Below are 461373 nucleotides of genomic sequence, written 5' to 3' on the forward strand. Positions count from 1 at the left end.
ATGAGCGCACTGTCGGATGAAAGTGTGATGATGGCACTATATGAGAAAATCTTGAAGATTTATGCAAAGTACACCACCTGGGTTGAGGGAGCGGCAGCGCTGGCAACGATTCCTGTGATGCTTCTTTGGTTTCACAAGGATCGAGTGAGGGAGAAAATGATGGGGATTGTTCCGAATAAAAAAGCGCCGCTGTGGAAATATATTCCGCAGCTTCTGATGGCGTTGACATTTTGTGTGGCGGCGAATAATCTGATATTAATTGGAAATCTTTCTTCCGTTAGCGCGGGATATGAAGAGACGATGGATGCTCTTTATACAGCTCCGCTTGGTGTTCAGATTCTGTCTTTGGCTATCTTGATTCCGATTTGTGAAGAACTTGTTTTTCGAGGTCTCCTGTTCAAGCGGCTGCGTATGCAGGGGGGATTTATGCAGGCGGCTATGTATTCGGCAGTAGTGTTCGGATTTTTGCACATGAATCTGGTTCAGATGATTTACGGATTCCTGCTGGGACTGATGTTTGCTTATATTTATGAAAAATATGGTTCTGTGAAAGCGCCAATTCTTGCGCATGTTTCTATGAATCTATTGTCGGTGCTGGCGACGGAGTATCGACTGTACGAATGGCTTGCCGAGGATATGATGCGCCTTGGGGTTGTCACAGTAGTATGTGCAACTGTGGCTGCTGCAATGTTTACATTTGTGCAGAGAATTGAAGAAAAGCCAGAACCAGTTTTAACTGTTCCTGATCAGGAATAAAAGAAACGGGGAGTCTTTGGGGAGAACGAAAATGTTACAAAAATATTAAAAAATATTGCAATTTGCGGTGTAGTAGGCTATAATCGTTTCTAGGTATAGTTTTACTATATCGTTTTTGCGTTAGGAAAAAAGAGGAATAATTGATAAAGGATGGTTGAAAATATGAAGAAATTTGGAGGCAGACTGATTACTGCAGTGGTTGCAAGTTCATTGATCGTGACACCGGTTATTGCAGCTCCTTCTGTGGATGAGCTGGAGCAGAATAAAAAAGAAGCCCAGAGTGAAGTGAATTCTCTTCAGTCAGAATTGACGTCCGTAATGAATGAGCTAAGTCAGATTGAGAGTGATCTGATTAGCGTTGGGGAGGAAATTACGAAAAAAGAAGGGGAACTTGTCGTAGCGGAAGAAGAAGAGCAGCAGCAGTATGAAGATATGAAACTCCGTATCAAATATATGTATGAAGCCGGCGGAACCAGTGCTTTTGAAAGTCTGGTGGCATCAGAAGATTTTTCGGATTTTGTAAATAATGCCGAATATGTTCAGAATGTACACAGTTATGACAGACAGAAGTTGGCGGAGTACGTAGAGACGAAAGAGAAAATCGAAACCCTTAAGAGCGATCTGGAAAAGGATCAGAAAGAGATAGAAAGCAAACAGGCAGAGTATGAAGAAAAAGGAAATAACCTGGATGCAATGATTACATCTAAGTCCGCTAAAGTAGCAGATCTGGATGCGCAGATTCAGCAGGCGGCAGCAGAGGCTGAGGCAGAACGTCAGAGACGGGAGGCGGAAGCAGCAGCGGCGGCAGCACAGAATAATCCGCAGCGGCCGACAACTCCGAATCCTTCTAACCCGAATCCGGGAAATGGAGGTGGCGGTGGAAATACAGCGCCATCTGTTGATCCGGGATCTGTAGTAGGTCGTGCACAGAGTCAGCTTGGCAAACCATATCAGTGGGGGGCGTGCGGACCGAATAGTTTTGACTGCTCTGGTTTTGTAAGTTATTGCCTGACAGGAAGATTTGCGCGTTTGGGAACGACATTGACATTCATGGGATGGCCAAGAGTCAGCAATCCACAGCCGGGAGATGTGTGTACAACAACCACGCATTGCGGAATTTATATTGGAAATGGGCAGATGATTCATGCGCCTCAGACAGGTGATGTGGTAAAAGTTTCTCCGGTACGATCCAACATGATCTATGTTCGTTACTAATTGTCAGTGATGTCCGGTCATTCAAACTGGAGAATGAAAAAGAAAGAAGAAAGTACAGATAAAAAGCCTTGCATATGCAAGGCTTTTGTGCTATCATATTAAAGTCGCAAAAATCACGCATTTGTTTGTCCGAGATGGTGCCAAAGCTTAGAAATAAGCCGGTTTCGCGGACTTACAACATATGCGGAAGTAAAAAACCAAATGGAGGAAAGAAACATGAGCGTTATTTCAATGAAGCAACTTTTAGAAGCAGGTGTTCACTTTGGACATCAGACAAGAAGATGGAACCCTAAGATGGCTCCGTACATCTACACAGAGAGAAATGGTATCTACATCATCGACTTACAGAAATCTGTAGGAAAAGTAGATGAAGCTTATCAGGCAGTATCTGATATTGCAGCAGATGGCGGAACAATCCTGTTCGTAGGAACTAAGAAACAGGCTCAGGATGCTATCAAGACAGAAGCTGAACGTTGTGGAATGTATTTTGTAAATGAGAGATGGCTTGGAGGAATGCTTACAAACTTCAAGACAATCAAGAGCAGAATTGCACGTCTGAAAGATATCGAAAGAATGTCTGAAGATGGAACATTCGATGTACTTCCAAAGAAAGAAGTTATCCAGATCAAAAAAGAGTGGGAGAAGCTTGAGAAGAACCTTGGCGGAATCAAAGATATGAAGAATCTGCCAGATGCAATCTTTGTAGTAGATCCTAAGAAAGAGAAGATCTGTGTACAGGAAGCTCATACATTGGGAATTCCGCTTATCGGTATCGCTGATACAAACTGTGATCCAGAAGAACTGGACTACGTAATCCCAGGTAACGATGATGCAATCCGTGCAGTAAAATTAATCGTTTCCAAGATGGCAGATGCTGTTATCGAAGCAAACCAGGGAATGACTGGAGAAGAAGGATACGAAGAAGCTGCTGAGGAAGCTTACGCAGAGGAAACAGTAGAAGAGTAAGATTAGCATTTCAATTTCACGATGTATGGAGGAAAAGAAGATGGCAGTTACAGCTAGTATGGTAAAAGAGTTAAGAGAGATGACCGGAGCAGGAATGATGGACTGCAAGAAAGCTCTTAATGAGACAAATGGTGATATGGACGCAGCAATCGAGTTCTTAAGAAAGAACGGACAGGCTAAGGCTGAGAAGAAAGCTGGAAGAATTGCAGCAGAGGGTATCGTTATGGCTGGTGTGAAGGAAGATAAGACAGCAGCTATCGTAGAAGTAAACTCTGAGACAGACTTCGTAGCTAAGAATGCTGATTTCCAGGCATATGTTCAGGCAGTTGTAAATCAGGCGCTTGCAACAAATGCAGCAGATATGGATGCATTTATGGCAGAGGCATGGAATGAAGATGCTTCTAAGACTGTAAAAGATGTTCTGACAGAGAAGATCGCAGTGATCGGTGAGAACTTAAATATCAGAAGATTTGAGAAAATCGAAGCTGAGGGATGCGTTGTATCTTACATCCACGGTGGCGGACGTATCGGTGTTCTTGTTGAGGCTGATACAGATGTTGTTAACGATGAGATCAAGACATGCTTAAAGAATGTAGCTATGCAGGTAGCAGCAATGTCTCCGAAGTATGTATCTCGTGATGAAGTAGAGCAGGATTTCTTAGAGCATGAGAAAGAGATTCTTCTTGCACAGGCTAAGAAAGAGAATCCAAACAAGCCAGACAATATCATTGAGAAGATGATCATCGGACGTCTGAACAAAGAGATGAAAGAGATCTGTCTGTTAGACCAGACATACGTACAGGACAGCGACCTTACAGTTGCTAAATACGTAGAGAAAGTTGCAAAAGAGAACGGTGCTAACGTAACAGTTAAGAAATTCGTTCGTTTTGAGACTGGTGAAGGACTTGAGAAGAAGAACGAGGACTTCGCAGCAGAAGTTGCAGCTCAGATGGGTAAATAATCCCTGTTTTGAATAACTTTTAAGAGAATTTGATAGACCCTTGAAAACCTAGTGTTTTCAAGGGTTTTCTCATTTATAGTCCCATCCTTATAATTTCCTTATATTTCTCCTTTATCTTATATAACAGAGCAGGAAAGGAGAAATGACAATGAAAGAAAAAAACAGTGCCGGATATAATGAGAATCTGGTGGAAATGAATCACATAACAAAAGTATTTCACAAGCAAAGGGCGATAGATCAAGTGTCTCTTTGTATCCCAAAGAATTGTGTATACGGTCTTCTCGGACCCAATGGGGCGGGGAAATCGACGTTACTAAAATGTCTGACAGGAATGCTTAGACCTACAAAAGGGGAGATATTGTTTGACGGTTATCTGTGGACAAGGGAAGATTTAAATCATATCGGAGCGTTGGTTGAGACACCGCCTATTTACGAAAATTTAAGTGCGTGGGAGAATCTAAAAGTACGTACGCTTCTTTTGGGACTTCCGGACAGCAGGATTGAGGAAGTGTTGAAAGTGGTTCGCCTCACGAACACAGGGAAGAAAAAGGCAGGTGCATTTTCGCTTGGAATGAAACAGCGTCTTGGAATTGCTATTGCGCTTTTGAACCATCCGAAACTGCTTGTGTTGGATGAACCGGTCAATGGGCTTGATCCGGTTGGTATACAGGAGCTTCGAGAACTCATTTGTCAGTTTCCCGAAGAAGGGATTACAGTACTTGTGTCCAGCCATATATTAAGTGAGATTGAGCAAATAGCAGACAAAATCGCAATCATCGTAGATGGCAGGGTTCACTATGAGGGAAATATTTCTGATGGCGATAATCTGGAAGCCTTGTTTATGGATATCGTAAGAAAAGCAACAAGGGAGGAAATGTAAGGATGATCGGACAATATTTAAAGGCGGAAGCTTTGAAACATAAGCACACATCCATGTTAAAACTTTTGATTTTGATGCCGGTTGTCTGTGCTATGCTGGCGGCAGTTCTTACCCATGTGTTTTTCGCGGTGGATGGTTATAATTGGTGGTATATGGGGATGTATCCGGGATTGATAGCGCTGAGCTGCGGAATGCTTGTCGGGAAAGAGAAGAAGATGAAAAATCGGGCGATCTTAGCGTTACCCTGTGATATGGGAAGGATTTGGGATGCAAAAGTATTGTATGGAATCTTGGTCTCCGGAGCAGCGATGGTTCTTCTTATGATTCTTGTGATTGGAATCGCATTTTTATTGGAACATGTCCTAAATGTTACCTTTATTATTCGACCGTCTCTTTTTTCGCAATTGGAGGCAGGAGTGCTTCTTTGGCTGTCTTTTGGCTGGCAGATTCCGTGGTGCCTGCTATTGGCGCAGAGGTTTGGAAGAACCGTTATGTTGTTGCTTCATGTGATACTATGTAATGTGATGGCAATCTTTTTGTCATTATCACCAATTTATATGTTGTTCCCGGGGGCGATTGGAGCCAGAATGATGTGTCCGGTGCTAAGCATTCTTCCCAATGGACTTCCGGCACAGTCGGGTGAAATGACGTTTGCGCCGAGGCTTATGGATAGCTCCAGTATTCCCATCGGAATGGTGGCGTCTGTGATATGGTTTCTTTTGTTGTGGGGGGTTGGCAGAATCGATTATGAAAGAAGGATGAAAAGGGTATGAGACAGTTTGTAAGGTTATGTATTGGGGAGTGTTATAAGACGAAGCACACCATCATTCCAGCGCTTCATATAGGGATTCCACTGGTGGGCAGCGTGGCACTGCTGCTTTATCACCACTTTTCCAAGGTGGAGACGATGGTACAGTTATCAACCTTTTCGCAGTTGATCGGACTTGCCTTTCCTTTCATTGTCAGTCTTGTCTGCGCCTGTCAAATAGCGCTGGAAGAAGGTAATCACTTCCAGACCTTTTTAGGAGGAAGTGGAGGCTGGCTTCGTTCCTTTTGGGCAAAGTGTCTGGTGCTTCAAATCGCAGGGGGAGCATCGGTGGTGATCGGTATGGGTTCCTTTGCGTTGGGAGAAAGCTATCTTCTTGGGAATGCAGATCTTCCCAGTATATTATATATGGAGATAGCGGCAGGACTATGGCTTGGAAGTCTGATACAATATCCGATTCATCTATTTTTGAATCTGCGGTTTTCGCAGTCGGTGTCTATGGGAATTGGCGTGATCCAGTCTGTATTGGCAGCCCTTCTTATCACTGGGCTTGGAGAAGGAATCTGGCAGTTTCTTCCCTGCTCTTGGAGCATTCGGTTCTCAGCGGAGATTCTAAAAAGATTTCTCGGTTTGGGAACAGACTTCGGACGGGGAATCTTTGGATTGATAAGTATCAGTGTTTGTGCCATAATTTCTCTATGGTTTCAATATAGGGGAGAACTGGCAGCAGCTTCCGCACATGCAGAATAGGAGAGAGGATGTGAGATGGTGGAAAATATAAGGATTCATATATTGGTTGTGGATGATGACAGAGGAATCTTGGAATTAGTCCGAAGGAGTCTGGAACATGAAGGATATCAGGTGGACACCATCGAAGATCCTAACGTGGTGCTTAAAATAAATCTTGAGTGGTACCAGTTGATTATTTTAGATGTGATGATGCCTAAGATGGATGGGTTTTCGCTTTGCGCAGAGCTTAGAAATCGAGTGGACTGTCCGATTTTATTTTTGACTGCGAAAAGCGAAGAAGGTGATCTCATAAAGGGACTTGGAGCTGGCGGAGACGATTATATTACGAAACCTTTTGGAATCGGTGAACTTCGGGCGCGGGTTGCGGCACATCTCCGAAGAGAAAAAAGAGAGCGCAAACATTTATTGGAAGCAGGCGGCGTACAGTTTCAAATTCAGGCAAAGAGAATGTCATATCAAGGAAGAGAGATTCCCATGACGAAAAGCGAGTATGCAATTTGTGAATATCTGGCAGTAAACTTAGGGCAGGTCTTTTCAAAAGAGCGCATTTGTGAGGCGGTGTACGGGTATGATGGGGAGAGTGATGCTTCTGCTATCACAGAACATGTGAAAAATATCCGTGCAAAATGCAAACAATATGGACTGGAACCGATTGAGACAGTGTGGGGGATTGGATATCGATGGAAGGCAGAGTAAAAGAAAGAACACTGACAGGGATGTTTTTAAAATATATAGTGATCTTTTGTGTTAATACGGTGTTGATCGTCGTCGGCGCGTACATGGTCCTTGCCCTTCTGGCAGCGACAGGGCAGGTGCTTCCGGCAAATTATTCTGAGCAATGGCTCAATGACCATACAGAAGATATCCGTATGGCAGAAGATGTGGGAGAGATTCCATTTCCGGCAGGCTGTGAGTATGGTGTATATACAGAAGAAGGTAAATGGTTATACGGAACGCTGGATCAAAAGAGTCGTTCCCAAGTGTGGAAATGTTATCAGAAGAAAGATATGTCCTCTCAAGAAGGATACTACCGATTTATTCTGCGCTCAGAGCAGGAAGTCTGCATTGTGAAGTATCATTTGCGGATGCGATATACAATAGAACCGCTGAATCACATGTTACCGAATATGGAACTTTTGCTTCCGCTTGTCATGCTTTTGGCCTTTGTTCTTCAGTCGGTGCTTCTGGCAAGGAGATTTGCAAGAACGATGAGGGTGCGCTTGGAGCAGTTAAATGAAGTGACTCGGAAGATTTCAGAAAATGATCTGGAATTTGAAGTTGGCGTCTCAGATGTAAAGGAAATGAATAACGTACTCTGTTCGCTTGGGCATATGAAAGAAGCACTTCAAGTGTCTTTAAAGAGACAGTGGGATCTGGAAAGTGAACACAAAAGAAAAATGCAGGCGCTGGTACACGATATTAAGACGCCGCTTACCATTATCAAAGGAAATGCAGAGCTTGCAGAAGAGGATCTGGAAGCATTAAGAGAAGAAGCGTATCATTTGGAGCATGGACAGGTGCTGCAAAGTGTGGGAGAGAGTCAAAGACAGATTGTGGAGTACACAAAAGAGGTGGAAAAGTATCTGGATAAGATGCGTCTTCTTTTGAACGATCAGGAATCTGCGGAACAGGAAATCTGTATCAGCAGTGAGAAGCTTCAAGGACAATTAAAAATACTGGCAGAGCAGATGGCATCAGCAAAACATATGCCTTTGATGGTTTGGTGTTGCAAATCAGATACCGTGATACAGGTGAATTTGGAGCAGCTAAAGAGGGCATGGAGAAATGTGCTTTCGAATGCTTTGGAATATACGGACATAGAGCAGGGAATAGATATCAAAATGACAGAGAGCATGAAAGAGGGCATTCCATATCTCTGTGCGAAAGTGCGTGATTATGGACATGGATTTACAAAAGAAGATTTGGAATTTGCTACGGAAGAATTTTATCGCGGAGATAAAAGCAGACATGACAGGAATCATCAGGGACTGGGGCTTGCGATCGTAAAGCGTTTTATAGAGGCACAGGGAGGATTTCTGGAGCTTGGCAATTCTAAGGAGGGGCAAGGCGCAGAAGTGACTTTGTGGGTGAGAGGAGAGGCAAAATGAAAATCATTACGTTAATGGAAGATACGGTAGGAAAGGAAGGGGCTTTGGCAGAGCACGGACTATGTCTCTATATAGAAACAAAGCACCATAAATTGCTTGTAGATACCGGTCAATCAGAGCTCACGTGGGAAAATGCGAAGAGGCTGGGCGTGGATCTTTCGAAAATAGATACGATTGTTATCAGTCACGGACATTATGATCATACAGGTGGCTTGATAAGTTATGCCAAGAATTTTGGACATGCAGATATTTATATGCAGAAAAAAGGGGCAGGATATTACTATCACGGAGACAGATATATCGGAATTGACCGCCAGATTTTAAATCTTCCGAAGCTTCATTTAATAGAGGGGGACTGTGTGATTGATGAAGAGCTGGAGCTATTTTCGGATATTACGGGGAGAAAATACTGGCCAAAGAGCAATCTGGAGCTTTCAGAAAAGATAGAGGGCAGAGAATTACAGGATCATTTTCAACATGAGCAATGTCTTGTCGTAAAGAATGGAAATGAGAAAATCTTAGTTTCCGGCTGTGCCCACAATGGGATCTTAAATATTCTGGAACGGTTCGAAACGATTTATCATACACATCCGGATAAGGTGGTCAGTGGATTCCATATGATGAAGAAAACAGGGTATACCGAGGAAGAGAAAGAGATCATAAGAAATACAGCCAAGCAGCTTCAAACATATCCAACAGTTTTCTATACCGGACATTGTACGGGGCGGGAGGCATTTGAGATGATGAAAGAGGTTATGGGTGATCAGCTTTTTTGGATTCATTCGGGTGATCGGATTGTATAGGGAGGTGAAGAAAAACTTCATCTCCCTTTTGCCTGCTTGATGGAATAGGAAGCGGTAGAAATATTGGGTGAGATCTTTGATGATTGATGGACGAAATCCTTGTAACGTGATAGTATATGGAAGGAAAAAGAAAGGAGCGGCAGGCAGATGGGGATGAAAGACAGGATCCCGAAAGGATTCTATAAGCTATTTGGAAGTAAATATACAGAATATTATCAGCAGTGTCTTCTTGCTGTCTATGAGGAATCTGGAAGCTCGTACTCTCTTTTAGGGCTTACGGAAGAGGAGTGCCACATGCTGATCCAGGAGACGATGACAAAGCTTTCCATGGATTTTAGCCAGGAACAGATGGACGAGGAAGGAGAGATCCTGACAAGATCGACGATACCGTCCGTGTTTTTACGCCATTTTGAAGAGTGGGGATGGCTGAAAAGAGATTATGATGAAGTGCTCAACTGTTATGTCGTGTCTTTTCCGGATTACAGCCAGCTTTTTTTAGAGCTGTTTTGCCGGCTTTACCGTGAAGAGGAGAGCAAAGAGCGAGAAAGCATTTTGACCGTCTATAGTCATTTGTTTACTTATAGTTCTGATCCGGAGAAGAATAATGAGATTCTAAAGAGTGCGCTTACATCTTCGAGGAGACTTCTGCAAATGCTGTCCAATATGCAGGATGGAATTCGGGGATATTTTGATGAGCTGTCGAAGCAGAAGACGTTTCTGGGAGTTCAGGAGGTTCTGATTCAGGAGATCAATAACAGCGACAGCAGGAAGTACGCCATTCTGACTACGACAGACAGCTTTTATCGGTATAAAGAGGCGGTGAAAGAGCTGATTGATCAAAATATCGAAGAAAATGAACTTAGAAAGCTGAAGTTTGAGGAAGAAAGACGGATGTCAGAAGAAGGAACGCCCAAGTGGATCAAATGGAACAGGGAAGCTTTGAGCTGTGAAGAAGCGATGGAGATTCTAAGGCGGATTGAACGGGAGTTTGACGCCATCGAGAGGCGTTATAATAAATTGATTGAGCAGAAGATGACCTTTGCCAAGCGGGCGGCTGCAAGAATCCGCTATATTCTGATTGAGGGAGACGAGCAGGAAGATCCGGTGAAGGCACTGGTGAAGCTTTTGAATGAAAGTGGAAGGAAAGAGGAGATCCTTGATGAGTGTGCCAAGCGAATCAGTCTGACAGAGCGATTCCAGACGGTGACAGAAAAAGGACTGTATCGTCCGAAAGGGACGGAAAAGAAAGGATTTCATCCGGTCTCTGTGACGCCGGAAGGAAAAGGCGATGAGGCGTTAGAGGAATTCGTGTTAAAACCGCTTTATACCAATGCAGAAATCGACAGCTTTTGGAGGGAAAATGAAAAAGACGGGGCATTTCGGGCAACGACAGATACGGTACGTTCGGTGGAAGATTTGGAAAAGCTGTTTTTCGTGTGGCAGGAAATGACGCAGGTGGCGGAAGAGTCTTTAGACATCCATTTGGATCAAGAGATAGAAAGCGAGGGAGGATTCCGGTATTCGGGATTGTCCATTGAAAGGAAATAGTATGAGATATTTAGAAGAACTGTCTGTAACAGAGGCAGAAAAACTGAAGAAAACAATCTTAAGCCTGCTTCGGCAGACTTGTATTTTGCGGGAAAAATATGATCCTGTGACATTGGCGCCAAGCGGGAACGAGCAGTATGAGACCTGTATCAGGCATCGGGAATTTATCTGCCAGTACCTGGATGTGATTGGCTGTGAGCTTCTTCACGATCCCCAGGAGTGCATTTTTCGTGTAGTTGGAGAAGGATTGGAGACCGAGCGGATTTCCAGAACTACAACGATCATTATGCTGTTGATCAAGATGATTTACCATGACAAGATTATGGGGAATGGTTTGGCGGCGACGGTTACAAATCTGGAAGAAATCAGAGAGTACGGGAGAAATTCAAATCTACTGAATGAAAAGTTGACTACAAGTGAGTGGAGTGAAGCACTGTGGATGATGAAAAAGCATCAGATGATCGAATATCCGGGAGCAGTCAGAGAGCTGGAAGATCATACGCCGATTTATATCTACAGTACGATTCATCTGTATTTTAGTTCGGCGATGGTGAATGAATTGCTGGAAGACTACAAAGAGGAGGAAGAAAATGGCGCAGGCGAAGAAATTATTCCGCAGGATGCTGTTGAGTAACTGGGGAGGAATTGAACATAAAATATTGGAATTCCATGAATATGTCAATCTCTTCAGCGGCAAGAGCGGATCTGGAAAATCTACGGTGATGGATGCCATGCAGGTAATTTTGTATGGAAGTGTCAGGAACGATTTCCTAAACCGGGCGGCGGACGATACCAAAAATAAAAGAAGTGTACTAAGTTATCTTAGAGGGGAACAAAAAGACGGGACTGCCAATCGAGGAAACGTAGACTTTTGTTCCCAGATTGTGATGGAGATTGAAGATACCGGAGCGCAGGAGCATGTTTGTGTTGGCGTTGTGTTTGAAGTGGGGAAACAGGATCAGGATCTGAAGAATTACTGTTTTTTTAGCCATACCGGAAGAATTCCGGAGCATGAGTATCTGACGGAAGCGGGAGTGCCCTATTCCCGTGCGCAGATTAAGACCGTGGTGGAAGAACGGGGAAAGGAGCAGGTGCTGTTCCTGAAAGGAAATATCAATCGCATGTATCCCTCTCAGGAATCCTATCGCAACACTCTGTGTGAAGTGATTTTTGGCGGGGTAGAACCGGGAAGATTCAAAACAATGGAAAAAAGTGCCATTGCACTTCGAATGTCTGACGGTACCGGCCAGTTTATCAAAGATTATATGTTTCCCAAGAGTAAGGAGGATACGATTGCGGCTATCAGTGAACAGCTGGGAGCATACCGCGAGATCAAGGAACGAGTAGAAGATCTGGAGCAGAAGATGACCCTGTTAGATGCGATTCAGGAACATTCTCGCCGGAAAGTGAACATTCAGGCAGATCAGGTAAGGGTGGAGGCGCTGCTTCGCATACTGGAGGCGGAGACGGAAAAAGCCCATCTTGCCGCGACAAAGGAAGAATTGGAACGAATTGAGGAACAGCAGAAGAAGCAGGAAGAACAGAGTCTGCGTTTAAGAGAGAAAGAAGAGGCGCAGCGGAATACACTGGTGGAAGTACGTGCGGAAATAAGGTCCAGTGACTATGGAAAGAAACAGGAAGAATTAAAGCAGATCGAAGAAATGTGTAAATCCTATGCGCTGGATTTGGAGACCTGGAAAGATCTGGTGTGCCGGCTGCGCAAATGGGAGAATACAGAAGAGATCAGTGATTTTGTCAGCAATCCTACGCTTCAGTTGTTAGAAGAGGTCTGTGAAGGAGAAAGCTCAGAAGAACAGGTAGAGCGCTTAAAGCAAGGGCTTTCGGAAGCGTTTGAATCGATCCAGGAAGAGCATACCCAGCTTTTGGCAGATGTGGCCAAAATGAAGAAGGAAGAAAAAGAGAAGCGGGAGGTTGCAGAAGAATTAAGACAGGACAGAAAGCCTTACGATAAGCGGCTTAGAAGTGTGAGAAAGAAACTTCAGTCTGCCTTAAGTGACCGCTATCAAACACCAGTAACCGTTTCGGTTTTTGCCGATCTATTCGATATTACAGATGAGGACTGGAAGAACGCAGTGGAGGCGCGTCTGGGAAGAATTCGCTTCGGGCTGGTGACAGAGCCAAGATATGCGCTGGAAGCGGCGAAAATTCTTCGGAAGCTTCAAGGACACGAGTATGAGAATATTACCTTAATCAATACTGCGGCGATTAGTCGGGATGAGCCGACAGCGGAAAAAGGGACGTTGTACGAGTCAGTGAAGACAGAATATTCTTATGTAGATCTCTGTCTAAAGCGGTATCTGGGACACATTTACAAATGCAATTCGGTAGAAGAACTACATGAAGTGCGAGATGGAATTACGAAAGATTGTTATGCTTACAGTAACTATATGTTCCGACATTTGCGAAAAGAGGAGTATGCTTATCCTTATATTGGAACCAGAGTTTCCAAGCGACAGTTAAAAGAACTGGAAGAAGAGATTCTTGTGCTGGAAGAACAGCGCATTGCAAAAACGCAGGAGGCGCTTACTCTGAAGCAGGTATGGGAATTGGAGCGGCTTAACAATTACCAGACGAAACAGCTGATTCGTCTTGCAGGTTCCCAGGAACGGCTGGAAGAACTCTCTGGGAGAGCGGATACACTGAATCAGGAGATGAAAACGCTTCGGGACGGTACCCGGATTCAAGAACTGCAGCGTGCAGAACACCAACTCCTTCAGGAGGCGAAAGAGCTTGGTGAAGCCCTTGAACACATACAGGCGGAACAGATCCGCTCGGCGGACAGACATGGGAATTTAAAGAAGACGTTCCAGGAATTAGAGGGACATCTTAGGGAGTTGGAGATAGGATTTGTCCCAGATCCATCTTTTGTAGAAGAGGTGCAAATGGTGTTAGAGCGGCAGGAAGCTGTGAGCTTTAAGAGACAGAAGCAAAAAGAATTATTCCGGCTTAAGGAACAGGAAGAGGAAGAAACAGATCAGTTATTCCTTGCCAGAAATCAGTTTAACCGTGCCTATCCTATGTATGGATTCACATCGAATGAGAAAGAGAACCAGGTGTACGATCAGCTTCTGGCAGAATGTAGAAGAGATTTTCAGCCGGCCTATAAAGAGGAATTTGAAAATCAGTGCGCCATGGTATACCGTAGCCTTCGGGAAAACGTAATTGCATCCATTCATGGAGAAATCAAAGCGGCATTTCGGCATCGTAGAGAGATCAATCGAATGTTGGCAAAGATTAAGTTTTCAGACAGTATTTATCAGATTGATATTCTTCCGGCTGATGATGAAAATGCACAGTTCTATGAGATGCTGATGGCAGAAGAACTGGATATGAAGCTTTTAGGGGAGCAGCAGATCGAAGGCCAGATGACCTTCGGGCAGGATGCATTTTATCAGAAATATGAAAGAGAAATTCTGCGCTTGACTGAAAAATTTATGCCTCCTCGCCACGAAGATCCGAAAGGGAAAAGTGCACATCAAAAAACGATGGAGAAATACGCAGATTACCGAACCTATCTGAAATTCAGCATGTATGAAAAAGTAGTGGATGAAAACGGGAACGTGAAGAAGAACCCGGTGGATGAGATGGCAGGCCGAGATTCCGGAGGAGAAGGACAGAATCCGAAATACGTAGCTCTTCTTGCGGGGTTTGCGATGCTTTATATGCAGCAGAACAACCGGGAGTCCAAGATTCGTCTGGTACTTCTTGACGAGGCATTTTCTAAGATGGATAAGGAGCGAAGTGAAGTGTGTCTGCGCTATGCGCGGGAATTGGATTTGCAGCTGATTGTCTGTGTGCCGGATGAGCGTCTACAGTCGCTTATTCGTAATGTGGACAGTGTGTATGGATTTAGAAGATCGAAAAATCGGATCTCTATGATGCACATCGATAAGGGAAATTATCTGCAGATGGTGAAAGGAGATCATAGATCGGTTTAAAAAATACGAGAGAAGGTATGAAATAATAAAAAAGTTCTTGACAGAGCTTTATGATGAATCTATAATAAGCACATATTAAAAATGAAGTGTGGCAAAGGCGCCGCAGGAGTAATCCTGCTGGCGCCTTTTTTCGTGTTGTTTTATAGAAAATGTCTGCACGGAACAAAAGGAAAGGGAGGAATTGCTTATGATTGAAACAATCAGTAATATGATCTACAAAATCGATGGAATGGTATGGGGCTGGTGGCTCATCATTCTTCTGTTCGGAACCCATATTTATATGACCATCCGTACAGGTTTTATTCAGAGAAAGACGATATCAAAAGGAATTAAGCTGTCCGTACAGAAGGATCCGGACGCAGAAGGTGAAGTTTCAAACTTCGGAGCGCTGACCACTGCACTGGCGGCCACAATCGGAACCGGTAATATCGTAGGTGTGGGAACGGCAATTGCGCTTGGAGGACCGGGCGCGGTACTGTGGTGCTGGTTATCCGGTATTTTCGGAATCGCCACCAAATATTCCGAATCACTGATCGCTGTAAAATACCGGGTAAAAACAAAAGACGGACGTATGCAGGGAGGAGCTATGTATGCGCTGTCCAGAGGATTAAAATGGAAGAAACTCGGCAAAGTTCTTGGAATGATCTTCGCAGTATTTGCAGGATTCGCATCTTTTGGAATCGGATGTGCGACACAGGTAAATGCGATTGCCAATGTAGTGGAAGAGAATACGGGAGTACAGGGTTGGATCGTAGGTCTGGTCGTAGCAATACTCACAGCAATCGTTATTTTTGGAGGAATCAAATCTATCGCTACAGTATGTGAGAAGCTTGTTCCATTTATGGCTATCTTTTATGTGATCGGCTGTCTCATTATTCTGGGAATTAATTATGACTATATCCTTCCAGCCATCCAGACAATCTGCAAGCTTGCCTTTGCACCGGGTGCAGCAGCAGGCGGACTGGTAGGCACGGGTATTCGTTTGGCCATGCAGTATGGAATCGCAAGAGGACTTTTCTCTAACGAATCCGGTATGGGTTCCGCGCCAATTGCAGCAGCTGCTGCACAGACAAGAAATCCGGTTCGCCAGGCACTGGTATCTTCAACAGGTACTTTCTGGGATACCGTAGTTGTATGTCTGATGACAGGGCTGGTGCTTGTATCTACCATTATGAAAAACCCAAATATCAATGCTGATCAGATCAGCGATGGCGGAACCCTTACTACATTGGCGTTTGGACAGATTCCTGTATTTGGCCCTATCATCTTAACACTCGGAATCATCTGCTTTGCATATTCTACGATTCTCGGATGGGCTTATTACGGAGAACGTGCGGTAGAATATTTTGCAGGCCATAAAGGACTGATTCCATACCGCATTATTTATGTAGTTGTAGCAGGAATTGCACCGATTGTAGCATTGGATGTTGTGTGGGCGCTGGCAGATATTTTAAATGCACTGATGGCAATCCCGAACTTGATCGCAGTGCTGTTACTCTCTAATGTGATTGTGAAAGAGACAAAGAAATACATCAATGATCTGGATGCATGGAGCGATGAAGAAGTACCGGTTATTGAAGATTAACAGTTTGTTTTTTATAAGAGAAGAGGTAGAGAAAAATGAAAACTTTAGGATATTACAATGGGAAATACGGAGAACTGGAGGAAATGAGCATTCCCATGAACGATCGGGTATGCTGGTTTGGAGATGGTGTTTATGATGCAGGCCCGTCCAGAAATTATAAAATATTTGCGATAGATGAACACATAGATCGATTTTTCAACAGTGCAGGGCTTCTGGATATTGAGATGCCTGTAACGAAGGAGGAGCTAAAAGAGCTCCTTCAGGAAATGGTAAATAAAATGGATACCGGCAATCTCTTTGTCTATTATCAGGTGACAAGGGGAACCGGAGTAAGAGATCATGCTTATACAAAGGGACCGGGCAATCTGTGGATCATGTTAAAACCGGCAGAAATCTCAGATGGCATTGAACCAATCAAACTGATTACGGTTGAAGATACCAGATTCCTTCACTGTAACATTAAGACGTTGAATTTGATCCCTTCTTGTGTGGCAACGGAGAAAGCGAAGAAAGCAGGATGTCAGGAAGCAGTATTTTATCGCGCCGGTGGAAGGGTGACCGAATGTGCGCATAGTAATGTCCACATTATCAAAGACGGGAAACTGGTAACAGCGCCTACAGATAATTTGATCCTGCCGGGAATTGCAAGAGCTCATTTAATCCGCATGTGTAAGAAGCTTGGCGTTCCGGTAAGCGAAACACCTTATACATTAAAAGAGCTGTTCGAAGCAGAAGAAGTGTTAGTGACAAGTTCCAGTAACCTCTGCCTGCATGCCTGCGAGATTGACGGGAAACCGGTAGGTGGAAAGAATCCGGAACTGTTGGAAAAAATAAGATCGGCGTTACTTGGAGAATTTTATGAGGCAACGCCGGAAGAATAGGAAGTGAAAAGATGGGTGAGAAGGAAATGTACAGAATCATGCCGGCAGGAGACAGAGGGCTGGTTGTAGAATTCGGAAATGTGATTGACATTCAGACGAATGACCGGGTACAACAGCTGAAGAAATGCCTGAGAGAGGCACAGATACCAGGAGTTTTAGAGTTGCAGCCAACCTTCCGCTCTCTGATGATCTACTATGATCCCCGGAAGATTTCTTATGGTGATCTGGAAAAAAGAGTACGCACATTTGACAGTGCGGCAACATCCGAAGGTCATGCGCGGAAGAGAATTCTGAAGATCCCATGCTGCTATGGGGCGCGCTTTGGTCCGGATCTTGGAGAGATGGAGAAATATACAGGACTGGACAGGGATGAGATCATCGCCATACACAGTTCGGTAGACTATCGCATTTATATGATGGGTTTCCTTCCGGGCTTTGTGTATCTTGGAGGACTAGATCCACGCATTGAGATGCCAAGGCTTTCTTCTCCCCGAATCAAAATACCTGAGGGAGCTGTGGGGATCGGAGGCAATCAGACCGGTGTGTATCCGGTTGCATCTCCCGGTGGCTGGCGGCTGATCGGAGGAACCCCGGTGGAATTCTATGATGCCGGAAGAGAAAAACCAATACTTTGCCAGGCGGGTGAATATATCCGGTTCGTTTCAATTTCTTTGGATGATTATTATGATATCCGGAGAATGATTGTGAAGGGCGAATATACGATAGAAATTTTGGAAGAAGAAGGTGAACAGTAGATGGCAGTGAAAATTGTATTACCGGGCGCCGTGATGACCGTTCAGGACGGAGGCAGATATGGATATCAGGAAGCAGGAGTCCAGGTTTCCGGGGCCATGGACCAGATGTCGTTTAGGAATGCCAATTATCTGGTTGGGAATGAGGAGACAGAAGCAGTTTTAGAAGTCACTCTGTTCGGCGGGACGTTGGAATTTACAGAGGATACGATCACTGCGATTACTGGTGCAGATATGGAACCCGTAGTAGATGGAGACCCGGTGGAGATGAACTGTCCGCTTCTGATCCGGAAGGGACAGACCCTGACGCTGGGCATGACCCGGCAGGGATGCCGGACTTATCTTGCATTTGCCGGCGGTATTGATGTTCCACTCGTCATGGGAAGCAGATCTACCAATCTAAAATGTGCATTTGGCGGGTATGGAGGACGTGCACTGAAGGCGGGAGATGTTCTGGAACTCGGAAAACCGAAGCTGTCGTTTGACCGCGTGAAAAAACGGAGAACAAAGGGGATTGAGACGGAAAAAATCATCGAGGTGCGTGCAGTTCCCGGCCCACAACAAGAATATTTTACAGAAGCAGGAGAGAAGGCATTTTACAGCGGTACTTATACGATAACCGATCAGAGTGACCGGATGGGCTATCGTCTTAAGGGTCCCTTAGTGGAGAGCAAAAACGGAACAGACATTATATCCGATGCGATTCCGCTTGGGGCAGTGCAGATTCCACCCAGCGGTCAGCCGATTGTATTATTAGCAGACAGACAGACTACCGGCGGTTATGCGAAGATTGCGGTAGTGTGTTCTTTTGACATTCCCAAGCTGGTTCAGGGAAGACCGGGCGACAAAGTCCGTTTTTTAAAGACCGATGTAAAAACAGCGCAGAAACTATACAGAAAGCAGGAAAGATAATATGGATGACAGGAAACTTACACCAAAGGAAGTTCGAAAATTAATCAGAGAAGAAAAGATCACCGGTCAGACTTCCGGCTTGTGTCCGGGATATGCACAGGCAAATCTTCTGATCCTTCCCAAAGATCAGGCTTATGATTTCCTTTTATTTACACAGAGAAATCCAAGATCCTGCCCAATATTGGAAGTGACGGATATGGGAAGCCGACAGCTTCATTATCTTGCACAGGATGCAGATGTGGCGAGGGATTTCCCCAAATACCGCGTTTATCGCAAGGGAGAAATGGTCGGCGAGTATACGAGTATTGATAGGTTCTGGCAAGATAACTTTGTAAGCTTTCTGATTGGATGCAGCTTTTCATTTGAAGCCGGACTGTTAGAAGCAGATGTTCCTGTCAGACAGATCGAAGAACATAAAAATGTGCCAATGTATAAGACGAATATTCCGTGTACACCTGCGGGAATCTTTCACGGCAACATGGTAGTCAGCATGCGGCCGATGACCGGAGAACAGGCAGTGAAAGCGGCATGCATTACCGGCGAGATGCCCAAAGTACACGGCGCGCCTGTTCATATCGGTGATCCATCCCAGATTGGAATTCGGGATTTGCAAAAACCGGATTTTGGAGAAGCGGTGACAGTCAAGGAGGGAGAACTTCCGGTATTCTGGCCTTGCGGAGTCACTCCTCAGAATGTAGTCATGGAAGTAAAGCCGGAGCTTGCGATCACGCATGCACCGGGGCATATGTTTATCTCCGATATTAAGAATGCAGCATTAAAATATTAGAACCGTGGATAAAGTGTTAGAAAAGATAAGAGAACAGAGGGTGAGGAAGATGTATACCGTGGACTTAAATTGTGATCTGGGCGAGAGCTTTGGAAACTATAAATGTGGAATGGATGAAAAAATCATTCCCTATATTTCTTCCGCCAATGTGGCATGCGGCTTTCATGCGTCGGATCCGCTTGTAATGGAACATACCGTAGAGCTTGCGAAAAACTACGGGGTTCACATAGGGGCACATCCGGGATATCCGGATCTGACCGGATTTGGAAGACGAAATATGCAGGTGTCAGAAGAAGAACTAAAAGCGATGATACAATATCAGATCGGGGCGTTAAAAGCATTTTGCGATGCTTTTGGTGTGTCACTCTATCATGTGAAACCACATGGGGCCATGTATAATATGGCGGCAACTCATACAGGACTTGCAGAAGCAATCTGTCGTGGAATCCAAGAAGTCGATCAGAACCTGATTCTTCTTGCTCCGGCAGGCAGTGAAATGTTCCGGGCGGCGAAGAAATTTGGGCTGCGCGCCGCAGGAGAAGTCTTTGCTGACCGTGCCTATGAAGAGGATGGAACGCTTGTCTCCAGAAGAAAAAAGGAAGCCGTGATCACAGAGGAAGAAGTGGCAATCGAGCGTGTTGTCGGCATGGTTAAGAAAGGAACAGTTACAGCTGTTACCGGTAAAGAGATTGAGGTACAGGCGGACTCGATCTGCGTGCATGGAGACGGACCGAAAGCATTAGCATTTGTAAAGCGGATCAGAGAGACTCTTGCAGAAGAAGGTGTGAAGATCTGTCCGCTATCAGAAATCGTGCAGTAGTGCAGGGGATAGAAGAAAAAAGGAAAGAGAGGGTGGCGCGGATGTTGACGGCAATCAGACAAGAGACGATCGAAGACGTGGTACTTCGCTATTCCAAACGAGGAATGAATATTTTAAAAAATCATATGAGAGAGGATTATTGCCGGGAAGCAGCCGGACAGATTTTAGAACTTGAGAAAGGAACGATTCTCTTAACGACAGGATTCTATGTGGCAGGACATGCAGAGACGGATGGACCTCTCGGAACACTTGTGATGGCAGATGCACTTCAGAAGCTTGGCTATCATCCGGTGATCGTAACAGATGAATTCTGCAGAGGTTTTTTTGAAAACGAAGGCTTGGAAGTGTATTATGCGGGAGTGAATGACGAAGCGCAGGAGTATGACCGGATGCTGGAGACTTATCGTCCGGTGGGACTCATTTCTATTGAAAGATGTGGAAGAAATGTAGAAGACGACTATGCCAATATGCGGGGAATCAGTATTAAAGAATACACTGCAAGTACAGATTGGCTCTTCATCCGGGCAAGAAAAGCAGGGATTCCGACTTTTGGAGTCGGAGACGGTGGAAATGAGATTGGAATGGGCAATCTCAAGGAAGTCATCCATGAGGAATTAGCGCTTGTTCCGTGTAAAGTAAAAGTGGATACGCTTGTCATTGCAACCGTATCGAACTGGGGCGCCTACGCGATCGTAGCATACATGCAGAAAATGACAGGCGTGACGGGACTGTTGAATTTTGAAAAGATCTATGGATATCTGGCGAGAATTGTCCGCATGGGAAGTGTGGACGGTGTGACGAAGAAGCATACGCTCAGTGTGGATGGGTTTTCATTGGAGATAGAAAAAGAGATTCTGGATGGACTGAATCAATTGGCAAGTTAATGGATAAGAAGAAAGACTGGAAAGATCAAGGAGGATATGAAATATGTGTTCGATTATGGGATATTGTGAAGAAGGAGAGGCGTTGAAAACCTTTCGGGAATGCTTTTTAAGGACATCGTCCAGAGGACCGGATGAGTGTCGGATTCTGGACACCGGAAAAGGATATCTGGGATTTCAGCGCCTGGCAATCATGGGATTGACACCGTCCGGCATGCAGCCATTTTCGCTGAACGGAAGTTATGTCGTTTGTAACGGAGAGATCTATGGATTTGAAAAACAAAGAGAAGAGCTGAAAAAGAAGGGGTATACATTTGAAAGTGATTCAGACTGTGAGATCCTGCTTCCGTTATATGAGCAATACGGGACAGAGATGTTCGGTATGCTGGATGCGGAGTTTGCGTGTATTATCTATGACGGAAAGACCGGAAGCTATATTGCGGCGAGAGATCCCATCGGAATTCGTCCACTCTATTACGGATATGACGAAAAAGGAGCTCTTGTTCTTGCCAGTGAAGCTAAAAATCTGGTTGGACTCTGTGAGAAGATCCGGCCGTTTCCACCGGGACATTATTACAAAGACGGAGCATTCATCTGCTATCATGACATTAGCAGAACAGAGGAAGTCTGTGAGGATGATGTAGAGACAATCTGTCAGAAAATTCATGACAAATTGACAGAAGGGGTATGCAAAAGACTTGTCTCGGATGCAAAAGTAGGTTTTCTGTTATCAGGAGGACTGGATTCTTCCCTTGTCTGTGCCATAGCGGCGAAGGAGAGTAAGAAGCCGATTCGCACGTTTGCAATTGGAATGGATCAGGATGCCATTGATTTGAAATACGCAAGGCAGGTGGCAGAATATATTGGAAGTGAGCATACGGAAGTGATTATCACAAGAGAAGATGTGTTAAATGCACTGGAAGACGTAATCCACCTTCTCGGCACTTATGACATTACTACAATCCGTGCCAGTATCGGAATGTATTATGTATGTAAATATATTCATGAGCACACAGACATCCGTGTTCTGCTGACCGGAGAGATCTCGGATGAGTTGTTTGGTTATAAATATACAGATTTTGCACCGTCACCGGAAGAATTTCAAAAAGAATCCGAGAAACGTATACATGAGCTTCACATGTATGACGTGCTGCGGGCAGACCGGTGTATTTCCGTAAACTCACTGGAGGCAAGAGTTCCATTTGGAGATCTTGATTTTGTAAAGTATGTAATGTCTGTCGATCCGGCAAAGAAAATGAATACCTATGGAAAAGGAAAGTATTTGCTGCGCCGTGCCTTCGAGAAGGATGCGTGTCTGCCGGAAGAAATTCTCTGGCGTGAAAAAGCAGCATTTTCTGATGCGGTAGGACATTCTATGGTAGATGATCTGAAAGAATATGCGCAGACCTGTTATGAAGGGGATGAATGGAAGGAAAAATGCAGCGCCTATGAGCATGCGGCGCCATTTACGAAGGAGTCACTCCTCTACCGGGAAATCTTCGAAAAATATTATCCGGGACAGTCGGAGATGGTCGCCGGTTTCTGGATGCCGAACAAGGCGTGGGACGGATGCGATGTGGATGATCCGTCCGCACGTGTACTGGCAAACTATGGCGACAGTGGAAAATAGAAGAAGCTAAGAGTTTTGGTTTGGAATATCCATTGGATAATGGTTATCAAAACAGGCTTTACAAAGTGGGAGACCATTTACCGTATCGGGAAGGTCTTCCACTTTCATATATCCAAGAGAGTCAGCGCCTATGATGCGGCAAATATCGTCCACAGAGTGAGAAGATGCCAGAAGCTGCTGATTGGACGGAATGTCTGTTCCGAAATAGCAAGGATACAGGAAGGGAGGCGAGCTGATGCGGACATGAACTTTGAGAGCGCCGGCTTGTTTCAGATGTCGGATCAGACCTGCGATCGTGGTTCCTCTTACGATAGAGTCGTCCACCAGGACGATATTTTTTCCCTTGACGGCATGCTCCAGTACATGAAGTTTGAGCCGTACACTATTTTCCCGTTCTTTTTGAGTCGGCTTTATAAAGGTACGTCCCACATAGCTGTTTTTGTAGAAGGCTAACCCGAAGGGAATGCCGGAAGCTTCCGCATAGCCCTGCGCAGCGGCAAGACCGGAATCAGGCACACCGGTTACAAGATCAGCTTCTGTCGGATAGGCTTTGGCAAGTGCAGCCCCGCCTCTTAAGCGAGCCTCGTAGACGGATACCCCGTCGAGGGTACTGTCTAATCGTGCAAAGTAGATGTATTCAAAGATGCAGTGAGCGTGCTTCTTCTGGCAGAGCTCCAGATTGGAAGAGATCCCCTGACGCGTAATGGTGATGATCTCACCCGGGCGTATATCACGGATAAAGGTCGCTCCGATAGCGGTGAGGGCACAGCTCTCCGAGGAGAGGACATAAGCGCTGCCTCGCTTTCCAAGGCAAAGCGGTTTGAGACCGAGAGGGTCTCTAACGCCGATCAGTTTTCTCGGACTTGCAATGATTAGCCCATAGGCTCCTTTTATTTTTGAGGCAGCCCGCAGAATTGCCTCTTCGACAGAGTGGGTGTGAATCCTCTCCCTGGCAATCAGGTGCGCAATGACTTCCGAGTCTGTTGTAGTCTGGAAGATGGCACCGGTACGTGTAAGTCCAGCTCTTAATTCTTCGGTGTTGACGAGATTTCCATTGTGTGCAAGAGCAAGAGTACCCTTAACATAATTGAGAACGAGAGGCTGTGCGTTCTGCAGAGAAGTTTCTCCGGTTGTAGAATAGCGCACATGCCCAACGCCCAGATTGCCGGTAAGAGAATGAAGGATGTTGTCGTCAAAGACTTCGTGGACAAGTCCCATGCCCCGGTGAACATTAAGATTCCCCTCCGATCCGCAAGTGTCACACACAGCAATACCGCAGGACTCCTGCCCGCGGTGCTGTAAAGAAGAAAGGCCATAATAGATGGAGTTTGCCGCCTGTTCTTCAGATGATGTATAGATACCAAAGACGCCACAGGCTTCTTTGATACGTGAATGATCACAATTCATGACAAAGCTCCTTTCTTATAATGAAAATAGTAATTGGTCGTAAGATGGGTATGGAAGCAGATCTTCAGGAATCAGTGCTTCCGCTTCGCTTGCAGCGGTTCCCAAGTGCTCAAGAGAAGGAATCAGAAGATTCCGGCTCAGGAATGCAGAACGCTTCAAGTCTTCTTCTTTCTCTGTTTTGGTAAGCTGCTCCTTCAGATCCTGTACACCGTCTGCTAAGATTTCATAACAATTACTAAGCTTTCTTACAAGTGCTTCCTCCGCATCTGTTTTCAAATCAGGAAGAAGCGCTTTTTTTGAACTCGTACTGGAAGCAACAGCTCCGGTATAAGAATGGAGAGTAGGAAGAAAGTCACGCGATAGTATATCGACCATTGTGCGTGCTTCAATGGCGATGGTCTTTACATAATTTTCCAGTAAAATATCGTGTCTGGAGCGAATCTCATCTTCCGTATAAATGTGGTGTTTCGTGAAGAGTGTAATGCTTTTTGCTGTCAGAAGACGTTCTAGACAGTCTGGTGTAGATTCCAGATTGTCAAGACCACGTCGGGCGGCTTCTTTCACCCATTCATCGGAGTAGCCGTTCCCGTTAAAAATAACCTTTTTATGTTTCTGGATTGCGCGTTTCAAAAGTGCGTGAACAGCCTCATCCATATCAGCCGGCTCAGTGTCCTTTAATTCTTCATAGAATTGGTCCAGTGATTCCGCAACAGCGGTATTTAATATAATGTTCGGCGTTGCAACGGAGGCAGCAGAACCAAGCATACGGAACTCAAATTTATTTCCGGTAAATGCAAATGGAGATGTCCGGTTCCGGTCTGTATTGTCTTTGAGAAAATGCGGGAGTACCGGGGCGCCGGTGTCAAGCTGGATTTTCTCTTGTTTACCGAAATAAGTATCATTTTCAATGGATTCCAGCACGCGGGTCAGCTCATCGCCAAGGAAAACAGACACGATTGCCGGAGGAGCTTCATTTCCGCCGAGACGGTGGTCATTGCCTGCGCTGGCGGCAGAGATCCGCATCAGATCTGCATAATCATCCACTGCTTTGATGACAGCCATCAAAAAGATGAGAAACTGTGTGTTTTGAGCTGGAGTACGTCCCGGATTCAAGAGATTTACGCCGTCATCGGTTGTCAGAGACCAGTTGTTGTGCTTTCCGCTTCCGTTAATCCTGTCGAACGGTTTCTCGTGAAGGAGGCAGGTAAGACCGTGTTTTTCAGCAACCTTCTTCATCATCTCCATGGTGAGCTGGTTATGGTCAACCGCAATATTCGCTGTGTCGAAGACCGGGGCAAGCTCGTGCTGTGCAGGCGCTACTTCGTTGTGTTTGGTTTTTGCAGGAATGCCGAGCTTCCACAACTCGAGGTCGAGATCGTGCATGTAGGCAGAGACTCTTGGTTTTAAAGCGCCGAAATAGTGGTCTTCCATCTCCTGTCCTTTTGGAGCCGGGGCGCCAAAGAGAGTTCGCCCACAGAAAATCAGATCTTTGCGCTGACGGTACAGATCCTTATCTACAAGAAAATACTCCTGCTCCGGTCCGATGGTGGCAGAGACTCTTTTGACGGTATCATTGCCCAGCAGGTGAAGCATTCTTACTGCCTGTGTGTTCAGTGTATCCATAGAGCGAAGAAGCGGCGTCTTCTTATCTAGAGCTTCTCCGCTGTAAGAACAAAATGCAGTTGGAATATAGAGTGTCTGATCTTTGATAAATGCCGGAGAAGTAGGGTCCCACGCGGTGTATCCGCGAGCTTCAAAAGTAGCGCGAAGGCCGCCGGAAGGGAAGCTTGAGGCATCCGGTTCGCCTTTGACAAGTTCTCTTCCGGAGAAATCCATGATGACTTCACCTTCCCCGGATGGAGAGATAAAACTGTCGTGCTTCTCTGCGGTAAATCCGGTCATTGGCTGGAACCAGTGCGTATAGTGTGTGGCACCGTTTTCTACGGCCCACTCTTTCATGGCTACTGCGACAGAATTGGCGACATCAAGTTCCAGATGGGTGCCGTTTTCAATGGTTTTCCTTAATGCCCTGTACACATCTTTGGGAAGCTTGCTGCGCATGATCCGGTCACTGAAGATCATGCTTCCATACAGTTCGGGAATACGATTATTCATGTCATTCATCTCCTTAGATATTTTTTAAGTATTTTTGAAATACAAAAAAGGCGCTATGAACATCTTAAGTCCAAAGCGCCTTTGCTTATGTGAAGTAGTATACTCTAAAAATTATGTTTGTCAATGCTGATTTTTAAAATTCTGCGAAAATATTAAAAAATTAAGAGGGAAGCATTAAAAAATCTTAAGTGAAAACGAGTGGTGATTCATCAGGGATGTATATACAAAGAGGACGATATAAGGTATAATATAAAGAAAGGGAAAAACTGAAAATGCAGGAAAAAAGCACTAAACCTGCAAAATTGGCGACAAGGTTATACCCAGACAGAGCGCAGGCTCTGATCGGAGAAATATTATATAAAGTGGGAGAGGGAAAAAGAAATGAGTTACGAGAAACTGAATGAAAAAATTCTTGAGATGAAGGATGAGATGTTCGATACCATCCGAGAGAATGTTGCAATCTGCAGTGTGAAGGGTGAGCCGGAAGAAGACGCTCCCTACGGAAGAGAAGTAAAAAGAGCATTGGATCATCTTCTTTCTGTTGGAGAAAAGATGGGCTTCAAGACCGGAAATGTGGACAATCGCGTAGGCTGGATCGAGTATGGAGAAGGCGAAGAGATGGTTGGAGTGCTCGGACACGTAGATGTAGTTCCTCTTGGGGAAGGATGGAATTATGATCCGCTCGGATGTGAGATCCATGATGGTAAAATGTACGGCCGTGGCGTTCAGGATGATAAAGGACCTACAATCGGAGCTGTGTATGCACTGAAAGCAATCCGTGATCTTGGACTTCCGGTTGACCGCAGAATTCGAGTGTTATTCGGATGTGATGAGGAAAATGGATCTTCCTGTGTAGAACATTATATTAAAGTGGGAGAAGAACTGCCGACTATTGGATTTACACCGGATGCACAGTTCCCTGCAATCTTCTGTGAAAAAGGTCAGACATTCTGGGATGTAACTAAGAAAGTAGAGAATCCGTCCGGCATTAAAGTGCTTTCTATCGAAGGTGGAATGGCGAAAAACGTAGTGACACCAAAATGTACATTGGTTGCAGAAGGTGAATTGAAGGTAGAAGAAAAAGATTATATTACGGTTGAGAAAAAAGACGGTAAGATCATCGTGACATGTGAAGGTATCAGCGCGCATGGAAGTACACCGGAGCAGGGCGCAAATGCTGCAATCCGCTTATTTGATGCTCTGAAGGAAAATGATTTTGGCGGAGACCTTCAGACAATGATCAACTTCCTGATGGAAAAGATCGGTTATGAGACAAATGGAGAGAAGCTTGGAATTGCAAGTACAGATGAAGAGACCGGAAGCACAACAGTTAACCTTGGAATGATCAGCTGTGATGAGGAGAAGCTGTCCTTTACTTTAGACATTCGTTATCCAAACAGTACAACAGAAGAACATGTAGTAAAGAATGTAAAAGAGAATGTAGAGGCTTATGGACTTGTGCCGGAAGTAGAGACTCACAGCCTCTTATATGTACCGACAGAGTCTGAACTTGTACAGAAACTTATGAAAGTATATCAGGAACAGACCGGTGACGTAGAAGCAGAGCCAATCGCTATCGGAGGAGGAACCTATGCGAAATCCTTCGATAATATGGTGGCTTACGGACCGATCTTCCCGGGAGAAGAAGAAGTGATCCATGCGCCGAATGAATTTGCAAATATGGACAATCTTGTACGTTCTATTCAGATTTCAGCGGCTGCGATGTACGAACTTGCACAGAAATAGGAGGCTAATAGATGAGACTTACAATATTAGGAACTGGAAATGCGGCAGTAACAGAATGCTACAATACATGTTTTGTGATTTCAGATGAAAACAGACATTTTCTTGTAGACGCAGGAGGGGGGAATCGCATATTAAAAGTGTTAAAAGATACAGGGATTGAGATTTCCGACATCCATGATATTTTTGTTACGCACGAGCACGTAGATCACATTTTAGGTATTATCTGGCTGATCAGGATTATCGGACAGCGGATGAATCAGGGGAAATATGAAGGTGATCTTACGATTTACTGTCATGAGGAGTTGGCTGAGAAGATTCAGGCAATTGCGAATATGACGATCCAGCAAAAGGTATGTAAGTATATGGGAGAACGTATCCGTTTTGATATTGTATCGACAGGAGACGAGAGAATGATTTTAGGTTGTCCGGTTACGTTTTTTGACATTTTGTCTACAAAAGCGAAGCAATTTGGATTCTCCATGTGTATGAAAGATGGAACGAAGTTTACCTGTGTTGGCGATGAACCTTATAACGAAGCGAATTATGATTTTGTAAAGGACAGTGATTGGCTGCTTCACGAAGCGTTTTGCTTATTTAGTGAGGCGGATAAATTCAAACCGTATGAGAAGCATCACAGCACAGTAAAAGAAGCCTGTCAGCTTGCAGAACAATTGAAAGTTCCTAATTTGCTTCTCTATCATACAGAGGAGACGCATCTTAAGGAGCGTAAGCAGTTGTACACGCAGGAAGGAAAAGAATATTATAGTGGTAATCTCTATGTTCCGGATGATTTGGAAAGTTTTGAGATTTAAATAGAAAAAACACGAAGAGGAAATGGGCTCTTCGTGTTTTTTTGAGGGACGATCTAATAAGGTTTATTTATTATAGCAAACGAAATACTTGTTCTACAGATGCTGTCATATTACTGCGTGCAGTGGAGGGTTCCATCGCTTCTTCCAAAGTTACAATTCTTCTCAAAATCGGGAAAAAAGCATCGATTCCGGCTTGATTACAAGCTGTAGCTTCTTTTGTGACACTGCCGGAAAACGCCAATACTTTAGCACCGTGTGCTTTGGCGAGTTTTGCTACGCCGATAGGAGCTTTTCCCATGGCGGTTTGGCGGTCTAATTGCCCTTCTCCGGTTACTGCGATGTCAGCGCCTTCAAGAGCTTCTGAAAGGTTTACGGCATCTAAGATAAGATCAACGCCAGGAGAAAGGGAGGCGTGAAGAAAGCTTAAAAATGCAAAGCCAAGACCACCGGCTGCGCCGGCGCCGGGATAATTTCGGTAATTGCAATTTAAAGTGGCTTCCGTAACATCTGCGAAGTGTGCCATGCCAAGATCCAGAGGTTTCTTCTGGGATTCGGTTACACCTTTTTGTGGGCCGTAGATATAAGTAGCGCCATTTTCTCCACAAAGGGGGTTGGTTACATCACAGGCAATTCGAAAATGGCAGGAGTCAAGCAGAGGATGCAGGTTGTTCGTATCAATAGACGCAACTTTCATAAGCGCCTGTGCTCCTTCTCCGACATCGAGCCCATGCTCGTCGAGAAACGAATAGCCCAATGCTTTGAGCATTCCTATGCCAGCATCGTTTGTAGCACTTCCTCCAATACCGATAATAAAATTACGGCAGCCCTTTTCCAATGCATCAAGAATCATTTCTCCAACGCCGCGTGTGCTGGCGATAAGAGGATTTTTTTGATGAGCAGGAACAAGTGTGATTCCGGAAGCAGCAGCCATTTCAATGATTGCTGTTTTATTCTCTTCCAAATACCCATAGTAACAAGATACAGGAGTGCCCATAGGACCGGTGACGGTAAGGTCAATGCGTTGTCCGCCCAGCCCTTCAATAAGAGCGTCGGTAGTTCCTTCTCCTCCGTCTGCCAGCGGTTTTATAATGACTTCAGCGTCGGGGTGTGCGGCCAGGACACCCGATTTTACAGCCTGTCCTGCCTCCATGGAGGACAGGCTGCCTTTTAACGAATCAATTGCAACAACAACTTTCATATGAATACCTCTTAAGAAACGCTTTCTGCGATTTCTCTTGTGATTTTTAGGAACTTATCAATATCATCTGTTCCGTTGCAGTGTAATGGAGATACGCGGAGAGCGCCTTCTAGACCGAGCGCCTCAACAATTCTCTGAGAATATGGGCTGGATTTGAGACGTTCAAAGATCGTTACACCATGCTCCAAATATTTCTGAGAGCAATCAGCATAATCAATTCCCTTAATACCCATAGCAACGATTAAATCTTTCCATGTCAAGTCTTCCATATCTACATACACTTCTACATTTTTGATGTGTCTTAGTCCAGGCACTTCGTCGGTACCTTCCAGCATGCGGTAAAGAAGTGCACGCTCTTGTAAATGAATTCGATTCATTCCTTCTACATATAAAGTTCGTTTGTCTGTGCTGTCGATAAAATCAGAACCAATTTTACATACATAATCGATGACTGCCATCATTGCGGCAAAGTTGCCTGGTGTTGGTGTTCCGAGAGCCCATACGTTGGCATCCTTGTGTGTCAGTTTGTGGTGTCTCATTTTTGCAACACGGTCAGAGATATAAGCATATCCGCAGCCGCGTACGCCAAAGAATTTGTAAGGTGCGATATTCGCAGCGTCAACACCCCAGTCTTCAACATCGACAACAGCATGAGGAGCATGTTGTACAGTATCGGTAATTACGTAGATTTCCGGATTGATTTCTTTTACTCTACGCACAATTTCTTTAATATCCATAATATTTCCGGAAATATTGGAAGCTGCCATAATACTTACAAGACAGGTGTCTTTATCTACGCATTTTAAAACATCTTCCACATCAATACCGCCGGTTGTCTTATTGGCAGGTACAACTCGAAATTCACGTCCGGTTTTATCACAGTAATATTCTACAGCATCGTGAGCAGATGGATGCTCCAGTGAAGAAGTAACAGCGTTTGTTCCCCATCCACAATTTTCCATAATAGCACCCACAGCTTGATACATTGTCTGAGACGCGGACAACTCAGTGATCAATGCTCCGTGGCCCGGTTTTGCACCAAAGACAACTTCCAGAATTTCTTTTGTTCCGTCAGAAACATAGTGAGATAATTCGTATCCTCTTCCGCGGACGCGTTCCGGACAATCTGGAAATTGCTCTACCGAAGCCTTGGCTTCGACTGCTTTTTTCAGTCTTAAAGAACCGCCTGAATTTTCAAAGAAAAGACGGGAGCCATGTTCTGGATCAGCATCTGCATAACAGAATTGCTCTTTTAAATTTTTTTGATATTCGTCTGAAAATAATACACCATTTTTTTCGTTCATTTTTCTTTCCCCTTTCGCTTATAATCCTGGTGGTTACAGCTTTTTGTTAGTTTCATCATAGCACTGAACGGATGATTTGAGAAATGAATAATTTCGCTGAATAATATTAACAAAATTTATATTTAAAGAAAAAAGAATATTCGTGTAAACATTTTTTGATAAAATAGATATTAATATTTTTTATAATGAAAATAAAAAATAATATTATTTAAAAACATTGCAAAAGGGAAATGAGTATGTTATAAAATGGACAAAGATAATAATGTCCAATTCTTAAAAGAAAAAGACAAAAGTATTCCAAATTATAAAAACGTGAAAGGAAGAGAAGGAAAATGGAAGTGATTATGGAAGTGTTAGAAAAATTTCAGGCATTTATATGGGGACCGCCCACGTTACTGCTTCTCCTTGGAACCGGTATATATTTTACGGTTACACTGAAAGGGATTCAGTTATTTAAGTTTCCAAAAGCACTGAAAGCAATTTTTGAAAAGGAGGAAGGTGCAGGAGATGTGTCTGCATTTGCAACGCTTTGTACAACACTTGCGGCGGATATCGGAACAGGAAGTATTGTTGGTGTTGCAACCGCTCTTAGAATCGGAGGACCGGGAGCCATGTTCTGGATGTGGGTGTCGGCATTTTTCGGAATGACTACAAAATATGCAGAGTCAGTGCTTGCAGTAAAATATCGGACAAAAGATGAAAATGGACAGATGGCAGGAGGTCCGATGTACTACATTCAGAATGGAATGGGAAAGAAATATATCTGGTTAGCGAAGTTATTCGCGATATTTGGTGTTTTTACAGCGCTTTTAGGATGTGGAACTTTTCCACAGGTCAATGCAATTACGGAATCGGTAAATCTGGCATTTCACATTCCGATCGCGCTGGTGGGAGCTATCGTTACAGTGTTGACTGCCATTGTTATTTTAGGCGGTATCCAGTCAATATCAAAAGTAGCACAGTTCGTTGTGCCATTTATGGCAATTTTTTTCATAGGTGGATCTGTTTTGATCTTGGGAATGAATTATCAGGCACTTCCAGATGCATTCCGACAGATTTTTACTTGCGCATTTTCGGCTGAGTCCATGTTGGGCGGTGCAGCGGGAGCAACGGTTGTTTCTCTGATGACAGTAATCCGTACAGGAGTTGCGCGTGGTGTTTATACCAATGAGGCGGGACTTGGAAGCTCTCCGATCGTTGCAGCGGCAGCAAAGACAAATTCTTGCGTGAAGCAGGGGTTGATCTCTATGACGAGCGTATTCTTTACGACGCTTGTAACATGTACAATGACAGGACTTGTAATTATTTCAAGCGGATTAATGGATACAACAGATCTCAGCGGAAGTCCGCTTGTGACACAGGCTTATAATATGCATCTTTCACATAATATCGGAATGTATATTGTAGCAGTTGGGATTATCTTCTTCTCATTCACAACTATTTTGGGGTGGAGCTATTATGGAGAGAGATGTATTGTCTATTTGACAGGAAGCTTAAAGAGCGTCAAAGTATTTAAGGTGCTTTATATTATTGCAATTGCAGCAGCGCCATTTCTTACATTGGAACCGATCTGGCTTCTGGCAGATATTACCAACGCGCTGATGATTCTTCCGAATCTGGTTGCGCTGTTGAGTTTGAGAAAAGTGATTATCAATGAAACAAGAAAATATTTTGACAAACTGGAGAGAGAGACCATTAAACTGCCAAAGAATGCGGTAGTGGAATAATATAGAATCAAAAAACACATTGAAGACAAATCCGGGTCTTCAATGTGTTTTTTTGCGCATGGCTGTGTTCGGAAAATCAATATAACTCCATAGATGAAGTATAACGGTCTATGAGACGGAGTTTTTCTTCGTTTTTATTACCGACCTTTTTGCTGATGTAAGTACACAAAAGTTCTGCAATGAAAAGTGCAGGGATCTGAGAGTTGAAAAAAGTCAGAGAATCAACATTGTTGGTAAATAAGTGTGTAGCGTATTGTGCTAATGGAGCGGTCGGAGTGTCGGTCAAAACGATGACGGCAGCGCCTGCGCGGGAAGCCATTTCAGCAGCCAGCTGCGTCAATTTTGAATAGCGGGGATAGCTGATGGCGATCAGACAATCCCGTTTGCTGATATCAGACAAATAATCAAAGGTATTCAGAGAATCGGAAGGTTCCGGGAAGACCATCGGAAGCGTATCCTTCAAATTGACGGACAAAAAATTAGCGGCAACACTGCAGGCTCGGGACCCGACAATATATTTTGTGTGAGAGTGAATGATCGTATCGCTTGCTTTTTCAAATAATTCTGTTGAGTTTCGCATGACGGCAGAACGGATATTGTTAAATGTAATATCTTGAACCGTTTCGATAATACTGCTTTTCGACAGCTTTTCCAGACTCTGTGTCAGCTTCACAGTCGGAATAGCGGAAGATTGTGAATGGCTTGATATGTAAGTATTGTATTGCTCCCGGATCGTACGCTGAAATTCTGTATATCCGGAAAAACCAAGATCTTTTGTAAAGCGCATGACAGAAGAATGACTGACAGAAAGCGTATTTGCAAGTTCGGTGGATGTCATAAAACATAAGTCACGAAAATTATTGAGAACATAATCCGCAATCAGCCGTTCTTTTTTTGTTAATTTTGCATTCTTAATCATTTCTTGAAAAGCAGCAGTCATATCCAAAATCCTTTCTGAAAAACATTAATATTTATTATCTCAAATTATATCAAAGAACCGAAAAAATAACAAAGTATTTTAGAGATAGTAAAGAGTAAAGAATACTTTGTGAAATGAATAATTATGCGGTATAATATTAACAAAATTTATATTTGAATGGATTAGTGGAATAAAAAGGGTTATAAGGAGGAAAGAAAATGAATCAGGCAGAGATTGAGACTTTTTTGATGATCGTAAAAACGAAGAATATTACAAAAACCGCAGAAAATTTATTTTTGTCCCAGCCGACAGTCAGTCACAGATTGAAACTGCTGGAGGATGAGTTGAATGTAAAGCTTTTGAATCGAAAGAAAGGGTACAAGCAGATTGAACTCACCACCCAGGGAGAAGAATTCATACCGATTGCAGAACGCTGGCTTTCTCTTTGGCAGGAAATGCAGCTGTTGCAGCATGGACAGGAAAAATTATATTTAAGTATCGGGTGTACGGATACGTTGAACACAGCGATTTTTTTCAATCTGTACAGAAAAATTCTGCGGGAAGAAGACCCGGTTTTAAGTTTAAAGATTAAAACTCATTATTCGCAGGAAATCTATGAGCAGGTGGAAAATCATGAGATTGACCTTGGCTTTGTATATCATCACCTTCATTTCAAAAATATAACAGCGGAGCCGGTGCTGAGAGAAAAGATGTATATTGTGCAGAGCGGCGAGACATCTCTTCGCAAAGAGATTCTGCATACAGATGAATTGGATCCGGAAGAGGAAGTGTTCTTAAGCTGGGAAGCAAACTATCAAATCTGGCATGACCAGTGGGTAGGAAAGGGGAAACGTCCAAGGATAGAGGTGGATACCTTTGAGCTATTGCTTCATTTGATTTCAGATGATAAGCGGTGGTTTATTGCCCCAATCTCCGTGGTAGAGCGGATTCAGGCACTGCGCCCGGTTTACGTAAGTGAGATTGCGAACCACATTCAGCCGCCGGAACGTGTTACATATAAAATTCAGCATAAGTACCCAAAAGAAGCAACAATGAAAGCAGTCCGCATTTTTGAAGAAAAAATGGAATCGTATTTACAGGATAAAAATTGGGGATTTGTTAAGTAAGAGAGAAATATTAAAAAAGTTAATATATTATAGACAAATAATTTATTTTTTTTAGTAAAGTTGCTGTGCTATACTGAGGGCAGATAAAGAAACGAAGTAAAAATCAACAAATGGATATGGATTTGCCATGCAGATGAAAGGAGAACGAAGATGGAAGTAAAGTTTCTGATAGCAGGTGACTGCGCTGTATCCATTCAAATGGGAAATGTGATCAGTCTGGAGGTAAACAGACAGGTTCGTATGCTGCAGGAGGAACTGGAAAAACATCCAATCCATGGAGTTACAGAGATGGTTCCGACATATGCTTCTTTAATGATTCATTACAGACCGGATAAAATTAGTTTTGAACAGTTAAAAGAAGAAGTTATGAAGAGAACCTGCGGCATGGAACAGGTAGAAGATACAAAAAAGATCATCAAAGAGATCCCGATCTGCTACGAAGGGGAATTGGGAATGGATCTGGAAGAATGTGCAGCGCTTGAAAATCTCTCGACAGAAGATGTGATAAAAATGCATTCCGGCCATGAATATTATGCATATATGCTTGGATTTGCACCGGGGCATGCTTATATGGCAAGATTTGAGGAGCCATTTCATTTTAAGAGAAGACCAACACCAAGAGTACATATATCTGCACGTTCTATCGTAGTGCAGGAGAATCTCTCAAATTTGATTCCGTTTGACCAGCCATGCGGATGGAATATTATCGGAACGACACCGCTTACAATCTGCGATTATACAAAGAAAGATCCTTTTCTGGTACATGCGGGTGAGTGGGTAAAATTTATCCCTGTAAGCAGAAGAGAATATGACAAGATAAGAGAAGCTGATTTAAGAGGCAATTATCATGTGAAAACTTATGAAAAGGCGGTGGAATAATGGGAATTGTTGTTGAGAATCCGGGACTATTGACAACGGTCCAGGATGAGGGAAGATTCGGTTATCAGCAGTTTGGAGTATCTCCGGCAGGGCCTATGGATACGAGATCTTTTTATCTGGCAAATATTCTTGTCGGCAACAAACGGGGAGAAGGATTGCTGGAAATGACATTTTCCGGAGTGACACTGTTGTTTGAAGAAGATAATATTATTGCAGTGACAGGCGGAGACCTTGCCCCGATGGTAAATGGTGAAGCGATTCCCATGTATCAGGCGGTGTTAGTACATGCGGGAGACAGACTGGCATTTGGAATGGCATCGGGAAATGGATGCAGAGCATATCTTGCATTTGCAGGCGGGCTTGACATTCCTCTGATCATGGGAAGTAAATCGACGCTCATGCGAAATCACATGGGAGGATACGAAGGAAGAAAACTGGAGAAAGGTGATCGGATCGGATTTGTTCACCCAAAGACAGAGCTTCCGAATATGGAGAAACGTAAAATCCCGCAGGAAGTATTTCTGACAAAAGAAATTACACTCCGAGTAGTTACAGGTCCTCAGGACTATGAATTTTCAGAAGAAGAACTTCGAAAGTTCTTCTGGTACGGAGCGGAGATTACAAATGAATTTGACCGTATGGGATGCAGACTGAAACGAGAGGAGCCAATACATCATCTCGGTGATGGAAATATTATCAGTGACGGTATTGCGTTTGGATCAATACAAGTTCCTACCAATGGTCAGCCGATCATTATGTTGGCAGACCGGCAAAGTACTGGTGGATATACAAAGATTGGAACGGTAATTTCTGTCGATCTTCCGAAACTGGCGCAGAGTGTGCCGGGATATCGTGTCAGATTTATTCATGTAGGAATTGAACTTGCACAGAAATTATACATTAGGCAATTGCAGAAATTACACAAACTAGAGAAAGAACTGGGGCAGAGAAGCTAAGAACGGAGGCAAATATGGAATATGAAAAAATGATAGAATTGCTCCGTGAAGTAAACGACTCAAATTTGATCGAGTTTGAGCTGGAAGACAGAGACTTCCGGTTGAAACTGAAAAAAGAAAGTAAAAGTAACGAAAATGTTGTGAAAGCAATAGAAAACACTTCTTTGGAAAATCCGGCAGATGAGCCAAAAGAGTCGAAAAAGGAGATAGAAAGATCGAAGGAGCATGTGATTACTTCTCCGATGGTAGGAATCTTTCATGCATATGAAGGAGAGACGGAAACACCTTACGTGCAGGTGGGTAATCAGGTGGAAAAGGGACAGATCATAGGAGCTGTGGAGGCAATGAAGCTGATCAATCCTTTGGAAGCCGATATTTCCGGAAAAATTACAGAGATACTTGTGGATGACGGAATGCTCGTCGAGTATGATCAGCCAATGTTTGTGATGGAAGTGTAAAGGATATGGTGAGAGATGTTTAAAAGGATCTTGATCGCAAATCGCGGGGAGATCGCAGTCAGGATTATACGTGCATGTCGGGAAATGGGCATCCGGACTGTGGCGGTATACTCGCAGGCAGATAGAAACGCCGTGCATGTGGGACTGGCAGATGAAGCGGTCTGTATCGGGAAAGCGGAAGCGTCGGACAGTTATTTAAATATGGAACGCATAATCAGTGCGGCAATAGCTGTGGGGGCGGAAGCGATCCATCCGGGATTTGGATTTTTGTCAGAAAATGCGGAGTTTGTACAAATGTGCGAACAGCATCATATTACATTTATCGGGCCATCTTCAGAATTGATCAGCAGGATGGGAAATAAATCTGAGGCTAAAAAAGCAATGAGGCAGGCAGGCGTGCCGGTTGTCCCGGGGACAGAGGAACCGGTTTACAATCTGGAAGAAGCGAAAAGAGAAGCAGAGCGTATTGGATATCCGGTAATGATCAAAGCATCTTCAGGCGGAGGCGGAAAAGGCATGCGGATTGCAAGGAGCCGGGAGGAATTTGCAGTCAGCTTTCAGGCGGCGCAGCAGGAATCAATACGTGCCTTTGCTGACGATTCCATGTATTTGGAACGCTATGTACAGAATCCCAGACACGTAGAAGTTCAGATTATGGCAGATAAATATGGACAAGTCATTCAGTTGGGAGAAAGAGATTGTTCTATTCAGAGACGACATCAGAAAATGATTGAGGAATCGCCATCTCCGGCTTTGACAGACGAGATAAGAAAGAAGATACGCTCAACCGCGGTACAGGCGGCAAAAGCAGTGAACTACGAAAGTGCCGGTACCATAGAATTTCTGTTAGATGACAGTGGAGAATTCTTTTTCATGGAAATGAACACGAGGATACAGGTAGAGCATCCGGTGAGTGAGTTGATTTCCGGCGTTGATCTTATTCGGGAACAGATTCTGGTGGCAGCAGGAGAGGCGTTAAGCGTGGCGCAGGAGGACATCCTTTTCCGAGGACATGCAATTGAGTGCAGAATTAATGCGGAAGATCCGATACGTGGATTCCTTCCGTGTCCGGGAACGATCACACATCTGCATCTTCCGGGCGGAAACGGAGTGCGTATTGATACAGCAATTTATGAAGGATATCAAATTCCGCCGAATTACGATTCTATGCTAGTGAAAGTAATCACTTATGACAGAGATCGCAAAACCGCGATCCGTAAAATGATAAGAGCGCTGGATGAGATGGAAATCGAAGGAGTCGAAACGAATCTTGAATTTCAATATGATATCCTGCACCAGAAGGATTTTCAAGAAGGTAATTTTACAACGGATTTTATATCTATACACTATGAACTATAATAAAAAATTTTAAAATATGGAGGAGAATGAAAATGAAGATAGTTGTTTTGGACGGTTACACATTAAACCCGGGAGATATTTCATGGGAAGGTTTAGAAGCATTGGGAGAGTGCGTAGTATATGATCGTACTTCTCTGACGGATGTACAGGAGACCATCGACAGAATCGGAGATGCAGAAATCGTATACACTAACAAGACGCCGCTTCCAAGAGAAGTATTTGAAAAATGTACCAACATTAAATTTGTCGGTGTGCTTGCAACCGGATATAACGTAGTTGATATTGCAACTGCAAAGGAAAAAGGAATTCCGGTAGCAAACATTCCAACTTATGGAACAGCAGCGGTAGGTCAGTTTGCAATCGCGTTGTTATTAGAAATCTGTCATCACATTGGACATCACAGCAAAGTGGTTCATGAAGGCGCATGGGAAGCAAATCCAGATTGGTGTTTCTGGGATTATCCGTTGATCGAATTAGATGGAAAGACAATGGGAATTATCGGTTACGGAAGAATCGGTCAGTCTACCGGAAAGATTGCGCAGGCACTTGGTATGAAGGTTCTTGCATATGATTCATACAGAAATCCGGCATTGGAATGTGAAACTTGTCAGTACGCTGACCTGGATGAAGTATTGAGTCAGTCTGATGTTATTGCACTTCACTGCCCTCTGTTCCCGGACACAGAGAAGATCATCAACAAAAATACAATTGCCAAAATGAAAGATGGAGTTATTATTTTAAATAATTCAAGAGGTCCATTGATCGAGGAACAGGATCTGGCAGATGCATTGAATAGCGGAAAAGTAGCTGCGGCAGGCTTGGATGTTGTTTCAACAGAGCCAATCAAGCATGATAATCCGCTACTCACAGCCAAGAACTGTCTGATTACACCGCATATTTCATGGGCACCAAAGGAGTCTCGTCAGAGATTGATGGATATTGCGGTAGATAATTTAAAAGCTTATGTTGAGGGAAACCCACAGAACATAGTAAATAAATAGAAAGGAGGAAAAACATGTATTCAATCGATTTAAACAGTGATATTGGAGAAAGCTTCGGTGCGTATAAGCTGGGAGATGATGAAGCAATCCTTCAGCAGATTACGGCAGCTAATGTAGCATGTGGATGGCATGCAGGTGATCCAATGGTGATGGATAAAGTGGTACGAATGGCAAGTGAAAGAGGCGTTGTAGTCGGAGCACATCCCGGCTATCCGGATCTGATGGGCTTTGGAAGAAGAAAGATGGTCTTATCCTTTCAAGAAGTAAAGAATTATGTAAAATATCAGATTGGAGCGTTGTCTGCATTTACACAGAGTTATGGAATGAAACTGCATCATGTGGCGCCGCATGGAGCTATGGGGAATCAATGTCAGTATGACGAAGAGATTTCCAGAGCAATCTGCGAAGCGGTATATGAAGTAGACAAAGACTTGATCATCTATTACTGTGCAGGAGCTGTACTTGGCAAGATTGCAGAAGATATGGGACTTAGAACAGCGGCAGAAATTTTTGCGGATCGTGCGTATATGGATGATTTATCACTGGTTCCAAGAAAGATGGAAGGCTCTATGATCACAGATGAAGATGTAGCAATCAGCCGTTGTGTGCGGATGATTAAAGAAGGAAAGGTTACGTCAATTAATGGTAAAGACATTGACATTAAAGGCGATACGCTCTGTGTTCATGGCGATGGACCGAAGGCAATTGCATTTGCAAGAAGGATTCGGGAGACATTTGAAAAAGAAGGAATTGAGATTAAACCTATGTAAGTATAGGAAAGCGCCGGATGAATCATGAATTTGAATACAAAAAAGTAAGGAAACAGTCATTGATTTGTTTTGGCGCTATTTTTGTACCCTAAAATAGGAGAAAAACAAGGAGTGAAACAAGGAGTGAAGAGAAAATGGCAAAGCAAAAAGAACAAATGTCAGTAGTAAAAAAGATGATGATTGCTCTGATTGGTGGCTTAATCGTAGGTATTGCTTTTTTGCTGATCAGAGAAAATGTAGTTTCAGAAAGTACATGGAATGTAATTAATAAAATTTTGTTTCAGGATATTACAGTAGAAGAAGGTGTTGGCGCTGTCGGAATCTTCTATATTGTCGGTCAGATCTTTATGAGAGGCCTGCAGCTTGCAATCGTACCGCTGGTATTGGTGTCTTTAAGTCTTGCAATGTGCAGCATTTCTAATTCAACAAAACTTGGTCGTATTGCAGGAAAGACGCTGCTTGGATTTTTTGGATTTTATGTATTTGGAGCATTTTTCGGATGTGTGATTGCTTATATTATAAAATCACTAGGCTTCTTTAATGTTACACTTCCAAGTGAAGCGGTAAGTGAGGCGGCAACCATTGACGCATTCAATCCACTGGCAACAATTGTCAATGCGGTACCGAGCAACATAACGGAAGCATTCAGTACAAATAACAGTATTTTGGCAGTTGTCGTAGTTGCGATTATTATTGGTCTGTGCATGAACCAGCTTGGAGAAAAAGCAGATCCATTGAAGAAAGTATTGGAAAGCGCAAACGAAGTAATTCAGATGTATTTGACATTCCTGATCAACAAAGTAGGACCGGTTGCAATTTTCTGTTTGATTTCCAGAACTTTTGCGATCTATGGTGTGGAATATCTTGCTCCGGCTGCAGCATATGTCATCTTTGCAATGCTTACATTATTCTTGTTGGTTGTAACATTATATCCACTTGGAATTTGGATTACAACGAGAGAGAATCCGGTGAAATTCTTAAAGAAGATAGCGAAAGTGGGAGTGTTCGGATTTTCAACAAACTCATCTGCAGCTTGTCTTCCATTGAATACAAGAACCTGTATTGATGAACTGGGATGTAGTGAAGAAATTACAAGCTTTGTACTTCCTACAGGAATGACAATCAATATGAATGGAACAACGGTTATGCACATGTTTGCAGTGACATTCATTGCAACAGCTGCAGGAATTAATGTAACACCTGCCAACATGATTGTTATGGCATTCTTATCAATCTGTGCGGCAGCAGGAACTCCAGCAATTCCGATTGCCGGAACAACGATGATCTTTACCGTTTTATCTGGAATGGGATGGACCACAGAAGCATGCTTAATCGGTTATGCACTGGTTGTAGCAATCAACCGTCCGGTTGAGATGGCATTACTTCCTTTGAATGTTATCGGAGACGCAGCAGTAAACGTAATCGTAAACGCAAAAGAAAAAGAATTAGATAAAGAAAAATATAATGGATAATTAATTCGGGACGGGTTTTCAAAAAGCCCGTCCCGAATTGATTTACTTTGGAGGGGGTAACGTGGATAACTTTGCGAAAATGTTTCAGTTACAGATGATGTTATTTCTGTTAATGGCTGTGGGAGTTCTATTTAGAAAAAGAAATATTATTTCAGAGTCCGGCCGGAAGACATTGTCGAACTTGACGGTGAATTTAATCCTGCCGTGTAATATTATAGAGTCTTTCCTCGGTGAATGGAATGTATCTGAAAATCTTCTCCGCCATTGTTTGATTGCGTTGGGGATTTCTTTTGGGATACAGGTGGCGGCGCTATATTTGAGTATGTTATTTTTTGCGCCTGTCTCAAGAGATAAGAAAAATATTTTCAAATACGGTTTGATTGTTTCAAATTCCAGTTTTATTGGAATTCCGGTTGTAGGGGAATTATATGGGAATCTTGGTGTGCTTTATACATCATTTTTTCAAATTCCGATCCGTATTATGATGTGGACTGCCGGGCTTTCTTTATTTACGAATGTGGATAAAAAAGAATCTTTTCAAAAGCTGATAAAACATCCGTGTATTATTGCGATAGTTATAGGAGCTTTTTTGATGATAGCATCTGTTCCGCTGCCATCGTTTCTGGGAAATACAATTGCTGGCTTGAGCAAATGTACGACACCACTGTCCATGATCACTGTGGGAGCAATGTTCGCAAATTCAAAATGGAGCGATTTTCTGGATCCGTCTATTTTGTATTACTGTTTGATTCGCCTGATTGTATTTCCGGCAATTGTCTTTGGTGCAGTCCGTCTTCTTGGTATAGATCTGGTACTGGGAAATGTTGCTGTTTTGTTAAGTGCGATGCCGATGGCAGCAACAACAGCAATTCTTGCAGATAAATATAATTATAATGGAGAAACAGCTTCACGCTCGATTTTTGTATCGACTCTTTTGTCAATCGTGACATTACCGGTAATATGTCTTATGTTATAAATTGGAAGAATTCGTATTCTTCACAGAATATAATTTGCACGATTTTCTATTCTTGTGCTAAAATCCCATCTTTGACAGTTGAAAAATGAAAATGCGGCTACAAGCCCCGTAAATATGGGCGGTGTAGCCGTTTTCTTGTTTGCAACGATATGTGCTATTTTTCTATTTGTTCTGTTTTGTTTCTTTTATAATCGTCCTCATAGTAGATTTGCGTATGAATTCATAATCCGTACGGAACCCAAAGGAATTATGTAGTTTGTCTGTTATCTTTGTACGTTTGTAAGAAGGAATGTAGCCACTGTCTTTGGATAAAAGTGTAACATTCATAGTTCTTAATGTTTCTAAAATCTGACTGCAGGTAAACTCTTCTCCAAGTTTCTTTTCTAATAATCGATAAACTAATAGGCTAATGAAGCAGGTCAGGAAATGAGCTTTGATGCGATCTCCGCGTCTGACAAATACAGGTCTCGCCTCGAATTCTGACTTCATGATTCTGAAGTTTTCTTCGATTTCCCATCGTTGTTTGTTGATATTGATAAGCTCCCTGATATCTCCCTCAAGATTTGTAACCACTGCATAAAAACCATCATACATAGACTCTTCTAGGATTTTAGCTTCATCTAATTGATAAATACTTTTTTGAGCTATTTCACCATCTTCTGTGACAGCTGTTCTTTGAATGAAACGAGCTGGATCATTTGAACCTTTTCCTTTTCTGGTTTTATCTGAAGATTGTATCGGTAAATATTAAAAAAAGATTTGACAAACACTCGGGAAAGTACCATAATAGTAATGATTAAATGCTGACAAAGGGGTCAGGAACCGTAGGGTTTCTGACTCCTTTTTTTAGGTTTAGGAGGACTCATTCATGAAAGCATTTCTTATATTAGAGGATGGCACTGTATTTGAAGGAACGCAGATTGGTGCAAAAAAGGAAGCGGTAAGCGAGGTTGTGTTTAATACGTCTATGACGGGATATCTGGAGGTGCTGACAGATCCTTCCTATGCGGGGCAGATGGTGGTGCTGACGTATCCGCTGATCGGAAACTACGGGGTGACACCGGATCGGGAGTCTGCTCATATCTGGGCAGGTGGGCTGATTGTACGAGAAATGGAAGATATGCCAAGTAATTTCCGGTGTGAGGGGAAGCTTGATGATCTGCTTGCAGAAGAAGGAATTACAGGCATTACGGGAATAGATACAAGAGCGCTTACCAGACTTCTCAGAAAAAAAGGAACCATGAACGGGATGATCACTACAGATGTGGATTATTGCATGAGTGATGTGATCATGAAACTTCATACTTACAAGATGGGAAATGTTGTCAGAGAGACTTCCTGCAAAGAGAGCTATGTGTTAAAGGGAGATGGTCCAAGGATTGCACTCCTTGATCTGGGAGCGAAGGCGAATATTGCAGCTTCCCTGAATAGAAGAGGGTGTGAGGTGACGGTATATCCGGCAGATACCTCTGCGGAAACAATCTTGCGAGCCAATCCGGATGGCATCATGTTATCGAACGGTCCCGGCGATCCTTCCACCTGTATGGAGATTATTTCACAGATCCGCAAGTTATATGAGAGGGACATTCCGATTTTTGCTATTTGTCTTGGTCATCAGTTGATGGCGCTTGCCAATGGGGCGAAAACATATAAATTGACTTATGGACATCGAGGTGGAAACCATCCGGTGAAAGATCTGACAGATGGGAAAGTCTATATCTCTTCTCAAAATCACGGTTATGCTGTGGATGCCGGCAGCATGGAACCGGGAATAGCAGAAGAATTGTTTGTCAATGTCAATGATGGAACGAACGAGGGACTTCGCTATAAAAACAAAAAGATTATGACGGTACAGTTTCATCCGGAAGCAAACCCCGGGCCTCAGGATACAGCGTGGCTCTTTGATAAGTTTATAGAAATGGTGAAGGAGGATAGTTATGCCTAGAAATAAAACGATCAGAAAAGTGCTGGTAATCGGTTCCGGTCCGATCGTGATCGGTCAGGCGGCAGAGTTTGATTATGCCGGAACACAGGCATGTCGTTCCCTGAAAGAAGAAGGCGTACAAGTGGTACTTCTGAATTCGAATCCGGCGACGATTATGACAGATAAAGAGATTGCGGATCATGTGTATATTGAGCCTCTGACAGTAGAGACTGCCAAGCGGCTGATCATCAAGGAGCAGCCGGATAGTGTGCTTCCTACACTGGGCGGTCAGGCAGGACTTAATCTTGCCATGGAATTGGAGGAAAGTGGGTTTCTAAAAGAACATCATGTTCGTTTGATCGGTACGACTGCGGAGACGATTAAAAAGGCGGAGGATCGTCTGGAATTTAAGAAGACAATGGAGAAGATCGGCGAACCGTGTGCCCCGTCTCTCGTAGTCGAGTCCGTGGAAGATGGTCTGGCATTTGCAAAAGAGATCGGTTATCCGGTCGTTTTAAGGCCGGCATACACGCTGGGTGGAAGCGGCGGAGGAATCGCTCAGGATGAGAAGGAATGTGAGGAAATTCTCGGAAACGGACTTCGCCTATCCAGAACGCATCAGGTGCTGGTTGAGCGCTGTATTGCCGGCTGGAAGGAAATAGAGTATGAAGTGATACGGGACGGGAATGATACCTGTATCACGGTATGCAATATGGAGAATGTAGATCCGGTCGGGGTTCATACCGGAGACAGTATTGTGACAGCGCCTTCTCAGACGTTAAGTGATAAAGAATACCAGATGTTGCGTACATCTGCGATTAAGATTATCCGGGAGCTTCAGATCACTGGAGGGTGTAATGTACAGTTTGCCTTACACCCGGAATCTTATGAATATTGTGTGATCGAGGTTAATCCGAGAGTGAGCAGATCGTCAGCGCTTGCCTCGAAGGCAACGGGATATCCAATTGCAAGAGTAGCGGCAAAAATAGCGCTGGGATATCAATTGGACGAGATTTTTAATGAAGTGACAGGAAAAACCTACGCAAGCTTTGAACCGGTCTTAGATTATTGTGTTGTAAAGATCCCGAGACTTCCCTTCGATAAATTCCTTACAGCCAAGCATCGTTTGACAACTCAGATGAAAGCGACCGGAGAGGTGATGAGTATCTGTCAGAACTTTGAAGGCGCATTGATGAAGGCTCTGCGGTCACTGGAACAGCACGTGGACAGTCTTCTCTCTTATGATTATTCGAAGATCAGCAGGGAAGAGCTGATCGAGAAGATAAAAGAAGTGGATGACAGGAGAATTTACAAGATTGCAGAAGCGTTTCGACGGGGGATAGACATGGAAACCATCCACGAGATTACAAGGATTGATAACTGGTTTTTATCTAGGATCGGGAAACTTGTGGAGATGGAGACGAAGCTTGCCAGAGAGCCGTTGACCAGAGAAGTACTGTTGGAAGCTAAGAAAATGGAATTCCCGGACAGTGTCATTGCAAAACTGACAAAGCTTACCGAGGAAGAAGTAAGACAGATGCGATGTGCTTATGGAATCCGTCCGGCGTATCAGATTGTTGATACGTGTGCTGCGGAATTTGATGCGGAGACACCATATTATTATTCCGTATACGGAAGCGAAAATGAGGCGGAGATTTCGACAGGACGAAAAAAGGTATTGATTCTTGGCTCCGGACCAATCCGAATCGGACAGGGTATTGAATTTGATTTCTGCAGCGTCCATTCTGCGTGGGCATTTAAAAAGGAAGGATATGAGACAATCATTGTCAACAATAATCCGGAGACGGTAAGCACAGATTTTGATATTGCAGATAAACTGTATTTTGAACCTCTGACTGCCGAGGACGTGCGCGGAATTGTGGAATTGGAACATCCTGATGGCGCGGTGGTACAGTTTGGAGGTCAGACAGCGATCAAACTTGCGAAGGATTTGATGGAGATGGGAGTTCCGATTCTCGGAACTGCGCAGAAGGATGTAGATGCGGCAGAAGACAGGGAACTCTTTGATGAGATTCTGGAGGAGTGTGAAATCCCCAGACCAAAAGGGAAAACCGTATATACTTCGAAGGAAGCCAAGGAGGCAGCGCAGGAACTCGGCTATCCGGTGCTTGTGCGACCGTCCTATGTTCTGGGCGGACAAGGGATGCAGATCGCAGTGAATGATCAGGATATTGAAGAGTTTATGGGAATCATTAATCAGATCGCGCAGGAGCATCCGATTCTGGTGGACAAATATCTTCAAGGGAAAGAGGTAGAAGTGGATGCAGTCTGCGATGGGGAGGAGATTCTCATTCCCGGAATCATGGAGCACATTGAGCGGGCAGGTATTCATTCCGGAGACAGTGTGTCAGTCTATCCGGCAAAAAGCCTTACAACGGATATTCAGGCTGTGATCACCGATTATACAAGAAGACTTGCAAGGGCACTTCATGTGCGGGGACTTATCAATATTCAGTTTATTGTATGTGAAGGACGTGTCTATGTAATTGAAGTCAATCCGCGCTCCAGCAGGACGGTGCCGTATATAAGTAAAGTGACGGGAATCCCGATCATTGAACTTGCGGTAAAGGTGATGAATGGAGCAAAGTTATCAGAGCTTGGATACGGAACAGGGCTTGCACCTGCCGGGAAATATTATGCGGTAAAAATGCCGGTCTTTTCCTTTGAAAAAATCCGGGGAGCTGAAATAAGCCTTGGTCCGGAGATGAAATCGACAGGGGAGTGCCTCGGAATCGCAGGAGATTTTGTAGAGGCGCTCTATAAAGCATTTCTTGGGGCGGGGGTAAGGCTTCCGAAATATAAGAAAATGATTCTCTCTGTACGGGATCAGGACAAAGAAGAGGCGGTGGAGATTGGAAGACGATTCTCAAGGCTTGGCTACCAGATCTATGCTACCAAAGGAACATATCAGGCGCTTGAAGAGGCTGGTGTTATGTCGCAGAAAGTGGGGAAGATGGAGGAGGGATCTCCGAATATCCTTGATTTGATTCTTGACCATGAGATCGATCTGATCATTGACACACCGCAGGAAGGGGCTGAACATGCAAAGGATGGCTTTGTCATTCGAAGAAATGCGATTGAGACCGGGGTGAATGTGCTGACGGCCATTGATACTGCAAGAGCGTTAGCGGACAGTCTCCAGTACAGAGATAAAGACCGGCTCAGTCTGATAGATATCGCAAAAGATGTTTAGAGGAGGAAAAAGATGGCAGTAAAATATGTATTTGTGACCGGAGGGGTTGTCTCCGGTCTAGGAAAAGGAATTACGGCGGCATCACTTGGCAGACTTCTGAAGGCGAGAGGATATCAGGTGACCATGCAGAAGTTTGATCCGTATATTAATGTGGACCCGGGAACGATGAATCCGGTACAGCATGGAGAAGTGTTTGTTACGGATGATGGTACAGAGACCGATCTTGATCTGGGGCATTACGAGCGTTTTATTGATGAATGTCTGGACAAAAATTCCAATGTGACCACGGGGAAGATCTATTGGTCGGTCTTGCAGAAAGAACGTCGCGGAGACTATGGCGGAGGCACCGTGCAGGTGATTCCGCACATTACGAATGAAATTAAGAGTCGTTTTTTCCATGGTGGAGAAGAAAAGAACCGGATTGTGATCATTGAAATCGGAGGTACAGTGGGAGACATTGAAAGTCAGCCATTTCTGGAGGCAATTCGTCAGTTTCAGCATGAGGCAGGACATGAAAATGCAGTGCTTATCCACGTGACACTGATTCCGTATCTTGGCGCATCAGGAGAACTGAAAAGTAAACCTACGCAGCAGAGTGTCAAGGAGCTTCAGTCAATGGGACTATGGCCGGACGTCTTAGTGTGCAGAAGTGAACATCCGTTGCCGGAAGAATTAAAGAAGAAAATCGCACTGTTTTGTAATGTGCCTGAGAATCATGTGCTTCAGAATCTGGATGTGGAATATCTGTATGAAGCTCCCCTTGCAATGGAGAAAGAACATCTGGCACAGGTAGTCTGTGAATCGCTTCATCTGGAATGCCCGGAACCGGACCTTAAGGAATGGAAAGAGATGGTATATAACCTGAAGCATCCAAAAGGGAAAGTAGAGATTGCAATCGTAGGAAAATATATTCAGCTTCACGATGCTTATCTAAGTGTAGTGGAAGCGTTAAAGCATGGCGGAATTGCAGCAAGAGCAAGTGTTAAGATCCGATGGGTGGATGCAGAAGAAGTGGAAGAAAAAGGTGCGCGCCCGCTACTTGCCGGAGTGGATGGAATCTTAGTTCCGGGCGGATTTGGAACGAGGGGAACCGAAGGAAAGATTGCGGCTATTCAATATGCAAGAGAACAGAAGATTCCGTTCCTTGGAATATGTCTTGGCATGCAGGCAGCCATTATCGAGTATACAAGACATGTGATCGGTTATGAAGACGCAAATAGTGTGGAGCTTGATCCGGATACTGCACATCCGGTTATTGCACTTATGCCGGAGCAGAATCAGGTGACAGATCTGGGAGGGACTTTAAGACTGGGCGCTTATCCTTGTGTACTGGAAGAAGGAAGTCTTGCGCGGAGTCTTTATGGAACGGATGTGATCAGTGAACGTCATCGCCATCGGTATGAAGTAAATAATGAGTACAGAGAAGAATTGACGAGTCATGGAATGAGGCTCTGCGGATGCTCGCCGGATCAGCGGATCGTGGAAATGATGGAACTTCCCGGACATCCTTATTTCATAGCAACGCAGGGACATCCGGAATTAAAATCAAGACCCAACAAAGCGCATCCGTTGTTTTATGGGCTGATCAGGGCATCTCTTGACAGACAGCAGGAGCATTGCTAAAATTTAATTATTTATTACTGTAATTTGAAAAAGCAAAGGAGAAGTCTGTATGGAGAGATATAATAAAGCTGAGATTTTAAGAAGAGTAGAAGAAGAAGACGTGGAGTTCATCCGTCTACAATTCACCGATATGTTTGGAATGATTAAAAATATTGCAGTTCCGTCAAGCCGTCTTGTGAAAGTGATGGAAAATCGTTACAGCATTGATCTTGCTTCTTTAGACGAGATTGCGCGGGAAGGAGAAGAAGAACTGTATTTAAAGCCGGATCTTGATACGTTCACCATCCTTCCGTGGAGACCGCAGCATGGAAAAGTGGCAAGATTTTTGTGTGATGTATGCCGAGAAGACGGTTCTGAATATGAGGCGAGTCCAAGGCGTGTCCTGAAGCGTGCAGTGGAACATGCTGCCACAATGGGGTATACATTTCAGGTGAACCCGGAATGTGAATTTTTCTTATTTCATACGGATGAAAACGGAATGCCGACAACATTGACGCATGAAAAAGCGGGATATTTAGATACATCACCGATTGATCTTGGCGAAAATACAAGGCGTGATATTATTCTTACGTTAGAAGAGATGGGGTATGAGATCGATTCTTCCCACCATGAGATCGCTTCTGCGCAGCATGAGATTGATTTTACATTTGAAGATGCGCTTGCAGCAGCCGATAAGGTGACTACATTTAAGATGGTTGTGCGGACGATCGCAAAACGTTACGGACTTCACGCCACATTTATGCCCAAGCCGCTTCAAGAGATGAATGGTTCAGGAATGCATTTGAATATGCAGCTGTATAAGGATGGCCGAAATGTATTTGAGGGTGAGGATGGCAATCTGAGCCGGGAGGGTGAAGCTTTCCTAGCCGGAATCTGTGAGCATATTGACGGAATCACTGCTATCTTAAATCCATTGGTCAATTCTTACAAACGTCTTGTTCCGGGATTCGCGGCACCATCGAATGTTGACTGGTCTAAGAAACATAAAAATACGCTTCTTCGTGTAGCAAAAAGAAAGTTTCAATCTATGACAATGGAACTTCGAAGTCCGGATGCGGCATCGAATCCTTATCTTGTATTTGCGCTTTGCCTGGAAGCAGGTCTTGACGGAATACAAAGAGAGTTAAAAGCTCCGGAAGAATTTTCTAAAGATATCAGAGGAATCCGAACACTTCCGAGAAATCTCGGAGAAGCGCTGGATAAAATGAAAAAAGAACCGTTGGTAGCAGAGGTATTAGGTGATGTATATGTAGATGCCTATCGAAGAGCCAAGGAAAAAGAGTGGACAAAGTACCAAAGCCAGATTACAAAGTGGGAGATTGAAAACTATCTGTATTTGATCTAAACAAGTGATGCAGGAAGAAGAAGGAGGAACGTGGATGAGTGTCATTATCATTGTATTGCCGAAATTAGATAATGCCAAAAATATCAAAAGAATCTTACTCACCCACGGATTCCAAAGTGCGGTTGCCTGTTCTTCCGGGGCATCAGCGTTACAGATGGCAGGGCAGTATGAGTGCGGGATTGTGCTGAGTGGATATCATTTAAGTGACATGTATTATGTAGAACTGATGGAGAATCTACCGGAGAGCTATGAGCTAGTGCTGCTTGGTTCACCGGAGAAGGTTGCGGATGCCGGATCGGGGACGCTTGCGCTTACCACACCTTTGAAGGCATACGATTTGTTAAATACGGTGGAGATGGTGCTTGGGCAGATTGAGCATCGTTATCGGAAGAGGAAAGTAATAAAAAAACGAAGCGCAAAAGAGGAAAATTATATCCGCAATGCGAAATACTTGTTGATGGAGAGAAATCATCTTACGGAGCAGGAGGCTTACCGCTATTTACAGAAATCAAGCATGGACAATGGCACGAATATGGTGGAAACGGCGCAGAAGGTTTTGATGTTGATGTTTGACGAAATATAGAAATCCAAAATAGATTGTGAGGAATAAATATGCCAAAATTAAATGAAAATTATCGAAAATTAAAAGACAGCTATCTTTTTGCCGAGATTGCGCACCGCACGGCCGCGTATATGGAGAAGCACTCGGATCAGTCATTGATCCGTCTTGGAATCGGAGATGTTACAAGACCTCTTTGTCACTGTGCTGTACAGGCGCTCCATGAAGGCGCTGATGAGATGGGGAGAGCGGAAACTTTCAAAGGATATGGCCCGGAGCAGGGCTATGAAGAGACGAGAAGGGCAATCGCAGATTATTATAAGAAAAATGGTGTTGAACTAAATCTTGCAGATATTTTTATTTCAGATGGAGCCAAAAGTGATACGGGAAATATTACAGAATTGTTTGGCAAAGGAAATGTCATTCTCATTCCCGATCCGGTGTATCCGGTATATGTGGATTCAAATATCATGTGCGGAAATGAAGTGACGTATATTTCCGGAAATGCAGAAAATGATTTTCTTCCGCTTCCAAACGAGAATCAGCATGCCGATATCATTTATATCTGTTCCCCCAATAATCCGACAGGAGCATGTTACAACCGAGAACAGTTAAAGATCTGGGTGGACTATGCCAGAAGGCATGAGGCAGTTATTTTATTTGACGCGGCATACGAAGCATTTATTTCCGATCCGTCACTTCCGAGAAGTATCTATGAGATTGAGGGGGCAAAGCAGTGTGCCATTGAGTTTTGTTCATTATCTAAGACGGCGGGATTCACCGGAACAAGATGCGGATATACGATTGTGCCGGAGGAACTTGTATTTCCTGATTCGACAGGAGAAGAGATGTCTTTGAATGCCATGTGGAACCGCAGGCAGAGCACAAAATACAACGGAACGTCCTATATTGTGCAGAAGGCTGCGGCAGCAGTATTCAGTGAAGAAGGGCAAAAAGAATGTGAAGAGAATCTTTCCTACTATAAGAAGAATGCAAAAGTGATCGCAGATACCCTTCGTGATCTTCATATCCCGTTTTACGGCGGTATCCATTCCCCATATATATGGTTTGAATGCCCAAGAGGGATGGATTCATGGGAGTGCTTTGACTATCTGTTACAAGAGATTCAGGTAGTGGGAACACCGGGAGCAGGATTCGGCGAAAACGGTCGAAATTATTTTCGGCTTACTTCCTTCGGGACTTATGAAAAGACGGTGGAGGCAATGAACCGGTTCCGAAGTTTATTTGCATAGGTGCAAATATTTCGCAATTTTCTGTTATTTACTTTTGCCTGTTATTAACTTACAATAAAAACTGATGTCATCAAATGGTCAAAATAGGAGAAATTCCTAAAAGGACATCAATAGATGGTTAAAGAATAAGAGAAAAGAGGCGAGCGATGGAACGAGATATGACGAGGGGAAATCCCGGAAAGATTATTTTGAACTTTACCATTCCGATTTTTGTCGGAAATATGTTTCAGCAGATTTATAATATGGCGGATACCATTATTGTCGGAAAGTTTGTCGGAAATTCCGCATTGGCGGCGGTTGGATCCTGCGGTACTCTGATGTTTTTGATTCTTGGATTTTTAATGGGATTGACGGCAGGATTTACGGTGGTAACCGCGCAGCATTATGGTGCCGGAAATGAGAAGGCAATGCGCCAATCGGTGGCATCGGCAGCGGTTTTATCAGCAGTGATGTCGGTGATGATGACGGTCATAAGTATGGCGATGATGCGTCACATCCTTCATTGGATGAATACGCCTTCAGATATGTATGACCAGGCGTATGGATATATTATGGTAATATGCGGAGGAATTGCAGCGCAGGTACTTTATAATCTGCTTGCCAGTATTCTGCGGGCGTTAGGAGACAGTAAACGGCCGCTGTACTTTCTGATACTGGCAGCGCTTTTGAATATTGTGCTGGATCTTGTGTTTATTATTGCCTTCCAGATGGGAGCACCGGGAGCTGCTTACGCAACTGTGATTTCACAGGGAGTATCAGGGCTTTTGTGTCTGGTGTATATTGTAAGGAAGGTTCCAAAGCTTCATCTACATAAGGAAGACTGGAGGGTGAATTGGGATCTGGCCAGGTGGCAGATGAAGATTGGATTTCCTATGGCGTTTCAATACTCCATTACAGCAATTGGAACGATTGTAGTACAGACATCTCTTAATATTCTGGGATCGGTAGCGGTAGCCGGGTTCTCTGCGGCAAATAAGATTGAGCAGTTGTTCAATCAGGCTTACGTGGCGCTGGGAACAACGATGGCAACCTATTGTGCTCAGAATATGGGAGCGGGAGAATTGGATCGTATTCGCAAGGGATTCCGAAGTGGAAATGGAATCGGAATTATCTACGCAGTGGTGACGGGAGCAGTGGTATTCTTTGCAGGGAAATATATGACTGGATTGTTTGTGTCGGAAAATGTAGGTGTAATTACAAATTATGTGGATATCTATTTGAAGTGTGTCGGAATTTCCTTTATTCCATTGGTGTTTGTTAATGTATACCGAAATGGAATCCAGGGAATGGGATATGGATTTTTACCGATGACAGCAGGAATTGCAGAGCTGATTGGAAGAAGCAGTGCGGCGCTTCTTGCATCCAGGGTCGGAAGCTATGCCGGGATTTGTATGGCAAGTCCGGTGGCCTGGGTGCTGGCAGGAGGACTTTTGATCGTGATGTATCTGTGGATTATGAAGCAGCAGGAGAAACGAAGAAAGCCAAAAGAAGTACAGGGATCAGCCTAGTTTGTAGGTGAATTGAAAAAGTAAATTCCGCTTTGCAAGATTAAAATCCACTTTGAAAAGATAAATTCTACCCCAATACAGAAAAAATGAGATTTTATATATGAAATACCCAGAATCAGAGTTAAAATACAAGTAAAAGCTGTGGTTTTGGGTATTTTATTGCATGCCGAGCGGAAGTCGAATTTACGTGTATTTTTTTGGAAGGGGTAAATTCCACCTCAGGGGATGTTCTGCGATGATGGCTGCATTAAATTCCTGCCCAGCTTTTTATTAGATTTTGTTTACTTTAATAATTCAGGACTAAGGATGATTTCATCAGCAGGAATTTTCCGCAGATGAAATGTATCTAAAATTTTTTTGCCGTATTGAAACTCGAAAACTTCATAAGGACTTTTGTTGCCGAGTTTTTTCCTGGAGTAGGAGTTAATGTGACTCATCATAAGATCAATCTGCTCCTGCAAGTATTGTCCCAGATCGGTTCCTTTTGGAAGGATTCTCCGGATCATTTCGTGGTTGTTTTCACAGCTCCCTTTCTGGTAAGAGGCGCTGGCGTTGCAGTAGAACATAGTTGTTCTACGTTTTCCCTGTGCATCCAGTTCGATTGCGGAAGGATTTGAAAATTCACTGCCATTGTCTGCAAGGAGAACCGGGAAGAGTTCAATGAAAACATCGGTTCTTAATTCAAGATAGAGACGGTTGAAAATGTCAATGACAGATTGGGAATCATTACGTTGGCGGCGAAAGGCAAGCTGCAGCCCCTGCTCAACAAAATGTATGGTGAGAAGGACAGCACCGCCTTTAGTACCTTCTACAGAGTCAAGCTGTCGGACAGCAGCATCCGGATGCTCCGCCAAGAAATTTTCAAAACACCGGAAATCACGACCAATACGACGGGACTTGTCTACGTTGAGTGTTTTGGAAACATTTTTTCTGGGGCGCATGTGTACAGTACGAGGCATATCAATAGCTCTGGCGTGAAAGAGTCCGCTGTTTATATAGGTATATAGAGTTCTTTCAGATTTCATGAGTTTATCAGCATGATGAACAGAGATATGGTGCAGGGACTGCCCATTTTTGAGGAGAGGAGACACCACATCGTCGAGCTGTTTTAGTTCCGTTTCGGAAAGAGCAAAGCCGGAACGGGATTCACTTCTGACCTGTTCGTATTCTTTCTGTGCATAAGATGCCTTGTAAAGACGTTTTTTCAGAGAGCACCGAGAGCGCTGCTGACAGCCATTGCAGACATAAGGAGGCTTGGAAAGTTTCGGGCAAATATATTTTTCATAAGCGATGCAGGAAGAAGTACACTTGCCACATGTCCAGCAAAGCTTGTTATTCGAGTAGGAGCAACGCAGACAAAGTTTCTGGAGAAAACACTGATGGAGGAAGGCAGCACGGCAGTCGTTGAAAGATCTGCCTAAAGCCCCTGTTTTCTCAAAATAAATATGAGCTTTAACTTCTTTTGAAATTGTAGTGCAGTCTTTGCCGAGTTCTCTGGAAATGGACTTAAAACTATGGTGTTCGTTGAGTAAAGTTTCAATGAGGATTCTTGCTTCCAGGTTTAAATGTTTTTGTTTATTCATAATGGTCTCCTTACCGCTGGGAGGAAGCACCATGTTTGTGTGAAGAATTATAAAGGAAAAATAGGAAGAATTAAATTCCATCTTTGAAGTGTAGATTTTTGCAGGATTAAATTCCACAGAGGGGTGGAATTTAACTTTGCAAGTGAGTTCCTACAAAAGAAGTACAGGGATCAGCCTAGTTTTACTTTTTTTTCATTGCTAGTTGTGTTATAATAACCACACGTATGTGAAAGCATAAAGAGAAGAGAAAATAAGGAGCACGAAGAACTTATGAAAAGAGTATTGTTAAAACTCAGCGGTGAGGCTCTCGCAGGGGATAAAAAGACAGGATTTGATGAAGCTACCTGTATGGGTGTGGCTCAGCAGGTGAAGAAGTTGGTGGACGATGGAATTCAGGTTGCGATCGTAACCGGCGGCGGTAACTTTTGGAGAGGTCGTACCAGTGAGACGATTGACCGTGTAAAGGCAGATCAGATTGGAATGCTGGCAACCGTGATGAACTGTATCTATGTATCCGATATTTTCCGGTATGCGGGAATGAAGACGGAAGTATTTACACCGTTCGTATGTGGTGCATTTACGACACTGTTTTCTAAGGATGCAGCAGTGGAAGCACTGAACGAAGGTAAGGTAATTTTCTTTGCAGGAGGAACAGGACACCCATATTTCTCTACCGATACAGGGGCTGTTTTGAAAGCGATTGAAATTGAGGCGGATGCAATGCTTCTTGCAAAGGCGATTGACGGAATCTATGACAGTGATCCGAAGGTAAATCCGCAGGCAAAGAAGTATGATGAGATTTCTATTCAGGAAATTATCGATAAGAAACTGATGGCAGTTGATCTTACGGCTTCTATTATGTGTCTGGAACATAAGATGCCGATGCTGGTATTTGGACTCAATGAAGAAAACAGCATTGTTGAGACGATGATGGGAACATTTACAGGAACGAAAGTGACTGTGTAATAAAGGGAGGAGATTAGAATATGAACGAGAGAGTACAGGTTTATGAAGAAAAAATGAAGAAAACCATGGTTAACCTGGACGGAGAACTTGGAACCATCCGTGCAGGACGTGCGAATCCACACGTACTGGATAAGATTATGGTAGATTATTACGGTACGCCAACACCGATTCAGCAGGTTGCGAACGTGTCTGTACCGGAGCCTCGTATGATCCAGATTCAGCCATGGGAAAAGAGCATGGTAAAGGTGATTGAAAAAGCAATCATGGTATCTGAGCTTGGTATTAACCCAACCAACGACGGTTCTGCAATTCGCCTGATTTTCCCGGAACTGACAGAGGAAAGAAGAAAAGAACTGGTAAAGGATGTTAAGAAAAAAGGAGAAGCAGCCAAAGTTGCAATCCGTAATATCCGTCGTGATGGAAACGATGCATTTAAGAAATTAAAGGGATCAGAGGTTTCAGAGGACGAAATCAAAGATCTGGAAGAACAGCTGCAGAAGGTGACTGACAAATACATCAAAGAAGTAGACAAAGCTGTGGATACAAAGTCAAAAGAGGTTATGACTGTATAGGAAACTTATACGGCAGAAACGATGGGGACAGACCGAAAGACAAGAGATACCTTGGGTCTGTCCCCATTCATGGAAGGAGAATTACCATATGAATATACCGCAGCATGTTGCAATTATTCTGGATGGAAACGGAAGATGGGCGAAAGCCAAAGGAATGCCGCGTAATTACGGGCATGTGCAGGGAAGTAAGAATGTGGAAAAAATCTGTGAAGAAGCGTGGCGCATGGGAATTAAATACCTGACGGTATATGCGTTTTCAACAGAAAATTGGAGCCGTCCTAAGGAAGAGGTGGATGCTCTGATGAAGCTTCTTCGCAATTATATGAAGACTTGTCTGAAAACAGCAGCCAAGAACGATATGAAAGTGCGTGTGATTGGGGATATATCCAGACTGGATGAGGATATTCGGACCCGAATTCTGGAATTGCAGGAAGCAACGAAGAATAATGGAGGGCTGAATTTCCAGATTGCAATTAATTATGGAAGCCGGGATGAGATTATCAGAGCCATTCGGGCGCTGGCAAGAGACTGCAAAGAGGGAAAGATTGCACCGGAAGAAATAGAAGAAGAGGTATTTGAGGGATATCTGGATACGCATGGGATTCCGGATCCGGATCTTTTGATTCGTACCAGCGGAGAACTTCGGCTTTCCAATTATCTGTTGTGGCAGCTGGCATATACGGAGTTCTATTTTACCGATGTTCCGTGGCCGGATTTTTCAAAGGAAGAACTGCTAAAGGCGATCGAACAGTACAATAGAAGAGACCGCCGGTACGGAAAGGTGAAGGAGGAAGAAGATGTTTAAGACAAGGTTACTAAGTGGGATTGTATTGGTGATTGTGTTAATTGCCACAGTGGGATATGGCGGAAATGTACTCTTTGCTGTGCTTGGAATCATCAGTTTGATCGGCTTGTCAGAGCTGTATAAAGTGGTGGATGTACATAATAAACTGCTTGGAATGACAGGATATCTGGCGACGGTAGTTTATTATGGAATGCTGTTTGCCGGGAAAATGGAAGCGATGACCATGTTAACGATTTTATTTTTGATTCTGGTAATGGCGGTGTATGTATTCTCATTTCCAAAATTTCGATCAGAACAGGTTATGACAGTGTTTTTTGGCTTTTTCTATGTAGCAGTGATGCTTTCTTATGTTTACCAGACCAGAGAACTGGCGGATGGGATGATCGTAGTCTGGCTGATTTTCTTAAGTTCCTGGGGCTGTGATACTTGTGCTTATTGTGTGGGAATGCTGATCGGCAAGCATAAAATGGCGCCGCGTTTAAGCCCGAAGAAGTCAGTGGAAGGCGGAATCGGAGGAATTCTTGGAGCGGCTCTTTTAGGAGCGCTGTTTGCACTTGCCATGAATCAGTGGGCAGGCGCAGAGGCTTCTGTTCTTCACTATGCATTAATCTGCGCTGTAGGAGGCATGATTTCCCAGGTGGGTGATCTGGCTGCGTCTGCAATTAAGCGTAACCATGATATCAAGGACTATGGGAAATTGATTCCGGGGCACGGAGGAATTCTGGATCGTTTTGACAGCGTTATTTTTACGGCGCCGGTGATTTATTATCTGTCGGTATTTTTAGCCGGAAATCTTTAAGAATATTCCGAGACTGATAATGAGAAAGAGGAATTGGTCATATACTATTTGAAGAGAGGAAATCTATGAAAAAAATAGCCATATTAGGATCTACAGGGTCGATAGGTACACAGACTTTGGAGGTTGTAAGAGAAAATGGAGATATTGAAGTTCTTGGACTTGCGGCGGGAAATAATATTGAACTCCTAGAGCAGCAGATTAGAGAATTTCATCCGGTTTTAGCGGCAGTTTGGTCAGAAGAGAAGGCTGCAGAGCTGAGAATAAAAATTGCGGATACAGATACGAAGGTTGTGTCCGGCATGGACGGCTTGATCTTGGTATCCGTTCTTCCGGGCACGGAAATCTTAGTGACGGCGATCGTCGGTATGATTGGGATCCGTCCGACAATAGAAGCGATCAAGGCAGGGAAAGACATTGCGCTGGCCAATAAGGAGACACTGGTAACGGCAGGACATATTATTATGCCTCTGGCGAAAGAAAAGAAGGTGTCTATTCTGCCGGTAGACAGTGAACATAGCGCCATTTTTCAGTCTTTACAGGGAAATGAGCATGGAGCGATTCACAAGATCCTACTGACGGCTTCCGGCGGGCCATTTCGAGGGAAAAGAGAAGAAGATCTTCTGAATATTCGAGTGGAAGATGCATTGAAACATCCAAATTGGTCTATGGGACAGAAGATTACCATTGATTCCTCCACGATGGTCAACAAAGGCTTGGAAGTCATTGAGGCAAAATGGCTGTTTAATGTGGACGTGGATCAGGTGCAGGTAGTAGTGCAGCCACAGAGTATTATCCATTCTATGGTGGAATACGTGGACGGCGCGATTATGGCAGAACTTGGAACACCAGACATGAAACTGCCGATCCAGTATGCATTGTATTATCCAAAACGCCGGTATCTTCCGGGAGAACGTCTTGATTTTTGGAGTTTGGGACATTTGGATTTTGAAAAGCCGGATATGGATACGTTTTATGGTCTGGCGCTTGCCTATGAGGCAGGACGGGCAGGCGGAAGTCTTCCGACTGTTTTCAATGCAGCCAATGAATTGGCGGTCAGTCAGTTTTTAAAACGGGAGATTAAGTATCTGGAGATTATAGAGATTATAGATGATTGTATGCATGCACATAAGAATATTGCGAATCCGACACTGGAGCAGATTCTAGAGACTGAGGCAGCAACGTATGAAAGGATCAACAGCAGGAGGTAGCTTACAACTTGGGTATTATATTAGCAATTTTATTATTTAGTTTCATCGTTTTTTTCCACGAACTGGGACATTTTGCATTGGCAAAGAAGAACGGTATCGATGTGGAAGAGTTTGCAATCGGAATGGGACCCATCCTGTTTTCTAAGGAGTTTAGAGGGACGGTTTATTGTATTAAGCTGTTTCCGATCGGCGGCTCCTGTATGATGGGGGAAGATGAGGAAGCAACGGATTCTCCGAATAATTTTAATAATAAGTCGGTGTGGGCAAGGATGTCTGTGATTGTGGCTGGTCCGGTGTTTAACTTTATCCTGGCATTTTTATTTGCAGTGATTCTGATGTTGATGGTCGGATATGACAAGCCGACGATTGGAGCTGTAGAAGAAGGATTTCCGGCTGCCGAAGCAGGCATGGAAGTGGGAGATACCATTGTCCGGATGGGAGATAAGAAGATCAATGTTTTTAGAGAAGTGGTCTATTATAATCAGTTCCATCAGGGAGAGACAACAGAGATTACCTACCTGCATGACGGGGAAGAGAAAGTTGTAACCTTAGAACCGAAGATGGATGAAGAACTGGGATATAAAAAGTTCGGAATTGGAAGTTCGGGAAATACAAAGGCAAATCTTCTGACAGCTCTTCAGTATGGTGCTTATGAAGTGAAGTTCTGGATCTGTACGACGATGGAAAGTCTGAAGATGCTGGTGACAGGAGAGATAGGGATGGATCAGCTGTCTGGTCCGGTGGGAATTGTAGATGTGGTAGATGATACTTACCAGCAGAGCAAATCCTATGGCCTGTTTGCCGTGATTGCACAGATGCTGAACCTGGCAATACTGTTATCTGCCAATTTGGGTGTGATGAATTTGTTGCCGCTTCCGGCTTTGGACGGAGGAAGATTGGTATTCCTGGTGATTGAGGCAATTCGAGGAAAAAGGATTCCGCCGGAGAAGGAAGGGTATGTTCATCTCGTTGGAATTGTGCTTCTGATGTTTTTGATGGTATTTGTGCTGTACAATGATATTCGAAGAGTATTTTTTTAATAAGAGAATCAAAGAATAGAAAATCCCGGCAGTCCGCAACCGATAAGGTTTGGACTGCCGGGATTTTCTAGGTTAGTTCCGCGATTCGTGAGACGCCCACGTAGATTTCTGAAATTTTGTACCAGGTTCGGTAGTCGGTAATCCCGGTTGCAGGAAGACCAAATACGGATTGAAATTTTTTGACGGAAGCAGTGGTTGCAGGTCCATAGATCCCGTCGGCTGTGAGTTTGGGAATGGCGGGATAGGCGCCGGCGATTACATTTAACTGTTCCTGTAGCTGCCGGACTTTGTTACCGGTACTTCCGTTTTCCAGGTTATAGCCGGGCCAGGAAGAAGGAATTCCGGAAATGGATTCTGCGGTATTGATGTATAAGTCGTCACCGTAATAATAGCGCAGGATCTGAATGGGGGAGTAGCCTTGATCGCCCAGCGACTTGCTGCCCCATTGTGTCATCCAGTTGGGACACTGCACTTGGCGCCCGTCACAATATTGAGTCAGGATTGGCTGGCGCACATTGGGACGGGAAAGAAAGTCGGCAAAGAGTTCGTCTACAATGACGGAGATCGTATTATAGATGTTTCGCTCCGGAATCCATTTGTGATCGAATGCGGTAGAAGAAGTGATGGTAAAGTCATATCCCTTATTCCGGTACCATTCTGTATACACTCTGTTGAGCGTAAATGACATGATGGCGAGAACGTTTGCGCGTATGGTATCTTCAGGCCAGGTAGCATAGATTTCGCTGGAAGCCACGTTTTTGATATAGTCCTTATATTTTACATAATAGTTGCGGGCGGTGGTGTCTCGTGGACTTCCGTCATGGACAACGATGTATTCCGGTACCACCACCCGGCTTAGAACGATTTCGCCCGTTTCACTTACCGGTTTGATCTCTTCTTCCGGGATTTTTGGAGGATAGACGCCGTACAGCGTGTGGGCGGGGATAACAAAGACTTCTTCAGAGGACTGTCCGGAGTCAGAGGGGCGAAGTGATAGGTTCTGAACGGCGGTGACTGTAGGCAGAAGTTCAGCGCCTGCAATGCTGACTGGTTCATAGCCGGGAGCGTCGATCTGAAGGGTGTATTCCGAGTAAGGTTGGCTTTCAATGGCTGGATTAAGGCTGTATTCCAGTGGAGGAGTTTCTAACTCTATGGTTTCTGTCTGTCCGGAGGAATCGGTGCGCAGTTCCTCCAGCTGACTGTCCGGTACTCCAGTATAGGAGATTCGAACTACCGCATCCGAAATAGGCAGTGCCGTGACCTCGGAGGTGACTTGGATTTGGAGACGTCCCTTATCCGGCATATCGGTGGTGTTGTGTTCACTCATAAATGGTTTACCTCATAAGAGTTCTATTACAACTATGATATGCAGGCAGGCTTTTATCGTTTCGTAAATTTTAGAAACAGCGTTTGTATTTTTTTAGAGAGTTTATGTATAATATAGGAAAAGTATCGGCATCGCAGTGGATGGGAGGAGATGGAAAATGCTTTGGAACATGATCTTTCTTTTTGGTCTGTTTCTAGCGGCAGTGTCAGACTGGAACAGGAAGCGGATTCCGGATCAAATGATTCTCTTAATCGTCGTAGCTGGTATCGGGCGCCTGATTACAGGAACGGGGAGAGTTACAGAATCCATATTGGGAGCGATCCTTGGCGGCGGGATTCTGGCGTTGATTCTTTTGGCACGTCCGGGAACGTTTGGCGGCGGAGATGTAAAGCTTTTGATAGCAGGAGGCTTTTTCCTTGGGTGGCGAAGCGTTCTGGTGGCATTTTGCCTGGGAGTTTTGCTGGCAGGAGGAGAATGTGTGATTCGGATTCTTAAGAGAGGGAAGAAGGCTCTTTCTGAGAAATTGGCATTTGGTCCCTGGCTTTGCCTGGGGCTTGGAATGGTATTTTTTTGCGGAGATTGGATCTGGCAATGGTTTTGGAAAAGATAAGAAAAAGGAACCGAAGGTGGTTTTGTGTTTGCGCAAACTGTCTTCGGTTCCTTTTTTTGAAATTTGTAATACTTCTGTAACAAATGTAATAAAAATGAAATTTTTGAATATACTTTATTAAGAGAATATTCATGTGTTGCAAAATTTCAGGAGGTTGTTGTTGATGACAAAAAGGAATATACTGGCAGCTTTGCTGGTGGCTGGTGTACTGTCAGTTATGGGAGATTCAAAACATACAAGTTATGCAAAAGAGGAAATGAAGGTAGAACTTCATGCATTGGAGACGTTGCCTAAGAATTTGACAGGTCAAATTTCTAGGGTGTGTCAGAGCCAGTATCAGGCGAAACGTGAGGAAGTACTGGAGCAGATTCGATTTCGGGAAGAAGAGGCAAAGAAGGCAGCGGAGGAAGCTGCCAGACAGGAGAGGATCTCGCTTGAGAAACTAATGGCATCAATCATCTTCTGTGAAGCTGGAAATCAGTCCCATGAAGGGCAGGTTGCGGTAGGTGCCGTGATTATGAATCGGGTCAGGGACGGTGCGTTTCCGGATACCGTGGAGGAAGTAGTTTATCAAAGCGGACAATTCGGTCCGGTGGCGACTGGATGGCTGGATAAAGTAAGAAGTACGGACGGGTATACAGAGGCAGCCATGCAGGCGGCAAGGGATGTCCTCGCCGGAGCAAATCCCATCGGCAATTGTCTCTATTTTGATCAGGGAGGTTATGGAATGCAGATCGGAGCCCATTATTTTCACTAAGAGAAAAAAGTTAGACATTTTTTTGAAAAACGGCTATAATCAATAGCAAATAATGAAATCTGGCTAAAATGGTAGAGAGTAAAAAAGCAGGCTGGATAACTGGAGTGAGAAGGATGTATAAGATACTGATTGTAGAAGATGATATGGTGATTGCAAAAGGGCTTGCGTCTCATTTACAGCAGTGGGGGTATGACGCAGTATATGTGGAAGATTTTAAAAATGTTAAGGACAAGTTTTTGGAGTGTGATCCTCAGCTTGTCCTTTTGGATGTGATACTTCCTTATTTCAATGGGTTTCATTGGTGTCAAGAGATCCGAAAGGTATCCAAAGTACCGATTATCTTCTTGTCTTCAGCCAACGATAATATGAATATTGTAATGGCGATGAATATGGGCGGCGATGAATTTATCGAGAAGCCTTTTGATCTTAATGTGGTGACTGCCAAAGTTCAGGCGATTTTAAGAAGAGCTTATTCCTTTCATGGCACTGTCGGGATTATGGAGCATAAAGGGCTGCTGTTGAATCTGAATGATGCAGTCGTTGCTTATGAGGAAGAAAGGCAGGAACTTAGCAAGAATGAGTTCAAGATCCTGCAGATACTTTTGGAAAATGCAGGAAAGATTATTTCCAGGGATCAGATCATTGCGAGGCTTTGGGAGAGTGATGAATTTATTGATGATAATACCTTGACGGTAAATGTGGGAAGGCTTCGTAAGAAGCTGGAACAGATCGGAGCAGATGGCTTCATTAAGACGAAAAAAGGAATTGGTTATATGCTGGATTAGAAGGTGGGAGACGAAATGATGAGGACAGGGATCAGATATCTAAAAGAACGCATGAAAATCATAGTGTTGTATCTGGTGTTTTCCGGAATTTTTTTGGTGGTGTTTGCACTGTATGATATCCGGCTTGATGCGGTCGGATATGCATTCTTGCTGGCTCTGGTTTTGATGTTGGGCTTTGGTGGGAGTGATTTTTGCCGTTATTATAAGAGGGCGCGTCAGCTGGAAGAAGCAAAAGAGCGGATTTTGGTAAATCCAGCATGTCTTCCAGAGGCAGATGGGCGGATTGAAGAATTGTATCAGCAGATTGTGACAAGGTTAGAAGAAGAGATGACAGAATTGGAATCTTCTATCCGTATTTCCAGACAGGAGATGAAAGACTATTACGGGATGTGGGTACATCAGATTAAAACGCCGATTTCTGCGCTTCACGTACTGTTGCAGTCAGAGCCGGAGACGGCAGAAAGCGGATTAAAGATTCGTGCGATGCGGCAGGAATTGTTTAAGATCGAGCAGTATGTGGAAATGGTATTAACCTATCTTCGGATGGAGGAGATGGGAGCAGATTTGGTGTTTAAACAATATTCGCTGGATGAGATTGTAAAGCAGGCGGTTCGGAAATATTCTCAGATGTTTATCTTAAAGAAAATCCGGCTGGATTATGAGCTGCTGAACACAGAGGTGATTACGGATGAAAAATGGCTTTTGTTTGTGATCGAACAAATCTTATCCAATGCCTTAAAGTATACGAAGAAAGGAAGTATCCATATCTATATGGAAGGAGGAAATCTCGTAATTGAAGATACGGGAATCGGAATTTGGCCGGAGGATTTGCCACGGGTATTTGAGAAAGGATTTACCGGATACAATGGAAGAACAGATAAAAAATCGACTGGAATTGGCCTTTATCTTTGTAAATCGGTACTAACCAAGATGAATCATCAGATCCGACTGGAATCAGAGGTGGATCGAGGTACAAAGGTATATCTGGGCTTGGAGCGAAAAAAGATCCGCATGGAGTAATGTGACAAAACTGTTAGGTTTCAGAGGGAAAATGTAATCCAAATCAATGGCATGACATTTTCTCTTTTTCTATAATAAGATTTGTAAAGAAGAAACCTAACGAGACAACACAAGAACCTAAACAGAAAGGCGGTTAAAAACATGGCATTGTTAGAAGTAAAGAATGTAAAGAAAATATACACCACACGGTTCGGGGGAAATCAGGTTGAGGCACTTCGGAATGTGAATTTTTCAGTAGAACCGAGAGAATATGTGGCAATTATGGGTGAATCCGGTTCTGGAAAGACGACGCTTCTTAATATTTTGGCGGCGCTTGATAAACCGACAGGAGGAAAGGTGTATCTAAAAGGGAGAGACTTAAGTACAGTCAAAGAAAAGGAGATTGCGGCGTTCAGGCGTCAGAACTTGGGATTTGTGTTCCAGGACTTCAATCTTTTGGATACATTTTCTTTGAGGGATAATATTTTCCTTCCGCTGGTATTATCCGGCAGAAAGCATGAGGAAATGGAGCGGCGGCTTGCGCCCATTGCGCAGCGTCTGGGAATTGCAGACCTTTTGAACAAGTATCCTTATGAGGTGTCAGGCGGTCAGAAACAGCGCACGGCGGTGGCAAGGGCATTGATTACCAGACCTCAGCTGATTTTGGCGGACGAACCCACGGGAGCGCTGGATTCCAAAGCCGCGGACGGATTGTTGAATCTCTTCAATGCCATTAACCAGGATGGCCAGACGATTCTGATGGTAACGCATAGCGTAAAGGCGGCAAGCACAGCGAAACGGGTACTGTTTATTAAGGATGGAGAGGTATTCCACCAGCTGTACAGAGGAAATCTGACAAATGAGCAGATGTATCAGAAGATTTCGGATACGTTGACGGTGCTTCAGGCGGGAGGTGAGGAACTTGAATAGTTCTGTTTATTCTAAGCTTGCATGGACGAACCTGAAAAACAATCGGAAAACATATATTCCCTATATTTTGACGGCGATTCTGACGGTGATGATGTTTTATATTATGGATGCTTTATTCCACAGCAAAGATATTGGAAGCGAGAATTTGAAACTGATGCTCCAGTACTCAGTAGGAGTCATTATGATTTTTGCTGTGCTTCTTCTGTTTTATACGAATAGTTTTCTGGTGAAACGAAGGAAGAAGGAAATCGGTGTTTATAACATTTTGGGAATGGGAAAACGCCATATTGCCAGAATGATGATCGTGGAAACTTTGATTACTGCAGTGGTAAGTATAGGAATCGGGCTTTTGGCGGGAATTGTATTTGGAAAGCTGATGTATCTGCTGCTTCTTAAAATTCTTCATTATGACATAGGAATGCATTTTGCAGTGTCAGGAACGGCAGTAGGTCAGACGGCGCTGTTGTTTATGGGGATTTTTCTTTTGACTTTATTCTATAATATGATGCAGATTCGACTTTCCAATCCGATCGAATTACTGCACGGCGGAAATAAAGGGGAGAAGGAACCAAGGACAAAATGGCTGTTGACGGTGATCGGTGTTCTTGCACTTGCGGCGGGATATGGTATTGCACTGACGGTAGAAAAACCGATGGAAGCAATTTTTGACTTCTTTGTGGCGGTTGTCTGTGTCATTATTGGAACCTATGCGCTTTTTATTGCGGGGAGCATTGCAGTGTTGAAGCTCCTGAAGAAAAATAAGCGATATTATTATAAAACCACTCATTTTACTGCGGTATCTGGAATGATTTACCGGATGAAGCAAAATGCAGCGGGACTTGCGAATATCTGTATTTTAAGTACCATGGTGCTGGTAATGGTATCTACTACGATGTCTCTCTACGCCGGAATGGAAGATATTTTGAAATATCGATTCCCAATGGAATTCAGCGCTAAAGTGGCGTCTGATTCCAAGGAGACAGATCAGGCGGCAGAGAGAGCGATTAGAGAAGAGCTAGAAAAAGCAGGTGTAAAGGAGAAATCGTGGATCGGATGCCATGGAGCGTGGCTGGCGGGCATCAAGGTAAAAGATGGATTTATGCTGACGGAAATAGACGATTACTCTGTATCAGATGTCTGCGCTCTGTCGATGATTAAGCTGGAAGATTACAATAAGCTGGAGGGCAAACAAGAGACCCTTGCGCCAGATGAGGCTCTTATCTATGCTCCTTACGGTACTTATGGGAAGGATAGGGTAAAACTGGGAAATCAGAATTATAAGGTGAAAAAAGAGCTTTCTTCCATGAAACTGGAGAAAAAGAATAAGTCCAGTACCGTAGATGGATACTATCTTGTCCTCCCAGATGAAGGGCACGTACAGCAGGCGCTGGAAGAATATAATGCAGGAAGCGCAGCATCTGCAAGTTATGCTTATAAGATTTCCTTTGATATGACGGGAACGGATAAAGAGAAGAAAGAAGCGGCTGAAGCGGTAGAGACAAGGCTGGCGGAGGAATTTTCCTATAGTTACTGTGAGAGCAGGGTGTTAAGTGAAGAAAATTTTTATGAACTGTATGGAAGTCTTCTTTTTATGGGAATTTATTTAGGCGCCATGTTCCTGATGGCAACCGTATTGATTATTTATTACAAGCAGATCTCGGAAGGATATGACGATCGGGAGAGGTATCAGATTATGCAGAAGGTTGGTATGAGCCGGGCGGAAGTGAAGCGTTCGATCAGAAGCCAGGTGCTGATGGTATTTTTCCTCCCTCTTGTGACGGCAGTGATCCATAATGTTGTGGCATTTCGGATAGTGAAAATGCTGCTGCAGACACTGAATCTGGTCAACGTGCCACTGTATCTGGGATGCACGGCTTTGACGATTTGTATCTTTGCCTTATTCTATGCGGTAGTATATGCTGTGACGGCAAGAGAGTACTATAAGATTGTCAATGAATAAAAGGGAATTGACACATTCTTTTTCAGGCTGTATTGTTATTGATAGGTACGTTAGAACGTAACAGGCAAGGAGGAAATGCAGGATGACAAAAGCAGGAGAAAGAGAAGTGGTAACAGTAGAGCGTGTGAACGGCGGCGCCGGATTCATTATGAAGGAAGTGCTGATTGGAGCAGAGGAGTTGGGCGAACACTGCAAGATGTTCAGCAAAGTGACGCTGCCTCCGCATTGTGAACTGGGATACCACGAGCACCACGGTGAGACGGAGACCTATTATATACTAACCGGAACGGGAATGTATGATGACAATGGGAAGGCTGTTTCGGCAGAAGCAGGAGATGTGTTCTTCTGTAAGGATGGCGATGGACATGGTCTTAAGAATACGGGAGAAGAAGATTTGTCCTTTGTAGCATTGATTTTGAAGAAATAATTTAATTGGGGACGGAGGTTTTTTCAAAAAACCTCCGTCCCCAATTAAATTTCACCCTGTCCCTTTTTATTCCAGTACTTTCCACAGGCATTCAAGAAGGCGGTCATTATCTTCTGGTTTCATAATGCAGAAGCGGATAAATTCTCCGTTCAGCGACTGGAACGATGAGCAGTCTCGAATCATCAACCCTTCTTTAAGCGCAGCTTCAAATACGTCCAGAGAGCGGACATCTTCTTTTAGAATTTGAATTAAAATAAAGTTTGCATAAGGCGGATATACCTTTATGGAAGGAAACGAAGTCAATCGTTGATACAGGCGTGTACGTTCACTGTCGATGAGATTCCATGTCTGCTGAATATAATCCTCATCTTTTAGCATCTCTTCACCGACGAATGCGCCGACGCTGTTTAGACTCCAGGGATCCTGATGCGTCAGAAGCTGTTCGCGAAGAGTCTGGTTTCCGGTAATCCCATATCCAAAGCGAAGACCGGGCGCAGCAAAGAATTTAGAGACTCCGCGGATTACCATCAGGTTCTGATACTGTTTGGTGAATGGAATTGCTGTGATCTCTGAAATAGACGGGGCAAATTCAGCATAGGTTTCATCCACCATCACGAAGATGCTATTTTGGCTGCAGTGCGCAAGGATCCGTTCCATATCCGATTTTAGGATTGCAGAAGAGGTCGGATTATTAGGGTTACAGAGAATCAAAAGATCATAGGCATCCGTCAGATGCAAAAGCAGATCGTCTGTATCTAATGCAAAATTATGTTCTTCTTTTAAATGATATTCCGTAAGAGTTCCACCGGTCAGAGAGATCTCCCTCGCATATTCAGAATAGGTAGGACCAAGGACCAGTGCGCGCTTGGCGCAGATTTGGCTGATCAAGAGAGACAGAAGCTCCGTAGAGCCATTTCCTACGATAATATGTTCCGGGGAGGTGTGGCAGTAAGCGCCAATGGTTTCCCGAAGTGTTTGATATTCCCGATCCGGGTAGCGGCTAAGGATATCCAGATGCTGAATCAGTTTATCTTTTGCCTTTTCAGACACACCCAGGGGATTTACATTTGCGCTAAAGCAGACGATTTGCTCCTGCGGAATATGATAATATGCGGCAACTTTTTCTAAGTCACTTCCATGAAATTCCATTTTTTTCTCCATATGTATGCTCCTTGTCTGTTGATTTGTCATGATTTGTAAGATTTTATATATCCGGCATTGCCATTACAGTTCAATCAATGCTATAATCTATTATAGTATGTTTTTATATAAAAATGCAACGAAAGAAGCAGGTGTGAAGCTTGAAAAATAAAATCCAGAAATTTTCTAAAGGGGACTTTCAGTCACTTCGTCCGGACGTAATCTTTGATGAGACCAATCTGGTTCTGATTATTGGAGAAGGGGAAGTATACAGGGGAAGTTTTACCTTAAAGACGAACAGTGATCAGATGATACGGGGGCTGGTGTACCCGTCTTCTTCTCGTGTTCATTTTAAAGATCAGGGATTTGAAGGAAATCCCGCGAAAGTAGAATTTACGTATGACGGGCGGGGGCTTCGTCCAGGACATGTAGAGGAAGGAACGTTCACGGTTGTCTGTAACGGCGGTGAATATGAATTATCATTTACGGCGATTATTGAAAAGCCGTATGTAATGACGAGTTATGGTAAGGTGCAGAGTACCGATGATTTCCGCAAACTGGCGATCAAAGATTACTCGGAGGCTGGAAGGCTCTTCCGGTCCCGGGAATTTTATGAGATTTTAAAGTATGAAAATGAGCGTACCTTTTACTTATATGACAATATGCGCAAATGGTCTCTCGGAGAACAGGCGATGGAAGAGTTCTTAGTGGGAATTAAGCAGAAGGAGTGTATTTTCCTGACCTTACAGGGAGAGGGAATGTTGTTTGAAGACATTACCGAGCCCACCAAAGGAACGCTGGCTATTATGAAGAATACCTGGGGGTATATGCCGATCCGGATTGAGGCAGAAGGCGCATTTATTAAGGTGTCAAGACCGGAGATCAGCACGGATGATTTTGTGGGAAATGTTTATGAGATTGAATATGTTGTGCGACCGGAATATTTGCATGCCGGACGCAATTATGGTGTACTTCGCTTTGTGACGCCATACGAAATCCTTTCTTATGAAATTGAGGTTCTGCAGAACCAGGAGTATGATGAGAATCGCCGGGTGCCGGAACTTTTGATGGCACAGATTATCAAGGAATACGTCGGCTGTATGGCGGGAAGAATTGAATTGAATCGCTGGGTGGACAGTGCCACTGAGAAAATGGCTGCGCTTCGCAAACTGAATCCGCAAAGTGAGATGTATCAGCTTCGCCAGGCGCACATTTACCTGATTGGAAACCGGATTGAAGAGGCGAAATGGATTCTTGAGAATTATAACTACAATCGGTTTGCGATTGGAAAGGATCCCATTACAAACTGTTATTATCTGTTCTTGACGGCTATGATCCGCGGAAAAGGAAGTCATGTGGATCGAGTCCTGGATGAGATTGGGAAAACTTATATGCGCCATCAGGATTCCTGGGAACTTTTGAATATGATTCTGACGCTGGACACTCGCTATAAGAGTCCGTATAAGCGGCTGGAAGTATTGGAACAGCAGTATGAGTACGGTACGCACGAAGTTCTGTTTTATCTGCAGGCGTATCTGTGCTATAAGGAAAAACCGACACTTCTTAAGAAGCTGGGAGATTTTGAACTGCAGATTTTAAATTTTGCGGCAAAATACCGTCTGATGACGAAAGAACTGGCGCTTTATGTGTCCAATTTTGCCAGCCAGCAGAAGAACTACAGTGATGCTCTGTTTCGAATTCTGGAACGGATTTATAAAATGTACAGTGAGCCGATGATTTTAAATACGATCTGCACGCTTCTGATCAAAGGCAATAAGAATCAGAAACGCTACTATCCATGGTATCAGAAGGCGGTAGATGCGGAACTTAAGATTGCGCAGCTTTACGAATATTATATGATTACCTTGGATGAGGAAGGGGCGCATGGACCGCTTCCAAAGTCTATTTTCCTGTATTTTATGCATGGGAACACATTGAATTATAAGAAGGCGGCATTTCTGTACGCGAATCTGGTTACTTATGAGGAACAGGCGGGAGATCTGTATTTGAGTTACCGGGAGCAGATGGTAGCATTTACCTGGGAACAGCTGATGAAACGGCATATTACGGAGTCTCTTCGGATTCTTTACAAACGATTCTGCACGGAAGAAGATATGACACCGGAGCGAATGGAGGCAATGCGTGATGTCTGCTTTGCTTATAAGGTGACAACGAAAGTTCCGAATATGAATTGTGTGCTGGTCATTGAGAAAGATGGTGTCATTCGACAAAGAGTTCCTTATGATGAGGATGGAGGTGCGATCATCTTTCTGTATGACAAGGAGTCGCGAATTGTGTGGGAATCGCTGGAAGGACGCCATTACACCGACTCGATTGTTTATGAGACGAAGCGATTGTTCTATGAGCCGCGGTTTGTGGAAATGTGCAGAAAGTATGCGGTAAGTTCCGGAGTCTGGGAACAAGAAGACGAGCGTGAGAAGCCGACGTTTGACAATTTGAAAGTCAATGGAATCGATGCCTATGATGAGCGGGAAGTATTCCGTCTGTGCAGCCGTCGGATTCGCGAAGATAATTATGAGGAGGATGAATTCTTAAGTTATCTGTGTTTCAAATTGTTCCAAAAAGAACAGTATGATAAGGTAACACTGATGTATCTGGCCAGCTACTACTGCGGGGCAACGCGGGACATGAAGAAGCTGTGGAAGGTACTTCAGGAGTATGAGATTCCTTCTTATAAAATTGGAGAACGGATTATTACGCAGATGCTGTTTTCAGAGAATCTGTTTCAGGAAGAATCTGTTTTCGAAGATTATTATCTGTCGGATAGCGTATATTTCCGGTTGAAACAGGCATATTTGGGATACGTGTCCAGGGAATATGTCGTAGGCGATCGAATGCTAAAGCCGGTTGTGTTCGAGATCATTGCAAGAGAGTGTGCGCAGAAGGAAGACTTGCCGGATATCTGTAAAGCAGCGCTTCTTAAATATTATGCAGGAAAGCAGTATCCGGAAGAATTGGATGAAATTCTGCATTGCGTGCTGCGGGAAATGTGTGAAAAGCAGCTGGTATTTCCGTTTTATCTTGCATATCAGGAAGAGTGGTTACGGGAAGTGCAGCTTTATGATAAGACGATGATTTTCTATCATGCAAAACCAGGAAGCCGCGTGAAGCTGTATTATAAGATGCGGCAAGAGAATCGGGAAGAATTGGGATATCGGGAAGAAAGTATGATGCCAATGTATGAAAATCTGTATGTCAAACAGTTTGTGCTGTTTGCGGATGAGATAGTCAGCTACTACTTCCAGGAGAAGAGTGATACAGAGATGACAGTAACAGAGAAAGAGACTATTTCCGGGGATGGAGACACAGCAAAAGCCGGAAGATATGGCAAGTTAAACAGCATGACACAGATGCGCCCGGCGACACGCAGACAGGCAATGATGACGTATGAAGAGGAACAGCGTCTTGCAGATCAGCTGTTTCAGATGTATTAGGAGGCTAGATGAATGAAGCGAGGCAGTATACTAGGGTATGATCTAAGTGAAAAGAACTGCCAGATCAGCTATTATGATGAGACAAAAGAAGAACCAGTGACACTGGAGACGGCGGTGGAGAATTATCAGATTCCACTGATTCTTGGTTATTATAATGAGCATTGGGTATATGGAAAAGAGGCAAAGCGTCTGGCGGAAGTGCAGGAGGAAAATACGATTTCTGATCTGTACGTGCGTGCGGTCCGAAGAGAAAAGGTAGAGTTTGCCGGCAAGACGCGGGATGCGGTCTGGCTTCTGGCAAAATATATTGAACTGACGCTGGAAGGATTTCCGGAGATCGAATACATTACGTTTTCCGTTGCGGATACCAATATCGATATGTCTAAGATGTTAAAAGGAATTGGACGCCATATCGGAGTGCCGAAAGAAAGGGTATCTGTGCAGGATTACAAGGAAAGCTTCTGCCAGTATATGTTCTATCAGCCAAAAGAGCTTTGGCAGTATGAATCTGCTCTGTTTTACTGTGATGCACAGCAGATTCGGGCGTTTATGCTTCGCAAGCTGAATGTGGCGGGGAACAGAGGACCGGGAATGTTCGTAACGGTGGATGAGGTGGCCAATGCCCATATGAAAGAATTGGCGGCGATCTATCCGGTGCTGAATGTGGACAAGGCAAGAGATGCAGATGAGCAGTTCAAAGCCTTTATCCAAAATGTATTTGAGAAAAAAGTGGTATCCTCCGTCTATCTGACAGGCGAAGGGTTTGAAAATAATTGGTATCCGAATTCCCAGAAAGTATTGTGCAACGGAAGAAGAGCATTCCTTGGCAATAATCTCTATAGTAGAGGAGCCTGCTATACTTCCATGCGCCGGTGTCTGGAGTACGATGACGGTCCGGTTTATTTAGATGATACCAAGATGACGGAACAGATTTGCCTGCGAATGCGGGTAAATGGTAAAGAGGGCTGGTATCCGATTGTGGATTGGGGAATGCACTGGTACGAGGCAGACGGTCATTGGGAAGTGATTTTGGAAGATACTTCCGATATTGAAGTGCATATCGAGTCTTTGGCAGGAGACGAACTGCGGGTGGAGACCATTTCCTTAAAAGGACTTCCGTCACGAAGGGATTATTCGTTGCGGCTTCAGATCGAGACGATGTTTCTGGATGAATCGACCTGCGTGTTGACATTTAAGGATATCGGTTTTGGAGAGTTTTATCCGTCAACGGGATTTGTGGCGGAGAAGGTACTACATTTAGGAGGCATCAATGGGCAGTTTAATTCTATGTCATAGGAAAAGAGCAAAACAACCCTATGAGATTACACGGGTTCACAGAAAGATTTACACCATCGAGGAGTTGTGTTATTACATCTGCAACAATCTGTATCTGATTGATTATACGATGATCAACCATCAGATGTGCGATTGGATTGAACGAGAACTGGAGCTTTCCGATTTGGCAGGGCGTCTTAGGGAGGAGCTGAGACAGAATCGTTCTATGGAACAGTTTGTGCTGACTATTTTGCGGGAGTCCAATATCTATTCTACAGCGGATATCAATCGGATTGCCAATATTCTGGAGCATTTGAAGAATCAAAGACCGGTGGAGCGGACGAAGTATAAAGCTGACAGTCTACAGAAAAGCGGAGAGTATGAGTCGGCAATTCTAGTGTATCAGTCAATTATCAATGAAGATTGGGATGAGTCTGTGGAGCGGACTTTTTATGGCCATGTCTATGCCTGCTTAGGAGCGGCTTATGGCCATCAGTTCCTTTATAAAGAGGCGGCGAAGATGTATTACGAGGCATACAGGATCTGTGAAGAGCCGGACATGCTGAAGGCATATCTTTACTGCTGTTACCGGGGAATGCCGGAGGATAAATACATGAAAATGCTTTCAGGCAATCCAATTTTCTTAAGCATGGCATCGGTAATTCGCGAGGATATCAAGAAAGTTCAGCAGGAGATTGATATTGATATTCCGGAAGAGCAATTTGCACAGTGGAAAAAGGAATATCGTAGGATTGACAAGCGTTAGAGAATATGATATCATAACCACATAATTTAGCGTGGTAAAGTAATCAATTGCTAATATGGTAACACAAAGAAGTGATTGAGAGCTGTATAATCTGAACTGGGAGGAATTCATTATGAAAAAACGTTTGGCGATGGTGCTTGCACTTTCTATGGTATCGGTATCTCTGTTGGCTGGATGCGGCAAGCAGGAAAGCGGAGCAGATGAGAAGAAGGATGACAAGAAGACGGAAAGCAAAGCTTATGAAGAAAAGAAGGTGGGAGATACCTTTACGGTAGGCTTTGATCAGGATTTCCCTCCGATGGGATTTGTGGGAGATGACGGAGAGTACACAGGTTTTGACCTGGAACTGGCACAGGAAGTGTGTGAGAGATTGGAACTGGAATTTGTGCCAAAGCCGATTGCATGGGATTCCAAGGATGCGGAGCTTGAATCCGGCGGAATTGATTGTATCTGGAACGGTTTCACTATGAACGGACGGGAAGATAATTATACATGGTCAGATCCTTATTTGAACAACAAGCAGGTGTTTGTTGTGAGAGAGAATTCAGGAATTGATTCCGAGAAGGATCTGGAAGGCAAGGTTGTAGACGTTCAGACCGATTCTTCTGCACAGGCAGCGCTGGAAGATAACCAGGAGTTGACGGCAACGTTTGGAAATCTGCAGGTGATCCCGGATTACAATACCGGATTTATGGAACTGGAATCCGGAGCAGCCGATGCGGTGGCAATGGACATTGTCGTTGCATCTTATCAGATCGAGAAGCGTGATGCGGCATTCAAGATTCTGGATAAAGAGATTGCAGCAGAAGAATATGGAATTGGATTTGCAAAAGGAAATGAAGCTTTAAGGGATCAGGTTCAGAAGGCACTGGAAGAGATGGCAGCTGATGGAACAATGGCTAAGATCTCAGAGAAGTGGTTTGGCGAAGATATTACAATGATCGGAAAATAAAGGATCAGGATAACGGGGCTGTCAGAAACGACGTCCCGTTTTCTGCGAGAAGGAGTAAGTTATGGCAATATCAGTGATGTTGAGTAAACTGGGGGAAGGAATGGCAGTATCACTATTGATCTTTGTAGTGACACTTGTATTTTCTCTGCCTTTGGGAATGTTGGTGGCCTTTGGAAGAATGGCAAAAAATCCGCTGGTACGCGGGATTTTCAAGGTATATATATCGATTATGCGGGGAACTCCGCTGATGCTTCAGTTGATGATGATCTATTTTGGACCGTTTTACCTGTTCGGAATTCAGAATACGCCGACCTGGAAGAATACGGCGGTAGCGGTAGGTTTTGTATTGAATTATGCAGCGTATTTTGCAGAGATTTATCGTGGTGGAATTGAGTCGATTCCGAATGGGCAGTATGAAGCGGCGAAGATTTTAGGTTATAGTAAGGGGCAGACCTTTATGCGGATTATTCTTCCGCAGGTGGTGAAGGTGATTCTGCCGTCTGTGACCAATGAGACAATTACACTGGTCAAAGATACGTCCCTTGCGTTTACCATCGGCATTTTGGAGATGTTTACCGTGGCAAAAGCGTTGGCGTCAGCCCAGGCATCCATGATTCCGTTTATATTTGCAGGAGTGTTCTATTACATTTTCAACTTTGTGGTGGCATTTTTGATGGAACGCCTGGAAAAGAAACTGAACTACTACAAATAAGGAGGAAGAGTCATGAGTTTGCTGGAAATGAAGCATATCAAAAAAAGTTTTAACGGTGTAGAAGTGCTGAAAGACATCTCTCTTACAGTTGACAAAGGGGAAGTGCTTGGAATTATCGGCCCTTCCGGGTCTGGGAAATCGACTCTTCTTCGATGCGCGACGGGGCTGGAGACGCAGGATGAAGGGCTCATTACGTATGAGGGGACATTTGGACTGGTGTTTCAGAACTTTAATTTGTTCCCACATTATTCAGTATTAAAGAATATTACGGATGCACCGATAAAGGTGCAGAAGAGAAAGAAAGAAGAGGTGTACCGGGAAGCGAGAGAGCTTCTTGCGAAAATGGGATTGTCCAACAAGGAAAATGCCTATCCTTATCAGTTGTCGGGAGGACAGCAGCAGCGCGTATCCATTGCGCGGGCGCTGGCTATGAAGCCGGATATCCTGTTTTTTGATGAGCCTACTTCGGCGTTGGATCCGGAGCTTACCGGAGAGATCCTGAAGGTGATCAAGGATCTGGCGGCAGAGCATATGACGATGGTGATCGTGACCCATGAGATGAATTTTGCAAAAAATGTGTCAGATCATATTATTTTTATGGACAATGGTTATATTGCGGTAGAGGGGACACCGGAGGAAGTATTTGGCTCATCCAATGAAAGAATGCGGGAGTTCCTTGGAAAATTTGAGCAGGAGTAACATTGCTTTTCTCTTTTCTCTATATTATACTTATACGTGTTATAATTGTAATCAATATAAAGTGAGGAGTAGGACAGATATGAGTAATGACAGATATCAAAGCCCGCTTTCTGAGCGGTATGCAAGCCGGGAGATGCAGTACATTTTTTCACCGGACAAAAAGTTCCGTACCTGGAGAAGACTTTGGATAGCATTGGCAGAGACGGAGCGTGAGCTTGGACTTCCAATTACGGAAGAGCAGATTGAAGAACTGCGTGCCCATGCAGATGATATTAACTATGAGGTGGCAAGAGAAAGAGAGAAACTGGTTCGCCATGACGTTATGTCCCATGTCTATGCCTACGGTCAGCAGTGCCCGAAGGCAAAAGGAATTATTCATCTGGGTGCAACCTCCTGTTATGTAGGAGATAATACAGATATGATTCTGATGGCGGAGGCGCTGGATATTGTAAAGAAGAAGCTGGTGAATGTAATCGCAGAACTTGCGAAGTTTGCGGATACCTACAAGGATCAGCCGACCCTTGCATTTACTCATTTCCAGCCTGCGCAGCCAACTACCGTTGGAAAGCGCGCGTCTTTGTGGATGCAGGAATTTTTGATGGATCTGGAAGATTTAGAGTATGTAAAGGGAAGCTTAAAGCTTCTTGGATCGAAAGGAACGACAGGAACCCAGGCCAGCTTCCTGGAACTGTTCGATGGAGATCAGGAGACCATTGACAAGATTGACCCGATGATTGCTAAGAAGATGGGATTTGAGGCGTGCTATCCGGTATCTGGACAGACCTATTCCAGAAAAGTAGATACTCGTGTATTGAATGTATTGGCAGGAATTGCGGCGAGTGCGCATAAGTTTTCCAATGATATCCGTTTGCTTCAGCATTTAAAAGAAGTAGAAGAGCCGTTTGAAAAGACTCAGATTGGATCTTCTGCTATGGCATATAAGAGAAATCCGATGCGAAGTGAACGAATTGCATCATTATCCAGATATGTAATGATCGATGCACTGAATCCGGCTATTACATCCGCGACCCAGTGGTTTGAACGAACCTTGGATGACTCTGCAAATAAGCGCTTAAGCGTGCCGGAAGGATTCCTTGCAATTGACGGAATTCTGGATCTGTGTCTGAATGTGGTGGACGGACTGGTGGTATATCCAAAGGTAATTGAGAAGCGGCTGATGTCAGAGCTTCCGTTTATGGCGACAGAGAATATTATGATGGATGCGGTAAAAGCAGGGGGAGACAGACAGGAACTCCATGAGCGGATTCGTGAGCTTTCTATGGAGGCAGGACGCAATGTCAAGGAGAAAGGATTGGATAACAATCTTCTGGAGCTGATTGCTGCAGATCCGGCGTTTGGACTTAGTGAAGAAGAACTCAAGAAGACGATGGATCCGACCAAATATACAGGACGTGCAGCCGTGCAGGTGGAAGCATTCTTAAGAGATGTTGTGGCGCCTGTACTGGAAAGCAATAAGGATTGTCTGGGAATGACTGCGGAGATTAACGTATAAAAGCGAAGAAATGTACAGAATATACAAAAAAGCTGCTGTGAAACTGGTGAAATATGCCGGTTTCACGGTGGCTTTTTGTGCTTTGATAAAGAATTTGTAAAAAAAATAAAAAATATGTGAAAGAAATGACAAAATTTTATGAAATTTGATTGATTCAGAAGCATATACATGGTATTATAGATCCATTGAATTATATCGAAGATATTATTCAAAATATCTATAGGAAAAAGGAGGGCATGTTGTGGAAACATTAAACAACATCGTACTAACAATTCAACACTACCTTGCAGACTACATATTGATTATCGCTCTGCTTGGTGGCGGAATCTGGTTCACATTCAGGCTTGGTTTCATTCAGGTGCGCGGCTTTGGCGAAGGAATGCGAAGAACCTTCGGCGGACTGTTCCATAAGAAGGGGGAAGCCGGTGCGGACGGAATGTCTTCTTTCCAGGCGCTTGCTACAGCTATTGCAGCACAGGTAGGAACGGGTAATATTGCCGGTGCAGCAACAGCGATTGCAGTGGGAGGACCAGGAGCAATCTTTTGGATGTGGATTGCGGCCTTCTTAGGAATGGCAACCATCTATGCAGAGGCATTAATGGCACAGAAGTACAAACAGGTAGGAGCGGACGGAGAAGTGACAGGAGGACCTGTGTATTATATCCGTGCAGCATTCAAAGGTGGATTTGGAAAATTCCTTGCCGCTCTTTTTGCAGTGTTGATTATCTTTGCACTTGGCTTTATGGGAAATGCAGTTCAGTCTAACTCTATTGCAGCATCTTTCCACACTGCATTTGGAATTCCACAGCCGGTTATGGGCGTTGTTGTTGCAGTGATTGCGCTCTTCGTTTTTGTGGGTGGTATGAAACGTATCGCGAAAGTAACGGAGATCATCGTTCCAATTATGGCAGCCCTCTACATTGTGGGTGCATTGATCGTTATTTTCTATAACTGGAGAAATATCCCATATGCGTTCCACGCAATTGTTGTGGGTGCGTTTAATCCGGCGGCGATCTCCGGTGGTGCGGTTGGCGCAACCATAAAGCTGGCTCTTACAAAGGGTGTGGCAAGAGGACTGTTCTCCAATGAAGCCGGTATGGGTTCTACCCCTCATGCACATGCAGTGGCAAAGGTTAATCACCCGGTAGAACAGGGATTTGTGGCAATGACAGGTGTGTTCATTGATACTTTCGTAGTATTGAACCTGACAGCACTGGTTATTATTACAACAAAATCCATCCCGACAGGACTTACAGGAGCAGAACTTAGCCAGTATGCATTCTCTACCCTGTATGGAAAAGGAGGAGACATTTTCATTGCGATTTGTATGTTCTTCTTCGCATTCTCTACCATTGTAGGATGGTATTTCTTTGGTCAGGCAAATATCAAGTATCTGTTTGGACCAAAGGCTGTAAAGATCTATTCCGTACTGGTGTGTGTATGTGTAGTTCTTGGTTCCCTTGCACAGGTTGATCTTGTATGGAATATGGCAGACTGCTTCAATTCTATGATGGTGATTCCGAACTTTATCGGTTTGATCGTCTTAAGCAAAACGATTAAGAAAGTACATGATGATTATTTTCAGAATTATGCCAAGAAAAAATAGATTGTGAAGTTGCATAAAAATCAAAAAGTATATTTATGCAAAATCACTAAAATCATTTTAATTTGTTACGGCAGTTGAAAATAGAAAAATAATCGAGTATTATAGACATAGATGACGAGAATTATTTAGATTGTCTATAAATGAAATCAATAAGTGGAATGATATTTCTTAAGAGAGAGTCGGTGTGATCCGGCCGCCGAAGAGGCAAATCCGAGATGTGAGGTGTCGCGTGGACGGATGAAACTTTCAGGCAAAAGGACTGAGAAATGGACCACATTCTGAATCTTGTGCTGTATGATAACTTTAAGTAAGCTTATTCATTATCAGGGCAAAAGACAGGAAGGACGACTTACTCACAGAAGATGTGTTTAAATCGTCCTTTTTTTAATCTTATATGCAGGATGAAAAAAGAGAAATGACACCGGAAGGAGTAAGCAGGTCAGATGAATGGGTATATGATTATTACGAACAACCCTATGGTCAGGGACAAACTTGGGGAAACGCACAATGTGGTTTATCAGGAAATTTCATATGAAGATATTCTAAAGGACGTCAGAGACAGGATCCATGAGGGGCATACACTTTTGTCGCATCCCTTATCCGGAAGTGTAAAGCCGAATGAAACACCCTATAAATCCATCATGGTATCTGAAAAAAAGGGGGCGGTCGACGCACAAGGGCTTGCGATTATCGAGAATGCCATACAGGCGTGCGGAAAGTTTGTATTTCGGTCAGACAAATACAAACCGGAAGTATATGGCGATTTTCAGTTGATCGATCTTACCCTGATCGAAAGCGGTATTACATCTGCAGATACGCAGATGTGGAGTGAACATTAAGTAAGGTTTTAAAAGCTTGATGCTTAAAACAATAAAACAATAATATCAAAAGATATTGAAGGAGGGAATCACCAGTGAGATTAGAAATGGGACACATTTACATTAAGGATATCCAGTTCGCATCTGAGTCTAAGATCGAAGATGGTATTCTGTATGTATCCGAGGAGGCTGTAAAAGCTGTAGCTCTTGAAGACGAGAAGATTAAGAGCGTATCATTAGACATTGCAAAGCCAGGTGAATCAGTAAGAATTACACCGGTTAAGGATGTAATCGAACCACGTGTGAAAGTAGAAGGAAGAGGAGGAATCTTCCCGGGAGTTATCGCTAAGGTAGACACGGTAGGAGAAGGAAAAACTTACGCATTGAAAGGAATGGCTGTTGTTACAGCTGGTAAGATTGTAGGATTCCAGGAAGGAATTATCGATATGACGGGGCCTGGAGCAGACTACACTCCATTCTCAAAGACACTGAACCTGGTTATGGTATGCGAGCCGGTTGATGGAATTAAACAGCATGATTACGAGGCGGCAGTGAGATTTGCGGGATTCAGAGTAGCTACATACATTGGGGAACTGGCACGTGAACTTACTCCAGACGAGACAAAAGTATATGAGACATGCACAATCAAAGAAGGAATGGAAAAATATCCAGATCTTCCGAGAGTGGCTTATGTACAGATGCTGCAGAGTCAGGGACTTCTGCATGATACTTATGTATACGGTGTGGATGCAAAGAAGATCGTTCCTACTATTTTAAGCCCTACAGAGGTTATGGATGGCGCAATCGTATCCGGTAACTGTGTATCTGCTTGTGACAAGAACCCAACATACGTACACCTGAATAACCCAGTTGTACATGATCTGTTTGAACAGCATGGAAAAACTTTGAACTTTGTATGCCATATTATTACAAATGAAAACGTATATCTGGCTGATAAGATGCGTTCTTCTGACTGGACAGCAAAACTGTGTAAGATGTTGGATTTAGACGGTGTTATCGTATCTCAGGAAGGATTTGGTAACCCGGATACAGACTTGATTATGAACTGTAAGAAGATTGAAGCAGAAGGCGTAAAGACGGTTATCATTACCGATGAGTATGCAGGACGCGATGGTAAATCTCAGTCTCTGGCAGATGCGGATCCAGCTGCAGACGCAGTAGTTACCGGCGGAAATGCAAACCAGGTAATTATCCTGCCGAAACTTGATAAAGTTATTGGAACTTTGGACTATGTAACCAAGATTGCCGGAGCAAGCGAAGAGACGCTGCGCGAAGACGGATCTCTGGAAGTAGAGCTTCAGGTACTGACAGGTGCAACCAATGAGACAGGTTTCAACAAACTGAGCGCAAGATAGGAAGGGAGGATAATAAGATGGCTAAATTAAGAGTTGTTCATTACATCAATCAGTTTTTTGCACAGATTGGTGGAGAAGAAAAAGCAGATTATCCGGCTGAGATTCGTGTGGGCGAAGTCGTTGGACCGGGTATGGCACTGACACAGAATTTTGGAGAGGAAGCAGAGATTGTTGCAACAATCGTTTGTGGTGACTCTTACTTCAATGAGAACCTGGAAAAAGCAAAAGCTGACATTTTGGCAATGGTAAAAGAGCAGAATCCTGATGTATTCGTAGCAGGACCTGCATTTAATGCAGGACGTTACGGAGTTGCCTGCGGAACGATTGCAGCAGCAGTTCAGGAGGAACTTGGAATTCCAGCTGTAACAGGAATGTATGTAGAGAACCCTGGAGCAGATATGTTCAAGTCTCAGGTTTACATTGTATCAACAAAGAACAGCGCAGCAGGTATGAGAGACGCAGTGAAGAAGCTGGCTCCACTTGCTGTTAAAATCGGAAAAGGCGAGCCAATCGGCGCGTCTGCAGAAGAAGGATACATTCCGAACGGTGTTCGTGTGAATTTCTTTGAGAAGGAAAGAGGATCTCAGAGAGCGGTTAAGATGCTCCTTAAGAAACTGGCTGATAAGCCATACGAGACAGAGTATCCAATGCCTGACTTTGATAAGGTTGATCCGAATCCGGCAGTGAAAGATCTAGCTCATGCTAAGATTGCGCTGGTTACATCTGGCGGTATTGTTCCAAAGGGAAATCCGGATCATATCGAAAGTTCAAGTGCATCTCACTATGGAGAGTATGATATTACAGGCGTGATGGATTTGACAGAAGAGACCTATGAAACCGCACATGGCGGATACGATCCAGTATACGCAAACGAAGACTCTGACCGTGTTCTTCCGGTTGATGTGCTTCGTGATATGGAAAAAGAAGGAATTATCGGAGAACTTCATCACCTGTTCTACACAACAACAGGTAACGGTACAGCCGTTGCATCTTCAAAGGCATTTGCAGCTGAGTTTTCTCAGAAGCTGAAAGCTGACGGAGTAGATGCTGTTATCCTTACCTCTACCTGAGGTACCTGTACTCGTTGCGGTGCAACGATGGTTAAAGAGGTAGAAAGAGCAGGAATCCCTGTTGTACATATTTGTACAGTAACACCTATCTCCATGACAGTTGGAGCGAACAGAATTGTTCCGGCTATTGCAATTCCTCATCCACTTGGAAATCCAGCTCTGGATAAGGCTGAGGAGAAAGAACTGCGTCGTCATATTGTTGAAAAAGCTCTGAAAGCTCTTACAACAGAAGTTGACGGACAGACAATTTTTGATTAATACACAAGGCGAAGAATTTCCAGGCCTTGGTAGTGAAGACTACTTAAGTGTTAAAGGAGACATAACAAAATGAGTAAAATTTATGATGTTATTGTCCTGGGTGCTGGTCCTGCTGGTTTAGCAGCAGGACTATACGCAGGAAGAAGCCGTCTTTCCGTTCTGATCATCGAAAAAGGTCAGGATGGCGGACAGATTGCGATTACAGATGAAATTGAAAACTATCCAGGTCAGATTGTAGAAGGTGAATCAGGACCATCTCTGATCGCAAGAATGACTGCACAGGCTGAAAAGTTTGGAGCAGAGCGTGTGGCTGATACCATTACAGAAGTATCTCTTGAGGGAGAGGTAAAGGTCTTAAAGAGTGCAAAGGCTGAGTATCAGGGACGTAATGTGATCATTGCGACAGGTGCACATGCAAGACCAATCGGATGTAAAGGTGAAGCAGAATACATGGGCAAAGGTGTATCCTACTGTGCAACATGTGACGCAAACTTTTTTGAAGACTTTGAGGTATACGTTGTTGGAGGCGGAGACTCTGCTGTTGAAGAAGCAATGTACCTTACCAAGTTCGCAAGAAAAGTTACGATTATCCACAGACGTAATGAACTTCGTGCTGCAAAATCTATTCAGGAGAAAGCATTTAAGAATGAGAAGATCGAATTTATGTGGGATTCTGTAGTAGAGGAAGTAGGCGGAGACGATATTCTTCAGTGGATGAAGGTGAAAAATGTTAAGACGGGTGAAGTTACAACTGTTGAAGCAGATGAAGAAGACGGAATGTTTGGCGTATTCGGATTTATCGGAACGATCCCGAACAGCAAGCCATTTGAAGGTATCATCGACATGGATGAAAGAGGATATATTAAGACGGACGAAGATATGCATACCAATATCCCTGGCGTATACGCAGCAGGTGATGTCCGTGTTAAGAGCTTAAGACAGGTTGTTACTGCAGCTGCTGACGGTGCAATCGCAGCAGTTCAGGTAGAAAGAAGTATGTCTGATTACTTCTAAGAACAGCAAGGATATACAACAAAAAGGAGGAGATACCAATGTTAGATCTTGATAAGACAAATTTTGAAGAGGAAGTATTGAAAGCAGAAGGCTATGTATTTGTAGACTTCTATGGAGATGGATGTGTTCCATGTCAGGCTCTTATGCCAACCGTTCATGGATTCGCTGACAAATATGGCGATAAAATGAAATTTACTTCTCTCAATACAACAAAGGCACGCCGTCTTGCAATTGCACAGAAGGTGCTTGGCCTTCCGGTTATGGCTATTTACAAAGATGGAGAAAAAGTAGAAGAAGTCGTAAAAGATGACGCTACACCGGAGAATATTGAAGCGATGATTCAGAAATACATCTAAATTACAGAGTGTTTCTTGATCATATATAAACATGTTTTTTACCACATAAGAAAGGAGAAAGCATAATTATGGCTATTTTAGAAGGGAAAAAAGCAATAATTATCGGAGACCGTGATGGAATCCCGGGACCAGCAATTGCTGAGTGCGTAAAAACTGCTGGCGCTGAGATTGTATTTTCATCAACGGAGTGTTTCGTCTGAACGAGCGCAGGCGCAATGGATCTGGAAAACCAGAAGAGAGTAAAAGAATTCGCTGACGAGTATGGTGCAGAGAACTTAGTAGTAGTTCTTGGAGCAGCAGAAGGTGAAGCTGCAGGTCTTGCAGCAGAAACCGTTACGTTAGGTGATCCTACTTTCGCAGGTCCATTGACAGGGGTCCAGCTTGGACTCACGGTATATCATGTATGTGAACCTGAGATCAAAGAAGAGTTTGACGAAGCAGTTTATGATGAACAGGTTGGTATGATGGAAATGGTTCTTGACGTAGACGATATCGTATCAGAGATGGAAGCTATCAGAGAGCAGGTATAGAAATCATGCTATGAAGACGGGGCAGACCCATGTGTTCCCACATCGGGGACTGCCCCTCTTTTTCAGAACGATGAAAGGTGGAAAACTGCAATGAATAGTGTAATTAAAGGAGCAAGCTATGTGCTTGCGCATACACCACAGATGGTGGTATATAACGGAACAACTCAGACAACAGAAAGAATCGTAAATCCGGAATCTGAGTATTTGAAAGAGTTAGAGAGTCATCTTCGTTCTTACGAGGATTGTGTGAGCTATTGGCCGAATCAGGTATATATTGGTAATGCAACTCCGGATGATCTTGCAGAAGTGGAATTTCCATATTATGACAAGAAAAAAGACGGAGCAGAGAGATATGGAAAATACGGTGAGATCATGCCAGAAGAAGAGTTTATTCTTCTTGTTCAGGCATGCGATCAGTTTGAAGTGGTAATGCTTGATAAAGAGTTTGTAGCAGCGCATAAAGAGGCGTTTGCTGCAGATCCAATTATTACAGAGGATATTGTGGCAAGACTCCATGAGGGTATGGAACTTGCTGAGATTGAAAAAGTTGTTAATGAAGAACATGCAGAAGGTCTTTATGTTGCAGGAAAACTGGTTGGATGTGTTAAGAGAGCGCATGATATCGATGTGAATCTGTCTGCTCATGTTATGCATGAGAACTTAATGAGTAAGGCATCCAGCGTGCTTGCATTATTGTATGGCGTAAAGAATGCAGGAATCAGCAAAGATGACGTAGAGTACGTGATCGACTGTGCAGAGGAAGCATGTGGAGATATGAATCAGAGAGGTGGAGGAAACTTTGCCAAAGCGGCAGCGGAAATTGCAATGCTGAATAATGCAACAGGTTCAGATGCCCGCGGATTCTGTGCCGGACCATCTCACGCATTGATTGAAGCAGCAGCTCTTGTTAAATCCGGAGCTTACAAATGTGTGGCAGTTACAGCAGGCGGATGTACAGCAAAGCTTGGTATGAACGGAAAAGACCATGTAAAGAAAGGTCTTCCGATCTTAGAGGATTGTTTGGCAGGATTCTGTGTAATTGTTGCAGAAAATGACGGTGAAAATCCAGAGATCAATCTTGATATTCTCGGACGGCATACGGTAGGAACAGGAAGTGCTCCGCAGAACGTAATTGGAAGCCTTGTTGCAGATCCTCTTGAAAGAGCAGGACTTAAGATTACGGATATTGACAAGTACTCTCCAGAGATGCAGAATCCGGATATCACAAAGCCGGCAGGAGCAGGAGATGTTCCGATGGCAAACTATAAGATGATCGCAGCTCTTGCAGTAAAACGCGGAGAACTGGATCGGAAAGAACTGGCAAGCTTTACGAAAGAACATGGTTTGACCGGATGGGCTCCAACACAGGGACATATTCCATCAGGTGTTCCATATATTGGATTTGCAAGAGAGGATATCCTTGCAGGAAAGATGAAGAGAGCAATGATCGTTGGAAAAGGAAGTCTGTTCCTTGGACGTATGACCAACTTATTCGACGGTGTATCTTTTGTGATTCAGGCAAATACGAAAGCAGAAGCAGAAGCGGCTGCAGGTGTATCTGAAGAAGAGGTAAAAGGACTGATCGCAAAGGCTATGAAAGATTTTGCTGCTACCCTGATGGCAGAGTAAGGGGTGGTTACGATGGCAAAGAATATTGAAAAAATGATTGCAGACACTTTTATGGAGATGGCACAGGGTCTGGAGACTGGAAGCTTTGGAAAACGACCAAAGATTGCGCTTACCGGTATGGGAAGTGAGCACGGAGAAGAGAATTCTATGGCAGCTGCAGTAGCGGCTGCAAAGGATGGAATTGATGTGTTCTATATCGGAACTCTGGAAGCAGATGGTGTGACGACCATTAAAGTGGCAAATGATGAAGAAGGCCATGACAAGATGGAAGAGCTGCTGGCAAGCAAAGAAGTAGATGCAGCAGTGACGATGCATTTCCCATTTCCAATCGGCGTATCTACCGTTGGACGTTGTGTAACACCGGCGCAGGGAAAAGAAATGTACATCGCGAATACAACGGGAACTTCCAGTACAGACCGCGTGGAAGGCATGATTAAAAATGCAGTATACGGAATCATTGCTGCAAAGGCTTGTGGAAATGCCAATCCAACCGTTGGAATTCTGAATGTAGACGGTGCCCGTCAGACGGAAAAAGCACTGAAACAGTTGAAAGACCAGGGATATGAAATCACATTTGCGGAGTCAGGAAGAGCAGATGGCGGATGCGTTATGAGAGGAAACGATGTCCTTCAGGCATCTCCGGATATTATGGTAACAGACTCTTTAACCGGAAATATCCTGGTGAAAATGCTTTCTTCTGCAAATACAGGCGGAAGCTTTGAAGCAACTGGTTATGGCTACGGCCCGGGAATTGGGGAAGGGTACGAACAGCTGGTAATGATCGTATCAAGAGCCAGTGGTGCACCGGTGATTGCAAATGCAATTCGCTATGCAGCACAGCTGGTAAAAGGAAAAGTATTTGAGGTTGCAAAAGAGGAATTTGCAGCAGTTAAGAAAGCTGGCTTTGATGAGATTTTAGGATCTGTGAAGGCGGCATCTAAACCGGCAGCTGCAGAAGAAGAGGTAAAAGAGCCTCCGAAGGAGATCGTAACAGCACAGATTCCGGGAATTGAAGTTATGGATCTGGAAGATGCAGTTAAAGTGCTGTGGAAGATTGGAGTTTATGCAGAAAGTGGTATGGGATGTACGGGACCGATCATCCGTGTATCAGATGCAAACCTTGCAAAGGCTGAGGAAGAATTAAAGAAAGCCGGATACATTAATTAAAAAGTATGAGTGATCATCTTGGGGAAAGTGGCGCTTGCTGTGGCAAGATGCCACTTTTCTGTTGATCAGAATCAAAAATATGAGGTGAGATGGTAAGAGATGGAAGCGATACTCAGACTGAATGAAGTAGAATATGAGAAAAAGGGTTTGATTCACAGGATATGGATCAGTATCTGTGTTGTGGCAGGACTGGTATTTCTGTACACTTGCGCGGTGACGGGAATGATGGATCGAGAATATAAGCTGGAGGCATCTGCTTCGCTTCACATGCGAAGCAGCGCAGGTACAGATGAACGGATAGATGAGAATATAGAGCTATTAAACATGGCTGAACTTCCCGGGATAGCAGTGACAGAAGGTGCGGAACGGATAACGATATTAAGGGAGGTTGAACAAGCGAATGCGCCAGAAGTCACCAGGAATGTGGCGATAGAGAAGTCTTTTGCAAATCCCGGTAGTGTGGCAGAAGGAAATCAGATGGGCGGACATGGGGATGCTCTTCCTGCGCCCTCAGTCTGTACCGTTCGCCTTCATGGGAATGGAGGTGCGCCGGAATTATCCGTACATCAGGAACAGATATCGGATGTGGGTGCTTCATGGACGAAGCCAAGAAGACTTGGGAAAGAGTTCTCCGGTTGGTATCTGGATGCTGCCTGTACCATTCCTTATGAAGGGGTAGAAGAAGGAATCAGTGAACTAGATTTGTATGCCGGTTGGAAAGATTTTGCTGGCTTCATCTCCGATGCGAGGGGATACTTAATTGGATGTACGTCCGAATTGTTGGTGGCAGACGGAATCTTCTTACTTCCGGTAAGCCCGGATTGTGTCGGAATTGCTTCCGGTGCATTTGACGGCGTGAATGAATCTGTGTTGGAGCTTTATATTACGGCAAATATTACAGAGATTGAAGAAGGTGCACTGGATTCATTAAAACCGCTTTGGTATATTGAGGCAGATCCGGCCAATCCATCTTATTATAGTGAAGATGGCGTGCTGTACCATAGGAATGGAGCAGTAGTAAAAGATCCATTCACGGATTGAATTCTGAAGAAGCAGGTGCTATAATAGGTTGGATTAAATCGGAGGCAGGAAAAGAAGATGGAGATTCAACAGATTACCAAAGATAAGCGGGATTATATGTATCTGCTTCTTGTGGCAGATCCTCAGGAAGACATGGTGGACCGGTATCTGGATGAAGGCGATATGTTTATCCTGAAGGATCAGGGAGAAGTGAAAACCGTCTGCGTGGTAACCCTTCTTAAGAATCATAAATGTGAGTTGAAGAATATTGCGACGCTCACGGAAGATCAGGGAAAGGGCTATGGCAGATATATGATAAATTTTGTGTGTGAATATTACAGCGGCCAGTGCGATACCATGTATGTGGGAACGGGAAACAGCAGAAAGACAATTGGATTTTATGAGAAATGTGGATTTGTAAACTCTCATATCATTGCCAATTTTTTTGTAGACCATTACAAAGAACCCATCTACGAGGAAGGAGTTCGCCTGGTAGATATGATATATTTGAAAAAATCACTAGAGTCAAAGCTGGATGTAAAAAAAGTCGTAGATATGGCGATTGAAGCAGGACGAATCCTGTTGAAAAACGGGGCGGAGATCTTTCGTGTGGAGGAGACCATTACCCGGATCTGTAAACGGTTTCACGTCAATCATGTAGATATCTTTACACTGAGCCATGCGATTTTTGTCAGCGCAGAAAATGGGGAGGAAGAGGCGTATACAAGAGTAAAACACGTTCCGTTATCTGCACCGCATCTTGGAGTTGTGGCGGAAGTTAATGATCTTTCCAGAGAGATTTCAGCAGGTCATGTGACCATTAATGAGGCGGTAGAACGACTGAAAGAGATCGATGAGATACCGCCAAAGAAGGCATATGTACAGATTCTTGCCGGTGGTATCGGAAGCGGATTTTTTGGAGTGATGCTTGGTTCTACACCGTTAGAAAGTGCGGTGGCCTTTGTCATCGGCTGTTTGGTAAATGTCTGGGTATTGATCGGAAAGCGCAACCATATGTCGAAAATTATTGTCAATATCATCGGCGGAGTTTTGCTTACCGCATTTACGCTGCTTTTCCAGTATTTGATTTTCTGGAATGCGATGCGGATTGACGGCATTATTATCGGGGCGATTATGCCACTGGTGCCGGGACTTGCATTTGTCAATGCAATCCGTGATATTGCGGATAGTGATTTTCTGTCGGGAACGGTCCGTATGATAGACGCGCTCTTGGTGTTCGTATATATCGCGATCGGAGTGGGATGCGTATTAAGTCTTTATTATAGATTGGGAGGGATGATATGATAGAAGGAATCCTTGTCAATGGCGTGTGTGCATTTATGGGAACCGTTGGATTTGCCATGATGTTTAATGTTCCGAAGCGATATTATTTAAGTTGTGGAATGACCGGTGCGGTCGGATGGCTGGTATACAAAGGCGTACACTTGTATGCATCTTCTGCGGTAGCGTCCTTTCTGGCAGCGCTTATGGTAGTTCTGATTTCACGAATGCTGACCGTGCGGATGAAGTGTCCGATTACCATTTTTCTGGTATCCGGGATTATCCCGCTGGTACCGGGGGCCGGAGTGTATTATACGGCGTACTATTTGGTTATGAATCAGTTGTCTATGGCGGCGCAGAAAGGAATGGAATCCATTAAGATTGCATTTGGCATTGTGTTGGGTATCGCCTTTATTATTTCCATTCCGCGTGAAGCATTCCAGATGGGATATTGGCGTCAAAAGATCAGACTTAGGAAGATCCGGTTTAGGAGAAATCGTAAAAATCGGCTGCAAGGTTGAAGGAACAATGCCGCCTGTGTTACAATAAAAAACAGTAATAAAAGTTAGGAGATTAGAGGACATGAGTAAAGTAAGAACAAGATTTGCACCAAGTCCTACGGGAAGAATGCATGTAGGGAATTTAAGAACAGCGTTGTATGCGTATCTGATTGCAAAGCATGAGGATGGCGACTTTATGTTGAGAATCGAAGATACCGATCAGGAGCGTTTTGTAGAGGGAGCGCTGGAGATCATCTATCATACACTGGAAGAGACAGGGTTGGTGCATGATGAAGGTCCGGACAAGGACGGAGGTGTAGGACCTTATGTGCAGAGTGAGAGAAATGCATCTGGTCTTTATCTGGAGTATGCAAAGAAGCTGATTGAGCAGGGAGATGCTTATTACTGCTTCTGTGACAAAGAGAGACTGGAATCCTTAAGGAGCAGCGTATCTGAGGGCAGTGATACAGAGATTGTTGTGTATGATAAGCACTGTCTTGGATTGAGTAAGGAAGAAGTGGAAGCAAATCTGGCAGCAGGAAAGCCGTACGTGATTCGCTTTAATATGCCGACAGAAGGAACGACTACATTCCACGATGACATTTACGGAGAGATTACCGTTCCGAATAAGGAGATGGAAGATTTGATTCTGATCAAATCCGATGGTTATCCGACGTATAATTTTGCAAATGTAATCGATGATCATCTGATGGGAATCACCCATGTTGTGCGTGGAAATGAATACCTTTCATCTGCGCCGAAGTATAATAAGATTTATGAAGCGTTTGGATGGGACATTCCGGTATATGTACACTGCCCATTGATTACAGATGAAAATCATAAGAAGCTTAGCAAGAGATGTGGACATTCTTCTTATGAAGATTTAATTGATCAGGGATTTGTGACAGAGGCAGTTGTCAATTATGTGGCGCTGCTTGGATGGTGTCCGTCTGACAATCAGGAGATCTTCTCTTTGGAAGAGCTCATTAAGGCTTTTGATTATCGCCATATGAGTAAATCACCTGCCGTATTCGATGTGGTAAAATTAAAATGGATGAACGGTGAATACTTAAAAGCGATGGACTTTGATAAGTTCTACCAGATGGCAGAACCATATATGAAAGAGGTTGTGACAAAGGATTGTGACTTGAAGAAGATTGCGGCTTTAGTAAAGACGAGAATTGAAGTGCTTCCGGATTTGAAAGAGCAGATTGATTTCTTTGAAGAATTGCCGCAGTATGATACAGCAATGTACTGTCATAAGAAAATGAAGACGAATGAAGAAAATTCTCTGGAAGTATTGCAGGAGGTACTGCCGCTTCTTGAGCAGCAGGAAGATTTCAGCAATGATGCGCTGTTTGAGGTGCTGAAAGGTTATGTAGACGAGAAAGGTGTAAAGACTGGATTTGTGATGTGGCCAGTTAGAACGGCGGTATCAGGAAAACAGAACACACCGGGCGGTGCAACAGAGATTATGGAGATTTTGGGAAAAGAAGAATCTCTAAGAAGAATCCGTGCAGGAATCGAATTACTGCAGAAATAGCAGGAAAAAGATAAGTAGAAAACAAGTAAGGGGAGTCTCATGAGTTTAAATCACGCTCAGAAGAGGGCAGTCGCCCATCGGGAAGGACCTTGTATGGTCCTTGCCGGTCCCGGTTCCGGGAAGACACTTACCATTGCAAAAAGAATCGAATATCTGATTACAAAGTATAGGGTAAGACCAGAAGAAATTCTGGTCATTACCTTTACAAAGTATGCCGCAAAAGAGATGAAGGAACGGTTTTGTTCCCTGCATGGCTGCGGAAATACTGCCGTGACTTTTGGTACCTTCCATGGAATTTATTATGGAATCCTGAAATGGGCATATGGTTTAAATCAGAGCAATCTTTTAAGTGATGAAGAAAAATACATATTAATTCGAGAAGCGGCAACGAAGCTTTCTTGGGAAGAATTAAAAGGAGCCGGAGAAGAAAAAGAATATTTGCAGGAATTAGCGGCAGAAATCGGCAACATTAAGAATAACTGCAGGGATATCCGCACGTATGAATCCCAAAAGTATGGAACAGAGAGATTTCGGGAACTGTATCGGAATTATGAACGGATGAAGCAGGAGCTTCGCAAGATTGATTTTGAAGATATGCTGATCAAATGCAGGGCGCTTTTTCTTCACCGGCCGGATATTTTGAAGAAATGGCAGGAGAAGTTTCAGTATATTTTGGTGGATGAATTTCAGGATATTAATCAGGCTCAGTATGATGTGGTGCGGATGCTGGCAGCGCCGCAGAACAATCTGTTCGTGGTAGGGGATGATGATCAATCGGTTTATGGATTCCGCGGGGCGAAGCCGGGGATTATGATGCAGTTTCAAAAGGATTATCCACAGGCCGATCGGATTCTTTTAGATATCAATTACCGATCTTCCGGGCATATTGTAAACGGGGCGCTTCGAGTAATCGGGAACAATAAGATGCGCTTTGATAAAGCGATTTGCTCCAGTCGGGAAGCGGGAGATAGTGTTCATATTCAGGAAGTTCAGGATCCGGCAGAAGAAGCAGAGTATGTGGCAGATCAAATTAAGATTGCAGCACAGAAGGGAATTCCTTACAGCGAGATGGCAGTGTTGTACCGGACCGTTGCGGATGCAAGAGCTGTATCGGAAGCATTGTCCAAGCAGCAGATTCCCTTTACGATGAAGGAGCGTATTCAGAACCTTTATGATCACTTTATTGCGGCGGATCTTCTTAGTTATCTTCATCTGGCTCAGAAAGACTGGAAACGGGCATATTTTTTACAGGTGGCAAATAAGCCCAATCGTTATCTTAGCAGGGACAGCATGGAAGGGGAGCCGGTGACCTATGAGTCTATGAGGAATTTTTATTGTGATAAGGACTGGATGATGGATCGAATTGATCAGTGGGAATGGGATATGAAGATGATTCGTGACAAAACGCCGTATGCGGCAGTTCAGTATATCCGCAAAAATATAGGATATGAAGAATATCTGAAGGAATATGCGGCTTCCAGACAACTTTCTTTCGAGGAGCTTAAGTTGGTTTTAGAGGAAATCCACAGTCAGGCAAAAGCTTATCGAACAGCCCAGGAGTGGTTTGCGCATATCGAAGAATATAGGGAAACTTTGAGAAGACTTCAGATGAGGGAGAATCAAAGAAAACCGGACGGTGTGGCAATGATGACGATGCATGGCGCCAAAGGTCTGGAATTTGAACAGGTATTTCTGATCCATGCAAATGAAGGGTGCACGCCTTATAAGAAGGCAAAGACGGCAGAAGAGATTGAGGAAGAACGCAGACTCTTCTATGTAGCTATGACACGGGCAAAACAGAAGCTGATCATTAGTTATGCAAAAGAAAAAAACGGGAAAGACCTAAGCCCATCCCGTTTTGCAGAAGAATTACTCTTCGTCTAATTCTTCAAATTCCTGCGTATCCATCCACTCGTCAAAAGCATCTGCGGCGATTTCGTATTCGTCATCGTCCTCGATGTTTTGAAGTTCCGGCTCGCCGTCGGCATTCTCAATATAGCGGTACAGATATACATCGCCTTCTTCGGTCTCGCCTTCTTCATTTAATGGAAGCAGTGCAATGTACTGATTCTCTCCGGCTTCAAATAAAGTCAGAATGGCACATTCTACTACCTCATCATTATCAAGAGTCAGTTCAACTGTCATAAATTCATCCATGATTTGCTCTCCTTTGTTTTATAGATATCTTTATTCGATATCTTTACTCTACCAAAGGAATCTCTAAAAAGCAAGGAAAAATGAAAAGAGTAGCCAAAACGGTAAAAATGTTGTAAAATAAGGCTGTCCGTGTGGGAAAAACACAGATTAAGGAGGATGTCATTATGCAGAAGAAAAGAATGTTAAGCGTGTTGGCAGTGATGCTCGTGTGCATTTTCGCATTATCCGGATGCAAAAAGAATGTTGGAACACCGGAAGACAATGCGGTGAAAGAAGAAACGAAAGAAGGAACAGAAGGAGAAGAGGACTCTGGTGAAGGAGAAGGGTATCATTTCGGCTTTTCCGGAATCGATATGGAAAATCCTTATTTTATTACACTGGAGGCATCAATCCGGGAGGAATTGGAAAAAGAAGGCTATACGCTGACGATGAAAGATCCGGCATCAGATCCGAAGCTTCAGGCAAGTCAGTTAAGCGAGATGATAGAAGAAGGCGTAGATGCAGTATTTTTAAGTCCGGTAGACTGGGAAGAGATTACTCCGTCACTGGAGGAATTAAAAGAAGCAGGGGTAAAGATTATCAATGTGGACAGCCAGGTGAAAGAGATGGACTATGTGGATGCCTATGTGGGATCGGATAATCGGGAGGCAGGATATATCTGTGGACAGGATCTGATTGAAAAATGTCCATCAGGCGGAAAGGTAGCAATTTTAGAGAGTCCGGCACAAAATTCCGTTAACGACCGAATTACCGGATTTGAGGAGGCAATTACCAAGGCGGAAAATGGATTTGAAGTGGTAGCCAGAGAGGATACGGGCGGTCAGTTTGAGAAAGCGCTTGAGGTGGCAACAGCAATGATAGAAGAACACCCGGATGTGACAGCGATTATGTGTGGAAATGATCAGCTGGCGGTTGCAGTGATAACTGCGGTTAATTTGGCAGGGCTGGATGAAGTGCTGATTTATGGAGTGGACGGCTCACCGGATATTAAAAAAGAGTTGAAAAAGCTAGACAGCCAGATCGCGGCGACAGCAGCTCAGTCTCCGATTAATATCGGGAAGACGGCAGCGCAGATTGCAGTAAAAGTGCTGGATGGAGAAGAATATGAGAAGGAGACTTTTGAAGAAGTTTTTCTGATTAACAAAGATAATGTGGAAATGTACGGCGTGGATGGCTGGCAATAGACAGAAAGGGTGGACAGGATATGGAAGAGGCATGCAGGAAAAAGAAAATGGAGATAGAGACGGACTGTAGGGAATCGGGATGTGATTGTGTGGAGATTACTGCAGTGACAGGAGATCCCCTTCCGCTTGGCGTCAAGGCAGCAGATGGAAAAGTGAATTTCGCAGTTTCTGTTCCTGCCGGAAGTTCTGCCTGTCTGATTCTTTACCGGAAGGGGGAGACGAAACCCTGGAAGGTTTTCCCGATGAAGAGAGCATCCGGAAGAGTTTGGAGTGTGGCGCTTGAGGGCTTGGATACGTCCTGTTATGAATACAATTATCAAATCGGAGATCAGATTGTGGTCGATCCTTATGCGAAGGCTCTGGAAGGAAAGAGCGTATGGGGAAAGCCGTGTGATGTACAGCAGCATGAAGTGCGCGGAAGCTTGAGTCAAAAAGCGTTCGACTGGGAAGGGGATGCTCCCCTTGAGATTCCGTATCATCAGGTTGTTGCTTACAGTCTTCATGTAAGAGGTTTTACGAAGCATTTCTCTTCTGGCGTGAAAGGGAAAGGAACGTTTCAGGGGGTGATTGAAAAGCTCCCCTATCTTGTAGACCTGGGCGTAAATCAGATTCAATGTATGCCGGTATATGAATTTGAAGAGTGTAAACGTTATACCAATTATTGGGGGTATGGAGAAGCATTCTGTTTTGCGCCTAAAAGCGCCTATGCGGCATCAAAAGATCCGGTGACGGAATGCAAAGAGATGGTGAAGGCATGTCACAGAGCGGGGATAGAAGTTGTATTTGAAATGCCGTTTACCGACAAGATGCCAAAGCAGATGATGGAAGAATGTCTGCGGTATTATGTGATGGAATATCATGTGGATGGCTTTATCCTGAATCCTTTGGTTGCTCCTATGGAAGGGATTTTGGCAGATCCGATTCTGGGAACATCGAAGATTATGACTCACCAGACGGGATTTCAGACGGTAATGCGTCGGTTCCTGAAGGGGGATGAAGGAATGGTTGGCGATGTGATTTACTGGCTTCGACACAGCAGTGAAGGAGAAGGCATCTTTAATAATATAGCAGGCCATACGGGATTTACGATGTACGATATGGTTTCTTATGATGGGAAGCATAACGAGGCAAATGGCGAGCAGAACCAGGACGGCCCGGATTATAATTACAGCTGGAATTGTGGAGCGGAGGGACCGACAAAGAAAAAAACGGTACTGGAACTTAGAAAGAAGCAGCTCTATAATGCGTGGTTTCTGCTTTTAACGGCACAAGGGACACCCTGTATTTTAGCAGGAGACGAGTTCGCAAATACGCAGAAAGGGAATAACAATGTCTATTGTCAGGATAATAGCACTGCGTGGCTGGACTGGAGAAAATTGGAAAAAGAAGCGGAGCTTCATGCCTTTGTGAAGGCGCTGATCCGAATCCGGAAACAGTATCCGGTATTTGCCCCGGCTAAGGAGATGCAAGGGTTGGATAAAACCAGGTGCGGGGTACCGGATGTATCTTATCACGGTGAGAGCGCATGGAGAACTCCATCAGAAGTATACAGCCGGCAGCTTGGCGTGTATTACAGCGGTGATGACGGAGACGGAGAAAAGAAAGCGGCGTGTTTTGTGGCATATAATATGCATTGGCTGGAGCATGAATTTGCACTGCCTGCTCTTGGGAAGAATCAAAAATGGTATCGGATTGCGTCAACCAGAGAAGGCGTGCTGGAGAAACCGATAAAGCTGGAAAATCAGAAAATGGTGCCGGTAGAGGATCGAACAGTGATGCTTCTGGCAGGGATGTAGGAGAGAAGAATATGAAAGCGTTACAACATCTGCGGACAATTAATCATCATAAATGGCTGGTGATGAAGGGCTGCTTCAAAGTAGGGCTGTATCGGCAGGGGCTGATGCATGACCTGTCGAAATATTCTCCGACGGAATTTTTGGTGGGCTGTAGATATTATCAGGGGACCAGAAGTCCCAATAATGCGGAGCGGGAGAGTACCGGGTACTCGAAGGCGTGGCTTCACCACAAAGGAAGAAACAGACACCACTATGAGTATTGGATTGACTATAGCGTAAACCCGGGAGAAGGGATTGTAGGTCAGAAGATGCCGACTCGCTATGTGATCGAGATGTTCATAGACCGGATTGCAGCGTCCAAGACTTATCAGGGGGAGAATTATAAGGATACGCACCCTTTGGCATATTATGAACAGGGAGCGGCGAAGCTTGGCAGAATGATTCATCCAGACACGGCAAAGCAGCTTCATTTTCTGCTGACGATGTTGGCAGAAAAAGGGGAAGAAGAAACCTTCGCTTATATTCGTCATAAAATTCTTCAAAAAAATTAAAAAATAGTGTTGACATTTCCTTATTCATATAGTAATATAATCTTCGGACGGTCGATAGAGCGTCACTTGCGGAAGTGTCGGAACTGGCAGACGAGCAAGACTAAGGATCTTGTGATCAATGCGATCGTGTGGGTTCAAGTCCCATCTTCCGCAGTTCGTTAAATGGATGAGAAATCTTTGTGGTAAAGGTTTCTCATTTTTTGTATTTGCAAAATGATAGGAGAATGCATATGACGATCAGAGAACAGATGGAACAGTGGGAACTTCAGTATTTAAGTCCTTATGCCTCAAGAAGCAGTCAGTCAAGAGGAAGGCGGCAGCCGGAAGAGGAGTGCGATATTCGTCCGGTTTACCAGAGGGATCGAGATCGGATTCTCCACAGCAAGGCGTTTCGGCGACTTCGCCAGAAGACTCAGGTATTTTTGCTGGCGAAAGGGGATCATTACCGGACGAGGCTTACCCATACGTTAGAGGTATCTCAAAATGCAAGGACGATCGCGAAGGCGCTGCGCTTAAATGAAGATTTAGTGGAGGCGATTGCGCTTGGGCATGATCTTGGACATACCCCTTTTGGACATGCAGGCGAGAGAGCCTTGAATCAGGTGTGTTCGCTGGGGTTTCGACATAACGAGCAGAGCGTACGCGTGGTGGAGCGTCTGGAGAAGCAGGGCAGAGGGTTAAATCTGACCTGGGAGGTCAGAGACGGAATTCTAAATCATAAGACAGGGACAACTCCTGCAACGCTGGAAGGACAGATTGTAAGGCTTTCTGACAAAATTGCGTACATTTACCATGACATGGATGATGCAATTCGAGGTGGAATTCTCTCGGAAGAAGAAATCCCAAAAGAATATCGGGAAATTCTAGGTGAAACGCCTCGGATCCGTCTGAATTCCATGATCCATGATGTGATTACCAACAGTATGGATCAGCCGGTTATCCGAATGTCAGAGGAAGTGGAAGGAGCCATGAAAGGACTTCGCTCCTTCTTATTTACACATGTCTATATGAATCCGATAGCAAAAGGGGAAGAGTACAAAGCGGTGAATATGGTGGGGGAACTATATCATTATTATCGAGCCCATTTGGATTTATTGCCTCAATTCTATCAGGATATGCTGGAAGAAGGAGAAAAGGAAGAGCAGGTGGTCTGCGATTATATCGCAGGAATGACCGATAATTATGCGGTGCAGACCTTTGAAAAATATTTTGTTCCGGAATCTTGGAAAAATTAAAGGAAATCCGATTCTTTTGTCGAATATTATATATGAGGGCTTAAAAATGTATTATTCTGATGAAATCGTAGAAGAAGTAAGAGCAAAAAATGATATTGTGGATGTAATATCCGGTTATGTAAAACTGCAGAAAAAGGGAAGTTCCTATTTTGGCCTATGTCCGTTTCACAATGAGAAATCACCGTCTTTTTCCGTAAGCAGGCAGAAACAGATGTACTATTGTTTTGGCTGCGGCGCAGGCGGCAACGTATTTACCTTCCTTATGGAATATGAGAATTATTCCTTTGTGGAAGCGTTAAAATACCTGGCGGATCGGGCAGGCGTAAGTTTGCCGGAGCAGGAATATTCCAAGGAGGCAAAGGCGCGGGCGGATCTAAAAGGAGTGCTTTTAGAGATCAATAAGGCCGCTGCCCAGTATTTTTATGTACAGTTAAAGTCAGAGCATGGCGCTCAGGCATTAGATTACCTGAAAAGGCGTGAACTTGACGATGAGACAATCAAAGGGTTTGGATTGGGATACTCTAATAAATACAGCGATGATCTCTATCGGTATCTGAAATCAAAGGGCTATGCAGACGAGATGATTGCCAAAGCGGGACTGATTACGGTAGATGAGAAAAAGGGTGTTTATGACAAATTCTGGAACCGGGTGATGTTCCCGATTATGGATGCAAATAACCGTGTGATTGGCTTTGGCGGCCGTGTAATGGGAGATGCAAAACCCAAGTATTTGAATTCACCGGAGACGGTGATCTTTGATAAAAGCCGGAATTTGTACGGACTGAACAGAGCAAGAAGCTCCAGACGTCCTTATTTCCTGCTGTGTGAGGGGTACATGGATGTGATTTCCCTTCATCAGGCTGGATTTACCAATGCGGTGGCATCCCTTGGGACGGCTTTGACACCTGGACATGCTTCGCTGATCAAGCGGTATGTGCAGGAGGTATACCTGACTTATGACAGCGACGAGGCGGGAACTAAGGCGGCGCTTCGGGCAGTTCCGATTCTGAAAAATGTGGGAATCAGTGCAAGAGTGATCCGTATGGATCCTTATAAAGATCCGGATGAATTCATTAAGAATCTGGGAGCAGAAGCTTTTGAAGAGAGGATCCAAAAGGCGAGAAATGGTTTCATGTTCAGTTTGGAGATTCTGGAGCGTAGTTATGATATGCATTCCCCGGAAGGCAAGACGGGATTTATGCGGGAGGCAGCGAGACGCCTGACGGAGTTTGAGGAAGAGATCGAACGTAATAATTACATAGAAGCCGTAGCATCGTCCTACCACGTAGGGTATGAGGATCTTCGCAAACTGGTGACCAAGATGGCAATTCAGCAGGGGCTTGCCAAGCCAGTGGAGAGGCCGAAAACTACACAGAACAGAGAAAAGGGAAAGGAAGATGGGATTTTAAAATCTCAAAAAATCTTACTGACCTGGCTGATCGAGGACGAAGCGATTTTCCGACAGATTGAAAGGTACATTACTCCGGAAGATTTCTCGGAAGGGTTGTACCGCAAAGTGGCGGAGCTGGTATATGAGCAGTACCGGGAACATACTGTGAACCCGGCGCAGATTATGAATCATTTTACAGATGAGGAAGAACATAGAGAAGTTGCGGGATTGTTCCATACAAAAATCAAAGAGCTGACGACGGTAAAGGAACAGGAGAAAGCGTTGATGGAGACCGTAGTCCGGGTAAAAAGCCACAGTATTGAGGAAGCTACCAGGCATTTGGATGCGACAGATATCAGCGGACTGCAGCGGCTGATGGATGCGAAGCGTAAGCTGCAGGACCTGCAGAAACTGCATATTTCTATTAATTAAGGATAAAATATAAACAAGCAATGAGAGGATGGGCGCTACATGGAAGAAAACATGGCAAAATTTTTGGAGAAGCTAAGAGAACTGGTTGCACTGGGAAAGAAGAAAAAGAGCGTACTGGAACTGCAGGAAATCAATGATTTCTTTGCAGACATGGAACTGGATTCCGATCAGATGGAGAAGGTATTTGAGTATCTGGAATCCAACAATATCGATGTTCTTCGGATAAGTGATGACGATGATATTGACGATGTAGATATTATGATCTCCGAAGAAGATGATGTGGATATGGAGAAGATCGATCTGTCTGTTCCGGATGGAATCAGTATCGAGGATCCGGTGCGTATGTATCTGAAGGAGATCGGAAAAGTGCCGCTTCTGTCAGCGGAGGAAGAAGTAGAACTTGCAAAGCGCATGGCAGATGGAGACGAGGATGCTAAGAAACGCTTGGCAGAAGCCAACTTACGTCTGGTTGTCAGCATTGCAAAGCGTTATGTGGGACGAGGCATGCTGTTTTTAGACCTGATTCAGGAAGGAAACTTAGGTTTGATTAAGGCAGTGGAGAAATTCGACTACCAGAAGGGCTTTAAGTTTAGTACGTATGCGACCTGGTGGATCCGTCAGGCGATTACAAGAGCGATTGCGGATCAGGCGAGAACGATCCGTATTCCGGTTCATATGGTGGAAACCATCAACAAGCTGATCCGTGTGTCCAGACAGCTCTTGCAGGAACTGGGAAGAGAACCGGCTCCGGAAGAAATCGCAGAAGAGTTGGACATGCCGGTGGAAAGAGTAAGAGAAATCCTGAAGATTTCACAGGAACCAGTATCTTTGGAGACTCCAATCGGAGAGGAAGAAGACAGCCATCTGGGAGATTTTATTCAGGATGACAATGTACCGGTTCCGGCAGAAGCAGCAGCCCAGACTCTGCTGAAAGAACAGCTGGATGAGGTGTTGGATACACTGACAGAACGGGAGCAGAAGGTATTGAGACTCCGGTTTGGTATGAATGACGGACGGGCGCGCACATTGGAGGAAGTTGGAAAAGAATTCGATGTTACCCGTGAGCGTATCCGCCAGATTGAAGCGAAAGCACTGCGCAAGCTTCGTCACCCAAGCCGCAGCAGAAAATTAAGAGATTATCTGGATTAAGAAAGAGGCGCCTATGGAACTATCAAAGAGACTTTACGCGGTTGCGGGTCTTGTGACAGAGGGCGCCTCTGTTGCAGATATCGGAACCGATCATGGTTATATTCCCATCTATCTGATGGAAAAGAAGATTGCATCCAAGGTGATTGCATTGGACATCAATAAGGGACCGCTGGAGAGGGCGCGGATGCATATCTTAGGACATGGATGGAAAGGGAAGATTGAGACCCGTCTGTCGGATGGGCTTTCGGCAGTGAAGCCGAAGGAAGTAGACACTATGATTGCAGCCGGAATGGGCGGCGGTTTGGTGATCAAGATTCTAAAAGAAGGAAAACAGGTGGCAGATACCATTGAGCATTTTATTCTTCAGCCACAGTCGGAAATATTTAAAGTACGTCAGTTTCTAGCAGAACATCATTTTCGGATTGAAGCAGAAGATATGACGGAAGAGGATGGAAAATTCTACCCGGTTATGCGGGTGGTACATGGGGAATCAGAAAGCTACAGTGCATGTGAATATCAGTACGGAAAGTGTCTTTTGAACGATCGTCATCCGGTATTGTATCGGTATCTGAAGCGGGAGATGGCAATCAAAGAAAGCGTCTTTCGCCAGCTCTTTGGTCATCGGGACAGTGAAAGCGCAAAAGTGCGGATGGAAGAAGTGCGCAGGGAGATTCTGCTGGTGCAGGAAGCGCTGACCTATTTTGAGGAGGACGTATATGGAACTGAAACAGATTGTTAAGACCATTGAGAGGCAGTATCCCAAAGAAGAAGCAATGGAATGGGATAATGTAGGGCTTCTGGCAGGAAGAATGCAAAAAGAGGTGAAGCATATCTATGTGGCAGTGGATGCCACCGATGAGGTGATAGAGGACGCCCGGTGCGCAGAGGCGGATTTACTGGTAACACATCATCCGTTGATTTTTGGAGGAATGAAGCGTATCACTGACGAAGATTTTATCGGGCGGCGGCTTGTGAAGCTTTTAAGAGAGGACATTGCCTGCTATGCTATGCATACGAACTACGATGTACTTCGGATGGCACGACTTTGTGCAGATCTTTTCGGGCTGGAGGAACAGAGGGCGTTGGAAGTAACAAGAGAGATTCCGGAAGCAGGGATTGGCAGCATCGGGTTTTTGAAGGAAGCTATGCTTTTAAAAGATTGCTGTGAACGGGTAAAAGAAAGATTTGAACTGGAGTCTGTCAGAGTGTTTGGAGATCTTGAACGGTCGGTAAAGAAGATTGCTATTTGTCCGGGCTCTGGGAAAAGTGTGATTGATGTGGCAATTTCAAAAGGCGCAGATGTGCTTCTGACTGGCGATATCGGTCACCATGAAGGAATTGACGCCGTGGCGAGAGGTCTGGCGGTGATCGATGCCGGGCACTATGGTCTGGAAAGCGTTTTTATAAAGGATATGTCGGTGTGGCTGTCCGAACAGCTGCCGGAAGTAACCGTTACAGGGGCAAAGCGTCAATCTCCGTTTTCGGTGATCTGATTTATCCCCGAAGGGCATAAGAATAGAAGCAGAAAACAAATTGCAGAAAAGAGGCTTGAGAATATGGAAAAGGCGGAAAAAGCAGACAAAATGCAGTTGTACCAGGTGAAAATTGGAGAAGAGACCAGACCGTATCAGGAAGGGACTTCTTATGGTCAGATCGCAGAAGAATTCCAAAAAGATTATAAAGATGATATTGTACTGGTATTTGTGGATGGGAAGCTTCAGGAATTAACGAAAACAGTGGAAAAAGACTGTACGCTTAAGTTTGAGACGACAGCCTCTGAGGCAGGGCATGATACCTACCGAAGAAGCATGAGCCTGATGCTGGTAAAGTCTATTTATGATGTCATTCCTCATGAGCAGATTGAAAAAGTGCGGATTCACTACTCCATCGGCAATGGATATTACTGCACGGTGGAAGGAAGCGCCAAAGTGACGCAGGAGTTTTTGGACCGTGTTGAGGAACGGATGAAAAGTCTGGTAGAAATGGATATGCCGATTTGGAAACGCTCTGTTAATACCGATGAGGCAATTACATTATTCCATCAGCATGGGATGCTGGATAAAGAGCGTCTGTTCCGGTACCGACGGGTTTCCAAGGTAAATATCTATAGTATGAATGAATTTGAAGATTATTACTATGGATATATGGTGCCAAGCGCAGGCTATTTGAAGTATTTTAAGCTAAAGCTTTATGATGATGGTTTTCTGCTTTTGATGCCGTCTAAGAAAGAGACGCGGCGGGTGGAAACGTTTGTTCCTCAGACAAAGCTCTTCCAGGTGCTGAAAGAATCTACCCAGTGGGGAGATATGCAGGAAATTGAGACGGTAGGCGCATTGAATGATAAGATTACCAAGAGTGATGCCCATGAAGTGGTACTGGTTCAGGAGGCGCTGCAGGAGAAGAAGATTGCAGAGATTGCAGCACAGATTGCCGCCAGGCCGGAGCTGAAATTTATTTTGATTGCGGGACCTTCCTCTTCGGGGAAAACGACGTTTTCACATCGACTGTCCATTCAGCTGCGGGCAAATGGTCTGGTTCCTCATCCCATTGCGGTGGATAACTATTTTGTAGAACGGGAAGACAATCCAAAAGATGAGAATGGAGACTATGATTTTGAATGTCTGGAAGCGGTCGATGTAAAACTCTTTAATCAGCAGCTTAAGGAGCTGCTGGATGGCAGGGAAGTGGTGATTCCAACCTTCAACTTTGTTACCGGTCACAAGGAATATGGATCAAAGACGAAGAAACTGGGTCCTAATGATGTGCTGGTGATTGAAGGAATCCATTGCCTGAATCCAAAGCTGACCTTAAATCTTCCGGATGCCAATAAGTATAAGATCTATATCAGTGCGCTGACGCAGCTTAACATTGATGAGCATAATCGGATCCCGACCACGGATGGCCGACTTCTTCGACGGATTGTCCGGGATGCGAGGACGAGAGGATCTTCTGCACAGAGAACCATCAATATGTGGAATTCTGTGCGGCGTGGAGAGGAACGCAATATTTTCCCGTATCAGGAAGAAGCGGATGTAATGTTTAACTCGGCTTTGATTTATGAGCTGGCGGTACTAAAGCCTTATGTGGAACCGCTGCTTTTCGGAATTGACAGAAGTGCGCCGGAGTATTTGGAGGCGAAGAGACTGTTGAAGTTTTTAGATTATTTTGTTCCAATTGGAAGCGAGAATGTACCGTCTAATTCTCTGCTTCGAGAATTTATCGGCGGAGGATGTTTCCACGTGTAAATCCTGGCGATATATGAAGCAAATTCAAATAATGCAGATAAAAAGAAAGAACCATAGACCTTGCGGGGTGGCAAAGAACTTCCCGGCAGGGTCTGCGGTTCTTTTCTTTTTCTAAATCGGATTTGGCGAAAGCATTACTTATAAAATTTTTTCAGGTGCTCCATCTGGGATGTCATGTTCGTCATCAAGAGATCGGCGATGGTAATGGCTGCCATAGATTCTACAACGACAACGGCTCGCGGGACGATAACGGGGTCATGTCGCCCAGTGACGATAAGGGTTGTATTCTGGCCGTCGTTTGTGACGGTCTGTTGAGGCTGGGAGATGGAAGGGGTAGGTTTGACAGCTGCCCGAAGCACGAGAGGGCTTCCATCACTTAGTCCTCCTAAGACTCCGCCGGAGTGGTTGGTTCGTTTGCAGACCTCATTTCCTTCTATATAAAAGGCATCATTATTGGAACTGCCAAGAGAAGCAGAAGCGGCAAAACCGTCTCCGATTTCGATGCCTTTGACAGCCCCGATAGACAGAATCGCCTGAGCGAGGCGAGCGTCCAGCTTCTCAAAGACAGGTTCGCCGATTCCCACCGGAAGTCCGGTGATAACGCATTCGATTACGCCGCCGGCAGAATCCTGCTGTTCCATACAGGTTTTCAGATAATCCTCGGCTGCCTGTGCATATTCCAGATTCGGCATGTATAGACTATTTTTATGGATACAGAAATAGTCGTAAGTAGAGGCAGGTACTTGTACCGGACCGATAGAACGGGTGTAAGTGGTCAGGTGAATCCCAAGCTCTTCAAGAAGAAGGGATGCAACAGCGCCTGCGGCGACGCGTCCAATGGTTTCTCTTCCAGATGTCCGACCGCCGCCCCGGTAATCGCGAAAGCCATATTTGGTGTCAAAGGTGTAGTCTGCGTGTCCCGGACGATAGCAATTCTTGATACGGCTGTAATCATGGGATCGCTGATCGGTATTGGGAACTAGGAGGGACAGAGGGGTTCCGGTTGTTTTCCCATTGAAGACGCCGGAGAGGATCCGTACCTGATCCGCTTCCTTTCTAGCTGTGGAGAAACGGCTCTGTCCGGGTTTTCTCCGGTCCAGGAAAACCTGAATTTGCTCGGCGGACAGAGGAATTCCCGCCGGACATCCGTCGATTACGACGCCGATTGCGGGTCCATGAGATTCGCCCCAGGTAGTGACTGTAAATAAGGTTCCATAAGAAGATCCTGCCATGATGAAATGCTCCTTTACTGATAAATATTGTCAGGTCTTATTATAAACAATCAGGGGAAAAGCTGCAATTAAAAATCTTTTCCCCTAATTCTTCATGAAATCTTCATGAAAAAATTTGTCGTTTTTTCTGTACTTTTATAAAGGTGCATATTATAATGTTAGAGTGTATAATTGAAGATGGATTTATTATAGAGGTGTATAAGTAATGTGGAAGCGAAGCAAAAAAGCAAAGGAGACAGCCGGAGAAAGATTTGAGGACGAGCTGTTTTTGGATGATAGAGTCAAAGAGGACACATTCTTTGATGACGAGGACGATGAGGAATTCGGAAGACTTCTTGACGAAGATGTGGAGGAATTCGATGCTCTTTTTGATGAAGAAGAGCCGAAAAAAAGCAAAAAAAACAAGAAAGGCAAGAAGACAAAGAGCGCAAAAGGCAAAAGAAACGAAGGCTCAAAGAAGGGTAAAAAGACAGCAGCCATTGTACTGGGAAGTATTTTGGGAGTTTTTCTGTTAGTGTATGTTGGATTTGCACTGTTCTTTCATAACCATTTTATGTTCTTTACAAAAATCAACGGAACGGATGTTTCGCTGAAAAGCGTAAGCGCCGTGGAAGCTTATATGGAGAAGCAGGTAGATGATTATGTGCTGACTATGAAGGAATCTGACGGCGGTCAGGAGATGATTGCGGGAACCGACATTTCTTTGGAATATGTTCCGGGAGAAGAATTGAAAAAGCTGGTAAAGAAGCAGGACAACTTTTTATGGATCAAGTCCTTGTGGGAGCATCCGAAGATTCAGGCAAAGGTCGGCGTGAAGTATGATGAGAAAGCGCTGGAGAAGAAGATCGGTAATCTAAACTGTATGAAGGAAGAAAATCAGGTGACATCTGTGGATGCGTATCCGCAGTTCCAGACCGATCAGTTCCAGGTGGTTCCGGAAGTGGTTGGAACCCAGCTTGACAATGAAAAGTTTCATAAGAAGGTGGCAGAGGCAATCAACGGATTTCAGAAAGAGATCGATCTGTTAAAGGCAGATTGTTATATTTTGCCAAAATTTACCAAGGAATCTCCTGAAGTGGCGGCAGCATGTGAAACGATGAACGGGTATTTGGGAGCCAGTGTAACCTATGATTTCAATCCTTATACAGAACTGGTGGATGCATCCGTGATTTCCCAGTGGGTGAAGGTGGATGCAGAGATGAACGTCACCTTTGATGAGGCGGCGGTCAGAGCCTATGTTCAGACACTTGCAGAGAAATACAATACCAAAGGGAAGACGAGAACTTTTACGACGGCAACGGGAAATACAGTGAATGTTGAAGGTGGAAGCTATGGCTGGCAGATTGATCAGGAAGCGGAATACCATACACTGATTGGAAATATTCAGAATGCAGAAGTAATAACGCGTGAGCCTGCCTATGCAAGCCGCGGGGCAAGCCACGAAGGAAATGACGTGGGAGGAACCTATGCAGAAGTAGACCTTACAGCACAGCATATGTACTTTGTACAGAATGGACAAGTTGTAATGGATACTCCGATTGTGACGGGAAATCCAAACAAAAAAGGCTGTGCAACGCCGCAGGGCGTGTACTCTCTGGCTTATAAAGCCTTAGATCAGGTACTTAGAGGCGATAAGAAACCAGATGGCTCTTATGAATATGAGACTCCGGTAAAATACTGGATGCCATTCAATGGAGGAATCGGATTCCATGACGCTAATTGGCAGCCGACCTTTGGTGGATCCCGGTACTTAACTAATGGTTCCCATGGGTGTGTCAATATGCCTCCGGCCAAAGCGGGAGAACTGTATAATCTGATTTCAGCAGGCACTCCGATCGTCTGCCACTATTAATCGGAAAGAGGAAAATAAGAATGTATGAACTGATAAAAAAAGACGGCCTTGCCAAGCGGGGAAGGCTGCACACGGTACATGGGGTCATTGAGACCCCTGTATTTATGAATGTAGGAACAGCTGCTGCGATCAAAGGAGCTGTATCGACAGAGGATCTTCAGGGGATTAAGACACAGGTGGAGTTGTCTAATACCTATCATCTTCATGTTCGTCCGGGAGATGAAGTGATTAAGAAACTGGGCGGACTTCATAAATTTATGGTGTGGGATAAGCCAATCCTGACAGATTCCGGCGGTTTCCAGGTGTTTTCTCTTGCGGGACTTAGGAAGATTAAGGAAGAAGGCGTTTATTTCAACTCTCATATTGACGGCAAGAAAATCTTTATGGGGCCGGAAGAGAGTATGCAGATTCAGTCAAATCTGGGTTCTACGATTGCGATGGCATTTGATGAATGCCCATCCAGCGTGGCAGATCGGGAGTATATGGAAAATTCTGTTGCCCGTACAACTAGATGGCTGGAACGGTGTAAGAAAGAGATGAATCGGCTGAACTCGCTGGAAGATACCATTAACCAGCATCAGTTGTTGTTTGGAATCAACCAGGGAGGTGTCTATGAAGACATCCGAGTCCAGCATGCAAAGGATATCGCGAAGCTTGATTTGGACGGCTATGCAATCGGAGGTCTTGCAGTTGGAGAAACCCATGAAGAGATGTATCGAATTTTAGATGCAGTGGTGCCGCATCTTCCGGAAAATAAGCCGACTTATCTGATGGGTGTTGGAACCCCGGCGAATATTTTGGAGGCGGTTGATCGTGGCGTAGACTTTTTCGACTGTGTTTATCCAAGTCGAAATGGACGCCATGGCCATGTATATACCAATCTGGGAAAATTGAATCTTTTTAATGCCAAATATGAACTGGACATGAGTCCGATTGAGGAAGGATGTCAATGTCCGGCGTGCCGGCATTACTCCAGAGCGTACATACGCCACCTGTTAAAGGCGAAAGAGATGTTGGGAATGCGTTTGTGCGTACTTCATAATCTTTATTTTTACAACACGATGATGGAAGAGATTCGTGCGGCGATTGAAGCAGGAAATTATAAGGAATACAAAGAAGCAAAGCTTGCTGGAATGAATGCCGGGAAAAAGTAATCATAAAATAGAGATCATAAATATTTTATTAAATAGAAGGAAAGCACTTGATGAATAGTATAGAATTGTGTATGATAGCAATAGTGCTTATAGAGAATTAGGAGGAATTAAGATTATGTACACACTTGCAGCACAGGCAGGCGGTGCCAACTGGGCATTACTGATCGTAGTATACGTATTGATTTTCGGAGGTTTCTGGTTTATCTTTATCAGACCACAGAAAAAAGAGCAGAAGAGAGTTCAGACAATGATCGCCTCTATGGAAGTTGGCGACAGCATATTGACAACGAGCGGATTCTACGGGGTTGTTATCGATATTAACGATTCTGATGTAATTGTAGAATTCGGAAGCAATAGAAACTGTCGTATTCCAATGCAGAAAGCAGCAATTGCACAGGTAGAAAAGGCATCTGCTGAATAAAAATGAAGATGGAATGCATTTTATGCAGACAAAAAAGAGAATCCAGATTGAAGGGTTCTCTTTTTGAGATTTAAGAGGAGGGTAAGTATGTTAGAAGAGAGAATCGCAGAATTGGTGAAAAACAGGTATCAGAAACGTGTAGAAGAAGCGTCTGACAAAGAATTGTATGAGGTGCTGCTTTGCTACACCAAGGAAGAACTTTCCAGACTTCCACGGATCGAAGGAGAGAAAAAGCTGTATTATATTTCGGCAGAGTTTTTGATTGGAAAGCTCTTATCAAATAATTTGATTAATCTGGGGATTTATGAGGAAGCAGAAGCGTTTTTAAAATCCTGCGGGCGTTCTCTTTGCGCGATTGAGGAAGCAGAACCGGAACCGTCGCTTGGAAATGGAGGACTTGGAAGACTGGCGGCTTGTTTTCTAGATTCCATCGCAACATTGGGGCTTTGCGGAGATGGAATCGGACTCAATTATCACATGGGTCTTTTTAAGCAGGTGTTTGAAGACCATAAGCAGCAAGAGTATCCGAATCCGTGGATGGAAGAAGAAAGCTGGCTGTTAGATACAGGCGTTTCCTTCCAGGTGCCGTTTCGAGACTTCACTCTGACTTCTAGAATGTACGATTTGGATGTATCCGGCTATAACAATGGAAGAAACCGCCTGCACCTCTTTGATGTGGAGAGCGTGGACGAAAGTATCATCGAAGACGGAATTACTTTTGATAAGACGCAGGTGGCAAAGAATCTGACCTTATTCCTCTATCCTGACGACAGTGATAAGGCGGGAAATCTCCTTCGGATTTATCAACAGTATTTTATGGTAAGCAGCGCAGCACAGTTGATCTTAAAGGAATGTAAAGACCGGGGAGTAAGCCTTAGAAAGCTGCATGAGCATGTGGCAATCCAGATCAATGACACCCATCCATCCATGGTGATTCCGGAATTGATTCGACTTTTGGTTCAGGAACAGATTGATTTTAATGAGGCGGTAGAAATTGTGCAGAAGACCTGCGCTTATACGAACCATACGATTTTGGCAGAAGCATTAGAAAAATGGCCTCTTTCCTATCTGGAACAGGTGGCGCCGCAGATTGTACCAATTATCAAAGAGCTGGATCTTCGCATGAAAGGAAGATATCAGGATCCGAAGGTGGCAATTATTGATGATCAAAATCGGGTTCATATGGCACATATGGATATTCATTACGGTTACAGTGTCAATGGGGTGGCAGCTCTTCATACAGACATTCTGAAACATTCGGAATTAAAGCCATTCTATGATATTTATCCGGAGAAATTCAATAACAAGACCAACGGAATTACATTCCGCAGATGGCTTCTGCACTGTAATCGGGAATTGACGGCATGGATTGAGAAACGAATTGGAAGCGGTTTTAAAGAGAACGCAGAAGAACTGGAAGGATTGATGGCGTTCGCGGGGGATGAAGCGGCGCTTCAAAGTCTGTTGGAGGTGAAACAACAAAAGAAGCAGGAATTGGCAGATTACCTTGAAAAGACACAAGACCTGATCCTGGATCCGAAGTCCATTTACGACATCCAGATTAAACGTCTCCACGAGTACAAACGCCAGCAGATGAATGCACTGTACGTCATTTATAAATACCTAAAGATCAAAGGAGGCGAGAAACCAAAGACTCCGATCACCATGATTTTTGGCGCGAAGGCAGCTCCGGCATATTTGATCGCCAAAGATATTATCCATTTGATCCTGTGTCTGCAGGAATTGATCTCTAATGATCCGGAGGTGTCTCCATATCTGAAAGTCGTAATGGTGGAAAATTATAATGTGACGATGGCAGAGCATCTGATTCCGGCCTGCGATATATCTGAGCAGATTTCCCTGGCGTCCAAGGAGGCGTCCGGCACCGGAAACATGAAGTTTATGCTGAATGGAGCAGTTACCCTGGGAACAGAGGACGGAGCAAATGTAGAAATCCACGAACTGGTAGGCGATGATAACATCTATATTTTCGGCGCTTCCAGTGAACGAGTAATGGCGCATTATGAAAACCACGATTACCGCGCGGCAGATTACTATATTGAAGACGAAGAGATACGGACTCTTTTGAATTTTATCATCAGTCCGGAAATGATGAAGATCGGAGATTCTTATCATCTGCTTCGGATTCACGCAGAGCTGATTCAGAAAGACTGGTTTATGACACTTTTAGATGTAAAAGAATATATTCAGGTGAAAGAGAAGGCTTACGAAGACTATGAAGAGCGCTTGCGTTGGAGTAAAAAGATGCTGGTGAACATTGCGAAAGCAGGATATTTCTCTTCGGACAGAACGATAGCACAGTACAATCAGGATATCTGGAAACTTCGATAAAAAATTATCAAGATTGTACAAAATTGCATACATGGCATAAAATGATAACTATTATCATAATTAAGCTTGCAAATATCAATATCTAATGGTATACTGACCACGTAAACACAAGATAGAGTGAAAGTGAAAGGGGAAAGATCATGGCACAGTTTGAACAGTGGAATGGTTTTAAAGGAAAAGACTGGAAGAATTCTGTAGATGTCAGAAGCTTTATTCAGGACAACTACACCGTATATGAAGGCGATGAGGCGTTTTTGGCAGAGCCTACAGAGGCAACTCATAAATTATGGGGCAAGCTTCAGGAATTACAGAAAGAAGAAAGAGCTAAAGGCGGCGTCCTTGACATGGAGACAGAAGTTGTTTCCGGACTGACTGCATATGGCCCAGGATATATTAGCGAAGAGCTGAAAGACATGGAGAAAGTAGTCGGACTTCAGACCGATAAGCCATTAAAGAGAGCATTTATGCCATATGGTGGTATTAACATGGCAGAGCAGGCTTGTACTACTTACGGATATCAGCCAAGTGAAAAATTGCATGAAATTTTTACAAAATATCATAAGACACACAACCAGGGAGTGTTCGACATCTACACACCAGAGATGAAGAAAGCCCGCCACAATAAGATTATTACAGGACTTCCGGATACTTACGGAAGAGGACGTATTGTCGGCGATTACCGTCGTGTGGCTCTGTACGGAATTGACTTCCTGATTGAGAAGAAACAGTATGACTTTGAGCGTTATGCAAGACACGGCATGAAGGGAACAGACTTCCGTCTTCGTGAAGAGATTGCAGATCAGATCAGAGCATTAAAAGAGATGAAGGAAATGGCAGCTGTTTACGGATTCGATATTTCCGAGCCGGCTAAGGATGCCCGCGAAGCAGTACAGTGGCTGTACTTCGGATATCTGGCAGCGATCAAGACACAGAATGGTGCAGCTATGAGTGTGGGACGTATCTCTACATTCCTTGATGTTTATATCGAAAGAGATCTTGAGAACGGAACACTTACAGAGGCTGAGGCACAGGAATTAATCGACCATTTGGTAATGAAGTTCCGTATGGTGAAGTTCGCACGAGTTCCTTCTTACAATGAACTGTTCTCCGGAGACCCGGTATGGGCAACACTGGAAGTGGCAGGTCTTGGACAGGATGGACGTTCTATGGTAACAAAGAACGACTACCGTTTCTTGCATACATTGGAGAACATGGGACCATCACCGGAACCAAACCTTACAGTACTGTATTCTTCCAGACTGCCGGAGAACTTTAAGAAGTACGCAGCATACATTTCCGTACAGACCAGTTCTATTCAGTACGAAAATGATGATGTTATGCGTCCGGTATGGGGAGATGACTATTCTATCTGCTGCTGCGTATCTGCAACACAGACAGGAAAAGAGATCCAGTTCTTCGGAGCACGTGCAAACCTTGCAAAATGTCTGTTGTACGCAATCAACGGCGGTGTGGATGAGAAGAGCAAAGCGCAGGTAGGACCTGCTTACAGACCAATTACTTCTGAATATCTTGATTTTGATGAAGTAATGGAACGTTACGATGATATGATGGAATGGCTGTCTAAGCTTTATGTAGATACCCTGAACATGATTCATTATATGCATGACAAATATTACTATGAAGCTGCTGAGATGGCGCTTATTGATACCGATGTAAGACGTACCTTTGCAACAGGTATTGCAGGATTCTCTCATGTAATTGACTCCTTAAGCGCAATCAAGTATGCAAAAGTAAAACCAATCCGTGATGAAAACGGACTGGCAGTTGACTTCGAGATCGAGGGAGACTTCCCAAGATACGGAAACGACGATGATCGTGCAGACGACATTGCAATCTGGCTGTTAAAGACATTTATGCACAAGTTAAACAAGTGCCACACATACAGAAATTCCGAGCCAACTACTTCTATTCTTACGATTACATCCAACGTTGTATATGGTAAGGCAACAGGATCTCTGCCGGATGGAAGAAAAGCAGGCGAACCGCTGGCACCAGGTGCAAACCCATCTTACGGAGCAGAGAAGAATGGACTGTTAGCTTCCTTAAACTCTGTAGCGAAGCTTCCATACGAACTGGCTCTTGATGGAATCTCTAATACACAGACCATCAGCCCAGACACCATCGGACACGATGATGAAGAGCGTAAGAATAACCTGGTACAGGTAATGGATGGATACTTTGATCAGGGGGCTCACCACCTGAACGTAAACGTATTCGGAACAGATAAGCTGATCGATGCAATGGAGCATCCGGAAAAACCGGAATATGCAAACTTTACGATCCGTGTATCCGGATACGCAGTGAAGTTTATCGACTTAACACGTGAGCAGCAGCTTGACGTAATCGCAAGAACCTGCCACGACAGAATGTAATTATAGATTTTTCATACACCTGGAAAGGAGCTGCTATGGTACAGGGATACGTACATTCCCTGGAAAGTTTCGGCTCAGTAGATGGACCGGGCGTCCGGTATGTGATTTTCCTGGCAGGATGCGCAATGCGCTGTCAGTTCTGTCACAATCCGGACACCTGGAATATGCAGACAGGAACCCCGTATACAGCGGATGAGCTTCTTGAAAAAGCAATGCGGTACCGCTCTTACTGGGGAGAGAACGGTGGAATTACCGTCAGCGGCGGAGAGCCGCTTCTGCAGATTGATTTCCTGATTGAGTTGTTTCGCAAGGCAAAAGAACAGGGAATCCATACGACGCTGGATACCAGCGGGAATCCATTTACAAGGGAAGAACCTTTCTTTGGAAAATTTCAGGAATTAATGCAGTATACCGATCTGTTCCTTTTGGATATCAAGCAGATTGATGACGAGCAGCACAAGATTCTGACGGGCTGCACTAACCAGAACATTCTGGATTTGGCCGGATATCTGTCGGATGAGAAGAAGCCGGTATGGATTCGTCATGTGCTGGTTCCACAGAGAAGCGATAATGATGAATATCTGGACAGACTTCGGGCGTTTTTAGATACACTTCAGAACGTAGAGCGGGTAGAAGTACTTCCGTATCATACATTGGGCGTGTATAAGTGGAAAGAATTAGGACTTTCCTATCCGTTGGAAGGGATTGACCCACCGACGAAAGAACGGATTGAAAATGCGAAAGAAAAATTAAGGACACGGACGGTTTAGTTCCGTGTCCTTAATTTTTTATCAATTCTATGTGCAATTCGAAAAGAATTTTAGGAGATTCACAAATTAACTTATTAAAGTATTGAAATATTCGGGAAAATACGCTATGATTAATGCTATAGATTTTTGTCAGGAAGGAAGATGAGTATGAATCTTAAAATAGGAATTATCCGAGGGGATGGAATCGGTCCTGAAGTTGTGACAGAAGCGGTAAAAGTCCTGGATAAAGCTGCAGAAATATACGGTCATACCTGTGATTATACAGAACTTTTAATGGGTGGTGCATCCATTGATGTACATGGAGTGCCGCTGACGGATGAGACAATTGCACAGGCAAAGGAATGCGATGCGGTGCTGATGGGTTCCATCGGCGGAGACGCCAAGACATCCCCGTGGTATCAGTTGGAGCCGTCTAAGCGGCCGGAAGCAGGACTTCTTAAGATTCGCAAAGAGCTGAATCTGTTTGCAAATTTAAGACCGGCGATCCTTTACGATGAATTAAAGGGAGCCTGTCCGTTGAAAGAGGAGATTACAGAAGGCGGATTTGATCTGCTGATTATGCGGGAGCTGACCGGAGGACTCTACTTTGGTGAGCGAAAGACCGTGGAAGAAGACGGTGTGATGACAGCGTATGATTCGCTGACCTATAATGAAAATGAGATCAGACGGATTGCAAAGCGTGCGTTTGATGTGGCGATGAAGAGAAGAAAACAAGTGATCAGTGTTGATAAGGCAAATGTGCTGGATTCTTCGAGGCTTTGGCGAAAAGTGGTAGAAGAAGTGGCAAAAGACTATCCGGAAGTGACACTGACGCATATGTTAGTAGATAACTGTGCGATGCAGCTTGTAAAGGATCCAAAGCAATTCGATGTCGTACTTACGGAGAATATGTTCGGAGACATCTTATCCGATGAGGCGAGCATGGTAACAGGATCCATAGGAATGCTGGCAAGCGCCAGCTTAAATGAGACAAAGTTTGGTCTTTATGAACCTAGCGGAGGCTCGGCACCGGATATTGCAGGAAAGGGCATTGCAAACCCGATTGCAACCATTCTTTCTGCGGCTATGATGCTTCGATACAGCTTCGATCTGGATCAGGAGGCGGATGCAATTGAATGGGCAGTGGAGCAGGTGTTAAAAGAAGGTTACCGCACCATTGATATTATGTCAGAAGGAAAGACGCAGATCGGAACGAAAGAAATGGGAGATCGGATTGCAGATCTGATTCGATAGATACAAGGAGGAAGAAAGATGCGAAGTGATACAGTAACAAAGGGAAAACAGCAGGCACCACATCGATCTTTGATGAACGCACTGGGGATGACCAAGGAAGAGATGGAGCGTCCGTTGGTTGGAATCGTAAGTTCTTATAACGAGATTGTTCCAGGGCATATGAACTTGGATAAAATAGTAAATGCGGTAAAACAGGGAGTCGCGATGGCAGGAGGAACTCCGATCGTATTTCCGGCAATTGCCGTGTGCGATGGAATCGCTATGGGACATATCGGCATGAAGTATTCACTGGTTACCAGAGATTTGATCGCTGATTCTACAGAAGCGATGGCGCTGGCACATCAGTTTGATGCTTTGGTTATGGTTCCTAATTGTGACAAGAATGTGCCGGGTCTTTTGATGGCGGCGGCTAGAATCAACATTCCTACTATCTTCGTCAGCGGTGGACCGATGCTTGCAGGCCGTGTGGGAGGAGCGAAAAGAAGCTTATCCAGTATTTTTGAAGCTGTGGGTGCCAATGCAGCAGGAACCTTATCCGATGAAGGACTTTTGGAATTTGAAAATAAAGTCTGCCCGACCTGTGGCTCCTGTTCCGGCATGTATACAGCAAACAGTATGAACTGCCTGACAGAGGTTCTGGGAATGGGACTTCGTGGAAATGGAACGATTCCGGCCGTTTATTCAGAGCGTATCCGCCTTGCAAAACATGCGGGTATGAAGGTAATGGAGCTGTGGGAGAAGAATATCTGTCCGCGGGATATTATGACAGAAAAAGCAGTTTTAAATGCTTTGACCGTTGATATGGCATTGGGATGCTCTACAAACAGTATGCTGCATCTTCCGGCTATTGCGCACGAGATCGGAATGGATTTTGAGATTGATTTTGCAAATGGAATCAGCGAGCGTACACCGAATCTTTGCCATCTTGCACCGGCAGGACCGACACATATGGAAGATTTAAACGAGGCTGGCGGCGTCTATGCGGTAATGAATGAGTTAAATAAACTTGGACTTCTGCATACAGATTGTATGACGGTGACTGGAAAAACAGTGGGCGAAAACATCAAAGATGCAGTCAACCTGAATCCGGAAGTGATCAGACCTGTGGAAAATCCATACTCTAAGACAGGAGGACTTGCCGTATTAAAAGGAAATCTGGCACCGGATGGAAGCGTGGTAAAACGTTCCGCAGTCGTTCCGGAAATGCAGGTTCACGAAGGACCGGCACGAGTCTTTGATTGTGAAGAAGATGCAATTGAAGCAATCAAGGGTGGCAAAATTGTAGCAGGAGACGTGGTGGTTATCCGATACGAAGGGCCAAAAGGAGGTCCTGGAATGCGTGAAATGCTGAATCCGACCTCGGCGATTGCAGGAATGGGACTGGGATCCAGTGTGGCGTTGATTACAGACGGACGTTTCAGCGGAGCCTCCAGAGGAGCTTCTATCGGTCATGTATCGCCGGAAGCAGCGGTTGGCGGTCCGATTGCATTAGTAGAAGAAGGAGACATTATCCGGATTAATATCCCGGAATACCGTTTGGAACTGGATGTGTCCGAGGAAGAATTAGCGAGAAGAAAAGAACAGTGGAAGCCGAGAAGTCCAAAGGTAAAAACGGGATATCTTGCACGATATGCAGCTTTGGTAACCTCAGGAAACAGAGGGGCAATTCTTGAAGTACCAGGAACGGGGAAATAAATAGATACATACGATGAGAAAGGAGAGAGAGGGATGCAGTTGACAGGAGCAGAGATTGTAATTGAATGCCTGAAAGAACAGGGCGTTGATACGGTATTTGGTTATCCGGGCGGAGCGATATTGAATGTGTACGATGAGTTGTATAAGCACAGTGATGAGATTACACATATTCTGACATCCCATGAACAGGGAGCAGCCCATGCGGCTGATGGATATGCAAGGGCTACCGGAAAGGTTGGCGTATGTTTTGCTACCAGCGGACCGGGAGCTACGAACCTGGTAACAGGAATTGCCACTGCGTGTATGGATTCCATTCCGATTGTGGCGATTACCTGTAATGTGGGAGTATCACTGCTTGGAAGAGACAGTTTTCAGGAAATAGATATTGCTGGTATTACAATGCCGATCACCAAGCATAATTTTATCGTAAAGGATGTAAAAGATCTGGCAGATACCATCAGAAAGGCATTCGTAATTGCGAGAAAAGGAAGACCGGGACCGGTGCTGATCGATATTCCGAAAGACGTAACCGCCAATAAAACGGAGTATCAGAAAGTACAGATCCAGGAATGGGAACCATCTTTAGAGATCTGTGAGTCAGATATTGACGCAGCTTTGAAGATGATTGCAGAAGCGAAACGTCCATATATTTTCGTGGGCGGCGGCGCAGTGCTTTCAGGCGCCAGCAGTGAGCTTTATGAATTTGTAAAGAAGGTGGATGCGCCGGTTACAGATTCCCTTATGGGAAAAGGTGCATTCCCTGGAACCGATCCACTTTACACAGGAATGCTGGGAATGCATGGAACCAAGACTTCCAACTATGGAGTCAGTGAATGTGATCTTCTGGTGGTAGTTGGCGCAAGATTCAGCGACCGTGTTACAGGAAATGCGAAGAAATTTGCGAAGAATGCAAAGATTCTTCAGATTGATATCGATGCGGCGGAGATGAATAAAAATGTGCTGATTACAGAAGGCGTAGTCGGCGATATAAGAGTGGTACTTCGTGCATTGAATGAACGCCTGGAACAGCAGGATCACCATGAGTGGATTGAAAAGATCATGGAGTATAAAAATCGTTATCCACTGACTTATCACCCAGAGATTCTGACAGGACCTTATATTGTGGAAGAGATTTATCGTCAGACCAAGGGAGATGCCCTGATTGTGACGGAAGTAGGACAGCATCAGATGTGGGCGGCACAATATTATCAGTATACGAAGCCGAGAACATTCTTAACGTCCGGAGGCCTTGGAACTATGGGATACGGTCTTGGAGCTTCTTTGGGGGCAAAGGTTGGATGTCCGCAGAAGACGGTAATTAATATTGCAGGAGACGGATGCTTCCGTATGAATATGAACGAAATTGCAACAGCAGTTCGTCATCAGATTCCGATCATTCAGGTAGTGGTGAACAATCATGTGCTCGGAATGGTGCGCCAGTGGCAGAACCTCTTCTATGAGAAGCGGTATTCGGCAACGGTACTCAATGATGCAGTGGACTTTGTAAAACTTGCAGAAGCCATGGGAGCGGTAGGAATCCGTGTAACAACGAAAGAAGAGTTTGCAGAGCGGTTTGCAGAGGCATTAACCCTTGGAAAGCCTGTTGTACTGGACTGCCAGATTGACTGTGACGATAAAGTGTGGCCGATGGTGGCTCCGGGAGCAGCGATTAGTGAAGCCTTTGACGAAGGCGATATGCAAAAATAGCAGACTAGAATATAGAACATAAAAAAATGGAGGAATGACAATGAACAGAGTGTATAATTTTTCAGCGGGTCCGGCAGTATTGCCGGAAGAGGTATTAAGAGAAGCGGCAGCAGAGATGCTTGATTATGAAGGAACCGGAATGTCCGTTATGGAAATGAGTCACCGATCATCGGCATTCCAGAAGATTATAGATACAGCCGAGCAGGATCTTCGAGATCTGATGGCAATTCCGGACAATTACAAGGTGTTGTTTCTGCAGGGCGGAGCTTCTCAGCAGTTTGCGGCTATTCCAATGAATCTGATGAAAAATAAAGTGGCAGATTATATTGTGACCGGACAATGGGCGAAGAAGGCAAGCCAGGAGGCAATGAAATACGGTAAGGTGAATATTGTGGCATCTTCTGCAGATCAGACGTTTTCCTATATTCCGGATTGTTCGGATCTTCCGATTTCCGAGGATGCAGACTATGTCTATATCTGTGAAAATAATACAATTTATGGAACCAAATTCCATGAACTTCCGAATACCAAAGGCAAGACATTGGTAGCAGATGTTTCATCCTGTTTTTTGTCTGAGCCTGCGGATGTGACAAAGTACGGACTGATTTATGGCGGCGTACAGAAGAATATTGGTCCAGCTGGTGTTGTGATCGTGATTATCAGGGAAGATCTGATTACGGATGATGTACTTGACGGAACACCGACCATGCTGAAGTATAAAACCCACGCAGATGCGGGATCGCTTTATAATACGCCTCCTGCATACGGAATTTATATCTGCGGCAAGGTATTTCAGTGGCTGAAAAAGCAGGGCGGTCTTGCAGCAATGAAAGAACACAATGAGAAGAAGGCGAAGATCCTTTATGATTATCTGGATCAGAGCCGTCTCTTCAAGGGAACGGTAGAGAAGAAAGATCGTTCTTTGATGAATGTTCCATTTGTAACGGGAGATGCTGATTTGGATGCGAAATTTGTCAAGGAGGCAAAGGCAGCAGGACTTGAGAATCTGAAAGGTCACAGAAGTGTGGGTGGAATGCGCGCAAGCATCTACAATGCAATGCCAATAGAAGGGGTAGAAGCATTGGTAGCATTTATGAAGAAGTTTGAAGAGGAGAATGAATTACATGTATAGATATCACTGTTTAAATCCGATCTCAGACATCGGAATGAATGAATTGACGGAAGAATATGTAGCGGCTGGAAAGCCGGAGGAAGCGGATGCCATCTTGGTTCGGAGTGCATCCATGCATGAGATGGAATTTTCAAAAGAATTAAAAGCGATTGCAAGAGCAGGAGCGGGAGTCAATAATATTCCGTTAGAACGCTGCGCCGAAGAAGGAATCGTAGTGTTCAATACGCCAGGCGCCAATGCCAACGGTGTGAAAGAACTGGTAATCGCCGGACTTCTTTTGGCATCCCGTGATATTATCGGCGGAATTAACTGGGTACAGGAAAACGAAGAGGATGGAAATATTGCAAAGGATGCAGAGAAGGCAAAGAAAGCTTTTGCCGGTTGTGAGATTGAAGGAAAGAAGCTTGGGGTAATTGGACTTGGCGCCATCGGTGTGCTGGTAGCGAATGCAGCAGCCAACCTGGGAATGGATGTATATGGATACGATCCCTATGTCTCTGTAGATTCTGCATGGAGATTGTCCCGCAGTATTCATCATGCGAAGACGGTAGATGAACTTTATCAGGAATGTGATTACATTACCATCCATGTTCCGGCTCTTGAAAGCACTAAGGGAATGATCGATTGTGATGCTTTAGGGTTGATGAAGAAGGGTGTTGTGGTACTTAACTTTGCACGGGATGTACTGGTAGATGAAGAGGCAATGATTGATGCGATGGTATCCGGACAGGTGAAGCACTATGTGACGGATTTCCCGACACCGGTGATTGCAGGAGTAAAGGGCACCATTGTAATTCCTCATTTGGGAGCGTCCACGGCAGAGTCAGAGGATAATTGTGCGAAGATGGCGGCAAAGGAGCTTCGGAATTATCTGGAGAATGGAAATATTAAGAATTCCGTTAATTATCCAGACTCCGATATGGGACTTCGAGGAGATCATACCAGAATTTTGCTTCTTCATCACAATATTCCAAATATGCTGGGGCAGTTTACCAAAATTCTTGCGAAAGATAATATCAATATCGCAGATCTTTCCAATAAGAGCAAAGGCGGTTATGCATATACAATGATCGATATTGATACGCCAATGCCGGACAGCGTAGTGGATGAGTTGAAGGCTGTAGGAGACGTGCTGAGGGTGCGTGTGTTAAGATAAAAAAACGTTAAAAAATACACAAAAAACAGGGGTAAAAACTCCTGTTTTTTTGTTAAAAAAATATCTTTACAGAACAAGAAATAAGTGTTAATTTTATAACGGAATTAAGAGATCGTTATAAAGGAAGTGAAACAAAATGAAGAAGCTTATTTCTGGAATCATGAACTACTTTGCAGAAGAGACAGCTTTGACATATTACATGAATAGATAACTAGTTGACGGTCAGGGAAGTAAAGTAAAGTGAGAGAGAAAAGGAAAGCCGTTCCGGGATGGAACGGCTTTCCTTTTCTCTCTTTTATAAGCAGTCAATATTTTATAACAAGCCGGCTTTGTGCTTTTCCAGCAGACGATGAATCTTCTCTGTTGGATCCAGTACCCGCCCAATCGTAATATCATGGTTAAAGGAATCGATAATCAGTGCCAGGAACTTGCTCATATCCGCAGCGGTAAAATAGGATCTTTCATAGAATTCCGGTGGAAGATAAGTCAGGTTCGTAGTGATGACGCGATCGATATATCCCTTCTCGTAATATTCATCAAAGATTTCAAATCCTTCTGTGAACAGACCAAAGGAAGTGCAGACGAATACCCGGTTTGCACCGCGGTCTTTGATCTGTCTTGCAACATCCAGCATACTTTCACCGGAAGAAATCATATCGTCAACGATGATGATGTCTTTTCCTTTCACATCGTCTCCGAGGAATTCATGAGCCACAATCGGATTCTTTCCGTTTACAACGGTAGAGTAGTCGCGGCGCTTATAGAACATTCCCATGTTAACGCCAAGGACGTTAGAGAAGTATACGGCACGATGCATGGCTCCCTCGTCAGGACTTACGATCATCAGGTGATCTTTGTCAACTTTAAGATCCGGTTCCGTGCGAAGCAGCGCTTTCATAAACTGATAAGGCGGATTAAAGTTGTCAAATCCATGGAGCGGAATAGAGTTCTGTACTCTTGGGTCGTGGGCGTCAAAGGTCATAATATTGCTGACTCCCATATCCACCAGCTCCTGGAGCGCCAGTGCACAGTCCAAAGATTCTCTCTTGGTACGCTTGTGCTGACGGCTTTCATACAAGAATGGCATAATAACATTCACGCGATGTGCTTTTCCGTTTGCAGCGGAAATAATTCGTTTCAGATCCTGGTAGTGGTCATCAGGAGACATGCGGTTTAGATGCCCGTTTACAGTGTAGGTCAGGCTGTAGTTGCAGACGTCTACCATCACGAACAGATCTTTTCCACGGATGGATTCTCCAAGAAGACCTTTGGCTTCCCCGGAGCCAAAGCGTGGACACTGGCATTCAATGAGATAATTATCCTGTTTGTAACTTGCAAATAATGGAGAATCCAGAGATTCTTTCAGGGTATCCTGTCTGAATTTAACAATATACTTGTTAACTTTTTCTCCGAGCTCACGGCAGGAGTCGTGGGCTGCGATTTTCAGCGGCGCTGTTGGAAGCGCGGTTTCCATTAATTTTATGTTTGGCATAGTCCTCTCCTGTGTCTTTGTATTTTTTTTATATTGTACTATATCATTTATATCACTTTTCCTATCGGAAGGTCAACCAAAGATTAGACGAATCAGCAAAGATCAGGGATAATATTGGACGAATCGGCAAAGGTAGGTTATAATAATAAAATCGAATAAAATTTTAATTGGAGTAAAAAGAACATGAAACATGAGCATAGGATAAAAGAGGTTCTTCCGGGAAGTATTGCAGAAGAACTGGGAGTGGAGGCAGGAGACCTTCTGCTTGCCATTAACGATGAGGAAATTGAAGATGTCTTTGACTATCATTATTATGTCAATGATGAGGAGTTGACGGTGCTGATTCAGAAACCAGACGGTGAGGAATGGGAGCTGGAGATTGAAAAAGATTACGAAGAAGATCTGGGAATTGAATTTGAGCAGGGACTGATGGATGAATACCGATCCTGCAGGAATAAATGTATGTTCTGCTTTATTGATCAGATGCCGGAAGGAATGCGGGAAACACTGTATTTTAAGGATGACGATTCCAGACTGTCCTTTCTTCAGGGCAACTACATCACGTTAACCAATATGAGCGATCACGATATCGAACGGATCGTACGGTATCATCTAGAGCCGATCAATATCTCGTTTCACACCACGAATCCGGAACTTCGGTGCAAGATGCTCCATAATCGGTTTGCAGGAGATGCGCTGAAAAAAGTAGATACGCTCTACGAGGGCGGGATTCAGATGAATGGACAGATTGTACTTTGTAAAGGAGTAAATGACGGGGAAGAGCTGGAGCGAAGCATCCGGGAACTATCCCGGTATCTGCCATATCTGCAGAGTGTCTCTGTCGTTCCAGTGGGACTTACCAAATATAGGGATGGTCTGTATCCGCTGGAGCCGTTTACCAAAGAGGATGCTAAGGAAGTGCTGCGCGTCATTCACAGCTGGCAGGAGAAACTGTATCAGGAATATGGTCTTCATTTTATTCATGCGGGAGATGAATGGTACATTCTGGCGGAAGAAGAGATGCCGGAAGAGGAGCGCTATGACGGATATCTTCAGCTGGAAAATGGCGTTGGCATGCTGCGCCTTCTCCACAATGAATTTGAGGAAGCTTATGAGGATGCGGCTGGGGATGATATAGAAAGAAGTGTGTCGCTGGCTACCGGGTATCTTGCATATCCGTACTTGAAGAAAATGGCGGATCGTTTGAGTCAGAAATATACCAGAACCAAGATTTTGATCTATCCGATTCGGAATGATTTCTTCGGTGAACGGATTACGGTGGCGGGATTGATTACCGGTCAGGATCTGATCCGGCAGCTTACCGGACAGGAACTTGGGACACGCCTTCTGCTTCCATGCAGTATGTTTAGAAGTGAAGAAGAGGTATTTTTGGATGATATTACCCGTTCTGAGTTGGAAGAAGCTTTACAAGTACCGGTAGATATTGTAAAATCAAGCGGACAAGACCTGATTGATGCGATTATTGGCACAGAAACAGGAAGGTATTAATTTTAGAAGACAGACATTTAAGAAAGCAGATATAGGAGAACAGATATATGAGTAAACCAGTAGTAGCAATTGTAGGAAGGCCGAATGTCGGGAAATCCACACTCTTTAACGTACTGGCCGGAGAGATGATATCCATTGTCAAGGATACTCCCGGAGTTACCAGAGACCGGATTTATGCCGATGTCAGCTGGCTGGATAAGGAATTTACATTGATTGATACGGGAGGAATTGAGCCGGAGAGCAGCGATGTGATCCTCTCTCAGATGCGGGAGCAGGCACAGATTGCCATCGATACAGCAGATGTCATTGTATTTATTACAGACGTCCGTCAGGGATTGGTGGATGCCGATTCCAAAGTTGCGGATATGCTTAGAAGATCCCAGAAACCAATCGTTCTGGTAGTAAATAAAGTAGATAATTTTGAGAAATTTATGCCGGATGTCTATGAATTTTATAATCTGGGAATCGGGGATCCGGTTCCGGTTTCTGCGGCATCCAGACTGGGAATTGGCGATATGCTGGATGAAGTGACCAGACATTTCCCGGAACATGCAGGAGAAGAGGAAGAAGACGATCGCCCGAGAGTTGCGATTGTCGGAAAGCCAAACGTTGGGAAATCTTCGATTATCAATAAACTTTTGGGCGAGCAGCGCGTGATCGTCTCCGATGTGGCGGGAACCACGAGAGATGCGATCGATACCGATATTATACACAATGGAAAAGAATATGTATTTATTGATACCGCGGGGCTTCGGAGAAAAAATAAGATCAAAGAAGAGTTGGAGCGCTACAGCATCATTCGTACCGTTACGGCAGTAGAGCGTGCGGATGTGGTTCTGATGGTAATTGACGCATCAGAGGGTATCACCGAGCAGGATGCTAAGATTGCCGGAATTGCGCATGAGCGTGGCAAGGGAATTATTATCGTTGTCAATAAGTGGGATGCCATTGAGAAGAACGATAAGACCATGAAGGAATATGAGAACGAGATTCGCCGGGTGCTGGCATTTATGCCGTATGCTGAGATCATGTATGTCTCTGCTAAGACCGGACAGAGGCTACCAAAGCTTTATGATATGATTGATATGGTAATTGAGAACCAGACAATGCGTGTGGCGACAGGAGTGCTGAATGAGATTATGACGGAAGCGGTAGCTATGCAGCAGCCGCCGTCAGACAAGGGAAAGCGGCTGAAGCTTTACTATATTACCCAGGTTTCTGTGAAGCCGCCGACTTTTGTAATCTTTGTCAATGACAAGGAATTGATGCATTTTTCTTATACCAGATATTTGGAAAATAAGATCAGAGAAGCATTTGGTTTCCGGGGAACTTCGCTGAAGTTCTTTATCCGGGAAAGAAAGGAAAAGGATCGTTAATCATGGAACGTATCATATGTGTATTGATTGGATATGCATTTGGACTATTGCAGACGGGATATATTTACGGAAAGCTTCATCATATTGATATCCGCAAACTGGGAAGCGGGAATGCGGGTACGACTAATGCACTGCGAACCCTGGGGTGGAAGGCTGGACTTGTAACCTTCCTGGGAGATTGTTTTAAGTGCGTGGCAGCAGTAGTGGTGGCTACCTTGCTTTACCGGGAGTCCCATACGGAAATGCTGCCGCTTCTTGCCATGTATGCCGGGGCCGGAGCTGTGATTGGACACAACTATCCGTTCTACCTTGGATTTAAGGGAGGGAAAGGCATTGCGGCGACAGCAGGTTTGATTATCAGTACCGTCAATATTTGGATGGTGCTGATCTGCCTCCTTGTGTTCATTGGAGTGGTAGCCGTGACTAGATACGTGTCAGTGGGATCCCTTTTAGTGGTGACTATCTACCTTGCAGAAGTTGTGATTTACGGGCAGATGGGAGGATTTGCGGTGGCACCGGAGTATTTGTGGGAGATGTACGCGATAGCGGCATTTCTGATGGTGTCGGCCTTCATAAAGCACCGGCAGAATATCAAGCGGCTGTTAAATGGCACAGAGAACAAGCTAAGTGTTGGAAAAAGAAATCATAAATAATAGCGAATCGTGATGGTGATTGCGAGGCGCCAGAGAAAGGAACGTGAAAACTATGGCAAATGTAGGTGTGATGGGAGCGGGAAGCTGGGGAACAGCCCTTGCCCTTCTGCTTCACAAGAACGGACATCAGGTGACCGTTTGGTCGATTAATCAGGAAGAGGTTGATATGCTTTCTTCCAAACGGGAACACACCAGTAAGCTTCCGGGGGTTAAGCTTCCGGAGGAAATGATTTTCACCAGCAATATGGAAGAGGCGATTGTGGGCAAGGATTTCCTTGTGTTGGCAGTACCTTCTCCGTTTACCAGAAGCACGGCGCGCAATATGAAGCCGTATGTGAAGGAAGGACAGATCATTGTAGATGTGGCAAAGGGAATTGAGGAAGCTACCCTGATGACACTTTCTCAGCAGATTGAGGAGGAACTTCCTCAGGCAGATGTCGCAGTTTTGTCCGGTCCAAGTCATGCGGAGGAAGTCGGAAGAGGACTTCCGACCATCGTTGTGATTGGTGCGAGAAGAAAGAGGACGGCAGAATATCTTCAGAGCATGTTTATGAACGAGGTGTTCCGTGTTTATACAAGCCCGGATATGCTGGGGATGGAGCTTGGCGGTTCCTTAAAGAATGTCATTGCTTTGGCTGCCGGAATTGCAGACGGCATGGGATATGGAGACAATACGAAGGCGGCTCTGATTACCAGAGGAATTGCAGAGATCGCAAGATTGGGTGTGAAGATGGGAGGAGCCATCGAAAGCTTTACCGGTCTGACGGGAATCGGAGATCTGATTGTAACTTGTGCCAGCGTTCATAGCCGAAATCGTAAGGCAGGATACCTGATGGGTCAGGGAAAATCCATGCAGGAAGCTATGGATGAAGTTCAGATGGTGGTAGAAGGTGTTTATTCCACAAAGGCAGCTGTAAAGCTGGGCGAGAAGTATGGAGTATCCCTTCCGATCATCAATAAAGTAAACGAAGTGCTGTTTGAAGGAAAAGATCCAAAAGAGGCGGTCAACGAACTGATGCTTAGAGACAGTAAGGCAGAGCATACTGCACTTCCATGGAAAGAATAGAATAGTATGGAATATTATAACAATCCCCTATCTGAGAATGCATCAAGGGAGGCATGAAACCTCCTCGTTCTCAGATAGGGGACTGTTGTTTGTGTAAAAAGTACGTTTTATAAATCTGCATGTTCGGCAACATAAGTCTTAAACGCCTGAATGGCCGGAGCCTGGTAGACATTCTTTAGAGTTGCCATATAGAAATTTCGTTCCCAGCTTGGCTTGGCAATTTGGATTGGCTTGACGGGCATATAGTCAAGAATCGGCATTCGCGGCACGACTGCAACACCGAATCCGGCGCCAACCAGTCCGGCAACGGCCTCATCTTCTTCCACACTACAGACCACCTCGGGATGCCCACCGCATTTTTCAAAGAGTTTTTTGATAACGCGATGAAGTCCGCTTCGGGTGGAGAATCCAACTTGTGGATATTGCAGGGTTTCTTTCAAATCAATAGAATCTCTGCTCTCTAGAGGATGCCCTTCCGGTACGATAAGAACCAGTTCCTGTTTGGCAATCGGAATGAACTCGATTGTCGGTTCCTGTTCAACGTAGGAACAAAAGGCGACATCGTAACGGCGGTCTTTTAATCCCTGAATCATATCCATGGTAAGTCCGGTGGAGTTATGAAACCGGAAATCAATATGCTTGTCTGAATGCTCATCAAGAAATCCCCGCACTAGTTTTGGAACAATCAGGCTGCTGACAGCACGAAGCTGCGCAATGTCAATTCGACCTTCGCCAGTTCCTGTCATTTGAAGTTTGTTGATGCTGGAGTCTAAAATATCCAGTGATTTTGTGACATCTTCCAAAAAGGCTTGTCCGCATTTCGTCAGGACAACATTTCTTCCTTCTTTTTCGAAAAGTTTTACTCCCAATTCTTTCTCCAAAGAGGAAATCGCATGGCTTAAGCTTGGCTGCGTGATTGCAAGAAGTTCGGCAGCTTTCGTATAGTGTTCTAGTTTTGCCAGCGTGACAAAATACCTTAGATGATAGAGGTTCATAACCTTTCTCCTTTTCCTGTGTGTTTTTTTTCTATCTATTTTTGTGACCATATTTTAACATGAACTATAAATAAAATCTATGGATTGTGTCATAATTAACAATTTGTTTTTAATTTAACGATATATTATAATCGAAGCATAGAAAAAATCACAAGGTTGAACCTGGAAAATACAAAAAACATGTTCAATTTAAACAATGGAAGGAGAAAAGTATTATGTCAACAAAGAATCCAATCACAGTAAGTTCCTGGACACTTGGAGATCAGTGCAAATTCGAAGATCGTGTTATTGCGGCAAAAGAGGCTGGATATGAAGGAATCGGTCTTCGTGCAGAGACTTATGTAGACGCATTGAACGAAGGACTTCATGATGAAGATATTCTTACAATCCTTGACAAGCACGGAATGAAAGTAACAGAGGTAGAATACATCGTACAGTGGTGTGAAGAGCATCGTTCTTACGAGCAGAAGTACAAAGAGCAGATGTGCTTTCATATGTGTGAACTCTTCGGAGTTGGCCATATCAACTGTGGTTTGATGGAGAACTACTCTGTAGAGTATACAGCACAGAAGTTAAAAGAACTGTGCCAGAGAGCCGGAAAATACATTATTGGTGTTGAGCCAATGCCATACAGCGGTATCCCGGATCTGAAAAAGGGATGGGAGGTTGTAAAGGCTTCTGGATGTGAAAATGCAATGTTAATTCTTGATACATGGCATTGGGTAAGAGCGGATCAGCCGTTTGATATCTTAACAGAAGAAATTGCGAAGAAGGTTATCTCCATCCAGATCAACGATGCATACGACAGACCATATGCAAAAACTATTTTAAGAGATGAGTCTATGCATGATCGTCTGGCACCTGGAACAGGAGCAAAAGACACAGCAGGATTTGTAAAGATGATCAAAGATGCCGGTATCGATCCAAAGGTAATCGGTGTAGAAGTTATCTCTGATGAGATCCTTGGAAGAGGAATCAAAGAAGCAGCAGCTTATACATATGAGAATACAGAGAAAGTTCTCAAAGAAGCATGGCCTGAGATGGTAGACTAATCGGAAGTATAAGGAATAGAAGAATCTGATAGAGAGATAAGAGAGGAAGAGAATATGAAATTTAATGCAATGTTTTCACCAATCCAAATCGGACCTATGACTGTAAAGAACCGTTTTGTGGTTCCTCCGATGGGAAACAACTTTGCAAATACAGATGGAACATGGAGTGAACAGTCTGCGGCTTACTATGGAGAACGTGCAAAAGGACAGTTTGGTCTGATTACAATCGAAGCTTCTGTTGTACATCAGGGAGCTAAGGGAGGACCGAGAAAGCCTTGTCTTTATAATGATGACAGTATTGAAAGCTTGAAGAGAATTACAGATGCCTGTCACAAAGAAGGAGCGAAGGTGTCCGTTCAGCTTCAGAATGCAGGACCGGAAGGAAATGCTAAGAATGCGGGAGCACCGATTGAAGCGGCAACTGCAATTCAGAGTTCAGATGGAAGAGATATTCCGGTAGAAGTTCCAACTGAAAAAGTATATGAACTGGTAAAAGGATATGGAGAAGCAGCAGTACGTGCAATGAAGGGCGGCGTTGATGCGGTAGAAATCCATATGGCGCATGGATATTTAGTAAACTCTTTCCTGTCACCAAGAACAAATAAACGTGTGGATGAGTTCGGCGGAAGTTTTGAGAACCGTATGAGATTTTCCCGCCTGATCATCGAAGAAGTAAAAGCTAGAACAGAAGGAAAAATCGCGGTTCTTGCACGTATCAACAGTACTGAAGATATGTTTGGAGGACTGGATAATCACGATATGTGTGCGATTGCTGAATATCTGGAAGAGTGTGGAGTGGACGGATTACATGTATCCCGTGCCGTACATCTGAAAGACGAGTACATGTGGGCACCGACAGGTATCCATGGCGGATTCTCGGCAGAGCTTGTAGAGAATATTAAGAAATGTGTGTCCATTCCGGTTATTACCGTAGGACGTTACACAGAACCACAGTTTGCGGAGATTATGGTAAAGAAAGGAAGAGCTGATTTGGTTGCATTTGGACGTCAGTCTCTGGCAGATCCACATATGCCTTTGAAAGCAATGGAGGAAAGACTGGAAGATATGACACCTTGTATCGCATGTCTTCAGGGATGTGTGGCTAATATGTATGCTGGACAGCCGATCTGTTGTTTGACTAACCCGGTTCTTGGCCGTGAGTCAGAAGGTCTTCCACTGGCAGAAAAGAAGAAAAAAGTATACGTAATCGGTGGTGGTGTTGCGGGTATGTGCGCAGCATTTACGGCAAAGAGACGTGGACATGATGTTACCTTGTTTGAAGCAACCGATCGTCTTGGTGGAAATATGAGATTGGCTGCGTATCCACCAGGAAAAGGTGATATTACCAACATGATCAGAAGCTACATTGTAAAATGCGAAAAAGCCGGTGTAGATATCAAGATGAACACAAAGGTTACAGCTGAAATGCTGAAATCTGATACTCCAGATGCAGTCATCCTTGCAACAGGATCTGAAACCCTCATTCTTCCATTCATCAAAGGAATTCAGAATCCAGATATTGTGCATGGAGTAGATTGTCTGGATGGATCTCGTTCGGTAGGACATAAAGTGCTTGTTGTCGGCGGTGGTATGGTCGGAGCAGAGACTGCAGAATTCCTGGCTGAGCAGGGGCATGACGTATCTGTAATTGAGATGAGACACGAGATTGGACCAGATGTGATCCATGAACATAGAATCTTCCTGATGGAAGGATTGGAGAAATACGGTGTACAGAAGATTACAGACGCAGCAGTTTCTGAGATCTTCTCTGACGGTGTAAGCTACAAGAACGCAGCAGACAAATCCGACGAAACACTTTACGAAGCAAGAGGATTTGATACCGTTGTTCTGTCCATGGGATTCAGCTCACGCTATACACATAGAGAAGGACAGGAAGTTGTATACGATTTTGCAGATGAATTAAGAGCAATTGTACCGGAAGTACACGTAGTAGGAGATGCAGTTAGAGCACGTCGTGCGCTGGATGCAACCAAAGAAGCTTACGATGTAGCATTAAAATTGTAAGAAATATAAGAATAAAAGCTCTGTCTTGAACGAGGACAGAGCTTGGAATAAAATATAACATCAGGAGGAAACCAAGATGGAAAAAAGAATTTCAGGACATACTGGTTTGATGGGATTATTCGGAACACCAGTTGGACATTCCGGATCCCCAGCAATGTATAATTTCAGCTTCCAGCATGATGGACTGGACTATGCCTATCTGGCATTTGACGTAACAGAAGAGCAGATGCCAAAAACTTTTGAAGCAATTAAGTTATTCAATATGCGTGGGGGTAACTTTACCATGCCATGCAAGAACATTGCAGCAAAACTGGTTGATAAACTGTCTCCGGCAGCAGAGATCATCGGAGCATGTAACGTATTCGTTAACGATGACGGAGTGATTACAGGACATATTACAGACGGTATCGGATTTGTGAAAAATCTTGAGATCAATGGAGCGCCGGTAAAAGATAAAAAGACAGTTGTGTTAGGAGCTGGTGGAGCAGCAACTGCAATTCAGGTACAGCTTGCCCTTGACGGAGCAAAAGAAGTGAAGATCTTCAATATTGATGATAAGTTCTATGAGAGAGCTGAGAGCACCAAAGCAAAACTGACAGAGAAATGCCCGGACTGTGTAGTGACGGTAGATCATCTGGAAGATGCAGAAAAGCTTGCACAGGCTGTAAAGGAATGTGATATTCTGATCAATGCGACAACAATGGGAATGAAACCTTATGAAGATGTAACATTGGTTGACAAATCTTTATTCCATAAAGATTTGGTTGTAGCTGACACTGTTTATAATCCAGAAAAAACAAAGATGATTGTAGAAGCAGAAGAAGCAGGATGCAAAGCAATCGGTGGAGTAGGAATGCTTCAGCAGCAGGGAGCTGTAAACTACGAGCTTTTTGTTGGAAAAGAGATGCCTCTTGCTGAATATCAGGAATTCCAGAAACAGCAGGCAAAATAAATTACTACAAAGGTTAAAAGGAGAAGAGAGAATGAAGGCTAAGAAGTATCTATGGTCAATCATCTGTGTGTATATGTGTTATCTGACACACGGAATTCAGGCGCTTATTCTTGGACAGAATAACGTCAACTTTGCAATTCAGTGGGGATTTGATATGTCCAACCCTGAATCAGCAGCTTATGCAGCAGGACTTGCAGCAGTAAGTACTGCAATTGCGTGGACAGGATTTGGTAAATTCATCAGCGTATGGATCGGAGGAGAGATCTCTGACCGTGTGGGACGTAAGAAAATGATGGTTGGTGGAGCTGTACTTTACATCATCTGTTTCTTGGGATTCTTATTTACACAGAATGCATTAATCGCATCTGTATGTGGATTCTTAACAGGTGTTGCAACATCTGGATTCTGGGATGCAGCAGGATACCCGGCGGTACAGGAAGCATGTCCGGCAGCACCAGGATCTGCATTAATTGGAATTAAGTTCTTCGTATCTTTATCCGGTATGGTATATCCATTGATGGTAGTACAGAATGCAAGCAATGGGAACTGGAAGATGAACGTAATTATTCCACTTGTAATGTCCTTCGTATGTCTGGCACTTGCACTGATCGCACCATTTGTATACGATGATCAGAAGAAGGCAGCAAAAGGAGAGGCAAATAAAGATCACAATGCAATTCAGGATGAAATTAACGCAGCGAAAGCAGCGATGCTTCAGAAGCCAAACAAATTAGTTGTATTCTTGATCATGTTCTATGCATTCTTATGTATGGCAATCATGTATGGTGCACAGCAGTACACCAAAGCATTCGGATTATCTGTATGTGGACTTTCCGAGATGCAGGCGGCAGGTATGACATCTATCTACACAGTAGGTTCACTTTGCGCAGTACTGTTCTGGGCATTTATGATGGGAAAATTAAAATGGAACCCATTAAAAGTTATTTTGATTGACTCTATTTGTACAGCAGCAGCACTTGCAGCCGTATTATTCATCCATCAGGTAGCAGTAATCTACATTGCAATTACAATGCTTGGATTTTTTGCAGCAGGTGGAGCGCTTCAGACAGGACTTGCAGTAGTACAGTTATTCAATCCAGGACCAAAAGGAAGAAACACAGGTATCTACTATACCTTCATGGGAGCAGCAAGCTACCTGATTCCGGTTGTAGCAGCACAGCTTACAAAGGCATCTGGAGAGGCAAACGCAGTTTACACATTAATGATTATGTTATTAGTATTTGCAGGACTTGCAATTTTAAGTTCTCTGTATCTGGTAGCTCAGCACAAGAAGATCTTTGGAAAGAGCGCACTTAGCAAATAAAAATCTTTTCCTAATATAATAAGGAGAAAAGGCTTTGCCTTTAGTCTAAAAAGGCAGAGCTTTTTCTTGGCAATGGATTGTTAAAAAAAAGACGATCTATAGAAAGTACCAGAGGATTTTTAATAAAAAGCACAAAAACCATAAAAAATATCTATGGATAAAAGGAGAAGAAGGAATGAAAGCAAAAAAGTATTTATGGTCAATCATCTGTGTGTATATGTGTTATCTGACACACGGAATTCAGGCGCTTATTCTTGGACAGAATAACATTAACTTTGCAATTCAGTGGGGATTTGATATGTCCAACCCTGAATCAGCAGCTTATGCAGCAGGACTTGCAGCAGTAAGTACTGCAATTGCGTGGACAGGATTTGGTAAATTCGTCAGCGTATGGATCGGAGGAGAGATCTCTGACCGTGTAGGACGTAAGAAAATGATGGTTGGTGGAGCTGTACTTTACATCATCTGTTTCTTGGGATTCTTATTTACACAGAATGCATTAATCGCATCTGTATGTGGATTCTTAACAGGTGTTGCAACATCTGGATTCTGGGATGCAGCAGGATACCCGGCGGTACAGGAAGCATGCCCGGCAGCACCAGGATCTGCATTAATTGGAATTAAGTTCTTCGTATCTTTATCCGGTATGGTATATCCATTGATGGTAGTACAGAATGCAAGCAATGGGAACTGGAAGATGAACGTAATTATTCCACTTGTAATGTCCTTCGTATGTCTGGCACTTGCACTGATCGCACCATTTGTATACGATGATCAGAAGAAGGCAGCAAAAGGAGAGGCAAATAAAGATCACAATGCAATTCAGGATGAAATTAACGCAGCGAAAGCAGCGATGCTTCAGAAGCCAAACAAATTAGTTGTATTCTTGATCATGTTCTATGCATTCTTATGTATGGCAATCATGTATGGTGCACAGCAGTACACCAAAGCATTCGGATTATCTGTATGTGGACTTTCCGAGATGCAGGCGGCAGGTATGACATCTATCTACACAGTAGGTTCACTTTGCGCAGTACTGTTCTGGGCATTTATGATGGGAAAATTAAAATGGAACCCATTAAAAGTTATTTTGATTGACTCTATTTGTACAGCAGCAGCACTTGCAGCCGTATTATTCATCCATCAGGTAGCAGTAATCTACATTGCAATTACAATGCTTGGATTTTTTGCAGCAGGTGGAGCGCTTCAGACAGGACTTGCAGTAGTACAGTTATTCAATCCAGGACCAAAAGGAAGAAACACAGGTATCTACTATACCTTCATGGGAGCAGCAAGCTACCTGATTCCGGTTGTAGCAGCACAGCTTACAAAGGCATCTGGAGAGGCAAACGCAGTTTATACATTAATGATTATGTTATTAGTATTTGCAGGACTTGCAATTTTAAGTTCTCTGTATCTGGTAGCTCAGCATAAGAAGATTTTTGGAAAGAGCGCACTTAGCAAATAAGACGGTTTACAGATTGGTTGATACAAAGAGAGATTCTGGTTCAGTGGGCAGGATCTCTCTTTTAGCGCGGAGAGTTAGTAATTGATGGATTTTGTGTATGGATCTGTGAAGAAGTATTCATTAGACAGAGTCTCTTTTGCATGTTAAATTATAAACAAATAGTTGTTTGTTAAAAGACAAACAATGCGGAATGGAGGATCATCATGAAAGTACTAAAGTGGTTGGATGACTATCTGGAAGAAGCTTTATTGCTTGTACTGTTGTGTGCGATGACTTGTATTATGGGAGTTCAGATTACAGCAAGATATGTATTTTCTTCTTCGTTATCTTGGTCAGAGGAGATTACAAGATTTATGTTTATCATCTCTGGTTTTTTAAGTGCAAGCTTCTGTATCAAGAAGAGTGCATCTGTGAAGATTGATCAGTTAGTGGGTATGCTTCCTGGGAAGGGTGTTCACTATTTCCGCCTGATCAGCTATACCATACAACTTATATTTTTTGCATACTTAATTCCGTTTGCATGGAATTATATGATGGCACAGGTGGAGAGCGGACAGTTGAGTCCTGCGTGTGGAATTCCGATGTGGATTATCCAATCCTCTGCTGTGATCAGTTTTGCATTATGTGTATTTCGATTGATTCAAAAATGGGTTCAAAGAGTAGAAATGATTCTAGGAAAGGAGGAAGTGTAAGATGTCAGCCGGATTAGTACTGTTTTTGTTTTTTGTATGTTTATTGATTGCAATACCGATTTCGACTTCTCTTGGAATCGTGTCCGTATTACCAGGAGCATTTGATGCTTCCTTTACTGCAAGCGCAACTTATGTCGTGCGTTCGATGTTTGGAGGGCTTGATAGCTTCCCTTTGCTTGCCGTTCCAATGTTTATTCTTTCTGGTATTATTATGGCAAGAGGAGGAATTTCAAAGAGACTGTTTGATCTCTTCTCTTATTTTATAGGAAAGAAGACGGCTGGACTTCCATGTGCGGTTGTAGTTACTTGTCTGTTTTACGGAGCGATCTCAGGCTCAGGTATTGCGACAGTTGCAGCTGTTGGAAGTATGACAATCCCACTTTTGGTAAACTTAGGATATGATAAGAAATTCTGTACGGCGTTAGTTGCTGTTGCAGGAAGTTTAGGTGTTATCATTCCGCCTAGTATTCCATTCATTATGTTCGGTATGGCATCCGGAGTATCTGTAAGTGATATCTTCCTGGCAGGTATCGTACCGGGACTTTTAATTGGCGGAATGTTAATGGTGTATGCTGTTGTATATTGTAAGAAGAATGGTGAAGATAAAGAGAAGATTAATCATGAGATTGATCAGTTAAGAGAGCAGGGATTATGGAAAGTATTCAAGAGTAGTTTCTTTGCAGTACTTTCTCCAATCATTATTCTTGGTTGCATTTATTCAGGAATCGCATCTCCGACAGAAGCGGCAGTTATTTCTGTATTTTATTCTTTGATTGTCAGCTTATTTATTTATAAGTCCTTGAAGTTCAAAGATCTTTATCCGGTATTTGCAGAAGCAGTAAAGACCTATGCTCCGATTCTCTTTATTCTGGCAGCGTCTATTGCATTCTCACGTGTACTTACGTTGATGCAGATTCCACAGACGATTAGCGGCTGGATTCTAGAGAATTTCTCTAGTAAGGTAGTGATCTTAATTGTTGTAAATATCTTCTTATTACTGGTTGGAATGATCATGGATACGACACCTGCGATCTTGATTCTTACGCCGATTTTGATGCCAATTATGACAGGAATCGGTGTGAACCCAATCCACTTTGGTGTTATGATGGTTGTTAACCTGGCAATTGGATTTGTAACTCCTCCGATTGGAGTGAACCTGTTTGTGGCAAGCTCTTTGACAGATATTCCGGTCGTGGATATTGCAAAGCGTGCACTTCCACTGATTGGATATTTCTTAATTGCATTGTTACTGATTACGTTTATTCCACAGATCAGTCTGATCTTGTTATAAGGAGGAGAGAAAATGAAAAGAATATATCGCGCAATTATTGTTGTTGCTCTTCTTGGAATTACCGCAGGCGTCATCGCTTTTGGCGCTACCGGGTCCTCCCGAAAACAGTCGGAAGAAGAGGAGCAGCGGTATGCATGGCCTTTGGCTACCTGTAGTACGGAAGAGACGATTACTCACGTGTTTGCTTCTACATTTGCAGAGGAAGTTGGAAAATTAAGTGATGGAAAGATGAAGATTCAGGTATATCCGCAGAGTACACTAGGTGGAGACCGTGAGCTTCTGGAAAGTTGCAAAGACCAGGATATCCCATTCGTTGTGCAGTCGCCGGCCCCACAGGTAAGCTTTATGCCGGAACTCTGTGTATTTGATATTCCATGTGCATTTGATGATATTGATGATGCTAGAAAGGCAGTTGATGGAGAAGAATTCCAGAAGATTATTCAGGGGATTTATAAGAATGCCGGATATCAGCTGTTAGGAATGGCAGATCAGTGCTACCGTGTCATGACTTCAGCAAAGCCGTTTGATGGATTTGAAAGCTTTAAGGGACAGAAGATTCGTACGATGGAGAACCCATACCACCTTCAGTTTTGGAAGGCTCTGGGGGCGAATCCCACACCAATGACCTTCAGTGAAGTGTATATTGGTCTTCAGCAGGGAACCATCGATGCACAGGAGAATGCTTATGAATTATTGGTAAGCGCAAAGCTTTATGAACAGCAGGAGTATGTCATTGAGACAAATGCAGTACCTGACTATGTAACCTTGATTGTTAGTGATAAGTTCTTGGAAGGTCTTAGTAAAAAGCAGCAAACAATCATTCGCGAGGCAGCTGCAAACGCACAGGAAGCAGCCAGAGAGCAGGCAGATGAGCGCCGTGAGGAAAGAAAAAAGACTCTGGAAAAAGAAGGAATGACAATCATCGAACCAGATGATGAGACATGGAAAGAGATGCAGGATGCCTGCGCACCGGTATATGAAAATATCCGAAAACAGGCAGGAGATAAACTGGTAGATCTCTACATGGGAACAAAATAAAAAGAATATAAGAAGAAATGTTCTAGAAAAGATACCCTCTTGCATATGCTGTTATCAGCAGAACAAGGGGGTATTTGTATGAATCCATTTCAGCTATACAAAGATATACAAGCCAGAACGCACGGAGAGATTTATATTGGAGTGGTAGGACCGGTAAGAACAGGGAAATCTACGTTTATCAAACGGTTTATGGATGTGCTGGTGCTGCCCAATATGGAAGATTACAACGACAGAGAACGGACGAAGGATGAACTGCCGCAGTCCGCGTCAGGACGGACGATTATGACGACGGAACCTAAATTTATTCCCAAAGAGGCGGCCGTGATAAGACTGTCGGATGACGTACAGGTGAAGCTTCGGCTGATCGATTGTGTGGGGTATATGGTAGACGGAGCTTCCGGTCATGTGGAAGGAAGTGCAGAGCGCCAGGTGCGTACACCCTGGTTTGACCATGAGATTCCTTTTACCAAGGCGGCGGCTATTGGAACCCGCAAAGTGATTCACGATCACTCCACGATTGGAATTGTGATTACAACAGATGGAAGTATTACCGATCTTCCAAGGGAGAGTTACAGAGAAGCCGAAGAAAAAGTTATTCAGGAATTAAAAAGTATCGGGAAGCCGTTCGTAGTGCTGGTGAACTCGAAAAAACCGTACTCTGAAGAGGCGAAGGCGACAGCGGAAGAACTGCAAAAGAAGTATCAGATTCCGGCGATGCCGGTCAACTGTGAGCAGTTGAAGGAAGAGGATATCTGTCACATCATGGAGACGGTGCTCTATGCGTTCCCGGTTTGCGAGGTTCGTTTCTTTGTTCCCAAATGGGTGGAGATGCTTCCAAGAGATCATCGGATCAAACAGGATCTGCTAATACATATCAGAGGGATTTTGGATGGATTCGGTGAGATTCGGGATGCGGCATCAGGGATTGCGCCGGTAGAGAGTGACTATATTGAGGAAATGAAGGTGGATCACATTGCTATGGACAGCGGGTGTGTGGATGTACGTATCCAGGTGGCGGAAAAGTATTATTATGAAATGTTAAGCGAGATGACTGGCACCCCTATCGCAGGCCAGTATGAGCTGATTGCCGCCATGAAAGAGCTTTCTGAGTTGAAGACAGAGTATGAGGGAGTACGGGATGCATTTGCCTCCGTGCGGATGAAAGGTTACGGTGTCGTCAGTCCGGCGAAAGAAGAGATTGCGCTGGATGCGCCGGTTCTGATCAAGCAGGGCAATAAATACGGAGTGAAGATTCGTTCCGAGGCGCCGTCCATTCATCTGATTCGCGCCAATGTAGAGACGGAGATCGCCCCCATCGTCGGAAATGAGCAGCAGGCCCAGGATCTGGTTCGATATATCAAAGAGGCTGGAGAGGAAGAAGGCGGAATCTGGAAGACAAATATCTTCGGAAAGACAGTGGAAGAACTTGTGATGGACGGTATGCAGCAGAAAATTGCGATGATTGGTGATGAGAGTCAGGAGAAGCTGCAGGATACCATGCAGAAAATTGTAAATGACAGTAATGGTGGGATGGTGTGCATTATTATTTAATCCCGGCATAGTCAAATACACTTTTTTTTGCTATAATAATAAAACGTGAAAGTAAAATAAGAGATAGAAAGACGGGGACGAAAGAGAATGAATATGAAGATACTAAAACAGCTCACGCTGATTCTTGCAATCTGTCTGGCTGCGGAGGCTTTGGTAGCATTTCTACCTTTTGCATTTCCCAGCAGTGTGGCGGCAATTCTGATTCTTGCGATTCTGCTTGGCGCTAAGCTTTTAAAAGAGCAGCAGATTCAGGAGACTGCCGATTTTATGTTGAAGAACATGGCGCTGGTGTTCGTGCCGCTGGCCGTGGGAATGGTGGAAGACCTGGAGCTGTTGAAAGGGCAGGCGGCAGGATTCCTGATTGTGGTAGGAATCTCCTTGATTTTAACATTCCTGGGAACATACGGAACGGTAAGGCTGGTTCAGAAGTGTATGAGTAGGCTTATGAAGAAGGGAGGAAAGAAGCATGAGTAAGGTGTTTTATGACTTGTGTGCCAATCCCTTTTTCGGGCTGTTTCTGACGGTGGGAAGCTTCTATATCGGGGATTTGGTAGCGAAGAAGGTGAAATCTCCGCTGGCGAATTCGCTGTTGATTGCGATGATCATTTGTGTGGCAGTATTGAAGCTGTTTCACATTCCGTATGAGGATTATATGAAAGGGGCGCAGTATGTGACCTTCTTTCTGGTACCGGTAACGGCAATGCTTGGACTTTCCATTTATCGGCAGAGAAAGGTGCTGAAGGAAGAATTTTTCCCAATTGTGATCGGGTGTCTGGGCGGAAGTCTTCTGTCCATGGGAAGTACGGTGATCCTTTGCCGGATGCTGGCGCTGCACAGTGAGATGTTATATTCCCTTTTTCCGAAGTCAGTGACGACAGCTATAGCCATTGACGTGTCTACCCAGTTGGGAGGACTCAAATCAGTGACGATGATGGCGGTGGTGATCTGTGGTACGGCCGGGGCGATTCTGCACCCGATTATTATCCGTATGCTTAGGCTGAAGGATCCGGTGGCAATCGGTGTGGCGTTCGGTACGGCGAGTCATGCCGTTGGTACAGCCAAAGCATTGGAGATAGGAGAAGTGGAAGGCGCCGTCAGCGGTGTGGCAGTGGGAGTTGCAGGAATCTGTACGGTAATGATTGCATTATTTATATAAAAAGGGTAGTATAAAGATACATATTTATAAACGAAAGATCTTGGAGGTACAATATGAGAGTTGCGATTATCACAGCAAACACAGAAATATACAGAGAGACAGAGGCAGATGAGTCTGGCGCTGTTATCAGAGAGATGATGAAAGAGGCAGGATGGGACATCGTGTTTCAAAAGGCGTTGCCGTTAGATAGAAAAGTGCTGGGAACTGTGATGCAGAGAATGGCAGACGGTCATTTGACAGATCTGATCTTAACGACAGGGGGCGCCGGATGTAAGCCTCAGGACTGCACGCCGGAGGCAACGAAGGATATTATTGACCGGGAAGTTCCGGGAATTCCGGAGGCAATGCGGGCACACACGATGAATCTGACGATGCGTTCTATGTTAAATAGGGGGACGGCGGGGATCCGTGGAGATGTGCTGATTATCAATCTTCCTGGAAAGGCAAAGGCTGTGAAGGCCGATCTTCGTTATCTTCTTCCAGAGTTGAACCACGCAGTAGAAGTGGTTAAGGGAGATGTCTAAACATGCAGGAACCGATGTCGGGACTGACGCAGAAGGTACAGGTGACTTATCTGGCGCACAGCGGATTTGCAGTAGAGATCGGAGAGAAGGTATTGATTTTTGATTACTATGAAGGCGATCTTTCCTTTATCTCTACGAAGAAACAGGTATACTTTTTTGCAAGTCATGCGCATTATGATCATTTTAAGAGAAGAATTTTTCAGTGGGCGGACAAGTGTGAACATGTCCGCTACATTTTGTCAGACGATATTCAGGCAAAAGGACCGAAGGGGCAGACTCTTAAGGTCCAGGCAAGGCAGAAATCAAAGCTTGATGATCTGAAGATTCAAACGCTTCGCTCTACAGATCAGGGAGTGGCATTTCTGGTGGAGACGGAAGGGATACGCCTCTATCATGCGGGAGACTTGAACTGGTGGCACTGGGAAGAAGAGGGGGAAGTTTACAATGAGAGAATGCGCCGTAATTATCAGCATGAGATTCGAAAAGTGCTGGAAGGACGGCGGATTGATATTGCGTTTCTTCCTTTGGATCCTAGGCAGCAGGAGCAGTACAGTCTGGGGCTGGATTACTACATGAGACATACCCAGACCCGTTATGTATTTCCAATGCATATGTGGGAAAAATACGAAACCTGCGAAAGGTTTCTTAAGGATCCGGTATCAGAGGATTATCGAGAAAAAGTGCAGCGGGTGATAGGTCCGCAGCAGAAGTTTGAACTGAAAGGAGAGACTGCATGCAGGTAAAGATCTATACAGACGGAGCAGCCAGAGGCAATCCGGACGGACCGGGAGGTTATGGTACGGTTTTGGAATATGTAGATTCCAAAGGAACACTTCACACCAGAGAACTTTCGCAAGGGTACCGGAAGACCACCAACAACCGTATGGAACTGATGGCGGTAATCGCGGGACTGGAGGCGCTGAACCGCCCATGCGAGGTAGAACTTTATTCCGATTCCAAGTACGTAGTGGATGCATTTAACCAGCACTGGATTGATGGATGGCTTAAGAAAGGCTGGAAGCGCGGCAAGAACGAGCCAGTGAAAAATGTAGATCTGTGGAAACGGCTTTTGGCGGCAAAGGCGCAGCATCAGGTTCGGTTTATCTGGGTGAAAGGACATGATGGACATCCGCAGAATGAACGGTGCGATACACTGGCAACGACGGCAGCAGATGGGATGGATCTGATTGTGGATGAAGGAATTTAGGAATTGTATTTTTGACAGAACTATGATATAGTAACCAAAGCAAGTAAGACAGGTAATCGCAGCTGCGTATGCCGAAAGGCTGCAGGTGAGGAAAGTCCGGGCTTCACAGGGCAGGATGCCGGATAACGTCCGGTGGAGGCGACTCCAAGGCCAGTGCAACAGAGATATACCGCGTTTGCAATGAGCCATGCGCCATACCCATTTGGCGGCGTGTAAAGTTATTTACATACGATGCCAAATGGCGTGTGGCTCATTGCAAACGTAAGGGTGGAAAGGCAGTGTAAGAGACTACCGCCCTGTTGGTAACAACAGGGGCACATGTAAACCCCATCCGAAGCAAGACCGGAAAAAGACAATGTGGCGGCCCGTCACGTCTTAGGTAGGTTGCTGGAACCTGCCGGTAACGGCAGGTCTAGATAGATGATTACCCAACGACATAACCCGGCTTATCGTCTTGCTTGTTTTTTATTACCAAATGAATTTGATATGCAAAAAATCCCTGGCAGGATATATATCCCGCCAGGGATTTTTATAGTTGATGGTTCTATTTTAGCGATATTTTTCTTCGCAGTACTGACAGCGGTAGATCTCGTTCTCTGGATCAGTCAGTACGAATACATGATCTAATTCCTGTTCAATAGAGGTGATACATCTAGGGTTCTTGCAGCGGATCACATTGGTGATCTTCTTTGGAAGATGCAGACACTTCTTATCTACAATCTGAGAATCCTGAATGATATTGACTGTGATGTTGTGGTCAATAAATCCGAGAATATCAAGATCCATGAAGTCGATCGGACATTCAATCTTCATAATGTCTTTCTTTCCCATTTTGCTGCTCTTTGCATTCTTGATGATTGCCACACAGCAGTCCAGCTTGTCAAGATGCAGATATTTGTAGATATCCATACTTTTTCCGGCCTGGATGTGATCCAGCACGAATCCTTCTTCGATTCTTCCGACGTTCAATGTATTCTTTACCATTTGTCTTCCTCCCTCTATACTTCGATTTCCAGCAGTGTCAGAATCAGAGCCATACGGATGTAGACACCGTACTGCATCTGTTTGAAGTAAGCAGCTCTTGGATCGTCATCTACTTCCACGGAGATTTCATTCACTCGTGGGAGTGGATGAAGAACGTACATATCTTCCGGAGCGAGCGCCATTTTCTTGGCGTCCAGAATATAGAAGTCTTTCATACGTACATAGTCCTCTTCATTGAAGAAACGCTCCTTCTGTACACGTGTCATATAGAGGAGATCCAGATTCGGGAGCGCATCTTCCAGACGAACGACTTCCTCATAAGGAACGCCTTTTTGATCCAGCACATCCTCTCGGATATAGCTTGGAAGACGAAGCTCTTCCGGGGAAATGAGAACGAAGCGGATCCCTTCATATCTGACCAACGCATGGATCAGTGAGTGGACGGTACGCCCGAACTTTAAGTCTCCGCACAGACCGATGGTCATGTGATCCAAACGTCCCTTTAAAGAGCGAATGGTCAGAAGATCCGTCAAGGTCTGGGTAGGATGCTGATGTCCGCCATCTCCGGCATTAATTACAGGGATGGAAGAGTGACGGCACGCAACCATAGGAGCGCCCTCTTTTGGATGGCGCATCGCGCAGATATCGGCGTAACAGGAGATGGTGCGGATGGTGTCAGATACACTTTCTCCCTTGGAAGCAGAACTGGAGTCAGCAGAAGAAAATCCCATAATACTTCCGCCCAGATTCAGCATGGCCGCCTCGTGGCTTAATCTCGTTCTGGTACTTGGCTCGTAGAATAAAGTTGCAAGCTTCTTGCCGTCACAGGCATGGGCATACTTGTCCGGATGGGCCTCAATGTCTCCCGCAAGGTCCATCAGTCTGTCCAGCTCTTCTACAGAAAAATCCAGTGGACTCATCAAATGTCTCATAAAAAACCTCCTCTTTCGTTCACAATACGATTCGTTTACTTTACAGGAATTTTCGATCAGGTAAAAAATCCTCGTATCATCATATACCATATAGAAGAGATTTTCAATGTCTGGAAAGAATTTTTTCAAATATCAGACCGGCGAAAAATATCGAGGAGCGTAGATTTTATGCAGAAAATGTATTATAATACAATCTAGTATGCAAAAATGCAGTTGTAAGAAAAAGGAGATAGACAAAACAGATGAGTACACTAGAGGAATTGCGGGAACAGATGGACGAAGTTGATGATCAGATTGCGAAGTTATATCGGGAACGGATGCACCTATGCGACGAGATCGGCGCCTATAAAGTAAGAAGCGGTGTCAAGGTATTAGATCGCCAGCGGGAACGGGAAAAACTGCAGCATGTGACAGGACAGATGGAAGATGAATTCTGTAAAAAGGGAGTCAGAGAACTCTTTGAGCAGTTAATGAGTATGGGAAGAAAATTGCAGTATCAGCGCCTGGTGGAGGCTGGAGCGCTGGGAAGACTGCCCTTTATCGGAGTAGACAGCCTGGATGCAGAAGGCGCAAGAGTGGTATTTCCGGGAACGGAAGGCGCTTACAGTCAGGCGGCGACGGAACACTACTTTGGAAAAAACTGCAACAGCTTCTACGTGAAGACCTTCCGCGAAGCGATGGAGGCGATTGAAGAGGGATCGGCAGATTTTGCAGTGCTGCCCATTGAGAACTCCACGGCAGGAGCGGTGGATGAGATGTATGACCTTCTGGTTGAATTTGAAAACTATATTGTGGGGGAGACAGTGATACCGATTCAGAATACCCTGTCTGCGCTTCCGGGAACGAAGTTCGATGAGATTGAACGGGTATATTCCAAGGGAGTGGCGCTTATGCAGGCGTCCAAATTCTTAGAGGAGCATGGAGACTGGCAGCAGATCAGTGTGGCTAATACGGCGATTGCGGCCAAGAAGGTAAGAGATGAACAGGACAAAAGCCAAGCGGCAGTGTGCAGCGCTTATGCGGCAGAAGTACACGGTCTGGAAGTGCTGGCAGACAACATCAATGACGAAAGCGGCAATTGTACCCGGTTCATCGTGGTGACCAACCAGAAGATTTTCTTAAAAGATGCATCCAAGATCAGCCTGTGTGTGGAACATTCTCACGAAAGCGGATCTTTGTACCATATGCTGTCTCATTTTATTTATAATGATCTGAATATGACGAAGATCGAGTCCCGCCCCATTGAAGGAAGGAACTGGGAATATCGTTTCTTCATTGATATTGAGGGAAATCTTGCAGATGCGGCAGTGAAAAATGCGATACGCGGACTTCGGGAAGAAGCGAGAAGCTTACGCATTCTTGGAAATTATTAGGAGGTTCCGGCGATGAAGATGAATGAATGTATATTATATCGGTTAAGAGAAGAAGATCAGATTCTGAAAGACATGGATTTCCTGATCGAGAATTATGAGAATTCCTATTATAATAGAGAAGATATGAAAGGGCTTTTCTATACCTGTGTGGGAAAGCTTTTGGATCTTTCGGTCAGTCACGGTTTTACCGGGAATCTCTGGCAGGACTATCTTACTTATTATCTGGTCAGCCATGAGAATGGTTATAGTACGTCCTGTGAGATTGTGGGAGAAGTGGAAGGCAGTATCAATGAGGCTGCACTGCATGATTTTTGTATTTTAAAAAGCCTTTATGACTATGATTTCACAGAGATGGAGACGGCTCTTGGAGTGGAGGGGCTGTCTATGATTCGCGCATATACCGCGCCGGATGGCCATGGAAAGGTCTTCAACCGAAGAATCCGGGATCGGATCGATGAGCTTGCAGTCAGCCTTTCCAAAGCAGATACGGCAGAAGTGTTCAAAGATCGGATGACACAGTTCTATCGTGAATTTGGCGTTGGAAAGCTAGGGCTTCACAAAGCGTTTCGAGTGGCGCATACAGAAGGCGGTGTACAGATCTTACCGATTACCAAGATTGCCCACGTACACCTTGACGATCTGGTGGGATATGAGACGGCGAAGAAGAAGCTGATCGATAACACGGAGGCCTTTGTAGCAGGAAGAAAAGCCAATAACTGTCTGCTCTTTGGAGATGCGGGAACGGGAAAATCTTCGTCTATTAAGGCGATTCTGAATCAATATTATGACCGGGGACTTCGAATGATCGAGGTTTATAAGCATCAGTTCCAGGATTTAAACGAGGTGATTTCACAGATCAAAAACAGGAATTATAAATTCATTATTTATATGGATGATCTGTCATTCGAGGAATTTGAGATTGAATATAAATATTTAAAAGCAGTGATTGAAGGCGGATTGGAGAAAAAGCCGGACAATGTGCTGATCTATGCGACTTCCAACAGGCGCCATCTGATCCGGGAGACCTTCCGGGACAAAGAGGACCGGGATGAGGAACTGCACACCAATGATACGGTACAGGAGAAGCTTTCACTGGTGGCGCGGTTTGGAGTGACCATCTACTTTGGAAAACCGGAAAAGAAAGAATTCCAGGAGATTGTGCGTCGGCTTGCGAAGCGTGCAGGATTAGAGATGCCTGAGGAAGAACTTTTGCTGGAAGCAAATAAATGGGAATTGAGTCACGGAGGATTATCCGGGCGTACGGCGCAGCAGTTTATCGACTATCTGTCCGGAACCGGGGAGAAACTGGCATGAAGAAGGATCTGACAGGCGGCAGCGTACAGAAAACGATGCTTTTGTTCGCGGCGCCCATGATTCTAGGGAATCTTTTGCAGCAGTGCTATAACATCACAGATACCTTTATTGTAGGACGGTTCCTGGGAGCAGAGGCGTTAGCGGCAGTGGGATCAGCTTATACGTTGATGACGTTCTTGACCTCTATTCTGATTGGGCTTTGCATGGGAAGCGGATCTGTCTATTCCTTCTACTTCGGAAAAAGGGACGAAGAGAAAATGAAAGAATCCATGCTGACGGCATTCTTCTTGATTGGAGGCGTGACGGTTCTAATGAATCTCGTTGTGTTTGCAGGGATTGATTTTATTCTGAAAGTTCTGCGGGTGCCGGAAGACTTGTATCTTCTGATGCGAGAGTATGTGTGGGTAATCTTCCTGGGAATCTTTTTTGTATTCCTCTACAATTATTTTTCATTTTTGCTTCGTGCGGTAGGCAATTCCGTGACGCCGCTTTGGTTCCTTGGGATCTCGGCGGCGGTGAATATCGTACTGGATCTGGTATTTGTGGTAGGATTTGACTGGGGTGTCGGCGGAGCGGCAGCAGCGACCGTGATCTCTCAGGTTATTTCCGGTGGCGGTATCGGAATCTATACCTGGAGGAAGGAACCAAGCCTTCGGCCAAGTCTTTCGATGTTTCGAAAGATGCGGGAAAATGTGGCGGAGATTACCCGGTTTTCTCTGGCTGCCAGCATCCAGCAGTCGGTGATGAACTTTGGAATCCTGATGATTCAGGGTCTGGTTAACAGCTTTGGAACAGCGGTTATGGCAGCATTTGCGGCAGCAGTGAAGATTGATTCCTTCGCATATATGCCTGCACAGGAATTTGGAAATGCGTTCTCGATCTTCACTTCTCAGAATTACGGGGCTGGGAAGGAAGAGCGCGTTCGAGAGGGGACCCGGGCGTCGGTGAGGACGACCCTTTTGTTCTGTGCATTCATTTCCGTACTGGTATTTTTGCTGGCACCCTATCTGATGATGATTTTTGTGGATCCGGCGAAGGCGCAGATTATTGAGATCGGTGTCCAGTATCTGCGTATTGAGGGAGCATGCTACTGTGGAATCGGACTGCTCTTTCTGTTGTATGGATATTACCGCGGTGTGGGAAGACCGGAGATGTCGGTAGTGTTAACCGTCATTTCTCTGGGAACAAGGGTACTCCTTGCTTACATATTAGCGCCGAAATACGGCGTGACGATGATTTGGTGGGCGATTCCAATCGGATGGGTACTTGCCGATGTGACAGGATTCTGGTATATGAAAAGGTGTAAGACGAAGAAGGCGTAGAAAAGGTGTGAAAAACCAAATAATACTTGAAATAAATGCTCCGGGAGGGTATAATATTTACGAAAATTGTAAAGTTATGTTGAATCACAATGAGGAGTGAAAGTATGAAGTGGTATTGGAAATGCATGTTCGGGGGTGCGTGCATACTGGGAGTATGGAGTGATTCTGTTAAGTGCACTTTCGCGCAGGTGGCGGTCGAAGGTGCGGTCGATAGTAGTACTTTTTCCGCAGTTGATCCAGTGAATGCAGTAATTGCCACAGGAGTTATGCTGGTGATTGGTATTTTTGCATATATGAAACGACATAAGAAAGACAGATAAGGGGAACTGACAATGCGGGCGATATGGGTATTGTCAGTTTTTTCGCGTGCAGAGATAGAAGGAAAATTTTGGAATTGATGGAATGAGATAAAAGGGAGAAATACGATATGGAAGATTTACTAAAACAGAAAAAGAAAGGATTACAGTGGATACATAAAGCGATGCTGTTGGCATTTGCGGATATTATGATAGTAGCGGGATCCTATTATCTGGCACTTTTGTTGCGGTTTGATTTCGTGTACTCCAGTATTCCTGTTGAATACATCCAGGGATATCTGTGGTCGATGCCGTATTGGATCGTATCTACGGTAGTAGTCTTCTATGTCTGCCGATTGTATCACAGTATCTGGAGACTTGCCAGTGTGGCGGAGCTTCGGATGATACTGACCGCGTATGTGGTACTGATTCCGGTGCAGGTGATTGGCGGAATCTTCATGCATCTTAGAATGCCAAGAAGCTATTACTTCATGGGATACGTCTTAAGCTTCTGCCTGACAACGGGAATTCGGTTCTCCTATCGGATTATTCGATTCTATGCCAGCAGAATAGCGGTGGCAGATGAGAAGGATGACCGGATTATGATCATCGGCGCAGGTTCGGCAGGACAGATCTTAATTAAGGAGTTAATCAATTCACAGAAGCTTCATACCAGGGTTTGCTGTGTCATTGATGATAATCCAAATAAAAAAGGCCGTATGCTGGAGGGTGTCCCGATTGTGGGAAATCGCTATGACATTCCGGAAATGGTGCGTAAGTATGAGGTGAATCACATTATCTATGCGATTCCGGCTACCACCGGAAAGAACATGAAGGCGATCTTAAATATCTGTAAGGATACAGGGTGCCGGATGCAGACGGTTCCGGGAGTCTATCAGTTAGTAAATGGAGAGGTAAGTGTCAGCAAGCTTCGAAACGTAGAGATCTCTGACCTCTTGGGACGAGCTCAGGTGAAGGTGAACTTAGAAGAGATCTTAGGATATGTGCAGGGAAAGGTTGTTATGGTTACCGGCGGAGGCGGTTCTATCGGAAGTGAGATCTGCCGTCAGCTGGCAGCTCACGGGGTGAAGCAGCTGATTATCTTCGATATCTATGAGAATAATGCTTATGAGATTCAGCAGGAATTAAAACGCAAATACCCGGAACTTGATCTGGTGACGCTCATTGGTTCTGTCAGAAACACACACAGAATCAACAGCATTATGGAAGAATACCGTCCGGAGGTGGTCTACCATGCGGCGGCGCATAAGCATGTGCCACTTATGGAAGACAGTCCGAATGAGGCGATTAAGAATAATGTGCTTGGTACTTATAAGACCGCTTCGGCAGCAGGAAAGTATCATGTAAAGAAGTTCGTGCTGATCTCTACCGATAAAGCGGTGAATCCGACGAATATTATGGGAGCGTCTAAGAGAATGTGCGAAATGATCGTGCAGACATTGGATCATTATTATCCGACGGAGTTCGTAGCTGTACGATTCGGCAACGTACTTGGAAGTAACGGAAGTGTGATTCCGCTCTTTAAGAAGCAGATTGCAGAAGGCGGTCCGGTAACGGTTACCCACCCTGACATTATTCGGTATTTTATGACGATACCGGAGGCGGTATCTCTGGTACTGCAGGCGGGCGCGTATGCAAAAGGCGGAGAGATCTTTATCTTAGATATGGGAGATCCGGTGAAGATTGCAGATCTTGCGAAGAACCTGATCCGTCTGTCCGGCTTAAGAGTGGGAGAAGATATTGAGATTAAATATACAGGACTTCGTCCGGGAGAGAAGTTGTATGAGGAACTTCTGATGGACGAAGAAGGAATGCAGGATACGGATAATCAGCTGATCCATATCGGAAAACCGATTGAGATGGATGAGCAGAAGTTTATGCAGCAGTTGGCAAGGCTTAAGGAAGCGGCTAATGCGGATAGTGATAGGGTGCGGCAGATGGTGAAGGAGATTGTGCCGACGTATCAAATGAAGGAAGGAAAAGAATAAGATGGATATAAAACCATTTGAATCGAAAGTATGGTTGAGTTCACCGACCATGCACGGAGAAGAATTGGAGTATGTAAAAGAAGCGTATGAAACAAATTGGATGTCAACAGTTGGAGCGAATATCGATGAGTCTGAACGGATCGTTTGCGAAAAAGTAGGGTGTAACTATGCAGTAGCACTTACTTGTGGGACTGCAGCGTTACATATGGCTGTAAAATTAGCAGGCGTAAAACAAGGAGATAGAGTTTTTTGCTCCGATATGACTTTTGATGCAACGGTAAATCCGATAGTGTATGAAGGTGGTATTCCGGTATTTATTGATACAGAATACGATACGTGGAATATGGACCCAGTTGCACTGGAGAAAGCGTTTGAGTTGTATCCGGAAGTGAAAGTAGTAGTCGTGGTACATCTCTATGGGGTTCCGGCAAAAATGGATAAGATTCGAGAAATCTGTAAAAGACATAATGCGGTGATTATTGAAGATGCAGCAGAGTCTTTTGGAGCGACTTATAAAGGTGTACAGACAGGAACTTTAGGTTCTTATAATTGTATTAGTTTTAATGGAAACAAGATTATTACAGGATCAGCGGGTGGAATGCTTCTTACAGATGATAAAGAGGCTGCTGAAAAGGTGAGAAAATGGTCAACACAGTCCAGAGAAAACGCGCCGTGGTATCAGCACGAAGAGTTGGGATACAATTACAGAATGAGTAATGTGATTGCGGGAGTAGTTAGAGGGCAGTTACCATATCTTGAGGAGCATGTGGCACAGAAGAAAGCTATCTATATGAGATACAAAGAAGGGTTCAAGGATCTTCCGGTCAGCATGAACCCATATGATGAAGAGAACAGTGAGCCGAACTTCTGGTTGTCTTGCATGGTGATTCATCCAGAAGCAATGTGTAAACAGGTTCGTGGGGAACAGGAAGCACTCTATCTTAGCGAGCCAGGAAAAAGTTGTCCGACAGAAATATTAGAGACTTTAGCAAAATATAATGCAGAAGGACGTCCAGTATGGAAGCCGATGCACATGCAGCCGATTTACAGAATGAATCCGTTTGTAACAAGAGAAGGAGATGGAAGAGCGAAGACTAATGCATATATTGCAGGAGGAGCAGTTGGAAAAGATGGGAAACCGTTGGATGTGGGAATGGATCTTTTCCATAGAGGATTATGCCTGCCAAGTGACAATAAGATGACACCGGAGCAGCAGGATATGATTATTGAAATGGTTAGAGCTTGTTTTGAGTAATGGGAGAGAATATGAAAAAAAAACAGGGTGAAAATAGTGTACATATTAGAGTTGAGCGCAAATGTGGGTTTTATGAAAAATATGCGAAACGTTTAATAGATATTGTATGTTCTTTGGCGGCGATTCTTGTATTTGGTTGGCTATATATTATCGTAGCAATATTAGTTCGAATAAAGTTAGGTTCACCGATATTATTTAAACAGCCAAGACCAGGGAAAATTGATTCAAAAACAGGACAAGAAAAAATATTTTATATGTACAAATTTCGGTCTATGTCAGATGAAACAGATAGTGATGGGAATCTACTACCGGATGAAGCGCGTCTTGGGAAATTTGGAAAAACACTTAGAGCAACTTCGCTAGATGAATTGCCAGAAGCGTTCAATATCCTCAAGGGGGATATGAGCATCATAGGACCCAGGCCTCAACTTGTTAGAGATATGGTGTTTATGACAAATGAGCAGAGAATGCGCCATATAGTAAAACCTGGTCTTAGTGGACTTGCACAGGTAAATGGAAGAAATGATATTAGTTGGGAAGAAAAATTGAATTGGGATCTGAAGTATATAGAAAAAATAAGTTTCAGAGGTGATATAAAAATTATATTTAAAACGGTTTTCAAAGCACTTGTAAAACAAGAGGGGATTACAGATGGTGATATGGCAACAGCGTATGATTACGGAGATTGGTTGCTTAAAACAGGGAAAGTAACAAAAGAAGACTATGATGAGAAACAGAATGTAGCAAAACGATTACTGCGGTAATGGAAAATAAGGGATGAAAAGGCTATGTTATTACAAAATACTTGGTATCTATAATAATCATAAGATATTCTGAATAATTGGACTTCACGAAATGCCAGATTTATTTATGATGATAAGTGGTATAGAAATTTGGTATATGAAACAGCATTTTAGAATTGATTAGAGAAAAATATATTGACTGAAGTAGAGGTAAAATAAAAGCAAATTTTTTAATAGATAGTTAAAAAAAGAATGTTTAAAAGTTAAAAATCAAAGTAAAGGATAGGTAATGTGGAATAATGATAGAGTTTAGAGTGTTTCAATTAGAACAAAATATGGGACATGGAGTTGCGCGTAGAAAAGGCTTAGAAGAATGTAAAAACAGTCTTGTTGCATTGATGGACTCAGATGATATCAGTTTACCTAATCGATTTGAATGTCAGTTAGAAGCATTTTATAAACATCCGGAGTTAAGTATTGTTGGAGGACAAATATCAGAATTTATTGGAAGTCAAGATAATATTACTGGTATACGCATTGTTCCAGAAACAGATCATAATATCAAAAAATATATGAAAAAACGTTGTCCAATGAATCAGGTTAGCGTGATGTTTAAAAAAGAAGAAGTGCAAAAAGTTGGAGGGTATATAGATTGGTATTGTGAAGAAGACTATTACTTATGGACTCGTATGGCATTAGGAGGGTGCACATTTTTTAATGTACCTGAAGTGTTAGTGAATGTCAGAGTTGGAGATGAAATGAGTGCCAGGCGAGGAGGTATAAAATACTTCTTGAGTGAGGCGAAGATGCAAAAATATTTATATAAAAACAATATTACTGGTCCTTTTACATATTTGTATAATCTAGTTATTAGATTTTTAGGTGAGGTAGTTGTGCCAAGCAAATTACGAGTAAAGCTATTCAGACTATTTCGTAAAAAGGCGGATTCAATAGATCAATCACATCATATTAAAGAAAGAAAAACTATAATAAAAAGAAAGGACTATCTACCATTTTCGGTTTCAATATGTGTTTATGGTGGTGATAATGCAGCTTGGTTTGATGAAGCGATGGGCAGTATTGTTAATCAGACAATACAACCACAAGAAATTGTATTAGTGATAGATGGGCCTGTTCCAGATTCGATTCAAAATGTTATAACAAAATATGAAATGATGTGTAAATCGTTAGGAGGGAAAAGTGAAAATGGAAAGTAAAAAGTATAAAGTTGGATACACAACGGGGGTTTATGATATGTTCCATATAGGACACTTAAATATATTAAAACGTGCAAAAGAACAATGTGAATATTTAGTGGTTGGGGTATCAACGGATGAGGTTGTACAAAACTATAAACATAAAAAGCCGGTTATTCCTTTTGAAGAACGGATGGAAATTGTGAAAGCAATAAGATATGTAGATAAGGTAGTGGCGCAAACATCGATGGATAAAATGGAAGCATGGGAAAAAATACATTTTGATGCTTTGTTTCATGGTGATGATTGGAAAGATTCTAACATGTATATCGAACTTGAAAAAAAATTAAAAGAGCAAGGTGTACATATGGTGTTCTTACCACACACCGATGGTACATCATCAACATTATTAACGGAGAAACTATATAGTATAAAATGATTAAAATAATAGACGAAAAGCAGTGCTGTGGATGTGGGGCGTGTAAAGAAGTATGTCCTGTACAATGTATAACTATGAAGGAAGGGTCACTAGGACATTTATTTCCAGTAGTTAATGAAAATGAATGTATTAGTTGTAACAAATGCGAAAAAGTTTGTCCAATTATAAATCCAATAAAGAATACTGAAGTTAATCAAAGTGTTTATGCGTCTTATGCAAAGGATGATACAATAAGAAAAGGTGGTTCTTCTGGTGGTATGTTTGGTACATTCGCAAGTTTTTTATTAAAGAAGCAATATCTAGTCTACGGAGCCTCGTTTGATGAAAAATTTAATTTAAGTTGTACTGTGGCAAAAAGAGAATTAGAATTAAAGCCCTTGATGAAATCAAAATATTTGCAGAGTGATATGTCTGGAAAATATAAAGAAATAGAAGAAAACTTGAAAAATGGAAGAAAAATTCTTTTTGTATCAACGCCATGCCAGGTAGTCGCCTTGAAAAATTATCTTGGAAAAGAATATGAAAATTTGATTACAATTGATTTCTTTTGTCACGGTGTTCCTAGTCAAAAATTTTTTGATAAATGTTTAAGGTTTGACGAAAAATTACATAGGATTAAGATTTTCGATTATCAATTTAGAACAAAAATTAGAAATGGTTCTACGCCACATTATTTTACTATTAAGTATAAAAAAGGTAATAAAATAGCAGAAAAAAGCAAATTATACTTTGATTCATCTTTTTATGCAGCATTTCAAAAATATATTTGTTTGAGAGAATCTTGCTATGAATGTATTTTTTCTACAAGAGAAAGGGCGTCTGATATTACAATTGCAGATTTTCACGATATTAATAAGTATATTAAAGAGATTGATAGATTTGCTGGTTGTTCTACAGTGATAATTAATACACTAAAAGGGGAAAGATTGTGGAAAGGTTGTAACCATCAATTGGAAACGTGGGAGTTTAATCTACAAAATTTGATTGACGATGGGGTGGTTTTTGCGGGGGGGACTCAAAGACCAAAGAATCGAGATGAATTTATAGGTGACTATAACAATCTGAAGTTTGATGATTTTGCAAAAAAGTGGATGAATTCTAAAAAATATTGGAAACATAGAATTTATTACATGCTACCAAAGAGTGTAAGAAATAGTATTAAAAGATTTTTAGGGGTATAACTTATGAAATATATGAGAGAGTGTTTAGACACCCAATATGGATTTTTAGAATTACAGGATAAGATTTTAGAAATTGCCGTGGATGTAGATGGAATATGTAGGGAGAATAGTATTAACTATCGACTTATGGGAGGATCTGCATTAGGTGCTAAACGACATGGAGGATTCATTCCATGGGATGATGATTTAGACATTTTCATGACACCGGATGAATATGAAAAATTTCGAGAAGTTTTTAACGAAAAAGGGAATCATGAAAAGTATTATCTCCAGGAATGGGGAGCAATTGATGGAATGGTTACAATCTCAAAAATAAGAATGAATAACACAACATATATAGAAGAGGCTTTGAAAAACTGGGATATTCATCATGGAATTTATATTGATATTTTTATTTTACATACATGTCCTAATAGTAAAGTTCAGCAAATGTGGCAGTGCTTATGGGCAAAATATGTCATTATGAAAGGACTTGCTATTAGAGGGTACAACAGAAGAAAGGGGATTCTAGGACTTGTGTTAAAAGTTATGGCAAAAATGCCGGATAAGTTTTTAGTAAAGTATGGATTAGAACAAGTATATAAATATAGAAATAAAAAAACTGATTTTTATTGTAATTTTATGGGAAAAGCTGTCTTTAATAATGCGATATACAAAAAAGAATATTTTGAAACAACAGAATATGTTCCTTTTGAAAAGGTACAGTTGAAAGTACCAGTTAAACTACATGATTTCTTAACAGATCGGTTTGGCGATTATATGGTACCACCATCTCTAGATAGAATAAAATGGGAACAACATGCGGAAAGTTGGGATACAGATAAAGATTTTAGAGAAGTTTTATATCATTGTAAAACATTTAAAGATGAAATAAGGTTAATTTAAGTAATAAGCGAGAATAATCTGTTTTGATAAGATAAAAGTCTTTCAATGTAGTAAAGTCTATGTTAAGAAAGGTTACATTTAAAGTGTTTATGAATAAAACCGAAGATTTGATTAAGGAGAATTATAGAATGGTTGAAGTATTAATTGCGACAATGAATCAAGAAGATTATTCAATACTTGAAAGAATGAATATATCCTCTAATGCTTTAGTGGGAAATCAGTGTAATCGAAATGCGATAGAACATATTACTTTTCGGGGGCATGATGTTACATTTTATTCTTTTTCAGAGAGAGGGGTTGGTCTTAACAGAAATAATACGCTTATGAGATCCAAAGCGGATATTTGTATTTTTGCAGATGATGATATGGTGTTTTATGATAATTATGAGCAAATAATTAATAAAGTTTTTGAAGAGATTCCAGATGCGGATGTTTTATGTTTAAATATTGATGATGAACCCAGAATACGGTCTGTTAACAAAGCAGTATCTAGAGTGCGATGGTATAATTATGGTCGTTATGGGGCGGCAAGAATTGCTATACGAAGAAAACCAGTAATTGAAAATGGTATATTTTTCAATCTATCTTTTGGGGGTGGTGCGGAGTACTCACAAGGGGAGGATACTTTATTTTTGTTTGAATGTTTAAAAAAAGGGTTACATGTATATTCGGTACCAGTTACTGTCGCGAGACTGATTGAATGTAGGGAATCAACATGGTTTAAAGGTTATACAGATAAGTTTTTCTTTGATAAAGGAGTGTACTATGCGTGCTTACATTTTTCACTCTCATGGTTGTTAGGATTGCGTTTTTGCATAAAGTATCGTAAACGGTACAAAGATCAATTTTCATGGTTGCATGCATATCGAAAATTAATCGAGGGGATGAAAAGCGTATAAGGTATCATGCTTTTGGAAAATTTAGTAAGCACCCAATGAAGAATAGATGAAATTAAGAAAGTGATTTTAGATTATGAAAAAAAATATAGCACATTACATTATTTTTTATTGGCTATTTTTATTAATTTGGCAAAATGTTTTTACAAGTTCATTGAGGGGAAGCGCCGATACAATTATAAAGTTACTATTGTTAGTATATTTGAGTATCGGTTTTATTAATAATAGTGGGTTGAAGATTCGGAAATGTGGAATTATATTGGTATTTATATTTATTAGTACTATGATTTTTTCTTTAGTGCTAAATGATTTACTTTCTCCATATTTTGGCTTTGACATTATTTTGTATTATGCTTTCCCTTGTGTATATGTATTTTTCTGCTATTCCATGGGAAATACACTTAAGTTGGATTCGTATGAATTTAGAATAGTCAATAAAATAGTAATTTTAGTTGCTTTGATTGGGGTTTTATATACACTGATATTTGAAAAAGATCAGTTTATCTCAGCATTGAATGCGACAAATGGCTATGGTAATGAGTTACATGGATTTTTTTCTAGTATGTATGAGTTTGCATTATATTTATTTTATGCGATTACATGCTGTATCAGGGAAATTGATGATTGTTCTACAAATGGAAAACGCAAAAAATGGTATTATTACCCACTTATTGGAGTTTTCTTTTTTACAATGATATTAACATTCAGCAGAACGGCAATTATAAGTTGTGTTACTTATTTGTTTATCTATTCTTTAATGAATAAACAATCAAAAGTAAGAAAACTAGTTATTCTTGGAGCCATCGTAATTATTATCTTATATTTTACGGTTCCACGGATAGGAGAATATGTTTTTGAAACTATATGGAAAAGTGGTATTTCGAATTCGCGAGAAAGATTATATGCTTCTGCTGTGGATTATTATAGGAGTGGGACAATGGTTGAAAAGATTTTTGGTAAGGGGATTGGTGAAACAAGAAATTTCTTTAAAGAGGTAGATGGGTTTGCATCGATACATAATGGATATCTTCAAATTTTGATTTATTATGGTTGGATAGGAATAAGTTGGATTGTTGTGATGACGATAGCACAAATTAAAAAAATTATTAAATGTAGTTATTATGATAAAATGTTAGCGGTTGAATCATTTGCATTTTTGACAGTAGCTTTATTAACAATGATGCCAACAACAGTTATTATTTTTAATTCGTCAATAGATGCTTTCTTTTTAACTTCCTTTATGATTGTTTTACCTAGATACAGGATGAATAATGCCATTTATTTTTCAAGGTTTTCAAAGGAGTAATGTTATTATGCAAGATAAGAATTATTTATTGACTACTGTTCATACAAGATATTTAAAAGGGATAGCTATATTATTTGTATTAGTTAGCCACATAGGTAATTACTCTGGTAAAACATGGTTTACTCCACTTGGGGGAATCGGAGTTTCTATATTTTTGTTTTGTTCAGGGTTTGGCTTGATGAGTTCATACAAAAAAAAAGGCTTAAGTCGTTTTTGGATAAAAAAAATATATGCAGTTTATATACCATTTGTAATTATTGAGACAGTAGCAGCTTGTTTTTTGCGTGTTAATATACGAGATTATTTTTTAGATATTTTATTGTTAAAGACACTTAATCCATATGAATGGTATATGCAGTATATAGTGATATGTTATTTGATTTTTTTCTTTGTTTGTCGATTTTTTCATAATAAGACGGCGCGTTATAGTATATGGGGAACATTTTCGGTTGCATCTTTTGTAATTTGTGGGAATTTGCAGGGAGAACAATGCTTATCTTTTTTAGGTGGGATTTATGCTGCAGAACATATAAATACTTTGAAATCTTATAATAAGAAGAAAAAAATAGTAATAGGTTTTTCATTATTTGTTATTGCAATTTTGTTTCTTTTACTTAAGCAGACAGAATTTTTGCGTCAACAATCACACTATATAGTGACATTGTTAAATTTACTTATAAAAAGTAGCGCTATGTTAGGAACAGTTTTTGTTACGGATTCTTTTAGAAGAATTAAAATGTTCAGATTTTTAGGAGGTATTTCTTATTTTTTATATTTGATTCATGCACATTTAATGTGGATTATAGCACAAAATCTTACCGAGAATTATCTAATAAATATAGCTGTATTTACAGCAGTGAGTGTGATATTGTCATGGATGTTTGATCGACTTATGAAGAAAATAAAAGAAAAGGGGAAAAATGATGACACCCAAGGTATTAGTTTTAAGCAATGAGTGCTTTTCGAATGTTACATCAAATGGACGAACACTTGGTAATTTTTTTAAGGCTTGGCCAAAGGAAAAGTTAGCACAGTTTTTTTTGTCAGGACTTCCGGAAAGTGAGTTTTGTAATAATTATTTTCAAGTATCGGATAGAAATGCGTTAAATGCAGTTATGAAAAAAGGTGCATATGGAGGCCGTGTTTCTATAGAAGAATTAGAAAATAGAAAAACAAATGTAGATGGCGACAATATATCGAAATCTAAAATTAACAGAAATGCTATAACGATGTTGGCACGTGAGATAATTTGGGAATTGGGATGCTGGAAAAAATCAGGGTATTGGCGTTGGGTTTCAAATTACAAACCAGATATTGTGCTTTTACAAGCGGGAGATTGCGCTTTTATGTTTAAGTTAGCATTAGAGACGGCAAGGAGATGTCAAGCCCAATTAGTCATATATAATACAGAAGGTTACTATTTTAAAAAGTTCGATTATTTTAGAGGTATTGGAGTAGCACATTATGTGTATCCTATTTTTCACTATATTTTAAAAAGAGCAATAAGGAAGGCGTATAGATATTCTGATTTTGCTATTTTTAATTGTGAGGCATTAGAAAAGGATTTTTGTGATGAATTTTCCATAACATCAAATGTAATTTATACGGCAACTGATATTCAAGGGTTTGAAACAAAGCAATCTAATAAAAATTCATTTATTGTGTCTTATGCTGGAAATTTAGGTGTAGGTAGGTCAACTAGTTTAGTTGATATTGCGAATATAATTCATAAAATAAATCCTAACTATTATCTTGATGTTTATGGAACTATACCAAACGAGAGGGTTGAAAAAGAATTTAATGAATGCCCAGGATTAAGATTTCAAGGTAGAGTGAGCTATGAAGGTGTAAAAAATATAATGCAAGGTAGTGATTTGCTGATTCATACCGAAGGATTTGAACCATACTACTTGGAAGATTTAAAATATGCTTTTTCTACGAAGATTGCGGATTGTTTAGCGTCAAATAGGTGTTTTTTAATGTATGCACCTAAGGAATTTGCAGAGACAAAATATTTGTTACAAAATGAGGTGGCATTTGTTGCAACGTCAAAAGATGAACTTGAAAATATTTTACAAGAGGTAATATTAAAAGCAGAAATAAGAATGAAGTATTGTAAAAATGCAAAAAAAATCGCGGAGTTAAACCACAATCAAAAAAATTCAGTTGTAAAATTTCAACAGATTTTGTGCAAATTGATTTCATAATTGCGTTCCGATGGTAGAAAATTTTGAAGGTTCCTAGATTTGTACGTGATTATAAGGAACTATTTAAGGAGTACTTCAGCTGTAAATGTTTTGAAAAAGTAACTGTTGGTGTTTTGACATGAATATTTTTGAATTGTGATATTTCGTTATTTTGGATAAGAATGTTACATGAATTAATAGAGTGGACGAGAAAAATATTTTATGTTAAACGTGGCTTAAGAACAGGGGTATATCTTGTGTGACTGTTTGAAAAAATGTTATACTAGTATATATTTATTGTTATGAGGTGAGTTTAGAATATGAAAATACTTCAAATTAATTGCGTATATGGCAGTGGTAGTACAGGGAAAATAACGAAAGATATTCATATGAACTTATTAGAAAGACAGATGGATTCATATGTATGCTATGGACGTGGAAGGAAAAACGAAGATAATAATGTAATAAAGGTATCCTCTGATTTTGGTTCACGCATACGGAAAGTTTTTTCTTCAATAGATGGAATGCCATACTATTTTACAAAGTGGACTAATAAAAAACTTGAAAAAATAATACGTGAATTACAGCCGGACATTGTTCACCTTCAATGCATTAATGGTTACTTTGTAGATATATATCGTTTATTAAAATTTTTGAAAGTTAATAATTTTAAAACGATACTTACACTACATGCTGAATTTATGTATACGGGTGGTTGCGGATATGCTTTGGACTGTGAACAATGGAAATTAGGTTGCGTTAGATGTTCAAGATTAAAAGGTGGATTAGGTGTTCGGGGAAGAGATAAGGTTAAAAAAAATTATGAAATGATGAAAAAATCTTTTCGTGATTTTTCTCAGTTAGTTATTGTTGGTGTTTCAGATTGGATTTCTGAACGGGCTAAGAATTCAAACATTATGATGAATCATAATGTCATTACCATACATAATGGAATAGATACTACAAATATATTTTATCCTAGAAAAACAGAGAGAATTGTAAAAAAATATGGAATTCCATCAAACAAAAAGATAGTATTGTCAGTTGTCCCAAATTTAACAAGTGATTTGAAGGGGGGCAGTTTGATGATGAATTTAGCTACATATACAAATGAAGATGATTTGTATTTTATCATTGTTGGGGCTAAGGAAGTAGAAAAAAATATTCCGAATAATATGTTAATTGTTCCATATACAGAAAGTCAAGACGAGTTAGCGGAAATTTATTCATTAGCAGATGTATTTGTTTTGGGGAGTAAGATGGACAATTATCCGACAGTGTGTTTGGAGGCGAATAGTTGTGGTACACCAGTAATAGGATTTGATGTTGGAGGAGTAAAAGAAACTATTTTTCCCAATATGGGTGAAGTTATTCCTTACGGGAATGATAAACTTTTGAAACAAACAATTGTTAAGTGGATAGATAAAAAGTCGACTTTTTCTAATAAGATGTTGGAAGAAGTTCGGAAAAGAAATTCAAAAGAACGAATGACAGAAGAATACCTGTCATTATACTTGGAGGTTTTGTCAAAAAAATAGAGGAACAGCATGTTTTAAAGATAATTAACAAAATGGAAAGATAAGGCTTGTGAGGAGAGTATTAAATATGAGTTTAGAAATAATAAAGAGACATTTGATAAATAATAAGTCGATTCTTTGGAAGCTCATTAAATTTAGTAAAAACTATTCTATATGTGCTATAGGTCCAAAGGCTTTTTTTAAAGGCTGTCTTGTGAATAATAAGGGGGCGAATAATAAGATTATAATAGAGGATGGAGCTAAGGTTAATTTTTGTACATTTAATTTCGACGGTGACAACAATACAGTTTTTATTAAAAAGAATTCAGTGATAAATGGCTGTGTGTTTTTTTTGGACCAAGATAATAATAAAATCGAGATTGGAGAAGGTAGTACTTTTACTGGAAGATCAGAGTTTATTGCAACTGAGGGAACTTCAATTGAAATTGGAAGGGATTGTATGTTTGCATATGGAATAGTGTTAAGAACAGGGGATCATCATTCTGTACTTAATCATCAAGGAGATAGAGTTAATTTAGCAAAAAATATTAAGTTGAATGAACATGTTTGGGTAGGACAAAATGCGTATTTGCTGAAGGGAGTTGAAATAAAAGCAGGGTGTGTAATTGGTGCTTGTTCGGTAGTTACAAAAGGAATATTGGTAGAAAATTGTATTATGGCCGGTAATCCAGCTCGAGTAATAAAATCAGGGATATACTGGGATAGAAAGAAAATATAAATAGTTTTTTAGAAAGTGTAATCTGTAAAATGAAAATAGAAAGAACAAAGAATACCATAAGTGGTTTTGCATGGGGAGCAACTGGGAAAGTTGTTAATATGTTTCTTCCATTTATTCTTCGGACGGTTATGATTTATAAGTTGGGTGTAGAGTATTTGGGGTTAAGCAGCCTTTTTGCTTCAATTTTGCAAGTGTTGAGTATGAGTGAACTGGGGTTTTCTTATGCATGTGTTTATGCAATGTATAAACCAATTGCAGAAGATGATTATAAAACAGTTGGCTCTATACTCATATATTTGAAGAAAATTTATTTTGCTATCGGAACAATTTTATTAGTTATAGGAAGTGTATTTACTCCTTTTTTAAAGTATGTTATTAAAGGAAATATACCAAATGATGTTAATATTTATATTTTGTATGGAATATATTTGATAAATTCTGCACTATCTTATTTCTTTTTTGCATATAAGTCCTCATTATTAAGTGCACTTCAATGTAATAATATCATAAATAAAGTTGGATTACTTACAAATACGCTATTAAAAGTAGGACAATGTGCAGTGCTTTTAATTATACCTAATTATTATGTGTATGTGATTTTGATTCCAGTTACAACGTTGTTGAATAATTTGATAAAATCACATATTGTTAATCGGAAATTTGCAAGTTATTTGGTAAAAGGGGCCATTGATAATAGCATTAGAGATGATATAAAACAAAAAATTATTCCTTTAATCGGAATAAAGATTTCAACAGTACTAATCAATGCAGCAGACACATTAGTTATATCTATTTTTTTGGGATTGAAAGAAACTGCACTATATAATAATTATTTTTTTGTTATGTCATCTGTTCAAGCTATTGTCTATGAAATTCATAGTTCTATGCTTGCGGGGGTAGGAAATTCATTAGTAGTAGATGAGTTGGATAGTATAAGAAAAAGATTTGAAATGTTGAACTTTATCAATATGTGGTTAGTTAGTTTTTGCACTACATGTTTTATTTCTTTGTATCAACCATTCATGTATGTATGGGTAGGAAGTGAGATGATGTTGCCGTTTGGAATGTCAATTTTATTTTCAATGTATTTTTTTGTTACGACTATTCAGAGAATAATTATTGTATATAAAGATGCAGCTGGTGTATGGAAAGAAGATATGATAAGATGCTATGCGAGCTGTGCTATAAATATTATTTTAAATGTAATTTCTGTTAAATATATAGGCTTATATGGTGTTATTGGTTCGTCTGTTTTTGTAGGAATGTTTATTGATCCGTGGATGGCTAGGACGGTGCATAGAATAATTTTAAAAAAAACAGCGAAGCAATTTTATCTCAATTTTATAAAGGATATAATAGCCTGTTGCATGGTCTGTTTTATTATATATATGACATGTCTGAAAATACCATATAATTGGTTTGGGATAATATTAAGAGTAGTAATCTGTTGTATAGTAGGGAATATTGTTTTGATAGTTATTTATCATAATGATTATCGTTTTACTGATTCAAAACAGTGGATATTGGGGATTGCAAAAAGGTTTATAAAAGATAAAAGGTAGAGGTATATATTATGAAAGTATTAATTTTTATGAAGGAAAGTGACTTGAGACCAGCAGGAGGACCAGCTGGCTTTTGTTATAATATATTTCAAGAGGTAAAAAGAAATAATATTGAAGAAATTGTATTTTTACCTTCTGATGATAATAAAAAAGTAAAACAGATTAATTTTTATCGCAAAATCATTAGACATTTTCCTAAGTGGCTTAATTCATTGCAGATTGCTTATCGAAGAAAAAGAGATTATCAAAAAATGATAGATAATCCAGAAATTTATAATATTGATTTTTCTGATTATGATGCCATTCATTTTCACTCTACGATATCATTATTTAAATATAGAAGAAATCTTGAATGCTATAATGGGAAAATTATTTTGACAACGCATTCACCAGTACCACAGCATTTAGAAGTATATGAAGAACTACCAACTCGATTAGAAAAAAAAATATATAAAAAGTTTTATTCTACACTAGATCAGATTGACAAATATGCATTTGAAAAAGCAGATTATGTCATTTTTCCATGTGAAGAAGCTGAAGAGTCATATATAAAAAATTGGGCACAATATCAAAGCATTCATAATGATTTAGTACAAAATGGAAAGTTAGTGTATATCCCAACCGGAATTATTCCCAAAAAAATAATGTGTTCTCGTGAGGAAATTTATAAGAAATATTTATTTAAAGAGTGTGATTTGTTAATTTCTTATGTAGGACGTCATAATGAAGTTAAGGGATATGATTTGTTACAGAAAATGGCAGGTCAATTGTGGAAGACACATAGGAATTTTCAGTTTGTTATATGCGGAAAAGAAAGCCCTATGAAAGGGCTTTCCGATGAAAGATGGACAGAGATAGGTTGGACCAATGATTCGCAATCAGTTATTGCAGCGTCTGATGTATTTGTATTGCCAAATAGAGAAACATATTTTGACATAATTATGCTTGAGGTTCTATCTTGTGGTAAGTTAGTAATAGCATCACGAACAGGCGGAAATAAATATTTTGAGAAAATAGGGGTAAAGGGTGTTTTTTTGTATGATAAAATTGAGGAAGCAATAGAAATTATTGAGAGAATATCAAATATGACCGTTGAGGAAAGGAGAAAATTAGAGCAGAATAACAAGGAAGTCTTTAATACATATTTTACAGTTGATAAATATGTTAATACATATGTGAAGTTTTTATATTCAATAAAAGATAAATAAAGTTATTAAGAGGAGTTAAATACGAATGAAATATGATTATTTAGTGGTAGGAGCAGGGTTGTTTGGAGCAGTTTTTGCAAGACGTGCGGCAGATGTGGGGAAAAAGGTACTTGTTATTGAAAAACGGTCTCATATAGCAGGTAATATATATACAGAGAAGATTGAAGGGATAGATTTTCATAAATATGGAGCGCATATTTTCCATACAAATAATGAGTTGGTATGGGAGTTTTTAAACAAATATATAAAGTTTAACTGTTTTATAAATTCTCCTGTAGCTAATTATAATGGAGAAGTGTTTTCGCTACCCTTTAATATGTATACATTCAATAAAATGTGGGGAGTAGTAACTCCGCAAGAAGCAATGAGAAAAATAGAAGAACAAAAGGCAAGTGCTAATATATCTAATATAACCAATTTAGAAGAACAAGCGATTTCTCTTGTTGGAGTGGATATATATGAAAAATTAATCAAAGGTTATACACAGAAACAATGGGGAAGGCCATGCACAGAATTACCATCATTTATTATAAAGAGATTACCAGTTAGATTTACTTTTGATAATAATTATTTTAATGCAGTATATCAGGGGATTCCTATTGGAGGATATACGAAACTTGTTGAAAATCTTTTACAGGGAATTGAAGTTAAATTAAATGTCGATTACTTAGAAAATAAAGAATCCTTTGATTGCATTACAGACAAAATAGTATATACAGGATCAATAGATGCTTTTTTTAACTATAAATTAGGTGCTTTAGAATATCGTTCGGTGCGATTTGAAAATGAATTGCTTGATATTCCAAACTTTCAAGGAAATGCAGCTGTAAATTATACGGATATAAATACGCCATATACAAGAATTATTGAACACAAATGGTTTACTTTTGGTAAAGATGAGTGTGGTAATGAAATACCGAAAACAATTATTAGCAAAGAGTATAGTTCAGAATGGCATTTGGGAGATGAACCATATTATCCGATAAATGATGAAAAAAATAATATGCTGTATAAAGGTTATAAAAAGTTGGCTGATAAAGAAACAAATATTTACTTTGGTGGTAGATTAGGAGAATATAAGTATTTTGATATGGATCAAGTGGTTGCTTCGGCATTGCAATTTGCTGATTTAGAACTTAATTAAGTAGTATTTTGACTTTGATACTTTAATGATTACAAAACGATGAGGAAGTATCTAATAAGAAAAAGGAGATTAATAATGAGCATTTTTAAAGACAAAACACTTTTAATCACCGGAGGAACTGGTTCTTTCGGAAACGCAGTTTTAAACCGTTTTCTTGATACAGATATCAAGGAGATTCGTATTTTCTCACGTGATGAGAAGAAGCAGGATGATATGCGCCATGATTACCAGGCAAAGTGTCCGGAAGCAAGTAATAAGATTAAGTTCTACATAGGCGATGTTCGTGACATTCATTCTGTAAAGAATGCCATGCATGGAGTTGACTATATTTTCCACGCAGCAGCATTAAAGCAGGTTCCATCTTGTGAGTTTTTCCCAGTTGAAGCTGTGAAGACAAATGTTCTAGGGACAGAAAATGTATTAACAGCAGCTATCGAAGCTGGAGTAGAGAAGATTATCTGTTTATCTACTGATAAGGCGGCTTACCCGGTTAATGCTATGGGTACAAGTAAAGCAATGATGGAGAAAGTCATTGTAGCAAAATCAAGAACAGTTTCACCAGAGCGGACAAGCATCTGTTGTACCAGATATGGTAACGTACTTTGTTCTCGTGGATCTGTTATTCCGCTTTGGATTGAACAGATGAAGGCGGGCAATCCAATTACCGTTACAGAACCGTCCATGACGCGATTTGTAATGAGTCTGGAAGAGGCGGTAGAGCTTGTGGTATTTGCATTCCAGAATGCGGAGTCAGGAGATATCATGGTGCAGAAGGCTCCTGCATGTACCATCGAAGTTCTTGCTCAGGCAGTGAAGGAGTTATTCCATTCGGATCAAGAAATCAAAGTGATTGGTATTCGCCATGGTGAGAAGATGTATGAGACGCTTTTGACAAACGAAGAATGTGCCAATGCCATTGATATGGGTCATTTCTACCGCGTACCATGTGATAAGAGAGACTTGAACTACGATAAGTATTTCAAAGATGGAGATGTAGAACGGAATAAGCTGACAGAGTTTAATTCCAGCAATACAGAGCTTTGGAACGTAGAACAGGTGAAAGAAAAGTTGATGGAATTAAGCTATATTAGAGAAGAACTGGAAGCTTGGGAGAATAGATAAGCTTTTGAGAGTAGAAGGTCGGATCCTATGTTAGTAGGTATATATTTAAAGGGAGATTATAATGCCGCAACATTATGCATCTCCCTTTATGGACTGATTTTTCTGTTGTCCGCCAACACTCCGGTTCATAGATCCGGCTTAGCTTTCAGGTTTTTCTGTTGCCTGCCAACACTCCGATCAAAATTCGGCTTTCGTTTCGGATTTTAGGTGTCAGTCACACCAACAGGATGTCGCCTGTTCTCCTATTTGTAGTATATGTAAGAATGTTGTTTTCGTCAATGGAAATGCAAAAAAATTTGGAGGAATAGAATTTATGAATATATTAGTAACTGGTTCTGCCGGATTTGTGGGTAAAAATCTGGTAGAGTCATTAAAAAATCTTAAGCAGGGCAAGGATCGTACTCGCCCGGATTTGAAGATTGAAGAGATCTATGAATATGATCGTAGTACCGATCCGAAGTTTTTGGATGGTTTCTGTGAGAAAGCAGATTTTGTGTTTAATTTAGCGGGAGTAAACCGTCCGCAGAATAACGAAGAATTTATGACTGGAAATTTCGGTTTTGCCAGCACCTTGCTGGATACATTGAAGAAATATAAGAATAATTGTCCGGTGATGCTATCTTCATCCATACAGGCTACATTGCTTGGTCGATATGCGCAGTCTGATTATGGCAAATCAAAGCTTGCCGGGGAAGAGCTGTTCTTCGACTATGGACAGGAGACAGGGGCAAAAATTTTGGTTTATCGTTTCCCGAATCTATTTGGAAAATGGTGTAGGCCGAACTATAATTCAGCGGTAGCTACATTCTGCCACAATTATGCCAATGATCTGCCGATTCAGGTGAATGATCCGTCGGTGGAGTTGGAACTTCTTTACATTGATGATTTGATAGAAGAGATGCTGGATGCATTGGAAGGAAAGGAACACCACTGCGAATTCGATGGAGTTGATGCGGTGGGGCAGGCGGACGGCCGTTACTGCTATGCGCCGATGACGCATAAGGCGACCTTGGGTGAGATTGTAGCATTATTGGATGCTTTTAAGGTGCAGCCGGAGACCCTTGTAATGCCGGAAATTGCAGAGAACTCTTTTGCAAAAAAATTATATTCTACATACTTGTCTTATCTGCCGGAAGAGAAGACGAAGTTTGCCTTAAAGATGAACTGTGATGACAGAGGAAGTTTTACAGAACTATTGAAGACGGCTAACTGTGGACAGTTTTCTGTGAACATCAGTAAGCCAGGCATTACCAAGGGAGAACATTGGCATCACAGCAAATGGGAATTCTTTATCGTGGTAGCTGGCCACGGACTGATCCAGGAGCGAAAAATTGGCGTAGATGAGAATGGGCAGCCTTATCCGGTGCGTAATTTTGAGGTGTCAGGGGATAAGATTGAGGCAATTCATATGCTTCCTGGGTATACACATAACATCATTAATCTGTCAGAGACAGAGAATCTTGTGACGGTGATGTGGGCAAATGAATCGTTTGATCCGAATCACCCGGATACATTTTTTGAAAAGGTAGAAGCGTAATGAGACTGATTATTTTAGGTATGGGCGGCTATGGAAGAACGGTGGCAGATGTGGCGGATCAGACGGGAAGGTACGAGGAGATTGTATTCCTGGATGATCAGGCAGAACAAGCTTTTGACGTCTGTGATGCGTACCGGAAGTATGTGGAAGAGGACACGGAGATGTATCCGGCTTTTGGGAATAATGAACTGCGTGTGGCATGGATGGATAAGCTTAAGGAAGCAAAGGCTTCTATAGCTACAATTGTGCATCCGCTTGCGTATGTAAGCCCTAGAGCGGTACTGAATTCAGGCTGTGTCTTGCTGCCCTATGCCGTTGTGAATACGGAGTGTGAGATTGGGGAAGCATGTATCGTGAACTGCGGAGCAATCGTTGATCACGGCTGTGTCTTGGAACAAGGTGTTCACGTGGCGCCGGGAGCGGTTATAAAGGCAGAGAATAGAATTCCGGCTTACACGAAGGTTGATTCAGGAGTGGTAATACAGAATCGAAGTTATCCGTTATAGATACAAGGAGAAGAGAAGATGGAAGGAAGAAAGTTATTTAAAGACAATGGAAAATTAAAGTTATTGATTATTGTAGGAACAAGACCGGAGATTATCCGTTTGGCAGCAGTGATCAAGAAGTGCCGCAAATATTTTGATACGGTATTGGCTCACACCGGACAGAATTATGATTATAATTTGAACGGTGTATTCTTCAAGGATCTGGAACTTGATGATCCGGAAGTTTATCTGAATGCTGTTGGAAATGATCTTGGCGAGACGATGGGAAATATTATTGCGGAATCTTATAAGTTGATGGCGGAGATTAAACCGGACGCTGTATTGGTCTTAGGAGATACGAACAGCTGTCTTAGTGTGATTGGAGCAAAACGTCTTCATATTCCGATTTTCCATATGGAAGCGGGGAATCGCTGTAAGGATGAGTGTCTTCCGGAAGAGACGAATCGCCGGATTGTAGACATTATTTCGGATGTAAATCTGGCATATTCTGAGCATGCCCGCCGTTATCTGGCAGACTGCGGACTTCCAAAAGAACGTACTTATGTAACGGGTTCTCCGATGGCAGAAGTACTGCACGAGAATTTGGAGAAGATCAAGGCGTCAGATGTACATGAAAGACTTGGTCTTGAGAAGGGAAAGTATATTCTGCTCTCCGCTCATAGAGAGGAAAATATTGACACAGAGAAGAACTTTCTGTCTCTGTTTAATGCTATCAATCGAATCACAGAGAAGTATGATATGCCGATTCTTTATTCCTGTCATCCACGTTCCAGGAATCGTCTGGAAGCATCCGGTTTCCAGTTGGATCCGCGTGTGATTCAGCATGAACCTTTAGGGTTCCATGACTACAATTGCCTGCAGATGAATGCCTTTGCAGTGGTATCGGATTCTGGAACGCTGCCGGAGGAATCAAGTTTCTTTACCTCAGTAGGACATCCATTTCCGGCAGTGTGTATCCGTACTTCTACGGAGAGACCGGAAGCTTTGGATAAAGGCTGTTTTGTGCTTGCGGGAATTGATGGGGATTCCCTGGTGCAGGCAGTGGAGACGGCAGTTGCCATGAATGAAAACGGAGATTATGGTATTCCGGTACCGGATTATGTAGAAGAGAACGTGTCCACCAAAGTAGTGAAGATCATCCAAAGTTACACAGGAGTTGTAAATAAGATGGTTTGGAGAAAAACGAATTAAATGGATTTATATCAGATATTAACCACGCATAACCGTCCGTGGTCTATTCGAGAGATTGTAATATTTGTGCTCCTTTTGGCCGTTGTGGCAGGTTTCCTGCTGTTGTGGGTGAAGACACATAGAATTACCAAAGGACAGGCCGTGGCGGGGCTTGCGTTATACGGATTTCTTGAAATTGTATTTGCTTCAACGGTATTTACACGTACGCCGGGCAATCGAGCCTATGAATTACTTCCGTTCTGGTCATGGAGGGAGATTTTGTTCCATCAGGACTGGAGCCTTCTTCAGGAAAATGTGCTGAATATCATTCTTTTTGTGCCGATAGGCATACTGCTTTTTCCGTTACTCAGGAAGATTACATGGAAATCCGCGCTGATCATAGGACTTGCAATATCTGCGTTGATTGAGACAAGCCAGCTGATTCTTTGCCGCGGATTATTCGAATGGGACGATATGATTCACAATACACTTGGATGTGTACTGGGGTATCTGGTAGCAATCCTACTGCTTCAGAAAAGATGCGGAAGAAAGGTAAAATAAAACGAGTGTTATGCTTTTTTCATAGAATTCCTCTGTGGATATGGAGGAAGAATGAGTATAGTGAATCAGATTTTGAAGATGAGTTTGTGGGACAATTGCAGAAATCTATTCATAATGTGAAAGAAAGCCGCGAGATGGGAGAACGCTATATGATTTTCGAAGAAATGATGAGGGACGAACGAAAGGCAGGACGCGAAGAAGGACGTGAGGAAGGTGCCTTGCTGGCTAAGAGAGCTTTTATTTTTGAACTTTTAGAAGATGTGGGAACGATTTCAGAAGAACTGGAAGTACAGATTCATGAACTGAGTGATGAAGAACAACTGAAAGTACTTCATAAGCTGGCGGCTAAGGCGGAGTCCATCGAAGATTTTGAAGAAGAAGCAAAGAAAGTGTTAGCATAGTGTTCGGCAGCTGTCAGCTGTCGGTGGCAAATCAATAATCAGATACCGCGGTATTGCGGTGTCTGATTCTACAATATCTTTTCAAAAGGTATTTCAATACCGAATCGGTAATTTATCAATTGTGTTTTGAACAGGGGAATTCTATATCAAAATAAAGGGAGATTCTGTTTTGGAAGGAGAGTGTTTGGCAAAATTGTAGTAAAATTGAAGAGCGGGGGTATCCAGTGGCTGAGATTAGTCTAGCCCTTTCAGAAGAAATATGTTATCATAAAGTGGTAGAATTCCTCTGTAGAAATGGAGGAAGTATGTATAACCATAAGACGCTAAAAGACTTAACCATGAAAGACAACTTTATGTTTGGTGCAGTCATGAGCATTGAAGAAAACTGTATTGGTTTCTTGGAAATGGTGCTGGGTTTTAAAATTGAACGTGTTATAATCAGCCGAGAGAAAAGCTTGGTTTACCATCCGGAATATCGGGGTGTGCGGTTGGATATCTATGCAAAGGACGAACACCATACCCACTACAATGTCGAGATGCAGGTGAAGAAGCGGGAGAATCTTGGGAAACGAAGCCGCTACTACCATAGTCAGATTGATATGGAGTGCCTGACTCAGGGAGCTGCTTACGACGAACTTCCCAATACATTTGTGATCTTCGTGTGTGATTTTGATCCGTTTGACCGAGAACTTTACTGTTATACTTTTTGGAGCGAATGCCAGGAAAATCCATCCGTAGAACTACAGGATGGTTGCAGCACAATTTTCCTAAGCACAGCAGGAAAGAATTTTAAAGATGTTCCAACAGAACTGGTTAAGTTCTTGAGGTTTATAGCGTCTGATCTTGAAGGAAGCAAAGCAAATTTTGAAGATCCCTATGTGGAGCAGCTTCAAAACAGCGTGAACAAGATCAAGTCAGATCGCGAGATGGGGGAGCGCTATATGATTTTTGAGGAAATGCTAAGAGAGGAAAGACAGGAAGGACTTGAAGCCGGGCGCAAAGAAGGACAATTGAAAGCCAAACGAGAAGCTGTGATAGAGGTTCTGGGTGAACTGGGAATGATTCCAGAGCGTTTGGTTTTGCAAATGGAATCAGTAGAGGATTCTGAGATCCTGAGGGCATTATTAAAGCTGGCAGCGAAAGCGGATTCTATCGATGCATTTGAAGAAAGTGCGGCAGAGTTTTTTCCTGTGAAATAAAGAGAACAAAAGAAATTATAGCACAAGAATGCAAAAATATCTGAAAATAATCTGAGAGAGATGCTTATAGATAGAAGCATCTGGTTCTAGAAGTATGTTCAAAAGATCCTTAGAGGGATCTTCTTACTAATTCAGTAGTTTATCAATTTGTTACAGCTAACAGAGGAATTCTATTTTTGTAAATAGTTAGGAAAGGAAAATGAGGATATGAATATATTGGTAACAGGCTCCGACGGATTCATTGGAAAGAATCTGGTAGAAGCTTTGAAAAGAGTGCGTGAAAATGGGGATCCTACTAGACCGAATTTGAAAATTGATGAGATTTTTGAGTATGATCGAAAGAATGAAATTGGGGATCTGAACAATTATTGTGCGGATGCGGATTTTGTATTTAACCTTGTTGGAAATAATCGTCCGGTATCGACAGAGGAGTACATGATTGACAACTATGGATTTTCAAGAACGCTTTTGCTGATGCTGGAGAATTATCATAATGAATGCCCGGTTATGCTGGCGTCATCCTATTATGCTATACAGGCTGGAATTTATGCGGATAATACTTATGGAAAAGCAAAAAGGGCAGCGGAATCTCTTTATTTTGGCACGGCGAGAAAAAGAGGAACGAAGGCATTGGTTTACCGCTTCCCGGAAGTGTTCGGAAGGGGAGGTCGTCCGAATGGCGCATCTAGTGTGGCAACATTTTGCTTTAATTATGCCAATGGCCTTCCGGCGCAGACCGGCGTGCCACAGAAAAAACTGGATCTGGTGTATATCGATGATTTAATAGAAGAGCTGCTAGGCGCTCTGGTGGGAGAAGAACATTACTGTCGGTTTATCCGTTGTGAGCTGGAGCCAAATAAAAAAGGACGATACTGTTATGTGCCGACCGAGTATCAGACGACGCTTGGCGAAGTCGTGGAGATACTTTCGGAATTTCTGAAGTATGAAGGGACGCCTAAGCTTAAGCAGATGCTGGAGGATCCATTTATGAATAAATTGTATGCGACCTATCAATCCTATTTGCCGAAGGAAAGATAAAAGAAGGATAGAAAAATGTACAATTTGGCAATAGATTACCATTGACCAAACTTTGGATCTCTAGTAAAATACAAGATGGTTTTATGACGGAAAAATTGAGACTTCAGCTATATAAAATACAAAAAGAGGAAGCGAGACGAAAGGTAAATGAATAATTTATTGATTTTAGGCGCTGGCGGCATGGGGCATATGATTCAGGAAACGGCTCTGCAGATCGGGTATGAGAGTGTTGCATTTTTAGATGACGCCAAAAAAGGAAAAGATATCATTGGAAAATGCTGTGACTATGAGAATTTTCTGCAGTCTTATGATACCGCGGTAGCGGCCTTTGGGGACAACAATCTGAGGCTTTGCTGGACGGAACGTCTGATGGAAGCAGGATATCAGGTGCCGGCGATTGTTCATCCATCTGCAGTGGTCAGTCCGAGCGCGGTGATCGGAAGAGGAAGTTTTGTGATGCATCGGGCTGTAGTGAATACCAACACGGTGATTGAGCATGGTGTTCTGGTGAGCAGCGGGGCGGTCATTGATCATGATTCGTATATTGCAAGTGGTGTCAATATTGGTCTTGGGAGTATCGTAAAGGCAAATTGCACCATTGCTACCGGTGTGCGAGTAGAAGCCGGAGATGTGATTTTTTCTACCAGAAGAAAGATCGATGGAGTAGATAATCGGAATCTGGAAGATGCCATCTATGCATTTGGTTTTGGTCCGAAGTGCAGCTATGTGAAACCTTTTGGTGCAGGGCATATTAATGAGACGTACGCGGTCTATATGCCGGGAGAAGAAGGCGATGAGCTTGCCTATGTGCTGCAGCGGGTGAACAGCAATGTGTTTAAGGATCCTGCGGGAGTGATGGAGAATATTTTCGGAGTTACCGAGTATCTGCGTGGTGTGATCCGGGCAGAAGGCGGAGATCCGGATCGGGAGACACTCTCTTATATTAAGACGAAGGATGGATGTAATTATTTTGAGGATGCAGAAGGAGAACCGTGGAGATGTTATAATTTCATCGCGGATTCCATGTGTTATCAGTTAGTAGAAGATCCTGAGCAGTTCTATCAATCTGGAAACAGCTTTGGACATTTCCTCAAGCAGCTTGGAAATTATCCTGCCTCTCGATTGATTGAGACGATTCCGGATTTTCATAATACGGTCAAGAGATATCATGCATTTGAGGTGGCAAGAAAACGGGATCTGAAGAATCGGGCGGCATTCTGTAAGGAAGAGATTGCTTTTGTACAGAAGAGAGAGAAAGACTGTGCGGTTTTAGTCAGACAGCAGGAGGATGGTACGCTGCCGCTTCGCGTGACGCACAATGATACGAAGCTGAACAACATTTTGTTCGATTCTGAGACGAAGAAGGGGCTGTGTATTATTGATCTGGATACAATTATGCCGGGACTTGCGGCAAATGATTTTGGCGATTCGATTCGTTTTGGAGCGGCGACAGCTGAGGAGGATGAGAAAGATCTCAGCAAGATGCATTTCGATATCGGCCTGTATGAATTATTTGCCAGGGGCTATTTGGAAGAGACCAAGGATGTGCTGACAGAAGCGGAGATTCAAAGTCTTCCGTGGGGAGCAAGAGTGATTACTCTGGAATGTGGAATCCGTTTCTTAACGGACTATCTGCAGGGGGATACTTACTTTAAGACGGATTATCCGGAACATAATCTAGTGCGTGCGAGAACGCAGTTTAAGCTGGTAGAAGAGATGGAGCAGCAGTTTGAGAAGATGCAGGAAATCGTGATTCAGTATGGAGGTTGTAAGTAGACGGATGAATGAAAGAATAGAAGCGGCAAAAATGGAAAGAGAAGAGATGGAGATTGACCTTCTGGAGATCGCTCGTCTGTTATGGCATAAGGCGTGGGTGATCTTGCTGTGCCTGATTATAGGAGCGGGTGCGTTCGGCGCATATACAAAGTTCCTGGTGACACCGAAGTATACGGCGTCTTCTATGATCTATATCTTAGGTGAGACAACAAGTATTACGTCTGTAGCAGATATCCAATTGGGAACCCAGTTGACGGGAGACTTTACCACACTGGCCAAGAGTCGTCCGGTTCTAGAAGAGGTTATTGAGAAGGAGAATTTGGACATGTCTTACGGCGAACTTTCAGCAGCTGTAACGATTGAAAATCTTCCGGATACACATATTTTGAAGATTAGTGCGACGGATACGGACGCTGAGCAAGCGAAAAAGATCTCAAATGCGATGGCTGAGGCTACCGCAGAGACGATTGCAAATGTTATGGCAACCGAGCGGCCAAGTATTGCAGAAAAAGCGCTGAAGCCGTCTGCGCCTTCCAGTCCGAATTTTATGAAGAATCTGTTAATGGGAGGTTTGATTGGAGCTGCTTTTGCCATGGCGGTTATTATCATCAGGCATTTGCTGGATGATACGATTAAGACAGAAGAAGATGTAAGAAAATATCTGAAGCTGAATACGCTGGCATCTATTCCAATGGAGAAAAAGTTAAAGCATAAAGGGAAGGCGGCATAATGAAGAAGAACCCTAGAAGAATCCTGGGCGTGATTCTGCTTGTTTTGGCAGTGGCGTGTCTGGGAGGGTTGATCTATTATAAAGTATCGCAGTCGTCAAAAGAAGATGTCTATCAGAAGGTTCAAAAGACGGTGGTGGATAAAGAAAAGAAGCAAGAGGAAGGACCGGAATATGTAAGTCCAATTGACTTTGAAGAACTTCAGAAGCTGAATGCAGATATCTATGCCTGGATTGAAATTCCGGGAACTGCGATCAATTATCCGGTTGTTCAAAGTCCGGATGACGATGGGTATTATCTGAATCATACTATTGAGGGACAGGAAGGATATCCGGGGGCAATCTACACAGAACGCCAGAATGCAAAAGATTTCAGTGATTATAATACGGTGATTTATGGGCACAATATGAAGGACGGAAGTATGTTTATGGGACTTCATGCCTATGAGGATCCACAATATTTGAAAGAATATAATGAGGTGATTATTTATACGCCGAATCATCAGTATACATATCGGATTTTTGCAGCGGTGATTTATAATAACCGTCACATCCTGAATAGTTATGACTTTGGAAATGAGGAGCAAAGGCAACTATATCTGGATTCTATCTATGCGAGCCGAACGATGCAAAGCAGTATTGATGATTCTGCGGAAGTAGATACCCAGAGTAAGTTATTGACACTTAGTACCTGTATCGGCGGGCAGCCGAATCAGAGATTCCTGGTGGAGGCAGTGTTGACGAATGAAAAGTAGTAAGAAAAGAACGTGGATCACGATTCTGCTGATCCTGGCAGTCTGTATAGTGGGTGTAGGGATCTATCTGGCAGAAAGCAGGGGAAAAAGCGAAGAAGCCGTCTCTGATGCGGAGGAGATTGAGACAGATACCGTTGTTTACCAAGGGAAAAAGTATCGCTATAATTCCGATCTGGAGCTGATTCTTTTTATGGGAGTAGATAAGTCGGAATCCATATCTTTACAGAATCATGCGGGAGCGGGAGGGCAGACAGATACCCTCTTGTTAGCGGTATTGGATCGGGAGCAGGAGAAGGTGCAGATGGTGTCGGTCTCCAGAGATACCATGACGGATGTTAAGATCTATGATGAGTCAGGGGAATATCTAGCGACGGAACATGCACAGATCGCGCTGCAGTATGCATATGGAACCAGTGCGAAGCGAAGTATCCAGATGACGAAGGAAGCGGTTTCAAATCTTTTATATGAGGTTCCAATTCGTTCCTATGTGTCTTTGAATGTAGAGGGAATTGCACCGATCGTAGACGCAATGGGAGGGGTTACCCTTACGATTCCAGAAGATTACACCATGATCGATCCAGCGTTTACGCAAGGGAACGTGCTTACATTAAACGGCGCACAGGCAGAAGCGTATGTCCGCTATCGGGATCAGGCGGTGACCGGAAGCAACACGCAGAGAATGGAGCGGCAGAATGAATTCCTGCTGGCATTGTTCCAACAGCTGAATCATGCCGGGTTAAAGAGCCAGGACGGGTTTCAGTGGATTTTTGACAGCGTGGGAGATTATCTGGAGACAGATTTGACGGCGAAGGAGATGCAGCGCTTATCAGAATATGAATTTCAAACGGAGATCATAACGCTTCCGGGTGAAATGCAGGCAGGAACGGAACATGATGAATATGTAATTGATGATGAAAGATTGTACGATTTGGTGTTAAAATTATTTTACAAACCAATCGATTGATGTTATACTATACAAGAATGAATCATAGTAGGATATTCAAAAATGTTTTTGGACAAAGATATATGGAGGAATGAGCATGAAAAAACATGTAAAAAAACTGGTGGCAGCCATTTTGGCAATGACAATGGTATGCGCAATGGGAATGACGGCATTTGCTGCGAAGAGCCCGGCTTCTAGTGGAATTGTGAATAAGGTTGTATCAGCCGTTGATAAGAATGGAAATGCAGTAAATGTAGAGATTCAGGAGATGCCGCAGGAGTATCAGGAAGTGGCAGCTCAGATCAGAGATATCAATACAATAAAGGCGCTTTTGGGAGACCGTTTCGTAGAAGGAATGGAAGTGATTGATGTACGCAACGTAGTCGTTGTTGGAGATGAAAGCCAGGTTAATTGGCCGATCGACATTACATTTGAAGTTCCGAGCGTGCTGACGACAACTAAGGTTGCTGTGCTTCACTATTCTGACGAGAAGCAGGCATGGGAAGTGGTACCAAGTAAGGCAGGAAAGGGTACAATTACAGCAACATTTGACAGTCTTTCGCCGGTTGCATTTATCGTAGATAAGAATACATCTGCAAGTGCAGTTGGAAATGGTAGTACAACATCTCCAAAGACAGGAGAGGGTATGGTAGTTCCATTCCTTGGAACAGCGGCAATTGTATTGGCTTTAGGAGCTGTCATCTGTCTTCGTAAAAGAGAAGTAAAATAGATCATATCTGAAAATTCTCTTTCTGGGATGTTTCTCTCAGAAAGAGTTTTTTGGTCTATAGCCTTTTTTATAGAGGAGGAGTATGGCGAAGATGATTTTGACAGATATCCATTGTCATATGCTGCCGGGAGTAGATGACGGTGCAGCGGATGTAAAAGAGTCGATGGCGATGTTGAAAAAAGCATATCGTGATGGGGTGAGACGGATCATTGTAACACCGCATTATCGCCGGGGAATGTTTGAACCTGACCCTAGGAAGGTGCTTCACCGGTATGAAAAAGTTAAGGAGAAAGCGGCGCAGATCGGGGCGAATGGAATTGAACTGTATTTAGGATGTGAATGTCACAGATACAGTGGAATGGCGCAGGATCTAAGAAAAGGAATTCTTCCAACATTAGCAGAAAGCCGTTATGTATTAGTAGAATTTTCCGGTATTGATCCGTATTCACGAATACGGGCCGTAATCTATGAACTGACAAGTGCGGGATTTGTTCCGATTATTGCACATGTAGAAAGATGTCGGTGTATGGCAGAACATTTGGATAATGTGCAGGATGCGATAGATCTTGGAGCTAAAATCCAGGTGAATGCAGCTTCTATGTTAGGAAAGCATGGTAGGCAGTTGAAACGATACTGTAAGAAATTGATGAAACACAAGATGATTGACTATATCGCATCAGACGCCCATGATTTAAAGGTGCGTCCTCTGCTTTTAAGGGAATGTGCGGATTATGTAGAGAAAAAGTGGGGAAGAGACACGGCGAAAAGAATTTTTGTAGAGAATCCTTCTGAAATCATCGGTAAAAAATAGGAGATTATAAGAGATATGAAGAAGACAACGATCGAATTAGAATCTTTAAATTATGCGGCAAAAGAAGAATTGAAGACGCTTAGAACTAATATTTTGTTTTGCGGAAGTGATAAGCAGGTTATTATGGTAACGAGTGCTGTGATGGGGGAAGGAAAATCACAGATTTCCACACGGCTGGCAGTTTCTCTTGCAGAACTTAAGAAAAAAGTTCTATTAATTGATATGGATCTGCGTAAGTCTGTTATGGTTTCCAGATTGAAGGCACAGGGGATTGATAAGGGACTGACGCATTTTCTGTCTGGGCAGGGCACGATGGCGGACGTCGTTTATTCCACGAATGTTCCGAAGCTTCATATGATTTTTTCGGGTCCATATGCACCGAATCCTACGGAACTTCTCTCAGGAGAACGGTTTCAAAAGATGTTGAATTCTCTGAAAGCGTTGTATGATTATATTATTATTGATGCGCCGCCGCTTGGGATGGTTGTAGACGGTGCGATTATTGCAAAGAGCTGTGATGGCGCTGTGATGGTATTAGAGTCAGGTGCAGTAAAATATCGTTTGGCACAGAGAGTGAAAGCGAAGCTGGAGGATGCCGGATGCCCGATTCTTGGAGTAGTTCTTAATAAGATAGACCGAAGGAAGACCGGAGGTTACTATGGAAAGTATTATGGCAAGCATTACGGCAAGTATTATGGGGCTTCGGATGCAAATGCAGAGAAGCTTCACGAAGATGCAAAACGCCATAATTTGGAGGATGATATTCGTAGGGATCTGCAGAAATAAGATTTTAATGAAAATTAGAGAAAGTAAAAGCGTACGGGAATTAATCCTGTACGCTTTTTATATTGCTGATATCAGAATCGATCATCAGAGAGTAGTTGGTGTAATAAACGACGAATCCGGGTTTTGATCCGTTTGGCTTTTTCACATGTTTTTTTTCAATGTAATCAATTTCAATCTTATCACTGCCACGATTCTTGGAGTAGTAGGCGGCGAGTCTTCCGGCCTCTTCAAATGTGCTGTCGGGCAGTTCGTCTCCGTTTGTTTTTACTATGACATGAGATCCGGGGATCCCTTTCGCGTGAAACCACCAGTCATTTCCGTTGGCGAAAGAGAAAGTGAGTTCTTCATTCTGCAGGTTGTTTTTTCCGACATACATATGATAACCGTCGCTGGAAATATAATGAAGTGGTTTGCTGATGAGTTTTTCTTTCTTCTTCGTAAATTTTCTGCGGACATAACCGGTCTGAATCAATTCCTCTTTGATCTGGGCAAGATCGGCTTCTGTTAATGCAATATCCAATGCATTACTGATGGACTCTAGATAATGGATGTCATCTGAAGTTTCCTGAATGAGTTCCGAAAGAGCCTCGAAGGTTCGTTTCTGCTTGTTGTATTTATGAAAATACTTCTGAGCATTTTCAGCGGGCGTCATAGTCGGATCTAAAGGAATGGTAATTTCTTCATTCGTATAGTAATTAAGCGCTGTCAGTTCCTTGGATCCGGGAGCGAGGTTGTAACCGTAAGTGTGAATCAGTTCTCCGTAGACTTTATAGCGGTCTCGGCCTTTAGTGTCGTTTAATTGACGCGTCTGAAGATCGTATTTTTTCCGGTTTCGTTCCAGTGAAGTCTGCACTACGTGGCGAAGATCTGCGCTCTTTTGCCGGATTCGGGTCTGTGTGCTGCGTGTTTGGTAGTATTCAAACAGCAGTTGAGAAATGGAAGAAAATTCCCGTGCCGTATCAGAAGGATACTGGGGCAGAGGGAGTGCAGAGAATTCTTTCGGTGTATTTCCATTATAATAGATGACCGGTTGGAAGCGTCCGTCGTGGACTTGTTCCATATAGTAATCGAATTGACGGTACAGATGAAGCAGCTGATCATCGGAAAGGTCACCAGCTGTCCGTTCGGATTCGATACCTGCAAGTGCGCAGATTCCTTCGGCTGCGACCGGACTGATTCCGGTAAAGCTGGTGTAGAGAGCCTTGCCAAGAGAGGATGGTTTCTCTCTTAGAGCAGAAGCGAAGGTTTCTTCATCTGTTTTCAGAGGGTTGTGCTTGGTCATTGTATCTGGGATGAAGTAGGTTCGGCCCGGAAGTACCTCGCGTACGGAGCTCATTTGGGCAGATACGTGTTTGATGCTGTCTAGAATCATTCCTTCTCCATTACAGAAAATAATGTTGCTGTGTTTTCCCATGATTTCCACGATTAGTTGTTTCCTACACAGGTCGCCCAGCTCGTTTAAGTGTTCAATCGTAAACTGAATGATCCGTTCCAGACCGGGCTGGCTGATTCCAACGATTCGGCCATTACCGATATGTTTGCGAAGTAGCATGCAAAAACCCGGTGCGGTCATCGGGCTTGGTTTGTTTTCTTCTGTTAGATAAATCAAAGGGAGGGAAGCGCTGGCTGATATGCAAAGGCGTCTTGCTCCCTGAGGGGTCTTGATTGTAAGCAGCAGTTCATCGGCTTCCGGCTGTGCAATCTTAGCGATTCTGCCGCCTGTAAGCTGGTCGGAAAGCTCGTGAGTGAGCGCTGCAACTGTAATTCCGTCAAATGCCATATTGTTTCCTTTCCAAAGGGTATTCGCCCTATCATCTGCGTAAAAAAGTGTTCGCAGTGCACTAGCTCGCGAGCAAAGCTCTCTCGCTAGAGGGCATGCGCCCTATCATCTGCGTAAAAAGTGTTTGCAGTGCACTAGCTCGCGAGCAAAGCTCTCTCGCTAGAGGGCATGCGCCCTATCATCTGCGTAAAACAGACTCTAGTCTGCAAGCAGCCTATTTCTGTTTTTCACAGATGGCACTGCTTAATGTTTATACTATATCACAGTTGACGGAATATGCCAAATGACTTATAATTATTTATGGCAATTGAGGCTGTGATTCATAGATCCATTAATGATAAGAAGAGGTTTCTAGTATGATAAAGAGTATGACTGGCTTTGGACGCTGCGAGATATCTGCAGGAGAACGTAAATTCACCGTTGAGATGAAGAGTGTGAATCATCGTTATCTGGATGCGAATATTCGTATGCCGAAGAAGCTCAATTTTTTTGAAACGGCAATTCGTAATCTGTTGAAGCAGCGGGTGCAGAGAGGTAAGGTGGATATTTTTATCTCTTATGAAGATTTTTCGGAAGGCCAGGTGGCACTGAAATATAACTCTGCGCTTGCAGCGGAATATTTGTCTTATATGAAGCAGATGGAAGACGAATTCGGGCTGGAGAATGATATTCGGGTATCTGCACTTTCTCGCTATCCGGAAGTGCTTACGATGGAAGAGCAGGTGGTTGATGAAGACGAGCTCTGGAATGGGCTGAAGCAGGCTCTGGAAGGAGCAATTGTACAATTTGTGGAGACCAGAAGCCAGGAAGGGGAACGTTTAGAGCAGGATATTACCGAGAAGCTGGACGGACTTTTGGAACTGGTGGGACAGATTGAGGAGCGTTCACCGAGGATTATTGAGGAATATCGTGGTAAGCTGGAAGGTAAAGTGCGGGAACTTTTGGAGGATACGCAGATTGAGGAAAGCAGGATTGCGGCAGAAGTCGTACTTTTTGCAGATAAAATCTGTACAGATGAGGAAGTGGTGCGGCTGAAAAGTCATATCGTGCATATGAAGGAAACACTGAAATCCAATGAAAATGGAATTGGACGCAAGCTTGATTTCATTGCACAGGAAATGAACCGGGAAGCGAATACCATCCTTTCTAAGGCAAATGATTTGGAAGTGTCCAACATCGGTATCAGCTTAAAGACAGAGATCGAGAAGGTCAGAGAGCAGATTCAGAATATTGAGTAAAAGGAGTTAATCCATGGAGAACAAAGGAATTCTGATTGTAGTATCGGGTTTTTCCGGATCCGGAAAAGGTACGATTATGAAGAGACTGTTGGAGAAGTATGATAACTATGCGTTGTCTATTTCTGCCACAACTAGAAGTCCCAGACCGGGAGAGGAAGACGGGCGGGAATATTTTTTCCGAACGGTGGAAGAATTTGAAAAAATGATTGCGAAAGACGAACTGATAGAGTATGCTAAATACGTGGATAATTACTACGGAACACCGCGTGCATACGTAGAAGAGCAGCTTCAGTCAGGCAAAGATGTGATTTTGGAGATTGAAATTCAGGGGGCTTTGAAAGTCAAAGAAAAGTTTCCGGAGACGCTGCTTTTGTTTGTGACACCTCCTTCGGCAAAGGAATTAAAGAACCGGCTGGTAGGCCGGGGAACGGAGTCGATGGACGTGATTGAGTTCCGTATGAACCGTGCAAAAGAGGAAGCAGAAGGGATGGACTGCTATGACTACCTGATCGTCAATGATGAGTTGGAGGTCTGCGTAGAGGAGGTTCACCGTATCATCCAGGGAGAACACCGGAGAAGTTTCCGTAATGCGGCATTTATAGAATATATGAAAGAGGAATTGAAAGGAGAGTAATGTTATGTTACACCCATCTTACACAGATTTGATGAAAGTAGTGAATAAGGACGTTGAGGAAGGCGAGACAAAGGTTGTCAACAGCCGTTACTCTATCGTGATGGCTACGGCGAAGAGAGCGAGAGAGATTATTGATGGCTCAGTACCGCTGGTTCCGGTAAAAGACGGTGAAAAACCGCTGTCTGTAGCAATTGATGAGCTGAACCAGGGTAAGATCAAAGTCGTAGGAGAGGAAGACTAATCCTTCAGATATGTAGTTAAAGCGGGGCAGATGCCGGGAGGTATCTGCCTTTCTTCAAAGTAGTAAATAAGAAGAAAAAGAAAAGGAGACGATGTATGAACATTCTATTTATATCCCTGGGATGTGATAAGAACCTGGTAGACTCGGAAGTGATGCTGGGACTTTTGGATTCCAAAGGGTATCAGATCGTAGATGATGAGACGCTGGCAGACATCATTGTCGTGAATACCTGCTGCTTTATCCACGATGCCAAGGAAGAGAGCATTCAGACGATTCTTGACATGGCGCAGTATAAGACGGAAGGACGTTTAAAAGCGCTGGTAGTGACAGGATGCTTAGCACAGCGTTATCAGCAGGAGATTTTAGAAGAGATCCCAGAAGTAGATGCCGTGCTTGGAACTACGTCTTATGACAAAATTGTGGATGCTGTAGAAGAGTCGCTGGAAGGACAGGGACATGTTAAGATGCAGGATCTGGATGCGCTGCCATTGGTAGAAACTAAGAGACTGGTAACCACGGGAGGACATTTTGCCTACTTAAAGATTGCAGAAGGATGCGATAAACATTGTACATACTGCATTATTCCGAAGATCCGTGGCAATTATCGCAGCGTTCCGATGGAAAGGCTGATCAAAGAGGCGCAGGAACTGGCAGATCAGGGTGTGAAAGAGTTGATTCTGGTTGCCCAGGAGACTACGATGTATGGAATGGATCTTTACGGAAGAAAGTCTTTGTCGAAGCTTCTTAGAGAACTCTGTAAGATCAGCGGTATTCGGTGGATTCGGATTCTTTACTGTTATCCGGAAGAGATTGACGAGGAATTAATCCAGACGATCAAAGAAGAACCGAAGATCTGCCATTATTTGGATTTACCGATCCAGCATGCAAGCGATGGTGTGTTGAAACGAATGGGAAGAAGAACTTCAAAGGCACAACTGGTGGAGATTATTGGAAGACTGCGTCAGGAGATTCCGGATATTACACTTCGCACCACATTGATTACCGGATTTCCGGGAGAGACGAAGGAGCAGCACGAGGAACTGATGGAATTCGTAGATGAGATGGAATTTGAACGTCTGGGAGTGTTTACGTATTCTCAGGAAGAAGATACACCGGCTGCTGGATTTGAGGATCAGGTGGAAGAAGAGGTGAAAGAAGATCGTCAGGCAGAAATTATGGAGCTTCAGCAAGAGATTGTATTTGAACAGGCCGAATCCATGATTGGAAGAGAGGTGCTGGTGATGATCGAAGGAAAAGTAGCCGATGAAAATGCCTATGTAGGACGGACTTACAGAGATGCACCAAATGTAGATGGATTGATCTTTGTGAATACAGAAGAAGAACTGATGTCCGGGGATTTTGCAAGAGTTAGGGTAACCGGAGCAGCAGAATATGATTTGATAGGAGAGTTGATATCATGAATTTACCAAATAAGTTAACCGTACTTCGAGTGATTATGGTTCCGTTTTTTGTGTTTTTTATGTTGACAGATGTGGGAGGAGCGGCAAATAAGTGGATTGCCTTGGCGCTGTTTTGTATTGCAAGTCTGACGGATCTTTTGGATGGCAAGATTGCAAGAGCGAGAAATCTGGTAACCAATTTTGGAAAATTTATGGATCCGCTGGCGGATAAGCTGTTGGTATGTTCTGCTATGATCTGTATGATTCCATCTGGAAAGCTGGCAGCATGGTTTGTTATTGTGATTATTGCCAGAGAATTTATTATCAGTGGTTTCCGTCTGGTTGCGTCTGATAATGGAATTGTAATAGCGGCAAGCTACTGGGGAAAATTCAAGACCGTTTCTCAGATGGCTATGATTATCGTTTTGATTCTGGATCTTGGTGGCGTATTTGATGTGATTGGAACAGTGTTGATTTGGGTTTCCCTGATTCTGACGGTGGTATCTCTGATTGATTACGTGGCAAAGAATATCCAGGTACTGACACAGGGAGGAATGTAACGTGACGGTAGAACTCATTTCGGTAGGCACAGAGATTTTGCTTGGAAATATTGTGAACACCAACGCAGCTTATCTTGCGGAGCAGTGCGCGGCTTTGGGGCTGTCTTGTTATTATCAGACTGTCGTTGGAGATAACGAGGAACGGATGGAGGCGACAATCCGTCAGGCGGTGTCCCGATCAGATGTAGTGATTCTAACAGGAGGTCTGGGACCGACGAAGGATGATCTGACGAAGGAAGTTACAGCCAAAGTGTTCGGAAGAGAGTTATATGAAGATCCTCATTCCCGTGCCCGGATTGAAGAGTATTTTCGCCGGGGACATGCCGGGAAAGTGACGGATAATAACTGGAAGCAGGCGATGGTGCCGGAGGGAGCGAAAGTAATCGATAATGATAACGGGACGGCTCCCGGGCTGATTCTGGAAGGAGAAGCAATTGCAATTTTGATTCCGGGACCACCCAATGAGATGAAGCCGATGTTTGATAAAAAAATCGCTCCGTATCTCAATGCATTGCAGCCGGAAGGAATTTACTCCAGAATGGTAAAGATTTGCTCTGTCGGGGAGAGTCGGGCGGAGACGATGATTGCGGATCTTATGGATCAGCAGACGAACCCCACGATTGCACCGTATGCGAAGACGGGTGAAGTACACCTTCGGGTTACTGCAAAGGCAAAAAGTGAGGTGGATGCAGAGGCGTTAATGGAGCCGATGCTCCAGGAACTGAAAAGTAGGTTTGGCGATCGGATCTATACGATGGAGGAAGATGTAACGCTGGAAGAGGCGGTTGTTCGCCTGCTGGAAGAGAAGCATTTCAGCGTTACGACAGCAGAATCTTGTACCGGAGGGCTTCTTGCAGGAAGACTGATGAACGTACCGGGAGCTTCTAGTGTCTATAAAGAAGGCTTTATCACCTATTCAAACGAGGCGAAAGAGCGGCTTTTGAATGTGAATCGGGAGACCTTGGTTCAGTATGGAGCAGTCAGTCCACAGACGGCTATTGAGATGGCACAAGGAGTGGCAAAGGTAGCAGGTGCAGATGCGGCTATCAGTGTTACCGGTATTGCAGGACCGGGCGGCGGGACGAAGGAGAAGCCGGTAGGACTTGTTTATATTGGCTGTTATGTCAATGGCCGGGTACATGTAGAAGAATGTTTCTTCCATGGAAACCGGGAGAAAAACAGAGAATCGGCAGTGGCAAGGGCGCTGACCGTCCTTCGTAATGAATTGCTGCATGAATAGAAGAGAAATACAACAGGAGGACGACAGATGGAGACGAGATTGCTGGGGGCGGAAGAGGCAGGCGCCGTACTTCAATTAGTGAAAGATAAGATTGAAGATACTTTGTATCAGCAGATTGTTGAAGATTACAGGCAGCAAATACTGGTTATCTTCGGAATCTTTGATGAGCAGAGAGTCTGTGGCGTCTCGGCGCTAAAGAAGGACGGACAGGTGCTTTTGGTTTACGTGATGGAAAATTGCCGTCGCCGGGGTGTTGGAAGTATGCTTCTTTGGAGCATGTACCGATATTGCGCAGCTGTGTTTCGGGTTCCTGTTATAAGTGTATTGTCGCCATCCGAAATGACAGTCTTCTTCCGTAAGCTTGGTATGCAGACGGAAGGTATGCATATGTCGGAATCAGGCCAGGAAGGCAGGGAAGGAGACGCGAAGATCAGGCTGGTGATGCAGGTACAGCCGGAGACTCCAGCCTCTCCTTTAAATTCCAAGACGCCAGTGATTATTGCAGTAGTGGTTGGCGTGATTGCAGTCTGCCTGGTCATCTTTGGCGTGGCCGCAGCAACAAAGCGGATATTTTTGGAGTTACAGGAAAGTGCTTTGGAGCAGCTTCCTTATGGACTGGAAGAAGAGGGCGGATTCTACGGAGAAGGAGAAGATCCGGGCTTGGAAGGATTTCCGGATGCCGGAGGGGATTATGAAAGCGTTGAAGATAGCACAACAGGGATGGCAGCGGTTCCTTCTTATATCGATGAAGATCTCTCTTATGAGATTACAGATCAGTCCTATGACTATACAGATAATGAGAAGGAGACAACCGTTATTACCTTCCAGGTAGGATATCCGGAAGTGACTGGACTTTCCAGCAAGAAGGTGGAAAAGAAGGTGAATGATGCGATTCGTTCCTGCGCAATGGAGACGGTGGATAAGATTTATATAAATCCTTCGGAAGAAATCAAAGAGACGGTTCTGTCATCTCAGACTCCTATGCTTGCCAATTTGGTGGAGAGTAAAGTGACTTATGCTACGGATGGACTGATTTGCGTGATGTTTTCTGATGCAAGTTATCAGGGAGGGCCGGAATATTTTGATGAGACGATGCGGGCATGTACCATTAACCTGGAGAGTGGAGAAGTATACGAACTTTCCGATATTATGGAACTTTCCGATTCTTTTGTGGAAGCATGGATTACGGGAATGCAGAAAGAGACGGGAAAGAATGCATTTTTGACGGAATTAAGTCTAAAGGAACTGCAGAAGCTTCTGAGTGGAAAAGAAGAAAGCGGAATCTACGATGTGGAATTTTTCCTTGATCGGGATGGAATTGAAATTGGTTTGAATTTTAATTATCCGCCGGAAGATCCCCATGATCTTGGCTATTCCTGGGTGACAGCACCATTTTCTTATAAAGAGATTAAACAGTATATTTCCGATAAAGAGTTTTGGAATCTTCTGGGATAAAGGAGGATGTGTATGCAGATAAGAGATTTGACTGGCGAAGAGATAGAGCGTGTATATCAAGAGACTGCCGGCAGTATCTTGGAGGGTTTTCCCTTCGTAAATGATTTCTCCAAGATAAGGGAAAAGGTACAGCGTGGGGAAATCATCTTTGCTGGGGCGTACCAGGAGGGCGATGGCAGCCAGGAATTATTTGGATTGGGAGCGATAACCAGTTCCGGAGAGATCTTCGGGATTTACGTGCGAAAGATGCATCGTCATCATGGCGTAGGAACGGCTTTGTTGGATGCGCTGTGCAGAATGTGTCAGGGGCGTTTTTCCGTAATGCGTATGAACGTAGAAGCGCCGTCTCACCTAATCCCTCTTTTCCAGAGAAGTGGATTTGTCTGCTGTGGTTCGCTGCAAGAGAGAGAAGGAAGATCCTGGGCTTCTATGGAGCGAATTATGCCACTGGTGGCAGAAGAGCCTTCGGCAAAGAAGACGAGCAAAGGAACCATTGGTGTGATCATAGGAATATGCGTGGTGGTCTTGATCCTTTTGATAATCATCGTTCTTTTGGGCGGAAGACTTCTAGGTGAGCTTGGCAAGAATCAAAGGGAACAGGCGCATCAGAATCCTGGTTATCATAAGCAGGAGAAGTATGATTGGGAAGAAAAGCATACGCCGTCACTGGATGAGGCAGGGGATTCCAAGCAAACGGATCGGTCGTCTGAAGATGAACTTGCGGACATTGAAGTGTATGAAGCGCCGGTATCTTATGCTGTTCGTACCGAGAAATATGAGGAAAAGTCAGAAGAGACGAAATTGTCGGTTGACTTTGACATTGAGTATCCGCAGGTGGAAGGGCTTCCAAGTGGTAAGGATCAAGAAGTAAACCAGATTTTAAGAGATGCAGCGATGAGCAGTGCAGATCTTTTCTATCTGCAGCCCGCTGAAGAAGTGCAGGAATTCTTCAGCAGTCAGGAGAATCTTTATCTGGCAAGTGAGGTGGACTATAAAGTTACTTATATGGATGAAAATCTGTTGAGTGTGGTGTTCACGGATCATTATTTTTTAGGCTCTATGTATCTGGAGTATTCAGATTTGCGGGCAAGGATTGTCAATTTGGAAACGGCAGAGCAGTATGAGATAGAAGATCTGATCGTCTCCTCACCGGAATTGATACGTCGTTGGAGAATGGGAATTCTTGACCAGAATCCGGACAGTTATCCGGGCAAGGAGCTGGAGGACAATGTATATGAGCGAATGCTGACAGGAGAAATCGTGGATGGTCGGTATTTCGCAAATCTATTTTTAGATAAGAATGGCGTATGGATCGGATTTACCTATGCGTTCCAAAGTGACGATGGGCAGCGGATCGAAAGAGGATGGACAACAGTGCCGTTTGCGTGGAAAGAGTTTGCCCCTTACGAATCCGATCATAAAATGTGGGATATTCTGAAAAAATGATGCAAAGTGACAATTGACGAATCTTGTAATATATGAGAGAATAAATACAGTATGGTGTTAAAGTAATAACGACCCTTACGAGAGAAAATCATACATAGTTGAAAGGAGTTTTAAAATGATTTATTCACATGAAGTAGAAATGATGTGTCCGGTAGCTCAGGGTGCAAATCACGGACCAGCTCCGATTCCGGAAGAAGCAAAATGGGTGCAGGCAAAAGAGATTAAAGATATCTCCGGTCTTACTCACGGTGTAGGCTGGTGTGCCCCACAGCAGGGAACATGTAAGCTGACTCTGAACGTAAAAGACGGTATCATCCAGGAGGCTCTGGTTGAGACAATCGGATGTTCAGGAATGACACATTCTGCTGCTATGGCATCTGAGATCCTTCCAGGAAAGACTATTTTAGAGGCATTAAATACAGACCTTGTCTGTGATGCAATCAATACAGCAATGAGAGAGTTATTCTTACAGATCGTATACGGAAGAACACAGAGCGCATTCTCTGAGGACGGACTTCCGATCGGTGCTGGACTTGAGGACCTTGGAAAAGGACTTCGTTCTCAGGTTGGTACCATGTACGGAACATTAGCAAAAGGACCTCGTTACCTGGAGATGGCAGAAGGTTATGTAACAGGTATTGCTCTTGACGATCACGATGAGATTATCGGATACCAGTTCGTAAGTCTTGGAAAATTCACAGACTTTATCAAAGCAGGTGATACACCAAACGATGCTTGGGAGAAAGCAAAAGGACAGTACGGACGTGTTGCAGACGCAGCGAAAATCATTGACCCACGTAAGGAGTAAGGAGGACAAGCGAAAATGGCTTTATTTGAATCATATGAAAGAAGAATTGATAAAATCAATGAAGTATTAGGAAGCTATGGCATTGCTTCTATCGAAGAAGCTGAGAAGATCACAAAGGATGCCGGACTTGATGTATACAATCAGGTAAAAGGAATTCAGCCAATCTGCTTCGAGAATGCATGCTGGGCTTACATTGTAGGTGCAGCAATCGCAATTAAGAAAGGTTGCAAGAGCGCAGCAGACGCAGCAGCAGCAATCGGAGAAGGCCTTCAGGCATTCTGTATCCCAGGTTCTGTAGCTGATCAGCGTAAAGTAGGTCTTGGACATGGTAACTTAGGAAAAATGCTTCTGGAAGAAGATACAGATTGTTTCGCATTCCTTGCAGGACATGAGTCTTTCGCAGCAGCTGAGGGTGCAATCGGTATCGCAGAGAAAGCAAACAAGGTTCGTAAGAAACCTCTTCGTGTTATCTTAAACGGTCTTGGAAAAGATGCAGCTAAGATCATTTCCAGAATCAATGGATTTACTTATGTTCAGACTGAGTATGACTACTACACAGGCGAATTAAAAGAAGTTCAGAGAATTGCTTACTCTGATGGACTTCGTTCTAAAGTAAACTGCTACGGTGCAAACGATGTACGTGAAGGTGTTGCAATCATGCACAAAGAGGGAGTAGACGTATCTATTACAGGTAACTCTACAAACCCAACACGTTTCCAGCATCCAGTTGCAGGTACATACAAGAAAGAATGTATCGAGCAGGGCAAGAAATACTTCTCAGTAGCATCTGGTGGTGGTACAGGACGTACACTTCACCCAGACAACATGGCTGCAGGTCCAGCTTCTTACGGTATGACAGATACTCTTGGACGTATGCACTCTGATGCACAGTTCGCAGGTTCTTCATCTGTACCGGCTCACGTAGAGATGATGGGTCTGATCGGAGCAGGTAACAACCCAATGGTTGGTATGACTGTTGCAGTTGCAGTTTCCATTGAAGAAGCAGCGAAAGAGGGTAAATTCTAAGAAACCCCGTAAAATCAAGGTTTTTGGAGGAGGGTAAGAGTAGTAAAAAGTAGTGTAAAGTGGTTTATTCCTACACTATTCATACACCTCAACTCCTACACCATATTTTCTAAATCAGAGCGTAACCATTCGATATCCCTATCGGTATATACTGACTCAGTTATATCCGATCATCCTTTTGGGATCGTATGGTTTATGCTCTGATTTTAGATTTAATGATTCTCTTTTTTATTTGTTTAGATATTAAGTCTTTGGCTTGCATGTCGTAAACAGAAGTACAGTAAGTCCAAGCCGACTCAACCGTACACTGATATGCTACAGACGATCCTTTAAAGTATTTCTTAGTCCATTTCTTGTATAATTTTCGTGTTGTTATGCCACTATTTAAACTAGATACGCTATGGTAAATCAGAATAATGTAAAAACCTCTCACAAAAAAGATATTTCATAAAAATAGGTTGAATTATAGCTAGAAAATACATATACTATAAGTGAAAGAGAGGATGGTGTTATTTATGACAGTAGATACTAATACGATGATTTCAATTACAGAAGCTAATCAAAATTTTTCAAAGGTCACAAAGTTAGTAGACAAACATGGAACTGCAGTAATATTAAAAAATAATACACCGAGATATTTAGTGATTGACTTTAGCAAGGCTGATAAAGAGAAAGTTGCATCTATGGATGATTTACTTTCAGTGTCAGAGCAGTTGCTAAAGCAAAATATGGAAGCATATGAGGTGCTTGCTAAATGATTAGATTTTGTTTTTTATGGAATTAAGATAGGAATAAAAGAGAGGTCGATGTACCCAGTTGTTATCTGGCTGTTTTTCGCAGCGGTGCCGGCAATGATAAAAAGATTCATGTTAGCGATTAGCAGAATCGGAGGGCGCAATAGGTATGATGAGGAACTGTTTGGAAGAGGTCCTAGAGGAAGAATGGCAAATTATTTATGGGAATATATTGAAAAAAATGCAAATAGATAGAAACGAAGGCTATTGCGACTCCTAGTGTGTATCGCGATAGCCTTCTGTTCAATTTTTATTTACATTTCCTGCATCTTGGCGAGGTTCTTATTGGCGGTAGAAAGCATGAGTTTCAGTCGGTTTAACTGATTCACTTCGCTGGCGCCCGGATCAAAGTCGATAGCGACGATATTAGACTCTGGATGGAGCCTTCGCAGTTCTTTGATGACACCTTTTCCTACCACATGGTTTGGAAGACAGGCGAACGGCTGAGTACATACAATGTTTGGTGCGCCGTTTTGAATGAGTTCCAACATTTCTCCGGTCAGGAACCAGCCTTCACCGGTCTGATTGCCAAGAGATACGATCTCAGACGCCATTTTTCCTAAATCCTGGATACGCGTCGGCGGATCAAAGTTCTTACTTGCGGCAAACGCATTGGTTGCTGGTTTTCTAAGCCACTCCAGGAATTTGATTCCAAGATTCCCTATCCGGGCTTTGGATTTTTCAAATCCCAGCTTTTCTACTTTGAAGTTCTGGTTGTAGAAAGAGTAGAGAAGGAAATCCAAAAGATCAGGAACAACAGCTTCTGCTCCTTCTGATTCCAGCAGTTCCACAAGGTGGTTGTTAGCGGCCGGCAGGAATTTTACAAGGATTTCGCCTACAACGCCGACTCTTGGCTTTTTCACATCCAATAACTTAATGTTATTGTCAAAGTCTTCAATAATTTCTTTGCACAGACGGTTAAAACGGCGTCTGGACGGATAGCCGTGCGAAACAAAGTCCTGACAAATCTTTTTCCATTTCTCATGCATGGCATTTACAGAACCGGAAACTGCTTCATAAGGCCGGAGACGATATACGCATTTCATGAAAATATCTCCAAATACAACTGCATACATAGCGCGAACTACAAGTGGTGCGCTCAGTTTAAATCCAGGATGTTTCTCTAATCCGCTTAAGTTCAGTGAAATAACTGGAATGTGAGGGTATCCGGCTTTCTTAAGTGCCCGGCGAATGAATCCGATATAGTTGGAAGCACGGCATCCGCCTCCGGTCTGGGTGATGATAACGGCGAGTTTGTCAGTATCGTATCTTCCGGATAAAATGGCATCCATAATCTGTCCTACTACCATCAGAGACGGATAGCAGGCATCATTATTTACATATTTTAAGCCCACATCTACAGACTGCTTGTTGTCATTTGACAGAATCTCAAGGTTATATCCGCAGGAACGGATCGCGGGCTGCAAGATGTCAAAATGAATGGGTGACATCTGTGGGCAGAGAATGGTGTAATCCTTGCGCATCTCCTGTGTAAACAGTGCTTTTTCAATAGAAGACGGACGGATTTGGCGTTCTTCCTTTTTCTGTTCTCTTACGCGGATCGCCGCAAGAAGAGAGCGAATACGGATTCTTGCCGCTCCTAAGTTATTTACCTCATCAATTTTAAGAGAGGTGTAAATCTTATCAGAGTTATTCAGGATTTCTGCCACCTGATCAGTGGTTACGGCATCTAGTCCGCAGCCAAAAGAGTTCAGCTGGATCAAATCCAGGTTATCGGTAGTCTTTACGTAGTTTGCAGACGCATACAGTCTGGAGTGGTACATCCACTGATCCATCACATTCAGAGGACGTTCTACCTTATGCAGATGAGAGATGGAGTCCTCTGTCAGAACGGCAATCCCATAGGAGTTAATCAGTTCAGGAATTCCGTGATTGACTTCTGGATCAATATGGTAGGGACGTCCGGCAAGAACGATTCCCCGGTTCCCGGTTTCTTTTAAGAAAGCAATGGTTTCTTCTCCTTTTTTGCGGATATCCGCGCGGCAGGCCGAAAGCTCCATCCATGCGCTATGTACAGCTTCCCGAATTTCTTTTTCCGGAATGGCAAACTTTTCCGAAAGCTCTTCAACCATGCGGTAAGCGATGGTTTCTTCGCTCTTAAGAGAGAGGAAAGGATGGAGAAAATCGACATCTCCCTGAATAATTGCATCAATATTATTCTTAATATTTTCCGGATAAGATGTTACAATCGGACAGTTATAGTGGTTGTTGGCATCTGCAAATTCGTTCCGCTCATAAGGAACGCTTGGGTAGAAGATCCGCGAGATCCCTTGATTGATCAGCCACTGGATGTGTCCGTGAGCCAGTTTGGCCGGGTAACATTCGGATTCGCTCGGAATGGATTCAATGCCAAGCTCATAGATTTTCCGGGTGGAAGCCGGTGAAAGCACGACACGAAATCCCAGGTGGTGGAAGAATGTGAACCAGAACGGATAGTTCTCATACATATTCAGTACGCGCGGAATACCGATCGTACCGCGGGGGGCATCTTCTTCACAGAGCGGCTCATAGTTAAAGTAACGCTGGAACTTATAGGCAAAAAGGTTCGGAAGTTGATTTTTGGACTTCTCTTTTCCAAGACCTTTTTCACAGCGGTTTCCGGTGATGAATTTGCGCCCGCCGCTGAAATGATTGATAGTCAGGCGGCAATTGTTGGTACAGCCCCGACATTTGGTCATAGTGGTGGAGTATTCCAGCGACTCAATCTCCTCGATTGAAAGCATAGTGGTGGCTTTGCAGTCGCATTCGCTGTAGCGTTCTCTTGCAATTAAGGCGGCTCCGAAGGCACCCATAATTCCGGCGATATCCGGGCGGATAGCTTCGCAGTTTGCAATCTTTTCAAAGCTTCTAAGTACGGCGTTGTTGTAGAAGGTACCACCCTGTACAACGATATGGCTGCCAAGCTCAGAGGCGTCAGATACCTTGATTACTTTAAATAGTGCATTCTTGATTACGGAATAGGCCAGCCCGGCAGAGATATCTGCAACGGAAGCTCCTTCTTTTTGTGCCTGTTTCACCTTGGAGTTCATAAATACAGTACAGCGGGTTCCCAGATCAATGGGATCGTTGGCGAACAAAGCCTCGTGTGCAAAATCTTCCACAGAATAGTTCAGAGATTTTGCAAAGGTTTCAATAAAAGATCCGCAGCCAGAAGAACAGGCTTCATTTAACTGAACACTGTCGACGGTTTGATTTTTGATCTTAATACATTTCATATCCTGTCCGCCGATGTCTAGAATGCAGTCTACATCTGGTTCAAAGAAGGAGGCTGCATAATAGTGAGAGACGGTTTCTACTTCGCCTTCATCCAACAGAAGAGCTGCTTTAATGAGCGCCTCCCCATATCCGGTGGAACAGGAGTAGGCAATCTCTACGCCCTCTGGTAATTTGCTATAAATATCCCGGATGGCGCCAATGGATGTGCCCAGAGGATCCCCCTCGTTGTTGTGGTAGAAGGAGTACAGAAGAGTACCGTCTTCACCTACGAGAGCGGCTTTGGTGGTAGTGGAACCGGCATCGATTCCGAGGAATGCTTTTCCTCGGTAGGAAGCTAGATCCCGAATCGGTACCTGGTGTTTTTCGTGGCGATTTATAAATGCCTGATAGTCTGCTTCCGATGCAAATAGTGGTTCCATACGATCTACTTCAAAATCCATTTTAATCTTGTTTGCAAGACGAATCTGCATATCCTGAAGGGACAGATTCAGATCTTTTTTGGAATTCATGGCAGAACCAATGGCAGCAAACAGATGGGAGTGGGACGGCGCGATGGTATGTTCCTTATCTAAATTCAGCGTCCGCACAAATGCAGCTTTTAATTCGGATAAGAAATGAAGCGGTCCTCCTAAGAAGGCAACGTGTCCGCGAATTGGTTTTCCGCAGGCAAGCCCACTGATGGTCTGATTTACTACGGCCTGGAAAATCGAAGCGGCTAGGTCTTCTTTGGATGCACCTTCGTTGATCAGTGGCTGAATATCTGACTTTGCAAATACACCGCAGCGGGCAGCGATGGAGTAGAGAGCCTGGTAATTTTTCGCATACTCATTAAGACCGGATGCGTCCGTCTGCAGAAGAGAGGCCATCTGGTCGATGAAAGAACCGGTACCGCCGGCACAGACGCCGTTCATACGCTGTTCGATGTTGCCTCCTTCAAAGTAAATGATTTTGGCATCCTCGCCTCCAAGTTCGATCGCAATGTCTGTCTGCGGCGCATAATCCTGGAGTGCAGTGGATACAGCGATCACTTCTTGTACGAAGGGAACGCCCAGATGCTTGGCAAGAGTCAGCCCTCCGGAACCGGTAATGACCGGGGAGGCATGGATGGCGCCCAGCTTATAGACAGCTCTTCCCAGAAGATCGGAGAGCGTCTCCTGTATATTGGCATAGTGGCGTTCGTAGTCAGAAAATGCAACGTCGCCTGCTTCGTCAAGAATGGCGATTTTCACCGTTGTGGAACCGATATCGATTCCTAAAGTATATTGTTCTTCTTCACACATTGTTCAATAACTCCTTCATATATGCATAGAATGAATCAATGGATTGTTTCTTATTTATATATCTTTTAAAACCCGTAACATTATACGACAAAATACGACGCATGACAATTCACAAATGTGATAGATTTATAAAAAACGTGTTAAACTTACATGGTAGAATTGACAAACATCAGGCGAAAAGGTAGAATGTCTACTAGTATATGACTTAGGAAAGTAGGGAGCAAATAAATGAATAGCTGGCTTGGGAAAATGGAACGAAAGTTCGGAAGGTACGCCATTCCGAACATTATGAAGTATCTGATCGTATTGTATGCAGGAGGATATTTCTTGTACATGATCAATCCAATGTTTTATCTGAATTATCTGGTGCTTGACTGGGGAGCGGTTCTTCACGGACAGATTTGGAGGCTTTTGACCTTCTTGATGCAGCCGCCGTCTGCGAGCATTTTCATGGTGGCGCTTCTTCTGTATATCTATTATATGATTGGTATGCAGCTGGAAAATGCTTTGGGGACTTTTCGTTTTAACTTTTATTTGCTGACGGGAATTGTGCTCCATATTGTTGCGTCACTGATCGTATATCTGACAACGGGAATGGTGATTTCTCCAAGTGTAGAATACCTGAATCTGTCGTTTTTCTTTGTGTTTGCAATGCTGTTTCCGGATGCACAGTTTCTGCTGTTTTTTGCAATTCCGATTAAAGGAAAATGGATTGCACTGATTGATGGGTTCTATTTCCTGTGGGCAATCATCAGTCCGTTCTTGCCGGCCTACAAAGGAACCGGATACGGCGCTATGATGGCAGCACTTGCATCGATTCTGAATGTATTGATCTTTTATCTTTTATCTCGGAATATGCATGCATATTCTCCGAAGGAGGTAAAGAGACGAAGAGACTATCAGCGGAAGGTTCAGCAGGCGCAAAAGCCGGAACATGTCTATGAAAATGGGGCGAGACATAAATGTGCAGTGTGTGGCAGGACAGAGCTTGATGATCCGAATCTGGAGTTTCGGTATTGTTCTAAGTGCAATGGAAATTATGAGTATTGTCAGGATCATCTGTTTACACATACACATGTGAAATAAGATTTGGATGCTGCAATTGTTAGAGTGTTACAATCGTAAGAAATGAGAAAAAGGAAAAGAGGTAGGAAGACGAAAATGAAGAAGACGAAAATTATCTGTACAATGGGACCAAATACGAATAAGGAAGAGATGATGCGTGCGCTTGTTCAAAATGGCATGGATATCGCGAGATTTAACTTCTCCCATGGAGACTATGAAGAACAGAAGATGCGTATGGATTTATTGAAAAAGGTGCGGGAAGAGGAGAAGAAGCCAATTGCAATACTTCTGGATACCAAGGGACCGGAGATTCGTACGGGAGCGCTTAAAGATGGAAAGAAGGTTATGTTGGAGTCTGGAAGTCTCTTTACATTGACGACAGAGACAGTGATTGGAGACAAACAGAAGGTTTCCATTACCTATGAGGGACTGGTAGAGGACGTTCAGATTGGAAGCACGATTTTGATTGATGATGGTCTGATCGGACTGGAAGTAAAAGAAAAACGGGAGTCGGAAATTGTATGTACTGTAATTAATGGCGGAGAATTGGGAGAGAAGAAGGGTGTCAATGTTCCGAATGTTCCGGTAAGACTTCCGGCAATTACACAGAAAGACCGCGAGGATATCCGATTTGGTGCAGAGCAGCAGGTGGATTTTATTGCAGCTTCCTTTGTTAGAAATGCGGAGTGTATTCTGGAGATCAAATCTTTCCTGAAAGAGTGCGGAGCACCGTGTATTCCGGTTATTGCTAAGATTGAAAATGCAGAAGGAATCAAAAATATCGATGAGATTATTCGCTGCGCAGACGGAATTATGGTAGCGCGAGGCGACTTGGGTGTGGAGATTCCGGCGGAAGAGGTTCCATACCTGCAGAAGTTGATTATTCAGAAATGTAACGATAACTATAAGCCGGTTATTACGGCGACGCAGATGCTGGATTCTATGATCCGTAATCCTCGCCCGACCAGAGCGGAAGTTACAGACGTAGCCAATGCGGTTTATGATGGAACGGATGCGGTGATGCTTTCCGGTGAGACGGCCCAGGGTAAATATCCGGTAGAAGCGTTGCAGATGATGGTACATATTGTAGAGAATACAGAAGAGCACTTAGATTATGATCTGTTGCTTCGCAAGGCAGAAGAACATCGTATGAAGAACACATCCAGCGCTCTTGGACATGCAACAGTGGCAACAGCGAATAATCTGGATGCAAACTGCATTATTACACCGTCTGTTTCAGGCGCAACAGCACGGGTTGTATCGAAGTTTAAGCCGAAGATGGGAATTATCGGAGTGACGCCAAATGAAGCGACGCTTCGGAGAATGCAGATCTATTGGGGCGTAAGACCGCTGAAATCCATTGAGTTTAACACGACGGAAGATATCTGCAACGGCGCGATTGACCTGGTGGTTGCAAAGCAGATGGCTGAGTCCGGAGACATTGTTGTACTGACGGCTGGAATTCCTTCTCCAAATACCAGAAGTCATAGAGAAGGCGTCAGCAACATTATGAGAATTGCAGTAATTGAATAAAAGAGAGCGGAAATAGAAGAAACAAAGAGTCTGGACAGCGAAAGTCTAGACTCTTTTGCTGTGAATGGCAGGAGATTGAGATGCAAAACAATCAAGGCTTGACAGGAAGCTAAAATTCTCGTATAGTGTTCCCTGTGAGAACTACTATGAAAAGGAGGGAGAGCAATGGAACAAACATCTTTTGTAGAACGACTGATGGAGTTTGGGTTGACGCGACAGGAAGCCAGTATCTATCAGTATATGTTGAGAGAAGGAAAAGTAACAGGATATGAAGTGGCTAAAGCGACAGGAATTTCCCGTTCCAATGCCTACAATTCCCTTGCTAATATGACAGAAAAAGGGGCGGCCTATCTGGTGGAAGAGGGAAGTACCAGAAAATATGTCCCTGTTTCGTTGCGGGAGTTCTGCAGGAACTGTATCCGTAAGCTGGAGGAATCTCAGAAATGGCTGCGGGCTCATGTGCCTTCCGAAAGGACTTACGCGGAAGGGTATATTACCATAGAGGGTGCGGAGCACATTTTAAATAAAGTGCGCAATCTTTTGGCGCAGGTAGAAGAACGGGTGTATCTAAGCTGTACCAGAAATTATCTTCTTCTATTGGTGGGAGAACTGGAGACACTGATGAGCCAGGGGAAAAAGGTTGTAATCATTACAGATCAGCCGGTAACCTTTGATAACGCAAAGGTCTATGTGGCAGAAGCAAGAGGAATGCAGATCGGAGTGATTGCTGATTCCAAATATGTGCTGACGGGCGAATATGGAGAGGGAAGCAGAAACACCTGCCTGTATTCCGGTCAGGAGAATTTTGTAGAGCTGTATAAGACAGCGCTTGCGAATGAGATTAAACTTGTATCGATACGAGAGGAGAGACAGAAATCATGAAAAAAGAGACATTTGTAACGAAAGCACAATTAGAGGAGATTGTAAAAGAGTACCCGACACCGTTTCATCTCTATGATGAGAAAGGGATTCGTGAGAATATGAAAGCGCTGCGGGATGCATTTTCCTGGAATAAGGGGTACAAGGAATATTTTGCGGTAAAGGCAACGCCGAATCCGTTTTTGATCGATATTTTGCGTGAGTATGGCTGCGGCTGTGACTGCTCTTCTTATACAGAACTGATGTTATCTGAGGCGATGGGAATTACCGGAGAGAATATTATGTTCTCGTCTAATGATACACCGCCGGAAGAATTTATCTATGCAGATCAGCTGGGAGCAATTATCAATCTGGATGATTTTACCCATATTGATTTCCTGGAGCGTACGATTGGACATATCCCGGAGACCATCAGCTGTCGTTACAATCCGGGCGGACTTTTCAAGATCAGCAATGATATTATGGATAATCCGGGGGATTCCAAGTACGGAATGACGACAGAACAGTTATTCGAGGCGTTTAAGATTCTGAAAGAAAAGGGGGCAAAGGAATTTGGAATTCACGCGTTCTTAGCGAGCAATACAGTGACCAATGAGTATTATCCGATGCTGGCGAAGGTGTTGTTTGAACTGGCGGTGAAGCTTCAGAAGGAGACTGGTGTCCATATTAAGTTTATTAACTTATCTGGAGGAATCGGAATTCCGTATACACCGGATCAGGAACCGAATGATATTCGGGCTATTGGAGATGGTGTGCGCAGAGTCTATGAGGAAGTGCTGGTTCCGGCAGGAATGGGAGACGTGGCGCTTTATACAGAGCTTGGACGGTATATGATGGGACCTTACGGATGTCTGGTGACGAAAGCAATCCATCAGAAACACACTCACAAGGAATACATTGGCGTGGATGCCTGTGCAGTGAATCTGATGCGCCCGGCTATGTACGGAGCTTATCATCATGTAACGGTTATGGGAAAAGAAAAGGCTGCCTGCGACCACAAGTATGATGTGGTTGGATCTCTTTGTGAGAACAATGATAAGTTTGCAATTGACCGGATGCTTCCAAAGATTGATACGGGAGATTTGCTGGTGATTCACGATACGGGTGCACACGGATTTTCTATGGGTTACAATTACAATGGAAAGTTAAAATCGGCAGAACTTCTTTTGAAAGAAGACGGAAGTGTGCAGCTGATTCGAAGAGCCGAGACACCGGCAGATTATTTTGCAACATTTGATTGTTTTGATATTGGTAAAAAACTGTTGACAAAATAGGAAACAGCCGTTATAATTTAACATGTTGTCGGAAAGACAACATGCGGATGTGGCGGAATGGCAGACGCACAAGACTCAAAATCTTGCGGGGGCGACCTCGTGTGGGTTCAAGTCCCACCATCCGCAGTGTAGAGAGAAGATGATATTTTAGATATTGTCTTCTCTTTTTTTATTCTTCTTTTTTTATAATACGTAAATCAAAATAAAACTTGTCGATGGAAAAATATTGTAGGAATAACAGCTTTAAAAAAAGGTTTAGATGGTGTATAGTAAGATAGATGTAAATTTTTTTGCAGATGGAGAATCAGAAATGAGAAATAAGATTGTATTAATAGATGGACATAGTATCTTAAACCGGGCATTTTATGGGCTGCCGGATCTGACCAATGCAGATGGTCTTCACACGAACGCTGTTTACGGATTTTTGACGATCCTCTTTAAGATTCTGGAAGAGGAACAGCCGCAATATCTGACGGTGGCATTTGATGTCCATGCCCCGACATTTCGGCATGAAATGTATGCGGAATATAAGGGGACCAGAAAACCGATGGCAGAGGAACTGCGTCAGCAGGTTCCGGTAATCAAAGAAGTCCTGCAGGCGATGGGAATTAAGACTGTTGAGTGTGCGGGATTAGAAGCAGATGATTTGATCGGTACGCTGTCGAAGCGGTGTGAGGAGTCCGGGATGGATGTGTCAGTTATTTCCGGAGACCGGGACCTCCTTCAACTAGCGACAGAACATGTGAAGATTCGGATTCCCAAGACGAAGCAGGGACGAACGGAAGTGGAAGATTATTACGCGGATGATGTGAAAGCGAGATATCAGGTGACACCGACAGAATTTATTGATCTGAAGGCTCTGATGGGCGATACCGCAGATAATATTCCGGGAGTTCCGAGCATCGGAGAGAAGACAGCTACCAAGATTATTACGGAATACCATTCCATTGAAGCGGCATATGAGCATGTGGAAGAACTGAAACCGCCAAGAGCGTCCAAAGCGTTGTTAGAGCACTGGGATCTTGCCGTGATGAGTAAAGAGCTTGCGACCATTCATGTGAATGCAGAATTTCCATTTGAGATAGAGGAGGCGCTTCTGGGAAATATTTATACGGAAGAGGCCTATGCTTACTTTCAGAAACTGCAGTTTAAGAATCTGCTGGCAAGATTTGATGTGACGGCACCAGCCAACAAGGTAGAGGATTACTTCCGGGTGGTGACGGAGAAAGAAGAGGCAGAGCGAATTTTTGCCGAAGGGGAACATGCGTCCTGTATCGGCGCTTGTATTTTTCAGGATACCAAAGATGTCCTTCCTCTTTTTGCAAAGGATGCCGGAATTGGCGGAATTGGACTTTGCTTTGGAGACGAAGAGATTTATGCTATTTTCGCAGGTGGAGACATAGAGGCAAAATGGCTGTTGAAGCAGCTGGGGCTGCTGGCAGAGCGGACAGAACGCTTTGCAATGTTCGATCTTAAGCGTGTGTTGAAAGATTTAGAACTGATCTGTCAAGATCATTGCTTTGACCTGACGGTAGCTGCGTATCTTTTAAATCCGCTGAAAAATGATTACAGCTACGAGGACGTAGCGAGAGAACAGCTAAACTTAATGATTGAGGACAAGCTGGAAGAAGAAAGTAAGATTTGTTATGAAGCCTATACCGCGTACAAGGGATCAGAGGTTCTGTGGGAGAAGCTAAAAGAAAGCGGTATGGCAGAATTATTTACAGAGATTGAGATGCCGCTGGTCTTTACGTTGTATGACATGGAACAAAACGGAGTCCGAGTTGAGGCAGATGCGTTGAAAGCCTATGGCGAGAGGCTTGGAGTTCAGATTGTAGCCTTAGAGCAGGAGATCTACGAGGAGGCAGGAGAAGTATTTAATATAAATTCCCCGAAACAGCTGGGGGTGGTGCTTTTTGAGAATTTGAAGCTTCCGGGTGGAAAAAAGACCAAGACGGGATATTCCACAGCGGCGGATGTGCTGGAGAAACTGGCGCCTGACTATCCTGTGGTGGCAAAGGTACTGGAGTACCGTCAGTATGCTAAGTTGAAATCTACTTATGCAGACGGGTTGGCAGGATACATTCAGGAAGATGGACGGATTCACGGGAAGTTTAACCAGACCATTACAGCAACGGGACGGATCAGCAGTACGGAACCGAATCTTCAGAATATTCCGGTTCGAATGGAACTGGGGCGAATGATTCGGAAGGTATTTATTCCGGAAGATGGGTATGAATTCGTGGATGCAGATTATTCCCAGATTGAACTTCGTGTGCTGGCGCACTGTTCCGGTGACAGCCATCTGATTGCGGCATATAAAGAAGAAAGTGATATTCATAGAATAACAGCGTCACAGGTATTCCATGTACCGTTTGACGAGGTGACGGATCAGCAGCGGCGTAATGCCAAAGCGGTCAATTTTGGAATTGTATATGGAATCAGTTCTTTTGGTCTGAGTCAGGATCTTAGCATTACGAGAAAGGAAGCGGCTCAGTATATTGAAGACTACTTTAAAACCTATCCGGGGATTAAGGTGTTCTTAAATGATGCGGTGCGGCATGCAAAAGAGAAAGGCTATGTGACTACTTTGTTTGGCAGACGCAGACCCGTTCCGGAACTTGCATCCAGCAACTTTATGCAGAGATCTTTCGGAGAACGTGTGGCGATGAATGCGCCGATTCAGGGAACGGCGGCAGATATTATGAAGATTGCCATGCTTGGTGTGAACCGCAGGCTCAAAGAACAGAGGATGAAGTCAAGACTGGTGCTGCAGGTTCACGATGAGTTGCTGATTGAAGCTTATCAGCCAGAGATAGAGGAAGTAAAGAAGATTCTGAAGGAAGAGATGGAACAGGCGGCAGATCTTAAGGTGCCGTTGGAGATAGATATGCATACAGGAGCAAACTGGTACGAGGCAAAGTAGAGGTGAAGAGGATGAAAGTAATAGGAATTACAGGAGGCGTTGGAGCCGGGAAGACACAGATTTTAGAGTATCTGAATAATAAGTACGGAGCAACCATATGTCAGGCAGATGCAGTAGGAAAGAAACTTCAGAAAAAAGGAACCGAGTGTTATGATGCAATTGTAGAGCATTTTGGCACCGAGATTCTGGATGAAAAAGAAGAGCTTGACCGGGAGAAGCTGGCGGCTATTGTATTCCCAAATCCGGAGGAACTGGCGGTTTTGAACCGAATCGTACATCCGGCAGTCAAAGAGGAAATTCGTCATATGATCAAGAAAGAGGAGAGGAAGAATACGAATCTTATGATCGTAGAATCCGCCCTTCTGATCGAAGATCATTACGAAGAGATCTGCGATGAGATGTGGTATGTCTATGTGGAAGATGAAATTCGCAAGAAACGTTTGATATATGCCCGCGGCTATGATGCCAAGAAGGTGGATGATATTATAGCGGCGCAGCTTCCAAAGGATATGTTTATGAAGCATTGCGACCGGGTGATCGACAACAGTGATGCGTTTGAAGAGACGCAGATGCAGCTGGATCAGATTATCGGAGATTTGGATTAGAAAAGAAGAAAGGCAGAAAGAGAATATGAGATTGTGCAGCATTGCCAGCGGAAGCAGCGGAAACTGTATCTATGTGGGGGATGACACCACCCATCTGCTGGTAGACACAGGAATCAGTAAGAAACGAATTGAGGAAGGGCTTGATAGCCTTGGAATTAAAGGGTCTGAATTGAATGGGATTTTGATTACGCATGAACATGTGGATCACATCCAGGGGCTCGGAGTGTTCAGTCGCAAGTATGAAATCCCGATCTATGCGACACAGGGAACCATCGAAGGCATCAATTGCTGCAAGAGTCTGGGCAAGATGCCGGAAGGCTTGCTTCACGAAGTGGAAATTGATAAGAGTTTTACACTTGGAGATATCAAGGTACGGCCATTTGAGATTTCGCATGATGCAAGACAGCCGTCAGGATATCGGTTTGAAAATGGTCAGAAGTCAGTAGCAATTGCGACAGACCTAGGGAAGTACGATGAATATACAATTGAACAGCTTCAGAACCTTAATGCAGTGGTATTAGAAGCCAACCATGATGTTCATATGCTGGAGGTGGGACCCTACCCATATCCGTTGAAAAAGCGGGTGCTGGGAGATAAAGGACATCTGTCCAATGAACTGTCGGGACGGCTTTTAAGCGATATTCTGCATGACGATCTGCAGTATGTAATTTTGGGACATTTGAGCAAGGAGAATAACTACGAAGAGCTTGCTTATGAGACGGTAAAACTGGAAATCAGCATTGGTGATAACCCATACCGGGGAGATGAGATTCCAATGATGGTAGCGAAGAGAGATTCTGTGTCGGAAGTGATTACACTATAGGGTGCAGATAACAGGAGGAAATAGAATGAACAAGGTAGCGATTGTAACAGACAGCAACAGCGGAATTACACAGAAGATGGCAGAAGAGCTTGGAATTCGTGTATTGCCGATGCCTTTCTATATAGATGGAGAGCTTTACTATGAAGATATTACGTTGACTCAGGAAGAATTCTATCAGAAGCTGGAGGAAGATTCTGAGATTACGACATCTCAGCCCTCTCCCGGAGATGTAATGGAACTGTGGGAAGAACTGTTGGAGGAATATGAAGAGGTCGTGCATATTCCGATGTCCAGCGGACTGAGCAGTTCCTGTGAGACAGCGATCATGCTGTCCCGGGAATTCGATGGCAGGGTGCATGTAATTGATAATCAGAGAATTTCTGTGACTCAGAGACAGTCTGTGCTGGATGCGATTGAAATGGCAGACAAAGGAATGAGCGCTTCGGAAATCGAAGCGGTGCTTTTGAAAGAGAAGTTGGAAGCCAGTATCTATATTACGGTAGATACTTTGAAATATCTGAAGAAAGGTGGTCGGATAACTCCGGCGGCAGCTGCTCTTGGAACCGTTTTGAATTTGAAGCCGGTACTTCAAATTCAAGGTGCGAAGTTAGATTCTTTTGCTAAGGCAAGAGGATGGAAATCCGCAAAGAAAACGATGCTTGATGCGATGGAAAAGGATCTAAATGGACGGTTTGCCGGGAAACAGGTACATCTTCAGGCAGCGTATACTTGTACGGATGAAGAAGCAGATACCTGGAAAAAGGAATTGGAAGAACGATTCCCGGGATATGAAATTGTGATGGATCGTCTGTCTTTAAGTGTCAGCTGCCATATCGGTCCGGGCGCGATGGCAGTTGCCTGCAGTAAGGTGATTGAATAAATTACTTATAGAAAAAATCAATAAGAGTAAAGATATATATAAAATAGTAATTACACAAAAAAATTGCAGAATGTTATAATAATACCGATGTATGAAAAGACATCGGTATTATTGTTTACAAAGGAGAGATGTTATGAAAAGGAAGAGTATCAGCGTCATTTTGTGTGTCGCTATGGTTGCTGGTCTGGCAGCAGGATGCGGAAGTTCCAAGGATGAGAAGAAAGACGGAAAAGAAATCTTGTCTGTATGGATTCCGCCCTTGGATGATGAGACGGAGAAAAATTATGTGCCATTACTGGACAAATTTGAGAAGGAAAATAACTGTGAGCTAGATGTTCAGATCATTCCGTGGGATACTTATGAAGAGAAGTATATGACTGCAATCAATGCAGGAGAAGGTCCGGATGTGGGATATATGTACGTGGAGATGTTCCCGACCTACATTGATTCTGGAGCTGTAGTGGATATGGAAGAATATCTGACAGAAGAAGATTATGAAGAATATCTTTATCTGGACAGAGGGAAAATGATGGGAGGAACTTACGGATTCCCATTTAATACAGGAAATCCATTCATTATGTACTACAATGAGGATATTTTGGAGAGCATCGGAGAGACTGCTCCTGAGACTTGGGAAGACTTTGAGAGAATCTGTAAAAAGGCAACCAAGGACACAGATGGAGACGGTAAAATTGATCAGTATGGATATGCGGCTGGATTCAACAATGGAGATATGAGTCCTTTGTATTTGCTTAATTCCTATTACTACAGTCTTCTGTGGCAGAACGGAAGTGACATTTACAACGATGATCTGAAATCTGTTCGTTTCAATGATGAGGCTGGTGTAGAAGCAGTAGAATATTTGAAGAGTCTGACACCATACATGCCGGAAGATTATATGTCTCTTGCTGCTACCGATGCATTTTCAAATGTGTTTGGCGGAGGTCATGCAGCATTTGCATGTGCAAGAGCTATGCAGGCACAGTCAGAATCGTTCCAGGAGACGTATCCAGATCTTCACTGGAATTATGTGACATCTTTGAAGAATGAGCAGTACGGAACGTTCGGAGCCGCTGACTGTTTGACGCTGATGTCTGCTTGTGAGAACAAAGAGCTTGGAATGAAACTGATTAAATATATGACGGGAACGGAAGTAATGTCTGAGTATCATAAAGAGCATCATGGTGCTCCGATGACGAAAGATGAAGAATATCAGGGAGATGAGAAGCTTGAAAGAACTCTGACAGAGGACAGAGATAAATGGCGTCCGCTTCAAGCAGGTCCATGCGGTTCCGATATCCTTCTGAATCTTGTTTCTCAGATTCAGGCAGTGATGAGTGGTGATGCTTCTGCCCAGGAAGCGCTGGATGAGGCGGCAGAGTATTCCAATGATTTACTGGATGAATACTGGGCGGATAAAGAATAGTGAGAGGATGCCTGCTGTATGCAGGCATCTTTTTTGAGGATAGAGGTGCTTATGAATAAGAAAAAAAGAAATTGCCAGCTTTCAGCTTATGGATATATTACGCCGATTCTGCTGATTATGATCGTATTTCTTGGGGTATCTGTTCTGATGTCAGTGGTGCTTAGCTTTACTAAATACAATATTTTGACACCGCCACAGTTTAATGAACTGGATAACTATACCCGGATGCTGACAGATAAGAAGTTCGTAAAAGCCTTGATGAACACGTTGAAGGTAATGGTTTATATTGTCCCCCTTCAGACTGTGATTTCCCTTCTGGTGTCTGTGGTCATTGCTTCGAAGCGCAATACCTGGCTTGGAAAATTGGCGAATATTGTGATCTTTATTCCGGTGTTGTCTTCAAATGCGGTGGTGGGTACTGTCTGGAAAGCAATTTTAAATGGACATATTGAAGTGGTGGAAAAGTTTTTTGCTTTTTTTGGCATTAATTGTTCGATGCTTTTGGGAGATGCAGATTCTGCGCTTCTGACGGTTGCTATGGTGTCCATTTGGAAAAATGTAGGATATTACGCGGTGCTGTACATTTCAGCTTTGATTAATATTTCCGATCATTATTATGAAGCTGCGAAGGTGGACGGAGCTGGAAGAATTTCAAGATTTTTCTATGTCACCCTCCCGATGTTGAAACCAACGACTATTCTAGTGGTTTTCCTGGGAGTGACTACATCGCTGCAGTGTTTTGACATTATTTACAATCTGACCGGAGGCGGTCCGGCCATGGGAACAACGACGCTTGTATTCTATGTCTATGATTTGTGCTTTAAATCAGGAAGAGCCGGATATGCTATGGCGGTATCGAATATGTTGTTCCTGTTGATTTTAATTACCGTTGTCGCGCAAAGAAAAATGATGCGGAAAGATGCTTCAGAAATCTAGGAGGAGTCAGAGTGAAATTTATAGAAAAACAAATCGCAAATTTGGTTTTGCTGGTAGTGATAGCGGTCAGTGTGTTCCCGTTTATTTACATGTTGATTATGTCCTTGAAAAATACGTTGAGTACGTATGATTTTAACTTGAATGGATTAACACTGGAAAATTATGTGAAAATCTTTCGAACTGCAGAATTTGAACGTTATTTTTTCAATAGTGTTTTCGTGGCGCTGGCAGGGGTGCTTTTGGCAGTTGCCGTAAGCTGTCTTGCCGGATATGCATTTGCAAAATTAAAATTTCCCGGAAATGATAAGATCTTTTTTGCTTTAATTATGACACTGATTATTCCATCGGAAGTCATTATTGTGCCGCTGTATTTAACAATCAAAAATCTGGGATGGCTGAATACCTACCAGGCATTGATTCTACCGCTTCCTACAGCTCTTGGAACCTTTATTATGAGGCAGGCTATTTTAGGGGTTCCGGATGAGGTGATTGATGCGGCGAAGATAGAAGGGTGTTCCAATTTGAAAATCTTGTGGAAGGTTATTCTTCCGCTTGTGAAATCTTCCATTCTTACGTTGGCGATCTTTACGTTTGTGGGAGCGTGGAACAATTTCCTATGGCCATTGATTGTCAGTACGAAGAATGAAATGAAGACACTTCCATTGATTCTTAGTGCAACTAAGACGCAGTTTGAACCTAATATTGGACTTACCATGGCATGTGCAGCAGTCAATTTCCTGCCGCCGTTTATTTTCTATATTCTGCTGCAGAGGAAGTTTAAAGAAGGGGTCGTATTAAGCGGTATGAAAGGGTAGAGGAAAATGAAGATTTGCATAAATCCGGCAGAAAAAATGACGCCGGTGGAAAGAAAACAAGCAATAGAAGACGGAAAAGCATATGACCGGATCCGGTGTATTCCAGCTATGGGGGAACTAAAAAGCCAGGTAGGTGGGCAAACCATATGGGATATGTGGCATGATCCTAGGAAAATAGCAGAGATTGAGGTCAGTGCATTTAACCGATTCGGACACGACCAGATGATGATCGGTCCCAATTCTTATGGAATCGCAGATGCGCTTGGCGCGGACGTGATCTATGCAGAAGATAAGCTTCCCTATATTGGGAAGAATTGCCTGAAGGATTATCAGGAACTTTCCGGTTATGAACCACTAGATGCCAAGAAAGATGACAGAATTAAGACCTTTCTTAATGCGGCAGAAATTCTTGCTGATTGTGCGGCACCCTATGTGCCGATAACGGCCAGTGTGGGAGGTCCTATGACGATTGCATCTTATCTAAGAGGTGTGGAATATTTGCTTCGTGACTGTAAACGGGAACCGGAGCAGGTTCATCGCCTCCTTCGTTTGGTAACCGACAGCGAAAAAAGCTGTATGAAGGCTATGGGCAAATACGGATTTTCGATTGCCATGGCGGATCCGGTGGCGAATCCGGAGTTGATCGGTCCGAAATATTATAAAGAATTTGCCTATCCGTATATGAAAGAACTGACGGATTATGCATACGAGGTAACCGGGAAAAAAGCGAATCTTCATATGTGCGGAAGAACGTATTCTATTTGGAAATATTTTTCTCAGTTAAATGTTCAGTTTTTGAGTCTGGATAATGCGATTGATTTAAACCGGGCAAAAGAAGAATTATCACCTTATCTTGCAGTTGCAGGAAACGTGCCGCCGGTAGAGGTTGTAATGAATGGGACGAAGGAAGAGATTTTCCAGTCAGTGCAGGAGTGTGCGCGTATCGGGAAGCAGATGGAACAAGGATATGTGCTTTCGACGGGATGTGAGATTCCTTATGGAACGGCGCTAAGTCAGATTGATTGGTTTATGGAAGCTGCCAGACAATACGGGTAATCGGTTATACCCGTATAATCTGTTGGCAGTATTCACTGATAAATGGAGTTTTAAATTTTTCGGTCAGGACGCTTTCATATAGATCAGAAGCAAAGAGATCCTGACGAAGCATTGAAAGGCCGACAGAACTAAGCTGGTCGGTTTTGGTGAGTTTGGAAAGAAGCGGAATAGAAGTATGCCGCTGAATTTCGGTTAATATCTCGCGGGAGTCTTTACGAAAGCCGATAAGACGTGCGTACTGACAGCCGCCTTGTTTGGAGAATGTCCTTAGGTCATTCTTTGTGATTCCAAGAAGGATATGAAGGAGCGCGCGGCTGATTCGAGTATAGGTAAGTTCGCGGGTTTTTAATAGCTCACAGAATTGATCAAAGGAGATAAACTGATTACGTCTGTTATAAATTCGGTTAGCTAGATCTTCTGATACGTCCAGAAAGTGAGACAAGGATTCTCTGGACTCGCAAAGAAGTCGGTATTTTAGCAGTAAAGAAAAATCGTTTGCAAAGACCGGGTACCGGTTCTGAAAAGTTTCACAAAAAAGTTGAAACGAAGCATCGGGAACCTGGCCTTTTAATTGCAGCAGCGACTCAACGGACGCGGATTCCGTCAGAGAGGACGACAGACAGTTCCGAATCGCGGATGCAGAACTAAAGCGCTCTGTCAATTCTTGATCATGGTAGCCGGAGAGGATACGTTTAATGGTGTAAGGCTTTATAGAACTGTCGCTTTGATAGAGTGCCTTCAGGTACTCGATTCCCAAAATGTTGTTGGGGTGTTCCAGCAAAGTGTCCAGAAATCCATCTTGAAAATAGTGCTTCAGCGCTTGCTGACGGGCGACAGGGAATGCTTTCCCTTGCTGCAATTCTTGCTTCAGCATAAGGCGGTATTCTTCAGGCTCATCAGCTGTCACATGGGCAATTCGATCAAGGGCAGAAAGATCCCCGCATTCGCTTCCAAAGCAGACAGAGTCGATGCATCCCAAATGGTTGAGAAGATTGATGCTTCCGGCGGCAAAGGATTCTGCGCTTCCCGTTGCAAAGCAGACCGGAAGTTCTAAAATGACATCGGCACCGGATTCCAGGGCGGCTTTTGCCCGTAGATGCTTTGGCATGATCGCCGGAGCGCCCCGCTGTACAAAGTTTCCGCTCATGATTACAAGCACGGCATCAGCGCCGGTGATTCGTTTTGCTTCCTTTATATGATGTAGATGACCATTGTGAAATGGATTGTATTCTGTAATCAGCCCAACAATATTCATAAAAATCTCCTTGTATATCGCATTTAAATTGATTATACTATAGAAAGGTTATGTAAGCAATATTTGGGGAAGGAGGGTATTCATGGGGCAGGATAAAATGAGCCAGATGACATCGGAAGAGTGGGGTGATGCGGTAGCTCAAGGCGAATTTGATCATGATATCAGTGAAGGCATTGAAGAACGAGAAGAACTTACAGAGGAGCGTATTCTGGAAATGCTTGACAATCGCCAGTTCAAAGAATTAAAAGAAGAACTGGAAAATAACATGTACCCGGTAGACCTTGCCGAGATTTTAGAAGAATTTGAACAGAAACAGCTTGTGATGGTGTTCCGTTTGCTGGCAAAAGAGGAGGCTGCGGAGACATTTACCTATATGAATAGTGATATGAGGGAAATCCTCATCAATGCGCTTACCGATTCAGAGCTGGAAGAAGTGATGGAAGAGATGTATCTTGACGATACCGTGGACGTATTGGAAGAGATGCCTGCCAACGTTGTGGATCGTCTTCTTATGGCAACCGATGAAGAAAAGCGAGCTCAGATCAATCAATTGCTTCAATATCCGGAAGACAGCGCCGGAAGTGTCATGAACGTAGATTATATCGCACTTAGTCAGGAGATGACGGTGGAAGATGCGATTATGAAGATTCGACAAGTAGGTTTGAACAGAGAGACTATCTACACCTGCTATGTGACAGAGAAGAGGCGTTTGATCGGAGTTGTGGATATTAAAGATCTTCTTACGACAGGAGAATCGAGAACCATTGATGAGATCATGGACACGAATATGTTGTATGCACAGACGACGGATGATCAGGAGGAAGTTGCCCGAATGATTACAAAATACGGTCTTATTGCACTTCCGATTGTGGACCATGAGCATTGTATGGTCGGTATCGTTACGGTTGATGATGCGATGCTTGTCTTGCAGGAAGAGGAAACGGAAGATATCAGCATCATGGCTGGTGTTGCGCCAAATGAAGAATCTTATTTTGGGACAACCGTTTATGAGCATGTGAAGAGTCGTCTTCCATGGCTGTTATTCTTAATGCTTTCAGCCACGGTGACTCAGATGATTATGAATAGCTATGAAGCAGCACTTGCGGTTATGCCGCAATTGGCAGGTTTCATCCCAATGCTTACAGGAACGGGAGGCAACTGTGGTTCCCAGAGTTCCACTCTTGTGATCCGTGGACTTGCGATCGGTGAAATAGAATTTCGAGATCTCTTTAAAGTGATCTGGAAGGAAGTCCGAATTGCTGTCTGCATTAGTATTATCCTTGCGGTGGTGAATGGAACGCGTATTTTGATTATGGGACAGGGAGATGCAATGATGGCATTTACGATTGGTGTCACAATGGCATGTACCGTTATTATTGCCAAAGTTGTAGGATGTACCCTTCCGTTGGTTGCCAAGAAAGTAGGCCTGGATCCGGCGATCATGGCGACACCTTTAATTTCTACATTGGTGGATATCAGTACTATCAGTGTATATTTTGCTATTGTAAGTTTTGTATTTCGGTTATAGAGAGAAAAGAGGACGCATTCGTAAGTGCGTCCTCTTTTGATGGTTAATTCTCTTTTTTATAGATTGCGTTGTAGGATGGTTTCGGTAAAATGTACGGAAAAAGAGACACAAGAGTGGCTTGTATACTATATTCATTTGTATTATAATGATTAATAGTAGAAAAAGAAAGGAGTCTATTAATCATGGGATTCATAGATGAAATTAAAGCAAAAGCAAAAACTTGTAAAAAAACAATTGTTCTTCCGGAGACAGAGGATATCAGAACTTATGAGGCGGCAGAGGCTGTGTTAAAAGAAGGAACAGCAAATCTTGTGCTGATCGGAAGCGAAGAGGAGATCGCTAAGAATAAAGGTTCTTTTGATATCAGCGGAGCTACAATTGTTGATCCGGCAACCTATGAAAAGACAGAAGAGTATATTGCAAAGCTCGTAGAATTAAGACAGAAAAAAGGCATGACAGAGGAACAGGCAAGAGAGCTTCTTCTTACAAATTACCTGTATTATGGAGTTATGATGGTTAAAATGAAAGACGCTGACGGTATGGTAAGCGGAGCATGCCACTCCACAGCAGATACATTAAGACCATGTCTTCAGATTTTAAAGACAAAACCAGGAACAAAATTAGTTTCTGCGTTCTTTGTAATGGTAGTTCCAGATTGCGATATGGGTGCTGACGGAACATTTATTTTCGCAGATTCTGGACTTGAACAGAATCCAGATCCAGAGAAACTGGCTGCAATCGCACTTTCTTCTGCAGAATCTTTCAAGACTCTTACCGGAAAAGAGCCAGTGGTAGCTATGCTTTCTCACTCTACAAAGGGAAGTGCAAAGCACGCCGATGTAGACAAAGTAGTAGAAGCTACACGTATTGCGAAAGAAAACGCTCCGGAAGGACTTATGCTTGATGGAGAGTTCCAGTTGGATGCAGCGATCGTTCCGGAAATCGGACAGTCCAAAGCGCCGGGAAGCCCGGTGGCAGGTAAAGCGAATGTGTTAGTATTCCCGGACCTTGACGCTGGTAATATCGGATACAAGCTTGTTCAGAGACTTGCAAAAGCAGAAGCATACGGACCGCTTACACAGGGAATCGCAGCTCCGGTTAATGATTTGTCTCGTGGATGCAGCGCGAAAGATATAGAGGGTGTAGTAGCAATTACAGCAGTACAGTGTATGGCTGCTGAATAAAAATAAGAGAGGTAAATGAAATGAATGTATTAGTTATCAACTGCGGAAGTTCATCTCTGAAATTCCAGTTAATTAACTCGGAGTCAGAGGAAGTTCTCGCAAAAGGTCTCTGTGAACGTATCGGTATTGACGGACGCCTTACTTATCAGCCGGCTGGTGGGGACAAGGCTGTTTCTGAGAAGGCAATGCCAACACACACAGAAGCAATTCAGTTTGTAATTGACGCTTTAACAGACGCTGAGACAGGTGTTGTTAAGAGCCTGGATGAGATCGGAGCAGTGGGACACCGCGTGGTACATGGCGGAGAGAAATTTGCATCTTCTGTTGTGATTACAGAAGACGTATTAAAGGCGATTGAAGAGTGTAACGATCTTGCACCGCTTCACAATCCGGCAAACTTGATCGGTATCAATGCTTGTCAGAAATTAATGCCAAATACTCCGATGGTTGCAGTATTCGATACAGCATTCCATCAGACCATGCCTGAGAAAGCTTATCTCTATGGACTTCCATATGAGTATTATGAGAAATATGGCGTAAGACGTTACGGTTTCCATGGTACAAGCCACAGCTTTGTATCCAAACATGCAGCAGAATTCTTAGGATTAGATCTTGATAACTCTAAGATCATTGTTGCACATCTCGGAAACGGAGCATCTATCAGTGCTGTATTAAACGGAAAGTGTGTTGACACATCTATGGGACTTACTCCACTGGAAGGTCTTGTAATGGGAACACGTTCTGGTGATATGGATCCTGCAATCATGGAATACCTTGCAAAGAAAGAAGATCTGGATATGGCAGGTGTTATGAATGTATTAAATAAGAAATCCGGTGTGTTTGGATTATCCAAGGGGTTATCCAGCGATTTCCGTGACTTGACAGCTGCTATGAATGATGGAAATCCATATGCAAATGCGGCAATTGAAGTATTCTGTTATCGTGTGGCAAAATACATTGGTTCTTATTCCGCAGCAATGAACGGTGTAGACGCGATTGCATTTACAGCAGGAATCGGAGAAAATGTAGCAATTGTTCGTCAGAAAGTATGTGAATGTCTGGAATATTTGGGAGTATCTCTTGACCAGGAAGCAAATAAATTGTTCGGCGACGATCGTCTGATCTCTACTGCAGATTCAAAAGTGAAGGTTGCAGTAATTCCGACCAATGAAGAACTTGCTATCGCACGCGAGACGGTTGCACTGGTATAATTCTAAGCAGAAGAGGATTCAAAAAAGAACCAGATTGCAGAATTAGCAGAAAAAAAAGAAATTTGGTTGACAAAATCATTTTACATGATATAATAGTCTAGGTGTGAATAGGAGTAATGAATTATGATATTAAACCTATCCGACGTCTTGTCAGAACAACATAAACCGATCGATGCATCGGTGCCTGTGGAGATGGATTGCTTCCGCTCAGAACTTGGATGTTTTGAGATTGTGGATAAGAGTCCGGTGGTTCTTCATATCGAGTATATGAAAGAAAAAGAGCTGGAGATTACGGGAAATTGTGAAGTCACAGTGGTGATTCCGTGTGACAGATGTCTTACAGATGTAACAATAAAGATTCCGTTAGAGATTCACAAGCGGGTCAGCGTAGCTTCAGAGGAAGTGGAAGAGACAGACGAGTTAGACGAAACAAATTATATTGACGGATATAACTTTGACGTAGAGCAGTTAATCTACAATGAGTTATTGATAGGGTGGCCGACGAAAATTCTGTGTAGCGAAGACTGTGAAGGCATTTGCAACGTATGTGGTCAGAACCTGAATGAAGGCACCTGTAACTGTGAAGATACGGGGCTTGACCCTAGAATGTCAGTTATCCGCGATGTGTTTAAGAATTTTAAGGAGGTGTAACCTATGTCAATTTGTCCAAAGAATAAATCTTCTAAAGCAAGAAGAGACAAAAGAAGAGCGAATTGGAAGATGAGCGCTCCGAACCTGGTAAAATGCAGCAAGTGTGGCGAGTTAATGATGCCTCACAGAGTTTGCAAGGCTTGCGGAAGCTACAACAAAAAAGAAATTGTTTCTGTTGACTAATTATAATTGAGTTAAAAGAAATGTGAAAAATGGGGACTTTGAAAAAAGTTCCCATTTTTTCTTGCCTTAATTTACAAAATAGAGACACTTAGAAAAAGAAAATTTCTTTCGTTCACTAAGAAAATAATGAATTGTATTGATTTTCCAGAAAAGGTTTAGTAGAATTAATCCTAGCAATGCTAGGAGGAAGATACATGTCAGAGATTACGAACATAGCGCTTGATGCTATGGGAGGGGATTATGCCCCGGTAGAAATGGTAAAAGGTGCAGTGGACGCCATACAGAAGGAATCTGCAATGAAAGTATTTCTGGTGGGTCAGGAAGATAAGATAAACGAGGAACTGGAAAAATATCAGTACAACAAAGAGCAGATCGAAGTCGTTCCTGCATCGGAAGTGATCGAGACGGCAGAGCCGCCTGTGAGTGCAATTCGTAAGAAGAAGGATTCGTCGATCGTGGTCGGGATGAAGATGGTGAAGGAAGGAAAAGCTGATGCGTTTGTATCTGCTGGAAGTTCTGGAGCAATTCTTGTCGGAGGCCAGGTGATTGTCGGTAGAATCAAAGGGGTGGACAGAGCGCCGCTTGCGCCGTTGGTTCCAACGGAGAAAGGGGTATCCCTTTTGATTGACTGCGGAGCGAATGTAGATGCAAGACCAGCCCATCTGGTGCAGTTTGCCAAGATCGGTTCCATCTATATGGAACATGTGATGGGTGTGAAGAATCCGAAGATAGGAATCGTCAATATCGGTGCAGAAGAAGAAAAGGGAAATGCATTGGTGAAAGAGACGTTTCCACTTTTAAAAGAAGAAAAGAGCATTAATTTTACCGGTAGTGTGGAAGCAAGAGAGATTCCGCATGGTCAGGTAGATGTTGTGGTCTGCGAAGCGTTTGCAGGAAACATTATCCTGAAGCTGTATGAAGGTGTTGGAGCAGTCCTGATTAAGAAGGTCAAAGAAGGAATGATGACTAGCTTGAGAAGCAAAATAGGTGCATTGTTGATTAAACCGGCTTTGAAAGCAACCTTGAAATCCTTCGATGCAAGTGAGTATGGGGGCGCACCATTGCTGGGCTTAAATGGCTTGGTTGTAAAGACACATGGAAGTTCAAAGGCTAAGGAAGTAAGTAATACGCTGGCACAGTGTGTAACTTTCAAAAAGCAGAAGATCAATGAAAAGATCAAAGCAAGTATTCAAAAAGAGGAGACGAATTAACGATGGAATTTGAGAAATTAAAAGAAATTATTGCGGATGTATTAAACATGGATCCAGATGATATCCGTGAGGATATGACATTTGTAGATGATCTTGGAGCAGATTCTCTTGATATTTTCCAGATTATCATGGGGATTGAAGAACTTTACGATATCGAGATAGATAATGAAGAAGCAGAAAAGATCGTGACGGTAGGAGATGCTGTAGAACAGATTAAAAACGCAACCAATAACTAGGCGGCTATCAGATGGAGCTGTTGCGCTGCAACAGCTCCATCTTCTTATTCTTAATTGGCAGTTCTTAAGCTGAGGACAGGAAGGAAAATATATGAGTCAAAAATTAAAAGAATTGGAAAAGAAGATAGGATATACATTTCAGGATCTAGAAATCTTAAAGCAGGCAATGATGCACAGCTCTTATATTAATGAAAAGCATCTTCCAAAATACAAATGTAATGAGCGCTTAGAATTCTTAGGGGATGCAGTGTTGGAATTGGTATCCAGTGAATTCTTGTTTTATGAAGATAAAACAAGACCGGAAGGAGAACTGACGAAGGCAAGAGCGAGTATGGTGTGTGAGCCGGCGCTTGCGTTTTGTGCCAGAGAGATTGATTTAGGACAGTATCTGCTGCTTGGAAAAGGAGAAGATGCGACCGGCGGAAGAAAGAGGGAGTCTGTCACATCGGATGCGATGGAAGCTCTAATTGGAGCGATTTATATAGATGGTGGTTTTGCTAATGCAAAAGAGTTCATTAAAAGGTTTATTTTGAATGATTTAGAAAATAAAAAACTCTTTTTTGATAGCAAGACTATCCTGCAGGAGATTGTTCAGGCGCATTTTAAAGAAGAAATCTCTTATCGTATGATCGGAGAAGAAGGACCGGATCACGACAAGAGCTTTCATGCAGCGGTTTTGATCGGAGAGAAGGAATATGGAACCGGAACCGGACGAACGAAGAAAGCGGCAGAACAGGAGGCTGCTTATCAAAGCATTTTGAGGCTGCACAAAGAGAATATAAAGTAGGTGAAGCATGTATTTAAAGAGCATTGAGGTGCAGGGATTCAAATCCTTTGCACATAAGATCAAATTTGAATTTCATAATGGCATTACCGGTATCGTAGGTCCAAATGGAAGCGGCAAGAGCAATGTAGCTGATGCAGTACGCTGGGTACTGGGAGAACAGCGGGCTAAGCAGCTTCGAGGAGGCAATATGCAGGATGTCATTTTCTCGGGAACGGAGAACAGAAAGCCATTAAGCTATGCATCTGTAGCCATTACCCTTGACAATTCAGATCATAAGCTGCCCATTGATTATGAAGAGGTGACGGTAGCAAGAAAGCTGTACCGTTCAGGAGAGAGTGAGTATCTGATCAATGGAAGCGCCTGCCGTTTAAAAGATGTCAATGAGCTGTTCTATGATACAGGAATCGGAAAAGAAGGATATTCGATTATCGGACAGGGGCAGATTGATAAGATCTTAAGCGGAAAGCCGGAAGAACGAAGAGAATTGTTTGATGAAGCTGCCGGAATCGTTAAATTTAAACGAAGAAAGAATATTTCCCTAAAAAAACTGGAAGAAGAGCGGCAGAATCTTCTACGTGTCAATGATATTCTTGCAGAACTGGAAAAGCAGGTAGGACCACTGGAGCGTCAGGCGGAGACTGCAAAAGAATATTTGAAGAAGAAAGAATCCTTAAAGACATATGACATTAATATGTTTTTACTGGAAATGGATCGAATAAAGGCTCAGGTTCAGGAGATTGACGGTAAGATTGGAATTACAAAAGAAGAGCTTGACGAGGCATCGGTTCGGTATGACGGTATGAAGGCGGAATATGAAGCCGTAGAAGAGCAGGTGGATGAGATTGATGCATCCATTGAAAATGCAAAAAGTCAGTTAAGCGAGACGACCATGTTAAAGCAGCAGCTGGAGAATCAGATCGAGCTTCTGAAAGAACAGATTCACAGCGCCCGAATGAATGATGCGCATTATGATCAGCGTGCCAGAACGATTGATGAAGAGATAAAAAGCAGAGAAACTCAGTTGACAGAATTAGAGACGTCGCATGCACAGATTGAAAGCAAGATCAAGGAGCAGAAGAAGGAAGAAGATCAGGCGCGTCAGGAACTGATTGAGATGCAGAGCCGTTTGGCATCGCTTTCAGAAGCGGTGGAAGCCAATAAGAACGAAATTATGCAGATTCTGAACAATCGGGCGTCTACAAAAGCCAAAAGTCAGCGTTATGACACGATGCTGGAACAGATCGATGTCAGAAAGGCTCGTTTAAATCAGCAGATTATTGAAGCGGAAAGCGAGGTCAGTGAACAGAAGGAGCTGTATGACAAATATCAGAAGGAATTAAAAGAGGCTTCGGAAGAAATTCTTGCACTGACAGATGAAAATACGTCCTATGAGGCGAAGATTCAAGAATTGCAGAATATCCTTGCAAAGCAGACGGAGCAGTTTCAGATTGGTCAGAAAGCTTATCATAGAGAACAGTCCAGACTGGAATCGTTAAAGAATATTACGGAGCGGTATGATGGATATGGCAATAGTATTCGGCGCGTGATGGATCAGAAAGATCGGGAATCAGCCCTTCTTGGAGTTGTTGCAGATCTAATTAAAGTGGATAAGGAATATGAGATTGCGATAGAAACAGCTCTCGGAGGGAATATTCAGAATATTGTAACCGAAGATGAGGGAACTGCAAAGCGGATGATTCAGTATTTGAAGAAAAATCGATTTGGACGGGCAACCTTCCTTCCGCTTACGAATATTCGTGGAAATTCAGGAATTGGAAGACCGGAGGCTTTGAAGGAACCTGGCGTTATTGGCACGGCTAATACGCTGGTGCAGGTGGAAGAGCGTTATCGAAAACTGGCAGATCATCTGCTTGGAAGAACACTGGTGGTAGATCATATTGATCATGGAACGGCCATTGCCAGAAAATACAACCAGTCTCTTCGGATTGTGACATTAGAAGGAGAATTGATTAATCCAGGTGGATCCATGACAGGTGGAGCCTTTAAGAATTCCAGCAATCTTTTGAGTCGGCGGCGTGAAATAGAAGAGTTTGAAAAGACGGTCCAAAAGCTGAAACAGGAGATGGACGAGATGGAAGCGTCATCAAAGAAGCTGCGTGCAGAGCGTGCAGGTTACTATGAAAAGACGGATGAAATCAGCGGGAAACTTCAGAAGGCTTATGTGATCCAGAATACGGCAAAGTTGAATGCTGATCAGGCGCTTGCCAAGATTCAGAGCGCAAGAGAGATGTCCAAGCAGGTACAAAAAGAAGCAGAAGAACTGGATCGACAGATTACGGATATTATGGATAATCAGGAGTCGATCAGTGTCGAACTTGATACTTCAAAGAATCTGGAAAAAGAATTGACAGAGAAGATTGAGCAGGATCAAAAACTTCTGGATGCAGGAAAAGAAGAAGAAGCAGTAAAACTTAAGAAGGTGGAAGCGATTCACTTGGCATATGCAGGGCTGGAGCAGAAATTTGCATTTGTAATGGAAAACCAGTCCCGTATTCAGGAAGAAGTAGAGAAATTCCGGGAAGAGCTTGCAGAACTGGAAGTCAATAAAGGTGGAATGTCAGAAGAAATTCAGGCAAAGGAAGGCCAGATTTCAGATCTTCGGCAGACGATTGAGAATTCAAAAGATCTGTTCGCTGAGATTGAATCTGAGATTGAACGATTCAAAAAAGAGAGAGAAGAGCTCAACCAGAAGCATAAGACGTTCCTGGAGAAGAGGGAAGAGCTGTCGAAGCATATGTCGCTTTTGGATAAAGAAATCTTCCGTCTGGAAAGCCAGAAAGAGGGATACGAAGAAGCTTCCGAAAAGCAGATCAATTATATGTGGGAAGAGTATGAACTGACTCTGAACCGTGCCAGAGAACTGCGGGACGCTAACCTTACGGATCTCATAAAAATGAAGAAGAAGATTCAGGAATTAAAGGCAGAAATCCGGAGTCTTGGCAATGTAAATGTGAATGCGATTGAAGAATATAAGAGTGTTTCGGAGCGTTATGAGTTCCTGAAAGGGCAGCATGATGATCTGGTGGAAGCAGAAGCTACATTGGAGCAAATTGTAGAAGAACTGGACGCGGCTATGCGCAAGCAGTTTAAAGAGCAGTTTGCCAGAATTGCGTCTGAGTTCGATATGGTGTTCAAGGAATTGTTCGGCGGCGGAAAAGGAACGCTGGAATTGATGGAGGATGAAGATATTCTGGAGGCGGGTATTAAGATCATTGCGCAGCCGCCGGGTAAGAAACTTCAGAATATGATGCAGCTTTCCGGTGGAGAGAAAGCGCTGACAGCAATTGCACTGCTGTTTGCAATTCAGAATTTAAAACCATCGCCGTTCTGTCTTCTAGATGAGATTGAAGCGGCCTTGGATGATAATAACGTAGATCGTTTTGCGCAGTATCTACACAAGCTGACAGAGAATACCCAGTTCATCGTGATTACGCACAGAAGAGGAACGATGACGGCAGCAGACCGTCTCTATGGAATTACCATGCAGGAGAAGGGGGTTTCGACGCTGGTATCGGTCAGCCTTTTAGAAGAAGAACTGGATCAGTAGAGAAAGAAGAAAGATGAGGGATGAGCATATGGCAGAAGAGCAGAAAGAGAAAAAAGGATTTTTCAGCCGTCTGGTGTCCGGGCTTAGTAAGACGCGAGCGAATATCGTATCTGGCATGGACAGCATTTTCAATGGCTTTAGTCACATCAATGAAGATTTTTATGAGGAACTGGAAGAAGTTTTAATCATGGGAGATTTGGGTGTGCAGGCAACCTATGACATTTTAGACGATCTTCGGGCAAAAGTGAAAGAACGTCATATTAAGGAACCGGCTGACTGCCGACAGATTCTGATTGACAGCATCAAAGAGCAGATGAATGTAGGCGAGACCGCCTACGAATTCGAGGAGAAGCAGTCCGTCGTGATGGTAATTGGTGTGAACGGTGTCGGCAAGACGACGACCATCGGAAAGCTGGCTGGCAAACTTCGCTCAGATGGGAAAAAAGTTATCCTCGCGGCGGCCGATACGTTCCGTGCAGCGGCCGGAGAGCAGCTTAAGGAATGGGCAGACCGTGCACAAGCGGAACTCATAGGCGGACAGGAAGGGTCAGATCCTGCAGCTGTTGTATATGATGCGGTTGCGGCAGCAAAGGCGCGACATGCAGATGTGTTACTCTGTGATACGGCGGGACGTCTTCACAATAAGAAAAATTTAATGGAAGAATTACGTAAGATGAATCGGATTATTGACCGTGAGTACCCAGAAGCCTTCCGGGAGACGCTGGCAGTGTTAGATGCTACCACGGGTCAGAATGCGCTGCAGCAGGCCAAAGAATTCAACGAGGTGGCCGATATTACGGGAATTATTCTCACTAAAATGGATGGAACTGCCAAAGGCGGAATTGCAGTGGCTATTCAGGCGGAGCTTGGAATCCCGGTGAAATATATTGGAGTAGGAGAGACTATAGACGATTTGCAGAAATTTGATGCAGATGCGTTTGTACGGGCTTTGTTTGATCAACCAAAAGAGGAGGAATAAGAGATGTTGACATTGGAAAAATTTGAACAGGCAAGTGAATTGGTCAAGAAGGTTACCCTTCCAACCAAACTGGTATACAGTGAGTATCTGAGCAAACAGACAGAAGGGAAGATCTATCTGAAGCCGGAAAATATGCAGTATACAGGAGCGTATAAAGTACGTGGAGCATATTATAAGATCAGTACCATGAGCGAAGAAGAAAGATCCCGTGGACTGATCACTGCATCGGCAGGAAATCATGCACAGGGCGTTGCTTATGCGGCTCAGAAGTTCGGATGCAAGGCGACGATCGTTATGCCTACGGTGACCCCGTTGATCAAAGTAAATCGTACGAAAAGCTATGGAGCAGAAGTCGTGCTTCATGGAGACGTCTATGATGATGCATGTGCTTACGCACTGAAGCTGGCAGAAGAGCATGGCTATACGTTTGTTCATCCATTTGACGACCTGGATGTAGCAACCGGACAGGGCAGCATTGCAATGGAGATTGTACAGGAATTGCCTACGGTAGACTATATTCTTTGTCCGATCGGCGGAGGCGGACTGATTACGGGTGTGTCTACCCTTGCTAAAATGCTGAATCCGAAGATTAAGGTAATCGGTGTGGAGCCTGCGGCGGCAGCCAGCATGACGGCGGCTATTCAGGCAGGAGAACCAGTGACGTTAGAAAGCGCCAATACCATTGCCGATGGTACAGCGGTTAAGAGAGTAGGAGAAAATATTTTCCCATATGCGCAGGAGAATATTGATCGGATTATCACAGTGGAAGATGATGAATTAATTGGCGCATTCCTTGATATGGTTGAGAATCATAAGATGGTCGTAGAGAATTCAGGACTTCTTACGGTAGCGGCATTAAAGCAGCTTGACCTGAAAGGGAAAAAGGCAGTGTCTGTGTTAAGCGGTGGTAATATGGATGTGATTACCATGTCTTCGATCGTACAGCATGGATTGATTCAGAGAGATCGAATCTTCTCTGTATCCGTTCTTCTTCCAGATAAGGCAGGAGAGCTGGTACGTGTGGCATCTACCATTGCCAATGCCAACGGAAATGTTATTAAACTGGAGCACAATCAGTTCGTCAGCACCAACCGTAATGCGGCAGTAGAACTTCGGATTACGATGGAAGCGTTTGGAACGGAGCATAAGCACGAGATTATGAAAGCTTTAGAAGACGAGGGGCTGCGTCCAAGAGAGATTGGAGCAAAATTATATTAATACAGAAAAAGAAGCGAGGGCGTCGGTTGTACCGGCGCCCTCGTAGTTGTAGCTCCTTTGGTTCTGTTATAAGGGGCAGAAAAGGAAGGGACAATAGAAAGTCGGGAAAATCATTGACAATTCTATATCACTTTATCTTGACATAGCGCTGAAGAAGTGTATAATTGTATACAATGATACAACATGAAAGAAAGAGAGAGAACGAAGATGGAGAATCGAAAAGTATATCTGGATAAACATACGAATCTGCTGCAGTTAGAAGAGCACATGTATCCGCTGGTGGATGTGGATACTCCGAACGTATTCCGTAATCTCTTTCACTATGATGAGATTCCGAAGATTGCGTTTAATGACAGAATCGTACCACACAGTATGCCGGATGAAATCTGGATTACAGATACCACGTTCCGGGATGGACAGCAGTCACGGGCGCCTTACAGTACGGAGCAGATTGTGAAAATTTATGATTATTTTCATCAGCTTGGAGGACCAAAAGGAAAGATCCGTCAGAGTGAATTTTTCCTGTACAGCAAAAAAGACAGGGACGCTGTCTATAAATGTATGGAGAAAGGATATCAGTTCCCGGAGATTACCAGTTGGATCCGCGCCAATAAGAAAGATTTTGAATTGGTAAAAGAGATTGGAATGAAAGAAACGGGAATTTTAGTCAGCTGTTCGGATTATCATATTTTCTACAAGATGAAAATGACCAGGCGGGAATGTATGGATCACTATTTATCTGTAGTAAGAGAATGCCTGGAGACAGGAATAAGTCCGAGATGTCATTTGGAAGATATTACCCGTTCGGACATTTATGGATTTGTGATTCCATTCTGCTTGGAACTTATGAATCTGATGAAGGAATATCAGATTCCGGTGAAAATCCGTGTCTGTGACACGATGGGATATGGAGTTAATTATCCGGGAGCGGTGATCCCAAGATCGATTCCTGGAATTATCTATGGACTTCGTGTACATGCAGGGGTTCCAAGTGAACTGATTGAGTTCCATGGGCACAATGATTTCTATAAAGCAGTCAGCAATTCTACGACTGCATGGCTTTACGGAGCAAGCGGCGTGAACTGCTCTTTGTTTGGAATCGGGGAGCGCACCGGGAATACGCCTCTGGAGGCTATGGTATTTGAGTACGCACAGCTTCGAGGTACGTTAGATGGTATGGATACCAAAGTTATTACGGAACTGGCAGAGTATTATGAGAAAGAAATCGGATACTGTATACCATCCAGAACGCCCTTTGTTGGAAAGAACTTCAATGTAACAAGAGCAGGAATTCATGCAGACGGTCTATTGAAAAATGAAGAGATTTATAATATTTTTGATACGGAAAAGTTCCTTGGAAAGCCACCGCTTGTAGCAGTATCCAACACATCCGGTCTGGCGGGAATTGCTCATTGGATCAATACCTGGTTTTGTCTTTCAAAAGAAAAGCAGGTGGATAAAAGTTCCGAATTGGTTCGGATGGTGAAAGCCTGGGTGGACAAAGAATATGAAAGCGGTCGTGTGACGGTGCTTACGGATGAGGAATTGCTGCAGGTGATTGACGATGCGTGCAAGACGCTTGGCATAGAACTTGTCTAAGTAATCATAGGAGTATTTTATGATCTTTCAGGAGGCTGAAAGAGAAGGTTTGAAAGAAAAAGAGGAAAAGAGATGGAAGAATATCAGGATCAGTCCCTTCGGGGAAAGGTATTTCAAAGACTGAGAGAAGATATTTTATCTGGTGTTTATCAGGAAAATGATGAATTAAGAGAGGTGTCTATCGGAGAGGAATTAGGAGTCAGCAGAACGCCGGTCAGAGAAGCTCTGCGTCAGTTGGAGCTGGAAGGTCTGGTGACGATCGTTCCAAACAAGGGCGCTTATGTAAAAGGAATCACCAAAAAAGATGTCCATGATATCTATAAGATTCGCTCTCTTCTGGAAGGCTTATGTGCCAAGTGGGCGACAGTGCATATTACCGATCAGCAGATCGAGGAACTGGAAGAAATCGTTCTGTTATCCGAATTTCATTTGAAGAAACAAGGACAGAGAAAAGCAAAACAAGTATCAGATCTTGACGGAAAGTTTCATAAGGTCTTGTATGAGGCGTCTAATAGTCGTATACTGGAACATGTATTATCCGATTTTCATAAGTATGTCAAGATGGCGAGAACCATGTCGGTAGGAGAAAAAGAGCGGGCGGAGAAGTCCATTGATGAGCATCGGGCAATTCTGGAGGCGATTCGGAAAAAGGATGCTAATCTGGCGGAACGGCTTGCTAACCAGCATATTATGAATGTGATGGAGAATCTGCATCTGTAAAAGATGCATCAGATTGAAACGAAGAGAAAAGGAGAAGGAAAGCAGATGGCGAAGATTAAGATGACGACTCCGATTGTGGAGATGGATGGAGATGAAATGACCCGGATTCTTTGGAAGATGATTAAAGAGAATCTTCTGGAGCCATTTATTGAACTGAATACAGAATACTATGATTTGGGATTGGAGCACAGAAATGAGACCAATGACCAGGTGACGATCGACTCCGCAAATGCGACAAAGAAGTATAAAGTGGCGGTGAAATGTGCGACAATTACGCCAAATGCTGCCCGTATGGAAGAATACGATCTGAAAGAGATGTGGAAAAGTCCAAACGGTACCATTCGTGCGATTTTAGACGGAACGGTATTCCGTGCGCCGATCGTTGTGAAGGGAATTGAGCCTTGCGTGAAGAACTGGAAGAAGCCGATCACCATTGCAAGACATGCATATGGAGATGTTTACAAGGGATCCGAGATGAAGATTCCGGGAGCAGGAAAGGTAGAGCTTGTCTATACGGCAGAAGATGGGTCTGAGACGAGAGAACTGGTACATAACTTCGCAGGAGCCGGAATTGTGCAGGGAATGCACAACTTAAATGGTTCTATTGAGAGTTTCGCAAGAAGCTGCTTTAGTTATGCGCTGGATACCAAGCAGGATCTGTGGTTTGCAACCAAGGATACCATCTCTAAGAAATATGACCATACTTTTAAGGATATTTTCCAGGAGATTTATGACGCAGAATACAAAGAAAAATTTAAGACAGCTGGAATTGAATATTTCTATACATTGATTGATGATGCGGTAGCTCGTGTAATGAAGTCAGAAGGCGGATATATCTGGGCATGTAAGAACTATGACGGTGATGTTATGAGCGATATGGTTTCTTCTGCATTTGGCTCTTTGGCTATGATGACGTCCGTATTAGTGTCTCCAGAAGGGTATTATGAGTATGAGGCAGCTCATGGAACCGTGCAGCGTCATTATTATAAGCACCTGAAAGGGGAAGAGACCTCTACGAACTCTGTGGCAACCATCTTTGCCTGGACAGGAGCATTGAGAAAGCGCGGAGAAATGGATGGGAATACAGAATTAATGGCATTTGCAGACAAGCTTGAAAAGGCAACGATCGATACCATTGAAGAAGGCAAGATGACCAAGGATCTGGCATTGATTACGACAATTCCAAATCCAACTGTATTAAACAGTGAAGCATTTATCAAAGCGATTGCAGAAAAACTGTAATACCTGCAAAAATTGTAAAGGGTTATAAACATTAAACATAATTTGGGACGGAGTAAAATGAAACTTTACTCCGTCCCAAATTGAATTCTCTACTCTGCCAATTCTTCCCATCTTAAGTACAGTTCTTCTAATTCTTCAGCGATCGCGGCCTTTTCGTGAGCCAGTTCCTGGCATTTCACAGAATTAGTGAAAATTTCTTCCTCCATCATCAGCTGGTCGATTTCGCCGTCCCGTTCTTCTAACTGTGTAATTCGTTCTTCTGTTTTGCGAAGATCATTTTGGCGTTTTCGCTCCTTTGCCTGAGCTTCTTTTTGTTCTTGCCAGCTTAGTTTGCCTTCGGATACCGAAGTGGTGTTGGTGGAAGGAAGAGAAGAGGTGTTTGCTGGAGTGGAAGCGTAAGCTTTTGTCAGCTCTTCTTTCTTTTCCAAGTAGTAGTCATAGTTTCCAATATAGTTTACGAAAGTCTGATTGACCAGATCCAGAATCCGGGTTGCTGTCTGATTGATAAAGTAACGGTCATGGGATACATACAGGATCGTTCCTGTGTAGTCATTTAATGCTTTTTCCAGAATTTCCTTGGAAGTAATGTCCAAATGGTTAGTAGGCTCGTCGAGAATCAGGAAATTTGCTTCGGACAGCATTAGTTTTGCCAGAGATACGCGTCCGCGTTCTCCGCCGCTTAGATCCTTGATCCGTTTGAATACGTCATCGTCGGTAAAAAGAAAGGCGGCGAGCATATTTCGGATTCGAGTACCGGTAAGTGATGGATAGGCATCAGAAATTTCATCAAAAATCGTTTTTTCCATATTCAGCACATGGTGTTCCTGATCGTAATAGCCGATGTGGACATTCGTGCCAAGGATAAAGGTTCCGCCATCTGCCGGAAGTACCTCGTTTAAAATTTTAAGAAGCGTTGTCTTTCCGGTTCCGTTGTCTCCGATTATGGCAACGTGTTCTCCGCGTTTTATTTCAAAGCTGATGTCTTGGAACAGCGTTTGATTTGGAAAAGATTTGCTTAAATGTTCCACTTTAAGTACATCGTTTCCGCTGATACAGGAAGGCTCCAGTGTCAGTTGAATCTGTGTATTTACTTCCATTGGTTTTTCTACAGGAGTTATCTTTTCTAACATCTTTTCCCGGCTTTCGGCTCGGCGAATGGATTTTTCCCGGTTGAAAGAGCGAAGCTTTTCAATGACGGCTTCCTGATGCTTGATTTCCTGCTGCTGTTTTAGATATTCTTTGAGCCTTGCTTCTCGAACCTGCTGTTTTTTCTCAGCGTATGTTGCATAGTTTCCAAGATAGGTGGACAGTTGTCCCAGTTCGATTTCCAACACCTTGGTGACAACACGATTTAAGAAATAGCGGTCATGGGAGACGATAAGAACCGCTCCCTGATAGTTGAGAAGATACGTTTCCAGCCAAGCGATGGAAGTAAGATCCAGGTGGTTGGTAGGCTCGTCAAGAAGTAGAATGTCCGGTTTGGTCAGCAGAAGTTTTCCTAAGGATACCCGGGTTTTCTGACCACCGGAAAGCGTAGATACAGGTTTGGAAAAATCGTCTTCCGTAAAGCCAAGTCCTTTGAGGACTCCGGTGATTTCGCTTTCGTAGGCGTAACCGTTCTGTCGTTCGAATTCTGCCATCAGCCGGTTGTAAGTCTCCAGCCTTGCAGATAACGTTTCTCCTTCGAGAGAAGGCAGCTCCTGTTCGATGGAGCGGATCTGACATTCCATTTCGATCAGATCTGCCTTGGCAAGGCGGACTTCCTCGTAGATGGTCGCGCTGCCGGACATGTCCTGATGCTGGGCAAGATATCCAAGAGTTTTTCCCTTGGTAAGGATCACGTCTCCGTGATCAGGTGAAAGTTCACCTACAATCATTTTCAAAAGGGTGGATTTTCCGGCGCCGTTAGGGCCGACTAAAGCCACCTTTTCATGGTCTTCTATATGAAAAGAACCATCGGTGACAATCGTATTTTCACCGAAAGCTTTTGTAATTCCGTGACATGCTAGTACCATAATTTCCTCCTTTGTTTTTCCGTTTCTATTATATCGAAAATAGGAGAAAAAACAACTTAAAGTTTGACTTTGAAAGGAAAATTCTATATAATGTTTTCTAGAATGGAAGGTGAGATGATTGGAAGATAGAGGGATTTCTCAGGCAGTGATTCGCAGGCTGCCAAGATACTACAGATATTTGGGAGAACTGCTAGAAGGCGGAGTAGAACGAATTTCCTCAAATGATTTGAGTAAACGAATGAATGTAACTGCGTCTCAGATCCGTCAGGATCTGAACAACTTTGGAGGGTTTGGACAACAGGGATATGGATATAATGTAAAGTATCTGTACACAGAGATAGGCAAGATTCTGGGACTGGAAGAAGACCATAATATCATTATTATCGGAGCGGGTAATCTTGGACAGGCGCTGGCGAATTACGCAGCCTTTGAAAAGAGAGGCTTTATCTTAAAGGGAATCTTTGATGTGAACCCAAGACTTGCGGGAGTGACGATCCGCGGGGTTCCGATTCGGATGATGGATGAGCTTAGATCCTTCGTTGCGAACAATGAGGTAGACATTGCAGCTCTTACGATTCCGAAAGATAAAGCAGAGGAAGTAGCTGATATGCTGGTAGAGAACGGTGTCCGTGCAATCTGGAATTTTGCACATATTGACCTGAATCTGCCGGACAATGTGATTGTAGAGAATGTTCATCTCTCGGAGAGTCTTATGCAGTTGTCATATAATATCAGCCGATATAACGAAGAACATCAAAAATAAGCAAGAACAACACAGGGACGTGTAAGGACAGGCATGTGCAGACAGGCTTGTCTCTATGCGTCTTTTTTCATTGAAATAAAAAATATGACAGGGGGGTAGCAGGATGGAGTATTTGGTAAACAGTCGTCAGATGAAGATGGCGGATCAGTATACCATACAGGAGAAAGGGGTTTTGTCGCTTACATTGATGGAGCGAGCGGCCGAAAGTTGTGTGAGGGTTATGGATGAACTCGGCATGGATTTATCCAGACCTTGTGTGGTATGCGGGTCGGGCAATAATGGAGGCGATGGCTTTGCGATTGCAAGGCTTTTGGCAGAAAGAGGGAAGGAGGTTACGGTATTTCTAGTCGGCAATAGCTCCAGCTGTACGGAAGAGACGAAGCATCAGATGCGTCTTCTTAAAGAGACGGGAACGCAGATTCTGGAAGGATATGAGTCGGGGGATTACAGTCTCATCGTAGATGCCATTTTTGGCGTGGGATTAGGCCGGGAAATTATTGGCAGATACGTACAGGTGATTCAACAGATGAATGAAGCTGATGCACAGAAATTTTCAGTAGATCTGCCATCTGGAATTTCAGCAGATCATGGAGCTGTGATGGGAATCGCATTTCAGGCGGATGTGACGGTGACGTTTCAGACAACCAAGCTGGGACTTGCACTGTATCCGGGGAAACGTTATGCCGGGAAGGTATTTGTAGAAGATATTGGAATTGACCTGACAAAGGCAGAGAAAGATTCCAATCTTACCTATGCTTACGAGCGGGAAGATTATCGAAAGCTTCTTCCGATAAGAAGAGCAGATTCTAACAAGGGAACCTACGGCAAGGTTCTTGTGATTGCCGGAAGCAAAGGCATGGCAGGAGCGGCGTATTTGAATGCTTATGCAGCCTATATGGCAGGCGCAGGACTGGTACAGATCTATACAGCTGAGGAGAACCGTGTGGTTCTGCAGCAGCTGCTGCCGGAGGCAATCGTCACAACCTATGATCTCTATGATCAGGGAGAGCTTTTAAGGCTTTTGAAATGGGCCGATGTAGTCTGTGTTGGATCGGGGATCGGGACGACGGAGAAGGCACGAAAGATTCTGCGTGCTACATTGGAAAATGTGCGTGTTCCATGTCTGGTAGATGCAGATGGATTGAATCTGATCGCCGCTCACAAAAAATATCTGGATGCATTGTCTGTGGATGATCTGGTATTTACTCCGCATATGATGGAAATGTCAAGGCTTACAGACTTAACGATTGAGGAGATTCGCTCTTCCAGAATGGACGTGATAAAAAGCTTTGCCGATCAGCATCGTTTAACCTGTGTGTTAAAAGATGCCCGCACGGTTATTGCGTCGAAGGGAAGAAAAGCAAGTGTCAATCTGTCGGGGAATGCATCGATGGCGAAAGCCGGTTCCGGCGATGTGCTGTCCGGCATAATCGCAGGTCTTATGGCACAGGGAATGGAAGGCTATCAGGCCGCGGTTCTGGGGACATATCTGCACGGAAGAGCCGGAGATCTGGCGCGTGAGAGAAAAGGAACTTACAGTGTGATGGCAAGAGATTTGATCGAATTTCTTGCGGGAGCGTGGAACGAGTTGGAGGAATAAGGGTATGAAAAACTATACAAGAGTATGTGCAAGGATCAATTTGGATGCAGTGGAATATAATATAGAGATGATGAAAAAGAATTTAAGCGGCAGTGCGAAAATGATCGTTGTCATCAAAACAGATGGGTACGGCCATGGCGCGGTTCCCATTGCGAAAATGCTGGAAGAGAAGGAATATGTATGGGGCTTTGCTGTGGCAACCCTCGACGAGGCCGTGATCTTAAGAACAGCTGGCATTACGAGACCTGTTCTAGTATTGGGCTGCATTTTCCCGGATCAGCGAAGAGAGATGATTGCCCAGGAGATTCGCATGACGGTTTATACAGAAGAAATGGCAAAGGAAGTATCCGATCTTGCTTGTGAAATGGGGAAGAAGGCCTATATCCATGTGAAACTGGACACAGGAATGTCAAGAATCGGATTTCCGATAGAAGAGGCAAGTGCTCGTGCAATCGCAGAAATCAGCAAACTTCCGGGATTGATACCAGAAGGTATGTTTACACATTTTGCCAAGGCTGACGAGACAGAGAAGAGTTTTACAAATCAGCAGTTTGAAAAATATATGTGGATGAAGGAACGGCTGGAAAAATCCGGGGTTACTTTTGAAAACTATCACTGCTGCAATAGTGCTGGAATCATTGATCTGCCGGAAGCTGAGCTCGACTTGGTAAGAGCAGGGATTGCGACTTATGGGCTGTATCCGTCGGAAGAAGTGAAAAAGGAGCGGGTTCCTCTTCGTCCTGCGCTTACTCTGGTCAGTCATATTGCCCATGTGAAATGGATTGAAGAAGGTGTTCCGGTCAGCTACGGAGGAACCTTTGTATCGAAACGCCGAACGAAGGTAGCTACCATTCCGGTGGGGTATGGAGACGGTTATCCAAGAAGCCTGTCCAATAAAGGATATGCGTTGATTCGCGGGCAGAAAGCTCCAATTATTGGCAGGGTATGCATGGATCAGTTTATGGTAGACGTTACGGAAATTGAAGGAGCAGCGTTTGGAGACCTGGTTACTTTGGTGGGCTGTGATGGAGCAGAAACGCTTCCGGTAGAAGTGTTAAGCGAATTGTCTGGAAGATTTAACTATGAATTTGTCTGTGATCTTGGAAAACGGATTCCAAGAGAATACATACGCTGCGGTGAGGTTGTGGAACAGAAAGACTATTTTTCCTAATTCTTATGATTTTTTGCCGCGTCAGAATACATCCGGGAAAAGATGGAAATACTGATTTTATCTTGAAGAATCGGAGTGTGAATCAGACGTGCAGGTAAGAAGAGGAGATATTTATTATGCAGATTTAAGCCCAGTAGTGGGCTCGGAGCAGGGAGGGATCAGGCCGGTGCTGGTGATCCAGAATAATGTGGGGAACCGCCACAGTCCGACGGTCATATGCGCCGCCATCACTTCCCGTATGAATAAGGCAAAGCTTCCGACGCATGTAGAAATTGATGCGAGACGCTACCAGATTGTAAAAAATTCTGTTATACTAATGGAACAGATCCGCACGATTGACAAACAGAGACTCAAAGATCTCGTGTGTCATCTGGATAAAGAGATTATGAACAAAGTAGATGAAGCTTTAAAGGTCAGCTTTGAGCTTCATACATAGAAAAGGAGTTTGAGGCAGACGTTATGGAAGATGGAAGTTTATTCCAAAGAATGAAACATTTATTTCAGGTAGAAGATGAGATGGACGAAGGCATGCAGAAAGAAGCAGCGGGACTGATTCGGAATGTGTTCCGCTATATGGATAAAGATGCCAGAGATATTATGACGCATCGGAAAAATATTATCGGAATCGACGGGGATATGGCGCTGGAGGAAGCGCTGATTTTTATGCTGGATGAAAAGTTTTCCAGATTCCCAATTTACCATGAGGACATTGATGAGATTATAGGAATTATCCACCTCAGAGAAGCGATGACAGGCTATTTGAATCCTGAGCTTCGCAAGGTGCCGATCGGAAAATTAAGTGACTACATACGTCCGGTTACGTTTATTCCGGAGACCAAGAGTATCGATACACTGTTTAAGGAGATGCAGGCTGAGAAGAATCATATCGTCATTGTATTGGATGAATACGGACAGACCTCAGGGCTGGTTGCCATGGAAGATATTTTGGAAGAGATTGTCGGAAATATTTTAGATGAGCACGATGAAGAGGAAGAGATGATTCTGCGCCAGAAGGACGGAAGTCTGATCGTGAATGGGTTGACGGAGCTGGAAGATTTAGAAGATCTGTTATCGATTACGTTTGAGACGGAAGAGTACGAGACCCTTAATGGTTTTCTGATTGCGAAGCTTGATCGAATCCCGTCCGAAGATGAAGCTGGCGTGGTGGAAGAGCAGGGATATCGGTTTACGGTTCTGACGGCGGATAACAATATAATTCAGTCAGTTAAGATTGAAAAACAGCAGGAAGAGTGCTAGAATAAAAAACGTGTGACACGAAAAACACAAAATAAGAACAGATAAAGAATGAATAAAGCGAGGGAAAAACGATGTCAGGACATTCAAAATTTGCCAATATTAAGCATAAAAAGGAGAAAAATGATGCGGCAAAGGGTAAGATTTTTACGAAAATCGGAAAAGAGCTTGCCGTTGCTGTAAAAGAAGGCGGAAGTGCAGACCCGACGAATAACAGCCGGCTGCGCGATGTCATTGCAAAAGCGAAAGCGAACAATATGCCAAACGATACCATTGAAAGAAACATTAAGCGTGCAGACAGTGACGCAGATGTGGCAAACTACGCACACATTACATATGAAGGATATGGACCGAATGGAACAGCCATCATCGTAGAAGCGTTGACCGATAATAAAAACCGTACGGCATCCAACGTAAAAAATGCATTTACCAAAGGAAGCGGTAACGTGGGAACGCCGGGATGTGTATCCTTTATGTTTGATAAAAAGGGGCAGATCGTGATTGATAAAGAAGAGTATGACGGCGATGCAGACGAGCTGATGATGCAGGCTTTGGATGCAGGAGCAGAGGATTTCGCAGAGGAAGAAGACAGTTTCGAGATCTTTACGACGCCGGAAGACTTCAGCGCTGTGCGTCAGACACTGGAAGAGGCAGGAATCCCAATGGCAGCAGCAGAAGTAACCATGATTCCACAGACCTATGTGGAATTAACGGATGAGAAAGATATTGCCAATATTCAGAAGACATTGGATATGTTGGACGATGACGATGATGTACAGGATGTTTATCACAACTGGGCTGAGTAAGAATTAGAAATATTTCGAACAGCTTAAAGCGGAGGATGACAGATGACGATAGAAGAAAAGAGCCGAAAGCTGGAACAGCTTTTTGAGGAACTTTACAACCGGGTAAGGGAATTTAAGAAGAAGACTTACGATCAGCTTTTTTTACAGCTGTATCATACATATCAGGATCTTTTGCAAGAACTGTCAGCGGATATTGATAAAATGGAAGAGGCAGATCGAATGGCAGGAATTGAAGAAATTGCAGCAGTGATTCCGGCTTATGCCAAGCAAAAGATAGGAACCCTTCCAAAACGAAGCAGAGAGGTTGCAGAGGTGGATTTTAATATGACGATGGCCGTTTTCGTGATTCCACTTCTGACTTATGAGAAAGATCCTTACTGCGGGAAGATTGCAGACCGAATGGTAGAACTTTGGAATGAAGCGAAGGTGACTACTCTGGTACTGAAGAAGTCCTCCTATGACGCGATTACCGACGGGTTTAAGCAGAGACTTTGCTATATTACGACTGCTGTCTGTGGAAGCAGTGGTAAAGCAGATGACTGCTATGAACTGGAGACACTTCGGGCTTACCGAGATGAGTACCTGATGAAAAGTGAGTCTGGGCGAGAATTGGTAGAGGAATATTATGAAGTTGCACCGATGATCGTGATGGCTATCGACATGCATAAGGATGCATCTTCTATCTACAGGCAGATTTATCAGGATTATCTGATGCCATGTGTTCATCTGGCGGAAACAGGAGAAAACGAAGCATGCAAAAAGCGCTATACCGATATGGTATATCACTTACAGCATAGATATTTACATTCATAGGAGGACCCGATATGAGCAATTATAAGAATGAAACCAAGTGTATCCAGTCTGGTTACCAGCCGGAAAACGGAGAGGCGAGAATTGTGCCGATCTATCAGAGTACGACTTTTAAGTATAATTCCAGCGAACAGATGGGACGTCTGTTTGATCTGGAAGAATCTGGATACTTCTATACCCGTCTGCAGAATCCTACTAACGACGCTGTTGCGGCGAAGATCTGTGACCTGGAAGGCGGTGTGGCTGCCATGTTGACTTCCTCTGGACAGGCTGCAAATTTCTATGCGATTATGAATATCGTTCAGGCAGGAGATCATATTGTGTGTGCATCCGCTCTCTATGGCGGAACATACAATCTGTATGCCCATACAATCCGAAAAATGGGCGTGGAAGCTACATTTGTGGATCCGGATTGTACGAAAGAAGAACTGGAAGCTGCTTTTCAGGAGAACACGAAGGCAGTGTTTGGCGAGACGATTGCAAACCCGGCTTTGGTGGTGCTTGATTTTGAAAAATTTGCGGAAGCGGCACATGCACATGGAGTTCCATTTATTGTGGACAATACTTTTGCAACTCCAATCAACTGTCGGCCGTTTGAATGGGGCGCAGATATTGTAACGCATTCTACGACCAAGTATATGGATGGTCATGCATCCTGTGTCGGCGGCGCTATTGTTGACAGTGGTAATTTCGACTGGGATGCCCATGCAGATAAGTTTCCAGGACTGACGACACCTGATGAGACTTATCATGGAATTGTGTATACAGAGCGATTTGGGAAAGGCGCTTATATTACCAAAGCAACTGCACAGCTGATGCGGGACCTGGGATCTATTCAGGCGCCGCAGAATGCATTCCTTCTGAATTTGGGCTTGGAAACGCTTCATCTTCGGGTAGAAAGACATTGTGCGAATGCAGTAGCTGCTGCAAAATATCTGCAAAACCATGAAAAGGTAGCATGGGTGAATTGTCCGTCTCTTCCGGGAGATAAATACTATGACCTGGCACAGAAATATATGCCGGATGGAAGCTGCGGTGTCATCACCTTTGGATTAAAGGGAGGCCGCGATGCGGCTGTGAGAATGATGGACAGCTTGAAAATGATTGCGATTGTGACGCATGTGGCAGATGCCAGAAGCTGTGTGCTTCATCCGGCAAGCCATACCCATCGTCAGATGAACGATCAGGAATTGAAAGAGGCTGGTGTACAGCCGGATCTGATTCGCTTCAGTGTGGGAATCGAACATATTGATGATATTATTGCAGATCTGGCACAGGCTCTGGAAGAGGTATAAAATATCAGAAACACCTTCATACTAAGAAAAAAGTATGGAGGTGTTTTTTTATGGAAGAAATCGAGAAGAAGGAACAGCGTCAGAGCGAAATGAAAGAGACAGGAAGTGCAGATCTGGATGGGAATAAAAATCATCACAAGATTAAATTGTTAACGATCATCGGAGAAATCGAGGGACATGAGTCGGTGTCCGGTAGCGCCAAATCCACCAAATACGAGCATTTGCTGCCAATGCTGGCGGAAGTAGAAGACAGTGACGAGATTGAAGGGCTTCTGATTCTTCTTCATACACTGGGCGGGGATGTGGAAGCAGGATTGTCCATTGCAGAAATGATCGCATCCTTAAGCAAACCGACGGTATCTCTTGTGTTGGGAGGAAGCCATTCTATCGGAGGACCGTTGGCAGTTTCAGCAAAGTATTCTTTTATTGTGCCAAGCGGAACGATGATTATCCATCCGGTGCGTTCCAGCGGGATGTTCATCGGTGTGGAACAAAGTCTTAGAAATATGATTCGGACGCAAGACCGCATCACCCGTTTTCTTGCAAAGCATTCTAAAATTTCCAAGGAACGATTAGAAGAGTTGATGTTAAATCAGACGGAGCTTGTCAAAGACGTAGGAACATTACTGGAGGGGAGAGAAGCAGTTCAGGAGGGGCTCATCGACGAAGTCGGAGGAATGAGCGATGCGTTGAGAAAATTGCACGAAATGATAGAGGGCAGAGCAGGGATTTCCAACGAATTTTAGTAATGACAGACTTCCTTGAAAATGATATACTATAAATAGTATTGTCAATCATAAGGGGGAAGTGTTAATGGCTGCAAAGTCGAAAAAGCGTACAGGCAGACGGCAGACAAAGAAAAAAAAGACGGAGCAGAGTTTCTTATTCAATGAAATTGTCATTTGGGTAAGTTTGGCAATCAGCATTCTGATGTTGATCAGTAATTTTGGATTCGGCGGATTTATAGGGGAGAAAATTGCTGAATTCTTATTCTGGATCTTTGGTTGGGTGGCATTTATCAGTCCGTTTCTTCTCTTTGGAACGGTTGCATTTTTAGTGTCCAACCGCGGCAATGGAGCTGCGTATTTAAAGACTGTTCTCGGTGTAGTTCTTACCGTTCTTGTCTGCACGCTGCTGGAGTTGATTCATAGGGTAGGAGGCCTGATTGGAAAGTCGTTGACGACAATTCTGACACCGGCTATCGGTGTCGCAGGTACATACGTTGTGGTTCTTACTTTGATGATTATCTGTACGGTAATCATTACTGGAAAATCAGCGCTTAAAGGTGTGAAAAAACAAGGCGATAAAGCTTATGATAAAGCGAAGCAGGATGCTGCCCGAAGAAGAGAGCTTGCGAAGGAACGGCGGGAAGCACGGGAGAAAGAGAAAAAGCAAGAAGAAAAGAAGGAAAACAAAGCGTCCCGTTCAAATTCAAAAAAGCGGAGTGATCGTCATGTGGAAGGGGTTTCCTTTGACACCACTCTTTCTAATGAAAACAGCGCTGGAAAAATGCGAGAGTTAAAGGCAGATCCACTTGAGCTTGCAGACGAAGGAGTCATTGAGGAACAGATTTTCAAGGAGCCAAGTCCTCAATTTGAGATTCACAGAGCGGAAGAGCCGAGTGATTTTGGAGGATCAGAGGCTTTCGAGGAAGCTGCCACTGTAGATCAGAGCGCATTGACAAAAAGTCGTGCAAAAGAGAAAATGGAAGTCCGCAAGGAGATGGCAGATGTGGCGGCCACTATAGAAGCAGGGGAAGCGAAACCCAAGAAGGAATACCGTTTCCCGCCGCTTTCACTGTTAAAGAAGGGCAAGAGAGGAAGCGGGGAATCGGATGCTCATTTGAGGGAGACTGCCATGAAACTTCAGACTACATTGCAGAACTTTGGAGTCAATGTAACGGTGACCAATGTAAGCTGTGGCCCGTCGGTGACTCGCTATGAACTGCAGCCGGAGATGGGCGTTAAGGTCAGCAAGATTGTTGGACTTGCAGATGATATCAAGCTAAATTTGGCGGCGGCAGATATCCGAATTGAGGCGCCGATTCCGGGGAAAGCAGCTGTTGGAATCGAAGTTCCTAATAAAGAGAATTCCGCTGTCATGCTTAGAGATCTTTTGGAGTCTCAGGAATTCAAGAACAGTACTTCCCGTATTTCTTTTGCAGTTGGAAAGGATATTGGAGGAAAGACGGTAGTTTCGGATATTGGTAAGATGCCGCATGTGCTGATTGCAGGAGCAACCGGGTCTGGTAAGTCGGTCTGTATCAATACCTTGATTATGAGTATCTTATATAAAGCCTCACCGGAAGAGGTCAAGTTGATTATGATTGACCCGAAGGTGGTGGAACTTAGTGTTTATAACGGAATTCCACATCTGATGATCCCGGTAGTCACAGATCCGAAAAAAGCTGCGGGCGCATTAAACTGGGCAGTAGCTGAGATGACCAGAAGATATCAGGCCTTTGCGGAGCATAACGTAAGGGATATGAAGGGATATAACGAGAAAATCGCTTCTATGCCTTCAGTGGACGGCGAAGCCTTAAAGCCGATGCCGCAGATCGTCATTATCGTAGACGAGTTGGCGGATCTTATGATGGTGGCGCCGGGGGATGTTGAAGAGGCGATCTGTCGTCTGGCACAGCTGGCAAGAGCTGCGGGCATTCATCTGGTACTGGCAACGCAGCGTCCATCCGTCAATGTTATTACGGGACTGATTAAAGCTAATATGCCGTCCAGGATTGCATTTTCCGTATCATCGGGAGTGGATTCCCGTACGATTATCGATATGAACGGTGCGGAAAAACTGCTGGGAAAAGGCGATATGCTGTTCTATCCGGCGGGATATCAGAAGCCGGCCAGAGTTCAAGGGTCTTTTGTGACAGACCAGGAAGTTCAAAGTGTGGTAGAATATTTGAAAAAACAGAGTGGGGAAGCTGTTTACGATGAAGAAGTCGTACAACATGTGAATACCAGCCAGCTAGGAAGCGCCAGTGTGGCAGGAATGGCAGAAGGGGATGAACGCGACGTGCATTTTACAGAAGCAGGCCGCCTCATTATAGAGAAAGACAAGGCGTCCATAGGGATGCTTCAGCGTAGCTTTAAGATAGGATTCAACCGCGCAGCAAGGATTATGGATCAGCTGTGCGAGGCGGGCGTTGTCGGTCCGGAGGAAGGAACGAAACCACGGAAAGTGCTGATGACGGCCGAAGAATTCGAGCGGTACGCCGAAGAGTATGTCTAAAGAAACAAGGGAATAAATCACAGAGAGAAAGGATTGGAAACCGATGAAAACAGATATCCAGATTGCACAGGAAGCACAGATGGCCCATATCAGAGATGTGGCAAAAACAGCAGGAATTGAAGAAGAGGAACTGGAGTTTTACGGGAAGTATAAAGCGAAGCTTTCCGAAGAACTTTGGAACCGGGTAAAAGAAGAACCGGATGGAAAGCTGGTGCTGGTAACTGCCATTAACCCAACTCCGGCAGGAGAAGGAAAGACTACGATTACAGTGGGACTTGGACAGGCGATGACGAAGCTTGGAAAGAAAGCGATGATCGCACTTCGAGAGCCTTCTCTTGGTCCGTGTTTTGGAATCAAAGGAGGAGCAGCCGGCGGCGGCTATTCACAGGTTGTTCCTATGGAGGATTTAAACCTTCATTTTACGGGAGATTTTCATGCAATTACGTCTGCTAATAACCTTTTGGCAGCACTTCTTGACAACCACATCCAGCAGGGAAATGCGCTTCAGATCGATTCTCGTCAGGTGGTGTGGAAACGTTGTCTGGATATGAATGATCGGAATTTAAGAAATATTGTAGTTGGCTTGGGAAGCAAGATGGATGGAATGGTCAGAGAAGATCATTTCGTAATTACGGTTGCGTCTGAAATTATGGCGATTCTCTGTTTGGCAGAGGATCTGAATGACTTAAGAACACGCCTTGGAAAGATTATTGTAGCATACAATTTTGCAGGAGAACCTGTAACGGCAGATGATCTTAAGGCAACAGGCGCTATGACGGCTCTTTTAAAGGATGCGATTATGCCGAACTTGATTCAGACGCTGGAACATACGCCGGCGCTGGTACATGGTGGTCCATTCGCAAATATTGCACACGGCTGCAATAGTGTAAGAGCGACAAGAATGGCATTGAAGTTAAGTGATATTACCATTACAGAGGCTGGTTTTGGCGCAGACCTGGGAGCTGAAAAATTCTTCGATATCAAGTGCAGAAAAGCAGGTCTTCATCCGGATGCAGTCGTTCTTGTGGCAACCGTACGTGCGTTGAAGTACAACGGAGGCGTTGCAAAGGCAGATTTGGGCGAAGAAAATCTGGAGGCATTGAAAAAGGGGATTGTCAATTTAGAGAAACATATTGAAAATATCCAGAAATATGGAGTTCCGGTAGTTGTAACACTGAATTCCTTTGTGACAGATACCGAAGCAGAGAATGAATATATCCGAAGATTCTGTGAAGAAAAAGGATGTGAATTTGCACTGGCAAGAGTTTGGGAAAAAGGCGGAGAAGGCGGAGAAGAACTGGCTTTAAAAGTGCTGGATACACTGGAAAAGAAGGAAAGCAACTTCCATACGCTTTATGAAGATGATCTGTCTTTGGAAGAGAAGATTGAGACCATTTCAAAAGAGATCTATGGCGCGCGTGGCGTTATCTATGAACCGGCTGCAAAGAAACAGCTTGCTAAGATCGCGGAACTTGGATTTTCCAATCTTCCGGTCTGTATGGCAAAGAATCAATACTCTCTGTCTGATGATGCTAAGAAATTAGGACGTCCAACAGATTTTGACATTCACATTCGTGAAGTATATGTCAGTGCGGGAGCTGGGTTTGTGGTTGTATTGACAGGAGCAGTAATGACCATGCCTGGACTTCCAAAGGTTCCGGCAGCAAATGGAATTGACGTGGCAGAAGACGGAACTATTACCGGATTATTCTAATAGGTTCTTGATTTGGGGAGTAGAAAAGAAGATAAGGGAAGAAGGAAAACTATGGCAATATTAATTGATGGAAAAGCAATCGCAGCGCAGATAAAAGAAGAATTAAAAGAACAGGTGGCAGCAATGAAGGCAGATGGTAAAAACGTCTGCCTGGCTGTCGTTCAGGTAGGAGAAGATCCGGCGTCTTCTGTCTATGTAAGAAATAAGAAGAGGGCATGTAAGTATATAGGGATTGAGTCCAGATCTTATGAATTAAAAGAGGAGACCACGCAGGAAGAATTGATACGCCTGGTAGATACATTGAATCAGGATCCACAGGTGGACGGAATTCTGGTGCAGCTTCCGCTGCCGGGACAGATTGATGAAGATGCTGTGATCCGTGCTATCAGTCCTAAGAAGGACGTGGATGGATTTCATCCCATGAATGTAGGGAAAATGTTCGTTGGTGAAGAAGGTTTTGTTCCTTGTACACCGGCAGGAGTGATTGAGCTTTTGAAACGTTCAGGTATTTCGATTGAGGGGAAGGAATGTGTAGTTGTTGGAAGAAGTAATAATGTCGGGAAGCCGATGGGAATTTTGCTTCTTCAGGAAAATGGTACGGTTACCGTAACTCATTCTCGAACCCAGAACTTAAAAGATGTGACTTGCCGTGCAGATATTCTTGTGGTTGCGGCAGGAAAAGCCAAAATGATAACGGCAGATCATGTTAAGGACGGCGCAGTTGTCATTGATGTGGGTATGCATAGAAACGAAGATAACAAACTCTGCGGAGACGTGGATTTTGATCAGGTTGTAGATAAAGTGTCAGCCATTACACCTGTTCCGGGCGGAGTTGGCCCGATGACGGTTGCCATGCTGATGTGTAATTGTGTAGAAGCTGCAAAATAGGAGGAACATGTAGAATGAGATGTAAGTATTGCGGACATAGCATACCGGAAGGAATGCTATACTGTGAGAATTGCGGAAAAGAAGTCTGCATAGTCCCGGAATATAATCCGTTGGATGATCTGTTAAGTGAACAGATCAAAGGTGCTATCAATGGTGATGAACCGGATAATGAAGAGTTTTATCATTACCGTACCAGCGCTGCGACCGGAAGACGAAGAACAGATACCGTGTCACAGCGGGAGCGCGCTCGCGCAGGCATGGACAGAACCCAGCCCGAAAGAGAGCGAAAGCTTTCTGAGCGAGAGCGCAAGCGGAGGCAGGCAGAACGCCGTCGGGAGATAAAAAGGAAAAAAAGACGGAAACGGATGTTAATTTTGCTGATCATTCTGATCGGTATCGTCGGGGGATGTTTTGCCCTTTATCAGGTCTCTTACAGAGGGATCGTGCGGAAAGGATACCGAGAACTAAAAAAAGAGTCCTATCAGGAGGCAAAACGTGCATTTGAGAAAGCACTTTCTAAAGATTCCAAAAAGGCCGATGCTTATATTGGGCTTTCTAAGGTCTATTTGGAAGAGGAAATTCCCGAAGAGGGAGAAAATTTATTCCTTGACGCGCTGGAAAAGCAGCCTAAGAACGTAGAACTATATGAAGCCTGTGTACAATTTTATCTGGATAGTCATCAGTCGGAGGAAATCCCGCATCTTTTGGAAGATGCAGAAGAGGTGGTGACAGAAGCGCTGGCGGAATATATCATTTCAGAACCAGAATTCAGTCTGGATGATGAAGAGGTTTTTGAAGATGTAAGAGAACTGGAATTGACAGCGTCCAAGGGACAGAGCATTTATTATACGACGGATGGAAGCAAGCCTACAAAAAGCAGCACAAAATATACGGAACCGATCCAATTGGATGAGGGGGATACAGAAATTCAAGCCATCGCTGTAGATAAGAAAGGTATTCCAAGCCTTGTCGCATCAAAAACTTACACCGTGGAACTTCCAATTGAAGATGCTCCGGCAGTCTCACCATCTACCGGACAGTATGATACAGCAGTGCCAATTGAAATCAAAGTTCCGGAAGGATATGAAGCATATTATACGCTGGATGGGACAGAACCGACAACGGCGTCAAAGAAATATGACGGACCAATTACAATGCCGCAGGGAGAGACTCTGTTTAAGGCGATTCTTGTGAATGGGAAAGGACGGGAAAGCGGAGTAACAACCAGAAATTATATGTTGGAGACATCCGAGTAATCTGTCACTTGATATTTTGACTCATATCCAGTATGATGAAAGAAGCATTAGTATTTAGGAGGAGATAAGATGTACAAGATAGTAAAAGCCGAAAAACTGGCTGATATGATTTATCTTATGGACGTAGAAGCGCCTCGAGTAGCGAGACACTGTGAGCCCGGACAGTTTGTCATTGTAAAGCTGGATGAAAAAGGAGAGAGGATTCCGCTTACGATTTGTGATTATGACAGAGAAGCAGGTACCATTACCATTGTATTCCAGACGGTTGGTGCTTCTACCATGAAGATGGCAGAGTTAAAAGCAGGGGATTCTTTCCGTGACTTTACAGGACCGTTAGGATGCCCGTCTGAATTTGTCCATGAGGACATCGAAAGTCTGAAAAAGAAGAGGATTCTGTTTGTAGCGGGAGGTGTTGGTGCAGCTCCGGTTTACCCACAGGTAAAATGGCTGAAAGAACGCGGCGTAGACGTGGATGTAATCGTCGGATCTAAGACGAAAGATATGTTGATCTTAGAGGATGAGATGCGCGAAGTTGCCGGAAACTATTATCCATGTACCGATGATGGTTCCTACGGACATTCCGGTATGGTTACAACGAAGATTGAGAAGTTGGTAGAGGAAGGTCACCAATATGATTTGTGCGTTGCGATCGGACCGATGATTATGATGAAATTCACTTGTCTTTTGACAAAGAAATTGAATATTCCGACTATCGTCAGCATGAATCCGATTATGGTAGATGGAACGGGAATGTGCGGCGCTTGTCGTCTGCACGTAGGCGATGAGATTAAATTTGCCTGTGTAGATGGACCAGAGTTCGATGGACATCTAGTAAACTTTGATGAAGCAATGAAGAGACAGCAGATGTATAAGACAGCAGAAGGCCGTGCGATTCTGAAATTAAAAGAAGGAGATACCCATCACGGTGGATGCGGACATTGCGGAGGTGACGAGTAATGGCGGATATGTTGAAAAGAGTTCCTGTAAGAGAGCAGGAAGCGAAGGTACGTGCAACCAATTTTGAAGAAGTATGTTATGGATACAATATGGAAGAGGCACAGGAAGAAGCAAGTCGCTGTCTGAATTGTAAGAATGCCAAATGTATTGAAGGATGTCCGGTATCCATTAATATTCCGGGATTTATATCAAAAATCAAAGAAGGCGATATCGAAGGCGCTTATCAGGTGATTGGAGAATCTTCCGCACTTCCGGCTATCTGCGGACGTGTATGCCCACAGGAGTCTCAGTGTGAGTGCAAATGTATTCGCGGAATCAAAGGCGAGCCGGTATCCATTGGTAAATTGGAACGGTTTGTTGCAGATTATGCGTTGGAGAATGATATCAAACCAAAGAAAGCCGAGAAGAGTAATGGACACAAAGTAGCGGTTATTGGTTCTGGTCCGTCAGGTCTTACCTGTGCAGGCGATCTGGCAAAACTAGGCTATGAAGTAACCGTATTTGAGGCGCTTCATGAATTAGGAGGCGTGCTGGTATATGGAATTCCAGAGTTCCGTCTGCCAAAAGAAAAGGTTGTCAAAAAAGAGATCGAAAAAGTCAAAGAGCTGGGCGTTAAATTCGAGACGAATGTTGTAATTGGAAAGTCTACTACGATAGATCAGCTGATCGAAGAAGAGAAATTTGAGGCTGTTTTCATTGGTTCCGGTGCAGGACTTCCAATGTTCATGGGAATTCCGGGAGAGACAGCGAACGGTGTATTCTCTGCGAATGAGTATTTAACCAGAAGCAATCTGATGAAGGCTTTTGACGATTCCTATGATACGCCAATTGCAGCTGGACATAAGGTGGCTGTTGTTGGCGGTGGTAATGTAGCTATGGATGCTGCAAGAACGGCGCTTCGATTGGGAGCGGAAGTACATATTGTATATCGCCGAAGTGAAGCGGAGCTTCCAGCCAGAGTAGAAGAAGTACATCATGCAAAAGAAGAAGGTGTTATCTTTGATCTTCTGACCAATCCAAAGGAAATTCTCGTAGATGAGAATGGCTGGGTAAAAGGTATGAAGGTTGTTAAGATGGAATTGGGTGAACCTGATGCATCTGGAAGAAGACGTCCGGTAGAAATTCCGGGATCTGAATATGAAATTGAGCTGGATACGGTTATTATGTCTCTGGGAACTTCTCCAAATCCGTTGATTGCATCTACAACAGAAGGATTGAAGACCAATAAGAGAAAATGTATCGTAGCCGAAGAAGAAAATGGTCAGACCTCGAAAGCCTGTGTATTTGCCGGCGGAGATGCAGTGACTGGAGCTGCGACAGTAATCCTTGCTATGGGCGCTGGAAAAGCTGGAGCAAAAGGAATTCATGAATTATTAAAATAATTCTTATAATTAAAATAGTAAAGAAGGGGCGTGGTAAGATAAAAGTACTACGTCCCATTTTTGCTTTTACTTGCTTTTTAATTAGTTTTATTTGCATTCTTACGGTTTTCCGAATATATTAGAAATAGACTTTGAAGAAATGAGGTATGTGTATATGATGATTTTTTGGGGCCTTATGATTCCGTTCATCGGTACGGCGCTGGGAGCCGGGTGTGTGTTATTTGTAAAGAAGGAATTAAATCCAGGTCTTCAAAAGGCACTGCTTGGATTTGCAGCAGGAGTGATGGTGGCAGCTTCTGTATGGTCGCTTCTGATTCCGGCAATGGATATGTCGGAGAGGTTAGGAAAATGGGCATTTGCACCGGCAGCCATCGGTTTTATGATCGGAATTCTTTTTCTGCTTTTTCTGGATCATATCATTCCACATCTGCATATCGGATCTGACAAATCGGAAGGACCTAAAACTTCGCTTGGGAAATCAGCTATGCTGGTTTTGGCGGTCACGATTCATAACATCCCAGAGGGAATTTCAAGTGGGGCTGTGTTTGCCGGGATTTTAATGGGGAATGCAGAGGTAACCATGATGGGAGCATTTGCATTATCCATTGGGATTGCTATTCAGAATTTTCCGGAAGGATTCATTGTGTCTCTGCCGATTAAAAACGAAGGAGGCAGCCGGAAAAAGGCGTTCTATTATGGAGCTATGTCTGGAATTGTAGAGCCTATAGCCGGCGGAATTACCGTGCTTCTAGCGTCCTATGTCACTCCAGCCCTTCCGTATCTTCTTGCATTCGCGGCAGGAGCCATGATCTACGTAGTCGTGGAAGAACTGGTGCCGGAATCAGCAGAAGGAGAGCACAGTAATATTGGGACTCTTGGATTTGCAGCTGGATTTGTTTTAATGATGATTCTGGATGTAGCGCTAGGATAAGAAAAATCAGAACTAAGATAGGATGGGAATGGAAGAAAAATAGGAGGTACCAAATGGAACTACTACTACAAGAAACGAGAAAAAAGCTGGAAAATGAAATAGATTTGGGATACCAGGAGTTCAACCGTTCCCTGATACCGGGGGAAACTTCGAGAATATTGGGAGTAAGGATTCCGGTTCTTCGTAAGATTGCAAAAGAGCTGGTAAAGACATCTGGGAGATCTTATGCCGATGCCGTCGTTTTGCTGGAGCGCTCAAAGGAAGCCTATTATGAGGAACGAATGATTCATGGAATACTGATAGGGTATCTTAAGTGTGAGGAGGAAGAAAGACGGCAGCTTTTAGATTCGTTCGTGCCAGCCATTGATAACTGGTCTGTTTGTGACAGCAGCTGCACGACGTATAAATTTATGAAACAAGACATGGAATACTGGTTTTCTTATTTGGAACAGTATTTAAACAGCAGTCGGGAATATGAAATTCGTTTTGCTGTTGTGTGTATGTTGGATCATTTTGTGACCGACTATTATATTGGAAAGATTCTGCGGGATATAGATGCAGTTCACCATGAGGGGTATTATGTAAAAATGGCGGTCGCCTGGGCGATTTCCGTATGTTATGTTAAATTTCCTAAAGAGACTTTCCAGTATCTTAAAACGGATCATTTAGATGATTTTACCCACAATAAGGCAATTCAGAAAATCTGTGAATCTTATCGTGTATCAAAAGAAGAAAAAGAAAAATTGAAAGAATGGAAGAGAAAAGAGGAAAAGAAGAGATGAGAAAGATGCGTCTTCAAAAAAGAGAGATTACCGACGGTAAAGAACTGCGAGAGATTCTAGGTGAATGCGAAGTAGTCCGAATTGGTACTACGGATTCTGATGGGATGTTTGTCGTACCGGTAAATTTTGGATATGAATTTCAGGAAGACGAGATGCGTCTTACTCTGTATATTCACGGCTCAAAAGAGGGAAGAAAAGCGGAAGCATTTGCGTCCTGTCCGCAAGTCGCTGTTGAGATGGACTGTGGCCACCGCTTGATTCATGGCGCAGATGGCTGCAGTTATTCTTATGCTTATTCCAGTATTATGGGAAACGGAACGATTTGTCAGGTGACAGATGAAAAAGAAAAACTCCATGGGCTTTCCTGTCTGATGGATCATCTTGGGGGAGGAAAAGCTCCGATTCGTCCAGAATCGCTTGATAATGTAGCCGTATATCGAATTGACGTTCATACCTTCACGGGAAAACATAATATATGATAGATAAAAGAAGGATTGGTAATAGGGGATGAAAATTAGTGTAATTACAGTTGGGAAAATAAAGGAAAAGTATTTAAAAGATGCGATTGCCGAGTACAGTAAAAGATTATCCAAATACTGCAAATTGGAGATTGTGGAAGTCGCAGATGAAAAGACACCGGATAACGCCAGTGAAACGGTAGAAACTATGATCCGCGCAAAAGAAGGGGAGCGGATCTTAAAGCATGTAAAGGACGATGCGTATGTTGTCACCCTGGAAATTCAAGGAAAGCAAGTGACTTCCGAAGAACTTGCAAAGAAGATCGATAAGCTCGGGATTCAAGGAGTAAGCCATATTACGTTTATTATCGGCGGTTCTATCGGACTTGGCGAGGAGGTTCTCGAAAGATCTAATTATGCGCTTAGTTTTTCTAAAATGACATTTCCTCACCAGCTGATGCGGGTGATCTTGTTGGAACAAATTTATCGAAGTTATCGGATTATTCACGGAGAACCGTATCACAAATAAAGACGAAATAATGTATTGATAACATGGCGGTTAAAGATATATTTTCAATATTGTTATAGAAAAAGTAGCAGACGAGTGTCCTTTTTGTAGGACATAAGTACTGCTAAAGAAGATTGTGGCGTTGATTTTTCTATTAAGTATATAAGCGCTGCAGATTTTATTGAGTGTTTGGAAAAAACTTCGGAGGAACGAGAATATTTGAATCGTTATCAATTAAAGTAATAGAATCAAAGTTTTTTGGCTGTGCACTAAAATAGGTACATACCCTATATTACTCTGTTTGTGAAGAAAAGTAGATTTATGATTCATAAATAGGAGTGAAGGATATGGATAGAGAACAATGGCTGGAAGAAAAATATCAAAAACACAAGGGGGAATGGTTAAATCAAAAAGTGGCCGAAGAATATCGAAGCCGGGCAAAAAAGATAAGAAACGAAACAAGGGAAAATATCGGAGAAATAAGAAAACTGGAACAAGAACTGATGGAAAAATATGACATTTTAGAGATTGAAGCGACAAATATTATCTGGGGATATCATATTTCGGATTATGTATATAAATATGAAAATATTAGGAAATATGGAGAAAACCTCGAAAGAAAACGGGCTGAAGAAGAGGGGGAATAGCCCCCTCTTAAAATTATTTCAAAAAAGCCCGCAGCAATTTTTCGTTGAGCTTCCGGTAGGGTTGATACCTCATAGGAAGATCTAACCATGTCTTTTTATCTACGATACTCTTATAATGTGAGAAGGTATCGAAGCCGCATTTTCCGTGGTACTGTCCAATACCACTCTCTCCGAAGCCGCCAAATCCCATCTCACTGGTTGCCAAATGAATTACAACATCATTGATGCATCCACCGCCAAATCCGCATCTTGCAGTCACCTTTTTGGCAACTGTCTGGTCTGAAGTGAACAGATACAGTGCAAGAGGATGTGCAAGAGAATTGATCTTGTGAATGGCTTGATCCAGTGAATCATAGGTCAATATCGGGAGTACCGGTCCGAAGATTTCTTCCTGCATAACCGGATCCTGAAAGTCTATATGATCCATGATTGTTGGTTCAATCTGCAGTGTTTTACGCGTGCTTCGTCCTCCGCAGACAGTTTTGTCAGGATCAATCAGTGCCACAATACGGTCGAAATGTTTTTCGTTGATGATTTTACCATAGTTTGGATTCTTCAGTGGTGACTTTCCAAATTGCTTGCGAATTTGCGTCGTAAGCTCTGATACGAGTTCATCTTTAATCGCCTGATCACAGTAAATATAATCGGGAGCTACACAGGTCTGCCCGCAATTTAGATATTTCCCAAATACAATCCGTTTTGCTGCCAGTTTTAGATTGGCAGTTTTTTCTATGATGCACGGGCTTTTGCCTCCCAGTTCCAATGTGACAGGAGTGAGGTGATCAGCCGCATTTCGCATCACTTCTTTTCCCACATTCTGACTTCCGGTAAAGAAAATATAATCAAAATGTTCCTTTAAAAGGCAGGTATTCTCAGCGCGTCCTCCCGTCACAACCGCCACGTATCGAGGGTCAAAACATTCTTCTATCAGTTCCTTGATTACCTGACTGGTATGAGGGGAATAAGCGCTAGGTTTAATGACAGCAGTATTGCCTGCAGCAATTGCATCCACCAGCGGATCGATCGTCAGGAGAAAAGGATAGTTCCATGGACTCATAATCAGACAGACTCCATAAGGAGAGGGCTTTCGGAAGCTGCGGGAGTGGAATTGAGCAAGCGGTGTGTGTACACGCTGTTCTTTTGTAAAAGAAGGCGTGTGCTTCAACATATAACTAATCTCACTTAATACCAGTCCTGTTTCGCACATATAACTTTCAAAGGTGCTTTTTCCAAGGTCTTTTTTTAATGCAAGTTCAATTTCCTTTTCGCGCTTTAAAATGCAGGCTTTCAGACGGCGAAGCATTTCCATCCGGTAGCGGATAGGAAGTGTCTCTCCCGTGAAGAAGAAACGGCGCTGCGCATGAATGAGTTGCCTAATTTCCTGTTCTGTCATTACATGATTCCTCCATTACGATTTCATAAAATTGTTCCAGTTCTTTGGCGTCTAGAAGAAGAGGCACCGGATAAAGCGGATTGACCTCTTTGTCTGCATAGCGAGAGAGCTTTCGGATGTCTGCTTTCTGAATCTGCGGAAATGTCTTCGGTAGTTCAAAGACGTCTTCCAATCTTTGTAGTTCATTCAAGAAGATGCGGGAAGCGAAAGCGCGTGTTCGAGGCGGCTTAGAAGTCCAAGCTTACGCCCCCCCTCATCCGTAACGATGAAGGCGCATTTACAGTGGTTCTTTTCCATAATACCGGGGATTGCTTTGACACTTCCTTGTATTTTAGGCTTTCTGTAGGGAAGAAATGGAAGCGCAATTTTAAGTCCCAGCTGAAAGGTGCGGCAGTATAGTTTCCGAAGTGGATGCATGGTTAGTTCTCCTTCCTTTGATGGTATATTCAGTGTTGATCACTAGGGTTCTGATTCCAGTTCCTGGCACACGTGATCCAGGTTTTCGGAAATGATGGACAGAACGCGATAAAAGATTTTTCGTTCTTCCTCCGAAATTCCCTGACTGGATCGTTCCGTAATTTTCAGAATGACTTTGCTTATTCTGCGGGCATATGCCTCGCCTTCCAAAGTCAGCTTCACCTTGGCGCGGTACTTTTTACCGAGGCTGGATTCTTCGTAATAAATAAAATGATTCTTTTCCAGTTCCGACAGAATTCGAGAGATAGCTGCCTTATCTTCTACACATTTCCGGCTTAAATCTGCGGCTGTCAGTCCTTCCGGATTCTGGTGCAGATAGTAGATACACATAACATGTGCACCTTTTAGTCCAAAAGAATTCATTTTCAGACGTTTGATTTTTTGTATTTTTTTCTGAATTTGAGCGATACCTGTGGTCAGTATTTCAAAACGATTGATCATATAGAATCTCCAATTTCAAATAAGTTGATTTATCAACAAGCTCCGATGATAATATACTTGCATAAAGTTGATTTGTCAACATCAATATATGATCTGGGAGAAATTAAGGGGAATCAAATGTAGAAACTTGCGGTTGGTTTTGGTATCTTTTGGCATAAATATCATGTATACTGTATGAAAAGATTAATAGTTTAAAATTCGATCATCAGGGGAGGAGAAGAGATAGGGATGCGGGAACAGAAAATTTGTAGTTGGATTCACCATATTGCAACTTTTATTGGGGTTTTCATAGGAATGAAACGGCTGCTTGAAAAAAGAGGCGGAATCATCCGAAAAGGGATTCTGGGACTTTTCCTGGGATCTCAGTTGTTTGCGGTCTGCAAGATTTTGGCAGATATGATTTTGGGAAGAAATGGAATTGAAGAGGCTTGTGAAAAAATGGAAGCCGTTTGCAGCTCTCCGAATCAAAGAAGGAGCATGCTTGCAGGAATGACGGCGTTATCCGTGCTTTTTAAAATAGGAACTCCATACATAATTATGCGGCCTCATTCATAGACTGGTAGAAAACCCTGGAAGGGATGTTGTTTTTATGAAGTCAAAAAAGCAGACGACAAAAACAGCATTTGGAGATCATCCAATTCGGGAAAAGGTGGCGGAAATATCAGAACTTCCACGGGATGCAGTGCTTGGAATGCCACTGCTTACCGTACTTGGACAATCGGAATTTACGCTGGAAAACTATACGGGAATTATTGAATATACGGACGCGCTGCTTCGGATTCAGGTGAAGGGCGGACAGATCAAAGTAACGGGGAAACGATTTCAGGTTGTGTATTATGCAAATGATGAGATGAAGGTAAAGGGCTGTATACATTCGATCGAATATCTTTCATCAGAGGCCCGTTAAATAGAATTATTTCAAATCTTTCTGTCAGGGGGAAGGTGTATTGGCAGCAAATTTCTTCCGAACGGTTCAGGGATATCTTCGAATCCGAGTAACGGGATATGCCGTTGAACGGTTTTTAAATGCATGTGGGTATCGAGGCATTTTGCTATGGGGCATTACTCCGCTTGAAGATGCCTGTGAGATGAATATTCGAATTGCAGATTTCCGAAAGCTAAAGCCGGTAATGAAAAAGACCGGGACGAGGGTGGTGATTCTAAATCGGATAGGATTACCGTTCTTTTTTTATCGATATCGTCACAGAAAATCGTTTTTCTTTGGGGCTGCCGCCTGTGCCGTGCTGATTTTTCTTTTGTCGGGTCTTATTTGGGATATTGATATCCGCGGAAATCTTACCTACACAGATGAGACAATTCTAGAATTTCTTGCATCCAAAGATATTCAAAATGGAATGTTAAAGACGCAGATAGACTGTGAACGAATAGCCAAAGATATTCGGAAAGAATATGCGGATGTAATCTGGGTGTCGGCGTCTGTTCAGGGGGCAAAGTTAAAAATTCAGGTGAAGGAAAATACGGATGCTTCTGGCATGGAGACGGATTTGGAAGTAAAAAAAGAAGAGAAGGTTCCGATGGATCTTGTGGCCGACAGAGATTGTGTGATTACAGAAATTGTGCCAAGGACCGGAATGATACAAGTACGTCCCGGGGATACCGTGAAAGAAGGAGAAGTTCTGATATCCGGTCTGATTCCAGTTCAGGACGATGCAAAGGAAATCATCGGTTACCAGTATCAGAAGGCGGACGCAGACATAAGAGGGAAAGCGATCCTTCCTTACGAGGATGTTCTGGAAAATACATATTCCCGGAAAGAATATTTCTACGAAGAGCGTCCTCATCAAATGAGAAGGCGTCAGGCATACTATCTTAGGGTCGGGAGATTTCAGCTGGCTTTTGGGAATCTTCAGAAAAAGGAAGAAAATCAGGAACTCCATACAAGTGAATATCAGATCTGCCTGGGGAAGCGTCTAAAGCTTCCGATTTATCTGGGAACACGGACGGTAATTCCCTATACTGCCCATCCGGAAACCTATGAGAAGAAGGAAATCCAGGAGAGGTTAAGCGCTGATTTTAAGAGATATCTCAGAGAATTGGAGAAAAAAGGGGTAGAAATTATAGAGAATAATGTTAAAATATACACAGGTTCTAAAACCTCTGCTGCCAGAGGGGAATTAACCGTTCTGCTGCCGGTAGGAACTTTGAAGGCTTCACAGATTCCAGAGATTTCAGAGCTTCCAAAGTAAGAAGCATAAGGAACGGAAAAATAAGAGAAACAAAAATAACAAAAGCAGGAGAATTACAGATGGGCTTAACAGAAATGATAATAGAAATACCTGCCGAACACGAAAGCAATGTGTTTGGTCAGTTTGATATTTATGCGAAAAAGATTGAGCGTACGCTTCATGTTACACTGATTGCAAGAGGCGAACACGTCAAAATTATGGGAGAGGCACATATGGCAGAGCGCGCCAGAAAGGTACTGGAACAGCTGACGGAACTTTCCCGGCGCGGTAACACGATTCAGGAGCAAAATGTGGATTACACACTGTCACTGGTAATGGAAGACAAGGAAGAGCAGGTGTTGGAGATTGACAAGGATGTGATCTGCCATACGCTGCAGGGGAAACCGATCAAACCTAAGACACTGGGGCAGAAGAAGTACGTTGATGCTATTCGCAAGAATATGATAGTATTTGGTCTTGGACCTGCCGGAACCGGAAAAACCTATCTTGCCATGGCTATGGCCATTACGGCATTTAAGAATAACGAAGTAGGAAGAATTATTTTGACCAGACCGGCCATTGAAGCAGGAGAGAAGCTTGGATTTCTGCCGGGAGATCTGCAGAGCAAGATTGATCCTTATCTTCGCCCGTTATACGATGCGCTGTATCAGATTATGGGAGCAGAAAGCTTCTTGAAGAATTCTGAAAAAGGACTGATTGAAGTGGCGCCTCTTGCGTATATGAGGGGACGTACGTTAGACAATGCATTTATTATCCTGGATGAGGCACAGAATACAACGCCGGCTCAGATGAAGATGTTCCTGACAAGAATCGGATTTGGATCCAAGGTGGTGATTACAGGAGACGCCACCCAGAAAGACCTTCCGGCGGGGCAGACATCTGGTCTTGATGTTGCTGTTTCGGTTGTTAAGAATCTGGAAGACATCCGTATCTGTAATCTGACGAGCCGGGATGTGGTTCGTCATCCTCTGGTACAAAAGATTGTAAAAGCATATGAAGAATATGAATCAAGAAACAAAGGAAAGAACCGGGATAAAAGGAGAAAGTAGACATGACACTGTATTACGAAGAAGAAGGAGCATTAAAGCTTCCGCTTAACGGTGAAAAAGAAGCAAGAAGAGTGATTGAAGGAGCGTTGGAATATGCAGAATGTCCCTATGAAGCGGAAGTGAATCTTCTGTTGACTATGAATGAACAGATCCATGAGATGAATCTGGAATTTCGAGGGATCGATCGGCCTACGGATGTGCTGTCATTTCCGATGAATGAGTATGAGGTTCCCGGAGTATTTGACGGACTGGAAGCGCAGGAGGACGCATTTCATCCGGAGACCGGAGAGCTGATGCTGGGTGATATTGTAATTTCCAAGGAAAAGGTTCTTGCCCAGGCAGAGGAGTACGGGCACTCTGTAGAGCGAGAATATGCTTTTTTAATCGCGCATTCTGTGTTACACTTAATAGGATATGATCATATAGAAGAAGAGGAACGAATGGTCATGGAAACAAAACAGAGAGAGATTATGAAAAGACTGGATATATTACGTTAAGTATGGAGAAAATCAATCATGGCAGAACATAAGAAAAAGAAAGAGAAAAACTTCCTGGTTCAGGGTTCGATTTTGGCAATTGCAGGGGTAATTACCAAGCTGATCGGCGCGGTGTACCGTATTCCGCTGATGAATATTGTCGGAGATGAGGGAATGGGCTATTACAACGTGGCCTTTTCTATTTATACGGTAGCTTTGACATTGACTTCCTACAGCCTTCCGCTGGCGGTATCGAAGCTGGTATCGGCAAGAGTGGCGACCGGACAGTATAAAAATGCCTACAAAGTATTCAAAGGAGCCATGACATTTGCATTGATCGGCGGCGGTTTTGTGGCGCTTTTGATTTTTTTGGGCGCCGGATTTATCGCGTCAAATATTATGCACATGGATATGAGTGTGTATGCATTAAGGATTCTGGCACCTTGTATTTTGGTCGTAGCATTCTTAGGAGTGTTCCGTGGATTTTTCCAGGGAATCGGAAGTATGGTGCCGACGGCCTTTTCTCAGGTGATTGAGCAGATTGTCAATGCGGTAGCATCCATTGCCGGTGCATACTTTTTGCTGCAGATGGGAAAAGGAATTGCCAAAGCTAAAAGTAACGGCTCTTACGGACCGGCCTATGCAGCTGCGGGCGGAACCGTTGGAACCATTGCCGGCGCATTCTGTGCTATGGTGTTCGTAGCGCTGATTTTTATGGCATATAAAAAGATTCTGAAGCGGCAGATGCGAAGAGACCGCGGGCATAAAAAGGAAAGTTACAAGCGCATTTATAAGATCCTGTTCCTGACGATTGCCCCTGTTATTTTAAGTGCAACGGTCTACAATATCAGCGATTTTATTGATAATGCTATGTTCAGTAATATTATGGCCGCTCAGGGCTTTAAAAAGTCAGAGTATGCAAGACTTCTTGGAATGTTCGGCGGTCAGTACAACACGTTGATTAACGTACCGTTATCTGTATCAACTGCATTGGCAGCGTCTCTGATTCCAAGCCTGGTCGCAACGATTCAGACAGGAAACAGAAGACAGGTACACAACAAAATTAATATGGTAACTCGGTTCAATATGATTCTTGCGATTCCATGTGCGGCAGGTTTTATCGTTCTTGGGAAACCGATTCTGGATCTGCTATTCTTTACACAGGATAATACCAAGGCAGCATTGATGCTTCAGATGGGCGCTATCTCCGTCGTGTTCTTCTGTCTTTCTACAGTGACAAACTCTGTGCTGCAGGGACTGGACGATATGATGACGCCGGTAAAGAACGCGGCAATCTCTCTTGCAATCCATATCGCAGCGTTGTTTTTGATGCTGGTGGTCTTCAAGTGGAATATTTACGCAGTAGTTTTAAGTAAAATTGTCTTTTCGGGAGCGATTTGTATTCTCAATGCACATGCGCTTAGAGAACGGATCGGATATGTGCAGGAACAGAAGAAGACGTTCCTGATTCCAACATTGGCAGCTTTAATTATGTCGGTGGTTACGATTGTGATACATCTGTTGGTAGAACTGTTCATCGGAGAAATTGCGGCAACGATTATTGCATTGCTTGTAGCAGTTCTTTCTTACGGGGCGGCGCTGGTACTTTTGGGTGGCGTTACCGAAGAAGAGATTCTTGGACTTCCAAAAGGTGCGACGCTGGTCACTCTGCTTCGAAAAGTACATCTGATTCGAGGTGAATACCGCTAAATCAGTATAATTATTACGACAATAGCCAATACTGTACTAAAAAAGGAGTGGTCCTTATGAAAAACAAGTACAGTATTGGCTTTTTTGTTGCAGCCATGGCAGCAGTGGTGGCCCTTTCGGGAGCTTATCGGTTTAGTTATGAAAAAGCGAAAGCGAAGGCTGCAGAAGAACTGAAAATAGAAATAAAGGCAGAAAATGAGAAGAAAAAAGAATTGCAGACAGAAGAAACGACTGGGAAGCGGACGCAGCACGGCAGTATATCAGCGGATGGACAGGCTCTAAAAGAGGACTGCTATTATCTGATGGAGGTCAATGGATATGTGGTGGTCTATCTAAGTGACCGGAAGACGCCTTACGAATATACGGACATTCTGTATGATGAGCTTCCTGCCATACTGCGCCAGGAAATCAGGAACGGAAAATACCTGGAAGGCTCGGAAGAACTGTTCGGATTTCTGGAGAATTATTCGAGTTAATGTGTAGACTTCCAGGCAGACTTGGTGTAAGATAGAGAACGTAATTTGTGGAATTACCACAGAATGGAAAACAAAGGAAGGAACAAAAGAGATGAATGATCAGAAGATCGCAAGAATTAATGAATTATATCATAAATCAAAAGAAGAAGGACTGACTCCGGAAGAAGCAAAAGAGCAGCAGATTTTAAGAAGAGAGTATATTGATGCATTTAAACGCAACTTAAGAGGTCAGCTTAATAATATCGATATCAAAGAAAAAGATGGTTCGATTACGAATCTGGGTGAAAAATTTGGAAACAAAGCAGGTCATTAGAACGTGTATTTATGAAATCCGGGAACACTTGACACCATCGCAGTGGGAGATGATGACAAGCCGGATTGGAAGAAACGTTTTTTTTCATCCGGCGTATCGGCAGGCAGAAGATATTCTCTGCTATCTGGACATCCGCAGGGAGGTTGGAACAAGAGGAATCATTGAGAAGGCATGGAAAGACGGCAAACGAACATGGATTCCGAAGGTGATGGGAAAAGAGATGGAATTTTTTCGGCTTACCGCCTGGGAAGACTTAAGCCCCGGTGCTTTTGGAATCCCGGAGCCAAAAGATGGGGAAAGATTTCAGGAAAAGCAAGGGCTCGTCGTCTTACCGGGAACAGCCTACGATGCTTCTGGTTACCGGATTGGTTATGGCGGCGGATATTACGACCGCTATCTTGCCAAGCATCCGGAACTTACGAAGATGGGAATCGGATTTTCATTTCAGCTATTTCCGACGCTTCCCAAAGAGCCCTGCGATATTCCTGTGGATATTGTAATTACAGAAGAAGGAGTGAATCAAATGGAAATAAAGCTTCCTAAAGATCCCATGTTGCTGCTTAGCGTCGTAAATACGAAGATCAGGGATTACTATCATACACTGGACGCCCTCTGCGAGGACATGTGCGTAGAAAAAGAAGCTATTATCAGTCAATTGAAAGGAATCGATTATGAATATGATGAATCCAGACATCAGTTTGTCTAATGAGACGGTGCCGGTATCTGAACCGGAACGCCAGTATTATTACATAGAAAAAGCAAAGACATATGTAGAGGCGCTTCGTGAGCGTCTTGGAAGACCGGTGACATTCTGTGTTACCACCTTTGGCTGTCAGATGAATGCCAGAGACTCTGAAAAACTGCGGGGAATCTTAGAACAGATCGGCTATATAGAAGCAGAAGAAGAGGAAGCGGATTTCATTATTTATAACACCTGTACCGTCCGTGAAAACGCGAATACCAGAGTGTACGGACGACTGGGACAGTTAAAGCCCCGCAAACAGAAGAATCCGCATATGATGATCGGTCTTTGCGGCTGCATGATGCAGGAGCCGGAAGTCGTAGAAAAACTGAAGAAAAGCTATCGTTTCGTCGATATTATCTTTGGAACACATAATATCTTTAAATTCGCGGAATTGATTGTCAATCGTTTTGAATCAGACCGGATGGTCATTGATATTTGGAAGGATACGGATCAGATAATAGAAGACCTGCCGAATGACCGGAAGTATGCGTTCAAATCCGGAGTGAATATTATGTTTGGCTGCAACAATTTCTGCAGCTACTGTATCGTACCATACGTTAGAGGACGGGAACGAAGCCGGGATCCAAAAGCCATTGTCCGCGAGATTCAGAAAATGGTGGCAGACGGCGTTGTGGAAGTCATGCTGCTTGGACAAAATGTGAACTCTTATGGAAAGACCCTGGAACAGCCAATGACTTTCGCACAGCTGTTGAAAGAAATTGAGCAGATCGAGGGATTGGAGCGGATTCGGTTTATGACCAGTCACCCGAAGGACCTTTCCGATGAATTGATTCAGGTAATGGGTGAGTCTAAGAAGATCTGCAAACATTTACATCTGCCGGTGCAGTCGGGAAGCAGCAGAATCCTGAAGAAGATGAATCGCAGATATACCAAAGAACAGTATTTGGATCTGGTAGAACGGATTCGCGCGGCGGTGCCGGATATTTCTCTGACTACGGATATTATCGTAGGATTTCCTGGAGAGACAGAAGAAGATTTTCAGGAGACGTTAGATGTGGTAAGAAAGGTTCGTTATGACAGTGCGTTTACGTTCATCTATTCCAAGCGAACCGGAACACCTGCGGCAGCCATGGAAGATCAGGTGCCGGAAGATGTGGTAAAGGATCGTTTTGATCGCCTGTTAAAAGAAGTTCAGACCATTGCGGCTGAAGTCTGCTCTGTTCACGAAGGGACTACTCAGACGGTATTGGCTGAGTCCGTCAGCGACCATGACAGCACGATGATTACAGGCAGAATGAGTAACAATCTGCTGGTACATTTTAAGGGAGAAGAAACACTGATTGGAAAGCTTGTAAACGTGCATCTCACAGAATGCAAAGGCTTCTACTACCTTGGTGAATTGGTGGAATAGTATAAATATACCACCCATAATATTGATGGGAAACGCCCAAACTATCTAGTAAGAACTAATAGTGGGGGCGTTTTTTTATGGGACAATTCAGAAAGCGGTTAAGTGAATATCTGTTTATCTGGGCGTTGGGCGGCAGTCTTTATTATACTTTTGAGCTGGTGTTTCGAGGGTTCTCTCATTGGTCGATGTTTGTGCTTGGTGGAATCTGCATGGTCTTTTTTACTGTGCAGGGCCAGATGCTCCATTGGCAGGATCCGCTGTGGCGGCAGATTTTTAGAGGCACCATCTTCATTACGGCGATGGAGTTCATCACCGGAATCATCGTCAACAAATGGATGCATCTTCAGGTCTGGGATTATACGGATCAGCCTTTTCAGTTGTTTGGGCAGATTTGTCTGCCGTTTGCATTGATCTTTTCGGGATTATGTGCCCTGGGAATTCTGCTGTCAGGGTATCTTCTGTACTGGCTGTACGGCGAGGAAAAGCCAAACTTTACTCTTTAAAAAGGGGCAGATCGGTGCTATAATGAAATGTAAAATGTTAACAAAAGAGGAGAAATAACGTGGCAGAATTAACACCAATGATGCAGCAGTACATGCAGACCAAAAAGGAATATCCAGACTGCATCTTGTTCTATAGATTAGGAGATTTTTATGAAATGTTTTTTGATGATGCGCTGATTGCATCCAAAGAACTAGAGATTACATTAACAGGGAAAAACTGCGGATTGGAAGAGCGGGCGCCTATGTGCGGCGTTCCTTACCATTCTGTAGATGGGTATCTGAACCGTCTGGTCTCTAAGGGGTACAAAGTGGCCATTTGCGAACAGACGGAAGATCCGTCAACAGCCAAAGGATTGGTAAAAAGGGAAGTGGTGCGGATCGTAACGCCAGGGACTAATCTGGATACGCAGTCTTTGGATGAGACCCGGAATAATTATATTATGAGTGTGGTCTATATTGCAGACCGATTCGGAATGTCCATTGCGGATATTACAACCGGGGACTATTTTGTGACAGAAATCGGGGATAGCGAGAAGCTGTTCGATGAGATTTTCAAATTTATGCCATCTGAACTGATCTGTAATGAGGCCTTTTATATGAGCGGTATGGATTTGGATCTATTAAAAGAAAAGCTGGGAATTAGCATTTATGCGTTGGATTCCTGGTATTTTGACGATGCTATCTGTACCCAGACGCTGAAAGATCATTTTCATGTCAGTGCGATGGAAGGGTTGGGGCTTTCCGATTTCGACAGTGGGATCATTGCGGCCGGAGCTTTGTTAAAATACTTGTTAGAAACGCAGAAACGAGATCTGTCTCATATGACGAGACTTTCCGTTTATACGACTGGAAAGTATATGTTGCTTGACAGCTCTACCAGGCGGAATCTGGAGCTTTGTGAAACGTTAAGGGAAAAGCAAAAGAGAGGCTCTCTTCTGTGGGTATTGGATAAAACAAAGACAGCGATGGGCGCCAGAGCGCTTCGCAAATTTATTGAACAGCCCCTCATTGACCGGACAGAGATCAACAGACGTCTTGATGCGGTAGACGAATTCAAGAACGAAGCTATTTCAAGAGAAGAGCTGCGGGAATATCTGTCTCCGGTTTATGACCTGGAACGCCTGGTATGTAAGATTACTTATCAGTCGGCTAATCCGAGGGATCTGATTGCATTTGAGACATCTCTTGCTATGATGCCTCATGTTAAATGTATTTTGCAGGATATGAAATCACCGCTTTTAAAAGAACTATACGAAAACTTAGATCCATTAGAGGATCTTTGTACATTGGTGAAAAAGGCGATTAAAGAAGATCCTCCGATTGCCATGAAGGAGGGCGGTATCATAAGAGACGGCTACAACGAAGAAGTAGATCGCTTGAGAAGCGCCAAATCCGATGGAAAGGAATGGCTTGCAAAGTTAGAGTCAGACGAACGTGAAAAGACGGGAATTAAGAATTTAAGAGTCCGCTATAATAAAGTATTTGGCTATTATTTGGAAGTAACCAATTCTTATAAAGATCTAGTGCCGGATTATTATACCAGAAAGCAGACCCTTGCCAATGCAGAGCGTTACATTATTCCGGAGCTGAAGGAACTGGAAGATACGATCCTGGGGGCGGAAGACCGTCTGTATGCACTGGAATATCAGATTTTCAGTGATATTCGGGATCAGATTGCCAAAGAAGTTCTAAGAATTCAGACAGCAGCGCGGATTATCGCGAAGCTGGATGCGTTTGCATCGCTTGCACTGGTTGCGGAAAGAAATCACTATGTGCGTCCTGATATCAATGAAAAGGGAGTGATTGATATCAAAGACGGCAGACATCCGGTGGTAGAGAAAATGATTCCCAATGATATGTTTATCTGTAATGATACCTATCTCAATGATAAGAAAAACAGAATTTCTATTATTACAGGTCCGAATATGGCTGGAAAGTCTACTTATATGCGTCAGACGGCACTGATTGTTCTGATGGCACAGATTGGTTCCTTTGTGCCGGCGGCTTCGGCAAACATCGGAATTGTGGATCGGATCTTTACCCGTGTAGGAGCGTCAGATGACTTGGCCAGCGGCCAAAGTACCTTCATGGTGGAAATGACAGAAGTTGCGAACATTCTTCGCAATGCTACCAGCAAAAGTCTTCTGATCCTGGACGAAATTGGAAGAGGAACCAGTACCTTCGATGGGTTAAGTATTGCGTGGGCAGTGATTGAACATATCAGCAACAGTAAGCTTTTAGGAGCTAAGACACTGTTTGCGACCCATTACCATGAGCTGACGGAATTGGAAGGAAAGATTGACAATGTGAACAACTACTGTATCGCTGTAAAAGAAAAGGGCGATGATATTTTATTCCTTCGCAAGATTGTAAAAGGCGGTGCAGATAAGAGTTACGGAATTCAGGTTGCCCATCTTGCAGGGGTTCCGGAAAGTGTTACCAACCGTGCAAAAGAGATTGTAGAAGAGCTGGTTCATGCTGATATTACGACAAGGATTAAGGATATTTCCGTCCAAGGGCAAAGTCAAACAAAGGTGAAGACCAAGCATTACGATGAGGTGGATCTGGCACAGATGTCACTGTTTGATACGGTTCAAGATAATGATGTACTGGAGGAATTAAAGAACCTAGATGTCAGCAACCTAACGCCGATTGATGCACTCAATACGCTCTATCAGCTGCAGAACAAGTTAAAGAACAGGTGGTAACATGGGAAAGATACAAGTTTTAGATCCTGTGACAGTCGATCAGATTGCAGCAGGAGAGGTTATAGAACGGCCAGCTTCTGTGGTGAAGGAGTTGGTAGAAAACGCAATTGATGCCGGGGCGTCAGCCGTGGTTGTCGAGATAAAAGAAGGCGGGATCTCTTATATGCGAATTGCCGATAACGGATGTGGAATCAGCAGAGAAGATGTGCCGGCTGCATTCTTACGCCATTCTACCAGCAAGATCCGAACAGTCGATGATCTTGTACATATTGGGTCTTTGGGATTCCGTGGGGAGGCTCTTTCCAGTATCGCGGCTGTCTCGCAGGTAGAACTGGTTACCAAGACGGCGGATCAGACGTTTGGCACCAGATACCGAATTGCCGGCGGCAAAGAAGAGGGAATCGAAGATGCCGGAGCTAAAGATGGCACCACCTTTATTATTCGCCAGCTTTTCTATAATACGCCGGCCAGACGTAAGTTTTTAAAGACGCCGATGACAGAGGCAAGCCATGTAGGAGATCTGATGACCCGGATGGCATTATCTCATCCGGAAGTATCGTTTCAGTTTATCAACAATGGACAGACGAAACTTCACACAGCAGGAAACGGGAAGTTAAGAGACGTCATTTATCATGTTTATGGAAGAGAGATTGCATCAAATCTTCTGCGTGCAGAATATGAAACTTCAGGACTTAAGATTACAGGCTTCCTTGGGAAACCGTTGATCTCACGTGGAAACCGTAATTTTGAGAATTATTATATCAACGGCAGATATGTGAAAAGCAGTATCATCGCCAAGGCAATAGAAGACGGGTATAAAGATTTTACCATGCAGCATAAGTATCCGTTTGTAGTTCTTCATATGGAGATTAACACAGAAAACATTGATGTGAATGTACATCCGACTAAGATGGAACTTCGTTTCAACCGGCAGCAGGAAGTCTATAATGCAGTTTATGCTGCGGTAGATGAAGGACTTCACAGAGAGGAACTGATTCCACAGGTAGAGGTGAACGTTCCGAAAGCGCAGGAGCTGCCACCAGTTACGATTTCAAAGAAAGAGGAAGTTCCACCAGTTACAGTTTTAAAGAAGGAAGAGCTTCCGCCAGTTACGATTCCGAAGAAGTCGGAGCTTCCGCCAGTTACGATTCCGAAGAAATCGGAGCTTCCGCCGAAGGAAGAACGGGATTTGAATTACTTTATGGAAAAGATGAAAGAGCGTGTGACGGCTTATCATAATCAAAATTCCTCCGCAGAAGTAAAAGACAAAGAGAAAATCTTCAAGCCACAGATACAGGCTGATCGGATCCGGGAAGCGGTACAGTATGCAAAAAAGACAGAACTTCCAAAGTCGGAACCTCCAAAGCCAGAACCGTCAAAATCAGAACCTCCAAAACAGATGAATCTGTTTGAGGAGAGGCTTTTAAGTGAACAAGCGCGTGCAAGGCATAAGATTATCGGACAAGTATTTGATACTTACTGGCTGGTAGAGTTCCAGGATCAACTATATATCATTGATCAGCATGCGGCTCACGAGCGCGTGCTTTATGAACGGACCCTGAAGGGAATGAAGACCAGAGAATTTACATCGCAGATGATCAGTCCGCCGATTCTCTTAAATCTTGGGATGCAGGAGGCGCAGCTTCTGAATGAATACATGGATCAATTTACCCGAATTGGATTTGAAATCGAAGAGTTTGGACAGGATACCTATGCGGTGCGGGCGGTACCGGATAATTTATTTTCTCTTGCAAAGAAAGATCTTCTGATTGAAATGCTGGATAGTTTATCCGATGAACTGAACAGGACGATGACAGCGGAACTAATTGATGAAAAGGTAGCCTCTATGTCCTGTAAAGCTGCGGTAAAAGGAAATATGAAACTTTCCGCTGCCGAAGCGGATGCTTTAATCGGAGAACTCCTGACACTGGATAATCCCTATCACTGTCCACATGGAAGACCGACGATTATTTCCATGACAAAACGGGATTTGGAAAAGAAATTTAAGAGGATTGTATAAATGAAAAAGAAACCTTTAATTGTATTGACAGGACCGACAGCCGTTGGGAAAACAAAGGCCTCTATCGGTCTTGCGAAAGCCATCGGCGGAGAAATTATCTCGGCCGACTCTATGCAGGTTTACCGGCATATGGACATTGGATCTGCCAAGATCACCAAAGAGGAAATGCAAGGGGTTCCTCATCATCTGGTAGATGTGTTGGAGCCCTGGGAGGAATTTCATGTTGTTAAGTTTCAGCAAATGGCTAAAAAGGCGATGGAAGCCATCTATGCTAACGGACATGTCCCGATTTTGGTAGGAGGAACAGGATTCTATATTCAGGCACTTCTTTATGATATTGATTTTACAGAAGACAATAAGGAAAGTGGTTTTCGAAAAGAGCTGGAAGACTTTGCAAAAGAGTATGGAGCAGAGGCGCTTCATAGCAGATTAGAATCGGTAGACGAAAAAGCCGCGCAGGAGATTCATGCCAATAACGTGAAACGGGTGATACGAGCATTGGAATTCTATCATCAGACCGGACAGAAGATTTCCGAACACAACAAAGCGGAACGGCAGAAAGAATCGCCTTATGACTTCTGCTATTTTGTGCTGACAGACGATCGCAAAAAGCTTTACGAGAAAATTAACTGCCGGGTTGATCAGATGGTGGAAGAAGGGCTGATAGAAGAAGTACAAAAGTTAAGGGAAATGGGATGTACCCGGGAAATGGTTTCTATGCAGGGGCTTGGATACAAAGAAATTCTGGCTTATTTAGAGGGTGAACTGACATTGGAAGAAGCCGTTTACCGGATCAAACGAGACACCAGACATTTTGCAAAGCGACAGATCACCTGGTTTAAGAGGGAGAGACAGGTGATTTGGATCGAGAAACAGGCATATGACTATGACGAAGAAAAAATATTGGAACAGATGATACAGAAGATTAGACAAATGGAGGGAGTATAATGTTTCGCAGGTTATTTGGAGGATCCAAATTTCTAAAGAAAATGAATACCTTAATGGAAGTTTATTCCTGCAGCCATAACGCAGCGGCTACCTATAAAGAACTGGTGCAGCTGGCGCCGTTGATTAAGACAGAAGGAGAACGGGCGCTCTATGAATTGAACCGGGCATCCCTTCTCTATGATATGAAGGATTATCGGAAAGCGGCGGATATTGTTCTGGAGATCCCATCTCTAAATCCGCAGTTCGACGCCAAATGCGCGCAGTTAAAGACGAAGATTATGGATACTCTGATTTAAATTGACAGGAAGCAAAACAGCGGGCAGAGAAATCCAACAGAAACCATAATGGAAGGATGAAAAAAAGATGTTTGAAATGGAAACAATGTATCGGGAAATCGGAATCCGCAAATCGGTTCTTGATTTTGGAAAAAAGATAGAAGAGCGTCTCAGTGAACGTTTTCAGGAGATTGATAAAATTGCAGAATATAACCAGCTGAAGGTCATCCATGCGATGCAGGAAAAGCGGGTGAGCGCAGACTGCTTTCATTATGCAAGCGGTTATGGATACGATGACCACGGAAGAGATACCTTAGAAGAGGTTTATGCGGCAATTTTCCATACCGAGAGCGCATTGGTACGTCCACAGATCGCCTGTGGAACGCATGCCCTGGCTTTGGCGCTTAGCGCTAATTTAAGGCCTGGAGATGAACTGTTATCTCCGGCCGGAAAACCCTACGATACATTAGAGGAAGTGATTGGAATTCGGCCGTCCAAGGGATCTTTGGCAGAATACGGCGTAAGCTATTCTCAGGTGGATCTTTTGGAGGATGGAACATTTGATTATGATAATATCGCAAAAGCATTAAACGAAAGAACGAAACTGGTCACAATTCAGCGTTCAAAAGGCTATCAGACCAGACCGAGTTTTTCCGTGAAGCAGATCGGGGAACTGATTGCTTTTGTGAAAAAGATCAAGCCAGATGTCATCTGTATGGTAGATAACTGTTACGGAGAATTTGTAGAGACCATTGAACCAAGCGATGTGGGAGCTGATATGGTAGTCGGATCTCTGATTAAGAATCCAGGCGGTGGTCTTGCACCGATTGGCGGCTATATTGCCGGACGTGAAGACCTGGTAGAGGCCTGTGCATATCGGTTGACTTCTCCGGGACTCGGGAAAGAGGTAGGCGCATCCTTAGGCGTAATGCAATCTTTTTATCAGGGACTTTTCCTGGCACCTACAGTTGTTGCCGGAGCGTTAAAAGGCGCTATTTTTGCTGCAAATATATATGAGGAACTGGGATATCACGTTATTCCAAACAGCACAGAAAGCCGCCATGATATTATTCAGGCGGTAGAGTTTGGCGTGCCGGAAGGCGTCATTGCATTCTGCAAAGGAATTCAGGCGGCAGCTCCAGTAGATTCTTATGTCACTCCGGTTCCATGGGCGATGCCGGGTTACGACAGTGATGTCATTATGGCTGCCGGAGCATTCGTACAGGGATCTTCCATTGAGCTTAGTGCAGACGGACCGATTAAGCCGCCGTATGCGGTATATTTTCAGGGGGGATTGACCTGGCCTCATGCCAAGCTTGGAATTCTAATGTCGCTGGAATACCTGATTCGGGATGAGGTTGTCACCTTAAAATAATACAAACACAGGAGAAGGGAGAGCCAAAATATGAGACGAATTGGCATTATCGGGGGAGGCGCATCTGGGATCGTAGCTGCAATTGCAGCTGCCCGTACCAATGTGCAGGCAGAAATTACGATTCTGGAACATAAAGATTCCATTGGCAAAAAAATACTGGCAACCGGTAATGGAAGATGCAATCTGACAAACCGGACACTGGACGTATCCTGTTATCGAAGCGAAGATTCTGATTTTATATCGAATCTACTTCAAAAGTTTGATACCGAAGATGCCATTCGTTTTTTCTCTTCTTTGGGGTTGGTAATGAAATGGCGCGGAACGTATGGGTATCCCCGCTCGGATCAGGCGGCATCGGTTGTAGAACTTCTTGAGCTGGAATTAAAGAGACTTGGAATCAAAATTCGTACCGGAATCCATGTGGATGCCATAGAAAAGAAAAAGGCTGGCTATCTGGTGTCAGCAGGAAAGGAACGACTGGTGTTTGACCGTGTGATTCTTTCCTGCGGCGGAAGAGCTGCACAGAAGCTTGGTTCCGACGGCAGTGGTTACAGCCTTGCAAAGTCATTGGGGCATACGATGGTGCCGGTAGTTCCGGCGTTGGTACAGTTAAAAATCAAGGAGCATCCGTTTGCCAAGGCATCGGGGGTACGAACAGACGCATCGGTTTCCGTGTGTATTGGTGGAGAGCGCAAAGCGAAAGATACCGGCGAGCTTCAAATTACCGCTTATGGGGTCTCCGGAATTCCTATATTCCAGATCAGCCGTTACGCCGCGTACGGCTGCTATGAGAAGAAAAAGGTATCGGTGGAGGTCGATTTTCTCCCGGAACTTGGGGAAAAAGAAACAGAGCATTTGTTTTTACAGAGAAGGAAAGACTGTGCAGATCGAAAGGCCGGTGACTTCCTGACGGGAATCTTTCCAAAAAAATTGATTCCCTGTCTCTTAAGTCTTGCCAAAATTAAGATCCATACACCCGTAGAAAAGCTTAGCGATGCCAACTTACATACACTGGCAAAGGTCTGCAAGCATACGGATCTGTTCGTTTCTGAAACGAATGGTTTTGAAAATGCGCAGGTCTGTGCAGGAGGAATCAGAACGACCGAAGTTTGTCCTGATACGATGGAATCAAGGAACCTGAAAGGGCTTTATCTAACCGGAGAATTATTGGATGTAGACGGTATCTGCGGCGGATATAACTTGCAGTTTGCCTGGGCAACAGGATATTTGGCAGGATGTGCTGCAGCCGGAGACAGGAAGGATATAAAGAGGGACATAAAAGATGATTCGAATTAATCAGTTAAAATTAGATATTTCTCATACAGAAGCGGATCTGTCGGCGAAGATATGTAAAACTCTTCGCATCAGGGAAGATGCGCTTCTTTCTTATACCATAAAAAAGGAATCCCTGGATGCAAGGAAGAAGCCAAAGCTCTATCGGATTTATACGGTAGATGTATTGGTAAAGAATGAGCAGGGACTAAAAAAGAAGCTTCGGAATGCTTCTTCGGTACAATTTGATCGAAAAGAAATTGTTTATCGTCCAGCAGTCACAGGGACAAAAGAATTATCCCATCGTCCAGTTATTGTCGGAACTGGACCTGCCGGGTTGTTCTGTGGCTATCAGCTGGCAAGCATGGGATATCGTCCCATTCTCCTGGAACGTGGAAAGAAGGTAGAAGACCGGGTGAAGGATGTGGCTGATTTTTGGCAGACCGGTATCTTAAATCCTCAGTCAAATGTCCAGTTTGGAGAAGGAGGCGCCGGAACTTTTTCTGACGGGAAGTTAAACACTCTGGTTCATGACAAGTTCGGTCGTCATACACGTGTACTGGAACTGTTCGTAAAATATGGCGCGCCAAAAGAGATTCTCTATCAGAATAAGCCGCATATTGGAACGGATATTCTGATTGAAGTGGTGAGAGGCATTCGGAATGCCATTTTGGAAATGGGTGGAGAGATCCGCTTTTCCTCCCAAATGACAGATCTTATTATTCAAAGTGAAACGTCAAAAATAAGCGGGATTAAGGTGTTTAATCATACCACACAAGAACAAGAACTGATTCCGACAGATCTTCTAGTTTTGGCCATTGGTCACAGCGCCAGAGATACTTTTGCAACATTACAGCAGAAAGGGCTTCCTATGGAGGCGAAATCCTTTGCTGTAGGAGTAAGAGTAGAACATCCGCAGGAAATGATTAACCGTGATCAATATGGGGAAGACTATGAACAGCTTTATCATGGACAGCTTCCGGCAGCGGCTTATAAGCTCACCTGTAATCTGGAAAGCGAAAGAGGCGTATATACCTTCTGCATGTGTCCTGGCGGTTATGTGGTCAATGCATCTTCAGAGTCCAATCGCCTGGCGGTTAATGGCATGAGCTACCATGACCGAGCTGGAAAGAATGCAAATTCTGCAGTCATTGTAACGGTGACCCCAAATGACTTTGCGGAAAATGCAAAAAACAAAGAAAATGAAGAGGTTGCAGAAAAGAGCGAAGGAAATGTATTAGCGGGAATGGATTTCCAGCGGCGGCTCGAAGAGGCTGCTTACCAAGAAGGACAAGGAAAAATACCGGTACAGCTCTTTGAAGACTTCTGTCAGAACCGTCCGTCAAAAGGTCCGGGATCCTTTGAACCTCAAATGAAGGGTGCATATCACTGGGGAAATGTCAGAAATATTTTCCCGGATTTCCTTTCGGAGGCACTGGAAGAGGGAATCAAAGCCTTTGCCATGAAGCTTCCGGGGTATGCCGGAGGGGATACCGTTTTATCTGGTGTCGAAAGCAGAACCTCTTCTCCGATTCGCATCATAAGGGATGAGTCTTTGCAGAGTACAATCGGCGGAATCTATCCCTGCGGCGAGGGAGCGGGGTATGCGGGAGGGATCACTTCCGCGGCGATGGATGGCTTAAAAGTAGCTGAAGAAATCGCCAAAAACTACCGTTTTTTCGACATTTCCAAATGAGAAATAAGAAAAAATTAATGGGTTAAGTCTATACACCTTTTCGGAAATGTGATAGAATGTAGTGAGTTTTTAGATGGATAAAAACGAGGAGGAGTACATATGAAAGGAACAGGGAGCAAAAACTCCTGGGCTTTATTTTTGCTGATTTTGGCAGGAATTGTGCTGGGTGGTTTTATTGGCATGCTTGCAGAAGGGGTTCCGGCGCTTAACTGGCTGTCCTACGGTCAGACTTTCGGGCTGGATGAGCCGATTGTCCTCAATCTTGGACTTTTGGTGATTACCTTTGGGCTTTCCATTAAGATTACCATCGCAAGTATTATTGGCGTGATTCTTTCCATTATCATATATCGTTTCTTATAAATGATTCTGTTACCAGCCATCGTGCGATTCAAAAGAAAAAATGAATCAGTCAAATACTATGCGTGAAATTCCCCTGACGGAACGTCCTTATGAAAAATGTGAACGGAAAGGAGCCGCCTCGTTAAGCGATGTGGAACTGCTTGCTGTTTTACTGCGAACGGGCACCCGCGGGGAGAATGCACTGGAACTTGCGGGAAGAATTCTCTATCATGCCGGGGAAGCAGGCATTTTAGGTCTGCATCAGTTCAGCATGGAGCGATTAAAAAAAATCAAGGGAATCGGGAAGGTAAAAGCGATTCAGCTATCCTGCATTTCGGAACTTGCCAAGCGGCTGGCGAAGGCATCCTATCCGGATGCGATCTGTTTTCTGGATCCTTCCACCGTGGCGAACTATTATATGGAAGATATGAGGCATGAGAAGCAGGAGATTCTAAAGCTTCTTATGCTGAATTCAAAGTCCAAATTAATTGGAGAAACAGATATATCCAAAGGGACAGTCAACGCGTCTCTGATTACACCAAGAGAACTATTTATTGAGGCGTTGCAGAAGAACGCGGTATCAATCGTAATCTTACACAATCATCCCAGTGGAGATCCGACGCCCAGCCGAAACGATATGTTGACTACCAAGCGGATTATGGATGCAGGAAAACTGATCGGAATTGAACTATTAGATCACGTTATTATTGGAAATAATTGTTATGTAAGCTTCCGGGAATCGGGAATTTTATAGAAAGGGTTCTGTCAGATGGCAAGAAATATATACGGACTAGATCTTGGCTCTTATGAAATCAAGGTCTATGATAAAAGAAAAGATACAATCTGGAAAGAAAAGAATGCGATCGCACTCGTAAAAGAGCGTGAGATCTTTGCAGTCGGAGATGAAGCATATGAAATGTATGGAAAGGCGCCGTCCAATATTGAAGTGGCATTTCCCATGAAGGAAGGCGTTATTTCCCGATTTAATGATATGCAGTTTCTGTTGCAGAGTCTTTTGAAAAAAGACCGGCAGTTTTCCAGAGGGGCAGAATATGTGATTGCAGTGCCCACGGACGTTACGGAGGTAGAGAAAAAAGCCTTTTTTGATTTGGTGATCCACTCCAATGCCCGTGCGAAGGAAGTCAATATCGTAGAGCGTGCAATTGCAGATGCGATTGGTCTGAATCTGGATGTGGAGCATACCAATGGCCTTGTCATTGCCAATTTCGGAGGCGAGACAACCGAATTGTCCATTCTCGCCGGAGGCGGAATGGTAATGAATCGTCTTTTGAAGGTCGGCGGAATGGCATTCGATGAAGGTCTGGTAAATCTGATCCGTCATCGGCACGACTTCCTGATTGGCAGACGGACAGCGGAATATCTCCGCAAGAATTTTGGGGTATTCACCAGTGATGCAGAATCCATGCTTCCTGTTGCAGGACGGGATTTGATTACAGGTGTTCCAATGCAGAAGACCATCTCCATTACGCTTGCCAGGGCAGCGATGAAGGAGCCGCTTTTAGATTGTGTCCGTGCCATTCAGTCTCTGATTGACCGAACCCCGCCGGAAGTCAGACGGGCGATTCAGAAGAACGGAATCTTCCTGACCGGAGGCGTTGCCAGCATGCCGGGACTGGAAAGTTATATCGAAGAAATGGTTGGAATTCCAACGCGGACGGCTCTTGAGCCAGACATTTGTTCTGTGATCGGAATCAAGAAGATCATTCAGTCGAAAGAGCTGCGCAAACTTGCATATTCAATGTTAGATGAAAATTATAGGTGGATGAGATAATATGAAAGCAAAAAAGCAATCGTCACTTCCGGGAAAATACTGGCTTTTAATACTGGCTGTGATCTGCGTTATTTTAATGGGAATTGAACAGATAACCGACGGACGAGGTCCGCTGAAATGGATTGCCAACTATACGGTGATTCCTATGCAGAAGGGAATCAGCTATGTGGGACGATATATGAGCGATCTGTCCGATAATTTTGCCACCCTGGAAGATATGAAGAAGGAAAACAAGGAACTGCAGTCCAAAGTAGATGAACTTACCATTGACAATACAAGACTTCGGCAGGAGCAATACGAACTGGAGCGGCTGCGGGAATTGTACAAGCTGGATGAAAATTATTCGGATTACGATAAGATCGGGGCCCATGTAATTGCCAATAACGGAAGCAACTGGTTCTCCGACTTTACCATTGACAAAGGAAGTCATGACGGTGTGAAAGTAGATTCCAATGTGTTGGCCGGAAGTGGTCTGGTAGGAATCGTTACGGAGGTAGGACCCGATTACGCAAGAGTTCGCTCTATTATCGATGATTCCAGCAATGTCAGCGGAATGATTCTGTCTACGTCAGACACCTGTGTGGTGCGCGGAGATCTGGAGCTGGCAGCCGATGGGCGTCTACGTTTTGAGAAACTTGCCAATAATGACAATAAAATCGAGGTGGGAGAGCAGGTCGTAACTTCCCATGTCAGCAATCGGTTCCTGCAGGGACTTTTTATCGGATATATCAGTGAGATTGAAGTGGATTCCAACAATCTAACACGATCAGGATATATTACACCTGCGGTTGATTTCAGCAAACTTCAGGAGGTTCTGGTTATTACCACAACCAAACCAGAACTAACCAAGGCGAAAGAAGCAGAAGAAACAGGACAAGGAGAATAGTCTATGAAAAGAAAACTGATCACATTTGTGATGATCATCGTATGTTTTCTGCTGGAGAGTACCGTATTTGACAAACTGGCATTTGCATCCATAAAGCCAAATCTTTTGATTATTGTCGTATCTTCCTGCGGATTTATGCGGGGAAAGAAAGAAGGAATGTTTGTTGGATTTTTGTCCGGAATTTTAATTGATTTCTTCTGGGGGACCGCGCTGGGATTCAATATGCTTTTGTATGCTGTGATTGGATATCTAAACGGCTCTTTCCGGCGTCTGTTTTATGACGATGATATCAAATTGCCGATTGCTCTGATTGGAGCCAGTGAAGTGATATACGGACTGGTCACTTATATTTGCAATTATATGTTGAAAGGCGATTTCTCATTCGGCGATTATTTGGGACATATTATTCTGCCAGAACTAGTGTATACCATTTTGATTACATTGGTTCTGTATCAGATTATCCTTCATATTAACAAGAAACTGGAAGCAGAAGAGCAAAGGAGTGCAAGCAAATTTGTATAGTGTATGGGAACGAGTCAAATCAGGCGTAAGCAGATTTGTACAGTCACGAGGCTTCGTTGCAATTATTGTGTTTTGTGTGCTGTCGGCCATTCTGCTGCAGCGGGTATTCTATTTGCAGATTGTAAAAGGTCAGGAGTATTTAGACGACTATAAACTGCAGATTCAGAAAACGAAAGAAGTACAGGGAACCCGCGGAAATATCTACGATCGAAACGGAAAACTTCTGGCTTACAATGAGCTGGCCTATTCGGTGACAATCGAAGATAACGGTGATTATGATTCATTAAAACAGAAAAACAAGGAATTGAATAAAGTTGTATCTTCTGTGATTCAGATGGTGGAAGCAAATGGGGATACTGTGATCAATAACTTTGGTATTATTTTGGATAATAACAACAATTATATCTATGTTGCTGAGAATGATACCCAACGTCTCCGTTTTATTGCGGACGTTTTTGGAAAGCAGTCAATCGACCAGCTTTCTAAAAAACAAAAGCATATTTCAGCGGAAGGACTGGTTCGTTATCTATGCACAGATGAAGTCTATGGATACGGAATCAATCAGAAAAAACTGAGCAAAGAAGAAGTTCTTAAGCTGGTAAACGTTCGATATGCTATTTCGCTGAACAGTTATCAGAAGTATATTTCCACTACCATTGCAGAGGATGTCAGCGATGAGACAGTGGCAGATATCATGGAAAATCTGGATACTTTGCAGGGAGTCAATGTGGAAGAGAAATCTCTTCGGCGCTACAACGACAGTTACTGTTTCGCAAATATGATCGGCTATACCGGGCAGATTTCACAGGAAGAATATGACGCTCTTAGTAAAGAGGATCAGAAAAAATATGATAAAAATGATACCGTAGGAAAATCTGGTCTGGAAAAAGTGATGGACCATGATCTGCAAGGTGAAAAGGGCGAATTAAAACTGTACGTCAATAATGTCGGAAAAGTGATCGAAACTGTGAAGGGTAAAGATCCAGAAGCTGGAAATGATCTTCATCTTACGATTGATGCAGATCTTCAAAAAGCAGCTTATCATATTTTGGAACAAGAATTAGCTGGAATTCTTCTTGCGAAGATTCAGAACACTTTAAACTATGACCGCACGCAGGTGGAGGACGGAAGTGATGTAATCATCCCGATTGGAGATGTATATCACACTTTTATCGGCAATGATATTCTGGATATGAACCATTTCGCAGAAGAAGATGCAGGAGCAACCGAACAGGAAGTATCTGGAATTTTTACCGCAAGAAAAGAAGCGGTGAAAACAGAGCTGACTCAGATTTTCCAGGATCCGAATGCAGCTGCATATAGAGATCTTTCCAAGGAGATGCAGGCATATCTGACGTATCTTGTAACGGATATACTTACCACCGGCAGCAAAGTAATTCTTTCTGACAACATTGATACCAATGATGCTACGTATAAGTCCTGGAAAGAAGAGGAAAGCATTAATGTTTATACGTACTTAAGTTATGCCATTTCCAAAAACTGGATTGATACTTCTCTATTGAAATCCTATGTATCTTCTAATGGAGATTATTCCGATTCCAATGAACTTTATCAGGGAATCGTAAGCTTTTTGATGGATTACATTGATTCGGACAGTGGTTTTGATAAGCTGGTATACAAGTATCTGATTAAAGCCGGAGCCGTTACGGGAAGGCAGATCTGTATGATGCTTTATGAACAGAACATTTTGGAATATGATGAAGCTCAGTATGAGGGATTAAATAGAGGAACGATTGTCCCATATGATTTCATTCGCGGAAAAATCGAGACCTTAGAAATCACTCCCGGACAGCTTGCACTGGAGCCGTGCACCGGTTCTATGGTTGCCACAGATCCCAATACCGGAGAAGTGCTAGTCTGCGTATCTTATCCGGGATACGACAACAATCGGTTGGCTAACACGATGGATTCTATTTATTACAACAAATTGGTGACGGATAAAGCAAGACCTTTCTACAACAATGCAACCCAGGAAAAGACGGCTCCGGGATCTACGTATAAGCCATTGGTTGCCGCAGCTGCACTGACAGAAGGTGTTGTGAATACCGGTACTTATCTGCCGTGTCACGGCATTTATAAAAAAGTAGATCCGAATCCAAAGTGCTGGATTTATCCGCTGGCTCACGGAAGTCTGAATATTGAAGGAGCCATTGAGAATTCCTGTAACTGCTTCTTTTATGAAACAGGGTATCGGATGAGCTTGAAAGATGACGGATTAACGTCTATTACTTCTGACAATGAGGAAGGAAAGGAAACAAGGACGTATTATTCCAGTGAACAGGGACTGGATACATTGAAGAAATATGCGACTATGTTCGGGCTGGGAGAGACGTCCGGACTTGAGATTCCGGAATCCGAACCGCAGATCTCCGATGATTCTTCTGTGCCATCTGCGATTGGACAGGGTACCAACAACTACACCACCAGTCAGCTTGCAAGATACATTACAACCGTTGCAAATAAGGGGAATCTGTTCAAGCTAAGTCTGATTGATAAAGTAACAACCATTGACGGAGAAATGGTGAAAGATTACACACCGGAACAGGAAAATACACTGACGGATATCAGCAGTTCTACCTGGACTGCCGTCCATAATGGAATGAAAAAAGTAATTTCGTCAGCCCATCCGGATATGTTTGCAAAGCTTATGGCCAGCGATGTTTCTCTGGCGGGAAAGACGGGTACCGCGCAGCAGAGTACAACCCATCCGGACCACGGATTGTTCGTTGGCTTTGCACCGAGCGAAAGCCCGGAGATTGCATTTGCCATCCGTATTGCCAATGGATATAGCTCTAATTACGCTGCTGAGGTAGGACGTTATGTTATGGAATATTATTACGGAGTCACTCCAACAGAAGAGATCCTGACAGGACATGCGGCCAAGATTACTACCAGCGGAGGCGGAGATTAAAGAAAGGATGATCTTATGTGAAAGAAGCGCTGCTCATTAAGAGTAACCGATACGGCATTACTATCCATTTTGATCCAGAACGCCCATACGAGGAACTCCTGACAGAGACTGTAGAGCGTTTTGAGTCCTGCACCCGATTCTTTGACGGTGCACAGATGGCGGTGGAGTTCACCGGCCGTACTTTCACAGAAGAGGAAGCATGCCGTATGGCAGAAGCCATACAGACGGCAGCAAAAATACAGATACTATGTATCGTTGAGAAAAATACGTACACAGAAACTATACACAAGCGTATGCTGGATGAAAGTCTGGAAGCCATCCATGAGCGAGACGGCCAGTTCTATAAAGGTACATTAAAAGGAAGACAGATTCTGGAATCAGAGACCAGTATCGTAATTGTCGGAGATATTGAAGAGGGTGCAACCGTTATTTCCCGTGGAAATGTGACCGTAACAGGAAGCATCTATGGAAGTGTGATTGCCGGTGCTTACGGGAATAAAGATGCATTTATTGCCGCCGGCTATATGAACCCCAAGAAGCTCCGAATCAGGGACAGCGAAGTAAAACCAATTATAGGAGGAAGTTATTCATGGGCGAAGTTATCGTAATTACATCAGGAAAAGGTGGTGTCGGCAAGACCACGACCACCGCAAATATCGGAGCCGGTCTGACCAGATTTGACAAAAAGGTGGCTGTCATTGACACAGACCTTGGGCTTCGGAATCTGGACGTGGTCATGGGACTGGAAAATTTAATTGTCTACAATTTGGTAGACGTAATCGAAGGCAACTGCAGATTGAAGCAGGCGCTTATTAAAGACAAGCGTTATGAGAATCTTTACCTTCTTCCGTCTGCCCAGACTAAGGATAAGACAGCAATTTCTCCGGGACAGATGAAGAAGTTGACAGCGGAGATGAAAGAGGAATTTGATTACATACTTTTGGATTGTCCGGCAGGAATTGAACAAGGATTTCAAAATGCTGTTGCAGGAGCTGATCGAGCCATTGTGGTCACAACACCGGAGGTATCGGCAATCCGTGATGCAGACCGAATCATCGGTCTTCTGGAACAAAGCGGAATGAAACAACTGGATCTTGTAATTAACCGAATTCGTATGGACATGGTGAAGCGGGGGGATATGATGTCGGTGGACGACGTCACGGAGATTCTTTCTATTCCGTTAATTGGGGCCATTCCTGATGACGAACATGTGGTGATCGGAACCAATCAGGGTGAGCCGGTTATTGGACTTGATTCCAAGGCAGGACAGGCTTATCTGAATATCTGTAAACGGATTATGGGAGTGGAAGTACCATTTATGGACCTGGAAAGCAGCTCTGGTCTCTTGTCTAAGCTTACCCACCTCTTTAAAAAAGATTAAGGGAGGGAGTCCATGAGGAAAAGATCTTCGGTATTCATTGCAAAAAACCGCTTAAAGACGCTGGTTCTGTCGGACCGCGTCCACTGTATTCCATCTGCATACGATAAAATACAGCGAGAGCTGTACGAAGCACTTTCCAAATACATGGAACTTACAGAAGATGATTTTCATATGGAGATTAGCCGCACACAGGTTGTCATTACATTTGCAGGAGATTAACTATGAAATTACCAAAATTTACGAAACCGTACCGTTTGAAAGATTACAATTTCACACTGGTCATCTTGGTTTTTGCATTATCCATTCTTGGCATACTGGTCATAGGAAGTGCAAAGGAATCCTATCAGGGAAAGCAGATCATTGGTCTGATTCTGGGAATCATTATAATGGTTATCGTGTCTTTGATTGACTATGTCTGGATTCTGAACTTTTATGTATTTCTTTATGCATTTGCGATCTTGTCTTTGGGTGCCGTACTGGTGATCGGTGAGGAAGTAAACGGTGCAACCAGATGGATTGACCTTGGATTTACGACGTTCCAGCCATCGGAGCTGGCAAAAATTTTGTTGATCCTCTTTTTCGCAAAGTTCCTGATGGATCACGAAGAAGACGTTAGTGATAAGATGACGATTATCAAATATGCAATTCTGTCTGCCATACCGCTGGCGCTGATTGTTGTGGAACCAAACCTGTCAACGACAATTTGTACGGCACTGGTTATTTGCTTGATGATTTATATAGCAGGATTAAGCTATAAATTTATTGGAACGGTGCTGCTCATTTTAATTCCGATAACTGTCATTTTTCTTGGAATTGTTGTGCAACCAGATCAGAAGCTTTTAAAAGATTATCAGCAGAAACGAATTCTGGCATTTTTAGAACCGGAGAAATATGCAAGTGACGAAGCCTATCAGACGAAGAATTCCATCATGGCAATCGGTTCCGGACAGCTGACTGGAAAAGGACTGGATAATAATACCACGACATCTGTGAAAAACGGAAACTTTATTTTGGAGCCACAGACGGATTTCATTTTTGCAATCGTAGGCGAAGAATTAGGGTTTATCGGAAGCAGTATAGTCATTGCGTTATTGCTGCTGATTGTGATACAATGTATTTTAATAGGATTGCGATCGCAGGATCTCGCAGGGAGGATTATCGGCTGCGGGGTAGGCGGGCTGATCGGATTTCAAAGCTTTATTAATATTGGCGTTACAACCGGAATCATTCCGAATACGGGAGTTCCATTGCCATTTGTAAGTTATGGATTAACATCTTTGGTCAGCCTCTATATTGGAATTGGTTTTGTACTGAATGTAGGATTACAACCGAAAAAATATCAATAAGATATCAACAAGGAGTGAAAGAACAATGAACATAGGCCTGATTGCACACGACTCCAAAAAGTCTCTGATGCAGAATTTCTGTATTGCCTATCGTGGAATCTTGAGCAAACATGAATTGTATGCTACCGGAACCACTGGAAGAATGATTGAAGAAGTGACGAATTTGAATATTCATAAATATCTGGCAGGCCCGCTTGGGGGAAAACAGCAACTTGGAGCACAGATTGCACAAAATGATATTGATGCATTAATTTTCCTTCGTGAACCTTCCAATCCAAAACCACATGAGCCGGATGTAAACGATGTGATTCGATTATGTGACCTTTATAATATTCCTATGGCAACCAATCTGGCCACAGCGGAACTCATTATTTTAGCAATTGACAGAGGAGATTTAGACTGGCGTGAAATGTATCGGTAAATTAACAATCACTTGCCTGGCTCTTACAACAGCATCTGCCATCCTCTTTTCCGGCTGCGGCAAAAAAGAAGTAGTAGTGGCTGCTTATGAGGCAGAAAATTATAATAAAGAACTTTATATAGGAAAGCTGTTTGCAGAAGATTTATGTATAGCAAATGGGAACATCTCCATGGATGGGGCGCCGGATCCGGCTGGAACCCATGCAATTGGTCTTTTTGATTTGGAAGGAAAGAAGACGGATTTTGCATACAACGTACAGGAGCGACTCTATCCTGCCAGTACGACTAAGATTATGACAGCGCTTCTCGCTATCGAGAATGCAGATCTGGAGGATAAAGTAACCATATCTGCAAATGCAGATGCCAGAACCTTTGCTGCGGATGAATCTACCTGCGGAATCAAAGAAGGGGATGAGATGACTTTAGAGGATTTGTTAAATGGTCTTCTTCTTCATTCCGGCAACGATAACGCGGTAGCAATTGCGGAACATGTAAGCGGCAGTATAGAGGAATTTGCCAAGCTTATGAATGAACGAGCTGAAAGCCTGATGGCAACGGGGACTCATTTTACAAATCCAAGCGGACTGCATGATGAAAATCACTATACAACAGCATATGATTTGTATTTGATTTTTAATGAATGCATCAAACATCCGGAGTTTGTAGGTATCATTCAGAGTTCTTCCTATACGGCGAATATCAAAGGAGCTGATGGAACTCTGCGTCAGGAGACCTGGGAACCATCTCATTTCTATGCACAAGGGGAAGCAGTTCCACCAGAAAATGCATCCATTATCGGTGGCAAGACAGGAACTACCAAGCTTGCTGGCAACTGCCTGATTCTATTAGAAGAAGATCAGAATGGAAAACCGTTTATTTCGATTGTAATGGGAGCGGATACAAAAGATCTGCTGTATCAGGATATGACTGCATTGATAGAAGGGATTCCAAATTAAGAAAAGGGACTGCATTTTGCAGTCCCTTGTTTATGGGCGAGTGTCGATTCTTCCATACAAACTGATCAGGTAAAGACCGCATAATCCCACCAGCGTATAAATAATACGTGACAGCCAGGAGAGATTACCGAATAAAAATGCTACCAGGTCAAAGCGGAAGATGCCGACTAAAAGCCAGTTGATTGCACCGATAATAACTAAAGTCAGCGCAGTATTATCAAACCATTTCATGTGATGTCCTCCTTTTTTATGCTATCACTAGCATACCCAAAAAGAGGAAAAATATACAGAAAAAAGGAAAAATAAAATGGGAGAGAAACAACCTTATTACGCTTATTCCGATTATTTAAAAGAAAAATACCATGAAAAAGTCTATAAACTACCCGTCAATCTGCCGGTAAACTGTCCCAACCGGATTCATGGCAGCGGATGTGATTTTTGTGCAGAGCAAGGCACAGGATTTGAGGCAATGAAAAGTAGTGTTCCTGTTAAGGAACAACTAGAAAAGACGAGGGAATATATTGAAAAAAGATATCATGCCCACAAGTTTATCGCTTATTTCCAGAATTACACGAATACTTATTTACCACTTACAGATTTTCAAAATTATATGGAAGAAGCGGCGTCTGTCTCGGACATTGTAGAAATTGCAGTGTCCACCAGGCCAGACTGTATCCGGCGTTCTTATCTTGATGTTTTGAAAAAATTTCAGGAAACGACAGGAATTGAGATTACCATAGAACTGGGGCTGCAAACGGCTAATTATCATACGCTTCTTTGCATTCATCGGGGACATACGCTGGCAGAATTTTTAGACGCGGTACTTTTAATCCGAGAGTATGGATTTGAGATCTGTACACATGTGATCTTAAATCTTCCACAGGACGATCTTTACGATGTCATAGAAACCGCAAAAATTCTTTCTGCGCTTCATATCTCCACGGTAAAGGTGCATTCCCTTTATATTGCAAAAAACACAAGGTTGTGTGAGGACTACGAAAATGGTACAATATCGATATGTTCCAAAGAGGAATATTTCCAAAGAGTATCGGAATTTTTACAATATTTGGATCCTGGTATTGCTGTAGAGAGGCTGTTTAGCCGGATTCCTCAGGAAGATGGAATATTTTGTAACTGGGGGACAAGTTGGTGGAAGCTTCGGGACGAACTGCTTGCATATTTGGAAACGCAGGACAGTTATCAGGGAAAGCAGTACCATTATCTTTATGGAGCAGCTCTGCCTGCTTCATATGACTAGTTAGGAGGCAAAGAATTCGTGTCAGGAAATCAACCGACGAACATACAGGTTTATCGAAAAAAATGGAATTTTAATATTGGAATTATTTTGTTCGGAGCCATCTTTATTTACCTTGCAGCAACCATATTGATGTATCTGACTTCTAATCAAGTGGCAGCTTATGAAGTAAGAGAAGGTTCTATCTTGAAAGATAATGCTTATCGCGCAATGGTTTTGAGAGATGAGATGATCGTTACCGCAGATGCCGATGGATATGTCAACTACTTTGCACTGGAAGGCAGCAAGGTAGGAGTAAAGACAAGGGTCTATTCGCTGTCAGATGAAAAGCTGGATTTTAAAGATACTCAAGCAGATGACACTCCAGAATTATCGGCAGAAGAACAGGCATCTCTGCTTCAGAAAACACAGAGTTTTTCCGATCGCTTTGAGGAAGAACAGTATCAGGACGTCTATACTTTAAAAAACACCATTCAAACTATGCTGGAAAATAAATCCAATCAAAGTAAACAGGCACAGCTGGATGCTATGGCTGCTGAACAGCCCCAGGGACTTGCTATTTATTCGGCGGCCTCGGATGGAATTATTGTCTATGCTACCGATGGATTTGAAGGTATAACGAAAGCGGATGTCACCGAAAAATTGTTTGATAAAAAAGACTATCAGAAAAAAGAACTTTCTAATAATATGAAAGTCCATGCCGGTGATCCCGTCTATAAGCTGGTCAGAGATGATAAGTGGACGGCAGTTATCCTGTTAAGCAATGAGATGGCAAAGCAGATGAAGGATCGAACCAGTGTAAAGGTTCGATTTTCAAAAGACCATGAGACGGCAGTAGCATCTTTTGAAATGACTCAGAACAAAGACGGAACATTCGGTTTTTTGACCTTTGAAAATGCCATGGTTCGGTATGCGCAAGACCGTTTTCTTGACATAGAACTTATTTTGAAAGACGAATCCGGATTGAAGATACCAAAATCTTCCGTTACCAAAAAGGCATTTTATCTTGTTCCTGAAGATTATCTCACACAAGGCGGTAACAATAAAGAAATCGGAATTCTAATTGATACCGGAAAGGATCATGCTGACTTTCAGAATGTCGACGTCTATTACAGAGATCAGGAAACAGGAATGATTTATCTGGATGAAACTGCTTTTGATTCAGGAACAATACTTTGTAAGCCAGATTCCTCGGATCAATTTACGATGAAAGAGACAAAGACGCTAAAGGGTGTATACAATATCAATAAGGGGTATGCCGAATTTAAACAAGTGCAGATTCTCTGCGAAAGTGAGGAATACTATATTGTAAAGTCTGGCAATGATTATGGACTGACCAATTATGATCGCATTGCACTAAACGGAAAAGAAGTGCACGAAAACGATGTTGTATTTCAATAGAAGGAGTGAAATTTATGCTAGAGGAAAACCTCAAAGACGTAGAAGAGAAGATTCAACAGGCATGTGCGCGGGCTGGAAGAGACAGAAGCGAGGTAACACTGATTGCCGTAAGTAAAACAAAACCGGAAGAAGTTCTAAAAGAAGCCTATGATCTGGGAATCCGGGTTTTTGGAGAGAATAAAGTCCAGGAACTGACCGACAAATATGAAGCGCTTCCAAAGGATATTCATTGGCATATGATCGGGCATTTGCAGCGAAATAAAGTGAAATATATCATTGATAAGGCAGAACTGATTCATTCGGTAGACTCCATGAGACTGGCGGAAGCGATCGAAAAAGAAGCAGCAAAAAGAGAACTCATTGTCGATGTGCTTTTGGAGGTAAATGTAGCAAAAGAGGAGAGTAAGTTTGGTCTCATGCCGGAAGAGGTGGAAGAATTCGTTGAAAAAGCTGCCAAATTCCCACATATCCGGGTTAAAGGTCTTATGACAATTGCGCCTTTTGTAGATAATCCAGAGACAAATCGTCCGGTTTTTGCTCGTTTAAGAAAATTATCTGTTGACATTGACGCAAAAAAAGTTAATAATATTACTATGAGTATTCTGTCAATGGGTATGACAAATGACTATCAGGTTGCGATTGAAGAGGGCGCTACCATGGTGCGTGTGGGAACCGGAATTTTCGGAGCACGCAATTATACTCAAGTATAAACATAAGATAGGAGATATAGATAAGATGGGAGTATTAGATAAGTTCCTTGACATTATGAAACTCAGCGATGACGATGAGTATGATGATGACGACTTCTTTGATGATGAGTATGATGAGGAATATGAGGAGAAGCCGAAGAAGAGTTTCTTCCAGAAAAAAGAAAAGCATTATGAAGAGGATGAGGATGAAGAAGAGTATGCTGCTCCAGCACGATCTTCCCGTTCTTCTTATTCAAACAATAATAAAGTAACACCGATGCGCCAGCCTGCAAGACGCAGCAATGTCAGCATGGAAGTATGTGTCATCAAGCCTACTTCTGTAGATGATGCGCGTGAGATTACAGAGACTTTATTAAGCGGAAGAACCGTAATTCTGAACTTGGAAGGTTTGGACCTGGAAGTGGCACAGCGTATTATTGACTTTACATCTGGTGCGACTTTTGCAATCAACGGTAATCTGCAGAAGATTTCTAACTACATATTCCTGGTAACGCCGACAAATGTAGATATTTCCGGTGATCTTCAGGATCTTTTAAATACTTCTTTTGATGCATCTTCCATGCGTTCACGGTTTTAAAAGATGACGAAAGAAGAAATGATGCTTCAGAAAAGACTGGTGGAATTGTCACGGATCGCGTATCAGCGCGGAATCGTGACTTTTTCCGATTTTCTGAATTTAAACGAACTGAATATTTTACATACTACCCCAAAAGATCAATTTTTGTGTCGATACGAAACCTTTGGAGGGTATAACCTTGCAGAGCGTCAGATAGCAGCTTTTCTTCCTGATGCTCTTTATTATGAGTACGAATATCCATTTCAACAGATTGAGATCACGCCGATGAATCGGAAGTTCGCAGAGGAATTGACACATCGAGATTACTTAGGCGCTATTATGAACCTGGGAATTGAACGTTGTAAATTAGGAGATATTCTGACGACAAAAGAACGGGCGATTCTCTTTGTAAAAGATGAGCTTTCCGATTATATCCTAGAACATTTAGCCCGGATTCGTCATACGTCTGTTCATACTTCTTTCATTCCTTCATTTGAGCAGAACTATGAACCGGAATATGAAGAGATAAAAGGAAGCGTGGCTTCTATTCGGCTTGATACGATTCTGTCCCTGGCATACCCCCTTTCCAGAAGTAAACTGACTGCTTATATTGAAGCTGGTCGGGTATTTGTAAACGGGAAATTAATCACCAGTAATGGTTATCGCCTAAAAGAAGGAGATATGATCTCCGTCCGGAAAATGGGACGTATTTCTTATAGTGGAATTCTTTCAGAAACCAAAAAAGGGCGCTATATGGTAACCATCCGCAAATACATTTAAGAACTGAGAAGGACAGTATGTTACCTTTTATTAAGTTATTAAGCTTTAAAAACAGCAGGAGAAAAGAAATATGACGGAAAAATCAATGAAAGTTCAGCGATATTACCATTATCTGGCAGCTCTGATAGGCGCTGTTATACTGGTGATTTTCGATCAATTTACCAAACATCTGGCTATATTGCATCTAAAGGATCAAGAGCCTTATATTTTAATAGAAAACGTATTTCAACTAGAATATTTAGAAAACAGAGGAGCAGCTTTTGGGCTTTTCCAGAATCAGCGAATGTTCTTTTATATTAGTACGGCTGTCATTACAGTTGCTGTGATCTGGTTTTATCTTAAAGTTCCGATGGAGCGTAAATTTCTTCCGCTTCGTCTGTGTGCCATAGCAGTCATTGCCGGTGCATATGGAAACTGTATTGACCGGGTACGATTGAATTACGTTGTCGATTTCTTTTACTTTAAATTGATTGATTTTCCAATCTTTAATGTAGCGGATATCTATGTGACTGTATCTGCTGCGGTTCTCGCTGTTTTGATATTACTTTATTATAAGGAGGAAGACCTTGAACGAATATTTCATCGGTCCTGATAGAGAAGGAGAACGGCTGGACCGTTTTCTTGCTGAGCAGATGGCAGAAAAATCCAGATCCTATCTGCAAAGGCTGATTAAAGAACAAGAAATAACCGTCAACGGAAAGCCTGTAAAAGCTGGTTACAGGCTTTTTTCTGATGACCGGATAACGGTAAATCTTCCAGATGCAAAAGAGCCTGACATCGTACCGGAAGATATTCCGCTGGATATCCTGTATGAAGATGAGGATTTAATTATTATCAATAAGCCAAAGCAGATGGTTGTGCATCCTGCTCCTGGGCATTACAGTGGTACGCTTGTCAACGCATTAATGTATCACTGCGGTTCCGAATTGTCTGGCATCAATGGAACGATGCGGCCTGGAATCGTCCACCGGATTGACATGGACACAACAGGATCGTTGGTAGTATGCAAAAATGACAAATCCCATCAGTTTCTGTCCGAACAATTAAAAGAGCATTCTATTCGGCGAATCTACGTGGCAATTGTACACGGCAATTTAAAAGAGGATACAGGATGTGTCCGAGCTCCAATCGGCAGACATCCAACAGATCGAAAAAGAATGAGTATTCATGCCAAAAACGGAAGGGATGCTGCTACTCATTACAAGGTTTTGGAGCGCTTTGGCGACTATACTTATATCCAATGTGAGTTGGAGACAGGAAGAACCCATCAAATCCGTGTTCACATGTCAAGTATTGGTCATCCGCTTCTTGGAGATGAAGTGTACGGTCCGAAAAAATGTCCGTTTTCCGGGCTTCAGGGACAGACACTTCATGCCATGACACTTGGAATTATTCATCCGTCAACCGGCAAATATTTGGAGGTCAGCGCACCGCTTCCAGAATATTTTTCAAAGCTATTAGACAGATTAAGAAAAAAATAGAACAAAATTGCCTGTAAATTCTATACTTTTGTTTGTAGTTGTAATATAATACTTACTATAAATAAATCCACTACAAATTAGAATGAGGAGCGTGATATGTATGGCTAAAACAAATACTATCATTACGATTGGAAGGCAGTTCGGAAGCGCCGGCCGAGAAATCGGATATAAAGTTGCAAAGGATTTAGGAATTAAATTGTACGATAAGGAGATGCTGGACCGGGCAGCAAAGGAAAGCGGAATCTGCCAGGAACTGTTCGAGACGCATGACGAGAAACCAACCAACAGCTTCTTGTACTCTCTGGTAATGGATACCTATTCTCTGGGATATTCCTCTGGAAGCTATGCGGATATGCCGATCAACCATAAGGTATTTTTGGCACAGTTTGACGCTATCAAGAAAATCGCCGATGAAGGTCCTTGTATTTTGGTAGGACGCTGCGCTGATTATGCACTGGAAGAATACGACAATGTACTAAGCGTATTTATTCACGCAGATCTGGATGCCAGAATCCGCAGAATCGCTAGAATCTACGATTTGACGGATGCTAAGGCAAAAGAAATGATTATTAAGACCGACAAAAAACGTGCAAGTTACTATAATTACTATAGCAACAAAAAATGGAGTTCTGCTGAGAGCTATGATATCTGTCTGGACAGTTCCATTCTTGGTATTGAAGGAACTGCAGAAGCCATTGAAAAACTGGTAGAAATCAAAGAACGAGACGATAATAAAAAATTGTAGATTGTAAAAATATTTATGATGGAAGTATTATTGAATGTATAAAACCGTCGGCCTTCAAATGCTTTGAAGCAGTTGCTTATCACTCATTTGAGGGCTGACGGTTTTTTATATTATTTTATTCATCTTATTGATCGAAATAAATCTGTCTAGCGCACGTGTGGAACTCTTTCAGGCCAGCCTTTGATATTTCCGTTTAGAATAGCGGTAAACATCCGTTGCTTTGCTCCCGGATGCTCATAGTTCAACTTTTTAACAAGCTCTTTGGCATATTGACGCTTGGTATAACCGTCGATTGGACAGCGGCTGGTTACAACTGGAAGCTGATACTTATTCTTAAACCCAATCACGTCTGCCTCTTCTACAAACATCATAGGACGAATAACCGTCAGATCCATACGATCTAGATAAGTCTTTGGTGAAAAAGAGTAAAAACGCCCCTCAAACAAAAGAGAGAGAAGCATGGTTTCAATAATATCATCCTTGTGATGTGCATAGGCTACCTTATTGCATCCCATTTCCTTTACCGCCTGATTGAGGGATCCCTTCCTCATTTTGGCACAGAGAGAACAAGGATTTGATTCTTTTCGTTCTTCAAAAAGGATATATGCAATATCCGTCGGTACGATCCGATACGGGACTTCTAATTCTTCACACAATTTTATCACCGGTGTAAAATCACATTCACTGTATCCCAGATCTACGGTAATGGCGCTTAATTCAAATTTCTTCGGATAGAAGCGTTTTAATCCATGCAGTGCATAGAGAAGCGTCAGGCTGTCTTTTCCCCCAGATATACCCACTGCAATGTGATCCCCTTCTTCGATCATCTGATATTCATCAACGGCTTTCCTTGTTTGGCTTAATAATTGTTGTAATTTCATACTTTAATCCTATCTTTCTTAAACTTTAGGAATACCTTAACATAGAACCCATGTAATGTAAATAAAAAATCACCGTGAATATGACTAACACATTCTTTACAATAATTAACACAATCAAGATAGTTTTCGTTTTTATATCTGTACTGTAATGGATTACTTTGAGATATTTTTAGACAGAATGATCATGTGCAAAAGAGCAGCCGAGATCCTTGGTTGCAAATTCAAGCTAGTTGCTAATGGAAGTAAACTTTGTTAATGTTAACTTTCTCTTAACTTTACCGCGGACGCCGCTTTCCGGCGTCTGTTCTCATCTATCGCAGCATAATGTTTCTTAGTGGTATTAACATCCTTATGCCCAAGGACATCCGCAACAAGATAGATGTCTCCCGTTTCCTTATAAAGAGATGTACCATAGGTACTGCGAAGCTTATGAGGCGTAATTTTCTTATTAGGCGTTACCTGACGGGCATATTTCTTCACCATATTTTCTACCGCCTGAATCCCCATTCGTTTTCTCTGAGTAGAGAGAAATAATGCATTTTCATGGCCGGAGAGGGGAGTAACAACTTTTCTGTCACCATCCATATAATTGTGTAAGGCATCTGCCACTTCCGAGCCAAAGTATACAACCATCTGGTTTCCGCCTTTTCTTGTAACAGTAATTCCATTATTCTTGAAATCCACATCATTGATATCCAGACCAACACATTCTGACACACGGATTCCGGTACCTAAAAGCAGTGTTAAAATTGCCAGATCTCGATCCTTCGTTTTTAAGTAATAATTCAGCGCCTGTCCTGTTAATTGGCTCCCTGCAGACTCTACAAAATCCAACAGCAGAGCAACTTCATCCGCATCTAATCTAATGATTGCTTTTTCATGGAGTTTTGGCATATCCACAAGTAGTGTTGGATTTTGGGTAATAATTTGATGCTTGAAATAATAATTATAAAAACTTCGAAGCGCCGACATTTTCCTTGACAATCCCTTTTCGCCGTTCGTAATTAATTCTTCGTCACGCTTATATACCTTCAGATATTCCATATATTCTTCAATATCTACAGGCTCTAGGCGTTCTAAATCCGCTGGAGTAAATTGTTCTATTGTATAGTTTTTATAGATTGGATTATTTTCCATTAAAAAATGAAAAAACACTCGGATATCGTAGGCATAATTAATTCTGGTACGTGCAGATGAGCGTGGTTCAATTGCTCTGAAATAATCTTTTGCAAATGGCGGCAATGTTTTTAATACCTCACGTAAACGCAAAGTATTGTCAATCTGTGTTTGTTCGTGATAAGTTTTAGTATCAGACATTGTTATAAAATCCCCTTTAACCCCTGTAATTACCAATATTATATCATCTTCTCTGTTTTACGTCTATATCTTTTGGAAAAATCAGTATTTGTCGTATAGATCTAATTCTCCAACATACAGTTTGGTTTTCTCTCTTTTGTACACAAAGGCCAATAGCTGCATTATCTGCATATATAAGAAAAGAGACGGTCAACACCGTCTCAAAAAATCTATATTTCTAATCATTATAATTTCGGAAAAACTTAGCTAATCCATTTAATGTTTTCAAAAGCACAGGGAGCTCTTCTGACTCTAGACTTTGGATCACTGCATCTGTCATCTGCTCATGGAATTTAGCATGATGTCTATATGCACGTTCTCCCTTTTCTGTAAGGGTAATCATTACAACTCGCCGATCTTCAGTACTTCTTTGGCGAATGGCATAATTCTGACGAACAAGTCGATTCATAGAAGTCGTTAATGTTCCTGCAGTAACATTTAATTTTTTAGCAATTGATGACATTGTATCTCCAGCTCCTAAACCAATAGCTTCTATGATATGCATATCGTTATTGGTAATATCCTTAAATTCCTCCGAGATAATTGCTTTTTCTTCCAATTCCCATATTTCATTAAATAAATGAACCAATATATCGTTAATCGTTTCGTACGTATTCACTGTTCTCTCCTTCATTTACCTTCAAAACTCTTACAATATTATACCATTGATTCTGGAAAAAGAAAGATAGATCTTACATTACTCGGAATCTTTGATAACGTTTCTCTACCAATTCTTTTATGGTCAATTTAGATTTCTCCTCTAAAAATTGACAAAGTGCATAGTCAATCTGTTTGCAAACATTTGCCATAGTGTCTGGAGTATAATTTTCTGGCTCCTTAAATACTCGTTCTACGATATTGGATTCTTTTAGATCTATCGATGTTAACTTCATTACTTTCGCAGCTTCCTCAGCCCGTTTGCTGTCCTTCCACAAAATGGAAGCAAAACCCTCCGGAGATAAAATGGAATAGATCGAGTTTTCTAACATCCACACCTCGTCTGACGTAGCAAGAGCCAACGCTCCACCACTCCCTCCTTCTCCTATAATCAAAGAAACAATCGGGGTTTTCAATCCAGACATTTCATAAAGATTCCTAGCAATTGCTTCCCCCTGTCCGCGTTCTTCTGCCTCAATACCACAAAAAGCTCCTGGCGTATCGATAAGACAAACAATAGGCCGGTGGAATTTCTCAGCCTGTTTCATCACACGAAGCGCCTTACGATATCCATCCGGAGAAGTCATTCCAAAATTGCATGCTACGTTTTCCTTTGTCGTCGTCCCTTTTTCCTGTGAAATCACAGTGACTGGATTTCCATGAAAAAATGCCAGACCACACATTATTGCCGGATCATCTTTATAACAACGATCGCCGTGTATTTCATAAAATTCTGTAAACAAATTTTTAATATAATTTGAACTAACCGGGCGACCTTTTTTACGTGATTTCTGTACACGATCCCAGGCTGAAATAGATTTCTGATCTTCTATTTCATTCAAATTACTCTGATATTCCTCATCTTCTTTCTGTCTCAAAGAAAGATCAAATTTTACTCTGTCTCTATCAATATTATGAAGCTTTAGTAAGCGAATGAGCGTTTCTTTCATCTCGGGTCGCTCAACGATTGCATCAATAAATCCATGTTCCAGCAAAAATTCAGCAGTTTGAAATCCTTGAGGTAATTTTTGCCCAATCGTTTGCTCAATTACCCGTGGTCCAGCAAATCCAATCAACGCTCCCGGTTCTGCCAAAATAATATCACCTAACATTGCAAAACTTGCCGTCACACCCCCGGTGGTTGGATTGGTTAAAATTGGAATATAAAGAAGACCTGCATCGCTATGGCGTTTCAATGCAGCAGATGTTTTTGCCATTTGCATCAGAGATGTAATTCCCTCCTGCATACGTGCTCCACCAGAACAAACAAATATAATTACAGGTAAGCGTTCTGAGGTTGCGCGTTCTACCATCCTAGTAATTTTCTCACCAACAACTTCTCCCATGCTCGCCATAATGAATCGACTATCACAAACTCCTATTGCAACTGGATATCTGCCTATCAATGCTTTTCCTGTTATAACAGCCTCATCTAAATTGGTCTTTTCTTTCACAACAGCCAATTTTTCTTCATATCCTTTATAATCCAATGGATTCGGACTTTGAAGTCCGGTATCCCATTGTTCAAATGTCCCTTCATCCACAACCATCTCCAGCCGTCGAAATGCATGCATTCGAAAATAGTAGTTGCATTTAGGACAAATATAATAATTATCTTTTACTTCTTCCGTAATCACTGCGGATTTACAGGAATTACACTTCTTTAAAAGTCCTTTGGGTACTTCCGGCTCTTTCCCAAACATCCTAATTTCTTTTTTCATAGAATCTGTTCTTGCCCGAGAGATAGAACCCGCTTTTTTAAATGTATTTTTTAAATTCATTTTTCACTCATCTTTTCTATAAATTCAATATCCACATTTCCAGTACAATAATCAGGATGCTCTAGAATCTGATATAGATAATCTACATTTGTATCAATGCCATCAATGACCACTTCACCTAAAACACTTCGCATTTTTACAATCGCTTCTTCTCTTGTATCAGCGTATACAATAATTTTTGCCAACATGGAATCATAGTAGGCCGGAACGGTGTATCCTTCGTAAATTGCAGAATCTATACGCACCCCTTTTCCTCCGGGAAGAAACATTCCTGTGATTGTTCCGGGTGAGGGTAAAAAATTCTTCTCTGGATTCTCGGCATTGACACGACATTCAATGGCGTAACCCTGGATTTTTATATCCTTTTGTTTATAGGAAAGTGGTAACCCTGATGCTATCTTAATCTGCTCTTTGATTAAATCAACTCCTGTAACCCATTCTGTCACGGGATGTTCTACCTGTATACGAGTATTCATTTCCATGAAATAAAAACGCTCATCGTTTTCCAAAAGAAATTCAACTGTACCAGCATTGGTATACCCGCATGCTTTTGCGGCTCTTACTGCTGTTTCACCCATTACTTTGCGCAACTTAGGTGTGATAGCTGAACTAGGCGCTTCTTCTAGCATTTTCTGGTGATTTCTTTGAATAGAACAATCGCGTTCTCCAAAATGGATTATATTTCCCTTGGAATCTGCCAATATCTGAAATTCAATATGTCTGGGATGTCTTATAAAATGCTCGATATACATAGTATCATCACCAAATGCATTTTTTGCTTCTTTTTGAGCGGTCAAAAAACTGGATTCAAACTCTTCCGGAGTATTTGCAACACGCATTCCTTTTCCCCCACCGCCAAGGGCTGCTTTTATAATAACTGGATACCCTACTTCTCTTGCCGCTACAGCTGCACTTCGTACATCATAAATTGGATCTTTACTGCCTGGAATAACAGGTACCCCAGCTTCAATCATTGTATTTCTAGCCTGTGATTTATTTCCCATTTTCCGAATCACTTCAGCACTGGGTCCGATAAATGTGATATGACATTGTTCACAAAGGAAAGCAAATTTACTATTTTCTGATAAGAATCCAAATCCCGGATGAATCGCATCTGCACCTGATGTAATCGTAGCGCTAATAATTCGTTCCATACTTAAATAGCTTTCTGCAGAAGGTGCCGGTCCAATACAGATCGCCTCATCAGCTAATTGTGTATGAACCGCTTCTTTATCTGCCTCAGAATAAACTGCAACAGTCTGAATTCCCATTTCCCTGCATGCGCGAATAATACGAACTGCAATTTCACCTCTATTTGCAATCAAAACCTTTTTAATCATAATCAAATCCCTATCCAATCATAAATGTCAATTCAGCGCGAACAACAACTTTCCCCTCAACAGAAGCTGTAGCCTCTCCGATCCCAAATGGACCTTTCTGTTTGATCATCTTCGTCTCCAAACGTATTTTATCTCCTGGAACTACCTTACCTTTAAACTTACAATTTTGTATTCCAGCAAAATACGCCGTCTTTCCGCGATTCTCCTCCTTGGAAAGAATCGCAATCGCACCAGTTTGTGCCAATGCTTCGATTGTCAATACCCCCGGCATTACTGGCTCTTTCGGGAAATGTCCTTTAAAGAACTCTTCTCTGTACGTCACGCATTTATAAGCCACAGCATACTGTCCGGCTTCATAATCTTCCACATAATCAATCAACAAAAACGGATGGCGATGCGGTAAGATTTCTTTGATCTGATTTATATCTAAATGATTCATTTGTCTATTTCTCCTTTATCCAATCAAAAACAACGGCTGCCCGTATTCTACAGTCTGTCCATTTTTTACAAAGATTTCTTTTACAGTTCCGTCAAATTCACATTCGATATCATTCATCAGCTTCATAGCTTCAACAATTGCGATTGTCTGACCTTTTCTTACAACTTCTCCCACCTGTACAAATGGCATTGCGTCTTCAGCTGGTGCAGAATAGAAAGTTCCTACAAGCGGAGATACCACAACATTTCCTTCTAAATTATCCTCTCCAACATCCGCAGGTACATCTGATCTGTCTTCCTTTTTAGGACCACCCTTATTTTCTAAAATAGGTTCTGCTATCTGAGTTGTGCCTTCTTTTTTTATGATAAGTTTCATATTCTCTTCTTCATACTGAAACTCTGTAAGATTCGATGCAGATATAATTTTAATTAACTGCGTTAACTGTTCTGCTTCCATAATGTTTATCTCCTATTCCAGATATTCTTTGATACAAAGTGTAGCATTATGTCCACCAAATCCAAGCGAATTGGTAAGTACACAATGAACCGGTTTCTCAATCGGAGCTCCGATCGTATAATTTAGATCACATTCATTATCCGGGGTTTGAAGTCCCATCGTTTGATGGATAAATCCTTCTTCAATAGACTTAACACAGACAATAAACTCAACTCCGCCTGCGGCTCCCAATAAATGTCCTGTCATTGATTTCGTAGAATTTACCACCACATCCTTGGCAGCATCTTTCAATACTGATTTTATCGCTCTGGTTTCAACCAAATCATTATGATGTGTACTTGTTCCATGTGCATTGATATAGTCAATATCTTCTGGATGTACATTTGCATCTGTCAATGCAAGTTCCATTGCTTTTGCTGCCCCAGATCCGTCTTCAGCTGGTGCTGTAATATGATAAGCGTCACAAGTTGCACCATATCCGACCAGTTCCGCATAGATTTTAGCGCCTCTTTTTTTAGCGTGTTCCAATTCTTCTAACACGACTATGCCGGCACCTTCTCCAATAACAAAACCACTTCTATCTTTATCAAATGGAATGGATGCACGTTTGGGATCGGTCGCTGTTGTTAAAGCAGTCAAACTACTAAAACCAGCAACGGAAAGTGGACAAATTGCGCTCTCTGTCCCACCTGCTAACATAATATCTGCATCACCATATTGAATAGCACGAAGTGCATCGCCAATGGAATGTGTTCCCGTTGCACAGGCAGTAGTTACACTTGTACATTTTCCTTTTAATCCAAGCTGGATCGCAACATTACCTGCAGCCATATTTGAAATCATCATTGGGACCATCAATGGATTCATACGAGCAGAGCCCTTTGTCAGAATTTTCTCATACTCTCGTTCTGCTACTTGAAGACTCCCGATCCCAGATCCGATGATAACACCAATCCTGAAAGGATCTTCTCGCTGCATGTCAATTTCTGCCTGTTCAAATGCCTCTTTTGCCGCAGCAACAGCATATTGGGAAAATGGCTCCATGCGCTTTGCCGATTTAAAATCCATACATTCCTTTGCTACAAATCCTTTTACCTCTCCAGCCAATTTCACCTTATAATCAGTGGTATCAAATTTGGTTATTTCCTGAATTCCAACCGTTCCGGCTTTCACATTGTTCCAAAATTCCTCTACTGTATTTCCAATTGGTGTTACAGCACCCATCCCTGTGACTACAACTCTTCTTTTCATAGTTCCTCCTACATTACCATCCCGCCATCTACGTGCAGTACCTGACCCGTGATATATCCTGCCTCATCAGATACCAAAAATGCTACTGCATTTGCCACATCCTTAGGATCACCAAATGTCCCAAATGGGATCTGCGATGCAATCTGCTCTTTCATTTTTTCAGGAAGTACCTCTGTCATATCTGTTTGGATAAATCCAGGTGCCACCGCATTTACTGTAATATGCCTTGATGCCAGTTCTTTTGCAGTTGCCTTCGTAAGACCAATGACTCCCGCTTTTGAAGCAGCATAATTAGCCTGTCCAACATTTCCTGTAACTCCTACGACAGAAGAAAGCGTGACAATTCTTCCAGAACGCTGCTTCATCATCTGCCGAGATGCAAAGCGGATACAGTTAAATGCACCTTTCAAGTTTATACGGATTACATCGTCAAAGTCCTGCTCACTCATGCGCATAAGAAGACCGTCCTTGGTAATTCCTGCATTATTAACTAAAATATCTAATCTTCCATATTCTTTGATTACATGATCCAAAAATGTTTTGCACGCTTCAAAATCTGAGACATCGCATTGATATACTTCCGCTTTTCCACCGCAAGATTCAATCTCATTTTTTACTTCTTTTGCCTTTTCAACAGAACCATTGTAATTGATGATCACCGTTGCACCTAGTGAAGCTAACTTTACAGCAATTGCCCTTCCTATTCCTCTGGAAGCACCTGTCACCACCGCTACTTTATCGTTTAACATCCCTCTACTCCTCTGTTAAAATCTCCATTGTTGTTTCCAATTCTTCCCATGTACTTATATTGTAAGATTTTACACCTCGATTGATTTTCCGCAGAAATCCGGTCAACGTTTTCCCTGGACCAATTTCTACAAAGGTATCCACGCCATCTTCTATCATTCTTTCCACACTTTGCTGCCAACGAACGGATGACGTAATCTGTGAGACGAGAAGTGGTTGGATTTTCATAATATCTGTGATATATTCTGCTGTCACATTGTTCACATAAGGAATTTGCAATGGATGCATCTGAATTTTCTCAAGCACCTCATTCAACTTCGTTTCCGCATTTTTTAATAAAGGAGAATGAAAAGGTCCGCTTACATTAAGCAAAACAATTCGTTTGGCTCCTTGTTCCTTCAACACTTTCTCTGCCTGCTGGATTCTTTCTGCCGCCCCAGTAATCACAATTTGTCCTGGGCAGTTATAATTTGCAATTGAAACATTTTCAATTGCTGATATTCCTTGTTCTACCTGATCCCCTGTCATTCCAAGTACCGCCGCCATAGCTCCTTCGCCTGCTGGAACAGCCTCCTGCATAAAGATCCCACGCTGTCGAACCGCAGAAATAGCGTCTCTATCATTCATCCCCCCTGCGAACGCAATAGCACTGTACTCACCAAGACTTAATCCCGCTGTAACATCTGCTTTTAATCCAGCCGCTTCTGCTGTTCTTGCCATTGCAAGAGATGTTGTTACTAAAGCAGCCTGTGTATATTCTGTAAGGTTCAAACACTCATTTGGATAAAAGCACAGTTCTTTCATATCGATTCCAAGCCTATTTGAGGCCGTATCATAAATTTCTCTGGCAATGGCGCTGTTTTCATAAAAATCTTTTCCCATTCCTGCGATCTGACTGCCCTGACCAGGGAACACTACTGCAATCTTATTCATGATTTTGATCTCCTTTTAAGAGCGCTTCCGCTTGAGATACAATGCTCTCAATCGCCTCTTTACATGGTTTAATATCTGCAATGAGACCTGCAATCTGCCCTGCCATTACACTTCCCTCTTTTACATCACCATCAACTACAGCTTTGCGCAAACTTCCAAGTGTTAGATGTTCCAGTTCTTCGAAAGAAGCGCCTTCCTTTTCAAGACGGATATACTCTGTCGTCATTTTATTACGAAGCGCACGTACCGGATGCCCGGTTGCTCTGCCCGTGACTCTAGAATCAATATCTTTTGCTCTTATAATGCACTGTTTATAATTTTCATGGACTTCTGCTTCATTAGTTGCAACAAAGCGGGTTCCCATCTGAACACCCTCTGCACCTAGCATAAATGCAGCAGCCACCCCTCTTCCATCCGCAATTCCTCCAGCTGCTATTACCGGAATCTGTACAGAGTCTACAATCTGTGGAACAAGTACCATGGTCGTGTTTTCGCCTATATGTCCTCCAGCCTCTGTACCCTCTGCTACAATAGCATCTGCTCCGCAACGTTCCATACGCTTCGCCATTGCAACAGAAGCAACAACAGGAATTACCTTGATACCAGCTTCTTTCCACATGGTCATATATTTTTCAGGTGTTCCTGCGCCTGTCGTTACGACCGGAACATTCTCTTCAACTACAATCTTAGCTACGTCATCTGCATTTGGACTGATCATCATAATATTCACACCAAATGGACAATTGGTATGTTTTCGCACTTCTCGAATCTGTTCACGAACCCATTCTGCTGGCGCACTTGCCGCTGCAATCAACCCCAAACCGCCTGCTTTGGATACCGCAGACGCAAGATGTGATTCAGCAACCCATGCCATCCCACCCTGAATTACAGGGTATTTCAAACCTAGAATTTCTGTCAGTCTTGTTTTCATTTCCATTTTCCTTTTAATATATTCTCAATTATCTTATTAATCTGTTTTCTTATGCTTCCAAGTAAGCAACAACCGCTCCAATTGTTGTGATTTTTTCAAGATCTTCCGCTGGGATTTCTTTTCCAAACTCTTCTTCAAAGGTCATAATCATTTCAAAAAGATCCAAAGAATCTGCGTTCAAATCTTCCTTAAAATTTGTGTTCTCTGTTAAAGTATCTTTCTCTACGCCCAATGCCTCTGCTACAATTTCTTTTACCTGTTCTAACATAATTTTTGTTCTCCTTTTTCATCATTTTAATTATTTATGTAATCCTATTACGGAAATTACCATTCGATAAGGCTGGCACCCCAGGATAATCCGGCACCAAATCCGGCAAGCACAATCTTCATTCCTCTTTTCAATTGCCCCTGGCGATTCAGCTCATCTAACAAAATCGGAATACTTGCCGAAGAAGTATTCCCATACTTCTGTAAATTCATCGGGAATTTCTCAATCGTAACTCCAAGCCTTTTTGCAACTGATTCTACAATCCGTTTATTCGCTTGATGCAAAATAAAATAATCAATTTCTTTTAGGGAAATATTCTGCTCTTGCAAAAGCTCTTGAATGCATAGAGGTACTTGTTTCACCGCAAATCGAAATATCAGCTGGCCATTCATCTGAATAGTACCTCCTGGTAAGCAAGTCAGCGCCTGCCCTTTTCCTCCATCAGACCGAGTATACGGACAAAAGATTCCCTTTTCTTCTGCCTTTAAAATCACGGCTCCGGCACCATCTCCAAACAAAATGCATGTATTGCGATCTTTCCAGTCCACAATACTTGACAATGCCTCAGAACCGATGATCAATACTGTTTTATAAATTTCTGCAGTAATATACGCTTGCGCAGTATTGTATGCATACAGAAATCCTGTGCATGCTGCATTTAAATCAAAACATGTAGCATGTACTGCGCCAACTTCTTTTTGCACCTCACACGCTACACATGGAAGAATGGTGTTTGGCGATATGGTAGATACTAAAATCAAATCAATCTCTTCCGGCTGAATCCCTGCCATCTCAATTGCTCTTTTCGCAGATTCTGTTGCCATTGATACTGTTGACTCTCGTTCAGCAATATGCCTTGTTCCAATTCCTGTTCGCTCTCTGATCCATTCGTCATTGGTCTCAACAACCTTCGCAAGATCATGATTCGTAACAACTTTTGAAGGGATATAAGAACCTGTCCCATAAATTTTACCTATCATTTGTTTCATCCTTTATGCTTTGGTTTGCAAATATTTTGATATTCAAAGTATACAGTAATAAAAATATTTGTCAACAGCTTTTTGTATTTTTTACTCATATAGGTGTGATTTTTTTATAAAAAAGAAGTTATTAGCAAAGATAACTAGCTAAAATAATCAGAAAAATCAGAAGAAAATTCTTAGATTATGAAAAAGGACACCTCGTAGCGAGGTGCCCTTTTCTCTCAAAATAGATTATTTAAATTCTCTATCATAATAAACAACTGTCAAGTAGTGACCTTCCTGGATGTCATCTGATGTAAGGCCATTAACGTCTTTTAATTCCTCGATATAATCATAAACAGAAGCATAATCATTGCTCATATATTCTTTTGCAATATCCCAAAGTGTGTCACCACCTTGAATCTCAATACTTTTATAGTACTTGTATGACATAGGGGCTTCTTTCTGGTCGCCATGAGCATCTACTAGACCGCCTTTAAAACAAACACTAAAGCTAAGCAGCATAACGCACAATACAATACCTAACATCATCTTTTTTACAAATACCTGCCTTCTTCTCTTGCTTGCCGCATATAATCTTTTTGAACTCATAACTACTTCCTCCCCTTATTCTTTCCCAGAAATCTTCTTAAAGTTAAGTTTCAAGTTTTCTTTTCTTAAGTCAAAGTATAAAACATTTGTTCCGAACAGTTGTTCCTTTATGTTTTAAATTATATGATGCGAACGAATGTTTGTCAATAGTTTTAGATGAAATTTTCGAACATATTTTCTAAACATTTGTTTGCTTTTCCTTTTCACATATGGTAAAATGCAGTTATATGAAATAAGTGTATCGAATGAGGAGGAGCGATTATGGCACAAGGCAAGATCAGTTCAAAGCAAAAGGAAATACTGGAATATATTAAATCACAAATTTTAGAACGTGGTTTTCCTCCGGCTGTTCGTGATATCTGTGAAGCGGTACATTTAAAATCTACTTCTTCTGTCCACTCTCACCTTGAGACACTGGAGAAAAACGGTTATATCAGAAGAGACCCTACGAAGCCCAGGGCTATTGAGATTCTGGATGATTCTTTTAATTTTATGCGCCGTGAAATGGTAAATGTTCCGATCGTAGGTCGTGTTGCCGCAGGAGAACCAATTCTTGCAGAGCAGAATATTGAAGAGTACTTTCCGATTCCAACAGAATTCATGCCTAACAAGCAGACTTTTATGTTGAAAGTCAGAGGCGAAAGCATGATCAATGCCGGTATTTTAGATGGTGATCTCGTTTTGGTTGAGGAACAAAAGACAGCACGGAACGGAGAAATGATTGTCGCCTTAATCGAAGATGGAGCTACTGTGAAGACCTTCTACAAAGAAGAAGGCGTAATTCGTCTGCAGCCAGAGAACGACACTATGGATCCAATCATCGTTCCAGACTGCCAGATTTTAGGAAAAGTAATCGGCGTATTCCGATTTATGTAAGGCAATTAATTCGCTTATAAAACAAATGAGAAAGGCTCTGGTGTGAACTATGCACAACTTAGAGTCTTTCTCATTTATTTTTCTTAATTCTTCTATAATTCTATCTGTTTTCCATCGCTCCAGATTCTTTCCAAATTGTAAAAACTTCTGCTTTCTGTGTCAAATACATGAACAATTATATCACCATAATCGAGCAATACCCATGTTCCAGAATTTTGACCTTCGCGCTGTTTCTGGATATATCCGGCTTTATGCATCTTCTCTTCCACATTATCTACCAACGCAGTTACCTGGCTATTGCTGCTTCCACTGGCAATTACAAAATAATCTGCCAAAACTGAAATCTCTGAAATATCAATAACACGGATATCTTCTCCTTTTTTATCTTCCAGTGCACGGCAGGCTACACTTGCCATTTCTCTTGCCTGTTCCATCGATTACTCCTCCTTTTTTTGTTCTTCTTTATAATACAAATACGTCTGTTCCGTCATCGGATCTATGGGGATTCCTCTGGAATTCAAATATACCAGTGAATCTTCCAAAATTTTATAAAGGCATTTATCAATATCTTCAAACGCCATTTGGCGGACATCTTTCATATTCGGGAGTTCTTTTCGTCCAGGCTCAATATAGTCTGCAATGTAGACAATTTTTTCTAGCAAGGACATTCCTGGACGTCCGGTCGTATGACTTTTAATAGCGTCTAATACTTCTGTATCTGAAACGCCGTATTGTTTCCTGGCAAAAAAAGCGCCAAGTTTAGCGTGAAGAAGGCTTGGATTAGCTTTCTCTACTTCTGAAACCGCCAACCTCTCTTCTCTGCAAATCTGAATCTTTTCCGAATTGGGAATACACTTTGCACAGTCATGCAGAAGTCCTGCTAAAAGAGCCTGCTCAAGATTTGCCTGATACCGCATTGCAAGTGCTGCCGAAGTATACATTACACCCAGGGTATGTTCATATCGTTCTTCATCCAGATGTTTCTTTAATTCCTTTTGTATTTTTCTGATCTGCTGATTCATTTAATCTTCGCTACCCCTTCTGTGTTCTGATATAAGCAATGCTCCTCAATATAATCTGCGACATCTGACGGAACATAAGAACGGATAGACTCTTGCTCTTGAATTCTTTGTCGAAGCTCGTGAGAGGAAACATCCATCAACGGAGTTGCCAGAATTTCAATCCGAGCATGATACTTCTTTTTGAGATAAGCAATCTGCGTCTGCATCTCTTCTGCAGTATCAATCTCATCCCGATAAGCCGCTAAAAACGTACAAGTCGGAAAAATCCGCTCTGGTTTTACCCAGGTTTCAATCGCAAATAAAGAGTCTGCACCAACAATAAAGTAGAGTTCATCTTCTGGATATTGAGTCTGAAAATGCTCCAACGTCTGATAGGAGCAGGACACTTTGGATGGATCCGACTCATAAAGTTCTAGCACAAATTCCGGATGCGGAGCAATCGCAAGCTCCACCATCCGGATGCGTGTCTCGATATCAGATCCAATAGAAGCCTGCTCTTTGTGTGGTGGATTACCGTTCGGCATAAACCAGATCTGATCAAGACCAAATTTTTCATAAGCAGCCTTTCCCAACATCAGATGTCCATTGTGAATGGGATCGAAGGTACCGCCCATAATTCCTATTTTCATTGTAATCTCCGTTTCCCTTTATGGGAGCTGAATTTTTTTGTTCTTATCTTTACCTTCCCGGTATAATACAATCTTCTTGCCAATCACCTGTACGACCTGAGAATGAGTCCGCTCTGCAACCATCTCAGCAAGAGCCCGTGGATCATCCATACAATTTTTCAGTACACTGATTTTAATCAGCTCTCGTGCTGCCAGCGCTTCATCCACTGCATTGGTAAGTTCCGGCGTCATACTGTTTTTTCCAATCTGAAAGATTGGATCCATAGTCATTGCAAGACTTTTTAAATATGCACGTTGTTTTGTGGTCATTTTTCTTCCCTTTCCTACTTATTTGTAATAATCAAACTGCAAACCATACATTCTAACAGTATCGCCCTCTTCGATTCCTGCGGCTTCCAGTTCGTCTAAAATTCCAGTATCTTTCAAGAATTTCTGGAAGAAGGCAAAACCTTTTTCGGAATCCAGATTGGTATATCCCAACATTTTTTCGATTTTCGGACCTTCTACAACGTATACTTCGTCTTCTTTTTCAACGGTATACGGAAGATCCTCGTAGATCAATTCTTCTTCCGGGAAATACTCCTGTTCAAATACAACCGGTTTCTGATCCAGGTCTTTTAGCTGGTCTGAAACATAGTAGAGAAGTTCCTTCATTCCCTCTCCAGTAACACCCGAAATCGGGAATACTTTTACTCCCTGTGGCTCAAATTCTTCTTTTAAACGGACAAGGGGATCTTCTCCATCTGCATAAATCACATCAATTTTATTGGCTGCAATTACCTGTGGACGTTTGGCAATCTCTGGATTATAAGCATTTAACTCTGCATTAATTTTATAAATATCCTCAACTGGATCACGACCTTCTGTGCCTGCGGCGTCTACAACGTGAATCATCAGTTTGGTACGCTCAATATGGCGCAGAAACTCATGCCCCAGTCCTACACCTTCTGAAGCGCCTTCGATAAGCCCTGGGATATCTGCAATTACAAATCCCCTTCCGTCTGGAAGATCTACTACACCAAGATTTGGATTCAATGTTGTAAAATGATAGTTAGCAATCTTTGGCTGAGCATTTGTTACACGAGAAAGGAGTGTCGATTTTCCAACATTTGGAAATCCAATCAGTCCTACATCTGCAATTACTTTCAGTTCCAGATTGACCCACAGCTCCTGAGAAGGCTGTCCTGGCTGCGCATATTTAGGAATCTGCATCGTAGATGTTGCAAAATGCTGATTTCCAAGACCACCTTTTCCACCTTTTAAAATGACCTGTCTGCGGTTCTCGCCAGACATATCCGCAATCACCTTTCCAGACTCTGCTTCCTTAATGACCGTTCCTTCCGGAACTCTTAAAATAATATCTTCCGCATCTTTTCCGTGGCAGCGGCGTTTTCCGCCCTGTTCCCCGTCTTTAGCCGCATATTTCTGTCTGTGTCGATAGTCTTGAAGTGTATTTAACCCTTCATCTACTTCAAAGATAACATCTCCGCCGCGTCCGCCGTCTCCGCCGTCCGGTCCGCCGTTCGGCACATACAGTTCCCGACGGAAGCTGACATGACCATCTCCACCTTTTCCTGATCTGATAAATATCTTTGCTCTGTCTGCGAACATATTTTTCCTCTTTCTTCTTTGAAAAAAGAGTGCTGCCTCATAACTTATCAGTTACCGTGCAACACTCTCTTAACTCATCATTACTTAAGCTACTGGATAGATAGAAACCTGTTTCTTATCTCTTCCTTTTCTTTCAAATCTTACCACACCGTCAACAAGTGCGAATAATGTATCATCTCCGCCACGTCCTACGTTGACACCTGGGTGAATCTTTGTTCCGCGCTGTCTGTAAAGGATGTTACCAGCTTTTACAAACTGTCCGTCTGCTCTCTTGGCACCAAGTCTCTTAGACTCAGAATCTCTACCGTTCTTAGTAGAACCAACTCCCTTTTTATGAGCGAAAAACTGAAGGTTTAATTTCATCATGGTAGTTACACCTCCTCGAATGTTAAATCAATATATTCTGCATAGTTCTCATCATCCGCCATCTGTTTTAAACCAAGAACCAATGTCTTCATAAGAAGCTGCGCTTCCTTTGAAGGCCTGTCTTTGATCTCATATTCAATGATTCCTGAGATATCATCTGAAACCATAGACGTCTCATCTTTTGTATAGAGTTCAATGGCATTAATCGTATTGATTACCAGCATAGATGCTGCTGCACACACAATATCCTGCCCTTCTTCTCCATACCCGGCATGTCCGTTCGTACGAAATCCGATGTATTCTCTTTTCTCATTTCTATAAATGGTTACATGAATCATGGATGCTCTCCAAATTAAGCGTTGATTTTTTCAATCTTTACTGCAGTGTACTGCTGTCTGTGACCGTTTTTCTTGTGGTATCCAGTTTTTCTCTTGTACTTGTAAACGATAACTTTTCTTGCTTTACCGTTCTCAACTACAGAAGCTTCAACTGTTGCACCCTCAACTGTTGGATTACCAATCTTTAATCCGTTGTCACTTACTGCAAGCACCTGGTCAAATGTAAAAGTCTCGCCAGCTTCTACACCAAGCTTTTCTACTTTAATGATATCGCCTTCGGATACTTTGTACTGTTTACCACCTGTTGCTATAATTGCGTACATATGGCACCTCCTATTATCATTACTCGCCAATTACGGTGTCTGCAATGCAGACTTACAACCTCATTGTGCGGCATACTATTGCATGATAGCATACTCTTTTCTAAAAATCAATACTTCTGCTAACTTTTTTAAGTTTTTTATCTAATCCCAAAAGCCGACTTGCATTTTTAGAAAAAATCTGCTCTTTTTCTTCTTCCGTCAAAGCGGATTTTCGGATCTTTTCTACGAATTCTGTTTGTCCAGCCCAGGGAGAATCCGTTGCAAAAAGAATACGATCCATTCCATGATTGCGAGCCAGTCTTATAAAATCTTCTTCTTTCAGATAATCAAGAACCACCGCGGTATCCAGGTAAACAGGCTGACCGACAAGCTGTTCTTCTACTTCGCTGGTCATATGATTGCCGCCCAAATGGGCAAGCACCAGTTTCGCAGGCGCCACCTCATCGATTACCTCGCGCGCCATCTTTGGTGTACAGTGAATATCCTGCGGACATTTGGGATCCACCCCTGCATGAACTACAATAATAAGATCTAGTTCTGATGCAAAGTCGATCATCCGTTTATAACGAATATCATTGAAGTAAACATTTTGGTAATCCGGATGGAGTTTAATTCCTTTAAAACCGGCCTGCTTAATTGCAAGAAGCGCTTTTCTATAATCTTCACAGTCTGGATGAATTCCCGCAAAAGAAAGAATCGGCCCATCTTGAAATCCGGCAGCAAATCGGTTGATGGAATCCATCTGGCTGACTTTTGTTGCAACCGGAAGCGCCACGGAAAGGGTAATATCTGCCCTATGCATAGAAGCCAAAAGACTTTCCTTTGTCGCTTTGGTATATGGTTTTGTGTTACATATTTCCGCTAGATAATCTACTGTAGAAGCGGCAATCTTTTCCGGGAAAATATGGGTATGAAAATCGATAATCATTTACTTATCACATTCCTTCATCTTGTCATAACAGTATCCGATAATATCACGACGAGTAATGATGCCGATAAAGTGTTCTCTGTCGTCTACTACCGGTACAAAGTTCTGCTCCATTGCCCGTCCGATCAAATCCTCCATATTGGATTCAGCAGAGACGCATTGATAGTCCAGGCGTCTGTCAATCTTCATAATACCGATATCTTCTGCATCTTTTATATTCAAAATGTTCAGTTTCTTTAATGCCCACAAAAGATCACCTTCCGTAATAGAACCGACATATTTTCCTTCTTTGTTCAATATCGGAACCGATGAGTATTTGTGATACTCCATAATCTCTAAAGCCTGTCGAAGTGTATGATAGTCATAAATATAGGCAAGTTCACTTTTAGGCTTCAGAAAAAACAAGATATTCATCTTACGCCTCCCTAAATCATTGTATTTACAAATATATCATAGATTGCTTTGATTGCCGGCTGGAAATCATGGTTTCTCACACCGATAATAATATTCAGCTCGCTGGATCCCTGATCAATCATTTTTACATTTACATTTGCATGTGCAAGAGCGGAAAATAACCGTCCTGACGTCCCTCTGGTCGCGCGCATTCCACGTCCTACAACTGCAATTAATGCAAGGTCTGATTCCAGTTCCAGAAAGTCCGGTTCCACAGCCCGGTGAATTCCTGCAATCACCTTCTGTTCCTTTTCTTCAAATTCATCCTGGTGTACGAAAATCGTCATCGTATCGATTCCTGACGGCATGTGTTCAATGGAAATACCATTGTCTTCAAATACTTCCAGTACCTTTTTACAGAATCCAATCTGACCGTTCATCATTGCTTTTTCTACCGTAATAGATGCAAAATCCTTCTTTCCGGCAATTCCAGTGATAATAAATCTTGGTTTCCGGCAGGTATCTTCCACGATCAGAGTTCCCTTATCTTCCGGAGAATTGGTGTTCCGAATATTGATCGGAATTCCTTCTTTTCTCACCGGGAAAATAGCATCTTCATGGAGTACCGTCGCTCCCATATAGGAAAGCTCCCGAAGTTCCCGGTATGTAATAACATCGATAGCCTTTGGATTCGGAATAATCCGAGGATCCGCAATTAAAAATCCAGATACATCTGTCCAGTTCTCATACATATCCGCATGCACTGCCTTTGCCACAATAGAACCTGTGATATCAGAACCACCTCTGGAGAAGGTGCGAATCTTTCCGTCCGGTCCGCTTCCGTAAAATCCTGGGATTACTGCTCTTTCCAGATTTTCAAGTCGTTTTGCCACTGCTTCGTCAGTCTTCTTATCATCAAAGTTGCCTTCTTCATCAAAAAAGATGATTTCTGCAGCATCAATAAACTCAATTCCCAGATATGCCGCCATAATTTTCCCGTTCAAATATTCTCCACGGGAAGCCGCATAATCTCTTCCAATCTTTTTACTGAAATTTTCTTTGATCACTTTAAAATCTTCATCCAGGGAAAGTTCAAGGGAAAGCCCCTCGATAATCTCCTGATAACGTTCTTTAATCTTCTCAATCAAATCTTCAAAAGATCTCTGGTATTCCTCACAATCATCATCGTCATTCGCTAAAATAGCCTGACCATAACAGTGATATAACATATCTGTAACTTTCGTGTCTTTTGGCGTACGCTTTCCCGGTGCAGATGGAATGACATAGCGTCTCGTCTCATCTTTACGGATAATGTCTCCAACCTTCTTAAACTGCTCTGCACTTGCCAGAGAACTTCCACCAAATTTTACAACTTTAATCATCTTTTGTTGCCTCCAAACTGCTGTCTTTTCTATATTTTACTATCTTACCCTATTTTTCTAACATCTGCAATGGAATCCCAGATTTATATTTTAACGGCTTCGTCTGTTACGCCTTGAATGACATCTGCAAATTGTGCATTCGCCGCTTTCTGTAAATCCAGCGGACTTAACGTAATCTGCATTCCACGCTTTCCTCCACTGACATGCATACTCTTAAGTTCCTTAGCCTCTTCTTGAATCACCGTCACAAACTGTTTCTTCATGCCTATGGCGGTACAGCCGCCACGCACATACCCTGTCACCTTCGTAAGGTCTTTTAACGGAAGCATTTCCACGGACTTTTCACCGACGGCTTTCGCCGCCTTCTTAAAGTCAATTTCTTCTTCAATCGGGATAACGAACACATAATGCTCTCCGCTTTTCCCGGTTGTCACCAGCGTCTTGTATACATATTTATGTTCAAAACCAAGCTGATCCGCCACATGAATTCCGTCCATAAATTCTTCACACTCGTAAGTCTCGTATGTAAAAGGAATTTTCTGGCGTTCCAAGATACGCATAGCATTGGTTTTCAGTTCCTTTTTTCCCATCTGCTTCACCTGATTTCTTCTAATTAAATTCAGGAATTAGATTTCCCAAACTTTCCAAAGATACAAATTGCGTCATATCCGTGTCTTTTCCATCGTTTGGATTCTTGGCATACACTTCTAATCTATGGTAATGCACAGGCGTCTCTTCTTTTGTTGTTCCCAGGAATTTAAAAAATGCCTCCATAACAAGATCCGGCTTTAAATTTTCTTCACTTCCGGCAGCTAAGAACAAATGCAGCTGCTCCCCTTCCACTTCCATCCGGTAAATAAGCGGTTTAATATCAATTTCCCGCTCTTGTTTTTTGGACTTTTTCAGCACCATAATCTGATCCAGCTTCAGGAAATTATGAACCAACCTTTCTGCGTCTCCTTTTTCTGAAAGCGCATCTCGAACAGAAATCGTTTCATAGGCCGACTTGGCAGATTTAAGAAAGCTTACTTTATATTCTGCCGCCGCCACAATCGTCATACCACTCGCTTTTTTATCTTCTGGAATCTGAACGAAGCTCACAATATCGATTCCTTCTACCATGACTGCATTCAACTGTTTTACTGCCTTTTCAGAAGAAATACTTTCTTTTAACTCAATATCCAGATACTCGCCGTCACTGGTCACTCCAACCCCAAGGGGCTGTGCAAAAGACATAATCATATGAGGACTGTAACCGCTGGTAAATGCGATTGGAATATCCGCCCTTCTCATTGCTTTCTGAAAATAGCGCATGACATCTAAGTGCCCGATAAAACGCATGACCCCATACTTTCGGAATTTAATTCTTGCCTTCAATACAGACACCTCCTCCAAATACACCTACACCACAGCCGGAACATTTTTGCCGGCAGTTTGGTGTAACTTCTGCTTTCATTGCCCGATCCCACTCTCTTCTTAAAAATGCTTTTGTTACGCCGATATCAATAAAATCCCACGGGAACAGTTCTTCTTGTCCTCGTTCTCTTTCATTGTAGAATGCAATATCAAGCCCGGTTTCTTCAAAAGCCTTCAGCCATGTCTCATAAGAAAAGTTTTCACTCCATGCATCATAAATACAGCCCATGGAGTAGGCTTTTTCAATTGCTTTTCCTACTTTTCTGTCACCTCTTGCAAAGACTCCTTCTAATACGGTAACCTCTGCATCATGCCAGTTATAGCGCAGGCTCTTGCGATTTAGCTGGTCATTAAACGCATGCTTTACAGTAGCCGCACGTGCGATATATTCTTCATTCGTATACATTTTAGCCCATTGAAATGGCGTAAATGGTTTTGGAATAAAGAAGGATGTACTCGTCGTGATCTGGCATTTTCCGTTTCTTTGATCCTTTGGAATCTCATAATACCGTCTGGCAACCTTGTCGGCCAATTCCGGAATTGCCCGCATATCTTCCTCTGTTTCTGTCGGAAGTCCCAGCATAAAGTAAAGCTTCACCTTATTCCATCCGCCCTCAAAAGCCTGTCCTGCGCCGGATAAAATATCTTCCTCCGTCAGCCCTTTGTTAATAACGTTACGCATCCGCTGGGATCCAGCTTCCGGCGCAAACGTCAGACTGCTTTTTCGGATATCCTGTACCTTCTCCATCACATCCAGCGAAAATGCATCGATCCGAAGAGAAGGAAGAGAAATGTTAATTCCCTTTCCCTGAAATTCTTCAATCAAAAACAGTACCAGCTCTTTTAGCTGTGTATAATCACTGGAGCTAAGAGAACTCAAAGAGATCTCTTCGTGCCCTGTATTCTTCAACATTTGATAAGCATAGTATTTCAGCCTCTCTACATCCCGCTCTCTGGTAGGTCGATAAAGCATTCCAGCCTGACAGAAACGACACCCACGAATACAGCCCCGCATAATCTCCAGCACACAACGATCCTGAGTCACTTTGATAAACGGAACTACCGGAGCCTCCGGGTAACAGGTATCCGTTACATCTAATACCATCTGCTTTTTAATTTTCTTGGGTGCACATTCCTTAACAGGATGAAAGGAAGCAAGCGTTCCATCCTCGTGATAAGAAGCTTCATAGAAAGATGGAACATAAATTCCTTCAATCTGCGCAGCTTTTTCTAAGTAGTCCTGTCTGGAACCACCATTTTTCTTATTTTCTTTGTATGCGTCCAGGAGCTGGTCATAAACCGTCTCCCCTTCACCAATATAGAATAAATCAAAAAATTCTGCTAAAGGCTCAGGATTATAGGTACAAGGTCCTCCACCAATAACAATCGGATGCTCCTCGGTACGCTCCGATGCTTTCAACGGAATCTGACTCAAATCCAGTACCTGTAAAATATTGGTGTAACACATCTCATACTGAATTGTAATTCCAAGAAAGTCAAAATCCTTAATTGGATCCTGTGATTCTAAAGCAAATAATGGAATCTCTTCCTCTCGCATAATCTTATCCAGGTCAAGCCATGGAGAATAGACCCTTTCACACCACACGTCTTCCCTTCTGTTGAACATATCATAGAGAATCTGAATTCCAAGATGAGACATTCCGATCTCATACACGTCCGGAAAACACATAGCGAAGCGAATATCCACTTCTTCTTTAGCTTTCATTACGGAATTGACCTCCCCGCCGATATACCGAGCAGGTTTCTCAATATTTAGTAATATTTCATCATTTAATGCAAGTTTTCTCATATATTTCCTTTCTGCTTTTTGCATATATTTCACAAATATCTGCTATGTGATTAAACTTCATCCAATCTACACTATTATATACATTTTAGGGAAGAACTTCAAGCAAATATCTTTCGGCAAACTATGTATTTTCAGATAAAAAACACGAAAGCAAAAATCTACTCAGATTCTTACTCTCGTGTTTTAATACCTGTTGAAACAGCTTTATACTAATCCCTAGCGCCCCTTCTTTCCAGCAAACATTACGATTCCTGCACATCCGAACAGTATCCATACATAGAACCAGATATTGTTTTCATCTCCAGTCTTCGCGCCATTCTCTTTCTTGTTTTCCGGCTCCTCCTGCGGTGGAACCGGTTCTTGCGGCTTCGTTTCATTTTCAACCCATTCGTTTTTCGGTTCTACTGTCACATCATAACGAACATTTCCGTTCTCATCTACTTCTGGAATAAATACCAGAAAAGGAGCTGAATGAAACAATCCATTATCATGGGACACTTCCCCCCTTGGAACACACAAATACATGCCTTCCGTTAAGTTCCGAAAGAGCACCCGTCCATTGCTTCCGGTGGTTCTACTCTCTCCCACCAGGTTTTCTTTCACCGTAAAGTTATATAACTGCTCTGCCACCTTTCTCTGTCCAGAAGAACTCATATCCGTCAGGTCTACTCCTGATACTTCAAAAGCGCCCTGCAGTTTCCATTCGTTTTCTATTTTCTTTCCTGCTTCGTACAAAGAAAATTCAGCTCCGGATAATACCGCCTGATTCCCTTGCGGCGTAATTCCATGATAATATATCGTTAATGAACCTGTTCTTTCAGAAGCAAACGCATCTTGAGGAATTACCAAACAAGTCAATGCAAACATACATGCGGTCAAAAAAGCGCCAATCTTTCTTACTTTTTTCTTCATCTTCTCTTTCTCCTCATCTCTTCTCGGATCTCCTTCTTTCTCCATAGCTTATAAATCACAAACACTAAGAGTAAAATACCAATTGCCAGCAATAAAATCTTCACTTGGAACGGAAGCTTCGGTGCAACCTTTTTATCCGGCACCTGCCGAATGGCTTCTTCATAAGGAATTCTCGTACCTCTGACCAGGAGTCTGTGGGTATTGACTGCATATGGCGTACACGTCACCAAAGTAGCATAGTCCTCTCCCGGCATGATCGTAAGCGCCTTTGTATTTTCCGGCTCCACTGTAAGAATCTGATCCACCTGGTACGCAAGCGTCTCTCCAAGAACCTTAATGTAAAAGATATCTCCCTCTTTTAGCTTATCTAGATCCGTGAACAAAAGCTTAGACGGAAGTCCCCGATGCCCTGTCAGGACAGTATGTGTACTTTCTCCGCCTACCGGCAAAGACGTTCCTTCAAAATGACCTATCCCCGACTGCAGCACCTTCTCTTCTGTGCCGTGATAAATGGGCAGCTCCACTTCCAGCTTTGGAATTCTGATATACCCCATCATTCCTGCCGCATTTGTATTCAGCAGACTTTGGTATCTTTCATCTACTTCCTTTTTAATCGGTGAAAAGGGATCCAGCAATTCAATATTGCCCAGTAGTTCCTGATTATACTGTCTTGCCGCCTCCAGCATCGCTTGCTTCTCTCTTTCTCTTAACCGCACCGCATTTTCATCATAGGATGAAATCACTCTGGCGCTGTTTTTTTCATATAAATAATTACTGACTGTCGGATATAACAGTACGGAGAATGCAATAATAAGTCCAATTACACGGAAAATATCTCCAATATAAAATTTTTTCTTCTGTGTCTTTTTTTTACGCATGCTTATTCCATTCTCCCTGCTGTTATAAAGAATGGGAAGACTGCCCGAAGACAGTCCCCTCATCCATTCGTCAAAATAATTACTAATTAAGCACGTTTTCTTCTGCTGATTACAAAGCTTGCTGCAATGATAAGTACAAGTGCAATACCTACAACGGTAAACAGAATAGTACCCATACCACCTGTTCCCGGAAGGATGGTACCTGTGGTGTTTTCAACATCGATGATTTTATCATCTTCTGGAACGTTATCTTTAGATACAGTCCACTTCAATTCGTTCTCTCCATCCTGTGTAATGGTTATCTTGATTGGAGCTGTCAGCTTATTGTAACCTGCCGGAGCCTCTTTCTCCACTAACCAGTAAGTTCCAGCCTTAAGACCATTCAGATGTAAGTTATATCCGGCAGATACTTCCGTTTTCTTCGTAACCATATCCATGTTTGATTCTGTATTCTGATTTTCAGCTACTGTATAGCTTCCGTTAGAACCGGTTACCTTGATCGCATTATCGTTGGCTGCTTTTGCATCCCCTTCGTTTTTATATAAGCGGAACTTTGCACCTTCCAGCAGCGTACCTTTCGTATCGGTTTTCTCAATATCTAACGGATAAGTCGGTGTTGTAACTACCACTGGATTTCCTTTAGTCGTATCATTCGAATTGTTGCCATACTCTAATTCAGCTTTATTGTTTGTCTGTACTACCGCATTTTGATTTACTTTTGCATAATAGGTTACTGTAAATCCCGTTCCTTTGTGTACCTGATTGTCTCTGATCCACTGGGATAAATTCAACTCCATTGTGCGGTTACCCTCTCCGCTTAATGTAGCATTCTGTGTAGTAGCGTTCTGTGTATCAATCTGTACAGATACCGGATATGCAACAGGAGCATCTACTGCTGTACCGTCTGTATCTTTCACAAAATCAAGACCTTTTGTTAATGTATCGTGGATTTTGTATGTATAGTCGTCCGCATATCCTGTTGTATCAGGGATTGTACCTGTAATTGTATAAGTTACAACCTGTCCGATTTCAACCGTTGCTGTATTTGCTGTTTTCGCAATGCTCGGAGCCTCGCCTTTTAAATTAACTGTTTCTTCCAGCGCATCTACAGATACAAGAGATGACTGGATTTCTTTTGTTCCTGTTTGATATACAAGGTAGTAACCGTAGTCTAAACCTTCAAACTTATGACTCTCAACCTTGCCTAATTTTCCAGAAGTTACAGTTTCTGCTGTTCCTTCTGTCAATGCAGCTGCTGTAAAGTCATCTGCAAACTTCTGGATGTCAGTAGAATTTGCTGTATATGTAGTAAGTTTCTCGTATAATGCTTTGCTTGTTGACTCAGCTGGTAATCCTAATGCAGCTGCAATTGCAGTTTTATAAGTTTCATTCACTGTGTAAGCGTACTTATCCCCGCTTACAGTCAGATCAAAGAGTTTATAGACTTTGATTGTCTGTCCCTCTAATGTGTTGTTGGCATTGACTTTTACTGTCAAGTTTCCCGTTTGTGTTCCTGCCGCAAAGGCTGTTGTTGTCATTGCCAAAGTCATAATGACTGTCAGTAAGACTGCCAGCATGTGTTTCGTTTTTTTCATTTGTTCTCTCTCCTTTTTATTGATTATTTATAGCCACCCTGTCTTCTTTTGCTCTTTTTGTATCCCGTTGTTGTCACAAAGCAAAGAAGCAGAACACCTAACGTATAAAGCAAGGCTGTTCCCAAGCCTCCTGTCTCAGGAAGAAGACTATCGAACCAGTTTTTCTTATTGGTTACGGTAATGTTGTACTGATGATCTCCCTGATAGGTTACGGTTGTCTCGTAACCGTCAACCTTAGTTTCACTGATATGGTATGTATAGTGATATTTCTTCCCGTCCACACCTTCATGGTACGCAGTAAATTTCTCTCCGGAAAGAACCTTTTCCCATGTGTCTGAGGTCTGTGCATCCTCTTTTGTCAAAATCACTTCCTCTTTGAAGGTCTCGTCTTTGAAGGTCTCTCCATTCACCACATAACTTCTTGTGACATGGAAGATAACCTCATTCGGGCGGTCTTTCTCATCGTCCCCTTTCCAAACCTTCTTAATACGAAGCTCAATCAAATCCTTACAAGGATCCTGTACATCCGGTTCCGCTTCGCTTCCACCTGGTTCTGTCGGACTGCTTGCTGTGTTGTTCATCAGAACAGCCATTGCACCGTCTTCCTGATACACATTAACCGGTTCTTTCGCCGTACCATTTCCCATCAGTGCATCTTTTAAGTCTTTAAACTTAACGACCTTATTTTCGGTCATATGACGAATGGTATAGATGTTTTTCCATGAATCCCATTGATCATGCCTTTCCTCAAGGTGCGCTCCTGAACTTCCCAACAGATCATTATAAACCATATCCCCTTGTCGATATATCTGATAATAGTTTTCATCACCTTCAATTCCGACAATGTCGTTAAAATCCCAATTCGATTTTAAACTTGCCTTTCCGGTAAATGGTCCTGTCAGATCTTTTGCTCCTCGGACAACATCGGCCAAAAACATTTTATTATTTCTAAATAATCCTTCATTGTTCCAGCCAATAAATCCACCGGCAATGCCGTAGTCGCCTGTGCCGTTGGCATTGTTTCCGGCGCCGCCTCCATAGACGTCATAGCCCTCTTTCACACCCGTCACGGTACAGGAATCAATTCGTGTCCGATTCGCCTTAATCAGCGAAATATTGATTTCATTTTTCAGGCTTTCTTCATCGATCGTGCCGCCCTCAGAGCAGTTGATTTCTATCTTGCTGTCTCCGATATAGATGGTAGCAAGGCTCTTATCCTTTGCCAGACCGACTTTGATATCCAGTCCGAGAAGATTCAGAGCTACCAGTTCTCCGTCATACAGGGCGTTGATTTTTATAATACCCAGATCAATCTTAATGACATCACCTTTTTGTAAATCATCCAGCTGAAGAGCCTTTAATATCTGATTCACAGCCTGCACTAAATATTTGACCAAATCCGAATTCACTTTAATGTCTACAAGATATGCAAAATTCGTTTTTCCTGCATAGCCTCCGGCGATCTGGTTACTTGTTACCTGTTTTAATCCGGTAACCTCATTACCAGTCATTCTTCCCAAATCTGCATATCCGGTGAAGCCTCCGGCAATCTCTGATTTATCTTGCTTATCTATCGTATTATCGCTGTGTACTGTAAATCCTTCTGTCACGCCTGAAACACTGCACCGATCCACATGTGAGCCAAAAATATCCATCACGCCGGCGCCGGCGCTCAATAATTTCCCTAATGCGCCCAAATTATCCAGATCAACCGTACCGCTCTTTCCGAGATGTCCGATAAAACCTCCGGTATAATTCATTCCGTTGACCTTGCGAAGATTTGTCACCTTGGAATCTTTGACAGAGCCGTTAAGCAATGCGCCGCCAAACCCACCGGCTGAGCCTGAGTAAACAGGGTCATTGACATATTCTGTCTTTTTACAGTCTCTTGCCCGTACCTCAAGTCCCGCCTCAGCTGCACCTGACACATCCGATGCATAGACAAAAGTTCGAAAGGCATCCAGTACACTTGTGCCGCCAAGTTTTAAAAGCTCTGCCAATATGTTTGTATTACCACCATCACTGACCTGCGCTACTGCAGATACGTCTGCCAGTCCAAAAAAGCCACCAACGTATTCTCCGCCTGTCACACTTCTGATATTCGACACATGAACACCGCTGTCTGGCGTGTTCATTTCTCCGATAACCGCGCCATTGATCTCTCCGGCAAAGCCGCCGGCCGCCTTTGCATAAGCGGTATTTCCTGAACCATTCGCATAAGCGCCGTTAACGATAATGCCCCACTTATCCCAGGCGTCAACATCTGCGCTGCGCACCGTTGAAATAGTTGTATTGAGTAAGGACAATAAATCACCCGGCGTCTTGATCAGGCTTTGAAGAAGTCCGCCAAGCAATCCGCTGCTTCCTGCTGTATCCAAAGCCGCCGCACTTGCCGGGTCAATCTGACCGGCAAAGCCTCCGATTGCTTTCGTACCTTCTACTTTTCTTAAGTTGGTCACGAAGCATCGCTTATTGTTCGGATCCTGTACAGCATCTGTTGCACCGTATGTACTTGCCTCAGACCAGTTGCCCCAAATCTGTCCGCCAAGCATATGACCGACATAGCCTCCGGCGTAACCGACTTTTTCTATTTTCAAGGTAGAATCCTTCACCGGGATGCCTGTCGCTTTTACTGTCATCCCTGACTGGGAACCGGTAATATCCGAATTTCTTATGACCGGAACGAAAGTCTGCACAGCACTGATCGAGCCTGTAATATCCAATCCGATTAAGGAAACCTTTCCGACTTCTGCAACGCCGCCGGTTTTCATTTCTCCGGCAAAGCCTCCGGCACTTGTGTAAGCACTGACAAACTTCGCATCCCACGCATGGGCATTGGTAACAACACCTGCTTTCATGCGTCCTACATAGCCTCCGGCAACGCCCGCCTCCATATCCTGAGTTCCGACGTTCGTTCTTCCGGCTTTAACATTGTAGCCGTAAGCATATTGCTGAATCAATGACTGTAGCTCTTCTTCTGTAGTAACCGGTGTGCTCGGGAACTGATCTCCGTAAACACCGTTGCTGCCCACTGCTTCTGCCCACTTGTTCCATGTATCCATATCCACTTTTCTAAGCGGTCCGTAAACGGCTGTATTCGTTTCCGTTGGATAGACAGCCCCAAGAAGGCTTAACACATTGCTCGTCTTCAACAGACCAAACAGAAGTTCTAAGTTTCCGGTTCCTGCTAAATCTGAAGTTTCCATCAATCCGGTAAAACCTCCGGCAAACTCGCCGCCGTATACAGAACGGATACGGGCAGTAGCACATTCTTTGCCGCCTTCGGTGGCATTTCCTAAGATTCTTCCACCATGATTGTAGCCTACATAACCTCCGGCAAGCCCTCTCACACATTGGGTGTCAGTAAGTCCATCCGCACGAACCGCACCGCCGCAAGGCACACTGCTTGCCTGACTGTCTTCAATAATCGGAATGAAAGACTGTACCAAATTCGCAAGACTGTCTGTTACATTTAATAGTCCCTCTAAAATGCTGGCATCTTCTAATACGGATGCAACATTTCCCGGTTCCATAATACCCACATAGCCTCCGGCCGCCTCACGTCCAACGACATAGGCAAATAAATTCGCATCACTGTTTTTAATGATGGTGCCGGACATTTCTCCGATAAAGCCTCCGGCCTTTCCTAAACTATTATTCTTATCATCACTTCCGTCTGCCAGTACGGAATAACCGCCCACACAGCCATTGACGTCAGAATTTTCAATGGTAGACGCCACTACGTTCAGCGCCTCTAAAAGATTCGTCAACTGGATATTGCCAAGAAGCTTTAATCCGCCGCCAACTGCCGCTGCCGAATCGATATCTACGCATCCTGCATAGCCTCCGGCGTATTTTCCACCTTTGACTGCATATTGTGACTTCTCTCCAAAATAGTTTTCGCCAATTGTAGATTCCAGACTGTCTTCCGGCGGAGTCACCTTCGTATGCTTCAAGGAAGTGACATCAGAATCTTTAATCTGCACACCGCCGCCATAGCCAAGATATCCTCCGGCATAGCTGTCTGTATCTGTAGCTTCCACAGTAAAGCCCTGCTTTTCTGATTTCACGCCTGCAGATTGAATGATCGGAATATAAACTTGCAGTACATTGAGCAACTGACCAATATCAAGGTTTAAAATTCCACCAAGCAGATTCAATCCATCGGAGGAAGCTGTTGCCCCTGCGTCAACTTTCCCCGCAAATCCTCCGGCGTGAGATTCTCCCTTGACTTTCTCTAGTCCGAAGACAGCGTAAGCCTCTGTGCTTGTACTATTATCGACCTTACCGCTTTGCATTGCTCCGGCAAAGCCTCCGGCAAGTGTTCCCTCCACTTGTGGATTCTCTCCATTGGATCGGAATGTTACCGTTGTATCTGTATATTTGGGAAGCAGATACGGAACTAAGCTTAATAAAGAATCCACTTCCAAAATACCCGGAAGCTTCAGTTTTCCGTCTTCATCCTCCTGTGCAAGTCCTGCCAGCCCTCCGGTATGAGATCGTCCCACAAAACCTCCAGCATAGCTACTTTTCGTTTGATTATGTTTTGCAGCAACAGATTTTAAATTTCTGACATAGGAAGCTTCAACTACCGAGGCTACCGATTCTCCGATAAATCCTCCGGCTGTAAAAGCTTCGCCGTCTGTCAGCGCAGCCGTTCCATCGGAAAGGACTGTCAATCCAGTGTTCACGCCGACAATCTCACAATTCTTGATTGTAACCTGAACACCATTCGCCAACGATAACACGTTATTAAGCTTTACAAGTCCAAGTACGTCCAGTCCTCCGGCGGATACAAGGCTTGACGCCCCGGTTCTTCCGGCGAACCCTCCAGCATAGTTACCCGCCTGAATACTTTGAATGCCGTTTACCTTTACGCTGTCAGCCGTTCCTCCAAGCATCAGTCCACAAGCTCCAGCAGCATATTTTTCTGTTGCTGTCACCGTCCAATCGGTTCCCTCTGCAGAAATCTGCGACAGTTCAAATGGAATAAACTGCCCCACTCCAAGTGTTTTATTCACCACACCGATAGCATCCGCCGTCACAACGCTTCCGGCAATACCTCCGGCATATTTCTTTGCTTTTACCTGCTTTAGGCCTGTTATTGATGCTCCAAATGTAGTGCCTTGTGCATTGATTTTCACACCGTCACCCTGGCCAATAATGCCTCCGGCATAGGTTTCAGCACTTTCAATCACAAGTTTTTCTCCCTGTACGCTACAACCGTGTATTTCAGATGGTACTACACCTACCAGTGTCAAAAGTGTATTCCTTGCATCTGTATTTTCGGAAGACAGAACATTACCTAGCAATCCAGAAACAGACTCCAGTAAGTTTTCCTGTGTTTCTTTTCCTCCAAGCGTAGTACCAAATCCTATGGTTGCTCTTCCCGCAAAACCGCCTGCATACTTTTCTGAAACCACATTCTTAAGGTTAGACACGCTGGAATTGAGACTGACACTATTTGCCATAGCTCCGTTAAAGCCTCCAGCATATGAGTTGGCCTTAATTCCAATATTAGATCCCGTTACAGAGCAGCTTTCCTGTAGGGACTTTACATCCGGACAGAACAGATCCACTCCAAGATTTTGCAGCGCTCCTTTGATAATGGCGTCTCTTTCCAGTCCTGCAAATCCACCAGCGCCTGCTTTCGCCTGTACCGCTCCAAGATCTGAAACAACAGAATTCTTAATCTCTGTTCCTGTTTGAATTCCTACAAAACCACCGTTATAGTCTTCAGCAGCATTTCCGATTGTTCCGTTATTCAATGCCACGCTGCAATTGGTAATTATCGGCTTGTGATACCCAGTCGGAATCAAATTCCCCAATGGGACGTCATTTTGCAATAACACGGTAATCAAATCACCCAAGCCAACACCAGGTACAATATTTAAAAGAGTGGATAATATTTTTACAACATTTCCTAATATCCCCGATAAACCGTCGTAGGTTTCCATACCTTCCGTAAATCCGACGAATCCGCCGGAGATTCCTTTTGCGCTGCTAACTGATGCCTGATCCACCGTACAGTTTTCGATACGGACATGGCCTACGATTCTTCCAGCAAAACTTCCCGTAGCAAACAAATCCGGGCTATCCTTCTTCAATGTCAGAAGATCATGGATTACCTTATCTAGCCTTAAATCGCCAGGAAGTAGTATCTGGTCTAAGATGTCAAGAATTCCTCCTAATATCCCATCTAATAGTTTTAATACTCCATCTACCAGGGACTTTATGTCAGCGTCGACTTCCGTAGACTTATTTGTCACACTGACCTGTTCTAGATGAATGTTTTTCACGACTGCCATTCCCGCTGATCCCAACGTATTCTCATCCAATTTATTGGAGATTGTTCCGAAGAATCCGATACCGCTTGTGGTTTCCATATTCAGCTTACCTGTCTGCTCCACATGAATATTTTTAATCGTCGGCGACACATCTGCCTGCATATTCAAGCAACCTTCCATCTTTCCCGAAAAATGGATTGGCGTCCAGTTATCGTCTTTTCCGTTGGAATATTCGCCCTGCAACAAGTCAATATCGCGGAAAATAATATAGTTGGCATCCGGAGAATATTTTAGAGATTTTAATTCATCACTTACTTGTGATAAAGAAAGATAACTTTGAACGTTGGTTGCATTAAATTCCTTATCCACAATAACAATATCATCTGTCCGCTCACCGATAAGGCCTGATAAAATCGGTCCCAATAGTGGTATATCAAACAAAGGGCCTAACAGTGCATGTAAAATGTCACCAATCAGCTCTCCCAGTGGTCCAAGCAAGGCTCCAACTAATCCTTCTTTATCATATTCGATATTCATCAAACCTTCTGTTTTGTTTGTATTTTGTTCTGAAAAATAGATGAAGTCTTTTTGTTCAATTCCATTTTCTCCCAAAGACGAACCTTGTTTTAGATTAAAGTCAGCATCACCGGGATAATATGGGATATATGTTATTTTGTCATCCCACGGCCAAGGCAGGTCTACTATGGATTTCACATAGAGCATTGGAGTTACTTGCATATACTGATTGCCCTTTTCTTTTGGATCTGCATCTTGTCCGATTGCTCTAAGCTGCCATTCATTTCCAATAAGTATATATGGCTCTCCTTCAACTTTGGTATAAACCTGACCAAGATACTCGCGTCCTCCAAGCTGTCCCTCATCCGCCTGAACCGTTGCTTCTTGCTTAATCTTCTCCGCCTCTAGCTCCGGCATCTGTTCCGTAAAGGACGGGCTTAACACATAATTATGCTCCTTACTGTATGTAAGATATTCCTGTGCTTCATCCAGACTCTCGCCTGCCGGTGTTCCATCTTTATACAGAAGCTGACCCATACCTACTTTTTCAGGAATCATATCGCTTGACATCATCGGTTCTTCTGCAGAATTCTCGGAAGCGATCAGGCGAAGCTGATAATTATTATAGACATAGACGGTATCGCTTTCCTTCGCATATAAGACCGCATCCTCCGCAGGTGTTCCGGCAAAGCTTCCGGTAAAGCCTTCCGGCAGCGTCCATATGTTTTCTGACGGTAATGCAATTTCGTTCATCAGCATATAATCTGCACCGGAAGAATAAGTGATCGTCTGCCCTTCTGCAAGAACTTCTTCCCCAGTGCCAAACTGCTCTTCATGCATGTCATAAGCTCGAACTGCCAGCCCCGTACCAATGGACTGAAGCTGTCGGAGATTATAGATTTTAATCACACCGTTTTCATAAATCTCTGTAATATTTTTCGGCGCTCCCTGCGTCTGCTCCTGTGAAGCCGGATCCTGTGGAGCAATGGTTGACGAATCTGCTTCTGGAAATGCCTGTTCTGAGGGCGTTTGTTCCTCTTCGGATACGGTTGGATTCGTCTCAGCTGCATCTGAAGATGGCTGCGTCTCCGATGGATCTGCTCCTTCTGTAACAACCGCTTCCGTTTGTTCCGAATATCCTTCCGACGATCCAATTACAGTCTCGTGGGCAGATACTGCCATGGTCTGAAATAAAATAGAAAAAGCCAAAACCCAGGCAGTTCCTCTTTTCCAGATTTTACACGGAAATAATCGTTTCATGTTCTTATCCTTCACTACTTTACTTTCCCTTTCCCTCTCGTTCCAAAATTTCCTTTAATGAAATACTGAAAAGATGTTGTTCCAATTTTTCTTGAATCTCTGCATAATATCTACGCACCGCACAAAAGTCTGCTGCATTTCTGCTGCATTTCGGCTGCATAGCGCATCCTCCTCCAAACATCGGTTTATTTTCGTGGTATTCTCCATAATGCGTATCACATCTCCCAGCGTAATCTCTTTTAACGTCTTGTTGAATTCAAATACCCACCTGAGAGGTATTGTATTTCTTCACACAACAAATGCCCGCATACAAAGATGCAGGTATTAAAAAATACTAACTACGGCGAATTTCTCTTTTTTCTATTTAATTATTATACCCCTCACATTTTTTTGTCAACCTTTTTGACATATTTTCTCCTTTTTTACAGATTTTTGCAAGAATATCAAAATTTCTTTCTATTAAAAAATCACCATACAGATAAACTGCATGGTGATTTCCGCTATCCCATTTAGGAACTTATAGAGCCCGCTTTTATTTTATTCCATTACGCTTTCTGGAACACTTCTTTATCAAGCGCTTTATTCTGATGTGCCACAATTGTGGTACATACCGCATCTCCCGTAATATTTACTGCCGTACGGCTCATGTCTAAGATTCGGTCGATACCCATAATCAATCCAATTGCTTCCACCGGAAGTCCAACAGAATTAAATACCATGGTCAATGTTACCAGACCAACGCTTGGTACTCCTGCCGTACCGATGGAGGCCAGCGTTGCCGTACCAATTACCGTCAGATAATCTACCATTGTCAGATCAATTCCAAATGCCTGAGCAGCAAACACAACCGCTACACCCTGCATAATTGCAGTTCCATCCATATTGATGGTTGCTCCAAGAGGAATGGTGAAAGAAGAAATCTTCTTAGATACGCCCATCTTCTTAGCAAGGGTATCAATAGACAATGGAATCGTTGCATTGGAAGTCGCTGTAGAGAATGCAAATGCCATTACCGGGAAGAAGTTTTTTATAAATTTCAACGGATTTAATCCGGTGAAAATCTTCAAAAGTCCCAGATACACTACGAAGCACTGGATTGCAAGTGCAATCAGCACGCCAACCATATATTTTGCAAGTGGTACAAATGCACTGAATCCGATATTGGCAAAGGTTCTGGAAATCAGACAGAACACTCCAATTGGAGCCAGACTCATTACCATCATGGTCATTTCCATCATAATATCATTAAACTGGCTAAAGAAATTGCCAACCGTCTCTGTACGCTCTCCCAACTTTGCAAGAATCACTCCTACAATCAGGGCAAACACTATGATTTGAAGCATATTTCCGCTGGAAAGAGAATTCAACGGATTGTCAGGAATAATTCCAAGAAGCGTCTCTGACAGAGAAGTTGCTTCCATCGTTTCCACCTTAGCCGCATTGGACTGGATGGCGCTCATATCAAGTCCGGTTCCTGGATTGATCAGATTTCCAATACTAAGCGCCACTGTGATGGCAAGCGCTGTCGTAACCAGGTAGAACAAAAGCGTCCGGACACCAACCGTCCCCAGCTTCTTCGTATCTCCAATCGCCATGCTTCCGCATACCAGAGAACAGAATACCAACGGAACTACCAGCATCTTCATCAAACGGATAAATCCCTGCCCCACAACATAGAGCACGCCCTCTACAATAATATCATCTTTGATATGGCCAGACGGAACCAGATAACACAACACGACGCCGAAGATGGCTCCTACGATCAGTGAAATGAAAATCTTTGTGGTTAGTCCCAGTTTTTTCTTTTTTTCCTTCTTGTCCATATTAGCCTTCCTCTCTTTCGTTCATATATTCCTGAAGCGACTCTTTCCATTCCGGCATCTGATAGAGATCAATGATCCTCAGGATAAAGTTGTCCAGCACTGCGTATGCCGGTCTTGCATAAGAAAGGTCTGATTCTTTCGTCGGGACCGCCTTCATCTCCACTTCCTTGCCGGCCGCCTTTAAAATTTCCTGCGCAAATTCATATCTACTGCACATACCCTGGCAAGTTGCATGATACGTTCCATATTCATTTGTCTTGATCAGATGAAGGATCAGTCTTGCAAGGTCTTTGGCGCTGGTCGGACTTCCGAACTGGTCAGAAGCAAGTGCAAGCGGAGTCTGGTTCTTTGCCGCCTCTAAAACCTTGTTTACAAAGTTATTTCCCCTGCCGTAAACCCAGTTGCTGCGCACAACAAAATGCTTATGTGTAAATTCTTTTACATAGTTTTCACCCGCTCTTTTAGAACGTCCGTAAACAGTCTTAGGGTTGGTATCGTCAAATTCACTGTAAGGCGTCTTACTTAAGCCGTCAAACACATCGTCCGTAGAAAGTTGTACCATTTTCGATCCTACTTTTCTAGCCACAAGACTTAGATTTCTTGCACCCAGGGCATTTACGCGATAAGCAAGCTCCGGTTCCTTCTCACACAAGTTTAAGTCTACAATGCCTGCACAGTTAATAATAACGTCCGGACGGTTCATCTCCCCAAAATTCAGAACCTCTTCCGTATCCGTAATGTCCAGTTCTTCCTTGTCCGTATTGAATATTTCTGCCTCCAATGGATCGAGCACCTCATTAATCGCCGTACCAATCTGCCCATTTGCACCTGTTATCCAGATTTTTATCATCCTTTGTTCCCTCCTTAACACAGGAAAAGACTGTTGTAAAACAAGCCATTCCTCAACCTTTATTTCACAACAGCCTCTTCAGCTCTCTTATTAAAAAATTATATCAATTGCGAAAATTCATGTCAAGCGGAAGATCTATGTCCGCCCCGATCTCCGCCGCAATCTGATCACTGCTTACCGGGAGCCTCTCATTCCCTCGCTGATCCATCGCCACAAATGCAGTGAAGAGAAGGAAGCATATGAATGCACGAAAAGCAAACGTCCCCCGCATTTTCTCTTCTTTCGGATATAGTTCCTGATATACTGCATGGTATCTTGGATGTACCGCAGGAATGGTCTGCTGATCGGAGTATATTGCTCTCGCCTCTTCTAATAACTGTCTTCTTCTCTCCATGGAATCCTTCATTCGCCGTCACCTCTGTGTAACCTTATGCAGTAACAGCCTGACTCATTCCAATCATTTGAACCCCGGTTAACGATCCGCCAGCTCTTTTACGATATCCTCCCAGTCGATTCCTTTTTCCACCATCAGCACCATGGCATGATAAAGAAAATCTGCCAACTCATATTTCACTTCTTCTGGATTCGGATTCTTAGCAGCGATCACCACTTCTGTGGCTTCTTCGCCCACCTTCTTTAAGATCTTATCAATCCCCTTGTCAAACAGGTAATTGGTATAAGAACCCTCTTTGGGATGGATTCGCCGGTCTTCAATTGTGCGGTAAACCGACTCAAATACACGCAGCGGATTGTTCTCATCATACTCCCTTCCTGCCAAAGGCTGGAAAAAACAGGTTGGATTTCCCGTATGGCAGGCAGCCCCTACCTGATCTACTTTTGCAAGAAGTGTGTCATAATCACAGTCTATCGTCAGGGATTTTACATACTGAAAATGCCCGCTGGTCTCACCTTTTACCCAAAGTGATTTACGGCTTCGACTATAGTATGTCATCTTTCCGGTTTTGATCGTTGCGTCAAAGGATTCCTGGTTCATATAAGCCAGCATCAGCACTTCCTGGGTACGGTAATGCTGTACCACAACAGGAATCAGCCCCTGCTCATTCGTTTTAAACTGAGAGAACTCCATGATGCTCTCAAAAGATGTCATTTTAATATCTTCATCGGTGCATTTTTCTTTAAATTTAAGAAAATCCATATCGGTCTGACTGATATATCGGCCGGACAATCCTTTGACACCCTGGCATTTTAGAATCTTAAACAGTTCACCTTCCTCCATGGTATCCGTCACGATTACACAAGGAATATCCGTAACATTCATCACAGAATTCAAATCCAGTCGATGCATGAAAATAATCTCTGAACAATACTTCTGCAACAGATGCTGATGTTTAAAAAGCGCATCAAAATCGTTTAATGATACGGCCATCTTTTCTTTTCCAAACCGCTTAGCAGCCTCTTCCAGCTGTTTCGCAGCATCCTGCTTGGAAAAGTTAACAATGGCACGCTTGGATCCTGCGTAAAGAATCTTCTTAATATCTTCCTGCCGTTTGATATTTCCACCTGCAACCATCGGGATCCGAATCACACGGTGAATCCGTTTCATCAGATCAATCGCTTCATCATGTTCTTCATCGGTATTAGAAAGATCAAATACCAGAAGTTCATCCGCCCCGTGACTGCTGTAATATTTTGCAAGCCCAATGACATCTTCCGAGATAACGGTCGGATCATCGAACCATCTTACAGCTTTTCCCCCTGCAATAAAAACACAGGGAATCAATCTTTTATAACTCATATATTCTATGCCTCCTCTACAGGCTTCCTTTCGTTGTCCATATCTCCTGAATCCGCGGCTCATCCTGCGTTGCCGCGTCCAGCGCTTTTCCAAATGCTTTAAATAACGTCTCTGCCATATGATGGTTGTTCTCCCCATCTAAAATCTTCAAATGAATATTCATCATCGCCCCATAAGAAAGAGCATAGAAAAATTCTTTTACCATCTCTGTGTCCATATCTCCGAGTTTTTCGGAAGTAAATGGCGCGTGATACCTAAGATACGGTCTTCCGCTAAGATCCACTGCACAAAGAGCCAGCGTCTCATCCATCGGAAGAATCATATGTCCATAACGACGGATTCCAGCCTTATCCCCCAGTGCTTCCTGAATTGCTCTCCCCAGAACAATTCCGGTATCTTCGATGGTATGATGACAGTCCACATCAAGATCTCCGGCAACGGACACCGATAAATCAAACAGTCCGTGGCGGGCCATCCCATCCAGCATATGATCAAAAAAACCGATTCCTGTATGAATATTGGTCTTTCCGGTTCCGTCAAGATTTAAAGTAATGGAAATCGTTGTTTCCTTCGTCTTTCTTTCACAAGTTGCAATTCGATTCATCGCCAACTCCTTTCTCTTACTCTTCTTCAAACCGCACTTTCACAGAATTGGCATGTGCAGTCAACTGCTCTGCCGCCGCAAATGCCTCAATATCTTCATGGACTTTATAAAGCGCATCTTTAGAGTAAGAAATGATACTTGATTTCTTAATAAAATCATCTACCGACAGCGGAGAGAAGAACTTCGCCGTCCCATTGGTAGGCAACACATGATTCGGTCCTGCGAAATAATCTCCCAATGGTTCGCTGGAATATTCGCCAATAAATATCGCCCCTGCATTGCGAATCTTCGTCATGACTTCATAAGGATTCCTTGTCTGAATCTCCAAATGTTCTGAAGCAATCTCATTTGCTGTATCAATGGCCTCCTCCATGGTTTCAGCCACCAAAATGTACCCGTAACGATCAAGAGATTTCTGAATAATTTCTCCTCTTGACAGTTCCTGCACAAATGTCTCCACTTGATCAGACACCTCTTTTGCCAGTGTTTCACTGGTCGTGACCAAAATGGCAGAAGCCAGTTCATCATGCTCTGCCTGAGACAAAAGATCTGCCGCCACATATCTTGGATTTGCCGAATCATCTGCTATAACCAGAATTTCGCTTGGTCCGGCGATTGCATCAATACTGACGTGTCCATAAACTGCCTTCTTTGCAAGAGCCACATAGATATTTCCCGGCCCTACAATCTTATCTACCTTTGGAATACTCTCCGTTCCATACGCAAGCGCGCCGACTGCCTGTGCGCCTCCCACCTTATAAATCACGTCCGCTCCGGCTTCCCGTGCGGCAACCAGTGTATTCGGCGCCACCTTTCCATTCGGTCCCGGCGGTGTCACCATTACAATTTCTTCAACATCTGCTACCTTCGCCGGCACAATATTCATCAGTACAGAAGACGGATAGACTGCCTTTCCACCCGGCACATAGACACCGACTCTCTTAAGCGGTGTCACCTTCTGTCCCAGAATCGTCCCATCCGGCCGACTGTCAAACCAGCTGTACTGCCGCTGTTTTTCATGGTAGGCGCGGATGTTTTCAAGCGCTTTTCTTATAATCCGAACCAGATCCGGATCCACCAATCGATACGCCTCTTCGATTTCTTCTTCTGTTACACGAAGTGTTTCTGCATCAATCTTGGCATGATCAAACTTCTCCGTATAATCGAACAGAGCCTTGTCTTTTTCCTTGCGTACCGCATCCAAAATTTCCAAAACACCTTGTTCATATTCCCCATATTGATTCGGGCTTCTCTTTAACAGATCCTCCAGAAGATTCTGTCTGGTGGTCTGATCTAAATGCTGTATTCTCATCCGAATTCATCCTTTCCTTAATGGATTATCTGTATCAATGGATTTGTGTTAACGAATCACCTGTGCCCGAAGGCGCATCAAAAGTTCTTTAATCCGTTCGCTTTCCAGCCGCATACTGACAGGATTAACGATCATCCTCGCTGACAGCGGGCAAATCTCTTCCAAAACCTCTAGGCCATTTTCCTTTAATGTGGAGCCCGTCTCCACGATGTCTACAATCACCTCAGACAACCCAACAATGGGCGCCAGTTCAATGGAACCATTCAGCTTGATCAGTTCTACCGTCTGATGCTTCGTGTTATAGAAATAATCCTTGGCAATATTGGGATACTTCGTCGCAACACGGATCAATTCCCGATGTTTCAAAAGCTCTGCTGCATCTTTATGCCCGCAGACACACATCCTGCAATTTCCATATCCAAGATCCAGCACTTCATGGACCTTCCTTCCCGCTTCCAGTATTACATCTTTTCCGACCACTCCGATATCTGCGGCGCCATACTCTACATAAACCGGCACATCCGGCCCTTTTGCGAGAAAAAAGCGGAGTTTCAGCTCTTCGTTTGTAAAAATCAATCTGCGTGAATTAGGGTCTTTCATTTCTTCGCAGGTAATTCCGATTTTTTCAAACAGCTCCAGAGTCTGGTACGCCAACCGCCCTTTTCCCAGTGCAAATGTCAAATATCTCATGTTGTCTAACTCCTATTCGTGCTTAATTCTCTGCATTTTTGTCTTTACTTCCCAGAATCTTATGATCTCCTGTTACAAGATTGATCATGGTAATTTCTCCATTTTTCTTCATGTAAATCAGATTTCCGGCATAATATTCTCTTCCGTATTCGACGTACTCTTCCAAAAGCTTTTCTTTTGACTTCTTGATCATCTCGGTATTCTTAGCTTTTCGCCTTAGATCCTTCGCCAACGCGATCGCCTCTTTTTGTCTTCCTTCATCGTACAGAATAATCGTATTCTTTCTCGTGTATACAATGCGAATTTTCTGGCGGATCAGCGCATTCATCAATTCATCAACGACAATGACGAATCCGATCGACGGAGACTGCTTTCCGAATTTCTCCAGCAGATGATCATAACGTCCGCCTTTGACAATTGCATCTCCCGTTCCGAACGTATATCCCTGGAAAATGATCCCTGTATAATATCCATATGTTCCTGTCATGCTCAAATCAAAAGTAATAAACTTCTCCACGCCATAAAGCTTCAGCGTATCATAGATTTTTTCCAGACGTTTCAACGCCATGATTCCCTTGGAATTCGGGGCAATATCTCTTGCATGGGCAAGGACTTCAACGCCTCCTACCAGTTCTCCCAAAGAAGCAAATGCTTCTTTCGAGCTTCGTTTCACCTGAATACTGTCCAGAAATTCTTCAACTCCATAATAATTATGATTGCTGATCAGCTCACAGACCCGATCCTTAGCCTCTTCGTCCAAGCAGGCATCTTCAATAAGACTCTGGAAGAAATCCACATCTCCTAAGCTTAACTGAAACTCCTTAAGTCCAATCGTCAACATGGATTCAATCACGAGAGCCAGCATCTCCGCATCGGCTTCCACAGAATCATCGCCAATAAGCTCTGCACCCATCTGCGTCGTCTCCTTGGGACGCCCCTGATAGCTGGAATGATTGATAAAGGTATTGCCTGTATAGCACAGGCGAATCGGAAGCTCTTCCTCTTCAAAAAGTGTTGCCGATGCCCTGGCGATGGACGGTGTAATATCCGGTCGAAGCACCAGTGTATTTCCTTCCTTGTCAAAGAATTTATACAATTCTCTGGAAGGTGTTGTACCGATTTCCTCCCGGAACACATCAAAATATTCAAATGTAGGCGTCTGGATATCATGGTACCCATAAAGATGAAATACTTTTTTCAGCCGTGATTCCAACGCCAGCTTCTTTCCACATTCTACATTATATATATCCCGGACTCCCTCCGGTGTATGCAGTCTTTTTTTCATAGTTCCTCCCGGTAATAATTGATGTCTTCACTTTAGTATGCTACCATATTAAACTGCGTTTTATGGGAAAATTATACGCATTTTATTCCTTTTTGTCAATGTCTTTGTCCGGATTATCCCGCAATTCTAGATCTTGGTTGACGGCATCCAAATAGGGAATATAGTATCCCCGATAAAAATCCATAAAAAATTCTTCGTCTAGTTCTTCAAAACGAATACTCTTTCTGCCGCCGTTTTGAGCGCGATCCCAAAACTTCAAAAGTTCCTGAAACCGCATGTAGTAAAGCTTATTTTTCGCCGTATAATAAATGAGCAGAAAGGCAATTCCGTCCTGGCGCTCGAACTGCCTCATAAACTCCACCTGATGCTCATGGATATTCTGCAGTGGAAACGTCTCAGCCACACATTCCTTCGCGTCAAAACAAACGGGAATTCCCTGCACTGCGCCGATATAGTCAATGGTACTTCTTTTATCAAAGTATGCCAATGTAATCTGACGATGTTCTTTATCCATCTTCACAGGTGTAATCGGGGTCGGTATCTTCTGAATCAGTGCAAGACCACGCTCCAGATACCAGTCATTGGTCCGGTTAACCATTTCTTCTAATGTTGAACCTCTAAGGCCTCTTGAGTTCCATGTTCCCATGCTGTCTCCTTTATCAGTCTCCAAAACTTCTGTGGTACCGCTGCTCTGTGAACACTTTCTGACCACGCTTGAAATCGTTCTTCCATTGCCGGGAACTTCAGTTCATAGGCATGCAGAAGCTGGGATTCTACTTTGTACTGCTTTTTATATTTCTGATTCCACCCGGCATCCCCATACTTATAATCTCCCAAAAGGGGATGTCCGCAGGCTGCCAGATGGGCACGGATCTGATGCGTCTTTCCGGTAATCAGATGCACCTTCAAAAGAGTCATCTGATCCTGCCATGCAATCGGCATGTATTCAGTCTCAATTGCCTGCGCTTCCCCATCCCCTCTTTTGGATATTGTTACCTGGTTGGTTCTGGAATCTTTTTTTAAATAGCCTTTTAGATGTTCCGGCTGCGTAATTTTCCCTTTTACAATACACAAATAGTATTTCTCCAGTGTCCGATTCTGAAGCAGTTCCCCCATTCTCTGCAATCCGGCCAGGCTCTTTCCTGCTGCAATCAGACCACTGGTATTACGGTCTAACCGGTTACAGATAGACGGAGTAAATGTCTCAAGCTGAGCAGAAGTCAAGCTCCCGGTCTGCACCAGATATTGCACAACCTGATCTGCCACAGAGATATCGCCCTTCTTCGCCTTCTGAGACAGAAGACCTTCCGGCTTGTTAAGAAGCAGCAGATCCTGATCTTCATACACGACAGAAAAAGAAATATCTGCCGCCTTCTGTTCATCAAAACACTGCCCCTTCGTACTTTGCAGGCTTCCTGTAAACTTCCCAATCGTCTCATCCGCCAAAAAGAGTTTGACACTGTCGCCCTCTGCTAGTTTCTCGCTGCCCGTTGCCTTCTTCCCGTTTAATACGATGTTCTTCTTGCGAAGCATCTTGTACAGGAAGCTTCCAGGCGCTTCTTTTAAGTATTTTTTCAAAAGCTTATCCAGCCTTTGTCCTGCCTCATTTGGTCCAATCTGTATTTCTTTCATAATCTGCCTTCTACATTGATAAACTCTTTATAATATCTCGAATTGCCCGCTCTTTCTTTCGATGCTGCGGCCGTTCCACGGAAGCGATATTATTCATACCCTCTGCCCGTGCAAGAAACGCCTTATAATCATGGAAAATCTTTACTGTAATCTTCTCATAATGCTGGTTTTTAAGAGCCTGCTTGATATCTCTTGCCAGTCGGTTCTCATCCGTTTTCGCACTGCTGGTATATCCGCACACCACATGATCTGCAATTACAATTGCATCCACCGGCATCACCTTTTCGCTACTGGTAATAATCAGATCATAAATCCGAATCAACAATGGTGCTTTTTCTTCAATCTCTTTGCAAATTGCCGTATCTATGCTCTTATAAGGAGCCATTGTAATAAACTCCACCAGCATCTTGGCTGCCGGAAGACATCCAATAATGGCAAGTACCGTAAAAAGATTCAATCTGCTCTTGGTCTGAACATATCCTAAAATGAATACAGCCGCCACCATGGCGAACTCAACGACTGCATAAAGCAGATACCGCATCTTTCTTGCTTTAATATATCCCGGCTGTCCTTTTTCTATTTTCATCGTCTCTTGTACACTCCTCGTCTATCTTCTTTTTCATCTTTTCTAAACCTGATTGAGCTTCTTCATCGCCCATGCAAGAATACCGTCCGGTAGAATCTTTGCTCCAATCCGGCAAAGCTTCATGGTACTTCCATAGACGGATACCGGTTTTCTCCAAACAGCATCAAGAAGCGCCAGACGCACAACACTTGCTTCCTCTGCAAGAAGACCTTCTTTTCCTTTACCCGGAAGACTTCCTGCGCGATCAAAAAACTCTGTATCTACCGGTCCCGGACACACAGCCGTCACCGAAATTCCATGCTTCTTTAATTCCATGCGAAGAGCTCTGGAAAAACTATAGACATAAGATTTACTGGCTGCATAAACGGCAAATCCAGGCTGCGGCGCAAAGGCTGCAGCTGATGCAACCTGAACCACCCTCGCTCCCCGCTCCATATAAGGAAGACAAAGATGTGTCATCTTCGTAAGAGCTATGCAGTTAAGCTGAATCATTCCGCACAGATCCAAAGAATCCAGCTTTTCCGTAAGCCCCATCTTTCCATATCCGGCAGCATTTACCAAAAGCCGGATCTTTGCCTGTTTTTGATCCAGGGATTTTTCAATTCGCTCATAGATATAATCCCGTCCCAGATCTCCGTCAAAAATCCGCACCGGAACCGTAAGCTTTTTCTTTAATTCCTCTAACCTTTCCGTACGTCTGGCAACCACCCAGATCTCATCTAGATTTCGATAAAGCTTAGAGACTTGAACAGCAAACTCTCTTCCCATTCCGGAAGAGGCGCCTGTAATCACTGCGATCTTCATCCTGGCCCTCCTCTTTTCTTTTTCGCTGTCCTATTTCTTCGTCTTCTTTTTATGGACATTCCGAATCGTCCGTTTTTTCCGTTGTTCTTTTCCGACGAACGTTTTCCTATCAGAAGACCTGGTTTTGCCTCCTGCATTTTTACCCGAAAATGCCTGGGTGCGACCGTCCTTTTGTCTTGGACGAATTAGACAATGTTTGTCATACCCCACCAGATCCATACGCCCTGCTTTTTTTAACGCCTCCAGCACCAAATCATAATTTTTTGGATTCCGATACTGAATCAACGCACGCTGCATCGCCTTCTCATGGGGATTGCGCGGCACATAGACCGGTTTCATATCCCTGGGATCCACACCAGTATAATACATACACGTAGAAAGAGTAGACGGCGTCGGATAGAAATCCTGTACCTGTTCCGGCATATAGCCAAGATCCCGCAGATATTCTGCAAGCTCTACGGCTTCTTTCATCGTAGAACCCGGATGGGAGGACATCAGATAAGGAACCAGGTATTGTTCCTTATGAATCTCCTGATTGATTTTCTTATATTTCTTCGTAAATGCCTGATATACGCTGTTTTCCGGTTTGCCCATGCGTGTCAGAACTGCGTCGGAGACGTGTTCCGGCGCCACTTTCAGTTGTCCGCTGACATGATATTTACAAAGCTCCCTGAAAAAGGTATCATCCTGATCTGCCATCACATAATCGAACCGGATTCCTGACCGGATAAATACCTTCTTTACATTCGGCAGTTCCCGCAATTTTCGAAGCAGCACAATATAGTCCTTATGATCCACATTTAGATTCTTGCAAGGTCTTGGGAACAGACACTGCTTCGTCTTACAGGCGCCATGCTCTAACTGCTTTTCACAGGATGGATGTCTGAAGTTAGCCGTCGGCCCTCCTACGTCGTGAATATAACCCTTGAAGTCCTTGTCCCAGATAAACTGTCCTGCCTCTGCAAGAAGCGACTCATGGCTTCTGGTTTGAATAATTCTTCCCTGATGGAAGGTCAGCGCACAGAAGCTGCATCCGCCAAAGCACCCCCGGTTGCTGATCAGACTGAATTTCACTTCAGAAATCGCCGGAACGCCGCCCTTCTCTTCGTAAGACGGATGATAAGTTCTCATATATGGATAACTATAGACACGATCCATTTCCGACTGACTTAACGGCTTTGCCGGAGGATTCTGCACTACATAAAGATGTTCTCCATATGGCTCAACCAGCCTCTTCCCACTGAAAGGATCGGTGTTGCAGTACTGGGTATAAAAACTGCGAGCGTATATAAGCTTGTCCGCCTTCAGTTCGTCATATCCCGGAAGGGTCAGCGCATCGTAGACGCTGTCCATACTCTTGGTCTTGTAAACAGTCCCCGGAACAAACGTTAGATCCTTCACATCAATTCCACTGTCCAGTGCTTCTGCAATCTCCACAATGGAACGCTCTCCCATTCCATAGGATAAAAGATCGGCCCCTGAATCCAAAAGAATGGAACGCTTCAGCTTATCCGACCAGTAATCATAATGCGCCAGACGTCTAAGACTCGCTTCAATTCCTCCCAGAATAATCGGCGTATGCTTATATACCTGGCGAATCAGGTTACTATATACAACCACCGCATAATCCGGCCGCTTTCCCATCACTCCTCCCGGTGTGTAGGCGTCTGTTTTTCGACGTTTCTTTGACACAGAATAATGATTTACCATGGAGTCCATGTTTCCGCTGGACACCAGAAATCCAAGCCTTGGCTCTCCAAATTCCATAATACTCGTTTTGTCTTTCCAGTCCGGCTGCGCAATGATGCCCACTGTATAGCCATGTGCTTCCAATGTACGCATAATAATCGCATGACCAAAAGACGGATGATCCACGTATGCATCTCCGGACACATAGACAAAGTCCAGCTGCTTGATCCCCATCTCTTCCATATCCCGTCTACATATCGGCAAAAATCCTTTTTCCATTTATAATACCTCGTATGTTCTCTTTTCAATCTCGGTGTAATCCTGAATGTAGTAGTCTGCCAGCTCTCGTTTCTTTTGAACCTGAGGACTGGAAAATGCATCTTCCACAGCGCAGACTCTCATTCCCGCATTCTTTCCCGCCAAAATCCCCATCGGGACATCTTCAAAAACCAGACACCTGGATGGATCTACTCCCAGATCTTCCGCCACCAACAGGTAAACTGCCGGAGACGGCTTTCCCGCTTCCACCTCGCAGGCGCTGTGTACGGAATCGAACAGATGACGGATTCCCAATGACTCCAGCGTGTCAAGAACCAATTCTCTGGCATTGCTGGTTGCAATTCCAATGGTCTTTCCCTGGTCTCGCATTCTCTCAATAAACTCTCTTGCTCCGGTTTTTAATTCTACTTGCGTCATGTATTTGTCATAGACCATTTCCATCCACTCTTCCATAACTTCCTGCGGGGTAAATGGAAGATCTGGAAACACTTCAAGAAAATAGTGAGCTGCTTCTGTGTAGCTCATTCCTTCCATATTCTCATGGAAACGCTCTGGTTTCGTCAAATGATATTTCTCCAGATAGTCATCATCGATAGATGGCCAGATCCACATAGAATCCAAAAGCGTTCCATCCACGTCAAAAATAATACTATCTATCTCCTCAAGCATCTGATTTTCCGATTGATTACAATCCAACTTCTTTTCCAAGTTCTTTTTGCTCCTTTTCTGTTAACGCACGGTATGATCCCGGCGTAAGTAAGGGATCCAGCGTAAGGGTTCCCATAGATTCCCGTTTCAGATAAAGTACTTCCTTTCCAACTGCCTGGAACATTCGCTTTACCTGATGATATTTTCCTTCCCGGATGGTAAGACGAATCGTGGAAACCTCTTCTCCTACCTCCAGGATCTGCAGCTCCCCGGGTCTGGTCCATTCTTCCTTCTCTTTCGTTCCGATATTTACTCCCTGCAGAAATGCCGCCTTATCTTCTTCCGACACAATTCCTGATACTTTGGCATAGTAGACCTTATCTACATGTTTCTTCGGAGATAACAGCCGATGAGCCAACTCCCCGTCATTGGTGATTAAAAGAAGCCCTTCCGTATCTTTGTCAAGTCTTCCAACCGGGAATAAATCCTTTCTCTTTCGATCCGCAATCAAATCAATCACCGTCCGACAGGAAGCATCTTCCGTTGCAGAAACCACGCCGGAAGGTTTATTTAACATATAATATTCATGCGTAACATAAGATACCTGTATTCCATCACAGAACACCTGGTCAGAATCGGAAATCTTTCTCTCCGGAGCCCGCACGATTTCATCATTTACGCGTACCTGTCCCTGACGGATCCTTTTTTTCACTTCCTGTCTGGTTCCCACGCCCATATCTGCAAGATATTTATCCAGCCGCATCATCAGCAAAGCCTCCATCCCGGCAGGTATTTATTCTTTAATACGCCTCCGGCCAGCTTTCCAAATCCAAGAGGATATCCGTCTACACAGACCAGATACCAGCCTTTCTCCTTACTTCCTGCCAAATCTTCCACATCCAGTGTCTCCCCTTTCAGATAACGGGTCACTCGTTCATCCTCTGCTTTCAAATCAATACAAAAGTCATAGTCTTCCTTTTTTAGCGCCATCGCCAATGCCTGACTTGGTTCAAAGCGGTTCTTTTTGAGTTCCCCTAAGAGAAGTCCTGTCCTAAGGAATCGGATTCCTTTTACCGCAGGCAGATTCTCCGGCATATAGTAAATTCTCTCTCCATGAATATCAAGTCTGGAAGGGTCCAATTTCCAAGATACATGGGCAAAAAATGTTTCCAGTTCCTCCGGAAGTTTCCGTGTTTTTTTCTTTGGCTTTCCGGTTTCTTCTGCCACTTCTTTTTTCTCACCTTTTTGCAGCAAGGCCAAATAGTGTCCTTCCCCTTTCATCTTATGTGGGAAGATTCTAACAGTCTTTTCGATGTCTTTCATCCCAGACTTCGTAAGTCCCGGCCGCCCCGGGCAGAATCCTTCATAAGGCTTTATAGGAAGAATCCGAAATTCCGGACAATGTTCTAAAAGATGCTCGATAATCTGTTCATTTTCCCGGCTGTCAAAGGTACAGGTAGAATACAGCATCATACCGCCTTCCCGCAGCATATGTGCCGCCTGAAGCACGATGCTCTTCTGGATATTACTGAAAAATTCTGGGCCATGTTCTTCCCATGCCCGGACCATTTTCTTATCCTTTCGAAACATCCCCTCTCCAGAACAGGGTGCATCGATTAAAATCTTATCAAAGTATTCCGGAAAATAGTCCATCAGTTTCCCTGGCTCTTCGCTAAGCACCAGCACGTTTCCGATTCCGAACACCTCGATATTCTTCAGCAAACCTTTCGCTCTGGAATTACTGATATCGTTGGCGGCCAGCATTCCGTGTCCCGCAAGCTTCGCCCCCAGCTCCGTCGCCTTTCCACCCGGAGCCGCACACACGTCCAGCACTCGGTCTCCCAGCTCGATCGGCAGACGGTCTGCCGGCGTCATAGCGCTTGGCTCCTGCAGATAATAAAGCCCCGCAAAATAGTACGGATGTCTGGACGGAGACACTTTGTCACCATCATAATAAAAACCATTGGAAATCCATGGAATCGGATGGATTTCAAAAGGACAGATCTTCTGGAATTCCTCCACGGAAATCTTCTGTGTGTTGACACGAAGCCCATAATATCTCGGTTCTTCGTAACAAGCAATATATTCGTCAAACTCTTCTCCTAAGAGTTCTTTCATTTTCTCTTCAAATGCACCTGGCAGGTTCATCGCTCTTCCTCCATATGTGTATCGTCGTAATTTCTCTATCACATGATCAAACATGATCAAATAAGTATAACATATTCCCGTGTATAACTCTAGGAATATGCGTATTTTAATTTCTTATTTTCTAAAAAACGTAGTACATAATAAGGATTTACGCTATTTTCTTTGCCATTTTCATAAGAATAAATCCCAAGATGCAGATGCACCGCAAACTGGCCTGTCGTTCCTTCCGGCCCATATCCGGAATCCCCCATATAGCCAAGAAGCTGACCCGCCCGTATCGAATCCCCCTTTTTTAAATTGGCATAAGATTCCAAATGCGCATAGTAGTAATACGTGCCGCTATCCGATGTAATTCCCACCCGATATCCGCCTTTCTCAAGCCATCCGATATTCGTCACCGTTCCATTCGTGATACTAATAACCGGATAAATTCCACTCTCCTGTCTTGCCGCCATAAGATCCGTTCCCTCATGCGCATGTGTATCTTTATATTTCCGCTCTGCCATCCATCCGTTTTCATAAGAAACCGTAAGAGATGGATCCACCGAGGACTCCGGAACCGGATAATAGGTGATCTCTTTTTCCACCTGCTCTAAGAAATGTTTGCACGATGGCGAAAGAACTTCCCGCTGCGCCCGCATTTGCTCTGAAAAGAATTCCTGTCGAAACCAAGGATCCTCCGTCGTTTTTTTCTGCTGCGTAAACTTACGCGCCTGATCCTTCGCCTGCTGTGCTCCAAGAACAGAAAACAGTGCAAGGAGAAAGATCAGTACCATCATTTTCCCTGAGGACTGATAACGCATCTCTGTTCCTTCCTCTTATTTTTTCTTTATCAATATATGAAAACAGCCGGTTTCCTATGTCTCTACAGGAAACCGGCTGTACGCCTTATTCTTTATTTACAGTTTTTCAAAATCGTCTTTAAATATTCCCAAGTTCTCTGAGCGGACGCAATATCCATCCGCTCATTAAAGGAATGAATATCCGGAAGATCCGGTCCAATGGATACACAATCCAGATCCGGACGTTTTCCAAGGAAAATTCCACACTCCAGTCCAGCATGAACTACGGAAACTTCCGGTTCTCTTCCGTAAACTTCCCGGAAGCTTTCTACCATAATTTTTCTCAGTTCAGAATCCGGATCAAACTGCCATGCAGGATACTGACTGATGATTCTTCCCGTTCCGCCTGCAAGTTCTGCACAAAGATCCAGCTGTTCTTTCAGCTGCACTTTCCGGCTCTCCACAGAGCTTCGGATCAAATGACCCATCTTAATGCAATCTGCCTGTGTATCAACTACACCGATATTCAGAGAAGTCTCTACAATTCCTTTTAATTTACGGCTGTATTCCTGCAGACCATTTGGACATCCTGCAAGGAATCCGATTACACGTCCGGTAGAATCTTTATCACAGGCATCTTCTGACGCGCCTGCCTTCATGTCAACATCTACTTTTAATCCTTCTTCCTCTCCCATAAATTCATGGTCCCAGATTTCCTTCATTTCCTGGGCTTTTGCAGCAATTTTCTCTGCGTCTTCCTCAGAAGCCATAAGAGACGCTTCACATTCCATGGCGATAACGTTATGCTTCGCTCCTCCGAAAATATCAACCAGTGTAAACGGCACCTCTTTGCTTAAGCGATACAAGAAGCGTCCCATCATCTTGTGCGCATTTCCACGCTGCTGATGAATCTCAGAACCGGAATGACCTCCGTTTAATCCATGAATGCGAACGGTAACCTTCGTTCCGTCCTTCTTTTCTCTATGTACTGGAATCGCTGCCTCATACTCAATTCCACCAGCACATCCACAGGTTAACACGCCTTCTACCTCAGAATCAAGATTTACAACCTTTCTTCCTTTGAAGATACTCATATCAATTCCATTTGCACCGCCCATACCGGTTTCTTCGTCTACCGTAAAGAGCGCTTCAATTGGAGGATGCGGAATGTCATCGCTATCCAAAATCGCCATCGCCATGGCAACGGCAATTCCGTCATCTCCGCCAAGAGTTGTGTCCTTCGCCTTAATGAATCCGTCCTCTACATACAGTTTCAATCCGTCCTTCTTAAAATCATGGTCGGAGCCTGGTCGTTTCTCACCCACCATATCCATATGTCCCTGCAAAATCACTGGCTCGCAGTCTTCATATCCAGGTGTTCCCGGCTTCCGAATGATAACATTGAGACAGTCGTCCTGAATCACTTCCAGCCCACGTTCTTTCGCAAACGCTACGCAGTGATCACTGATACGCTGCATATCGAATGTCTCACGAGGTACAGCGGACAGCTCCTCAAAAAAATGAAATACTTTTTTAGGTTCTAGATTTTCTAACACTGCCATAATATTCCCTCTCTTTTCTGACATATTTAATTCTATACTCACATTATGGTACTATTTTCATAAAAATGCAACCTTAGTAATAAAATTAAATGAAAGAAATGGAAGGATTTTCTCCAAAATGAAATCTTATCTTTTCCCTTTTTCTGTCTTACTGCTCTTTCTGACCATGCTTTTATTCCCCGCCCCTGTCCTAAAAGGCGCAAGTGACGGTCTCTTATTGTGGTTTCATACGGTGCTGCCCACTCTTCTGCCATTCATACTGGTCTGCGACCTAATGCTTCACACCCGCGCTATCCACTGGATCGCACGAATCGGAAACAGGCTGTTCTCCCGGCTGTTCCGAACTTCGTCCTACGGATCTTTCGCCATCCTGTCCGGCTTTCTCTGCGGATATCCAATGGGTGCCAAAGTCACAACAGATCTGTTGCTTTCCGGTCTTATCTCCCGCTCTGAAGCCTGCTATCTTCTATCCTTTTGCAATAATACAAGCCCCATGTTTGTCATAAGCTTTCTGGTTCTGCAAAATTTAAAAAATCCATCCCTTATGATTCCCGCACTTGTCATTGTAATCCTGTCTCCCATCCTGTGCAGTTTCCTGTTCCGTCTGCGTTATCGGTCTGGTTCTTCTGCACAGACTTCAAGCTTTCAAACTCACGGCTCCAAAAGCATTGACTCACCATTCCATCAAGATGAGGATCTTCTCGACACCTGCATTATGCGGGGAATCGAAACCATTACAAAAGTCGGAGGCTACATTATGCTTTTTTCCGTCCTTACAACCTTAGCCGAAACATTTCACATTGCTTCTGTTCCTGTCCTGTCGGCGCTGGTACCCTCGCTTGAGATTACATGCGGAATTCAGCAAATCTGTTCCCTTCCTCTTTCCTCAGAACAGATTTTCATCAGAAGCCTCACTTTGACTTCTTTTGGTGGATTCTGCGCTGCATTCCAAACTCGATCTATAATCAAGAAGGGCGGGCTCCCTTTTCGCCCTTATATAACAGAAAAGCTGATTACTGCATCCGTAACCAGCTTTCTCGCCTTTTGTTATCTATTCTTCTAATTCATCCTCATCGTCCAGATCGTACTCGATGTCTTCGACTTCTTCCTCATCGGAAATGCCGTACTCTGCTTCCAGCCCCCGCTGAGACTGTTCTGGAATATCTAATTCAGAACGGTTGTTGCGTACCATATCATAACACTCCTGCAAGGAGTTTACCAGTCCGTCATATTTGGTGGTATAGCTGTCCAATGTATGACCAATGATGCTCTCTGCGTTTGACAGCAGATCATCTGTATACTGCATCGCTCCAATCCGGATATCGTTCGCATCATTTGTAGCATTGTCCAGGATCTGCTGTGCCTGTTCTGTGGCAGCAGTCACAATCTCGTTCGCCTGTGCATATGCCTGCTGCATAATCTCATGCTCACTGACAAGTTCACTGGTGTGAATCTGTGCTTCTTCGATCATGCTGTCTGCTTTTGCCTGTGCATCTGCTAAAATCGCGTCTTTATTCGCTATAATCTTCTGATATCTCTTAATTTCATCCGGAGTCTTCATTCTAAGTTCGCGCAACAGCTCGTCCATCTGATCTTTATTCACGATAATCTTTGATGTGGACAGCGGCTGGAACTTACAACTGTCGATATACTCCTCAATCTCTTCAATAATCTGTTCAATACGGCTGCTCATGATTTACACTCTCCTTTTTGCTTCATCTTCTCCTTGATCCGGTCGGCAACGTACTCGGGTACAAACTGGGAGATATCCCCTCCAAAAGCCGCTACTTCCTTCACTGTGGTAGAACTCAAATATGAATACTCAAGACTTGTCGTCAAAAATACGGTCTCTACGTCCGGCCTAAGTTTATGATTCGTCTGCGCCATCTGCAGTTCATATTCAAAATCTGTAATTGCCCGCAGTCCACGGATCACCATTCTGGCTCCCGTCTCATGGGCAAAATCCACTAATAACCCCTCAAATGGAATACATTTCACATTTGGCATATCTTTTAATACTTTCTCTAACATTCTAACACGTTCTTCTACGGAAAACAACGGGATTTTTGCATTATTATTCAGTACTCCGACAATCAGTTCATCTACCATAGATGCGGACCTGCGGATAATATCAATATGCCCAAACGTAACCGGATCAAAGCTTCCTGGGTAAATGGCTCTTAACATATCTCTTTCCTCCCTGACGGTTCCAAAAACACATGTTTATTTGTTTTATAAGCCTTTGTTTTTAAAACAGAAAAGCCAAGCTCCTCTGCATAAGAAAAGTCTGTATCCTTTGATGCTTCCACCACAATCACACCCTCTTCTGCAAGAAGCTCCGACTCCGCCAGATACTCCAGCACCTTTCTCTCCAGCCCCATATCATATGGCGGATCCATGAAAATATAATCAAACTGCTTCTCACCTTCCAGCTTATAGAGCGCTGTCATCACATCCGTCGTCATGGTCATCGCCTTGTGTTCCATGCGAACCGCTTTTAGATTTTCTTTGATACACCGCATCGCTTTGGAGTTCTTTTCTACAAATACAGCTTCCATAGCCCCACGGCTTAACGCCTCAATTCCAATCCCTCCGCTTCCGGAAAAAAGATCCAGGAAAATACAGTCATAGAGATAAGGAGACAGCATATTAAACAGCGTCTCTTTGATCCGGTCTGTGGTCGGTCTGGTATCCAACCCTTCCAGTGTCTTTAATTGAATCCTTTTTGCGCTTCCTCCGATTACTCTCATTGCCGTCTCTCCTTCTGTTCCAATGTTCCAAGCTTTCGATATCGATTCAGACATGCATAAATCTCCTGCCTGCGAGGAAATGCAAGATTTCCCGGCAGTACATTTCCTTCACAAACCACCGAAGCACCTTTTGTTTCTAACTGTTCCGCCACCTGTTCCACAGCCTGCTTAAGCGTCTTTCTTCCATCAAATACTTCTTCTTCCAGGTACCTTGTAATCTGTCCCAGCATCGTCAACTGTTCAGCATCTGCCAGCTGTTCTACATACCGAAGATCAATGGTCTCATGATTCAGCATCACACCATCACGTCCCATGGTCTTTAATTTTACTCGTCCTTTTTGTCGAAGTCCGGCGCTTGGCTTTACCTTTCGATCAAAATCGGGAAGCACCGGAGTATCTTCCGGAAGCTGAAGCCGTGGATATCCTTTTACTTCTTCCTTTGCCAATTCCGTAATCTCTCTTGGTACATAACAATCCATCTGGATAATGGTATCTGCCACCTCAAAATAAGCGCCCGAACTTCCCGCTACCAGTACCGTTGAAATTTTGTACTTCTCATAAAGCATGCGCACCCGTTCGATAAATGGCGTAATCGGCTCCATTTCGCGGTGGATCACCCGCTGCATCAGCTCATCTCTCACCATAAAGTTGGTCGCACTGGTATCTTCGTCCATCAAAAGCGTTTTGCTTCCCGCTTCGATACTCTCCATTACATTTGCTGCCTGAGATGTGCTTCCGCTGGCATCCTCTGTATAGAAAGATTTCGTATCTTTTCCGTTTGGCAGCTGTCCAATAAACATAGAAATATCTACATTGCGAATACTTCTTCCATCCTCCGCACGCACTTTCACCGCCGTTTCATCCGTAACCACATATTCACGTCCATCCCCGGCAATATGCGGATAAACACCGCTTTCCAACGCTTTTAACAGTGTAGATTTCCCGTGGTATCCACCGCCTACAATCAGTGTAATTCCTTTTTTGATTCCCATGCCGACAATCTTTCCCCGGTAAGGAAGATCCATCGTAACCTCCAGTTCTTTCGGAGAAACAAATGGCACGGAATCCTTCAGTGGTTTCCCGGATACACCGGATTCCCGCGGCAGGATACTTCCATTGGACACGAACGCCACCAGTCCATTTCCTTCCAGCTGCGCTCTGATACTGGCCTGATCCTCTGCCAGTTCCATCACCTTACGAACCTGCACAGCATCCTGGCTCTGGTAGTAAATTCCACCTTTGACGCACTCTGGCAGATAATTGTAAAGAATCTTGATTAGCTCTTTTGCATTAATCGTACGCCCATTAGCCGGAAATCCAACCTCAAACCGCACCGTAACATCTCCTGTATGTGCATCAATGGTACATGCCGTTCTTTTTAAAATCTCCTGCCCGCACCGAGTCACCTGAATCACACCGCTCTTTCCGGACCCTTTGGCCTGGAACGAAAATTTCCCTGCTCTCTTCGCAAAACTCCGAATCAGATAATCCTCCAAAGCCGTCTTCTTTCCAGGATTATTATAAAGCTCTTCCGGGTACCCTGCCGTACGCCCCGGAACCCGGATACTGAGTTTGGACGGCGCCGCAAAAGGATCTCCTTGAACATGATCAATAAAAAGCACATATCCCGGGAATCGATAACTTCCCCTGGTATCCTTATATGCCGGATAGCTTCTGCGGTCAATCCTGTTCAATAAATCTCGTAATTCTTCTGCTGTCTTCATACTTTTTACTCTCCTTATTTTCCGGGATGACTGCATCGCCCCGACTTTCATCTTCTAATATCCTATCGCATCGTCCCGGCTCATCCAAAAATGGATCCCTGTCGTAGAATCAAACCACCGATCTTCGTTAAAATCTTTCACTTCGACCCATTCCCCTTTCCTGTAGACAAAGTTCTCATCTACCAGGGACCAGGCTTCCTCATATTCTTCCGTCGAATCAAAATTTTTGATCGTCAGCACTTTCGCCTTATTACATCGGCAGGACGGCAGCGTTGCACTGGTCCTCTTTGCATCAGCCGGAATCAAAAGCTGTACCAGTCGGTCATTTACGCATTTCTTATACCCTAGAATCGGTCCTGTCTCCGGACAATGCATCCGAAACCACCTAGTCTGTTCATCAAAACGCACTCCGTTAAGGTCTGCGCGTTCCAGCACAGCGCCAAAGAGATTTGCCCCCTCAATATCGCTGTCTGCCAGATCGCATCCCCGAAAAGACGCCGTCCTCATATTGGCATTCTTAAAATTCACTCCATGAAGAGAACAGCCGTCAAACAGAGAATTCTCCACACTGCTCCCCTCAAAATTCACTCCGTCAAGAACCGTATTCTGAAAAGAACTCAGCACAAAATCCATTCCACTAAGATCCATCCCAGTAAGGTCCATATTCCAAAGCTCCTTCTCTTTAAACGAGAGGCGTTCTCCCGGCCTCCTTGCGTTTATCACCGCGACCAGCTCTTCTTTTTCTATCCGTTTCATATTTCTTCACCTTCATGCTTACTTTTTACAGATCTACAATCCTTGGACGATGGTGCGTATATGGCAGAAACTTCTTCAGAAGATCCTGTGTTTTAAACTTCAAATGTGTCGTATTAATTCCGGTATTACATACAAAATACTCTGCCTCAGCCACTTCTTTATCAATAATCAGCTGAACATAGTCGTCCTCATCATTCAAAAGGCCAACGACGCTTGCGGATCCCGGTTTGGTTCCTAAATGCTCCCACATATGCTCCGGTGACGCAAAAGACATATGAGACACTCCAAGCTTCTTACTGAAAGACGCTGTGTCAAATGCCTTCTCTTCCGGCATTACCAGTAGGAAAAATGTTGTTTTCTTCTGATTACACAAAAAGACATCCTTGCGGACAGGCGCTTGAAACACCTTACCGATATCGGAGCACTCTTCCATAGAAGATGCCGGGTCATTGTCTACCCGCTCAAATGGAATGCCAAGCTTTTTAAATACTTTATATACTTCCTGTTCAAGCGGAACTCTCTCGCTGATATTCTCCGGTGGTGTTGTTACGATTTCGCTGATATACATGATCGTTCCCTCCTGTAAATTCACATATTTTTTCTTTATCTTTTTATTATATAAAATCCCTTTGGTCTTTGCAAACCTTCTTTCTTTATAATTTGCTCAATATTTACACTTTCCCTAAAATTTGTTAATATAAAAAGATATAAATAAACGAAACGGAGGAATTTTACCCATGAAATATATTTTAGCTTCCGCCTCTCCTAGGCGGAAAGAACTCTTAAGTCGGGCAGGCTTTCCCTTTGAAGTCATCCCTTCTGAAGTAGAAGAAATTTTAACCGGAAACTCTCCCGAAGAAATCGTCACACATCTGGCAGCTCAGAAGGCAAAAGACGTCTTTGACCGCCTTCCATCTGAAGATCTTCTGGTCATCGGCGCCGACACCATTGTCGTATATCGGGATGAAATTCTCGGAAAGCCCGCCGGAAGCTCGGAAGCCTTTGATATGCTCTCGATGCTGTCTGATCGAACCCATCAGGTCTATACCGGCGTCGCTCTTTTCTGGCGCAGAGAAGGTGCGCTTTCCCACAAATCCTTTGCGGAATGCACAGACGTCACCTTCTATCCTGTCAGCAAAGAGGATCTAAACGATTATGTGGCATCCGGCGATCCTCTTGACAAAGCCGGTGCTTACGGTATTCAGGGGACATTTGCCAAGCATGTAAAGGAAATCCGTGGCGACTATAACAATGTCGTCGGACTGCCCCTTGGCAGACTCTATCAGGAACTAATTCAGGAAGGACTTGTCTCTTCTTTCCCGAGAAAGGAGTCTACTTATGCATTCCAGCAGGAAAAATGAAAAATTTGAAAAATCGGCACTTCGGATCTCCCTGACCGGCAACCTGATCTTCGTTATCCTGGAGCTTGCAGTAGCCATTTATACCAGTTCCCAGGCGGTTCTTTTAGACTCTGTATACGACGGCGTGGAACTTCTGATGATTTTCGTATCTATTATACTGGTTCCGCTTCTTTACAAGCCATCCAACGAAAATCATCCCTTCGGATATCTGCAGGTAGAGACGCTGTTTGTCGTCGTAAAAGGAATTATTATGACTGCAGTGACGGCAGGTTTGATTATCAACAATATTCAGATCATCATCCATGGCGGAAGGCACGTAAGCTTCTCCGTAATTGCCTGGTTTGAATTGGCTGCCGCCATCCTAAGCGTCATATTTATCGCAATTCTCTCCTACATGAACCGGCATCTTTCTTCGCCGGTTGTTACCATGGAGATTCAAGAATGGAAGATCGATACAGCGGCTTCCCTGGGAATGACCGTCGCCTTCTTTCTTCCGATGTTCCTTCATGCAGACTGGTTCCGTCCCATTGTTCCATATCTGGATCAGTGCATTGCCATTATTCTGTCCATCTGCATGCTGCCTACCCCGATTCACGCCGTTGTCACCGGCCTTCGGGATCTCTTCCTTCTTCCTCCCGAAGAAGAAACCGTACAGAACATCAAGGACATTATTACGCCGATTCTGGATGCCTACGGCTATGACAAACTGTATTTCGACATTGTCCGTACCGGCCGAAAGCTCTGGATCAGTGTTTATATTACCTTCGACCGTGATGAAATCTCTATTTCCCGGTTTAAGATCGTCCAGAACTTTATTATTCAGGCACTGTCAAAAGAATATCAGGATTTCTATTTTGAACTCCTTCCCGATATCGAATATAACGGAAATACCGAGGTTACTCCTTCATAGGAGCACCTCGGTATTTCTTTTCTTGATACATGGCATGTAAAAAATCAAACAAATAAATTACCAGGATCATGGTTCCGCCAACCTTTCCCACTAGAACAGGAAGTGCATCCACCAGACTGGACACCATGTTCTGAAGGAAGAAGAACAGCCCAAGCGTATAGAATCCCCAGGCAATGGAACTTTCCAAACAGATAATCCCTTTGTAATTCAACGGCTTTTCGCGATAATCCCACCAGATTTCTCCAAAGATCCGATTCATAATCACCGCCGTGATAAATTCAATCGCCGTTGCCAGAATCATTCCCAACAAAAACAACTGAAATGGCTGATCGCTGTAAGGCCGCAGCAAAAAAAAGACTGTCAGCGCGCCCACACCGTAAATCGGACAAAACGGTCCCTTCGCAAACCCACGATTGGTCAGCTTCCGATTGCAGATCGACATATAGACAGATTCTACAATCCATCCCATCAAACTATAAACCAAAAACCATAACACCACATGGTAGCCGCTCAGACCAAATATTCTTCTATTCCACCACATTGTCTGTTTCCCTTTCTTTTTGGCAAACAAAATGGAGTGTTGTTCAATGCAACACTCCATTTACTGCACATATTAGTTATACTTACGCTTTCTAGCAGCTTCAGACTTCTTTTTACGTCTTACACTTGGCTTCTCATAATGCTCTCTTTTACGAATTTCCTGCTGAATACCAGCTTTAGCACAGTTTCTTTTAAATCTGCGTAAAGCGCTATCTAACGTTTCGTTTTCTTTAACGATTACATTTGACATAGTCTCACACCTAACCTCCCCTCCAGTCTTGTATTGTGCATCATACGACTGTTCGGGTATTTTTATTGCACTACATAAGATTATATCATATTTTTTTCTTACGTCAACAACTTTTTCCAATTATTTTATGATTCGATCTGACTATCCAGTACTTCTGCCGCTTTTGCCAGTGCATCTTCTATTCCAGCAGGGTTCTTTCCTCCCGCCTGAGCCATGTTCGGGCGTCCGCCTCCGCCTCCGCCAACACAGGCTGCACAAGCTTTAATCAGATTTCCGGCATGAGCGCCTTTCGCCATTGCCGCGTCCGTTGCCATAGCCATCAGGCTAACCTTTTCTCCTGTCGCAGATGCAAGAAGAATCACGCCGTCGCCCAGCTTTTCTTTCAGCTGATCTCCAAGGTCACGAAGACCATTCATATCAACGTCAGCAAGTTTTACCGCCAGAAGCTTCACACCTTTGATCTCCTGTACCTGATCCATCACATCGCCCATAGCGTCCTTGGCAAGCTTGCTCTTTAAGCTTTCTACCTCGCTTCCAAGAGTCTTGTTTTCCGCCATCAGGTGGGAAATCTTATCCGCTAACTGATCCGGTTTTGCTTTCAAGAGCTTTGCCGCATGAAGAAGCTGATCTTCCACATGCTGATAGTAGTTCATAAGTCCCTTAGAAGTCAATGCTTCGATACGTCTGACACCGGCAGCTACACCCGTCTCAGAAATAATCTTAAAGGCCATAATGGAGCTAGTATTGGATACATGGGTTCCGCCGCAGAACTCTTTGGAAAATTCTCCCATACTTACTACACGTACCACATCGCCGTATTTCTCACCGAACAACGCTGCTGCGCCTGTCTTTTTCGCCTCTTCAATCGGCATATTTTCTGCCACAACCGGAAGAGCCGCACGGATCTGTTCATTTACCAGCGCTTCTACTTTCTGAATTTCTTCTTCTGTCAATGCTGAGAAATGTGTAAAGTCAAACCGGAGACGCTCCTCATTTACAGAAGATCCAGCCTGTTCCACATGGCTTCCCAGTACTGTACGAAGAGCTTTCTGCAACAAATGTGTCGCGCTGTGGTTATTTGCAGACAGTCTTCTCTTTTCTTCGTCTACCTTTAAGGTTACGGTATCGCCAACCTTTACCATACCGGTTACAACATGTCCTTTATGTCCGATCTTGCCGCCTGCAAGCTTCACTGTATCTTCTACCGCAAAGGCAAATCCTTCCGCTTCAATGACACCGGTATCTGCCTCCTGTCCACCGCTGGTTGCATAGAACGGAGTTTCCTCTGTAATCAGCGTTCCCTTCTGTCCATCTGTCAAGCTTTCTACAATCCGGGTCTCTGTGGTCAGAACGCTGACCTTAGACGTACAGGAAAGCTGCTCATATCCCACGAATCTGCTGGTAATTTCCGGCGCAATTTCATCATACACATTGGCTTCTCTTCCACTGTAGTTGTGTTCGCCAAAGGTTCCCTTTGCTTTTTCTTTCTGCTCTTTCGCAGCCTTTTCAAATCCCTCTTCATCCATAGAGAAGCCTTTTTCTTCCAGAATTTCCATCGTCAGATCAACCGGGAATCCGTAAGTGTCGTAGAGACGGAATGCTTCTTCTCCTGACATTACCGTCACACCCTTCTTCTCCATTTCCGCAATGGAATCTGCAAGAAGAGAAAGCCCCTGGTCAATTGTCTTATTAAACTGTTCTTCTTCTTTGACAATTACCTGGAAGATAAAATCTTTCTTCTCTTCCAGTTCCGGATATCCATCTTTGGATCCCTCGATCACAGTCTTCGCAAGCTCTACCAGGAACTGTCTGTCAATTCCCAAAAGACGTCCATGGCGGCTTGCCCGGCGCAGAAGGCGACGAAGCACATAGCCTCTTCCACTGTTGGATGGAAGGATTCCATCTGAAATCATAAAGGTCACAGAACGAATATGATCCGTAATAACACGTAATGATATGTCTGTTTCCGGACTTTCTCCATATGCTACACCCGCCAGACGGCACACATGGTCTCGCAGTGCCTTCATGGTGTCAATATCAAACATGGAATCTACATCCTGCACGATACATGCCAGACGCTCCAGTCCCATTCCCGTATCAATATTCTTCTGTTCCAGCTCTGTATAATGATTCTGTCCATCATTATCGAACTGTGTAAATACATTGTTCCAAATTTCCATATAGCGGTCACATTCACAGCCTACGGTACAATCCGGGCTTCCGCAGCCATATTTTTCTCCGCGGTCATAGTAAACCTCTGAACACGGCCCACATGGTCCTGCACCGTGCTCCCAGAAGTTATCGGCTTTGCCAAAACGGAAGATACGCTCCGGCGCAATTCCGATCTCTTTATTCCAAATCTCCCACGCCTCATCATCCTCTTCATAAACGGACGGATACAAACGATCCGGATCTAATCCTACCACTTCTGTTAAAAATTCCCAGGTCCAGTGAATTGCTTCTGTCTTAAAGTAATCTCCAAATGAGAAATTTCCAAGCATTTCAAAAAAAGTACCGTGTCTTGCCGTCTTTCCTACGTTTTCGATATCTCCCGTACGAATACACTTCTGACAGGTGGTAACTCTCTGTCTCGGCGGTTTCTCCTGCCCGGTGAAGTATGGCTTTAACGGGGCCATTCCAGAGTTAATCAAAAGAAGACTTTTATCATTACGAGGCACCAGCGAAAAGCTTTTCATTGCCAGATGTCCTTTACTTTCAAAAAATTCCAAAAACATCTTTCTTAATTCGTTTACTCCATATTTCTGCATAATATCCTCCTGCACTTTTCTCTCTTATCAGTTGGTATGTGATTCCATATATCACGCTAAGGTTTAATTATAAAGAGAAGCGAAGGGTTTGTCAACGTCCCCTCCGCTTCTTGTCTTTCCCTAATTTATACTTAATTCAGCTCAATCTCTTTTAATTCCTTCGGCGGCAGTTTTTTAGAAGAAGCTTTTACAAATTCCTGTACCTTCTTCTGTGCTTTCGCCACCTGAAGATTCGTTCCGGCTCCTGCAGCACATCCGCCCGGACAGCCCATTCCTTCAATCAGGCATCCATCCATACGTCCTGCTTTTGCCATTGCCAGCACCTTCTTACATTCTGCCAGACCTTCTGCATGCTCAATTTTAACATCCACATCCGGATAGTATTCATTCACGCATTCTTCAATCGCTTTTGCAACGCCTCCGGCTACTGCATAGCCACGTCCTGCAGCCGTCGCATTGTGGAAAGACGATTCCGCCTCGTATTCCGTCAAATCAATATCTCTGGCATCAAACATTGCCTGCAGCTCCTCAAAGGTGATAACGAAATCCACATCACTTCTCACGGTACGGCGCATTGCTTCCAGTTTCTTTGCAGCACATGGTCCGATAAATACCACTTTGGCATCCGGATTTTCCTTCTTAATAGTACGTGCTGTTGCTACCATAGGTGTCAATTCCTGTGAAACCTCTCCAATCAGATCCGGGAAATACTTCTTTGCCAGCATTGCCCAGGATGGACAGCAGGAAGTCAGAAGAAATGGCAGTTCTCCTGTTGCTACCTTCTCTACATAGTGGTGTGCTTCTGCAATCGCACCGATATCCGCTCCAAGCGCCACTTCATATACTTCTGAGAATCCCAGTTCCTGAAGTGCAGCCTTTAAGTTTCTCGGCGTAATATTGTCTCCGAACTGACCTGCAAATGCCGGTGCAATCTCAGCAATAATCGGTGTCTTTTCCGTCAACGCTCTGGCCAGCTGGAATACCTGAGACTTATCGGAAATCGCGCCAAACGGACAGCTTACCATACACATTCCGCAGGAAACACATTTATCTGTATTAATGTATGCACGTCCACATTTGTCTGATTCAATCGCATTCACACCACAGGCTTTCGCGCATGGACGCTCCAGTTTAGAAATCGCATCGTACGGACAGACAGATTTACATTTTCCGCAGCTGATACATTTTTCCGGATCAATATAGGAACGTCCGTTAACCATGGAAATTGCCCCCTTTGGACAGACCTCCATACATGGATGCGCCAGACACCCCTTACACATATCACTGACTTTATATCCTTTGGAAGCACACCTCTCACACGCTGATGGAATCACCTGCATAAGCGGTGGCTCATAATATTTATCAGAAATATTGCTGGCTTCCATACCCGCTGTCAAATGAACCGGTTTATTTTCCGGACGAAGGGACAGGCCCATTGCCAGTCTTAAACGCTCCCGGATGATTGCACGGGAACGATATACACTTTCTCTGTATCTGTTCGATTCATCGCTTACAATCTTATATGGAATTGCTTCCACATCATCATTTAAAGTCTCTTCATTTACTGTGAATCCCAGCATTGCGACTTCTTTGAATACTCTTCTTCTGATCTTTCTGACCGTTGTGTCCAACCCTCTCATCATAAGTGGCACTTCCTCCTGTTTTCTTTCCAAATCTCTACAAACTACGGGCGCCAGTGTGCACTGACGCCTCTTTACTACTATAATAAAATGTTAAAGAATTGTCAATATCCTGTTATCTCTAAAGCAGGAAAATCTTGTGTTCTTTACACACACGTCTCATTTCCTCCGGCCAGATACTTGCCTGCACTTCTCCCACATGAACACGATCCAGAAGAAGCATACAAAGTCTGGACTGGCCGATTCCTCCACCAATGGTATACGGCAGCTCTCCGTTTAAAAGCATCCGGTGATACGGTAGGGATTTTCGATCCTCGCATCCCGCCTTTTTCAGCTGCTCTTCCAGCGCTTTCTCGTCCACACGGATTCCCATACTGGAAATCTCAAGGGCACAGTCAAGCTGATCAAACCAAAACAGAATATCACCATTCAACTCCCAGTCATCGTAATCCGGCGCACGTCCGTCATGCGGCTTTCCGCCCTTTAATTCTCCACCGATCTTCATCAGGAACACGCAGCCGTATTCCTTCGTAATCAGGTTTTCCCTTTCCTTCGGCGTTTTTCCCGGATATCGGTCTTCCAGCTCCTGTGATGTAATAAAGGTTACCTGATCCGGCAAGATCTTCACTGCCTGCGGATACTTATACCACACTTCATGTTCCATATGCTTAATGACTTTAAAAATCGTACGAACGGTATCTTTTAAAGTCTCTTCATTTCTCTCTTCCTTTGTGATCACACGCTCCCAGTCCCATTGATCGACATAGCAGGAATGCAGATTATCAAGTTCCTCATCCCGACGAATTGCATTCATATTCGTGTAAAGTCCTTCTCCCGGCTGAAACCCGTATTCCTTCAGTGCCATTCGTTTCCATTTGGCCAGAGACTGTACAACTTCTACAGTCTCGTCCTTAATTCCCGCAATATCAAACTGAACCGGACGCTCCACGCCGTTTAAGTTATCATTCAATCCACTGCTTTTTTCTACAAACAGCGGTGCGGAAATTCTTTCCAGATTCATTTCTTTTCCAAATTCTTTCTGAAAGGTATCCCGGATATATTTGATTGCACTCTGCGTTTCCCGCACGCTGAGGCGCGGGTCATAACCTTCTGGTAATATCAGTCCCATATTCTTCTCCTTTTCCTGTATATCTGTGTATTCATCTGTTGCAGCCGGTTTCTTTCCCGACGAACGAAGCTCTTATTCTCCAAACAGTTGCTGTGCATAATAGACTGACTGCATAGCATCTTTTCCATAATAATCAGCTCCAATCATATCAGCGTATTCTTGGTTAAGTACAGCGCCGCCTACCATCACTTTACACTCCGGACAGGATTTTCGCAACTGTAAAATGGTTTCTTCCATACTGACAACTGTGGTTGTCATCAGAGCACTTAGCCCTACCAGCTGCACCTGTTCACGGACTGCCACTTCAACAATCACCTCCGGAGCTACATCTTTTCCAAGATCAATGACATCGAATCCATAATTTTCCAGCAGGACTTTCACAATATTCTTGCCAATGTCGTGAATGTCTCCCTTCACCGTCGCAAGAATAATCTTCTCCTTCTTTTCTTCTGTCTCTCCCAGTTCCGACAACGCCTCCTTAAGTACTGTAAATGCTATCTTTGCAGCATCCGCACTCATCAAAAGCTGCGGAAGGAACAAGGTCCCTTTTTCAAAGTCTTTGCCCACCGCGTCAAGCGCCGGGATCATCTGTGTATTGATAATTTCCAGAGGGCTTTGTCCTTTCAGACATTCTCTGGCTGCATTCCTGGCTTCTTCTTTCAACCCCTTCTCAACAGCTTCCCGAAGTGTAATTTCTGTCTGGCTCTTTACCGTCACATCCACCTGCCTGTTTCCATATTGTCTAATATATGCCTCACAATTCTGGTCATAGTTCATCAACGCACAGTAAGAATAGTAGGAACGCATCATATCTTCAGAAGAAGGATTGATGATTCCGGCGCTTAGACCATTGTACATAGCAAGCGTATAGAAGTTGGAATTGACTGCCGGACGATAAGGAAGCCCAAAGGAAATATTGGATACTCCAAGAACGGTACGGACCCCATACTGCTTTCGCACCTGTTTTAATGCATCCAGCGTAATCTTGGCCCCCTCCGGTTCTGAACTGATGGTCATAGCAAGGACGTCGATCACAATGTCTTTCTTATCAATCCCATACTTTTCTGCTTCCCGGATAATCTTTCCTGCTATTTCCACCCGTCCTTTGGCCGTAGCAGGAATACCATTCTCGTCAATCGTCAATCCTACCACGGTTCCTCCGTAGCGTTGAATCAACGGAAATACAGCATCCATAGATTCCTGTTTGCCGTTAACTGAATTAATCATTGGCTTTCCATTATAGATCCGCATAGCCGCTTCCATGGCCTTTGGATCTACCGTATCAATCTGAAGCGGAAGATTAATAATACTTTGAAGTTCCTGCACTACCTCACACATCATCGCCGATTCATCAATATCCGGAAGCCCTACATTGACGTCCAGAATATGTGCTCCATTATCCTGCTGAATGATACCTTCTCTTAAAATATAATCAAGATCGTGTTCTTTTAATGCCTGCTTGAACTTTTTCTTTCCTGTCGGGTTAATTCGCTCTCCGATAATGATCGGTTTCTCTCCTAAGACAACCGCTTTTCCATAAGAAGACACCACGGTTAGATCCTTTTTAACTGGCGGCCTTAACTGATTTCGCTGAATCTGTGCCGTCATTGCTTTAATATGCTCCGGTGTTGTTCCGCAGCACCCTCCAATCACACAGGCTCCTTCTTTTGCAATCTCTTCCATAAAACCAGCGAACTGTGCCGGATCCACATCATACCAGACCTCTCCGTCTTTCTGTTTTGGAAGCCCCGCATTCGGTTTTACAATCACAGGAATCGATGTATATGTCAGAATTTCTTTCAAAATCGGAAGCATCTGCTCTGGTCCCATGCCGCAATTGATTCCTAACGCATCGACCCGAAGCCCTTCCAAAAGCGCTACCACCGCCGGCACATCTCCTCCCGTTAAGAGTTTGCCTTTCTCATCGAAAATCATGGTTGCAAAAACTGGCAGACTTGTCTGCTCTTTTGCTGCAAGTACTGCCGCCTTCACTTCATACGTATCGCTCATAGTCTCAATATGAATGAAATCTACGCCCGCCTCTTCTCCATAACGCATCACCTCTGCAAACGCTTCATAAGCCTCTTCAAAATCAAGATCGCCCATAGGTTTTAAAAGCTTCCCTGTCGGCCCTACATCCAGACCAATATAGACCTCTCTTTTGTCTGTCACTCCTGACTCTGATGCTTTTCTTGCATGATGAACCGCCGCTTCCACTACATCCTTCAATGCATAATCTGTTCCTTGAAACTTCAATGCATTAGCGCCGAACGTATTCGTAAGTACAATATCACTGCCAGCTTCATAATACTGTCGGTGAATGTCTACGATATCATCTGGGTGAGTCAGGTTCCATGTCTCCGGCAGCTCTCCTGGTTTCAATCCTTTTGCTTGCAAAAGGGTTCCCATACCGCCGTCAAAATATAATAATTCTTTTCCAAGTCGTTCTCTTATCATCCGTATTCTCCTTTGCAGTATCTCTCTGTTTACAATACTTATCTTCGATACTGGCAATCAGCCTTTTCACAGGCCTCACACCCTTGTCTGTGGCATGCAGCGTCTGTTCTGCTTCTCCCTATCAGCGCTGTCACCGATTTGGTTGGCGTCAGCATCCCCGCATCTGTCAAAGTAAGACCAATGGACTTAGACGCATCCAGCATGCGAAGAATCTCTGACTGATGGCAGATTGAGAAATCTCCATATCCAGGGCTGAATCTCGGCCGAAGATACCATCCTTCTTCTTTCCATTCTTCTTTTCTTGCCTCCTGCCAGATATCCAATTCCTCTTCCAACATCGCCGCCGCACAGGCCTGCAGTACGACCACCTTTGCCATATCGGTAAGTGTATATCTGCGAAGCAAAAGATCTGTTCCCGTACCCAAAGTCCCCCCCAGAAGCACGATTTGCTCGCAGCCTTTTAAGTTTCGATTTAAGCTTTTGCTTGTCACTTTCATCGTTCCGATTTCTAAAGATTCGTTTTCCTTACGGTTTAAATCAAAAATGCGATAGATGATTCTGAAGTCCGCTGCCTGATCCAGTTCCTGAAAGGAACTTCTGATCAGCCGCAGCGTCTCATCATCTACCGCATGTCTACCATACCCCAAGTAACGAATCGCTTCCTTCGTTCTTGTATCCATGCATTCTGCCTTTCTATGGTTTTACAATCTCTGACAGATTCCGGATAATTGCTGCTGCAATCTCCGGCTTGTTCATAGAATAAATATGAATATGATTGATTCCATTCGCAATCAAATCAATAATCTGATCTGTCGCATATGCAATTCCCGCCTGCTGCATTGCTTTTGGATCATCTCCGAACCGGTCTACCACAGCCCGGAAACGCTCCGGCAGAACAGTTCCGGACAATGCACAAATCCGCTTCATCTGCTTTCCATTCGTTACCGGCATAATTCCAGGCAGCACCGGAACTGTAATTCCCTTCTCCCGGATTCGATACAGGAAATTATACAGGATATTATTATCGAAAAACATCTGTGTCGTAAGAAAGTCTACCCCACAGTCAACTTTATGTTTCAAATTTTGGATATCGTCTTTTTTATGCTCTGTCTCCGTATGTCCTTCCGGATAGCAGGCAGCGCCAATGCAGAAATCTCCCTGGCGTTTTATATCTTCAATCAGTTCACTGGCGTAGCGATAATGATTCGGAAGAGGGAACTCCCCGTCTGCCGGGACATCACCTCTAAGAGCCAGGATATTCTCTATCTTCTGCTCTTTTAACTCCTCAATCACCCGATGTACTTCTTCCTTTGTAGACGATACACAGGTAAGATGCGCCAGACTGGTGACCCCCAGATCATTGGAAAGATGAGAAGCAATCTTCACTGTGTTCTTGCTGGTTCCTCCTCCGGCTCCGTAAGTCACACTTACAAAGGAAGGCTTCAAAGCTGCAATCTCTTCCGTCGCTTTCATCACACTCTCGTATGCGGCATCCGTCTTTGGCGGAAATACCTCAAAAGAAATGTGCGGGTTACTGTCTTTTAATAAGTCTCTGATCTTCATGTCCTTCACCTCTTACTTCTTTAGTCCGATCTGCTGCTTTTTGCCATGTTTCCCGTCGCATCAGATACATGTTATCTATCTTACAAGGATCTGGCGAATTTGTCTACATTTCATCATAAAGTTTTTCATACTGTTTTGCGGAAGTTTTCCATGAGAAATCTGCATTCATGCCGCGCTCCACAATTTTATTCCACTCCCGCTTCTTGTCATAATAAATCCGTTCCGCATAACGAATCGTTCCCAGCATCTCATGGGCATTATAATTGGCAAAGCTGAATCCGGTTCCCTTTTTCTCAAATTCATTATATGGCTCGACCGTATCTTTTAAGCCGCCTGTCTCACGGACAATCGGAACTGTTCCGTAGCGCAGGCTCATTAACTGACTCAGCCCGCATGGTTCAAACAGAGACGGCATCAGGAATGCATCACAGGCTGCATACACCTTATGAGACATTGCCTCAGAATAATAAATATTGGCAGATACCTTGTCTGCATACTTCCAGTCAAAATGACGGAACATATTCTCATAACGTTCTTCACCGGTTCCAAGCGCCACAATCTGGACTGCATCCTGACACAGTTCATCCATAATATAAGCTACCAGATCAAATCCTTTCTGATCCGTCAGTCTGGAGACAATTCCGATCATCATCGTCTTAGGATCCTTAGCAAGTCCAAGCTCTTCCTGCAGCGCCGTTTTATTCTTAATCTTCTCTTTCCTGAAATTCTCTACAGAATAATTTTTCACAATATGCGGATCCGTCGCCGGATTGTATTCATCGTAATCAATACCGTTCACAATACCTGATAAGCAATTAGCACGGGCATTCATAAGTCCATCCAGACGTTCTCCATAGAACGGTGTACGAATCTCCTGTGCATAAGAATTGCTGACCGTCGTAATCCGATCCGCATACACGATTCCACCCTTCAGATAGTTCGCATCCTTGTAAGCCTCCAGTTTATCCGGTGCAAAATAATATTCCGGAAGTCCCGTAATATCTCTAACCCGCTTCGGATCCCAGGTACCCTGGAACTTTAAGTTATGTATGGTAATCACCGTCTTGATTCCCCGATAGTATTCATTCCCATAACGGAAATTATCCAAAAACACAGGAATCAGACCTGTCTGCCAATCATGACAGTGAATAATATCCGGTCTAAAATCAATCACTGGAAGTGAACTTAAGACCGCCTTGGAAAAGTAAGCGAACTTTTCAATATCTGTATAAGTGTCTCCATAAGGCGCAAATCCGTTAAAATAATATTCGTTATCTATAAAATAGAATGTAATTCCTTCGTATTCTAATTCCAATACACCCACATATTCGGTTCTCCAGTTAAGATCCATATAGAAGTGGGTTTTATAAACCAGTTTTTCTTTCCACTCTTCCTTCATACACATGTATTTAGGAAGCATCACACGTACGTCATATTTTTCTTTGTCAAAATTTTTCGGTAAGGATCCTGCTACATCCGCAAGTCCTCCAGTCTTTATAAATGGTACCGCCTCTGAAGTCGCAAAAAGTATTTTTTTCATAGCTTCTTTCCCTCCCATTCCCACTATATACCACTATTATAGCGTATTTTTTTTCAGAAGAAAAGGGTTATCTATTTTTATATTCCAGACGAATCGTGTCTGCAATCAATGCGATAAATTCAGAATTAGTCGGTTTTCCTTTTCCATTACTCACCGTGTATCCAAACAATTCATCCAGAGTATCCAGCTTCCCTCTGCTCCATGCCACTTCAATGGCATGACGAATCGCACGTTCCACACGGCTTGAAGTTGTCTGATGCATCTTTGCCACCGTCGGATACAACACCTTGGTAATGGCATTTAACACATCCATATCCTCAACCGCCATCATAATAGCATCCCTAAGGTAATGATACCCCTTAATATGAGCCGGAATTCCGATCTCATGGATCATATCCGTTACCCGTGTCTCCAAATTCATTTCCGGCACAGGAGCCGCCTGACAGGCAGAATGCCCTAAATAGCGCATTTCATGGCGAATCATCTGATTTGCGCTCTTAATTCTGTTCACCACCACATCATTGTGAAATGGCTTCATAATGTAATAACTAGCCCCTTTCTTGAATGCATCTTCCGTGATCCGCTCCTGTCCGACTGCTGTCACCACAATGAAATCCGGCTGTTTCTTTAACTCCTTATCATTATTCACCATATCAATGACACTTAGACCATCCATCTTCGGCATAATCAGATCCAAAAGCACCACATCTGGCTCCTTCTCCCTAATCAACCGGTACATATCCTCCCCATTATTTGTCTTCCCGACCAGATTTAGTTCCTTGTCACTGCTCACAATTTCGCCAAGCAGATCCAGAATCCTCTCATTGTCGTCAGCTATTGCCACATTAATCGCGTCCATTTTATTTATTTCCTCCTCTCTCTAATAAAAACCGTCGAGAATGATTATATAATCCCGCCCTGGCGAGTTCAAGAAATTGCTGTCGTAAAAACCTGACCGTTATCGACATAATTATTCTTATTTGACATAATCCAACATGTTTTCAATAAAAATTCCATACCCTTTTGTAGAGTCCTGTACAAATACATGGGTTACTGCTCCCACAATTTTTCCATTCTGAAGAATTGGGCTTCCGCTCATCCCCTGTACAATTCCGCCCGTTACTTCCAGTAATTTGGGGTCTGTCACTTCCAGCACCAGACCTTTATTGACTTCTTTCGTGCTTCTGTCGATTTTTGTGATACGAATCTCATATTCTTTAACCTTTCCTTCCACTGCACAGCGGATAGAAGCCGGACCTTCCTGAATCTCCTGCGTCTTTGCCGCCTCCATCGGCGTCTGGTCGGTAAATAACGCATCAATCCGATCAATTTTCCCGAAGATTCCACAATCTGTATTCTGTTCAATACTTCCCAGCATATTGTAGTTATTATAGACAATAATCCCCTCCATACCACCAGGAGTCCCGCTCTTTCCCTTCTGGATATCTTTGATGCTGGTCTCATAGACACGACCGCTTTGAATTGCTAATAAACCGCTGGTATCTACATCATGGATCCCATGTCCAAGTGCTCCGAATCTACTGTCCGCATTAAGAAATGTAATTGTTCCAAGTCCCTGCGCATTATCTCTTACCCAAACACCCAGTTTATATTCTTTACTGTCACATCGGACAGGCTTTAATTTTACATTCATCATTCGATCCTGACGGCGTACTTTCAGTACGACTTCTTCTTTATCAATCTCTTTCACCGCATCCACAAGTTCTGCCTTACTGCGAATCTTTTGTTCGTCAAGCGCTAAAATATAATCTCCAGACTTAAGAAGGTGTTCTGCCGGCTCGCACTTCATACCATTAACATCCGTCACAGCCTCTGTTCCCAGCACCATAGCTCCCTCCATCTCCAGATAAATACCGATCGGCATTCCTCCCGGAACTAACATTTGCCCTTCTGACATACCTGCGCTTACTTCCTTTTGCAGCTTCTTCTGCTGAAATTGAATCAGATAATAACTTCCGCCCACCGAAACAGTGAAAGCTGTAATCATAATTAATATTCTGCGATACCAGTACTTTCTCATCTTGGTTCACCTCACTAAAAAAGATAGATATCCATCTTTCGGATATCTATCTTATTATGTGAACAATTCCTGATATTTACACTGGTTTATTTTGTATGTTTTGCGAGTTCTTTCATTTCTTTTGCGTTTTCAATTACCGTCTCCGTAATCTTTGCTCCTCCAAGGATTCTCGCAAGTTCCATCACCGACTCTTCTTCCCCAAGCTGTCGAATCGTCGTTTTGGTATCGGAAAAACCAGCTGTTTTTTCAATCAAATAATGACAATCTGCCATCGCCGCAATCTGCGCCAGATGGGTAATGCAGATCACCTGATGTTTCCGTCCAATGACCGCCATCTTCTCAGACACCTTCTGTGCCGTTCTTCCGCTGATTCCCACATCAATTTCATCAAAAATCAGCGTTTCTACTTCATCTCGGTCTGCCATCACCGTCTTAATTGCCAGCATAATCCGAGAAAGCTCTCCACCGGAAGCCACATTCGCAAGCGGACGCAAAGGCTGACCTGGATTCATAGAAATTAAAAATTCCACATCATCCATTCCGTCTGCCGTATATCCGGCGGTCTCCTGAAAGGAAATCTGAAAACGGACATCCGCAAAATTCAGATCTTTTAATCCTTCTGTAATTGCCTGTTCCAGGATCTTAGCCTGTTCTTTCCGAATTAAGGATAACGCTTTTGAAGAAGTCAAAAGTTTCTCTTCGGCCTGCCTGCATCGCTCCTTCAAGCCCAGAACATACTGGTCATAATCCTCCAAAATTCGGATCCGCTCCTCCTGTTTTCTACAGTATGTAGCAATCTCTTCCAACGTACTTCCATATTTGGTTTTCAAATGATTGATCTCATTGAGCCGCTTCTCCGTCTCGTAAAATTCTTCCTCTGAATATTCCAGACTCTTACTGTAATCCGAAAGTTCCCGATTAAAATCATTCAGCAGGCTATCCACCTCTACCAGCTGTCCATAGAGTTCTTCTGCCCGTTCATCGTACTGTGCCGCATCCGCCATCATACGGATCGCCCGGCTTAATCCGTCGCTTGCACTTCCTTCCCCTTCACTGGTATAACGGTAAGCTTCCGCCGTCTGATCGGCAATTTTCTTCCCATTGGACATTCTGCGGTACAGCGTCTCCAGTTCTTCATCTTCTCCTGGTTTTAAGTCTGCATCCAGAATCTCTGCCACTTCAAATTGAAGAAAAGAAAGTTCCTTCGCTCTCTCTCCTTCTTCTGATACACTTTCCTTCAGTTCTTTTTCACAGGCCTTATACTGATGATAAGCGTCTGCTGTATCCTTTTTTACTTCCGCGATATAATCACCAGCGAAAGCATCCGTAATCCCCAGATGATTCTTTTTGTACAGAAGAGACTGATGCTCATGCTGCCCATGAATATCAATCAGAATCTCTGCCACTTCCTTAAGAAGACTGATCGGAACGGTCTCTCCGTTAATTCGGCTGACACTTCGTCCCCGCATCAGGCGCCTGGAAAGCGTAATCATACCATCCTCCGGATAGACTTCCAGCCTGTGAAGTTTCTGAATCTGCTCATCTTTCTCTATGGAAAATGTCAATTCCACAAAGCCATACTCTGCTCCCTCGCGGATCATATCCTTTTGATACTTTCCTCCAAGAGCAAGGTTCACAGATCCCAGGATAATTGATTTCCCGGCCCCTGTCTCTCCTGTCAGAATATTGAGCCCCTCCTGAAATTCCACCTCGATTTCATCGATCAAAGCCAGGTTCTTTACGTGTAAATTCTGTAACATTTATCCTCCTATAAGACAATCTTTCTGATCTTGTCCATCACCGCTACTGTATCCTCCACGCTTCGGATCGCACACATAATGGTATCGTCTCCCGCGATACTTCCCACTACCTCATTCCATTTCATACCGTCAATCGCCACACAAACCGCCATTGCCATGCCGGATACCGTCTTGATAACCAAAATATTCTGCGCCATATCCATGGATACAAATCCATCTCTGAGTACTCGAATATATTTCTCACTCATTCCATTTTCTGCCGCCTGATGTACGGCATAACGCTGCTTTCCGTTTTCAGAAGGGACTTTTGTAAGCTTCAGATCTCTGATATCTCTGGATACCGTTGCCTGTGTCACATGAAAGCCTTCCTGATTCAGATAATCCGCAAGCTCCTCCTGTGTCTCAACATGATATTTGTTAATTAATTCAATAATTTTTGCATGTCTGTTCACTTTCATGGTTTAATTTCCTTTCATCTTTCTGCGCAGCGTTTCTAAAAAGCTGACCTTACTTAACTTCATAATTTTCGTATAAGCTTCCGCTCGGCGAACCCGCACTCGGTCGCCTGTTTTTAGTACCACCGTATCCGCACCGTCAAACGTAACAAACACCTCTTCTTGAGAACCTTCTCTTCCCGCCCCGATTTCAATTTCAATCTCATCTTCAGAAGACAGCACAATACTGCTGGTATTAAGCGCATGGGAACAGATTGGCGTAATCACAAACATAGATGCGGTAGGTTCCACGATAGGACCGCCTGCGGATAAATTGTAAGCGGTCGATCCTGTCGGCGTAGAGATAATCACGCCGTCGGCTTCATAAGAATTCAGAAGTTCTCCATTAACATATAACCGGAAATGAATAATCCGAAGCTGTCCCTTTCTGGATACCACAATATCATTCAGCGCAATGTCTTTCTTGCCATCTTCAAAGATCCCTTCTACCATCATCCGTTCTTCAAACATGCAGTGTTCTTTTATGATCTGATCCAGCGCATCGTCCAGATGAGACAGTTCAATCTCCGTCAGATAGCCAAGTGTCCCCATATTAATTCCGATAATCGGCACGTCCCGGCTCCATAATAACCTTGCCACCTCGATCAGACTTCCATCGCCACCAATTACAATGGCGCAGTCCAGTTCTTCCGGCACCGTATCTTTCCTGATATTTTTCTGTGCATCTTTTTGGCACAGCGTACAGATTTTCCCTGCCTTTTCCAGCGTCTCTTTTACCTTGCTGGTAACCGCATGATCCACATCTTTTCCGTCATTCGTTACAATTAGAAATCTTTCCATCTCGCCTGATCCTTTTTAACTTTTTGCCAGTGTCGCAAATGCCTCGTCTACCGTCTTCTTAATATCCACTGTCTCTGCTACTCTATCATATTCTCCGCACTTTTCCAAATGCACAAGATATTCAATATTGCCTTCCGGACCTTTGATCGGAGAGAACTCCAGATTCAACACGGCAAATCCAATAGACATTGCATACTGAATCACCATATCAATCACTTCCAAATGCGTGCTCTTTTCCCGAACAACACCCTTTTTGCCGACTTTCTCCCGTCCGGCTTCAAACTGTGGTTTAATCAGCGCTACAATCTGACCGTGTTCGGTCAGGTATTCGTGAATCGGAAGCAGAACCTTTGTAAGTGAAATGAAAGAAACATCAATAGAAGAAAAATCAATCGGTTCGCCTAAATCTTCCGGCGTCACATATCGAATATTCGTCTTTTCCATACATACGACACGTTCATCCTGCCGAAGCTTCCAATCCAGCTGCCCCCGTCCCACATCGATAGCAAACACCTTTTTCGCTCCATTTTGCAGCATACAGTCTGTAAAGCCTCCGGTTGAAGATCCTACATCCGTACAAACCTTACCGTCTACGCTGACGTCAAAATTATGGATTGCTTTTTCCAGCTTCAATCCTCCACGGCTGACGTAAGGCAGCGTATGTCCACGCACTTCAATCTGAACCTCTTCCGGGAATGTTGTTCCGGCCTTATCTTCTCTTTGCCCATCCACGAACACATTTCCTGACATAATAATTGCTTTTGCCTTTTCTCTGGAAGCAGCCAGATTCCGCTTTACCAGTAATACATCCAATCGTTCTTTCATACCGTTCTTTCTCGTTCTCCTTGCTTCATTTCTCTTCTATCTTCTGGAATACTTCTAAAATCCGTTCTGTCATCGTCTCATTATCAAGTCCGGTCTCTCTTCTTAACATACCGATACTTCCATGCTCCACATAATCATCCGGAAGAGCCAGCGTTAACACCCGCACCGGAAGACCTTTTCTGGAGACATATTCCACCACATGTTCGCCAAAGCCACCGGTCTGAACATTTTCCTCAATCGTCACCAAAAGACGATGATTTGCAGAAAGAGCCTCAATCATATCCGTATCAAGCGGCTTTACAAATCGTGCATTCACAAGCGTACATGACTGTCCTTTCTGTTTCAAAGCCTCGCGTACACGAACCGCTTCTTCATACATATGACCTACGCTTAAAAGGGCAATTCCCCTTTCTTCTTCGATCATTTCGCTCTTTCCATATACCACCGGCGCCCGATATTCCTCTCCACCATCATATGCCGTTCCGCGTGGATAGCGAAGCGCAATCGGACCCTCATACCTAAGGGCGAACCGCAGCATATCCGCCAGTTCCCACTTATGCTTCGGCGCTATCACTACCATATTGGGGATACTGCTCAAATAGGAAAGGTCAAAGATACCTTGATGCGTCTCCCCATCACTTCCTACCAAACCTGCCCGGTCTACAGCAAAAACCACCGGAAGGTTCTGAAGCGCCACGTCATGAATCAGCTGGTCATACGCCCGCTGTAAAAAGGACGAATAGACCGCAAATACCGGCTTCATTCCTCCTGCCGCAAGACCTGCAGCAAAAGTAACCGCATGCTCTTCTGCAATTCCCACGTCAAAAAACCGCTTCGGATACTTCTGACGAAACAGACCAAGTCCGGTCCCATCGGCCATAGCTGCCGTAATCGCCACAAGGGAAGGGATTCGTTTTGCTTCATCACAGAGCACCTTGCCAAAGACGTCTGTATACGTATCCTTCTCTTTATCTGCCAGTACTTTTCCCGTCTGTACATTAAAGGGACCTACCCCATGGAATTTAGAAGGCTGCTTTTCTGCCGGCTCATATCCTTTTCCCTTCTCGGTAATCACATGAAGGAGCACCGGCCCGTCAATCTTCCTGGCCTCCTGAAATGCCTCATAAAGAGTCCTAAGCTGATGTCCGGGAATCGGTCCCAAATAGGTAATTCCCATATCTTCAAAGAACATTCCCGGCACCACCAGCTGCTTAATGCTGCTCTTCGTCCGCCGGAGCTGTTCAATCATAGAATCTCCTACTACCGGCACTTTATGAAGCGCCGTCGTAATTCCTTTTTTCAATTCTGTATAAATGTCTGCTGTCCTAAGTCTTGCCAGATAAGCAGACATTCCTCCTACATTTTCGGAAATGGACATATGATTATCATTTAATACAATAATAAAATTCGTATGAAGGGATGCTGCGTTGTTGAGCGCCTCATAAGCCATGCCTCCGGTCAGAGAACCATCTCCGATCACGGAAATCACACGGTAGTCCTCGCCCTTAAGATCTCTTGCATGAACGTATCCCAGACCTGCTGAGATAGACGTAGAACTATGTCCGGTATCAAACGCATCACAGTCACTTTCTTTTCTCTTAGGAAACCCGCTCATACCGCCATATTTGCGAAGATCATCAAATCCATCCTTTCGCCCCGTTAAAAGCTTATGGGTATAAGCCTGATGTCCGACATCCCAGATAATCTTGTCCGAAGGAAGATCAAAAGCAAGATGCATCGCCATAGTCAGTTCCACCACACCCAGGTTTGAAGCCAGATGCCCGCCTGTCTTACTGATCTTTTCAATCAGAAATGTGCGAATTTCTTTTGCCAGTTCTTCCAGTTCCTCTGCACTTAGTTTTTTTATATCATTCTCTTTTTGTATCCGTTCTAACATTATCAGATAACCTCTCGATTCTCTTCTATCTGTCTCTGTGAATCAACTGAATCAACAACTGTTCCAGGTATTCGTTCTCTCCTGTCAGCTGATGAAGAAGGTCGATTGCCTGATCCGACAGTTCCTTTACTTTGCCCGCCGCTTCATCTACTCCCATCAGTGTCACATACGTTGTCTTCTCATTCTTTTCATCGCTGTGAATCGGCTTGCCAAGCACTTCTTTTGTACTGGTGACATCCAGAATATCATCCTGAATCTGAAATGCGATCCCTACGTATTTCGCAATCTGCTCCGTGATCCTTACTTCTTCTTCCGTTGCTCCGCCTATGATCGCACCGATCATCATGGCCGCCTCAATAAGTGCTGCCGTCTTAAGCTCATAAATCGTATCCAGAATCTCTTTTGAAACTGCATGACCGGTCTCCTTCACATCAATCACCTGTCCACCGATCATTCCGTAGATTCCTGCTTTCTTTCCCAACACGCGAAGAGCCCTTCCGATCATCAGGCTTTCCTCAGGATCCGTCACAAATGCCTGGAACGCTGTCTCGAACGCATAGTTTAACAGTGCGTCTCCTGCCAGAATTCCCATATCTTCACCGTAGACGACATGGGTCGTCTTCCTGCCTCTGCGGTATTCGTCATTATCCATCGCCGGAAGATCATCATGCACCAGGGAATAGGTGTGAATCATCTCAAGCGCCGCCATAAACGGTCGGATTGCCCTTGATGTACCTCCAAACAGACGATAGGTCTCCCACATCAGCATCGGTCTTAAACGCTTCCCTCCTGCCAGAAGACTGTAGCCCATAGCCTCCATAATGACGCTTTGGTCCCCCTTCTGTCTGGGAAGATACTCCTGAAGAACCGCCTCGATCTCTTCTACTTTCTTTTTCATCTGCATCTGAAAATCATCGTTCAAACTCATGGGTTTCTCCTTCTTCATCCAGTACCAATATCTGTTTTTCTACACTCTCAATCTTCTTGCTGCATCGGCGCAGCATCTCCATTCCGTCATGGTAGAGTGCGAAAGAATCTTCCAAAGAGAGATCTTCTCTCTCCATCGTTCCTACAGTCTCCTCCAAACGCTGAAACATCGCCTCCAGGGAAAGCTCTTCTCCCTGCTGTTTCATCACTTTATCCATGTTCTTCCTCCCTGATTTCTCTGACGGATGCCCGAATGACTCCGTCCGTCACATAGATCGACAGTTCTTCCTTTGGTCTGATCTGCGTGATACTTTTGACAGCCTTTCCATCTTCTCCTGCTACGTAAGAATATCCCTGACTCAACTTTTCCAACGGAGATAGTCCTTTCATACGTTCCGCATAAAGCGCCATCTTATGTCTTGCCATCTGCATTCTTCGTTCCATCAAAAGCCGCAGACGATCTTCTAAATCCACCAGGCGCTGCTGGCGTTCCTGCAGACGATACCTTGGATGCAAAAAGCCAAGCTTTGTCTGGAATTCCTGAAGCTTAAGCTTTTTGATCCGAATCTGCTGTTCCAGCATCCGACTCATTTTTCTCTCATACTCTCTGAGAAGTTCCTTCGTCTGCCGATAATCGCTGACCGCCAATTCTGCAGCGGCAGAAGGTGTCGGAGCACGAAGATCCGCCACATAATCTGCAATTGTCGTATCCGTCTCATGCCCGACCGCTGAAATCACCGGAATCCGGCAATTAAAAATCGCTCTTGCCACTTCTTCTTCATTAAACGCCCACAGATCCTCTATGGAGCCGCCTCCTCTTCCGACGATCATCACATCCACGCCATACGCTTCCAGTACCCGAATTCCCCGGACAATGCTTTCCTTGGCTCCGGTTCCCTGTACCTGAGCCGGATAGAGGATCAGCTGTACATACGGATTTCTTCTTGCCGCAATATTCATAATGTCCCGAATCGCAGCTCCGGTAGGTGCAGTAACAATACCTACAGTCTTGGCATATGCAGGAATCGGCTTCTTATATTCCCCGGCAAACATGCCCATCTCTTCCAGTTCGCGCTTTAGCATCTGGAATCTTTCGTACAGCACGCCGTCTCCATCCAAACGGATCTCCTTTGCATAAAGCTGGTAGGATCCGCTCCTTTCATACACACTGACCGAGCCCAGCACCACTACCTGCTGACCTTCGCTCATATGAAAAGAGAGCCCGCCTCGCTGCCCGGCAAACATAACGCAGGCAATCGTTCCGGACTCATCCTTTAATGAAAAATATATATGTCCTGATGTATGATACTTACAGTTCGACACCTCACCTTTGACATAGATGCGATTCAGCATAAAATCCTGTGTGAACATATTCTTAATGTAAGCGTTCACTTGCTTTACGGTATATACATTCCCGGCCATTTCGTCTCGCTCCCAACTATTCTGCAAGTTTCGCCAGCACACCATTTACGAATGCCGGTCCTTCCTCTCCGCTGTACTTCTTCGCAAGTTCCACCGCTTCATTAATCGCAACGCCTACCGGTACATCCTCATCCCACTTCATCTCGTACACGGCAAGACGAAGAATCGTAAGATCCACCTTATTCATACGGCTGGTCTTCCATCCTGTCGTATGTTCATTCAGAAGTTTGTCTATTTCTTCCGTCTTATCTGCTATCTTCTGCGCCTTCGCCTGAATATATGCAAAGGCAGTATCATCTGCCTGTTCCAGCTGGGAAAAGTAAAGTTCCATCTGCTCCGGCAGCTCAGCCTCTGTATTAAATTCAATTCCAAACAGTACGCGGAAGATATGTTCTCTTAATTCTGACCTTTTCACTTATACTTCCTCCGGTATCTCAACGCCTGCAACGCGGATATTCACATCTGCAACTTCCAGTCCTGTCATGTTCTCAATGGATGCTTTTACCTTCTCCTGTACCTTAGCTGTAATCGTCTTAATGCTGTAGCCATACTTCAGATTCAGCGCCAGTGATACGGTTACAATGCCTTCCAGGACATCTACTTTCACCCCTTTTGACAGAGACCGCATTCCCAGCTTACTAATCAATTCTCTGGTTGCATTGCCTGCCATAGAAGCAACACCATCCACTTCCATCGCTGCAAGTCCTGCAATAATGGAAACCACTTCATCCGCAATCTTGATCTCTCCCATATGGGCATCATCTTTTATTGTATACGTATTTCTCTCTTCTCTACTCATATCTAAACCTCCTGTATGGTTCTGCGCTTCTAATTATTATAACAAATTCCCAAAGATTTGGAAAGTCCTTATCTTCCAAATTCAGCCAGTTCCAGCCCTTCATTCCTTTCCTGAGTCATGCGAATGCTCCATTCATTCACAAACAGAAGAAGCGGACGCCCTTTCAGATCCTTCACTTTCTTCATATCAGAAGTACCAGAAAGCTTGTCAAGATCGATTTCCGGATTCTCAATCCAGCGAATATATTCATATGGAAGACTATCCATGCGGATCTCTACGTTGTATTCGTTCTCCAGACGATATTTCAGCACATCGAACTGAAGCACACCAACTACGCCAACGATAATTTCTTCCATACCCGTATTATATTCCTGGAAAATCTGAATCGCACCTTCCTGTGCAATCTGGTTGATGCCCTTGATAAACTGCTTTCTCTTCATAGTATCCACCTGGCGCACACGTGCAAAATGCTCCGGTGCGAAAGTCGGAATTCCTTCGTAGACAAATTTATCCGGCGAAGTGGTCAACGTATCTCCAATGGAGAAAATTCCCGGATCAAAGACGCCGATGATGTCACCGCCATAAGCCTTCTCAATCATCTTTCTCTCACTTGCCATCATCTGCTGCGGCTGGGAAAGGCGTACCTTCTTACCGCCCTGAATATGGAACACATCCATCCCTGCCTCAAATTCTCCGGAACAGATTCTCATAAATGCAATTCGATCCCGGTGTGCTTTATTCATATTTGCCTGAATCTTGAATACAAATGCGGAGAAGTCTCCTTCCTCCATAGGGCTGATTTCTCCCTGATCCGATTTTCTTGGAAGCGGAGAAGATGTCATCTTCAGGAAATGCTGAAGAAACGTCTCCACACCAAAATTGGTAAGCGCTGATCCGAAAAATACCGGGGATAATTCACCTTTACTTACCAGTTCCTGATCAAACTCTGCACCTGCCCCATCCTGCAGTTCAATTTCTTCTTCTAACTGCAGCTTCTGGGAATCACTAATAAGCCATGAAATCTCAGGATCATTGATATCCACCTTTTTTACTTCGCCCTGGGTCGTTCCCTTCTTCGTATCCGAGAACAGCTCCACCTTCTTCGTTTCCCGGTCATAGACTCCTCTAAAGTCCTTTCCTGATCCAATCGGCCAGTTGATCGGACATGTCGCAATCCCCAATTCATTTTCAATATCATCCAACAGTTCAAAGGTATCCATCGCTTCCCGGTCCATCTTATTTATAAATGTAAAGATCGGGATATGCCGCATCGTACATACCTTAAAAAGCTTTCTGGTCTGCGCCTCCACACCCTTGGATGCATCGATCACCATTACAGCAGAATCCGCCGCCATCAACGTACGGTAGGTATCTTCCGAGAAGTCCTGATGCCCCGGAGTATCCAGAATATTAATACAGTAACCGTCATAGTTAAACTGCAGCACGGAAGATGTAACAGAGATTCCTCTCTCCTTCTCAATCTCCATCCAGTCGGATACCGCATGCTTTGCTGTTGCCTTTCCCTTGACGCTTCCCGCCTGATTAATCGCCCCTCCATACAGAAGGAACTTCTCTGTCAGCGTCGTCTTACCGGCATCCGGATGGGAAATAATGGCAAAAGTCCGTCTCTTTTTTATCTGATCTTTCACTTCATTCTTTATCTGTGACATCTGTTATACACTCCTAATATCTAATTATACCCGTTTTCAAAACCATTAGTCAGTATACCATACCCTGCAGCATTCCTCAATGCAAATCTTCTTTTGCAACCTGCTTCTTTCTCCCAAACATGAAAAACAGAATCCCTTCGCTAAGAAGCAGCATTCCCGCACCCAGGAAAATCAGCCACCGATATGGATATTCAGCTGTAAAATACGATAACTTTCCTTCCATGTACCTGCAGATCAAAGCAAGCACCACATTTCCAACTGACAAAACCAGACCGATTACGATCAAAACATAAAAGCCGCCTTCCAGCATCAGCATTTTCCACATCTGCCTTTTTGTCATCCCCAGACTTCGCATCGTCTTTAGCTCTTTTCTTCTTTCCAGGATTCCTGTCATACAAACATTACAATAATTCGTAAATCCTGCTGCCAAAAGAAGAAGGCTGATACAGCCTAACACGAGTCTGTTTCCCTCAATATACGAAGAAGCCTTTGCCAGAAGCTCTGATTTACAGATACAGAATACACCTGCTTCCTTTGTTTCTGTTCCATCCATTCCCAGAATCACCTTCTGCTCCTTCCTTTGATTCTCTTCTTCTAAAAGCTCTTGAACCTGCGCCTCTAATTCTTCTTCCTGACCTTCCTTTGCGTTCAATTCCATATAAAGCGTTTTCTTCTTCGTCGGAAGTTTCTCTGCTCCTTTTTCGCTCATCAGATAATAAATACTTCCTTCCGATCCATGCCAGGTCTGCTTAAGGGGTGGAACCCCCTCAGCCCGATTGTCCAAATACCCCGCCAAATTCAAAGGTTCTGATGCCATTCCTCTTCGCCTGCTTTCTTCCGCCTCTCCTTCCTGTTCCCGTTCTTCCTGCGTCTTCGCCAGCCATTTCTCCCGTTCTTCCTTTGACCACATGGCAGTAAAATACAAGGGTTCTCCTACACTTTCCTTCGCCAGTTCTTCTTGTTCTTTAGACAGTCTGTGATCATGGAGAATGATGGCGCCTTTTCCCTCTTCCAATGCTCTTAGATCAATCGGAAGATCCTGTTTTTCTACATAGGATTTCAAACTCTTTAATTCCTCTTGTGTTAAAATCTGTATCACATCCGCAGCGACACTTTCTACCATAGCAGAATCAAAATCATACCCGGTTCCTTCTTTTTCTTTCTGATTTTTCGAGTAATGATCATCCATAGGCGACACACCTTTTCTGGAAGTTGTTGACAGTAGATACGCTCCTTCCATTACATAGGACTTCTCTTTATCGACTTCCGGAAGGTTCAAAAGTTCTTCTTTTAGCTTTGACGAAATGGGTGAAAATTCATCATAATCATTGGAATATAATAATTCAAAATGATCCCCTTTGGTTTCCATTGGATCTTCCCCGGCATCTCTTGAGCGATATTCGATTCCGTAACCCAGTTTTTGTCCTCCTTCGCTGAATTCTCCGGCAATCAGGACATCCGGGCGATTCTCTATTACATGAATATAGTCGGCTCCATTGATAATCACAATGGCACAAAGGAAGGTCTGCATCCCCAGGAAAAGAGAAAGCACCGTCATCCAAAAACGACTTTGGTATCTAGTAATATTCCTCCATGCCATATAAACAAGTTCTCCTGCCACACCGCGCTTTTTCCATTTTCTTTTTCTCTTTTCTCCCAACCTTACCTTTTTAGAATGTGTATACACAAGGCTGTCCACACAAGACATTCTCACCACTTTATGAATGACTATTCCCGATGCTATAAGCGTTACTGCCGCTACCAACAGAACTGCGAAAAGCAAAAGGAAGGGAGAAAAGAGGTCTATTCTGTCCACTTCCCCATAATGCGCCAGATAGGATTTTTCCAAAAATCTTGGAATACAAACCTTTAATAAGAATATAGAAAGCGCCGTACCTGCCAGGACTCCTGGAATCAGAGCCTTGAAAATCTGTTGGAAGTAGACACTTCTAATCTGTCTTTTTGTCATTCCTAATGTATGCAAAAGTCCCATCTGCCGAATATCCCCTGCCATAGAAATTTGCATAACATTATAAATCAAGAAGAAAAGCCCTGTCACAATAACCAAGGCTCCGAGAACCGCCAGTTCGTATCCTCCGATCAATTCATTAACAGCGCTGTACGCATATGGGTTCTGTGCCTTAATTTCCAGCATCACTCCAGGCTCTGTCTGATTGACGGGAAGATCTTGATATAGCCGTTCCTCTGTCTTTCGCCACCCCATATACTTAGATGTCTTCAGCCAGAGTTCTGCTTTTTCCTCCAAATCGTATCCCCACTCCCGATACTTTACTTCTGATATGTAGCCTACAGATCTGTTTCCCACATCTTTGGCCGCGCTCGTATACCATCCACTTAAGTGAAAGGTATCCTGCTCTGATCGAAATAAGGATACATCCACGGTAAGGGAGATCTCCATCCCCTGCTTCGGCTGTGTAATCCCCATGCGTTCCAACGCTTCTACCGGCATCATAATCTCCTGTTTCCCTCTTGGATATTTCCCGAAAACTTCCAGACAAGCCGGAGCAATCATCTCCTCCCATGCCGTCTGATCCAGCACGCGAATTCCGCAGACCGGTGTCTCGTTCCAGTCCGCACCTCCAATACCAGCGCTTCTTCCTGCCGCCTTTACATACGAAAGAGACTCAGCTACATGATACTGAGTCTGATCCGCATCTTGAATACATACGGTAGCTTCGGTTCCTGCATCCCGCATTGCTTTTTCATATTCTGCCTTTATCTTCCCATCTGCAATTCCAAAGATCAGAGTAAAGGCAACCACAAAAATAACTGCTGCCAGGAACAATAAATAGTTCCTTCCTTTATTCTCCTTTGCATACGCCTTTGCAAGCATTCGGATCTCAGAAAGGCTGCGGCTTTGTTTCTCTCTTCTCATACCACGCTCTCCTTCGCCTTTCCATCTGTAATCCGAATAACACGATCTGCCATTTTCGCAAGCTCTTCCTGATGCGTAACCAACAGCACCGTCTGATGAAAACGCTTTGCGCAGGTCTGTAACAACCGGATTACCTCCCTGCTGTTCCCGGAATCCAGGCTGCCAGTCGGCTCATCACACAGAAGAATCGCCGGTTTGCTAATCAGCGCTCTTGCAATTGCCGCTCTTTGCTGCTGGCCACCGGACAACGTCTGCGGAAGCCGTTCCAGCAATTCCTGAATCTGAAGCTGTTCTGTCACCTCTTTCAACAACTCTTCATCTAAATCCGCTCCATCCAGCCGAAGCGGCAGAACCAAATTCTCATAAATATTAATGACAGGAATCAGATTATACTGCTGAAATACAAACCCAATATTTCTTCGCCGGAAAATGGTCCGCTCCTCTTCCTCCATATCTCTTAAGCTCTCTCCTCTGATCCAGACGCCGCCTTCTGTCGGCACATCCAATCCACCAAGCAGATTCAAAAGCGTACTTTTACCACTTCCTGATGTCCCTATAATGGCCAGAAATTCTCCTTCCTCTACAGAAAGATCAATTCCATCAAGCGCATGTACCTCATAAGTATCCGTATGATAATACTTCTTTAATCCTGCTGCCCTTAAAATTTCCATACATTTGTACCCTCTATCCATCTTCTGTAGTTACACTTATAAAAAATTTAACAAAAATTCGCTATTCTGTCAAATTTACCGTCCTTCTGCATGCACCGGTGTAATCACGATGTTCTGCGCTGCAATTCCAGTCTTTCTCGTAATAATGTCCTCAATCTGCGCACGGTTAGCATCACTTAACTCCGCCGCATTCACAACTACATCTGCACCGTCCTGTGTCAGGCTCACCACTGCCTCGCTAAATCCCTTGGATGCCAGCATCGTCTCTGCCGCCACCTCTTTTTCTGCCAAATCTGTCATCGCAACCATTTGATTTACGGCGTCTTGCTTCTGTTCTTCACTCAAGTTCTCACTGTCAATGATTTGCTGAAGCGTCTCCTTATTCTTCGCCCGTACCTGTTCCCTGGTCACCTTCGCTTCTGCAACTACTGCATTTGCAGTTCCGCTGGTTAAAACCGCTTCCCCCGGCGTTCCTTCTACGCTTCCATCTTCTCCTGTCTTATCCTGACTTTCAATATCCGTTGAGGCATTTGCTTCCAGATCTTCTTCCGAGATATCTAATAACTCCTGATTGGCAAGTTCCGCCCCTGTCTCCTGTGCTTTCTTCTCCTTTGGGAAGATCTTTCCCGAATAATTCAGGTAACCTGCCGCTGCAATCATTACCGCCAACGCTGCAATCATCATCTGATTCTTTTTCAATATCCGTTTCACTGTTTGCCCTCCTGCTTTTACATCGTTTCATTCTTCTTCATGATTCTAATCTTATGCGTGTCTATGCCAAATAATGCCTGGATTGCTTCTGTTATATTCCTTTTGACCAAAGCATTTTCTCCTCCTTCTGCCAGAACTACCACTCCTTCTACCCGCGGCGTAAGCTCTTTGCTTACATAAGGTTCCTGACTTTTTTCTCCCATTCCTTCATACACGGTAGTCTCCTGATGACTGGTATTTTCTGAAGTTCTTCTGCCTCCCTGACTGTCTTCTTCCGTTATCGCATCCCTTTCTCCCTGCGTATCTTTCTCAACAATCTTCTGTGCCGAAGACTGAAGTGTTACCATAACCCGAACATTCCCCGCTCCATCTAACTGGGAAAGGGTCTCTTCTAGCCGCCGTTCCAGATAACGGGCATAGTCCTGTTCTTCCGCCTGGGTTCCCACCGCTTCTTCCCCGTCAATCTCACTATGCCTAGAATCTTTCTCCTTTTCTTTCGTCCCCGAAGGAAGTGCAATCACCAGAAGCAGCACTCCCACAAGAAAAAAAATCAAAAGCTGATCTTTCCGCATATGGCGCAATTTCTCTAAGTCTATCTTACTCCAATGCCTCTGTCCCTTCCTCTCCAATCCTAATTTCCTCCACTTCTATGATATCTTCTGAATCTTCCGAAATTTCCTGGATTGAAATATGCTGCTGTTCTCCTGCTTTTCCCTGCCCCGGCTTCCAGCTTTCCCAATCTTTCATTCCCTGTTCATAGTGTTCCATCAGCTGTAGCGGATCCTTCTCCTGAAATAATTGAAGAATGGGAGACAGCAAGAGTACAACCATGACAAGTCCCGTAAAAAAACGAATATATTTCCCCCATACCTCTCCCGGAATCATATGAAAAAGCGCCGTTACCAGAATTACATAATAAGCCAGATCCTTCAGCCATTCATAAATACCTTCAAACACCTTTCTCCCCCTATCTCCAGATATCTTCTTCTATCCCATACTGGTCACTGCCGTTACGATTGCGATGGTCAGCAAAAACAGAAGTGCCGTTGTCGATATCACCTTCAGCATCAGACGGCACCCCTCACTGACAGACTCGATACATCCGGCAATCCTTGGATCACATACCGGCTGGATTACCGCTGCCGCCAGCTGATATAAGAATGCAAGCAAAGCGGTCTGAATAATCGGAACCAGGCAAATCAGAATACAAAATACAGCTCCTGCCATTCCCATTCCATTTTTGATCAGTACAGCCGTTCCAAGAGCCACCTCTGCCATTCCGCCAAGTGCATCTCCCACTCCCGGAATCGCTTCGGCTCCTCTGGTAATTACACTTTGCTTGACCGAATCGATGGCCGGGCTTATCATCCCTTGAATCACATTGATTCCCACCACACATGCAAGAAGTGTCTTAAGCGCCCAGGAAACCACCGTCTCAATCAGCTTTGAAAACCGGCTTAAATACGCCTCATTTGATAAATGATTCAGAATGTTCATCATCATATAGACATGAATCAACGGCAGCAGAACCTTTGCGATCAACACTTCTACCAGAAAAATCAAGAACAGTACGATCTGATAAAAGGCCGCAGATGTCACGCTTCCCTTCGCAATGGTAACCGCCAGAAAATAAAGCGGACAAAACACTCCCATGAACCCGGTCAGATCTTCCAGACTTTCCGCTGCCCATTCCACCACAACACCAAAGGAATTCAAAGACAGGGCAACCAAAAGCAAATACAATACATAAAAGCCAATTTCTGCAATCTGCGTGCTTTTTAAAGCACCTGCCAGCTGATGAAACACTGCTGCCACCAGGGCAATGACCAGAATGTGGATGAGATTATCCCGGCAGGAACGATAAGCATACCCCACCTGATCTTTGATCAGACGGTTCACAAGGCTGCCGCTTAGCTCCTGTTCTCCCGACAGCACAAGATCCAGTACATCCTGAAACCGAAGCTTTTCTTCCGGAAACAGTTCCGAAAGTGATTGATCCATCTTGCTAAAATCAAATTGAGTTAACATCTCTTCCATCTCCGGACTTCTTTCCTCCTCATAAGCTTCCACTTTCAAGGACGCTCCTGCAAAAAAGAGCAGCAGAAGAAGAACGGTGCAGTATTTTCGCCCGCTCATGCCAGGAACTCCTCAATCGTCGTAAGAAGCGCCGCCAACACCGGGATTCCAAGCGCCAAAATTGCCAGTTTCCCAAACAACTCAATCTGAGATGCGATACTTTGATGTCCCGCCTCCTTACAGAGGCCTGATGCGAATTCAGATACATAGGTGATTCCAAGCATCTTCATCAGAGTCCCCATATAAATCGTATCTGCCCGCATATAAGAACGAATCAGTCCAAGTGCATCAAGGAGGACATCCAGCCTGTCAAGCACTGCAAATAACAACAGAATACCAATTGCCAGACTGATATAGATTCCGTACTCTGGCTTTTCATTCTTAAATTGAACTGCCAGAAGGGTTCCTGCCACTCCCAGAACCGCAACCTGTACCATCTCCATTCTCCCGCCCCCTTTTATTTCACTTTCGCGCATATTCCACTACAGAGAAAACAGATTCCGAATGGATTCAAAGAGATCATAGATCAGCGGCACAATCCAGAATAACACCAAAAGAAGCCCCGCAAGACTGGTCAAAAATGCCTGCTCTTCCCGCCCGCTGTGTTTTAAGACCTGACTTAATACTGAAACCAGTATCCCCACTGCTGCAATCTTAAATATCAGATTTACACTCATGTTTCCCTCCTGTTTTCCCCTGTCTCTTTTCTCCCATATCTTTCTTCTACATCAGCAGAATCATAACAAAGACTCCGCCCATAATCCCCAGACATCGATACAGCCGAACCTTCGTCTTCATCGTCTCTCTGAGTTCTTCTGCCGTCAGACGAAGGTCTTCTAAATAAAGATCCAGGGTCTGTACCTGTAGTTCTACATCTGCCGTTCCCAGCTGATGTCCCAAATCCTTTAATTTCTGAAGGGTCGTCCTCTCCAGGCCTTTTCCAAGAAGGCAGGTATGTACTGAAGTCTCCCAAAGTTTCTTAAAGCTTCCGTCTCTTCGCTCTTCCATCTGACTTGCCAGAAAAGAAAGCCATTCTTTATACGGCTCTTTGGCCGTACCTGCAATATGAAGAAACGCTTCCTCCAGATAGGATCTGGAATACCGGATCTCACTCTTTAGCTGACAACAGATTCTCTGCAGCTCCTGAAGGTTCTGATACTTCTCTTTGATGTGATCTGCCGCTGTAATGCCAGCCATAGACGCTGCCCCTACCACCAGCACAGCTCCCAATACCTTTGCCACCATGCTTATGCATACTCCTTTTCCCGATACAAAAGCGTTCCACGTCCATCAAAAATGCCTTCAACCTGTCCTACACGGCGACTGTTGCCCAACAGGATATACCGATCAAACCGCCCTTCCTTCACCATCTGTGCGAACAAGGGTCGTCTTCTTAATTCTTCCATGGATCCGGCATGGGCAGTGGCCAGCATCCGGCAGCCGCAGTGCATCGCATACTCAACTGCATGTACATCCTCTGCAAGCCCGATTTCATCTACTGCTAACACCTGCGGCCCCATGGAACGGATCATCATAATCATTCCCTCCGCCTTAGAGCAGCCATCCAGCACATCCGTCCTCATCCCCAGATCATTCTGCTGCAATCCCCGGTAACATCCGCCGATCTCTGAGCGCTCATCTACCACACCCGTTGTCATTCCCTTCACCCAGCGGTTTCCATCGGAAATCTGGCGGATCATATCTCTTAAAAGGGTTGTCTTTCCACATCCGGGCGGTGACACAATCAGCGTATGATACAGTTCCCGGTTCCCCGTAATATAGGGGAATACCTGATCTGCGCACCCGATCACTTCATGCGACAGCCTTACATGAATCGAAGAAATATATTTCAAATTCTTTACCCTTCCATTTTCCATAATCGCCTGTCCTGCCATTCCGATTCTATGTCCTCCTTCTACCGTAATAAATCCCTGTTTCATCTCCTGCTCGTACGCATACAGCGAGTAATGGCTGATATAATCCACCATTTCACGCACATCCTCTTCTGTCACCTGATAGGGGTTGCCATGATCGTTTCTTACCGTCCGCTCTTCGCCGCGATAGATAAAAAGCAGCGGACGACCTGTACGGAACCGGATTTCCTGCAGATATTCATATTCCAAATGTTCCTTTTCCAGCATCCTTAGGATTCGTCCCGGCAAAACCCTTGCAATCTGATTCTTATGCATCTTTGTCCACCTCTTTAACTCAATATATGCGACGACTATTGATTTATGCACACAAAAAACTCCCCATAATTTCAAAAAGCACAGATCCTTGTAAAATCTGTGCAAAATCTCATTGTATTTTATTTTCCCACTCGTTCCAGCATCTCCAGAAACCTCGGATCATCTTTTAAAAACGCCGTCTCCTGGTCGGAATAGATTCCATTTAAAATCATATCCCTCAGCATCGGACCCATTTCCTTCCCTTCTTCTTTCTTCGAAGATCTATCAACATCCGTATAGTGAAAAACAACTGAGCCACTCAGACTCCACTCTTTCTTAAGCGACAAAAGCATAAGCTCCAGCGTCTCTAAAAATTTATCCCAATCTTCCAGTGAGCTGTATAGCTGAATATCTCCCACATACCATCCATACTCCCACATTTCAAACTGCATGGCCGTCTTCTTATAGATTTCTCCAATCTTTTTGGCATCTTCGATACGCCCCTCTTTCATGGCAAGCTCCATCAGCGTCAAAAGCGTTCCATAGACATCCCCTATTATTTTAGTCATTTGCTGTTCCGCAAGCCGCCCTGCATCTTCGTATTTTTTCTGTGCAATCCATGTACTGATCTGCACTTGTGTTTTATCAACAAAGCTCGCATCCGGGAGCGTATCGATCAGCTCCTGCGCCTTCTCATACTCTTTTCTTTCCCGATATGCAGAAATCAGCATCACCTTTGCCTGGTTTGCAATCCCTTCTTCCGGACTGGCAAGTGCCCTTTGATACAAGTTCTCGATCTCTTTGCGTTCACGAGCGTACTTTGATTTTACATCTTCCTCCATAAGAAGCACACCTTCTAAGATCACTCCAACATTTAAGAGCAGGGAATAGGAATTGGGGAACTCTGTTACCTTCTCCATTCCATAAGCATAAGCTTCCTCAAAACTCATTTGCTCCGATCGTCTTCTAATCTCTCCTACTATCTCTTCTACTTCTTCACGGGTTAAATCTTCCCGAAAAGAAAGCAGGGTATTCAAATCCGTTCCCAACAATCTTGCCAATACAGGAAGCAGCGTAATCTCCGGGTAAGAGACGCCCTTCTCCCACTTATTTACCGCCGGAGCCGTCACTCCCAGACGCTCCGCAAGCTGCTCCTGAGTAAGGCCTTTCTCCAATCGTTTCTGTCTGATAATCTCTTGAATTTTCATCGCAATCTGCTCTCCTAATCAAATTTCAAAATGCATTTTGTAAGTTTACTATAGCATTTACCAGAAAGATACACAATTGACGGGTTATTAATTTCTATTCAAGAAAATTAACCGTAAGTTATGGATCAAAAAAGAACATTTATATATCAAGAGGCGCAGGATTTCTCCTGCGCCTCTTAAATATGCTCATATGATTCTGAATTTTATTCTGCCACATCTTTCATGCTGAATGAGATTCTGCCCATCTTATCTTTTCCAAGACAAACAACCTTGACAACATCTCCCAGCGTCAGAACGTCTTCTACATGGTTGATTCTCTCCTTGGAAATCTTAGAAATATGAACCATTCCTTCTTTGCCAGGAGCAAATTCTAAGAACGCGCCAAACTCTTTGATGCTGACAACCCTTCCTTCCAGTACCTGTCCAGCTTCAAAATCTGTCACAATAATCGTGATCAGCTTGCGTGCTTCTTCCATTGCAGAAGCTTCTGTTCCACAGATGGATACGTTTCCATCGTCTGTGATATCAATCTTCACACCCGTCTGCTCGATGATCGCATTGATCGTCTTACCACGCTGTCCTACTACGTCTCCGATCTTCTGAGGATCGATCTGCATCTGAATAATCTTTGGTGCAAATTCGCCCACTTCCGGTCTTGGCTCGCCAATTGTCTTGTTCATTACCTCGTCCAGGATATAGGTTCTTGCTTTCTTGGTTGCTGCAATTGCCTCTTCGATAATTGGTCTTGTCAAACCATGAATCTTAATATCCATCTGGATCGCTGTAATACCCTTGTGGGTACCAGCAACCTTAAAGTCCATATCTCCGAAGAAGTCTTCCAGTCCCTGAATATCTGTAAGTACCAGATAATCATCATCCGTATCACCTGTCACCAGACCAGCGGAAATACCTGCAACTGCTGCTTTAATCGGCACACCGGCAGCCATCAGTGACATAGAAGATGCACAGATACTTGCCTGTGATGTAGAACCATTGGACTCGAAAGTCTCAGATACCGTACGAATCGCATATGGGAACTCGCTCTCGCTTGGGAGCACTGGTACCAGCGCACGTTCTGCAAGCGCTCCGTGACCAATCTCACGACGTCCCGGTCCTCTGGAAGGCCTTGTCTCTCCCACAGAGTAAGACGGGAAGTTGTAGTGGTGCATATATCTCTTGGATGTCTCGGACTCGTCCAGTCCATCCAGTCTCTGCGCTTCTGCAAGCGGAGCCAGTGTTGTGATTGTACAAATCTGTGTCTGTCCACGGGTAAACATTGCAGATCCGTGAACTCTTGGAATCAGATCCGTCTCCGCTGCCAGCGGTCTGATCTGGTCAATCGCTCTTCCATCCGGACGCTTGTGATCTTTTAAGATCATCTTGCGAACCGTCTTCTTCTGATACTGATATACGGCTTCACCAAGAACTGCAAGCCACTCTTCTTTTTCTGCAAAAGCTTCTTCCAGTTTCTCCGTAATCTGGCGGATATTTTCTTCTCTTACCTGCTTCTCATCCGTAAATACTGCTTCTTCCATTGCTGCCGGCGGAACGATCTCTTTGATCGCCTCGAATAATTCTTCCGGCACTGCACAGCTTTCGTAAGCATGTTTTTCTTTTCCGCATTCTGCAACGATCGTATCGATAAATGCAATCACCTGCTGGTTCAGTTCGTGAGCCGCAAAAATCGCATCAATCATCTGCCGCTCCGGAACTTCGTTAGCTCCTGCTTCGATCATAATTACTTTTTCTTTGGTTGACGCAACCGTCAGAGCCATATCAGAAGCTTCCTTCTGCGCAGCCGTCGGGTTGAATACAAATTCTCCGTCAACCAGACCAACCTGTGTAGTAGAAATCGGTCCATCAAACGGAATATCTGAAATACTGGTTGCAATTGCAGCTCCCAGCATCGCTGTCAGCTCTGGGGAACAATCCTGATCTACGGATAATACCAGGTTCTCCAGGGTTACATCATTACGATAATCCTTCGGGAACAGCGGACGCATCGGGCGGTCGATTACACGACAGGTCAGAATTGCATTCTCGGACGCTTTTCCCTCTCTCTTGTTAAATCCTCCAGGAATCTTACCTACAGAATATAATCTCTCATTGTATTCTACACTTAATGGGAAGAAATCAATGCCCTCTCTTGGCTTCTCGGAAGCCGTCGCTGTACATAATACAGTTGTATCACCATAGTGCATCAGAACAGCGCCGTTCGCCTGCTTTGCCACTCTGTCTACATCAATACGCAGTGTTCTTCCGGCCAGTTCCATCTCAAATTTCTTGTACATATTTGCTCTCCTTTTTTTCATATTACCAGTGAATCAGTCCATACCGAAACTACTGAAAAACACACTTGCCTTTCTTAAATCTTATACAAATATTCTTTTCAGTGGTCTCGGAATAAAACGACTGCCCACAATCTTTTATATTATAGCATACAACCAACAGATGTTCCACTACTAAATTCCAGTTTTTAATCAATCTAATTGTCAAAAATTTCTCAATTATCTTGCCTAAAAAAAGTTCCCAAACTGCAAAACAGTCGGGAACCTTATTGTTGTGTTGTGTGTCTGTAGATTTTACCTGTGTTGATTACTTACGTAATCCAAGTCTTTCGATCAGTGTACGATATCTCTCGATATCTGTCTCCTTCAGGTATGCAAGAAGTCCTCTTCTCTGTCCTACCATTTTCAGAAGTCCTCTTCTGGAGTGGTGATCCTTTGGATTTGCCTTGAAGTGATCTGTCAGATCATTGATTCTTGCTGTCAGAATTGCAATCTGAACCTCCGGTGAACCTGTGTCTCCGGCTGTTCTGCCGTAATCTTTTACGATCTGTTCTTTCATTTCTTTCGTGATCATTTTGTTTTCCTCCTATATTCTTTGTTAAACGCCAAATATTAAGTAACGGTTGGAGAATCCTGTTACCGAACATCGGCTATTCATACCGGACTAGTATAGCATAATGTTTACGGATTGTAAAGGAATATTTCTATACTTCTTCATCCTCTTCCATTCCTTCATCCGGCTCCAAAATGGCGAACGCAATATTCGTCGCATGATCCGCCACACGCTCCAGCCCTGATACGGTATCAGAAAAAATCATTCCCGCTTCCGGCGTACATTTATTCTTTGTAAGCCGCTTTACGTGAACGCGCTGAAGATGCTTTTCCATATCATCGATCTCATCTTCCAGCTTCAGAATCTCCTGCATGTGTTCGTGACTGCGGTTGCTGAACATTTCTAAGGAATACTCCAGAATTTTCACTACTTTGTCCATCATTTTCTGAAGCTGCCCTTTTGCCTTGTCACTCAAAGGAATCTGTCCTTCCATACGCTCTTTGGCAGAATCCGCCAAATTTTCTGCATGATCTCCGATTCGTTCAATATCATTAACTACATGGAACAATCCTCCGAGAAGTCTTCCATCCGCGAGAGGAAGCTCCAACTCATTCACCCGCACCAGATAATCCGTAATCTTGTGGTTCATAAAGTTAATGTATTTTTCCGTTCCATAGACCTCATGTATCTTTTCCTCATTCAGGTCACAGAGAGCATCCATGGCGTTTTTCAGATTTTCAATGGCAACCTTTCCCATATGCACAATCTCATGGATACTGTCAAATACTGCTGTTGTCGGTGCAATAATCGCCCCGTCTCCAATGTATTTCAATTCAAACGCATCTTCTGTAGTGCGGTCACTTCCCGGAACCACTTTATACGTAGCCTTTACAATCCAGCCCATGAATGGGAACAGAATCAGAACTTCAAATACTTTCATCATGGTATGAATATTGGCAACTGCCCGCGCCGGATTATCTCCTGACATATGCATCACGGTATCCGTAATCGGATTCAATGCAACTAACAGGATTGCAAACGTAATTGCCGATCCAATGACATTGAACAGAAAATGAATCATGGCTGCACGTTTGGCGTCCTTTTTTCCGCCTAAGCTGGCAAGAAGAGCGGATACACAGGAACCAATGTTACAACCCAGTACCAAAAACGGACAGATGGTAAATGCAAGAAGTCCCTGGGATGCCATCAAAATAATAATTCCAACCGTTGCGGAAGAACTCTGCAGAACAGCCGTAATCAAAAATCCCACAAAAATAGCTGCAAATGGGTTTTTCATTGCCTTTAAGAGTTCCACAATATGCGGCGATTCCTTGATCGTCGTCATCGCGTCTCCCATAATGCTAAGTCCCATGAACAAAATTCCAAATCCCAGCACCACTTCTCCGATCTTCTTCACATTCAGCTTCTTACAGAACATAACCATCACCACACCACTGATGACAAACAGCGGTGCAATATCCGATAGATTAAACGCAATCAGCTGACCGGTTACTGTGGTACCAATATTCGCGCCCAGGATAACCCCTGATGCCTGCAGCAGGTTCATCAGCCCTGAATTTACAAAGCTGACTACCATTACCGTCGTAGCGCTAGAAGACTGAACTACTGCTGTAAATAAAATTCCCACCAACATTCCAACAAAGCGGTTTTTCGTAAAAAACTCCAAAATCCCCCTCATCTTTGCGCCAGCGGCTTTTTCCAGCCCTTCACTCATCAGCTTCATGCCGTACAAGAATAGTCCCAGCCCGCCAAGCAGCAAAAAAAACGTAGTGACACTCATCTTCTTTTCTCCTTTACTTCTCCATTCCGAAGAAATGTTTTCCGTATAAAATGTCTTCCTCTATGCATGCTTTCATCTCTTCTATGCTGTCAAACTTCTGCTCAGGTCTCCGATAGTGCAAAAGTCTGACCGTAACCTCTTTTCCATATGCATCTTCACTGTATCCAAACAGAAATGTCTCGATCAGCAAATGATTTTCCTCAGTGACTGTCGGTTTTACTCCCACATTGGAAATCCCTCCATACGTTCTGCCGTCTACGCTCACCTCACTTAGATAAACACCGTAGGGAGGAGCCATCTTATCTTCTGGCCAAACCACATTAAAGGTTGGAAATCCAAGCCGTCTTCCCAGCTTCTTCCCGTGCTCCACCACTCCCGTCAGTTCATACGGATAGCCCAAAAGATCAGACACCACTTCCATCTTTCCTTCTTTTAACATTTCTTTTGCGTAGGTACTACTGATCTCCCGATTGTGGTAACGTTCTTTCTCAATCACAATCAATTCATATCCGAAGGTCTCTGCATAAGACGCAAGCATCTTAATATCACCCTTTTTCCCGAATCCAAATCGGAAATCTGTTCCTACCACCACATAAGACGCATGGAACAAATCGCAAATAATATCCCGGATAAATTCTTCCGCGCCAAGTCCGCTGAATTTCTCGGTAAAGGGGCACTCCACCAGATAGTCTACAAGCCCATCCAGGTGTTTATAGCGCTCCTGTCCCGTCATCAGCATCTGCGGATGAATTCCTTTTCTTAAATACAGTGGACGCATATCAAAAGAACACACCACACTGTTGATTTTATTTGCATTTCCCAATTCCCGTACTTTCTCCACCAGCATTTGATGCCCTCGGTGAAGACCGTCAAATTTTCCGAAGGTCACTGCTGATCTTCTGTCGTCCTTGTAGTGGGACAGCCAATTGATGTATTGCATATCTTCCCCTTCTATGAATTAAAAAACATCTTCTTAATCTGATATTCTCTTCGCTTTTCTTCCCATTTGTAAAGCGCAATAAATTGCCCCTCTTCATCGTATAGACGGATCTTCTCCTGATCGGCAAGAGGCTCGTCTTTCACCGTCACCGCCTGATACGGAAGGACATTTCCATTTTTGGCAAGCGCCATCCAGCGGTTCTTTACCACTGCCGCCTTGTAAGACGTGAACATCTGATCCACCGGTATGACCGCTTCCAAAATTTGATCTTCCTTCTTCAGTCGTTCAATCTCTTCCAGCCGAAGGCTGTCTTTTATCAGAAATCTTTCCACTCTGGTGCGAACCAGCGATTCCATACACCCTCCGCACCCAAGCTTTTCGCCAATATCATGGCACAAAGTCCGGATATAAGTTCCCTTAGAACATTCCACTTCCATACGGACTCTCGGAAGAGCTACTTCTAAAATCTGAATTCCTTTGATCTCTACCGGGCGCGCTTTACGCTCCACCGTCTTTCCTTCTCTGGCAAGCTCATACAGCTTTTTCCCATTGACCTTCAAGGCAGAATACATGGGTGGTATCTGCAGATACGGACCCACGAAACTTTCCACCGCCTTGCACACTTCATTATTTGTCAGATGCTGTGTACTTCCGGTGTTCAGCACTTCTCCGCTGACATCCTGGGTGTCAGTTGTCTGCCCAAGAAGAAGCACCGTTTCATAGACCTTATCCTTGTCTGTCAGAAGCTCACAAAGCCTGGTCCCCTTTCCCAGGCAGACCGGCAGAACACCTTCTGCATCTGGATCCAAAGTTCCGGTGTGTCCAATCTTCTTCTGTCCTAATATTCCACGAAGCTTTGCAACCACATCATGGGAAGTATATCCCTTTTCTTTATACACATTGATGATTCCGTGTATCATTGACTATTGTTCTCCTGTCTCTTTCGTATCATCCCTGCACAGATCCAATTGAATTTCCAGCTGCTTCGCCAGATTGTTCAGCACATCATGCGGGGTTCCTTTCATGGTAACTCCAGCCGCTTTCTTATGACCGCCGCCTCCAAAATACTGCGCCACTTTTCTGACGTCCGTCTCGTTCTTAGACCGAAGGCTTACTTTATACACATGAGATTCCAGCTCATACAGAAAAACTGCCACCTCTATCCCTTTGGTCACTCGAAGCTGACTGACAATTCCATCAAGATCCTTAGGTGTCACACCATAGAATTCCATTTCCTCTTGGGTAACATAAGACGCAATGCAGCGTCCATCCATAAAAAGAATACTCTCTAAAAGCGCCCGACCCAAAATCTGGTTCTGCGCATAGCTTTTCTCATAAAACGTATCCTGAATAATCCGCGGCCCGTCTACCCCCTTCTCCAAAAGGGATGCTACCATCCGAAGGGTCTTAGGGGATGTACAGCTGTACTGGAACACACCCGTATCATGGACAATTCCCATATACAACGCTTCTGCTGTCAGAAGAGACACGTTCTCTTCCTCCAGAAGCTGATACACCAACTCTGACGTAGAACTTGCATCTGCCACCACATAATTCACATCTGCAAAGGCGGTATTGCTGATATGATGATCAATACATACCGTCTGCTTTGCCTGTTCAAACAAAGGTGCAGAAAAGCCCAGTCGATCCAGACTTCCACAATCCAGGCAGAAGAAAAGGTCGTACACAGTCTCTTCTGTTATCTCATGCCGGATCCTCTGTGTTGCCGAAAGGAAACCGAAACTCTCCGGAATCTCTTCCAGATATACGTCCACTTCTTTCTCCGGATACTGTTCTAACAGATACTGGAACAATCCCATAGTGGAACCTACACAGTCCCCGTCCGGTCTTACGTGTCCGCCAATTGCAATCTTCTTCCCTTCGGCAACCAGGCCTTTTAGCATTTCCTTATTCAGAGTCATTGCCCGTTACCTCTTCAATCTTCTTTGACATCTGAACACCATATTCAATCGACTGATCCAGTACAAAGGTCAGTTCCGGCGTATTGCGCATATTTAAGTTATGCGCCAATTCCCGGCGGATATATCCTTCCGCACTTTTCAATCCTTTCACGGTCTCAGACTGTGCATGTTCGTCCCCAAGCACACTGATATAGACCTTACATGTCTTCAGATCCGGCGCAACTTCCGCTGCTACCACTGAGGTCCAGGGAGCCACGCGGGGATCCTTGATCCCACCGCGAATGATATTGCTTAACTCCCGCTGTACCTCCATATTTACTCTAGTATTCTTAATACTTCGTTTTCTCATCGCTTCTATCCCTCCAGCCTGCAGGAGGTTTCAGATCCCTTATCTTGGGATCTCAACCATCTTGAATGCTTCTACCAGGTCGCCTTCTTTGACATCGTTAAAGTTGGCAAATACAAATCCACACTCATATCCTGCTCTTACTTCTTTTACATCATCTTTAAATCGTTTCAGAGACGCAAGAGGTCCTTCAAAGATCACGATGCCATCACGGGTAATCCGCACGGAACAATCTCTCTCAAAAGTACCATCCTGTACATAAGAACCGGCAATCGTTCCTACTCCGGATGCCTTGAAGGTCTGACGCACTTCTGCGTGTCCCAGCACTTTTTCTTCAAATACCGGATCTAACATTCCCTTCATGGCTGCCTCAACATCCTCAATTGCGCTGTAAATTACGCGGTACAGACGAATATCTACACCTTCCCGGTCTGCCGTCTCTTTTGCTGTTGCATCCGGACGGACATTGAATCCAATAATGATCGCATTGGATGCAGATGCCAGACTGACGTCAGATTCATTGATGGCGCCGACACCTCCGTGGATAATCTTCACTACCACCTCTTCGTTGGACAGTTTCAGAAGACTTTGTTTCATCGCTTCTACAGATCCCTGTACGTCTGCTTTTACTACAATACCAAGTTCTTTTAAGTTTCCTTCCTGAATCTGAGTAAACAGATCATCCAGAGACAACTTGGATTTCGTCTCTTCTAACAGCTTCACTTTACCCTGAGAAATAAATGTCTCTGCAAAGTTTCTTGCTTCTTTATCATTCGCGCATCCGACGAATACTTCACCAGCATTTGGAACATCATTTAATCCCAGAATCTCTACCGGCATGGATGGACCTGCTTCTTTCACACGTCTTCCCTTATCATCCATCATGGCACGTACTTTTCCGTGAGCGGAACCTGCCGCAATAGCGTCTCCTACGCGGAGCGTTCCCTTCTGTACCAGCACCGTTGCCACAGAACCACGTCCTTTATCAAGCTGCGCTTCCAAAACCAATCCTCTTGCACGTCTGTTTGGATTTGCCTTTAACTCCAGTACTTCTGCTGTCAGAAGGATCATTTCCATCAAATCTTCGATTCCTTCTCCTGTCTTTGCTGACACTGGTACGAAGATCGTACTTCCACCCCAGTCTTCTGAAATCAGTTCGTACTCGGTAAGCTCCTGCTTTACACGTTCAACATTGGCACTTGGCTTATCAATCTTATTCACTGCGACAATAATTTCAACCCCTGCCGCCTTCGCATGGTTGATCGCCTCTACCGTCTGCGGCATCACACCATCGTCTGCCGCTACCACAAGGATCGCAATATCAGTAGACTGCGCACCTCTAAGTCTCATAGCTGTAAACGCTTCATGTCCCGGTGTATCAAGGAAGGTAATCTTCTCACCATTGGCCTCTACTACAGATGCTCCGATATGCTGCGTAATTCCTCCTGCCTCGCCAACAATTACATTGGTATGACGGATTGCATCAAGAAGAGAGGTCTTTCCATGGTCAACGTGTCCCATAACACATACAACCGGAGGACGCTTCTTCATTTTCTTCTCATCCTCTTCTTCCTCTTTGAGCAGCTCTTCAATGACGTCTACAACCTCTTCCTTCTCACAGAGAACATCAAATTCCAGTGCAATCTCTTCTGCAGTCTCATAATCAATTTCCTGATTTACCGTTACAATTTTACCCTGCATAAAGAGTTTCTTTACAATCACAGACGGAACAATCTTCATCTTGTCTGCCAGTTCTTTGATCGTCAGAACTTCCGGAACAATAATGGACTTAATTTCCTCTTCCTGCTTCTGCTCTTTTGGCTGTGGCTTCTGCATCTGCGGCTTCTGATCATTTTTCTTCTTGCCGCCTTTGATCATTGTTCCTTCTTCTTCCTCGCGTCGGTAATCTTTCTTCTTATACTCGTCTTTTCCCTTACCTTTGCTTCTCTGTGGCTTCTGACCTTCCAAAGCAGGTGCTGGAATCTTATTGTCTCTTCTGTCGCTGCCGCGTCTGTTATCCGGTCTGTCACCATTTCTTCTGTTATCGCGGTTATCACGACCATCTCTTCTGTCGCTGCCTCTGCGGCCTTCGTTTCTTCCTTCTCCTCTTGCTCCCTGCGGTCTGTCAGAGCGTCTGTCACCGCCGCGTCCCTGGCGTCTGTCATCACCTTTATTCTCCTGTGGACGCTCGGAACGTCTCTCTCCACTGCGGTTCTGACGTCTGTCGTCCTCACGCGCCGGTCTTCTGTCTTCCCGCTCCGGGCGTTTCTCCGCTGCTGGTCTCTGAGCTTCTGCGCGCTTTGGTGCGGCTGCTTTTTCAATCGGCTTTTCAACTGGTTTTTCTGCCGGCTTTTCTACTACCGGTTTCTCTGCCGGTTTTTCTGTAATTGGACGTTTCACCACTTCTTTCTCCTCTTTTGCCAGCGCTGCCGCTTTAGACGGGCGTCCGTTATTAACCTGCATTGGGCGGCCCTGCTGCGCACTTCGTCTGTTCCCGCCTGTTCTTCTTCCCGGCTTATTTCCATTCTGTGTATTCTGCGGACGGAACACGTGCACAATATTTTTCTTCTTCGGTGCCTCTTTTGCTTCTTTCTCATCGTCACCTTTGGAAGCGCCTCCCATTGCTGCTCGTACTTTCTTGGCATCTGCTTCTTCCAGTGTACTCATATGATTTTTCACCTCTATATTGTTGCTGCCAAGGAACTCCAGGACGTCTTTACTTGGCACATCCAGTTCCTTTGCCAGCTCATATACTTTTATTTTTGACATATTACTACCTCCTCTATGCAATTGTATGACCTTCTGCGTCTAGTTGTCTGCAGATTCCATCTGCGAATCCCTGATCCAATATCGCCAGTGATGCCCGAAACTGTTTCCCCATCGCATGACCCAGGGTATCCTTATCCTCCAAAAACCGGATTGGAACCTGGTAGAACTCACACATATTTCTAAATTTTTTCTTTGTATTATCCGATGCATCTCCTGCCACAATGACCAGTGCTGCCCGCCCGGATTTCACCTCTTTTTCCGTGCAGAACTCTCCGCTGACTGTCTTGCCTGCTTTTGTGGCCAGGCTCACCAGGGAAAGGATTCTATTCTGTTTCAAGTGCTTCCATCTCCTTTTCCAATGCGTCGTAGACTTCCTTCGGAATCGCCTGTTTAAAAGAACGCTCCAGTCCTCTGCTTTTTACCGCCTTCTGAAAACACTCACGAGACGGACACAGATAGGCCCCTCTTCCGTTTTTCTTTCCGGTAGCATCCAAAAGGAATTCTCCTTCCGCTGTCCGAATCACCCGGATCAACTCTTTTTTATTCTTCATCTCCTGGCATCCGACACATTTGCGCTGCGGCATTTTCCTAGTATTACTCAAATAATCACCTATTCCTCTACTTCTTCAAACTCTTCAAATTCTATGATTTCTTCATCCGCGGACTCATCGTAAGGCTCTTCGTACTCTTCCTCAAATACGCCTTCCGTCATATCCATATAGTTCTCCGGCAGTTCTCCAGACTCTATCGCCTGTGTCTCGCTCTTGATATCAATCTTATACCCAGTCAGTCTTGCCGCCAGTCTTGCATTCTGTCCTTCTTTTCCAATTGCAAGAGACAGCTGGTAATCTGGTACAATTACACTTGCCGTCTTGTCATCCGGATCTGCCATAACAGAGATGACTTTCGCCGGGCTGAGTGCATTCTCAATCAGAATTGCCGGATTATCGCTCCAGTTGATAATATCGATCTTCTCCCCGCGAAGTTCGTTTACGATAGCATTGACTCTGGCGCCGTTCATACCGACACATGCTCCTACCGGATCTACATCCGGATCGTTGGACCATACAGCAATCTTCGTTCTGCTTCCAGCCTCTCTTGCGATACTCTTAATTTCAACAATTCCATCTTTTACTTCCGTCACTTCAGACTCAAATAGACGCTTTACCAGCTCCGGATGCGTACGGGATACCAGGATCTTTGGTCCCTTCGTGGTATTCTTCACCTCTACTACATACAGCTTAATACGCTCGGTCGGTGTAAAGACTTCTCCCTTCACCTGCTCATTCTCTGTCAACATCGCATCTGCCTTTCCAAGATTAATGCTGACATTCTTTCCAACATAACGCTGTACGATACCTGTCACAATATCCTTTTCTTTTTCAAAATACTGATCGTATACAACCTTTCTTTCTTCCTCGCGAATCTTCTGTAAAATCAGATTCTTCGCATTCTGAGTTGCGATACGTCCAAAAGATTTGGATTCAATCGGAATCTGCACAATATCGCCAAGTTCATAAGAGCTGTCAATCTCTCTTGCATCTTCCAGACTGATTTCTTCCAATTTATCTTCCACTTCCTCTACAACTGTTTTCTCTGCGAACAGACGATAATCGCAGGATTCTCTATCCATAATCAGCTTGATATTATCCGCTTTCCCAAAATGGCTCTTGCAGGCATTTAAAAGAGAATTCTCAATGGCATCCATCAGTGTCTCTTTACTAATATCCTTCTCCTTCTCCAGTATATTAAGCGCCTCTAATAATTCTGTGTTCATTTTCTTATATCCTCCTAATCTTAAAAATCAAACGCCAGGCGAATCAGCGCGATATCACTTCTGTCAAACGTCTTCTCAGTCTCATCTTCCATCGCAATGGTAACGGTATCTGCATCGTATCCGGTAAGCACTCCGGTAAATTCTTTCTGTTTGTCAATCATGCGGTAAGTCCGAATTTCTACTTCTTCTCCCATACTTCTCTTGAAATCCTTTTCCTTCTTGAGCGGTCTTCCAAGTCCCGGAGAGCTGACTTCCAGAATATATGCATCCTCAATATAATCTTTTTCATCCAAAAGATCACTCAGTCTTCTGCTGACCTTTTCACAGTCGTTAATGTCAATGCCGCCCGGTTTGTCAATGTAGGCACGAAGATACCAAGTACTTCCTTCTTTTACATACTCTACATCTACCAGCTCAAATCCATATTCTTCCGTAATCGGAAGTAGGATCTCTTCGGTTTTCTGTTCGTAATTTTCTTTCTTTGACAATCTAAAATTCCTCCTTACCATCTGCAGAATTCAAATACCGGCAGTCCTTCTTTGTATACACTGCAACAAAGAAGAGTGAACTTTCGTCCACTCTTCTGCCGATTCCTTTATGTTACTGTTATCAAGTATAACACTCCATCTCACAAAATGCAAGGGGTGTTTATTCATTCCTTCGGATCTCCTCCACAAGACTATTCTTTCTCTGCGGAGCATAAGCAAGATATGGCACTGCCACACCAAGAATCAAAAGCAGTGGACACGCTGCCAACATCGGCCAAATCACAAAGTGGTACCGCATAAACCACAACCCGTCAGACAGCGCTCTTATTGCAGTGGCCGAAAACAAGGTGCCAAAGATCAGAACTACCCCGATGGTAATCACCGCATAATAGATTCCCTCTAAAATCAACATTTGAAGGAGCTGCTTCTTCGTCATGCCAATTGATTCCATCATAGCAAACTCTTTGCGTCTGGTCACAATATTGGTCAATACAGAGTTGATAAAGTTTAACACCCCGATCACGCCGATTACCACACTTAAAGTTCCGCCTACCAATACGAACAGATTCTTAAGCCCAGAAAATTCATCCAGCCATTTCTGTTTGGATTCGTAACCCATTAGCGGCTCTTTCGTAATCGTGTAGTCTTCTACAAACTGGCCATAGGCCGTTTCCTTTTCATCCTCTACATTCAGAAGATAACTCATCAGGAAATCTTCGGACTCCATTTCTTTAAATACATCTGCCACTGTGTAGTAACAAAATTCAATTCCATATCGGTTCGTCAAGCCATAGTAATTCTCTTTGATCACCGTCAGAATCTCAAACTCCCTACGGCTTCCGTCCGGAAGCGCCAGCGTCACCTTATCTCCGGAATGATGCATCATTTCTTTTGGCTCTACCTTGCCGTTGTCATCTGTAGAGGTACTATAAATCAAATACTTTCCGGTCTTTAGCTTCTCTTTGATCACCGAAAGATCCTCTTCACCTTCATATACATCGATCTGCTCAAGTGGAAAATCTTCCAGTCCATAAAGAACGGTGCTGGTAGAATAAGCCCCGTTTTCATCTTTTCGTAGATAGTCTTTCTCCGCTCCATACGTCCGATAATATCCTTTGCTGTCATGCGGGATATAGTCAGGAGCTTCCCAGGAGTCTGCCATAAGTCCGAATCTTGTAGAAGAATAAATCCGTCCCCCTTCTTCAAATCCATCCTGCGCCTCACAGGCCTCGATGAAGGACTCTGACAGATTTTCTGTCTTTACCTCTTCACTGTCTCCGCCATAATACTGATCGATACCAAAGTATCTGGCATTGGCAATCTGTAAATCCGTCGTCACAAATTTCTTTAAAAACACATCGGCTTCTCTTCATCTCTTTTCCTGTCTTCGCGTCTTGTCAGTTATCCTCTTGTCTTCGTACCGGTTCCGTCCCGTTTTGCCACTTTCAGACGATTTAATGTTACCTCTTTTTCTTTGTACTTCACCTTAACTTCCGTTCCCTCTTCAAAGAGATAAGCGTGCTCCACCTCATCGTTTTTCCGAAGCTTGATACCGCGGACTCCGACAGCGCCCTTTTTCTTCTCGGAGACTTCTTCTGCCGGAAACCGCAGGAAAAATCCATCTTTTGACTGCAGTACAATTTGCTGATTATCCGTAATGACCTGTACACTTACCAGACGATCTTCCGCCTGCAGCTTGGTCGCGGCAATGGTTCGCTTAGACACCTGGAACTCACTGCCTTCTACCTTCTTTATCATACCTTGGCTGGTAACGAACAGAAGCTTTGCAAAGCGCATCTGCTCAGAGTCACAGATATATACAATCTCTTCTTTGGTACTGTCATAATTACTTACATTATCGATTGGAAGGCTCTTGTCCCGGAATTTCCCATACGGAAGATCCAGCACCTTGACCTGGTGCATCTTGCCGGTATCGGTAAACAGACAGATCTTCCCGGTATTCATACATGGCAGAATATATTTATTCTCTGCGTCTGCCGCTTCCTTATTCCGCTCATAGGTTGCCGGATCCACCGTCTTGGCATATCCAAATCGATCCATCAGGAATACCACTTCCTGTTCCTCAATCTTATTTTCTTCATAGACCGCTTCCTCGGCATTTTCTATAGCAGTGCGGCGTTTTCTTAAGTATTCCTTCTTAATCGCATCCAAATCTTCGATAATCACGTCTGCCATCGACTCATAATGATCTAGAATATCCTCGTATCTGGCAATTTTCTGAAGCGTTTCTTCATGTTCCTTCTGAAGTGCTTCAATCTCTAAACCAATCAGCTTGTACAGGCGCATTTCCAAAATCGCCGTTGCCTGCCGCTCGGTAAAGCGAAGCATTGCCGCCATTTTTTTGGAAATTCCGGATTTGAATCGAATGTTTTCCGTCTCACCTCTGGTCAGACATGCCTTGGCATCCTTCACCGACTGGCTGCCTCGCAGAATCTCGATAATCAGATCAATCACATCACATGCTTTGATCAGACCTTCTTGGATTTCTTTCTTATCCTGTTCTTTGCCAAGCAGCGTCTGATACTTCCTGGTCGCCATCTCAAACTGAAAATCTACATGGTGCTCGATGATTTTCTTAAGTCCCATGGTCTCCGGTCTTCCGTTTGCCACCGCCAGCATATTGACGCCGAAGGTATCTTCCAAACGTGTCTTCTTATAGAGCATGTTTGTCAGATTCTCAACATCCGCTCCCTTTTTCAGATCGATCACAATCCGGATTCCTTCTTTGGAGGACTGGTTGGAAATATCCACAATATCCGTCGTCTTCTTAGACTCTACCAATGCACAGACATCATTTAAGAACTTCCCGATTCCGGCTCCAATCATCGTGTAAGGAATCTCTGTAATCACCAGGCGCTTCTTTCCGCCTTTCATCTCTTCTACTTCTACTTTACCACGAAGCTTAATCTTCCCGGTTCCCGTCTCGTAGATTGCCGCCAGATCGTCCTTGTTGACTACAATTCCTCCCGTTGGGAAATCCGGCCCTTTGATGAATTTCATTAGTCCTTTGGTACTAATGTCGCTATTCTTCATATACGCTTTGACTGCGTCCACCACTTCCCCCAGATTATGAGGCGGAATGCTGGTCGCCATACCAACCGCAATTCCTTCTGCCCCGTTAACCAAAAGATTGGGAATCCGAACCGGAAGTACCACTGGCTCTTTCTCTGTTTCATCAAAGTTTGGTCCGAAATCCACAATATTCTTGTCCAAATCCGCAAGATAGACTTCCTGTGTCAACTTAGCAAGTCGGGCTTCTGTGTAACGCATCGCCGCAGCTCCATCACCTTCGATAGATCCAAAGTTACCGTGTCCATCAACCAGTGTCATGCCCTTCTTAAACTCCTGTGCCATAACCACCAGCGCCTCATAGATAGAACTGTCTCCATGTGGATGGTATTTACCCATGGTATCCCCTACGATACGGGCACATTTCCGATAAGGCTTGTCATAACGTATTCCCAGTTCATACATATCATAGAGCGTACGTCTTTGTACCGGCTTCAAGCCATCCCGCACATCTGGCAGCGCTCTTGCAACAATGACGCTCATTGCATAATCAATGTATGATTTTCTCATAACATCCGAATATTCCGTTCTAATGATTTGTGAATCCTGCATCTTTTCCTCCAACTGTTTCCATCGATCTCTTCCATTCACACGCTTTTACTATATATCCAGTTCCGCTTCGGTCGCATTCTCGTAGATAAATGCCCGGCGCGGCGGAACTTCTGTTCCCATCAACATCTCTGTTACATCTGATGCCATCCTTGCATCTTCAATCTCTACCCGCTTTAAGATTCTGGTCTCTGGATTGATGGTTGTCTCCCACAGCTGCTCGGCGTCCATCTCTCCTAAACCTTTATATCGCTGCAGAGTAAACGGTCCCTCATGGCTCTTACGGTACCGCTCCAGCGCCCGGTCATCGTAGAGGTACTCTTCTTCCCCCTTCTTTGGCATCACTTTATAAAGTGGAGGCATGGCAATATAGACATGTCCCTCATCAATCAATTCCTTCATAAAGCGATAGAACAAGGTTAACAGAAGTGTCGAAATGTGCGCGCCGTCCACGTCCGCATCGGCCATGATGATAATCTTGTCGTATCGAAGCTTCGTAATGTCAAAATCATTGCCATATCCTTCTGAAAATCCACATCCAAATGCATTGATCATGGTCTTGATCTCTGCATTTGCCAGCACCTTATCGATACTCGCCTTCTCCACATTCAGAATCTTTCCGCGAATCGGCAGAATTGCCTGGTACATCCGGTCTCTTGCCGTCTTGGCAGAGCCGCCGGCAGAATCTCCCTCTACAATAAAAATCTCGCACTTTGAAGCATCCCGGCTTTCACAGTTCGCAAGCTTTCCATTGCTGTCGAAGGAATATTTCTGCTTCGTCAGAAGATTGGTTTTGGCACGCTCCTCCGTTTTCCGGATCTTCGCCGCCTTCTCCGCACATCCGATCACCTTCTTTAAATTCTCTAAATTTCTGTCAAAATAGCGTACGATCTCATCACCGGTTACCTTGCTGCACGCCTTGGCTGCATCCGGATTATCAAGCTTCGTCTTCGTCTGTCCTTCAAACCTCGGATCGGGATGCTTGATCGAGATAATCGCCGTCATTCCATTTCGGATATCGGCTCCGGTAAAATTGGCATCCTTCTCTTTCAAGATTCCAAGCTCTCTTGCATACTGGTTCATCACCGTCGTAAAGGTAGTCTTAAATCCCGTCAGATGGGTTCCGCCTTCTGCATTATAGATGTTGTTGCAGAATCCCATAACATTTTCGTGGAACTCATTTACATACTGAAATGCCGCTTCCACCTCGATACCTTCTGCCTCTCCTTTAAAATAAACTGGTTCGTGCACCGTCTCCTTCTTAGAATTCAGATCTTTGATAAATCCCAGTATTCCGTCTGGCTCGTGATACACGACATGCTCTTTTTCCGCCCCTCTTTTATCCTCGAAGATAATCGTAAGAGAAGGATTTAAGTATGCCGTCTCATGCATCCGGCTCTTGACCTCTTCCGCCCGAAACCGGGTCTTCTCAAAGATCGTGTCGTCCGGCAGAAAATTCACCTTCGTTCCGGTCTTTCTCGTCTTCGCAATCTTCGGCAGCAGTCCGTCTTCTAATTCTACCACTGGTTTTCCTCGCTCAAACCGATCGTGGTGAACGTATCCGTCACGGCTGATCTCCACATCCATATAAACAGAAAGGGCATTGACAACGGAAGAACCCACACCGTGCAGTCCTCCACTGGTCTTGTACGCTGAATCGTCAAATTTCCCACCTGCATGAAGGGTGGTATAAACGACCCGGGCCGCCGGAAGTCCGGTTGCATGAAGATCCACCGGCACACCACGCCCATTATCTTCCACTGTCGCAGAACCATCCGCCTCCAATGTCACTTTAATTTCCGTACAAAAGCCTGCAAGATGCTCATCCACTGAGTTATCTACCATCTCATAGATCAGATGGTTCAATCCCTTGGTTGATACACTTCCGATATACATTCCCGGACGCTTCCGAACCGCCTCCAGTCCTTCCAATATGGAAATGCTTTCCGCATCATAGGTATTCTTCTTCGCCATGGCTTCCTATATCCTTTCTATCCTTTTTGTGCAAACGCCCATATATGAGCGCATACGACTCCATACTGCCAATATCTTAGCACAAAGTCCTGTATGGGGCAAATAGAATTTATTTTGTCAGAGCATGGGCAATTTACTTTATCAGCACATGAGCAAGGGTATCTGCCAGAACTTCCATCGCATTTCGCATTTCTTCTACTGTATTGGTCTGAGCTCCTGCTTCAATTAGAAGTGTCCGCGGCTTAAAGTGCATATTATAGCGATATCCGCGCAGGAAAATACGTCTGGTAAATCCGGGGTATTTTTCATTGGCTGCCAGTTGAAGCTGAAGTGAAAATGCCAGATTATCTTCTATGTACGGGTTTGGCAAGTAACTGATATTTCCATTTGCTTTTGTACGGCTTAGTCCATTAAAGAACATAATCTGTGCCGTCGGCTTTCCACCAACTTCTGTCACCAGATGGGTTCCTTCCACCACGCCGTCCCTGTGCAGATCGATCACCACCTCTATGCTGGGGTGCTCTGCCAGAATTTTCTGAATCTCTGGTTCAGCCAGCTGATAAGCCTGGCTTCGATCCAGCTTCCCATCTACCAAATCATAAACCCCTTCATGGTGAAGCGTTGGAATCTTGTACGTCTCACTCAAAAGCTGAGTTAAATAAGCACCCATTCCTACAATAGAAGTCGCCGGATCTCCAGGCGCCGAGTCGGCAAATGCCTCCTGCGAATGGGTATGATAGATCAATACCTTCGGCTCCTCCTGATCGGGAATCTCAATATGAAGATCTTTTTCCAACAGGGCCTTGGCATTTAAAAGCTGTGGATCTGCCATGGTGTTTCCATCTACCGCATAAAAATTTCCCAACAGATATTCGTAATTCATTAACTTTTCCATACTGGCATCAACGGGCGTGCCCGATGTCTGAACAGCCGTGTCTAAAGGCTTCTCTTCTCCGATCAGTTTTCCCTCTTCATCCACGGCATTTTCATCACTTTCCTGTCTCGCAAGAATCATGGCGTAGGTCTCCCTGTCTTCCACTTCCGTATCCAGAAACTCTTTGTCCTCTACATAGGTTCCAATGGGAAGTAGTTCCATAGCCCGATCAGCCACCCATTCCCAGGGCGTCTTCTCTTCCCCTGCTTCTACGCAGGCAAGCCCTGGAAGCCACCATTTCTTGGCATGTTCCACCGCTGCGTCGGAAAAGACCACCCCTATTTTCATCCATAGTTCTTCGGGAACCTTCTTTCCCAGGCGGATTCCCGCCAAAAGAAAAAGGATCCCTGCCGAAACTACCATCAGCACCCGGCTGATTCTTATTTTTACTTTCACATTTTTCACTCCGCTCATTCCCGGTCTCCCCTGCTTGAGAACCGGACTTTCGTCTTCCTACAGTGTCTTAACACTATATGAGTCCGGCAGATGGATTATGTGCCTGTCCTCCTGAAAACAGAAGATTGAGCGCTTCTGAAATAGTGAAACTGATTCTTCTTATGGTATCATCAATGTCTTTTGGCGTTACAAACAGCCCATTTAAGTGTGGTGAAATCAATTCTTTCACCAGTTCATACTTCTCCGCCGCATTATACCCGGAAAGCACCACGCCTACTCCTTTTAAGGTCTCAGAGCTTTCCAGCGCCCGAATAAAATTTTCCATCGTATCGTTTACGATGGTGGCTGCATCCACAACGGTTGGAACTCCGATTGAAATAACCGGTACTCCAACGGTCTCTTTCGTAATCGCATTTCTATGATTTCCAACCCCGGAACCAGGATGAATCCCCGTATCACTGATCTGAATTGTCCGGTTCAGCCGTCTGGTGCTTCTTGCCGCCAGTGCGTCTACCACAATCAACAGGTCTGGTTTCGTTTGCTTGATCACCCCTCGAATCACTTCCACCGTCTCCATCCCTGTCTGTCCCATCACCCCCGGAATCACCGCACTGACCATGCATACCTGATCTTTCCCCATAGCATAACGTCCATACTCCTTCACGATATGCCTGGTAATGTTCAGATGATCTGCCACATAAGGCCCCAGTGCATCCGGCGTTACGTATCGATTTCCAAGCCCTGCCACTAACACGGAATACTCCGGCTTATCCATCGGAACAAAAGGCTTTAAAAACTTTGCCAGTTCTGCCGAAATCTCCTCATGGTAGCCCTCGTCCGGCACAGCCAAATCCGGCGCCTCCATCGTAATATAAGTTCCTACCGGCTTTCCCATAATTTTCGCCCCATTTTCCGTCTCAATCTTCACCGTCGTAACTCGGATCTCTCTTTCTTCATCATATGTTTCATCCAAAATCACACCCGGAACTTCCACATTATCTGCCGCAAACCGTTCCTTCTGCTCCAGTGCAAGATCCGTCCGGATCCTATACTTCTCGATCATGGTTCCATCCTCCTGCCTACTGCTTCTTTTCATAATTACTATATTTCCTGTTTTTTGGGAAAATATGTAGGTTTTTTTGGAAAATATCTATTGACAGAAAGCATTCCTTGGCATAAAATAAGTTCGTATGTTTCGTTAGAACGTCCGTGTCCGGCTCTAACGAACTGGAATCGATCGAAATCGAAATATAGGATATTGGAGGTGGACAAGTTGGCTAATATCAAATCTGCAAAGAAAAGAATCTTAGTAAACGAAACAAAAGCTGCAAGAAACAAAGCAATTAAGTCTAAAGTAAAAACTTGCGTAAAGAAAGTTGAAACAGCTATCGCTAACAAGGATGCCGAAGCGGCTGCGGCAGCATTAAAGGTAGCAATCGTTGAGATCAATAAAGCAGGAAGCAAGGGTGTTTATCACAAGAACACTTGCTCCAGAAAGATTTCTCGTTTAACAAAAGCTGTAAACAGAATTGCTTAATTATAAATTTGGGACGGGGTTTTTTTAAAAAAACTCCGTCCCAAATTGCATTTTACCCTGTCCCAATTGTACTTCTACTCCAATCTGGAATATCCAAAGCTATTCACAATAGCTTCTATCTTTTCTCCATTCTGACACATCGGACATTTCCCCGGTTCATACGCTCGATAATCAGGAACGTCTTTGCTTGTGAAAATCGTTTTAATCTCCATCCCCGCCACTTTTGAGACGGCGCTGAAAACTGCGCAGACACCGCAAATAGTTCCACCATAATACAGCACCGATTCAATCGCTTTGCTGATCGTTCTTCCAGTAGTCACGGATCCTGCCAGCAGCAATACCTGTTGATCTCTAATCATTCGCTGCTTATTATCTCGGAATAAAATCTGCCCCTGTGTATAATATTCTGGTGTAATCACAGAGATATTATTCCCCGCACTCAGAGACATTCCGGAAGAATCTGCCAGCTGCTCTGCCAAAAAGGTTCCGATCACTTCCGTCTCATCCAGGCACACAATGGTGTTGACATGGGTGTTTGTCTTGTACTCTTCCGCTAAAACCTTCGCCGTTTCTCTGGCGTTATTGTGTCTGCATTTCACCGTCGACATATCGATATACGTGTTCAAATGTGAATTGCTTGTCACAAAATGACCTCTTAACACCTTGATTCTTGCCTTCGGATTCCTTGCAGAGCGCAAATCTTCCATTTTTTCAATCATATTACTCATTTTCTCCCTCCTTTTCAGTGCTTATTTTCTGTTTTCTGATTTCATTCTATCATAATTCACAGAAAAATCTATTCATTTCACATAAAAAGAATGAGGTCTTCCAAAATATTATAATTCAAATGTTATAATTCAAAAAAAGACACGGGATCTCGCAGCGTTCCTGCTGCTTTCCCGTGCCTTTTCTTCTCTATACAAATCTATACAAGCCAAAAACCCGCTGCTTTTAGTTGTTGATCAGTTTATCTGCATCACTCCAGCTATACAGTTTTCTTACTTCTTCACCTGTCTTCTCTGCCGGATGTTCTGCTGCAAGCTTTCTCATTGCTCTGAAGTGTGCCTGACCGCCTGCTTCAGACATGTCTAATAAGAATTCTTTCGCGAAGGAACCATCCTGAATGTCAGAAAGGATCTTCTTCATAGCTTTCTTTGTCTCATCTGTAATAATCTTTGGTCCTGTTATGTAATCGCCATACTCTGCTGTGTTGGAGATGGAGTATCTCATTCCTGCGAATCCTGACTCGTAAATCAAGTCAACGATCAGTTTCATCTCATGTACACATTCAAAATATGCATTTCTTGGATCGTATCCAGCTTCCGTAAGGGTCTCGAAACCTGCCTGCATCAGAGCGCAAACACCACCGCAAAGAACTGCCTGCTCACCGAAGAGGTCTGTCTCTGTCTCTGTTCTGAATGTTGTCTCCAGAACTCCTGCTCTTGCTCCACCGATACCAGCTGCATATGCCAGCGCTTTATCAAGAGCTTTTCCTGTAGCATCCTGCTCTACTGCAACAAGACATGGAACTCCTTTTCCTGCAACATACTCACTTCTTACGGTATGTCCTGGTCCCTTTGGCGCGATCATGGTAACGTCTACATTTGCAGGCGGTATAATCTGTCCGAAATGAATGTTGAAACCATGAGCAAACATAAGCATATTTCCTTCTTCAAGGTTTGGCTCAATATCGTTTTTGTAAAGTGCAGCCTGTTTCTCATCATTGATAAGAATCATAATGATATCCGCTTTCTTAGCTGCCTCTGCTGCTGTATATACTTTAAGTCCCTGTGCTTCTGCTTTTGCCCAGGATTTACTTCCTTCGTAAAGACCGATGATAACGTCACATCCAGAATCCTTTAAGTTAAGTGCATGCGCATGTCCCTGACTTCCATAACCGATAATCGCGATTGTCTTACCCTCTAACATAGATAAATTACAATCTTCCTGATAAAAAATTCTTGCTGCCATTTTACATTCCTCCTAAGATAATAAATTCTCATTTTATTTATTAAACAAGGCTGGCCGAAAACCGGTCTCATTTAAAATCGTTTGCTATTCTCCACTAATCTTTCCGCTCTCATCAATGAAGGTAACGTCTTTAATTCCTCTTGCCAGACCTGTGATTCCGGTTCTTGCAAGCTCTAAAATCTCATGTCCGTCCAAAAGATTCAAGAACGCTTCCAACTTTGACTGGTTTCCAGTAAGCTCTACCATCAAAGATTCCTTCTCCACATCTACAATCTTCGCCCGGAAAATATCTGCGATAGAGATAATCTCTGCCCGCTGCGCCGCATTGGCACGAACCTTCACCATAATCAGTTCCCGGTAAACGGAGTCTGCCGGATCAAGTACCTTGATCTCTATGATGTCTTCCAACTTACGAACCTGCTTTTCAATCTGTGAAAGAATCAATTCATCACCACTCGCAACGATCGTAATCCGCGTAAATCTAGAGTCTGCCGTCACTCCCGCCGTAATGCTGTCAATACTGTATCCCCGTCTGCTGAACAATCCTGATATCCGGCTCAACACACCTGGATTATTGTCTACAATCAATGAATATACTCTCTGCATACTGCACCTCTTTTCTTATTTTTTCAAAAACAGAGTGCGTTCTGTTTTTAAATAATATCAATTAATCACACTTTTGTCAAGTAAATCGTGAAACTTTTTTGTAAACTTTTTTTGCAAAATTCTCTTTCTACTGTACCATGCGCAGAATGTCTTCTGGATGTTCTGCAATCCCATCTGCCCCGGCCATTTCTAATTCCTCAAGGCTTCCAAATCCGTACAGCACACCCAAACAGTCAATCCCAACCTGGTGCGCGCCTTCCACATCATGCCTGCGATCTCCAACCATCAATACCTTTGTCTTGTCTTTCATTTTACAAACGTCAAGGGCATACTCAATAACCTCAGCCTTACTTCCGCGCCCGCCGTCCAGCTCCATTCCTGCAATGTAATCAAAATACGGAGTCAACTCAAAATAATCCATAATTCTTCTGGCATAAACTTCCGGTTTAGAAGTCGCCACGATCAATCGTTTTCCTGCCTTCTTCAGGCCCTTTAGCGTCTCTTCAAGACCTTCATAAACCCGATTCTCATAGAGCCCTTTATCCGCGTAATATTCCCGGTAACAGAAAATTGCCTCCAATGCCTTTTCTTCTGAAAACTGATAATACTTCTGGAAAGAATCACTAAGAGGCGGTCCAATAAACTGACAAAGTTTCTCACGATCCGTCTCTACAATTCCGAATTTTTCAAGTGCATACATGACCGAATTGGTAATTCCTTCGGAAGAATCCGTAATCGTTCCATCTAAATCAAATAATAATGTATGATATTCTGTTCTCATTCTTTCTCACCCTTCTATCTTTCTCCTCTTTTTGAGGTTTTCTTAAAAGCCCTGATTTTTCAACCGGTGAACCAATTCCACGTAAAATTCCCTAACATCAAATCCAGGAATATTCTCCCGGTTCAAATCAATCATGTCCCCATGGGAGATTCCACGCTTCCCATCCACCATCAAATATTGATAAGAAGCACCCCAGGGGAAGGAGGCTTCCGACACGAGTCCATCATTATCTCCATCAAAATATTTCACCAATTGATAAGAAAAATTAAGTGGAAATCTTCCGCCCGATGCCACATTCAATTTAGAACCAACGCTCTGATAAAAAACCTCCGGCTGATCCGGTACTTCTGCATTGAATTTCCGGCATGCCGACGCCGTCAAATCCTGCACGGCCGCAAGGAAATCCGGGTTATCATCGCCCATTTTCCGAAGCGCCGCCTGATACCCATCCGCCACCTTCTGCTGTGCGGATTTCGGAATCTTATCTAAAAGATAATCAGCAAATTCACATCCTCGATGGGGCGTATTAATCGTAGTCAGAGACGCCACAAAGGGAGCCATTCCCAATTTACTGATGGCATAGCGGCTGTCAAGTCCTCCTTTGGAATGTGCAATAATATTGACCTTCCCAGCCCCGGTCTCTTCTAAAATTCCCAAAATTCTCCGTCTTAACTCTTCCCCACTATCTTTGACTGCTGCCGCCGACTGATGATTTCCATAATAGATTCTGGCGCCATTCTTCTTTAATTCCCCAGGTATTCTCCCCCAGTAATTGAAATACCGAAAATCACGAAAAAACACACCGTGCACCATCAGGATCGGATATCTGGTATCGCAGATCTTGTCTTTGACCCGCTCTTGATTCGATCGCATTTTCTGATTCTCAAATACCGCTTCTTCTGACGCCAGATGAATCAAATGATTCAACACCACCAGATTCACAATCGGAAGCCACCCACATAGCAGCCCAATAATCCGCCATTTAATTCCAATCTGAGCCGAACTTAAATACACTCGAATCATTCCATTCCAAAATACCACTGCCTCTGCCAGAAACACCGTCAAAAGATTCCAAAGCCACAGCCAGTGATGATTCCGTAAAACGGTAAAGGCAGATCCGCTCACCAGAATCAATGATCCTGCCAATGAAATTTGAAAAATTCTCAGAAGTTCACAGCCATCCCGACAGATACGAAGTCTGCGCTTTTCGATTTTCTCCCCTGCTGGCGACGGCTTGATATTGAAAAAAAGGAAGCCTGCCAGGAGGCTTAAAACTCCCCAAACAGAAGCTCTTTCACCAAGTACCAGCGGAATATTTCCCGTCAATACAACAATCACTGAAATCAGCAGCCACATCACCCATGTTCCAAAAGAATGTTTCATATATCTCCCCCTTCCTGACGGCATTCAACCGGAAAATCAGGTTGAATTTCCTGTAATGCAATCATTATACCACATTCGCTTCCATTTGACATTCCTTCAAATTCCTTCTATAATATTTGTATTACAAACGTAATATTTAAAGGAGACCGACTATGAATAAACTTCCACAAATTTCCGAAGCTGAATTTGAGGTCATGAAGGTGATCTGGAAATATGCACCTATTAGTACAAATGAAATCACAGAAAAGCTATTGCAGACGACAAACTGGAGCCCTAAGACAATTCAGACTTTAATCAAACGCCTTGTAACCAAAGGCGCTCTCACGTACGAAAAACAAAGCCGCATGTTTATTTATACTCCTGTAGTAAAAGAAAGCGAATATATTGGACAGGAAAGTTCTTCCTTTCTGAACCGTTATTATGATGGAGATATTACAGCCATGGTATCTGCTTATATAGAAAGTGATAAACTATCGGAATCAGAACTGGACACACTCCGCATGCTTCTTTCGCAGAAACAGGAAAAAGGAGGAAAATAATATGGCTGTATAATCTATGGTTACCCGACTTCATGATTCTTTCTTCTATAGTACACCTGCAAACATTCTTTACGAATCAACCTAACTCTAGATAACAATATCTGTGTGGTCTATTTGTGTCCACATCTTTGTAATCCACATGGTACTTGCGTACTATTTGAAAATCTACTGGCTTTTTAAATAATGGTCCATCAAACACAAACGAATGGTATTCTCCATTTTCCCCACATATATCAGCACCTTGAGGATAGGTTTCAATAAATTCTCTATCAATTACTTTCCCAAGGAAACTTTCCGGTAATACCGAATGATCAATACATGTTATGATAGCTTTAAAACCAGTTTCAACAAATCGTTTCAAAATTTCCTGAGACGAAATATTCCAAAGCGGGAACTCCGCTTTTATTCCTGATTTTGCACAATTTGATATACGCCTGCTTCGAATTTCTTCTAAATATATGTCGCCAAAAAGTGCCGTTGTAATTCCCTGAGATTTAAATTTTTCAATATACCGTTCCATTGCCATTCCATATTCTTCATCCGACCAGCTTTCATTGAAACGAAATACTGTTAATGGTATTCCGATTTGAGTTGCCTGTTTCATAAGTAGTTCCATTCCGATTTCGTGCATCGCTATTTTGTCTTTTCCTGATGCAATTACTGAAAACAATGAATCCACCTTAAACTGCTTTCCTTGCATCACATAATATAGTGCAAGAGCGGAATCTTTTCCGCTGCTCCAATTAAAATATGCCTTTTCCATACTGTATAAATCTCCAAATTATATTCTCTCTTCTTTTCACCGTCTCTCTTCTACACTGCGCTTAAATCCTATATAAGTAACCGCAAAATAGATTGCATAGACTCCAAAGAACAACAAAAACGCAATGCCGAAATACTGAAGTACCGATGTCTTCACTCCCGTATAGAAGATAAATTTTCGGCTGATATAGACTATAATCACCCCGCTGATTCCTGCGGCAAACAGTGCCGGGCAGAGATAATATACCCCCAGCTGCTTGAAAATAAGGCGGGAAATCTCCTTCATTCCAAGGCCAAGCTTTCCAAGCACCTCATAACGGAATCGATATTTGGACGCATCAGAAAGCTGCTGCACGGTCAGCACAGTAAGTGCTACACAGACAAATACCAGCCCGATGTAAAATGCCGGGAAGATCACGGTAGATAAAATGTAACGAATCTCAGGGATTGCATTATCCCTCACAACATAGTATGCCGCATAGGTAACCACCGTATCGGAACCAAAGCACCAGTTTCTCCATTCACTCTCACCCGAAGCTTCCCCTTTATAGTCAACAGACTCTGCATCATCTTCTATGTTTTCCAGTCTACGCTGAAGATCAGCCGGAGCTTTCCCTTTGATGTCCACTGCCAGCTCAGCATAAAACGGCGTCATCTTCTGAATCACCCGATCCGGCACTACAATCACATAATCCCCACCATTATGTCCATCCTGGGAAAACGGCTCGGTCTGATATCCAGCTAACCGAAGCGGCGTTCCATCATTTGCATTTTCTGCAATCTTCATCCCTTTCGTGAATTCTCCTACTTCCTGATAAATACGTTCCTTTACATGTACAAGATATGCATCATCCTCTAAGTGAACCGGGTCATAGCCAAGCATTTTCCGCAAATGATTGTAATCACTCAAGCCCATAAACGTATCAAAACTACAATAAGACTGTTCCTGTTCTTTCTTAAGCTTCTCTCTATCTGCCGTCCCGTCTGCCTTTAAATATTTGTCACCAAAATACTGCAAATGCGTATAAAGCCAATGATTCACCTGGGCAGTTTTGTCCGTATAAATCGAATAGACATAACTTTCCTTCACGGTTGTATGATTTTCTATTACTTCCAGCTCCTCTGCGAAATCATCTGCCGCATCACTGCTGTAAGCATGCACATCAAAGGGAAATTTATCCTGTAAAATTTGATCCTGATAATCACTGAACATCATTGCCGCCGAACAGCCAAGAAATGCAATGGTAAAAAGGGATGTCAGCGTTCCCATTGTAAAGCGCATTGATTTAAGCTTGGAAGAAAACTGACGCATTAAAAAAAGATTCTGCCCCCGGTATATCGCCTTTCCTTTCTTTCTAACATAGCAGATCAGCCATGCAGAAAGACCTGTATAGAAAAGATAAATCACCAATACCAGACCTACCAGAAATACTAGGATACTTCCTACATTTAAGAGCCACCCCTGAAGAAGAAGCACCCCAAATACCACTAGAAAAAGAAGTGATAGGGGAAGAAGCCACCGCTTTGCTCCTTCATGCTTTTCCACGATTTCTTCATTCTTTCGCTGCGCTTCCATCAGATCATGGATATTCATTTTCCGAAATTTCCGTCTGCAGCGAAAAAGCGCCAACAGATAGCAACCTCCATAGCATGACATCGTCATCAAAATACAATATCGATTCATCTCCAGATGAAGATGATAATTGACCTGTATCATTCCATACAAAACAGACATCAGAATCTGCTGAATCAGAATCCCAAGTCCCATACCGGGAAGGAATGCTCCTATTCCAAGAAGAAGATTCTCCCGCATATAAAGTCCGGCGATCTCCTTCTTTTTCATACCTATCAAAAGATAGATCCCAAATTCCCGGCTTCTCTTTTCCATGATAAACCGAACCATATAATGAATCAGCCACGCAACAATCAACACAACGAAAAATGTAGCAAGCCCCACCATCGCCGCCATTGCCCCTGCAACTTCAAACATATTCTGTACATCTTTGGAAAACAGAATACTGTTAAATGCGAACATAAGCGCCGTCACAAAAGTCATCGTCAAAAAATAGACCAGATAATCTTTTGCCAACCCCATTACATTGCGAACTGCAAGCTTTCTATTCATCTTCCAGTTCACCTCCTGTTAAAGAAAGCACGTCTAAGATTTCATTGAGGAAATCTCTTCGGCTCTTCGCTCCCTTCACTAGCTCATGGAAGATCTTCCCATCTTTTAGAAACAGGATCCTTCCGCAGTAGCTGGCAGAAAAAGCGTCATGGGTTACCATGAAAATCGTAGTCCGAAGGTTCTCATTCAACTGGCAAAATGTCTTAAGAAGTGTCTGCGCAGAACGGGAATCCAGCGCTCCTGTAGGCTCATCTGCCAGCAGAAGACATGGATCATTGACCAGCGCTCTTGCACAGGCACAGCGCTGCTTCTGCCCTCCGGATACCTGATATGGAAACTGATCCCGGATTCCGTCAATTCCAAGCAATCTCATAATCTGATCACATTTCTTCTGAATCTGACGCCGGCTACCCTTATGAAGTGTCATCGCAAGGATAATATTTTCCTCCAGCGTCAGCGTATCCAAAAGATTATATTCCTGAAATACGAAACCTAGATTATCCTTCCGAAACCTGGATAATTCATCTTCTGTAAGTTCCGTAATATCCGTATCCCCATAATAAATGTGTCCCGCCGTCACCTGATCAATGGTAGATAAAAGATTCAGAAGTGTACTCTTTCCAGAGCCGGACGCTCCCATCACTCCTACAAACTCTCCTTGTTCCACCTGGAAACTAACCCGGTCTACCGCCTTTGTCACCTGATTTCCATTTCCATAATATTTTTCTACATCGCATACGCGGATGTTCTGCTTCATCTGCCTTCACTCCTTCTTGTCTTTCTTTTCAGCCTTTTCTTTTCCCAGGATCTTTGCTGTTATCTTTATCTTATCAGGCTTCTGAAGATCGTTGTATCGAATTTCCTTTCGCAAGTCTTACAATTCTGTAAGATAACTGCTGACCGGGAACGTCAGGATAACCTTTGTCCCCTCTCCTTCTTTGGATTCTGCCAAAATACCAATTCCAAGCTTTCTGCAAAGTTTTTTGCACAGATAAAGTCCCATCCCCGTGGAACGCTCTGTATTTCGCCCATTACTTCCGGTAAAACCTTTCTCAAAAATACGGTCTTTTTCTTCCGTTTTCATTCCAATTCCATTATCCTGCACCATAAGCTTCGTACCATTTTCATCCCTCTGTGTGAAAATATAGATATAAGGAGACTCTCCTTTCCGGTACTTGGAACTATTTAAAATCAACTGATTCAAAATAAATCCAATCCATTTCTCGTCTGTATACGCAGAGTCTTTGCAGTCTATCTCCACCCGCATTTTGCTTTGAATCAGATACTGTTTATTCTTCTGTACCGCTTCTGCTGCAACTTTTCCAAGATCCGTCTTCTTGATCATGTAATCTTTGTAAACCTCATCCGACCGTGCGTAGTAGAGAGCCATATCCACGTAATTTTCAATCTTACGATTCTCCAGTCGAATCCTTCTTGTCAACTCATTTTTCTCATTCTCACACATCAATTCGATTCCGGTAATCGGCGCCTTGATCTCATGCACCCAGCCTTCAATATATTCCCGATATTCCGTCTTTTCTTCCTCAATCGCGTGGATTCTTTCAATCACTGCTTTATTCGACTTACGAATCAGTTCCCGGTAAATCCCATCCTCCATCCGACAGGAATCCGGCATCAGCTCTCCTAAAAGATATCTCTGATCCACCTGCTCCATCGTATCTATCATCTTTTCAAAATATCTTTTTCTAGAGACATATCGAACCAAAAGCCACACTGTTAATACTAGAGTCCACACTACCGCAATCAGCACAATCCCGCTGTTTGAATATCCTGTCACATGAAGGAAAGCACACAAAAGCGCCACACATACAATGTGAAGAAGGATCAGCAGCATCTGATCCTTCATGTATGTTCCGATCTGAAATTGAAATCCTTGTCTTTGTTTCATATATAATACCCCATCCCTCTCTTGGTTCCGATCAGGTCGTGAACCCCGATCTCTTTTAACTTTCCCCGGATACGGGTGATATTGACACTTAGCGTATTGTCATCGATAAACACCTGCTGATCCCACAGATATTCAATCAGATCTATCCGAGAGACGATCTGCCCCGGATGCAAGAACAGATAGTGCAGAATTTTCAGTTCATTTTTGGTAAGTTCCACACACTCTGCCTTCTGCCCGGTTTCTGATTCTCCCCTTTTTCTTGCAATCTCTCCGCGGGCAAGATCCAGGATCACATCACTATAGCTAATCGTAGGCGATTCCTGTTCTTTTTGTCCTTTCGCAGACCGCTTCAGCACTGCAGCAATCCGTGCCAGCAGAATCGGCGGCTGAAATGGCTTGGTAATATAATCATCTGCCCCTTTTAACATTCCCGTCAGCTCATCCATGGAATCTGTACGGCTGGTAAGAAAAATCACTGGAACCTCTGATTGCTGCCGGATTCTGGAACAGATATCATAGCCCGATATTCCCGGAAGATTCAAATCCAAAAGCACCAGATCCGGGCTTTTTTCCGCCACTTCTTTTGCCGCATTTGAAAATGTCTCCACTTCCTGTACTTGATACAGTGCATTTCTAAGAAGCTGGCAGATCTCCTGGCGAATTGCCGGCTCATCCTCTACCACCATAATCGTAAACGCCACCCTGGCACCTCCTATTCCACTGTCGGACACGGACAAAAACGATCTATCGTACGGTTAAAGAACCGATAAAAAATCCGTCCATATAAGCTGCCGAAGATATTGTGTGCAATCCGAAGAAAAATCGCTACCGGAAGACCAAATAATCCCGCTGCAACTGCAATTGCCCCGAAGGTATTAAATACCGACTGCCACCGATAGCTTGCCGACAAGCCTACGCCGATTCCTCCAATGATTCCCGCATATGCAAGAAAGGACGGAGAAAGCCAAAGATACAAAAGAAGAAACAGAATTCCTCCGATAATATTCCCCGGAATTCTTGCGTCCGAACGCTTTTTGGAGTCATTCTCAAAGGGAAGCATCACCGACATCGCTGCAATTCCAGCCCACATAGATCTAGGAAGATGAAGTATCTCTGCAGCCGCCATTACAGACGCAATTCCCAGTGTCAGCGCAATCTGCCATCTGGTTCTGGAAGACTTCAGATCAATCTCACGGAAAAGATCCCGAATCGTTCTTTTATACACCCTGTTTTTGTGTCCTCTGTAAAACACGATCATCGTCAGTGCTGCTCCAACGGCTAATGCTCCTATCCGTACCGTGAATGCAGTTCCCGACACATCATACCCATAAAGCAAAAGATATCCTAACACTACCGTAGAATGATTCGACATCAACAGATTATGACAGCTTAAGAATACCAGCACGAAAATAGCCGCCGTATTGATCAGCATTCCTACTATAGGTCCCGTCAGATTGGCAAGTTTGGGCCCTATCAACAGAATTCCAAATACCAACGCAAGTACCAGCTGGGAGTCTTTCCTATCTATTCCAAAATCTGCATTTTTAAACACCATCAAAAACAGAAGAATCACAACGCCGACAATGCTGTTCTCCTGACCAAAAATCTGACCATAGGCCATCACAAAACACATACAAAACATCATGGTAATTGCAATTTTACACATATAGATCGCTGTATGATGAAGTTTTTCCCTTCTTCCTGATACACTCCGAATGAGCGCCTTAGATCCTTCCTGGTTTAATTGCAATTCCTGATAAAATGTCATAAAATCTTCCTTTCTTAGTTCTCATTTTTCGTTTTCTTCAAACAGACGGGGACGTAGTGTTTTTCGTCTCCTACTACGTCCCCTGCTTTTCATTTTATTTGATCAACAAGCTTGTTCCTGTCATCTCTTTTGGCTGTTCCATTCCCATCAGTTCAATCAAGGTTGGTGCAATATCTGCAAGGCATCCGCCTTCTCTTAAGCTGTATGCCGGATCTGCGTTAACCAGAATAAACGGTACCGGATTAGTGGTATGTGCAGTGAATGGCTCACCCGTCTCTCCATCAATCAGCTGCTCTGCATTTCCGTGGTCCGCACAGATAAACATCTGTCCATCCACTTCTTTGATTGCTTCTACCGTTCTTCCGACACATTCATCTACCGCTTCAATTGCTTTGATGGCTGCATCTTCCACTCCGGTGTGTCCAACCATATCCGGATTTGCAAAATTGATAATAATAACATCATATTTATCGGATTTGATCGCATCTACCAGCTTATCGCATACCTCATAGGCACTCATTTCCGGCTTCAAATCATAAGTCGCAACCTTTGGAGATTTTACAAGAATACGATCCTCGCCCTCATTTGGCTCTTCTACTCCTCCATTGAAGAAGAAAGTCACATGTGCGTACTTTTCTGTCTCTGCAATACGAGCCTGTTTCTTACCGTTCTTTGCAAGGAATTCTCCAAATGTATTCGTAATCTCTTCTTTCACAAATGCAACCTGCTTATTTGCAATCGTTACATCATATTCTGTAAAGCATACGAAAGTTGTATGGAGTCTGTCTCCACGCTCAAATCCGTCAAAATTATCATCACAGAAGGTTCTCGTAATCTCTCTTGCACGGTCCGGACGGAAGTTAAAGAAAATCACAGAATCATTCTCTTTAATTGTCGCAACAGCTGCGCCATCCTTTTCTACTACCGTCGGAAGTACGAATTCATCCGTCACATCCTGATCATAAGAAGCCTGAATTCCAGCTGGTGCGCTTGCTGCTTTCTCACCCTCGCCAAATACAAGTGCACGGTAAGCCTTCTCCACACGATCCCAGCGGTTATCACGATCCATTGCATAGTAACGTCCCATCACAGAAGCAACTTCTCCGATTCCGATCTCTTTCATCTTCGCTTCCAATGCCTCTACATACTCTTTTCCAGATGCCGGAGGGGTGTCACGTCCGTCTAAGAAACAGTGTACATAAACCTTCTGAAGTCCCTGTTTCTTTGCCAGTTCCAGAAGTCCATAGATATGGCTGTTGTGGCTGTGTACGCCTCCATCGGACACCAGTCCGAATAAGTGCAGTGCACTGTCATTCTTCTTCGCATTTTCACAAGCTGCAAGAAGCGCTGCATTTTCAAAGAAGTCTCCGTCCTGAATCGATTTGGTGATTTTGGTCAGATCCTGATATACAATCCGTCCTGCTCCCATATTCAGATGTCCAACCTCAGAGTTTCCCATCTGTCCGTCTGGAAGACCAACTGCCATTCCACTTGCATTTCCTTTTACAAATGGATACTCTGCCATCAGCTGATCCATAACCGGAGTCTTACCTTCTGCCACAGCGTTTCCTGTGGTGTTTTCATTCAATCCATATCCATCTAAAATCATCAATACTGTTGGTTTCTTACTCATATTGCTATTCTCCTTCTCTTTTATACACGGTGTCAAAATACTTCTGCTTCCTCCTGCCCACACTGACTGTCAAGCCAGGCATCCGCAAGATGAATCCACTGTGCACATTCTTTCTGTATTCCACTTCCATCCATCCGTTCTACCAGCGGACTGGCAAGGCTTAATCCATGCTCTCCCTCTGGGAAAATATGAAGCTCCACCGGAACCTTTACCCGTCGAAGCGCCATTGCCATCAAAAGGGAATTTTCTACCGGCACCGTCCCATCCTTTGCCGTGTGCCAAATAAAACAAGGCGGCATCGCATGTGTCACTTGACGTTCCAAAGACATGGCATCCTCACAGATCGAACGCTTTTCTCCTAAAAGGTTCTCAAAGCTTCCAAGGTGCTGATATCTTGGATCTGCAGTGATTACCGGATAACTCAGCAAAAGCCCGCGAACCTTTAACTGATCGGAATCCGTCTTAAGCTTAGAAGCCATAAACTCCTGATTCCAAAAGATTCCATAGCTTGCTGCCAGATGACCTCCTGCGGAAGAGCCCTGAACGAAGATTCTCTCCTCATCAACATTCCATTCCCTCGCATGTTCTCGGATCTGTTTCACTGCTGCTCCCACTTCCAGCACCTGTACCGGGAACCGGCAGGGCGCCACGGAATACCGAAGGACGCAGGCATGATAGCCCCGGCTCAAAAAATGCATTGCCAGCGGTTCTCCTTCCCGGAAGCTGGTCTTCTCATATCCGCCGCCCGGACAGATCAGCACCATAGGCCGCTTCTGAATCTTTAGATTCTTGTCGCGAGGCGTATCCAAAAGATACATCTGCATCTTGGTATCCTTTGCAGATCCTTCTACACTGACCGCAATCTCTTCATATCTCATATCCAATCACCTTTATGCGCTGCAACCCAAAAATCGTAGGGAGCATATGCTGCCCCCTACGACTGAGCATAATTCTTACTTATAGTTTACGATCTTACCGAAGTCAGCCTTTAAGGAAGCTCCTCCTACCAGTCCGCCGTCGATATCAGCCTGTGCAAATAATTCTGCTGCATTTCCTGCATTTACAGATCCGCCGTACTGAATACGGATTGCCTCTGCTGTCGCCTCATCGTAGATCTCAGCGATGCATGCACGAATGCCGGCACATACTTCTTCTGCCTGCTCTGTAGTTGCTGTCTTACCTGTTCCGATTGCCCAGATTGGCTCGTAAGCGATAACAGCTTCTTTTGCCTGATCTGCAGTTACGTTCAGGAAGCCGATTTTTACCTGCTGACGGATGAAGTCCATAGTAACACCCTGCTCTCTCTGCTCTAATGTCTCACCACAGCACATGATTGGTGTAATTCCATGCTCAAAAGCTTTGAGCATCTTCTTATTTACTGTCTCATCTGTCTCTGCGAAATATTCTCTTCTCTCAGAGTGTCCCAGTACTACGTATTTTACGCCAGCGTCTGTCAGCATTGCCGGAGAAATCTCTCCTGTATATGCTCCGCTCTCTTCAAAATACATATTCTCTGCTCCAACCTGAATGTTGGTGCCTTTGCAAGCTTCAACAACCGGAATAATGTCGATTGCCGGTACGCAGAATACAACATCTACGTCTTCACTTGCTACCAATGGTTTTAATTCTTCAACCAGTGCAACTGCCTCACTTGGAGTTTTGTTCATCTTCCAGTTGCCTGCTACAATTTTTCTTCTTGCCATTTTCCTATATCTCCTCAATATTGGTATGTTCCCTTTCCCGGGTTCACAAATACCTTATTTATTATTTGCTGCCGCAACACCTGGCAGTTCTTTTCCCTCTAAGAATTCCAGAGAAGCGCCGCCACCTGTAGAAATGTGCGTCATCTTATCTCCATATCCCAGCTGGTTTACTGCTGCTGCAGAGTCTCCACCACCAATGATGGTTGTTGCATCTGTCTGTGCAAGTGCTTTTGCAACTGCTTCTGTTCCATGAGCGAATTTTGGCATCTCGAAGCATCCCATTGGTCCGTTCCATACAACAGTCTTTGCATCTGCTACAGCATCACAGAAGATCTTCTCTGTGTCTGGTCCGATATCCATACCTTCCCAGCCTTCCGGAATCTCTCCACTCTTAACAACCTGTGTATTTGCATCATTAGAGAAGTCATCTCCGATAATATTATCAACTGGCAGTAATAATTTCACGCCCTTTTCTTCAGCCTTTTTCAGCATATCAAGAGCATACTGAAGATAATCATCTTCGCAAAGAGAAGTTCCGATCTTTCCGCCAAGTGCTTTACAGAATGTGTAAGACATTCCACCACCGATAATCAGTGTATCTACTTTATCGATCAAGTTCTCGATAACAGAAATCTTGCTGGAAACCTTTGCTCCTCCAAGAATAGCAACGAATGGTCTCTCCGGATTGTTTACTGCATTTCCAAGGAAATCAATCTCTTTCTGCATTAAGTAACCAACAACTGCAGTATCTACAAACTCAGTTACTCCTACGTTAGAACAGTGTGCACGATGTGCTGTACCGAACGCATCGTTTACAAATACGTCACACAGGGAAGCAAGTTCTTTGCTGAATGCCTCACCATTCTTAGTCTCTTCTGCTCTGTAACGGGTATTTTCAAGAAGGATCACTTCTCCATCTTTCATTGCCTCTACTGCAGCTTTTGCATTTGCTCCTACAACTTCTGGATCAGCAGCAAATTTTACTTCCTGTCCAAGAAGTTCGGATAAACGTACTGCTACTGGTGCCAGAGATAATTCCGGCTTTGGCTCTCCCTTCGGTTTTCCAAGGTGGGAACACAGAATCACCTTTCCGCCATCAGCCATCAGCTTTTTGATCGTTGGCAGTGCAGCAACAAGACGGTTCTCATCTGTGATCTTTCCGTCGATAAGAGGAACGTTAAAGTCACATCTTACCAGGACTTTTTTCCCTTTTACATTAATGTCATCTACTGATTTTTTGTTAAGCATATCCTTGCCTCCTCAGATTTTTCTAATAAAACAAAAGGGTCCGGTCCATAAAGACCGGACCCTTGTTGAGTCTTAATAATACTAATAATGTAGTTCTTTCAAATTAAGCTAACTCAGAGAAGTATTTGATTGTTCTTACCATCTGGCTTGTGTAAGAGTTCTCGTTGTCATACCAAGAAACAACCTGAACCTCTGTAGTTCCGTTGTCTAATGGCAGAACCATTGTCTGAGTTGCATCGAACAGAGAACCATACTTCATACCAACGATGTCGCTGGATACGATCTCATCTGTGTTGTATCCGAAAGATTCTGTAGCTGCTGCCTTCATAGCTGCATTTACTTCATCAACGGTAACGTTTCCTTCAACAACTGCTGTTAAGATTGTTGTAGATCCTGTTGGGGTTGGAACACGCTGAGCTGCTCCGATTAATTTTCCGTTCAGTTCCGGGATAACAAGACCGATAGCCTTAGCTGCTCCTGTACTGTTTGGAACGATGTTTACTGCTGCTGCACGAGATCTTCTTAAATCTCCCTTTCTCTGTGGTCCGTCAAGAGTCATCTGATCTCCTGTGTAAGCGTGAATTGTACACATAATACCGGATTTGATCTTAGCAAGATCATTCAGAGCCTTAGCCATAGGCGCTAAACAGTTTGTTGTACAAGAAGCTGCAGAAATTACAGTATCTTCTGGCTTCAGTTCTGTATGGTTAACATTGTATACGATTGTAGGAAGGTCGTTTCCTGCTGGTGCAGAGATAACAACTTTTCTAGCTCCTGCTTTTACGTGAGCAGATGCTTTCTCTTTGGATGTATAGAATCCTGTACACTCAAGTACTACGTCAACACCGATTTCTCCCCATGGAAGTTCCTCAGCATTAGCCTTTGCATAAATTTTGATTTCTTTTCCGTCTACAATGATAGAATCCTCTGTAGCTTCTACCTTGTCAGCCAGAGCATATCTTCCCTGAGAAGAATCATATTTTAACAGGTGAGCAAGCATCTTTGGAGATGTCAGGTCGTTGATTGCAACTACCTCATATCCTTCTGCTCCGAACATCTGTCTGAATGCAAGACGTCCAATACGTCCAAATCCATTAATCGCTACTTTTACTGCCATGATTAATTCCTCCTAAAGTTTTATATTGACTGCTTTTCACAGTCTTTATTATTATGAATCCTTAATCTTGTTAAAGAATCATCAACCGTTTTTTATTGTACTAAATTTGATACAAAAATTCAAGTGCTTTTACACTTTTTCATCAAAGTGCCCGAAATACCGGCTTACGATCCTGAAATTCTGTATAGTAACGAAAACCACAGTCTCTCAAAATCTCTATTCCCCGGTCAAAATCATAGGCAATATGTTCTGGTTTGTGACCATCTGCCCCCACGGTAAGAATCTCTCCACCTAATTCCCGGTAGCGTCTCAGTACATCCTGATGAGGATGTGCGTAGGGAAGGCCATACTTCAATCCCGCGGTATTTAATTCCAGACCTTTTCCTTTGGAAATCAGCGTTTTTAAAATTTCATCTATCAGATCCTGATACCGCCGATACGAATATTCCTGCTCTCTTCCACTTCCATAGCGTGTCATATAATCTAAATGACCAAGCACATCAAAGGATTCATGCAGGCGGACATCTTCCAGCGTCTCCTCTAATGTCGCCCGGTACACTTCTTCGTCCGTTCGTCCCTCGAACACACTGCCCGCAGCAATGTCCCGCCTCCAGATGCTGTGCACGGATCCGATTACAAAATCAAACGGATATTTCTCCACAAATTTCTGGTAAAATGGTGCAAGATAGGGCTGCATTCCTATTTCTACACCGATATTTACCCGGATCTTTCCCTGGTACTTTTCCTGAAGCGGCCGAAGAACCTGAAAATATGCTTCCGGATCAAAAATATCTTCGGCTCCCCATTCCATATTATCCTTATCGAAATGATCGGTAATGCAGATCATCTCTAGTCCCTTTTGAATGGCACCCTGAATCATCTCTTCTGGCAGCGCCTCCGAATCGTGGGAAAAATTTGTATGCATATGCACGTCTGCTCTCATTCTACTCATCTCCTATAATTGTTCCGCCGCCAAGCACATACTCTCCTTCATAGAGAACAACTGCCTGGCCTGGAGTAATGGCGCGCTGAGGCTCTTCAAAGGTGCATAGGATTTCATCCTCTCCAGTCTTTTCCACGGTACACCACGCCCCTTTATGATTGTAGCGAATCTTTGCCCAAACCCGTCTCTTCTCCGGCAGATCTTCCACTGACATAAAATTCACCTGATTTGCTCTCACATAATGAGACATGGACTCCTCATTGCTTCCTACTACAACTTCATTCGTCTCCGGACGAATCTCCAATACAAAAACCGGATGTCCCAGAGACAGTCCCAAGCCTTTTCGCTGACCGACCGTATAATGTATGATTCCCCTATGTTGTCCTACCACTGTTCCATCACTCAACACGAAATTTCCCGGTTCGATTTTCTTCACGCTGTTTGCTTCTATGTAGGAGGCGTAATCTCCATCCGGCACAAAACAAATATCCTGACTGTCCGGCTTATCTGCAATCCTAAGCCCAATTTTTTCTGCCATTTTACGAATCTCTTCTTTGGTATAATCGCCTACCGGCATCTTGGTTCTGGAAAGTTGTTCCTGTGTCAGATTGTACAACGCATACGTCTGATCTTTTGCCGCTGTCTGAGAAGTACGCACCGCGTATCTTCCATTTTCCAGCTGATCGTTTCTAGCATAATGACCGGTCGCAATATAGTCTGCCCCGATATCCAGACTTCTCTTTAGCAAAGCCTCCCACTTCACATAGCGGTTACAGGCAATGCAAGGATTCGGCGTACGCCCCTGCTGATATTCTCCGATAAAATAATCGATCACCCGTTCCTTAAAGTCCTGCCTGAAATTCATAACATAGTAAGGAATTTCAAGGGATGCCGCCACTCTTCTGGCATCTTCAACTGCGCTTAACCCGCAGCAGCCTCCATTCTCTTCCTGATCGTCTTTTTCTTCCTCCTGCCAGATCTGCATGGTTACTCCAATTACATCATATCCCTGTTCTTTCAGAAGCCATGCTGCCACAGAAGAATCCACACCGCCTGACATTCCGACTACAACCTTCTTTTTCTCCATTTTACGCCTCCGGCCTAGTATTCTTCTTCCTCTTCTTCATCTTCGTGAATATCTGATTTTGGTTTTTCCAGACCTTCAATCTTAATATCGTGCTTTTCTGCATAATCCCAAAGGGCTGCATGAATTGCCTCTTCTGCCAGCAAAGAGCAGTGAACTTTCACCGGCGGAAGTCCATCGAGGGCTTCCATAACCGCTTTATTTGTCACTTCCATCGCTTCCTGAATGTTCTTACCCTTAACCAGCTCCGTTGCCATACTACTGGTTGCAACTGCAGCTCCGCACCCGAAAGTTTTAAACTTTACATCCTGGATAATCTGATTCTCATCAATATCCAGATAAATTCTCATAATATCTCCGCACTTTGCGTTTCCTACCGTACCTACACCGCTTGCGTTTTCAATTTCTCCCATATTTCTAGGATTCTGAAAATGATCCATTACTTTTTCTGTATACATACACTTTTCTCCTTATTGATTCTCTGTTTCTATCGTTTTACTATTTGCTTTTTCCACACTTTGAATTATTCCAAATTAATTCCCCTGCTTTTTTATGAAATCTTCATAAAGCGGAGACATACTTCTTAGACGGGTCACAATCTCTTTCAGGCTCTCTACCACATAATCAATCTCTTCTTTTGTAATCTCTTCATTCAGAGTCAGGCGCAAAGAACCATGTGCAATCTCATGCGGAAGCCCGATTGCCAGAAGGACATGGGATGGGTCTAACGATCCTGATGTACAGGCAGATCCGCTTGATCCACAAATCCCTTTCATGTCCAGCATAATCAGAAGAGACTCTCCTTCAATAAATCGGAAACTAAAGTTCGCATTATTCGGAAGCCGATCGGTACGATGTCCATTCAGCTTACAGTAAGGAATCTCCGCCAGCACGCGCTCAATCAGATAATCCCGAAGCTGCGTCTCCTTCTTTGCTCTGTCTTCCATCGTATCTGCCGCCCGTTTTACTGCTGTTCCAAGGCCGATGATTCCCGGCACATTTTCCGTTCCCGCACGTCTTTTTCTTTCCTGTGATCCGCCATGCACAAAGGAACGAATCTTCACACCTTTGCGAATATACAAAAATCCGATTCCTTTTGGACCATTCAATTTGTGTCCGCTTGCACTTAACATATCAATATGACATTCATCCACATTGATCGGTACCTGTCCAAATGCCTGAACCGCATCGGTATGGAATAGAATCCCATGCTCATGTGCAATCTCGCCGATTTCTTTAATCGGCTCAATGGTTCCTATTTCATTATTAGCATACATAACAGAAATCAAAATGGTAGTTGGACGAATCGCTGCTTTTAAGTCCTCTAGCTTCACCTTTCCCTCTTCATCTACATCCAAATAAGTAACTTCAAACCCTCTTTTTTCCAGATATTCTCCTGTATGAAGAATCGCATGATGTTCAATTTTGGTTGTAATAATGTGGTTTCCTTTATCCTGATAAGCTTCTGCTGTTGCTTTCAGCGCCCAGTTGTCAGATTCCGAGCCGCCCGCCGTAAAATAAATCTCATTGGCATTTGCGCCCAGTACTTCTGCAATCCGCTCACGCTGACAGGTAATGTCCTCTTTATTAGATGCTGCAAAACTATATACACTGGATGGATTTCCAAATTTTTCTGTAAAGTATGGAAGCATTGCCTCCACCACTTCCGGCGCCGTCTTTGTGGTTGCCGCATTATCTAAATAAATCAGTCTGTCCATATTCTTTCCTCCTGTTTTTTCTCAAATCTTTTGATCTTTTCTTCTCTATTTCCATACATCGCCATTTTAACTGTTGCAGCGGTGCTCTCCCTCTTCTCCTGACGGATTTACTTCTAGACTCTTCTGAACCAGTTCATCCAGCATAATCTCATTTACCGTCTGGTTAATGCTGTCATTAATCTTCTGCCACACATATTTGGTAACGCAGCTTCCCGCTGACCCACACCCTTCTTCCGAATAGAAAGCTGCACATTTTACCGGTTCCAGGCTTCCTTCCAGCGCCCGCAGTACATCTCCAACAGAGATCTCCGCTCTTGGCTTTGCCAGCACGTAGCCCCCGGATGCACCCCGGATACTTTTGACTAAGCCCGCCTTCTTAAGAAGGGCTACCAACTGTTCCAGATATCTTTCTGATATATCCTGACGCAACGCAATACTTCCAATGGAAACCGGTTCTTTATCTGCATATCTGGCAAGATCAATCATTGCCCGAAGTCCGTATCTTCCCTTTGTCGAAAGCTTCAAATTCTCACCTTCTTTTTAATCCCTAGTATTTTACTTGGATATCTTTCTTCTGTAGAATACCATCGCATTTTGGTTCTGTCAAGCGCTTCCCCGGAATATCTTATAACAATATCACTATTTCTGCGTTTTTAAGGAGTCTTTCATGTCAAGAAAGCATTTGCTCTTAAAAGGAACCTTTATTTTAACTGCAACCGGATTTATCACACGGTTTATGGGCTTTTTCTATCGCATCTTTTTAAGCCACACATTCGGGGAGGAAGGAGTCGGTCTGTACCAGCTGATTTTCCCGGTCTATGCCCTGGGGTATTCTCTAACCTGTGCCGGCATCGAACTGGCATTATCCCGCCTCGTTGCCAGAGAACTGACGAAAGGGAATGAAAAAAACGCCAGACAGCTTTTGATTACCAGCCTATTTCTGACGGTATCTTTTTCCCTTATCATCACCTTTTTCCTGCAGCAGTCTTCATCCTTTCTTGCTAAAAACGTTCTTTGTGACCTTCGCTGCACCCGATTTCTACTTATTTTGTCCTATGTCTTTCCTTTTGCCGCCGTTCACAGCTGTATCTGCGGTTACTACTTTGGAAGAAAACAGACAAAAATTCCCGCTCTGTCTCAACTTCTAGAACAGGGCATCCGAATTCTGTCCGTATTTCTTCTGTATCAGTATTTGACAAAACATAGTATCTCCTTCGATATCTCGATTGCAGTAACCGGACTAATTACCGGAGAGGCATTTTCATCCTTATTCTGCCTATATGCCGTCAGAAACCACCACCTATTTGGTCCATTTGCACCGCCTGCACCTTCCACATTTTTCAATCATACCAAGGAACTGCTTTGTCTGTCTGCACCTTTAACTGCCAGCCGCATCCTATTGAATATCCTGCAGAGCATCGAGGCAGTCTCCATTCCGGTTCGTCTGCAAATTTATGGCATGACGGTAAAGGAATCCCTAAGCATTTACGGTGTATTAACCGGAATGGCACTCCCTTGCATCTTGTTTCCCTCTGCCATCACCAACTCCGTCTCCACTATGCTGCTCCCAACGGTTGCAGAGATCCAAGCATCCAAACACCGGATGGGGCTGAAAAATCTGGTAAAGAAAGTGACTTACTCCTGCATTTTTCTTGGCAGTATCTGCTGCGTTTTCTTTATTACTTTTGGCAGATGGTTCGGAAAAACTTTATTTCACAGTCCGCTGGCCGGAAATTTTATCTTTCTGCTGTCATTCATGTGCCCCTTTCTTTATCCCAACAATACACTCCTTAGTGTAATCAATGGAATCGGAAAAACTACGCTTTCTTTTTTCATCAATACCTTAAGCCTGGGAATCCGAATCTTTAGTGTATGGATCCTGATCCCACATTTTGGCATACTGGGATATCTGTATGGGCTGTTGGCAAGCCAGATTTGCATCTTTCTACTCTGCATTTTCTTTTTGTCAAATTTTTTAAAAAGTCAAAATTGATGTTGAAAAAGTCTTATCCCAAAAAGAGCCGGAGTGTCCAAATTATTCTCCCAACACTCCGGCTCTTTCTTTACAATGTTTTTAAAAATCCCTGCATCAGAATCGGATTCACATAAGCTTCCAGCACTAATCCAATAGCTAGAAATAATATGGTACTAACCGTTTTTTGTGCGTTCCAGCGCATAACCGGGTAGGTATAAAAGTACCAGATGAGAATCAGATATCCCGCAATATAGAAAATCATATGCGGCGTCATCCCAATCAAACACAAGATCAACCCTTGAATTCCCATCTGCAGTACCGATGCTGTCATGATCATTCCACAGGAAAAACCTGTCCATAGTAAGAACGCAGAAACAACTACTCTTCGGAACCTGGTATACCCAAGCATAGCCAGCAAAACAACCGGCAGAATCCGAATTCTCCCCAAATACCAAAGATAATCCGACATATCAATCTCTACCATTCCATATTGTTGCAGGAAAAAATCATTGAAAATCCCAATATTTCCAATATAGTCTCGCGTCATAAGATTCGCATAAACAATGCCCACTGCAAATCCAAGCATGCCAAACGCTGCCAGCATCCTTTGATTCCTTTGTATCTTCACATCCATCCCTCCTGTCTCTTTTCGTTCGCTAAAACTCCATTTCAAAATGTCATGCAAAAGATACTTCATTATATGCCATTCCTGGTTTTTATTATGCTTTTATAACGCTTCCTCTTTTATTTTCTCTTCAAACTCTATTACTTCCGCAGATATTTAGACTCATATGCCAAAAGCGCTGCAACCGTTTTAGAATCCTGGATAGTTCCATCAAAAATCTTTTCTTTCAATTCTTCCAATGTGTAGGCTTTCACATCCACATACTCATCTTCATCCAAATTTTGTCTGGACGGAATCAAATCCTTGGCAACATAGACTTCAATCCGCTCATCACAAAAAGCAACGGTTGTGCGAAGTGTAAGGATCCACTCCAGATTTTCACTGCGGTAGCCCGTCTCCTCCTCCAGCTCCCGTGATGCACATACCAGACCGGATTCATTCGGATCATCCAGCTTTCCGGCCGGAATTTCCAATGTATCTCTTTCCAATGCATTCCGGTACTGCGTTACCATCAGAATTCTTCCATCTTCCATAATCGGCACTACTGCCGCTGCACCATCGTGATGGATAAAATCCCATTCTGCAGTATTCCCATTCTCAAATTGCATATGATCTTTGTAAATCTTTAAGATCGTTCCTTCATACATTAATTCTCTTTTCACTCTTTTGATCTCTTCACTCATACTTCTCTCTCCTTTTTTCTCCCACACTTTCGTATCCAGGTAAATAAATATACTGACTTCTAAAACAGTCAAATTTATAGTCAAAAATTGAAAAACAGGACCGGCTTTGGAACCGGTCCTGTTATACATTTATCTTCTACTTGGCATAATCTGTAACCCTTGATTCGCGGATTACATTAACTTTAATCTGTCCAGGATATTCTAGCTCATACTCAATCTGCTTCGCAATATCTCTAGCCATCAATACCATGTCTGCATCAGATACTTGTTCTGGAACTACCATAACTCGAATCTCTCTACCTGCTTGAATTGCAAAAGATTTATCAACTCCCTTAAACTGGTTGGTGATATCTTCTAATTGTTTTAACCTGTTTGTGTATGTTTCTAATGTCTCTCTTCTCGCTCCCGGTCTTGCCGCGGAAATAGTATCAGCCGCCTGCACAATACATGCAATCAGAGTTTCTGGTTCTACATCTCCATGATGTGACTCTACCGCATTGATAACTGTTGCAGATTCTTTGTACTTTCTGCAAAGATCTACACCAATCTGAATGTGTGAGCCTTCCACATCATGATCGATTGATTTACCAATATCATGCAGAAGTCCTGCGCGCTTTGCCACTCTGACGTCCAGTCCAATTTCTCCAGCCAGTAATCCAGACAACTGGGCCACTTCCATAGAATGCTTTAATGCATTCTGTCCATAACTGGTTCTGAACTTCATACGTCCAAGAAGTTTGATCAATTCCGGATGAATACCGTGTACACCGACTTCCAGTGCCACAGTCTCTCCTTCTTCCCGGATCATTGTCTCTACTTCTTTCTGCGCCTTCTCAACCATCTCCTCAATACGAGCCGGATGGATTCGACCATCCACGATCAATTTTTCCAGCGCAATTCGTGCAACTTCACGTCTTATCGGATCAAAACCTGACAGCACAACTGCTTCCGGTGTATCATCAATAATCAATTCCACACCCGTCAGTGTCTCAAGAGTTCTGATATTTCTTCCCTCTCGTCCGATAATTCTTCCTTTCATTTCATCACTTGGGAGCTGTACAACAGAAATTGTAGTCTCCGCAACATGATCTGCAGCACATCTCTGGATTGCAGTAACGACATATTCTTTTGCCTTTTTATCTGCCTCTTCCTTTGCCTGCGCTTCCATCTCTTTGATCATCTTCGCAGTATCATGTTTCACATCATCTTCAACAGTTTTTAACAAATATTCTTTTGCTTGTTCGGAGGTAAGTCCTGAGATTCTTTCTAGTTCCTGTACACGCTGCTTACTCAGCTCTTCCACTTTCGCTTCCCGCTGTCTAAGCTGTTCTTCTTTTGCCGTAAATCCTGCTTCCCGCTTCTCGATAGCATCTGCTTTCTTATCCAAAGCCTCTTCCTTGGAAAGGACACGCTTCTCATAGCGCTGTAATTCCGCTCTGCGTTCCTTGGTTTCTTTCTCAAGCTCATTCTTGTTCTTGATCGATTCTTCCTTAATTTCCAAGAGAGACTCCTTCTTCTTTGCCTCTGCCGTCTTCACTGCATCATCAATAATTTCTCTTGCCTTTGTCTCTGCATTTCCAATCTTAGAATCTGCATTCTTCTTCAGATTTGAAACAGTGACAAAATGGCTGATGACTGCCGCTACAACGATCAACACAATTGCTACAGCAATTATAATTCCATTCGGCACAGGAGCACCTCCTTATTTAATTTTCATTGTACAAATACAACACTTAAATTTTATACTGTTTTCACAATTCTGTCAAGCATTCACCTCAGAAACTTGTATCAGTTGACCTACTCAGACGATACAACTACCATTCGTCCAACCGCATTGCGCTTCGGACCTCCTCATAAGAGAATCCTTTCCGCACCAGATATGCCATGACCTTATGCTTCTCTTCATAATCTGCTTTTTCCGCATCATAACCTTTTTTCCGAAGGAGAGTGCGAATCGCCTCTTTGGAATCCTCGTATTGATATTCTTCTTCCATCGCTTTTTCAATCCATTCTCGTGAAATTCCTTTCTGGCACAATGAAGCATAAATCTCTTTTCGGCTTTTTCTCTCTTTGCGGCTATTAATAAAACTCCTTGCATACTCCAGATCGTTGATATATCCAAAAGATTTCACATAAGCAACCGCTTCGCTTACAATCTCTTCCGAATAGCCATCTCTTAAGAGCTTTGTCCGAAGCTGCGCTTCTGTTCGCCCCATATCAGTCAAAAGATGCATGGCACGAAGCTTCACTCTCTTTAATACAATCTCGCACCGAATGATCTGATATGTCTCCTCCCCCAGTTCCATCTCCGGTTTCAGCTGATAACGCGAAATCTCTCCTTTATAGAGTGGAAATACCGGCTCCCCATCAAGATACACCTGACATTTTGTCTTATTTATCGGTTCGATCCCGGTAATAACCATTCTTACTCTTCTCCGATCTCTCCGTCTTCCTGTGCCTCTGTGCCAATATGATAGTGAGCACGGATTTTCTCTTCCAGTTCCTCCATCACTTCCGGATGTTCTGAAAGATACTTTTTGGCATTCTCTCTTCCCTGTCCGATCTTCTCGCCATTATATGCAAACCAGGATCCACTTTTACTTACCAGATTAAGTCCTACTGCCAGATCCAGAATATCTCCTTCTTTAGAAATTCCTTTTCCAAACATAATATCAAATTCCGCTTCCTTAAACGGAGGCGCGATCTTATTCTTTACCACCTTCACACGGGTTCTGTTACCCACCATCTCACCGCTCTGCTTTAATGTCTCAATTCTCCTTACGTCCATACGAACAGATGCATAGAACTTAAGGGCACGTCCTCCCGTGGTCGTCTCCGGATTTCCAAACATCACGCCTACCTTCTCTCTAAGCTGATTGATGAAAATCACCACACAATTAGACTTGCTGATCACAGGTGTCAATTTCCTGAGCGCCTGAGACATCAATCTTGCCTGCAATCCCACATGGCTGTCTCCCATATCTCCTTCAATCTCCTGCTTTGGAACCAGTGCTGCTACAGAGTCTACAACAATAATATCAAGTGCCCCTGAACGTACCATCGTTTCTGTAATCTCAAGCGCCTGGTCTCCGCTGTCCGGCTGAGAGATATAAAGTTCATCAATATCGACTCCTATATTCTTCGCATAAGTTGGATCAAGCGCATGCTCCGCATCAATAAACCCTGCGATTCCGCCTCTCTTCTGAACTTCTGCTATCATATGCAACGCAACCGTCGTCTTACCACTGGATTCAGGTCCATAAACCTCAACAATACGTCCTCTTGGCACACCTCCAAGCCCAAGCGCCAGATCAAGACTTAAAGATCCGGTCGGAATCGTCTCCACCGCTACCTGAGCTCCCGGATCTCCAAGCTTCATAACCGTTCCTTTCCCAAAATCCTTCTCCAGCTTTGCAATCGCCGCATCCAATGCTTTTTTCTTATCTTCATTTGCCATAATAAATTCTCCTTTTATCCAACGAACAAGTGTTCGTTTTGTAGTTAATATAGTAGTATACTTATTCCAAATTGTCAATATGTATTTCCCAAAATAAGGAACAAACTTTACGATCTGTAAACTTACGATAGAAACAGAAATATAAGAGCTCTCTTAGATATTTATTACGTTAGCACAGAACCTATTTTACGTCAATGCTATTTTCCGAGAAAAAAATCACCCGCCCCTCAAGGCAACAACCTCTTGGGAGTTGGGTGATCTCATTTTTATGCCGCAGTTCTTCTGCAACACAGACATATTTTCCGATCTAGCCAAGTAATTTGTCGATGCTCACCAATTTTACGCTCAGCACAAAAATTTTTACGGCCTCTTTTAATTCTTCCAATGTCGGATAAGACGGTGCAATACGAATATTGCTGTCTTTTGGATCCTTTCCATATGGGAAGGTCGCACCTGCCCCTGTCATAACAAGACCAGCTTCCTTCGCCTTCTCTACAATCGCTTTCGCACAGCCTTCCATTGCATCAAAAGAGATAAAGTACCCGCCGCGCGGTGCAATCCAGGAACCGATCTCCAGTCCTTCCAATTCTTCTTCCAACGTCTCCAGCACAGCATCAAACTTTGGACGCATAATATCGGCATGTTTTTTCATGTGTTCTACCATACCATGTATATCTTTGAAAAATCTTGCATGGCGCAGCTGATTTACTTTATCATGGCCAATTGTCTGCACCTGCATCTGCTTCCGGATCTCTGCCAAGTTCGCATCGGACGCCGCGATTGCCGCGATTCCAGAACCCGGAAAACTGATTTTCGATGTAGATGAGAATTTGTAAACCATATCCGGATTACCGGCTTTCTTACATTCCATCAGAATCTCAATCAGATAATCCTGCTTATCTTCATAGAGATGATGGATTCCATATGCATTGTCCCAATAGATACGAAAATCTTCTGCTGCCGGCTTCAGACATGCAAAACGATGCACTGTCTCATCAGAGTAAGTGATTCCCTGCGGATTAGAATATTTCGGAACACACCAGATTCCTTTGATCGCATCGTCCTCCGCAACCAATTTCTCTACAAGATCCATATCCGGACCTTCTGAAGTCATCGGAACATTGATCATCTCAATTCCAAAATGCTCTGTGATTGCAAAATGTCTGTCGTATCCCGGTACCGGGCAAAGAAATTTCACCTTGTCAAGCTTTGCCCACGGCGTGCTTCCCATAATTCCGTGTGTCATCGCTCTTGATATTGTGTCATACATTACATTCAGGCTGGAATTTCCAAAAATAATAATATTATCCTTTGGCACTTCCATCATATCTGCAAGAAGCTGTTTTGCTTCACGAATTCCATCTAAAACGCCATAATTCCTGCAATCCACACCTTCTTCACAAATCAGGTCTGAATCGCTTCTTAATACATCCATCATTCCCATGGAAAGGTTCAGCTGCTCTGCCGACGGCTTCCCTCTGGACATATCCAGTTTTAATTTTTTTGATTTTACTTTTTTAAATTCCTGCTCCAGCTCCTGCTTTAATGCAGACAGCTCTTCTCTGCTCATGTCTTTATATGCTGCCATGCCGATTTCCCTCCACTTTTTATTCACGATTGCTATTTTATATGATTTTTGACATTTCGTCAATTAAATCTTGCATTTTTCTCAAAAAACTTGTATCAAAATCCTCGTAAACCTTTCTTTTTGAAGTATACACTTTCAAAAGATTCATTTGTTCATACTTTGACAATCCTGTTTCAAAAGCACAGCCATTCCATCACACATTTCAAACACCAGAAAAAACTGCGCTTTTTAACACTTTCACAGGCTTCTATCTGATAGGATGCAATTTTTTCACCATTCAGGAAATACTCCATCTCCCCCACCGCCTGCCCCTGTGTTACAGGCGCCTTCACGTTTTCTTCAATCCTTTTCTTAACAGTGACTTGCTCCCCTTCCTTTAGAAGCATCTGAAAACCGGAATCCTCCCGCACTGCCACTTTCACCTTCTTAGTCCGTTTCCAGGGGCTTTCCTCATTTACGGCATTTTCTGCCAAAAGGTTCATTTTCCCCGGATCTTTCCATATGTAATAAGGCGCATAGGCTAAAAGTCCATACTCCATCAATTTTCTTGTATCACTCCATTTATAACTCTTATGATTTGGCCACCCACATGCGAGAAGCGTTACAATAAGGGTTCTATTTTTTTCTCGAAGCGCCCCTACATAGCAATATCCTGCATCATTTGTAAAACCAGTTTTCCCAGACAGTGCCCCATCCATCATATTCAAAAATGCATTATGATTTCTACAGAAAAATTTTCGTTTTCCCTCCACATCCCCAAAAGTGTACTCTCTAGTCTGCGTAATCTCAAGAAATCGTTCTTTTTCCGGCGACTGGGTAATACAGTAACGCATGATAGCTGCTAAGTCAGCCGCCGTTGTCCCATGTATTCCATCCTTATCCGAAGCATCCAACCCGTTCGGAGTAATAAAATGGGTATTCTCACAGCCAATTTCCCTTGCTTTTTGATTCATTCGGTCTGCAAATTTTTCTACCGTTCCTTCCACAGCTTCCGCGATGGCAACCGCACTGTCGTTATGTGATTCTAACATCAGCGAGTAAAGAAGATCTCTAAGATAAAACTTCTCCCCTTCTTTCATCCCCAACCGTACTTTCGGCTGACTGGCCGCATTGCGGGAAACGCATATCACACGCTCGCCTGCCTCTGACTCCAGTGCAAGAATACAGGTCAGAATCTTAGTTGTACTCGCATTTGGACGAATCACCTCTGCCTCTTTTCCAAATAAAATACGCCCATTGTCCGCGTCCATCAGGACTGCAGACTGGGCGTATAACTGTTTCGGCTCGTCCTCACTCTCTGCTGTTTTCGCCCAGACATTTCCCATACCCAGACCCAACAACATTTGCACCAAAACAAGAGCTCCTGCTATGTATCGCTTTTTCTTCATAACCCCGGCACCACACCATCTGATATCACATCAATATATGAAAGTCCCAGCCTTATTATTCCAAAAGATGATCAGATATCCAGTTTCAGCTGCACCTCTTCCTCTGCTTCCTCTTTGAAACTTTCTACTTGTTCCGGATTCGGACTTGGCAGCTCCTCTACCGACTGAATACTGAATCTTCTTAAAAATTCTTCCGTCGTTCCAAACAAAATCGGCTTTCCCGGTGCATCCAAGCGTCCTCTTTCACAGACCAGATTATACTCCACCAGCTTATTAACCGCATGATCCGACTTCACTCCTCGGATTTTTTCTATCTCCAGTTTAGTCACCGGCTGCTTGTAGGCAATGATCGACAGCGTTTCCAACTGTACATCCGTAAGTGCATAACGCTTTGGCTGTTTTGCCACGCGGATCAGATATTCATACATTTCCTTCTTCGTGCACATTTGAAACGCATTTTCCAGCTCAATAATTCGAAGTCCACGGTCTTCTGCATCGTACTTGTCCATCATTCGATGCAGGATTTTGCGCGTTGTATTCTCATCATGCTCAATGGCTGCTGCAATCTTGCCAAGCTCTACAGAATCTCCCATGGTAAACAAAATTGCCTCTATAATTCCTTCTAATCTATTGATTTCCACTCTATCCATACTACCTTTCCCATTCAATCTTTCTCCCGCTATTCTTCAATCCGGGACAGGATCAAAATATCATCAAATGCATGCTCCTGACGGATCAGAATAACCCCTTCCTTCATCAGCTGCAGCACTGCAAGAAACGTCACCACAATCTGTGTTCTGGAAGTTTGCTGTTCTAAAAGCGACCGAAAACTGAATCGACTATGGGTTCTGGCATATTCACTGACAAAATCAAGTCGATCCGGAAGGGTGACTTCTTCTTTTTCGATCTTTCCAAACTTACTTCTGACTGGATCAATCTTATCCACCTGCTTTTTCATCACTTCTTTGAAAATACGGTTCAGCTTAGCCAAAGTCAGATCTCCAAGCAATTCATCTAAGTCTACCGGTTCTACATATTCCAGCACTTCATTCGGAATTGACGGGTCTTTATACAACACCTGTTCTCCGTCCATCTGACGATCCCGCAGCTCGTAAGACATGTATTTGTACATCTTATATTCCAGCAGCTGCTCTACCAGTTCCTGCCTAGGATCCTCTTCCTCGCCCTCTTCATTCACTTCTTTCGGAAGCAGCATCTTGCATTTAATATCCAAAAGTGTAGCCGCCATCACCAGAAATTCGCTCATTATATTCAGGTCCTCTTTCTCCATCGCCTGAATATACTCCATATATTGATTTGTGATCTCCACAATCGGAATATCGTATATATCAATTTTATTTTTATCAATCAGGTGCAGCAACAAATCCAGCGGTCCTTCAAACACCTGCAGTTTTACCGGAATTCCCATAGATATCCCTCACACATTCATCCTTTTATCACAATTTATATATTATACAGGATTTTTTTTATTTCCACAAGTTTGAAATTCCAGTACAACCAGTTCTGCCGGGTTCCACAAACGAATGGGAATAGAGTGCGCGCCAAGTCCTCGACTCACCACAATATCCGTATCTTTCTTCCGGTAATGTCCTCCGGAATACTTCGGAAACAAGGTGAAATTCGGCGCAATGACACCGCCAACCCACGGAAGCCTTACAATTCCCCCGTGAAGATGACCAGACAGAACCAAATCAGCTCCCCATTCCAGATACTGATCCATATAATCCGGATTATGAGCAAGCAGAATCTGATAACTCTCATCTGCCTGCCCGATCCTTCGCTTCAATTCACTTACAGGAATCTGTTTCTTCCCAAATCTACTATATCCATAGAGGGGAATTTCAAGTCCTGTCAATTTCACATTTGTTTCATCCCACAAAAGCTCTGCACAGTCATTTTCCAACATTATAATCCCTGCGTTTGTCAGAAGCTTTCGATACTCCTGATAGGATTGGCGATACTTCTTTGGCCATTCTTTCAATTTCTGCTCATGGTTTCCGTTCGCACAGTAAACATCACAGATTCCAGGCAGTTTCCCCAAAAATTCCGCCGTTTTTTCAAAGGAGCATCCATCCTTTCGGACCAACATATCTCCCCCGATGAAAATCACATCCGGCTTTGCGTCTACAATAGCCTGGTAAAGTCTCGCATTATTCTCCCCGTAACAATAATTATGAAGATCCGTCAGGAATACTGCCCTTCTGGCACGCTTCATTCCCATAAGTTTTGGTGACTCAATACAATAATGTACTACACGAAAGGTATGCATCTCCCGAATAATTTCTATCATCAGGAATACTCCCAGGACGACTGCCGCCCCTAGAATCCCTGCCGTTTTCATTTCTATCTTCAATGATCCTTCTCCTTTTTATATCTTGGATCATTATATAATTATTTTCCCGGATTTGCAAATACCTTTCCCGCTCGCTTTTACTCTTTGCTCTACAACAAAAAGCTTCTGGCAGCTTCTTTTGCAGCCGTCTTATATGTAATCTCTCCGACCGCCTCTGTCGCCACAATTTCAACATTTCCGACTTTCTCCCCATTCAGATAATAAACAGACATACCAAGAACCTGCCCTTTTCTTATCGGCGCCTGAATCTTCTTATTCCAAACAACTTTTCGTTTCATTCCCGTCAAATCAAGTCCCTTTGTATCTACATAAGCAAACGGTTCTTTCTGCTTTGCTTTCGCCGTCTTTTTCACTCCCCTTATAACCTTTGCCTCTCCCACCGGCCGTACCTTTTCCTCTTGATATCGCCTGCATATTCCGAATCCATAATTAAGAAGAGTCGTTGCATCCCGAAACCTCTGCTTTGGATCCGGGGCTGCCATGATCACCGCAATCAGTTCTACACCGTCCTTTTCTGCGGTAGCCGAAATACAAAATTTTGCCTGACCCGTAGATCCGGTCTTCAAGCCTGTGGTGTACTCGTACTGGCGTACCAGCTTGTTGGTATTTGCAAGCCCAAATTCTGTCTCGCCTTTCTCTGTAACGTGGGTAATATTCTCCATCCAGATCATGGAATATTCGTGAATCTTTGGATATTTGGTGATCAGTTCCCGCGACATCAATGCGATGTCCTTCGCCGTCGTCTTATGCCCGTCTGCATCTAGACCATTACAATTCAAAAAACTGGTATTCTTCATTCCCAGTTCCTTAGCCCGCTGATTCATCTGGCTGACAAATGCCTCCTCGCTTCCGCAGAGATGCTCAGCCATTGCCACACATGCGTCGTTCGCACTGGCTACTGCAATACATTTAATCATGGTATCCACCGTCTGCGTTTCTCCCGGCTCCAAAAACACCTGAGAACCGCCCATCGATGCCGCATACCCTGACACCGTCACCGAATCCTCTAAACGAATCTTACCTTCCTCCAAAGCATCGAAAATCAAGAGAAGCGTCATCACTTTCGTCACACTGGCCGGCGCAAGCTTTTGATCTGCACTCTTTTCATAGATAACCTGACCGTTGGATGCTTCCATAAGGATTGCAGACGGCGCGGCCACTTCCACTGACTTACTCATTTCTTCTGGTTCTGCTTCCTGTTCCTGCTGATTTTCCTGCGAGCCAGGCAGCTCTTCTGCACAGACACATTTTTCTCCCGGAAATATCCATATGCTTTGGATTCCCACTAAAATTCCCACAATAACTGCAATGATTTTTTTCATACTTTCTTCCTCTAGCAATCGATTACTACTATATATAATAGAAAAAAGTCAAAATTATACAAAAGGGACAGGGTAAAATATAATTCGGGACGGAGTAAAGTTTCATTTTACTCCGTCCCGAATTAAAATAGAAGTTATTTTCCAGCCATCTGTTTTTCCTGCTGTTCAATCATCTTCTTCACCATATATCCACCTACAGAACCATTCTGTCTGGATGTCAGGTCTCCGTTGTACCCATCTGTTAACGGTACGCCCAATTCATTTGCAACCTCATATTTGAATTTGTCTAATGCACCCTTTGCTTCAGGTACGGCTGCTTTGTTAGATGAACGATTTGCCATTACTCTTCTCCTCCTTTTGGTAACTTTGTAACTTTGTTGTTTGTTACAATGCTAGTATATGGAGGATTTAGATAATTACACTGGAATTTCTATCATAATCTGGAAGATTTTTCAACCAGTCAGGATCGGCTTTAATAATCTCCGATGCCGCTTCATTTGCCATTTTAAGAATTTTTGCATCCTGGTAGACATCTCCCAAACGGAAATTCATAAGACCGCTCTGACGGATTCCAAAAAGGTCTCCCGGCCCCCGAAGTCTCAAATCTTCGCTTGCGATCCGAAATCCGTCATTAGAGTGATTCAGAATATCCAACCGTTCCTTTGTCTCCTTGGATTTGGATGCTGTCATAAAAATGCAATATGACTGATACTTTCCTCTTCCCACACGCCCTCGAAGCTGATGCAGCTGTGCCAAACCGAATCTTTCCGCATTTTCAATCATTATAACCGTCGCATTCGGCACATCGATTCCAACTTCAATTACGGTAGTCGATACCAAAATCTGAATCTCATTTCTTCCAAATCGTTCCATAATATCGTCTTTTTCCGCCTGACGCATCTTTCCATGCAGGTAGGCTATCACAATATCTCCCCCCAGCTCCTGCTTAAGAGCTTCGGTGTAATCCAGCACATTTTCTGCTTCCATATGTTCACTGGATTCCACCATAGGACAGATAATATAACACTGCCTTCCTTCTCCAATCTGCTGCTTCATAAATCGGTATGCGCTCTCTCGATATCCGGTTCCTACTACACAATTCTTAATCGGAAGACGATTCGATGGCAGTTCATCAATCACCGAGATATCCAAATCCCCATACAGAATAATAGCCAATGTCCGCGGAATCGGTGTTGCACTCATTACAAGAACGTGAGGACATCCCCCTTTATTCGCAAATATTTCCCGCTGCTTCACACCAAACCGATGTTGTTCATCTGTCACTACCAGCCCTAAGCAATCATAACTAACCGCCCCTTGTATCAACGCATGTGTTCCGATAATAATCTTTGCATACCCGCACGCTATCCGGTCATAAGAACGCCGCTTTTCCTTCGTGGTCATAGACCCTGTCAACAGTTCCACCTTCACTGCTATGCCGTAGGTCTCAAACAATTTTGTAATCGACTCATAATGCTGTCTTGCCAGCACCTCCGTTGGCGCCATCATAGCTCCTTGATAACCGTTTAGCGCCGTATAAAGAAGCGCTAACACCGCCACAATCGTTTTTCCCGATCCCACATCTCCCTGCACCAACCGGGACATAGCCGCATCTGAGGAAAGGTCTTCCTGAATTTCTGCCCAGACTTTTTGCTGTGCTTTCGTCAAAGTATAAGGAAGTGCTTCAATCAGGTCATCCACTTCTTTTTTCGGCTCCATTCGATATTCGTTTGGAAGGCGTTCGTTTTGATCCTTCATCCTGCGAATAGACAAAATAAATTCCAGGAATTCCTCAAATACCAGCCGCTCTCTGGCATGATAGTAAACCTCTTTATCCTCCGGAAAATGAATCCCGCGAATAGCATAATTGTATTCCGCCAATCCATATCGCTGTCGAAGCGCTTCCGGCAGATGTTCCTTCGTCAAATCCAGCCCGTCAAGCGCCTGTCGGATCGCTTTTGCCACTGCATTGTTACTAAGCCCTGTTGTCAGTCCATAGACGGGCTGAAGGGTATCTTGCTTTTCCTGATATTTTTCACTGGGATAAAAGATTTCCGGATGTTCCATAACCAGATCCTTCTTCTTTCGGACAACTCGTCCTCGTAATGTAATCTTCCCACCATCTGAAAGTGTATTTTTAAGAAATGGCATCCGAAACCAAACACACCGAAGCACTCCCGTTAAATCCTTAAGACACAACGTGGTTACTTGCAGATTCCGGTTCCCGCTCACCTGTACCCGACCATAGATCATGCCGGTCACTGTCTGCACCCGTCCTTCCTCCAATTCTCCAATCGGAACCGCTGCCTCATAGACATCATAGCCGCGCGGATAATAACGAATCAGATCACCTACCGTCTCAATTCCTAATTTCCCAAAAAGTTTCTCCGTTTTTTCTCCAATGCCTTTTAATTCTTTGATTCTGGTACGTTCTATCATCTTTTCCTTCCTACTAATTAACATTGCTGTAACTTGATGCGGAAAAAGAGCCAGATCCGTTTTGAGCAGCTCTCACACCGGTATCTGACCCTTTTTCTATCGTTCATTCTTTTATTCTACTGCAAGTACGTAGTAATAGATCGGCTGTCCACCGAAATGCGCATCCACATCTACATCCGGATACCGCTCTTCAATCTGCGCTGTAAACTTATCCGCATCTTCCTCAGATACTTCTTCTCCATAGTACAGACTGATCAGCTCAGAATCTTCATCAACCAGAAGAGCCAGCATCTCCTTCGTCGTATCCTCCACAGATTTTCCTACTGCAAGAATTCCCTGATCTCCGATTCCCATAATATCGCCTTCGTGAATCTCTTTGTCATCGATCTTTGTGTCTCTAACGGCGTAAGTAACCTGACCGGATTTTACGTTTTTAATCTCTTCTAGCATCGTTTCTTCATTGGTCTTTGCATCTGCATCCGGCATAAAATTAATGATCGCTGTGATTCCCTGCGGAACTGTCTTCGTTGGGATTACAATAATCTCTTTATCTTTGACCAGCGCCTTTGCCTGATTGGCTGCAAGCACGATATTCTTGTTATTCGGAAGAATGAAAATGGAGTCCGCATTGACACGGTCAATCGCATTTAACATATCTTCTGTACTCGGGTTCATCGTCTGTCCGCCTTCAATAATATAGTCGGCTCCAAGTTCCCGGAAAATTTCATTTAATCCTTCTCCGATAGAAACCGCAATGAATCCCATCGGCTTTCTTGGCTCATCTGCTTTTCTTGCCTCTTCCGCTTCCTTTTCCTGCTGCGCCAGTTTCTCTGCATCACGGATTAATTTTTCCTGATGCTCTTCGCGCATATTATCGATCTTCATACGGGAAAGCTGCCCGTATGTCAGTGCTCTCTGGATAGCCAGTCCCGGATCATTCGTATGAACATGGATCTTCACCACATCATCATCAGCCACACATACAATGGAATCACCAATGGAACTTAAGTACTCTTTGAAGGTATGCTCATCTTCTTCTGTAAACTCTTTTTCTGTAAGAATAATAAACTCTGTACAATATCCAAATTTGATATCCGCTGTATCTTCTGTACTGATCTTTGCAACTCCCGCGCCTGTTCCGGGCGTAATTGCAGTGTAATCAATCTCTTTTCCCAGGAATGCGTCATAGGCACCTTTGATTACTTCCAGAAGCCCCTGTCCACCGGAATCTACTACCCCAGCTTCTTTTAATACCGGAAGCATATCCGGCGTCTTTGCCAATACTTCTTCGGCATGTTCAATAACCGCTGGAATAAAGACTTCCAGATCGTCCGTCTCTTCTGCCATCTGAGCCGCTTTCTCAGCGATTCCGCTTGCAACTGTTAAAATCGTTCCTTCCTTCGGCTTCATGACCGCCTTATAGGCTGTGTCTCTCGCTCTTGAACAGGCTGCTGCCAATGCAAGTACATCAATCTCTTTTTCTTCACGAATTGCCTTCGTAAATCCTCGCAGCAACTGGGAAAGAATAACCCCTGAGTTTCCTCTTGCTCCTCTTAATGATCCGGAAGAAATTGCTTTTGCAAGTTCTTTCATATCAGATCCTGAAAGCGCAGTCACTTCCTTCGCCGCTGACATAATGGTCAGAGACATATTTGTCCCCGTATCGCCGTCCGGCACTGGAAACACATTCAGCTCATTAATATATTCCTTCTTCGCTTCAATATTCTGTGCACCTGCAAGAAACATCTTTGCAAGCATATCCACACTGATTGTTTTTGTAGCCACTTTCCTATGTCCTCCTTAATTAATCGATGACCCTGACGCCTTCAATGTAGATATTAATTTTATCTACCGGCATTCCGGAAAATTCTTCCACGCGGTATTTTACATTACTGTTCAAATTCTCTGTTACCGCAGAGATACTTACTCCATATGCAACAATAATATGGAAGTCTATAGTCAGATGATTATCATCAGAGATATCAACCTGGATTCCTTTTGTCAGACTTTCCTTCTTCAACAGATGAACTAGTCCGTCTTTTACATTCACTGCAGCCATACCAACGATGCCAAAACATTCAACTGCTACTGTACCGGCATATTTTGCGATTACTTCTGGATCAATTGTAATAATGCCGAGATCTGTGCTCATACATCCTTTCATAATTAAAAACCTCCGTTTTTTATTTTATATATAGCCATAGTAAACCATAATAATATAATATTATACTCCCTTTCCGCATATAATACAATACAAAAACTTTTACAATTATTCATGTTTTTTGTATAAAAAAGCACATTTTTCTTCCCTTTATGACAATAAAGTGATATAATACGTAATGTTGCATATATTGCAATAGAATTTTTCATAGAAAGGATTGAGAACATGGAAAACAACAAGAACGAGTTCAAGCCGTATATTCCAGCCGACCGTGTCGTACCGGAATTTACAGCGACCTCTCTCTTGATTGGTATCCTGCTTGCTATCGTGTTTGGAGCAGCTAATGCTTATTTGGGGCTTCGCGTAGGTATGACAATTTCAGCTTCTATCCCTGCCGCAGTTATCTCCATGGGTATTATTCGTGTTATTATGCGTAGGGATTCCATTCTTGAGAACAACCTGGTTCAGACCATCGGTTCTGCCGGTGAGTCTGTAGCCGCAGGAGCAATCTTCACACTTCCAGCATTATTCTTATGGGCTGAAGAAGGAAAGATCGATTCTCCTAGCATCATTACCATCTTCCTGGTAGCATTTGTCGGAGGTATCTTAGGTGTATGCTTCATGGTACCACTTCGTCAGGCGCTGATCGTAGAGGAACATGGTACTCTTCCATTCCCGGAAGGAACTGCTTGTGCAGAAGTACTTCTGGCTGGAGAAGAAGGAGGAAGCAAAGCAAGTACTGTATTTGCAGGACTTGGAATTGCAGCTGCTTACAAATTTATCGCTGACGGTGTAAAACTGTTCCCAAGCGAAATCGGTTATGACTTCAAAGGTTACCCAGGATCTCACGCTGGTATTCAGGTTCTTCCTGCACTGGCCGGTGTTGGATACATCTGTGGACCTAAGATCTCTAGCTACATGCTTGCCGGAAGTACATTAAGCTGGTTTGTGCTGATGCCTATGATCGCACTGTTCGGTGCTAATGCAACGATCTTCCCAGGAACTACTCCAATTGCAGAACTTGCACCTGGAGACCTGTGGGGAACTTACATTAAGTACATAGGTGCCGGAGCCGTTGCTGCCGGAGGTATCATGAGCTTGATCAAGAGTCTTCCTCTGATCGCAAGAACCTTCAAACAGGCAATGTCCAGCATGAAGAAAAACCATACTGCTTCCAAAGCACTTCGTACAGAAGATGATCTTCCAATGCCATTACTGCTTGTAATCGTACTGGTAATCGCAATTGCAATCTGGTTGATCCCAGCATTCCCGGTTAACCCACTGGGTGCTCTGATCGTTGTTATCTTCGGATTCTTCTTTGCGACTGTATCTTCTCGTATGGTAGGTCTGATTGGTTCTTCCAACAACCCTGTATCCGGTATGGCGATTGCTACACTGATTATCGCAACTCTTCTTCTGAAGGTTACCGGAACAGACGGAACAACTGGTATGATCGGTGCTATCGCTATCGGTGGTATCATCTGTGTTATCGCTGCTATCGCAGGCGACTGTTCACAGGACTTAAAGACCGGATTTATTCTTGGTGCTACACCTAAGAAACAGCAGATCGGTGAAATGATCGGTGTATTTGCTTCTGCAATCGCTATCGGTTATGTACTGAACCTGTTGAACCAGGCATGGGGTTATGGCTCTGCTGAAATCCCTGCACCACAGGCAACAATGATGAAAATGCTTGTTGAAGGTATCATGAACGCTGAGCTTCCATGGTCACTGATCTTAATCGGTGTATTTGTAGCTATCGTAATTGAGATCCTGAAGATTCCGGTACTTCCATTTGCTGTAGGTATGTACCTTCCATTCAGTCTGAATGCTGGTATCATGGCAGGTGGTGTCGTAAGATTCATCGTAGAACGCCGTAAAGGTGAAGAAAAAGAGAAGAACGCTTCTATCGACCGCGGTATCCTGTACACATCAGGTCTTATCGCTGGAGAAGGTCTCATGGGTGTTGTTCTTGCAGCCCTGGCTGTTGCAAAACTGGATACAAAGATTGTTTCCCCATTTGCACTTCCACAGATTGGAAGCCTGATTCTGTTCATCCTGCTTCTTGTTTCCCTGTACATGGTATGTATTAAGAAATCTAAAAAAAGCAAATAAGATGAATAAAAGTCTTGTAAAATAAGCATAACGGATACAGCCTGTGATTCGCAGGCTGTATCTTATTATCAGATAGTTGTAATCAATGCAAACGAGGAGTTTTACCCATGTCAAAGAAAAACAAGAACAAAAATTATCTAGACTTCATTCCTGTCCGAAATCCAAAGATCGAATTTGAAACCAGCGAGAAAGGGCAGGTAACTCTTTTCATTGAATGGAAAGGATTCTATCACAAGATCGCTCAGCGTATTTTCCGTCGCCCGCGAGTAAGCGACATCAAGCTGGATACTTATGGAAGCTTTGTATGGCTGTCCATTGATGACTGCAAAGATGTTCATCAACTCTCCAAAGATATGGATGCAAAATTTCCGGGAATGGAAAAATCTTTGTCCCGGCTGATTAAATTTCTTGAAATCCTACATGATCACAAATTGATCCACTGGAAAGGAGAAGAAAAATAATGCTAAAATATCTTCCCTATGTTTTATTATTCGCAGTCGCAACTGCCATCATTTACGGATGGGGGCTTTGGCGTTCTATGCGGCAGGGTCAGGATCTTTCTAATATGCTATGTTCCAAAGGAATTTCCAAGGTTCGAAAAGCTCTGAAAAAAAACGGCCCAATGACTCGCATGGAACTGGAACCTATTGTAAAAGATCTGACTGCAAAGCAGCCTTTTACCACAGAAAAAATGGGTGTTACAGATCCCAAAACTTTTTTGGAGTCCATCCTTCCATATATGATGAAACAAAAAATGATTCAGGAAATCAAAGAAAATAATAAAGTGAAGTATCAGATATGCAAGTAGAAAAGAATAATATCAAAAACGGACTGTCTCAGGCATAAAATGCTCCAGGACAGTCCGTTTTTTATTGTTTTTATCGCTGCATTACAAATGCCTATAAATTCGCCATTCTCTTTAATACATCCGTCAAAAGTTCATAGAATCGCTCTACAGAATCCAGTGGCAAACGCTCATCCGGAGTATGACAACCCTGAATGGTCGGTCCAACTGCAATCGCATCAATTCCAGGAAGGGCATCAGAAAACAGTCCGCATTCCAATCCTGCATGGATCGCTTCGATCTTTAACTCATCTTTGAAAAGATCACGATAACTGTCTTTGAAGACTTCCCTTACTGCAGATTCTTCTTTATAACTCCACCCTGGATACTCTGCACTAAATTCGCAATCAAATCCATACTCTTCCATGGACAGTCTGATTCGAAGTTTCAGATCCTCCATCAGAGATACTACAGAAGATCTTGGCGAGAAGTTAATATACATCACATTCTCTTCAAGATTTACAATTCCAAGGTTTGTAGAGGTAACAACAAAGCCTTCCATGGTCATATTACGCTTCTGAACACCGTTTGGCGCCATATATACCGCTTTTACAACCGTCATGCTATCCTCTCTTGTCAACGCAGAAACTACCGCCTCCTGTGAAGTCACATTGCAGGCAATTTCCTTCTCATACGCTGCTAATTCATCACGGAAAGCTTCTGCCAGCTCTTCTGCCAAAGCCTTCGCATTTTCTGCTTCTTTGGAATCTGCATAAACCAAAGACGCCTTACACTCTCTCGGGATTGCATTATCTTTCGTTCCGCCCACGAAGGAAACCACTCTTCCATCCGTTCCTTCCAGCAAACGGTACAAAAGTCTTGCCATCAAAATATTACCGTTCTGACGTCCTTTATTAATATCGCTTCCAGAGTGTCCTCCCATCAATCCAGATACAGACAACTGAAGCTGCGTTCCATTGATCTCTTCTCTTTCCACTTTTCTGGACGCAATGATACGAAGTCCTCCCGCACAGCTTACCGTCGCAATTCCTTCCTCTTCTGAATCCAGATTGATCATAGTAGATGCACTGATCTGGGATTTATCAAGTCCAGCTGCTCCAAAAAGTCCTGTTTCCTCCTGACTGGTAAATACGCACTCAAGCGGCGGATGCGCAAGTGTCTCATCATCCATTACCATCAACATCAACGCCACCGCAATTCCATTGTCCGCGCCCAGGGTTGTCCCATCTGCTTTCAAAGCTCCATCTTCAACCAAAAGATTTAATCCATCTTTCGTAAAATCATGCTCAACGCCTTCCAATTTTTCACATACCATATCGATGTGCCCTTGAAGCATCACCGGCTTCTGCTCTTCTGCGCCTTTGCTTCCCGGCTTCTTAATAATTACATTAAAAAGTTCGTCCTGGTAATACCAAAGTCCTCTTTCCTTTGCGTAGGCTACCAAATAATCGCTGATTGCCTTTTCATTTCCAGATCCTCTTGGGATCGCACTGATCTCCTCAAAAAAGTGAAATAATTTTTCCGGCTTGCATCCTGTAATCTTATATTCCATCTCTGCCGTCTCCTTTCTGATTCCCTTTTTATAATTTTAAAACATGAAATGTACTTTTTGACATTTCTATAATTAAACAAAAACTCAGATTCCTGACGAAATCTGAGTTTTAATTCTTACTGATATCAGTTTCAATTAAGCACGCTCTACTCTGCCTGACTTCAGACAAGAAGTACATACATACATCTTCTTTGTAGCTCCGCCTTCTGTTTTAACACGAACTGATTTTACATTTGATTTCCACATTTTTGGTGTTTTTCTATGAGAGTGGCTTACATTGTTTCCAAAGTGAGCTCCCTTTTCACAAATAGCACATTTTGCCATGATTGCACCTCCTAACCTACCTATATAGTCTCTTCTCCAGACTCACAACAATAGTATTTTATCAGATATGGGCTGTAATTGCAAGTGTTATTTTACTATTTTGCTTGTTTTGTCCATTTTTATATTGCTGTCTCTTCTTTTCCTCCTAACAGCAGAACAAATTGTAACCTGCAAGGATACACAGAATAATACACAGCACTTCCACAAATGTATTCGGCAGGATCAACGCCAGAACCATTCCAACCGCCACCCAGAAAAGCGCAAATCCAACGACCCGCTTCATACACTCACCTCTGCTTGCATTTTCTATCAATCTATGCACAGATGCCGATATTTATTCTTTAACAGAAAAAGATTGAAATTAATCGCCTTTATTTCTCTGCTTCATCCAGGATATCCATCACATCCTCTTCTGTCACTTTTCCCTCTTTTCTCTCCTGAAAACGATCCATGACATCCGGAATCAAATCCAGAATCTTGGTCATGGTATCCTGATTTCGAATGTTGACCAGTTTGGTATGTCCGTTCTGAATCACTAGCACTGCACTTGGAGTCATCTTTCCGCCAATACCGCCTGCTCCCTTTTCCCTATTTTCACCATTGAATGATCCGGCTCCCACCGCAAAGGATACATCCACCAACGGAAGGATAATGGTATCTCCAATATGAATCGCATCTCCTACCACCGTTTTACTGGACACTACTCCATTCATCCCATGAAACAGCGCTTCCACCGTTCCTTTAAAATTACTTTCAGCCATACTTTTTCTCCTCCTGCCTGCTACCATTTAAAATTTTTGATCTGCCGATACGCCAAGCGCACTTCCTTTGCCAAAACCAACTTCAGCAAAAGGCCCACAAACAGCGAAACTCGGATTCTTCCTTTGATATAGCAACTTCCTTCCAGAATCTGGTTTTCAAAATCCGGTTCGATCTCCACTGCCTCTCCATAAAACGGATACAGTATTCCAAGAACCGCCAACACCTTCCCTGTATTGTAAGGATCCGAAAATCCATAGTGAATCTTTGCACTTAATTTCTTAGGCCGGATCTTTTTTAACAGTGTAACAATTCCTTTCTTCACCTTCGCAAAGGCTTTTCTCTGAGTCGGATCCGTCAGAAATTCCGTGACTTTTTCTTTTCTATCCAATAATATTTTTATTTTATCACAGATCTTCTGAAATGTACATTTGATCTTATTGATCAGACTTTCTTTTTCTTTCTTTTCTGCATTGCTTTTTGAAGTGCTTTTACGTTCTTCGCCGCTTTTCTCCACTTTCTTCCGGTCAATCTTTGCACTTTCTTCCACTGTCTGCGTTTCTGCTTCTCGAACTTTTTCCACAGCTTTTTCTTCCATCTGCAAAGCTTCTTCCAGAGCTTCTTTTTGCGTTTCACAAGCTTTTTCAACTGTTTTCCATCCAGTGTCTTCATCCTGCTTTGCCTCCATTTGTTCCCGTTTTTCATTCTCCAATTCCAGTTCCGCTTTCAGTTCTGCTTCTGGTTCTGGTTCTGCTTCCGACTCTGAAGCTCCCATCATTGTCTTCCATGCAACCCGAAGCTTCCATTTGATGCGTCCATCCTTCACCGCCAGTCGGAAACTGACCAGATGCAAAAGCCAGCTTGCCCGCATCTGCGCCTGAAGATTCTTCATCGTCTTTTCACAGACCGCTTTTCCTTCATAGCGGACAGGGACGAAGAGGATAATTCCGATCAGCAATACCAGTATCCCCAGTATTCCTACAATTATCATTCCAATTATTTTTAAAATCAGTAATAGAATATGCAGCATTCCTACTCTTCCTGTTCTTTCTCTAATATAAAGGACCGTACATCTGCCCCGCCTGTCTTTCGATACACTTCTTCTACAATGGCTTCTACCAATTCCACTGCCGCGTCATAACCTCTGGCAATTCCCACCACCAGATAGTCTTCCGTGGGATAAGCCGGCTGCAAAAACTGCACGGTATTATAAATCTCCAGTTGATTCTTTTCCCCTTCCGGCAGTGTAACTACAAACAAATCCCACTGCAGACGGTTCTCATTCAGTCTCCTGATAATTGTTTCTTTCTTCTTTTCCAGTCCTTCTGGCCAGAAAAGTCTTCGACAGTACCTCATAGTATAACCCCTTTTCAGGAATATTTTCTAGTAATAATAAGTATCAAACACCTGCTTTGCCACATTAACAGCCTTGGCCGTTCCATCAGAAGACTCAATAATCACACTGATGACAAGTTCCGGATTTTCCACATTAGACATTCCTACAAACCAGGAATGGTCTTTCTCTTTATCAGAACTATACTCCGCAGTTCCTGTCTTTCCTGCCGCCGTATAAGACTGACCGGAAAGAACGGATCCCGTTCCATAATCCACCACACTTTGCATATAAGATTTCAACGCCGAAGCCTCCTGAGCCGTCATAAGCTCTCCGTATTTGGATGGTTTATTCTTACTCATCTCTGCGCCTTTATAGTTCGTCACTGAATCCACGAGATACGGCTTCATCAACGTTCCGCCATTGGCAACAGCTGCCGTAATCAGGGCCATATGGTAAGGACTTACCTGCGTCTGCCCCTGTCCCATTGCCGTCATCATTCTTGCCGCACTTCCATCCTGCGCTGACAGAGTAAAACTACTCTTCGCCGCCGGAAGTACGCAAGGGAGCTTCTTTCCAAACAACAGCTCTTTCGATGTCGCCTGAAATGCAGACGGATCCAAGCTCAAACCAATATTGGAAAAAGATGTATTACAGGAATAGGCAAAGCTTCCCTGCAAATCCAAAGGACCATGTACATTTCCGCCGTAACAGTGAATAGCTGTGCCTTCCTGTTCAATGACACCCGTGCAATTGTAGCTGTAAGAATTATAATCACTGTGTTCTCTCATATATTCCAGCGCCGTCACAATTTTAAAGGTAGAACCCGGTGCATAGAGCCCTTGCGTAGCCCGATTTAAAAGCACACTGTTCTCATCTGTACTAAGGGCTTCCCAGTTCTGCTTTACCGTATTTGGATCATAATCTGGCTTCGATACCATAGCAAGAATTTTTCCTGTGCTTGGCTCCAAAACTACAACCGCACCCTTATGGGCTCCCAGGGCATCATATGCCGCCTCCTGAAGCGTCGCATCCAACGTCGTCACCACGGTATCTCCCTGATTCTTCTGATCCTGAAATTCATTCTTTAGCTTCTCCAGGAAGAATGCATTAGACGTCAGAAGTTCATAGTTTTCTTCCGCTTCTAATCCGGCTTTTCCCTGCACACTGTAACCAACTACATGCGCGAAGATATTCCCATATGGATATTCTCTCGTCTCTGTTCCATCAGGAGCCACATTTGTCTGCGCCAGTACATTGCCGTTCTTATCTACAATCTTTCCTCTCACAACCCGGTCTGCGTAAGAGTCCTGCCTGGCGTTATAAGGGCTTCTGATAATATCCCGGCTCTTTACCACCTGGAAATATGCAATATATCCCATCATTCCAAGGAAAAGCGCCACAAAAATATAAGTAACCCTAGCGAACTCTTTGTTCCGGGCGCGCTTTGCCTTTTCCCGCTTCTTGTCTCTTTTGACCGCTTCTCTTCGCTCTTTCCGGGACATTTCCCGTTTTTCCTGGTCTCTGCGGATACGCTTGTCTGCTTCTCTTTGCTCGTAACCGCTCCTTCTTCTTTCTTTCAATATCCTCTTCCTCGTCTTCTCTTAATATATATAACCCTTGAATAATTGCAAACATAATCAGCGTGCTCAGAAGGGAGCTTCCTCCGTAGCTTACCAGCGGAAGCGTCACCCCCGTGGAAGGAATAAACTTCGTCACTCCGCCAATTGTCAGAAACACCTGGAAAATATAGCAGGTTCCAAGTCCAAGTGCCACCATCTTATAGAACATGTTATGAAGCTGCATTGCAATATTTAAGAACATAATATAACAGCTAACGCAGATAAGAATCATACATAATGCAAAGATCAATCCCATTTCTTCTGAGATAGCAGAAAAAATGAAATCTTCATCCGCTACCGGTATGGTATCCGGCTCTCCCTGGAACAATCCCATTCCAAACCATCCGCCAGTACCAATCGCAAACAGGGATTGCGCCACCTGATATCCTCCATTGTCATACGTCGCAAAGGGATCTCTCCACACATTCACACGGGTACGCACGTGTCCAAACAGATAGTACGCTGCAACGGAAGCCACACTTCCTGCCCCCAGCCCGGCCAACAGATAAAGCGGCTGATGGGTGGCCACATACAACATTGTAAGATACACCACAAAAATAATCAGCGCCGCCCCCAAATCCTTGGACGCAACCAGAATCAAAACATGAAACGCTGCAACGGCTGTAGTAATCACAATATTCTTAAATTCCATGGAATACTTAAAACTCGCCGCCACAAAAAATACAAAAACAATCTTCACCAGCTCTGACGGTTGAATACTGATTCCTCCAATGGTAAATCCCAGCTTGGCACCGTAGGATACTTGCCCTAATACAGCAACAACCCCTAGCGACACAATTCCTGCAATGCCATAGAATTTACGCCACTCAGGAAGTTTTTTAAATTTTCTGATAATGACCGGAACCACCAGACTTAGGGCAACTGTTCCTGCCGCAATCACATACTGCTTCACCGCTTTTTCATAATTCAGCCTGGTCAGCATAATCAATCCGATCGAAAGCAGCGTACACATATTGTTGACAACCAGCCTTGAGACCTTCGGATAAATCAATGTATACAGAAGAATGATCGCTCCCAACAACACCACCTGCATCAGATAGAATGCAAACATTTTAATATCTTCCGTCTCCAGATACATCACCACAAACGCGATCATATGAATCGTAAACATCAATACATTCTGCTTCCTCAGCATCCGTTTCTTTTTATCCGGATCATAATATCCGAAAATGTTAAAACACAGATATGTATACATTGTGATGAAAATAATCATCAGATATTTTGATAATTCTACAATAATATTAACCAATTTTCCACCTACTTTACTCCCCGTTTAAAATGTCCCCTGGTAAACTCAGATACGAAAGGCTGCGTTTTTTCACCAGAAAGAAGGGCATGGATGCAGGAAGCTGTTATTTTCTGAAGTTCCTTTCCTGTCTCCACCGTCATATCCAGACGAAGCTCTGCAGGCGCTAACGCCCGAATCTCTTCCTGTTTATCTGCCAGGTAGAGAGGATTCAAATTATAAATCACATTATAACAGTATTTGCAGCACTTTTGAACCCGAAATTCTTTCTGATATCTGTCAAATATCGACAATACCCCTTCCTGTCTCCTGCAGGTTCCCGTCGTTTTCTCTATACAGTTTGCTGTAATCATTACCGGCTGGTAACCATAAACAGGCAGTGCTGCCTCCGTAATTCCAAGCCGCAGCAGCTCTCTGTCATTAAGTTCCGCAGGCGCTGTAATCCTGCTGATTCCATTTTCTTTAAAAAATGCTTTCCCATATTGATTCCACACATACAAATTCTGATCAGAACGTATCTCTCCTTCATATCCCTTTTCCCACAGCCAGGACAGGCTTTCCCAGTTTCGAATCAACATTCCGTCATAGTGTGTAAGTGCTTCGCTATATTCCTGCTCTAAGAAAGAAATCCCCTCCTTGCGCAGGATATAAGGAAGTGCAAGAAAGAATCTCTTCTCGCTCCCGGCATGACTTTGAAGCAGACGATACGCTTTCATTCCAAGTCCCACTGTACTGTCCACATAGATAGCTGAAATCTCCGGAATTAAAAGAGCCTGCTCCAGCTGTTCCTGCGTGTGAACCAACATCGTAATTTCCGGATCCTTCCCTTTCGATTCCGGGATTGTCTCCTTCTTGGGCTGTACTTTCACTTCCCTCCGATAGGTTTTTAATAAACCTTCACTGAGGAGAGAAAGCCCCTCCCGACGCAATTCATTCAGCGCCTGCATTGGAAGAAATACCTCCCCTTCCAACACAATCTCCAGCTGATCA

General features: G+C 43.5%; 427 protein-coding genes, 2 tRNA genes, 1 other RNA gene, 3 pseudogenes and 1 riboswitch (2 of these 434 running past the window's edge). Of the genes and pseudogenes, 258 read left to right on the plus strand and 175 right to left on the minus strand.

All coding sequences use genetic code 11. The features are described from left to right. From C0979_RS00260 to asnB, 21 genes are all read left to right on the plus strand, one after another. A protein-coding gene (locus C0979_RS00260) for a CPBP family intramembrane glutamic endopeptidase (protein ID WP_101694079.1) crosses the window boundary here: on the plus strand, positions 1–756 show its 3' portion. The gene continues 174 nt to the left of window position 1, outside the view; only the last 756 of its 930 coding nucleotides appear in the window; the start codon falls outside the window, past its left edge; it ends in the stop codon at positions 754–756. Positions 757–918: 162 nt separating this feature from the next. After that, positions 919–1971 carry a C40 family peptidase gene (locus C0979_RS00265; RefSeq protein WP_101694738.1) on the plus strand — a complete coding sequence of 351 codons (1053 nt, stop codon included), beginning with the start codon at positions 919–921 and terminating at the stop codon, positions 1969–1971. A gap of 216 nt (positions 1972–2187) precedes the next feature. Next, positions 2188–2937 (plus strand): 30S ribosomal protein S2, encoded by a 750-nt coding sequence (gene rpsB, locus C0979_RS00270; protein WP_101694080.1) that lies wholly within the window; start codon positions 2188–2190, stop codon positions 2935–2937. Between the two features lie 40 nt (positions 2938–2977). After that, the gene (gene tsf / locus C0979_RS00275) at positions 2978–3898 is read left to right on the plus strand and encodes a translation elongation factor Ts (RefSeq protein WP_101694081.1); all 921 of its coding nucleotides are present in this window, start codon (positions 2978–2980) and stop codon (positions 3896–3898) included. A 148-nt stretch (positions 3899–4046) separates the two neighbouring features. Continuing rightward, on the plus strand, positions 4047–4778 hold the full coding sequence (locus C0979_RS00280) for a lantibiotic protection ABC transporter ATP-binding protein (RefSeq protein WP_101694082.1): 732 nt from the start codon (positions 4047–4049) through the stop codon (positions 4776–4778). 2 nt (positions 4779–4780) lie between these two features. Further along, positions 4781–5551, plus strand: coding sequence for a lantibiotic immunity ABC transporter MutE/EpiE family permease subunit (locus C0979_RS00285; protein ID WP_101694083.1), 771 nt, complete (start codon positions 4781–4783; stop codon positions 5549–5551). After that, on the plus strand, positions 5548–6294 hold the full coding sequence (locus C0979_RS00290) for a lantibiotic immunity ABC transporter MutG family permease subunit (RefSeq protein WP_101694084.1): 747 nt from the start codon (positions 5548–5550) through the stop codon (positions 6292–6294). Before C0979_RS00285 ends, C0979_RS00290 begins: the two co-directional genes overlap by 4 nt. 15 nt (positions 6295–6309) lie before the next feature. Then, positions 6310–6990, plus strand: coding sequence for a response regulator transcription factor (locus C0979_RS00295; RefSeq protein ID WP_101694085.1), 681 nt, complete (start codon positions 6310–6312; stop codon positions 6988–6990). Continuing rightward, positions 6975–8402 (plus strand): sensor histidine kinase, encoded by a 1428-nt coding sequence (locus tag C0979_RS00300; protein WP_101694086.1) that lies wholly within the window; start codon positions 6975–6977, stop codon positions 8400–8402. Before C0979_RS00295 ends, C0979_RS00300 begins: the two co-directional genes overlap by 16 nt. Continuing rightward, a complete protein-coding gene (locus C0979_RS00305; protein WP_101694087.1) occupies positions 8399–9205 on the plus strand; it encodes an MBL fold metallo-hydrolase in 807 nt (268 codons plus the stop codon). The genes C0979_RS00300 and C0979_RS00305 overlap by 4 nt, the downstream gene beginning before the upstream one ends. 147 nt (positions 9206–9352) lie before the next feature. Then, a complete protein-coding gene (locus C0979_RS00310) occupies positions 9353–10753 on the plus strand; it encodes a Wadjet anti-phage system protein JetA family protein (protein WP_101694088.1) in 1401 nt (466 codons plus the stop codon). A gap of 1 nt (position 10754) precedes the next feature. Further along, positions 10755–11387, plus strand: coding sequence for a DUF4194 domain-containing protein (locus tag C0979_RS00315; protein WP_101694089.1), 633 nt, complete (start codon positions 10755–10757; stop codon positions 11385–11387). After that, positions 11344–14712: an SbcC/MukB-like Walker B domain-containing protein gene (locus tag C0979_RS00320; protein WP_101694090.1), complete on the plus strand. Its 3369-nt coding sequence runs from the start codon at positions 11344–11346 to the stop codon at positions 14710–14712. Before C0979_RS00315 ends, C0979_RS00320 begins: the two co-directional genes overlap by 44 nt. 187 nt (positions 14713–14899) lie before the next feature. Then, positions 14900–16297, plus strand: a complete 1398-nt coding sequence (locus C0979_RS00325) for an alanine/glycine:cation symporter family protein (RefSeq protein WP_101694091.1) — start codon at positions 14900–14902, stop codon at positions 16295–16297. Positions 16298–16332: 35 nt separating this feature from the next. After that, positions 16333–17178: a D-amino acid aminotransferase gene (locus C0979_RS00330; RefSeq protein WP_101694092.1), complete on the plus strand. Its 846-nt coding sequence runs from the start codon at positions 16333–16335 to the stop codon at positions 17176–17178. A gap of 11 nt (positions 17179–17189) precedes the next feature. Then, entirely contained in the window at positions 17190–17933 is a 744-nt protein-coding gene (gene pxpB, locus C0979_RS00335; protein WP_173814359.1) for a 5-oxoprolinase subunit PxpB, read from the plus strand. Next, positions 17934–18842, plus strand: a complete 909-nt coding sequence (locus C0979_RS00340; RefSeq protein ID WP_101694093.1) for a 5-oxoprolinase subunit C family protein — start codon at positions 17934–17936, stop codon at positions 18840–18842. Position 18843: 1 nt separating this feature from the next. After that, on the plus strand, positions 18844–19629 hold the full coding sequence (locus C0979_RS00345) for a putative hydro-lyase (RefSeq protein ID WP_101694094.1): 786 nt from the start codon (positions 18844–18846) through the stop codon (positions 19627–19629). A 49-nt stretch (positions 19630–19678) separates the two neighbouring features. After that, a complete protein-coding gene (locus C0979_RS00350) occupies positions 19679–20449 on the plus strand; it encodes a LamB/YcsF family protein (protein ID WP_101694095.1) in 771 nt (256 codons plus the stop codon). A 41-nt stretch (positions 20450–20490) separates the two neighbouring features. Beyond that, positions 20491–21333: a DUF4392 domain-containing protein gene (locus tag C0979_RS00355; RefSeq protein ID WP_101694740.1), complete on the plus strand. Its 843-nt coding sequence runs from the start codon at positions 20491–20493 to the stop codon at positions 21331–21333. 43 nt (positions 21334–21376) lie between these two features. After that, a complete protein-coding gene (gene asnB / locus C0979_RS00360; RefSeq protein WP_101694096.1) occupies positions 21377–22960 on the plus strand; it encodes an asparagine synthase B in 1584 nt (527 codons plus the stop codon). 6 nt (positions 22961–22966) lie between these two features. On the opposite strand, the gene purF is transcribed toward asnB, so the two are convergent. Together purF and C0979_RS00370 are read right to left on the minus strand one after the other, a co-directional pair. Further along, complete coding sequence (gene purF / locus C0979_RS00365) at positions 22967–24367, minus strand: amidophosphoribosyltransferase (protein ID WP_101694097.1); 1401 nt, start codon at positions 24365–24367, stop codon at positions 22967–22969. A 15-nt stretch (positions 24368–24382) separates the two neighbouring features. Then, positions 24383–26482: a glutamine synthetase III family protein gene (locus C0979_RS00370; protein ID WP_101694098.1), complete on the minus strand. Its 2100-nt coding sequence runs from the start codon at positions 26480–26482 to the stop codon at positions 24383–24385. A gap of 381 nt (positions 26483–26863) precedes the next feature. Here C0979_RS00370 and pepV point away from each other — a divergent pair, with 381 nt between their 5' ends. Then, positions 26864–28228, plus strand: a complete 1365-nt coding sequence (gene pepV / locus C0979_RS00375) for a dipeptidase PepV (RefSeq protein ID WP_101694099.1) — start codon at positions 26864–26866, stop codon at positions 28226–28228. An 11-nt stretch (positions 28229–28239) separates the two neighbouring features. Then, positions 28240–29040, plus strand: coding sequence for an MBL fold metallo-hydrolase (locus C0979_RS00380; RefSeq protein WP_101694100.1), 801 nt, complete (start codon positions 28240–28242; stop codon positions 29038–29040). 70 nt (positions 29041–29110) lie between these two features. On the opposite strand, the gene C0979_RS00385 is transcribed toward C0979_RS00380, so the two are convergent. Both C0979_RS00385 and C0979_RS00390 read right to left on the minus strand, forming a co-directional pair. After that, positions 29111–30238 (minus strand): glycerate kinase family protein, encoded by a 1128-nt coding sequence (locus tag C0979_RS00385; protein WP_101694101.1) that lies wholly within the window; start codon positions 30236–30238, stop codon positions 29111–29113. An 11-nt stretch (positions 30239–30249) separates the two neighbouring features. Beyond that, positions 30250–31542 (minus strand): aminotransferase class V-fold PLP-dependent enzyme, encoded by a 1293-nt coding sequence (locus C0979_RS00390; protein ID WP_101694102.1) that lies wholly within the window; start codon positions 31540–31542, stop codon positions 30250–30252. Positions 31543–31874: 332 nt separating this feature from the next. Between C0979_RS00390 and C0979_RS00395 the strand changes: the two genes are divergently transcribed. Continuing rightward, positions 31875–33269: an alanine/glycine:cation symporter family protein gene (locus tag C0979_RS00395; protein ID WP_101694103.1), complete on the plus strand. Its 1395-nt coding sequence runs from the start codon at positions 31875–31877 to the stop codon at positions 33267–33269. A 76-nt stretch (positions 33270–33345) separates the two neighbouring features. Here C0979_RS00395 and C0979_RS00400 read toward each other — a convergent pair whose 3' ends face one another. Then, positions 33346–34209 carry a MurR/RpiR family transcriptional regulator gene (locus C0979_RS00400; protein WP_101694104.1) on the minus strand — a complete coding sequence of 288 codons (864 nt, stop codon included), beginning with the start codon at positions 34207–34209 and terminating at the stop codon, positions 33346–33348. Positions 34210–34406: 197 nt separating this feature from the next. Between C0979_RS00400 and C0979_RS00405 the strand changes: the two genes are divergently transcribed. The 9 genes from C0979_RS00405 (at position 34407) to C0979_RS00445 (ending at position 43186) form a co-directional block, all read left to right on the plus strand. Beyond that, positions 34407–35315 carry a LysR family transcriptional regulator gene (locus C0979_RS00405; protein ID WP_101694105.1) on the plus strand — a complete coding sequence of 303 codons (909 nt, stop codon included), beginning with the start codon at positions 34407–34409 and terminating at the stop codon, positions 35313–35315. 150 nt (positions 35316–35465) lie between these two features. Then, a complete protein-coding gene (locus C0979_RS00410; RefSeq protein ID WP_101694106.1) occupies positions 35466–36194 on the plus strand; it encodes a 5-oxoprolinase subunit B family protein in 729 nt (242 codons plus the stop codon). Then, positions 36194–37150: a 5-oxoprolinase subunit C family protein gene (locus tag C0979_RS00415; protein ID WP_101694107.1), complete on the plus strand. Its 957-nt coding sequence runs from the start codon at positions 36194–36196 to the stop codon at positions 37148–37150. The genes C0979_RS00410 and C0979_RS00415 overlap by 1 nt, the downstream gene beginning before the upstream one ends. A gap of 14 nt (positions 37151–37164) precedes the next feature. Then, the gene (accB, locus tag C0979_RS00420) at positions 37165–37608 is read left to right on the plus strand and encodes an acetyl-CoA carboxylase biotin carboxyl carrier protein (protein ID WP_101694108.1); all 444 of its coding nucleotides are present in this window, start codon (positions 37165–37167) and stop codon (positions 37606–37608) included. A 15-nt stretch (positions 37609–37623) separates the two neighbouring features. Beyond that, a complete protein-coding gene (gene accC / locus C0979_RS00425) occupies positions 37624–38967 on the plus strand; it encodes an acetyl-CoA carboxylase biotin carboxylase subunit (protein WP_101694109.1) in 1344 nt (447 codons plus the stop codon). 32 nt (positions 38968–38999) lie between these two features. Beyond that, positions 39000–39968, plus strand: a complete 969-nt coding sequence (locus C0979_RS00430) for a D-2-hydroxyacid dehydrogenase (RefSeq protein ID WP_101694110.1) — start codon at positions 39000–39002, stop codon at positions 39966–39968. 14 nt (positions 39969–39982) lie between these two features. Then, positions 39983–40738 carry a LamB/YcsF family protein gene (locus tag C0979_RS00435; RefSeq protein ID WP_022317958.1) on the plus strand — a complete coding sequence of 252 codons (756 nt, stop codon included), beginning with the start codon at positions 39983–39985 and terminating at the stop codon, positions 40736–40738. 134 nt (positions 40739–40872) lie between these two features. Beyond that, a complete protein-coding gene (locus C0979_RS00440; RefSeq protein WP_101694111.1) occupies positions 40873–42210 on the plus strand; it encodes a dicarboxylate/amino acid:cation symporter in 1338 nt (445 codons plus the stop codon). Between the two features lie 61 nt (positions 42211–42271). Further along, complete coding sequence (locus C0979_RS00445) at positions 42272–43186, plus strand: AEC family transporter (RefSeq protein WP_101694112.1); 915 nt, start codon at positions 42272–42274, stop codon at positions 43184–43186. Between the two features lie 162 nt (positions 43187–43348). Here the strand turns inward: C0979_RS00445 and C0979_RS00450 are convergent. After that, a pseudogene (locus C0979_RS00450) lies at positions 43349–43924 on the minus strand (IS1634 family transposase); the annotation flags it as partial. 130 nt (positions 43925–44054) lie between these two features. Between C0979_RS00450 and C0979_RS00455 the strand changes: the two are divergent. The 7 genes from C0979_RS00455 to C0979_RS00485 all read left to right on the plus strand — a co-directional run bounded on the left by C0979_RS00455 (position 44055) and on the right by C0979_RS00485 (position 54612). Continuing rightward, on the plus strand, positions 44055–45131 hold the full coding sequence (locus C0979_RS00455) for a carbamoyl phosphate synthase small subunit (RefSeq protein ID WP_101694113.1): 1077 nt from the start codon (positions 44055–44057) through the stop codon (positions 45129–45131). Beyond that, positions 45124–48324 carry a carbamoyl-phosphate synthase large subunit gene (carB, locus tag C0979_RS00460; RefSeq protein WP_101694114.1) on the plus strand — a complete coding sequence of 1067 codons (3201 nt, stop codon included), beginning with the start codon at positions 45124–45126 and terminating at the stop codon, positions 48322–48324. Before C0979_RS00455 ends, carB begins: the two co-directional genes overlap by 8 nt. 12 nt (positions 48325–48336) lie before the next feature. Continuing rightward, on the plus strand, positions 48337–49947 hold the full coding sequence (locus tag C0979_RS00465; protein ID WP_101694115.1) for a CTP synthase: 1611 nt from the start codon (positions 48337–48339) through the stop codon (positions 49945–49947). Between the two features lie 49 nt (positions 49948–49996). Continuing rightward, entirely contained in the window at positions 49997–51292 is a 1296-nt protein-coding gene (locus C0979_RS00470) for a glutamine synthetase family protein (RefSeq protein WP_101694116.1), read from the plus strand. Positions 51293–51326: 34 nt separating this feature from the next. Continuing rightward, positions 51327–51875 (plus strand): ANTAR domain-containing response regulator, encoded by a 549-nt coding sequence (locus C0979_RS00475; RefSeq protein ID WP_101694741.1) that lies wholly within the window; start codon positions 51327–51329, stop codon positions 51873–51875. A gap of 29 nt (positions 51876–51904) precedes the next feature. Next, positions 51905–53104 carry an LL-diaminopimelate aminotransferase gene (locus tag C0979_RS00480; RefSeq protein WP_101694117.1) on the plus strand — a complete coding sequence of 400 codons (1200 nt, stop codon included), beginning with the start codon at positions 51905–51907 and terminating at the stop codon, positions 53102–53104. A gap of 146 nt (positions 53105–53250) precedes the next feature. Beyond that, positions 53251–54612: an MATE family efflux transporter gene (locus C0979_RS00485; protein WP_101694118.1), complete on the plus strand. Its 1362-nt coding sequence runs from the start codon at positions 53251–53253 to the stop codon at positions 54610–54612. A 281-nt stretch (positions 54613–54893) separates the two neighbouring features. Here C0979_RS00485 and C0979_RS00490 read toward each other — a convergent pair whose 3' ends face one another. Then, on the minus strand, positions 54894–56195 hold the full coding sequence (locus C0979_RS00490) for an IS30 family transposase (RefSeq protein WP_101694119.1): 1302 nt from the start codon (positions 56193–56195) through the stop codon (positions 54894–54896). 270 nt (positions 56196–56465) lie between these two features. On the opposite strand from C0979_RS00490, the gene pyrH reads away from it, so the two are divergent. The 6 genes from pyrH (at position 56466) to rseP (ending at position 61585) form a co-directional block, all read left to right on the plus strand. Further along, positions 56466–57161, plus strand: a complete 696-nt coding sequence (gene pyrH / locus C0979_RS00495; protein WP_101694120.1) for a UMP kinase — start codon at positions 56466–56468, stop codon at positions 57159–57161. A gap of 20 nt (positions 57162–57181) precedes the next feature. Then, positions 57182–57733, plus strand: coding sequence for a ribosome recycling factor (gene frr, locus C0979_RS00500; protein ID WP_101694121.1), 552 nt, complete (start codon positions 57182–57184; stop codon positions 57731–57733). Between the two features lie 88 nt (positions 57734–57821). Then, positions 57822–58538 carry an undecaprenyl pyrophosphate synthase gene (locus C0979_RS00505; protein ID WP_101694122.1) on the plus strand — a complete coding sequence of 239 codons (717 nt, stop codon included), beginning with the start codon at positions 57822–57824 and terminating at the stop codon, positions 58536–58538. Next, positions 58531–59337, plus strand: a complete 807-nt coding sequence (locus C0979_RS00510) for a phosphatidate cytidylyltransferase (RefSeq protein WP_101694123.1) — start codon at positions 58531–58533, stop codon at positions 59335–59337. Before C0979_RS00505 ends, C0979_RS00510 begins: the two co-directional genes overlap by 8 nt. Before the next feature lie 65 nt (positions 59338–59402). Next, positions 59403–60545, plus strand: a complete 1143-nt coding sequence (locus C0979_RS00515; RefSeq protein ID WP_101694124.1) for a 1-deoxy-D-xylulose-5-phosphate reductoisomerase — start codon at positions 59403–59405, stop codon at positions 60543–60545. An 8-nt stretch (positions 60546–60553) separates the two neighbouring features. Continuing rightward, entirely contained in the window at positions 60554–61585 is a 1032-nt protein-coding gene (gene rseP / locus C0979_RS00520; protein WP_101694125.1) for an RIP metalloprotease RseP, read from the plus strand. Between the two features lie 67 nt (positions 61586–61652). Here the strand turns inward: rseP and C0979_RS00525 are convergent, their stop codons facing one another. Beyond that, on the minus strand, positions 61653–62912 hold the full coding sequence (locus tag C0979_RS00525) for a peptidoglycan-binding domain-containing protein (protein ID WP_101694126.1): 1260 nt from the start codon (positions 62910–62912) through the stop codon (positions 61653–61655). Positions 62913–63069: 157 nt separating this feature from the next. Here C0979_RS00525 and C0979_RS00530 point away from each other — a divergent pair, with 157 nt between their 5' ends. From C0979_RS00530 to C0979_RS00560, 7 genes are all read left to right on the plus strand, one after another. Then, positions 63070–63522 (plus strand): prepilin peptidase, encoded by a 453-nt coding sequence (locus C0979_RS00530; RefSeq protein ID WP_101694127.1) that lies wholly within the window; start codon positions 63070–63072, stop codon positions 63520–63522. Positions 63523–63685: 163 nt separating this feature from the next. Continuing rightward, positions 63686–64279 carry a cell wall hydrolase gene (locus C0979_RS00535; protein ID WP_101694128.1) on the plus strand — a complete coding sequence of 198 codons (594 nt, stop codon included), beginning with the start codon at positions 63686–63688 and terminating at the stop codon, positions 64277–64279. A 113-nt stretch (positions 64280–64392) separates the two neighbouring features. Further along, positions 64393–65064, plus strand: a complete 672-nt coding sequence (locus C0979_RS00540; protein ID WP_101694129.1) for a response regulator transcription factor — start codon at positions 64393–64395, stop codon at positions 65062–65064. Positions 65065–65079: 15 nt separating this feature from the next. Continuing rightward, a complete protein-coding gene (locus C0979_RS00545; protein WP_306346026.1) occupies positions 65080–66084 on the plus strand; it encodes a sensor histidine kinase in 1005 nt (334 codons plus the stop codon). A gap of 141 nt (positions 66085–66225) precedes the next feature. After that, positions 66226–66993, plus strand: a complete 768-nt coding sequence (locus tag C0979_RS00550; RefSeq protein WP_101694131.1) for an ABC transporter ATP-binding protein — start codon at positions 66226–66228, stop codon at positions 66991–66993. Then, complete coding sequence (locus tag C0979_RS00555; protein ID WP_306346027.1) at positions 66977–68953, plus strand: ABC transporter permease; 1977 nt, start codon at positions 66977–66979, stop codon at positions 68951–68953. Before C0979_RS00550 ends, C0979_RS00555 begins: the two co-directional genes overlap by 17 nt. Before the next feature lie 82 nt (positions 68954–69035). Beyond that, entirely contained in the window at positions 69036–69380 is a 345-nt protein-coding gene (locus C0979_RS00560) for a cupin domain-containing protein (RefSeq protein ID WP_101694133.1), read from the plus strand. A 66-nt stretch (positions 69381–69446) separates the two neighbouring features. On the opposite strand, the gene C0979_RS00565 is transcribed toward C0979_RS00560, so the two are convergent. Further along, a complete protein-coding gene (locus tag C0979_RS00565; RefSeq protein WP_101694134.1) occupies positions 69447–70541 on the minus strand; it encodes a pyridoxal phosphate-dependent aminotransferase in 1095 nt (364 codons plus the stop codon). 140 nt (positions 70542–70681) lie between these two features. Between C0979_RS00565 and C0979_RS00570 the strand changes: the two genes are divergently transcribed. The 21 genes from C0979_RS00570 (at position 70682) to C0979_RS00670 (ending at position 95944) form a co-directional block, all read left to right on the plus strand. After that, entirely contained in the window at positions 70682–73975 is a 3294-nt protein-coding gene (locus C0979_RS00570) for a DUF5717 family protein (RefSeq protein ID WP_101694135.1), read from the plus strand. A 12-nt stretch (positions 73976–73987) separates the two neighbouring features. Continuing rightward, the gene (locus C0979_RS00575) at positions 73988–75271 is read left to right on the plus strand and encodes a DUF5716 family protein (protein WP_101694136.1); all 1284 of its coding nucleotides are present in this window, start codon (positions 73988–73990) and stop codon (positions 75269–75271) included. After that, positions 75246–76016 carry a hypothetical protein gene (locus tag C0979_RS00580; protein WP_101694137.1) on the plus strand — a complete coding sequence of 257 codons (771 nt, stop codon included), beginning with the start codon at positions 75246–75248 and terminating at the stop codon, positions 76014–76016. The genes C0979_RS00575 and C0979_RS00580 overlap by 26 nt, the downstream gene beginning before the upstream one ends. 112 nt (positions 76017–76128) lie before the next feature. After that, positions 76129–76968 carry an amino acid ABC transporter substrate-binding protein gene (locus tag C0979_RS00585; protein ID WP_101694138.1) on the plus strand — a complete coding sequence of 280 codons (840 nt, stop codon included), beginning with the start codon at positions 76129–76131 and terminating at the stop codon, positions 76966–76968. Positions 76969–77029: 61 nt separating this feature from the next. Beyond that, positions 77030–77680: an amino acid ABC transporter permease gene (locus tag C0979_RS00590; protein WP_101694139.1), complete on the plus strand. Its 651-nt coding sequence runs from the start codon at positions 77030–77032 to the stop codon at positions 77678–77680. Positions 77681–77692: 12 nt separating this feature from the next. Continuing rightward, on the plus strand, positions 77693–78379 hold the full coding sequence (locus C0979_RS00595) for an amino acid ABC transporter ATP-binding protein (RefSeq protein ID WP_101694140.1): 687 nt from the start codon (positions 77693–77695) through the stop codon (positions 78377–78379). Between the two features lie 79 nt (positions 78380–78458). Then, entirely contained in the window at positions 78459–79892 is a 1434-nt protein-coding gene (gene purB / locus C0979_RS00600) for an adenylosuccinate lyase (RefSeq protein ID WP_101694141.1), read from the plus strand. A gap of 241 nt (positions 79893–80133) precedes the next feature. Then, positions 80134–81498 carry an alanine/glycine:cation symporter family protein gene (locus C0979_RS00605; protein ID WP_101694142.1) on the plus strand — a complete coding sequence of 455 codons (1365 nt, stop codon included), beginning with the start codon at positions 80134–80136 and terminating at the stop codon, positions 81496–81498. Between the two features lie 159 nt (positions 81499–81657). Then, positions 81658–81770: riboswitch (glycine riboswitch) on the plus strand. A gap of 171 nt (positions 81771–81941) precedes the next feature. Then, entirely contained in the window at positions 81942–82337 is a 396-nt protein-coding gene (locus C0979_RS00610; protein WP_101694143.1) for a GrdX family protein, read from the plus strand. Between the two features lie 74 nt (positions 82338–82411). Beyond that, positions 82412–83692 (plus strand): glycine/sarcosine/betaine reductase component B subunit, encoded by a 1281-nt coding sequence (locus C0979_RS00615; protein ID WP_200816233.1) that lies wholly within the window; start codon positions 82412–82414, stop codon positions 83690–83692. A gap of 17 nt (positions 83693–83709) precedes the next feature. Beyond that, the gene (gene grdB / locus C0979_RS00620; protein ID WP_101694144.1) at positions 83710–85020 is read left to right on the plus strand and encodes a glycine reductase complex selenoprotein B; all 1311 of its coding nucleotides are present in this window, start codon (positions 83710–83712) and stop codon (positions 85018–85020) included. Positions 85021–85089: 69 nt separating this feature from the next. Further along, positions 85090–86034, plus strand: a complete 945-nt coding sequence (trxB, locus tag C0979_RS00625; protein WP_101694145.1) for a thioredoxin-disulfide reductase — start codon at positions 85090–85092, stop codon at positions 86032–86034. A gap of 38 nt (positions 86035–86072) precedes the next feature. Then, complete coding sequence (trxA, locus tag C0979_RS00630; RefSeq protein ID WP_101694146.1) at positions 86073–86390, plus strand: thioredoxin TrxA; 318 nt, start codon at positions 86073–86075, stop codon at positions 86388–86390. A gap of 68 nt (positions 86391–86458) precedes the next feature. Continuing rightward, complete coding sequence (gene grdA / locus C0979_RS00635) at positions 86459–86920, plus strand: glycine/sarcosine/betaine reductase complex selenoprotein A (protein ID WP_101694147.1); 462 nt, start codon at positions 86459–86461, stop codon at positions 86918–86920. 90 nt (positions 86921–87010) lie between these two features. Further along, positions 87011–88549 carry a glycine/sarcosine/betaine reductase complex component C subunit beta gene (grdC, locus tag C0979_RS00640; protein WP_101694148.1) on the plus strand — a complete coding sequence of 513 codons (1539 nt, stop codon included), beginning with the start codon at positions 87011–87013 and terminating at the stop codon, positions 88547–88549. Positions 88550–88561: 12 nt separating this feature from the next. After that, positions 88562–89716, plus strand: coding sequence for a glycine/sarcosine/betaine reductase complex component C subunit alpha (grdD, locus tag C0979_RS00645; RefSeq protein ID WP_101694149.1), 1155 nt, complete (start codon positions 88562–88564; stop codon positions 89714–89716). 99 nt (positions 89717–89815) lie between these two features. Beyond that, positions 89816–90757, plus strand: a complete 942-nt coding sequence (locus C0979_RS00650; protein WP_101694150.1) for an InlB B-repeat-containing protein — start codon at positions 89816–89818, stop codon at positions 90755–90757. A gap of 57 nt (positions 90758–90814) precedes the next feature. Further along, positions 90815–92041 (plus strand): GNAT family N-acetyltransferase, encoded by a 1227-nt coding sequence (locus C0979_RS00655; RefSeq protein WP_101694151.1) that lies wholly within the window; start codon positions 90815–90817, stop codon positions 92039–92041. Next, positions 92038–92538: a threonine/serine exporter family protein gene (locus C0979_RS00660; protein WP_101694152.1), complete on the plus strand. Its 501-nt coding sequence runs from the start codon at positions 92038–92040 to the stop codon at positions 92536–92538. Before C0979_RS00655 ends, C0979_RS00660 begins: the two co-directional genes overlap by 4 nt. Positions 92539–92599: 61 nt before the next feature. Further along, the gene (gene gltX, locus C0979_RS00665) at positions 92600–94060 is read left to right on the plus strand and encodes a glutamate--tRNA ligase (protein WP_101694153.1); all 1461 of its coding nucleotides are present in this window, start codon (positions 92600–92602) and stop codon (positions 94058–94060) included. A 39-nt stretch (positions 94061–94099) separates the two neighbouring features. Next, the gene (locus C0979_RS00670; protein WP_101694154.1) at positions 94100–95944 is read left to right on the plus strand and encodes an ATP-dependent helicase; all 1845 of its coding nucleotides are present in this window, start codon (positions 94100–94102) and stop codon (positions 95942–95944) included. Here the strand turns inward: C0979_RS00670 and C0979_RS00675 are convergent. Then, a complete protein-coding gene (locus tag C0979_RS00675) occupies positions 95930–96217 on the minus strand; it encodes a DUF1292 domain-containing protein (protein WP_101694155.1) in 288 nt (95 codons plus the stop codon). The genes C0979_RS00670 and C0979_RS00675 overlap by 15 nt on opposite strands. Positions 96218–96381: 164 nt before the next feature. On the opposite strand from C0979_RS00675, the gene C0979_RS00680 reads away from it, so the two are divergent. The 10 genes from C0979_RS00680 (at position 96382) to C0979_RS00725 (ending at position 107199) form a co-directional block, all read left to right on the plus strand. Next, positions 96382–97401 carry a sugar ABC transporter substrate-binding protein gene (locus C0979_RS00680; RefSeq protein WP_101694156.1) on the plus strand — a complete coding sequence of 340 codons (1020 nt, stop codon included), beginning with the start codon at positions 96382–96384 and terminating at the stop codon, positions 97399–97401. A gap of 47 nt (positions 97402–97448) precedes the next feature. Next, entirely contained in the window at positions 97449–99197 is a 1749-nt protein-coding gene (locus C0979_RS00685) for an alpha-amylase family glycosyl hydrolase (RefSeq protein WP_242962614.1), read from the plus strand. An 11-nt stretch (positions 99198–99208) separates the two neighbouring features. Next, complete coding sequence (locus tag C0979_RS00690; RefSeq protein WP_101694157.1) at positions 99209–99748, plus strand: DUF5662 family protein; 540 nt, start codon at positions 99209–99211, stop codon at positions 99746–99748. A 68-nt stretch (positions 99749–99816) separates the two neighbouring features. Beyond that, positions 99817–99901 (plus strand) — tRNA-Leu (locus C0979_RS00695). A gap of 77 nt (positions 99902–99978) precedes the next feature. Beyond that, positions 99979–100983: a deoxyguanosinetriphosphate triphosphohydrolase gene (locus C0979_RS00700; protein WP_101694158.1), complete on the plus strand. Its 1005-nt coding sequence runs from the start codon at positions 99979–99981 to the stop codon at positions 100981–100983. A 46-nt stretch (positions 100984–101029) separates the two neighbouring features. Then, positions 101030–102805 carry a DNA primase gene (dnaG, locus tag C0979_RS00705; RefSeq protein ID WP_101694744.1) on the plus strand — a complete coding sequence of 592 codons (1776 nt, stop codon included), beginning with the start codon at positions 101030–101032 and terminating at the stop codon, positions 102803–102805. 39 nt (positions 102806–102844) lie between these two features. After that, positions 102845–103954: an RNA polymerase sigma factor RpoD gene (gene rpoD, locus C0979_RS00710; RefSeq protein WP_101694159.1), complete on the plus strand. Its 1110-nt coding sequence runs from the start codon at positions 102845–102847 to the stop codon at positions 103952–103954. Positions 103955–103967: 13 nt separating this feature from the next. Further along, positions 103968–104693 (plus strand): tRNA (adenine(22)-N(1))-methyltransferase, encoded by a 726-nt coding sequence (locus C0979_RS00715; RefSeq protein WP_101694160.1) that lies wholly within the window; start codon positions 103968–103970, stop codon positions 104691–104693. After that, complete coding sequence (locus tag C0979_RS00720; protein ID WP_101694161.1) at positions 104671–105447, plus strand: Nif3-like dinuclear metal center hexameric protein; 777 nt, start codon at positions 104671–104673, stop codon at positions 105445–105447. The genes C0979_RS00715 and C0979_RS00720 overlap by 23 nt, the downstream gene beginning before the upstream one ends. A gap of 63 nt (positions 105448–105510) precedes the next feature. Continuing rightward, positions 105511–107199, plus strand: a complete 1689-nt coding sequence (locus tag C0979_RS00725; RefSeq protein WP_101694162.1) for a nucleoside kinase — start codon at positions 105511–105513, stop codon at positions 107197–107199. A 134-nt stretch (positions 107200–107333) separates the two neighbouring features. On the opposite strand, the gene aroC is transcribed toward C0979_RS00725, so the two are convergent. Next, the gene (gene aroC / locus C0979_RS00730; protein ID WP_101694163.1) at positions 107334–108431 is read right to left on the minus strand and encodes a chorismate synthase; all 1098 of its coding nucleotides are present in this window, start codon (positions 108429–108431) and stop codon (positions 107334–107336) included. A 205-nt stretch (positions 108432–108636) separates the two neighbouring features. Here aroC and C0979_RS00735 point away from each other — a divergent pair, with 205 nt between their 5' ends. The 11 genes from C0979_RS00735 (at position 108637) to C0979_RS00785 (ending at position 124296) form a co-directional block, all read left to right on the plus strand. After that, positions 108637–110283 carry a L,D-transpeptidase family protein gene (locus C0979_RS00735; RefSeq protein WP_101694164.1) on the plus strand — a complete coding sequence of 549 codons (1647 nt, stop codon included), beginning with the start codon at positions 108637–108639 and terminating at the stop codon, positions 110281–110283. Positions 110284–110303: 20 nt separating this feature from the next. Next, the gene (gene tgt / locus C0979_RS00740; protein ID WP_101694165.1) at positions 110304–111437 is read left to right on the plus strand and encodes a tRNA guanosine(34) transglycosylase Tgt; all 1134 of its coding nucleotides are present in this window, start codon (positions 110304–110306) and stop codon (positions 111435–111437) included. A 115-nt stretch (positions 111438–111552) separates the two neighbouring features. Beyond that, positions 111553–111858, plus strand: coding sequence for a preprotein translocase subunit YajC (gene yajC, locus C0979_RS00745; RefSeq protein ID WP_101694166.1), 306 nt, complete (start codon positions 111553–111555; stop codon positions 111856–111858). Between the two features lie 87 nt (positions 111859–111945). Beyond that, complete coding sequence (locus C0979_RS00750) at positions 111946–114210, plus strand: glycogen/starch/alpha-glucan phosphorylase (protein ID WP_101694167.1); 2265 nt, start codon at positions 111946–111948, stop codon at positions 114208–114210. Positions 114211–114350: 140 nt separating this feature from the next. Continuing rightward, a complete protein-coding gene (gene pflB, locus C0979_RS00755) occupies positions 114351–116603 on the plus strand; it encodes a formate C-acetyltransferase (RefSeq protein ID WP_101694168.1) in 2253 nt (750 codons plus the stop codon). Positions 116604–116638: 35 nt separating this feature from the next. Further along, a complete protein-coding gene (gene pflA / locus C0979_RS00760; RefSeq protein WP_101694169.1) occupies positions 116639–117373 on the plus strand; it encodes a pyruvate formate-lyase-activating protein in 735 nt (244 codons plus the stop codon). Positions 117374–117520: 147 nt separating this feature from the next. Then, entirely contained in the window at positions 117521–118606 is a 1086-nt protein-coding gene (gene leuB, locus C0979_RS00765; RefSeq protein ID WP_200816234.1) for a 3-isopropylmalate dehydrogenase, read from the plus strand. 18 nt (positions 118607–118624) lie between these two features. After that, positions 118625–120301 carry a dihydroxy-acid dehydratase gene (gene ilvD, locus C0979_RS00770; protein ID WP_101694171.1) on the plus strand — a complete coding sequence of 559 codons (1677 nt, stop codon included), beginning with the start codon at positions 118625–118627 and terminating at the stop codon, positions 120299–120301. Positions 120302–120334: 33 nt separating this feature from the next. After that, a complete protein-coding gene (ilvB, locus tag C0979_RS00775; protein WP_101694172.1) occupies positions 120335–122008 on the plus strand; it encodes a biosynthetic-type acetolactate synthase large subunit in 1674 nt (557 codons plus the stop codon). A 40-nt stretch (positions 122009–122048) separates the two neighbouring features. Continuing rightward, positions 122049–123140, plus strand: coding sequence for a 3-phosphoserine/phosphohydroxythreonine transaminase (gene serC / locus C0979_RS00780; protein WP_101694173.1), 1092 nt, complete (start codon positions 122049–122051; stop codon positions 123138–123140). Beyond that, complete coding sequence (locus C0979_RS00785; RefSeq protein ID WP_101694174.1) at positions 123133–124296, plus strand: phosphoglycerate dehydrogenase; 1164 nt, start codon at positions 123133–123135, stop codon at positions 124294–124296. Before serC ends, C0979_RS00785 begins: the two co-directional genes overlap by 8 nt. 313 nt (positions 124297–124609) lie before the next feature. On the opposite strand, the gene C0979_RS00790 is transcribed toward C0979_RS00785, so the two are convergent. After that, positions 124610–125788, minus strand: coding sequence for a ribose-phosphate pyrophosphokinase (locus C0979_RS00790; protein WP_101694175.1), 1179 nt, complete (start codon positions 125786–125788; stop codon positions 124610–124612). Positions 125789–125971: 183 nt separating this feature from the next. Between C0979_RS00790 and C0979_RS00795 the strand changes: the two genes are divergently transcribed. Genes C0979_RS00795 through C0979_RS00810 form a run of 4 tightly spaced genes read left to right on the plus strand, consistent with a single transcriptional unit; the run spans position 125972 to position 130392 of the window. Then, complete coding sequence (locus tag C0979_RS00795; RefSeq protein WP_101694176.1) at positions 125972–127297, plus strand: DUF512 domain-containing protein; 1326 nt, start codon at positions 125972–125974, stop codon at positions 127295–127297. Positions 127298–127344: 47 nt separating this feature from the next. Then, entirely contained in the window at positions 127345–128673 is a 1329-nt protein-coding gene (gene der / locus C0979_RS00800; protein WP_101694177.1) for a ribosome biogenesis GTPase Der, read from the plus strand. Between the two features lie 2 nt (positions 128674–128675). Continuing rightward, a complete protein-coding gene (gene plsY, locus C0979_RS00805; protein WP_101694178.1) occupies positions 128676–129326 on the plus strand; it encodes a glycerol-3-phosphate 1-O-acyltransferase PlsY in 651 nt (216 codons plus the stop codon). Positions 129327–129378: 52 nt separating this feature from the next. Then, positions 129379–130392 (plus strand): NAD(P)H-dependent glycerol-3-phosphate dehydrogenase, encoded by a 1014-nt coding sequence (locus C0979_RS00810; protein WP_101694179.1) that lies wholly within the window; start codon positions 129379–129381, stop codon positions 130390–130392. Positions 130393–130499: 107 nt separating this feature from the next. On the opposite strand, the gene C0979_RS00815 is transcribed toward C0979_RS00810, so the two are convergent. Continuing rightward, a complete protein-coding gene (locus tag C0979_RS00815; protein WP_101694180.1) occupies positions 130500–131387 on the minus strand; it encodes a LysR family transcriptional regulator in 888 nt (295 codons plus the stop codon). A gap of 215 nt (positions 131388–131602) precedes the next feature. On the opposite strand from C0979_RS00815, the gene C0979_RS00820 reads away from it, so the two are divergent. The 15 genes from C0979_RS00820 (at position 131603) to rnpB (ending at position 146132) form a co-directional block, all read left to right on the plus strand. Beyond that, a complete protein-coding gene (locus C0979_RS00820; RefSeq protein WP_101694181.1) occupies positions 131603–132439 on the plus strand; it encodes a sugar phosphate isomerase/epimerase family protein in 837 nt (278 codons plus the stop codon). 54 nt (positions 132440–132493) lie between these two features. Beyond that, the gene (locus C0979_RS00825) at positions 132494–134464 is read left to right on the plus strand and encodes an FAD-dependent oxidoreductase (RefSeq protein WP_101694182.1); all 1971 of its coding nucleotides are present in this window, start codon (positions 132494–132496) and stop codon (positions 134462–134464) included. A 76-nt stretch (positions 134465–134540) separates the two neighbouring features. Next, on the plus strand, positions 134541–135416 hold the full coding sequence (aroE, locus tag C0979_RS00830) for a shikimate dehydrogenase (RefSeq protein WP_101694183.1): 876 nt from the start codon (positions 134541–134543) through the stop codon (positions 135414–135416). Between the two features lie 31 nt (positions 135417–135447). Continuing rightward, the gene (locus tag C0979_RS00835) at positions 135448–136740 is read left to right on the plus strand and encodes an MFS transporter (RefSeq protein WP_101694184.1); all 1293 of its coding nucleotides are present in this window, start codon (positions 135448–135450) and stop codon (positions 136738–136740) included. Positions 136741–136915: 175 nt separating this feature from the next. Beyond that, positions 136916–138208: an MFS transporter gene (locus C0979_RS00840; protein ID WP_101694185.1), complete on the plus strand. Its 1293-nt coding sequence runs from the start codon at positions 136916–136918 to the stop codon at positions 138206–138208. Positions 138209–138411: 203 nt separating this feature from the next. Next, positions 138412–138900: a TRAP transporter small permease gene (locus tag C0979_RS00845; RefSeq protein WP_101694186.1), complete on the plus strand. Its 489-nt coding sequence runs from the start codon at positions 138412–138414 to the stop codon at positions 138898–138900. Between the two features lies 1 nt (position 138901). After that, a complete protein-coding gene (locus tag C0979_RS00850; protein ID WP_101694187.1) occupies positions 138902–140191 on the plus strand; it encodes a TRAP transporter large permease in 1290 nt (429 codons plus the stop codon). 12 nt (positions 140192–140203) lie between these two features. Next, on the plus strand, positions 140204–141229 hold the full coding sequence (locus tag C0979_RS00855; RefSeq protein ID WP_101694188.1) for a TRAP transporter substrate-binding protein: 1026 nt from the start codon (positions 140204–140206) through the stop codon (positions 141227–141229). Positions 141230–141307: 78 nt separating this feature from the next. Next, a complete protein-coding gene (spoIVA, locus tag C0979_RS00860) occupies positions 141308–142780 on the plus strand; it encodes a stage IV sporulation protein A (RefSeq protein ID WP_101694189.1) in 1473 nt (490 codons plus the stop codon). A 93-nt stretch (positions 142781–142873) separates the two neighbouring features. Next, entirely contained in the window at positions 142874–143254 is a 381-nt protein-coding gene (locus C0979_RS00865; RefSeq protein ID WP_242962615.1) for a CidA/LrgA family protein, read from the plus strand. Continuing rightward, a complete protein-coding gene (locus C0979_RS00870; protein ID WP_101694191.1) occupies positions 143247–143936 on the plus strand; it encodes an LrgB family protein in 690 nt (229 codons plus the stop codon). The genes C0979_RS00865 and C0979_RS00870 overlap by 8 nt, the downstream gene beginning before the upstream one ends. Before the next feature lie 53 nt (positions 143937–143989). Further along, positions 143990–144460, plus strand: a complete 471-nt coding sequence (locus tag C0979_RS00875) for a MogA/MoaB family molybdenum cofactor biosynthesis protein (protein WP_101694192.1) — start codon at positions 143990–143992, stop codon at positions 144458–144460. A 2-nt stretch (positions 144461–144462) separates the two neighbouring features. After that, positions 144463–145203 (plus strand): MBL fold metallo-hydrolase, encoded by a 741-nt coding sequence (locus tag C0979_RS00880; RefSeq protein ID WP_242962616.1) that lies wholly within the window; start codon positions 144463–144465, stop codon positions 145201–145203. Then, a complete protein-coding gene (gene rnhA, locus C0979_RS00885) occupies positions 145194–145667 on the plus strand; it encodes a ribonuclease HI (RefSeq protein WP_101694193.1) in 474 nt (157 codons plus the stop codon). The genes C0979_RS00880 and rnhA overlap by 10 nt, the downstream gene beginning before the upstream one ends. A 40-nt stretch (positions 145668–145707) precedes the next feature. Further along, an RNA gene (gene rnpB / locus C0979_RS00890) (RNase P RNA component class A) lies at positions 145708–146132 on the plus strand. Positions 146133–146216: 84 nt separating this feature from the next. Here the strand turns inward: rnpB and C0979_RS00895 are convergent. Next, positions 146217–146651, minus strand: coding sequence for an aspartate carbamoyltransferase regulatory subunit (locus C0979_RS00895; protein ID WP_101694194.1), 435 nt, complete (start codon positions 146649–146651; stop codon positions 146217–146219). Positions 146652–146665: 14 nt separating this feature from the next. Further along, entirely contained in the window at positions 146666–147583 is a 918-nt protein-coding gene (gene pyrB / locus C0979_RS00900) for an aspartate carbamoyltransferase (RefSeq protein WP_101694195.1), read from the minus strand. A gap of 242 nt (positions 147584–147825) precedes the next feature. On the opposite strand from pyrB, the gene pheA reads away from it, so the two are divergent. The 35 genes from pheA to C0979_RS01075 all read left to right on the plus strand — a co-directional run bounded on the left by pheA (position 147826) and on the right by C0979_RS01075 (position 184216). Beyond that, positions 147826–148956 (plus strand): prephenate dehydratase, encoded by a 1131-nt coding sequence (gene pheA / locus C0979_RS00905; protein WP_101694196.1) that lies wholly within the window; start codon positions 147826–147828, stop codon positions 148954–148956. Between the two features lie 12 nt (positions 148957–148968). Beyond that, on the plus strand, positions 148969–150270 hold the full coding sequence (locus C0979_RS00910; RefSeq protein WP_101694197.1) for an ATP-binding protein: 1302 nt from the start codon (positions 148969–148971) through the stop codon (positions 150268–150270). Further along, a complete protein-coding gene (locus tag C0979_RS00915; RefSeq protein ID WP_101694198.1) occupies positions 150267–151592 on the plus strand; it encodes an MATE family efflux transporter in 1326 nt (441 codons plus the stop codon). Before C0979_RS00910 ends, C0979_RS00915 begins: the two co-directional genes overlap by 4 nt. Before the next feature lie 104 nt (positions 151593–151696). After that, positions 151697–151912 (plus strand): hypothetical protein, encoded by a 216-nt coding sequence (locus C0979_RS00920; RefSeq protein ID WP_101694199.1) that lies wholly within the window; start codon positions 151697–151699, stop codon positions 151910–151912. A gap of 107 nt (positions 151913–152019) precedes the next feature. Then, entirely contained in the window at positions 152020–153897 is a 1878-nt protein-coding gene (locus C0979_RS00925) for a polysaccharide biosynthesis protein (protein ID WP_101694200.1), read from the plus strand. Between the two features lies 1 nt (position 153898). After that, the gene (locus tag C0979_RS00930) at positions 153899–155152 is read left to right on the plus strand and encodes a DegT/DnrJ/EryC1/StrS family aminotransferase (RefSeq protein ID WP_101694201.1); all 1254 of its coding nucleotides are present in this window, start codon (positions 153899–153901) and stop codon (positions 155150–155152) included. Between the two features lie 11 nt (positions 155153–155163). After that, entirely contained in the window at positions 155164–155916 is a 753-nt protein-coding gene (locus C0979_RS00935; RefSeq protein WP_101694202.1) for a sugar transferase, read from the plus strand. Between the two features lie 278 nt (positions 155917–156194). Beyond that, positions 156195–157112: a glycosyltransferase gene (locus C0979_RS00940; RefSeq protein WP_101694203.1), complete on the plus strand. Its 918-nt coding sequence runs from the start codon at positions 156195–156197 to the stop codon at positions 157110–157112. Next, positions 157102–157530, plus strand: a complete 429-nt coding sequence (locus C0979_RS00945) for an FAD synthase family protein (RefSeq protein ID WP_101694204.1) — start codon at positions 157102–157104, stop codon at positions 157528–157530. The genes C0979_RS00940 and C0979_RS00945 overlap by 11 nt, the downstream gene beginning before the upstream one ends. After that, positions 157527–158711, plus strand: a complete 1185-nt coding sequence (locus tag C0979_RS00950) for a Coenzyme F420 hydrogenase/dehydrogenase, beta subunit C-terminal domain (RefSeq protein WP_101694205.1) — start codon at positions 157527–157529, stop codon at positions 158709–158711. Before C0979_RS00945 ends, C0979_RS00950 begins: the two co-directional genes overlap by 4 nt. A 3-nt stretch (positions 158712–158714) precedes the next feature. Continuing rightward, positions 158715–159596 carry a LicD family protein gene (locus tag C0979_RS00955; RefSeq protein WP_101694206.1) on the plus strand — a complete coding sequence of 294 codons (882 nt, stop codon included), beginning with the start codon at positions 158715–158717 and terminating at the stop codon, positions 159594–159596. 128 nt (positions 159597–159724) lie between these two features. Next, positions 159725–160495, plus strand: a complete 771-nt coding sequence (locus C0979_RS00960; protein ID WP_101694207.1) for a glycosyltransferase family A protein — start codon at positions 159725–159727, stop codon at positions 160493–160495. 73 nt (positions 160496–160568) lie between these two features. After that, a complete protein-coding gene (locus C0979_RS00965) occupies positions 160569–161798 on the plus strand; it encodes an O-antigen ligase family protein (protein ID WP_101694208.1) in 1230 nt (409 codons plus the stop codon). Between the two features lie 7 nt (positions 161799–161805). Then, positions 161806–162753 carry an acyltransferase family protein gene (locus C0979_RS00970; protein ID WP_159459841.1) on the plus strand — a complete coding sequence of 316 codons (948 nt, stop codon included), beginning with the start codon at positions 161806–161808 and terminating at the stop codon, positions 162751–162753. Next, entirely contained in the window at positions 162722–164005 is a 1284-nt protein-coding gene (locus C0979_RS00975) for a glycosyltransferase family protein (protein ID WP_101694210.1), read from the plus strand. Before C0979_RS00970 ends, C0979_RS00975 begins: the two co-directional genes overlap by 32 nt. 299 nt (positions 164006–164304) lie before the next feature. Beyond that, entirely contained in the window at positions 164305–165522 is a 1218-nt protein-coding gene (locus tag C0979_RS00980; RefSeq protein WP_101694211.1) for a glycosyltransferase, read from the plus strand. 67 nt (positions 165523–165589) lie between these two features. Further along, the gene (locus C0979_RS00985) at positions 165590–166240 is read left to right on the plus strand and encodes an acyltransferase (protein WP_101694212.1); all 651 of its coding nucleotides are present in this window, start codon (positions 165590–165592) and stop codon (positions 166238–166240) included. A gap of 29 nt (positions 166241–166269) precedes the next feature. Next, positions 166270–167802 (plus strand): lipopolysaccharide biosynthesis protein, encoded by a 1533-nt coding sequence (locus C0979_RS00990; RefSeq protein WP_101694213.1) that lies wholly within the window; start codon positions 166270–166272, stop codon positions 167800–167802. An 11-nt stretch (positions 167803–167813) separates the two neighbouring features. Next, a complete protein-coding gene (locus C0979_RS00995) occupies positions 167814–169010 on the plus strand; it encodes a glycosyltransferase family 4 protein (protein ID WP_101694214.1) in 1197 nt (398 codons plus the stop codon). Between the two features lie 25 nt (positions 169011–169035). Continuing rightward, positions 169036–170154: a UDP-galactopyranose mutase gene (glf, locus tag C0979_RS01000; RefSeq protein ID WP_101694215.1), complete on the plus strand. Its 1119-nt coding sequence runs from the start codon at positions 169036–169038 to the stop codon at positions 170152–170154. Between the two features lie 75 nt (positions 170155–170229). Beyond that, positions 170230–171276, plus strand: a complete 1047-nt coding sequence (locus C0979_RS01005; protein ID WP_101694216.1) for a nucleoside-diphosphate sugar epimerase/dehydratase — start codon at positions 170230–170232, stop codon at positions 171274–171276. 313 nt (positions 171277–171589) lie between these two features. Further along, the gene (locus C0979_RS01010) at positions 171590–172813 is read left to right on the plus strand and encodes a polysaccharide biosynthesis C-terminal domain-containing protein (protein ID WP_101694217.1); all 1224 of its coding nucleotides are present in this window, start codon (positions 171590–171592) and stop codon (positions 172811–172813) included. Beyond that, positions 172813–173319, plus strand: coding sequence for a PglD-related sugar-binding protein (locus C0979_RS01015; RefSeq protein ID WP_101694218.1), 507 nt, complete (start codon positions 172813–172815; stop codon positions 173317–173319). The genes C0979_RS01010 and C0979_RS01015 overlap by 1 nt, the downstream gene beginning before the upstream one ends. Before the next feature lie 18 nt (positions 173320–173337). Beyond that, positions 173338–174510 carry a non-hydrolyzing UDP-N-acetylglucosamine 2-epimerase gene (wecB, locus tag C0979_RS01020; RefSeq protein ID WP_101694219.1) on the plus strand — a complete coding sequence of 391 codons (1173 nt, stop codon included), beginning with the start codon at positions 173338–173340 and terminating at the stop codon, positions 174508–174510. Continuing rightward, the gene (locus C0979_RS01025; protein ID WP_101694220.1) at positions 174511–175050 is read left to right on the plus strand and encodes a VanZ family protein; all 540 of its coding nucleotides are present in this window, start codon (positions 174511–174513) and stop codon (positions 175048–175050) included. An 86-nt stretch (positions 175051–175136) separates the two neighbouring features. After that, positions 175137–175451: an RpnC/YadD family protein gene (locus C0979_RS01030; protein ID WP_242962617.1), complete on the plus strand. Its 315-nt coding sequence runs from the start codon at positions 175137–175139 to the stop codon at positions 175449–175451. A gap of 305 nt (positions 175452–175756) precedes the next feature. Continuing rightward, positions 175757–176650: an Rpn family recombination-promoting nuclease/putative transposase gene (locus C0979_RS01035; RefSeq protein ID WP_101694221.1), complete on the plus strand. Its 894-nt coding sequence runs from the start codon at positions 175757–175759 to the stop codon at positions 176648–176650. Between the two features lie 207 nt (positions 176651–176857). Continuing rightward, positions 176858–177688, plus strand: a complete 831-nt coding sequence (locus C0979_RS01040; RefSeq protein WP_101694222.1) for an NAD-dependent epimerase/dehydratase family protein — start codon at positions 176858–176860, stop codon at positions 177686–177688. A 147-nt stretch (positions 177689–177835) separates the two neighbouring features. After that, positions 177836–179464: a PglD-related sugar-binding protein gene (locus C0979_RS01045; RefSeq protein ID WP_101694223.1), complete on the plus strand. Its 1629-nt coding sequence runs from the start codon at positions 177836–177838 to the stop codon at positions 179462–179464. Positions 179465–179468: 4 nt separating this feature from the next. Beyond that, the gene (locus C0979_RS01050; RefSeq protein ID WP_101694747.1) at positions 179469–180194 is read left to right on the plus strand and encodes a YveK family protein; all 726 of its coding nucleotides are present in this window, start codon (positions 179469–179471) and stop codon (positions 180192–180194) included. Beyond that, positions 180194–180946, plus strand: a complete 753-nt coding sequence (gene srtB, locus C0979_RS01055) for a class B sortase (RefSeq protein WP_101694224.1) — start codon at positions 180194–180196, stop codon at positions 180944–180946. Before C0979_RS01050 ends, srtB begins: the two co-directional genes overlap by 1 nt. After that, positions 180936–181910, plus strand: coding sequence for an LCP family protein (locus C0979_RS01060; RefSeq protein WP_101694225.1), 975 nt, complete (start codon positions 180936–180938; stop codon positions 181908–181910). The genes srtB and C0979_RS01060 overlap by 11 nt, the downstream gene beginning before the upstream one ends. 76 nt (positions 181911–181986) lie before the next feature. After that, entirely contained in the window at positions 181987–182619 is a 633-nt protein-coding gene (locus C0979_RS01065) for a hypothetical protein (RefSeq protein WP_101694226.1), read from the plus strand. Between the two features lie 82 nt (positions 182620–182701). Further along, positions 182702–183430 carry a CpsB/CapC family capsule biosynthesis tyrosine phosphatase gene (locus C0979_RS01070; protein ID WP_242962618.1) on the plus strand — a complete coding sequence of 243 codons (729 nt, stop codon included), beginning with the start codon at positions 182702–182704 and terminating at the stop codon, positions 183428–183430. Between the two features lie 15 nt (positions 183431–183445). Continuing rightward, on the plus strand, positions 183446–184216 hold the full coding sequence (locus C0979_RS01075; RefSeq protein WP_101694227.1) for a CpsD/CapB family tyrosine-protein kinase: 771 nt from the start codon (positions 183446–183448) through the stop codon (positions 184214–184216). Between the two features lie 40 nt (positions 184217–184256). Here C0979_RS01075 and C0979_RS01080 read toward each other — a convergent pair whose 3' ends face one another. Continuing rightward, positions 184257–185996 (minus strand): Rqc2 family fibronectin-binding protein, encoded by a 1740-nt coding sequence (locus C0979_RS01080; protein WP_101694228.1) that lies wholly within the window; start codon positions 185994–185996, stop codon positions 184257–184259. Positions 185997–186352: 356 nt separating this feature from the next. Between C0979_RS01080 and C0979_RS01085 the strand changes: the two genes are divergently transcribed. From C0979_RS01085 to C0979_RS01140, 12 genes are all read left to right on the plus strand, one after another. After that, the gene (locus C0979_RS01085) at positions 186353–187234 is read left to right on the plus strand and encodes a YicC/YloC family endoribonuclease (protein ID WP_101694229.1); all 882 of its coding nucleotides are present in this window, start codon (positions 186353–186355) and stop codon (positions 187232–187234) included. A 13-nt stretch (positions 187235–187247) separates the two neighbouring features. Next, positions 187248–187868 (plus strand): guanylate kinase, encoded by a 621-nt coding sequence (gmk, locus tag C0979_RS01090; RefSeq protein ID WP_101694230.1) that lies wholly within the window; start codon positions 187248–187250, stop codon positions 187866–187868. Positions 187869–187872: 4 nt separating this feature from the next. Beyond that, positions 187873–188109 (plus strand): DNA-directed RNA polymerase subunit omega, encoded by a 237-nt coding sequence (gene rpoZ, locus C0979_RS01095; protein WP_101694231.1) that lies wholly within the window; start codon positions 187873–187875, stop codon positions 188107–188109. Between the two features lie 95 nt (positions 188110–188204). Beyond that, complete coding sequence (rimO, locus tag C0979_RS01100) at positions 188205–189530, plus strand: 30S ribosomal protein S12 methylthiotransferase RimO (RefSeq protein WP_101694232.1); 1326 nt, start codon at positions 188205–188207, stop codon at positions 189528–189530. Further along, positions 189527–190069, plus strand: a complete 543-nt coding sequence (gene pgsA / locus C0979_RS01105) for a CDP-diacylglycerol--glycerol-3-phosphate 3-phosphatidyltransferase (protein WP_101694233.1) — start codon at positions 189527–189529, stop codon at positions 190067–190069. The genes rimO and pgsA overlap by 4 nt, the downstream gene beginning before the upstream one ends. A gap of 1 nt (position 190070) precedes the next feature. Continuing rightward, complete coding sequence (locus tag C0979_RS01110) at positions 190071–191309, plus strand: competence/damage-inducible protein A (protein WP_101694234.1); 1239 nt, start codon at positions 190071–190073, stop codon at positions 191307–191309. A 27-nt stretch (positions 191310–191336) separates the two neighbouring features. Next, entirely contained in the window at positions 191337–192764 is a 1428-nt protein-coding gene (locus C0979_RS01115; protein WP_101694235.1) for a GNAT family N-acetyltransferase, read from the plus strand. Between the two features lie 12 nt (positions 192765–192776). Beyond that, positions 192777–194210, plus strand: coding sequence for a GNAT family N-acetyltransferase (locus C0979_RS01120; protein WP_159459842.1), 1434 nt, complete (start codon positions 192777–192779; stop codon positions 194208–194210). Between the two features lie 115 nt (positions 194211–194325). Then, entirely contained in the window at positions 194326–195018 is a 693-nt protein-coding gene (locus C0979_RS01125) for an iron-sulfur cluster assembly scaffold protein (protein WP_101694237.1), read from the plus strand. A 15-nt stretch (positions 195019–195033) separates the two neighbouring features. Further along, positions 195034–196044, plus strand: coding sequence for a GGGtGRT protein (locus C0979_RS01130; protein ID WP_101694238.1), 1011 nt, complete (start codon positions 195034–195036; stop codon positions 196042–196044). Positions 196045–196559: 515 nt separating this feature from the next. Then, complete coding sequence (locus tag C0979_RS01135) at positions 196560–196802, plus strand: type II toxin-antitoxin system Phd/YefM family antitoxin (RefSeq protein ID WP_101694239.1); 243 nt, start codon at positions 196560–196562, stop codon at positions 196800–196802. 48 nt (positions 196803–196850) lie between these two features. Further along, positions 196851–197033 carry a hypothetical protein gene (locus C0979_RS01140; protein WP_101694240.1) on the plus strand — a complete coding sequence of 61 codons (183 nt, stop codon included), beginning with the start codon at positions 196851–196853 and terminating at the stop codon, positions 197031–197033. Positions 197034–197092: 59 nt separating this feature from the next. Here the strand turns inward: C0979_RS01140 and C0979_RS01145 are convergent, their stop codons facing one another. After that, the gene (locus C0979_RS01145) at positions 197093–201355 is read right to left on the minus strand and encodes a 2-hydroxyacyl-CoA dehydratase (protein ID WP_101694241.1); all 4263 of its coding nucleotides are present in this window, start codon (positions 201353–201355) and stop codon (positions 197093–197095) included. Positions 201356–201583: 228 nt separating this feature from the next. Here C0979_RS01145 and C0979_RS01150 point away from each other — a divergent pair, with 228 nt between their 5' ends. The 13 genes from C0979_RS01150 to C0979_RS01210 all read left to right on the plus strand — a co-directional run bounded on the left by C0979_RS01150 (position 201584) and on the right by C0979_RS01210 (position 215573). Further along, positions 201584–202441: a rhomboid family intramembrane serine protease gene (locus tag C0979_RS01150; protein WP_101694242.1), complete on the plus strand. Its 858-nt coding sequence runs from the start codon at positions 201584–201586 to the stop codon at positions 202439–202441. Positions 202442–202516: 75 nt separating this feature from the next. After that, on the plus strand, positions 202517–203953 hold the full coding sequence (gene pyk, locus C0979_RS01155; RefSeq protein ID WP_101694243.1) for a pyruvate kinase: 1437 nt from the start codon (positions 202517–202519) through the stop codon (positions 203951–203953). Positions 203954–204118: 165 nt separating this feature from the next. After that, positions 204119–204835 carry a TrmB family transcriptional regulator gene (locus C0979_RS01160; protein ID WP_101694244.1) on the plus strand — a complete coding sequence of 239 codons (717 nt, stop codon included), beginning with the start codon at positions 204119–204121 and terminating at the stop codon, positions 204833–204835. Then, on the plus strand, positions 204832–206106 hold the full coding sequence (locus C0979_RS01165) for a diaminopimelate decarboxylase family protein (RefSeq protein ID WP_101694245.1): 1275 nt from the start codon (positions 204832–204834) through the stop codon (positions 206104–206106). Before C0979_RS01160 ends, C0979_RS01165 begins: the two co-directional genes overlap by 4 nt. 43 nt (positions 206107–206149) lie before the next feature. After that, positions 206150–206232 (plus strand) — tRNA-Leu (locus C0979_RS01170). Between the two features lie 184 nt (positions 206233–206416). Beyond that, positions 206417–209032, plus strand: a complete 2616-nt coding sequence (gene polA / locus C0979_RS01175) for a DNA polymerase I (RefSeq protein WP_101694749.1) — start codon at positions 206417–206419, stop codon at positions 209030–209032. 11 nt (positions 209033–209043) lie between these two features. Continuing rightward, a complete protein-coding gene (coaE, locus tag C0979_RS01180) occupies positions 209044–209637 on the plus strand; it encodes a dephospho-CoA kinase (protein ID WP_101694246.1) in 594 nt (197 codons plus the stop codon). A 25-nt stretch (positions 209638–209662) separates the two neighbouring features. After that, positions 209663–210460, plus strand: coding sequence for an MBL fold metallo-hydrolase (locus C0979_RS01185; RefSeq protein ID WP_101694247.1), 798 nt, complete (start codon positions 209663–209665; stop codon positions 210458–210460). Positions 210461–210485: 25 nt separating this feature from the next. Further along, positions 210486–211340: a DegV family protein gene (locus tag C0979_RS01190; RefSeq protein ID WP_101694248.1), complete on the plus strand. Its 855-nt coding sequence runs from the start codon at positions 210486–210488 to the stop codon at positions 211338–211340. Between the two features lie 133 nt (positions 211341–211473). Beyond that, entirely contained in the window at positions 211474–212766 is a 1293-nt protein-coding gene (locus C0979_RS01195; protein ID WP_101694249.1) for an ABC transporter substrate-binding protein, read from the plus strand. A 51-nt stretch (positions 212767–212817) separates the two neighbouring features. Next, a complete protein-coding gene (locus C0979_RS01200) occupies positions 212818–213702 on the plus strand; it encodes a carbohydrate ABC transporter permease (RefSeq protein ID WP_101694750.1) in 885 nt (294 codons plus the stop codon). An 11-nt stretch (positions 213703–213713) separates the two neighbouring features. Next, the gene (locus tag C0979_RS01205; protein ID WP_173814278.1) at positions 213714–214517 is read left to right on the plus strand and encodes a carbohydrate ABC transporter permease; all 804 of its coding nucleotides are present in this window, start codon (positions 213714–213716) and stop codon (positions 214515–214517) included. A 6-nt stretch (positions 214518–214523) separates the two neighbouring features. Beyond that, positions 214524–215573 (plus strand): uroporphyrinogen decarboxylase family protein, encoded by a 1050-nt coding sequence (locus C0979_RS01210; protein ID WP_101694250.1) that lies wholly within the window; start codon positions 214524–214526, stop codon positions 215571–215573. Positions 215574–215577: 4 nt separating this feature from the next. Here C0979_RS01210 and C0979_RS01215 read toward each other — a convergent pair whose 3' ends face one another. Next, positions 215578–216828, minus strand: coding sequence for a nucleotidyltransferase (locus C0979_RS01215; protein ID WP_101694251.1), 1251 nt, complete (start codon positions 216826–216828; stop codon positions 215578–215580). A gap of 172 nt (positions 216829–217000) precedes the next feature. Between C0979_RS01215 and mgtE the strand changes: the two genes are divergently transcribed. The 14 genes from mgtE to C0979_RS01285 all read left to right on the plus strand — a co-directional run bounded on the left by mgtE (position 217001) and on the right by C0979_RS01285 (position 233145). Then, on the plus strand, positions 217001–218356 hold the full coding sequence (mgtE, locus tag C0979_RS01220; protein WP_101694752.1) for a magnesium transporter: 1356 nt from the start codon (positions 217001–217003) through the stop codon (positions 218354–218356). Between the two features lie 182 nt (positions 218357–218538). Beyond that, positions 218539–219540: a phosphate acetyltransferase gene (pta, locus tag C0979_RS01225; protein ID WP_101694252.1), complete on the plus strand. Its 1002-nt coding sequence runs from the start codon at positions 218539–218541 to the stop codon at positions 219538–219540. Positions 219541–219560: 20 nt separating this feature from the next. Continuing rightward, complete coding sequence (locus tag C0979_RS01230) at positions 219561–220751, plus strand: acetate kinase (protein WP_101694253.1); 1191 nt, start codon at positions 219561–219563, stop codon at positions 220749–220751. A gap of 123 nt (positions 220752–220874) precedes the next feature. Beyond that, positions 220875–221402, plus strand: a complete 528-nt coding sequence (locus C0979_RS01235) for a YceD family protein (RefSeq protein ID WP_101694254.1) — start codon at positions 220875–220877, stop codon at positions 221400–221402. Between the two features lie 3 nt (positions 221403–221405). Continuing rightward, entirely contained in the window at positions 221406–221585 is a 180-nt protein-coding gene (rpmF, locus tag C0979_RS01240) for a 50S ribosomal protein L32 (protein ID WP_004612498.1), read from the plus strand. Between the two features lie 194 nt (positions 221586–221779). After that, complete coding sequence (gene plsX / locus C0979_RS01245; RefSeq protein WP_101694255.1) at positions 221780–222796, plus strand: phosphate acyltransferase PlsX; 1017 nt, start codon at positions 221780–221782, stop codon at positions 222794–222796. 2 nt (positions 222797–222798) lie between these two features. Next, complete coding sequence (gene acpP / locus C0979_RS01250; RefSeq protein ID WP_101694256.1) at positions 222799–223032, plus strand: acyl carrier protein; 234 nt, start codon at positions 222799–222801, stop codon at positions 223030–223032. A 91-nt stretch (positions 223033–223123) separates the two neighbouring features. Further along, entirely contained in the window at positions 223124–223819 is a 696-nt protein-coding gene (gene rnc / locus C0979_RS01255; RefSeq protein WP_101694257.1) for a ribonuclease III, read from the plus strand. 7 nt (positions 223820–223826) lie between these two features. Then, positions 223827–227387, plus strand: coding sequence for a chromosome segregation protein SMC (gene smc, locus C0979_RS01260; RefSeq protein ID WP_101694258.1), 3561 nt, complete (start codon positions 223827–223829; stop codon positions 227385–227387). 28 nt (positions 227388–227415) lie between these two features. Further along, on the plus strand, positions 227416–228366 hold the full coding sequence (gene ftsY / locus C0979_RS01265) for a signal recognition particle-docking protein FtsY (protein WP_207653805.1): 951 nt from the start codon (positions 227416–227418) through the stop codon (positions 228364–228366). A gap of 3 nt (positions 228367–228369) precedes the next feature. Then, a complete protein-coding gene (gene ilvA / locus C0979_RS01270; RefSeq protein ID WP_101694260.1) occupies positions 228370–229584 on the plus strand; it encodes a threonine ammonia-lyase in 1215 nt (404 codons plus the stop codon). A gap of 207 nt (positions 229585–229791) precedes the next feature. After that, positions 229792–231183 carry a hydroxymethylglutaryl-CoA lyase-like TIM-barrel protein gene (locus C0979_RS01275; RefSeq protein WP_101694753.1) on the plus strand — a complete coding sequence of 464 codons (1392 nt, stop codon included), beginning with the start codon at positions 229792–229794 and terminating at the stop codon, positions 231181–231183. Between the two features lie 72 nt (positions 231184–231255). Beyond that, positions 231256–231903, plus strand: coding sequence for a GntR family transcriptional regulator (locus tag C0979_RS01280; RefSeq protein WP_101694261.1), 648 nt, complete (start codon positions 231256–231258; stop codon positions 231901–231903). A 45-nt stretch (positions 231904–231948) separates the two neighbouring features. Further along, the gene (locus C0979_RS01285) at positions 231949–233145 is read left to right on the plus strand and encodes an NADP-dependent isocitrate dehydrogenase (protein WP_101694754.1); all 1197 of its coding nucleotides are present in this window, start codon (positions 231949–231951) and stop codon (positions 233143–233145) included. Between the two features lie 89 nt (positions 233146–233234). Here C0979_RS01285 and C0979_RS01290 read toward each other — a convergent pair whose 3' ends face one another. After that, a complete protein-coding gene (locus C0979_RS01290) occupies positions 233235–235160 on the minus strand; it encodes an ABC-F family ATP-binding cassette domain-containing protein (RefSeq protein WP_101694262.1) in 1926 nt (641 codons plus the stop codon). Between the two features lie 118 nt (positions 235161–235278). Here C0979_RS01290 and C0979_RS01295 point away from each other — a divergent pair, with 118 nt between their 5' ends. The 20 genes from C0979_RS01295 (at position 235279) to C0979_RS01390 (ending at position 255622) form a co-directional block, all read left to right on the plus strand. After that, positions 235279–235923 (plus strand): redox-sensing transcriptional repressor Rex, encoded by a 645-nt coding sequence (locus tag C0979_RS01295; protein ID WP_101694263.1) that lies wholly within the window; start codon positions 235279–235281, stop codon positions 235921–235923. Between the two features lie 103 nt (positions 235924–236026). Beyond that, positions 236027–237523, plus strand: a complete 1497-nt coding sequence (locus tag C0979_RS01300; protein ID WP_101694264.1) for an NAD(P)H-hydrate dehydratase — start codon at positions 236027–236029, stop codon at positions 237521–237523. 4 nt (positions 237524–237527) lie between these two features. Then, the gene (gene alr / locus C0979_RS01305) at positions 237528–238694 is read left to right on the plus strand and encodes an alanine racemase (protein ID WP_101694265.1); all 1167 of its coding nucleotides are present in this window, start codon (positions 237528–237530) and stop codon (positions 238692–238694) included. An 88-nt stretch (positions 238695–238782) separates the two neighbouring features. After that, positions 238783–239130, plus strand: coding sequence for a type II toxin-antitoxin system PemK/MazF family toxin (locus tag C0979_RS01310; RefSeq protein WP_101694266.1), 348 nt, complete (start codon positions 238783–238785; stop codon positions 239128–239130). A gap of 23 nt (positions 239131–239153) precedes the next feature. Further along, positions 239154–239951: a hemolysin family protein gene (locus C0979_RS01315; RefSeq protein WP_101694267.1), complete on the plus strand. Its 798-nt coding sequence runs from the start codon at positions 239154–239156 to the stop codon at positions 239949–239951. A 71-nt stretch (positions 239952–240022) separates the two neighbouring features. Continuing rightward, the gene (locus C0979_RS01320) at positions 240023–240754 is read left to right on the plus strand and encodes a YebC/PmpR family DNA-binding transcriptional regulator (RefSeq protein WP_101694268.1); all 732 of its coding nucleotides are present in this window, start codon (positions 240023–240025) and stop codon (positions 240752–240754) included. A gap of 42 nt (positions 240755–240796) precedes the next feature. Beyond that, the gene (locus C0979_RS01325; protein WP_202031213.1) at positions 240797–241567 is read left to right on the plus strand and encodes a CFI-box extended C-terminal domain-containing protein; all 771 of its coding nucleotides are present in this window, start codon (positions 240797–240799) and stop codon (positions 241565–241567) included. An 11-nt stretch (positions 241568–241578) separates the two neighbouring features. Continuing rightward, complete coding sequence (locus C0979_RS01330) at positions 241579–242859, plus strand: O-acetylhomoserine aminocarboxypropyltransferase/cysteine synthase family protein (protein WP_101694269.1); 1281 nt, start codon at positions 241579–241581, stop codon at positions 242857–242859. 50 nt (positions 242860–242909) lie between these two features. Further along, entirely contained in the window at positions 242910–243605 is a 696-nt protein-coding gene (locus C0979_RS01335; protein WP_101694270.1) for a ClpP family protease, read from the plus strand. 67 nt (positions 243606–243672) lie between these two features. Continuing rightward, complete coding sequence (locus C0979_RS01340; protein WP_101694271.1) at positions 243673–246099, plus strand: FtsK/SpoIIIE family DNA translocase; 2427 nt, start codon at positions 243673–243675, stop codon at positions 246097–246099. Between the two features lie 43 nt (positions 246100–246142). Then, positions 246143–247813 carry a formate--tetrahydrofolate ligase gene (locus tag C0979_RS01345; protein WP_101694272.1) on the plus strand — a complete coding sequence of 557 codons (1671 nt, stop codon included), beginning with the start codon at positions 246143–246145 and terminating at the stop codon, positions 247811–247813. A 51-nt stretch (positions 247814–247864) separates the two neighbouring features. Then, positions 247865–248701, plus strand: coding sequence for a bifunctional methylenetetrahydrofolate dehydrogenase/methenyltetrahydrofolate cyclohydrolase FolD (gene folD, locus C0979_RS01350; protein WP_101694273.1), 837 nt, complete (start codon positions 247865–247867; stop codon positions 248699–248701). A gap of 14 nt (positions 248702–248715) precedes the next feature. After that, positions 248716–249957, plus strand: a complete 1242-nt coding sequence (locus C0979_RS01355) for an FN3 associated domain-containing protein (RefSeq protein ID WP_101694274.1) — start codon at positions 248716–248718, stop codon at positions 249955–249957. A gap of 69 nt (positions 249958–250026) precedes the next feature. Next, positions 250027–250914: a sulfide/dihydroorotate dehydrogenase-like FAD/NAD-binding protein gene (locus C0979_RS01360; protein WP_101694275.1), complete on the plus strand. Its 888-nt coding sequence runs from the start codon at positions 250027–250029 to the stop codon at positions 250912–250914. Continuing rightward, positions 250914–252296, plus strand: coding sequence for an NADPH-dependent glutamate synthase (gltA, locus tag C0979_RS01365; protein WP_101694276.1), 1383 nt, complete (start codon positions 250914–250916; stop codon positions 252294–252296). The genes C0979_RS01360 and gltA overlap by 1 nt, the downstream gene beginning before the upstream one ends. Positions 252297–252450: 154 nt before the next feature. Next, positions 252451–253227 carry a ZIP family metal transporter gene (locus C0979_RS01370; RefSeq protein WP_101694277.1) on the plus strand — a complete coding sequence of 259 codons (777 nt, stop codon included), beginning with the start codon at positions 252451–252453 and terminating at the stop codon, positions 253225–253227. Positions 253228–253280: 53 nt separating this feature from the next. Continuing rightward, positions 253281–254009: a DNA alkylation repair protein gene (locus C0979_RS01375; protein WP_101694278.1), complete on the plus strand. Its 729-nt coding sequence runs from the start codon at positions 253281–253283 to the stop codon at positions 254007–254009. Then, positions 253979–254488 carry a pyridoxamine 5'-phosphate oxidase family protein gene (locus C0979_RS01380; RefSeq protein ID WP_242962619.1) on the plus strand — a complete coding sequence of 170 codons (510 nt, stop codon included), beginning with the start codon at positions 253979–253981 and terminating at the stop codon, positions 254486–254488. The genes C0979_RS01375 and C0979_RS01380 overlap by 31 nt, the downstream gene beginning before the upstream one ends. A 28-nt stretch (positions 254489–254516) precedes the next feature. Beyond that, positions 254517–254996: a 23S rRNA (pseudouridine(1915)-N(3))-methyltransferase RlmH gene (gene rlmH, locus C0979_RS01385; protein ID WP_101694279.1), complete on the plus strand. Its 480-nt coding sequence runs from the start codon at positions 254517–254519 to the stop codon at positions 254994–254996. A gap of 326 nt (positions 254997–255322) precedes the next feature. After that, positions 255323–255622 carry a hypothetical protein gene (locus tag C0979_RS01390; RefSeq protein ID WP_101694280.1) on the plus strand — a complete coding sequence of 100 codons (300 nt, stop codon included), beginning with the start codon at positions 255323–255325 and terminating at the stop codon, positions 255620–255622. 13 nt (positions 255623–255635) lie between these two features. Here the strand turns inward: C0979_RS01390 and C0979_RS01395 are convergent, their stop codons facing one another. The 3 genes from C0979_RS01395 to C0979_RS01410 form a co-directional block, all read right to left on the minus strand. Next, positions 255636–257015: an aldehyde dehydrogenase gene (locus C0979_RS01395; protein WP_101694281.1), complete on the minus strand. Its 1380-nt coding sequence runs from the start codon at positions 257013–257015 to the stop codon at positions 255636–255638. Beyond that, entirely contained in the window at positions 256996–257187 is a 192-nt protein-coding gene (locus tag C0979_RS01400; protein WP_101694282.1) for a hypothetical protein, read from the minus strand. Before C0979_RS01400 ends, C0979_RS01395 begins: the two co-directional genes overlap by 20 nt. Positions 257188–257474: 287 nt before the next feature. Next, complete coding sequence (locus C0979_RS01410) at positions 257475–257933, minus strand: MarR family winged helix-turn-helix transcriptional regulator (RefSeq protein WP_101694284.1); 459 nt, start codon at positions 257931–257933, stop codon at positions 257475–257477. Between the two features lie 228 nt (positions 257934–258161). Between C0979_RS01410 and C0979_RS01415 the strand changes: the two genes are divergently transcribed. The 31 genes and pseudogenes from C0979_RS01415 to C0979_RS01555 all read left to right on the plus strand — a co-directional run bounded on the left by C0979_RS01415 (position 258162) and on the right by C0979_RS01555 (position 287652). After that, positions 258162–258488 carry a hypothetical protein gene (locus C0979_RS01415; RefSeq protein WP_101694285.1) on the plus strand — a complete coding sequence of 109 codons (327 nt, stop codon included), beginning with the start codon at positions 258162–258164 and terminating at the stop codon, positions 258486–258488. Positions 258489–258522: 34 nt separating this feature from the next. Beyond that, a complete protein-coding gene (locus C0979_RS01420) occupies positions 258523–258840 on the plus strand; it encodes a YabP/YqfC family sporulation protein (protein WP_101694286.1) in 318 nt (105 codons plus the stop codon). Positions 258841–258880: 40 nt separating this feature from the next. Further along, the gene (locus tag C0979_RS01425; protein WP_101694287.1) at positions 258881–260140 is read left to right on the plus strand and encodes a sporulation protein YqfD; all 1260 of its coding nucleotides are present in this window, start codon (positions 258881–258883) and stop codon (positions 260138–260140) included. 59 nt (positions 260141–260199) lie between these two features. Further along, positions 260200–261189, plus strand: coding sequence for a PhoH family protein (locus tag C0979_RS01430; RefSeq protein ID WP_101694288.1), 990 nt, complete (start codon positions 260200–260202; stop codon positions 261187–261189). 2 nt (positions 261190–261191) lie between these two features. Further along, positions 261192–261686 carry an rRNA maturation RNase YbeY gene (ybeY, locus tag C0979_RS01435; RefSeq protein ID WP_101694289.1) on the plus strand — a complete coding sequence of 165 codons (495 nt, stop codon included), beginning with the start codon at positions 261192–261194 and terminating at the stop codon, positions 261684–261686. Between the two features lie 18 nt (positions 261687–261704). Continuing rightward, entirely contained in the window at positions 261705–263375 is a 1671-nt protein-coding gene (locus tag C0979_RS01440) for a putative polysaccharide biosynthesis protein (protein ID WP_101694290.1), read from the plus strand. 56 nt (positions 263376–263431) lie between these two features. Then, positions 263432–263851 (plus strand): hypothetical protein, encoded by a 420-nt coding sequence (locus tag C0979_RS01445; protein ID WP_101694291.1) that lies wholly within the window; start codon positions 263432–263434, stop codon positions 263849–263851. A 91-nt stretch (positions 263852–263942) separates the two neighbouring features. Continuing rightward, entirely contained in the window at positions 263943–264164 is a 222-nt protein-coding gene (locus tag C0979_RS12055; protein ID WP_242962620.1) for a DUF896 domain-containing protein, read from the plus strand. Next, a pseudogene (locus C0979_RS12345) lies at positions 264112–264612 on the plus strand (5-formyltetrahydrofolate cyclo-ligase); the annotation flags it as partial. The gene C0979_RS12055 and the pseudogene C0979_RS12345, both read left to right, overlap by 53 nt. Before the next feature lie 75 nt (positions 264613–264687). Continuing rightward, a complete protein-coding gene (locus C0979_RS12350; protein WP_334293547.1) occupies positions 264688–264870 on the plus strand; it encodes a DUF4250 domain-containing protein in 183 nt (60 codons plus the stop codon). Beyond that, positions 264836–266281, plus strand: a complete 1446-nt coding sequence (gene miaB, locus C0979_RS01455; protein WP_101694292.1) for a tRNA (N6-isopentenyl adenosine(37)-C2)-methylthiotransferase MiaB — start codon at positions 264836–264838, stop codon at positions 266279–266281. Before C0979_RS12350 ends, miaB begins: the two co-directional genes overlap by 35 nt. Before the next feature lie 77 nt (positions 266282–266358). Next, on the plus strand, positions 266359–266784 hold the full coding sequence (locus C0979_RS01460; RefSeq protein ID WP_101694293.1) for a putative ABC transporter permease: 426 nt from the start codon (positions 266359–266361) through the stop codon (positions 266782–266784). 59 nt (positions 266785–266843) lie between these two features. Next, complete coding sequence (gene mutS / locus C0979_RS01465) at positions 266844–269492, plus strand: DNA mismatch repair protein MutS (protein WP_330403411.1); 2649 nt, start codon at positions 266844–266846, stop codon at positions 269490–269492. Position 269493: 1 nt separating this feature from the next. Then, on the plus strand, positions 269494–271512 hold the full coding sequence (gene mutL / locus C0979_RS01470) for a DNA mismatch repair endonuclease MutL (protein WP_101694294.1): 2019 nt from the start codon (positions 269494–269496) through the stop codon (positions 271510–271512). Continuing rightward, entirely contained in the window at positions 271513–272460 is a 948-nt protein-coding gene (gene miaA, locus C0979_RS01475; protein ID WP_101694295.1) for a tRNA (adenosine(37)-N6)-dimethylallyltransferase MiaA, read from the plus strand. After that, on the plus strand, positions 272460–272756 hold the full coding sequence (locus C0979_RS01480; protein ID WP_101694296.1) for a hypothetical protein: 297 nt from the start codon (positions 272460–272462) through the stop codon (positions 272754–272756). Before miaA ends, C0979_RS01480 begins: the two co-directional genes overlap by 1 nt. A 67-nt stretch (positions 272757–272823) precedes the next feature. Further along, positions 272824–274110, plus strand: a complete 1287-nt coding sequence (locus C0979_RS01485; protein ID WP_101694297.1) for a methionine gamma-lyase family protein — start codon at positions 272824–272826, stop codon at positions 274108–274110. A 30-nt stretch (positions 274111–274140) separates the two neighbouring features. Further along, positions 274141–275406: a BaiN/RdsA family NAD(P)/FAD-dependent oxidoreductase gene (locus C0979_RS01490; RefSeq protein WP_101694298.1), complete on the plus strand. Its 1266-nt coding sequence runs from the start codon at positions 274141–274143 to the stop codon at positions 275404–275406. Continuing rightward, entirely contained in the window at positions 275393–277078 is a 1686-nt protein-coding gene (locus C0979_RS01495; RefSeq protein ID WP_101694299.1) for an NAD(P)/FAD-dependent oxidoreductase, read from the plus strand. The genes C0979_RS01490 and C0979_RS01495 overlap by 14 nt, the downstream gene beginning before the upstream one ends. A 99-nt stretch (positions 277079–277177) precedes the next feature. Then, complete coding sequence (locus C0979_RS01500; RefSeq protein ID WP_101694300.1) at positions 277178–277438, plus strand: DUF4321 domain-containing protein; 261 nt, start codon at positions 277178–277180, stop codon at positions 277436–277438. A gap of 40 nt (positions 277439–277478) precedes the next feature. After that, positions 277479–278171: a RadC family protein gene (radC, locus tag C0979_RS01505; RefSeq protein ID WP_101694301.1), complete on the plus strand. Its 693-nt coding sequence runs from the start codon at positions 277479–277481 to the stop codon at positions 278169–278171. Between the two features lie 15 nt (positions 278172–278186). Beyond that, on the plus strand, positions 278187–279209 hold the full coding sequence (locus C0979_RS01510) for a rod shape-determining protein (protein ID WP_101694302.1): 1023 nt from the start codon (positions 278187–278189) through the stop codon (positions 279207–279209). 1 nt (position 279210) lies between these two features. Then, on the plus strand, positions 279211–280095 hold the full coding sequence (gene mreC, locus C0979_RS01515) for a rod shape-determining protein MreC (RefSeq protein ID WP_101694303.1): 885 nt from the start codon (positions 279211–279213) through the stop codon (positions 280093–280095). Between the two features lie 3 nt (positions 280096–280098). Beyond that, entirely contained in the window at positions 280099–280617 is a 519-nt protein-coding gene (mreD, locus tag C0979_RS01520; protein ID WP_101694304.1) for a rod shape-determining protein MreD, read from the plus strand. Further along, positions 280610–283549: a penicillin-binding transpeptidase domain-containing protein gene (locus C0979_RS01525; protein WP_242962622.1), complete on the plus strand. Its 2940-nt coding sequence runs from the start codon at positions 280610–280612 to the stop codon at positions 283547–283549. The genes mreD and C0979_RS01525 overlap by 8 nt, the downstream gene beginning before the upstream one ends. 17 nt (positions 283550–283566) lie before the next feature. Further along, complete coding sequence (locus tag C0979_RS01530; protein WP_101694306.1) at positions 283567–284157, plus strand: septum site-determining protein MinC; 591 nt, start codon at positions 283567–283569, stop codon at positions 284155–284157. Beyond that, positions 284139–284930, plus strand: a complete 792-nt coding sequence (gene minD, locus C0979_RS01535; RefSeq protein ID WP_101694307.1) for a septum site-determining protein MinD — start codon at positions 284139–284141, stop codon at positions 284928–284930. The genes C0979_RS01530 and minD overlap by 19 nt, the downstream gene beginning before the upstream one ends. 12 nt (positions 284931–284942) lie before the next feature. Next, positions 284943–285149: a cell division topological specificity factor MinE gene (locus C0979_RS01540; protein WP_101694308.1), complete on the plus strand. Its 207-nt coding sequence runs from the start codon at positions 284943–284945 to the stop codon at positions 285147–285149. A gap of 2 nt (positions 285150–285151) precedes the next feature. Next, the gene (locus C0979_RS01545; RefSeq protein WP_101694309.1) at positions 285152–286276 is read left to right on the plus strand and encodes an FtsW/RodA/SpoVE family cell cycle protein; all 1125 of its coding nucleotides are present in this window, start codon (positions 285152–285154) and stop codon (positions 286274–286276) included. A gap of 25 nt (positions 286277–286301) precedes the next feature. Then, positions 286302–286697, plus strand: coding sequence for a methylglyoxal synthase (gene mgsA / locus C0979_RS01550; RefSeq protein ID WP_101694310.1), 396 nt, complete (start codon positions 286302–286304; stop codon positions 286695–286697). Further along, positions 286681–287652, plus strand: coding sequence for a D-alanyl-D-alanine carboxypeptidase family protein (locus C0979_RS01555; RefSeq protein ID WP_101694311.1), 972 nt, complete (start codon positions 286681–286683; stop codon positions 287650–287652). Before mgsA ends, C0979_RS01555 begins: the two co-directional genes overlap by 17 nt. Positions 287653–287682: 30 nt before the next feature. Here the strand turns inward: C0979_RS01555 and C0979_RS01560 are convergent, their stop codons facing one another. After that, on the minus strand, positions 287683–287883 hold the full coding sequence (locus tag C0979_RS01560) for a DUF378 domain-containing protein (RefSeq protein WP_101694312.1): 201 nt from the start codon (positions 287881–287883) through the stop codon (positions 287683–287685). 76 nt (positions 287884–287959) lie between these two features. On the opposite strand from C0979_RS01560, the gene C0979_RS01565 reads away from it, so the two are divergent. The 8 genes from C0979_RS01565 (at position 287960) to C0979_RS01600 (ending at position 294580) form a co-directional block, all read left to right on the plus strand. After that, on the plus strand, positions 287960–288910 hold the full coding sequence (locus C0979_RS01565) for a tRNA modification radical SAM protein MnmL/YtqA (RefSeq protein WP_101694313.1): 951 nt from the start codon (positions 287960–287962) through the stop codon (positions 288908–288910). Positions 288911–288928: 18 nt separating this feature from the next. Then, positions 288929–290308: a biotin/lipoyl attachment domain-containing protein gene (locus C0979_RS01570; protein ID WP_101694314.1), complete on the plus strand. Its 1380-nt coding sequence runs from the start codon at positions 288929–288931 to the stop codon at positions 290306–290308. A 14-nt stretch (positions 290309–290322) separates the two neighbouring features. Then, positions 290323–291018 (plus strand): YggS family pyridoxal phosphate-dependent enzyme, encoded by a 696-nt coding sequence (locus C0979_RS01575; RefSeq protein WP_101694315.1) that lies wholly within the window; start codon positions 290323–290325, stop codon positions 291016–291018. A 25-nt stretch (positions 291019–291043) separates the two neighbouring features. Next, on the plus strand, positions 291044–291595 hold the full coding sequence (locus tag C0979_RS01580; protein WP_101694316.1) for a cell division protein SepF: 552 nt from the start codon (positions 291044–291046) through the stop codon (positions 291593–291595). Positions 291596–291598: 3 nt separating this feature from the next. Next, entirely contained in the window at positions 291599–292354 is a 756-nt protein-coding gene (locus tag C0979_RS01585) for a YlmH family RNA-binding protein (protein WP_101694317.1), read from the plus strand. A gap of 70 nt (positions 292355–292424) precedes the next feature. Further along, positions 292425–292946 (plus strand): signal peptidase II, encoded by a 522-nt coding sequence (gene lspA / locus C0979_RS01590; protein WP_242962623.1) that lies wholly within the window; start codon positions 292425–292427, stop codon positions 292944–292946. After that, positions 292921–293835 (plus strand): RluA family pseudouridine synthase, encoded by a 915-nt coding sequence (locus tag C0979_RS01595; protein WP_101694318.1) that lies wholly within the window; start codon positions 292921–292923, stop codon positions 293833–293835. The genes lspA and C0979_RS01595 overlap by 26 nt, the downstream gene beginning before the upstream one ends. 100 nt (positions 293836–293935) lie before the next feature. After that, entirely contained in the window at positions 293936–294580 is a 645-nt protein-coding gene (locus C0979_RS01600; protein WP_101694319.1) for a cytidylate kinase-like family protein, read from the plus strand. A 146-nt stretch (positions 294581–294726) separates the two neighbouring features. Here C0979_RS01600 and C0979_RS01605 read toward each other — a convergent pair whose 3' ends face one another. Next, positions 294727–295461 carry a tRNA 2-thiocytidine biosynthesis TtcA family protein gene (locus tag C0979_RS01605; protein ID WP_101694320.1) on the minus strand — a complete coding sequence of 245 codons (735 nt, stop codon included), beginning with the start codon at positions 295459–295461 and terminating at the stop codon, positions 294727–294729. 136 nt (positions 295462–295597) lie between these two features. Between C0979_RS01605 and C0979_RS12355 the strand changes: the two are divergent. Next, positions 295598–295717 (plus strand): annotated as a pseudogene (locus C0979_RS12355) (phosphohydrolase); the annotation flags it as partial. 2 nt (positions 295718–295719) lie between these two features. Here C0979_RS12355 and C0979_RS01615 read toward each other — a convergent pair. The 13 genes from C0979_RS01615 to C0979_RS01675 all read right to left on the minus strand — a co-directional run bounded on the left by C0979_RS01615 (position 295720) and on the right by C0979_RS01675 (position 307194). Beyond that, positions 295720–296778: a tyrosine-type recombinase/integrase gene (locus tag C0979_RS01615; RefSeq protein ID WP_101694321.1), complete on the minus strand. Its 1059-nt coding sequence runs from the start codon at positions 296776–296778 to the stop codon at positions 295720–295722. A 217-nt stretch (positions 296779–296995) separates the two neighbouring features. Then, positions 296996–297436, minus strand: coding sequence for a MarR family winged helix-turn-helix transcriptional regulator (locus C0979_RS01620; RefSeq protein ID WP_101694759.1), 441 nt, complete (start codon positions 297434–297436; stop codon positions 296996–296998). A gap of 73 nt (positions 297437–297509) precedes the next feature. Then, positions 297510–299255 (minus strand): acetyl-CoA carboxylase, carboxyltransferase subunit beta, encoded by a 1746-nt coding sequence (gene accD / locus C0979_RS01625; RefSeq protein ID WP_101694322.1) that lies wholly within the window; start codon positions 299253–299255, stop codon positions 297510–297512. After that, positions 299252–300595, minus strand: a complete 1344-nt coding sequence (locus C0979_RS01630; protein WP_101694323.1) for an acetyl-CoA carboxylase biotin carboxylase subunit — start codon at positions 300593–300595, stop codon at positions 299252–299254. Before C0979_RS01630 ends, accD begins: the two co-directional genes overlap by 4 nt. Positions 300596–300605: 10 nt before the next feature. After that, positions 300606–301034, minus strand: coding sequence for a 3-hydroxyacyl-ACP dehydratase FabZ (gene fabZ / locus C0979_RS01635; protein WP_101694324.1), 429 nt, complete (start codon positions 301032–301034; stop codon positions 300606–300608). Positions 301035–301049: 15 nt separating this feature from the next. Beyond that, entirely contained in the window at positions 301050–301490 is a 441-nt protein-coding gene (gene accB / locus C0979_RS01640; protein ID WP_101694325.1) for an acetyl-CoA carboxylase biotin carboxyl carrier protein, read from the minus strand. 12 nt (positions 301491–301502) lie between these two features. Beyond that, positions 301503–302741: a beta-ketoacyl-ACP synthase II gene (gene fabF / locus C0979_RS01645; RefSeq protein ID WP_101694326.1), complete on the minus strand. Its 1239-nt coding sequence runs from the start codon at positions 302739–302741 to the stop codon at positions 301503–301505. Positions 302742–302749: 8 nt separating this feature from the next. After that, positions 302750–303490, minus strand: coding sequence for a 3-oxoacyl-[acyl-carrier-protein] reductase (gene fabG / locus C0979_RS01650; RefSeq protein WP_101694327.1), 741 nt, complete (start codon positions 303488–303490; stop codon positions 302750–302752). A 4-nt stretch (positions 303491–303494) separates the two neighbouring features. Further along, the gene (fabD, locus tag C0979_RS01655; protein ID WP_101694328.1) at positions 303495–304421 is read right to left on the minus strand and encodes an ACP S-malonyltransferase; all 927 of its coding nucleotides are present in this window, start codon (positions 304419–304421) and stop codon (positions 303495–303497) included. Beyond that, positions 304414–305352 carry an enoyl-[acyl-carrier-protein] reductase FabK gene (fabK, locus tag C0979_RS01660; RefSeq protein ID WP_101694329.1) on the minus strand — a complete coding sequence of 313 codons (939 nt, stop codon included), beginning with the start codon at positions 305350–305352 and terminating at the stop codon, positions 304414–304416. Before fabK ends, fabD begins: the two co-directional genes overlap by 8 nt. Positions 305353–305401: 49 nt before the next feature. After that, complete coding sequence (acpP, locus tag C0979_RS01665; RefSeq protein WP_101694330.1) at positions 305402–305620, minus strand: acyl carrier protein; 219 nt, start codon at positions 305618–305620, stop codon at positions 305402–305404. A gap of 56 nt (positions 305621–305676) precedes the next feature. Then, a complete protein-coding gene (locus C0979_RS01670; RefSeq protein WP_101694331.1) occupies positions 305677–306600 on the minus strand; it encodes a beta-ketoacyl-ACP synthase III in 924 nt (307 codons plus the stop codon). Positions 306601–306834: 234 nt separating this feature from the next. Continuing rightward, positions 306835–307194 carry a LysM peptidoglycan-binding domain-containing protein gene (locus C0979_RS01675; RefSeq protein ID WP_101694332.1) on the minus strand — a complete coding sequence of 120 codons (360 nt, stop codon included), beginning with the start codon at positions 307192–307194 and terminating at the stop codon, positions 306835–306837. A 261-nt stretch (positions 307195–307455) separates the two neighbouring features. Between C0979_RS01675 and lexA the strand changes: the two genes are divergently transcribed. Next, positions 307456–308070 (plus strand): transcriptional repressor LexA, encoded by a 615-nt coding sequence (gene lexA, locus C0979_RS01680; RefSeq protein WP_101694333.1) that lies wholly within the window; start codon positions 307456–307458, stop codon positions 308068–308070. Between the two features lie 92 nt (positions 308071–308162). Here lexA and rsfS read toward each other — a convergent pair whose 3' ends face one another. From rsfS to C0979_RS01865, 37 genes are all read right to left on the minus strand, one after another. Then, on the minus strand, positions 308163–308504 hold the full coding sequence (gene rsfS, locus C0979_RS01685) for a ribosome silencing factor (RefSeq protein ID WP_101694334.1): 342 nt from the start codon (positions 308502–308504) through the stop codon (positions 308163–308165). 3 nt (positions 308505–308507) lie between these two features. Continuing rightward, entirely contained in the window at positions 308508–309092 is a 585-nt protein-coding gene (gene yqeK, locus C0979_RS01690; protein ID WP_101694335.1) for a bis(5'-nucleosyl)-tetraphosphatase (symmetrical) YqeK, read from the minus strand. Next, a complete protein-coding gene (gene nadD, locus C0979_RS01695) occupies positions 309089–309721 on the minus strand; it encodes a nicotinate-nucleotide adenylyltransferase (protein ID WP_101694336.1) in 633 nt (210 codons plus the stop codon). Before nadD ends, yqeK begins: the two co-directional genes overlap by 4 nt. A gap of 18 nt (positions 309722–309739) precedes the next feature. After that, positions 309740–310030: a ribosome assembly RNA-binding protein YhbY gene (gene yhbY, locus C0979_RS01700; protein ID WP_101694337.1), complete on the minus strand. Its 291-nt coding sequence runs from the start codon at positions 310028–310030 to the stop codon at positions 309740–309742. 18 nt (positions 310031–310048) lie between these two features. Further along, complete coding sequence (gene obgE / locus C0979_RS01705) at positions 310049–311332, minus strand: GTPase ObgE (RefSeq protein WP_101694338.1); 1284 nt, start codon at positions 311330–311332, stop codon at positions 310049–310051. 84 nt (positions 311333–311416) lie between these two features. Further along, positions 311417–311698: a 50S ribosomal protein L27 gene (gene rpmA / locus C0979_RS01710; protein WP_016219110.1), complete on the minus strand. Its 282-nt coding sequence runs from the start codon at positions 311696–311698 to the stop codon at positions 311417–311419. Between the two features lie 5 nt (positions 311699–311703). Continuing rightward, positions 311704–312036: a ribosomal-processing cysteine protease Prp gene (locus tag C0979_RS01715; RefSeq protein ID WP_101694339.1), complete on the minus strand. Its 333-nt coding sequence runs from the start codon at positions 312034–312036 to the stop codon at positions 311704–311706. A 14-nt stretch (positions 312037–312050) separates the two neighbouring features. Further along, complete coding sequence (gene rplU / locus C0979_RS01720) at positions 312051–312359, minus strand: 50S ribosomal protein L21 (protein WP_101694340.1); 309 nt, start codon at positions 312357–312359, stop codon at positions 312051–312053. A gap of 100 nt (positions 312360–312459) precedes the next feature. Beyond that, positions 312460–313287 (minus strand): amidohydrolase family protein, encoded by an 828-nt coding sequence (locus C0979_RS01725; protein WP_101694341.1) that lies wholly within the window; start codon positions 313285–313287, stop codon positions 312460–312462. Continuing rightward, positions 313288–313701 (minus strand): CBS domain-containing protein, encoded by a 414-nt coding sequence (locus C0979_RS01730; RefSeq protein WP_101694342.1) that lies wholly within the window; start codon positions 313699–313701, stop codon positions 313288–313290. It lies immediately after the preceding gene. 11 nt (positions 313702–313712) lie between these two features. After that, positions 313713–315062: an aspartate kinase gene (locus tag C0979_RS01735; protein WP_101694343.1), complete on the minus strand. Its 1350-nt coding sequence runs from the start codon at positions 315060–315062 to the stop codon at positions 313713–313715. Positions 315063–315145: 83 nt separating this feature from the next. Beyond that, the gene (gene ybaK / locus C0979_RS01740; protein ID WP_101694344.1) at positions 315146–315652 is read right to left on the minus strand and encodes a Cys-tRNA(Pro) deacylase; all 507 of its coding nucleotides are present in this window, start codon (positions 315650–315652) and stop codon (positions 315146–315148) included. A gap of 19 nt (positions 315653–315671) precedes the next feature. Next, positions 315672–316439 (minus strand): TIGR03936 family radical SAM-associated protein, encoded by a 768-nt coding sequence (locus C0979_RS01745; protein WP_101694345.1) that lies wholly within the window; start codon positions 316437–316439, stop codon positions 315672–315674. Further along, positions 316423–318288 (minus strand): TIGR03960 family B12-binding radical SAM protein, encoded by a 1866-nt coding sequence (locus C0979_RS01750; protein WP_101694346.1) that lies wholly within the window; start codon positions 318286–318288, stop codon positions 316423–316425. Before C0979_RS01750 ends, C0979_RS01745 begins: the two co-directional genes overlap by 17 nt. 216 nt (positions 318289–318504) lie before the next feature. Then, on the minus strand, positions 318505–319200 hold the full coding sequence (locus tag C0979_RS01755; RefSeq protein ID WP_101694347.1) for a pilin N-terminal domain-containing protein: 696 nt from the start codon (positions 319198–319200) through the stop codon (positions 318505–318507). Further along, complete coding sequence (locus C0979_RS01760) at positions 319197–320078, minus strand: class C sortase (protein WP_200816235.1); 882 nt, start codon at positions 320076–320078, stop codon at positions 319197–319199. Before C0979_RS01760 ends, C0979_RS01755 begins: the two co-directional genes overlap by 4 nt. Positions 320079–320164: 86 nt before the next feature. Continuing rightward, entirely contained in the window at positions 320165–321673 is a 1509-nt protein-coding gene (locus C0979_RS01765) for a SpaH/EbpB family LPXTG-anchored major pilin (RefSeq protein ID WP_101694349.1), read from the minus strand. A gap of 23 nt (positions 321674–321696) precedes the next feature. Next, the gene (locus C0979_RS01770; protein ID WP_145995099.1) at positions 321697–329736 is read right to left on the minus strand and encodes a Cna B-type domain-containing protein; all 8040 of its coding nucleotides are present in this window, start codon (positions 329734–329736) and stop codon (positions 321697–321699) included. A gap of 19 nt (positions 329737–329755) precedes the next feature. Further along, positions 329756–329896 (minus strand): helix-turn-helix domain-containing protein, encoded by a 141-nt coding sequence (locus C0979_RS12065; protein ID WP_242962624.1) that lies wholly within the window; start codon positions 329894–329896, stop codon positions 329756–329758. 385 nt (positions 329897–330281) lie between these two features. Further along, a complete protein-coding gene (locus tag C0979_RS01780; protein ID WP_101694351.1) occupies positions 330282–331559 on the minus strand; it encodes a dicarboxylate/amino acid:cation symporter in 1278 nt (425 codons plus the stop codon). A gap of 1 nt (position 331560) precedes the next feature. Then, the gene (gene rfbD, locus C0979_RS01785; protein WP_101694352.1) at positions 331561–332409 is read right to left on the minus strand and encodes a dTDP-4-dehydrorhamnose reductase; all 849 of its coding nucleotides are present in this window, start codon (positions 332407–332409) and stop codon (positions 331561–331563) included. Between the two features lie 103 nt (positions 332410–332512). Then, complete coding sequence (locus tag C0979_RS01790) at positions 332513–332815, minus strand: hypothetical protein (protein ID WP_101694353.1); 303 nt, start codon at positions 332813–332815, stop codon at positions 332513–332515. Between the two features lie 66 nt (positions 332816–332881). Beyond that, the gene (hisIE, locus tag C0979_RS01795) at positions 332882–334165 is read right to left on the minus strand and encodes a bifunctional phosphoribosyl-AMP cyclohydrolase/phosphoribosyl-ATP diphosphatase HisIE (RefSeq protein WP_101694354.1); all 1284 of its coding nucleotides are present in this window, start codon (positions 334163–334165) and stop codon (positions 332882–332884) included. Positions 334166–334181: 16 nt separating this feature from the next. After that, positions 334182–334769, minus strand: a complete 588-nt coding sequence (gene hisB / locus C0979_RS01800) for an imidazoleglycerol-phosphate dehydratase HisB (RefSeq protein WP_101694355.1) — start codon at positions 334767–334769, stop codon at positions 334182–334184. A 16-nt stretch (positions 334770–334785) separates the two neighbouring features. Continuing rightward, entirely contained in the window at positions 334786–336081 is a 1296-nt protein-coding gene (hisD, locus tag C0979_RS01805) for a histidinol dehydrogenase (RefSeq protein WP_101694356.1), read from the minus strand. A gap of 48 nt (positions 336082–336129) precedes the next feature. Then, on the minus strand, positions 336130–336771 hold the full coding sequence (gene hisG, locus C0979_RS01810) for an ATP phosphoribosyltransferase (RefSeq protein WP_101694357.1): 642 nt from the start codon (positions 336769–336771) through the stop codon (positions 336130–336132). 22 nt (positions 336772–336793) lie between these two features. After that, positions 336794–338056: an ATP phosphoribosyltransferase regulatory subunit gene (gene hisZ, locus C0979_RS01815; RefSeq protein WP_101694358.1), complete on the minus strand. Its 1263-nt coding sequence runs from the start codon at positions 338054–338056 to the stop codon at positions 336794–336796. 82 nt (positions 338057–338138) lie between these two features. Beyond that, a complete protein-coding gene (locus tag C0979_RS01820; RefSeq protein ID WP_101694359.1) occupies positions 338139–338702 on the minus strand; it encodes a Holliday junction resolvase RecU in 564 nt (187 codons plus the stop codon). Next, positions 338660–339688, minus strand: coding sequence for an RluA family pseudouridine synthase (locus C0979_RS01825; RefSeq protein ID WP_101694360.1), 1029 nt, complete (start codon positions 339686–339688; stop codon positions 338660–338662). The genes C0979_RS01820 and C0979_RS01825 overlap by 43 nt, the downstream gene beginning before the upstream one ends. 10 nt (positions 339689–339698) lie before the next feature. Then, complete coding sequence (locus tag C0979_RS01830; RefSeq protein ID WP_101694361.1) at positions 339699–340274, minus strand: hypothetical protein; 576 nt, start codon at positions 340272–340274, stop codon at positions 339699–339701. Between the two features lie 42 nt (positions 340275–340316). Beyond that, positions 340317–341078 carry an SDR family NAD(P)-dependent oxidoreductase gene (locus C0979_RS01835; protein WP_101694362.1) on the minus strand — a complete coding sequence of 254 codons (762 nt, stop codon included), beginning with the start codon at positions 341076–341078 and terminating at the stop codon, positions 340317–340319. A 30-nt stretch (positions 341079–341108) separates the two neighbouring features. Beyond that, entirely contained in the window at positions 341109–343046 is a 1938-nt protein-coding gene (locus C0979_RS01840; RefSeq protein WP_101694363.1) for a YgiQ family radical SAM protein, read from the minus strand. Then, a complete protein-coding gene (locus tag C0979_RS01845) occupies positions 343047–343715 on the minus strand; it encodes an HAD-IA family hydrolase (RefSeq protein ID WP_101694760.1) in 669 nt (222 codons plus the stop codon). A gap of 16 nt (positions 343716–343731) precedes the next feature. Continuing rightward, positions 343732–344460, minus strand: coding sequence for a pseudouridine synthase (locus tag C0979_RS01850; protein ID WP_242962625.1), 729 nt, complete (start codon positions 344458–344460; stop codon positions 343732–343734). Beyond that, complete coding sequence (locus C0979_RS01855; protein WP_101694365.1) at positions 344460–345842, minus strand: RsmF rRNA methyltransferase first C-terminal domain-containing protein; 1383 nt, start codon at positions 345840–345842, stop codon at positions 344460–344462. Before C0979_RS01855 ends, C0979_RS01850 begins: the two co-directional genes overlap by 1 nt. Before the next feature lie 89 nt (positions 345843–345931). Next, positions 345932–346645, minus strand: coding sequence for a M23 family metallopeptidase (locus C0979_RS01860; protein ID WP_101694366.1), 714 nt, complete (start codon positions 346643–346645; stop codon positions 345932–345934). 92 nt (positions 346646–346737) lie between these two features. Next, positions 346738–348186 carry an aminoacyl-histidine dipeptidase gene (locus C0979_RS01865; RefSeq protein ID WP_101694367.1) on the minus strand — a complete coding sequence of 483 codons (1449 nt, stop codon included), beginning with the start codon at positions 348184–348186 and terminating at the stop codon, positions 346738–346740. Between the two features lie 118 nt (positions 348187–348304). Between C0979_RS01865 and C0979_RS01870 the strand changes: the two genes are divergently transcribed. Beyond that, positions 348305–349249: a transporter gene (locus C0979_RS01870; protein WP_101694368.1), complete on the plus strand. Its 945-nt coding sequence runs from the start codon at positions 348305–348307 to the stop codon at positions 349247–349249. Here the strand turns inward: C0979_RS01870 and C0979_RS01875 are convergent. Genes C0979_RS01875 through C0979_RS01900 form a run of 6 tightly spaced genes read right to left on the minus strand, consistent with a single transcriptional unit; the run spans position 349238 to position 353984 of the window. Further along, a complete protein-coding gene (locus C0979_RS01875) occupies positions 349238–349879 on the minus strand; it encodes an ATPase (RefSeq protein WP_101694369.1) in 642 nt (213 codons plus the stop codon). The two genes, C0979_RS01870 and C0979_RS01875, sit on opposite strands and share 12 nt — an antisense overlap. Continuing rightward, entirely contained in the window at positions 349876–350373 is a 498-nt protein-coding gene (gene coaD / locus C0979_RS01880; RefSeq protein ID WP_101694370.1) for a pantetheine-phosphate adenylyltransferase, read from the minus strand. The genes C0979_RS01875 and coaD overlap by 4 nt, the downstream gene beginning before the upstream one ends. Continuing rightward, positions 350367–350936, minus strand: a complete 570-nt coding sequence (gene rsmD, locus C0979_RS01885) for a 16S rRNA (guanine(966)-N(2))-methyltransferase RsmD (RefSeq protein WP_101694371.1) — start codon at positions 350934–350936, stop codon at positions 350367–350369. The genes coaD and rsmD overlap by 7 nt, the downstream gene beginning before the upstream one ends. Next, positions 350933–352660 carry an ABC-ATPase domain-containing protein gene (locus tag C0979_RS01890; protein WP_101694372.1) on the minus strand — a complete coding sequence of 576 codons (1728 nt, stop codon included), beginning with the start codon at positions 352658–352660 and terminating at the stop codon, positions 350933–350935. The genes rsmD and C0979_RS01890 overlap by 4 nt, the downstream gene beginning before the upstream one ends. A 54-nt stretch (positions 352661–352714) precedes the next feature. Next, a complete protein-coding gene (locus C0979_RS01895) occupies positions 352715–353416 on the minus strand; it encodes a pentapeptide repeat-containing protein (protein ID WP_101694373.1) in 702 nt (233 codons plus the stop codon). Between the two features lie 25 nt (positions 353417–353441). Further along, positions 353442–353984: a prolyl-tRNA synthetase associated domain-containing protein gene (locus C0979_RS01900; RefSeq protein ID WP_101694374.1), complete on the minus strand. Its 543-nt coding sequence runs from the start codon at positions 353982–353984 to the stop codon at positions 353442–353444. Positions 353985–354153: 169 nt separating this feature from the next. Here C0979_RS01900 and C0979_RS01905 point away from each other — a divergent pair, with 169 nt between their 5' ends. Beyond that, complete coding sequence (locus tag C0979_RS01905) at positions 354154–354777, plus strand: Maf family protein (protein ID WP_101694375.1); 624 nt, start codon at positions 354154–354156, stop codon at positions 354775–354777. Further along, positions 354755–355687 carry a cation diffusion facilitator family transporter gene (locus C0979_RS01910; protein ID WP_101694376.1) on the plus strand — a complete coding sequence of 311 codons (933 nt, stop codon included), beginning with the start codon at positions 354755–354757 and terminating at the stop codon, positions 355685–355687. Before C0979_RS01905 ends, C0979_RS01910 begins: the two co-directional genes overlap by 23 nt. Here the strand turns inward: C0979_RS01910 and C0979_RS01915 are convergent. The 50 genes from C0979_RS01915 to gpr all read right to left on the minus strand — a co-directional run bounded on the left by C0979_RS01915 (position 355674) and on the right by gpr (position 410830). Next, positions 355674–356228, minus strand: a complete 555-nt coding sequence (locus C0979_RS01915; RefSeq protein ID WP_101694377.1) for a putative ABC transporter permease — start codon at positions 356226–356228, stop codon at positions 355674–355676. The genes C0979_RS01910 and C0979_RS01915 overlap by 14 nt on opposite strands. A 72-nt stretch (positions 356229–356300) precedes the next feature. Beyond that, complete coding sequence (gene rpsU / locus C0979_RS01920) at positions 356301–356477, minus strand: 30S ribosomal protein S21 (protein ID WP_004054229.1); 177 nt, start codon at positions 356475–356477, stop codon at positions 356301–356303. Positions 356478–356602: 125 nt separating this feature from the next. Next, positions 356603–359245 (minus strand): alanine--tRNA ligase, encoded by a 2643-nt coding sequence (gene alaS / locus C0979_RS01925; RefSeq protein WP_101694378.1) that lies wholly within the window; start codon positions 359243–359245, stop codon positions 356603–356605. A gap of 131 nt (positions 359246–359376) precedes the next feature. Beyond that, complete coding sequence (locus tag C0979_RS01930) at positions 359377–360888, minus strand: 4Fe-4S dicluster domain-containing protein (protein ID WP_101694379.1); 1512 nt, start codon at positions 360886–360888, stop codon at positions 359377–359379. Between the two features lie 118 nt (positions 360889–361006). Beyond that, on the minus strand, positions 361007–362014 hold the full coding sequence (gene asnA, locus C0979_RS01935) for an aspartate--ammonia ligase (RefSeq protein WP_101694380.1): 1008 nt from the start codon (positions 362012–362014) through the stop codon (positions 361007–361009). A gap of 72 nt (positions 362015–362086) precedes the next feature. Beyond that, positions 362087–364471 carry a homocysteine S-methyltransferase family protein gene (locus tag C0979_RS01940; RefSeq protein ID WP_101694381.1) on the minus strand — a complete coding sequence of 795 codons (2385 nt, stop codon included), beginning with the start codon at positions 364469–364471 and terminating at the stop codon, positions 362087–362089. A 38-nt stretch (positions 364472–364509) separates the two neighbouring features. Next, positions 364510–365151: a vitamin B12 dependent-methionine synthase activation domain-containing protein gene (locus tag C0979_RS01945; RefSeq protein ID WP_101694382.1), complete on the minus strand. Its 642-nt coding sequence runs from the start codon at positions 365149–365151 to the stop codon at positions 364510–364512. Positions 365152–365164: 13 nt separating this feature from the next. After that, the gene (gene metF, locus C0979_RS01950; protein ID WP_101694383.1) at positions 365165–366034 is read right to left on the minus strand and encodes a methylenetetrahydrofolate reductase [NAD(P)H]; all 870 of its coding nucleotides are present in this window, start codon (positions 366032–366034) and stop codon (positions 365165–365167) included. 103 nt (positions 366035–366137) lie between these two features. Beyond that, a complete protein-coding gene (gene glgA, locus C0979_RS01955) occupies positions 366138–367574 on the minus strand; it encodes a glycogen synthase GlgA (protein WP_101694384.1) in 1437 nt (478 codons plus the stop codon). Between the two features lie 67 nt (positions 367575–367641). Then, positions 367642–368433, minus strand: a complete 792-nt coding sequence (gene spo0A / locus C0979_RS01960) for a sporulation transcription factor Spo0A (protein ID WP_101694385.1) — start codon at positions 368431–368433, stop codon at positions 367642–367644. A 117-nt stretch (positions 368434–368550) separates the two neighbouring features. Then, positions 368551–369615 (minus strand): SpoIVB peptidase, encoded by a 1065-nt coding sequence (gene spoIVB / locus C0979_RS01965; RefSeq protein WP_101694386.1) that lies wholly within the window; start codon positions 369613–369615, stop codon positions 368551–368553. Positions 369616–369701: 86 nt separating this feature from the next. Next, positions 369702–371375 (minus strand): DNA repair protein RecN, encoded by a 1674-nt coding sequence (gene recN, locus C0979_RS01970; RefSeq protein ID WP_101694387.1) that lies wholly within the window; start codon positions 371373–371375, stop codon positions 369702–369704. A gap of 8 nt (positions 371376–371383) precedes the next feature. Continuing rightward, positions 371384–371833 carry an arginine repressor gene (gene argR, locus C0979_RS01975; protein ID WP_101694388.1) on the minus strand — a complete coding sequence of 150 codons (450 nt, stop codon included), beginning with the start codon at positions 371831–371833 and terminating at the stop codon, positions 371384–371386. A 3-nt stretch (positions 371834–371836) separates the two neighbouring features. Then, the gene (locus C0979_RS01980; protein ID WP_101694389.1) at positions 371837–372670 is read right to left on the minus strand and encodes an NAD(+)/NADH kinase; all 834 of its coding nucleotides are present in this window, start codon (positions 372668–372670) and stop codon (positions 371837–371839) included. A 15-nt stretch (positions 372671–372685) separates the two neighbouring features. After that, positions 372686–373495 carry a TlyA family RNA methyltransferase gene (locus tag C0979_RS01985; RefSeq protein ID WP_101694390.1) on the minus strand — a complete coding sequence of 270 codons (810 nt, stop codon included), beginning with the start codon at positions 373493–373495 and terminating at the stop codon, positions 372686–372688. Between the two features lie 25 nt (positions 373496–373520). After that, positions 373521–375392 (minus strand): 1-deoxy-D-xylulose-5-phosphate synthase, encoded by a 1872-nt coding sequence (dxs, locus tag C0979_RS01990; protein ID WP_101694391.1) that lies wholly within the window; start codon positions 375390–375392, stop codon positions 373521–373523. Between the two features lie 25 nt (positions 375393–375417). After that, a complete protein-coding gene (locus C0979_RS01995) occupies positions 375418–376320 on the minus strand; it encodes a polyprenyl synthetase family protein (protein ID WP_101694392.1) in 903 nt (300 codons plus the stop codon). Next, positions 376304–376537 (minus strand): exodeoxyribonuclease VII small subunit, encoded by a 234-nt coding sequence (gene xseB / locus C0979_RS02000; protein WP_101694393.1) that lies wholly within the window; start codon positions 376535–376537, stop codon positions 376304–376306. The genes C0979_RS01995 and xseB overlap by 17 nt, the downstream gene beginning before the upstream one ends. After that, complete coding sequence (xseA, locus tag C0979_RS02005; RefSeq protein ID WP_101694394.1) at positions 376530–377741, minus strand: exodeoxyribonuclease VII large subunit; 1212 nt, start codon at positions 377739–377741, stop codon at positions 376530–376532. Before xseA ends, xseB begins: the two co-directional genes overlap by 8 nt. A 16-nt stretch (positions 377742–377757) precedes the next feature. Beyond that, positions 377758–378156 (minus strand): transcription antitermination factor NusB, encoded by a 399-nt coding sequence (gene nusB, locus C0979_RS02010; RefSeq protein WP_101694395.1) that lies wholly within the window; start codon positions 378154–378156, stop codon positions 377758–377760. Further along, on the minus strand, positions 378157–378540 hold the full coding sequence (locus tag C0979_RS02015) for an Asp23/Gls24 family envelope stress response protein (RefSeq protein WP_101694396.1): 384 nt from the start codon (positions 378538–378540) through the stop codon (positions 378157–378159). Between the two features lie 68 nt (positions 378541–378608). After that, positions 378609–380210 carry a peptide chain release factor 3 gene (locus C0979_RS02020; protein ID WP_101694397.1) on the minus strand — a complete coding sequence of 534 codons (1602 nt, stop codon included), beginning with the start codon at positions 380208–380210 and terminating at the stop codon, positions 378609–378611. Between the two features lie 76 nt (positions 380211–380286). Next, the gene (locus C0979_RS02025; protein WP_101694398.1) at positions 380287–383106 is read right to left on the minus strand and encodes an FtsX-like permease family protein; all 2820 of its coding nucleotides are present in this window, start codon (positions 383104–383106) and stop codon (positions 380287–380289) included. Further along, complete coding sequence (locus C0979_RS02030) at positions 383103–383777, minus strand: ABC transporter ATP-binding protein (protein WP_101694399.1); 675 nt, start codon at positions 383775–383777, stop codon at positions 383103–383105. The genes C0979_RS02025 and C0979_RS02030 overlap by 4 nt, the downstream gene beginning before the upstream one ends. Positions 383778–383852: 75 nt before the next feature. After that, on the minus strand, positions 383853–384488 hold the full coding sequence (locus C0979_RS02035; protein ID WP_101694400.1) for a SpoIIIAH-like family protein: 636 nt from the start codon (positions 384486–384488) through the stop codon (positions 383853–383855). A gap of 17 nt (positions 384489–384505) precedes the next feature. Then, a complete protein-coding gene (locus C0979_RS02040; protein ID WP_101694401.1) occupies positions 384506–385060 on the minus strand; it encodes a SpoIIIAG-related protein in 555 nt (184 codons plus the stop codon). A gap of 25 nt (positions 385061–385085) precedes the next feature. Beyond that, positions 385086–385445 carry a stage III sporulation protein AF gene (locus tag C0979_RS02045; RefSeq protein WP_101694402.1) on the minus strand — a complete coding sequence of 120 codons (360 nt, stop codon included), beginning with the start codon at positions 385443–385445 and terminating at the stop codon, positions 385086–385088. A gap of 30 nt (positions 385446–385475) precedes the next feature. Further along, a complete protein-coding gene (locus C0979_RS02050; protein WP_101694403.1) occupies positions 385476–386624 on the minus strand; it encodes a stage III sporulation protein AE in 1149 nt (382 codons plus the stop codon). Next, positions 386621–387007: a stage III sporulation AC/AD family protein gene (locus tag C0979_RS02055; RefSeq protein ID WP_101694404.1), complete on the minus strand. Its 387-nt coding sequence runs from the start codon at positions 387005–387007 to the stop codon at positions 386621–386623. Before C0979_RS02055 ends, C0979_RS02050 begins: the two co-directional genes overlap by 4 nt. 39 nt (positions 387008–387046) lie before the next feature. After that, a complete protein-coding gene (gene spoIIIAC, locus C0979_RS02060; protein WP_101694405.1) occupies positions 387047–387241 on the minus strand; it encodes a stage III sporulation protein AC in 195 nt (64 codons plus the stop codon). Positions 387242–387287: 46 nt separating this feature from the next. Then, entirely contained in the window at positions 387288–387809 is a 522-nt protein-coding gene (locus C0979_RS02065; RefSeq protein WP_101694406.1) for a stage III sporulation protein AB, read from the minus strand. A gap of 2 nt (positions 387810–387811) precedes the next feature. After that, entirely contained in the window at positions 387812–388753 is a 942-nt protein-coding gene (spoIIIAA, locus tag C0979_RS02070; RefSeq protein WP_101694407.1) for a stage III sporulation protein AA, read from the minus strand. A gap of 119 nt (positions 388754–388872) precedes the next feature. Beyond that, entirely contained in the window at positions 388873–389940 is a 1068-nt protein-coding gene (locus tag C0979_RS02075; protein ID WP_101694408.1) for a helix-turn-helix domain-containing protein, read from the minus strand. A gap of 203 nt (positions 389941–390143) precedes the next feature. Further along, complete coding sequence (locus C0979_RS02080; RefSeq protein WP_101694409.1) at positions 390144–392231, minus strand: polyribonucleotide nucleotidyltransferase; 2088 nt, start codon at positions 392229–392231, stop codon at positions 390144–390146. A gap of 304 nt (positions 392232–392535) precedes the next feature. Next, a complete protein-coding gene (rpsO, locus tag C0979_RS02085) occupies positions 392536–392802 on the minus strand; it encodes a 30S ribosomal protein S15 (protein ID WP_101694410.1) in 267 nt (88 codons plus the stop codon). A 130-nt stretch (positions 392803–392932) separates the two neighbouring features. Then, the gene (locus tag C0979_RS02090; protein ID WP_101694411.1) at positions 392933–394582 is read right to left on the minus strand and encodes a Na/Pi cotransporter family protein; all 1650 of its coding nucleotides are present in this window, start codon (positions 394580–394582) and stop codon (positions 392933–392935) included. Between the two features lie 13 nt (positions 394583–394595). Continuing rightward, positions 394596–395522 (minus strand): bifunctional riboflavin kinase/FAD synthetase, encoded by a 927-nt coding sequence (locus tag C0979_RS02095; protein ID WP_101694412.1) that lies wholly within the window; start codon positions 395520–395522, stop codon positions 394596–394598. An 11-nt stretch (positions 395523–395533) separates the two neighbouring features. Further along, complete coding sequence (truB, locus tag C0979_RS02100) at positions 395534–396442, minus strand: tRNA pseudouridine(55) synthase TruB (protein ID WP_101694413.1); 909 nt, start codon at positions 396440–396442, stop codon at positions 395534–395536. A 3-nt stretch (positions 396443–396445) separates the two neighbouring features. After that, complete coding sequence (locus tag C0979_RS02105) at positions 396446–397444, minus strand: DHH family phosphoesterase (protein WP_330403415.1); 999 nt, start codon at positions 397442–397444, stop codon at positions 396446–396448. After that, the gene (rbfA, locus tag C0979_RS02110) at positions 397431–397793 is read right to left on the minus strand and encodes a 30S ribosome-binding factor RbfA (protein ID WP_101694414.1); all 363 of its coding nucleotides are present in this window, start codon (positions 397791–397793) and stop codon (positions 397431–397433) included. The genes C0979_RS02105 and rbfA overlap by 14 nt, the downstream gene beginning before the upstream one ends. Positions 397794–397832: 39 nt before the next feature. Further along, positions 397833–400559, minus strand: a complete 2727-nt coding sequence (infB, locus tag C0979_RS02115; RefSeq protein WP_101694415.1) for a translation initiation factor IF-2 — start codon at positions 400557–400559, stop codon at positions 397833–397835. Between the two features lie 13 nt (positions 400560–400572). Then, entirely contained in the window at positions 400573–400896 is a 324-nt protein-coding gene (locus C0979_RS02120; protein WP_101694416.1) for a L7Ae/L30e/S12e/Gadd45 family ribosomal protein, read from the minus strand. Further along, positions 400883–401143 (minus strand): RNase P modulator RnpM, encoded by a 261-nt coding sequence (rnpM, locus tag C0979_RS02125; protein WP_274602418.1) that lies wholly within the window; start codon positions 401141–401143, stop codon positions 400883–400885. The genes C0979_RS02120 and rnpM overlap by 14 nt, the downstream gene beginning before the upstream one ends. A gap of 26 nt (positions 401144–401169) precedes the next feature. Further along, on the minus strand, positions 401170–402336 hold the full coding sequence (nusA, locus tag C0979_RS02130; RefSeq protein ID WP_101694418.1) for a transcription termination factor NusA: 1167 nt from the start codon (positions 402334–402336) through the stop codon (positions 401170–401172). A gap of 20 nt (positions 402337–402356) precedes the next feature. After that, positions 402357–402824, minus strand: a complete 468-nt coding sequence (gene rimP, locus C0979_RS02135; protein WP_101694419.1) for a ribosome maturation factor RimP — start codon at positions 402822–402824, stop codon at positions 402357–402359. A gap of 160 nt (positions 402825–402984) precedes the next feature. Then, positions 402985–404181, minus strand: a complete 1197-nt coding sequence (locus tag C0979_RS02140; RefSeq protein ID WP_101694420.1) for an ABC transporter permease — start codon at positions 404179–404181, stop codon at positions 402985–402987. A gap of 44 nt (positions 404182–404225) precedes the next feature. Next, entirely contained in the window at positions 404226–406466 is a 2241-nt protein-coding gene (locus C0979_RS02145; RefSeq protein WP_101694421.1) for a DNA gyrase/topoisomerase IV subunit A, read from the minus strand. A 48-nt stretch (positions 406467–406514) separates the two neighbouring features. Then, on the minus strand, positions 406515–408437 hold the full coding sequence (locus tag C0979_RS02150; protein WP_101694422.1) for a DNA gyrase/topoisomerase IV subunit B: 1923 nt from the start codon (positions 408435–408437) through the stop codon (positions 406515–406517). Positions 408438–408570: 133 nt separating this feature from the next. Continuing rightward, entirely contained in the window at positions 408571–409785 is a 1215-nt protein-coding gene (locus C0979_RS02155; protein WP_242962626.1) for a stage II sporulation protein P, read from the minus strand. A gap of 55 nt (positions 409786–409840) precedes the next feature. Then, positions 409841–410830, minus strand: coding sequence for a GPR endopeptidase (gene gpr / locus C0979_RS02160; protein ID WP_101694423.1), 990 nt, complete (start codon positions 410828–410830; stop codon positions 409841–409843). A 210-nt stretch (positions 410831–411040) separates the two neighbouring features. Between gpr and rpsT the strand changes: the two genes are divergently transcribed. Beyond that, a complete protein-coding gene (gene rpsT, locus C0979_RS02165) occupies positions 411041–411304 on the plus strand; it encodes a 30S ribosomal protein S20 (protein ID WP_101694424.1) in 264 nt (87 codons plus the stop codon). A gap of 74 nt (positions 411305–411378) precedes the next feature. Here rpsT and C0979_RS02170 read toward each other — a convergent pair whose 3' ends face one another. The 5 genes from C0979_RS02170 to C0979_RS02190 form a co-directional block, all read right to left on the minus strand. Beyond that, on the minus strand, positions 411379–412023 hold the full coding sequence (locus tag C0979_RS02170; RefSeq protein ID WP_101694763.1) for a type I phosphoribosyltransferase: 645 nt from the start codon (positions 412021–412023) through the stop codon (positions 411379–411381). A gap of 232 nt (positions 412024–412255) precedes the next feature. Continuing rightward, positions 412256–413275: a ketol-acid reductoisomerase gene (gene ilvC, locus C0979_RS02175; RefSeq protein ID WP_101694425.1), complete on the minus strand. Its 1020-nt coding sequence runs from the start codon at positions 413273–413275 to the stop codon at positions 412256–412258. Between the two features lie 84 nt (positions 413276–413359). Then, the gene (gene ilvN / locus C0979_RS02180) at positions 413360–413881 is read right to left on the minus strand and encodes an acetolactate synthase small subunit (protein ID WP_101694426.1); all 522 of its coding nucleotides are present in this window, start codon (positions 413879–413881) and stop codon (positions 413360–413362) included. 127 nt (positions 413882–414008) lie between these two features. Further along, on the minus strand, positions 414009–414662 hold the full coding sequence (locus C0979_RS02185) for an HAD family hydrolase (protein WP_101694427.1): 654 nt from the start codon (positions 414660–414662) through the stop codon (positions 414009–414011). 42 nt (positions 414663–414704) lie between these two features. Continuing rightward, a complete protein-coding gene (locus tag C0979_RS02190; protein WP_101694428.1) occupies positions 414705–416045 on the minus strand; it encodes an esterase/lipase family protein in 1341 nt (446 codons plus the stop codon). Positions 416046–416197: 152 nt separating this feature from the next. Between C0979_RS02190 and C0979_RS02195 the strand changes: the two genes are divergently transcribed. Then, positions 416198–416584: a BlaI/MecI/CopY family transcriptional regulator gene (locus C0979_RS02195; RefSeq protein ID WP_101694429.1), complete on the plus strand. Its 387-nt coding sequence runs from the start codon at positions 416198–416200 to the stop codon at positions 416582–416584. Positions 416585–416660: 76 nt separating this feature from the next. Here the strand turns inward: C0979_RS02195 and C0979_RS02200 are convergent, their stop codons facing one another. The 16 genes from C0979_RS02200 to C0979_RS02275 form a co-directional block, all read right to left on the minus strand. After that, positions 416661–417347: a Dph6-related ATP pyrophosphatase gene (locus tag C0979_RS02200; protein WP_101694430.1), complete on the minus strand. Its 687-nt coding sequence runs from the start codon at positions 417345–417347 to the stop codon at positions 416661–416663. Positions 417348–417383: 36 nt separating this feature from the next. Beyond that, on the minus strand, positions 417384–419471 hold the full coding sequence (locus C0979_RS02205) for an FtsX-like permease family protein (RefSeq protein ID WP_101694431.1): 2088 nt from the start codon (positions 419469–419471) through the stop codon (positions 417384–417386). Continuing rightward, a complete protein-coding gene (locus C0979_RS02210) occupies positions 419464–420228 on the minus strand; it encodes an ABC transporter ATP-binding protein (protein ID WP_101694432.1) in 765 nt (254 codons plus the stop codon). The genes C0979_RS02205 and C0979_RS02210 overlap by 8 nt, the downstream gene beginning before the upstream one ends. A 117-nt stretch (positions 420229–420345) precedes the next feature. After that, positions 420346–421380: a sensor histidine kinase gene (locus tag C0979_RS02215; RefSeq protein WP_101694433.1), complete on the minus strand. Its 1035-nt coding sequence runs from the start codon at positions 421378–421380 to the stop codon at positions 420346–420348. Continuing rightward, a complete protein-coding gene (locus tag C0979_RS02220; RefSeq protein WP_101694764.1) occupies positions 421377–422066 on the minus strand; it encodes a response regulator in 690 nt (229 codons plus the stop codon). The genes C0979_RS02215 and C0979_RS02220 overlap by 4 nt, the downstream gene beginning before the upstream one ends. 26 nt (positions 422067–422092) lie before the next feature. Continuing rightward, positions 422093–423148, minus strand: coding sequence for an FUSC family protein (locus tag C0979_RS02225; RefSeq protein ID WP_101694434.1), 1056 nt, complete (start codon positions 423146–423148; stop codon positions 422093–422095). Between the two features lie 94 nt (positions 423149–423242). Further along, a complete protein-coding gene (gene gpmI, locus C0979_RS02230) occupies positions 423243–424781 on the minus strand; it encodes a 2,3-bisphosphoglycerate-independent phosphoglycerate mutase (protein ID WP_101694435.1) in 1539 nt (512 codons plus the stop codon). 32 nt (positions 424782–424813) lie between these two features. Then, positions 424814–425659, minus strand: coding sequence for an alpha/beta hydrolase (locus C0979_RS02235; protein ID WP_101694436.1), 846 nt, complete (start codon positions 425657–425659; stop codon positions 424814–424816). A gap of 75 nt (positions 425660–425734) precedes the next feature. Beyond that, positions 425735–426484 (minus strand): triose-phosphate isomerase, encoded by a 750-nt coding sequence (tpiA, locus tag C0979_RS02240; RefSeq protein WP_101694437.1) that lies wholly within the window; start codon positions 426482–426484, stop codon positions 425735–425737. 54 nt (positions 426485–426538) lie between these two features. Continuing rightward, complete coding sequence (locus C0979_RS02245) at positions 426539–427732, minus strand: phosphoglycerate kinase (RefSeq protein WP_101694438.1); 1194 nt, start codon at positions 427730–427732, stop codon at positions 426539–426541. 103 nt (positions 427733–427835) lie between these two features. Then, positions 427836–428849 carry a type I glyceraldehyde-3-phosphate dehydrogenase gene (gene gap, locus C0979_RS02250; RefSeq protein ID WP_101694439.1) on the minus strand — a complete coding sequence of 338 codons (1014 nt, stop codon included), beginning with the start codon at positions 428847–428849 and terminating at the stop codon, positions 427836–427838. A 142-nt stretch (positions 428850–428991) separates the two neighbouring features. Then, positions 428992–429792 (minus strand): histidinol-phosphatase HisJ family protein, encoded by an 801-nt coding sequence (locus tag C0979_RS02255; protein WP_101694440.1) that lies wholly within the window; start codon positions 429790–429792, stop codon positions 428992–428994. Between the two features lies 1 nt (position 429793). Beyond that, the gene (gene mnmA, locus C0979_RS02260; RefSeq protein WP_101694441.1) at positions 429794–430879 is read right to left on the minus strand and encodes a tRNA 2-thiouridine(34) synthase MnmA; all 1086 of its coding nucleotides are present in this window, start codon (positions 430877–430879) and stop codon (positions 429794–429796) included. Positions 430880–430893: 14 nt separating this feature from the next. Next, positions 430894–431334, minus strand: a complete 441-nt coding sequence (nifU, locus tag C0979_RS02265) for a Fe-S cluster assembly scaffold protein NifU (RefSeq protein ID WP_101694442.1) — start codon at positions 431332–431334, stop codon at positions 430894–430896. Positions 431335–431409: 75 nt separating this feature from the next. Continuing rightward, the gene (nifS, locus tag C0979_RS02270; RefSeq protein ID WP_101694443.1) at positions 431410–432594 is read right to left on the minus strand and encodes a cysteine desulfurase NifS; all 1185 of its coding nucleotides are present in this window, start codon (positions 432592–432594) and stop codon (positions 431410–431412) included. 66 nt (positions 432595–432660) lie between these two features. Continuing rightward, positions 432661–433119 (minus strand): RrF2 family transcriptional regulator, encoded by a 459-nt coding sequence (locus C0979_RS02275; RefSeq protein ID WP_101694444.1) that lies wholly within the window; start codon positions 433117–433119, stop codon positions 432661–432663. A 142-nt stretch (positions 433120–433261) separates the two neighbouring features. On the opposite strand from C0979_RS02275, the gene C0979_RS02280 reads away from it, so the two are divergent. After that, complete coding sequence (locus C0979_RS02280; RefSeq protein ID WP_101694445.1) at positions 433262–434587, plus strand: polysaccharide biosynthesis protein; 1326 nt, start codon at positions 433262–433264, stop codon at positions 434585–434587. Positions 434588–434657: 70 nt separating this feature from the next. Here C0979_RS02280 and C0979_RS02285 read toward each other — a convergent pair whose 3' ends face one another. The 15 genes from C0979_RS02285 to C0979_RS02355 form a co-directional block, all read right to left on the minus strand. Then, on the minus strand, positions 434658–435203 hold the full coding sequence (locus C0979_RS02285; protein WP_173814314.1) for a stage II sporulation protein M: 546 nt from the start codon (positions 435201–435203) through the stop codon (positions 434658–434660). Positions 435204–435334: 131 nt separating this feature from the next. After that, entirely contained in the window at positions 435335–435877 is a 543-nt protein-coding gene (locus tag C0979_RS02290) for an NUDIX domain-containing protein (protein ID WP_101694447.1), read from the minus strand. A gap of 136 nt (positions 435878–436013) precedes the next feature. Then, the gene (rny, locus tag C0979_RS02295; RefSeq protein ID WP_101694448.1) at positions 436014–437567 is read right to left on the minus strand and encodes a ribonuclease Y; all 1554 of its coding nucleotides are present in this window, start codon (positions 437565–437567) and stop codon (positions 436014–436016) included. A 124-nt stretch (positions 437568–437691) separates the two neighbouring features. Further along, positions 437692–438300, minus strand: coding sequence for a regulatory protein RecX (locus C0979_RS02300; RefSeq protein WP_101694449.1), 609 nt, complete (start codon positions 438298–438300; stop codon positions 437692–437694). A gap of 2 nt (positions 438301–438302) precedes the next feature. Then, complete coding sequence (recA, locus tag C0979_RS02305) at positions 438303–439334, minus strand: recombinase RecA (RefSeq protein ID WP_101694450.1); 1032 nt, start codon at positions 439332–439334, stop codon at positions 438303–438305. Positions 439335–439641: 307 nt separating this feature from the next. Next, a complete protein-coding gene (locus C0979_RS02310; RefSeq protein WP_101694451.1) occupies positions 439642–440922 on the minus strand; it encodes an aspartate aminotransferase type Ic in 1281 nt (426 codons plus the stop codon). 173 nt (positions 440923–441095) lie between these two features. Then, positions 441096–442310 carry a D-alanyl-D-alanine carboxypeptidase family protein gene (locus C0979_RS02315; RefSeq protein ID WP_101694452.1) on the minus strand — a complete coding sequence of 405 codons (1215 nt, stop codon included), beginning with the start codon at positions 442308–442310 and terminating at the stop codon, positions 441096–441098. Positions 442311–442381: 71 nt separating this feature from the next. Beyond that, positions 442382–442960 (minus strand): SMC-Scp complex subunit ScpB, encoded by a 579-nt coding sequence (gene scpB, locus C0979_RS02320; RefSeq protein ID WP_173814199.1) that lies wholly within the window; start codon positions 442958–442960, stop codon positions 442382–442384. 29 nt (positions 442961–442989) lie between these two features. Further along, positions 442990–443739, minus strand: a complete 750-nt coding sequence (locus C0979_RS02325; RefSeq protein WP_101694453.1) for a segregation and condensation protein A — start codon at positions 443737–443739, stop codon at positions 442990–442992. Between the two features lie 42 nt (positions 443740–443781). Next, positions 443782–444684 carry a metallophosphoesterase gene (locus C0979_RS02330; protein WP_242962627.1) on the minus strand — a complete coding sequence of 301 codons (903 nt, stop codon included), beginning with the start codon at positions 444682–444684 and terminating at the stop codon, positions 443782–443784. Between the two features lie 89 nt (positions 444685–444773). Then, positions 444774–446006 (minus strand): D-alanyl-D-alanine carboxypeptidase family protein, encoded by a 1233-nt coding sequence (locus C0979_RS02335; protein WP_101694454.1) that lies wholly within the window; start codon positions 446004–446006, stop codon positions 444774–444776. A 134-nt stretch (positions 446007–446140) separates the two neighbouring features. Further along, a complete protein-coding gene (locus tag C0979_RS02340) occupies positions 446141–446347 on the minus strand; it encodes an alpha/beta-type small acid-soluble spore protein (protein WP_101694455.1) in 207 nt (68 codons plus the stop codon). 67 nt (positions 446348–446414) lie between these two features. After that, positions 446415–448445, minus strand: coding sequence for an ATP-dependent DNA helicase RecG (recG, locus tag C0979_RS02345; protein WP_101694456.1), 2031 nt, complete (start codon positions 448443–448445; stop codon positions 446415–446417). A gap of 111 nt (positions 448446–448556) precedes the next feature. Next, entirely contained in the window at positions 448557–450230 is a 1674-nt protein-coding gene (locus C0979_RS02350) for a fatty acid kinase ATP-binding subunit FakA (protein ID WP_101694457.1), read from the minus strand. 19 nt (positions 450231–450249) lie between these two features. Continuing rightward, positions 450250–450609 carry an Asp23/Gls24 family envelope stress response protein gene (locus C0979_RS02355; RefSeq protein WP_101694458.1) on the minus strand — a complete coding sequence of 120 codons (360 nt, stop codon included), beginning with the start codon at positions 450607–450609 and terminating at the stop codon, positions 450250–450252. Positions 450610–450831: 222 nt separating this feature from the next. On the opposite strand from C0979_RS02355, the gene C0979_RS02360 reads away from it, so the two are divergent. From C0979_RS02360 to C0979_RS02370, 3 genes are all read left to right on the plus strand, one after another. Beyond that, on the plus strand, positions 450832–452721 hold the full coding sequence (locus C0979_RS02360; protein ID WP_101694459.1) for an OPT family oligopeptide transporter: 1890 nt from the start codon (positions 450832–450834) through the stop codon (positions 452719–452721). 107 nt (positions 452722–452828) lie between these two features. Beyond that, a complete protein-coding gene (locus C0979_RS02365; RefSeq protein WP_101694460.1) occupies positions 452829–453182 on the plus strand; it encodes a PqqD family peptide modification chaperone in 354 nt (117 codons plus the stop codon). Continuing rightward, the gene (locus tag C0979_RS02370) at positions 453182–453529 is read left to right on the plus strand and encodes a hypothetical protein (protein ID WP_101694461.1); all 348 of its coding nucleotides are present in this window, start codon (positions 453182–453184) and stop codon (positions 453527–453529) included. Before C0979_RS02365 ends, C0979_RS02370 begins: the two co-directional genes overlap by 1 nt. Before the next feature lie 91 nt (positions 453530–453620). On the opposite strand, the gene C0979_RS02375 is transcribed toward C0979_RS02370, so the two are convergent. From C0979_RS02375 to C0979_RS02410, 9 genes are all read right to left on the minus strand, one after another. Further along, positions 453621–455078, minus strand: a complete 1458-nt coding sequence (locus C0979_RS02375) for an aminoacyl-histidine dipeptidase (RefSeq protein WP_101694462.1) — start codon at positions 455076–455078, stop codon at positions 453621–453623. A gap of 135 nt (positions 455079–455213) precedes the next feature. Next, positions 455214–455402, minus strand: a complete 189-nt coding sequence (gene rpmB / locus C0979_RS02380; RefSeq protein ID WP_101694463.1) for a 50S ribosomal protein L28 — start codon at positions 455400–455402, stop codon at positions 455214–455216. Positions 455403–455547: 145 nt separating this feature from the next. Next, positions 455548–455685, minus strand: a complete 138-nt coding sequence (locus C0979_RS11940; RefSeq protein WP_173814194.1) for a hypothetical protein — start codon at positions 455683–455685, stop codon at positions 455548–455550. An 88-nt stretch (positions 455686–455773) separates the two neighbouring features. Then, on the minus strand, positions 455774–456163 hold the full coding sequence (locus C0979_RS02385; protein ID WP_101694464.1) for a GerW family sporulation protein: 390 nt from the start codon (positions 456161–456163) through the stop codon (positions 455774–455776). Between the two features lie 20 nt (positions 456164–456183). After that, on the minus strand, positions 456184–457191 hold the full coding sequence (locus C0979_RS02390; protein ID WP_101694465.1) for a DUF2953 domain-containing protein: 1008 nt from the start codon (positions 457189–457191) through the stop codon (positions 456184–456186). A 2-nt stretch (positions 457192–457193) separates the two neighbouring features. Further along, positions 457194–457517 (minus strand): hypothetical protein, encoded by a 324-nt coding sequence (locus C0979_RS02395; protein ID WP_101694466.1) that lies wholly within the window; start codon positions 457515–457517, stop codon positions 457194–457196. A 27-nt stretch (positions 457518–457544) separates the two neighbouring features. Beyond that, positions 457545–458876 (minus strand): peptidoglycan D,D-transpeptidase FtsI family protein, encoded by a 1332-nt coding sequence (locus tag C0979_RS02400; RefSeq protein WP_101694767.1) that lies wholly within the window; start codon positions 458874–458876, stop codon positions 457545–457547. A gap of 37 nt (positions 458877–458913) precedes the next feature. Continuing rightward, on the minus strand, positions 458914–460386 hold the full coding sequence (locus C0979_RS02405; RefSeq protein ID WP_101694467.1) for an FtsW/RodA/SpoVE family cell cycle protein: 1473 nt from the start codon (positions 460384–460386) through the stop codon (positions 458914–458916). An 8-nt stretch (positions 460387–460394) separates the two neighbouring features. Continuing rightward, positions 460395–461373 carry the 3' portion of a peptidase U32 family protein gene (locus C0979_RS02410; protein WP_242962628.1) on the minus strand. Its footprint extends 1160 nt past the window's final position, so the window shows 979 of its 2139 coding nt (coding positions 1161–2139); the start codon falls outside the window, past its right edge; its stop codon occupies positions 460395–460397.

This window comes from Dorea phocaeensis (assembly GCF_900240315.1).
Taxonomy (GTDB): domain Bacteria; phylum Bacillota; class Clostridia; order Lachnospirales; family Lachnospiraceae; genus Dorea_B; species Dorea_B phocaeensis.

Bases quoted from the DNA above. Each gene is read 5' to 3' on its own strand.
- rfbD (WP_101694352.1), bottom strand. From the start codon at position 332,409: ATGATAAAAATCTGGATAACAGGTGCAAATGGGCAGATTGGTACGGCG.
- C0979_RS02365 (WP_101694460.1), top strand. From the start codon at position 452,829: ATGTCAAAGAAAAACAAGAACAAAAATTATCTAGACTTCATTCCTGTC.
- C0979_RS01235 (WP_101694254.1), top strand. From the start codon at position 220,875: ATGATATTAAACCTATCCGACGTCTTGTCAGAACAACATAAACCGATC.
- C0979_RS01820 (WP_101694359.1), bottom strand. From the start codon at position 338,702: ATGGGAACATGGAACTCAAGAGGCCTTAGAGGTTCAACATTAGAAGAA.
- C0979_RS02200 (WP_101694430.1), bottom strand. From the start codon at position 417,347: ATGGAAAAGGCATATTTTAATTGGAGCAGCGGAAAAGATTCCGCTCTT.
- C0979_RS01855 (WP_101694365.1), bottom strand. From the start codon at position 345,842: ATGAACCTGCCAGGTGCATTTGAAGAGAAAATGAAAGAACTCTTAGGA.
- C0979_RS01145 (WP_101694241.1), bottom strand. From the start codon at position 201,355: ATGTGTGAAGAAGAACAATATACTTTAGGAATCGATATCGGTTCCACA.
- purB (WP_101694141.1), top strand. From the start codon at position 78,459: ATGAGTAATGACAGATATCAAAGCCCGCTTTCTGAGCGGTATGCAAGC.
- C0979_RS00840 (WP_101694185.1), top strand. From the start codon at position 136,916: ATGAAAGCAAAAAAGTATTTATGGTCAATCATCTGTGTGTATATGTGT.
- C0979_RS01890 (WP_101694372.1), bottom strand. From the start codon at position 352,660: ATGAAGACAGCAGAAGAATTACGAGATTTATTGAACAGGATTGACCGC.
- C0979_RS01275 (WP_101694753.1), top strand. From the start codon at position 229,792: ATGGAGAATCGAAAAGTATATCTGGATAAACATACGAATCTGCTGCAG.
- lspA (WP_242962623.1), top strand. From the start codon at position 292,425: ATGACGGAAAAATCAATGAAAGTTCAGCGATATTACCATTATCTGGCA.
- C0979_RS00370 (WP_101694098.1), bottom strand. From the start codon at position 26,482: ATGAATAATCGTATTCCCGAACTGTATGGAAGCATGATCTTCAGTGAC.
- pheA (WP_101694196.1), top strand. From the start codon at position 147,826: ATGAGTACACTAGAGGAATTGCGGGAACAGATGGACGAAGTTGATGAT.
- C0979_RS00320 (WP_101694090.1), top strand. From the start codon at position 11,344: ATGGCGCAGGCGAAGAAATTATTCCGCAGGATGCTGTTGAGTAACTGG.
- hisG (WP_101694357.1), bottom strand. From the start codon at position 336,771: ATGAGATATTTGACATTTGCACTGGGAAAAGGGCGGTTGGCGTACCAG.
- C0979_RS01370 (WP_101694277.1), top strand. From the start codon at position 252,451: ATGATGATTTTTTGGGGCCTTATGATTCCGTTCATCGGTACGGCGCTG.
- C0979_RS02050 (WP_101694403.1), bottom strand. From the start codon at position 386,624: ATGAGCGGGCGAAAATACTGCACCGTTCTTCTTCTGCTGCTCTTTTTT.
- C0979_RS02205 (WP_101694431.1), bottom strand. From the start codon at position 419,471: ATGAATAGAAAGCTTGCAGTTCGCAATGTAATGGGGTTGGCAAAAGAT.
- C0979_RS01860 (WP_101694366.1), bottom strand. From the start codon at position 346,645: ATGCGTTATCAGTCCTCAGGGAAAATGATGGTACTGATCTTTCTCCTT.
- plsX (WP_101694255.1), top strand. From the start codon at position 221,780: ATGTCAGAGATTACGAACATAGCGCTTGATGCTATGGGAGGGGATTAT.
- C0979_RS00735 (WP_101694164.1), top strand. From the start codon at position 108,637: ATGTGGAAGCGAAGCAAAAAAGCAAAGGAGACAGCCGGAGAAAGATTT.
- hisIE (WP_101694354.1), bottom strand. From the start codon at position 334,165: ATGAGTTATAAAAGATTGATTCCCTGTGTTTTTATTGCAGGGGGAAAA.
- C0979_RS01415 (WP_101694285.1), top strand. From the start codon at position 258,162: ATGCGGGAACAGAAAATTTGTAGTTGGATTCACCATATTGCAACTTTT.
- C0979_RS02290 (WP_101694447.1), bottom strand. From the start codon at position 435,877: ATGAGTGAAGAGATCAAAAGAGTGAAAAGAGAATTAATGTATGAAGGA.
- C0979_RS00855 (WP_101694188.1), top strand. From the start codon at position 140,204: ATGAAAAGAATATATCGCGCAATTATTGTTGTTGCTCTTCTTGGAATT.
- C0979_RS00790 (WP_101694175.1), bottom strand. From the start codon at position 125,788: ATGCCAAACATAAAATTAATGGAAACCGCGCTTCCAACAGCGCCGCTG.
- rpmB (WP_101694463.1), bottom strand. From the start codon at position 455,402: ATGGCAAAATGTGCTATTTGTGAAAAGGGAGCTCACTTTGGAAACAAT.
- C0979_RS01495 (WP_101694299.1), top strand. From the start codon at position 275,393: ATGATTCGAATTAATCAGTTAAAATTAGATATTTCTCATACAGAAGCG.
- C0979_RS01485 (WP_101694297.1), top strand. From the start codon at position 272,824: ATGTTTGAAATGGAAACAATGTATCGGGAAATCGGAATCCGCAAATCG.
- C0979_RS01430 (WP_101694288.1), top strand. From the start codon at position 260,200: ATGGGCTTAACAGAAATGATAATAGAAATACCTGCCGAACACGAAAGC.
- C0979_RS01085 (WP_101694229.1), top strand. From the start codon at position 186,353: ATGATAAAGAGTATGACTGGCTTTGGACGCTGCGAGATATCTGCAGGA.
- C0979_RS00895 (WP_101694194.1), bottom strand. From the start codon at position 146,651: ATGGTAAAGAATACATTGAACGTCGGAAGAATCGAAGAAGGATTCGTG.
- rpsB (WP_101694080.1), top strand. From the start codon at position 2,188: ATGAGCGTTATTTCAATGAAGCAACTTTTAGAAGCAGGTGTTCACTTT.
- wecB (WP_101694219.1), top strand. From the start codon at position 173,338: ATGGAAGGAAGAAAGTTATTTAAAGACAATGGAAAATTAAAGTTATTG.
- rpsO (WP_101694410.1), bottom strand. From the start codon at position 392,802: ATGATCACGAAAGAAATGAAAGAACAGATCGTAAAAGATTACGGCAGA.
- C0979_RS01195 (WP_101694249.1), top strand. From the start codon at position 211,474: ATGAAAAGGAAGAGTATCAGCGTCATTTTGTGTGTCGCTATGGTTGCT.
- C0979_RS01035 (WP_101694221.1), top strand. From the start codon at position 175,757: ATGTATAACCATAAGACGCTAAAAGACTTAACCATGAAAGACAACTTT.
- C0979_RS01480 (WP_101694296.1), top strand. From the start codon at position 272,460: ATGTTTCGCAGGTTATTTGGAGGATCCAAATTTCTAAAGAAAATGAAT.
- C0979_RS01600 (WP_101694319.1), top strand. From the start codon at position 293,936: ATGGCTAAAACAAATACTATCATTACGATTGGAAGGCAGTTCGGAAGC.
- C0979_RS00675 (WP_101694155.1), bottom strand. From the start codon at position 96,217: ATGGATGAATTTATGACAGTTGAACTGACTCTTGATAATGATGAGGTA.
- yqeK (WP_101694335.1), bottom strand. From the start codon at position 309,092: ATGAATCAGCAGATCAGAAAAATACAAAAGGAATTAAAGAAACATCTG.
- rnpM (WP_274602418.1), bottom strand. From the start codon at position 401,143: ATGCCGCAGCGCAAATGTGTCGGATGCCAGGAGATGAAGAATAAAAAA.
- C0979_RS00845 (WP_101694186.1), top strand. From the start codon at position 138,412: ATGAAAGTACTAAAGTGGTTGGATGACTATCTGGAAGAAGCTTTATTG.
- tgt (WP_101694165.1), top strand. From the start codon at position 110,304: ATGTATGAACTGATAAAAAAAGACGGCCTTGCCAAGCGGGGAAGGCTG.
- C0979_RS01290 (WP_101694262.1), bottom strand. From the start codon at position 235,160: ATGGTACTAGCATGTCACGGAATTACAAAAGCTTTCGGTGAAAATACG.
- lexA (WP_101694333.1), top strand. From the start codon at position 307,456: ATGGCACAAGGCAAGATCAGTTCAAAGCAAAAGGAAATACTGGAATAT.
- C0979_RS01330 (WP_101694269.1), top strand. From the start codon at position 241,579: ATGAGCAATTATAAGAATGAAACCAAGTGTATCCAGTCTGGTTACCAG.
- dnaG (WP_101694744.1), top strand. From the start codon at position 101,030: ATGTATTATTCTGATGAAATCGTAGAAGAAGTAAGAGCAAAAAATGAT.
- rpoD (WP_101694159.1), top strand. From the start codon at position 102,845: ATGGAAGAAAACATGGCAAAATTTTTGGAGAAGCTAAGAGAACTGGTT.
- C0979_RS00595 (WP_101694140.1), top strand. From the start codon at position 77,693: ATGAGTTTGCTGGAAATGAAGCATATCAAAAAAAGTTTTAACGGTGTA.
- C0979_RS01230 (WP_101694253.1), top strand. From the start codon at position 219,561: ATGAATGTATTAGTTATCAACTGCGGAAGTTCATCTCTGAAATTCCAG.
- pta (WP_101694252.1), top strand. From the start codon at position 218,539: ATGGGATTCATAGATGAAATTAAAGCAAAAGCAAAAACTTGTAAAAAA.
- yhbY (WP_101694337.1), bottom strand. From the start codon at position 310,030: ATGACCACAAAACAACGTGCATATTTAAAAAGTCTTGCAATGACTATG.
- gltX (WP_101694153.1), top strand. From the start codon at position 92,600: ATGAGTAAAGTAAGAACAAGATTTGCACCAAGTCCTACGGGAAGAATG.
- C0979_RS00380 (WP_101694100.1), top strand. From the start codon at position 28,240: ATGAGACTTACAATATTAGGAACTGGAAATGCGGCAGTAACAGAATGC.
- C0979_RS00385 (WP_101694101.1), bottom strand. From the start codon at position 30,238: ATGAAAGTTGTTGTTGCAATTGATTCGTTAAAAGGCAGCCTGTCCTCC.
- C0979_RS01215 (WP_101694251.1), bottom strand. From the start codon at position 216,828: ATGAATATTGTTGGGCTGATTACAGAATACAATCCATTTCACAATGGT.
- carB (WP_101694114.1), top strand. From the start codon at position 45,124: ATGCCTAGAAATAAAACGATCAGAAAAGTGCTGGTAATCGGTTCCGGT.
- C0979_RS01670 (WP_101694331.1), bottom strand. From the start codon at position 306,600: ATGATAGGTAAAATTTATGGGACAGGTTCTTATATCCCTTCAAAAGTT.
- C0979_RS00400 (WP_101694104.1), bottom strand. From the start codon at position 34,209: ATGACTGCTGCTTTTCAAGAAATGATTAAGAATGCAAAATTAACAAAA.
- C0979_RS00515 (WP_101694124.1), top strand. From the start codon at position 59,403: ATGAAAAAAATAGCCATATTAGGATCTACAGGGTCGATAGGTACACAG.
- tsf (WP_101694081.1), top strand. From the start codon at position 2,978: ATGGCAGTTACAGCTAGTATGGTAAAAGAGTTAAGAGAGATGACCGGA.
- C0979_RS00575 (WP_101694136.1), top strand. From the start codon at position 73,988: ATGAAGCGAGGCAGTATACTAGGGTATGATCTAAGTGAAAAGAACTGC.
- tpiA (WP_101694437.1), bottom strand. From the start codon at position 426,484: ATGGCAAGAAGAAAAATTGTAGCAGGCAACTGGAAGATGAACAAAACT.
- C0979_RS01490 (WP_101694298.1), top strand. From the start codon at position 274,141: ATGAGACGAATTGGCATTATCGGGGGAGGCGCATCTGGGATCGTAGCT.
- C0979_RS00535 (WP_101694128.1), top strand. From the start codon at position 63,686: ATGACAAAAAGGAATATACTGGCAGCTTTGCTGGTGGCTGGTGTACTG.
- trxA (WP_101694146.1), top strand. From the start codon at position 86,073: ATGTTAGATCTTGATAAGACAAATTTTGAAGAGGAAGTATTGAAAGCA.
- C0979_RS01575 (WP_101694315.1), top strand. From the start codon at position 290,323: ATGCTAGAGGAAAACCTCAAAGACGTAGAAGAGAAGATTCAACAGGCA.
- C0979_RS00470 (WP_101694116.1), top strand. From the start codon at position 49,997: ATGGAGAGATATAATAAAGCTGAGATTTTAAGAAGAGTAGAAGAAGAA.
- C0979_RS00670 (WP_101694154.1), top strand. From the start codon at position 94,100: ATGAGTTTAAATCACGCTCAGAAGAGGGCAGTCGCCCATCGGGAAGGA.
- C0979_RS01735 (WP_101694343.1), bottom strand. From the start codon at position 315,062: ATGATTAAAGTTGTAAAATTTGGTGGAAGTTCTCTGGCAAGTGCAGAG.
- C0979_RS00685 (WP_242962614.1), top strand. From the start codon at position 97,449: ATGGAGATAGAGACGGACTGTAGGGAATCGGGATGTGATTGTGTGGAG.
- C0979_RS00580 (WP_101694137.1), top strand. From the start codon at position 75,246: ATGGGCAGTTTAATTCTATGTCATAGGAAAAGAGCAAAACAACCCTAT.
- C0979_RS00530 (WP_101694127.1), top strand. From the start codon at position 63,070: ATGCTTTGGAACATGATCTTTCTTTTTGGTCTGTTTCTAGCGGCAGTG.
- hisD (WP_101694356.1), bottom strand. From the start codon at position 336,081: ATGAGAATACAGCATTTAGATCAGACCACCAGACAGAATCTTCTGGAG.
- C0979_RS00690 (WP_101694157.1), top strand. From the start codon at position 99,209: ATGAAAGCGTTACAACATCTGCGGACAATTAATCATCATAAATGGCTG.
- C0979_RS01845 (WP_101694760.1), bottom strand. From the start codon at position 343,715: ATGCTTGAGGAGATAGATAGTATTATTTTTGACGTGGATGGAACGCTT.
- C0979_RS02040 (WP_101694401.1), bottom strand. From the start codon at position 385,060: ATGCGGAAAGATCAGCTTTTGATTTTTTTTCTTGTGGGAGTGCTGCTT.
- C0979_RS01440 (WP_101694290.1), top strand. From the start codon at position 261,705: ATGGCAGAACATAAGAAAAAGAAAGAGAAAAACTTCCTGGTTCAGGGT.
- C0979_RS00285 (WP_101694083.1), top strand. From the start codon at position 4,781: ATGATCGGACAATATTTAAAGGCGGAAGCTTTGAAACATAAGCACACA.
- rimO (WP_101694232.1), top strand. From the start codon at position 188,205: ATGAACATTCTATTTATATCCCTGGGATGTGATAAGAACCTGGTAGAC.
- plsY (WP_101694178.1), top strand. From the start codon at position 128,676: ATGGAACGTATCATATGTGTATTGATTGGATATGCATTTGGACTATTG.
- C0979_RS01895 (WP_101694373.1), bottom strand. From the start codon at position 353,416: ATGAAACGGATAGAAAAAGAAGAGCTGGTCGCGGTGATAAACGCAAGG.
- pflA (WP_101694169.1), top strand. From the start codon at position 116,639: ATGGTACAGGGATACGTACATTCCCTGGAAAGTTTCGGCTCAGTAGAT.
- C0979_RS02090 (WP_101694411.1), bottom strand. From the start codon at position 394,582: ATGAGTGTCACTACGTTTTTTTTGCTGCTTGGCGGGCTGGGACTATTC.
- C0979_RS00750 (WP_101694167.1), top strand. From the start codon at position 111,946: ATGTTAGAAGAGAGAATCGCAGAATTGGTGAAAAACAGGTATCAGAAA.
- acpP (WP_101694256.1), top strand. From the start codon at position 222,799: ATGGAATTTGAGAAATTAAAAGAAATTATTGCGGATGTATTAAACATG.
- serC (WP_101694173.1), top strand. From the start codon at position 122,049: ATGAACAGAGTGTATAATTTTTCAGCGGGTCCGGCAGTATTGCCGGAA.
- C0979_RS00290 (WP_101694084.1), top strand. From the start codon at position 5,548: ATGAGACAGTTTGTAAGGTTATGTATTGGGGAGTGTTATAAGACGAAG.
- alr (WP_101694265.1), top strand. From the start codon at position 237,528: ATGAAAAACTATACAAGAGTATGTGCAAGGATCAATTTGGATGCAGTG.
- C0979_RS02395 (WP_101694466.1), bottom strand. From the start codon at position 457,517: ATGAGGTACTGTCGAAGACTTTTCTGGCCAGAAGGACTGGAAAAGAAG.
- C0979_RS01210 (WP_101694250.1), top strand. From the start codon at position 214,524: ATGAAGATTTGCATAAATCCGGCAGAAAAAATGACGCCGGTGGAAAGA.
- ilvN (WP_101694426.1), bottom strand. From the start codon at position 413,881: ATGCAGAGAGTATATTCATTGATTGTAGACAATAATCCAGGTGTGTTG.
- C0979_RS00480 (WP_101694117.1), top strand. From the start codon at position 51,905: ATGCCAAAATTAAATGAAAATTATCGAAAATTAAAAGACAGCTATCTT.
- C0979_RS00975 (WP_101694210.1), top strand. From the start codon at position 162,722: ATGACACCCAAGGTATTAGTTTTAAGCAATGAGTGCTTTTCGAATGTT.
- C0979_RS00430 (WP_101694110.1), top strand. From the start codon at position 39,000: ATGAAGATAGTTGTTTTGGACGGTTACACATTAAACCCGGGAGATATT.
- C0979_RS01730 (WP_101694342.1), bottom strand. From the start codon at position 313,701: ATGAATATCTTGTTTTTTCTGAAGCCTAAAAGTGAACTTGCCTATATT.
- C0979_RS01390 (WP_101694280.1), top strand. From the start codon at position 255,323: ATGGATAGAGAACAATGGCTGGAAGAAAAATATCAAAAACACAAGGGG.
- C0979_RS01565 (WP_101694313.1), top strand. From the start codon at position 287,960: ATGGGAGAGAAACAACCTTATTACGCTTATTCCGATTATTTAAAAGAA.
- asnA (WP_101694380.1), bottom strand. From the start codon at position 362,014: ATGGGACTGATATTACCAGAAGGTTATGACCCGCGCCTCAGCGTGCGG.
- C0979_RS02235 (WP_101694436.1), bottom strand. From the start codon at position 425,659: ATGAGATATGAAGAGATTGCGGTCAGTGTAGAAGGATCTGCAAAGGAT.
- C0979_RS01115 (WP_101694235.1), top strand. From the start codon at position 191,337: ATGGAGACGAGATTGCTGGGGGCGGAAGAGGCAGGCGCCGTACTTCAA.
- gpr (WP_101694423.1), bottom strand. From the start codon at position 410,830: ATGATCGAGAAGTATAGGATCCGGACGGATCTTGCACTGGAGCAGAAG.
- C0979_RS01355 (WP_101694274.1), top strand. From the start codon at position 248,716: ATGAGATGTAAGTATTGCGGACATAGCATACCGGAAGGAATGCTATAC.
- C0979_RS00935 (WP_101694202.1), top strand. From the start codon at position 155,164: ATGAAAAAAAAACAGGGTGAAAATAGTGTACATATTAGAGTTGAGCGC.
- C0979_RS00655 (WP_101694151.1), top strand. From the start codon at position 90,815: ATGGAGATTCAACAGATTACCAAAGATAAGCGGGATTATATGTATCTG.
- nifS (WP_101694443.1), bottom strand. From the start codon at position 432,594: ATGGACAGACTGATTTATTTAGATAATGCGGCAACCACAAAGACGGCG.
- spoIVA (WP_101694189.1), top strand. From the start codon at position 141,308: ATGAATCCATTTCAGCTATACAAAGATATACAAGCCAGAACGCACGGA.
- C0979_RS00345 (WP_101694094.1), top strand. From the start codon at position 18,844: ATGGATGACAGGAAACTTACACCAAAGGAAGTTCGAAAATTAATCAGA.
- trxB (WP_101694145.1), top strand. From the start codon at position 85,090: ATGAGTAAAATTTATGATGTTATTGTCCTGGGTGCTGGTCCTGCTGGT.
- C0979_RS02315 (WP_101694452.1), bottom strand. From the start codon at position 442,310: ATGAAGAAAAAGCGATACATAGCAGGAGCTCTTGTTTTGGTGCAAATG.
- C0979_RS01615 (WP_101694321.1), bottom strand. From the start codon at position 296,778: ATGTCTGATACTAAAACTTATCACGAACAAACACAGATTGACAATACT.
- mgsA (WP_101694310.1), top strand. From the start codon at position 286,302: ATGAACATAGGCCTGATTGCACACGACTCCAAAAAGTCTCTGATGCAG.
- radC (WP_101694301.1), top strand. From the start codon at position 277,479: ATGAATCAGTCAAATACTATGCGTGAAATTCCCCTGACGGAACGTCCT.
- accB (WP_101694108.1), top strand. From the start codon at position 37,165: ATGGAATATGAAAAAATGATAGAATTGCTCCGTGAAGTAAACGACTCA.
- C0979_RS00440 (WP_101694111.1), top strand. From the start codon at position 40,873: ATGGCAAAGCAAAAAGAACAAATGTCAGTAGTAAAAAAGATGATGATT.
- xseB (WP_101694393.1), bottom strand. From the start codon at position 376,537: ATGGATAAAGTGATGAAACAGCAGGGAGAAGAGCTTTCCCTGGAGGCG.
- C0979_RS00485 (WP_101694118.1), top strand. From the start codon at position 53,251: ATGGAACGAGATATGACGAGGGGAAATCCCGGAAAGATTATTTTGAAC.
- rpsU (WP_004054229.1), bottom strand. From the start codon at position 356,477: ATGTCAAATGTAATCGTTAAAGAAAACGAAACGTTAGATAGCGCTTTA.
- C0979_RS01540 (WP_101694308.1), top strand. From the start codon at position 284,943: ATGAGGAAAAGATCTTCGGTATTCATTGCAAAAAACCGCTTAAAGACG.
- C0979_RS02225 (WP_101694434.1), bottom strand. From the start codon at position 423,148: ATGACATTTTATCAGGAATTGCAATTAAACCAGGAAGGATCTAAGGCG.
- rplU (WP_101694340.1), bottom strand. From the start codon at position 312,359: ATGTACGCAATTATAGCAACAGGTGGTAAACAGTACAAAGTATCCGAA.
- C0979_RS02215 (WP_101694433.1), bottom strand. From the start codon at position 421,380: ATGAAACAAAGACAAGGATTTCAATTTCAGATCGGAACATACATGAAG.
- C0979_RS00340 (WP_101694093.1), top strand. From the start codon at position 17,934: ATGGCAGTGAAAATTGTATTACCGGGCGCCGTGATGACCGTTCAGGAC.
- C0979_RS02015 (WP_101694396.1), bottom strand. From the start codon at position 378,540: ATGAGTAGAGAAGAGAGAAATACGTATACAATAAAAGATGATGCCCAT.
- C0979_RS02370 (WP_101694461.1), top strand. From the start codon at position 453,182: ATGCTAAAATATCTTCCCTATGTTTTATTATTCGCAGTCGCAACTGCC.
- C0979_RS00965 (WP_101694208.1), top strand. From the start codon at position 160,569: ATGAAAAAAAATATAGCACATTACATTATTTTTTATTGGCTATTTTTA.
- C0979_RS01060 (WP_101694225.1), top strand. From the start codon at position 180,936: ATGAAAAGTAGTAAGAAAAGAACGTGGATCACGATTCTGCTGATCCTG.
- pgsA (WP_101694233.1), top strand. From the start codon at position 189,527: ATGAATTTACCAAATAAGTTAACCGTACTTCGAGTGATTATGGTTCCG.
- alaS (WP_101694378.1), bottom strand. From the start codon at position 359,245: ATGCAGAAATATGGAGTAAACGAATTAAGAAAGATGTTTTTGGAATTT.
- C0979_RS02095 (WP_101694412.1), bottom strand. From the start codon at position 395,522: ATGCAATACATCAATTGGCTGTCCCACTACAAGGACGACAGAAGATCA.
- pxpB (WP_173814359.1), top strand. From the start codon at position 17,190: ATGGGTGAGAAGGAAATGTACAGAATCATGCCGGCAGGAGACAGAGGG.
- C0979_RS01345 (WP_101694272.1), top strand. From the start codon at position 246,143: ATGAAAACAGATATCCAGATTGCACAGGAAGCACAGATGGCCCATATC.
- C0979_RS00355 (WP_101694740.1), top strand. From the start codon at position 20,491: ATGTTGACGGCAATCAGACAAGAGACGATCGAAGACGTGGTACTTCGC.
- C0979_RS01760 (WP_200816235.1), bottom strand. From the start codon at position 320,078: ATGCGTAAAAAAAAGACACAGAAGAAAAAATTTTATATTGGAGATATT.
- C0979_RS01410 (WP_101694284.1), bottom strand. From the start codon at position 257,933: ATGATCAATCGTTTTGAAATACTGACCACAGGTATCGCTCAAATTCAG.
- spoIIIAA (WP_101694407.1), bottom strand. From the start codon at position 388,753: ATGCATAAGAATCAGATTGCAAGGGTTTTGCCGGGACGAATCCTAAGG.
- accC (WP_101694109.1), top strand. From the start codon at position 37,624: ATGTTTAAAAGGATCTTGATCGCAAATCGCGGGGAGATCGCAGTCAGG.
- C0979_RS01500 (WP_101694300.1), top strand. From the start codon at position 277,178: ATGAAAGGAACAGGGAGCAAAAACTCCTGGGCTTTATTTTTGCTGATT.
- C0979_RS01915 (WP_101694377.1), bottom strand. From the start codon at position 356,228: ATGTGGTGGAATAGAAGAATATTTGGTCTGAGCGGCTACCATGTGGTG.
- C0979_RS02245 (WP_101694438.1), bottom strand. From the start codon at position 427,732: ATGCTTAACAAAAAATCAGTAGATGACATTAATGTAAAAGGGAAAAAA.
- C0979_RS01460 (WP_101694293.1), top strand. From the start codon at position 266,359: ATGGGACAATTCAGAAAGCGGTTAAGTGAATATCTGTTTATCTGGGCG.
- mreC (WP_101694303.1), top strand. From the start codon at position 279,211: ATGAAAGCAAAAAAGCAATCGTCACTTCCGGGAAAATACTGGCTTTTA.
- accD (WP_101694322.1), bottom strand. From the start codon at position 299,255: ATGAATTTAAAAAATACATTTAAAAAAGCGGGTTCTATCTCTCGGGCA.
- C0979_RS01005 (WP_101694216.1), top strand. From the start codon at position 170,230: ATGAGCATTTTTAAAGACAAAACACTTTTAATCACCGGAGGAACTGGT.
- gap (WP_101694439.1), bottom strand. From the start codon at position 428,849: ATGGCAGTAAAAGTAGCGATTAATGGATTTGGACGTATTGGACGTCTT.
- C0979_RS00875 (WP_101694192.1), top strand. From the start codon at position 143,990: ATGAGAGTTGCGATTATCACAGCAAACACAGAAATATACAGAGAGACA.
- coaD (WP_101694370.1), bottom strand. From the start codon at position 350,373: ATGTTAAGAGCCATTTACCCAGGAAGCTTTGATCCGGTTACGTTTGGG.
- gpmI (WP_101694435.1), bottom strand. From the start codon at position 424,781: ATGAGTAAGAAACCAACAGTATTGATGATTTTAGATGGATATGGATTG.
- C0979_RS00850 (WP_101694187.1), top strand. From the start codon at position 138,902: ATGTCAGCCGGATTAGTACTGTTTTTGTTTTTTGTATGTTTATTGATT.
- C0979_RS00330 (WP_101694092.1), top strand. From the start codon at position 16,333: ATGAAAACTTTAGGATATTACAATGGGAAATACGGAGAACTGGAGGAA.
- C0979_RS01630 (WP_101694323.1), bottom strand. From the start codon at position 300,595: ATGATTAAAAAGGTTTTGATTGCAAATAGAGGTGAAATTGCAGTTCGT.
- C0979_RS00930 (WP_101694201.1), top strand. From the start codon at position 153,899: ATGGATATAAAACCATTTGAATCGAAAGTATGGTTGAGTTCACCGACC.
- C0979_RS01995 (WP_101694392.1), bottom strand. From the start codon at position 376,320: ATGAGTTTGAACGATGATTTTCAGATGCAGATGAAAAAGAAAGTAGAA.
- mutL (WP_101694294.1), top strand. From the start codon at position 269,494: ATGGGAAAGATACAAGTTTTAGATCCTGTGACAGTCGATCAGATTGCA.
- dxs (WP_101694391.1), bottom strand. From the start codon at position 375,392: ATGTTAGAACGGATACAAAAAGAGAATGATATAAAAAAACTAAGTGCA.
- C0979_RS02170 (WP_101694763.1), bottom strand. From the start codon at position 412,023: ATGATTGAAAAAATGGAAGATTTGCGCTCTGCAAGGAATCCGAAGGCA.
- C0979_RS01140 (WP_101694240.1), top strand. From the start codon at position 196,851: ATGTACCCAGTTGTTATCTGGCTGTTTTTCGCAGCGGTGCCGGCAATG.
- C0979_RS02340 (WP_101694455.1), bottom strand. From the start codon at position 446,347: ATGGCAAATCGTTCATCTAACAAAGCAGCCGTACCTGAAGCAAAGGGT.
- pyk (WP_101694243.1), top strand. From the start codon at position 202,517: ATGAAGAAGACGAAAATTATCTGTACAATGGGACCAAATACGAATAAG.
- ilvD (WP_101694171.1), top strand. From the start codon at position 118,625: ATGCGAAGTGATACAGTAACAAAGGGAAAACAGCAGGCACCACATCGA.
- rbfA (WP_101694414.1), bottom strand. From the start codon at position 397,793: ATGAGAAAACGAAGTATTAAGAATACTAGAGTAAATATGGAGGTACAG.
- recA (WP_101694450.1), bottom strand. From the start codon at position 439,334: ATGGCAAATGAAGATAAGAAAAAAGCATTGGATGCGGCGATTGCAAAG.
- C0979_RS12065 (WP_242962624.1), bottom strand. From the start codon at position 329,896: ATGCAGCCGAAATGCAGCAGAAATGCAGCAGACTTTTGTGCGGTGCGT.
- leuB (WP_200816234.1), top strand. From the start codon at position 117,521: ATGAATCTTAAAATAGGAATTATCCGAGGGGATGGAATCGGTCCTGAA.
- C0979_RS00810 (WP_101694179.1), top strand. From the start codon at position 129,379: ATGGCAAATGTAGGTGTGATGGGAGCGGGAAGCTGGGGAACAGCCCTT.
- C0979_RS01910 (WP_101694376.1), top strand. From the start codon at position 354,755: ATGCATTCCAGCAGGAAAAATGAAAAATTTGAAAAATCGGCACTTCGG.
- C0979_RS01725 (WP_101694341.1), bottom strand. From the start codon at position 313,287: ATGATTATCGATTTTCATACCCATATTTTCCCGGAAAAGATTGCCGCT.
- C0979_RS01715 (WP_101694339.1), bottom strand. From the start codon at position 312,036: ATGATTCATGTAACCATTTATAGAAATGAGAAAAGAGAATACATCGGA.
- folD (WP_101694273.1), top strand. From the start codon at position 247,865: ATGGCAATATTAATTGATGGAAAAGCAATCGCAGCGCAGATAAAAGAA.
- C0979_RS02390 (WP_101694465.1), bottom strand. From the start codon at position 457,191: ATGCTGCATATTCTATTACTGATTTTAAAAATAATTGGAATGATAATT.
- C0979_RS00940 (WP_101694203.1), top strand. From the start codon at position 156,195: ATGATAGAGTTTAGAGTGTTTCAATTAGAACAAAATATGGGACATGGA.
- recG (WP_101694456.1), bottom strand. From the start codon at position 448,445: ATGATAGAACGTACCAGAATCAAAGAATTAAAAGGCATTGGAGAAAAA.
- nusA (WP_101694418.1), bottom strand. From the start codon at position 402,336: ATGAACACAGAATTATTAGAGGCGCTTAATATACTGGAGAAGGAGAAG.
- C0979_RS01395 (WP_101694281.1), bottom strand. From the start codon at position 257,015: ATGACAGAACAGGAAATTAGGCAACTCATTCATGCGCAGCGCCGTTTC.
- C0979_RS00390 (WP_101694102.1), bottom strand. From the start codon at position 31,542: ATGAACGAAAAAAATGGTGTATTATTTTCAGACGAATATCAAAAAAAT.
- C0979_RS00315 (WP_101694089.1), top strand. From the start codon at position 10,755: ATGAGATATTTAGAAGAACTGTCTGTAACAGAGGCAGAAAAACTGAAG.
- fabG (WP_101694327.1), bottom strand. From the start codon at position 303,490: ATGTTAAACGATAAAGTAGCGGTGGTGACAGGTGCTTCCAGAGGAATA.
- C0979_RS00835 (WP_101694184.1), top strand. From the start codon at position 135,448: ATGAAGGCTAAGAAGTATCTATGGTCAATCATCTGTGTGTATATGTGT.
- C0979_RS00925 (WP_101694200.1), top strand. From the start codon at position 152,020: ATGGAAGATTTACTAAAACAGAAAAAGAAAGGATTACAGTGGATACAT.
- C0979_RS01770 (WP_145995099.1), bottom strand. From the start codon at position 329,736: ATGAAACGATTATTTCCGTGTAAAATCTGGAAAAGAGGAACTGCCTGG.
- C0979_RS00865 (WP_242962615.1), top strand. From the start codon at position 142,874: ATGAAGATACTAAAACAGCTCACGCTGATTCTTGCAATCTGTCTGGCT.
- metF (WP_101694383.1), bottom strand. From the start codon at position 366,034: ATGAAGATCAGAGACTTATTAAAAGACAGTAACCCGCACATTTCTTTT.
- ftsY (WP_207653805.1), top strand. From the start codon at position 227,416: ATGGCAGAAGAGCAGAAAGAGAAAAAAGGATTTTTCAGCCGTCTGGTG.
- C0979_RS00510 (WP_101694123.1), top strand. From the start codon at position 58,531: ATGTTTAAGACAAGGTTACTAAGTGGGATTGTATTGGTGATTGTGTTA.
- der (WP_101694177.1), top strand. From the start codon at position 127,345: ATGAGTAAACCAGTAGTAGCAATTGTAGGAAGGCCGAATGTCGGGAAA.
- C0979_RS01580 (WP_101694316.1), top strand. From the start codon at position 291,044: ATGGGAGTATTAGATAAGTTCCTTGACATTATGAAACTCAGCGATGAC.
- C0979_RS02065 (WP_101694406.1), bottom strand. From the start codon at position 387,809: ATGGTGGCAAAGGTATTGGGAGCTGTGCTGGTGGTAGGGGCAGCGTCT.
- asnB (WP_101694096.1), top strand. From the start codon at position 21,377: ATGTGTTCGATTATGGGATATTGTGAAGAAGGAGAGGCGTTGAAAACC.
- C0979_RS01985 (WP_101694390.1), bottom strand. From the start codon at position 373,495: ATGAAAGAACGATTGGATGTATTACTGGTAAAGCGGAATCTGGCTGCT.
- coaE (WP_101694246.1), top strand. From the start codon at position 209,044: ATGAAAGTAATAGGAATTACAGGAGGCGTTGGAGCCGGGAAGACACAG.
- mreD (WP_101694304.1), top strand. From the start codon at position 280,099: ATGAAAAGAAAACTGATCACATTTGTGATGATCATCGTATGTTTTCTG.
- C0979_RS01905 (WP_101694375.1), top strand. From the start codon at position 354,154: ATGAAATATATTTTAGCTTCCGCCTCTCCTAGGCGGAAAGAACTCTTA.
- C0979_RS00565 (WP_101694134.1), bottom strand. From the start codon at position 70,541: ATGGAGAAAAAAATGGAATTTCATGGAAGTGACTTAGAAAAAGTTGCC.
- gmk (WP_101694230.1), top strand. From the start codon at position 187,248: ATGGAGAACAAAGGAATTCTGATTGTAGTATCGGGTTTTTCCGGATCC.
- C0979_RS01320 (WP_101694268.1), top strand. From the start codon at position 240,023: ATGTCAGGACATTCAAAATTTGCCAATATTAAGCATAAAAAGGAGAAA.
- miaA (WP_101694295.1), top strand. From the start codon at position 271,513: ATGAAAAAGAAACCTTTAATTGTATTGACAGGACCGACAGCCGTTGGG.
- C0979_RS02255 (WP_101694440.1), bottom strand. From the start codon at position 429,792: ATGAGAGCAGACGTGCATATGCATACAAATTTTTCCCACGATTCGGAG.
- glf (WP_101694215.1), top strand. From the start codon at position 169,036: ATGAAATATGATTATTTAGTGGTAGGAGCAGGGTTGTTTGGAGCAGTT.
- ilvA (WP_101694260.1), top strand. From the start codon at position 228,370: ATGTTGACATTGGAAAAATTTGAACAGGCAAGTGAATTGGTCAAGAAG.
- pflB (WP_101694168.1), top strand. From the start codon at position 114,351: ATGGCACAGTTTGAACAGTGGAATGGTTTTAAAGGAAAAGACTGGAAG.
- C0979_RS00720 (WP_101694161.1), top strand. From the start codon at position 104,671: ATGGAACTGAAACAGATTGTTAAGACCATTGAGAGGCAGTATCCCAAA.
- C0979_RS12055 (WP_242962620.1), top strand. From the start codon at position 263,943: ATGAATGATCAGAAGATCGCAAGAATTAATGAATTATATCATAAATCA.
- C0979_RS00610 (WP_101694143.1), top strand. From the start codon at position 81,942: ATGAATGGGTATATGATTATTACGAACAACCCTATGGTCAGGGACAAA.
- C0979_RS00295 (WP_101694085.1), top strand. From the start codon at position 6,310: ATGGTGGAAAATATAAGGATTCATATATTGGTTGTGGATGATGACAGA.
- C0979_RS01850 (WP_242962625.1), bottom strand. From the start codon at position 344,460: ATGATGCGGCTGGATAAATATCTTGCAGATATGGGCGTGGGAACCAGA.
- spo0A (WP_101694385.1), bottom strand. From the start codon at position 368,433: ATGGACGCGATTAATGTGGCAATAGCTGACGACAATGAGAGGATTCTG.
- C0979_RS00265 (WP_101694738.1), top strand. From the start codon at position 919: ATGAAGAAATTTGGAGGCAGACTGATTACTGCAGTGGTTGCAAGTTCA.
- C0979_RS01050 (WP_101694747.1), top strand. From the start codon at position 179,469: ATGAATGAAAGAATAGAAGCGGCAAAAATGGAAAGAGAAGAGATGGAG.
- C0979_RS01025 (WP_101694220.1), top strand. From the start codon at position 174,511: ATGGATTTATATCAGATATTAACCACGCATAACCGTCCGTGGTCTATT.
- frr (WP_101694121.1), top strand. From the start codon at position 57,182: ATGAACGAGAGAGTACAGGTTTATGAAGAAAAAATGAAGAAAACCATG.
- C0979_RS11940 (WP_173814194.1), bottom strand. From the start codon at position 455,685: ATGAAGCGGGTCGTTGGATTTGCGCTTTTCTGGGTGGCGGTTGGAATG.
- xseA (WP_101694394.1), bottom strand. From the start codon at position 377,741: ATGGCCGGGAATGTATATACCGTAAAGCAAGTGAACGCTTACATTAAG.
- C0979_RS00525 (WP_101694126.1), bottom strand. From the start codon at position 62,912: ATGAGTGAACACAACACCACCGATATGCCGGATAAGGGACGTCTCCAA.
- fabK (WP_101694329.1), bottom strand. From the start codon at position 305,352: ATGAAAACAAGACTGACAGAAATTCTAGGTTTGAAATACCCTGTAATT.
- rnc (WP_101694257.1), top strand. From the start codon at position 223,124: ATGAGTCAAAAATTAAAAGAATTGGAAAAGAAGATAGGATATACATTT.
- fabZ (WP_101694324.1), bottom strand. From the start codon at position 301,034: ATGAATCATTTAGATATAAATCAGATCAAAGAAATCTTACCGCATCGC.
- gltA (WP_101694276.1), top strand. From the start codon at position 250,914: ATGGCGGATATGTTGAAAAGAGTTCCTGTAAGAGAGCAGGAAGCGAAG.
- rlmH (WP_101694279.1), top strand. From the start codon at position 254,517: ATGAAAATTAGTGTAATTACAGTTGGGAAAATAAAGGAAAAGTATTTA.
- C0979_RS01545 (WP_101694309.1), top strand. From the start codon at position 285,152: ATGAAATTACCAAAATTTACGAAACCGTACCGTTTGAAAGATTACAAT.
- C0979_RS01325 (WP_202031213.1), top strand. From the start codon at position 240,797: ATGACGATAGAAGAAAAGAGCCGAAAGCTGGAACAGCTTTTTGAGGAA.
- C0979_RS00410 (WP_101694106.1), top strand. From the start codon at position 35,466: ATGGAAGTAAAGTTTCTGATAGCAGGTGACTGCGCTGTATCCATTCAA.
- C0979_RS01840 (WP_101694363.1), bottom strand. From the start codon at position 343,046: ATGGAAAAAGGATTTTTGCCGATATGTAGACGGGATATGGAAGAGATG.
- C0979_RS01015 (WP_101694218.1), top strand. From the start codon at position 172,813: ATGAGACTGATTATTTTAGGTATGGGCGGCTATGGAAGAACGGTGGCA.
- C0979_RS01135 (WP_101694239.1), top strand. From the start codon at position 196,560: ATGACAGTAGATACTAATACGATGATTTCAATTACAGAAGCTAATCAA.
- C0979_RS01300 (WP_101694264.1), top strand. From the start codon at position 236,027: ATGGAGTATTTGGTAAACAGTCGTCAGATGAAGATGGCGGATCAGTAT.
- C0979_RS00280 (WP_101694082.1), top strand. From the start codon at position 4,047: ATGAAAGAAAAAAACAGTGCCGGATATAATGAGAATCTGGTGGAAATG.
- C0979_RS01335 (WP_101694270.1), top strand. From the start codon at position 242,910: ATGGAAGAAATCGAGAAGAAGGAACAGCGTCAGAGCGAAATGAAAGAG.
- C0979_RS01755 (WP_101694347.1), bottom strand. From the start codon at position 319,200: ATGAAGAAAAAAGTAAGAAAGATTGGCGCTTTTTTGACCGCATGTATG.
- C0979_RS01200 (WP_101694750.1), top strand. From the start codon at position 212,818: ATGAATAAGAAAAAAAGAAATTGCCAGCTTTCAGCTTATGGATATATT.
- C0979_RS00350 (WP_101694095.1), top strand. From the start codon at position 19,679: ATGTATACCGTGGACTTAAATTGTGATCTGGGCGAGAGCTTTGGAAAC.
- C0979_RS00870 (WP_101694191.1), top strand. From the start codon at position 143,247: ATGAGTAAGGTGTTTTATGACTTGTGTGCCAATCCCTTTTTCGGGCTG.
- C0979_RS00405 (WP_101694105.1), top strand. From the start codon at position 34,407: ATGAATCAGGCAGAGATTGAGACTTTTTTGATGATCGTAAAAACGAAG.
- hisZ (WP_101694358.1), bottom strand. From the start codon at position 338,056: ATGAAAAAAAGACTGCATACACCGGAGGGAGTCCGGGATATATATAAT.
- C0979_RS01780 (WP_101694351.1), bottom strand. From the start codon at position 331,559: ATGGACAAGAAGGAAAAAAAGAAAAAACTGGGACTAACCACAAAGATT.
- ilvC (WP_101694425.1), bottom strand. From the start codon at position 413,275: ATGGCAGCAAGAATTTTTTATCAGGAAGATTGTAATTTATCTATGTTA.
- C0979_RS01130 (WP_101694238.1), top strand. From the start codon at position 195,034: ATGGCTTTATTTGAATCATATGAAAGAAGAATTGATAAAATCAATGAA.
- C0979_RS01865 (WP_101694367.1), bottom strand. From the start codon at position 348,186: ATGGCAGTGTTAGAAAATCTAGAACCTAAAAAAGTATTTCATTTTTTT.
- rsfS (WP_101694334.1), bottom strand. From the start codon at position 308,504: ATGGAACAGGCAAGAGAAATGGCAAGTGTAGCCTGCCGTGCACTGGAA.
- ybaK (WP_101694344.1), bottom strand. From the start codon at position 315,652: ATGGGAAAAAAGGAACTGAAAACCAATGCTATGCGTATCTTGGAACGC.
- C0979_RS00820 (WP_101694181.1), top strand. From the start codon at position 131,603: ATGTCAACAAAGAATCCAATCACAGTAAGTTCCTGGACACTTGGAGAT.
- C0979_RS01340 (WP_101694271.1), top strand. From the start codon at position 243,673: ATGGCTGCAAAGTCGAAAAAGCGTACAGGCAGACGGCAGACAAAGAAA.
- C0979_RS00585 (WP_101694138.1), top strand. From the start codon at position 76,129: ATGAAAAAACGTTTGGCGATGGTGCTTGCACTTTCTATGGTATCGGTA.
- C0979_RS01125 (WP_101694237.1), top strand. From the start codon at position 194,326: ATGATTTATTCACATGAAGTAGAAATGATGTGTCCGGTAGCTCAGGGT.
- C0979_RS01940 (WP_101694381.1), bottom strand. From the start codon at position 364,471: ATGATAAGAGAACGACTTGGAAAAGAATTATTATATTTTGACGGCGGT.
- C0979_RS01120 (WP_159459842.1), top strand. From the start codon at position 192,777: ATGCAGATAAGAGATTTGACTGGCGAAGAGATAGAGCGTGTATATCAA.
- rsmD (WP_101694371.1), bottom strand. From the start codon at position 350,936: ATGAGAGTAATCGGAGGAAGCGCAAAAAGGATTCAATTAAAGACACTG.
- C0979_RS00990 (WP_101694213.1), top strand. From the start codon at position 166,270: ATGAAAATAGAAAGAACAAAGAATACCATAAGTGGTTTTGCATGGGGA.
- C0979_RS00590 (WP_101694139.1), top strand. From the start codon at position 77,030: ATGGCAATATCAGTGATGTTGAGTAAACTGGGGGAAGGAATGGCAGTA.
- C0979_RS02105 (WP_330403415.1), bottom strand. From the start codon at position 397,444: ATGACTCTGAATAAGGAAATGCTAAAAGGCCTGGTTGCCGAAGGGAAG.
- C0979_RS00995 (WP_101694214.1), top strand. From the start codon at position 167,814: ATGAAAGTATTAATTTTTATGAAGGAAAGTGACTTGAGACCAGCAGGA.
- C0979_RS02150 (WP_101694422.1), bottom strand. From the start codon at position 408,437: ATGGCGAAGAAGAATACCTATGATGCGGAAAGCATTTCCATATTGGAA.
- C0979_RS00455 (WP_101694113.1), top strand. From the start codon at position 44,055: ATGAAAGCATTTCTTATATTAGAGGATGGCACTGTATTTGAAGGAACG.
- C0979_RS00325 (WP_101694091.1), top strand. From the start codon at position 14,900: ATGATTGAAACAATCAGTAATATGATCTACAAAATCGATGGAATGGTA.
- C0979_RS00880 (WP_242962616.1), top strand. From the start codon at position 144,463: ATGCAGGAACCGATGTCGGGACTGACGCAGAAGGTACAGGTGACTTAT.
- grdD (WP_101694149.1), top strand. From the start codon at position 88,562: ATGGCAAAGAATATTGAAAAAATGATTGCAGACACTTTTATGGAGATG.
- C0979_RS01560 (WP_101694312.1), bottom strand. From the start codon at position 287,883: ATGAAATGGTTTGATAATACTGCGCTGACTTTAGTTATTATCGGTGCA.
- obgE (WP_101694338.1), bottom strand. From the start codon at position 311,332: ATGTTCGCAGACAGAGCAAAGATATTTATCAGATCAGGAAAAGGTGGA.
- miaB (WP_101694292.1), top strand. From the start codon at position 264,836: ATGAATATGATGAATCCAGACATCAGTTTGTCTAATGAGACGGTGCCG.
- recN (WP_101694387.1), bottom strand. From the start codon at position 371,375: ATGTTACAGAATTTACACGTAAAGAACCTGGCTTTGATCGATGAAATC.
- C0979_RS02335 (WP_101694454.1), bottom strand. From the start codon at position 446,006: ATGAAAAAAATCATTGCAGTTATTGTGGGAATTTTAGTGGGAATCCAA.
- ybeY (WP_101694289.1), top strand. From the start codon at position 261,192: ATGACACTGTATTACGAAGAAGAAGGAGCATTAAAGCTTCCGCTTAAC.
- C0979_RS02185 (WP_101694427.1), bottom strand. From the start codon at position 414,662: ATGAGAACAGAATATCATACATTATTATTTGATTTAGATGGAACGATT.
- C0979_RS01585 (WP_101694317.1), top strand. From the start codon at position 291,599: ATGACGAAAGAAGAAATGATGCTTCAGAAAAGACTGGTGGAATTGTCA.
- C0979_RS01150 (WP_101694242.1), top strand. From the start codon at position 201,584: ATGAATAGCTGGCTTGGGAAAATGGAACGAAAGTTCGGAAGGTACGCC.
- C0979_RS00920 (WP_101694199.1), top strand. From the start codon at position 151,697: ATGAAGTGGTATTGGAAATGCATGTTCGGGGGTGCGTGCATACTGGGA.
- C0979_RS02190 (WP_101694428.1), bottom strand. From the start codon at position 416,045: ATGAAACATTCTTTTGGAACATGGGTGATGTGGCTGCTGATTTCAGTG.
- fabF (WP_101694326.1), bottom strand. From the start codon at position 302,741: ATGAAAAGAAGAGTTGTAGTCACAGGGATGGGTGCTGTAACACCAATT.
- C0979_RS02285 (WP_173814314.1), bottom strand. From the start codon at position 435,203: ATGGATGTGAAGATACAAAGGAATCAAAGGATGCTGGCAGCGTTTGGC.
- rpmA (WP_016219110.1), bottom strand. From the start codon at position 311,698: ATGATGAAATTAAACCTTCAGTTTTTCGCTCATAAAAAGGGAGTTGGT.
- acpP (WP_101694330.1), bottom strand. From the start codon at position 305,620: ATGTTAGAACAGGTAAAAGAAATTGTAGCAGAGGCATTGGGCGTAGAG.
- C0979_RS00560 (WP_101694133.1), top strand. From the start codon at position 69,036: ATGACAAAAGCAGGAGAAAGAGAAGTGGTAACAGTAGAGCGTGTGAAC.
- yajC (WP_101694166.1), top strand. From the start codon at position 111,553: ATGTACACACTTGCAGCACAGGCAGGCGGTGCCAACTGGGCATTACTG.
- C0979_RS01930 (WP_101694379.1), bottom strand. From the start codon at position 360,888: ATGATGAGAGGGTTGGACACAACGGTCAGAAAGATCAGAAGAAGAGTA.
- C0979_RS00650 (WP_101694150.1), top strand. From the start codon at position 89,816: ATGGAAGCGATACTCAGACTGAATGAAGTAGAATATGAGAAAAAGGGT.
- spoIIIAC (WP_101694405.1), bottom strand. From the start codon at position 387,241: ATGAGTGTAAATCTGATATTTAAGATTGCAGCAGTGGGGATACTGGTT.
- rnhA (WP_101694193.1), top strand. From the start codon at position 145,194: ATGCAGGTAAAGATCTATACAGACGGAGCAGCCAGAGGCAATCCGGAC.
- grdC (WP_101694148.1), top strand. From the start codon at position 87,011: ATGAATAGTGTAATTAAAGGAGCAAGCTATGTGCTTGCGCATACACCA.
- ilvB (WP_101694172.1), top strand. From the start codon at position 120,335: ATGCAGTTGACAGGAGCAGAGATTGTAATTGAATGCCTGAAAGAACAG.
- C0979_RS00540 (WP_101694129.1), top strand. From the start codon at position 64,393: ATGTATAAGATACTGATTGTAGAAGATGATATGGTGATTGCAAAAGGG.
- C0979_RS00505 (WP_101694122.1), top strand. From the start codon at position 57,822: ATGAATATACCGCAGCATGTTGCAATTATTCTGGATGGAAACGGAAGA.
- C0979_RS01375 (WP_101694278.1), top strand. From the start codon at position 253,281: ATGGAACTACTACTACAAGAAACGAGAAAAAAGCTGGAAAATGAAATA.
- C0979_RS02325 (WP_101694453.1), bottom strand. From the start codon at position 443,739: ATGGGAATTCCGGTAAAACTGCAGGTGTTTGAAGGACCGCTGGATTTG.
- C0979_RS00305 (WP_101694087.1), top strand. From the start codon at position 8,399: ATGAAAATCATTACGTTAATGGAAGATACGGTAGGAAAGGAAGGGGCT.
- C0979_RS02195 (WP_101694429.1), top strand. From the start codon at position 416,198: ATGAATAAACTTCCACAAATTTCCGAAGCTGAATTTGAGGTCATGAAG.
- C0979_RS01790 (WP_101694353.1), bottom strand. From the start codon at position 332,815: ATGAAGGATTCCATGGAGAGAAGAAGACAGTTATTAGAAGAGGCGAGA.
- C0979_RS02025 (WP_101694398.1), bottom strand. From the start codon at position 383,106: ATGAGAAGAGAGAAACAAAGCCGCAGCCTTTCTGAGATCCGAATGCTT.
- C0979_RS02080 (WP_101694409.1), bottom strand. From the start codon at position 392,231: ATGTACAAGAAATTTGAGATGGAACTGGCCGGAAGAACACTGCGTATT.
- C0979_RS00465 (WP_101694115.1), top strand. From the start codon at position 48,337: ATGGCAGTAAAATATGTATTTGTGACCGGAGGGGTTGTCTCCGGTCTA.
- C0979_RS01190 (WP_101694248.1), top strand. From the start codon at position 210,486: ATGAACAAGGTAGCGATTGTAACAGACAGCAACAGCGGAATTACACAG.
- C0979_RS01185 (WP_101694247.1), top strand. From the start codon at position 209,663: ATGAGATTGTGCAGCATTGCCAGCGGAAGCAGCGGAAACTGTATCTAT.
- C0979_RS02155 (WP_242962626.1), bottom strand. From the start codon at position 409,785: ATGAGCGGAGTGAAAAATGTGAAAGTAAAAATAAGAATCAGCCGGGTG.
- C0979_RS02220 (WP_101694764.1), bottom strand. From the start codon at position 422,066: ATGGTGGTAGAGGATGAGCCGGCAATTCGCCAGGAGATCTGCCAGCTT.
- C0979_RS02360 (WP_101694459.1), top strand. From the start codon at position 450,832: ATGGAAAACAACAAGAACGAGTTCAAGCCGTATATTCCAGCCGACCGT.
- C0979_RS01675 (WP_101694332.1), bottom strand. From the start codon at position 307,194: ATGAGTTCAAAAAGATTATATGCGGCAAGCAAGAGAAGAAGGCAGGTA.
- C0979_RS01070 (WP_242962618.1), top strand. From the start codon at position 182,702: ATGGCGAAGATGATTTTGACAGATATCCATTGTCATATGCTGCCGGGA.
- C0979_RS01285 (WP_101694754.1), top strand. From the start codon at position 231,949: ATGGCGAAGATTAAGATGACGACTCCGATTGTGGAGATGGATGGAGAT.
- C0979_RS01510 (WP_101694302.1), top strand. From the start codon at position 278,187: ATGGCAAGAAATATATACGGACTAGATCTTGGCTCTTATGAAATCAAG.
- pepV (WP_101694099.1), top strand. From the start codon at position 26,864: ATGAGTTACGAGAAACTGAATGAAAAAATTCTTGAGATGAAGGATGAG.
- argR (WP_101694388.1), bottom strand. From the start codon at position 371,833: ATGAAAGTGAACAGACATGCAAAAATTATTGAATTAATTAACAAATAT.
- C0979_RS02310 (WP_101694451.1), bottom strand. From the start codon at position 440,922: ATGGCAGCATATAAAGACATGAGCAGAGAAGAGCTGTCTGCATTAAAG.
- C0979_RS01420 (WP_101694286.1), top strand. From the start codon at position 258,523: ATGAAGTCAAAAAAGCAGACGACAAAAACAGCATTTGGAGATCATCCA.
- pyrH (WP_101694120.1), top strand. From the start codon at position 56,466: ATGAAAAGAGTATTGTTAAAACTCAGCGGTGAGGCTCTCGCAGGGGAT.
- C0979_RS01160 (WP_101694244.1), top strand. From the start codon at position 204,119: ATGGAACAAACATCTTTTGTAGAACGACTGATGGAGTTTGGGTTGACG.
- C0979_RS01040 (WP_101694222.1), top strand. From the start codon at position 176,858: ATGAATATATTGGTAACAGGCTCCGACGGATTCATTGGAAAGAATCTG.
- aroC (WP_101694163.1), bottom strand. From the start codon at position 108,431: ATGGCAGGATCTTCTTATGGAACCTTATTTACAGTCACTACCTGGGGC.
- C0979_RS00300 (WP_101694086.1), top strand. From the start codon at position 6,975: ATGGAAGGCAGAGTAAAAGAAAGAACACTGACAGGGATGTTTTTAAAA.
- hisB (WP_101694355.1), bottom strand. From the start codon at position 334,769: ATGAATCGAATTGCAACTTGTGAAAGAAAGACGAAGGAAACAACGATT.
- infB (WP_101694415.1), bottom strand. From the start codon at position 400,559: ATGTCAAAAATAAAAGTATATGAGCTGGCAAAGGAACTGGATGTGCCA.
- C0979_RS01900 (WP_101694374.1), bottom strand. From the start codon at position 353,984: ATGTATATCAGCGAAATCGTAACAACACCACCGGAGAATATCAGCGAG.
- C0979_RS00550 (WP_101694131.1), top strand. From the start codon at position 66,226: ATGGCATTGTTAGAAGTAAAGAATGTAAAGAAAATATACACCACACGG.
- C0979_RS01080 (WP_101694228.1), bottom strand. From the start codon at position 185,996: ATGGCATTTGACGGAATTACAGTTGCAGCGCTCACTCACGAGCTTTCC.
- C0979_RS02300 (WP_101694449.1), bottom strand. From the start codon at position 438,300: ATGGTTATTACCGGGATCGAACCGATAAATAAGACAAAATGTCAGGTG.
- fabD (WP_101694328.1), bottom strand. From the start codon at position 304,421: ATGAATAAGATTGCAGTAGTGTTCCCTGGTCAGGGCAGTCAGATCGCA.
- mnmA (WP_101694441.1), bottom strand. From the start codon at position 430,879: ATGGAGAAAAAGAAGGTTGTAGTCGGAATGTCAGGCGGTGTGGATTCT.
- C0979_RS00700 (WP_101694158.1), top strand. From the start codon at position 99,979: ATGACGATCAGAGAACAGATGGAACAGTGGGAACTTCAGTATTTAAGT.
- C0979_RS00415 (WP_101694107.1), top strand. From the start codon at position 36,194: ATGGGAATTGTTGTTGAGAATCCGGGACTATTGACAACGGTCCAGGAT.
- C0979_RS01075 (WP_101694227.1), top strand. From the start codon at position 183,446: ATGAAGAAGACAACGATCGAATTAGAATCTTTAAATTATGCGGCAAAA.
- accB (WP_101694325.1), bottom strand. From the start codon at position 301,490: ATGGAAGCAGAACAGTTAACGCAGTTAATTAAAATTATATCTGCATCG.
- C0979_RS00795 (WP_101694176.1), top strand. From the start codon at position 125,972: ATGAAACATGAGCATAGGATAAAAGAGGTTCTTCCGGGAAGTATTGCA.
- C0979_RS01870 (WP_101694368.1), top strand. From the start codon at position 348,305: ATGAAATCTTATCTTTTCCCTTTTTCTGTCTTACTGCTCTTTCTGACC.
- C0979_RS01045 (WP_101694223.1), top strand. From the start codon at position 177,836: ATGAATAATTTATTGATTTTAGGCGCTGGCGGCATGGGGCATATGATT.
- C0979_RS02385 (WP_101694464.1), bottom strand. From the start codon at position 456,163: ATGGCTGAAAGTAATTTTAAAGGAACGGTGGAAGCGCTGTTTCATGGG.
- C0979_RS00955 (WP_101694206.1), top strand. From the start codon at position 158,715: ATGAAATATATGAGAGAGTGTTTAGACACCCAATATGGATTTTTAGAA.
- C0979_RS01750 (WP_101694346.1), bottom strand. From the start codon at position 318,288: ATGAGAAAACTTGCATTAAATGATGAAATATTACTAAATATTGAGAAA.
- minD (WP_101694307.1), top strand. From the start codon at position 284,139: ATGGGCGAAGTTATCGTAATTACATCAGGAAAAGGTGGTGTCGGCAAG.
- C0979_RS02375 (WP_101694462.1), bottom strand. From the start codon at position 455,078: ATGGAATATAAGATTACAGGATGCAAGCCGGAAAAATTATTTCACTTT.
- C0979_RS00915 (WP_101694198.1), top strand. From the start codon at position 150,267: ATGAAGAAGGATCTGACAGGCGGCAGCGTACAGAAAACGATGCTTTTG.
- C0979_RS00475 (WP_101694741.1), top strand. From the start codon at position 51,327: ATGAGTGTCATTATCATTGTATTGCCGAAATTAGATAATGCCAAAAAT.
- smc (WP_101694258.1), top strand. From the start codon at position 223,827: ATGTATTTAAAGAGCATTGAGGTGCAGGGATTCAAATCCTTTGCACAT.
- glgA (WP_101694384.1), bottom strand. From the start codon at position 367,574: ATGAAAAAAATACTTTTTGCGACTTCAGAGGCGGTACCATTTATAAAG.
- pyrB (WP_101694195.1), bottom strand. From the start codon at position 147,583: ATGAGACATTTGATGAGTCCACTGGATTTTTCTGTAGAAGAGCTGGAC.
- C0979_RS00660 (WP_101694152.1), top strand. From the start codon at position 92,038: ATGATAGAAGGAATCCTTGTCAATGGCGTGTGTGCATTTATGGGAACC.
- C0979_RS00395 (WP_101694103.1), top strand. From the start codon at position 31,875: ATGGAAGTGATTATGGAAGTGTTAGAAAAATTTCAGGCATTTATATGG.
- C0979_RS01765 (WP_101694349.1), bottom strand. From the start codon at position 321,673: ATGAAAAAAACGAAACACATGCTGGCAGTCTTACTGACAGTCATTATG.
- aroE (WP_101694183.1), top strand. From the start codon at position 134,541: ATGGAAAAAAGAATTTCAGGACATACTGGTTTGATGGGATTATTCGGA.
- C0979_RS00985 (WP_101694212.1), top strand. From the start codon at position 165,590: ATGAGTTTAGAAATAATAAAGAGACATTTGATAAATAATAAGTCGATT.
- truB (WP_101694413.1), bottom strand. From the start codon at position 396,442: ATGATACACGGAATCATCAATGTGTATAAAGAAAAGGGATATACTTCC.
- C0979_RS02355 (WP_101694458.1), bottom strand. From the start codon at position 450,609: ATGAAAGGATGTATGAGCACAGATCTCGGCATTATTACAATTGATCCA.
- C0979_RS02055 (WP_101694404.1), bottom strand. From the start codon at position 387,007: ATGGAGATGGTACAGGTTGCGGTTCTGGGAGTGGCAGGAACCCTTCTG.
- C0979_RS00490 (WP_101694119.1), bottom strand. From the start codon at position 56,195: ATGAATAAACAAAAACATTTAAACCTGGAAGCAAGAATCCTCATTGAA.
- scpB (WP_173814199.1), bottom strand. From the start codon at position 442,960: ATGGATAGAGTGGAAATCAATAGATTAGAAGGAATTATAGAGGCAATT.
- C0979_RS02280 (WP_101694445.1), top strand. From the start codon at position 433,262: ATGTCAAGAAAGCATTTGCTCTTAAAAGGAACCTTTATTTTAACTGCA.
- C0979_RS01360 (WP_101694275.1), top strand. From the start codon at position 250,027: ATGTACAAGATAGTAAAAGCCGAAAAACTGGCTGATATGATTTATCTT.
- C0979_RS00970 (WP_159459841.1), top strand. From the start codon at position 161,806: ATGCAAGATAAGAATTATTTATTGACTACTGTTCATACAAGATATTTA.
- C0979_RS00310 (WP_101694088.1), top strand. From the start codon at position 9,353: ATGGGGATGAAAGACAGGATCCCGAAAGGATTCTATAAGCTATTTGGA.
- C0979_RS01315 (WP_101694267.1), top strand. From the start codon at position 239,154: ATGGAAGATGGAAGTTTATTCCAAAGAATGAAACATTTATTTCAGGTA.
- rpoZ (WP_101694231.1), top strand. From the start codon at position 187,873: ATGTTACACCCATCTTACACAGATTTGATGAAAGTAGTGAATAAGGAC.
- C0979_RS00950 (WP_101694205.1), top strand. From the start codon at position 157,527: ATGATTAAAATAATAGACGAAAAGCAGTGCTGTGGATGTGGGGCGTGT.
- C0979_RS01165 (WP_101694245.1), top strand. From the start codon at position 204,832: ATGAAAAAAGAGACATTTGTAACGAAAGCACAATTAGAGGAGATTGTA.
- C0979_RS00960 (WP_101694207.1), top strand. From the start codon at position 159,725: ATGGTTGAAGTATTAATTGCGACAATGAATCAAGAAGATTATTCAATA.
- rpmF (WP_004612498.1), top strand. From the start codon at position 221,406: ATGTCAATTTGTCCAAAGAATAAATCTTCTAAAGCAAGAAGAGACAAA.
- C0979_RS01380 (WP_242962619.1), top strand. From the start codon at position 253,979: ATGGAAGAGAAAAGAGGAAAAGAAGAGATGAGAAAGATGCGTCTTCAA.
- C0979_RS00910 (WP_101694197.1), top strand. From the start codon at position 148,969: ATGAAGATGAATGAATGTATATTATATCGGTTAAGAGAAGAAGATCAG.
- C0979_RS01825 (WP_101694360.1), bottom strand. From the start codon at position 339,688: ATGAAAGAAATACAGATTGGACCAAATGAGGCAGGACAAAGGCTGGAT.
- C0979_RS01945 (WP_101694382.1), bottom strand. From the start codon at position 365,151: ATGGATACAAGAACGAAGGAAGCGATTCGTTACTTGGGGTATGGTAGA.
- nadD (WP_101694336.1), bottom strand. From the start codon at position 309,721: ATGAAAATAGGAATTATGGGCGGTACCTTCGATCCCATTCACAATGGA.
- C0979_RS00980 (WP_101694211.1), top strand. From the start codon at position 164,305: ATGAAAATACTTCAAATTAATTGCGTATATGGCAGTGGTAGTACAGGG.
- C0979_RS00945 (WP_101694204.1), top strand. From the start codon at position 157,102: ATGGAAAGTAAAAAGTATAAAGTTGGATACACAACGGGGGTTTATGAT.
- C0979_RS01010 (WP_101694217.1), top strand. From the start codon at position 171,590: ATGAATATATTAGTAACTGGTTCTGCCGGATTTGTGGGTAAAAATCTG.
- spoIVB (WP_101694386.1), bottom strand. From the start codon at position 369,615: ATGAGAAAGTACTGGTATCGCAGAATATTAATTATGATTACAGCTTTC.
- C0979_RS02075 (WP_101694408.1), bottom strand. From the start codon at position 389,940: ATGAAAATTCAAGAGATTATCAGACAGAAACGATTGGAGAAAGGCCTT.
- C0979_RS12350 (WP_334293547.1), top strand. From the start codon at position 264,688: ATGGAAATAAAGCTTCCTAAAGATCCCATGTTGCTGCTTAGCGTCGTA.
- C0979_RS00725 (WP_101694162.1), top strand. From the start codon at position 105,511: ATGGAAAAGGCGGAAAAAGCAGACAAAATGCAGTTGTACCAGGTGAAA.
- nifU (WP_101694442.1), bottom strand. From the start codon at position 431,334: ATGTATACAGAAAAAGTAATGGATCATTTTCAGAATCCTAGAAATATG.
- C0979_RS01605 (WP_101694320.1), bottom strand. From the start codon at position 295,461: ATGAAATTACAACAATTATTAAGCCAAACAAGGAAAGCCGTTGATGAA.
- C0979_RS02210 (WP_101694432.1), bottom strand. From the start codon at position 420,228: ATGAAGCAGAACATCCGCGTATGCGATGTAGAAAAATATTATGGAAAT.
- purF (WP_101694097.1), bottom strand. From the start codon at position 24,367: ATGAATTGTGATCATTCACGTATCAAAGAAGCCTGTGGCGTCTTTGGT.
- C0979_RS00680 (WP_101694156.1), top strand. From the start codon at position 96,382: ATGCAGAAGAAAAGAATGTTAAGCGTGTTGGCAGTGATGCTCGTGTGC.
- C0979_RS01445 (WP_101694291.1), top strand. From the start codon at position 263,432: ATGAAAAACAAGTACAGTATTGGCTTTTTTGTTGCAGCCATGGCAGCA.
- C0979_RS01065 (WP_101694226.1), top strand. From the start codon at position 181,987: ATGAAAAAACATGTAAAAAAACTGGTGGCAGCCATTTTGGCAATGACA.
- C0979_RS02030 (WP_101694399.1), bottom strand. From the start codon at position 383,777: ATGGAAATTTTAAGGGCAGCAGGATTAAAGAAGTATTATCATACGGAT.
- C0979_RS00545 (WP_306346026.1), top strand. From the start codon at position 65,080: ATGATGAGGACAGGGATCAGATATCTAAAAGAACGCATGAAAATCATA.
- C0979_RS00825 (WP_101694182.1), top strand. From the start codon at position 132,494: ATGAAATTTAATGCAATGTTTTCACCAATCCAAATCGGACCTATGACT.
- C0979_RS00715 (WP_101694160.1), top strand. From the start codon at position 103,968: ATGGAACTATCAAAGAGACTTTACGCGGTTGCGGGTCTTGTGACAGAG.
- C0979_RS01980 (WP_101694389.1), bottom strand. From the start codon at position 372,670: ATGGAAAGATTTCTAATTGTAACGAATGACGGAAAAGATGTGGATCAT.
- C0979_RS02400 (WP_101694767.1), bottom strand. From the start codon at position 458,876: ATGGGATATATTGCATATTTCCAGGTGGTAAAGAGCCGGGATATTATC.
- C0979_RS02145 (WP_101694421.1), bottom strand. From the start codon at position 406,466: ATGCAGGATTCACAAATCATTAGAACGGAATATTCGGATGTTATGAGA.
- C0979_RS00435 (WP_022317958.1), top strand. From the start codon at position 39,983: ATGTATTCAATCGATTTAAACAGTGATATTGGAGAAAGCTTCGGTGCG.
- C0979_RS02020 (WP_101694397.1), bottom strand. From the start codon at position 380,210: ATGTCACAGATAAAGAATGAAGTGAAAGATCAGATAAAAAAGAGACGG.
- srtB (WP_101694224.1), top strand. From the start codon at position 180,194: ATGAAGAAGAACCCTAGAAGAATCCTGGGCGTGATTCTGCTTGTTTTG.
- C0979_RS00785 (WP_101694174.1), top strand. From the start codon at position 123,133: ATGTATAGATATCACTGTTTAAATCCGATCTCAGACATCGGAATGAAT.
- C0979_RS00815 (WP_101694180.1), bottom strand. From the start codon at position 131,387: ATGAACCTCTATCATCTAAGGTATTTTGTCACGCTGGCAAAACTAGAA.
- C0979_RS01875 (WP_101694369.1), bottom strand. From the start codon at position 349,879: ATGAGCAGCCGTATTGAACAGATTATTGAAGAGATTGAGGAGTATATC.
- C0979_RS01835 (WP_101694362.1), bottom strand. From the start codon at position 341,078: ATGAAGATCGCAGTGATTACAGGCGCCTCTTCCGGAATGGGAAGAGAG.
- C0979_RS01830 (WP_101694361.1), bottom strand. From the start codon at position 340,274: ATGAAAATAGAAAAAGGACAGCCGGGATATATTAAAGCAAGAAAGATG.
- C0979_RS01280 (WP_101694261.1), top strand. From the start codon at position 231,256: ATGGAAGAATATCAGGATCAGTCCCTTCGGGGAAAGGTATTTCAAAGA.
- polA (WP_101694749.1), top strand. From the start codon at position 206,417: ATGAGAAATAAGATTGTATTAATAGATGGACATAGTATCTTAAACCGG.